Annotated in this window: 404 protein-coding genes, 3 tRNA genes, 1 other RNA gene, 8 pseudogenes and 1 riboswitch (2 of these 417 running past the window's edge); of the genes and pseudogenes, 223 read left to right on the top strand and 193 right to left on the bottom strand. The window is 65.6% G+C overall.

What is annotated here, in order from left to right; translation table 11 throughout:
- Together MKK62_RS26250 and MKK62_RS26245 are read right to left on the bottom strand one after the other, a co-directional pair.
- Positions 1–318: the 5' end (the start) of an NAD-dependent protein deacetylase gene (locus MKK62_RS26250; RefSeq protein WP_240263011.1), read on the bottom strand. The gene continues 561 nt to the left of window position 1, outside the view; 318 of the gene's 879 nt are visible here — the first part of the coding sequence; the start codon lies at positions 316–318; its stop codon lies off the left edge, out of view.
- Positions 319–336: 18 nt separating this feature from the next.
- The gene (locus MKK62_RS26245; RefSeq protein WP_240263012.1) at positions 337–876 is read right to left on the bottom strand and encodes a cysteine hydrolase family protein; all 540 of its coding nucleotides are present in this window, start codon (positions 874–876) and stop codon (positions 337–339) included.
- Positions 877–1,134: 258 nt separating this feature from the next.
- Between MKK62_RS26245 and MKK62_RS26240 the strand changes: the two genes are divergently transcribed.
- The 3 genes from MKK62_RS26240 to MKK62_RS26225 all read left to right on the top strand — a co-directional run bounded on the left by MKK62_RS26240 (position 1,135) and on the right by MKK62_RS26225 (position 5,591).
- Positions 1,135–2,337, top strand: a complete 1,203-nt coding sequence (locus tag MKK62_RS26240; protein WP_240263013.1) for a PPE family protein — start codon at positions 1,135–1,137, stop codon at positions 2,335–2,337.
- A gap of 49 nt (positions 2,338–2,386) precedes the next feature.
- On the top strand, positions 2,387–3,487 hold the full coding sequence (locus MKK62_RS26485; RefSeq protein WP_286670878.1) for a PPE family protein: 1,101 nt from the start codon (positions 2,387–2,389) through the stop codon (positions 3,485–3,487).
- Positions 3,488–3,548: 61 nt separating this feature from the next.
- On the top strand, positions 3,549–5,591 hold the full coding sequence (locus MKK62_RS26225) for an NAD(+) synthase (RefSeq protein ID WP_240263014.1): 2,043 nt from the start codon (positions 3,549–3,551) through the stop codon (positions 5,589–5,591).
- Positions 5,592–5,600: 9 nt separating this feature from the next.
- Here the strand turns inward: MKK62_RS26225 and MKK62_RS26220 are convergent, their stop codons facing one another.
- Genes MKK62_RS26220 through MKK62_RS26205 form a run of 4 tightly spaced genes read right to left on the bottom strand, consistent with a single transcriptional unit; the run spans position 5,601 to position 9,410 of the window.
- Positions 5,601–6,956 (bottom strand): hypothetical protein, encoded by a 1,356-nt coding sequence (locus MKK62_RS26220; RefSeq protein WP_240263915.1) that lies wholly within the window; start codon positions 6,954–6,956, stop codon positions 5,601–5,603.
- Between the two features lie 39 nt (positions 6,957–6,995).
- Positions 6,996–7,535 carry a hypothetical protein gene (locus MKK62_RS26215; RefSeq protein WP_240263015.1) on the bottom strand — a complete coding sequence of 180 codons (540 nt, stop codon included), beginning with the start codon at positions 7,533–7,535 and terminating at the stop codon, positions 6,996–6,998.
- A gap of 1 nt (position 7,536) precedes the next feature.
- On the bottom strand, positions 7,537–8,829 hold the full coding sequence (locus MKK62_RS26210) for a molybdopterin-dependent oxidoreductase (RefSeq protein ID WP_240263916.1): 1,293 nt from the start codon (positions 8,827–8,829) through the stop codon (positions 7,537–7,539).
- On the bottom strand, positions 8,829–9,410 hold the full coding sequence (locus MKK62_RS26205) for a class I SAM-dependent DNA methyltransferase (RefSeq protein WP_240263016.1): 582 nt from the start codon (positions 9,408–9,410) through the stop codon (positions 8,829–8,831). Before MKK62_RS26205 ends, MKK62_RS26210 begins: the two co-directional genes overlap by 1 nt.
- A gap of 368 nt (positions 9,411–9,778) precedes the next feature.
- Here MKK62_RS26205 and MKK62_RS26200 point away from each other — a divergent pair, with 368 nt between their 5' ends.
- The 3 genes from MKK62_RS26200 to MKK62_RS26190 are packed head-to-tail and all read left to right on the top strand — an operon-like array spanning position 9,779 to position 12,153.
- On the top strand, positions 9,779–10,807 hold the full coding sequence (locus tag MKK62_RS26200) for an NAD-dependent epimerase/dehydratase family protein (protein WP_240263017.1): 1,029 nt from the start codon (positions 9,779–9,781) through the stop codon (positions 10,805–10,807).
- Positions 10,808–10,822: 15 nt separating this feature from the next.
- The gene (locus MKK62_RS26195) at positions 10,823–11,485 is read left to right on the top strand and encodes a glycosyltransferase family 2 protein (protein ID WP_240263018.1); all 663 of its coding nucleotides are present in this window, start codon (positions 10,823–10,825) and stop codon (positions 11,483–11,485) included.
- Positions 11,482–12,153: a TIGR04282 family arsenosugar biosynthesis glycosyltransferase gene (locus tag MKK62_RS26190; protein ID WP_240263019.1), complete on the top strand. Its 672-nt coding sequence runs from the start codon at positions 11,482–11,484 to the stop codon at positions 12,151–12,153. Before MKK62_RS26195 ends, MKK62_RS26190 begins: the two co-directional genes overlap by 4 nt.
- Here MKK62_RS26190 and MKK62_RS26185 read toward each other — a convergent pair.
- The 5 genes from MKK62_RS26185 to MKK62_RS26165 are packed head-to-tail and all read right to left on the bottom strand — an operon-like array spanning position 12,150 to position 16,821.
- Positions 12,150–12,683 (bottom strand): YbhB/YbcL family Raf kinase inhibitor-like protein, encoded by a 534-nt coding sequence (locus MKK62_RS26185; protein ID WP_240263020.1) that lies wholly within the window; start codon positions 12,681–12,683, stop codon positions 12,150–12,152. The genes MKK62_RS26190 and MKK62_RS26185 overlap by 4 nt on opposite strands.
- A gap of 8 nt (positions 12,684–12,691) precedes the next feature.
- A complete protein-coding gene (locus MKK62_RS26180) occupies positions 12,692–13,240 on the bottom strand; it encodes a LeuD/DmdB family oxidoreductase small subunit (protein ID WP_240263917.1) in 549 nt (182 codons plus the stop codon).
- A gap of 8 nt (positions 13,241–13,248) precedes the next feature.
- Positions 13,249–14,496, bottom strand: coding sequence for a 3-isopropylmalate dehydratase large subunit (locus MKK62_RS26175; protein WP_240263021.1), 1,248 nt, complete (start codon positions 14,494–14,496; stop codon positions 13,249–13,251).
- Positions 14,493–15,374, bottom strand: coding sequence for an isocitrate lyase/PEP mutase family protein (locus tag MKK62_RS26170; RefSeq protein ID WP_240263022.1), 882 nt, complete (start codon positions 15,372–15,374; stop codon positions 14,493–14,495). Before MKK62_RS26170 ends, MKK62_RS26175 begins: the two co-directional genes overlap by 4 nt.
- 10 nt (positions 15,375–15,384) lie before the next feature.
- Positions 15,385–16,821, bottom strand: coding sequence for an MmgE/PrpD family protein (locus MKK62_RS26165; protein ID WP_240263023.1), 1,437 nt, complete (start codon positions 16,819–16,821; stop codon positions 15,385–15,387).
- A 76-nt stretch (positions 16,822–16,897) separates the two neighbouring features.
- Here MKK62_RS26165 and MKK62_RS26160 point away from each other — a divergent pair, with 76 nt between their 5' ends.
- From MKK62_RS26160 to MKK62_RS26105, 12 genes are all read left to right on the top strand, one after another.
- The gene (locus MKK62_RS26160; protein ID WP_350355769.1) at positions 16,898–17,704 is read left to right on the top strand and encodes a GntR family transcriptional regulator; all 807 of its coding nucleotides are present in this window, start codon (positions 16,898–16,900) and stop codon (positions 17,702–17,704) included.
- Between the two features lie 130 nt (positions 17,705–17,834).
- A complete protein-coding gene (locus MKK62_RS26155) occupies positions 17,835–20,030 on the top strand; it encodes an adenylate/guanylate cyclase domain-containing protein (RefSeq protein WP_240263025.1) in 2,196 nt (731 codons plus the stop codon).
- Complete coding sequence (locus MKK62_RS26150; RefSeq protein WP_240263026.1) at positions 20,027–21,427, top strand: mechanosensitive ion channel domain-containing protein; 1,401 nt, start codon at positions 20,027–20,029, stop codon at positions 21,425–21,427. Before MKK62_RS26155 ends, MKK62_RS26150 begins: the two co-directional genes overlap by 4 nt.
- 21 nt (positions 21,428–21,448) lie before the next feature.
- Positions 21,449–22,696, top strand: coding sequence for a glutamate-5-semialdehyde dehydrogenase (locus tag MKK62_RS26145; RefSeq protein ID WP_240263027.1), 1,248 nt, complete (start codon positions 21,449–21,451; stop codon positions 22,694–22,696).
- A 21-nt stretch (positions 22,697–22,717) separates the two neighbouring features.
- The gene (locus tag MKK62_RS26140; RefSeq protein WP_240263028.1) at positions 22,718–23,593 is read left to right on the top strand and encodes an AAA family ATPase; all 876 of its coding nucleotides are present in this window, start codon (positions 22,718–22,720) and stop codon (positions 23,591–23,593) included.
- Positions 23,593–25,035 carry a vWA domain-containing protein gene (locus tag MKK62_RS26135; RefSeq protein WP_240263029.1) on the top strand — a complete coding sequence of 481 codons (1,443 nt, stop codon included), beginning with the start codon at positions 23,593–23,595 and terminating at the stop codon, positions 25,033–25,035. Before MKK62_RS26140 ends, MKK62_RS26135 begins: the two co-directional genes overlap by 1 nt.
- A gap of 142 nt (positions 25,036–25,177) precedes the next feature.
- Positions 25,178–26,188 carry a PE-PPE domain-containing protein gene (locus tag MKK62_RS26130; RefSeq protein ID WP_240263030.1) on the top strand — a complete coding sequence of 337 codons (1,011 nt, stop codon included), beginning with the start codon at positions 25,178–25,180 and terminating at the stop codon, positions 26,186–26,188.
- Between the two features lie 223 nt (positions 26,189–26,411).
- Positions 26,412–27,008, top strand: a complete 597-nt coding sequence (gene nadD / locus MKK62_RS26125; RefSeq protein WP_240263918.1) for a nicotinate-nucleotide adenylyltransferase — start codon at positions 26,412–26,414, stop codon at positions 27,006–27,008.
- Positions 27,005–27,364 (top strand): ribosome silencing factor, encoded by a 360-nt coding sequence (gene rsfS / locus MKK62_RS26120; RefSeq protein ID WP_240263031.1) that lies wholly within the window; start codon positions 27,005–27,007, stop codon positions 27,362–27,364. Before nadD ends, rsfS begins: the two co-directional genes overlap by 4 nt.
- Positions 27,361–28,041, top strand: coding sequence for a glucosyl-3-phosphoglycerate phosphatase (gene gpgP, locus MKK62_RS26115; protein ID WP_240263032.1), 681 nt, complete (start codon positions 27,361–27,363; stop codon positions 28,039–28,041). Before rsfS ends, gpgP begins: the two co-directional genes overlap by 4 nt.
- Positions 28,031–28,759: a diglucosylglycerate octanoyltransferase gene (gene octT / locus MKK62_RS26110; protein ID WP_240263033.1), complete on the top strand. Its 729-nt coding sequence runs from the start codon at positions 28,031–28,033 to the stop codon at positions 28,757–28,759. The genes gpgP and octT overlap by 11 nt, the downstream gene beginning before the upstream one ends.
- A 4-nt stretch (positions 28,760–28,763) precedes the next feature.
- Positions 28,764–29,597, top strand: a complete 834-nt coding sequence (locus tag MKK62_RS26105; protein ID WP_240263034.1) for a DegV family protein — start codon at positions 28,764–28,766, stop codon at positions 29,595–29,597.
- On the opposite strand, the gene MKK62_RS26100 is transcribed toward MKK62_RS26105, so the two are convergent.
- The 3 genes from MKK62_RS26100 to MKK62_RS26090 form a co-directional block, all read right to left on the bottom strand.
- Positions 29,594–32,491 (bottom strand): MMPL/RND family transporter, encoded by a 2,898-nt coding sequence (locus tag MKK62_RS26100; protein WP_240263035.1) that lies wholly within the window; start codon positions 32,489–32,491, stop codon positions 29,594–29,596. The two genes, MKK62_RS26105 and MKK62_RS26100, sit on opposite strands and share 4 nt — an antisense overlap.
- Positions 32,488–32,907, bottom strand: coding sequence for an MmpS family transport accessory protein (locus MKK62_RS26095; protein ID WP_434085123.1), 420 nt, complete (start codon positions 32,905–32,907; stop codon positions 32,488–32,490). Before MKK62_RS26095 ends, MKK62_RS26100 begins: the two co-directional genes overlap by 4 nt.
- 203 nt (positions 32,908–33,110) lie before the next feature.
- Positions 33,111–34,172 carry an NAD(P)H-dependent amine dehydrogenase family protein gene (locus MKK62_RS26090; protein WP_240263036.1) on the bottom strand — a complete coding sequence of 354 codons (1,062 nt, stop codon included), beginning with the start codon at positions 34,170–34,172 and terminating at the stop codon, positions 33,111–33,113.
- A gap of 490 nt (positions 34,173–34,662) precedes the next feature.
- On the opposite strand from MKK62_RS26090, the gene MKK62_RS26085 reads away from it, so the two are divergent.
- Positions 34,663–35,760 carry a ParB/RepB/Spo0J family partition protein gene (locus tag MKK62_RS26085; protein WP_240263037.1) on the top strand — a complete coding sequence of 366 codons (1,098 nt, stop codon included), beginning with the start codon at positions 34,663–34,665 and terminating at the stop codon, positions 35,758–35,760.
- Positions 35,761–35,778: 18 nt separating this feature from the next.
- Here MKK62_RS26085 and MKK62_RS26080 read toward each other — a convergent pair whose 3' ends face one another.
- The 5 genes from MKK62_RS26080 to MKK62_RS26060 all read right to left on the bottom strand — a co-directional run bounded on the left by MKK62_RS26080 (position 35,779) and on the right by MKK62_RS26060 (position 44,009).
- On the bottom strand, positions 35,779–36,429 hold the full coding sequence (locus tag MKK62_RS26080) for a GAP family protein (RefSeq protein ID WP_240263038.1): 651 nt from the start codon (positions 36,427–36,429) through the stop codon (positions 35,779–35,781).
- A 33-nt stretch (positions 36,430–36,462) separates the two neighbouring features.
- On the bottom strand, positions 36,463–38,199 hold the full coding sequence (locus MKK62_RS26075) for an AMP-binding protein (RefSeq protein ID WP_240263039.1): 1,737 nt from the start codon (positions 38,197–38,199) through the stop codon (positions 36,463–36,465).
- Between the two features lie 47 nt (positions 38,200–38,246).
- Positions 38,247–39,389, bottom strand: a complete 1,143-nt coding sequence (locus MKK62_RS26070; RefSeq protein ID WP_240263040.1) for a PE-PPE domain-containing protein — start codon at positions 39,387–39,389, stop codon at positions 38,247–38,249.
- Between the two features lie 57 nt (positions 39,390–39,446).
- Positions 39,447–42,446 (bottom strand): MMPL/RND family transporter, encoded by a 3,000-nt coding sequence (locus MKK62_RS26065; RefSeq protein ID WP_240263041.1) that lies wholly within the window; start codon positions 42,444–42,446, stop codon positions 39,447–39,449.
- Positions 42,447–42,587: 141 nt separating this feature from the next.
- Positions 42,588–44,009, bottom strand: coding sequence for a condensation domain-containing protein (locus MKK62_RS26060; RefSeq protein WP_240263042.1), 1,422 nt, complete (start codon positions 44,007–44,009; stop codon positions 42,588–42,590).
- Positions 44,010–44,343: 334 nt separating this feature from the next.
- Here MKK62_RS26060 and MKK62_RS26055 point away from each other — a divergent pair, with 334 nt between their 5' ends.
- Positions 44,344–55,407, top strand: coding sequence for a type I polyketide synthase (locus tag MKK62_RS26055; RefSeq protein WP_240263043.1), 11,064 nt, complete (start codon positions 44,344–44,346; stop codon positions 55,405–55,407).
- Positions 55,408–55,419: 12 nt separating this feature from the next.
- On the opposite strand, the gene MKK62_RS26050 is transcribed toward MKK62_RS26055, so the two are convergent.
- From MKK62_RS26050 to MKK62_RS26030, 5 genes and pseudogenes are all read right to left on the bottom strand, one after another.
- Complete coding sequence (locus MKK62_RS26050) at positions 55,420–55,842, bottom strand: PPOX class F420-dependent oxidoreductase (RefSeq protein ID WP_240263044.1); 423 nt, start codon at positions 55,840–55,842, stop codon at positions 55,420–55,422.
- An 8-nt stretch (positions 55,843–55,850) separates the two neighbouring features.
- Positions 55,851–56,960: an acyl-CoA dehydrogenase family protein gene (locus tag MKK62_RS26045; protein ID WP_240263045.1), complete on the bottom strand. Its 1,110-nt coding sequence runs from the start codon at positions 56,958–56,960 to the stop codon at positions 55,851–55,853.
- Positions 56,961–56,973: 13 nt separating this feature from the next.
- Positions 56,974–58,131: an acyl-CoA dehydrogenase family protein gene (locus MKK62_RS26040; protein ID WP_240263046.1), complete on the bottom strand. Its 1,158-nt coding sequence runs from the start codon at positions 58,129–58,131 to the stop codon at positions 56,974–56,976.
- 81 nt (positions 58,132–58,212) lie between these two features.
- A complete protein-coding gene (locus MKK62_RS26035; protein WP_240263047.1) occupies positions 58,213–59,199 on the bottom strand; it encodes an NAD-dependent epimerase/dehydratase family protein in 987 nt (328 codons plus the stop codon).
- 4 nt (positions 59,200–59,203) lie between these two features.
- Positions 59,204–59,991 (bottom strand): annotated as a pseudogene (locus MKK62_RS26030) (SDR family NAD(P)-dependent oxidoreductase).
- A 133-nt stretch (positions 59,992–60,124) separates the two neighbouring features.
- On the opposite strand from MKK62_RS26030, the gene MKK62_RS26025 reads away from it, so the two are divergent.
- From MKK62_RS26025 to holA, 3 genes are read left to right on the top strand one after another with little or no spacing between them, the layout of a single operon-like run.
- Complete coding sequence (locus MKK62_RS26025; protein ID WP_240263048.1) at positions 60,125–60,946, top strand: ComEA family DNA-binding protein; 822 nt, start codon at positions 60,125–60,127, stop codon at positions 60,944–60,946.
- 40 nt (positions 60,947–60,986) lie between these two features.
- Positions 60,987–62,585 (top strand): ComEC/Rec2 family competence protein, encoded by a 1,599-nt coding sequence (locus MKK62_RS26020; RefSeq protein WP_434085122.1) that lies wholly within the window; start codon positions 60,987–60,989, stop codon positions 62,583–62,585.
- Positions 62,586–62,618: 33 nt separating this feature from the next.
- Entirely contained in the window at positions 62,619–63,560 is a 942-nt protein-coding gene (gene holA, locus MKK62_RS26015) for a DNA polymerase III subunit delta (RefSeq protein WP_240263921.1), read from the top strand.
- A 275-nt stretch (positions 63,561–63,835) separates the two neighbouring features.
- On the opposite strand, the gene rpsT is transcribed toward holA, so the two are convergent.
- Entirely contained in the window at positions 63,836–64,102 is a 267-nt protein-coding gene (gene rpsT, locus MKK62_RS26010; RefSeq protein WP_067329878.1) for a 30S ribosomal protein S20, read from the bottom strand.
- Between the two features lie 270 nt (positions 64,103–64,372).
- Between rpsT and MKK62_RS26005 the strand changes: the two genes are divergently transcribed.
- From MKK62_RS26005 to MKK62_RS25990, 4 genes are all read left to right on the top strand, one after another.
- Positions 64,373–65,941 carry a circularly permuted type 2 ATP-grasp protein gene (locus MKK62_RS26005; RefSeq protein ID WP_434085121.1) on the top strand — a complete coding sequence of 523 codons (1,569 nt, stop codon included), beginning with the start codon at positions 64,373–64,375 and terminating at the stop codon, positions 65,939–65,941.
- Entirely contained in the window at positions 65,941–66,930 is a 990-nt protein-coding gene (locus tag MKK62_RS26000; RefSeq protein ID WP_240263050.1) for an alpha-E domain-containing protein, read from the top strand. Before MKK62_RS26005 ends, MKK62_RS26000 begins: the two co-directional genes overlap by 1 nt.
- A complete protein-coding gene (locus MKK62_RS25995) occupies positions 66,930–67,769 on the top strand; it encodes a transglutaminase family protein (RefSeq protein WP_240263051.1) in 840 nt (279 codons plus the stop codon). Before MKK62_RS26000 ends, MKK62_RS25995 begins: the two co-directional genes overlap by 1 nt.
- A gap of 104 nt (positions 67,770–67,873) precedes the next feature.
- Positions 67,874–68,302 (top strand): CBS domain-containing protein, encoded by a 429-nt coding sequence (locus tag MKK62_RS25990; RefSeq protein WP_240263052.1) that lies wholly within the window; start codon positions 67,874–67,876, stop codon positions 68,300–68,302.
- 4 nt (positions 68,303–68,306) lie between these two features.
- Here the strand turns inward: MKK62_RS25990 and MKK62_RS25985 are convergent, their stop codons facing one another.
- Positions 68,307–68,885, bottom strand: coding sequence for a type II toxin-antitoxin system PemK/MazF family toxin (locus tag MKK62_RS25985; protein ID WP_240263053.1), 579 nt, complete (start codon positions 68,883–68,885; stop codon positions 68,307–68,309).
- Positions 68,886–68,968: 83 nt separating this feature from the next.
- On the opposite strand from MKK62_RS25985, the gene MKK62_RS25980 reads away from it, so the two are divergent.
- The 11 genes from MKK62_RS25980 to cobM all read left to right on the top strand — a co-directional run bounded on the left by MKK62_RS25980 (position 68,969) and on the right by cobM (position 80,867).
- Complete coding sequence (locus MKK62_RS25980) at positions 68,969–69,796, top strand: hypothetical protein (RefSeq protein ID WP_240263054.1); 828 nt, start codon at positions 68,969–68,971, stop codon at positions 69,794–69,796.
- A 41-nt stretch (positions 69,797–69,837) separates the two neighbouring features.
- The gene (locus MKK62_RS25975; RefSeq protein ID WP_240263055.1) at positions 69,838–70,254 is read left to right on the top strand and encodes a hypothetical protein; all 417 of its coding nucleotides are present in this window, start codon (positions 69,838–69,840) and stop codon (positions 70,252–70,254) included.
- A gap of 392 nt (positions 70,255–70,646) precedes the next feature.
- Positions 70,647–71,666, top strand: a complete 1,020-nt coding sequence (locus tag MKK62_RS25970; RefSeq protein ID WP_240263056.1) for a hypothetical protein — start codon at positions 70,647–70,649, stop codon at positions 71,664–71,666.
- 354 nt (positions 71,667–72,020) lie between these two features.
- Positions 72,021–73,064: a hypothetical protein gene (locus tag MKK62_RS25965; RefSeq protein WP_240263057.1), complete on the top strand. Its 1,044-nt coding sequence runs from the start codon at positions 72,021–72,023 to the stop codon at positions 73,062–73,064.
- Positions 73,065–73,278: 214 nt separating this feature from the next.
- On the top strand, positions 73,279–74,304 hold the full coding sequence (locus MKK62_RS25960; RefSeq protein WP_240263058.1) for a hypothetical protein: 1,026 nt from the start codon (positions 73,279–73,281) through the stop codon (positions 74,302–74,304).
- A 175-nt stretch (positions 74,305–74,479) separates the two neighbouring features.
- Entirely contained in the window at positions 74,480–76,282 is a 1,803-nt protein-coding gene (lepA, locus tag MKK62_RS25955; RefSeq protein ID WP_240263922.1) for a translation elongation factor 4, read from the top strand.
- Between the two features lie 2 nt (positions 76,283–76,284).
- Positions 76,285–77,043, top strand: coding sequence for a sensor domain-containing protein (locus MKK62_RS25950; protein WP_240263059.1), 759 nt, complete (start codon positions 76,285–76,287; stop codon positions 77,041–77,043).
- Complete coding sequence (locus MKK62_RS25945) at positions 77,043–77,930, top strand: ferredoxin-like domain-containing protein (RefSeq protein WP_240263060.1); 888 nt, start codon at positions 77,043–77,045, stop codon at positions 77,928–77,930. The genes MKK62_RS25950 and MKK62_RS25945 overlap by 1 nt, the downstream gene beginning before the upstream one ends.
- On the top strand, positions 77,927–78,592 hold the full coding sequence (locus MKK62_RS25940; RefSeq protein ID WP_240263061.1) for a precorrin-8X methylmutase: 666 nt from the start codon (positions 77,927–77,929) through the stop codon (positions 78,590–78,592). The genes MKK62_RS25945 and MKK62_RS25940 overlap by 4 nt, the downstream gene beginning before the upstream one ends.
- On the top strand, positions 78,589–80,106 hold the full coding sequence (gene cobJ, locus MKK62_RS25935; protein ID WP_240263062.1) for a precorrin-3B C(17)-methyltransferase: 1,518 nt from the start codon (positions 78,589–78,591) through the stop codon (positions 80,104–80,106). The genes MKK62_RS25940 and cobJ overlap by 4 nt, the downstream gene beginning before the upstream one ends.
- The gene (gene cobM, locus MKK62_RS25930) at positions 80,094–80,867 is read left to right on the top strand and encodes a precorrin-4 C(11)-methyltransferase (protein ID WP_434085002.1); all 774 of its coding nucleotides are present in this window, start codon (positions 80,094–80,096) and stop codon (positions 80,865–80,867) included. Before cobJ ends, cobM begins: the two co-directional genes overlap by 13 nt.
- On the opposite strand, the gene cbiE is transcribed toward cobM, so the two are convergent.
- Positions 80,857–82,062 carry a precorrin-6y C5,15-methyltransferase (decarboxylating) subunit CbiE gene (gene cbiE / locus MKK62_RS25925; protein ID WP_240263064.1) on the bottom strand — a complete coding sequence of 402 codons (1,206 nt, stop codon included), beginning with the start codon at positions 82,060–82,062 and terminating at the stop codon, positions 80,857–80,859. The genes cobM and cbiE overlap by 11 nt on opposite strands.
- A gap of 52 nt (positions 82,063–82,114) precedes the next feature.
- Here cbiE and MKK62_RS25920 point away from each other — a divergent pair, with 52 nt between their 5' ends.
- Genes MKK62_RS25920 through MKK62_RS25910 form a run of 3 tightly spaced genes read left to right on the top strand, consistent with a single transcriptional unit; the run spans position 82,115 to position 86,036 of the window.
- Positions 82,115–84,082, top strand: coding sequence for a VWA domain-containing protein (locus tag MKK62_RS25920; protein WP_240263065.1), 1,968 nt, complete (start codon positions 82,115–82,117; stop codon positions 84,080–84,082).
- Complete coding sequence (cobO, locus tag MKK62_RS25915) at positions 84,082–84,696, top strand: cob(I)yrinic acid a,c-diamide adenosyltransferase (protein ID WP_240263066.1); 615 nt, start codon at positions 84,082–84,084, stop codon at positions 84,694–84,696. The genes MKK62_RS25920 and cobO overlap by 1 nt, the downstream gene beginning before the upstream one ends.
- Positions 84,690–86,036, top strand: a complete 1,347-nt coding sequence (locus tag MKK62_RS25910; RefSeq protein ID WP_240263067.1) for a cobyrinic acid a,c-diamide synthase CobB — start codon at positions 84,690–84,692, stop codon at positions 86,034–86,036. Before cobO ends, MKK62_RS25910 begins: the two co-directional genes overlap by 7 nt.
- Positions 86,037–86,043: 7 nt before the next feature.
- On the opposite strand, the gene MKK62_RS25905 is transcribed toward MKK62_RS25910, so the two are convergent.
- The 4 genes from MKK62_RS25905 to cobN are packed head-to-tail and all read right to left on the bottom strand — an operon-like array spanning position 86,044 to position 91,764.
- A complete protein-coding gene (locus MKK62_RS25905; RefSeq protein WP_240263068.1) occupies positions 86,044–86,673 on the bottom strand; it encodes a TenA family protein in 630 nt (209 codons plus the stop codon).
- Between the two features lie 9 nt (positions 86,674–86,682).
- On the bottom strand, positions 86,683–87,438 hold the full coding sequence (locus tag MKK62_RS25900; RefSeq protein ID WP_240263069.1) for a cobalt-precorrin-6A reductase: 756 nt from the start codon (positions 87,436–87,438) through the stop codon (positions 86,683–86,685).
- A complete protein-coding gene (gene cobF, locus MKK62_RS25895; protein WP_240263070.1) occupies positions 87,438–88,196 on the bottom strand; it encodes a precorrin-6A synthase (deacetylating) in 759 nt (252 codons plus the stop codon). The genes MKK62_RS25900 and cobF overlap by 1 nt, the downstream gene beginning before the upstream one ends.
- Positions 88,189–91,764 (bottom strand): cobaltochelatase subunit CobN, encoded by a 3,576-nt coding sequence (gene cobN / locus MKK62_RS25890; protein ID WP_240263071.1) that lies wholly within the window; start codon positions 91,762–91,764, stop codon positions 88,189–88,191. Before cobN ends, cobF begins: the two co-directional genes overlap by 8 nt.
- A gap of 29 nt (positions 91,765–91,793) precedes the next feature.
- Positions 91,794–91,916, bottom strand: a riboswitch (cobalamin riboswitch).
- A gap of 29 nt (positions 91,917–91,945) precedes the next feature.
- Here cobN and MKK62_RS25885 point away from each other — a divergent pair.
- From MKK62_RS25885 to MKK62_RS25865, 6 genes are all read left to right on the top strand, one after another.
- The gene (locus tag MKK62_RS25885) at positions 91,946–92,140 is read left to right on the top strand and encodes a hypothetical protein (protein WP_240263072.1); all 195 of its coding nucleotides are present in this window, start codon (positions 91,946–91,948) and stop codon (positions 92,138–92,140) included.
- Positions 92,141–92,282: 142 nt separating this feature from the next.
- Complete coding sequence (locus MKK62_RS26555) at positions 92,283–92,375, top strand: Ms4533A family Cys-rich leader peptide (RefSeq protein WP_350355740.1); 93 nt, start codon at positions 92,283–92,285, stop codon at positions 92,373–92,375.
- Between the two features lie 137 nt (positions 92,376–92,512).
- The gene (locus MKK62_RS25880; RefSeq protein ID WP_240263923.1) at positions 92,513–93,484 is read left to right on the top strand and encodes a sulfate ABC transporter substrate-binding protein; all 972 of its coding nucleotides are present in this window, start codon (positions 92,513–92,515) and stop codon (positions 93,482–93,484) included.
- Entirely contained in the window at positions 93,481–94,329 is an 849-nt protein-coding gene (gene cysT / locus MKK62_RS25875) for a sulfate ABC transporter permease subunit CysT (protein ID WP_350355739.1), read from the top strand. The genes MKK62_RS25880 and cysT overlap by 4 nt, the downstream gene beginning before the upstream one ends.
- 49 nt (positions 94,330–94,378) lie before the next feature.
- Positions 94,379–95,197 carry a sulfate ABC transporter permease subunit CysW gene (gene cysW / locus MKK62_RS25870; RefSeq protein WP_240263073.1) on the top strand — a complete coding sequence of 273 codons (819 nt, stop codon included), beginning with the start codon at positions 94,379–94,381 and terminating at the stop codon, positions 95,195–95,197.
- A 19-nt stretch (positions 95,198–95,216) separates the two neighbouring features.
- A complete protein-coding gene (locus tag MKK62_RS25865) occupies positions 95,217–96,275 on the top strand; it encodes a sulfate/molybdate ABC transporter ATP-binding protein (RefSeq protein ID WP_240263074.1) in 1,059 nt (352 codons plus the stop codon).
- Here the strand turns inward: MKK62_RS25865 and MKK62_RS25860 are convergent.
- The 5 genes from MKK62_RS25860 to MKK62_RS26550 all read right to left on the bottom strand — a co-directional run bounded on the left by MKK62_RS25860 (position 96,256) and on the right by MKK62_RS26550 (position 100,168).
- Positions 96,256–96,840, bottom strand: coding sequence for a DUF4190 domain-containing protein (locus MKK62_RS25860; RefSeq protein WP_240263075.1), 585 nt, complete (start codon positions 96,838–96,840; stop codon positions 96,256–96,258). The genes MKK62_RS25865 and MKK62_RS25860 overlap by 20 nt on opposite strands.
- A gap of 73 nt (positions 96,841–96,913) precedes the next feature.
- Positions 96,914–97,612, bottom strand: coding sequence for a sirohydrochlorin chelatase (locus MKK62_RS25855; RefSeq protein ID WP_240263076.1), 699 nt, complete (start codon positions 97,610–97,612; stop codon positions 96,914–96,916).
- Positions 97,609–98,340 (bottom strand): phosphoadenylyl-sulfate reductase, encoded by a 732-nt coding sequence (locus MKK62_RS25850; RefSeq protein WP_240263077.1) that lies wholly within the window; start codon positions 98,338–98,340, stop codon positions 97,609–97,611. The genes MKK62_RS25855 and MKK62_RS25850 overlap by 4 nt, the downstream gene beginning before the upstream one ends.
- Complete coding sequence (locus tag MKK62_RS25845) at positions 98,337–99,998, bottom strand: nitrite/sulfite reductase (RefSeq protein ID WP_240263078.1); 1,662 nt, start codon at positions 99,996–99,998, stop codon at positions 98,337–98,339. Before MKK62_RS25845 ends, MKK62_RS25850 begins: the two co-directional genes overlap by 4 nt.
- Before the next feature lie 113 nt (positions 99,999–100,111).
- Positions 100,112–100,168, bottom strand: coding sequence for a hypothetical protein (locus tag MKK62_RS26550; protein WP_350355768.1), 57 nt, complete (start codon positions 100,166–100,168; stop codon positions 100,112–100,114).
- A gap of 168 nt (positions 100,169–100,336) precedes the next feature.
- On the opposite strand from MKK62_RS26550, the gene hemW reads away from it, so the two are divergent.
- Entirely contained in the window at positions 100,337–101,509 is a 1,173-nt protein-coding gene (gene hemW / locus MKK62_RS25840) for a radical SAM family heme chaperone HemW (protein WP_240263079.1), read from the top strand.
- 1 nt (position 101,510) lies between these two features.
- On the opposite strand, the gene MKK62_RS25835 is transcribed toward hemW, so the two are convergent.
- Both MKK62_RS25835 and MKK62_RS26640 read right to left on the bottom strand, forming a co-directional pair.
- Entirely contained in the window at positions 101,511–102,785 is a 1,275-nt protein-coding gene (locus tag MKK62_RS25835) for an HNH endonuclease (RefSeq protein WP_240263080.1), read from the bottom strand.
- 36 nt (positions 102,786–102,821) lie between these two features.
- The gene (locus MKK62_RS26640; protein WP_491562396.1) at positions 102,822–103,073 is read right to left on the bottom strand and encodes a hypothetical protein; all 252 of its coding nucleotides are present in this window, start codon (positions 103,071–103,073) and stop codon (positions 102,822–102,824) included.
- Between MKK62_RS26640 and MKK62_RS25830 the strand changes: the two genes are divergently transcribed.
- Positions 103,003–104,361 carry a salicylate synthase gene (locus tag MKK62_RS25830; protein ID WP_240263081.1) on the top strand — a complete coding sequence of 453 codons (1,359 nt, stop codon included), beginning with the start codon at positions 103,003–103,005 and terminating at the stop codon, positions 104,359–104,361. The genes MKK62_RS26640 and MKK62_RS25830 overlap by 71 nt on opposite strands.
- On the opposite strand, the gene MKK62_RS25825 is transcribed toward MKK62_RS25830, so the two are convergent.
- Genes MKK62_RS25825 through MKK62_RS25800 form a run of 6 tightly spaced genes read right to left on the bottom strand, consistent with a single transcriptional unit; the run spans position 104,358 to position 110,525 of the window.
- A complete protein-coding gene (locus MKK62_RS25825) occupies positions 104,358–105,272 on the bottom strand; it encodes a MerR family transcriptional regulator (RefSeq protein ID WP_240263082.1) in 915 nt (304 codons plus the stop codon). The genes MKK62_RS25830 and MKK62_RS25825 overlap by 4 nt on opposite strands.
- 4 nt (positions 105,273–105,276) lie before the next feature.
- Positions 105,277–106,779: a flavin-containing monooxygenase gene (locus MKK62_RS25820; protein ID WP_286670877.1), complete on the bottom strand. Its 1,503-nt coding sequence runs from the start codon at positions 106,777–106,779 to the stop codon at positions 105,277–105,279.
- Entirely contained in the window at positions 106,776–107,696 is a 921-nt protein-coding gene (locus MKK62_RS25815) for a ferritin-like domain-containing protein (RefSeq protein WP_240263084.1), read from the bottom strand. The genes MKK62_RS25820 and MKK62_RS25815 overlap by 4 nt, the downstream gene beginning before the upstream one ends.
- A gap of 29 nt (positions 107,697–107,725) precedes the next feature.
- Positions 107,726–108,571 carry an SDR family NAD(P)-dependent oxidoreductase gene (locus tag MKK62_RS25810; RefSeq protein WP_240263085.1) on the bottom strand — a complete coding sequence of 282 codons (846 nt, stop codon included), beginning with the start codon at positions 108,569–108,571 and terminating at the stop codon, positions 107,726–107,728.
- A gap of 2 nt (positions 108,572–108,573) precedes the next feature.
- Entirely contained in the window at positions 108,574–109,557 is a 984-nt protein-coding gene (locus MKK62_RS25805; protein WP_240263086.1) for an alpha/beta hydrolase, read from the bottom strand.
- 32 nt (positions 109,558–109,589) lie between these two features.
- The gene (locus MKK62_RS25800; protein ID WP_240263087.1) at positions 109,590–110,525 is read right to left on the bottom strand and encodes a LysR family transcriptional regulator; all 936 of its coding nucleotides are present in this window, start codon (positions 110,523–110,525) and stop codon (positions 109,590–109,592) included.
- A 77-nt stretch (positions 110,526–110,602) separates the two neighbouring features.
- On the opposite strand from MKK62_RS25800, the gene MKK62_RS25795 reads away from it, so the two are divergent.
- The 7 genes from MKK62_RS25795 (at position 110,603) to MKK62_RS25765 (ending at position 118,955) form a co-directional block, all read left to right on the top strand.
- Positions 110,603–112,933, top strand: coding sequence for a DUF3604 domain-containing protein (locus MKK62_RS25795; protein ID WP_240263088.1), 2,331 nt, complete (start codon positions 110,603–110,605; stop codon positions 112,931–112,933).
- Positions 112,934–113,027: 94 nt separating this feature from the next.
- On the top strand, positions 113,028–114,047 hold the full coding sequence (locus tag MKK62_RS25790) for an ABC transporter substrate-binding protein (RefSeq protein WP_240263089.1): 1,020 nt from the start codon (positions 113,028–113,030) through the stop codon (positions 114,045–114,047).
- A gap of 59 nt (positions 114,048–114,106) precedes the next feature.
- Positions 114,107–114,841 carry an ABC transporter ATP-binding protein gene (locus MKK62_RS25785; RefSeq protein ID WP_434085120.1) on the top strand — a complete coding sequence of 245 codons (735 nt, stop codon included), beginning with the start codon at positions 114,107–114,109 and terminating at the stop codon, positions 114,839–114,841.
- Positions 114,831–115,679 carry an ABC transporter permease gene (locus MKK62_RS25780; RefSeq protein WP_240263091.1) on the top strand — a complete coding sequence of 283 codons (849 nt, stop codon included), beginning with the start codon at positions 114,831–114,833 and terminating at the stop codon, positions 115,677–115,679. Before MKK62_RS25785 ends, MKK62_RS25780 begins: the two co-directional genes overlap by 11 nt.
- Positions 115,676–116,758, top strand: a complete 1,083-nt coding sequence (locus MKK62_RS25775; protein ID WP_240263092.1) for a metallophosphoesterase — start codon at positions 115,676–115,678, stop codon at positions 116,756–116,758. The genes MKK62_RS25780 and MKK62_RS25775 overlap by 4 nt, the downstream gene beginning before the upstream one ends.
- Positions 116,759–116,973: 215 nt before the next feature.
- A complete protein-coding gene (locus MKK62_RS25770) occupies positions 116,974–117,921 on the top strand; it encodes an aldo/keto reductase (RefSeq protein WP_240263093.1) in 948 nt (315 codons plus the stop codon).
- A gap of 116 nt (positions 117,922–118,037) precedes the next feature.
- Complete coding sequence (locus tag MKK62_RS25765; RefSeq protein ID WP_240263094.1) at positions 118,038–118,955, top strand: LLM class F420-dependent oxidoreductase; 918 nt, start codon at positions 118,038–118,040, stop codon at positions 118,953–118,955.
- Position 118,956: 1 nt separating this feature from the next.
- On the opposite strand, the gene MKK62_RS25760 is transcribed toward MKK62_RS25765, so the two are convergent.
- The 3 genes from MKK62_RS25760 to MKK62_RS25750 all read right to left on the bottom strand — a co-directional run bounded on the left by MKK62_RS25760 (position 118,957) and on the right by MKK62_RS25750 (position 121,974).
- Complete coding sequence (locus tag MKK62_RS25760) at positions 118,957–119,142, bottom strand: hypothetical protein (RefSeq protein WP_260060456.1); 186 nt, start codon at positions 119,140–119,142, stop codon at positions 118,957–118,959.
- A 100-nt stretch (positions 119,143–119,242) separates the two neighbouring features.
- Entirely contained in the window at positions 119,243–120,850 is a 1,608-nt protein-coding gene (locus tag MKK62_RS25755) for a (2,3-dihydroxybenzoyl)adenylate synthase (protein WP_240263096.1), read from the bottom strand.
- 83 nt (positions 120,851–120,933) lie between these two features.
- Positions 120,934–121,974: a hypothetical protein gene (locus MKK62_RS25750; RefSeq protein ID WP_240263097.1), complete on the bottom strand. Its 1,041-nt coding sequence runs from the start codon at positions 121,972–121,974 to the stop codon at positions 120,934–120,936.
- Positions 121,975–122,224: 250 nt separating this feature from the next.
- On the opposite strand from MKK62_RS25750, the gene MKK62_RS25745 reads away from it, so the two are divergent.
- The 11 genes from MKK62_RS25745 (at position 122,225) to MKK62_RS25695 (ending at position 148,036) form a co-directional block, all read left to right on the top strand.
- The gene (locus MKK62_RS25745; RefSeq protein WP_240263924.1) at positions 122,225–125,692 is read left to right on the top strand and encodes a non-ribosomal peptide synthetase; all 3,468 of its coding nucleotides are present in this window, start codon (positions 122,225–122,227) and stop codon (positions 125,690–125,692) included.
- Complete coding sequence (locus MKK62_RS25740) at positions 125,689–126,456, top strand: thioesterase II family protein (RefSeq protein WP_240263098.1); 768 nt, start codon at positions 125,689–125,691, stop codon at positions 126,454–126,456. The genes MKK62_RS25745 and MKK62_RS25740 overlap by 4 nt, the downstream gene beginning before the upstream one ends.
- Complete coding sequence (locus tag MKK62_RS25735; RefSeq protein ID WP_240263099.1) at positions 126,449–127,741, top strand: beta-ketoacyl [acyl carrier protein] synthase domain-containing protein; 1,293 nt, start codon at positions 126,449–126,451, stop codon at positions 127,739–127,741. The genes MKK62_RS25740 and MKK62_RS25735 overlap by 8 nt, the downstream gene beginning before the upstream one ends.
- Complete coding sequence (gene mbtD / locus MKK62_RS25730) at positions 127,741–130,716, top strand: mycobactin polyketide synthase MbtD (protein WP_240263100.1); 2,976 nt, start codon at positions 127,741–127,743, stop codon at positions 130,714–130,716. Before MKK62_RS25735 ends, mbtD begins: the two co-directional genes overlap by 1 nt.
- Positions 130,713–137,231 (top strand): non-ribosomal peptide synthetase, encoded by a 6,519-nt coding sequence (locus tag MKK62_RS25725; RefSeq protein ID WP_240263101.1) that lies wholly within the window; start codon positions 130,713–130,715, stop codon positions 137,229–137,231. The genes mbtD and MKK62_RS25725 overlap by 4 nt, the downstream gene beginning before the upstream one ends.
- Positions 137,228–141,637 (top strand): amino acid adenylation domain-containing protein, encoded by a 4,410-nt coding sequence (locus MKK62_RS25720; RefSeq protein ID WP_240263102.1) that lies wholly within the window; start codon positions 137,228–137,230, stop codon positions 141,635–141,637. The genes MKK62_RS25725 and MKK62_RS25720 overlap by 4 nt, the downstream gene beginning before the upstream one ends.
- On the top strand, positions 141,634–142,938 hold the full coding sequence (mbtG, locus tag MKK62_RS25715) for an NADPH-dependent L-lysine N(6)-monooxygenase MbtG (RefSeq protein ID WP_240263103.1): 1,305 nt from the start codon (positions 141,634–141,636) through the stop codon (positions 142,936–142,938). Before MKK62_RS25720 ends, mbtG begins: the two co-directional genes overlap by 4 nt.
- Complete coding sequence (locus tag MKK62_RS25710) at positions 142,916–143,128, top strand: MbtH family protein (RefSeq protein WP_240263104.1); 213 nt, start codon at positions 142,916–142,918, stop codon at positions 143,126–143,128. The genes mbtG and MKK62_RS25710 overlap by 23 nt, the downstream gene beginning before the upstream one ends.
- A complete protein-coding gene (locus MKK62_RS25705; RefSeq protein WP_240263105.1) occupies positions 143,128–145,698 on the top strand; it encodes an ABC transporter ATP-binding protein/permease in 2,571 nt (856 codons plus the stop codon). Before MKK62_RS25710 ends, MKK62_RS25705 begins: the two co-directional genes overlap by 1 nt.
- Positions 145,695–147,434 (top strand): ABC transporter ATP-binding protein, encoded by a 1,740-nt coding sequence (locus MKK62_RS25700; protein ID WP_240263106.1) that lies wholly within the window; start codon positions 145,695–145,697, stop codon positions 147,432–147,434. The genes MKK62_RS25705 and MKK62_RS25700 overlap by 4 nt, the downstream gene beginning before the upstream one ends.
- 89 nt (positions 147,435–147,523) lie before the next feature.
- Complete coding sequence (locus MKK62_RS25695; protein WP_240263107.1) at positions 147,524–148,036, top strand: MTB12 family secreted protein; 513 nt, start codon at positions 147,524–147,526, stop codon at positions 148,034–148,036.
- A 16-nt stretch (positions 148,037–148,052) separates the two neighbouring features.
- On the opposite strand, the gene MKK62_RS25690 is transcribed toward MKK62_RS25695, so the two are convergent.
- On the bottom strand, positions 148,053–148,367 hold the full coding sequence (locus MKK62_RS25690; RefSeq protein ID WP_240263108.1) for a type II toxin-antitoxin system VapB family antitoxin: 315 nt from the start codon (positions 148,365–148,367) through the stop codon (positions 148,053–148,055).
- A 162-nt stretch (positions 148,368–148,529) separates the two neighbouring features.
- On the opposite strand from MKK62_RS25690, the gene hrcA reads away from it, so the two are divergent.
- The 7 genes from hrcA to era all read left to right on the top strand — a co-directional run bounded on the left by hrcA (position 148,530) and on the right by era (position 155,402).
- On the top strand, positions 148,530–149,573 hold the full coding sequence (gene hrcA / locus MKK62_RS25685; protein WP_240263109.1) for a heat-inducible transcriptional repressor HrcA: 1,044 nt from the start codon (positions 148,530–148,532) through the stop codon (positions 149,571–149,573).
- 90 nt (positions 149,574–149,663) lie between these two features.
- A complete protein-coding gene (dnaJ, locus tag MKK62_RS25680; protein ID WP_240263110.1) occupies positions 149,664–150,809 on the top strand; it encodes a molecular chaperone DnaJ in 1,146 nt (381 codons plus the stop codon).
- The gene (locus tag MKK62_RS25675; RefSeq protein ID WP_240263111.1) at positions 150,810–151,598 is read left to right on the top strand and encodes a 16S rRNA (uracil(1498)-N(3))-methyltransferase; all 789 of its coding nucleotides are present in this window, start codon (positions 150,810–150,812) and stop codon (positions 151,596–151,598) included. It abuts the gene before it with no gap.
- Between the two features lie 55 nt (positions 151,599–151,653).
- Complete coding sequence (locus MKK62_RS25670; protein WP_240263112.1) at positions 151,654–152,688, top strand: PhoH family protein; 1,035 nt, start codon at positions 151,654–151,656, stop codon at positions 152,686–152,688.
- 4 nt (positions 152,689–152,692) lie between these two features.
- Positions 152,693–153,226: an rRNA maturation RNase YbeY gene (gene ybeY / locus MKK62_RS25665; RefSeq protein WP_240263113.1), complete on the top strand. Its 534-nt coding sequence runs from the start codon at positions 152,693–152,695 to the stop codon at positions 153,224–153,226.
- Complete coding sequence (locus MKK62_RS25660) at positions 153,223–154,506, top strand: hemolysin family protein (protein ID WP_240263114.1); 1,284 nt, start codon at positions 153,223–153,225, stop codon at positions 154,504–154,506. The genes ybeY and MKK62_RS25660 overlap by 4 nt, the downstream gene beginning before the upstream one ends.
- Positions 154,503–155,402, top strand: a complete 900-nt coding sequence (era, locus tag MKK62_RS25655) for a GTPase Era (protein WP_240263115.1) — start codon at positions 154,503–154,505, stop codon at positions 155,400–155,402. The genes MKK62_RS25660 and era overlap by 4 nt, the downstream gene beginning before the upstream one ends.
- 78 nt (positions 155,403–155,480) lie before the next feature.
- Here the strand turns inward: era and MKK62_RS25650 are convergent, their stop codons facing one another.
- Positions 155,481–156,923, bottom strand: coding sequence for an amidase (locus MKK62_RS25650; RefSeq protein ID WP_240263116.1), 1,443 nt, complete (start codon positions 156,921–156,923; stop codon positions 155,481–155,483).
- A 63-nt stretch (positions 156,924–156,986) separates the two neighbouring features.
- Here MKK62_RS25650 and recO point away from each other — a divergent pair, with 63 nt between their 5' ends.
- From recO to MKK62_RS25630, 4 genes are all read left to right on the top strand, one after another.
- Positions 156,987–157,835 carry a DNA repair protein RecO gene (gene recO, locus MKK62_RS25645; protein WP_240263117.1) on the top strand — a complete coding sequence of 283 codons (849 nt, stop codon included), beginning with the start codon at positions 156,987–156,989 and terminating at the stop codon, positions 157,833–157,835.
- On the top strand, positions 157,795–158,709 hold the full coding sequence (locus tag MKK62_RS25640; protein WP_240263118.1) for a decaprenyl diphosphate synthase: 915 nt from the start codon (positions 157,795–157,797) through the stop codon (positions 158,707–158,709). The genes recO and MKK62_RS25640 overlap by 41 nt, the downstream gene beginning before the upstream one ends.
- Positions 158,710–158,872: 163 nt before the next feature.
- On the top strand, positions 158,873–159,268 hold the full coding sequence (locus tag MKK62_RS25635; RefSeq protein WP_240263119.1) for a hypothetical protein: 396 nt from the start codon (positions 158,873–158,875) through the stop codon (positions 159,266–159,268).
- A 40-nt stretch (positions 159,269–159,308) separates the two neighbouring features.
- Positions 159,309–159,815: a hypothetical protein gene (locus MKK62_RS25630; RefSeq protein ID WP_240263120.1), complete on the top strand. Its 507-nt coding sequence runs from the start codon at positions 159,309–159,311 to the stop codon at positions 159,813–159,815.
- Between the two features lie 4 nt (positions 159,816–159,819).
- Here the strand turns inward: MKK62_RS25630 and MKK62_RS25625 are convergent, their stop codons facing one another.
- Positions 159,820–160,215, bottom strand: a complete 396-nt coding sequence (locus tag MKK62_RS25625; RefSeq protein WP_240263121.1) for a Fur family transcriptional regulator — start codon at positions 160,213–160,215, stop codon at positions 159,820–159,822.
- The gene (locus tag MKK62_RS25620) at positions 160,212–160,586 is read right to left on the bottom strand and encodes an ArsR/SmtB family transcription factor (RefSeq protein ID WP_240263122.1); all 375 of its coding nucleotides are present in this window, start codon (positions 160,584–160,586) and stop codon (positions 160,212–160,214) included. Before MKK62_RS25620 ends, MKK62_RS25625 begins: the two co-directional genes overlap by 4 nt.
- Before the next feature lie 119 nt (positions 160,587–160,705).
- Between MKK62_RS25620 and MKK62_RS25615 the strand changes: the two genes are divergently transcribed.
- Entirely contained in the window at positions 160,706–162,088 is a 1,383-nt protein-coding gene (locus tag MKK62_RS25615) for a glycine--tRNA ligase (RefSeq protein WP_240263123.1), read from the top strand.
- Between the two features lie 125 nt (positions 162,089–162,213).
- On the opposite strand, the gene MKK62_RS25610 is transcribed toward MKK62_RS25615, so the two are convergent.
- Positions 162,214–164,223: a TPM domain-containing protein gene (locus MKK62_RS25610; protein ID WP_434085001.1), complete on the bottom strand. Its 2,010-nt coding sequence runs from the start codon at positions 164,221–164,223 to the stop codon at positions 162,214–162,216.
- A 349-nt stretch (positions 164,224–164,572) separates the two neighbouring features.
- On the opposite strand from MKK62_RS25610, the gene MKK62_RS25605 reads away from it, so the two are divergent.
- The 5 genes from MKK62_RS25605 to dnaG all read left to right on the top strand — a co-directional run bounded on the left by MKK62_RS25605 (position 164,573) and on the right by dnaG (position 169,921).
- On the top strand, positions 164,573–165,100 hold the full coding sequence (locus MKK62_RS25605; protein ID WP_350355738.1) for a hypothetical protein: 528 nt from the start codon (positions 164,573–164,575) through the stop codon (positions 165,098–165,100).
- 29 nt (positions 165,101–165,129) lie between these two features.
- Entirely contained in the window at positions 165,130–165,687 is a 558-nt protein-coding gene (locus MKK62_RS25600; RefSeq protein WP_240263926.1) for a 5' nucleotidase, NT5C type, read from the top strand.
- Positions 165,688–166,094: 407 nt separating this feature from the next.
- Positions 166,095–167,348, top strand: a complete 1,254-nt coding sequence (locus tag MKK62_RS25595) for a deoxyguanosinetriphosphate triphosphohydrolase (RefSeq protein WP_240263125.1) — start codon at positions 166,095–166,097, stop codon at positions 167,346–167,348.
- A 23-nt stretch (positions 167,349–167,371) separates the two neighbouring features.
- Positions 167,372–167,986, top strand: coding sequence for a superoxide dismutase family protein (locus tag MKK62_RS25590; protein ID WP_240263126.1), 615 nt, complete (start codon positions 167,372–167,374; stop codon positions 167,984–167,986).
- Positions 167,987–168,013: 27 nt separating this feature from the next.
- Positions 168,014–169,921, top strand: a complete 1,908-nt coding sequence (gene dnaG / locus MKK62_RS25585) for a DNA primase (RefSeq protein WP_240263127.1) — start codon at positions 168,014–168,016, stop codon at positions 169,919–169,921.
- Here dnaG and MKK62_RS25580 read toward each other — a convergent pair.
- Positions 169,911–170,147 carry a hypothetical protein gene (locus tag MKK62_RS25580; RefSeq protein WP_240263128.1) on the bottom strand — a complete coding sequence of 79 codons (237 nt, stop codon included), beginning with the start codon at positions 170,145–170,147 and terminating at the stop codon, positions 169,911–169,913. The genes dnaG and MKK62_RS25580 overlap by 11 nt on opposite strands.
- Before the next feature lie 155 nt (positions 170,148–170,302).
- Between MKK62_RS25580 and MKK62_RS25575 the strand changes: the two genes are divergently transcribed.
- A tRNA-Asn gene (locus MKK62_RS25575) sits at positions 170,303–170,378 on the top strand.
- Between the two features lie 4 nt (positions 170,379–170,382).
- Here MKK62_RS25575 and MKK62_RS25570 read toward each other — a convergent pair.
- From MKK62_RS25570 to MKK62_RS25560, 3 genes and pseudogenes are all read right to left on the bottom strand, one after another.
- Positions 170,383–171,285, bottom strand: a pseudogene (locus tag MKK62_RS25570) (NADP-dependent oxidoreductase); the annotation flags it as partial.
- A gap of 13 nt (positions 171,286–171,298) precedes the next feature.
- Positions 171,299–172,003, bottom strand: coding sequence for a nitroreductase family protein (locus MKK62_RS25565; RefSeq protein ID WP_240263129.1), 705 nt, complete (start codon positions 172,001–172,003; stop codon positions 171,299–171,301).
- Positions 172,004–172,020: 17 nt separating this feature from the next.
- Positions 172,021–172,671: an HD domain-containing protein gene (locus tag MKK62_RS25560; RefSeq protein ID WP_240263130.1), complete on the bottom strand. Its 651-nt coding sequence runs from the start codon at positions 172,669–172,671 to the stop codon at positions 172,021–172,023.
- A gap of 101 nt (positions 172,672–172,772) precedes the next feature.
- Between MKK62_RS25560 and MKK62_RS25555 the strand changes: the two genes are divergently transcribed.
- Positions 172,773–173,756 (top strand): GlxA family transcriptional regulator, encoded by a 984-nt coding sequence (locus MKK62_RS25555; protein WP_434085119.1) that lies wholly within the window; start codon positions 172,773–172,775, stop codon positions 173,754–173,756.
- A 15-nt stretch (positions 173,757–173,771) separates the two neighbouring features.
- Here MKK62_RS25555 and MKK62_RS25550 read toward each other — a convergent pair whose 3' ends face one another.
- Positions 173,772–174,164, bottom strand: coding sequence for a DUF732 domain-containing protein (locus MKK62_RS25550; RefSeq protein ID WP_240263132.1), 393 nt, complete (start codon positions 174,162–174,164; stop codon positions 173,772–173,774).
- A gap of 69 nt (positions 174,165–174,233) precedes the next feature.
- Between MKK62_RS25550 and mtnA the strand changes: the two genes are divergently transcribed.
- Together mtnA and MKK62_RS25540 are read left to right on the top strand one after the other, a co-directional pair.
- Complete coding sequence (gene mtnA, locus MKK62_RS25545) at positions 174,234–175,295, top strand: S-methyl-5-thioribose-1-phosphate isomerase (RefSeq protein ID WP_240263133.1); 1,062 nt, start codon at positions 174,234–174,236, stop codon at positions 175,293–175,295.
- 43 nt (positions 175,296–175,338) lie between these two features.
- Complete coding sequence (locus MKK62_RS25540; protein ID WP_240263134.1) at positions 175,339–176,718, top strand: MBL fold metallo-hydrolase; 1,380 nt, start codon at positions 175,339–175,341, stop codon at positions 176,716–176,718.
- On the opposite strand, the gene cysE is transcribed toward MKK62_RS25540, so the two are convergent.
- The 3 genes from cysE to MKK62_RS25525 are packed head-to-tail and all read right to left on the bottom strand — an operon-like array spanning position 176,711 to position 179,620.
- The gene (gene cysE, locus MKK62_RS25535) at positions 176,711–177,394 is read right to left on the bottom strand and encodes a serine O-acetyltransferase (protein ID WP_240263135.1); all 684 of its coding nucleotides are present in this window, start codon (positions 177,392–177,394) and stop codon (positions 176,711–176,713) included. The two genes, MKK62_RS25540 and cysE, sit on opposite strands and share 8 nt — an antisense overlap.
- Positions 177,395–177,396: 2 nt before the next feature.
- Complete coding sequence (cysK, locus tag MKK62_RS25530; RefSeq protein WP_240263136.1) at positions 177,397–178,329, bottom strand: cysteine synthase A; 933 nt, start codon at positions 178,327–178,329, stop codon at positions 177,397–177,399.
- 25 nt (positions 178,330–178,354) lie between these two features.
- A complete protein-coding gene (locus tag MKK62_RS25525) occupies positions 178,355–179,620 on the bottom strand; it encodes a thioester domain-containing protein (RefSeq protein ID WP_434085000.1) in 1,266 nt (421 codons plus the stop codon).
- A 374-nt stretch (positions 179,621–179,994) separates the two neighbouring features.
- On the opposite strand from MKK62_RS25525, the gene MKK62_RS25520 reads away from it, so the two are divergent.
- From MKK62_RS25520 to MKK62_RS25450, 15 genes are all read left to right on the top strand, one after another.
- On the top strand, positions 179,995–180,918 hold the full coding sequence (locus MKK62_RS25520) for a family 2A encapsulin nanocompartment shell protein (protein WP_240263137.1): 924 nt from the start codon (positions 179,995–179,997) through the stop codon (positions 180,916–180,918).
- Complete coding sequence (locus MKK62_RS25515) at positions 180,905–182,788, top strand: family 2A encapsulin nanocompartment cargo protein cysteine desulfurase (protein ID WP_240263138.1); 1,884 nt, start codon at positions 180,905–180,907, stop codon at positions 182,786–182,788. Before MKK62_RS25520 ends, MKK62_RS25515 begins: the two co-directional genes overlap by 14 nt.
- Before the next feature lie 500 nt (positions 182,789–183,288).
- Positions 183,289–184,080 carry an MlaE family ABC transporter permease gene (locus tag MKK62_RS25510; protein WP_240263139.1) on the top strand — a complete coding sequence of 264 codons (792 nt, stop codon included), beginning with the start codon at positions 183,289–183,291 and terminating at the stop codon, positions 184,078–184,080.
- A gap of 49 nt (positions 184,081–184,129) precedes the next feature.
- The gene (locus MKK62_RS25505) at positions 184,130–185,134 is read left to right on the top strand and encodes an ABC transporter permease (protein WP_240263140.1); all 1,005 of its coding nucleotides are present in this window, start codon (positions 184,130–184,132) and stop codon (positions 185,132–185,134) included.
- 4 nt (positions 185,135–185,138) lie between these two features.
- On the top strand, positions 185,139–186,482 hold the full coding sequence (locus tag MKK62_RS25500; protein ID WP_240263141.1) for an MCE family protein: 1,344 nt from the start codon (positions 185,139–185,141) through the stop codon (positions 186,480–186,482).
- Positions 186,483–186,517: 35 nt separating this feature from the next.
- Complete coding sequence (locus MKK62_RS25495) at positions 186,518–187,546, top strand: MCE family protein (RefSeq protein WP_240263142.1); 1,029 nt, start codon at positions 186,518–186,520, stop codon at positions 187,544–187,546.
- Entirely contained in the window at positions 187,543–188,922 is a 1,380-nt protein-coding gene (locus MKK62_RS25490; RefSeq protein WP_240263143.1) for an MCE family protein, read from the top strand. The genes MKK62_RS25495 and MKK62_RS25490 overlap by 4 nt, the downstream gene beginning before the upstream one ends.
- Positions 188,922–190,331: an MCE family protein gene (locus tag MKK62_RS25485; RefSeq protein ID WP_434084999.1), complete on the top strand. Its 1,410-nt coding sequence runs from the start codon at positions 188,922–188,924 to the stop codon at positions 190,329–190,331. Before MKK62_RS25490 ends, MKK62_RS25485 begins: the two co-directional genes overlap by 1 nt.
- Positions 190,328–191,452, top strand: a complete 1,125-nt coding sequence (locus tag MKK62_RS25480) for an MCE family protein (RefSeq protein ID WP_240263144.1) — start codon at positions 190,328–190,330, stop codon at positions 191,450–191,452. The genes MKK62_RS25485 and MKK62_RS25480 overlap by 4 nt, the downstream gene beginning before the upstream one ends.
- 1 nt (position 191,453) lies before the next feature.
- On the top strand, positions 191,454–192,962 hold the full coding sequence (locus MKK62_RS25475; RefSeq protein WP_240263145.1) for an MCE family protein: 1,509 nt from the start codon (positions 191,454–191,456) through the stop codon (positions 192,960–192,962).
- Positions 192,920–193,570, top strand: a complete 651-nt coding sequence (locus tag MKK62_RS25470; protein WP_240263146.1) for an Rv1363c family protein — start codon at positions 192,920–192,922, stop codon at positions 193,568–193,570. The genes MKK62_RS25475 and MKK62_RS25470 overlap by 43 nt, the downstream gene beginning before the upstream one ends.
- Entirely contained in the window at positions 193,567–194,265 is a 699-nt protein-coding gene (locus MKK62_RS25465) for an Rv1363c family protein (RefSeq protein WP_240263147.1), read from the top strand. Before MKK62_RS25470 ends, MKK62_RS25465 begins: the two co-directional genes overlap by 4 nt.
- An 11-nt stretch (positions 194,266–194,276) precedes the next feature.
- The gene (locus MKK62_RS25460) at positions 194,277–195,173 is read left to right on the top strand and encodes an alpha/beta hydrolase-fold protein (RefSeq protein WP_240263148.1); all 897 of its coding nucleotides are present in this window, start codon (positions 194,277–194,279) and stop codon (positions 195,171–195,173) included.
- An 8-nt stretch (positions 195,174–195,181) separates the two neighbouring features.
- The gene (locus tag MKK62_RS25455; protein ID WP_240263149.1) at positions 195,182–195,688 is read left to right on the top strand and encodes a CAP domain-containing protein; all 507 of its coding nucleotides are present in this window, start codon (positions 195,182–195,184) and stop codon (positions 195,686–195,688) included.
- A 35-nt stretch (positions 195,689–195,723) separates the two neighbouring features.
- Entirely contained in the window at positions 195,724–196,038 is a 315-nt protein-coding gene (locus MKK62_RS25450) for a DUF732 domain-containing protein (RefSeq protein ID WP_240263150.1), read from the top strand.
- A 1-nt stretch (position 196,039) separates the two neighbouring features.
- On the opposite strand, the pseudogene MKK62_RS25445 reads toward MKK62_RS25450, so the two are convergent.
- The 3 genes and pseudogenes from MKK62_RS25445 to MKK62_RS25435 form a co-directional block, all read right to left on the bottom strand.
- Positions 196,040–196,177: pseudogene (locus tag MKK62_RS25445) on the bottom strand (hypothetical protein); the annotation flags it as partial.
- Between the two features lie 97 nt (positions 196,178–196,274).
- Positions 196,275–196,841: a rhodanese-like domain-containing protein gene (locus MKK62_RS25440; protein WP_240263151.1), complete on the bottom strand. Its 567-nt coding sequence runs from the start codon at positions 196,839–196,841 to the stop codon at positions 196,275–196,277.
- A gap of 72 nt (positions 196,842–196,913) precedes the next feature.
- A complete protein-coding gene (locus MKK62_RS25435) occupies positions 196,914–198,899 on the bottom strand; it encodes an acyl-CoA dehydrogenase family protein (protein WP_240263152.1) in 1,986 nt (661 codons plus the stop codon).
- Positions 198,900–199,054: 155 nt separating this feature from the next.
- Here MKK62_RS25435 and MKK62_RS25430 point away from each other — a divergent pair, with 155 nt between their 5' ends.
- Positions 199,055–200,560: a CHAD domain-containing protein gene (locus MKK62_RS25430; protein WP_240263153.1), complete on the top strand. Its 1,506-nt coding sequence runs from the start codon at positions 199,055–199,057 to the stop codon at positions 200,558–200,560.
- Positions 200,557–201,303: a ParA family protein gene (locus tag MKK62_RS25425; protein ID WP_240263154.1), complete on the top strand. Its 747-nt coding sequence runs from the start codon at positions 200,557–200,559 to the stop codon at positions 201,301–201,303. Before MKK62_RS25430 ends, MKK62_RS25425 begins: the two co-directional genes overlap by 4 nt.
- 4 nt (positions 201,304–201,307) lie before the next feature.
- Here MKK62_RS25425 and MKK62_RS25420 read toward each other — a convergent pair whose 3' ends face one another.
- Together MKK62_RS25420 and MKK62_RS25415 are read right to left on the bottom strand one after the other, a co-directional pair.
- Positions 201,308–203,824, bottom strand: a complete 2,517-nt coding sequence (locus MKK62_RS25420) for an ATP-binding cassette domain-containing protein (RefSeq protein ID WP_240263155.1) — start codon at positions 203,822–203,824, stop codon at positions 201,308–201,310.
- 122 nt (positions 203,825–203,946) lie between these two features.
- Positions 203,947–204,435, bottom strand: a complete 489-nt coding sequence (locus MKK62_RS25415) for a MarR family winged helix-turn-helix transcriptional regulator (RefSeq protein ID WP_240263156.1) — start codon at positions 204,433–204,435, stop codon at positions 203,947–203,949.
- A 124-nt stretch (positions 204,436–204,559) separates the two neighbouring features.
- On the opposite strand from MKK62_RS25415, the gene MKK62_RS25410 reads away from it, so the two are divergent.
- On the top strand, positions 204,560–206,647 hold the full coding sequence (locus tag MKK62_RS25410; protein ID WP_240263157.1) for an ABC transporter ATP-binding protein: 2,088 nt from the start codon (positions 204,560–204,562) through the stop codon (positions 206,645–206,647).
- The gene (locus MKK62_RS25405) at positions 206,644–207,504 is read left to right on the top strand and encodes a CbiQ family ECF transporter T component (RefSeq protein ID WP_240263158.1); all 861 of its coding nucleotides are present in this window, start codon (positions 206,644–206,646) and stop codon (positions 207,502–207,504) included. The genes MKK62_RS25410 and MKK62_RS25405 overlap by 4 nt, the downstream gene beginning before the upstream one ends.
- Here the strand turns inward: MKK62_RS25405 and MKK62_RS25400 are convergent.
- From MKK62_RS25400 to MKK62_RS25390, 3 genes are read right to left on the bottom strand one after another with little or no spacing between them, the layout of a single operon-like run.
- Positions 207,482–208,819 carry an ABC transporter substrate-binding protein gene (locus MKK62_RS25400; protein WP_240263159.1) on the bottom strand — a complete coding sequence of 446 codons (1,338 nt, stop codon included), beginning with the start codon at positions 208,817–208,819 and terminating at the stop codon, positions 207,482–207,484. The genes MKK62_RS25405 and MKK62_RS25400 overlap by 23 nt on opposite strands.
- Entirely contained in the window at positions 208,816–209,640 is an 825-nt protein-coding gene (locus MKK62_RS25395) for a carbohydrate ABC transporter permease (RefSeq protein ID WP_240263160.1), read from the bottom strand. Before MKK62_RS25395 ends, MKK62_RS25400 begins: the two co-directional genes overlap by 4 nt.
- Complete coding sequence (locus MKK62_RS25390; RefSeq protein WP_240263161.1) at positions 209,627–210,511, bottom strand: carbohydrate ABC transporter permease; 885 nt, start codon at positions 210,509–210,511, stop codon at positions 209,627–209,629. The genes MKK62_RS25395 and MKK62_RS25390 overlap by 14 nt, the downstream gene beginning before the upstream one ends.
- Before the next feature lie 34 nt (positions 210,512–210,545).
- Between MKK62_RS25390 and MKK62_RS25385 the strand changes: the two genes are divergently transcribed.
- From MKK62_RS25385 to MKK62_RS25370, 4 genes are all read left to right on the top strand, one after another.
- Positions 210,546–212,054, top strand: a complete 1,509-nt coding sequence (locus tag MKK62_RS25385; RefSeq protein ID WP_240263162.1) for a TldD/PmbA family protein — start codon at positions 210,546–210,548, stop codon at positions 212,052–212,054.
- A complete protein-coding gene (locus MKK62_RS25380) occupies positions 212,051–213,424 on the top strand; it encodes a metallopeptidase TldD-related protein (protein ID WP_240263163.1) in 1,374 nt (457 codons plus the stop codon). Before MKK62_RS25385 ends, MKK62_RS25380 begins: the two co-directional genes overlap by 4 nt.
- An 89-nt stretch (positions 213,425–213,513) precedes the next feature.
- Positions 213,514–214,404 carry a PE-PPE domain-containing protein gene (locus MKK62_RS25375; protein WP_240263164.1) on the top strand — a complete coding sequence of 297 codons (891 nt, stop codon included), beginning with the start codon at positions 213,514–213,516 and terminating at the stop codon, positions 214,402–214,404.
- Positions 214,405–214,444: 40 nt separating this feature from the next.
- Positions 214,445–215,272: a carboxymuconolactone decarboxylase family protein gene (locus MKK62_RS25370; RefSeq protein WP_240263165.1), complete on the top strand. Its 828-nt coding sequence runs from the start codon at positions 214,445–214,447 to the stop codon at positions 215,270–215,272.
- Here MKK62_RS25370 and ctaD read toward each other — a convergent pair.
- Positions 215,265–216,968, bottom strand: a complete 1,704-nt coding sequence (gene ctaD, locus MKK62_RS25365; RefSeq protein WP_240263166.1) for an aa3-type cytochrome oxidase subunit I — start codon at positions 216,966–216,968, stop codon at positions 215,265–215,267. The two genes, MKK62_RS25370 and ctaD, sit on opposite strands and share 8 nt — an antisense overlap.
- A gap of 89 nt (positions 216,969–217,057) precedes the next feature.
- Complete coding sequence (locus MKK62_RS25360; protein ID WP_240263167.1) at positions 217,058–218,074, bottom strand: acyl-ACP desaturase; 1,017 nt, start codon at positions 218,072–218,074, stop codon at positions 217,058–217,060.
- Positions 218,075–218,257: 183 nt separating this feature from the next.
- Here MKK62_RS25360 and MKK62_RS25355 point away from each other — a divergent pair.
- Positions 218,258–218,331: transfer RNA gene (locus tag MKK62_RS25355), tRNA-Ile, on the top strand.
- A gap of 114 nt (positions 218,332–218,445) precedes the next feature.
- Complete coding sequence (locus MKK62_RS25350) at positions 218,446–219,627, top strand: IS481 family transposase (RefSeq protein ID WP_240263168.1); 1,182 nt, start codon at positions 218,446–218,448, stop codon at positions 219,625–219,627.
- Between the two features lie 110 nt (positions 219,628–219,737).
- Here MKK62_RS25350 and MKK62_RS25345 read toward each other — a convergent pair whose 3' ends face one another.
- A complete protein-coding gene (locus MKK62_RS25345) occupies positions 219,738–221,279 on the bottom strand; it encodes a DUF5677 domain-containing protein (protein WP_240263169.1) in 1,542 nt (513 codons plus the stop codon).
- Between the two features lie 299 nt (positions 221,280–221,578).
- On the opposite strand from MKK62_RS25345, the gene MKK62_RS25340 reads away from it, so the two are divergent.
- Complete coding sequence (locus MKK62_RS25340) at positions 221,579–222,178, top strand: recombinase family protein (RefSeq protein ID WP_240263170.1); 600 nt, start codon at positions 221,579–221,581, stop codon at positions 222,176–222,178.
- 31 nt (positions 222,179–222,209) lie between these two features.
- On the opposite strand, the gene MKK62_RS25335 is transcribed toward MKK62_RS25340, so the two are convergent.
- Complete coding sequence (locus MKK62_RS25335; RefSeq protein ID WP_240263171.1) at positions 222,210–222,893, bottom strand: DUF4276 family protein; 684 nt, start codon at positions 222,891–222,893, stop codon at positions 222,210–222,212.
- A complete protein-coding gene (locus MKK62_RS25330) occupies positions 222,893–224,173 on the bottom strand; it encodes an AAA family ATPase (protein WP_240263172.1) in 1,281 nt (426 codons plus the stop codon). Before MKK62_RS25330 ends, MKK62_RS25335 begins: the two co-directional genes overlap by 1 nt.
- Before the next feature lie 395 nt (positions 224,174–224,568).
- Between MKK62_RS25330 and MKK62_RS25325 the strand changes: the two genes are divergently transcribed.
- Complete coding sequence (locus MKK62_RS25325; protein WP_350355737.1) at positions 224,569–225,825, top strand: serine/threonine protein kinase; 1,257 nt, start codon at positions 224,569–224,571, stop codon at positions 225,823–225,825.
- A 315-nt stretch (positions 225,826–226,140) separates the two neighbouring features.
- Here MKK62_RS25325 and MKK62_RS25320 read toward each other — a convergent pair whose 3' ends face one another.
- The 3 genes from MKK62_RS25320 to MKK62_RS25310 all read right to left on the bottom strand — a co-directional run bounded on the left by MKK62_RS25320 (position 226,141) and on the right by MKK62_RS25310 (position 228,633).
- Positions 226,141–226,896, bottom strand: coding sequence for an SDR family oxidoreductase (locus tag MKK62_RS25320; RefSeq protein ID WP_240263173.1), 756 nt, complete (start codon positions 226,894–226,896; stop codon positions 226,141–226,143).
- A 155-nt stretch (positions 226,897–227,051) separates the two neighbouring features.
- On the bottom strand, positions 227,052–227,666 hold the full coding sequence (locus MKK62_RS25315; RefSeq protein WP_240263174.1) for a TetR/AcrR family transcriptional regulator: 615 nt from the start codon (positions 227,664–227,666) through the stop codon (positions 227,052–227,054).
- Positions 227,667–227,820: 154 nt separating this feature from the next.
- On the bottom strand, positions 227,821–228,633 hold the full coding sequence (locus MKK62_RS25310; protein WP_240263930.1) for an enoyl-CoA hydratase/isomerase family protein: 813 nt from the start codon (positions 228,631–228,633) through the stop codon (positions 227,821–227,823).
- Positions 228,634–228,739: 106 nt separating this feature from the next.
- On the opposite strand from MKK62_RS25310, the gene MKK62_RS25305 reads away from it, so the two are divergent.
- Positions 228,740–229,936, top strand: coding sequence for a cytochrome P450 (locus MKK62_RS25305; protein WP_240263175.1), 1,197 nt, complete (start codon positions 228,740–228,742; stop codon positions 229,934–229,936).
- Positions 229,937–229,991: 55 nt separating this feature from the next.
- Entirely contained in the window at positions 229,992–230,849 is an 858-nt protein-coding gene (locus MKK62_RS25300) for an alpha/beta fold hydrolase (RefSeq protein ID WP_240263176.1), read from the top strand.
- A 7-nt stretch (positions 230,850–230,856) separates the two neighbouring features.
- Here the strand turns inward: MKK62_RS25300 and MKK62_RS25295 are convergent, their stop codons facing one another.
- Positions 230,857–232,125 carry a cytochrome P450 gene (locus MKK62_RS25295; protein WP_240263931.1) on the bottom strand — a complete coding sequence of 423 codons (1,269 nt, stop codon included), beginning with the start codon at positions 232,123–232,125 and terminating at the stop codon, positions 230,857–230,859.
- A 725-nt stretch (positions 232,126–232,850) separates the two neighbouring features.
- On the opposite strand from MKK62_RS25295, the gene MKK62_RS25290 reads away from it, so the two are divergent.
- On the top strand, positions 232,851–233,780 hold the full coding sequence (locus tag MKK62_RS25290) for an SDR family NAD(P)-dependent oxidoreductase (RefSeq protein WP_240263177.1): 930 nt from the start codon (positions 232,851–232,853) through the stop codon (positions 233,778–233,780).
- Positions 233,770–234,660, top strand: coding sequence for an alpha/beta hydrolase (locus MKK62_RS25285; protein ID WP_240263932.1), 891 nt, complete (start codon positions 233,770–233,772; stop codon positions 234,658–234,660). The genes MKK62_RS25290 and MKK62_RS25285 overlap by 11 nt, the downstream gene beginning before the upstream one ends.
- 15 nt (positions 234,661–234,675) lie before the next feature.
- Here MKK62_RS25285 and MKK62_RS25280 read toward each other — a convergent pair whose 3' ends face one another.
- The 8 genes from MKK62_RS25280 to MKK62_RS25245 form a co-directional block, all read right to left on the bottom strand.
- Positions 234,676–235,980 carry a cytochrome P450 gene (locus MKK62_RS25280; RefSeq protein WP_240263178.1) on the bottom strand — a complete coding sequence of 435 codons (1,305 nt, stop codon included), beginning with the start codon at positions 235,978–235,980 and terminating at the stop codon, positions 234,676–234,678.
- A 240-nt stretch (positions 235,981–236,220) separates the two neighbouring features.
- Positions 236,221–236,685 carry a hypothetical protein gene (locus tag MKK62_RS25275; protein WP_240263179.1) on the bottom strand — a complete coding sequence of 155 codons (465 nt, stop codon included), beginning with the start codon at positions 236,683–236,685 and terminating at the stop codon, positions 236,221–236,223.
- A gap of 140 nt (positions 236,686–236,825) precedes the next feature.
- On the bottom strand, positions 236,826–237,989 hold the full coding sequence (locus MKK62_RS25270; RefSeq protein ID WP_240263180.1) for an NDMA-dependent alcohol dehydrogenase: 1,164 nt from the start codon (positions 237,987–237,989) through the stop codon (positions 236,826–236,828).
- A gap of 28 nt (positions 237,990–238,017) precedes the next feature.
- The gene (locus tag MKK62_RS25265; RefSeq protein ID WP_240263181.1) at positions 238,018–239,490 is read right to left on the bottom strand and encodes an aldehyde dehydrogenase family protein; all 1,473 of its coding nucleotides are present in this window, start codon (positions 239,488–239,490) and stop codon (positions 238,018–238,020) included.
- The gene (locus tag MKK62_RS25260) at positions 239,484–240,278 is read right to left on the bottom strand and encodes an SDR family oxidoreductase (RefSeq protein WP_240263182.1); all 795 of its coding nucleotides are present in this window, start codon (positions 240,276–240,278) and stop codon (positions 239,484–239,486) included. Before MKK62_RS25260 ends, MKK62_RS25265 begins: the two co-directional genes overlap by 7 nt.
- Positions 240,271–241,551, bottom strand: a complete 1,281-nt coding sequence (locus MKK62_RS25255) for an amidohydrolase family protein (RefSeq protein WP_240263183.1) — start codon at positions 241,549–241,551, stop codon at positions 240,271–240,273. The genes MKK62_RS25260 and MKK62_RS25255 overlap by 8 nt, the downstream gene beginning before the upstream one ends.
- A gap of 119 nt (positions 241,552–241,670) precedes the next feature.
- Positions 241,671–242,303 carry a TetR/AcrR family transcriptional regulator gene (locus MKK62_RS25250; protein ID WP_240263184.1) on the bottom strand — a complete coding sequence of 211 codons (633 nt, stop codon included), beginning with the start codon at positions 242,301–242,303 and terminating at the stop codon, positions 241,671–241,673.
- Positions 242,304–242,345: 42 nt separating this feature from the next.
- The gene (locus tag MKK62_RS25245; RefSeq protein ID WP_240263185.1) at positions 242,346–243,470 is read right to left on the bottom strand and encodes an NAD(P)H-dependent amine dehydrogenase family protein; all 1,125 of its coding nucleotides are present in this window, start codon (positions 243,468–243,470) and stop codon (positions 242,346–242,348) included.
- Between the two features lie 142 nt (positions 243,471–243,612).
- On the opposite strand from MKK62_RS25245, the gene MKK62_RS25240 reads away from it, so the two are divergent.
- Positions 243,613–244,758, top strand: a complete 1,146-nt coding sequence (locus tag MKK62_RS25240; protein ID WP_240263186.1) for an ABC transporter substrate-binding protein — start codon at positions 243,613–243,615, stop codon at positions 244,756–244,758.
- Here the strand turns inward: MKK62_RS25240 and MKK62_RS25235 are convergent.
- Complete coding sequence (locus MKK62_RS25235; RefSeq protein WP_350355767.1) at positions 244,750–245,808, bottom strand: dihydrodipicolinate synthase; 1,059 nt, start codon at positions 245,806–245,808, stop codon at positions 244,750–244,752. The genes MKK62_RS25240 and MKK62_RS25235 overlap by 9 nt on opposite strands.
- Positions 245,809–245,941: 133 nt before the next feature.
- Between MKK62_RS25235 and MKK62_RS25230 the strand changes: the two genes are divergently transcribed.
- From MKK62_RS25230 to MKK62_RS25220, 3 genes are read left to right on the top strand one after another with little or no spacing between them, the layout of a single operon-like run.
- Positions 245,942–247,180: a cytochrome P450 gene (locus MKK62_RS25230; protein ID WP_240263188.1), complete on the top strand. Its 1,239-nt coding sequence runs from the start codon at positions 245,942–245,944 to the stop codon at positions 247,178–247,180.
- A 14-nt stretch (positions 247,181–247,194) separates the two neighbouring features.
- Complete coding sequence (locus MKK62_RS25225) at positions 247,195–248,280, top strand: NAD(P)H-dependent amine dehydrogenase family protein (protein WP_240263189.1); 1,086 nt, start codon at positions 247,195–247,197, stop codon at positions 248,278–248,280.
- A complete protein-coding gene (locus MKK62_RS25220; protein WP_240263190.1) occupies positions 248,277–249,254 on the top strand; it encodes an SDR family NAD(P)-dependent oxidoreductase in 978 nt (325 codons plus the stop codon). The genes MKK62_RS25225 and MKK62_RS25220 overlap by 4 nt, the downstream gene beginning before the upstream one ends.
- Here the strand turns inward: MKK62_RS25220 and MKK62_RS25215 are convergent.
- Positions 249,218–250,249 (bottom strand): dihydrodipicolinate reductase, encoded by a 1,032-nt coding sequence (locus tag MKK62_RS25215; protein WP_240263933.1) that lies wholly within the window; start codon positions 250,247–250,249, stop codon positions 249,218–249,220. The two genes, MKK62_RS25220 and MKK62_RS25215, sit on opposite strands and share 37 nt — an antisense overlap.
- A 170-nt stretch (positions 250,250–250,419) precedes the next feature.
- Between MKK62_RS25215 and MKK62_RS25210 the strand changes: the two genes are divergently transcribed.
- Entirely contained in the window at positions 250,420–251,265 is an 846-nt protein-coding gene (locus MKK62_RS25210) for an SDR family oxidoreductase (protein WP_240263191.1), read from the top strand.
- Between the two features lie 7 nt (positions 251,266–251,272).
- Here MKK62_RS25210 and MKK62_RS25205 read toward each other — a convergent pair whose 3' ends face one another.
- From MKK62_RS25205 to MKK62_RS25190, 4 genes are read right to left on the bottom strand one after another with little or no spacing between them, the layout of a single operon-like run.
- Complete coding sequence (locus MKK62_RS25205; protein ID WP_240263192.1) at positions 251,273–252,076, bottom strand: SDR family NAD(P)-dependent oxidoreductase; 804 nt, start codon at positions 252,074–252,076, stop codon at positions 251,273–251,275.
- A 29-nt stretch (positions 252,077–252,105) separates the two neighbouring features.
- Positions 252,106–252,864, bottom strand: coding sequence for an SDR family oxidoreductase (locus MKK62_RS25200; RefSeq protein ID WP_240263193.1), 759 nt, complete (start codon positions 252,862–252,864; stop codon positions 252,106–252,108).
- Complete coding sequence (locus MKK62_RS25195; protein WP_240263194.1) at positions 252,861–253,058, bottom strand: (2Fe-2S)-binding protein; 198 nt, start codon at positions 253,056–253,058, stop codon at positions 252,861–252,863. The genes MKK62_RS25200 and MKK62_RS25195 overlap by 4 nt, the downstream gene beginning before the upstream one ends.
- Positions 253,058–253,690 carry a fatty-acid--CoA ligase gene (locus MKK62_RS25190; RefSeq protein WP_240263195.1) on the bottom strand — a complete coding sequence of 211 codons (633 nt, stop codon included), beginning with the start codon at positions 253,688–253,690 and terminating at the stop codon, positions 253,058–253,060. The genes MKK62_RS25195 and MKK62_RS25190 overlap by 1 nt, the downstream gene beginning before the upstream one ends.
- A 123-nt stretch (positions 253,691–253,813) precedes the next feature.
- On the opposite strand from MKK62_RS25190, the gene MKK62_RS25185 reads away from it, so the two are divergent.
- The 3 genes from MKK62_RS25185 (at position 253,814) to MKK62_RS25175 (ending at position 256,604) form a co-directional block, all read left to right on the top strand.
- Positions 253,814–254,656, top strand: a complete 843-nt coding sequence (locus MKK62_RS25185) for an SDR family NAD(P)-dependent oxidoreductase (RefSeq protein WP_240263196.1) — start codon at positions 253,814–253,816, stop codon at positions 254,654–254,656.
- Between the two features lie 140 nt (positions 254,657–254,796).
- The gene (locus MKK62_RS25180) at positions 254,797–255,855 is read left to right on the top strand and encodes a spirocyclase AveC family protein (RefSeq protein ID WP_240263197.1); all 1,059 of its coding nucleotides are present in this window, start codon (positions 254,797–254,799) and stop codon (positions 255,853–255,855) included.
- Positions 255,852–256,604 carry an alpha/beta fold hydrolase gene (locus MKK62_RS25175; protein ID WP_240263198.1) on the top strand — a complete coding sequence of 251 codons (753 nt, stop codon included), beginning with the start codon at positions 255,852–255,854 and terminating at the stop codon, positions 256,602–256,604. Before MKK62_RS25180 ends, MKK62_RS25175 begins: the two co-directional genes overlap by 4 nt.
- Here MKK62_RS25175 and MKK62_RS25170 read toward each other — a convergent pair.
- Positions 256,539–257,351, bottom strand: coding sequence for a mycofactocin-coupled SDR family oxidoreductase (locus MKK62_RS25170; protein WP_240263934.1), 813 nt, complete (start codon positions 257,349–257,351; stop codon positions 256,539–256,541). The two genes, MKK62_RS25175 and MKK62_RS25170, sit on opposite strands and share 66 nt — an antisense overlap.
- A 121-nt stretch (positions 257,352–257,472) precedes the next feature.
- Between MKK62_RS25170 and MKK62_RS25165 the strand changes: the two genes are divergently transcribed.
- Positions 257,473–258,255 (top strand): SDR family NAD(P)-dependent oxidoreductase, encoded by a 783-nt coding sequence (locus MKK62_RS25165; RefSeq protein ID WP_240263199.1) that lies wholly within the window; start codon positions 257,473–257,475, stop codon positions 258,253–258,255.
- Here MKK62_RS25165 and MKK62_RS25160 read toward each other — a convergent pair.
- Together MKK62_RS25160 and MKK62_RS25155 are read right to left on the bottom strand one after the other, a co-directional pair.
- A complete protein-coding gene (locus MKK62_RS25160) occupies positions 258,252–259,331 on the bottom strand; it encodes an NAD(P)H-dependent amine dehydrogenase family protein (protein WP_240263200.1) in 1,080 nt (359 codons plus the stop codon). The genes MKK62_RS25165 and MKK62_RS25160 overlap by 4 nt on opposite strands.
- 21 nt (positions 259,332–259,352) lie before the next feature.
- Entirely contained in the window at positions 259,353–260,141 is a 789-nt protein-coding gene (locus tag MKK62_RS25155; protein ID WP_240263201.1) for an SDR family NAD(P)-dependent oxidoreductase, read from the bottom strand.
- Positions 260,142–260,252: 111 nt separating this feature from the next.
- Between MKK62_RS25155 and MKK62_RS25150 the strand changes: the two genes are divergently transcribed.
- Positions 260,253–260,693 (top strand): VOC family protein, encoded by a 441-nt coding sequence (locus MKK62_RS25150; RefSeq protein WP_240263202.1) that lies wholly within the window; start codon positions 260,253–260,255, stop codon positions 260,691–260,693.
- Here MKK62_RS25150 and MKK62_RS25145 read toward each other — a convergent pair.
- The gene (locus tag MKK62_RS25145; protein ID WP_240263203.1) at positions 260,690–262,303 is read right to left on the bottom strand and encodes a class I adenylate-forming enzyme family protein; all 1,614 of its coding nucleotides are present in this window, start codon (positions 262,301–262,303) and stop codon (positions 260,690–260,692) included. The two genes, MKK62_RS25150 and MKK62_RS25145, sit on opposite strands and share 4 nt — an antisense overlap.
- A 114-nt stretch (positions 262,304–262,417) precedes the next feature.
- On the opposite strand from MKK62_RS25145, the gene MKK62_RS25140 reads away from it, so the two are divergent.
- The 4 genes from MKK62_RS25140 (at position 262,418) to MKK62_RS25125 (ending at position 266,082) form a co-directional block, all read left to right on the top strand.
- On the top strand, positions 262,418–262,948 hold the full coding sequence (locus tag MKK62_RS25140) for a nuclear transport factor 2 family protein (protein ID WP_434085118.1): 531 nt from the start codon (positions 262,418–262,420) through the stop codon (positions 262,946–262,948).
- A gap of 121 nt (positions 262,949–263,069) precedes the next feature.
- Positions 263,070–264,302, top strand: coding sequence for a CaiB/BaiF CoA transferase family protein (locus MKK62_RS25135; RefSeq protein WP_240263205.1), 1,233 nt, complete (start codon positions 263,070–263,072; stop codon positions 264,300–264,302).
- Positions 264,299–265,531 (top strand): cytochrome P450, encoded by a 1,233-nt coding sequence (locus MKK62_RS25130; protein WP_240263206.1) that lies wholly within the window; start codon positions 264,299–264,301, stop codon positions 265,529–265,531. Before MKK62_RS25135 ends, MKK62_RS25130 begins: the two co-directional genes overlap by 4 nt.
- On the top strand, positions 265,498–266,082 hold the full coding sequence (locus MKK62_RS25125) for a hypothetical protein (protein ID WP_240263207.1): 585 nt from the start codon (positions 265,498–265,500) through the stop codon (positions 266,080–266,082). Before MKK62_RS25130 ends, MKK62_RS25125 begins: the two co-directional genes overlap by 34 nt.
- A 28-nt stretch (positions 266,083–266,110) precedes the next feature.
- On the opposite strand, the gene MKK62_RS25120 is transcribed toward MKK62_RS25125, so the two are convergent.
- Genes MKK62_RS25120 through MKK62_RS25085 form a run of 8 tightly spaced genes read right to left on the bottom strand, consistent with a single transcriptional unit; the run spans position 266,111 to position 272,826 of the window.
- Positions 266,111–266,713, bottom strand: a complete 603-nt coding sequence (locus tag MKK62_RS25120) for a TetR/AcrR family transcriptional regulator (protein ID WP_240263208.1) — start codon at positions 266,711–266,713, stop codon at positions 266,111–266,113.
- 19 nt (positions 266,714–266,732) lie between these two features.
- Complete coding sequence (locus MKK62_RS25115) at positions 266,733–267,911, bottom strand: lipid-transfer protein (protein ID WP_240263209.1); 1,179 nt, start codon at positions 267,909–267,911, stop codon at positions 266,733–266,735.
- Positions 267,908–268,360, bottom strand: a complete 453-nt coding sequence (locus tag MKK62_RS25110) for a MaoC family dehydratase (protein WP_240263210.1) — start codon at positions 268,358–268,360, stop codon at positions 267,908–267,910. The genes MKK62_RS25115 and MKK62_RS25110 overlap by 4 nt, the downstream gene beginning before the upstream one ends.
- Positions 268,357–269,466, bottom strand: a complete 1,110-nt coding sequence (locus MKK62_RS25105; RefSeq protein ID WP_240263211.1) for an acyl-CoA dehydrogenase family protein — start codon at positions 269,464–269,466, stop codon at positions 268,357–268,359. The genes MKK62_RS25110 and MKK62_RS25105 overlap by 4 nt, the downstream gene beginning before the upstream one ends.
- Positions 269,467–269,487: 21 nt before the next feature.
- Entirely contained in the window at positions 269,488–269,901 is a 414-nt protein-coding gene (locus MKK62_RS25100) for a Zn-ribbon domain-containing OB-fold protein (protein ID WP_240263212.1), read from the bottom strand.
- Positions 269,901–270,449 carry an FAS1-like dehydratase domain-containing protein gene (locus MKK62_RS25095; RefSeq protein ID WP_240263213.1) on the bottom strand — a complete coding sequence of 183 codons (549 nt, stop codon included), beginning with the start codon at positions 270,447–270,449 and terminating at the stop codon, positions 269,901–269,903. The genes MKK62_RS25100 and MKK62_RS25095 overlap by 1 nt, the downstream gene beginning before the upstream one ends.
- Positions 270,446–271,654, bottom strand: a complete 1,209-nt coding sequence (locus MKK62_RS25090; RefSeq protein WP_240263214.1) for an acyl-CoA dehydrogenase family protein — start codon at positions 271,652–271,654, stop codon at positions 270,446–270,448. Before MKK62_RS25090 ends, MKK62_RS25095 begins: the two co-directional genes overlap by 4 nt.
- Positions 271,654–272,826 (bottom strand): cytochrome P450, encoded by a 1,173-nt coding sequence (locus MKK62_RS25085; protein WP_240263935.1) that lies wholly within the window; start codon positions 272,824–272,826, stop codon positions 271,654–271,656. The genes MKK62_RS25090 and MKK62_RS25085 overlap by 1 nt, the downstream gene beginning before the upstream one ends.
- A gap of 253 nt (positions 272,827–273,079) precedes the next feature.
- On the opposite strand from MKK62_RS25085, the gene MKK62_RS25080 reads away from it, so the two are divergent.
- Complete coding sequence (locus MKK62_RS25080) at positions 273,080–274,540, top strand: aldehyde dehydrogenase family protein (protein ID WP_240263215.1); 1,461 nt, start codon at positions 273,080–273,082, stop codon at positions 274,538–274,540.
- Entirely contained in the window at positions 274,537–276,936 is a 2,400-nt protein-coding gene (locus tag MKK62_RS25075) for a CaiB/BaiF CoA transferase family protein (RefSeq protein WP_240263216.1), read from the top strand. Before MKK62_RS25080 ends, MKK62_RS25075 begins: the two co-directional genes overlap by 4 nt.
- Positions 276,937–276,948: 12 nt before the next feature.
- On the opposite strand, the gene MKK62_RS25070 is transcribed toward MKK62_RS25075, so the two are convergent.
- The 3 genes from MKK62_RS25070 to MKK62_RS25060 form a co-directional block, all read right to left on the bottom strand.
- Positions 276,949–277,425: a MaoC family dehydratase gene (locus tag MKK62_RS25070; protein WP_240263217.1), complete on the bottom strand. Its 477-nt coding sequence runs from the start codon at positions 277,423–277,425 to the stop codon at positions 276,949–276,951.
- A complete protein-coding gene (locus tag MKK62_RS25065) occupies positions 277,422–278,615 on the bottom strand; it encodes an amidohydrolase family protein (protein ID WP_240263218.1) in 1,194 nt (397 codons plus the stop codon). Before MKK62_RS25065 ends, MKK62_RS25070 begins: the two co-directional genes overlap by 4 nt.
- Before the next feature lie 87 nt (positions 278,616–278,702).
- The gene (locus tag MKK62_RS25060; RefSeq protein WP_240263219.1) at positions 278,703–279,338 is read right to left on the bottom strand and encodes a cysteine hydrolase family protein; all 636 of its coding nucleotides are present in this window, start codon (positions 279,336–279,338) and stop codon (positions 278,703–278,705) included.
- 66 nt (positions 279,339–279,404) lie between these two features.
- Between MKK62_RS25060 and MKK62_RS25055 the strand changes: the two genes are divergently transcribed.
- On the top strand, positions 279,405–279,842 hold the full coding sequence (locus MKK62_RS25055; protein WP_240263220.1) for a nuclear transport factor 2 family protein: 438 nt from the start codon (positions 279,405–279,407) through the stop codon (positions 279,840–279,842).
- 7 nt (positions 279,843–279,849) lie between these two features.
- On the opposite strand, the gene MKK62_RS25050 is transcribed toward MKK62_RS25055, so the two are convergent.
- Entirely contained in the window at positions 279,850–280,752 is a 903-nt protein-coding gene (locus MKK62_RS25050; protein WP_240263221.1) for a TIGR03619 family F420-dependent LLM class oxidoreductase, read from the bottom strand.
- A complete protein-coding gene (locus MKK62_RS25045) occupies positions 280,752–281,867 on the bottom strand; it encodes an acyl-CoA dehydrogenase family protein (protein ID WP_240263222.1) in 1,116 nt (371 codons plus the stop codon). The genes MKK62_RS25050 and MKK62_RS25045 overlap by 1 nt, the downstream gene beginning before the upstream one ends.
- Before the next feature lie 222 nt (positions 281,868–282,089).
- Between MKK62_RS25045 and MKK62_RS25040 the strand changes: the two genes are divergently transcribed.
- From MKK62_RS25040 to MKK62_RS25025, 4 genes are read left to right on the top strand one after another with little or no spacing between them, the layout of a single operon-like run.
- On the top strand, positions 282,090–283,286 hold the full coding sequence (locus MKK62_RS25040; protein ID WP_240263223.1) for an amidohydrolase family protein: 1,197 nt from the start codon (positions 282,090–282,092) through the stop codon (positions 283,284–283,286).
- Between the two features lie 7 nt (positions 283,287–283,293).
- The gene (locus tag MKK62_RS25035; protein WP_240263224.1) at positions 283,294–284,262 is read left to right on the top strand and encodes an acyl-CoA dehydrogenase family protein; all 969 of its coding nucleotides are present in this window, start codon (positions 283,294–283,296) and stop codon (positions 284,260–284,262) included.
- Entirely contained in the window at positions 284,259–285,461 is a 1,203-nt protein-coding gene (locus MKK62_RS25030; RefSeq protein WP_240263225.1) for an acyl-CoA dehydrogenase family protein, read from the top strand. Before MKK62_RS25035 ends, MKK62_RS25030 begins: the two co-directional genes overlap by 4 nt.
- Entirely contained in the window at positions 285,458–287,014 is a 1,557-nt protein-coding gene (locus tag MKK62_RS25025; RefSeq protein WP_240263226.1) for a class I adenylate-forming enzyme family protein, read from the top strand. The genes MKK62_RS25030 and MKK62_RS25025 overlap by 4 nt, the downstream gene beginning before the upstream one ends.
- A 12-nt stretch (positions 287,015–287,026) precedes the next feature.
- Here the strand turns inward: MKK62_RS25025 and MKK62_RS25020 are convergent, their stop codons facing one another.
- The 6 genes and pseudogenes from MKK62_RS25020 to MKK62_RS24995 all read right to left on the bottom strand — a co-directional run bounded on the left by MKK62_RS25020 (position 287,027) and on the right by MKK62_RS24995 (position 292,728).
- Positions 287,027–288,151 (bottom strand): dihydrodipicolinate reductase, encoded by a 1,125-nt coding sequence (locus MKK62_RS25020; RefSeq protein ID WP_240263227.1) that lies wholly within the window; start codon positions 288,149–288,151, stop codon positions 287,027–287,029.
- A gap of 3 nt (positions 288,152–288,154) precedes the next feature.
- A complete protein-coding gene (locus tag MKK62_RS25015) occupies positions 288,155–289,411 on the bottom strand; it encodes a cytochrome P450 (protein ID WP_240263228.1) in 1,257 nt (418 codons plus the stop codon).
- 71 nt (positions 289,412–289,482) lie between these two features.
- Entirely contained in the window at positions 289,483–290,436 is a 954-nt protein-coding gene (locus MKK62_RS25010) for an LLM class flavin-dependent oxidoreductase (protein ID WP_240263229.1), read from the bottom strand.
- 8 nt (positions 290,437–290,444) lie between these two features.
- A pseudogene (locus tag MKK62_RS25005) lies at positions 290,445–291,279 on the bottom strand (SDR family NAD(P)-dependent oxidoreductase).
- Complete coding sequence (locus tag MKK62_RS25000) at positions 291,272–291,679, bottom strand: nuclear transport factor 2 family protein (RefSeq protein ID WP_240263230.1); 408 nt, start codon at positions 291,677–291,679, stop codon at positions 291,272–291,274. The pseudogene MKK62_RS25005 and the gene MKK62_RS25000 overlap by 8 nt, the downstream one beginning before the upstream one ends.
- The gene (locus MKK62_RS24995; protein WP_240263231.1) at positions 291,679–292,728 is read right to left on the bottom strand and encodes a zinc-binding dehydrogenase; all 1,050 of its coding nucleotides are present in this window, start codon (positions 292,726–292,728) and stop codon (positions 291,679–291,681) included. The genes MKK62_RS25000 and MKK62_RS24995 overlap by 1 nt, the downstream gene beginning before the upstream one ends.
- A 79-nt stretch (positions 292,729–292,807) precedes the next feature.
- On the opposite strand from MKK62_RS24995, the gene MKK62_RS24990 reads away from it, so the two are divergent.
- Positions 292,808–293,698 carry an IclR family transcriptional regulator gene (locus tag MKK62_RS24990; protein WP_240263232.1) on the top strand — a complete coding sequence of 297 codons (891 nt, stop codon included), beginning with the start codon at positions 292,808–292,810 and terminating at the stop codon, positions 293,696–293,698.
- A 9-nt stretch (positions 293,699–293,707) separates the two neighbouring features.
- Here MKK62_RS24990 and MKK62_RS24985 read toward each other — a convergent pair whose 3' ends face one another.
- From MKK62_RS24985 to MKK62_RS24935, 11 genes are all read right to left on the bottom strand, one after another.
- Positions 293,708–294,886: an amidohydrolase family protein gene (locus MKK62_RS24985; protein ID WP_240263233.1), complete on the bottom strand. Its 1,179-nt coding sequence runs from the start codon at positions 294,884–294,886 to the stop codon at positions 293,708–293,710.
- 253 nt (positions 294,887–295,139) lie between these two features.
- The gene (locus MKK62_RS24980; RefSeq protein WP_240263234.1) at positions 295,140–295,898 is read right to left on the bottom strand and encodes an SDR family NAD(P)-dependent oxidoreductase; all 759 of its coding nucleotides are present in this window, start codon (positions 295,896–295,898) and stop codon (positions 295,140–295,142) included.
- Entirely contained in the window at positions 295,895–296,497 is a 603-nt protein-coding gene (locus MKK62_RS24975; RefSeq protein WP_240263235.1) for an SDR family oxidoreductase, read from the bottom strand. Before MKK62_RS24975 ends, MKK62_RS24980 begins: the two co-directional genes overlap by 4 nt.
- Before the next feature lie 13 nt (positions 296,498–296,510).
- Positions 296,511–296,873, bottom strand: coding sequence for a hypothetical protein (locus MKK62_RS24970; RefSeq protein WP_240263936.1), 363 nt, complete (start codon positions 296,871–296,873; stop codon positions 296,511–296,513).
- 67 nt (positions 296,874–296,940) lie between these two features.
- Complete coding sequence (locus MKK62_RS24965; RefSeq protein WP_240263236.1) at positions 296,941–297,642, bottom strand: hypothetical protein; 702 nt, start codon at positions 297,640–297,642, stop codon at positions 296,941–296,943.
- 362 nt (positions 297,643–298,004) lie between these two features.
- Positions 298,005–299,456, bottom strand: coding sequence for a class I adenylate-forming enzyme family protein (locus tag MKK62_RS24960; RefSeq protein ID WP_240263237.1), 1,452 nt, complete (start codon positions 299,454–299,456; stop codon positions 298,005–298,007).
- A complete protein-coding gene (locus tag MKK62_RS24955; protein WP_240263238.1) occupies positions 299,453–300,253 on the bottom strand; it encodes an enoyl-CoA hydratase/isomerase family protein in 801 nt (266 codons plus the stop codon). Before MKK62_RS24955 ends, MKK62_RS24960 begins: the two co-directional genes overlap by 4 nt.
- Positions 300,250–301,065, bottom strand: a complete 816-nt coding sequence (locus MKK62_RS24950) for an enoyl-CoA hydratase/isomerase family protein (protein WP_240263239.1) — start codon at positions 301,063–301,065, stop codon at positions 300,250–300,252. The genes MKK62_RS24955 and MKK62_RS24950 overlap by 4 nt, the downstream gene beginning before the upstream one ends.
- Complete coding sequence (locus MKK62_RS24945; RefSeq protein WP_240263240.1) at positions 301,062–302,309, bottom strand: acyl-CoA dehydrogenase family protein; 1,248 nt, start codon at positions 302,307–302,309, stop codon at positions 301,062–301,064. The genes MKK62_RS24950 and MKK62_RS24945 overlap by 4 nt, the downstream gene beginning before the upstream one ends.
- On the bottom strand, positions 302,306–303,112 hold the full coding sequence (locus MKK62_RS24940; protein ID WP_240263241.1) for an enoyl-CoA hydratase/isomerase family protein: 807 nt from the start codon (positions 303,110–303,112) through the stop codon (positions 302,306–302,308). The genes MKK62_RS24945 and MKK62_RS24940 overlap by 4 nt, the downstream gene beginning before the upstream one ends.
- 4 nt (positions 303,113–303,116) lie before the next feature.
- On the bottom strand, positions 303,117–304,367 hold the full coding sequence (locus MKK62_RS24935) for a hotdog family protein (RefSeq protein WP_240263242.1): 1,251 nt from the start codon (positions 304,365–304,367) through the stop codon (positions 303,117–303,119).
- A gap of 52 nt (positions 304,368–304,419) precedes the next feature.
- Here MKK62_RS24935 and MKK62_RS24930 point away from each other — a divergent pair, with 52 nt between their 5' ends.
- The gene (locus MKK62_RS24930) at positions 304,420–305,247 is read left to right on the top strand and encodes an enoyl-CoA hydratase/isomerase family protein (protein ID WP_240263243.1); all 828 of its coding nucleotides are present in this window, start codon (positions 304,420–304,422) and stop codon (positions 305,245–305,247) included.
- A gap of 3 nt (positions 305,248–305,250) precedes the next feature.
- On the opposite strand, the gene MKK62_RS24925 is transcribed toward MKK62_RS24930, so the two are convergent.
- Entirely contained in the window at positions 305,251–306,117 is an 867-nt protein-coding gene (locus tag MKK62_RS24925) for an SDR family NAD(P)-dependent oxidoreductase (RefSeq protein ID WP_240263244.1), read from the bottom strand.
- 109 nt (positions 306,118–306,226) lie between these two features.
- Between MKK62_RS24925 and MKK62_RS24920 the strand changes: the two genes are divergently transcribed.
- Positions 306,227–307,753 (top strand): class I adenylate-forming enzyme family protein, encoded by a 1,527-nt coding sequence (locus tag MKK62_RS24920; protein ID WP_240263937.1) that lies wholly within the window; start codon positions 306,227–306,229, stop codon positions 307,751–307,753.
- Here the strand turns inward: MKK62_RS24920 and MKK62_RS24915 are convergent.
- Together MKK62_RS24915 and MKK62_RS24910 are read right to left on the bottom strand one after the other, a co-directional pair.
- On the bottom strand, positions 307,750–308,154 hold the full coding sequence (locus MKK62_RS24915) for a Zn-ribbon domain-containing OB-fold protein (RefSeq protein WP_240263245.1): 405 nt from the start codon (positions 308,152–308,154) through the stop codon (positions 307,750–307,752). The genes MKK62_RS24920 and MKK62_RS24915 overlap by 4 nt on opposite strands.
- Positions 308,154–309,299: an acetyl-CoA acetyltransferase gene (locus MKK62_RS24910; protein ID WP_240263246.1), complete on the bottom strand. Its 1,146-nt coding sequence runs from the start codon at positions 309,297–309,299 to the stop codon at positions 308,154–308,156. The genes MKK62_RS24915 and MKK62_RS24910 overlap by 1 nt, the downstream gene beginning before the upstream one ends.
- A gap of 5 nt (positions 309,300–309,304) precedes the next feature.
- Here MKK62_RS24910 and MKK62_RS24905 point away from each other — a divergent pair.
- The 4 genes and pseudogenes from MKK62_RS24905 to MKK62_RS24890 all read left to right on the top strand — a co-directional run bounded on the left by MKK62_RS24905 (position 309,305) and on the right by MKK62_RS24890 (position 313,308).
- Positions 309,305–310,184 (top strand): annotated as a pseudogene (locus tag MKK62_RS24905) (HpcH/HpaI aldolase family protein).
- A gap of 52 nt (positions 310,185–310,236) precedes the next feature.
- The gene (locus tag MKK62_RS24900; protein WP_240263248.1) at positions 310,237–311,352 is read left to right on the top strand and encodes a TauD/TfdA family dioxygenase; all 1,116 of its coding nucleotides are present in this window, start codon (positions 310,237–310,239) and stop codon (positions 311,350–311,352) included.
- Between the two features lie 28 nt (positions 311,353–311,380).
- Positions 311,381–312,469, top strand: a complete 1,089-nt coding sequence (locus MKK62_RS24895) for a hydroxyacid dehydrogenase (RefSeq protein ID WP_240263249.1) — start codon at positions 311,381–311,383, stop codon at positions 312,467–312,469.
- Between the two features lie 14 nt (positions 312,470–312,483).
- Positions 312,484–313,308 (top strand): enoyl-CoA hydratase/isomerase family protein, encoded by an 825-nt coding sequence (locus MKK62_RS24890; RefSeq protein ID WP_240263250.1) that lies wholly within the window; start codon positions 312,484–312,486, stop codon positions 313,306–313,308.
- 16 nt (positions 313,309–313,324) lie between these two features.
- Here MKK62_RS24890 and MKK62_RS24885 read toward each other — a convergent pair whose 3' ends face one another.
- Entirely contained in the window at positions 313,325–314,512 is a 1,188-nt protein-coding gene (locus MKK62_RS24885; RefSeq protein WP_240263251.1) for an amidohydrolase family protein, read from the bottom strand.
- A 314-nt stretch (positions 314,513–314,826) separates the two neighbouring features.
- Between MKK62_RS24885 and MKK62_RS24880 the strand changes: the two genes are divergently transcribed.
- Positions 314,827–315,603, top strand: coding sequence for a TetR/AcrR family transcriptional regulator (locus MKK62_RS24880; RefSeq protein ID WP_240263252.1), 777 nt, complete (start codon positions 314,827–314,829; stop codon positions 315,601–315,603).
- Here MKK62_RS24880 and MKK62_RS26625 read toward each other — a convergent pair.
- Together MKK62_RS26625 and MKK62_RS26620 are read right to left on the bottom strand one after the other, a co-directional pair.
- Positions 315,600–315,974 (bottom strand): annotated as a pseudogene (locus MKK62_RS26625) (acyl-CoA dehydrogenase family protein); the annotation flags it as partial. The gene MKK62_RS24880 and the pseudogene MKK62_RS26625 sit on opposite strands and share 4 nt — an antisense overlap.
- 216 nt (positions 315,975–316,190) lie before the next feature.
- Positions 316,191–316,757: pseudogene (locus tag MKK62_RS26620) on the bottom strand (acyl-CoA dehydrogenase family protein); the annotation flags it as partial.
- 106 nt (positions 316,758–316,863) lie between these two features.
- On the opposite strand from MKK62_RS26620, the gene MKK62_RS24870 reads away from it, so the two are divergent.
- Positions 316,864–317,883: an acyl-CoA dehydrogenase family protein gene (locus tag MKK62_RS24870; protein WP_240263938.1), complete on the top strand. Its 1,020-nt coding sequence runs from the start codon at positions 316,864–316,866 to the stop codon at positions 317,881–317,883.
- Here the strand turns inward: MKK62_RS24870 and MKK62_RS24865 are convergent.
- Both MKK62_RS24865 and MKK62_RS24860 read right to left on the bottom strand, forming a co-directional pair.
- Entirely contained in the window at positions 317,862–318,272 is a 411-nt protein-coding gene (locus MKK62_RS24865) for a PaaI family thioesterase (protein ID WP_240263254.1), read from the bottom strand. The two genes, MKK62_RS24870 and MKK62_RS24865, sit on opposite strands and share 22 nt — an antisense overlap.
- A gap of 17 nt (positions 318,273–318,289) precedes the next feature.
- The gene (locus MKK62_RS24860; RefSeq protein ID WP_240263255.1) at positions 318,290–319,198 is read right to left on the bottom strand and encodes an enoyl-CoA hydratase; all 909 of its coding nucleotides are present in this window, start codon (positions 319,196–319,198) and stop codon (positions 318,290–318,292) included.
- Positions 319,199–319,322: 124 nt separating this feature from the next.
- On the opposite strand from MKK62_RS24860, the gene MKK62_RS24855 reads away from it, so the two are divergent.
- From MKK62_RS24855 to fadD4, 4 genes are read left to right on the top strand one after another with little or no spacing between them, the layout of a single operon-like run.
- Positions 319,323–320,408 (top strand): NAD(P)H-dependent amine dehydrogenase family protein, encoded by a 1,086-nt coding sequence (locus tag MKK62_RS24855; protein ID WP_240263939.1) that lies wholly within the window; start codon positions 319,323–319,325, stop codon positions 320,406–320,408.
- 44 nt (positions 320,409–320,452) lie between these two features.
- Positions 320,453–321,064, top strand: coding sequence for a nitroreductase family protein (locus MKK62_RS24850; RefSeq protein WP_240263940.1), 612 nt, complete (start codon positions 320,453–320,455; stop codon positions 321,062–321,064).
- Entirely contained in the window at positions 321,043–321,999 is a 957-nt protein-coding gene (locus MKK62_RS24845; protein WP_434084998.1) for a TIGR03619 family F420-dependent LLM class oxidoreductase, read from the top strand. Before MKK62_RS24850 ends, MKK62_RS24845 begins: the two co-directional genes overlap by 22 nt.
- A gap of 24 nt (positions 322,000–322,023) precedes the next feature.
- Positions 322,024–323,553, top strand: a complete 1,530-nt coding sequence (gene fadD4 / locus MKK62_RS24840) for a fatty-acid--CoA ligase FadD4 (RefSeq protein WP_240263256.1) — start codon at positions 322,024–322,026, stop codon at positions 323,551–323,553.
- On the opposite strand, the gene MKK62_RS24835 is transcribed toward fadD4, so the two are convergent.
- On the bottom strand, positions 323,550–323,867 hold the full coding sequence (locus MKK62_RS24835; protein WP_240263257.1) for a hypothetical protein: 318 nt from the start codon (positions 323,865–323,867) through the stop codon (positions 323,550–323,552). The two genes, fadD4 and MKK62_RS24835, sit on opposite strands and share 4 nt — an antisense overlap.
- A 175-nt stretch (positions 323,868–324,042) precedes the next feature.
- On the opposite strand from MKK62_RS24835, the gene MKK62_RS24830 reads away from it, so the two are divergent.
- Together MKK62_RS24830 and MKK62_RS24825 are read left to right on the top strand one after the other, a co-directional pair.
- Entirely contained in the window at positions 324,043–324,183 is a 141-nt protein-coding gene (locus tag MKK62_RS24830; RefSeq protein ID WP_240263258.1) for a hypothetical protein, read from the top strand.
- A 72-nt stretch (positions 324,184–324,255) separates the two neighbouring features.
- Positions 324,256–326,799 carry an excinuclease ABC subunit UvrA gene (locus tag MKK62_RS24825; protein ID WP_240263259.1) on the top strand — a complete coding sequence of 848 codons (2,544 nt, stop codon included), beginning with the start codon at positions 324,256–324,258 and terminating at the stop codon, positions 326,797–326,799.
- A 19-nt stretch (positions 326,800–326,818) separates the two neighbouring features.
- Here MKK62_RS24825 and MKK62_RS24820 read toward each other — a convergent pair whose 3' ends face one another.
- Positions 326,819–327,256 (bottom strand): DUF6319 family protein, encoded by a 438-nt coding sequence (locus tag MKK62_RS24820; RefSeq protein WP_240263260.1) that lies wholly within the window; start codon positions 327,254–327,256, stop codon positions 326,819–326,821.
- Between the two features lie 269 nt (positions 327,257–327,525).
- Here MKK62_RS24820 and MKK62_RS24815 point away from each other — a divergent pair, with 269 nt between their 5' ends.
- Positions 327,526–327,699 (top strand): hypothetical protein, encoded by a 174-nt coding sequence (locus MKK62_RS24815; protein ID WP_240263261.1) that lies wholly within the window; start codon positions 327,526–327,528, stop codon positions 327,697–327,699.
- A 326-nt stretch (positions 327,700–328,025) separates the two neighbouring features.
- Here MKK62_RS24815 and MKK62_RS24810 read toward each other — a convergent pair whose 3' ends face one another.
- The gene (locus MKK62_RS24810; protein WP_240263262.1) at positions 328,026–328,970 is read right to left on the bottom strand and encodes an extracellular catalytic domain type 1 short-chain-length polyhydroxyalkanoate depolymerase; all 945 of its coding nucleotides are present in this window, start codon (positions 328,968–328,970) and stop codon (positions 328,026–328,028) included.
- Between the two features lie 76 nt (positions 328,971–329,046).
- On the opposite strand from MKK62_RS24810, the gene MKK62_RS24805 reads away from it, so the two are divergent.
- Complete coding sequence (locus MKK62_RS24805; protein ID WP_240263263.1) at positions 329,047–329,490, top strand: MarR family winged helix-turn-helix transcriptional regulator; 444 nt, start codon at positions 329,047–329,049, stop codon at positions 329,488–329,490.
- Here MKK62_RS24805 and MKK62_RS24800 read toward each other — a convergent pair.
- On the bottom strand, positions 329,487–330,293 hold the full coding sequence (locus MKK62_RS24800) for a DNA-formamidopyrimidine glycosylase family protein (RefSeq protein ID WP_240263264.1): 807 nt from the start codon (positions 330,291–330,293) through the stop codon (positions 329,487–329,489). The genes MKK62_RS24805 and MKK62_RS24800 overlap by 4 nt on opposite strands.
- A gap of 36 nt (positions 330,294–330,329) precedes the next feature.
- Complete coding sequence (locus MKK62_RS24795; RefSeq protein WP_434084997.1) at positions 330,330–342,674, bottom strand: BTAD domain-containing putative transcriptional regulator; 12,345 nt, start codon at positions 342,672–342,674, stop codon at positions 330,330–330,332.
- A 221-nt stretch (positions 342,675–342,895) separates the two neighbouring features.
- On the opposite strand from MKK62_RS24795, the gene MKK62_RS24790 reads away from it, so the two are divergent.
- The 3 genes from MKK62_RS24790 to MKK62_RS24780 all read left to right on the top strand — a co-directional run bounded on the left by MKK62_RS24790 (position 342,896) and on the right by MKK62_RS24780 (position 346,407).
- Positions 342,896–344,338: a catalase gene (locus MKK62_RS24790; protein WP_240263265.1), complete on the top strand. Its 1,443-nt coding sequence runs from the start codon at positions 342,896–342,898 to the stop codon at positions 344,336–344,338.
- A gap of 369 nt (positions 344,339–344,707) precedes the next feature.
- Positions 344,708–345,547, top strand: a complete 840-nt coding sequence (locus MKK62_RS24785) for a PE-PPE domain-containing protein (protein ID WP_240263266.1) — start codon at positions 344,708–344,710, stop codon at positions 345,545–345,547.
- A gap of 77 nt (positions 345,548–345,624) precedes the next feature.
- A complete protein-coding gene (locus MKK62_RS24780; protein WP_240263267.1) occupies positions 345,625–346,407 on the top strand; it encodes an SDR family oxidoreductase in 783 nt (260 codons plus the stop codon).
- Here the strand turns inward: MKK62_RS24780 and MKK62_RS24775 are convergent.
- Positions 346,400–346,975, bottom strand: a complete 576-nt coding sequence (locus MKK62_RS24775; RefSeq protein ID WP_240263943.1) for a TetR/AcrR family transcriptional regulator — start codon at positions 346,973–346,975, stop codon at positions 346,400–346,402. The genes MKK62_RS24780 and MKK62_RS24775 overlap by 8 nt on opposite strands.
- A gap of 129 nt (positions 346,976–347,104) precedes the next feature.
- On the opposite strand from MKK62_RS24775, the gene MKK62_RS24770 reads away from it, so the two are divergent.
- The 5 genes from MKK62_RS24770 to MKK62_RS24750 all read left to right on the top strand — a co-directional run bounded on the left by MKK62_RS24770 (position 347,105) and on the right by MKK62_RS24750 (position 352,786).
- Positions 347,105–347,284 (top strand): hypothetical protein, encoded by a 180-nt coding sequence (locus tag MKK62_RS24770; protein ID WP_240263268.1) that lies wholly within the window; start codon positions 347,105–347,107, stop codon positions 347,282–347,284.
- A gap of 65 nt (positions 347,285–347,349) precedes the next feature.
- A complete protein-coding gene (locus tag MKK62_RS24765; protein ID WP_240263269.1) occupies positions 347,350–348,375 on the top strand; it encodes a Rieske 2Fe-2S domain-containing protein in 1,026 nt (341 codons plus the stop codon).
- A gap of 5 nt (positions 348,376–348,380) precedes the next feature.
- Positions 348,381–349,460 carry an NAD(P)H-dependent amine dehydrogenase family protein gene (locus tag MKK62_RS24760; protein WP_240263270.1) on the top strand — a complete coding sequence of 360 codons (1,080 nt, stop codon included), beginning with the start codon at positions 348,381–348,383 and terminating at the stop codon, positions 349,458–349,460.
- Between the two features lie 147 nt (positions 349,461–349,607).
- On the top strand, positions 349,608–351,785 hold the full coding sequence (locus MKK62_RS24755; RefSeq protein ID WP_240263944.1) for a glutamine synthetase III family protein: 2,178 nt from the start codon (positions 349,608–349,610) through the stop codon (positions 351,783–351,785).
- 152 nt (positions 351,786–351,937) lie between these two features.
- On the top strand, positions 351,938–352,786 hold the full coding sequence (locus tag MKK62_RS24750) for a transglutaminase-like domain-containing protein (RefSeq protein WP_240263271.1): 849 nt from the start codon (positions 351,938–351,940) through the stop codon (positions 352,784–352,786).
- On the opposite strand, the gene MKK62_RS24745 is transcribed toward MKK62_RS24750, so the two are convergent.
- A complete protein-coding gene (locus MKK62_RS24745) occupies positions 352,783–353,754 on the bottom strand; it encodes an aldo/keto reductase (RefSeq protein ID WP_240263272.1) in 972 nt (323 codons plus the stop codon). The two genes, MKK62_RS24750 and MKK62_RS24745, sit on opposite strands and share 4 nt — an antisense overlap.
- Positions 353,755–353,794: 40 nt before the next feature.
- The gene (locus tag MKK62_RS24740) at positions 353,795–353,995 is read right to left on the bottom strand and encodes a hypothetical protein (RefSeq protein WP_240263273.1); all 201 of its coding nucleotides are present in this window, start codon (positions 353,993–353,995) and stop codon (positions 353,795–353,797) included.
- A 213-nt stretch (positions 353,996–354,208) separates the two neighbouring features.
- On the opposite strand from MKK62_RS24740, the gene MKK62_RS24735 reads away from it, so the two are divergent.
- Complete coding sequence (locus tag MKK62_RS24735) at positions 354,209–354,982, top strand: SDR family oxidoreductase (RefSeq protein WP_240263274.1); 774 nt, start codon at positions 354,209–354,211, stop codon at positions 354,980–354,982.
- Positions 354,983–355,065: 83 nt separating this feature from the next.
- Positions 355,066–355,467: a hypothetical protein gene (locus MKK62_RS24730; protein WP_240263275.1), complete on the top strand. Its 402-nt coding sequence runs from the start codon at positions 355,066–355,068 to the stop codon at positions 355,465–355,467.
- A gap of 3 nt (positions 355,468–355,470) precedes the next feature.
- Here the strand turns inward: MKK62_RS24730 and MKK62_RS24725 are convergent, their stop codons facing one another.
- Positions 355,471–356,616 carry a glycosyltransferase gene (locus tag MKK62_RS24725; protein WP_240263276.1) on the bottom strand — a complete coding sequence of 382 codons (1,146 nt, stop codon included), beginning with the start codon at positions 356,614–356,616 and terminating at the stop codon, positions 355,471–355,473.
- 228 nt (positions 356,617–356,844) lie between these two features.
- Between MKK62_RS24725 and MKK62_RS24720 the strand changes: the two genes are divergently transcribed.
- Positions 356,845–357,531: a sensor domain-containing protein gene (locus MKK62_RS24720; protein WP_240263945.1), complete on the top strand. Its 687-nt coding sequence runs from the start codon at positions 356,845–356,847 to the stop codon at positions 357,529–357,531.
- Positions 357,532–357,540: 9 nt separating this feature from the next.
- Here MKK62_RS24720 and MKK62_RS24715 read toward each other — a convergent pair whose 3' ends face one another.
- On the bottom strand, positions 357,541–359,133 hold the full coding sequence (locus MKK62_RS24715; RefSeq protein ID WP_240263277.1) for a Na+/H+ antiporter: 1,593 nt from the start codon (positions 359,131–359,133) through the stop codon (positions 357,541–357,543).
- Between the two features lie 108 nt (positions 359,134–359,241).
- Here MKK62_RS24715 and MKK62_RS24710 point away from each other — a divergent pair, with 108 nt between their 5' ends.
- Together MKK62_RS24710 and MKK62_RS24705 are read left to right on the top strand one after the other, a co-directional pair.
- On the top strand, positions 359,242–359,598 hold the full coding sequence (locus MKK62_RS24710) for a PadR family transcriptional regulator (protein WP_240263278.1): 357 nt from the start codon (positions 359,242–359,244) through the stop codon (positions 359,596–359,598).
- Positions 359,595–359,969, top strand: a complete 375-nt coding sequence (locus MKK62_RS24705) for a hypothetical protein (protein WP_240263279.1) — start codon at positions 359,595–359,597, stop codon at positions 359,967–359,969. Before MKK62_RS24710 ends, MKK62_RS24705 begins: the two co-directional genes overlap by 4 nt.
- A gap of 4 nt (positions 359,970–359,973) precedes the next feature.
- Here MKK62_RS24705 and MKK62_RS24700 read toward each other — a convergent pair whose 3' ends face one another.
- Positions 359,974–360,357, bottom strand: coding sequence for an MmpS family transport accessory protein (locus tag MKK62_RS24700; RefSeq protein WP_240263280.1), 384 nt, complete (start codon positions 360,355–360,357; stop codon positions 359,974–359,976).
- 131 nt (positions 360,358–360,488) lie between these two features.
- Here MKK62_RS24700 and MKK62_RS24695 point away from each other — a divergent pair, with 131 nt between their 5' ends.
- The 4 genes from MKK62_RS24695 (at position 360,489) to MKK62_RS24680 (ending at position 364,993) form a co-directional block, all read left to right on the top strand.
- Positions 360,489–361,526: a catalase family peroxidase gene (locus MKK62_RS24695; protein WP_240263281.1), complete on the top strand. Its 1,038-nt coding sequence runs from the start codon at positions 360,489–360,491 to the stop codon at positions 361,524–361,526.
- Complete coding sequence (locus MKK62_RS24690) at positions 361,523–362,080, top strand: cytochrome b (RefSeq protein WP_240263282.1); 558 nt, start codon at positions 361,523–361,525, stop codon at positions 362,078–362,080. The genes MKK62_RS24695 and MKK62_RS24690 overlap by 4 nt, the downstream gene beginning before the upstream one ends.
- Before the next feature lie 33 nt (positions 362,081–362,113).
- Positions 362,114–363,187: an NAD(P)H-dependent amine dehydrogenase family protein gene (locus MKK62_RS24685; protein WP_240263283.1), complete on the top strand. Its 1,074-nt coding sequence runs from the start codon at positions 362,114–362,116 to the stop codon at positions 363,185–363,187.
- 66 nt (positions 363,188–363,253) lie between these two features.
- A complete protein-coding gene (locus MKK62_RS24680) occupies positions 363,254–364,993 on the top strand; it encodes an Hsp70 family protein (RefSeq protein ID WP_240263284.1) in 1,740 nt (579 codons plus the stop codon).
- On the opposite strand, the gene MKK62_RS24675 is transcribed toward MKK62_RS24680, so the two are convergent.
- The gene (locus MKK62_RS24675; RefSeq protein WP_240263285.1) at positions 364,990–365,250 is read right to left on the bottom strand and encodes a hypothetical protein; all 261 of its coding nucleotides are present in this window, start codon (positions 365,248–365,250) and stop codon (positions 364,990–364,992) included. The genes MKK62_RS24680 and MKK62_RS24675 overlap by 4 nt on opposite strands.
- 105 nt (positions 365,251–365,355) lie before the next feature.
- Between MKK62_RS24675 and MKK62_RS24670 the strand changes: the two genes are divergently transcribed.
- The gene (locus tag MKK62_RS24670) at positions 365,356–366,084 is read left to right on the top strand and encodes an SHOCT domain-containing protein (RefSeq protein WP_240263286.1); all 729 of its coding nucleotides are present in this window, start codon (positions 365,356–365,358) and stop codon (positions 366,082–366,084) included.
- Here MKK62_RS24670 and MKK62_RS24665 read toward each other — a convergent pair.
- Positions 366,081–366,707 (bottom strand): MBL fold metallo-hydrolase, encoded by a 627-nt coding sequence (locus tag MKK62_RS24665; protein ID WP_240263287.1) that lies wholly within the window; start codon positions 366,705–366,707, stop codon positions 366,081–366,083. The genes MKK62_RS24670 and MKK62_RS24665 overlap by 4 nt on opposite strands.
- Positions 366,704–367,789: an S-(hydroxymethyl)mycothiol dehydrogenase gene (locus MKK62_RS24660; protein WP_240263288.1), complete on the bottom strand. Its 1,086-nt coding sequence runs from the start codon at positions 367,787–367,789 to the stop codon at positions 366,704–366,706. Before MKK62_RS24660 ends, MKK62_RS24665 begins: the two co-directional genes overlap by 4 nt.
- Positions 367,790–367,916: 127 nt before the next feature.
- Between MKK62_RS24660 and MKK62_RS24655 the strand changes: the two genes are divergently transcribed.
- Together MKK62_RS24655 and MKK62_RS24650 are read left to right on the top strand one after the other, a co-directional pair.
- Entirely contained in the window at positions 367,917–368,750 is an 834-nt protein-coding gene (locus MKK62_RS24655) for a serine hydrolase domain-containing protein (protein WP_240263289.1), read from the top strand.
- A 119-nt stretch (positions 368,751–368,869) separates the two neighbouring features.
- On the top strand, positions 368,870–369,382 hold the full coding sequence (locus MKK62_RS24650; RefSeq protein ID WP_240263290.1) for a DUF3145 domain-containing protein: 513 nt from the start codon (positions 368,870–368,872) through the stop codon (positions 369,380–369,382).
- Between the two features lie 3 nt (positions 369,383–369,385).
- Here MKK62_RS24650 and MKK62_RS24645 read toward each other — a convergent pair whose 3' ends face one another.
- From MKK62_RS24645 to MKK62_RS24635, 3 genes are all read right to left on the bottom strand, one after another.
- Positions 369,386–369,709: a DUF732 domain-containing protein gene (locus MKK62_RS24645; protein ID WP_240263291.1), complete on the bottom strand. Its 324-nt coding sequence runs from the start codon at positions 369,707–369,709 to the stop codon at positions 369,386–369,388.
- Positions 369,710–369,780: 71 nt separating this feature from the next.
- Complete coding sequence (locus MKK62_RS24640; protein WP_240263292.1) at positions 369,781–370,680, bottom strand: diacylglycerol kinase; 900 nt, start codon at positions 370,678–370,680, stop codon at positions 369,781–369,783.
- Positions 370,677–372,257 (bottom strand): FAD-binding oxidoreductase, encoded by a 1,581-nt coding sequence (locus tag MKK62_RS24635; protein ID WP_240263946.1) that lies wholly within the window; start codon positions 372,255–372,257, stop codon positions 370,677–370,679. The genes MKK62_RS24640 and MKK62_RS24635 overlap by 4 nt, the downstream gene beginning before the upstream one ends.
- Before the next feature lie 41 nt (positions 372,258–372,298).
- On the opposite strand from MKK62_RS24635, the gene MKK62_RS24630 reads away from it, so the two are divergent.
- Both MKK62_RS24630 and MKK62_RS24625 read left to right on the top strand, forming a co-directional pair.
- Complete coding sequence (locus MKK62_RS24630) at positions 372,299–372,862, top strand: TetR/AcrR family transcriptional regulator (RefSeq protein ID WP_240263293.1); 564 nt, start codon at positions 372,299–372,301, stop codon at positions 372,860–372,862.
- Positions 372,859–374,388 carry a glycerol-3-phosphate dehydrogenase/oxidase gene (locus MKK62_RS24625; RefSeq protein ID WP_434084996.1) on the top strand — a complete coding sequence of 510 codons (1,530 nt, stop codon included), beginning with the start codon at positions 372,859–372,861 and terminating at the stop codon, positions 374,386–374,388. Before MKK62_RS24630 ends, MKK62_RS24625 begins: the two co-directional genes overlap by 4 nt.
- Here the strand turns inward: MKK62_RS24625 and MKK62_RS24620 are convergent.
- The gene (locus MKK62_RS24620) at positions 374,354–375,271 is read right to left on the bottom strand and encodes a LysR family transcriptional regulator (RefSeq protein ID WP_240263294.1); all 918 of its coding nucleotides are present in this window, start codon (positions 375,269–375,271) and stop codon (positions 374,354–374,356) included. The two genes, MKK62_RS24625 and MKK62_RS24620, sit on opposite strands and share 35 nt — an antisense overlap.
- A 107-nt stretch (positions 375,272–375,378) precedes the next feature.
- On the opposite strand from MKK62_RS24620, the gene MKK62_RS24615 reads away from it, so the two are divergent.
- Positions 375,379–376,128, top strand: a complete 750-nt coding sequence (locus tag MKK62_RS24615) for an SDR family oxidoreductase (protein ID WP_240263295.1) — start codon at positions 375,379–375,381, stop codon at positions 376,126–376,128.
- 3 nt (positions 376,129–376,131) lie between these two features.
- Here MKK62_RS24615 and MKK62_RS24610 read toward each other — a convergent pair whose 3' ends face one another.
- The 7 genes from MKK62_RS24610 to aceE form a co-directional block, all read right to left on the bottom strand.
- Positions 376,132–377,553 carry an acyl-CoA carboxylase subunit beta gene (locus MKK62_RS24610; RefSeq protein WP_240263296.1) on the bottom strand — a complete coding sequence of 474 codons (1,422 nt, stop codon included), beginning with the start codon at positions 377,551–377,553 and terminating at the stop codon, positions 376,132–376,134.
- 31 nt (positions 377,554–377,584) lie between these two features.
- The gene (gene kasB, locus MKK62_RS24605) at positions 377,585–378,853 is read right to left on the bottom strand and encodes a 3-oxoacyl-ACP synthase KasB (protein ID WP_240263297.1); all 1,269 of its coding nucleotides are present in this window, start codon (positions 378,851–378,853) and stop codon (positions 377,585–377,587) included.
- A gap of 82 nt (positions 378,854–378,935) precedes the next feature.
- Positions 378,936–380,186 carry a 3-oxoacyl-ACP synthase KasA gene (gene kasA / locus MKK62_RS24600; RefSeq protein ID WP_240263298.1) on the bottom strand — a complete coding sequence of 417 codons (1,251 nt, stop codon included), beginning with the start codon at positions 380,184–380,186 and terminating at the stop codon, positions 378,936–378,938.
- Entirely contained in the window at positions 380,183–380,491 is a 309-nt protein-coding gene (acpM, locus tag MKK62_RS24595) for a meromycolate extension acyl carrier protein AcpM (protein ID WP_067334544.1), read from the bottom strand. Before acpM ends, kasA begins: the two co-directional genes overlap by 4 nt.
- An 87-nt stretch (positions 380,492–380,578) precedes the next feature.
- Complete coding sequence (locus MKK62_RS24590; protein WP_240263299.1) at positions 380,579–381,487, bottom strand: ACP S-malonyltransferase; 909 nt, start codon at positions 381,485–381,487, stop codon at positions 380,579–380,581.
- A gap of 128 nt (positions 381,488–381,615) precedes the next feature.
- On the bottom strand, positions 381,616–382,914 hold the full coding sequence (locus MKK62_RS24585) for a PucR family transcriptional regulator (protein WP_240263300.1): 1,299 nt from the start codon (positions 382,912–382,914) through the stop codon (positions 381,616–381,618).
- 64 nt (positions 382,915–382,978) lie between these two features.
- Positions 382,979–385,771, bottom strand: a complete 2,793-nt coding sequence (gene aceE, locus MKK62_RS24580) for a pyruvate dehydrogenase (acetyl-transferring), homodimeric type (RefSeq protein WP_240263301.1) — start codon at positions 385,769–385,771, stop codon at positions 382,979–382,981.
- A gap of 150 nt (positions 385,772–385,921) precedes the next feature.
- On the opposite strand from aceE, the gene MKK62_RS24575 reads away from it, so the two are divergent.
- The 4 genes from MKK62_RS24575 to MKK62_RS24560 all read left to right on the top strand — a co-directional run bounded on the left by MKK62_RS24575 (position 385,922) and on the right by MKK62_RS24560 (position 387,699).
- Entirely contained in the window at positions 385,922–386,494 is a 573-nt protein-coding gene (locus MKK62_RS24575) for an Rv2240c family protein (RefSeq protein ID WP_240263302.1), read from the top strand.
- A 98-nt stretch (positions 386,495–386,592) separates the two neighbouring features.
- Entirely contained in the window at positions 386,593–387,018 is a 426-nt protein-coding gene (locus tag MKK62_RS24570; RefSeq protein WP_240263303.1) for a DUF3052 domain-containing protein, read from the top strand.
- The gene (locus MKK62_RS24565) at positions 387,018–387,479 is read left to right on the top strand and encodes a peroxiredoxin (RefSeq protein WP_240263304.1); all 462 of its coding nucleotides are present in this window, start codon (positions 387,018–387,020) and stop codon (positions 387,477–387,479) included. The genes MKK62_RS24570 and MKK62_RS24565 overlap by 1 nt, the downstream gene beginning before the upstream one ends.
- A gap of 145 nt (positions 387,480–387,624) precedes the next feature.
- Positions 387,625–387,699, top strand: a tRNA-Val gene (locus MKK62_RS24560).
- 70 nt (positions 387,700–387,769) lie between these two features.
- On the opposite strand, the gene MKK62_RS24555 is transcribed toward MKK62_RS24560, so the two are convergent.
- The 3 genes from MKK62_RS24555 to istA form a co-directional block, all read right to left on the bottom strand.
- On the bottom strand, positions 387,770–388,498 hold the full coding sequence (locus tag MKK62_RS24555; protein WP_240263305.1) for a TetR/AcrR family transcriptional regulator: 729 nt from the start codon (positions 388,496–388,498) through the stop codon (positions 387,770–387,772).
- Between the two features lie 304 nt (positions 388,499–388,802).
- Positions 388,803–389,528: an ATP-binding protein gene (locus MKK62_RS24550; protein WP_240263800.1), complete on the bottom strand. Its 726-nt coding sequence runs from the start codon at positions 389,526–389,528 to the stop codon at positions 388,803–388,805.
- A gap of 47 nt (positions 389,529–389,575) precedes the next feature.
- Positions 389,576–391,093, bottom strand: a complete 1,518-nt coding sequence (gene istA / locus MKK62_RS24545) for an IS21 family transposase (RefSeq protein ID WP_240258325.1) — start codon at positions 391,091–391,093, stop codon at positions 389,576–389,578.
- Positions 391,094–391,282: 189 nt separating this feature from the next.
- Between istA and MKK62_RS24540 the strand changes: the two genes are divergently transcribed.
- Positions 391,283–392,386, top strand: a complete 1,104-nt coding sequence (locus MKK62_RS24540; RefSeq protein WP_240263306.1) for a DUF2306 domain-containing protein — start codon at positions 391,283–391,285, stop codon at positions 392,384–392,386.
- A 15-nt stretch (positions 392,387–392,401) separates the two neighbouring features.
- Here the strand turns inward: MKK62_RS24540 and MKK62_RS24535 are convergent, their stop codons facing one another.
- Both MKK62_RS24535 and MKK62_RS24530 read right to left on the bottom strand, forming a co-directional pair.
- On the bottom strand, positions 392,402–393,250 hold the full coding sequence (locus MKK62_RS24535) for a L,D-transpeptidase (RefSeq protein ID WP_240263307.1): 849 nt from the start codon (positions 393,248–393,250) through the stop codon (positions 392,402–392,404).
- 29 nt (positions 393,251–393,279) lie between these two features.
- Positions 393,280–394,281, bottom strand: coding sequence for a glycoside hydrolase family 6 protein (locus tag MKK62_RS24530; protein ID WP_240263308.1), 1,002 nt, complete (start codon positions 394,279–394,281; stop codon positions 393,280–393,282).
- A gap of 117 nt (positions 394,282–394,398) precedes the next feature.
- Here MKK62_RS24530 and MKK62_RS24525 point away from each other — a divergent pair, with 117 nt between their 5' ends.
- Positions 394,399–394,911, top strand: a complete 513-nt coding sequence (locus MKK62_RS24525) for a nitroreductase/quinone reductase family protein (protein WP_240263309.1) — start codon at positions 394,399–394,401, stop codon at positions 394,909–394,911.
- Between the two features lie 15 nt (positions 394,912–394,926).
- On the opposite strand, the gene MKK62_RS24520 is transcribed toward MKK62_RS24525, so the two are convergent.
- Together MKK62_RS24520 and MKK62_RS24515 are read right to left on the bottom strand one after the other, a co-directional pair.
- Entirely contained in the window at positions 394,927–395,619 is a 693-nt protein-coding gene (locus MKK62_RS24520) for a cutinase family protein (protein ID WP_240263310.1), read from the bottom strand.
- Positions 395,620–395,659: 40 nt separating this feature from the next.
- Positions 395,660–396,064: a VOC family protein gene (locus tag MKK62_RS24515; RefSeq protein ID WP_240263311.1), complete on the bottom strand. Its 405-nt coding sequence runs from the start codon at positions 396,062–396,064 to the stop codon at positions 395,660–395,662.
- Between the two features lie 134 nt (positions 396,065–396,198).
- Here MKK62_RS24515 and MKK62_RS24510 point away from each other — a divergent pair, with 134 nt between their 5' ends.
- Both MKK62_RS24510 and MKK62_RS24505 read left to right on the top strand, forming a co-directional pair.
- Complete coding sequence (locus MKK62_RS24510) at positions 396,199–396,348, top strand: hypothetical protein (protein ID WP_240263312.1); 150 nt, start codon at positions 396,199–396,201, stop codon at positions 396,346–396,348.
- Positions 396,349–396,489: 141 nt separating this feature from the next.
- Positions 396,490–397,455, top strand: a complete 966-nt coding sequence (locus MKK62_RS24505; protein ID WP_240263313.1) for a cobalamin biosynthesis protein — start codon at positions 396,490–396,492, stop codon at positions 397,453–397,455.
- On the opposite strand, the gene MKK62_RS24500 is transcribed toward MKK62_RS24505, so the two are convergent.
- The 3 genes from MKK62_RS24500 to MKK62_RS24490 are packed head-to-tail and all read right to left on the bottom strand — an operon-like array spanning position 397,427 to position 399,412.
- Complete coding sequence (locus MKK62_RS24500; protein ID WP_240263314.1) at positions 397,427–398,251, bottom strand: SURF1 family cytochrome oxidase biogenesis protein; 825 nt, start codon at positions 398,249–398,251, stop codon at positions 397,427–397,429. The genes MKK62_RS24505 and MKK62_RS24500 overlap by 29 nt on opposite strands.
- The gene (locus MKK62_RS24495; RefSeq protein WP_434085117.1) at positions 398,251–398,685 is read right to left on the bottom strand and encodes an arsenate reductase/protein-tyrosine-phosphatase family protein; all 435 of its coding nucleotides are present in this window, start codon (positions 398,683–398,685) and stop codon (positions 398,251–398,253) included. The genes MKK62_RS24500 and MKK62_RS24495 overlap by 1 nt, the downstream gene beginning before the upstream one ends.
- 52 nt (positions 398,686–398,737) lie before the next feature.
- Positions 398,738–399,412: an HAD-IA family hydrolase gene (locus MKK62_RS24490; protein WP_434084995.1), complete on the bottom strand. Its 675-nt coding sequence runs from the start codon at positions 399,410–399,412 to the stop codon at positions 398,738–398,740.
- Positions 399,413–399,533: 121 nt separating this feature from the next.
- Between MKK62_RS24490 and cobC the strand changes: the two genes are divergently transcribed.
- From cobC to MKK62_RS24460, 6 genes are all read left to right on the top strand, one after another.
- Positions 399,534–400,502 carry an Rv2231c family histidinol phosphate aminotransferase CobC gene (cobC, locus tag MKK62_RS24485; RefSeq protein ID WP_240263948.1) on the top strand — a complete coding sequence of 323 codons (969 nt, stop codon included), beginning with the start codon at positions 399,534–399,536 and terminating at the stop codon, positions 400,500–400,502.
- Positions 400,499–401,638 (top strand): Nif3-like dinuclear metal center hexameric protein, encoded by a 1,140-nt coding sequence (locus MKK62_RS24480; protein WP_240263317.1) that lies wholly within the window; start codon positions 400,499–400,501, stop codon positions 401,636–401,638. Before cobC ends, MKK62_RS24480 begins: the two co-directional genes overlap by 4 nt.
- Positions 401,635–402,369: a zinc ribbon domain-containing protein gene (locus tag MKK62_RS24475; protein WP_240263318.1), complete on the top strand. Its 735-nt coding sequence runs from the start codon at positions 401,635–401,637 to the stop codon at positions 402,367–402,369. The genes MKK62_RS24480 and MKK62_RS24475 overlap by 4 nt, the downstream gene beginning before the upstream one ends.
- Entirely contained in the window at positions 402,366–403,460 is a 1,095-nt protein-coding gene (locus tag MKK62_RS24470) for a bifunctional RNase H/acid phosphatase (RefSeq protein ID WP_240263319.1), read from the top strand. The genes MKK62_RS24475 and MKK62_RS24470 overlap by 4 nt, the downstream gene beginning before the upstream one ends.
- Positions 403,461–403,491: 31 nt before the next feature.
- On the top strand, positions 403,492–404,397 hold the full coding sequence (locus MKK62_RS24465) for a DMT family transporter (RefSeq protein WP_240263320.1): 906 nt from the start codon (positions 403,492–403,494) through the stop codon (positions 404,395–404,397).
- Positions 404,398–404,459: 62 nt separating this feature from the next.
- Entirely contained in the window at positions 404,460–405,320 is an 861-nt protein-coding gene (locus MKK62_RS24460) for an STAS domain-containing protein (protein WP_240263321.1), read from the top strand.
- On the opposite strand, the gene MKK62_RS24455 is transcribed toward MKK62_RS24460, so the two are convergent.
- Complete coding sequence (locus MKK62_RS24455; protein ID WP_240263322.1) at positions 405,219–405,935, bottom strand: 2OG-Fe(II) oxygenase; 717 nt, start codon at positions 405,933–405,935, stop codon at positions 405,219–405,221. The genes MKK62_RS24460 and MKK62_RS24455 overlap by 102 nt on opposite strands.
- Positions 405,936–406,008: 73 nt before the next feature.
- On the opposite strand from MKK62_RS24455, the gene MKK62_RS24450 reads away from it, so the two are divergent.
- Both MKK62_RS24450 and rnpB read left to right on the top strand, forming a co-directional pair.
- Entirely contained in the window at positions 406,009–407,295 is a 1,287-nt protein-coding gene (locus MKK62_RS24450; protein ID WP_240263323.1) for an HNH endonuclease, read from the top strand.
- A gap of 48 nt (positions 407,296–407,343) precedes the next feature.
- Positions 407,344–407,727: RNase P RNA component class A (rnpB, locus tag MKK62_RS24445), an RNA gene on the top strand.
- A gap of 6 nt (positions 407,728–407,733) precedes the next feature.
- Here rnpB and MKK62_RS24440 read toward each other — a convergent pair.
- Both MKK62_RS24440 and panB read right to left on the bottom strand, forming a co-directional pair.
- Complete coding sequence (locus tag MKK62_RS24440; protein ID WP_240263324.1) at positions 407,734–409,200, bottom strand: CYTH and CHAD domain-containing protein; 1,467 nt, start codon at positions 409,198–409,200, stop codon at positions 407,734–407,736.
- A 44-nt stretch (positions 409,201–409,244) separates the two neighbouring features.
- Complete coding sequence (panB, locus tag MKK62_RS24435) at positions 409,245–410,081, bottom strand: 3-methyl-2-oxobutanoate hydroxymethyltransferase (protein ID WP_240263325.1); 837 nt, start codon at positions 410,079–410,081, stop codon at positions 409,245–409,247.
- Positions 410,082–410,264: 183 nt separating this feature from the next.
- Between panB and MKK62_RS24430 the strand changes: the two genes are divergently transcribed.
- The 8 genes from MKK62_RS24430 to MKK62_RS24395 all read left to right on the top strand — a co-directional run bounded on the left by MKK62_RS24430 (position 410,265) and on the right by MKK62_RS24395 (position 422,077).
- A complete protein-coding gene (locus tag MKK62_RS24430) occupies positions 410,265–411,656 on the top strand; it encodes a WS/DGAT/MGAT family O-acyltransferase (RefSeq protein ID WP_240263326.1) in 1,392 nt (463 codons plus the stop codon).
- Between the two features lie 49 nt (positions 411,657–411,705).
- A complete protein-coding gene (locus MKK62_RS24425) occupies positions 411,706–413,271 on the top strand; it encodes an alpha/beta hydrolase (RefSeq protein ID WP_240263327.1) in 1,566 nt (521 codons plus the stop codon).
- A gap of 103 nt (positions 413,272–413,374) precedes the next feature.
- Complete coding sequence (locus tag MKK62_RS24420) at positions 413,375–414,922, top strand: alpha/beta hydrolase (RefSeq protein ID WP_286670874.1); 1,548 nt, start codon at positions 413,375–413,377, stop codon at positions 414,920–414,922.
- Positions 414,923–414,970: 48 nt separating this feature from the next.
- Complete coding sequence (locus tag MKK62_RS24415; RefSeq protein WP_240263328.1) at positions 414,971–416,308, top strand: glutamine synthetase family protein; 1,338 nt, start codon at positions 414,971–414,973, stop codon at positions 416,306–416,308.
- 59 nt (positions 416,309–416,367) lie between these two features.
- Positions 416,368–419,340, top strand: a complete 2,973-nt coding sequence (locus MKK62_RS24410; RefSeq protein ID WP_240263329.1) for a bifunctional [glutamine synthetase] adenylyltransferase/[glutamine synthetase]-adenylyl-L-tyrosine phosphorylase — start codon at positions 416,368–416,370, stop codon at positions 419,338–419,340.
- Positions 419,341–419,435: 95 nt separating this feature from the next.
- Positions 419,436–420,074 carry a PaaI family thioesterase gene (locus MKK62_RS24405; RefSeq protein WP_434084994.1) on the top strand — a complete coding sequence of 213 codons (639 nt, stop codon included), beginning with the start codon at positions 419,436–419,438 and terminating at the stop codon, positions 420,072–420,074.
- Positions 420,071–420,931 carry a TIGR03619 family F420-dependent LLM class oxidoreductase gene (locus MKK62_RS24400; RefSeq protein ID WP_240263330.1) on the top strand — a complete coding sequence of 287 codons (861 nt, stop codon included), beginning with the start codon at positions 420,071–420,073 and terminating at the stop codon, positions 420,929–420,931. The genes MKK62_RS24405 and MKK62_RS24400 overlap by 4 nt, the downstream gene beginning before the upstream one ends.
- Positions 420,932–420,964: 33 nt before the next feature.
- Entirely contained in the window at positions 420,965–422,077 is a 1,113-nt protein-coding gene (locus tag MKK62_RS24395; protein ID WP_240263951.1) for an epoxide hydrolase family protein, read from the top strand.
- Here MKK62_RS24395 and MKK62_RS24390 read toward each other — a convergent pair.
- Both MKK62_RS24390 and MKK62_RS24385 read right to left on the bottom strand, forming a co-directional pair.
- Positions 422,074–422,469, bottom strand: coding sequence for a DoxX family protein (locus MKK62_RS24390; RefSeq protein WP_240263331.1), 396 nt, complete (start codon positions 422,467–422,469; stop codon positions 422,074–422,076). The two genes, MKK62_RS24395 and MKK62_RS24390, sit on opposite strands and share 4 nt — an antisense overlap.
- Before the next feature lie 17 nt (positions 422,470–422,486).
- The gene (locus MKK62_RS24385; RefSeq protein ID WP_240263332.1) at positions 422,487–423,941 is read right to left on the bottom strand and encodes an aldehyde dehydrogenase family protein; all 1,455 of its coding nucleotides are present in this window, start codon (positions 423,939–423,941) and stop codon (positions 422,487–422,489) included.
- A 199-nt stretch (positions 423,942–424,140) separates the two neighbouring features.
- On the opposite strand from MKK62_RS24385, the gene MKK62_RS24380 reads away from it, so the two are divergent.
- Both MKK62_RS24380 and MKK62_RS24375 read left to right on the top strand, forming a co-directional pair.
- Positions 424,141–424,488, top strand: a complete 348-nt coding sequence (locus MKK62_RS24380; protein ID WP_240263333.1) for a DUF732 domain-containing protein — start codon at positions 424,141–424,143, stop codon at positions 424,486–424,488.
- 2 nt (positions 424,489–424,490) lie between these two features.
- The gene (locus MKK62_RS24375) at positions 424,491–424,943 is read left to right on the top strand and encodes a DUF732 domain-containing protein (RefSeq protein WP_240263334.1); all 453 of its coding nucleotides are present in this window, start codon (positions 424,491–424,493) and stop codon (positions 424,941–424,943) included.
- Positions 424,944–424,960: 17 nt separating this feature from the next.
- Here the strand turns inward: MKK62_RS24375 and MKK62_RS24370 are convergent, their stop codons facing one another.
- On the bottom strand, positions 424,961–425,311 hold the full coding sequence (locus MKK62_RS24370; protein WP_240263335.1) for a hypothetical protein: 351 nt from the start codon (positions 425,309–425,311) through the stop codon (positions 424,961–424,963).
- Positions 425,312–425,478: 167 nt separating this feature from the next.
- Positions 425,479–426,915, bottom strand: coding sequence for a type I glutamate--ammonia ligase (gene glnA / locus MKK62_RS24365; RefSeq protein WP_240263336.1), 1,437 nt, complete (start codon positions 426,913–426,915; stop codon positions 425,479–425,481).
- Positions 426,916–427,109: 194 nt separating this feature from the next.
- On the opposite strand from glnA, the gene MKK62_RS24360 reads away from it, so the two are divergent.
- Positions 427,110–427,580 carry an RDD family protein gene (locus MKK62_RS24360; RefSeq protein WP_240263337.1) on the top strand — a complete coding sequence of 157 codons (471 nt, stop codon included), beginning with the start codon at positions 427,110–427,112 and terminating at the stop codon, positions 427,578–427,580.
- Positions 427,581–427,745: 165 nt separating this feature from the next.
- Here MKK62_RS24360 and MKK62_RS24355 read toward each other — a convergent pair whose 3' ends face one another.
- From MKK62_RS24355 to sucB, 5 genes are all read right to left on the bottom strand, one after another.
- Positions 427,746–428,498, bottom strand: coding sequence for a DUF4191 domain-containing protein (locus tag MKK62_RS24355; RefSeq protein WP_240263338.1), 753 nt, complete (start codon positions 428,496–428,498; stop codon positions 427,746–427,748).
- Positions 428,499–428,526: 28 nt separating this feature from the next.
- Positions 428,527–429,474, bottom strand: a complete 948-nt coding sequence (gene lipA / locus MKK62_RS24350; RefSeq protein WP_240263339.1) for a lipoyl synthase — start codon at positions 429,472–429,474, stop codon at positions 428,527–428,529.
- 30 nt (positions 429,475–429,504) lie between these two features.
- Positions 429,505–430,179, bottom strand: a complete 675-nt coding sequence (lipB, locus tag MKK62_RS24345; RefSeq protein ID WP_240263952.1) for a lipoyl(octanoyl) transferase LipB — start codon at positions 430,177–430,179, stop codon at positions 429,505–429,507.
- Between the two features lie 94 nt (positions 430,180–430,273).
- Positions 430,274–431,182 (bottom strand): TIGR01777 family oxidoreductase, encoded by a 909-nt coding sequence (locus MKK62_RS24340; protein ID WP_240263340.1) that lies wholly within the window; start codon positions 431,180–431,182, stop codon positions 430,274–430,276.
- A gap of 22 nt (positions 431,183–431,204) precedes the next feature.
- Positions 431,205–432,974, bottom strand: coding sequence for a 2-oxoglutarate dehydrogenase, E2 component, dihydrolipoamide succinyltransferase (sucB, locus tag MKK62_RS24335; protein ID WP_240263341.1), 1,770 nt, complete (start codon positions 432,972–432,974; stop codon positions 431,205–431,207).
- A 334-nt stretch (positions 432,975–433,308) separates the two neighbouring features.
- On the opposite strand from sucB, the gene MKK62_RS24330 reads away from it, so the two are divergent.
- Together MKK62_RS24330 and MKK62_RS24325 are read left to right on the top strand one after the other, a co-directional pair.
- Positions 433,309–433,716 (top strand): hypothetical protein, encoded by a 408-nt coding sequence (locus MKK62_RS24330; protein ID WP_240263342.1) that lies wholly within the window; start codon positions 433,309–433,311, stop codon positions 433,714–433,716.
- A 26-nt stretch (positions 433,717–433,742) separates the two neighbouring features.
- The gene (locus MKK62_RS24325; RefSeq protein ID WP_240263343.1) at positions 433,743–434,483 is read left to right on the top strand and encodes a hypothetical protein; all 741 of its coding nucleotides are present in this window, start codon (positions 433,743–433,745) and stop codon (positions 434,481–434,483) included.
- On the opposite strand, the gene MKK62_RS24320 is transcribed toward MKK62_RS24325, so the two are convergent.
- Complete coding sequence (locus MKK62_RS24320; RefSeq protein ID WP_240263344.1) at positions 434,484–436,040, bottom strand: leucyl aminopeptidase; 1,557 nt, start codon at positions 436,038–436,040, stop codon at positions 434,484–434,486. It abuts the gene before it with no gap.
- A 112-nt stretch (positions 436,041–436,152) separates the two neighbouring features.
- Between MKK62_RS24320 and MKK62_RS24315 the strand changes: the two genes are divergently transcribed.
- A complete protein-coding gene (locus MKK62_RS24315) occupies positions 436,153–437,037 on the top strand; it encodes a hypothetical protein (RefSeq protein WP_240263345.1) in 885 nt (294 codons plus the stop codon).
- Here the strand turns inward: MKK62_RS24315 and MKK62_RS24310 are convergent.
- Positions 437,007–438,107, bottom strand: a complete 1,101-nt coding sequence (locus MKK62_RS24310; RefSeq protein WP_240263346.1) for an adenylate/guanylate cyclase domain-containing protein — start codon at positions 438,105–438,107, stop codon at positions 437,007–437,009. The genes MKK62_RS24315 and MKK62_RS24310 overlap by 31 nt on opposite strands.
- 70 nt (positions 438,108–438,177) lie before the next feature.
- Between MKK62_RS24310 and gcvT the strand changes: the two genes are divergently transcribed.
- A complete protein-coding gene (gene gcvT, locus MKK62_RS24305; RefSeq protein WP_240263347.1) occupies positions 438,178–439,272 on the top strand; it encodes a glycine cleavage system aminomethyltransferase GcvT in 1,095 nt (364 codons plus the stop codon).
- A 22-nt stretch (positions 439,273–439,294) separates the two neighbouring features.
- A complete protein-coding gene (locus MKK62_RS24300) occupies positions 439,295–440,401 on the top strand; it encodes a branched-chain amino acid aminotransferase (protein WP_240263348.1) in 1,107 nt (368 codons plus the stop codon).
- Positions 440,402–440,425: 24 nt separating this feature from the next.
- Here the strand turns inward: MKK62_RS24300 and MKK62_RS24295 are convergent, their stop codons facing one another.
- From MKK62_RS24295 to MKK62_RS24280, 4 genes are read right to left on the bottom strand one after another with little or no spacing between them, the layout of a single operon-like run.
- Entirely contained in the window at positions 440,426–441,166 is a 741-nt protein-coding gene (locus tag MKK62_RS24295) for an adenosylcobinamide-GDP ribazoletransferase (RefSeq protein WP_240263349.1), read from the bottom strand.
- Positions 441,163–442,215: a nicotinate-nucleotide--dimethylbenzimidazole phosphoribosyltransferase gene (cobT, locus tag MKK62_RS24290; protein WP_240263350.1), complete on the bottom strand. Its 1,053-nt coding sequence runs from the start codon at positions 442,213–442,215 to the stop codon at positions 441,163–441,165. Before cobT ends, MKK62_RS24295 begins: the two co-directional genes overlap by 4 nt.
- Positions 442,212–442,748: a bifunctional adenosylcobinamide kinase/adenosylcobinamide-phosphate guanylyltransferase gene (locus tag MKK62_RS24285; RefSeq protein ID WP_240263351.1), complete on the bottom strand. Its 537-nt coding sequence runs from the start codon at positions 442,746–442,748 to the stop codon at positions 442,212–442,214. Before MKK62_RS24285 ends, cobT begins: the two co-directional genes overlap by 4 nt.
- 28 nt (positions 442,749–442,776) lie before the next feature.
- Entirely contained in the window at positions 442,777–443,436 is a 660-nt protein-coding gene (locus MKK62_RS24280; RefSeq protein ID WP_434084993.1) for a DUF3043 domain-containing protein, read from the bottom strand.
- Between the two features lie 72 nt (positions 443,437–443,508).
- Between MKK62_RS24280 and MKK62_RS24275 the strand changes: the two genes are divergently transcribed.
- Together MKK62_RS24275 and MKK62_RS24270 are read left to right on the top strand one after the other, a co-directional pair.
- Positions 443,509–444,609, top strand: coding sequence for a glycerate kinase family protein (locus MKK62_RS24275; protein ID WP_240263352.1), 1,101 nt, complete (start codon positions 443,509–443,511; stop codon positions 444,607–444,609).
- 63 nt (positions 444,610–444,672) lie between these two features.
- A complete protein-coding gene (locus tag MKK62_RS24270; RefSeq protein WP_240263353.1) occupies positions 444,673–445,029 on the top strand; it encodes an iron-sulfur cluster assembly accessory protein in 357 nt (118 codons plus the stop codon).
- Positions 445,030–445,032: 3 nt separating this feature from the next.
- Here the strand turns inward: MKK62_RS24270 and MKK62_RS24265 are convergent, their stop codons facing one another.
- On the bottom strand, positions 445,033–445,632 hold the full coding sequence (locus tag MKK62_RS24265) for an Rv0361 family membrane protein (RefSeq protein WP_240263354.1): 600 nt from the start codon (positions 445,630–445,632) through the stop codon (positions 445,033–445,035).
- Positions 445,633–445,795: 163 nt separating this feature from the next.
- On the opposite strand from MKK62_RS24265, the gene MKK62_RS24260 reads away from it, so the two are divergent.
- Positions 445,796–446,773 carry a carbohydrate kinase family protein gene (locus MKK62_RS24260; protein WP_240263355.1) on the top strand — a complete coding sequence of 326 codons (978 nt, stop codon included), beginning with the start codon at positions 445,796–445,798 and terminating at the stop codon, positions 446,771–446,773.
- 88 nt (positions 446,774–446,861) lie between these two features.
- Here MKK62_RS24260 and asnB read toward each other — a convergent pair whose 3' ends face one another.
- Entirely contained in the window at positions 446,862–448,820 is a 1,959-nt protein-coding gene (gene asnB / locus MKK62_RS24255; RefSeq protein WP_240263356.1) for an asparagine synthase (glutamine-hydrolyzing), read from the bottom strand.
- Positions 448,821–449,016: 196 nt separating this feature from the next.
- On the opposite strand from asnB, the gene ctaC reads away from it, so the two are divergent.
- The 4 genes from ctaC (at position 449,017) to MKK62_RS24235 (ending at position 452,245) form a co-directional block, all read left to right on the top strand.
- On the top strand, positions 449,017–450,093 hold the full coding sequence (gene ctaC, locus MKK62_RS24250) for an aa3-type cytochrome oxidase subunit II (protein ID WP_434084992.1): 1,077 nt from the start codon (positions 449,017–449,019) through the stop codon (positions 450,091–450,093).
- Between the two features lie 24 nt (positions 450,094–450,117).
- On the top strand, positions 450,118–450,537 hold the full coding sequence (locus MKK62_RS24245) for a cytochrome c oxidase subunit 4 (RefSeq protein ID WP_240263357.1): 420 nt from the start codon (positions 450,118–450,120) through the stop codon (positions 450,535–450,537).
- Between the two features lie 182 nt (positions 450,538–450,719).
- Complete coding sequence (locus MKK62_RS24240) at positions 450,720–451,625, top strand: MmpS family transport accessory protein (protein WP_240263358.1); 906 nt, start codon at positions 450,720–450,722, stop codon at positions 451,623–451,625.
- A complete protein-coding gene (locus MKK62_RS24235) occupies positions 451,625–452,245 on the top strand; it encodes a DUF2561 family protein (protein ID WP_240263359.1) in 621 nt (206 codons plus the stop codon). The genes MKK62_RS24240 and MKK62_RS24235 overlap by 1 nt, the downstream gene beginning before the upstream one ends.
- A gap of 112 nt (positions 452,246–452,357) precedes the next feature.
- Here the strand turns inward: MKK62_RS24235 and qcrB are convergent, their stop codons facing one another.
- From qcrB to ctaE, 4 genes are read right to left on the bottom strand one after another with little or no spacing between them, the layout of a single operon-like run.
- Positions 452,358–454,061 (bottom strand): cytochrome bc1 complex cytochrome b subunit, encoded by a 1,704-nt coding sequence (gene qcrB / locus MKK62_RS24230; protein ID WP_240263360.1) that lies wholly within the window; start codon positions 454,059–454,061, stop codon positions 452,358–452,360.
- Positions 454,058–455,236 (bottom strand): cytochrome bc1 complex Rieske iron-sulfur subunit, encoded by a 1,179-nt coding sequence (qcrA, locus tag MKK62_RS24225; protein WP_240263361.1) that lies wholly within the window; start codon positions 455,234–455,236, stop codon positions 454,058–454,060. Before qcrA ends, qcrB begins: the two co-directional genes overlap by 4 nt.
- Positions 455,233–456,066 carry a cytochrome bc1 complex diheme cytochrome c subunit gene (qcrC, locus tag MKK62_RS24220; protein ID WP_240263955.1) on the bottom strand — a complete coding sequence of 278 codons (834 nt, stop codon included), beginning with the start codon at positions 456,064–456,066 and terminating at the stop codon, positions 455,233–455,235. The genes qcrA and qcrC overlap by 4 nt, the downstream gene beginning before the upstream one ends.
- A 29-nt stretch (positions 456,067–456,095) precedes the next feature.
- Positions 456,096–456,707: an aa3-type cytochrome oxidase subunit III gene (gene ctaE / locus MKK62_RS24215; protein WP_240263362.1), complete on the bottom strand. Its 612-nt coding sequence runs from the start codon at positions 456,705–456,707 to the stop codon at positions 456,096–456,098.
- 203 nt (positions 456,708–456,910) lie between these two features.
- On the opposite strand from ctaE, the gene trpD reads away from it, so the two are divergent.
- Positions 456,911–457,927 carry an anthranilate phosphoribosyltransferase gene (gene trpD, locus MKK62_RS24210; RefSeq protein ID WP_240263956.1) on the top strand — a complete coding sequence of 339 codons (1,017 nt, stop codon included), beginning with the start codon at positions 456,911–456,913 and terminating at the stop codon, positions 457,925–457,927.
- Here trpD and MKK62_RS24205 read toward each other — a convergent pair.
- Positions 457,865–459,625: pseudogene (locus MKK62_RS24205) on the bottom strand (DEDD exonuclease domain-containing protein); the annotation flags it as partial. The gene trpD and the pseudogene MKK62_RS24205 overlap by 63 nt on opposite strands.
- Before the next feature lie 215 nt (positions 459,626–459,840).
- On the opposite strand from MKK62_RS24205, the gene MKK62_RS24200 reads away from it, so the two are divergent.
- The 3 genes from MKK62_RS24200 to MKK62_RS24190 form a co-directional block, all read left to right on the top strand.
- Positions 459,841–460,071, top strand: a complete 231-nt coding sequence (locus tag MKK62_RS24200; protein ID WP_240263363.1) for a hypothetical protein — start codon at positions 459,841–459,843, stop codon at positions 460,069–460,071.
- Positions 460,072–460,192: 121 nt separating this feature from the next.
- Complete coding sequence (gene ripC, locus MKK62_RS24195) at positions 460,193–461,320, top strand: peptidoglycan hydrolase RipC (RefSeq protein WP_240263364.1); 1,128 nt, start codon at positions 460,193–460,195, stop codon at positions 461,318–461,320.
- Positions 461,321–461,351: 31 nt separating this feature from the next.
- Positions 461,352–461,373: the 5' portion of a hypothetical protein gene (locus tag MKK62_RS24190; protein ID WP_434084991.1), read on the top strand. It continues 767 nt past the right edge of the window; the window shows 22 of its 789 coding nt (coding positions 1–22); its start codon is at positions 461,352–461,354; the stop codon falls past the right edge of the window.

Raw genomic sequence — 461,373 nt, 5'->3', positions numbered from 1 at the left:
CAATAGGTCCACGTTCTGCGTGATGAGGCCGTTGACGATGCCGTCGCCCTCGAGCGCGGCCAGCGCGCGGTGGCCGGCATTGGGGGTGGTGTCAGCCATGTGCCGCCAGCCGACATGATTGCGGGCCCAGTACCGCTGACGGAACACCGGGTCGGTGGTGAACTGGCGGATCGTCATCGGATTGCTCGGTGGTGAATCCGGCCCGCGGTAGTCGGGAATGCCGGAGTCGGTGGACATTCCCGCCCCGGTGAGCACGGCGACACGGCAACCGGTCAGCGCGGCGACCAGCTCCGGAGCCTCGGCGCGCGTAGACGTCACCCTATCCAGAGTACGGATTCAGCCGATGCACTTCGCTGCCGTTGTCAGCTCGGCGTCCATGTTTCGCTGCATCATCGTCAGCGCGGCATCGCTCAGCTCAGCGTCGATCCCGGCCACAGCGTCGGTCGGGACCACGACCGCGAAGTGCCGGACGTAGGCGTCCAGTGCGCTGTACAGAATGCACTGCTCGGTCACCTGCCCGGTCAGGACCAGTCGCTCGGTGCCGATACGGCGAAGCAAGTAGGCAAGTGGTGACGCGTAGAAAGCGCTGTGCCGGACCTTGGTCATCGCTCGACTGTGCTGGGTCGGCACGATCGGATCCACCAGGTCCGGCCGTTCGCCGTGGCAGGCCGACCGCACCAGGTCAGAGAAGCTCGCCGTGAAGTCTCCGTAGTTGTCGTTGACGTATATCAGGTCGATGTCGTCGGCGTCACGAGCACGCTTGACCAGGTCGGCGAGGGGATCGATGATCTTCTCGACATTGGGGACCAGCTGCTCGGCATCGGGGTGCTGGTAGGTGTTCATCATGTCCACGACAAGGACCGCTGTAGCGCTCATCTGAGTGGAGTACCCGTTGGCGACGAGCCGATGCGGGCTGCAGGCGATTCTTCTCCACAACACATGAATTGGCTATGGATACCTGGGACCGTTTCGCCATCGCGCCTAGCTTGGAAAGTGTGGCGGTGGTCGCCTGTTCACCCGGTGGACGGGCAGGTGTCGCCAGGTGTCACCGATGCGATTGCGCCCGAGGGCAGCAGCCGGGACGCCAGCACGATGCCCCGACCGCCAACAGATTCGCGGAAAGGGGAACGGGCGATGATCGATTTCGGTGCACTACCGCCCGAGGTCAACTCGGGTCGGCTGTATGCGGGGCCGGGGTCTGGCCCGATCATCTCAGCCGCGTCGGCGTGGCAAGCTGTGGCCAGCCAATTGGACTCTGTTGCAACGGGTTACGTGGCGATTCTGACCGGGCTGCAGAACGAATCGTGGGCGGGCAACGCCTCGGTCGCGATGGTGGAGGCGGCCGTCCCGTACGTCGACTGGATGGCCGCGGCGGCGGCCTCCGCGGAGGAAACGGCGGGGCGCGCGCGGGCAGCGGCCGCGGCCTACGAGGTCGCGTTCGCGGCGACGGTGCCACCGACCCTCGTTGCGGAGAACCGCGCTCACTATGCGGCGCTGGTGTCAGCCAACGTGTTTGGGCAGTACACCGCGGACATCGCGGCAGTGGAAGCGGCCTACGCCGAGATGTGGGCGCAGGACGCCCAGGCGATGTACGCCTATGCCGCGTCGTCGTCGACAGCGGCCGACCTCACGCCGTTCTCAGCCCCGCCGGTGACCACCGCGACCGGCGGACAACTCGCGCAGGCCGAGGCGGTGACACGCGCCGCGGGCGGGTCGGGTACCACCACCGCGCAGTCGGTGTTGTCACAGGTGCTCGGGTTGGTACCCAACCAGCTGCAAACCCTTGCCGCCGGCGGCGTTTCGGCCGCGGCCGATCCGGTACTCGACCCGTTGCTGACGGCTTTCAGCAATTTCAACACCCTTGCCGGTCCGCTGAACCTCGGCGCTGCGCTGAGCCGAACCGTCACCAGCGGCGGCAGCTTCGCAACGGGCCTGTACCGCACCGGCGTGCAAGCCGAGGATCTTCCGAAGATTGCCGAAGAGGAGGCGGACGGGGCGAAGGCCCGGGCTGCCGAGTCGGCACTACGTGTGCCGGAAGCGACGCCCAAACCCATGCTTGCGGGCTTCGGTCAGGCCGAACCCATTGGCGGCCTGTCGGTTCCGCAGACATGGGCGTCGGCGACCCCGGTGGCCAGCGCTGTTGAAGACCCGCAGTGGCTCACCGACACGGAGCTCGGGGCGATTCCGGCTTCGTCCGAAACGACGGGTGTGGCCGGCGCTCCGCCAGTGGTCGGAATGACGCAGCAGCCCGGTGCGTGGTCGCGCCCGACGGTGAGCAACATCTTGCGGGTGCAGGCGGGCCGCTTCACCATGCCCCGTCCGTTCATGGGCGGTTGAGCGTAACCCGCTGCAGCTCATTCGAAGACGACAGGCGGGGAGGGAGCCGATGTTGGATTTCGGGGCGTTGCCGCCCGAGATCAACTCGGCCAGGATGTACACCGGTCCGGGCGCGGGTCCGATGTTGGCCGCGGCAGCGGCGTGGGACGGCCTTGCCGCCGAGCTCGAAAGCTTTTCTGACGCATATTCTTCGACGGTCTCGGAGCTGCACGACCGACACTGGATTGGCCCGTCCGCGACGGCCATGGCGGCCGCGAGCGCGCCCTATGCGGCGTGGGTGTCCGCTACCGCCCGGCAGGCCGAGCGGGCCGCGGACCAGGCTCGGCTGGCGGTCGCGGCTTACGAGGCGGCCTTCGCGGCGACCGTGCCGCCGATGGTGGTCGCCGCCAACCGTGTCCTGCTCGCGACACTGGTGGCGACGAACTTCTTCGGGCAGAACACCGCGGCAATTGCCGCCGCCGAAGCCGCGTACGCCGAGATGTGGGCTCAAGACGCCGCGGCGATGTACGCGTACGCGGTTTCAGCTTCGTCGGCGGCCGAGTTGGGCAATTTTGCGCAGCCGCCGCAGATCGTGAATCCGGCCGGCTTGCAGACCCAGGCGATGGCGCAGCAACTGGCAAGCCAGGCTGCTGCCCCGGCCGCCGCGGCCGACCCCGCCGTATCGCCGATCATCTCCGCCTTCGAAACGTTCAACACGCTGACCGGGCCGCTGGTACCGGCGTATCAAATCCCCTTCGCGGTGTTCACCGCCGGAATCTTCGTCAACGGGTTGACCCAGTTGGAGGTCCAAGGCCAGACCCTGCCCGAACTCGCCGCGCCGTTGGGAGGTGTCGCGGCGGCGCGCGCGACGCCACCGGCCGCCGGGACTCGTCCAGTGCTTGCTCATATGGGTCATGCGGGCTCGGTCGGCGGACTGTCGACCCCGCCGAGTTGGGTGGGGGAAGCGCCGCCGAGTGTCGCGACCGCAACCGGTGGGCAGCCGGGTTTTCGGGCACTCCCGCCATGGGTACACGAGCCGGTGCCCAACGGTCAGACAGGTGTGCCGGCGGCGGCGCAACTCAACCACGCGGGCTGGCGGCGCGGCGGCAACGCCGTGTTCCGGATGAGGGATCGGCGCTACCGCATACCGAGGCCCGCACCCGGCGGGTAGCGCCCGTACGGGACACCCGATATTCGCCAGATGGGACGAGCGAGGCGACAATAAGGGAACGATGGACTTCTACAACGCTTACAGCCAGGGCTTTGTCCGGGTCGCCGCGTGCACCCACCCCACCACGATCGGCGATCCCGCGGCCAACGCGGCGTCGGTGCTGCGGCTGGCCCGGCAATGCCACGACGACGGTGTGGCGCTCGCGGTGTTCCCCGAGCTCACATTGTCCGGCTACTCCATTGAAGACATCCTGCTGCAAGACGTGTTGCTGGATGCCGTCGAGGACGCGCTGGGCGAAGTCCTCGCGGCGAGCACCGACCTGTTGCCGGTGCTCGTCGTCGGAGCCCCGTTGCGTCATCGGCACCGCATCTACAACACCGCGGTGGTCATCCATCGCGGCGCGGTGCTCGGGGTGGCACCCAAGTCGTATCTGCCCACCTACCGCGAGTTCTACGAGCGCCGTCAGGTCGCACCCGGCGACGACGAACGCGGCACCATCCGCGTCGCGGGCCTGGACGCGCCGTTCGGGTCGGATCTGCTGTTCGCCGCTTCGGACATCAGGGGATTCGTGCTGCACGTCGAGATCTGCGAGGACATGTTCGTCCCGATTCCGCCGAGCGCCGAAGCGGCCCTGGCGGGTGCGACGGTGTTGGCCAACTTGTCGGGCAGCCCGATCACGATCGGTCGCGCCGACGACCGCTCGCTGTTGGCGCGCTCGGCATCGCAGCGATGCCTGGCCGCCTACGTGTACGCCGCTGCCGGAGAAGGGGAGTCGACCACCGACCTGGCCTGGGACGGCCAGACCATGGTGTGGGAGAACGGTGAACTGCTCGCCGAGTCGGAACGCTTTCCCAAGGGCGAGCGTCGCAGTATCGCCGACGTCGACCTCGAGTTGATTCGCTCGGAGCGGCTGCGGATGGGCACCTTCGACGACAACCGCCGGCATCATCGTCACATCGCAGACTCGTTCCGCCACATCAGCTTCCGACTCGACCCGCCGACCGGCGACATCGGATTGCGTCGTGAGATCGAACGATTCCCGTTCGTGCCCGCCGACCCCCAGCGGCTCGAGCAGGACTGCTACGAGGGTTACAGCATTCAGGTCGCCGGGCTCGAGCAGCGCCTGCGGGCGCTGGACTTCCCCAAAGTCGTCATCGGGATCTCCGGCGGACTCGACTCGACGCATGCATTGATCGTTGCTGCCCGCGCGATGGACCGAGAAGAACGGCCGCGCAGCGACATTCTCGCTTTCACCTTGCCTGGCTTCGCCACCGGTGAGCACACCAAGCGCAACGCGGTCGAGTTGTGCCGCGCGCTCGGAGTGACTTTCGCCGAGATCGACATCAGCGAAACCGCGTCGCTGATGCTCAAGGAGATGGATCATCCGTTCTCGCGCGGCGAAAAGGTGTATGACGTGACGTTCGAAAACGTCCAGGCCGGTCTGCGCACCGATTACCTGTTCCGGCTGGCAAACCAACGCGGTGGCATCGTGCTGGGCACCGGTGATCTGTCTGAACTGGGATTGGGTTGGTCGACTTACGGTGTGGGCGACCAGATGTCGCATTACAACGTCAATGCGGGTGTGCCGAAGACGCTGGTTCAGCACCTGATCCGCTGGGTGATTTCTTCCGGCCAGTTCCCGGCGGAGGTGGGGGAAGTTCTGCAGTCGGTGCTCGACACCGAGATAACTCCCGAACTGGTGCCGAGCGGTGAGGAAGAAGAACTGCAGAGCAGCGAAGCGAAGATCGGGCCCTTTGCGCTGCAAGATTTTTCGCTCTACCAAGTCCTACGCTACGGGTTCCGCCCGGCGAAGGTCGCATTTCTGGCGTGGCACGCGTGGAGCGATCCCGACAGCGGGAACTGGCCGCCCGGGTTCCCGGAGAACAAGCGGCCGTCCTACTCGCTGAAAGAGATTCGACACTGGCTGCAGGTCTTCGTGCAGCGGTTCTATTCGTTCAGCCAGTTCAAGCGCTCCGCCTTGCCCAACGGCCCCAAGGTGTCTCACGGTGGTGCGCTGTCGCCGCGCGGCGACTGGCGCGCCCCGTCGGATATGTCGGCCCAGGCTTGGCTGGACGCGATCGAACGAGACATTCCCGAGGACTAGGGCTCTCGGCTACCAGTTCGTCAGCATCACATGGTTGACGATGATGGCGCCGACCACGTTGGCGGCCAGCCACCAGCTTTGGGATCGGCGCGGCAGTAGCGCCGGGGCGGCAGTCAACCACACCGTGAACGGTAACCAGATGCGCTCGGTTTCGGCTTTGCTGAGCATGCTCAGATCGGCACACACGATAGCGGTGAGGGCAGCCAGGACCAGAAGATGCAGACCGGAGCGTCGCCGGATGGCCGCGATGTCCAAGACCCTGCCCAGACCCGCGACGCTGCCGAGACCAATCGCGCATGCAACGGATGCCAGGTTCGCCCAGCTCCAGTACTGAAACGGCCGGTTCAGCGCAATTCCCTGCCAATACCGTTGCTGGACAAGGGTATAGCCGTCGAACCACCAAAAGCCCGTCGCTGCGAATGCCGCCACCACCGCCAATGCCGACGGAACCGCCGCTGCCAGAGCGGCCACCGACGCCTTGCGGTCGCCGACCGCCAGGAGCACCGCCAGCGCAAGCAATCCCATCAGCAGCAGCCCGTAGTTCAGGAATATCGCCCAGCCGAGAACCAGGCCTGCCGACACCGCAGCGACGGCCGGCCACCGCACGGTGCGGCTTGCCGCCAGCGCCAGCAGCGCGATACCCCAGGCGGCAACGCCGGCGAAGTAGCCGTCCGCCGAGACGGCGATCCAGATGGCGGTCGGCGCCGCGGCGGTGAACGGCGCGGCCATCCGCGCGGTCGCCTCGTCGGATACCGCGCGCAGCGCGACGATCACGGCGGTCGCCGCGCTCGACCCGACCAGCAAGCAGAGCGCCCCCGCCCACGCGCCGCCGCTCAAGCCGATCCGGTCCAGCCACACGAACGTCAGCAGAGCGCCAGGCGGGTGGCCGGACACATGGGTGATCCAGGAGTGTGGCTGAAAATCCAGGATGCGGCTGGAGAACGTCCGCAGCATCGACGGGATGTCGGTGATGGTCGGTACCTGGCGCAGGTATTCGTGCCGCGTGGTCAGACGTCCGGCAAACCCGAGCTGCCATCCGTCGACCATGGCCAGCGCGAACGCCCAGGCGCAGGAGGTTGCCCAGGTGACCAATGTGAGTGCCCGCCAAGCCAATCGCTGCGCCACGGCTGGGCCCCAGCGGACGGTCGCGGCGCCGATCGCCACGGCGGGTATCGTCCCCCAGCCGACGTGCAGCTTCCACCAACCGAAAAGCGGTGCGCAATCGGCGAAATCGTGCAGCTGTTTCTTTGAACTGTTGATCAACGGTGCGACGACGCCGAGGTGGAGGTGAGGCACGGTGAATGCGGCCGCGATCAGCGCGATACCCACTGTCACCGCGATGGCTTCGCGGCGTTCGACTTTCACGGCCATCTGGTCATGATCTCCGACCACCGTGGACGAACGTCACCTCGGCCGCTGCGTGTCGCTACCGGCACGCCAAGTGACCAGTGCAAGTCGGGTGGCGTACGCCAGCGCTGCGGCGCCGTATGCGGCGGCGGTGAGCAGCAGCCAGCGGCCGAGGAATGGCTGCTGGTCTTGGCCGGTCGCCGCGACGTAGCTGAGGTGTCCCTGCTGGATGATGCCGGGGAAGAACAGCAGCAGGCACAATCCCGTCGCCAAGGTCGGTACGCGCACGTAATTGAGGGGAGCTACGGTCGGTGACCGAGTGTCCAAGCGCCTTCGGTGTCTGCCGACAGCGCTGACGGCACGTCTGAGCGACAGGTCGGCCAACGCGTACAGCGGGAACAGGATCAAGTCGTGGCCGATGATCGCCCCGGCAAACCACACCGCGATGGACTGCCACCACACCTTGGTATTCCACAGATGGTGCGGGCCGAGAAGTACGACGACGTAGCCGGCGAGAGCGCCCGCGGCGATCGTTCCCAACAGGTGCAAAGGATTGTCGCCGTAGGCGGCACTGAACCGGGCGATCATCGTCCGCATGTCAGGGCTTTCCGAATTCGATGAGCCGCACCCATTTGGTGTTGTGCACGCCCGGTAAAGCGGGCACGATCACGCGGGCGGGATAACCGTGGTCCATCGACAGTGCCGCACCGTTGACGCGCAGGGCCAGCAACGAATCGGGATCACTCACTTGGTTGGCCTGCAGCACCGCGCGATTGAACGCCCCGAAGCGTTCGAGCGAGCGCACAGTGGCGTGGCTGCCGGGCGCACCGGCCAGCGCGGCCAAGTCGCGGAGGCGTACGCCGCTCCACGTCTGCGTCGTCGACCATCCTTCGACGCAGGCGATCGGCAACTCGGCGGTGTGCTGCGGCATCGCCTCCAGCGCGGCCCGATCGATTCGCAGTTCCTGCGACGGCCCGCGCAGCACCAGTCGCCAGTTCGGACCGGCATCAGCGGCGGTGATGCCGGCCGCCCAGGCAGTCCGGTTCACCTCGAAATCACTGTCGCGGCTGCGGCCGCGCGGAAGCAGGATCGCGGCCCGGCGCGTGATGCCGCCGAGCGTCTGGCCGGCGGTGATCACCGCGACGAAAACCGCACCGCCGCCGACCAGCGCCAGCGCGCCGCGGCGACTCACGGTGGGCGGCGCCGGGTTCGCGGCGACGAGTCCGTCCGGGTCGGCTGGTTCTGGACGGGTGTCGGCACGCGACGTGCGTAGGACGCTGCGCAGCGACTGAGATCGCACGCCGCGCAGCATTGTCGGCAGCTTGATCAGTAAATGCAGGGTAAAGCCGGCGATGAAGACCCAGGCGCCGAAATAGTGTGCGGTGTAGAAGCTGAAGCCGAAAATGTAGTCGTACTGAATGTTCAACACACCGGTGGCGAGCTCGAACACGATTCCGCCCACCAACATCACCAACGACAGGCGCTCGAACAATTGCGCGATCGACCGTAGCGGCGGCCACGCGAAGAACCGGGGCATGACCGACCAGAGCTTGGCCAGCACGACCGGAATGATGACTAAACCCAGCCCGACGTGCACGCCTTGGGTCAGGCGGTAAAGCCACGACGGATGGGTCGGCCAGTCGAACGTCGGCAGCTTCAACCATCCGACATCTCGGGGGATGGCCTGTCCGAACTGCGGTCCGTAGGCGATATAGGACAGCAGCCCGGTCAGGATCACCACCGGAAGTCCGATCAGGAGCGCCGCACCGAAGACTGATGTCAGCCACGGCCCGCGCAACGGGCTTCGCCACCGCTGTAGGAGGCCGACGCCAGGTGGCCGGTGGCGTTCCAACGAGCGCCACATGGCCGCGGGGAAGCCGTACCGACTCATCACCGAGGTACGACGTTGCCGGTGGCCGAAAGGTTCAGCACGGCGATGACCCGCGCGTGGATATCGATGACTTCCACGACGTTCAGCCCCGCCGCGTCGGCGACGCCGCCGAGCGCACCTGCTCCGACGCGGGACCATGGGAACCAGTGCCCGCGGTACTGCTCGGTCTCCCAGCGCACCCATTCGCGACAGGAAGTGGTTGTATGCGACTCGATTTCGACGATGACAACGCCGCCGCTGTCGAGCAGGCGTGAGGCCCTGCGTAACGTCTCGACCGGATCACCGCCGATGCCGATGTTGCCGTCGGTCAACAGGATTTGCGCCCAGCTACCCTCGGCGGGCAGGGGAGCGAACACGTCTCGATGAAGGGCCGTCCCGCCGCGTCGACGGGTCATCTCCACCGCGGTGGCTGAACTGTCCACACCCAAGGCGGGAAGGCCGCGCTGCTGCAGTCGACCGGTGAATCGGCCGGGCCCGCAGCCAAGATCCAAGGTGGGACGCGACGAGCAATACCGCAGGACGTGTTCGTCGGCGACCCGGTCTTCCGGTGTGGCAGCGGGCCCGCCCATCCATCGTGACATCGGCAACTCACGCCGATGGCCGAGGTGGTTACGCGACCAGCACGAACTGCCTGTCGAGGCCGATTGATAGATCACATCCGCTGAGTGTGCGGTGAGGGGTGGGGCGCCAGCTGTCTTCGAACAAGTTTCGGACGTCCGGTCCATTCATCCACCCAACCTCATTTTTGTTACCCCCGCGTTTAATAGCGATTCGGTGCCGACCGGCCCGAGGTTGGCTCACGGCGGATTTTCGTCGTGTGGTCGACGGCCGCTAGCGGGTAAGGTGCCGGTCGCTCTGCGCGGTCGGGCACAGTGGTGGCAGGGTTCTGCGGCTCGCGGTCAGCGCTACCCGCTGCTGAGTCCGCGATGGGAAAGGAAGTGCGCTGAGCGTGCGAGTGCTGTTGACCGGCGCGGCCGGATTCATCGGATCGAGGGTGGGAACGGCACTTCGCGCCGCCGGTCACGAGGTCGTCGGTGTCGATGTCTTGCTGCCGGCGGCGCACGGGCCCGACTCGCCTCTGCCGAAGGGCTGCCACCAGGTCGATGTGCGGGATGCCGAGGCGATGAGGCCGCTGCTGGCCGGTGTCGACCTGGTTTGTCATCAGGCCGCTATGGTCGGCGCCGGCGTGAACGCGGCCGACGCGCCGGCCTACGGCGGCCACAACGACTTGGGAACGACGGTGCTGCTCGCGGAGATGTTCGCGGCCGGGATCCGACGTCTGGTGCTCGCATCGTCGATGGTCGTCTACGGCCAGGGTGCCTACGCCTGCCCGCAGCACGGCCCGGTCGAGCCGGTCCCACGCGCTCGGGCCGATCTGGACGCGGGCGCCTTCGAACACCGCTGCCCGATCGGCGGAGAGGCGCTGCGCTGGCAGCTCGTCGACGAGTCCGCCCCGCTACGGCCGCGAAGCTTGTACGCGGCGAGCAAGACGGCGCAAGAGCATTACGCGCTGGCGTGGTCGGAGTCGACCGGCGGCTCGGTGGTGGCGCTGCGTTACCACAACGTCTACGGACCCGGAATGCCCCGCGACACACCGTATTCCGGGGTCGCCGCAATCTTCCGTTCCTCGTTGGAGAAGGGGGAGGCGCCCAAGGTGTTCGAAGACGGCGGGCAAATGCGCGACTTCGTCCACGTCGACGACGTCGCCGCCGCCAACGTGGCAGCGACGGCGGAACGCGAGGGCTTCACGGCGGTCAACGTCTGCTCTGGGCAGCCGGTTTCGATACTCGAGGTGGCCGATGCGCTCTGCGAGGCCCGTGGAGGCGACCTGTCCCCGCAGGTGACCGGGCAGTACCGCAGCGGCGACGTCCGCCACATCGTCGCCGACCCCGCCCGCGCCGCCGATGTCCTGAATTTCCGCGCCTCGATCCCGCCTCGCGACGGTTTGCGAGACTTCGCCTTCGCTCCGCTCAGGTAGACCACGATGGAGCGAATGTCTGAGCTTACCGATCAAGTCACCGTCGTCCTGCCGTGCCTCAACGAGGCAGAGTCGCTACCAGATGTGCTGCGCGCCATTCCTTCTGGGTACCGCGCTCTGGTGGTGGACAACAACAGCACGGATGGCACTGCGGAGGTGGCGGCGCGGCACGGTGCCGCGGTGGTGTTCGAGCCGCAAGCCGGCTATGGCGCGGCCGTCCATGCGGGGGTGCTCGCCGCGGCAACCCCGGTGGTTGCGGTCATCGACGCCGACGGATCGATGGATCCCGCGGACCTCCCGCGACTGGTGGCCGCGCTCGCCGAAGGCGCTCAGTTGGCGACTGGCCGGCGACGCCCTGTCCGGGGCTTGCGCTGGCCGTGGGTGGCGCGACTGGGCACGGTGGTGATGAGCTGGCGGCTGCGGACCCGCCATGGCCTGCCGGTGCACGACATCGCACCGATGCGTGTTGCCCGACGTGAAGATCTTCTGAATCTCGGTGTGCTCGATCGGCGTTCGGGATATCCGCTGGAACTGCTGGTGCGGGCGGCGGCGGCCGGTTGGCGAGTGGCCGAGTTCGATGTGGACTACGGCCCACGCACCGGTGGTAAGTCGAAGGTCAGCGGTTCGCTGCGCGGCAGCATCACGGCGATACTCGACTTCTGGAAGGTGATCTCGTGAGCGCACTCGCGGTGATCGCGTTGGTAGTTGCCAAAGCGCCGGAACCCGGGAGGGCGAAGACGCGGCTGGCGAAGACGGTCGGCGAGCGGGCGGCCGCCGAGATCGCCGCCGCGGCCCTGCTCGACACCTTGGATGCCGTGGCCGACATGCCGGTGGCGGCGCGGGTGGTGGCGCTCACCGGTGATCTGGACGCCGCGTGCGGCGGCGCCGAGATTCGGCGTCGGCTCGGCGATTTCACGGTCATCGGGCAGCGCGGTGACGAGTTCGCCGACCGCCTGGCCAACGCGCACGCCGACGCGGGCGAGGTCAGTGCCGGGCTTCCGGTCTTGCAGATTGGGATGGACACTCCCCAGGTGACCGCCGACTTGTTGACCGACTGTGCGCGCACGCTGTTGGGCGCTCAGGCGGTGCTGGGTCAGGCCTGCGACGGCGGCTGGTGGATCCTCGGGCTACGTGATCCGGCCGCGGCTGAATGCCTACGCGGTGTTCCGATGTCGCAGTCGGACACGGGGGAGTTGACCGCGCAAGCCTTGCGCGACAACGGTATCGACGTCGTCGCGGTGGAGCGCCTGGCCGACGTCGACGTTGTCGACGACATTGCCGGCGTGCGTGACTCGTGTGCACCGTCGAGTCGGTTTGCTCAGGTCACCCGGGCAGCGGGCATCTAGGCGCGCTCGTAGGTTCCGGTCAGGACGCCGCGGGCCAGCACATGCCCGGCCATTTCCCGCAGCAACGCCTTGCAGCTGCTGACATCGTCGGGGATCGTCGCGTCGAGCGCGAATACCAGGAAGCGATAACGATGGGGACCGTGCCGGGGGATCGGTCGTGGGCCCGTGTAGCCGCGGTGCCCCAAGGTTCCTGCGAGAAAACGGAATCCAGGTGTCCCAGGGCGCAGGGCACCGGTGTCGACGTTTTCTACACCGGGATCGACCACCGCGATGGAGTGAATGAGAGGCCGCGGCAGCGGAACGTCGATGTCATCCATAATCAGCACCACCTGCCGCGCGTGTGCCGGCACTCCCGACCAACTCAGCTGCGGCGAGCTGTCGTCGCCGACCCCCTTGCCGGCGCAAACCTTCGGTATTGCGCCACCGTCGTCGAACGCCGAGCTGGTGACGCTGATGCCCGCAGCGGCGTCGAACGCAGCACTGGCAAAGGGACTTCGACGCTCGCCGGCGACCGGGAAGCGACGTAACACTGCGCCGATCATGCGCCGCTGCCCGCGCCGCGGATCGCGACCGCACTTGACTTCAACAGCTCGCCGAGTTCGGCGGGCAGATACCCCTGCGCCGCCAGCCTCGGCAGCACACCGCCGCTGGTGATGATGTCGAGGATCAGGTCGGGCAATGTCGGCACCTCGCCCGACGCGCCGGTCGTCTCGTTGCGCCATGTGCCCGAAGCCAAGTCGAACGTTCCGACGTCGCCTTCGCTGAACAGCGACGTGGCATCCGGCAGCGTCATGGCGGGCAGCCCGGCGTTGACGGCGTTGCGGAAGAACAGCGAGTTGAACTCCTCGGCGACCAGACCGGCGACGCCGAGTTCGGTGAACAACGCGGCGACCGGACGCGACGAGCCCAGCCCGAAGTTCTTGCCGGCCAACACGATGTCGCCCGGCGACACGTCGTCGGTCCAGCCGGGGCGGACCTCGTAGAAGACGTGCTTGGCCGCCTCCGGTGGATCCATCTTCATCGCGAACGCGGGATACATGGCGTCGGTGTTGAGGTTGTCGCCGAACACCCACACCTTGCCGGATATCGACAGCGTCATACAGCCACACTCCTAGGGTCGGTGATATAGCCGGCGAGCGCCGACGCGGCGACGGTGGCCGGCGAGGCCATGTAGATCTCGGCATCCGGGCTGCCCATCCGCCCGGTGAAGTTCCGGGTGCTCGACGTCAAACACACCTCGCCGGGTCCGACCACGCCCATGTGGTAGCCGAAGCAGGCGCCACAGGTCGAGTTGGTGATCACCGCACCCGCGTCGGCGATGTCCTGCAGAAAACCCAGCCGCATCGCTTCGCGGTACACCGCCTGCGAAGCCGGCGTGACGAGCAACCGGACGCCGGGAGCAACGGTGTTGCCACGCAGCACGTTGGCGGCGATCTCCAGGTCTTCCAACTGGCCGTTGGCGCACGAACCGATGAAGGCCTGGTCGATCTTCTGCTTGTCGATCCGCGAGACCGGCAGCCCGTTGCGGCTCACCGTGCCCGGGCGGGCCACATAGGGTTCCAGCGCGGCCAGATCCACCCGCCGCACGTCTCGGTACACCGCGTCGGGATCGGGCGCCGCGGCGTCGTATCCGGTGATGCCGCGATCGTCGAGATAGGACGTGAGTACCGCGTCGGGCTCGAATGTGCTGAAGTCGGCTGATATTTCGGCACCCTGGGTGGCGATGGTCCGCCGATCGTGCATCGGGACGCTAGCCAGGCCTGGGCCACCGAACTCGAGGTTCAGATTCGCGGCGTCGCCGTATTCGTTGGCGATGTGCAAGAAGATGTCCTTGCCGCTGACGCTGTCGGGCTTGACGCCGTCGAGCTGGTAGCGGATGGTCGGCGCCACCTGGAACCAGGTGCTGCCGGTGCACATGATCGAATACACCTCGGCCGGCCCGAGTCCGCGGGCGGCGGTGTTGTAGGCACCGGCCGCACAGGTGTGCGAGTCGGTGCAGGCCAAGATTTCCCCGGGGCGGGCCAAGCCGTTTTCGGCGATGACCTGATGGCAGATACCGTGGCGGCCGACGTCGTAGAAATGGTCGATCCCGAAGTCTGCGGCGAACTTCCGGGCCAGCGGGCCGCCGGCTGCGTCTTTGACGGTCGGCGCGGGCACGGCATGGTCCATGACGATGGCCAGCTTGTCGGGATCGTGAATGCGCAGGGGTTCGATCCACATGGTGGCGAACTGCAGATCGATCAACACGGTCATGTCGACGTCGACGACGACGGTGTCGCCGACCGACACCGAATCGAGCCCCGCCTTGCGCGCGAAGATTTTTTCGATGATGGTCATGCTCATCGTGCGTGCTCCAGGGGTGCGTAGCTGGTGTCCAGCTCGAGCCATTCCGCCATGCCGACCAGGTTGAAGAACTCGGCGGGCCGGCCGGGCAGGTGATCGGCGATGTCGCTGCCGTTGAGTTCGCAGAAGCCCTCCAACATGCCGAAGACGGCGCGCCCGAGCGGGTTGCTGGGATGGATGGCGATGGCGTACCCGAGCTCCTGCAGTCGCGCGGCCGATTCGACCGGGGTCATCCCGCCTTGCACCAAATTGATCAGCAGCGGCGCCTCGACCTCCTTGGCGATGCGTTCGATCTCCGCGATGCTCTGCGGTGCCTCGACGAAGATGACGTCCGCGCCGGCGCGGGCGTAGCCGTTCGCTCGGTCGATCGCCACGTCCAGACCGAGCGGTGCCCGCGCATCGGTCCGCGCGATCACGAGCAGGTTGTCGTCGGTGCGAGCATCGAGCGCGGCGGTCAGTGTCCATTCGAACTCCGCGGCGTCGACGACGTTTTTGTCTTCGAGGTGCCCACACCGTTTCGGAAATTGCTGATCCTCCAACTGGATTGCGGCTACCCCGGCCTGCTCGTAAAGGCGGACCGTCCGCACGACGTTGATCGTGGCGCCGTACCCGGTGTCGGCATCGGCGATCAGCGGAACATCGTCGAGCACACCGACCAGCATCCGGGCCCGTTCGGCCATCTCCGTGGCGGTCACCAGTCCGATGTCCGGCAGGCCGAACCCTGACGCGGCGACACCCGCGCCGGTCATGTATGCCGCTGTCTGGCCGGTGCGGCGAGCCAGGTGCGCGGTTATCCCGTCGAACACACCTGGCGCGACGATGAGCTCGCCCGTGTCGAGCAGCGCGCGCAGGTTCTGCCGTGCGGGGGTGGTTGGCATGATTGTCCTTTCAGTCGAGCGCGCCGGCGACCGGCGCGGCGAGAAGATCGAGCAGATCGCTGACGTCGCCGAGTTCGTCGAGCTCGACGACCGCCCGCTCGATCGCGGTCGCGCGGCCGCGATCGGTGACGCGGTCGGTGAGGGCATGGAATTTGGTGACCAGCTCGTCGTTGGTGACCGGATCCCAGGGTGCCCCGTGCGGGGCGTCGACCCGCGCATGGTGCACCTGACCGTCGCGGGTGGTGATGGTCAGGTCGGTGCGGAACCGCTCGGTGAGCGGGGCGTCGTTCAGCGACTCGTCGAGGTGCACGTTGGTTTTGTCGATCAGCGACCAGACGTCGTCGGCGTCCAGCCGGGCCAGCGTGAACTGCTCGGGCAGCGCGTTGCCGTCGAGCAGGGTCACGGCGGTGGCGTAGCCGATGTTCATCTGCGCACCGATCGCGGTGAGCGGCCGCTGCGCATTCCACCAGCCGTGCTTGTAGACCGTCTCGCCAACGGTGATGTCGATCTTCGAGATATCCTCGGGGACAACCGATTTGCGGAGCCGGCGGGCGGCGTCGACGGCGCCGTGCAGGCCGCCCATCACCGCGTAGGACTTGACCATGATGATCGACGTCTCCCAGCGCTCACCGAGATGATCGGTCAGCAACGAGGCGTCGGGCTCGTGCCCCTCCCCGAAAACGCTGAGAAACCCGCCGTAGTCACGCTCGAAGACCCGCTTGATGCCGGTGTAGTGGGCGGCGGCGAGCCCGGCGGCGTAAAAGCCGTTACGGGCCGCGAACCCGTGATGCATGCGTTTGCTCATCGCCTCGTACTGCGCGGCCATCAAACCGCCCGACTGGGTGGCGGCCAATCCCAAGGCGTCTTCCAGCTGGGCCGGTGTCAGGCCGCGTAGTTTGCCGGACGCCGTTGCCGCCGAGTGGGTCCCGAACACCGCGCCGGAGTGCCATCCGCGGTCGAGCATCTGTGCGCCGTGCAGGGCGTAACCCACTCGAGGGCCTACTTCGAGTCCGACGATCGCGGCAAGCAGGAAGTCGGCGCCGCTGACGGGCCGCGCGAGCGCGGTGACGGTCGACAACAGCGCGGGAATGACCAGCGAGCAGCTGTGCACGGGCGCGATCGGGTGGAAGTCGTCGAGCTCGAAGCCCTGGATGAAGGTGCCGTTGAGCAGCGCGGCCGCGGGCGCGCTGGTCGACCCGCCGGTGCCGATGACAACAGCGTCGCCGCTGTTCTCGAGATCCAGGACGGCTGCCGTGGCCACCCGTGACCAGGGGAGTTGCGCGCCGATCAGGCCGCAGCCCAGGCCGTCGAGCAGCAGGTGTCTCGCCCGGTCGATGACGTCTGGGGGGATGTCGTCGAGCGTCAGACCTGCCACCCAAGACGCCAGCCGTCCGGTCGGGCCGGTCGGATCGGTGGCCTCCTCCTGGTGGACCTGCGATGCGGTCATGGACAAGCCTCTCCTTCTAGTTGTCATATAGTTATAACAACTTGGACAACCGTCGGGCAAGGCGAGTGTGGAAACATTGGTCCTCATGCAGCAGGCCAGCGGAGCGGTGAGCGCGGCGGCCGGTGTGCCGTTGCATCGTCAGCTATTTCTGGTACTGCACGACGAAATCGCCCGCGGCGCACTGAATCCCGGCGACGCATTGCCCACCGAGCAGTCGCTGTGTGATCAATTCGGGGTATCGCGCATCACGGTGCGACGTGCCCTGGCGGACTTGGCCGAGCAGGGCTACATCGAACGTCGGCAAGGTGTCGGGTCATTCGTCCGGCAGCAGGACCCCGGGGCCGCCGCGCCGCCGACCGGTTCATATCTGGACAGTTTGCGGCAGACGCAATTCCAGACGTTCACCGACGTGGTCGAGCACGACACCCGAATCCCGCCGTCGGCGATTGGTGACGCGCTAGGTGTGAGCGCGCCGATGCTGCACATCCTGCGCGTGCGGCGTGAGCGCCGGACCCGCGAGCCGCTGATGACCACCGAAGCGTGGCTGCCGACCGGCCTCGCTGGCGTGCTGACCGCGTCGGCCCTCGGGCATAACCCGCTCTACGAATTACTGGCCGGTGCAGGGGTTGTCGTCGATCGGATGCAACACGAGATCACCGCCGAGATCGCGGGTCCCCGCAATGCGGCTCTGCTCGATGTACCGATCGGCTCGGCACTGCTGCGACTGAACCGGCTCACCTTCGTATCCGGCACGCCGCACCACTACGTGTCGATCCTGCTGTCGCCGAGCCGCAGTCGGGTGCTGATGCGGCAGAGTCCCGGTGGCGGCGACGCCGGTGATGGGCTGGCGATCGCACACGACGTGCGCCGAAGCCCGCGCTGACCCGCGTCATTGCGCCGACGTTGTGTAGAAGTGCCCGCAGATACAAACGTCGTGTTGATAACGGTTTCCGGCAAACCCCATTAAGCCTGTTGACAGGCGTTATTCTGCTCCGAGATCTGAGCCGTAAGACATGAAAGGACGTCGATTGACGCCGCAAGGCTCAACTGATCCGGCAGCGGACCCGCAACCGGTTCCGGTCGCAGGCCGCCGGCACCGCGGCTTCAACCCGCTGTCCAGGTTGAGTATCCAATCGAAAATCATGGTGATGCTGCTGGCGTCAAGCCTGGCAACGCTGGCCGTCATCGGTGTCGTGACCTATGAGTCAGGCCGACGTTCGCTGCTGCCCATCGCGGCCGAGCGCATGACGCAATTGCGTGAGGCCCAAAAGCGCGCAATCGAAATGCTGTTCGCCGACCTGTCGAACTCGCTGGCGATCTACAGCCGCGGCTACACCGCGGACGAAGCGGTGCAGGCGTTCACCGCCGGCTTCGACCAATTGGCCGACGCGGCAGTCGATCCCGGCCGGCAACAAGCGTTGGACAAGTATTACACCGACAAGCTGATCACGCCGATCCAGCAGACCACCGGCCAGAAGCTGGACCTGGCCGCGGTGCTGCCCGACACCAACGCCCAGCGCTATCTCCAAGTGCACTACACACTTCCGACCGCCGACGCGTCGGCTCCACCCGTCGACGCCGGTGACGGCAGCGCCTGGACGGCGGCGAATGTCCGGTTCAACCAATACTTTCGCGAGATCGCGACCCGCTTCGAATACCGAGACGCGATGCTTCTCGACACCCGCGGCAACGTGGTCTACAACGTCAACAAGGGTCCGGCGTTGGGCACCAACATCCTGACCGGTCCGTACCGAGCGTCCAATCTGCGTGACGCCTACGAAAAGGCCTTGAACGCAGACTCCGTCGACTTCGTCTGGATCACCGACTTCCAGGCTTTCCAGGCGGCCGGTGGAATGCCCGTCGCGTGGCTGGTCTCGCCGGTCGGTGTGGCGGGTAAGACCGACGGGGTACTCGCGCTGCCGCTGCCGATCGCGAAGGTCAACCGGATCATGACCGCCGATCAGCACTGGAAGGCCGCCGGCATGGGAGCAACGGCCGAGACGTACCTCGCAGGTCCGGACGGCCTGATGCGTTCCGATTCGCGGATGTTCTTGGAAGACCCCGAGAAATACAAACGGGACGCGGTGGCGGCGGGAACACCGGAAGACATTGTCGCCAAGGCGATGCGCTGGCACGGTACGACGCTGGTTCAGCCCGTGGAGACCAAGGCGTTCCGCGCCGCCCAGCGCGGGCAGAGCGGCACGCTCACCGACACCGGGTATCTAGGAGATCAGGAACTCACGGCATATGCGCCGGTGGCCATCCCGAATTCCGATCTGCGTTGGTCGATTCTCGCTACTCGCGACAGCGAAGAGGCGTACGCGCGTATCGCGGCATTCGCCCGCACACTGGTGGTGACCGCCGCCGCGTTGGTATTCCTGCTCTGCGTGCTCGCCATGCTGATCGCCCAACGTTTCGTCGGGCCCATCCGACGCCTGCGGGCCGGCGCGGAAGAGATCAGCGCGGGACACTACGACATCTCGATACCGGTCACCACCCACGACGAAATCGGCAGTCTCACTGCGGCTTTCAACGAGATGAGCCGTAATTTGGAGATCAAGGAAGGGCTGCTCACCGCCCAGCGCAAGGAGAACGACCGATTGCTGCTGTCGCTGATGCCCGAGCCTGTCGCACAGCGCTACCGCGACGGTGAGCAGATCATCGCCCAAGAGCACCAAGACGTCACGGTGATCTTCGCCGACATCATCGGCCTCGACGAGATCTCCATCGGGTTGTCCGGTGACGAGCTCGTGCGGATTGTCGACGAGTTGGTGCGCGAACTCGACTCGACTGCCGAAACCCTTGGCGTCGAACCGATTCGCACTGTGCACAATGGTTATCTCGCCAGTTGTGGCCTGAACGTGCCGCGCCTGGACAGCGTCCCGCGAACCATCGATTTCGCCGTCGAGATGCAGCGCATCGTCGAGCGGTTCAACGCTGGTAAGGGCTATCACCTCACGCTGCGAGCCGGCGTCAATACCGGCAATGTGGTCAGTGGGCTGGTCGGCCGATCCAGCGTCATCTACGACATGTGGGGTGCCGCGGTGAATCTGGCCCATCAATTACGCAGCGGTGCAACCGAATCCGGTATCTTCGTCACCACCGATGTCTATGAGGTGATGCGCGACATCCGGCAATTCACCGCGGCCGGTACCATCACGGTCGACGGTGCCGAACGGCCGATCTGGCGATTGACGGACCGCAAATGACGGGCGTCGACCCGGTGTGGTTGTACTGGGCCATCGGGCTGGCCATCGGCCTACCGCTGCTGCTGATCGGTCTCACCGAATGGCAACAGTTCCTCACGCGCCGCCAGAGCTCGCTGGCCCAGCCGGTCAACCTGCTACGCAGCTACGTGGTGCCACTGGCCGCGCTGCTGGTGCTGCTGGTCAACGTGGCGCGGGTACCGGCGCACGTCGACTCGGTACGGGTGCTGGCAACGGTGTTCGGCTTCGTGTTGCTGGTGCTGGTGCTGTCGGGGCTGAACGCCACGGTGTTCGAAGCGGCACCGGAAAGCTCATGGCGCAAGCGGGTTCCGACGATATTCCGGGATGTCACCAGGTTTTTGCTGATCGCCGTCGGCCTCGCGCTGATCTTCTCCTACGTGTGGGGCGTCCGCGTCGGGGGACTTTTCACCGCCCTGGGTGTGACGTCGGTGGTCATCGGCCTGATGCTGCAAAACTCGGTCGGCCAGATCGTCTCCGGGCTGTTCATGTTGTTCGAGCAGCCATTCCGGATCGGGGACTGGCTGGACACCCCCACCGCCCGCGGCCGAATCGTCGAAGCGAACTGGCGCGCGGTGCACATCCAGACCGGCCACGGCCTGCAGATCACGCCGAACTCGGTGCTGGCCGCAACGTCGTTCACCAACCTGAGCCGGCCACCCGGGCGGCACACGCTGTCGATCACCACCACGTTCGCGGCGGCCGACCCACCTGATCGCGTGCGGACGCTGCTGGTGCGGACGGCCAGTGCGCTGCCACAACGCAAAGCCGATGTGGCGCCGACATGTTCGGTCACCGGGTCCGGCGGATACACGGTCAGCGTCGCGTTGAGGTCGCCGGCCGACGACGGTGCGGCGAAAGCGACGTTCCTGCGCTGGATCTGGTACGCGGCACGTCGCGCAGAGCTGCACCTCGACGATGTCAGCGACGACTACTCCACGCCGGCGCGGGTCCAGGTGGCCATGCGCGACGTGGTGGCGCCCGCGCTGCGCTTGAGCCTGACCGACCAACAGTCGCTGATTCCGCATGCGCGGATGATCCGTTACGGCGCCGACGAGATCGTGCAGTACGCCGGCGAAGTACCGATGGCCATGACGTTCGTGATCAAGGGGAGCATCCGGCGGACCATGACCAACGACGACGGCTCGGTGACTCCGCTGAGCCTGCTCGAGGAGGGTTCGTTCCTGGGTCTGAGCTCGTTGACCCGACAACCCAGCCTCGCGGGCGCCTACGCGCTCGACGAGGTCACCGCCCTCGAGATCGATCGTGAGCACATCGAAGACCTCGTGCTGCGGACTCCGCTGCTGCTGCAGGAATTGGGCCGGATCCTCGAGGACCGTCGCAGCGAGTCGTCGGTTGGGGCCGTCGCTGCCCGCCCGTAGATTGCCCGCTACCCTGTCTCAATGAGTGTCGATGCCTTCTCGGCGACCGACGTGCGCCAGCAGGTGCATGACGCGGCGCGCCGAGCTCGGGTGGCGGCCCGTGTGCTGGCCGCCCTGCCGACGGTCGCCAAGGATCATGCGCTGCACGTCGCCGCCGATGCGCTGGTGACCCACACCGACCGGATTCTGGCGGCCAATGCCGAGGACCTGCGGTGCGCCCGCGACGCCGACACCCCGGTGGCCATGCTCGACCGGCTCGCACTCGACGTCAAACGTGTGCAAGGTATCGCGGCCGGCCTGCGGCAGGTCGCGGGTCTACCCGATCCGGTCGGCGAGGTGTTGCGCGGCTACACGCTGCCCAACGGGTTGGCGCTGCGCCAGCAGCGGGTCCCACTCGGCGTGGTCGGCATCGTCTACGAGGGCCGACCCAACGTCACCGTCGACGCGTTCGGCCTGACGCTGAAATCTGGCAACGCCGCCCTGCTGCGCGGCAGCGCCTCGGCGGTGCATTCCAACCAGGCGCTGGTCGCGGTGTTGCGCGATGCGCTGCACAGTGAGGACTTGCCCGTCGATGCCGTGCAGCTGATTCCGTCGTCGGACCGCTCGTCGGTCACGCACCTGATCCAGGCGCGCGGCTTGGTCGACGTGGTGATCCCGCGCGGGGGAGCCGGCCTGATCGACGCCGTGGTCCGCGACTCGCAGGTGCCGACCATCGAGACCGGTGTCGGCAACTGCCACGTCTACGTTCACGACGCCACCGACCTCGACATGGCCGAGCGAATCCTGTTGAACTCCAAGACTCGTCGACCCAGCGTGTGCAACGCGGCCGAGACACTGCTGGTCGACTTGGCGATTGCCGACCAGGCGATGCCGCGACTGGTCAACGCGCTGCAGGACGCCGGGGTGACCGTGCACCTGGACCCCGACGACGACCACCTCCGCCGCGAGTACCTGGAAATGGAGATCGCCGTCGCGGTCGTCGACGGTGTCGACGCGGCCATCGCCCACATCAACGAATACGGCACAGGCCACACCGAGGCCATCGTGACGTCGAATATGGCAGCGGCACAACGGTTTACCGAGGGCGTTGACGCGGCCGCGGTGATGGTGAACGCCTCGACGAGCTTCACCGACGGCGAGCAGTTCGGATTCGGTGCGGAGATCGGGATCTCCACCCAGAAGCTGCACGCCCGCGGCCCGATGGGGCTCGCCGAACTGACCTCGACCAAGTGGATCGGCTGGGGAGACGGCCAGACCCGCTCGGTCTGACAGAGCTGAGGAGACAACGACGTGAGTGTGCCCGCGCGGCCCGCACCGCTGTTCGCCGACATCGAGGATGTCGGACGGCGGCTCGCCGAGACCGGCTATCTGCCCGACACCGCCACTGCGACAGCCGTTTTCCTCGCCGACCGGTTGGGCAAGCCGCTGCTGGTGGAGGGCCCGGCCGGAGTTGGCAAGACCGAACTCGCCCGCGCCGTCGCCCAGGCCACCGGGTCCGGTCTGGTCCGCCTGCAGTGCTACGAAGGTGTCGACGAGGCCCGCGCGCTCTACGAGTGGAACCACGCCAAGCAGATCCTCCGCATTCAAGCCGGCTCCGGCGACTGGGACCAGACCAAGACCGACGTCTTCACCGAGGAGTTCCTGCTCTCGCGACCACTGCTGACCGCGATTCGACAGACCGAACCCACCGTGCTGCTGGTCGACGAAACCGACAAGGCCGACATCGAAATCGAAGGCCTGCTGCTGGAGGTGCTCTCTGATTTCGCGGTGACGGTCCCCGAGTTGGGCACCATTGCCGCCGAGCGCAGGCCGTTCACGGTGCTGACCTCCAACGCCACCCGGGAACTGTCCGAGGCGCTCAAGCGTCGCTGCCTGTTCCTGCACATCGACTTTCCGACACCCGAGCTCGAGCGCCGGATCCTTTTGTCCCGCGTGCCAGAGCTGCCGGGCCACATCGCCGAGGAGCTGGTCCGCATCATCGGCGTGCTACGCGGCATGCAGCTCAAGAAGCTGCCGTCGGTGGCCGAGACCATCGATTGGGGGCGCACGGTGCTGGCCCTGGGCCTGGACACCATCGACGACGCCACCATCGCCGCCACGATGGGTGTCGTGCTCAAGCACCAGTCCGATCAGACCCGCGCCACCTCTGAGTTACGGCTGAACTGATGGCCGTGCGCCGCGTTCGGCCCAGCCAGCCGCTGGCACCCCACGGCATCCCGGGCCACTTGGTCGGGTTCGTCGAAGCGCTACGTGGCCAAGGCATTTCGGTTGGGCCGTCGGAGACCGTAGACGCCGGCCAGGTGATGGGTGTGCTGGGCTTAAGCGATCGGGAGATCCTGCGCGAGGGCTTGGCGTGTGCGGTGCTGCGGCGGCCCGAACACCGCGAGACCTATGACGCGATGTTCGACCTGTGGTGGCCCGCCGCGCTGGGCACCCGCGCCGCCGTAGCGGACGAGGAGGCCATCGATCCGGACGTGCAGTTGCCGCCCGACGATGTCGAGGCGATGCGGCAGATGCTGCTCGATCTGCTCACCGACAACCCCGACCTCGCCGACATGGACGACCGGCTGGTCGCGATGATCGCTCAAATCGTGGACGCCTACGGCAAATACAACTCCAGCCGAGGCCCGTCGTACTCGTCGTATCAGGCGCTCAAATCGATGGCGCTGGACGAGTTGGAGGGCAAGCTGCTGGCCGGCCTGCTCGCACCCTACGGCGACGAGCCGACGCCCACCCAGCAGGAGATCGCCAAAGCGCTTGCCGCTCAGCGCATCACGCAGCTGCGCAAGATGGTCGACGCCGAGACCAAACGGCGGACCGCCGAACAGCTGGGCCGCGACCACGTCCAGATGTACGGCATTCCGCAACTGTCCGAGAACGTCGAGTTTTTGCGTGCCTCCGGTGATCAGCTGCGGTCGATGCGTCGCGTCGTGCAACCGCTGGCCCGCACGCTGGCAACCCGGTTGGCCGCCCGGCGTCGCCGGGCCCGCGCCGGCGCGATCGACCTGCGCAAGACGCTGCGCAAGTCGATGTCGACCGGCGGGGTGCCGATCGATCTGGTGCTGCGCAAGCCGCGTCCGGCCCGCCCGGAACTGGTGGTGCTCTGCGACGTGTCCGGTTCGGTCGCCGGATTCAGTCACTTCACGCTGCTGCTGGTGCATGCGCTGCGTCAGCAATTTTCCCGGGTGCGGGTCTTCGCGTTCATCGACACCAGCGACGAGGTCACCCACATGTTCGGTCCCGACGCTGACCTTGCCGTGGCGATTCAGCGGATCACCCGCGAGGCGGGTGTCTACACCCGTGACGGCCACAGCGATTACGGCAACGCTTTCGTCTCGTTCATCCAGGCCCATCCGGACGTCCTGTCGCCGCGCAGTTCGCTACTGGTGCTGGGCGACGGCCGGACCAACTACCGCGACCCGGCCATCGACGTCCTGTCGCACATGGTGACCGCGAGCCGGCATGCCCACTGGCTGAACCCCGAGCCCAAGCATTTGTGGGGCAGCGGTGATTCCGCCGTGCCGCGCTATCAAGAAGTGATCACGATGCACGAATGCCGCTCCGCCAAGCAGCTCGCGTCGGTGATCGATCAACTGCTGCCGGTTTAATTTCGTCCCGGCGACCCAGGGCGTAACCCTCGTCGCAGAACTTCCTCAGTTGCACAGCACACCTTGGCGCTATTCTTAGCTCGATATCAGGCAGAGCTCAGGTGCGTTATTTGCAACCGGCACATATGGATTGAGGTTCTTAATGCTGAAGCGTCGATATGCCACGGCCCCGATCATCGGAGCGGTCGGCGCAGCGATTGCCTTGTCCGTACCTGCCTTCGCCGACGCGGACGATCCGTTGTACGGCAGCACGACCGCGCTGGTGCTCGGCGGCACCGGCCAGCCCACACCGTCGACGGCGTATGTGGACGCCGTCGAGTCGCTGTACCTGAAGCCGTTGGGGTTCGCTGATAGCGCGTCGATCTGTGACATGGTGTTCTCGGTGCCGTGCGACGGCTCGCTGCAGGTCTTGACGACGCCGGAAGTGTTCGAGTTCGGCCCGAGCAGTCTGCAGGGCGAGGCGGACCTGATTGCCGCGGTGGAAGCCGAATACGCCACCGGAGCCATCAGTGCCGACCACCCGCTGACGATCTTCGCCTACTCGCAGAGCGCGATCCTGGCTTCGGCGGCCGAGAAGGTACTTTCGGCCACGATTCCCTCCGATGACCTGCGTTTCGTGTTCATCGGCGACCCGAGCGACGCGAACGGGATCGCCACCAACATCTACGCCGACCTGGTTCAGCTGTTCGGCGGAGGCACTACCGGCACGAACATCACCGACTTCCTGCTCCAAGCGATCAACGAGGACCAATTCGCCCCCGGCGGCTTGCTGGCCGACTACACGCCCAACGACCTGTATCCGACGACCATCTACGACATCAACACCGACGGGGTCGCGGACTGGCAGGAGGTTTGGGACGCCACCATCAATAACGGGGGCAGTCCTCTGGAAGCCCTGGGCAACGGTCTCTACCACTTCTTCACCACCCACGTGGAGTACCTGGGGCTGACGCCGGAGGAGATCGCCACTGGCGTCGCCACCACCGATGGCCTGACCACGACGATCACCATTCCGGACGGTTCGGACCCGGGCGCAATCATCGACGACTGGGCGGCGTTGGTGGGCGCGTTTTCGCACGGGCTTGCCGACAGCGGAGGAATCACCGCCCTGCTGGCGACCATCCAGGACCTCTTCAACCCCGCCTACTTCTGACCTCGGCCCGCATAGGCGGCCCCGTACGTCCTTCGCCGAGGGTGCAGTCGACGTGCCCACCTCCGCGCGACAACGCCGGCGGCGGACAAGGATTGTCGCTGAGAGCCGGGCAGCTCGGACACTGACTCCTGCGAGGTGCTGATGTGGCCTCTGTGACATCGAGGGCCGGTCGTATCACGCTCAAGTAAGCTGGCAAACCGTGCAAAAGCGGCGGCTGGGAGTCATGGGTGGGACGTTCGATCCCATCCACAACGGCCACCTGGTCGCGGCCAGCGAGGTCGCCGACCTGTTCGGCCTCGACGAGGTGGTGTTCGTGCCGACCGGCCAGCCCTGGCTGAAGGGCCGCCAGGTCAGCCCCGGCGAGGACCGCTACCTGATGACGGTGATCGCCACCGCCGCCAACCCCCGCTTCGCGGTCAGCCGCGTCGACATCGACCGTGCCGGTCCCACCTACACCAAGGACACGTTGCGCGATCTGCAGGCGCTCAACCCGGACTCCGATCTGTACTTCATCACCGGTGCCGACGCGCTCGCTTCCATCCTGTCCTGGCAAGACCTCGACGAGCTGTTCGCCGCGGCGCGGTTCGTCGGCGTCAGCCGGCCCGGTTACGACCTCGGCAGCGAGCATCTCGCCGGCGTGCTCGCCGGCCTGCCGGAGGACGCCCTCTCGCTTGTCGAGATTCCCGCTCTGGCAATCTCTTCCACCGATTGCCGGCAGCGCGCCGCGGAAGGCCGCCCGCTGTGGTACCTGATGCCCGACGGCGTCGTGCAATACATCTCCAAGACCGATCTTTACCGCAAACCGGGGGAGGACGCGTGACCGCCGCGCCCGAGGCCATCGACATGGCAGCAGTCGCGGCGCGCGCGGCCGCCTCGAAGCTCGCCGACGACGTCGTCGTGATCGACGTGTCCGATCAGTTGGTGATCACCGACTGCTTCGTGATCGCCTCGGCGTCCAACGAACGGCAAGTCAACGCGATCGTCGACGAGGTCGAAGAAAAGATGCGCGAGGCCGGTTACAAGCCGGCCCGCCGGGAGGGAACCCGCGAGGGTCGCTGGACGCTGCTGGACTACGTCGACATCGTCGTGCACATCCAGCACCAGGACGAGCGCGACTTCTATGCCCTCGACCGTCTGTGGCGCGACTGTCCGGTCGTCGCAATGGACCTGTCATGACGATCCGTCGGCTGGTGATGCTGCGGCATGGCCAGACCGCATTCAATTTCGGCAGCCGGATGCAGGGTCAACTCGACACCGAGTTGACCGAACTCGGCCGCGCGCAGGCGGTGGCCGCGGCCGAGGCGCTCGGCAAGCATCAGCCGTTGTTGATCGTGTCCTCGGATCTGCGTCGCGCGTACGACACCGCGGTCGCGTTGCAGGAGCGCACCGGCTTGCGGGTGCGGGCCGACGACCGGCTGCGGGAAACCCATCTCGGTGACTGGCAAGGCCTGACCCACACCGAGATCGACGCCATCGCCCCCGGCGCGCGGCTGGCGTGGCGCGAGGACGCCACCTGGGCGCCGCACGGCGGGGAGAACCGCGTCGACGTGGCGGACCGCAGTGTGCCGCTGGTTGCCGAACTGGTCGCCGCCGAGCCGGACTGGGGTGCCGACGACGGGTCGGCACGCCCGATCGTGTTGGTCGCCCACGGCGGCCTGATCGCCGCGTTGACCGCGGCGTTGCTTCGGCTACCGGTCGACAACTGGCCGGTGTTGGGCGGCATGGGCAATGCGAGCTGGACGCAGCTGTCCGGGCACACCGAGTTCGGCGCCGCTAGCGACGATTTCGACGCCATCCGATGGCGACTCGACGTGTGGAACGCTTCAGCACAGGTCGCCGGCGATGTCCTCTGAGCACACCCCGACACTGCTGGTCTTCGCAGACTCGCTGGCGTATTACGGCCCCAACGGCGGGCTACCGTCCGACGACCCGCGGATCTGGCCCAATCTGGTTGCCACGCAATTGGGTTGGGATCTCGAGCTGATCGGTCGGATCGGGTGGACCTGTCGGGACGTCTGGTGGGCGGCCACTCAGGACCCCCGGGCATGGGCAGCGCTGCCGCGGGCCGGCGCGGTGATCTTCGCGACCAGCGGCATGGATTCGCTGCCGTCGCCGTTGCCGACCGCTCTGCGCGAACTCATCCGTTACGTGCGCCCACCGTGGCTGCGGCGCTGGGTTCGCGACGGCTACGGATGGGTGCAGCCGCGGCTGTCGCCGGTGGCGCGCGCCGCGCTGCCGCCGCACCTCACCGCCGAATACCTCGAAGAGACCCGCGGGGCAATCGATTTCAACAGGCCCGGGATTCCGATGGTGGCGTCACTACCGTCGGTGCACATCGCCGAGGCCTACGGCAAGGCGCACCACGGTCGGCCGGGCACCGTCGCGGCGATCACCCGGTGGGCCGCTGAACACGACGTCCCCCTGGTCGATCTGAAAGCCGCGGTTGCCGACGAGGTGATGAACGGTCGCGGCAATCCCGACGGCATCCACTGGAACTTCGACGCGCATCTGGCGGTCGCGGAGTTGATGCTCAAGGCGCTGGCCGAAGCCGGCGTCAAGGTCGGCAGCTGACTTCGTGCCCGTCGTCGTCGTCACCGACTCCTCGGCACGCCTTCCCGCAGACCTGCGCAGGCAGTGGGGGATACGTGAAGTCCCGCTGCATATCCTGTTCGACGGCAACGACCTTCGCGACGGCGTCGACGACATTCCGGACGATATCCACGACATCGGTCACGCCACCACCGCGGCGGCCACGCCGGCCGAGCTGGCCGAGGTCTACCGGCAGGCGCTCGACGAAAGCGCGGGCGCCGGGGTGGTCGCCGTTCATCTGTCCAAGGCGCTGTCCGGAACATACGGGGCGGCAGAGTCCACCGCCGCCGAGATCGGCTCGCAGATCAGGGTTTTGGACTCGAAATTCACCGGGATGAACACCGGCTTCATCGCGCTGGCGGCAGCGCGGGCAGCGGCGCAGGGCGCCGATCAGGACGCTGTGGTGGCCGCCGCGCAGGCCGCCACGAGCCGCAACCACGGCTTCGTCGTCGTGCACCAGCTGGATAACCTGCGGCGCAGCGGACGGATCGGCGGTGCCGGCGCATGGCTGGGAACCAAGCTGTCGCTCAAACCGCTGCTACGCATCGAGGATGGCAAACTCGTTCTGGCGCAGCGAGTTCGCACAGCGAGCAAAGCGGTTGCCACCATGATCGACCGGGTCGTCGACACCGTCGGCGACCGGCGAGCCGCGGTGGCGGTTCATCATGTCGCGAATCCGGAGGGCGCGCAGGCTGTCGTGGAAACGCTGTCCGAGCGGCTGCCGGCCTGCGAACAGGCGATCGTCACCGACCTGGGTCCAGTGCTCGCCCTGCACGTGGGCGCCGGTGCGCTCGGGGTCTGCGTCGAGGTCGACGACTAGGACTGCCGCACGGCCAGCGGGGCGGTGTTGGCCTCGTCGGTGACCGGCGCCGGTGGCTTTGGCTTGGCGTGGTCGCCGCGCGGATGTATCACCAGCGGCCACCAGAACCAGCGGCCCAGCAGCGTGGCTAGCGATGGCATGAAAAGCGTTCGCACCACCAGGGTGTCGAGCAGCAGACCGATGCAGACCGTCGAGCCGAACTGGCCAAGCACCGTCAACTCGCTACCCAGCATCGCGGCCATCGTGAACGCGAACACCAAACCGGCCGACGTCACCACCGCCCCGGTGCCGGCCATCGACCGGATGTAACCCGTCTTGAGCCCGGCATGTATCTCTTCTTTGAATCGAGACACCAGCAGCAGGTTGTAGTCCGAGCCGACGGCCAACAGGATGATGACCGACAGAGCCATGACGATCCAGTGGATGTGCATGCCGAACAGGTCTTGCCAGATCAGCACCGACAGCCCGAATGACGCGGCGATCGAACTGCTTGCGGTGCCGACGATTACCAGCGCGGCGACCACGCTTCGGGTCAGCAGCAGCATGATCATGAAGATCAGCGTCAGCGCCGAGACGACCGCGATCATCAGGTCGTACTTCTCGCCGTCGGCCATGTCGCGGAAGGTCGCCGCCGTGCCGCCCAGATACACCTTGGCATCGGAGAGCGACGACTGCTTCAACGCCTCTTGCGCAGCGGTTCGCTCGGCACCCACCCGGTCGATGCCCTCCGGTGTCATCGGGTCGCTCTGGTGAGTGATGAAGAATCGCACCGATTTTCCGTCGGGAGAGAAGAACATCTTCACACCGCGGATGAACTCCGGGTTCTGGAACGCTTCGGGTGGCAGGTAGAAGAAGTCGTCGTTCTGCGACTTGTCGAAGCTTTGCCCCATCACGATGGCGGTGTTGCTCATCGCCTCCATCTGATCGATCATCGCCTTGAACGTCTGGTACATCGTCAACGTCAGGCCGTGCGTTGTCTTCAACGTTTCCAGCATGATCGGGATCAGCTGCTCCAACTCGTGTGAGGCCTGCGCGGTGCGGGTGATGTCACCGGACAGGTCATGGAACTTCTCGGCGAGTTGATCGAAGCCGTCGATCGAGTCGAACAGCGAGCGGAACGAGATGCAGATCGGGATGTCGTAGCAGTGCTTCTCCCAGTAGAAGTAGCTGCGGATCGGCCGGTAGAAGTCTTCGAAGTCCGCGATGTGGTCCCGCAGGGTGTCGGTGATCTCCGAGGTTTCCTGAGTGGTCTTCGCACTGTCGAGAGCGGCGGAGGCCAGGTCGTGGGTGACCTTCGCCTGGCGCTCGGTCACGTTGATCATGATTTGCATCTCGTCGGCCATCTTCAGAATGTCTTTCATTCTGTCTTTGAGGAAGTCCATGTTCTGCATGGTCGTCTGGCTCTGGATGCTGTTCTGAAACGGAATTGAGCTGTGCTGGATCGGGATTCCCAGCGGGCGGGTGATGTCCTGGATCATCGCGATGCCGACCGTGCGAATCTCGTTCTTGGCGACCTTGTCGAGCACCAGCATGTCGGCGGTGTTGCGCATGTCGTGGTCGGACTCGATCATCAGCAGGTCCGGGTTCATCCGGGCTTCGGAGAAGTGCCGGTCGGCGGCGGCATAACCGACGTTCGAGGGTGCCGATTCGGGTAGGTAGTGGCGGTCGTTGTAGCTGGTTTTGAATCCGGGCAACGCCACCATCCCGACCAACACCACCGCAGTGCTCACCGCGAAAATCGGTGCCGGCCAACGGACGACGGCGGTCCCGACTCGCCGCCACAGCTTGCCTTGCTTCTGGTTCTTCTTCTCGAACATCCCGAACTTGCTACCCACGAACACGATCGCCGGTCCGAGCGTCAGCCCGGCCAACACGACGACGATCATGCCGATCGCGACCGGTGCGCCCATGGTGGAGAACCAGGGCAGCCGGCAGAAGCTCAGGCAGTAGGTGGCACCCGCGATGGTCAGCCCGGACCCCAGCACGACGGGCGCCACGCCCTTGAACGTCGTGTAGTACGCCGATTCCCGGTCTTCACCTTCGCGACGTGCCTCCTGGTAGCGACCCACCAGGAAGATGCCGTAGTCGGTGCCGGCCGCGATTGCCAGCATGGTCAAGATGTTGGCGGCGAAGGTGGTGAGCCCGAATGCGTTGTTGTATCCAAGAACTGCGACGATGCCGCGTGCGCAGGCGAGCGCGACGAACGTCATGAACAGCTGGATCAGCGTCGTCGTGATGGAGCGGTAGACCAGCAACAACATGATGGCGATCGCGCCGAGGGTGAACAACGTAATCGTGGCCAGGCTGTCGTTGCCGATCACGTGCATGTCGTCTGACAGTGCGGCGGGTCCGGTCACGTACGCCTTGACCCCCGGCGGCGCCTTCTCTTCGTCGACGACCTTGCGGACGGCGTCGACTGAGTCGTTGGCCTCGGTGGTGCCCTGGTTACCGGCGATGTTGACCTGAACGTAGGCGCCTTTCGCGTCGGCGGATTGCGCCCCGGCCGCGGTGAAGCGGTCGCCCCAGAAGTCCTGAATGTGTTGGACGTGTTTGGTGTCTTGGCGCAATTTGCGCACGATGTCGTCGTAGTACCGATGGGCCGAATCACCCAGCGACTGTTGGCTTTCCACGACGACCATCACGGTGCTGTTGGAATCGAACTCGTGGAAGTTGTGCCCCATCCGCATCATCGCCTTCATCGACGGCGCATCAAGGGGAGCCATCGGGGCCGAGTGGGCCTCGCCGACGACTTCCAGCGTGGGCACCGCGACGTTGACGATGACGGTCAGCACCACCCAGCCGATGATGATCGGGATCGCGAAGAGTCGGATGAAGTGTGGAATGAACGGCCGGTGCTGCGTGGTCGACTGCGGAACCGTTTCATGGTTGCTCATGCGGACTTCACCAGGCAGAACGTCTGTGCGTTGTGGCCGTCCGAACTCTGGTGCTCGCGTAGTTCACCGTCGACCGTGATGCGGCAACCGATGTAACCGCCGTCGGTTTGGGCCATGATGTTCGCGCTCACCGTGGGCAGCGTGGTCGACACCGTGTACTCCCACGGCAGGGGAGCGTTGTTGATCTGGTGGGTGTTGGCGTCGGCGTCCCAATAGTTGATGTTGGCGGTTGCGCCGGGGTTGCCGAAGATCTCGTACTTCACGACTTTGGGGTTGAACTGCACGATCTTGATCCCGGCTCCTGAATTCGCGTTGAGGTCTTGGGAGGCGAATACCTTGTGTAATCGCGTCACGGCGAGACCTGACACCGACAGCACGACGACGAGAACCAACGGAATCCATCCCCGTTTGAGCAGACCGCCCACTGATGACGTCCTCACTCGGTCTCCTCTTCCGTCCCGGCATCGGTGAAGCCGGACCACAATGTGGTGTCGAGAACCTTTGGTCGGCTAACGATGTTAGAGCATAGGGCACGCACGCGTTCTGCACGGGCCGTCGCGACGACGGCCGTGAGGCGACGCAATCAGCCGCAGGCCACAACACCTTGCGCGGCTTGGCATTACGACACTGCGGCTCGCCCCGTGACCGGCGGCAGGTCGGCGAGCGTCACAATTCCGGGCTCGGCCGCCACCACGGCCGGCACCGCGTTGGTCACCGGCATCGCGGTGTAGATCATGCCCAGACCCATGAATCCCAGCTCGGTCCAGTCCTTCGGCGGCAGGCAGTGAACCACCGTGCGCATATTCGGCACACCGAAAACCTGGATGACATGGCCGTGTTCGAGCGGCTTGGGAGGTGTCACGTGATCGCCCATGGTCCAGTTGAATCCGACGCTGACCACGTTGCGGTCGCCCACCCAACCGCGGTGGTAGCCGAAGACGCTGCCGACGGTGCCGGCCGGAATCTTCATGAAGCCCAAGTCGGAATCGCCGGTGGCTGCGGTGAAGGTGACGTCGAAGGTCATCTTGTCCAGCGTCGCGCCGATCGCGTCGGCCATCATCGCAGCCGATTCGGCGAAGACCTCGCTCTCGCGGCGCACGCTCTCAGCCAACCCGGGCGTGTCCGGATCTTGCGAAAAGCCCATGGCGGTCTGTGTCTCCGCCGACTCGTAGGTCGAGCAGTCCACCGACTCGGTGATGCGAATCTCGTCGACGCGTTCACACGAACCGCTGAGTGCCATCCCGACCAGGTTGGTCATACCTGGGTGGGCGCCGCTGCCGAAGATCGTCGACTGTCCCCGCTCGCAGGCGTCGAGAATGCGTTGCCGGTCCTCCGGTGTCTGCTTTCCGCCGGTGATCCAGGCCGCGCTGGTGCACACGTTGACGCCGGACTCGAGCAGCCGGACCAGCTCGTCGATGCTGGGCCACAGCGGGTTGTAACAGCACGCGTCGGGTCGAAGAGCCAGTAGGGCATCGACGTCGTTGGTGGCGGCGACGCCGGTCGGATTCGGCCAGCCGGACAGCTCGGCCGCGTCGACCCCGACCTTGTCCTGACCGTGGGCATAGACCCCGACGAGTTCCATGTCCGGCCTGCCGATGATGGCGTGCAACGACCGACGCCCGATGTTGCCCGTCGTCCACTGGATCACGCGAATGGGTCGGCTCGGGTGTGTCGCTACCATCAGGGCTCCTTTGCCGGTGTGACTGAACTCATTATGTTCACCCGGGTTGTCGGCCCCCGAGCGGGTCAGCTCTTCGACGGAGTTAATTTTGCCGCTCCGGAAAATTCTCGGCCGTCCGCCGGAAATCGGTTGATCGATCCCCGTTCCGGCAGCACCGTTTCCGACGTACCTCGCGGCTCGGCGGCCAGTATTCGACAGCTGTCAAAGTGGCCACGACATGGATTTTCGCATTGAACAAGCGTTGAATGTGTGCCGAAACATGCACTGCCGCAACCGATGGAGTCGCCGGTAAACCCCGGCGAATTAGGTCGGACCGCCGGTACCGAAGTTGGCCCCACACGTTGACAGTGAACGATCGTTTTCTTACTCTCGAGTAAGCTACGCCTGAGTAAGTTTTTTGTAACCGCCGAAAGGGGTTCGGTCGCATGGGCACGCAGCAAACTCGCGGTGAACGACGTCCGAGCCGATAACCCAGGGCTTCGAGGCGAAGATGCAACTACGCGAAAGCAGTGCACGGGTCATCGGCGAGGCGGACATGACCGTCGCCTCGTTTCCCGGCTACGGCCAACTAGACCCACTGTCTGCGTGTGCGGTGGAGGAGTGGGTCCACCGCGGCAGCATGCTGCCGGTGGAGGACATTCCGCTCGCCGCAATCCGCAGTTCCTACACGCCGCGAAAGACCAAAGCCAACGAAAGCCACATCCAGGTGCTGGCTCAGTCGCCGCTGCCGCTGCCTCCGATCGTGATTCACCGCGGATCGATGCGGGTGATAGACGGGGTGCACCGACTGCGCGCCACCGAATTGCGGGGACACAGCACAATTGCGGCCCGACTCTTCGAGGGTAATGACGCAGAGGCTTTCGCACTCGCCGTGCATTTGAATGTCACACACGGTCTTCCGCTCACGCTCGCCGAGCGAAAAGCGGCCGCACAACGGGTTCTGCAATCTTACCCGCATTGGTCAGACCGGTCTATTGGATTAATCGCGGGAGTGTCGAATAAAACGGTCGGAAAATTACGCGGCTGTACAACCGAGGAAATCTCCCAGTTGAACCCCAGGCTCGGGCGCGACGGAAAAATCCGACCGGTCAGTCCGGCCAACGGCCGGCACCGCGCCGCCGAATTCCTGTCGATGAATCCGCGAGCGTCCCTGCGCGAAATCGCGCGTAAGGCCGGCGTATCGGTCACGACAGCGCGCGATGTGCGCCAGCGGATCGGCAAGGGCGAAAGCCCGCTGCCGGACAACCTCGCCAAGCGGGTCGGTCAGGTCGCCGCGTCAGCCGTCGGCGCGACTACCGCCCCGGTGCCGTCGCCGCTCGCGACTCCATCCCAGGGCTCCCGTAACGTCCCGGAGGGCCGCGGTCGCGACCTCCTGCAACGACTCAGGAACGACCCCTCAGTCAGGTCGTCCGAGCGTGGGCGGGCGTTGTTGCGGCTGCTGTCCACGGTCGTGGTTGCGATCAGCGCCTGTGAAGAATTCGCCGACTCCGCACCGGCGCACTGCGCGGGTACCTTCGCCGAGATAGCCCGGAAAAACGCCCGCGCCTGGCAGGGGATCGCGGAGAAATTCGAAGCCAACGCGCATTGAGCCGATGGCCCAACGCTTTTAGAAGCCGGACGCCCCGATGGCGAGAAATGCGCAGCCGATCACCGCTAGCGTGATCGCGACGTCGCGGCGGCGCCGCGACCGAATCCATTCGTGCAGCGCTGTTACCGCCCTCGCGGTCGGCCCGGGCGCCACGAGGTAGGCCACCAGTGGGATCTCCACCAGCGCGAAGGCCACCACGTTGAAAGCGACCAGAACGGCCACCTGGGTCAGCGCCGCGGCGCCGGAAGCCAGGATCACCGCCAGCGCGGCCAGGTAATCGACCGACGGTAGCGCAATGCTGAGGCCCGCGACTCCGGCGACCGACAGCGAATCACCGCGCAGCAGCCGGGTCGCCGGCGCGGCCAACTTCGCGGGGCGCGAGCCCAGCCGCGAGACGAGGTCGAAGCCGACGATCGCGGCGATGCCCAGCACGACGAGCCCGATCAGGAATTGCATCCTGGGCACCGTCACAACGGAGGTCCCCGTCACAATTCGCCGAAATACAAAAAGGACAATCAAACCGACGGTGGTGCCCATGACGAAACCACCACACAAAAACGCAAAGAGCTGACGTGCGGGGCGGGGCCTATTCAGCATCAGGACTGTCATGCCAATACGAAATGGCTCGACACTGACGGCAAGCGCCATTATCAGGACAGTTGCCAGCATGAGCCGATTCTGGTGCTGCGACCCGTGATCGGGCTAGGCGTCCAACCGTGCGAATTCGCTCTGGCGATACAACTCGACACAGGCCTGCCGACGAATTTTGCCGCTCGTCGTGGTAGGGATCGAGCCAGCCGGGACAAGAACGACGTCGCTGACGTTCACGCCGTGCGCGTTGGAGATAGCCGATGTGACCTCGCTGCGGACTCCGCTCAGCCGGTGCGCCAAATCCTCGCTGGCTTCGCCGCGCTTTTTCTTGACCTCGATCACCGTCACCAGCTGCTCACTGCTGTCCGTCTGGACCGAGATCGCGGCCACGCGTCCGTGCGCGATCTGCTGGATCGTCGCCTCGATGTCCTCCGGGTAGTGGTTGCGGCCACGGATGATCAGCAGATCCTTGATGCGGCCGACGATGAACAACTCGCCTTCGTGGATGAAGCCCAGGTCGCCGGTGCGCAACCACGGGCCAGCCGGGGTCCCCGGTGAGGGCTCGTTGAGCGTCGCGCCGAAGCAGGACTGCTCTTCCGGTGATTTGTTCCAGTAGCCCTCGGCGACGTTCTCGCCGTGCACCCAAATCTCGCCGATCTGGTCCTTCGGGCATTCGCGGTACGTCTCGCTGTCGACGATCCGCAACTGCGGCGACTGCGGAATGCGGTAACTGACCAGCGCGGAGCCCTCGCCAGGCGCGCACCGCTCGACCTGACCGACACCGAGCTCACCGACGTCGAAGGTCTTAATCGGCTGGTCTTCATGCCAGACGCCGGTCGCGACGAACACCGTGGCCTCGGCCAAGCCGTAGGACGGACGCATCATCGTGTCGGTGAAGTTGAAGTGCGAGAAGCGGTCGACGAAGCGCTGCAAGGTGGCCGGTTCGACTCGCTCGGCGCCACTTATGATCCCCAGCACGCCACCCAGGTCCATGCCGGCCAAGTCGGCGTCGGTCGTCTTGCGGGCGGCCAGATCGAAGGCGAAGTTGGGCGCCGACGACCATGCGTGGACGCTCTTGGCCATCGCCTGCACCCAGCGCGCCGGCCGTTCGAGGAAGGCCAGCGGGCTCGACAGTTCGGCGTGGTATCCGCCCAGGATCGGTGCGCACACGCCCAGCACAAGGCCCATGTCGTGGTAGAAGGGCAGCCACGACACGATTTCCGCGCCGGCCGGGACCTTCGAGCCTGCGAAGAAACTGCGCATCAGCTGCTCGAAATTCACCGTCAGATTGCGGTGCGACATCATCACGCCGGTCGGCGTCCGCGTTGAACCCGAGCTGTACTGCAAGTAGGCGATGTCCGGAACGTCGCCGACCGCAAAACTCGATCCGCCCTCGGCGTCCAGATTCAGCGAGTCGATGGCGACGATCTTCGGAGCGGTGTCCATTCGTGACTGGTCGACGTAGTCCCCGACGTCCTCTGCCGCGGACGTCGTCGTGAGCACAACCGAAGGTGAGGTGTCGGCGAAGACCGCACCGACCCGGTCGTAGCTCGAGCCGCGATGCGGGAGCGGAAGCGGAACGGCGATCAGCCCAGCCTGCATGGCCCCGAGAAACGCGCGGATGTAATCCAGTCCCTGCGGCGCCAGAATGACCGCCCGGTCGCCGGCCGTCCCGTGCGCACGGATCTCCCGCGCCACGCTCAGCGTCTGGCGGGAGAGCTGCGACCAGGTCAGAGTCTCCCGGACGCCCGCATAGTCCTTCTCGTAATCGGTGAACGTGAAGGCGGCGTCGTTGGGCCGCATGCTGGCCCGACCGTGAAGCATCGAGAGGATGGTCGATTGAGACATATGTCGTCCGTCACTTCGTATCGAATTGAGGATTCGCCAAGCAGAGGTCAGTTTGCCGATTCGCTAGCGCCGTGCGAAAGCACCGACAGGGCACCGCTTAACGCCTGGGATAACGGATCCGCACCGCCGCCGAATGTCGCTTGGTTCGTCGGAGCGGTGACCACTGCCGGATCGAAACCGTGCACCGGGTCCACCTGAACCGGCGCCGTCGCCGGATCGTCGTTCCTAATGTATCCCGCATTGACTCGCGGGATAAGTATCGCGTCGAGCTTGTTCAGCGTGTCTTCGGGAATGCCGATGTACTTCAACGGCATGACCAGCGGAAGGTGCTGCTGCGGAACCATGATCGTGGTGTCCTTGGCGCCCCGCGCGTTGATGGTGGTCTTGATGTTCTGCGGCGGCACCATGCTGGCATTGGTGAACGCCACCGCGGTGTGGCCGGTAGCCAGACCCATCAACGTGTTGGCGAACGCGAACATGTTGTCCGGACGGTCCGGAAAGTCCGCGATCGAGTCGTAGGCAGCGACGAACCGGTTGGTATCGTACTGGCTCACGTATTCCGGAGTCATGACGAAGTCCAAAGCCGGCACGTTGGCGCCAACCGGGTAGGTGGCCCGCAGGAAGCTTTGGCCCCATGCATGGCGTCCGATGGGGTCGCCGAAGGTGGCGAAGTTCAAAGCGTTGGGCGGCGGAGCGTCGGGGGCCGAAGCCAGCCGCAACTGCTCACCGTCGACCACGAAACCGCCCTCGGACAGGCCGATCGCCGTGCCGGGGCGACCGGTGGTCCGGATCGCGCGGTCGAGGTTGTCCACACCCTCGGCGACCGATTGGCCGACGCTCGGGCCGTCCAGGCCAACGCCCGGGAATTGCTGGTCGACCTTGTCGATGTCGGGTTTCAGGCCGGGGAACAGATGCGCCAGCACGTGACCCTGGACCTGGCCGGCCGGATAGCGGACGATCTGACGCTGCTGACCCGGGAACCACTCCGCGCCCTCCATGCGGATGTAGTTGTCGTAGGGGACACCCAGCACGTGCGCGCCGCCGAGGGCGTAGGCGGTTTGGTCGCCAGGCGCTCCGGGGGAGGGCGGTCCGCTGATTTCCGGGCCGTCGGCCGAGGCGGTGCCGACGCTGAAACATCCTGTGGCGCAGACGGTTACCAGCGCCGATAATCCTGCGAGCAGTTTCTTCATGCCTACACCTGACCCCTTGGGTTCGTTCCGTAGTGTCACATACATAGCGGGTGTTCGCTAACTGGCGTCCGGCTGTGCGCGGCCGCCGGTCAACCGCCGCGGCACCAGACGCGAGGGCCACCAGTTCGCCTGTCCCATCAGCGCGGCGATCGCCGGGACCGTGATCGTGCGGACCAGGAAGGTGTCGAGCAGGATGCCCACGCCGATCACGAAACCGCCCTGCACCACTGTCCCGATGCTGGAGAACAGCAAGCCGGCCATCGACGCGGCGAAAATCAGTCCCGCCGCGGTGATCACGCCGCCGGTCGAACTCAGCGTGCGGATGATGCCGTAGCGCATGCTGTGCGGCGACTCGTCACGCATTCGCGACACCAGCAGCATGTTGTAGTCGGCCCCTACCGCGACCAGCACCACGAACGCCAACGGCGGCACGCTCCAGTGCAACTGCTGCCCGAGCAGGAACTGGAACACCACCGCGCCGATGCCCACCGCCGACAGGTACGAGATGACGACGGAGGCCACCAGGTACAGCGGCGCGACGATCGCCCGCAGCAGCAGGACCAGCGTCAGCAGTACCACCAGCAGGGTCACCGCGATGATGAACCGGATGTCGTGCTGGTAGTAGTCGCGGGTGTCTTTGAGGCCGACGGTGTAGCCCGACATCGAGATCTGAGCGTCGGACAGCGCGGTGTTGGGCTGCGCGCCCTTAGCCGTCGTCAAGATCGCGTTGACTTGGTCCATCGCCTCGGTGCTGAACGGGTTGAGCTTGGTCTGCACCAGGTAGCGCACCGAATGGCCGTCGGCCGAAATGAATACCTTGGCGGCGTCCTGGAATTCCGGCAGTCGCAGCAACTGGGCCGGGATGTTGAACCCGCCCATCGAGGGGTGCGCCGCGTCCTTTTTCAGCGACAGCAGGAATGTCGCCGACTCGCTGAGCCCGGCGCCCAATTGCTTGACCTGGTCCACCAGCTGATTCACCGCGTCGGCGATCTGCCGGCTGCCGCCGGCGAACTGGTTGGCGCCGCCCTGCAGCTGATCCAGGTTCGCCTGCAGGCCGCCGGGCTGGTCCATGCCGAGAGTCTTCAGCACGCCGGTGAGCTTCGAGATCGACGCGCGCATCTTGTCGGTCGACGCCTTGAGCTGCTTCTTGTCCGGGTAGTCGCCCATCTGCCGAGCCAGGTCGTTGATCGCGTCGATGTCTTCCTGGTTTTGCGCACCCAGCAGTTGCTCGAATTCGCCGCGGGTGTTGCTGCACGACTCGTCGGCGTCGCAAACCGGGTTGCCGTGCAACGCGTTCAACACCGGGCCGACCCACTCCACCAGATTCTTCGCCCCGGTGTAGTTCCAGCCCATCTTGTTGCTGATCGCGTTCACGTGGTCGACGAGTTGGGCCGCGAGGTCGACCTCGTGGACCAACGTCTCGCCGCTGTACTGGTCTTTGGTGGACTTGAAGGTGCTGTCCAGTTCCTGGACGCTGGCGGCGAGTTCGCCGACCTGGCCTTGAACCTGTTCGAGCTTGTCGGCTAGCGTCACCGAACCCTCGGACAGCTGGTTGAGGTCGTTGGTGTGGTCGTTGATCAGCGTCGAGCCGCCGGCCAGAAACGACCCGATGGCCCCCGCCTGATACGTGGCACGGAACTGCTCCGGCACATTTCCGGTGGGCCGGGTGATGCCGCTGACCGCGGCGACGTTCGGCAGTTGGCTGACGCGGTCGGCCAGCTGCTCCAAGTCGGCCAGAGCTTGGGGATTGCGCAGATCACGCGGCGACTGGATGAAGATGTACTCCGGAATCGACTGGTTGACCGGGAAGTGGCGGTCCAGCGCGGTGTACCCGATCGAGCTCGGAGCCGAAGCGTCGAGCGCCTTGCGGTCGTCGTAGTTGTAGTGGACCAGCCCGGCGCAGCTCGCCAGCAGGGCCAGCACGATCAGGCTGGCGACCAGGTGGGTCCGCGGCCGTCGCACGATGCGGATGCCGGACCGGCGCCAGAACCGCGCGGTCAGTTCGCGGCGTGGCTTGACCCAGCCGCGTGGGCCGGCGAGCGCCAGGATTGCCGGCAGCAACGTCACCGCGGCCAGGAACGCGACAGCGACACCGATCGCAGAAGCGATGCCGACGGTCTGGAAGACGCCCATCCTGGCGAAGCTGATCACCAGGAAAGTGATGCCCACGGTGCTCGCGGACGCCGTGATGACTTTGCCGATCGAGATCAACGCCTTCTTCAGAGCCGGCTCGTGCGCCTCACCCATCCGCAGATAGTCGTGATACCGGCTGATCAGGAAGACGGCGTAGTCGGTTCCGGCGCCGGCCATGATGGCGCTCAGGAAGACGATCGACTGGTTCGAGACGCCGGCACCCGTCAGGAAGGAATAGGCGGCCACCACCGCTTGTGCAATCACCAGCGACAGGCCGATGGTGATCAGCGGCAACAGCATGGTGATAGCGCTGCGATAGACGATCAGCAGCACGATCAGCACCATCACGCCGATGGCCAGCTCGATCGGCATCCGGTCTTGCTGGCCGGCGACGGTGAGGTCGGCGACGGTGCCGGCGGGCCCGGTGAGGTTCGCCTTCAATGTCGTGCCCGCGACCGTGTGTGTCACCGCGTTGGTGATCTGTCTGAACGCCTCGTAGGACCGCGGCGTGCCGAGTTCGCCGGCCACGCCGACCGGCAACACCCACGCCTTGTTGTCCTTGCTGGTGACAATCGACTTCAGCGGCGGCGTGCTGATGAAGTCCTGCAGCATGACGACGTTGCGGGTGTCCTTGCGCAGCGTGTCGACCAGGGTGCGATAGGTCTCTTCGTCGGCAGGGCTGAGGCCCTTGTCGTCGGTCAGCACCACCAGCAGCAGGTCTTCGGAGCCCGCTTCGTGAAACGCCTCGGTCATCTTGCGAGCGGTGACCGCCGAAGGCGCGTCGCTGGGCAGGATCGCCAGCGGATGCTTCTCCGACATCTCGTTGAGTGACGGGAACGCCAGCGGCAGCGCCACCGCGATCGCTATCCAGGCCGCGATCACCAGCCAGGGCCATCGCACCACGAAGTCAGCTAGCCGTCGCATGTCAGTCTTCTCCCCGCTCGGCGCGGTCGTCCGCGCCCCTTGGCGTCACCCGCCGACAATTCGTCACGTTGCGTAATGCCGTGGCGTGCCCACCCGGCAGATGCGTACTTCGGACAGGCCTCAGCCATCGCATGGCCCACCTCAGGCGACGCGTCCCCAATGTCCGCTGTCGGCGACTCGCGTACACACAGACTTCATTGCCTCCATGTAGCGGGTGGCCGATTTGAGGGCGATCGGATTGTCGGGATGCATGATGGCCATCACCGTGCCCTCTTTGTAGCGGAAGATGTAAATGGTCAGCTGGTAGGAGAAACGCCCGTCGGGATATATCCCGATGTTGTCGGCCAGCCCCATGTCGCCTGCGGCGAGGATAGCGTTCAGCGGCGCGGCCCCGCCGTGCAGAAAGTTCGACACCGGGAAATTGGGCTGCGGCCACTTCAGCCACGGCGCCAGTTCCAGCACGCGGTAGTACGGCACCCGGGCCATGTCCAGACCCGAGTCGAAGGAAGTCTGTGCCGCGTACGCCGCTTCGTTGAACGAGGTCGCCGCGATCGGCACGGTGATCGGAATCAGGCCGGTGAACCAGCCCTGGGTCATGAAGTTGTCCGCGCCGGTGCGGGAGTCTCGCGGCGTGAGGCCGTAATAGGTGAGCGCACCGGTGAATTCGTGCTCCACCAATCCAAGGCAGGCGAACAAACCACCGACGAAGCGTGCGCCGGCCGTACTGCATGCCGCTTCGAACCGTTCGGTTTGCGCGTCGGTCATCAAGAGCTCAGAGGACATCTCGCTGCTGTGTGTCTTTTCCGGGTCGCCCAGCGGGAGCGGAAATTCCGGGAAGCCGCCATTGCAGTTCTCGGCGAAATCGATCCAGGCCTGGACGCCCGGCGAGTCCAGCGTCAGAGCCGAGGTGGCCTCGCGTTCACGGACGCAGAAATCATCGAAGCTGCCGGCGTCGGGAAGTTCGAGTGCCTCACCGCCACTGCTCAGCGCGGCATACATCCCGTTGGCTTCCATCATCGTGGTGCCGATCAACGTCGCGTCGCCGTGTACGTGGTCCATCGCCACGAAGAACGTGAACTGGCCTTCGCGTTGCACGATTCCGAACGTGAAGCACCCCCATTCGAACGGATTCGGTATGGCGGTGGTGTGCTCGCGGATTTCGTCGACCGCCATGTGGCCCTGGTCGACCGGCTCGAATTCGATGTCGGCCGGATCGGTGATCGTGTGCCTGATGAATTCGCCGTCGTCGGTGCGCTCGAACCAGCTGCGGAATGTGTCGTGCCGGCGCAGGTAAGCGTTCAACGCGATGTTCATCGCGGCGATATCGCACTCGCCCTTCGCGTCGCAGCTGGCGATGATCTGCCGGGAGAAATTCAATCCCGCTGTAGTCCGTTCGTAGTAATTACGTAAGTGCTGGCTTTGCATGTAACTCACCGGCACTGAGCTCACCGGCGCCTGACGTGCCTTCTCCGCAGCGGCTGTAGTCGGGTGCCATGAGGTGACGGTGCCCGGGGTCAGCGTCCACTCGCTCAGCGAGCCGACCGTAATTTGCCCGATGCGCAAGTGAACTTCCTCCTCAGTTGAACGGCACAGGACCGGCCGCTGGGTGCTTGCGGCGAGACCAAGATAGCCCGCTCGGCTGTGAGTGTCGCCCGCTGTAATCGGCGTGTACGCCCGCCATGACGGGTTTTCAATGTCAAGGGCTGTGCCTATTGACATAAACCGTCCCGGCGTGCGTCGGAACGGGTTCGGCCATACCGTGCGGTACGGTGCGCGTTATCCGGCATCGCCGCCGGAGTGGTACTTGCAATCCTTGGCCGCGACGGCAATTCTGTTGCGCATCCGGGCCGCAGGCGGCGACCGAATCTTTCACAGTCCCCAGATCGAGAGGACGACCATGGCATCCGAAGGCCAGCAGCCACCTAGTTTCGCGATCGTCGGCTACGCCGCACGTTTTCCGGGGGCAGCCGACGCCGACGAGTTCTGGGATGTGCTGCGCGACGGTCGCGACGCGATCTCCGAGGTGCCGGCCGATCGTTGGGATGTCGACGAGTTCTTCGACCCGGACCCCGACACACCGGGCAAGGTCGCCACGCGCCGCGCCGGTTTCGTCGACGACGTGACGGGATTCGACGCGCCCTTCTTCGGTATGTCTACTCGCGAGGTTCGGATGCTGGACCCCCAGCACCGGCTGCTGCTCGAGACGGCGTGGCGTGCAGTGGAGCATTCCGGAACGGCGCCAACATCTTTGGCGAATTCGAACACCGGGGTGTTCGTCGGCCTGGCCACCCACGACTACCTCGGAATGGCATCGGGTGAGCTGACGTTCCCCGAGATCGAGGCCTATATGGCGATCGGTACCTCCAACGCCGCCGCGGCGGGCCGGATCAGCTTCCGGCTGGGCCTGCAGGGACCGGCGGTCGCCGTGGACACCGCGTGCAGTTCGTCGCTGGTGGCCATCCACCAGGCCTGCCAGGCGCTGCAACTCGGTGAGTGCGACCTGGCGCTGGCCGGTGGCGCCAACGTCCTGCTCACCCCGGCCACGATGATCACCTTCTCCAGCGCGCACATGCTCTCACCGGACGGCCGCTGCAAGACCTTCGACGCCGCCGCCGACGGCTACGTCCGCGGTGAGGGTTGCGGCGTCATCGTCATCAAGCGGCTCGAGGACGCGATCAACGCCGGTGACAACATCCGGGCCGTCATCCGTGGCAGCGCGATCAACCAGGACGGCGCGTCGGGTGGTCTGACGGTGCCGAATGGGGTTGCGCAGCAACGTGTTATCGGCGAGGCGCTGAAACGCGCAGGGTTGATGCCCGCCGACGTGGATTACCTGGAGGCGCACGGAACCGGGACGTCGCTGGGTGACCCGATCGAGGCCCAGGCCGCCGGCGCGGTGCTCGGCGAGGGCCGCGCGGACGGCGACCCGCTGCTGATCGGTTCGGCCAAGACGAACATCGGCCACCTGGAGGCCGCCGCGGGCATCGCCGGCGTCATCAAGGTCATCTTGTCGCTGGAAAACGAAATGCTGCCGGCGCACCTGCACTTCGAGAACCCGTCGCCGCACATCCCGTGGGACCGGCTCGCGCTGGAGGTGGTCAAGGAGGCCCGGCCGTGGCAGCGCAACGGCAAGCCACGCATCGCCGGCATCAGCTCGTTCGGGTTCGCCGGCACCAACGCCCACGTCATCCTCGAAGAGGCGCCGGCGACCCCGGCTCAGGTCGTGGACGCTCCCACCGACCAGGGTGCGGACAAGCGCTTTAACATCCTGCCAATCTCGGCGCGCACGCCGGATGCGCTCGTGCAGATCGCCGACCAGTACCGCAGCTGGTTGAACGCACACCCGGAAGCCACCTTGGCCGACATGTGCCTGACCACCGGCGTGGGGCGCGCACACTTCGAGCACCGCGCCGCTTTGGTAGTCAATTCCATGGAATCTGCCAGCGAGCTGCTCGGTGCCCTCGCCGACGACCGCCCGGCGCCCGGCCTGGTTCGCGGCATCTCCGACACCCCCCCGAAAACGGCGTGGCTGTTCACCGGCCAGGGCAGCCAATACCCGGGCATGGCCCGCGAGTTGTACGACACCGAGCCGGTTTTCGCCGAGACGCTGGACCGCTGTGCCGCTGCGGTCGCCGACGTTCTCGACAAGCCGCTGCAGGACGTCATCTTCGAGGTCGACAGCGTCGACGCCGAGGAAACGCTGCGACAGACCACCTACGCCCAGCCCGCCCTGTTCGCGGTCGAGATGGGCCTGGCCCGGCTCTGGCAGTCGTGGGGCTTCGAGCCCGCCGTGGTGTTGGGTCACAGCGTCGGCCAGTATTCGGCGGCTTGCGTCGCCGGGGTGTTCAGCCTGGAAGACGGCGCGAAGCTGATGGCTGAGCGCGGTCGCCTGTTCGGCAGCCTGCCCGCCGGCGGCCGGATGGTCGCGGTGTTCGCTGCCGCCGAGCGCGTCGAGCGTCTCACCGATCAGTTCCCGAGCCTGTCCGTTGCCGCCTACAACGGCGCCAACACCGTGTTGTCCGGTCCCGCAGGCGATCTGGAGAAGGCCGTGTCCACGCTGACCGCGGACGGCGTGCGCTGCGATTGGCTGGAGACCAGCCACGCGTTCCACTCCGCACTGTTGGACCCGATCCTGGACGAGTTCGAGAAGTTCGCGGATGGCTTCAGCTACGCCTCGCCGCAACGGATTCTGGTTGACAACCGAACGGGCGCCGTAATCGGCCGCAGCCAAAAGCTGGACGGCAACTACTGGCGTCGCCATGCGCGTCAGCCGGTCGAGTTCGCCAAGAGCGTGCAGACGCTGTCCGACTTGAGCTGCAAGGTGCTGCTCGAGATCGGCCCGCAGCCGATCCTCACCGCCGCGGCCCTGCGTGCCTGGCCCGACCCGGCCACCACGCCGAAAGCGATTGCGTCGCTGCGCAAGAACACCGCCGACCACCGTCAGATCATCGAAGCCCTCGCTGACGCCTACGCACTGGGGCATCTGCCCGACTTCGGTGCCGTGCAGCACGGGTCGGCGCGCAAACTCGACCTGCCCACCTATCCCTTCCAGCACCGTCAGTACTGGTTCCGCGAGAACCGGGAGATGCCGACGCAGCAGTCGCACGTGGCGTCGACCAGCGAAACGGTCCGGTTGCTCGAAGACGGCAAGATCGAGGAGCTCGCCGCGTTGCTGGGCAGTTCCGGCGACGACGGTCAGACGCGTAGCGTGCTGACAAAGCTTGCGGCGCAACACAACCGACAGCGCAAGACCAAGTCGATCTCCGATGCGCGCTACGAATTCCGCTGGGACAAACTCACCGCCGAGGCGCCCGGTCCGACCGAGTCGGTCACCTGGCTGCTGATCGGCGACGACGGCGATGTCGTTGCCCCGCTGGTCGAGGCGCTGACCGAGGGCGGTCAGAAGCACCGGATCATCGGATCGCCGGCATCCGATGCCGACGAGCAACAGCTCGTCGCCGCTTTACGGGCCGCGGCCGAGGAGTCCGCCGCGCTGCGCATCGTCGACTTCTCGGCGGTCGATTCCGACACAGTGCCGTCGCAGCATTCGCTGGCGCGCGTACAGCATCAAGTGCTGGGCGGAACCCGACGGCTCTTCCGAGCCGCGGCGGCCGCCGAGCTGCGCGTCCCGATCTGGGTGATTACCCGTGGCGCGCAACGTGTCTCGGACGCCGACACCGTCTCGCCCGAGCAGACCGCCGTATGGGGATTCGGTCGTGCGGCGTCGCTGGAACTGCCGCACTTGTGGGGTGGCCTCGCCGACGTGTCGGAGGGCACCGCCGACGAGTGGTCACAGGTGGTCAATCAGGCGGCGGCCGAACAGCGTCGCGAGGATCAGTTCGCGGTTCGCGGGCAGGCCGTGTACGTGCCACGGCTGGTGCGGCGGACCGGGCAACCCAGCTCGGCGCAGCTGGCACTGCGCGAAGACGCAACGTATCTGGTGACCGGTGGGCTGGGATCGATCGGCCTCGAGATCGCCGGATACCTGGCCGCGGCCGGCGCCAAGCATCTGGTGTTGACCAGCCGCCGCACCCCGAATGAACTCGCCCAGAAGCGCATCGACGCGCTGAGCGAGGAGCACGGCAGTGAGATCTTGGTCATCACCGCCGACGTCGCCGAGGCGGAAGACGTCTCGCGGCTGCTGTCCACCGTCAAGGCCGACCTGCCGCCGCTGGCCGGCATCGTGCACGCCGCCGGTGAAATCGACACCACTCCGCTGGCGGAGCTCACCGATGCCGAAGTCGACCGGGTCTTCGCCGGGAAGGTCTGGGGCGCCTGGCATTTGAGCGAGGCGGCAGCGGATCTGAGCCTGGACTTCTTCGTCACCACTTCGTCGATCGCGTCGGTGTGGGGCGGATACGGCCAAAGCGCCTACGGCGCGGCCAACGCCTTCCTCGACGGGCTGACGTGGCGGCTGCGCGAAAAGGGCATCGCCGGTGTGAGCGCGAACTTCGGTCCGTGGTCGGCCGGTATGGCCGACGCGGACTCGCGGGCCAAGTTGGCCAAACGCGGCATCAAGACCCTCTCGCCCGCCGACGCGCTGGCGGGCTTGGCAGATCTGATCGCGGTCGCCGGCGACCAGGGTGCCGCATCGGGTGTGGTGGCCCGCATCGACTGGGCGAAATTCCTCCCGCTGTACCAGAACGCGGGACGGCGGGCGTTCCTCGCCGAGCTGGAGCGCGAGGTGCCCGCCGCGGCGGCGCCGGTCACGACGGCGTCGGGCAAGACCGAACTGGTCGAGCGGCTGACCAATGCGCCTGTGCAGCAACGCCGTAAGCTGATGTCGGACTTCCTGCGCGATGCGGTTGCCGACGTGACCCGGGTCGACCCGTCCGAGATCCGCGAGGACGCAGGGTTCTTCGACCTCGGCATGGACTCGCTGATGGCCGTCGAGTTGCGCCGCCGCATCGAGCAGAACGTAGGCAAGGAGATCCCGGCCACGCTGGCGATGGATCACCCGCGCCTGTCGGACACCGTCGATTACCTGCTCAGCGACGTGCTCGCGCTGACCGAGCAGAAGGCCGGTCCGGCGGTGGCGACCGCTGTGGCCCGCTCCGACGAGCCGATCGCAATCATCGCGGTCTCGTGCCGGTTCCCGGGCGCGCCCAACCCGGAGGCGTTCTGGGAGCTGTTGTCCGGCGGCGTCAACGCGATCCGCGAAGTGCCGGAGGACCGCTTCGACATCGACGAGTTCTACGACGCCGACCCCGACGCCGCGGGCAAGACCTACACGCGCTTCGGCGGTTTCCTGGACGGCATCGACGGATTCGACCCCGAGTTCTTCGGTATCTCGCCCCGCGAGGCCGTGTGGATCGAGCCGCAGCAGCGGTTGATGCTCGAAACGGTCTGGGAGGGGCTGGAAAGGGCCGGTTACTCGCCGGCATCGTTGCGGGGCAGCCGAACCGGCATCTTCGCCGGTGTGGCCGCCAACGAATACGCGCACCTGCTGTCGGCCGAGTCGATCGAAAAGATCGAGCCGTACTTCATCACCGGTAACGCGCTCAACGCGATCTCCGGCCGGGTCGCCTTTGCACTCGGATTCGAGGGTCCGGCCGTCGCGGTGGACACCGCGTGCAGCTCGTCGCTGGTGGCCGTCCACCAGGCGGTGCAGGCATTGCATTCCGGTGACTGCGATCTGGCGCTCGCGGGTGGTGTCAATGTGCTGCTGAGCCCGGTGACGGTGGTCGCCGCCTCCCGCGCCCGGATGCTGTCGCCGGTTGGACAGTGCAAGACGTTCGATGCCTCGGCCGACGGCTACGTCCGGAGCGAGGGCTGCGGAATCCTGGTGCTGAAGCGGCTCAGCGACGCCCAGCGTGACGGCGACCGGATCGCTGCGGTGATCCCCGGCAGCGCCGTCAACCAGGACGGCGCGTCCAGCGGTCTGACCGTGCCGAACGGTGGTGCGCAGCAACGGCTTATCGCGACCGCGCTGGCCCGCGCCGGACTGTCCGGCGGTGACGTCGACTACCTGGAGGCGCATGGCACCGGGACCCCGCTCGGCGACCCGATCGAGGTGCAGGCGGCCGGCGCGGTCTACGGCGCATCGCGTGAGACCAACCGTCCGCTGCTGATGGGCTCGGTGAAGACGAACATCGGTCACACCGAATCAGCTTCCGGCGCAGCAGGTCTGATCAAGGTCGTGCTGTCGCTGCAGAACGGTGTGCTGCCGCAGAGCCTGCACTTCGACAACCCGTCACCGCACATCCCGTGGGGCTCGCTGCCGGTGAAGGTCGTCGACAAGTCGACGCCGTGGGAGCCCAACGGCCGTCCGCGCCGGGCCGGGGTGAGCTCGTTCGGATTCACCGGCACCAACGCCCACGTGCTGATCGAAGAGGCGCCGGCACCTCAACCCGTGACCGTCGACGAAGAGCCGGTGGCAGAGGTTGTCGCAACGCCCGATTCGACTTCCGAGACGGTCCATGTGCTGCCGCTTTCGGCGCGCTCCCCGGAGGCGCTGGTCGAGTTGGCGCAACGCTACGGCGCGTGGCTCGACAGCCACCTGGAAGCCGACATCGCCGAGGTGTGCCGCACCGCCGGCGTCGGCCGCTCGCACTTCGAGCACCGCGCCGCCCTGGTAGTGGATTCGGCGCAGACCGCGATCGACGGCCTTACCGATCTGGCCGCGGGCCAGCTGCGTCCCGGCGTCGTGCGCGGTGAGTGCACCGACCGCCCGACGACGGCATGGCTGTTCACCGGGCAGGGGAGCCAATACCCGGGGATGGCCCGCGAATTGTTCGACGCGGAACCGGTATTCGCCGAGACGGTCAAGCGTTGCGCCGACGCCGTCAGCGAGCTCCTGCCGGAGTCGTTGCTCGACGTGATCTTCCAGACCGACCGTGAAACGGGCGGCAAGGCCGGCGAGCGCCTGAAGCACACATCGAATGCGCAGCCGGCCCTGTTCGCCATCGAGATGGGCTTGGCCCGCCTGTGGCAGTCGTGGGGCCTCGAGCCCGACGTGGTGTTGGGCCACAGCGTCGGCCAGTACGCCGCCGCGTGCGTCGCCGGGGTGTTCAGCATCGAGGACGGGGCCCGGTTGATGGCCGAGCGTGGCCGGCTGTTCGGCAGCCTGCCGGCCGGCGGACGGATGGTGGCGGTGTTCGCCGACCCCAAGCAGGTCGAGCAGGTCGCCGCCGACTACCCACGGGTCTCGGTGGGCGCCTACAACGGTCCCAACACAGTGCTGTCGGGTCCCGGCGACGACCTCGAGCGGGTGGTGGCCACGTTCACCGAGGACGGGGTGCGCTGCACCTGGCTGGAGACCAGCCACGCGTTCCACTCCGAGCTGCTGGAGCCGGTGCTTGACGAATTCGAGACGTTTGCAACCCAATTCGAGTTTGCGACGCCGACGTTGCCGCTGGTCTGCAACCGGACCGGTGCGATCCTGACGGCCGAGACCCCGCTCGACGCGCAGTACTGGCGTAAGCACTCGCGCCAGCCGGTGCAGTTCGCCGAGAGCGTGCGCACCGTCGCTGCGCTGGGCTGCTCGGTGCTGATGGAGATCGGACCCCAGCCGGTGCTGACCGGTGCCGCGGTCCAGATCTGGCCCGAACACCTGGCCGCGCCGCGCGCGATTGTCTCGCTGCGCAAGGGTGTTTCGGACCGTCGTCAGATCGCCGATGCGTTGGCCAACGCCTACGTCAGCGGCCACCGGCCGACGTTCGAGACGCTGTACCGCCAGCACGGACGCCGGCTGGAATTGCCGACGTACCCGTTCCAGCGCCGCCGCTTCTGGCCCAAGAGCTCGGCGATCACGGTCGACGGGCCGGCGATGTCCGGGCTGCTCGGCAGCGGAAAGGATCTGGCCTCCGGCGATTCGGTCTACACCAGCCGCCTGTCGGTCAAGTCCCAGCCATGGCTCAACGACCACGTCATCTACGGCACGGTCGTGGTTCCCGGCGCCACCTATGCCGCGATGGCTCTAGCCGCCGTCGGCACGCCGGCGCACGTCAAGGAAGTCTTCTTCTACGAGCCGATCATTCTGCCGGAGAAGGCTTCTCGTGAGGTGCAGCTGACGCTGAGCCCGCTGGAGGAGGGCTGGAAATTCCAGGTACACAGCCGCCCCTACGGCGTCAAGGACGCCGACTGGTCGCTGAACGCGGACGGGACCGCCATCGCAGGTGTCGGTCCAGAGCCGGAGGCTGCTGAAGACGGGGCGCCGGAGGAGGCCATCGACACGGCGATCGAGCGGATGGAGCGCATGCGTCCGCAGGAGCTGTTCGAGACCTTCGACGACATGGAACTGTCGTGGGGCCCGAACTGGTCCGGATCGCTGAAGTCCCTGTGGCTCGGCGAAGGCGAAGCGATCGGCGACATCTCGGTCGGCGCGGAGTTGGCCGAGAACCTCGGCACCGAGCCGATGCACCCGGTCCTCATGGACCTGTGCACTGGTGTCGCCTTCCCGGCGTTCCCGGCGCTACGCGCCGCAGAACAGGGCGTCAGCGGGCTGTTCCTGCCACTGCGCTACGAGCAAGTGACGCTGAAAGACAAGATGCCGCGCAGGTTCTACTGCCGGGCCAAGTGGCACACCAGTGACCTGGACAGCGAAACCCAGGTGTTCGACCTCGATTACCTCGATCGAGACGGCCGCAACCTGGGTGGGATCCGGGGCTTCACGGTCAAGCGGGCACCGCGAGAAGCGTTGCTGCGTGGGCTCGGTGGCGACACGACCCGCTTGCTGTACACGCTCGGTTGGCACGAAGTGCCGCTGGCGCCGAGTGAGGAGGCCGCCACCCCGAGCGGCACCTGGCTGGTCGCCGGGTTCGGCGAACTGGCGGCAGCACTACCGGGCTGCATTCCATTCGACCGCACCGACGACTCCGAACTCCTCGGCCAGGTGTTGGCGCAGGCGCACGACAAGGGCATGCCGTACACGGGCATCGTCTGGCGCGGCTGCGGCCCGAAGAGCGCAGAATCGACCCCAGAGCAGATTACGCGGCTGGAAGCCGAGATCGAGAACCTGCTCAGCGCCGTGCACACCGCGCAGGCCGACAACTCGATCAAGCTGCCGGGCGGGCTGTGGATCGTCACCGAACGCGCAGTGGCCACCGAATCCGGTGAGCCGGTCGACGCGGTGCAGTCCGCGCTGTGGGGTCTCGGGCGCACCATTCTGAACGAGGAACCCGGGCTGCGCAGCAAGCTGATCGACGTCGACGGTTCGCCGGAGGCCGTGAAGCTGCTGACCGGCCTGCTCGCCACGCCCGTGGATGAGCCGGAACTGGCTCTGCGCCAAGGGAAGGCGTTGGCGTCGCGGTTGCTGCAATGGTCGCGCAGCGGTCACCTCAACGTGCCGCGCGCCGACGACTACGCCCTACTCCCGACGGAGCGCGGCGCGATCGACAACCTGCGTCTGACCGAGAAGCAGGTCGAGCCGCCCGAACCGGGCTACGTGCAAGTAAGGGTCGAGGCCGCAGGCCTGAACTTCCGCGACGTGCTCAACGTGTTGGGCCTCTACCCAGGCGACCCGGGCCCGGTCGGTGGTGACTTCGCCGGTACCGTCACCCAGCTGGGCGAGGGCGTGAGCCATGTCGAGGTGGGTCAGCGGGTCTACGGGTCGATGCAGGGCGCGTTTGCCAGCCGCTTCAACGTCCCGGGCCAGTTCTTGGCGCCGATCCCGGACGGGGTGAGCGCGGTCGAAGCCGCGACGATTCCGGCCGCGGCGCTGACGGTGCGGCTGTCGTTCGACTGGTCGGGGCTGAACCCGGGCGACAAGGTGCTCATCCACGCCGCCAGCGGTGGTGTGGGGTTGGCCGCCATCCAGATGGCGCAGCAGCACGGCGCGGAGGTGTACGCCACGGCGAGCACCTTCAAGCGGGCGACGCTGCGCAAGCTCGGCGTCAAGCACGTCTACGATTCGCGCACAACCGATTTCGCGGATCAGATATTGGCTGATACCGGCGGCTCGGGTGTTGACGTGGTGCTCAACTCGTTGACCAGCGAAGGGTTCATCGAAGCGACGGTTCGGGCTACCGCCAAGAATGGCCGTTTCGCCGAGATCGCCAAGCGCGACATCTGGACTCCCGAGCAGATGGCCGAGGTCCGGCCCGACATCGCCTACGAGATCGTCGCGTTGGACACGGTGATGTTCACCGAACCCGACCGCATCCGCGACTTGTTGACCGAGGTCTCGGACGGGTTGGCCAAGGGGGAGTGGAAGCCGCTGCCGGCCGAGATCTACCCGCTGACGGAGGCCAGGACGGCGTTCCGCCGCATGCAGCAGGCCCGGCATATCGGCAAGATCGTCTGCCAGATGCCGAATCCGCTTGCGCCACGGCCGGATCGGACCTACCTGATCACCGGTGGGCTAGGTGCGATCGGTCTGCACACGGCGTCCTTCCTTGCGCAACGAGGGGCCGGTGACATCGTGCTGACCAGCCGGCGTGAGCCGGACGCGGAGGCGCAGCGAACGATCGAGGACATCGCCGAGCGGTACAAGACTCGAATCCACACCTTCTCGGCCGATGTCGGCGTGGAGTCGGACGTCGAGAAGTTGCTCGAGCGCATCCGGACCGAGCTTCCACCGCTCGCGGGTGTCGCGCATCTGGCCGGTGTCTTGGACGACGCACTGCTCAACCAGCAGGAACTCGACAGGTTCCGAACCACGTTGGCGCCTAAGGCTTTCGGCGCTATTTATCTGGACCGGTTGACCAGAGAGGACAAGCTCGACTTCTTCATCGTGTCCTCGTCGGTGTCGAGCTTGCTCGGGCCGCCCGGACAGGCCAACTACTCGACGGCCAACGCACTGCTGGACGGGCTGATCGCCGAGCGCAAGGCGCACGGGCTGCCGGGCACCGCGATCAACTTCGGTCCGTGGGGTGGCAGCGGGATGGCGTCGTCGGAGGCCGCCAGCTCGAACATCAGCGCGCAGGGCCTGCTACCGCTGGACGCCTCGGGTGCTCTCGGCGCGATGGCCGAGGTCGTCGCCAACGGCACCGGGCAGGCGACGGTGTTGAAGGCCAACTGGGCACGCGCGGCAAAGGTGATGGGCAGCTCGCGGCCGCCGATCCTGGATCTGGTGTTGCCCAGCGAGATGGCCGAAGTCGTGGACAGCGAATTGCTCAAGCAACTGCAGGAACTGCCGGTGTCCGAGCGGGCCACGTTCATCACCGAGTTCCTGCAGCGCGAAGTGCAGGGCTTCCTGCGGCTCGCCCAACCGCCGGCACCGACGAGCCGGTTCCTGGATCTGGGCACCGACTCGCTGATGGCCGTGGAGCTCCGCAACCGGCTGCACAGCCAGTTCGGCGGCAAGTTCACGATCAACGCCACCGCGGTGTTCGACTACCCGACGATCGGCGGATTGGGCGAGTACCTCGCGGCTCAGATGCCGGACGCGGAAGGCGAAGCGCCGGCAGTGGAGGCGGCCGCGCCCGAAGCCGACGGCGAAGAGCCGTCGACCAACGGATCGTCGAACGGCTCGCACTCCCCGGTAGCGGAGTCGGAGCCCGAGCCGGCCGAGCAGAGTTGACGGGAGGCGGGTTCAGTCGGCGACGCGGAACATCGCGTTGACTTTGGTCGGCTGAACCCGCACCACCAACTCGCCGGGCACGCCGTTGCGACGACCGAATTCCTCGGCCCGCTCCGCACCCATGTAACGCGCTCCGATCCGCGTCGCGATCTCGAGTAGGTCGCCGGCCCCGTCGTACGGGGTGGCGATTCCTTGCACCTGAACAAACGAGAACGGCGGGTGCGGGTCGTCGACGCAGATCACCACTCGCGGATCTCGGTCCAGCGCACGGCCTTTCGCGCTGTGAGCGCCGGTGTTGAACACCAGCTGCCCGTTGTCGACGATGAACCACACCGGAGCCACCAGCGGTCGGCCATCCGATGCGAGAAAGCCCAGCATCCCGGTGCGAGTTCCCTCGGACAGGAACTCGACCACTTCCGCTGAGAGGTCAGCCATTTCGGCTCTTACAACGTGACGATCTCGTAGTCGTTGACCTGATCGATCAGCACATGCAGCTGATCTTGCGCCGACCCCAGGGTGTGGTCGATCGCGGTCAGTCGCGCCGCGTAGTGACCGACCGGGTACTCGTTGGTCACCCCGATGCCACCGTGCAGCTGGATCGCCTCCTGGCTGATGTGTCGCCCGGAGCGGCCGATCTGCAGCTTGGCCCGGGCGGCGATCACCGGGTCGTAGTTGCCGTCCGCGATGGAGAGTCCGGCGTAGAGGTTCATGCTGCGAGCCAACTCCAGCGACACATACATGTCGGCCGACCGCTGCGTCAGCGTCTGGAAGGTGTTCAGCGTGACGCCGAACTGCTTGCGCTGCTTGAGGTAATCGGTCGTCAACCGCAGCGCTTCCTCCATCGCGCCGACCGCTTCGGCGTTGAGCGAGGACTGGATGCGGACAATGCCGTGGCTGATCGCTGTCGATGCGTCGCCGCCGTCGCCAAGGGGTTCGCCGACGGCGTTGTCCAGGTCGATCTGCGCACCCCGCTGACCGTCGAAGGTCCGGTACGGGTGGCGGCTGACCTCTTCGCTGTCGACCAAAAACAGGCCGACTCCTCCGTCTGGCAGCTTCGCGCTGACCACCAATGTATCGGCGCAGTCGCCGGCCAGCACAGGGTTCTTGTGCCCGGTCAGCACCCACGAATCGCCCTGCTGCACAGCGGTTGTCGCGATCGTGTCGTGTGATGTGCCGCGTGCACCGGGTTCCAGGTGGGCGAATGCCAGCAACCGCTCGCCTTCGGCGACTTCGCCGAGCAGTTCCTTCTGGGCGTCGTTGCCGACCTCGGCGATGATGGCACCCGGCCCCAGCGCCGCATGGATGACGGGCTCGGGCGCCAGCCGACGGCCGACCTCGGTCAGTACGGTGATGACTTCGGCTTGGCCGGCCTCCTCAGGGTCGAATCCCAGCCCTAGGATCCCGGTTTCGGCGAGTTGCTTCCAGACCTCGCGGCTCCAGCCAAGCTCGGACTCGACTGCCTTGATCCGGCTCTCGGCGTCGTAGCTGCGCGACAGCAGGTCGCGCGTGGTGTCACGAAGAAGCGTCTGTTCTTCACTCAGTTGAAAGTCCATGTCTTTTCCTGCCTTACAAGCCGAGAATGGTCGACGCGATGATGGTGCGCTGAACTTCGTTGCTGCCGCCGTAGATCGACGTCTTGCGGTAGTTCAGGTAGTGCGGGGCGCTGTGTTGCGCCCATGACGGAGAGGCGATGTCGCCGCCGGCTTCGAACGGCAACGCATCCGGTCCGGCGACCTCGACAAGCAACTCGGTGGCCGCCTGTTGGAGCTGGCTGCCGCGCAGCTTGAGCACCGACGACGCGGGATTGGGTTTACCGTCCACCGAGCTCGTCGCGACGCGCGCCTGGGTGAGTTCCAATGCGAGCAATTCGTTTTCAACCTCGGCCAGACGCGCCGCGAACAGCGAATCTTTGATCAGCCCGGTTTCGTTGGCGCGCCGCTTGACCTCCGCGAGCCCGACCTTGGTGCGGCCGACTCCGGCGATACCGGTGCGCTCGTTGCCCAGCAGGAACTTCGCGTAGCTCCAACCTTGATTCTCTTGTCCGACAAGCTGATCGGCGGGCACCCGAACATCTTCGAAGAACACCTCGTTGACCTCGACGCTGCCGTCGATCAATTTGATCGGCCGCATCGTGATACCGGGTGTGTCCAGGTCTATCAGCAGGAACGAGATGCCGGCCTGCTTCTTGGGGGCTTGCGGGTCGGTGCGCACCAGGCAGAAGATCCAGTCCGCGTACTGGCCCAGCGTCGTCCACGTCTTCTGACCGTTGACGACGTAGGTGTCGCCGTCGCGCGTCGCGGTGGTCCGCAGCGAGGCAAGGTCGGAACCGGCCTCGGGCTCGGAGAATCCCTGGCACCACCAGATGTCCAGGGCGGCAGTCGGCGGCAGGAAACGTTCCTTGATTTCCTGCGAGCCGAACTCGGCGATCACCGGCCCGACCATCTTGACGTTGAAGTTCAACGGCTCGGGGACCGCGGCGAGTTGCATCTCGTCGAGCCAGATCTGGTGTTGGGTGGGCGTCCAGTCTTTGCCGCCCCATTCGACCGGCCAGGCCGGCACCGCGAGTCCGTGCTCGTGCAGGATCTTGTGGCTGGTCGCGATGTCGTCGTGGTCATAGCCGCCCTGGCGGGCACGCTCGCGAATCTCGGCGGGAATCTTTGTCGTATAGAACTCGCGTAGCTCGTCGCGGAAGGCGGCTTCGTCCTGTGTGAGCGCCAACTGCATGGCAGTCTCCTTCGTTGGATCTGTCGGGCCTGTGTTGCACGTTATCGCGGCTGCCCAACCAACTAGTCAGGCGGCTGGAGTTCACAGCGAATCGGCCAACGATCGCAGGGTGTCCGCCGAGGTACGGCGGGGCGACCATTCGAGCAGGGTGTGGGCTTTGGTGGTGTCCATCACCATGGGCACGCGCGCGCAGTGCAGCCACTCGGCGGCCGCCGGAACGGCCGGTAACTGCGCCAGGATTGCGGATGCCGCCCTGGCCGTGGCCTTGGGCACACGCACGGGCCGTCCGCCCAGCGCTGATACCACGTCGGACACCGAGATCACGCCGTCGCCGGCGAGGTTGTAGGCCCCAGGCTCGGCGGATCCCGTTGCGGCCAGGACGACGGCCGACGCGACGTCGTCGTGATGGACCAGCTGCACCGGATTGCCCGGATCAGGCACAAGCGGTTTTAGTACCGGCAGCAGTCGGCTGGCGACATTGAAATATGGCACGCGGTTCCAAGGCAGCGCATCGACGAGGAGGCGGGCCCGCGGTCCAGCCACGATGCACGGCCGCAGGACGTACACCTCCAACGGCGAATGCGCCGTGATCTCAGCCAGCGCGGCCTCACACGCGGCCTTCTGCTCGGAGTAGTAATGCTCGGACGAACCTCGTGCGGGAACGTCCTCGGTGATCGGCACCGGGTTGTCCCGGTGATAGCCATAGGCGGCGACCGAGGAGGCATACACCAGCCGGCGCGGACGTCCGCTTTGCGCGCCGGCAACGCAGGCTTCGAAGACGTTTCGGGTGCCACGCAGGTTGATCCGCGCACTGTCTTCGCGCGAACCCATGATGATGAATGCCAGGTGCACGACCACATCGGCCTCGGCTACCAAGGCCGCGACGGAGTCGCGATCCAGAATGTCGCCCTGGCGGTAGCCAGTTTTGCGCCATCCCTGCGAATCGGGATCGAACGGGCTACGCGCCATGCCGATGATGCGCTCGACGTTGCGGTCCCGCTCTAAAGCGTCGACCACGGCCATTCCGACTTCGCCGGTCGGCCCGGTTACCGCGACGGTGAGCCCCATGAGCTCAGCCCCGCTTGTCGAACGGGATCGCGATCAGCCGGTTGGCGACCGCCTTGACCGAATCCGGCAAGAACCGATTGGTGATCGCGGTCGTTTTGGTCAGCAGTGACTCGGCGGCCACCTTGCGGCGGCCGCTGATCAGCGCGTCGAAGCCGGCCTGGGCGACCTTGGCCGGGTCGTCCTTGCGCGGGAAGCGCCCGAGAACAGTGTTGTCGGCCTGCCCGGAGCGCTGGAAGAAATTCGTGTCGGTCACTCCAGGCATCAGCGCTGTCACCGTGACGGCGGATTTACGCAATTCGTCCTGCAGCGCTTCGGCAAACGACTGGATGAACGATTTCGACGCGTTGTACACCGACTGGTACGGACCGGGCATGGCCGCCACGATCGACGAGGTGAAGAGGATTCTCCCGGCGTCACGCCGCACCATGTCGGGCAAGATCAGCTTGGCCAGGTGGACGGTCGACCGGACGTTGAGGTCGATCGCGGAGAGATTGTCGTCCAATTCGCTGTCGACGAAGCTCCCGCCCGTCGCGGTCCCGGCATTGAGAGCCGCAGCGTCGACGGTGCGGCCCCTTCGGCCGCCTTCTGGTACAGCGTCTCCACGCCGTCCGGGCCCCGCAGATCGACCTGGACCGGCTGCACCCGGGTGCCGAACTCGGCCAGCTCGAGGGCGGCGGTCTCGACACCGGGATCATCGGCGGCGATGACGAGGTCGTAATCGTGTTGGGCGAATTGCTTGGCGAGTTCGAAGCCGATACCGCTCGACGCGCCAGTGACGAGTGCCAAAGCCATGGCCTTCGGCTACCCGTGTGGCCCGTCGCGAAACTCCTTGGCAAATTGCACAGTTGACGGTTCATTCACAGACCCGGGCTGTCGCGGGCCGTGACGTCTCCGGGCCGGTGGTGGGCGCACCTACCGTCGGCCCATGCGAACCGAACTGCCCGCCGAGCGCCTGCAACGCCGCCTCGGCGCTCAGCCGACCACCGACGGCCACCCCGACGACGGCGAGGACAACGATCCGAACTCGTTGCTGCCGCGGTGGGTTCCTGACGACTCAGCGCTGCACGACGGCTGGCTGGCCAAAGTGCGCGCGGACCCCGGTAAAGCGGGGGCGGTCGCGCTGGCGGCGGTCGCCGCCGTTGCCGTGCTCGTCACCATCTTCACGTTGATGCGCGAACAGCCCGCGCCGGTCGCGTCGGCGAAGCTGCCGCCGGTCGACATGACAGCCGCGGCGAGCCGCAGCCCGAGCCCCTCCGGCCGACCGAACCAACCGGTGGTGGTCAGCGTCGTCGGCTTGGTTCACACGCCCGGCCTCGTCACGCTGACGCCAGGGGCGCGGATCGCGGACGCCCTGAAAGCGGCCGGCGGCACGACCGACGGCGCGGACACCGTCGGACTCAACATGGCCCGCCAGGTCGACGACGGCGAGCAGATCGTGGTGGGTATCGCTCCCGTCAAAGGTCAACCCGCGGTCCTGGGCAGCTCGGTGAGTCCCGGCTCGACGGTGTCGCCGCCGACCAGTTCGGCGCCACGACCGGCCAAAAGCGGCCCGGCGCAGCCCATCAACCTCAACACCGCGACCGTGCAGCAGCTTGACGCCCTGCCCGGCGTGGGCCCGGTAATGGCAGCCGCGATCGTGGCGTGGCGTGACGCCAACGGCAAGTTCACCAGCGTCGACCAGCTCGCTGAGGTGGACGGCATCGGGCCCGGACGGCTGGAAAAGCTGCGTCCGCTGGTCCGTGTCTGAGGACGGTGACGCCACAATCCGAGACCGCGCCCACCGGGGCATGACGCCGCTCTCCCCGCAAACGGGAGGTGCCCCGACCGCCTCGCTTCGCTCTGCATCGTCGCCGGCAGGGTCACCGCTGGACGCCCGGCTCGTGCCGGCCGCGCTGTCGAGTTGGGCCGTGACCGCCGCCGGAACACTCTGGCCGATCGGCGCCGTCGTCGGGTGGCTCTGCCTGGCAGCAAGCGCAGTCGGCGCGCTGGTGTGGCGCCTCGATCCCGGGCAGCCGCGGATGCGGGCGATCGGCCTCGGTGTGGTCGCAACAGGTCTGGTTGGCGGGGGTTTCGGATTCGCTATTGCGTTGCGCGCCAACGCAGTTACCCATCACCCCATCGCTGCCGCATTCGGCTCGAGCGTCGAGGTCGCCGTCACGCCGGTGGAGAGCGCGCGGTCGGTCGGTCACGGGAGGTTGCTGTTCCGGGCCGAACTCCGCCAGCTCGGACGCGATGAGATGTCCGGGCGCGCGGTCGTTTTCGTTCCAGCCCGAGATTTCACGGCGGTGATGGTCGGCCAGCCGATGCGCTTTCGAGCGCGCATCACCGCGCCGACGCGTCGCGACCTGACGGTGGCAACGTTCACCGCGGTCGGTGCGCCGACAATGGGCCGCGCCGGGCCGCTGAACCGCGCCGCCTACGCCGTCCGCGCCGGGTTCGCGGACGCCGCCCGCCGCGTGTTGCCGGCCGACCAGGCTTCGATGCTGCCTGCGCTGGTGCTCGGTGACACGTCGACGGTCAGCCCCATCACCAACCAAGAGTTCCGCACCGCCGGCCTGACACACCTGACCGCGGTCTCCGGTGCCAACGTGACGATCGTGTGCGGCACCGTCCTACTCTCGTCGCGGCTGATCGGCCCGCGCGCCGCGGTCGGACTGGCCGGTATTGCCCTCGTGCTTTTCGTCGTCGTGGTGCAGCCGTCGGCCAGTGTGCTGCGGGCGGCGGTGATGGGGGCGATCGCCCTGGTCGGCGTGCTGTCCTCGCGGCGCCGCCAAGCGATTCCGGCTCTGGTGGCCACGGTGCTGCTGCTGATGGTCGTCGCGCCTCAGCTGGCGGTGGACGTGGGCTTGGCGTTGTCGGTGGTGGCGACGGCCGCGCTGGTGGTCGTCGCGCCAATCTGGTCGCGGCGTCTGACGGCGGCGGGCTGGCCCAAGCCGCTGGCGGATGCGATCTGTGTGGCCGGTGCGGCGCAGTTGGTGACGGCGCCGCTGATCGCGGGGATCTCCGGCCGACTCAGCCTGGTCTCGGCGGTCGCCAATCTCGCGGTCGCGGCGTTGATCGCGCCGATCACGGTCCTGGGCAGCGCCGCGGCGGCGCTTTGTCTGTTCTGGGCAGACGGCGCACAGCTCCTGATTCGGTTCACCGGACCGGAATTGTGGTGGTTGCTGCGCATCGCGCACTGGACGGCCGGCATGCCGGGCGCGAGCGTGGCCGTGCCGTCGGGTTTTCCCGGTGTGCTGATCGTCGGCGCCGTAGGAGTGCTCGTTGTGCTCCTGTGGCGGTGGCGATGGTTTCGCGCCGGAGCGGCGCTGGCCGTCTGTGCGCTGCTCGCCTGGTCGGTCTCCGGTCTGCTGGTGGGGGCCGGTGGCGTTGTCGGCAGGACATGACACGATCGTCCGGTGAGCCAGCAGGATTCGGCAGTGCACCTTGTGCTGGGGGATGAGGCGCTGCTGGTCGAACGCGCCGTCGCGGACGTATTGCGGGCGGCCCGCAAGCGGGCCGGCACCGATGACGTGCCCGTCGACCGGGTCCGGGCCGGCGATGTCGGCGTCTACGAATTGGCCGAATTGCTCAGCCCGTCGCTGTTCGCCGACGAACGTGTGGTCGTGTTGGAGTCGGCCGGCGAGGCCGGAAAAGAGGCCGCCGAGTTGATCGCGAAGGCGGCCTCCGATGTGCCGGCGGGCACCGAACTCGTGGTCGTGCATTCCGGCGGTGGTCGCGCCAAGGCTTTGGCGAGTCAGCTCCAGAAACTAGGCGCGCAGGTGCACCCGTGCGCGCGGATCACCAAGGCCGCTGAGCGACTCGACTTCGTGCGCAAAGAGTTTCGCTCACTCAAAGTCAGGGTGGACGACGACACGCTCACCGCTCTGCTCGACGCCGTCGGTTCCGACGTCCGCGAATTGGCTTCGGCCTGTTCGCAATTGGTGGCCGATACCGGCGGGCAGGTGGACGTCGCTGCGGTGCGGCGTTATCACCAGGGCAAGGCCGAGGTCAAAGGGTTCGACATCGCCGACAAGGCCGTGGTGGGTGATGTCGAAGGTGCCGTCGAAGCGCTGCGCTGGGCGATGTTGCGCGGCGAACCGCACGTGGTCCTGGCCGACGCGCTAGCGGAAGCCATTCACAGCATCGGACGCATCGGGTCGCTATCGGGCGATCCCTATCGGTTGGCGTCGGAACTGGGGATGCCGCCGTGGCGCGTCCAAAAGGCTCAAAAGCAGGCCCGGCGCTGGTCGCCCGATTCGGTGGCTACCGCCATGCGATTGGTGGCGGCACTGAATGCCGACGTCAAAGGGGCAGCAGCCGACGCGGACTATGCCTTGGAGGCGGCGGTGCGAAAAGTCGCCGAGCTCGTCGCCGACTGACGATGCGGGCCGGTACGGCCCGGGGAGGAAGCGGCGCTTGGTGGGGCCGACTGACGATGCGGGCCGGTACGGCCCGGGGAGGAAGCGGCGCTTGGTGGGGCCGACTGACGATGCGGGCCGGTACGGCCCGGGGAGGAAGCGGCGCTTGGTGGGGCCGACTGACGATGCGGGCCGGTACGGCCCGGGGAGGAAGCGGCGCTTGGTGGGGCCGACTGACGATGCGGGCCGGTACGGCCCGGGGAGGAAGCGGCGGTTGAACACCGCGGATTAAGTAACTAGCTGCTGAGCTTGTTCAGCGCGTGGGCGAGCGCGGACTTCTTGTTCGCCGCCTGGTTCTTGTGAATCACGCCCTTGCTCGCGGCCTTGTCCAGCTTGCGGCTCGTGGAGACCAGCAGCTCGGCGGCCTTGTCCTTCTCACCGGCCTCGGCGGCCTCGCGGAACGCGCGCACCGCCGTACGAAGCGACGACTTCACCGACTTGTTGCGCAAACGGGCGCGCTCGTTGGTGCGGTTGCGCTTTTGCTGCGACTTGATGTTGGCCACGCGTAAATCCTTCTCAAATTCCTGAGGCTTGTGCTGTGTCGGGTGTGCCGGCGTGTGGTCACGCTTAACCAGCGACTGCTCAGGGTATCAGTCCGCCGTGCATTCTCCCAAAGTCGAGGGGCTGGACCTGCGGAGCGCGACAATCTGATGCAGCATGGCAACGTGCCTACTCGAACCGTTCCCGCTGAGAACAAGCGGCAAAAGCAGACTTTCGAGCACATCTTTGCCGGATACAACGTCACCAATGGTTACTCTGACGCCTTCGACGAGATGTTCGACGCGCAGGGCAATGTACGGACGCCGTACAAGGGCATCTATCGAGAGCTGGCGCCGTCCACCGCCGACGATCTCGACGATCGTGCGGAGGCGCTGAGTCGGGCCTTTGTCGATCAGGGCATCACCTTCTCGCTGTCGGGTCAGGAACGCCCGTTTCCACTAGATCAAGTTCCTCGGGTGATCTCCGCCGCCGAGTGGACGAAGCTGGAGCGCGGCCTCGTCCAGCGGGTGAAAGCTCTCGAGGCGTACCTCGACGACATCTACGGCGACCAGGAGATCCTGCGCGACGGCGTCATCCCGCGGCGCCTGATCACCTCGTGCGAGCACTTCCATCGTCAGGCCGTCGGCATCCAGCCCCCCAACGGGGTGCGCATCCACGTTGCGGGTATTGACCTGATCAAGGACGAGAAGGGCATCTGGCGAGTGCTCGAGGACAACCTGCGATCGCCGTCCGGGGTGTCCTACGTGATGGAGAACCGGCGCACGATGGCCCGGGTTTTCCCCAACCTGTTCGCCAGCCACCGGGTGCGCGCCGTCGACGACTACGCCTCGCACTTGCTGCGAGCGTTGCGCAACTCCGCTGCCACCAACGAGGCCGACCCAACGGTGGTCGTGCTGACTCCCGGCGTCTACAACTCGGCGTACTTCGAGCATTCGCTGCTGGCCCGCCAGATGGGCGTCGAGCTCGTCGAGGGACGCGATCTGTTCTGCCGCGACAACCAGGTCTACATGCGCACCACCGAAGGCGAGCAGCAGGTCGATGTCATCTATCGGCGCATCGACGACATCTACCTCGACCCGATGCAGTTCAAGCCGGATTCGGTCCTGGGCGTGGCCGGTCTGCTCAATGCGGCCCGCGCCGGCAACGTGGTGATTTCCAGTGCCGTCGGCAACGGAGTGGGCGACGACAAGCTCGTCTACACCTACGTGCCGACCATCATCGAGTACTACCTCGGTGAGAAGCCGCTGTTGGCCAACGTCGACACCTACCGGTGTTGGCTCGACGACGAGCGAGAGGAAGTGCTCGACCGGGTCGCCGAATTGGTGATCAAGCCTGTCGAGGGCTCCGGTGGTTACGGCATTGTCTTCGGCCCCGAAGCCTCGGCCAAAGAATTGAACGCGATCAGCAAGAGCATCCGGGAAGACCCGCGCGGCTGGATCGCCCAGCCGATGATGCAGTTGTCGACGGTGCCTACGCAGATCGGTGACACGTTGACCCCGCGTTACGTCGACCTGCGGCCGTTCATCGTCAACGACGGCGACGAAATCTGGACGCTGCCTGGCGGTTTGACGCGGGTGGCGCTTGTCGAAGGATCCCGGGTGGTCAACTCGAGTCAGGGCGGCGGATCGAAGGACACCTGGGTACTGGCGTCGAGGGCCTCGGCCGCCGATCACGAGCTTGGCGCGGCAGAGGTGGTCAAGGCATTGCCGGCGCCGGTCACAGCGGCCGACGAGGAGGCCGCCGAGAAGCCGCTTCAACGGCAGAAGCAGTCGCAAATGAAGGCCGGCCCGCGGCAGCGGTCGGGACAGCAACAACAACAGCAGCAGGCGGTGGTTCGCTGATGCTTGCTCGCAACGCAGAAGCGCTGTACTGGATCGGTCGTTACGTCGAGCGTGCCGACGACACCGCACGCATCCTCGATGTGACCCTTCACCAACTGCTCGAGGACTCCAGTGTCGACCCCGACCACACGTCGCGAGTCCTGTTGCAAGTCTTGGGAATCGAAGAGCCGGACAACGAGCTCAACCTGTGGTCGCTGACCGACGTGGTAGCTTTCCGCCGGCATACGTTGGGTGGTGGCAGTTCGATCGTCGACGCGATCACCGCCGCGCGGGAAAATGCACGGTCGGCTCGGGAGGTAACCTCCACCGAAACCTGGGAGTGCCTCAACACCACCTACAACGCCATGGGTGAGCGTATGCGGGCCGCCAAACGGCTTGGGCCGCACGAATTTCTGTCGTTCATCGAGAGCCGCGCGGCAATGTTCGCCGGTCTGGCCGACTCGACGCTGTCCCGCGACGACGGTTATCGCTTCATGATGTTGGGTCGTGCGATCGAGCGGGTGGATATGACGGTGCGAATGGTGCTGTCCCGAGTCGGCGACAGTGCGGCGTCGCCGGCGTGGGTGACGGTGCTGCGTGCCGCGGGCGGCCACGACACCTACCTCCGGACGTATCGCGGTGTGCTGGACGCGAATCGGGTGGTGGAATTCATCCTGCTGGACCGGCGGTTCCCGCGGTCAATTTTTTATTCGCTGAAGGTGGCCGAGCACCAACTCGACGAACTGGTGCACAACTCTCACGGCAACGTCGGCACTATTTCTGAGGCGCAGCGTCTGCTGGGCCGGGCCCGCAGCGAACTCGAGTTCGTCCGGCCGGGGGTGCTGCTCGAGTCGCTGGAAAGGCGGCTGGCCGGGCTGCAGAAGTCGTGCTTCGATGTCGGAGAAGCGTTGGCGCTGCAGTATTTTCACGCGGTGCCTTGGGTGGCGTGGACCGATGCCGGCCAACGCGATCCGCTGCCGACGAAGGCGACGAAGCAGGGGAAGAACTGATGTGGCGTATGCGTGTGCTGCACGCAACCGGGTATGCGTATCCGTCACCGGCGACGGCTTCCTTCAACGAAGCCCGGCTCACGCCGCGGTCGGATTCGCGACAGAACGTTGTCCTCAATCGGGTCGAGACCGTCCCGGCGACCCGCTCATATCGCTACATCGACTACTGGGGCACTGCGGTGACAGCGTTCGACCTGCATGCACCGCACACCGAGCTGACGGTGACGTCCGCGTCGGTGGTGGAGACCGAGCTTCCCGATCCGCCCGCGCAGGAGTTGACGTGGGACGAGTTGAGGAGTGATTCCGTCGTCGATCGCTACGACGAAGTGCTGACCCCCACAGATCACACCCCAGCGAGCAGGCGTGTTGCGTCGGTGGGCAAGAAGATCGCGAAGGAGCACGGCCCCGCCGACGCCGTCCTGGCCGCCTCGGAATGGGTGCGCGGCGAACTCGATTACGTCAAGGGCAGCACCGGGGTGTATACCTCGGGCCTCGACGCCCTTCGCGAGGGCAAAGGCGTCTGCCAAGACTTCGTTCACCTGACCCTGATGGTATTGCGCGGCATGGGAATTCCCTCGCGGTATGTCTCCGGCTACCACCACCCGGATCCCGGGGCGGAGATCGGCGACACCGTCGACGGTCAGAGCCATGCCTGGATTCAGGCCTGGACGGGTGGCTGGTGGGACCACGATCCCACCATCGACAGCTCGATCAACGAGCAGTACGTCACGGTCGGTGTGGGGCGCGACTACTCCGACGTATCGCCGCTGAAAGGGATCTACTCCGGGCAGGGTGCCACCGATCTCGATGTCGTCGTCGAAATCACTCGGTTGGCCTAGCTCAGCAGATTCATCGCCCGACAATTTGCGGAGAAGTCACTTACACACGGCGGGATCTCGTCGTAGCCTGGATGTGAAGCTGATCACACCTCAGGGGAGGCTCGATGCGGATAGCGGACGTGTTGCGCGGGAAAGGCGACGCGGTGGTGACGATCGATCCTGATGCCACGGTCGCCGAACTTCTGGCCGGACTTGCCGAACACAACATCGGGGCGATGGTGGTGTCCGGCCAGGACGGCGTAAAAGGCATCGTGTCTGAGCGCGATGTCGTGCGCCAACTACATGCGCATGGTGCGTCGCTGCTCACCCAACCGGTCGAGACGATCATGACGTCGGTGGTCTCGACCTGCTGCAAGGATGACACCGTCGACAGTCTCACGCTGCTCATGACCGAAAACCGGGTGCGGCACGTGCCGGTTCTCGAGCACGGGAAGCTTGTCGGCATCGTGAGCATCGGCGACGTCGTCAAGACGCGCATGGAAGAGCTGGAAAGCGAGCACGAGCAGCTGCAGTCCTACATCACCCAGGGCTGACCGCTCAGCTCCAGGAATAGTCCCGACGCAGGCGCTCAGCGACCTTGTCGAAGACTGCTCGGCCCAAGATCGCACCCTCGCGCCGAATGCTCTCCTCGGGGACGTCCAGCACGCGATCGAGGCGTACCCAACTGGGCCGCCCTTCGCCGTCCCAGCTGCCGCTGCCGATGGCTACCCAACACCTATCGGAGGCATGGCTTTCGCGACTCGACATCATCAATCCGAGCAAAGTGGCGCGGTCGCGGCCGACGACCAATACCGGTCGGTCCTTGCCGCGGGTGGGGTCTTCCTCGTAAGTCACCCAGGTCCACACCACTTCGCCGGGGTCGGCGCGACCGTCGAGGTTGGGCGAGTAGACGATTCGGCGAGCGCGGTGTGCGGTGGGCGCGCTGTTCCTGGTGACCGGCCGGCCGGCGGTGATCTCGGCTGGGGGCTCCGCCGCGGTGGCCGCGAGCACGTCCAAGCCGATCTTGATTCCTTTTTGGACGGTCGGCGAATGCTGTAGCTGCCGAATCAACTTCGGCGCTTCGTCGAACACCAGGTGCTCAGCCAGCCGCTGGAAGGTTTTCCATTGTGAAGGCATCTTCGCAGCATAGGTGCGCGCGCAGGTGTCGCGCTCGGAGGACCGCGCTGCTCACAGATCCAAAACTGTAGGGAAAACCCTTATTGATCAGCGCCACCCTAATCGCTCAGCATTATTTCAGCCTTCGCTTATGCCATTGCCAGGTCGGAAAAGCATCCGACCACCACATAGGAGACGCCCCGATGGATACGGAATTTGTTGCTACGCCGCCGCTGGTCACCTGCGACGACGTCGAGTATCCGCAGGCCTTGGGCCGCCGGATCAAGCTCGGATTGACATTGGTCGGCGCGGCAGCGGCCACTGTCGCGACATTAGCCATCGCCCCAGCGGCTACTGCCGATCCTTCGACGGTCGTTATACCCGACTTCCCGAGTACGACGGGCGATCGCATCGCGCCGGAAAATCTGGGCATACTTCCTTACTTCGCCGGAGAGGCTTACCAACAGAACGGCCACTACACAGACTCTTTGGGCGTCGCCGTCGACACTGCGGGTTTGCAAGCTCCCAACGGTCCGCTCGAGATCAACGATTACGAGGTTTCCAGCCTGGAAGCTGTTAGCTACGTGACGCCTGGAAGCGTTGCCAGCGTCACGGGTGCAGCGACCGACGGAACGATCTTCGGGTCGACTTTCAGCGCAATCATCACCGGCTCAGGGATTTACAACCTCTTTGAAGACACTCCGTTCCTCACAACCGGTGCCACTTCGCTGGTGCAGAATGTCAACGACATCTGGCTCTACGACCCCGCCGGGTTGCCGTTTTCCGATCTGTCCGGCGTCGAGTTCGGCATCCAGTACCTGGATTTGCCAGACGCCGCCACGGGTCCGGTCGACCAGCTGAATGTCTTGGGCGCCGGTGGCGAGATCCTGTTCTCGATTCCAGTGACAGGTGACTTGCTCACCCTCTTCTGAGTTCAGGCCCCTGGGTGCTCCACGGATGAGCGAACGCTTGCGTGAGGCACGGGGCCGACGTCATCCCGCCTTCGCCAGCGGCGAACCCGCTATTCGACACCATCCCACTGACGGACGCGCCCAACGCGGGCACACCCATCGGGCTCGACTACGAGCTATATGGCGTTAGTCCGCTGACGCAGGCGACGTCGGACCCGGGCGCCTACGACGTGTTCAATGGCGCAGCAATCCGGTTCGACGACGCGTACAACGTCGCGCTCTACGCGCTGCTGAGCTACGGAGCTCTCGACACCAACCCCGCGGACTACTTCGACGGAACGCATATCACAGACGCGCTGGCGGGAGGCACCGCAACGTATGCCTTCGACTACTTCTACGACTATGCGATCGGCGATCTATCCGGATTCTTCGGAACCAACTTGTCGTTCCTCGACATCGCCCTGCCAGCCCTCAGCTGACAGGTCCGTCTCAGGAACCCCCGGAGGAAACTCCGGGGGTTTGCTGTGGGCCCAACTCGATGACCTTTATCCCAGCTAGTCTGTGCGGATCCTCAGTTTTACTCAGGGTGGCAGCTAACTCGTTCACGCTTACGGGGTGCCTATAGATCCGGCGACGGAGCAGTGGAAGCTCTTCGGCAGAGCCATTTTCGGCGTCGACCTGCAACTTCATCCGCTTTGCGAAAAGTACGGCGAACGTACGAAATCCTAGTGAAACACTTCTCATAGCCACACGAAGCTGTTATGTTCTTCTCAGGTTCCAGCGGCGGGGTTAAGGCTTCAAGCCAGGGGTGCTGGGGGGACCTCCGACGATTGCCCGGATCGTCGGCGGACACATTCGAAAGGCAATTTTCATGCACATTCGTAAAATTGCTGCGGCCGCTGGCTTTGCCTGCGGCGCGGCACTGGCATTCGCGCCGCTCGCCCAGGCGGACCCGTCCAGCTTCGCGGTGACCACCCTGGACAACGAAATCAATTCGCAGAACTCGATTCTCGAGACCTACGCTCTGCTGACCGGTGACTCCGCCGATATCACCACGCACGGCTCCGGCGTCTATGACACCATCAACCAATCGGTGACGCCGTACTTGGTCCCTGGTGACGCAACATACGGTCAGGTCACGCCGCTGGAAACCGAGATCTACGGCGCTAACCCAATTCTGGCCGGCATCTCCACCGACACCGGGCCTTACAACGTCTTCAACGGCGCGCTGACCGAGTACTACGACGCGTACAACGTTCTTGCGTTCGCTGCGCAAAACGGGGGCGCCCTGGACACCAACCCCGACGACTATCTGGGATCTCCCACCAGCATCGCGGCCGGATTGGACACCGGTTCGGTGTCAGGCGCGTACCAGTACTTCCTCAACTTCGCACTCGGCGACCTCAAGGGCTACGACGCGATCTTCGCGCCGCCGGCAAACACCCCCGGCGACATCGACCCCTACATCTCGAACGAGATCGTGCAGCTGAACAACCTCTTCGAGCTCGACGGCAAGCTCGCGGGTGTGTACGGCGACATCATCCCGAACGTCAACTCGATTCCGGGCAACTACGTCGGTTTCGACACCATCGACCCCGACAACACCAACACCCTGTTCAACGAGTTGGTCTTCGGCCTCAACCCGGCCAACGTTTCGGATGACCCGGGCTCGTACGACGTGTTGAACGGCGCGTTGAGCGAGTTCTTCAATGCCTCCAACGTCGGGCTGTACTCGCTTTTGAACGGCGGCGACATCCTTCCCGTCGCTGACGTGATCGGCACCCACGCCGACTTCCTGTCCGGAGGGGTGTCCTCGGCCATCACGGACTTCCTGAACCTTGGCTTCCAGGACCTGCTCGGCTACTTCGAGCCTGGGGCTTTGATGCCATAGTTCCACGATCGACAACGAACCCCCGGAGGCAACTCCGGGGGTTTCGTTTTGTTGCGACATGAGTGACGGTTTCGCGACGTTCGCAACGGTTTCTTTCACATGCATATTGATTTCATAAATATGATTTTGCATTGCGAAACAAATGTATTTTCGAGGCCAAGCAAATGTTATTCATCGGTAAAAACAGAGAATTAAATTTTTCTCAGGAAATGTCTTCAGAATTTAGGTCGTAATTGTTAGATTCCTCTCAGGTTTCCAACAAATGGGGTCAGGCCTGGGACAGCCTGGTTGGTGGGGGACCTCCGGCGGTCCAGCTGAACCGCTCGGCGGATAAATCTCTGGGAGGGAACAACTATGAAAGTTCGTCACGTTGCTGCGATTGCCGGTATTGCGACCGGGGCCGCGGTCGCGTTCGCGCCGTTGTCGGATGCGGCACCAACCGATCTCATCGATTTCGACAGCATCAACAACAGTGAAATCGCTTCACTCAATTCGCTATTCGCGTTCGGTGCCACGCTGACGGGCGTCCCGGACACCGCGTACACCGGCGGCGGACCGGGAGAATTGTTCGCTTTGACGCCTGCCGGCATCGCGGAATTTGCACCCAAGGTGACCGACCCGTCACTAGTAACTCCATTTGAGTACTACATGTATGGCGTTGACCCCATTGACGCTGGCATTTCCAGCGGCACCAGCGCTGCGAACGTCTTCAACGGTGCGGCAATCAATTTCGCCGACTCGTTCAACGCCACGCTGTATGGACTGCTGAACCCCAACGAAGTCGCCCCAGACGATGTTTTCATCGGCTCGGCCAACAACGTCGCTGCTGCTTTGGCGTCGGACAACGCTGCAATCTGGTTCTACGACCGGGGTATTGACGACCTGTCCGGCTATTTCCAGCAGGACCTGTCGTTCTTGCAGCTCGGCGACGTCGCTTCGCCAGGCGCGGCAGATCCGGTGGACCTCAGTTCTGTTTTCACCGCCGAGGTCGAGGGACTGAACAGCCTCTTCGGCACGGCTGCAGATGCGGCTGGACTTTCCGACAAGGTTGTCGAGGGCACGGGCGTGCTCCCGTGGGACACGATTCCTCTGGGGGATAGCACCGATTACTTCAACACGCTGATCTTCGGCCTCAACCCGGAGAACGTCATCGAAGAAGGGTCGATTGGCTCGTATCACGTGCTCAACGGCGCACTCACGGAGTTCGCCAACGCGTACAACGTCGGATTGTTCGCGCTGCTGAACGGCGGCGATCTGATTGACTCTGCCGACATCTTCGGTACGCACGCTGAATTCTTGGAGGGTGGCGTCGTTTCGGCAATCAGCGACTTCGTCCAGCTGGGATTCAACGACATCTTGGGTTACTTCGACCCGAGTGCACTCATCCCCTCCATGTAGTACCGACGCTGCGACGGGACCCCCGGAGAGAACTCCGGGGGTCTCGCTGTGCGTGGGATCCCAAAATTCATCTACTGAACTCCTAGAAAATACATATCTATTTGTTATGTTGTTTTCAGGTTTCCAGCAGCGCGGATCCGGTTCTCGGAAATCTGCGCTCGCGAAACCTCCGGCGGTACGCCCCCTCGTCGGCGCCAACCTGAAAGACACAACCATGGACATCCGCAAGATTGCCGCAGCCGCTGGCTTTGCCACCGGAACTGCATTGACGTTTGCACCGCTGGCAACGGCGGACACCCCGATCACCAGCACCGTGGACAGCGAGATTTCGTCGCTGAACTCGATCTTCGACGGCGAAGCCGCGCTCGCGGGCAACTCGGCCGACATCACCCATCACGCCGGCTCGTTCGACACCATCCTTCCAGCGGATGCACCTCAGACGGGCACCCCGACTCTTCTTGATTACGAGCTGTACGGGGTGAATCCGATCGCGGCGGGCCCAGCTTCTGACCCGGGTTCCTACAACGTCTTCAACGGCGCGCTCGGCAAGTTCGACGATGCCTACAACGTCTACCTCTATGCGGCTCAGAACAACGGCGCCATGGACATGAACGATGCTGACTTCATCGGCTCGCCGAGCTCGATCGATTATGCGCAGACCCTCGGCGTTACCGGCGCCGAGCAGTACTACCTCAACTTCGCTCTCGGCGACCTGGAGGGCTACTTCGGCATCTTCCCGCAATCGGCCGCATCGACGGCCGAGGTCGACCCCCTAGCTAGCGTTGTCACGAGCGAAGTTTCGGCGATGAACTCCTTGTTTGTGTCGGAAGCCACCCTGGCCGGGATCCCCAGCGCCGACTACTCGGCCGGTCCGCAAGGATTCGACGTCATCAACCCGGCGGACATCGCAAACGACGCGCCGGCTTCCGGGACGCCGTCGATCCTCGACTACGAACTGTTCGGAGTACAGCCGTTCACGGCCGGTGTCGCAAGCGACCCGGGTGCCTTCAGCGAGTTCAACGGCGCCCTGGTCAATTTCGATGACGCGCTCAACGTCGAGCTCTACTCGCTGATCAACCCGACGGCCGCCGTCGACACGATTCCGCTGGCCGATCTGTTCGGCTCGTCGAGCGGAATCACCGAGGCGTTGGCCACCGGATCCGCCTCCGGTGCGATCACCGACTTCCTCACCGACGGCTGGAACGACCTGCTCGGGTACTTCGGAGTCTTCGCTAACTGATTACCGCTGCACGACGAGCCCCCGGAGGCGACTCCGGGGGTTTCGTTTGGCCTAACCATCCCGCGATTGTGCCGCGGCACCGCTGGCTAGCTACGCTGGAAGCGCCAAAGCCCGGCTTCACCAGGAGATTCCCATCAGCAGTTTCGCCGACCAAACCTTCACCGCGCCGGCGCAGATTCGGAACTTCTGCATCATCGCCCACATCGACCACGGCAAGTCCACGTTGGCCGACCGGATGCTGCAGCTCACCGGCGTCGTGGACGAGCGCTCGATGCGCGCCCAGTACCTCGATCGGATGGACATCGAGCGTGAGCGCGGCATCACGATCAAGGCGCAGAACGTCCGCCTGCCGTGGGAGGTCGACGGAGAGCGATTCGTCCTGCATCTGATCGACACCCCCGGCCACGTCGACTTCACCTACGAGGTGTCGCGCGCACTCGAGGCCTGCGAAGGCGCGGTGCTGCTGGTCGACGCCGCCCAGGGAATCGAGGCGCAGACGCTGGCCAACCTGTACCTGGCGCTCGACCGCGACCTGCACATCATTCCGGTGCTCAACAAGATCGACCTGCCCGCGGCGGATCCGGAGCGTTACGCCGGCGAGATCGCGCACATCATCGGCTGCGAACCGAGTGACGTGCTGCGCGTTTCGGGCAAGACCGGGGAGGGGGTGGCTGATCTGCTCGACCACGTCGTGCGCGAGGTGCCGCCGCCCACCGGGGACCCGAACGCGCCAACGCGGGCAATGATTTTCGACTCGGTCTACGACATCTACCGCGGCGTGGTGACCTATGTGCGGGTGGTCGACGGCAAAATTGTTCCGCGCGAGCGCATTCAGATGATGTCGACCGGTGCCACGCACGAACTCCTTGAGGTCGGCATCGTATCGCCGGAGCCGAAAGCCTCGGTCGGACTTGGTGTCGGCGAGGTGGGCTATCTGATCACCGGCGTGAAAGACGTCCGCCAATCCAAGGTCGGTGACACCGTCACCACTGCCAAACACGGCGCGACGGAAGCGCTCACCGGATACCGCGAGCCGCGACCGATGGTCTATTCGGGGCTGTATCCCGTTGACGGATCGGACTATCCGGATTTGCGCGACGCATTGGACAAGCTGCAGCTCAACGATGCGGCGTTGACGTACGAACCCGAGACGTCGGTGGCGCTCGGCTTCGGCTATCGCTGCGGATTTCTCGGTCTGCTGCACATGGAGATCACCCGCGAGCGGCTGGAGCGCGAGTTCGACCTCGACCTCATCTCGACGTCGCCGAACGTCGTCTACCGGGTGGTGAAAGAGGACAACACCGAAGTCATCGTCACCAACCCGTCGGATTGGCCAGAAGGCAAGGTGCGCACGGTCTATGAGCCGGTGGTGAAGACGACGGTCATTGCGCCGAGCGAATTCATCGGCACGATCATGGAGCTGTGTCAGTCGCGCCGCGGCGAACTCGGCGGCATGGACTATCTGTCGACCGAACGTGTCGAGCTGAGGTACACGATGCCGCTGGGGGAGATCATCTTCGACTTCTTCGACTCGCTGAAGTCGCGGACCCGCGGCTACGCCAGCCTTGATTACGAAGAAGCCGGGGAGCAGGAAGCCTCGCTGGTCAAGGTCGACATCCTGCTTCAGGGCGAGGCCGTTGACGCGTTCAGCGCGATCGTGCACAAGGACGGTGCGGCGGCCTACGGAAACAAGATGACCACCCGCCTCAAAGAGCTGATCCCGCGTCAACAATTCGAGGTGCCGGTGCAGGCCGCGATTGGCTCGAAGATCATTGCGCGCGAGAATATTCGCGCTATTCGCAAAGACGTGCTGTCCAAGTGCTACGGCGGTGACATCACCCGTAAGCGCAAACTGCTCGAAAAGCAGAAGGAGGGCAAGAAGCGGATGAAGACCATTGGCCGGGTCGACGTGCCGCAGGAGGCGTTCGTCGCGGCGCTGTCCACGGACGCCGCGGGGGACAAAGGCAGCAAGAAGTAGCCATGCGGACGCTCGGACTGGCTACGGCGTGCACGGTAATCGCCGCGTATGCCGTGGGCTGTGGTCCGGTCGTCGACGGCACGGCGAAGCCGGCGCCGCATCTGAAGCCGAAACCGTTGTCCGGCTTCACCGTCAAGCGGGTTCTGCTCGACGGTCGGGCGTTGTCGAAAATGCTCGGACAACCTCTTGTTGCCCGGGCGCCCGCCAAATTCGGCGGCCGCGACCTCCTGGACCAGCGTGAGGCGCCGCCGGAGTCGGCCGATTGCCTCGAGGTGACGGCGATGCTGCAGGGCAGCGTTTATGGCCCGGCCAACGTCCAGAGCATCGCGTCGGTGTCGTGGTGGAACGACGGGGATCCCGCCCAGGTGATCAGCGTCAAGGAAGGCGTCGTGACACTGCCCTCGGCGGCCGAAGCGCAGGCGCTGTTCGCGACATTCCCGGACCGGTGGCAGCGCTGCAAGGGTCAGACGACGGACGAGAAAGCTGGCCCGATCGACACGTCGACGGTGATCAACGACGTTCGCGCCGTCGATTCCGTTGTGGCAGCGACCAATACCGCGACAGCGACGCTGCCCAACATGCCGTCGCTGCAGCCCACCCCGCAGGCTCGTGCCGTCGGTGTCCGACTCAACTGCATCGTGGAGGTCGACATGGTCTTCTTCGGCGACCGACGTCCGTCGGATCCGGGATCGGCGGACCCGGACACCAGTGCTGTCGACGTCGCTCAGGCGATGATGGACAGGGTCAGCGAGCTGAGCTGATGACGACGGACTCGCGCACCCGGGCAGACATGTGCCCCGGTGTGTGGCGTCCCTGGCAGGCCGACGACGGGTTGCTGGTCCGCATCCGGTTGATGGGCGGTGTGCTTCCCACGCCCGCCCTGCGCCGCCTCTGCGAGGTCACCCGACGATACGGCGACGGCGGAATCCATTTGACCCGACGCGCGAATCTGCAACTGCGCGGATTGCCCGGTGACGACGGTCGCTTGACCCACGACGTTGCGCTCGCGATCGAATCGACCGGGTTGATGCCCACGCGCACACACGAACTCGTGCGCAATGTGTTGGCGTCACCGCAGACGGGGTTGGCCGGCGGCCGCATCGACCTACGTCCGGCGATCGCGCGGCTCGACAGGCTCCTGTGCGCGAGCCCGCGACTCGGTCTGCTGCCCGGACGATTCCTGTTCACACTCGACGACGGCCGCGGAGATCTGCTGACCCGCTTGACCGGCGCCGGGAAGCGTGGCACCGACCTCGGCTGCGTGGCGCTTGACGACAACGTGGTCCAGTTGCGAGTCGGCGATCACTGGGGCGACGTCATCCCGGTCGCGGATGTCGCCGACCGGCTGACCGACCTGGCGGGCCAGTTCCTCGACGCGCGAGGAGTCGGGGCCGACGCGCCATGGCACATCCGCGAATTGGGTCGGCCGCTCCAACCGCCGTTTCCCGCGGACCCGCGGATCCCCGCCGCGGCGCCAGCGCTGCCGTATGGAAAGGTGCCCGGCGGCGAGCATGTGCCCGCGCACGAAGGCGTCTTGAACCCCGACCAGGTGCAGGCACTGCTCGAACGCGCCGTGGACGTACCGCATGTCGTGGTCACACCGTGGCGCGGCGTCCTTGTGCCGAACACCCCGGAGGTAGGCGAGTGACCCAGACGACCCGACCGACGCGGCGCTACGACTACATCGCCGACGGGCCGGCAATCTACGCGGACTCGTTCGCCACCATCCGGCGCGAAGCCGACCTGTCACACGTGCCGGCGGAGGCTGAAAAGCTGGCCGTCCGAATGATTCACGGCACCGGTCAGCCCGACCTGGTGGACGACCTGATCATCCACCCGACGCTGGTGTCGGCGGCTCGCTCGGCGTTGCAGTCCGGCGCGCCCATTCTGTGCGACGCCCGCATGGTCGCCACCGGCATCACCGCGGGCCGGCTGCCCGCCGCCAACGAGGTGCACTGCTTTCTCAACGAGCCGGGTGTGCCGGCGTTGGCCAGGGAGTGGCAGACCACCCGCACCGCCGCTGCCGTCTCACTGTGGGAACCGTTGCTGCACAACGCTATCGTGGCCATCGGGAATGCGCCGACGGCATTGTTCCACCTGCTGGAAATGCTCGTCGACGGCGCGCCTCGTCCTGCCGCGATCGTCGGCTGCCCGGTAGGGTTCGTCGGCGCCGCGGAATCCAAGGACGCGTTGGCATCCTTCCGGCGCGACCACGACATCGACATTCCGTTCGTCACGGTGCGCGGGCGTCGCGGCGGATCGGCGATGACGTCGTCGGCCGTCAACGCGCTGGCTTCGGAGGTCGAGTGACGGGCGGGCGCTTCTACGGTATCGGCTTGGGCCCCGGGGATCCCGAGCTGATCACTCGGAAGGCGGCACGGGTCATCGGAGAAGCCGATGTCATCGCCTACCACGCCGGTGTCAACAAGCAGTCGTACGCGCGCACCATCGCGGCGGACCTGATTCCGGTCGATGCCATCGAGGAGGAACTGCGCTATCCCCTCACCACCGGGACCACCGATCATCCCGGCGGGTATGCCGGTGCGCTGGCCGAGTTCTACGAGGAGTCGGCCGCCAGACTTGCAGCGCATCTGAGCGCCGGCCGAACCGTTGCCCTTCTCGCCGAAGGGGATCCGCTGTTCTACGGCTCGTTCATGTACATGCACGATCGTCTCAGCAGCCGATTCCCGACCGAGATCGTTCCTGGAATACCGGCGTTCACCGCCGCCACGGCGGCGGTCGCGTCGCCCCTGGTTCGGCAGACGGATGTGCTGACGGTGCTGCCCGGCACGCTGCCGGAAAGTGAACTCGCGCGTCGACTGGCCGACACCGACGGCGCGATCATCATGAAGCTCGGCCGCACCTTTCCGGCTGTGCGCCGCGCGCTCGCCGCCGCCGGCCGCCTCGACCACGCGATGTACGTCGAGCGAGCCAGCCACCCCCAACAACGGTGGCTGCCCGTGACCGAGGTCGACGAGACGACCGTGCCGTACCTGTCGCTGATCGTGGTCAATGGCGACTCCCGCAACGGCCCGCGGTCCCGTGTCATGGTCGAAGAGCCAAGCCCCGCAATCATTTCTACCAGTGCGGCCAATGTCGAGCTGCTCGTGATCGGATTGGGGCCGGGCCCGGACGACTGGATGACGGCTGAGGCAGCGGCGGCGCTGACGCAGGTCCGGCACGTCGTCGGCTATGGGCCGTACGTCGCGCGGGTCCCGCAGCGAGAAGGCCTGCAGCGGCATGTGTCCGGCAACACCGTCGAGGTCGATCGGGCCCGCTTTGCTCTCGACCTTGCCGCGAAGGGCGAGTCGGTCGCCGTGGTATCCGGTGGCGACGCAGGGGTTTTCGGAATGGCCGCGGCGGTGTTCGAGGCGGCCGAGGACGAGCGCTACGCCGACATCCCGATTCGGGTGCTGCCCGCCGTATCGGCCGTGCACGCCGTTGCCGCGCTGGCCGGAGCGCCGCTCGGCGCTGATTTCGCCGTGCTCAGCCTGTCGGACCGACTCAAGCCCTGGGCGGTGATCGAGAAACGACTGCGTGCCGCAGCCGACGCCGATCTCATTGTAGCCATTTACAATCCGGCCTCGCGTTCGCGACACGATCAGATCAAGCTGGCCCGCGACATTCTGCTCGAACACCGTCGTGGCGACACCGTGGTAATCGTCGGGCGCGACGTCGGGCGCGCCGAGCAGTCGCTGACCGTGACGACACTGGCAGACCTCGACACCGACTCTATCGACATGAAATGCCTTGTCCTGGTAGGCGCGTCGAGTACCAGGGTCACATCCAACGGCCGGGTCTGGACGCCGCGATGGGTGCGATGAACCCCGTGCGATTCGTCGGCGCCGGACCGGGCGCCGCCGACCTGCTCACTGTCCGGGCCACCCGGCTGCTCGCCGACGCCGACACCGTCCTGTACCCAGGCAGCTACCTCGACCCTGCGGTGCTGGAAACATGCTCCCCGACAGCCGAACTGGTCGACACCCAAAGTTTGAACCTGGACGACATCGTGGCCCGGATGGTCGCCGCGCAACAGGCGGGTCGACGGGTCGTTCGCCTGGTGTCGGGTGACCCGTCGCTCTACAGCGCGGTGTCGGAGCAGACCCGCCGGCTCGACGCCGCCGGCGTGCCGTGGGACATCACACCGGGCGTGCCGGCCTATGCCGCCGCGGCGGCGCGCATCGGTCGCGAGCTGACCGTTCCGCTCGTCGCGCAATCCGTGGTGTTGACCCGCACGCAAGCACGGTCGACCGCAATGCCGGACACCGAGTCGCTGGTTGCGTTCGCGGCGACGCGGTCGACGCTGGTGCTGCACTTGGCGATCACCGCCATCCGCGCGCTGATGGACGAAATCACCGACTATTACGGCGCCGACTGCCCGGTCGCTGTGGTGTACCGGGCTTCGCAGCCCGACGAGGTGACTCTTCGCGGTACCGTCGCCGACATCGCCGACCACGTCGAGGCCGCCGGACTCACGCAGGCGGCGGTGATCATGGTGGGCGACGTGCTCGCCGCACGACCCGATCCGCGGGCGGGCGAGAGCCACCTCTACGACGCGCACCGCGACCGATCGGTTACTTCGTGAACGCCCACTGCGTCACTGCCCGCGACGGCGTCCACCCGGTGTACGAGCCGACCGGCGCGGCGTGCTCGACATGAATACGGGTGAGCTCACCGCCGTGCTCGGCGTACGCCGCGGCGAGGACGGCCTCCGTCTCGACCGTGACCCCGTGCACGACTATCCGGCCGCCGCCGGGCAACGCGTCGAGGCAGCGCCGCAGCACACCGGTTCGACTCGCGCCGCCGCCGATGAAAACCGCATCAGGGCTTGCCAATTCGCTCAGCGCTTCCGGTGCAGCTCCCGACACCACATGCAGCGCCGGCACGCCCAGCGACCGCGCGTTACGGGCGATGCGGTCGGCCCGCTGCGGGTCGGCTTCCACCGCGACAGCCCGGCAGGTCGGGTGCGCGCGCATCCACTCGATGCCCACCGAACCCGCCCCTGCGCCGACGTCCCACAGCAATTGCCCCGGCGCCGGCAACAGCCGTGCCAGCGCGCTTGCCCGCAGATCCCGCTTGGTCAGCTGACCGTCGTGCTCGAACGCGTCGTCCGGCAGCCCCGTCGCCCAGCCCGCGCGCAACGGTCCGTCCAATTGCAGCGCAACGATATTCAGCCGGGAGACAGCACCGGCGAAATCGGCCGCAGTGCCGTCGTGAAAAGTCTCGTCGTCGCCGCCGAGGTCGCCGAGCACCACGAATCGACTCGACCCGTATCCGCGCTCGGTGAGCAGATCGGCCAGAGCCGCGGGCGTTTTCTCGTCGGACGACAGCACGAGAACTCGCCGACCGGGGGCCAATTCGCGCAACACGGCATGCACGTCGCGGCCGACGACGCTGACCACCGCGGTGGACTCCGCGGACCATCCCAGCCGGGACCGGGCGATGGTCACCGACGACAGATGCGGGAAGACCGTCACCCGATCAGAGCCCAAGATGTCGACCAGCGTGGTGCCGATGCCGCTCAGCATCGGGTCGCCGGAGGCCAGCGCGACCACTCGTTGGCCCGCCAACTGCGTCAGCAGGTCGGGCAGCGCCGCGCTCAACGGCGATGGCCACGGCTGGCGAACCTGACCTTCGGAACCGGGCAGCAGCCCGAGCTGACGCGGGCCGCCCAGCACGACATCCGCCGACGCGACGACCGCCCGCACCGCCGGTGTCAGGCCGTCCCACCCGTCGGCGCCGACACCGACGACGGTTACCCGCAGGTCAGAGGTCGGCACGGCGGCGATGCTAGCGTAATGCCCGCGACGCACCCTGCGAACAGGCGTAATGATGCCCACTGCTGATCAGCTGTACCCGTTTCCCGCCGTCGTCGGCGGCGACCCCGACGCCCCCGGTGGGCTCGACGACATGGCGCTGGCGCTGATTCTCAGCGTCATCGATCCCGGCATCGGCGGCGTGCTGGTGCGCGGCGAGAAGGGCACCGCGAAATCGACGCTGGTTCGCGCGCTGATCCAGATCTTGCCGCCCATCGACGTCATCGCCGGCGACCGATTCTCCACCGACCCCGCACAGCCGAACGCGACCTCTCCGGACGGGCCGTTCGGTCCCGACGCGCCGGTGCAGACCCGGCCGGTGCGACTGGTCGAACTTCCCGTCGGAGCCACCGAAGACCGGGTGGCCGGATCGATCGACCTCAAACAAGCGCTCGGCGAAGGCGCCGTCCACTTCGAACCTGGCCTGCTGGCCAACGCCCACCGCGGAATCCTCTACGTCGACGAGGTCAATCTCCTGCACGACCACCTGGTCGACCTGTTGCTCGACGCGGCCGCAATGGGCACCGTCACCGTGGAGCGCGACGGTATCTCGGTCACTCACGCGGCACGGTTCGTGCTCGTCGGCACGATGAATCCCGAAGAGGGCGAGTTGCGGCCGCAGCTGCTTGACCGCTTTGGGCTCACCGCCGAGGTCGCCGCGCCGCGCGACCCCGCCCGGCGCGCCGAAGTGGTACGTCGGCGGCTGCAGTTCGACGCCGATCCGCAGGCTTTCCGCGCCCGATACGCGAATGCCGAACAACGGCTGCGCAATCGGATCCAGCGTGCGCAGTCCACCCTGGTTCACATCCAGCTCACCGATGCGGCGCTGCTCCAGATCGCCGAAGTGTGCGCGGCGGCGGGCGTCGACGGCATGCGTGCCGATATCGTGATCGCCCGCGCCGCCGCCGCCCACGCCGCATGGCACGACCGCAAACACCCGAACATCGACGACCTGCGCGCCGCTGCGAAGCTGGCCCTGCCGCATCGTCGCCGGCGCAACCCGTTCGATGCTCCCGGGCTCTCCGACGAGGAACTCGACGAGCTGCTGCCGCCCGATACCGACGGCGGACCGGATCCCGACACCGATCCCGACGATCCCGGCGGGGGACAACACGCACCCGAACCTCACAGCGCCGGTGCGCAGCAGGATTCGACACCTGCGCCGCCGGTCGGCGCCGGTGAGCCATATCGGACGAAACTATTCACGGTGCGCGGGGTGGGGGACGGGCACGCCGGGCGTCGGAGCCGCGCCCGCACGACGACGGGCCGGCGCACCGGAGCCAGCCCGCTGTCCGAGTCGGGCATCCATCTGGTCGAGACCGTTCGCACGGCCGCGCCGCACCAGGTCGCGCGCGGCCGCACAGGTGGGCGAATGTTGTTGCAGGCGAAGGATCTGCGTGGCGCCGTGCGTGAGGGACGGGAAGCGAACCTGGTGATATTCGCCGTCGACACCTCGGGGTCGATGGCGGCCCGGGAACGGATGCGTCAGGTGAAGACCGCGATTTTGTCACTGCTTCTGGATGCCTATCGGCGGCGCGACCGGGTCGGTGTCGTCACGTTCAGGGATCAGGCCGCCGACATCGCACTTCCGCCGACGGGTTCGGTCGACATCGCGGCCAAGCGGTTGGACGGACTGCCGGCCGGCGGCCGAACACCGCTTGCCGAGGGGTTACTCAAGGCGGCCGAGGTGGTGCGACGGGAGCGGCTGCGTGACCCCAGCCGACGGCCGCTGCTCGTGGTGGTCACCGACGGTCGCGCGACCATGGGCGCCGATCCCGTCGGGCGGGCTCACCGGGCCGCGGCGTTGTTGGCCAACGAGGAGGTGTCCAGCATCGTCGTGGACTGTGAAAGTGGGCGTATGCGAATGGGTTTGGCCGTCACCCTGGCGCAGCATCTGAACGCCGAGCACGTCCCGCTCGGTCAGGTGAACGCCCAGGCGCTGGCCGACATCGTCCGCGGTGCCACCGCTGCGGGCGCGGCCTGATGCCGCAGGGTCAGGTGTCGGTAGTACCCGACGACAAGCTGACGACCCGGCAACGCCGCAACCGCCCACTGCTCATGGTGCATACCGGCGAAGGGAAGGGAAAGTCCACCGCGGCCTTCGGCTTGGCGCTGCGAGGCTGGAATCAAGGCTTCCGCATCGGGGTCTTCCAGTTCGTCAAGTCGGCCAAGTGGCGCATCGGCGAGCAGACCGTCCTCGAGCGATTGGGCGCGCTGCACGCCGAGACCGGCGAGGGCGGTCCGGTCGAGTGGCACAAGATGGGGTCCGGCTGGTCGTGGAGTCGCAAGGCCGGCACCGAAGTCGACCACGCGCGGGAGGCCGCGGCGGGCTGGGCCGAAATCAAGCGCCGACTCGGCGCCGAATCCCACGACCTCTATGTGCTCGACGAATTCACTTACCCCATCACGTGGGGCTGGGTGGACATCGGCGACGTCGTCGATACTCTCGTCAACCGCCCGGGCCACCAGCATGTGGTGATCACCGGTCGCAACGCCGATCCGCGGCTACTCGAGATCGCCGACCTGGTGACCGAGATGACCAACGTGAAGCACCCGATGGACGCCGGTCAGAAGGGCCAGCGAGGCATCGAGTGGTAGCTACCGAGCTTGCGCGTATCGTGGTCGCCGCGCCCGCATCCGGGCACGGAAAGACCACGGTGGCAACCGGATTGATGGCCGCTCTGGCCGGACGGGGACTGGCGGTATCGGGGCACAAAGTTGGGCCCGACTTCATCGACCCCGGCTACCACGCCATGGCGACCGGCCGCCCGGGCCGCAACCTCGATCCCTTCCTGGTCGGTGCGCAACGCATCGTTCCGCTGCTGCTGCACGGTGCGCGAGCAGCTGACATCGCCGTAATCGAAGGCGTGATGGGACTTTTCGACGGGCGACTCGGGACCGCCGGCGAAGCGTCGACCGCCCACGTTGCCGCGCTGACCAGAACGCCGGTGCTGCTGGTGGTCGACATCTCACACGCGTCGCGGACGCACGCCGCGGCGATCTCCGGGCTCGCGTCGTTCGACCCGTCGGTTCACATTGCGGGCGTGATCCTGAACAAGGCGGGCAGCGCGCGGCACGCCGACGAGGTTCGCGACGCCCTGATCCCGCTCGGCATTCCGGTACTCGGCGTCCTTCCCCGCAATGAGGGCATCGTGACGCCGTCACGGCATCTGGGTCTGGTCCCGGCCGCCGAGCGCGCTGAATCGGAACAGACCATCGGGCGGATGGCGGAAACGATTGCCGCGCATGTGGATATCGACGCAATCCTCGATCTCGCGCGAAAAACGGAGCCTCTACCCGAGACGCCGTGGGATCCCTCGCAGGAAATCCAGCCACCGTCGGAGGCCAGGCCCGTGGTCGCGGTGGCCGGTGGGCGGGCCTTCACGTTCCGCTACGCCGAGACCGAGGACTTGCTGCGCGCCGCCGGATGCGACGTCGTGGAATTCGACCCACTCGCCGACGCGGGCCTGCCCGGCGGCACGGCCGGGATCTATCTCGGTGGCGGCTTCCCGGAGGTCCATGCCGCCGAGCTGGCCGAGAACCGTTGCCTGATGGGTGAATTGCGGTCCGCCATCGACGCGGGCGTTCCGACGGTTGCCGAGTGCGCCGGATTGCTCTACCTGTGCCGCTCGCTGGACGGCACACCGATGGTTGGCGCCGTGCCCACCGACGCGGTGATGACGCCGCGACTGACCTTGGGTTACCGAACCGCCGTCAGCGCAACCGATTCGCTGCTTGCCGAAGCCGGTCGGCACGTCACCGGCCACGAATTCCACCGCACGACCATCGCTGCGCTCGACGGTCAACCGGCGTGGAAACTGGATAAAGGTTTCGAAGGTTTCGCCACGCCCACCCTGCACGCGGCCTACCTGCACATCCACTGGGCCGGATACCCAGCTCTCGCAGAAGGATTCGCACGGGCCGTCCACCGCGCTTGACGGCCGGTCACGGCCCCTGACCACGTGAGGCGCTGTCGAAGAACGCCAATTCGAGTTCCATCGCCCGACGGTACAGGGCGGCTAGGCGATCATGCTCGCCGCCGTACCGATCGAGCAGCCCCTCCAGACGCCGGGCCAACGCCTCGAACGGTGCGTTCGAATACGCCGCTACCCACTCGCGAAAAGGGTTGTCGGGCTTGATGTGATCGACCAGCTGTTGGCCGAGGTAGGCATAAAGACGCATGCATGGAGTCATTGCCGCCGCGATGTGACCAGCCGGTTCCTGCTCGGCGACCGCCAGGAGGAAATCGGTGTACGCGGTGGTCGCCGGGTCTGCCGTTTGGTGGAGGTCGACGTTCCAACGTTCGGCATAACCGCGGTGAAGATCGAGTTCGTCGGCTGCGGCGTCAAGGAGTTCCCGGAACACGGCCAGCCCTTCTCGGTCCGGGCTCTTCGCGAGTGCCAAGGCGTATGCGCGGCAGAACGCGTCCAGAAAGGCGGCATCCTGTCCCACGTAGTGTGCGAACGTGGCCCGGGGCAATTGACCCGAAGCAATGCCTTGGATGAAGCGGTGCTTCAGCGCCGTCTCCGCCAAGACCCTGTTCTGGGACCACAACGACTCGGCTAGAGAGTCCATCAGACCAGGCTAAACCTTCTCTGGGCACGGTGGATTGCCGCGCAGCCAAGCGAGCGCGTCGTCCACCTCGGCGACCACTGGAACCCCCGCGGGAACCGCGGGCCGGCGCACGATCACGACCGGGATGCCCAATTGACCCGCGGCTTGCATCTTCGGCCAGGTGTATTCACCGCCGGAGTCCTTGGTGACCAACACATCCGCCCGGTGCTCGCGCAGCAACTCCAGTTCGCCGGGCAGGGCGTAGGGTCCGCGATCGCGGATCAGCTGCCACGCCGGTGGTATCGCGATATCCGGCTCGTCCACCACCCGTGCCAGCACCGCCAGCTCGCCGAGCGCCGCTACGAACGCCGCCAGTTGCTGTCGGCCGACGGTCAGCAGCGGCCGACTACCCAGTCGACTCGCCGCATCGGCGGCCTGCTGGTGCGAACCGACCCAGTGCCAGGACCCGGTGGCTCGATCGGCCCATCCTGGGCGTTGCAACCGCAGCAGCGGCACCGCCGCGGCGGTACAGGCGCGAAAGGCATTGTCAGACATGGTCGCCGAGAACGGGTGGGTGGCGTCGACCACCACGTCGTATTCGGCCAACGCCTCCCGCAACCCGTCGACCCCGCCGAACCCGCCGATGCGCACCTTGCCCTCGGGGAGTCGTGGGTGGGCGACCCGGCCGGCGAGCGAGCTGGTCACGTCGACACCGTCGGCCACCAACCGGGCGGCCAGCGCGCGGGCCTCCGCCGTCCCGCCCAGCAGCAGCACGCGGCGAGTCATCACCGCCGTCGCAGCAGATAGATGTCCATCACGAAACCGGCCTCTGCGCGGGCCTGCGAACGCGCGTCTGCAATTTGAGACGCAACCTCGCCGAGCCGCCCAGCGACCAGTCGCTCACCGGTGGCACCGAGATTCGCCGCCCACCACACCGACCAGTCGTCCAGACCGGTCAGATCCAGCCGCTCTGGCGGCGGGTTCAGCATCGCGACGATGTTGTCCTGCCCGGCGGCGACCGCCTCCTGCAGCAGGCGGCCGGTGGTGACGTGCACCGGGCGGCCCACCTCGTGCAACACGATGCGGTGCCGCGCGGCCAGCACCTGCGGCGCGCTGATCCCCGGCAGCACGTCGAATTCGACTAACACACCCAGCTTCTGGATTTTCTCGACGACACGGATCGTCGAGTCGTACAACGACGGGTCGCCGAAAACCAGAAATGCCGCGGTGCCACCGCGCCGGCGTAGCACGTCGGCGTAGGCCTCGGCGCGGGCGTCATGCCAATCGCCCACTGCCCGCTGATACCCCTGATCAGTCAGCCCGATCGAACGGTCCCGCTGCGGATCCTGCACCGCCACGACGTCGACCGAGCCGTCGGTGTACGCCTCGATGATTTCCCAACGCAGGGCCAGGAGTTCGTCGTCGGGACCTTTGAAGGCGGCGACCACATAGTCGACCGAGCGCAGCGCTTCGGCCACTTCGGGCGTGACGTGCTGGGGCCCCATGCCGACTCCCAGGATGCGCACCCGGACGGTGTCAGGCACCGGCACGGTCCTCGATGTCGCCTTCGACCTCCAGATAGGCCTGACGCAACGCGGCGAGAGTTTCCGGGGACGGGTCGGCCCACAGGCCGCGGTCGGCGGCCTCCTGCAGACGCTCGACCATGCCCTGCAACGCCCACGGGTTGGACTGGTCGAGGAATTCGCGGGTCTGCGGGTCCAGAACGTAGGACTCGGCCAGCTTTTCGTACATCCAATCGTGCACGACGCCCGCGGTTGCGTCGAAGCCGAACAGGTAGTCGACGGTCGCGGCGAGTTCGAACGCACCCTTGTAGCCGTGCCTGCGCATCGCCGAGATCCACCGCGGGTTGACCACCCGGGCACGAAACACCCGAGCGGTCTCCTCGGACAACGTGCGAGTACGCACCGCGTCCGGCGTCGTCGAATCACCCACGTACGCCTTGGGATCGGATCCGGTCAACGCGCGGATCGTGGCAATCATGCCGCCGTGGTACTGGAAGTAGTCGTCGCTGTCCACGATGTCGTGTTCGCGGGTGTCGATGTTCTTGGCGGCCACCTTGATTCGGGCGTAGTTCGTGCGCATGTCGTCCGGGGCCGCGGCGCCGTCCAGTCCGCGACCGTAGGCGAAGCCGCCCCAAGCCGTGTACACCTCGGCCAGATCTTTGTCGTCGCGCCACGTGCCGGCTTCGACCAGCTGCAGGATTCCCGCGCCGTACGACCCCGGCTTAGACCCGAAAACCCTTGTTGTGGCGCGCCGTTCGTCACCATGTTGAGCGAGGTCGGCTCGCGCGTGGGCCGCCACGTAGTTGTCCTGATCCGGCTCGTCGAGCAGCGCCACCATCCGGACCGCGTCGTCGAGCATCGTCACGACGTGGGGGAAAGCGTCACGGAAGAAACCGGAGATGCGGATCGTCACGTCGATGCGCGGGCGGCCGAGCTCGTCGAGCGGGACGATCTCCAGTCGGCTGACCCGTCGCGACGCCTCGTCCCAGTCCGGCCGAACACCCAGCAGGGCAAGCACTTCGGCGATGTCGTCACCGGAGGTGCGCATCGCGCTGGTGCCCCACACCGACAGGCCTACTGATTCGGGGTAGCTGCCGGTGTCGTCGAGGTAGCGCTGCAGCAGCGATTCGGCCATCGCCTGGCCCGTCTCCCAGGCCAGCCGCGACGGGACCGCCCGCGGGTCCACGGTGTAGAAGTTGCGGCCCGTCGGCAAGACGTTCACCAGGCCACGCAGCGGCGAGCCCGACGGCCCCGGCCGCACGAAACCGCCTGCCAGGGCGCGCATTACCGCGTCGAGCTCACCCGCGGTACCTGACAGCCGCGGCACCACCTCGGTGGCGGCGAACCGCAATGACGCTTGTACGTCCGGCTCGTCGTGCAGGGCATCGACACCGTCGACGTCCCAGCCGGCGGACTCCATCGCTTCGACCAACGCGCGGGCACGGCTCTCGATCTCGTCGACGGCCGAAATCTCGGCGCCGTCTTTGAGGCCGAGCGCGGTGCGCAGTCCCGGCACGGCGTGGTCCTTACCGCCCCACACCTGCGCGGCCCGAAGGATGGCAAGCACCAGATTGACTCGCGCCTCGCCGGTCGGCGCTTCACCGAGGACATGCAGACCGTCGCGAATCTGGGCGTCCTTGATCTCGCACAGCCACCCGTCGACGTGGAGCAGGAAGTCGTCGAACTCCTCGTCGTCGGGACGGTCGTCGAGCCCGAGATCGCGGTGCATCTCGGCGGCACGCATCAGATTCCAGATCTCGCCGCGGATCGCCGGCAGCTTGGCCGGGTCCATCGCCGCGATGTTGCCGTATTCGTCCAGCAGCTGCTCGAGTCGGGCGATGTCGCCGTAGCTTTCGGCGCGCGCCATCGGCGGAATGAGGTGGTCGATGATCGTGGCGTGGGCGCGGCGCTTGGCTTGGGCGCCTTCACCGGGGTCGTTGACCAGGAACGGATAGATCAGCGGCAGGTTCCCCAGCACCGCGTCGGTGGCGCACGCCGCCGACAGCGCGGCGTTCTTGCCGGGCAGCCATTCCATCGAGCCGTGCTTGCCGAGGTGGACCACCGCGTGGGCCCCGAAGCCGTGCTCGAGCCAGCGGTACGCGGCCAGGTAGTGGTGGCTGACCGCCATGTCGGGGTCGTGGTAAATCGCCACGGGGTTCTCGCCGAATCCGCGCGGCGGCTGGATCATCAGCACCACGTTGCCGGACCGCAGCGCAGCGATCACCACGTCGCCGTCGTCGTTGACGAACAGCCGTCCGGGTGCCGGGCCCCACGCCTCGGTGATCGCATCGCGGAGTTCTTTGGGCAGGCCCGCGGTCCACTCGGTGTACTGCGCCGGAGTCACTTTCACCTGCGCGCCGTCGACCTGGGTTGTGGTGAGCCACTGTTCGTCTTGGCCGCCCGCGTCGATCAGCGTATGCATCAGCTGATCACCGGCCTGCGTCTCGTCGTCGATGCCGAGCACGCCGAACCCGTCGCCGACGTCGTAGCCGTCCCGGGCGAGGCGGTGCAGCAGCCGCACCGCGGACGCCGGGGTGTCGAGGCCTACCGCATTGCCGACCCGCGAATGCTTGGTCGGATAGGCCGACAGCACCAACGCAATCTTCTTGTCCTGGTTGGGGATGCGGCGCAGCATCGCGTGGTTCACCGCAATCGCGGCGACCCGCGCGCAACGTTCCGGATCGGCGACATAGTGCGGCAGCCCGTCGTTGTCGACCTCCTTGAACGAATATGGCGCGGTGATGATCCGCCCGTCGAACTCGGGGATCGCGATCTGCGTCGCCGAATCCAAAGGAGTGACACCATCGTCTGATGCCTGCCACTCCTCGCGCGACGAGGTCAGGCAAAGACCCTGCAGCACCGGGATGTCCAATGCGGCAATCCGTTCGATGTCCCACGACGAGTCGTCTTCACCGGCGCCGGCGGCGGCCGACTTGGACCCGCCGGCTGCCAGCATGCTGACCACGAGTGCATCCAAAGTGCCGAGCGCGTCGAACAATTCGTCGGGCGCGCTGCGCAGCGACGATGCGAAGATCGGCACACCGACTGCGTTGCCGGTGGCGTCGACCGCGTCGGCCAGCGCGTGAGCGAAGCCGGAGTTCCCGCTGACCTCGTGGGCCCGGTAGTACAGCACGCCGACCCGCGTCTCGGCCGTCACATCGGCGGACCGGGCGGCGTAGCCCCACTCGGGGATCACCACCGGCTCGTCGAACCCCTCACCGGTGAGCAACACGGTGTCACACAAAAACGCATGCAGCTGAGCGAGATTGGCCGGACCGCCCTCGGCAAGATACGAATGTGCCTGCGCGGCAAGCCCGATCGGAACGGTCGAGCATTCCATCAACTCCGCGCTGGGCGTACGCTCGCCGCCGAGCACCACCAGCGGAAGACCGGTGGCCCGCAGCGCGGTGAGTTCCTCGGCCACCTCCGCCGACGAGCCCAGTACCCGCAGGATCACCACCTCGGCGTCGGCGAGAACATCTTCGATCGGCTGACGCGCCGGGTTGCCCAGGTTGTAGGGCGCCAGCGACGCACGCGCCGACAGCAGGTCGGTGTCGGATGTGGACAGCAGGGCGATGCGGTGGCTCAAAAGGTTCCTCCTCGGGGTTCTCGCCCCGTCGATTGGAGTGCCTCGTGGCCAGTGTCTGGCTCTGACCGTCGGCTCGGCGCCGCGGCCATCACAGTGGCGGAACCGCCCCGGGCTTGCACCGGATTCCTGTCACCACGAGACATGCGCGCACCAGCTTAATCCAGCCGATAGGCTGAGCCGGATGAACGCGATCCTCAACTGGTGGGACGGCGTCGAGCTGTGGCTGTCCGGCCTGGGGTTCGTCTTCCAGACGATCGTGGTGATGCCGGTGGTGCTGGTGTTGGCCTTCGCCATTGCCGCCGCGCTGGACAGCGCGCTGGGTCGCGGAATCACCCTGATGAACCGCCTCCGGCGCAGCGACGAAGAAGCCGGATGAGCGCAAACACCGGAATGCCGCGGTCGCGGGTCACCTTGATCCTGGTTGCGCTGGTGGTCTTGGTGATCGTTGCTTGGCTGCTGACCCGCTGACCTGCAGCGGGTTTGGCTGCGCGCGCACAGCATTCTGTTAGGCTTCGCCCATGCACGCAGCGTCCGGCAGTACCGAGTGCCACGTCTTGGCGCTCATTGCCGTGGGCGATTGCGCCGTCGCTGACGTGCATTGTTGTCGCTGACCTTCTGCCCCCTTCGTTTCTTCGTATCGGGATCTGTCAGACGTCAAGCTCAACTGCCGAAAGGTCGACCATTGTTCGACGACAACAAACCCTCCCCGTCGTGGCGACACGCTGTTGCGTTGACCGTCGCCGCGGGGATGATCGCCGCGTGCCACGGAGGTGCCAGCGATGTCGTGGGCGGAGGCGGATCTTCCGGCGCCAAGACCAGCATCACCCTGGTCGCATATTCGGTACCCGAGCCTGGTTGGAGCAAGGTCATCCCGGCGTTCAACGCCTCACCCGAGGGCAAAGGGATCCAGGTGATCGCCTCCTACGGCGCATCGGGTGATCAGTCCCGCGGTGTCGTCGACGGCAAACCCGCCGACATCGTCAACTTCTCCGTCGAGCCCGACATCACCCGGCTGGTCAAGGCGGGCAAGGTCTCGAAGGACTGGGACAAAGACGCCACCAAAGGCATCCCCTTCGGGTCGGTCGTGACCCTGGTGGTGCGCCCCGGCAATCCCAAGAACATCAAAGACTGGGACGACCTGCTGCGTCCCGGTATCGAGGTGGTGACGCCCAGCCCGCTGAGTTCCGGCTCGGCGAAGTGGAACCTGCTGGCGCCCTACGTGGTCAAGAGCAACGGCGGCCACGACCCGAAAGCCGGCCTCGACTTCGTCCACAAGCTGGTCAGCCAGCACGTCAAGCTGCGCCCGGGCTCCGGACGCGAGGCCACCGACGTGTTCGTCCAGGGCAGCGGTGATGTGCTGATCAGTTACGAGAACGAGGCCATCGCCACCGAGCGACAAGGGAAGCCGATCATCCACCTCAATCCGCCGCAGACCATCAAGATCGAGAATCCGGTGGCGGTGGTGACTACCAGTCCGCACGTGAACGCCGCCGTCGCCTTCAAGAACTTCCAGTACACCGCCGAGGCCCAAAAGGTGTGGGCAGCTGCCGGATTCCGCCCCGTGGATCCCGCGATCGCCGCGCAGGTACGCGACCAGTTCCCAGTGCCGCAGAAATTGTGGACGCTCGCCGATCTGGGCGGCTGGCCGACGGTAGACCCGCAGCTGTTCGACAAGAAGTCGGGCAGCATCACCAAGATCTACACGCAGGCCACCGGATGACGACCGCGATTGCGCGCGAGGTTGCCAGCGCGAAACCCCATGGCCGCAACAAGCTAATCAACAACGGAACGTCGCTACGGGTCGGCGTCTCCGTCGTATGGCTCTCCGTCATCGTGCTGCTGCCGCTTGCCGCGATCCTGTGGCAGTCGATCGGTGGCGGCTGGCAGGCGTTCTGGCTCGCGGTTACCTCGAATGCGGCACTCGAATCTTTCCGCGTGACCCTGACCATCTCCGCCGGTGTCACCGTGCTGAACATGGTGTTCGGACTGCTGATCGCCTGGGTGCTGGTGCGCGACGACTTTCCGGGCAAGCGACTGGTCGACGTTCTCATCGACCTGCCGTTCGCCCTGCCGACGATCGTGGCCAGCCTGGTGCTGCTAGCGCTGTACGGAAATCACAGCCCGGTCGGCCTGCATCTTCAGCACACGGCGTGGGGCGTGGGCGTGGCGCTCGCCTTCGTCACGCTGCCCTTCGTCGTGCGCGCGGTGCAGCCGGTGCTTCTCGAGATCGACCATGAGACCGAGGAGGCGGCCGCGTCGCTGGGCGCCAACAACGCGACGATTTTCACCACCGTCGTGCTGCCTTCGCTGACCCCGGTCCTGCTGACCGGCGCCGGGCTGACGTTCGCCAGAGCCATCGGCGAATTCGGTTCGGTGGTGCTGATCGGCGGCGCGGTTCCGGGCAAGACCGAAGTGTCGTCGCAGTGGATCCGCACGCTCATCGAGAACGATGACCGCACCGGGGCCGCGGCGATATCGATTGTGCTGCTGCTGATCTCCTTCGTCGTGCTGCTCGTGCTGCGCAGTTTGGGATCGCGCGCCGCCAAGCGCGAGGAGCTGTCGTGACCGCGCCGACGACGATGCAAAGCGGAGCGATGAGGAGGAGTGGCGCAAAATGACCTTGTCGCCTCCCGTTAAATACCTGCTGCGCTTCCTGGCGCTGGCCTACGTGACCGTGCTGCTCGTCATCCCGGTCGGACTGATCCTGTGGCGGACATTCCGGCCCGGGCTCGGCCAGTTCTTCGCCTGGGTCAGCACCCCGGCGGCCATCTCCGCGCTGAACCTGTCGGTGCTGGTCGTCGCGATCGTGGTGCCGCTCAACGTCGTCTTCGGCATTCCGACCGCACTGATGTTGGCCCGCAACCGGTTCCGCGGTAAGGGCGTCCTGCAGGCGATCATCGACCTGCCGTTCGCGGTGTCGCCGGTCGTGGTCGGCGTTGCCCTGATCGTGCTGTGGGGATCTGCGGGCCTGCTCGGCTTCGTCGAGAAAGACTTCGGCTTCAAGATCATCTTCGGCCTACCCGGCATCGTGCTGGCCAGTGTCTTCGCGACGCTGCCGTTCGTGGTGCGCGAGGTCGAGCCGGTGCTGCTCGAGATCGGCAACGACCAGGAGCAGGCCGCCGCGACGCTGGGTTCGAACTGGTGGCAGACGTTCTGGCGGATCACCCTGCCCTCGATCCGCTGGGGCCTGACCTACGGCGTCGTGCTGACCATCGCGCGCACGCTCGGCGAGTACGGCGCGGTCCTCATCGTCTCGTCCAACCTGCCCGGCCAGTCGCAGACGCTGACGCTGCTGGTGTCAGACCGCTACAACCGCGGGGCCGAGTACGGCGCCTACGCCTTATCGACGCTGTTGATGGCGGTGTCCGTGCTGGTGCTGATCGTCCAGGTGATTCTCGATGCCCGCCGCAACCGAGCGGCAAAGCAAGCATGACAGGGGAGGAGCGGCGCTGATGACCGACCATGCCATCACCGTGCGGGGAGCCAACAAGCGCTACGGCGATTTCGTCGCGCTGGACAACGTCGACTTCGACGTGCCGCAAGGATCGTTGACCGCACTGCTGGGCCCGAGCGGGTCGGGCAAGTCGACGCTATTGCGCGCCATCGCCGGACTCGACCAACCCGACACCGGGACGATCACGATTGGCGGACGCGACGTCACGACCGTCGCGCCGCAACGGCGCGGGATCGGGTTCGTGTTCCAGCACTACGCGGCGTTCAAGCACTTGACCGTCCGCGACAACGTCGCCTTCGGATTGAAGATCCGGAAGCGGCCGAAAGCCGAGATCGCCGAGAAGGTCGACCACCTGCTCGAGGTGGTGGGCCTCAGCGGGTTCCAGACCCGTTATCCCAGCCAGCTGTCCGGTGGCCAGCGCCAGCGCATGGCGCTGGCGCGCGCGCTGGCCGTCGACCCGCAGGTGTTGTTGCTCGACGAGCCGTTCGGTGCCCTCGACGCGAAAGTTCGCGATGACCTGCGGGCCTGGTTGCGCCGGCTACACGACGAGGTCCACGTCACGACCGTTCTGGTGACCCACGACCAGGCCGAGGCGCTGGATGTCGCGGACCGGATCGCGGTGCTGAAGGACGGCCGCATCGAGCAGGTGGGTTCACCCCGCGAGGTGTACGACACCCCGGCCAACTCCTTCGTGATGTCGTTCCTGGGTGCGGTGTCCTCACTCAACGGGACGCTGGTTCGGCCACACGACATTCGGGTAGGCCGCAATCCCGATCTGCCGATCGCCGACGGCACCGCCGAGGCCACCGGCGTGGTTCGCGCAACGATCGACCGGGTGGTGGTGCTGGGCTTCGAGGTCCGTGTCGAACTGACCAACGCGGCCACCGGTCGACCGTTCATCGCCCAGATCACTCGCGGTGACGCCGAAGCGCTGGGGTTGAAGTCGGGGGACACCGTTTACGTACGCGCCACCCGCGTGCCGACGCTGCCCGAGACAACGGTGCCGCGCAGCAGCGCTGGCGTCGCGGCCGAGCAGGTTACGGTGAGTCCCAACTGAAGGCCGGGCCGAGCTTGATCGAGCCCACCCGCTCGGCGCTGAAATGCGCCACGCAGCCGGCGGCGTGACTGTCGAGTTGCTTCCACTCGGTGCCGGGCGACCAGGCGTCCACATGCAGCTGCGGGTCACGGGGCGCGGTCGGTGAATACTTGGAAAGCTCTTCCTTGCAACGGTTCTCGATAGCACGCTGTTCGTGGTCGCTGTCGGGGAAGCGGGAGAGCGCCAGCATCGCGAAGAGTTCGTCGGTATGAGGCTTGTCGCAGCTGACCGGTGAGTTGATGGTCTGCTGGAAGCAGGTGCCGACGCGTGCCGATTGCGTTGTGCCGGTGATCAACCCGTCTTTCGGCCATTCGATGTAGGACCAGACGGCTGCCCAGAGCACGCAGATCACGATGCCGGCGACGGCCAACCCGCGGCCGGACACCTGACCGCCCCGGGTCTTGACGAACGTCACGATGCCCGCGATCACGCTCAGTGGAATGAGGCTGACCAGACCGAGCAGGAACGTGGCGATGGCCCACTTGCTGACCGGGCGGGTATTAGCGGATGGCGTTGCTTGTGTCATGGTGATGGCTACCGTAGCCCTCGAAGGGTGCGGTAGGGGCGAAGTTCGCAGCAGAGTCCGAGACAGTCCACTCTCAGGCCGCGGCGCGCAGGGCTACCGCCGCGTCGAAGCGATCGAGCACCGTCTCGGCTACCAGTCGATGCCTACCGAGCGGTGCCGACATCGAAATGCCATTCGCCGCAGCGTATTTCGCCACGCGATCGGTTAGTTTGCCGGGTGCGAGAAACCATGGCGCGATGACGACGCGGCGGGCGCCGTTGCGGCGCAATCGGTCAGCTGCCTGGGCTGGCGACGGACCATTGCCGGTGGCGAATGCCGTTGTCGTACCAGCCCACTGGGTGCCCGCGCCGAGTTTGCCCGCGACAGTTGCTGTCCTGGCATTGGCCGCCGGATGGGTCGAGCCGATCGCCACGACCGCGACTCCCAACTCCGGATCGGCTCTGTCGACACCCAATTCGGCGAGCCGTTCGGATAGCACCGATACCAGCCGGTCATCCTCACCCAGCACGTCGGCTTGCCGGACCGGCATACCGCAATCGGCGATCTGCTGCGGAATATCGATGCGCGCGTGGTAGGCGTCGGCCAGCAGGAACGGCGTCACCACCGCGGCCGGTGTGAGAACGTCAGCCAGGCGCGGCGTGTTCAGGTCGCAGAACGCGACACGGACCCGCAGTCCGGGCCGCATGAACCGGATTTGGTTGGCCACCGCTCGCGCGTTGGACGCCGACCGCGGATCTCTGCTCCCGTGAGCCGCGAGAACCAGGGTGGTCACGAAGCGTGCAGCCCGCACTCAGTCTTGGACAGTCCCTGCCACCGTCCGCTGCGCGGGTCGGCACCCTCGACCGGTTTGGCCGTGCACGGTGCGCAGCCGATCGACGGATACCCGTCGTAGACAAGCGGATTGACCAGCACGTCGTTCTCGTCGATGTACGTCTGCATTTCTTCGTCGGACCAGGCGGCCAGCGGGTTGATCTTGACCAGTCCGAACGCCTCGTCGAAGCTGATCAGCGGCGCATTCGCGCGCGTCGGCGCCTCGACCCGCCTCAGGCCGGTCACCCACGCGGAGTAGCCGCGAAGCGCTTTACCCAGCGGGGCGACCTTACGCAGCCGGCAGCATTCGCCGGGCTCACGAGCAAACAAATCCTTGCCGAGCAATTCGTCCTGCTCGGCAACCGAGTGCTCCGGCGTGACGTTCAAGACGCGTACGTCGTAGACGGCCTCGACCGCGTCGCGGGTCCCGATGGTTTCCACGAAGTGGTATCCGGTGTCCAAGAACAACACCGGTACGCCGGGACGGACCTTGGCGGCCAGATCGACCAGCACAGCGTCCTGCATGTTGGAGGCAACTACGTAGTTACAGGTCGCGCTGGAGCGGGGCCCGCCGACGCCGCCGAAGTTCTCGTCAGTCCACCGCAACAGGTCTAGGGCGCTGGCGCCCTCGAGTTCGGCGGCGCCCTTCTCGGCCAGCTCTCGTAAGTCGGTTTCCGTCAGCCCGTTCATCGCAGATCTGCCTCCTCGGCGCGCAGTGCCCAATTCGCAAAACGCTCGTCGCCCTGCCGTTGTTTGACGAAGTTGCGCACCACACGGTCGATGTAGTCGCCCAATTCCTCGCTGCTGACCTTGTGCTGCCGCAGCTTTCGCCCGAAACCGCTGTCCAGTCCCAGGCTGCCGCCAAGATGAACCTGGAACCCTTCGACCGAATTCCCGTTGCCGTCGTCGACCATCTGGCCCTTGAATCCGATGTCGGCAATCTGGATGCGCGCGCACGAGTTCGGGCAGCCGTTCAGATTCACTGTGACCGGCACATCGAGTTGTGCATTGAGGTCTTCGAGTCGCTGTTCCAGTTCGGGCACCAGCGACTGCGAGCGCACTCGTGTCTCGGCGAACGACAATTTGCAATATTCGATTCCCGTGCACGCCATGAGGTTTCGACGCCAATGTGACGGCCGGTGCGGCAGGCCCAGCGCGTCGAGGCCGGCGACCAGGTCGTCGAGCTTGTCGTCGGCGACGTCGAGGATGATCAGCTTTTGGTACGGCGTGAAGCTCACCAATTGTGAGCCGGCCTGTTCGGCCAGGTCCGCGACCGCCGACAAGATCGTCCCGGACACCCGGCCGGCGATCGGTGCGACACCGACGGCGTTGAGACCGTTCTTCAGCTTCTGCACGCCGACGTGGTCGATCGGACGGGTCAGCGGCTCGGGGGCTGGGCCGTCGATGAGTTTGCGCTTGAGGTACTCCGTTTCAAGTACCTGGCGGAACTTCTCGATGCCCCAATCCTTGATCAGGAACTTCAGCCGCGCCTTCGACCGCAGTCGCCGGTAGCCGTAGTCCCGGAACAGCGAGGTGACGGCCTCCCAGACATCGGGAACCTCGTCCAGCGGCACCCAGGCGCCGACCCGTTGCGCCAGCATCGGATTCGTCGACAGCCCGCCGCCGACCCACAGGTCCAGACCGGGCCCGTGCTCGGGGTGGTTGACGCCGATGAACGCGATGTCGTTGATCTCGTGCGCGACGTCCTGCAGGCCGGAGATCGCGGTTTTGTATTTGCGCGGCAGGTTCGAAAAGTCCGGGCTACCGATGTAGCGACGGACAATTTCTTCGATCGCCGGCGTGGGATCGAGTACCTCGTCCAGTGACCGGCCGGCTAGCGGCGAGCCCAGCACCACACGGGGGCAGTCGCCGCAGGCCTCGGTGGTCTGCAGGCCGACTGCCGCCAGCCGCTCCCAGATTTCTGGGACGTCCTCGATCTGGATCCAGTGGTATTGCACGTTTTCCCGGTCGGAGATGTCGGCGGTGTCCCGGGCGAATTCAGTCGAGATTTCGCCCAGCGTGCGCAGGGCCTGGGTAGAGATGGCGCCGCCGTCACAACGGACCCGCATCATGAAGTACTTGGCCTCGAGCAGGTCGATGTTCTCGTCGCCGGTGAAGCTGCCGTCGTAGCCCTGTTCGCGCTGCGTGTAGAGCCCGGCCCAGCGCATCCGGCCTCGCAGGTCGTTCTTTTCGATGCTGTCGAAGCCGGCCTTGGAGTAGTGGTTCAGGATGCGGTCGCGCACGTTGAGCGCGTCGTCGTCCTTTTTGAACTGCTCGTTGGGATTGAGCGGTTCGCGCTCACCGAGTGCCCACTGGCCTTGGCTCTTGGCGGGGCGGGGTGACGTCATTCGGCAATCTCCTCTGTGGAGCAGCCGGCGCGGAGCGCGCATACCACCGGAGGCTGTCCCGGCGGCGCAGATCCGGAAGCCAGCTGAAAGTGCAGGTAGGCGGGTCTACGAAGTCAAGCCAGACAGCGACAGCTGCATACGCGCTTGAAGTCGACATGACGGCGCGCCACCAACGGAATGCGAATTTGGCTGCGGTGGGCGACGGTCACCCGACCATTGTGCCATGAATGCTGCGAACTCCCACTACCAGGGGTGACTTTGCCTCATGGTGAGCGAAAGTATGCGCAGCGGGTCCGCCGGTTGGAGGTCGTGCTGAGGCTGCGGAATATTAGGAAGGCGTGACGGCATCCACTTCGCCGGTCGAACTTCCCGACCTGCAGCTGAACCCCGACGGGCCGTTCGGCATCTATGTGCACGTGCCGTTCTGTTTCACCCGCTGCGGCTACTGCGACTTCAACACCTACACACCCGCCGAGTTGGGTGGTGTCAACCCCGACGCCTGGTTACAGGTGCTGGCCGCCGAACTGGAGTTGGCAGCTGCCCGGTTGGGCGGACCGACGGTGCAGACCGTATTCATCGGCGGCGGAACGCCGTCGCTGCTGGGGCCGCAGCGACTGACCAGGGTGCTGCAATCGGTGACGGACAATTTTGACCTGGCAGCCGACGCGGAGGTGACCACCGAGGCGAACCCAGAGTCGGCCTGGCCGGACTTCTTCGCGGCGGCGCGAGCGGCTGGCTGCACTCGCGTGTCGCTGGGCATGCAATCGGTGGCGCCGCACGTGTTGGGCGTCCTCGACAGGATCCACACGCCGAACCGGTCGGCCGCCGCAGCCCGCGAAGCGCTTGCGGAAGGCTTCGAACACGTCAGCCTCGACCTCATCTACGGCACGCCGGGGGAGTCCGACGACGACGTGCTGCGCTCGGTCGATACCGCGATCGAAACCGGCGTCGATCACGTGTCCGCCTACGCGCTCGTCGTCGAAGAGGGGACGGCGTTGGCGCGTCGAGTCCGCAGCGGTGAGCTGGCCGAACCCGACGACGACGTGCTGGCGCACCGCTACGAACTACTGGACGAGAGGCTCTCGACGGCGGGGTTCGACTGGTACGAGGTGTCCAACTGGAGCCGCCCGGGCGGAGAATGCCGACACAACCTCGGCTACTGGGACGGCGGGCAGTGGTGGGGCGCCGGGCCGGGCGCGCACAGCTTCGTGGGTACGACGCGTTGGTGGAATGTCAAGCATCCCAACAGCTATGCGCAGCTTTTGGATAATGCAGCGTTACCTGTGGCCGACTTTGAAAACCTGGACGCCGGCAGTCGGCACACCGAGGACGTGTTGCTGAGGATCCGGCTACGCCAGGGCCTGCCGACCGAGTTTCTCGCCGACGCCGAGCGTGCGCGCGCCGAAGTTGCCGTTGACGACGGGTTGCTCTCGCGCAACGGCGATCGCCTGGTGCTCACCGACCGTGGCCGGCTGTTGGCTGACGGCGTCGTACGCAACCTGCTCGGGTGAGCTAGGCGGCATGGCGAGCCAGCGCGATGCCGACGCTGACTTCGAGCTCGCTGATCACCACCACCGGAGCGCTTGGCGGTGCACTCGATGTATGTCGGTGGCCGGTCGGTGTGACGTATTCGGCTGTGTGTTTGCCTGTTTCGTCGAGGCGTGTGGTGACCTGCCAGCCGGCCGCCTCTTTGGCGTAGTTGCAACGCTCGCATTTGCCTAGCCCGTTGGCGGCCGCGGTCGCGCCGCCACGGGCGTGGGGTGTGGCGTGGTCGCGATGCCGGATCGGGGCATCGCAGTATGGAGTGCGACATCGCTGATCACGTAGGCCGATGAATTTCGCCAGGCCGGCTGGGAATTTGCGAGCTCGCGACTCCATTGCCACCAGTGCGCCGGACCGAGGGTGGGCGTAGAGCCGGCGCAGCGTGGCACGCGACTGCGGATCCGACAATGCCGCGGACACCAGCCCGCGGGCGACGTCGGCCGGGATCGGGCCGTAGTCAACGATGTTCGCGGGGTTGCTGTCGCCGCCCAGAAGCGTGCTGTCCGAGAGGACCAGGTTCACGGCGATCGGTGCAGGCGTCGCCGCGCTGCGTCCGGTGACCCGTTCGACCAGTGTGTCTGCCATGATTTGTCCGCGGGACCGGTCGTCGAACGTCGTGTCCGCCGCGCGGCGCAGTGCCGCATACACCGAGACTCCCTGCGCGACAGGCAGTAAGGCCGTCAGGTAAGTCATCGTGTCGGGGGCGGGCCGGATGGTGACGGTGCGCTCGGTCTCAGCTTTGGCGGCCCTGTCGACGACCGCATGCGGGTCGAGCCGGTAGGCAATTGCCTTGGCCGCCGCCGCAATTCGCGCATCGCCCATGCCGTCCAGGCTGGTGGCATCGCCGCATAGCTCGGCATCGAGGATTCGACGGTCGTCGACGTCGAGGCACGCGCTCTCCCGGACGATCAGCGTCGCACGCCATTCGGTCAATGCCCCGGACTCCAGGGCGGCCAGTGTGTAGGGCATTTCATTTACCAGCGCTTTGGCGAAACCGAGATGCCGTCCTCCGCGAGCCGGGGAGTCTCGCCGAGCCAGGGCTATTTCGCTGGCAACCCCACGCCCACGCCGTGCGGCGGGAACGCCGGCGGCCGCTTCGGCGGTGCGACGGGCGGCGTCGAGAGCCGCGGCTGCTCGCGCCTGTCCGGCCGCAGCAGCCGATTTGATCCGCTCCAGCTGTGCGATCCGATCGACCAGCGCTGACTCGTCGGCGGGAGGGTCGGCCGACCCAATTGATTCGAACATGTGTTCGACTATAACACTCCCCGCCGACACAGCTTCTTATCGCGAGTTGTTCATCGGCCGACACACCCCGGGCTCTTTCAGGCGGTGCGTCACCGATGACCAGGCGGCGGGCGAGAAGTGCGTGGTCACTTCTTCGAAAGCCTGCTGGCCAGCGGTTAATCGCGTTCGGCAACCGGACTTCCCCACCTGTGCATAGGTTAGGCTAAATTTACTAACCGTGACCCACGTGGGTGTCGAAACCAGCCCGGCAGACGCCACGTCTGCGTCGTTTCCATTGCCGGACGACATCGCTCCGGCCGACATGGCCGCCGAGTTGGCAGCCGAGATTGCCGAGGTCGACGGCGAACAGTATCTGCTCTACGAACGCGACGGCCGATGGGTGCTTGCCATCGGCGCGCTTGCGACGATCGAGCTCGACAGCGACGAACTGCGCATCGTCCAAGACGGTGTCACCCGGCGACAGGCCTGGTCCGGCAGGCCTGGTCCGGTGCTGGGCGAAGCCGTAGACCGACTGTTGCTCGAGACCGACGAGGCCTTCGGCTGGATTGCCTTCGAGTTCGGTGCCTACCGCTTCGGCCTGCAGGAGCGACTGGCCCCGCAGACGCCGTTGGCGCGGGTTTTCTGGCCGCGCACCCGCATCGTCATCAGTGACAACTCCGTTGCGCTGTTCGACGCCGACGGTCGGCAGCTCGAGGTGGTGAGCCGACTGCTCGCTACGGGCCTGGCGCCGCTGCGCGCACCGTCAGCGGTCGACGTGTCCGCCGACTCGTCCGACTTCCGCGGCCGGGTGGCCACCGCGATCGACGAGATCGCGGCCGGCTGCTATCACAAGGTGATCTTGTCGCGCTGCGTCAATGTGCCGTTCGCACTGGATTTTCCGTCCACGTATCGGGTAGGACGACTGAACAACACGCCCGCGCGCTCGTTCCTGTTGCACCTCGGCGGATTTCGAGCGCTGGGCTACAGCCCCGAACTTGTCGCCGCGGTGCACGATGACGGCGTCGTGGTGACCGAGCCGCTGGCCGGCACCAGGGCGCTGGGCCGCGGCGCCGAACGAGACCGTGAGGCCCGGGCAGACCTGGAGTCCAACACCAAAGAGATTGTCGAGCATGCGCTGTCGGTGCGCAGCTCACTGCAGGAGATCGACGAGGTCACCGAGGCCGGCAGCTCCGCGGTGGTGGATTTCATGACCGTGCGCGAGCGCGGCAGCGTGCAACATCTCGGCTCGACAGTCACCGGCCGTCTCGACGCGTCGAAAGACCGGATGGACGCCCTGGAGACTCTGTTTCCCGCCGTTACCGCGTCGGGCATCCCCAAGGCCGCCGGCGTGGAGGCCATCCTTCGGCTCGACGAAAGTCCCCGAGAACTGTATTCGGGTGCGGTGGTTCGGTTCTCGGCCGACGGCGGATTGGATGCGGCGCTGACGCTGCGGACCGTTTACGAACGTGACGGCCGGACCTGGCTACGCGCCGGCGCCGGCGTCATCGCCGCCTCGGAACCCGGCCGCGAATTCGAAGAGACCTGCGAAAAGCTGGCCACGCTCGCCCCGCACCTGGTGGCCCGTCCGGCGAACTAGCCGGCGTCGGCCTCGGGTGAGCGTTCCAAGTATTCCGCCAGAATCTGACTGACCAGCGACTCGATGGTCGTCTCGATCGACGACGCCAAGGTCGCCGTCACCGACGACACCGCCTGGGTGCGAAACCGCACCAACATGGTGATCAGTTCGGCGATCTCGGTGTCGGCGGGCAGCGCTTCGCCGGGTTTGATCCGGTCGGCGACGTGTTCGGCCCCGGCGCGGACCAGCATCTCGCTGATCTGGTCGATCAACGGTGAAATGTGCTCGTGCAGGTCGACGAGCTTGTCCATGCTCATGCCGTAGCCGCGCACCTCGTTGAACGCCTCGATCAGTTTCGGCCGGGTGATGGTGGCCTGTCCGTCGTCGACATGGATGACGCCCAGGTTCACCAGGCGGTCAAAAGCGTTGCTGTCGTTGACGAGTCGCTGCGCCTCCTCCAGAGGCATGGTTCGCGACTTCTCACTGGTCCAGGTGCCGACGATGGCACTTTCCAGCCCGAGCACATCGCCGAGATCCTTGCCCTCTTCCCAGGCGCTGAGCATTTCTCGCACGTGAGCGATGTTGTACCCGCGGTCCAGCATGGAGGTGATCAGACGCAGCCGCGTCAGATGGGTGTCGTTGAACAGGGCGATGCGACCGACCCGCAGCGGCGGCGGCAGGAGCCCACGGTCGCGGTACACCCGGATGTTGCGGGTGGTGGTGCCGGCCAGCCGGGCCAGGTCTTCGATGCGGTACTCCCCAGAGCCTGGCGTGCCGTGGGGGTAACGCACGGCCGCATCGAACAATTGCGCCACTGCGGTCTCGACGACCTCCCGCGATTGACGCCGAACGCGCTTGGGCGCGCGCCGAAGAGTCGCCAGAATGCCGGCTATAGCGCCGGTTTCCGGGCGGGGCGGTCGGTCGGGCGCCATCACGTCAGGCCGAGGAACTCACGGGTATGGCGGGGGAGTGCTCGACCGCTTCGTAGTCGGCGTACTGGAAGTCGCGCATCTGTCGAAGATACTGCGTCGCGAATCCCGGATACATCGACACGTTGTGTCCGTCCTTGGTCAGATACCAGCTGCTGCATCCCGACATCCAGGTCGTCTTGGTCAGCCGCCGCTGGATGCGTTCGTTGTAGCGGCGCTGCACGTCGTGGCGGACGTCGAGATAGCGCAGCTCGTTGTCCAGGATGGTGGTGATGCCGCGGACGGCGTAGTCGAGTTGGCCTTCGATGTAGACCAGCAGCGAGTTGTGCCCGGGACCTGAGTTCGGGCCGGTCATGAAGAACAGGTTCGGGTAGCCGTGCGCGCTGGCGCTTTTGTAAGCCTGTGCGCCGTCGGCCCATTCGGCGCTCAGCGACCGTCCTCCCAGACCGGTGACGGGAAACGGCGGACCGGTGAGGTGTACGTCGTAGCCGGTGGCGAACACGATGCAGTCGAGGTGGTGCTCAATGCCGTCGCTAGTGCGCAGACCAACCGGGCTCAGCGTGGCGATGGGCCAGTCGATCAGCTTGCAGTTGTCGCGCTGCAGGGCGGGGTAGTAGTCGCTGGACACCAGCATGCGCTTGCAGCCCGGGGTGAAGTCGGGCGTCAGTTGGCGACGCAGCCACGGGTCCTTGACCTGTCGGCGCAGATGCATTTTGCCCAGTCGCGCGACCAGGGACGTCAACGGGGTGTTCCAGACCAGCGCCGTCGCGCTCGCCTCGTGGCCCCAGAACAACGCTTGGCGGGCGAGTTGTTGCACCGCAGGAGCTTTGGCGAACGCCGTCTGCACTGCCGGTGGAGTGGGGAAGTCGAAGCGGGGCAGCACCCAGCCCGGGGTGCGCTGGAACACCTTGACGAACTCGGCCTGCTTCACTAGTTCGGGGACGATCTGGATGGCGCTGGCCCCGGTGCCGATGACACCGACTCGCTTGCCGGTGAAGTCATAGTCGGAGTCCCAGCGCGCGCTGTGGATCTTGTGGCCTCCATAGGAGTCGATGCCCCGGATGTCGGGGAAGCTGGAGTCCGGTAGTGGGCCGGACGCCAGCACCACCGTGCGGGCCCGAAAGCGTTTACGGGCGGCGGTGGTCGCGGTCCAGACCCCGGCGTCCTCGTCGAAGGACAGCCCGGTGACTTCCTGCCCGAACTCGATGCGGCGACGGATGTCGAACCGGTCGGTCATCTCCTCGAGGTGGGTGCGTATCTCGTCGGCCGGTGAGTAGGTCCGCGACCAACTGGGGTTCTTGGCAAACGAGAACGAGTACAGCAGCGACGGGATGTCGCAACTGGCGCCGGGATAGCTGGTGTCGCGCCACGTTCCGCCGACCCGGTCGCTGCGCTCGAGGATGACGATGTCGTCGACACCGGCCTGAGCCAGCTTGATCGCCGCGCCGAGGCCGCTGAAACCGGCTCCGACAATGAGGGTTTCGTATGTCTGTGCTCTTGCCATGGTCACGCCGCCGGCTCGTGGGTGACTTCCCGGACCCAGCTGGGTACCGGGGGCAGCAGCGGACGTGGGTATCGGTCGGACAACCAGACCATGGAGTTGGCCAGCAGGTGGTAGGGGTGGCGGGGGTTGGTCACGACGCCGGCATAGCTCCGCAGGAACCGGTATGTCGGTACCCGTCGTGTCTTCTCGCCGCGGTCACCGAGTTCCTTGAACCGCTTGACCGCCCTGTACAACCGCTCGGGTTCCATTCCCATGTCGGTGATCTCGTTGCGGATCCGGTTGATCAGCGGCGCACCCATGATTGCGCCGATGATGAGGCCCGGCGTGGCGTGGTGCCCGACGAAGTCGATGAGCAACCGCCGGATCTTCGCGTGGCCGATCAAATTGAGGACCTCGAAATCGACGACCAGGTGCCGTGACTCGTCGTTGTTGATCTTCTCGAACACCTGGTGGCACACCGGGTCGTGCACCTCGTCGAGCAGGAACTTCAGCAACGCCCCGTCGAGTGCGACCTCGAGCATCGGAATCACGGTGCCCAGCAACGACAATGGCATGTCGTCGGCCCAGCGGTCCAGCCAGTCGATGGCCAACCGGATGTTGACATTTGGCTCGGGAACTTCACCGTCCTCGAGCATCCCCCAGCGCTTCATCAACGCCAGTTCCGCGTTGGCATGACGCTGCTCCTCGGCATGGAAGTAGCGGTAGATCTCGCCGATAGTCGGCGTCGGCGCTTTCTTGGCCAGCGCCGCGAAGCCCCGGGCGCCGATGTTTTCGATCCAGCACAGATCGGCCATGAACGCTTTGAGCTGCGGCCGTTGCTCGTCGGTGATCATCTCGGCACCCGGTGCATCCCAGTCGATGTCGGCCAGGGCCCACTGCCGGTCCTTGATTTTGGCCAGCATTGCTTCCATGTCAATAGTCATAACTGCCACTCCTTTTCGGTGGGTCGCGCTCAGAGCGGCGCGATGCGGTTGAGAATGCCGACGGCGCGGGTGTAGGTCCCCGGCGCCAGTCGCTTGATGTTCCAGCCGAACTTCGCCTCGAGTTGCGGCATGCAGTACAGATCGCCTCGGTCGTGTGCGTCCAGGCAGGTCTTGGCGACTTTTTCGGCGGTGAACCCGGTCAACTTCATCACGCGGTTGGCGAGTTTCGTGGCATTGGCCGAGATGCGGCCGGCCTCGACGATGTTGGTCTTGACAAAGGTAGGGCACAGCACAGTGACCTTGACTCCGCTGCCGGACAATTCGGCCGCGAGGGTTTCCGAGAGCATCAACACGCCGGCCTTGCTGACGTTGTATGCGCCCATGCCGGGTGCGGCGCCGAACGCGGCGGCTGAGGCGACGTTGATGATGCCCCGCGGGACCTCGGTGTCGCCCGTCCGCAGGATGGGCGCGAAGACGTGCGAGCCGTAAATCGGGCCCCAGAGGTTGATTCCGAGCACCCACTGCCAGTCCTCCAGCGGCAGTTCACCGATCGGGGCACCGCCGGATCCGACACCGGCGTTGTTGATCACCAGCGTGGGTGCGGCCCCGAACCACGACTGCGACTGCACCGCCAGATCCTGGACAGCGTCGAATTGGGTGACGTCACAAGCGATCGCGACGGCGTCACCACCGAACTCGCCGATCGCTGTGACAGTTCGCTTGGCGGCGACTTCGTCGATGTCGCTGCACACGACGCGGCTACCGCGCTTGGCGAGTTCGATCGCGAACGCTGCCCCGATTCCACTGCCCGCGCCGGTTACCACCGCCCGCGCGTGGTGGCTGACTTTGGGTGACTTGCCGAACGGCCCGATCATTCTCAGCCCGCCTTCCCTGTGATGGTTTCGATGTTGCTGTCGCGCAATGCGTTGGCGATGAAACTGGCGGCCTGCGCCATGGCCTTGGCGGCCTCCGGAGTCAGCCGCGGCAGCGCCTGGAAGACGTGCACTTGATCCGGCCACACCTGCAACGTGCACCGTCCGCCACCGGTGCGGATGTCGGCGGCGAGGTGGCGCGCGTCGGCGAGCAGGAATTCGGCGCCGCCGGCCTGGATGAGGGTGGGCGGCAGAGTGGGCCCGTTGGCGACGTCGAGTCTCAGCCGCGGGTGAGCGGGATCGATTCCCCTGCTGTACAGCCGAACTAGACGCGCCGCGTCTTTTGCCCGGATGGCCGGGTCGCAGCGCAATTCTTCTCGCGCCCGGGCAAGTCCGAGGGTCAGGTCGATCAGCGGCGAGAACAGCACGAGCGCCGCCGGACCATTGGCCGCGACGTCGGGTTGCAACAGTAGGTCGACCGACAGGTGCCCGCCAGCCGAATCACCAGCAATCACAATGTGTTCCGGCGGCACCTGGGCGGTGAGCCAGCTCCACCCGGCTCGCACGTCGTCGGCCGCGGCGGGGAAGCGGTGTCGTGGTGCCAGCCGGTAATCGACCGTAAAGACCGGTAACCTGGTCAATTGCGACAGCCACGACGTCAGTCGACGGTGAGTCCGCGGCGAGCACAATGCGAAGCCACTGCCGTGGACGTAGTAGATGGCGCCCCGGCTCGTCGAGACGCCGGGGGCGCGCACCCACTCACCGACAACGCGACGCCCATCGTGGTGCACGTCGATGTGCTCGATGCGCGTCCCGGCCAGTGAAGGTCCGAAGGCATCCATGATGCCGGCGATGATTCGCCGTGACGCCCACAATCCCCAGGCTTGCTCGGGTGGTAGCACCGCGCTGACCTGCCGCAATGTCGCCATACTCACCAACGCTGCGGAACGAGATCGCAACGATCCGCGAGTCGGCACTGACTCTGTCATGCGAGAGAGTCAACACCTAATGGTGACATTCGTCAATGGCAACGTTGTGGCAGCGTGTCGGGAGTGGTTACTGACCCACCACCGATGTGGTCGCCCAGGCAGTCGATAAAGGCTTGCGACGCAGGCGTTCTCACGGCTTTGCTCGGTGCGACGAGGTTGACCTGTCGCGAGAGCTCGGCCCCCGCAACCGGACGCAGCACCAAGCGCGCATCGTCTCCGATGCGAGAGGCGGCGACGGATTCCGGTAGCAGCGCCACCCCGAGACTCCTCCGGACGAAATGGATCACTTCGTCGACGCGGGTCACTTCGAATGCGACTTGGCGTGATACGTCGGCAAATCCGCGGTCGGTCTCGCGGCGCAGGCCGTAGCCCGGGGGGAAGTCGATGAACGGTTGCGACGCCAACTGGTCCAGGCGCAGTTCGTTTTCCTCACCCAACGGGTGGCCGGCCGGCAGCACCGCGACAAGGGGCTCGATGAACAACCGGGTGAACGTCAGCCGGTCGGTTGCTGACGGCAGGTTCGAGCCGACGATTGCGACGTCGAGCGTTCGATCGCGGACGGCGTCGACCAGCAGATCGCTGCCGCCGCTACGCAGCGTCACGGTGACCTCGGGATAGCGATGATGGAAGGTGGCCATCAGCGCCGCCACATCGAGGCTCTCGGACGGCACTTCCATCATGCCGACCGTCAGCCGGCCCGCGATGGTGCCGCCGATCGCTTGGGCGTCGAACTTGATGCGCTCGATGCCGGCAATCACCTGGCGCATCAACGGCAACAGCGACTCCCCGGCCTGCGTGGGCGACACCTTCCGCGTGGTGCGTTCGAAGAGCGTGACGCCCAACTCGTCCTCGAGCTTGCGGAGTTGCTGGCTCAGCGCCGACTGCACGACGTATTCGTTGACCGCAGCCTTCGTGAAGCTCTGGGCATCAGCGAGCGCGACGGCATAACGCAACTGCTGTAGGTTCATGATTGTTCACTTTCGATAATGAATCTGATCATATCTATGCGTTGGACTGAGCAGTGGTGCGGCGCGAGAATTGGCGAATGTCGTCGTCATCGCCGGTACGGGTGTCCGCGCGGTCAGCCGCGGGGCCGGGCACCAATGACTGCTCGGACTTGACTGTGCGCGAAGCCGTCACGAGCGAGTTGAGCGCGCTGCCGTTCCTGGGCGAGTTGACCTGCTCGACGTCCACGGCGGTCGCGGGCTCGATCGAGGAGTTGATCTTCACCTATACCGTCGGCCAATCGGGGATCGCCGACAGCGGTTGGTTGAAACTCTGTTTTCGGTTTTACTCGGACTGGGACTTGCAGACCACCGACGCCCAGGGACGCGACTTCGCCTCGGCGCGAGTGACCGCTCGGTCGCTGGTCGGTCACGCGTCGGAAGGCGCTGTGGCCACCGTGCAGCAGCTCAAGATTCGTTACGACGTCAAAGGCGGCGAGCGGCCGTTTCAGAAGGCGCTGCTGATCCACGTCGTCGACGGATACCTGAGACCGGGCGACACCATCGAAATACGCTTGGGGGACCGTCGATTCGGCGGGCCCGGCACTCGCGTGCAAACCTTCGTCGAAGACGAGTTCGAATTCCATCTTTTCGTCGATCCGCTGGGAACGTCGCGGATGGCGCGTGCGGCATTGTCGCGGCTGGCGATCGTTCCCGGTCCGCCGGCACGAGTCGAGGCCTACGGGCCCAGGCTGCTGCGCTTCGACTCGGCTACCGCCGACCTGCGTGTGCACCTGCAGGACCGCTGGGGCAACGCGTGCCGCGACGTCAGCGCCGGCGCGCGGGCACGGGTGGGCGGCGTCGACGTCGCCTCGGCAGACTTCCCGAGCCAAGGGTGGGCAGCGGTTACCCTGACCGTGCCGGCGGAGCATCGCTGCGTGGACATCGTCGCGCATACCGCAACCGGTGCGCTCGAGAATGCGCGGTGCTACCTGGACGTCATCGACGAGTTCCCCTCGCCCCGAGCGCTATTCGCCGATCTGCACGTGCACTCCAACGACACGGTGGGCACCCAGAACACCCCCTGGAACTTGAGCTACGGACGCGATATCGGCGCCCTGGACGTGATCGGCTACACCGCCAACGACTTTCAGATCACCGACGATGTCTGGGCTGACGTCGTGGCGGCCTGTCGCGACATCAATGAGGATGGCCGACTCGTCTGCTACCCCGGGGTGGAGTGGTGCGGAACGGCCGGTGTGGGCGGCGATCACAACGTCGTCTTTCTCCGGGACGACACGACACTGGCGCGTTCCCTCGAATGGCATCTAGGGATGACGGCCTCGGCGCCTATCCCGCAGAACTGGCCGATCACCCAGTTGTATGCGGCATACGACAAGGATCCCGACTCGTACCTGTTGATCCCGCATGTGGGTGGGCGGCGCGCAATCCTGGACTGGCACCACCCCCAGCTGGAGCGCTTGATCGAAGTGCATTCCGCCTGGGGTACCAGCCCGTGGTTCTTCGAGGATGCGATGGCTCGCGGACTGCGGCTCGGAGCCAGCGCCGCCAGCGACGAGCATCGCGGACGACCCGGTGGCGGTGCGCCGGGGGCGAACATCTTTGGTGGGCACGGCGGCCTCACCGGTGTGCTGGCGCCCGAGCTCACTCGCGAGGACGTCGGACGGACCCTACGGGCACGGCGGACCTGGGCTACCACCGGCGCGCGTGCCGTGGCCCTGCTGCGTAGCGGTGTGAATTGGATGGGTGACGAGATCGACTGCACTGCAGCCGAACTGGCTGCCGATTACACGCTCTATGGAACGGCGGGCTGGGAAGAGGTCCAGATCTGGGACCCCACGGGGCTGTTGTATCGCCGTGACTTGCACACCGAGCGTGGTTTGTCCGACTCGCTGGTGCGTCTCCGATGGGGCGGCGCACGGCATCGGGACCGCTACCGGTGGGCGACCTGGACCGGTCGGCTCACGGTCGCCGGCAGCGCCATCGACGAGGTCACGCCCTGGGCGGCAACGCATCCCGAGCAGATCTTCGAGCGAGACCGAAGCGACGTCACGTGGCGCACGCAGACGTTCGGCAGCGATATCGGGGTCGTCGTCCGGCTCAGCGACCTGGCCAACGCCCAATTGCGCGTCGACGCCGCCGTCGACGAGGACGGTCATCAGGTGAACCTCGAGCTCAGCGGGACCGATCTGCTGTCCACCGGCCATCGCGAGGTCGCCGTCGGAGGGCTCAACCTCACGCTGCGGGTGGAGCGAGTCGCCGAATTCGCCGACCTTCCCATCACCGTGAACGGAAACCTGACCATCGACCTGCCGGTCGCCGATACCGCCGTCTACCTGCGGGCACGGCAAACCGACGGGCATCAGGTGTGGACCAGCCCGCTGTTCATCAGCCGTACCCAGGCCGAATAATGCTCGTTTTCACCTCTTGTCGCTGACCGGCTGACCGCGCCCCCGCCGGCACGGCGCGTCCACACGGATCCTGCACCCTGCTCCAAGGAGAACAATGGCGCTTCCGAAGCTCACACGTTTCACCCTGAGTGTTGCGACCGTCGCGGCGATGCTGACCGGCTGCGGGCACGCCGCGACCACCGGCTCCAACGCGAAAGTCACTCTTCGCCTTGGCTATTTGACCCGGATCACCCATGCCTCGGCGCTGGTCGGGATCGACCGCGGCCTGTTCGTCAAGAATCTGGGATCCGGGGTGACGTTCGAAGCCCAGCCTTTCGAGCAGGGGACCGCCGAAGCGACTGCTCTGCTCGCCGGACAGATCGACGCCGCCTACGTCGGCCCCAATCCGGCGTTCAATGCATGGCAGAAATCGGGCGGCACCGCGATCAGGATCATTTCCGGATCGGCGAAGGGGGGAACGTCGTTCGTCGTCAAGCCTGGAATCACGTCCGCACAGGAGCTGCGCGGCAAGACCGTCGCCGATCCGGCGCTGGGCGGCAACCACGATGTGCTCTTGAGAAGCTGGTTGCAAGACAACGGATTGCACACGAATACGCAAGGCGGCGGTGACGTCTTCATCAAGCCCACCAAACCCGAGTCGGCCATCGTGCAGGAGTTCACCTCCAACCAGATCGCCGGTGCGGTGGAGTCCGCGCCCTATGACGTGCAGATGGTCAAAGCCGGCGGAGTGAAGCTGTGGCCGGCGACCGGGACCATCACCATTCTCGTTGTGCGCCAAGAATTCCTGGCCGCGCATCCTGACGCCGTGTCCGGATTGCTGCGAGGCCAGGTCGAAGCCGACCAGCTCATCCACGACAGCCCGGCAGCGGCAAAGCAGGCGGCCAACAACGCGTTGGCGAAGAACCTCGGCAAGGGCCTCGACGCCGACGTCCTGGACGGCTCCTTCCAGGAGACGACCTTCACCAACGATCCGGACGTGGCATCGCTGAACGACCTTGTGCACAAGTCGGTCGCGGTCGGACTGCTCAAACCCTTGACGCTCGACGGGCTCTTCGATCCGCATCCGCTCAACGACGTGCTGAAGGCAGTCGGCCGGCCTCAGGTCACATCGTGAGCGGCCGCACGAATACCCGTGAATGCCCGGCGATGTCGAGACCAGCCGTGGATTCCCTGATTCGGCTCTCCGGCGTATCCAAGGCATACGGTCGCGGCAGCTCCGTGGTGACGGCGTTGCAGGACGTTTCCATCAGCGTGGCACAAGGCGAATTCGTCTGTTTCGTCGGTGCATCGGGCTGTGGCAAAAGCACGTTGCTGTCATTGGTCGCCGGCCTCGACCAGCCCAGCTCCGGCGACGTCAGTACCGGTGATCAACGGGTGGCGTTCATGTTTCAAGAGCCGGCGCTTTTCCCGTGGCTGACGGCGGCTGGCAACATCGAGCTGGCGCTGCGCGCGCGCAAAATACCCAAAGGGCAGAGACGAATTCGGGTGGCGGAGCTGCTGGACGTCGTAGGGCTCACCAGCTTTGCCGCCGCGCGACCGCACCAACTATCGGGCGGAATGCGTCAGCGCGTGGCGCTTGCGCGTGCGCTGGCTCAGGACGCCGACGTCTTGCTGATGGACGAACCGTTCGGTGCGCTCGACACGCTCACCCGCAACCTGCTGCACGGTGAACTGGAGCGGATCGTCGCCGAAACCGGCCTGACGGTCTTGTTCGTGACGCACAACGTCGAGGAGGCGGTGCGCCTGGCCGACCGGGTCGTCGTGCTGAGCAACCGGCCCGGTCGCATCATCGCCGATCACGCCGTGGACCTTCCGCGTCCGCGAACCATCGACGGCGCGCACATCTCGGCGCTGGCCGCGGCGATCACCGCCGACCTCGAGGGCACGGAGGTCGGCAATGGTGCTTGATCAAAACCGCGTCGACTCCCGCAACGAGACGTCGAGTTCGGCGAAACCCACTGGCCGGCGGCGTGTCCGGTCCCTGTGGGCGCCCGGAGTCGGGCTGCTGGTCGTCCTCGCATTCTGGCAGGCGGTCTACCTGAGCGGCTGGAAGCCATCGTTCGTACTGCCCAGTCCAGCGACGACACTTGCCAGCCTCTGGGCCCAGGCCCGTCAGCCGCTGCTTTGGCAGGCCGTCGAGACCACCATGGGAAGAGCCGTCTACGGGTTCGGCCTGGCGGCCGTGATAGGCCTCGCGGTGGGTATCGCGGTGGCCAGGAGCAGGATGCTGCGCGCGGCTTTCGGACCGATCATCACCGGCATGCAGACCATGCCGGCCATCGCGTGGTTTCCGTTCGCAATCATCTTCTTCGGGCTCAGCACCTCAGCGATTCTGTTCGTCATCGTGATCGGCACGGCACCGGCGATCGCGATCGCGGTGATCGCCGGCAGCGACAACATTCCGCCGCTACTGCGCCGCGCCGCGACGATGATGGGGCTCAAGGGATTTGGTCTGTACCGGTATTTGATCTTGCCGGCCTCACTACCCGTCCTGGTGACCGGTCTCAAACAGGGCTGGGCGTTCGCGTGGCGCAGTCTGATGTCGGGCGAGTTGGTCGTCATCGTCGCCAACACCGCGTCGATCGGAGTCTTGCTCGAGAACGCGCAGAATCTGTCCGACATGCCCGCCGCCATCGCGATCATGATCGTGATCCTGGTCTTGGGAATCGTGATCGACGGCCTGTTCACCCTGCTGGATCGCGAAGTCCGCCGGCGGCGGGGCCTCGTTGGTTCAGACGAATCGTGACGGCGCAGTCTCGGCCATTTCGGCTGTGGGCGTTCGGCGATGCTCACGTCGGCACCGACAAGGCCTACGGCCGAAGCAGTTTGGCTGAGGCGATCACACACTCGGAAGTCGGTGGCTCCGATGGCGGGCCGCCCTTCGAGTGGGATATCGCCGTCGACGTGGGCGATATGTCCGGGGCCCACCACCAGCTACCGGATGACGCCGAAGGCGAAGAGGTCGTTGCGCAGTTGGCTGCGCTGCGAACGCACCGGCGGGAGGACATCTACAGCGTGTGCGGGAACCACGATCGCAGCGGGCTCACCGAACCCGACGCGTGGTGGTGGCAGAAGTGGGTCGACCCACTCGGGCAGCACACCGAGTTCTCCAGAGTCGACCCCAAGGCGCGACCGTATCCAGTCGACGGAACCTGGGAGCGGTACAGCTTCCGGGTCGGCAACCTGCTGTTCCTGATGATGAGTGACCGCAACGAGCCCAGTCAGTCGGTCGGACGCGGAACGCTGGGCGGAAACCCGGGCGGCGTCGTCACCGGTGAGACCTTCGACTGGTGGACATCGATGGTCGACGACAACCCCGACGCCGTCATCATCTCCGTGCACCACTACGTCTTGAAGGACACCACGGTGGCGTCCGGTGAATGGGAAGGCGTTCGCCGCTGCGCCACCGGCGAATTGGTGGAGCACTACCATCGCCCCTTCGAAGCCGGCACGCCCAACGGGGCCTCATACCTGTATTGGGTCGACAGCAAACCAGATTCGGCGGCATTCGAGTCCGTCCTGGCGGAGCGCCCGGGCCGGGTGGCGCTCTGGCTCGCCGGTCACACTCACACCCATCCCGAGGACTCCTTTGGCGGCAAGACACACATCGAACAACGTTGGGGTACTTGGTTTCTCAACGTGGCCTCGTTGAGCCGCCACCACATGCCGATCACCACGTTGCCGATCAGCCGTCTGTTGACCTTCGAGCCGGGCAGCAGCCAGGTGCGCGTGCAGTGTTACCTGCACACCAGTCAGTTCGCCCCGCAGGGCTGGTACCCGAAGGCGGAGAGAACGTTGACGCTCGATCGACCGTTTCGGTGGTAGTGGTTCGTCGGAGGGCTCCCGACGCCGACGACCTTGCCTCCCGCTCACCGAGGCTTGGGATGGGGCCGCACTGCGGGGCAAAGTGATCCGCAGCAGGGTCCGCTTCGAAACCGACACCATTGCCGCGCTACTGCGCTGAATGCCCGCGGGAATGTCGAGTTGTCGGGCCATGTTGAATAGACGACTGGTCATCTATAGAAGTGGAGCTGATAGGGATGGCACTGAACGAGGATCTGAACCGCGTCGCATTCGGCCTGAACGATGGTGTGAGCAGGATGCCGGCGCTCGGCTTCGGGACATCATTGTCCGATCGAAGCAAGACGCGGAGTGCTGTCACGGCCGCGGTGAAGGTCGGCTTCCGGCACCTGGACGCGGCCGAGCGGTATCGCAACGAGGCCGAGGTGGGGGCGGCGCTGCAGGACCTGTTCGCCGACGGCACCGTGAGTCGCAACGAACTGTTCGTTACGACAAAGTTGTGGAACAACAACCATCGCCCGGAGCGGGTCAAGCCGGCGCTGCAGGCCAGCCTCAGAAGGCTCGGGCTGGAAGCCGTCGACCTGTACCTCGTGCATACCCCGTTCGCCTTCAGGCCCGGTGACGATCAGGATCCGCGGGACGTCCACGGCGCGGTCATCTATGACGACGGCGTGACATTGGAAGAGACCTGGGCGGCGATGGAAAGCCTTGTGGATCAGGGGCTTACCAAAGCAATAGGGTTGTCGGACATCGATGTCGAAGGCGTCAAGCGGATTGCCGATACCGCCCGGATCAAACCGGCCGTCGTCCAAGTCGAGTCGCATCCCTACCACCCGCAGTGGGAGCTTCACCGTTTGCGCGAGACGGACGGCATCGTCTTGGTGGCGTTCGCCTCCCTCGGTCACGCCTTGGAGCCGCGACTGCTCGACGACCCGCTGATCGTTTCGATCGCGCGACAAGTGGGCAAGACGCCCGCACAGGTATTGCTGGCGTGGGGCATTCAGCGCGGCAGCGCCGTTCTGACGGGCTCGGTCAACCCGGCGCGCATCAGTGAAAACTTCGATGTGTCGGCGATCCCCGAGAGTGCGATCGTCGACATCAACGAAAGGCTGGAGACACGTTTCCGGTTCAATTCGGTTGTCGAGGGCGGGGAGCCGGGATTCGCCGAGGTGCCCACTGGCAGCTGACCGTCACGCCGTCGACGTCGAGATCGCCCCGATGACCTCGTCCGCCGACGGGATCGTTGCAGCGGTTGCGGGCGAGGCACAGGAATGGCTGACTACCGTGATGCGTTACGCCCGCCATGTCTGCTGGAGTGCTTCTTATCCCACGTCCCGGTGCCGCCAATCTCGTCGACGACGTCCTCGACCAAGCCAGACGGGCGCACGAACTCGGCGTCAGGAAGGTGTGGCTGGCCCAGCAGCTCAGCTATGACGCCATCTCGCTGGCGGGTCTCGTGGGCGCCGCGATACCCGGATTAGCCGTCGGCACGTCGGTGGTGCCGATCAATCCGCGACATCCGCTGATCGTCGCGCAGCTGGCGCAGACTGCGCAGGCCGCCACACACGGCAACTTCAATCTCGGACTTGGACTGGGGGCGCGCGTTATCGAACGTCCCGCGTTCGGCAGCGACTGGCCTCGCGTCATCACTCGTCTGCGTGAGCATCTGACCATCCTGCGGTCGGTCTTCGACGGCGGAAGCGTCGACTTCCACGGCAGCGAGATCAGCGCCAGCCCGACCTGGCCGGTGCAGGTCGCCGGAGGCACCCCGATCCCGGTCTATGTGGCGGCGATGGGCCCGAAGGCATTGCGGGTCACCGGCGAGCTCGCCGACGGCACCATTCCGTATCTGGCGGGTCCGCGCACGATCGGCGAATTCATCGTGCCGACCATCGCCAAAGCCGCGGCCGACGCCGGTCGGCCGGCGCCGCAGGTCATCACCGCGGTGCCCGTCCTGGTATCGAGCGATATCGATAAGGCCAACGCTATTGCGGCGCAACAGCTGAGCTTCTACGAGTCCATCCCGTCCTACCGCAATGTCATTGCCCGGGAGGGGGTGGATAGCATTACCGACCTTGCGGCAATCGGATCGGCGAAATCCGTTGTGCAGAAGCTGAAGTCGTACCAGGACGCGGGCGCTACCGAGCTGACTCTCAGTCCGCTGGATCGCGCCGACACGGCCGATCACGAAGCGCTATGGAGTCTTGCGGCGACTCTGTGAATTACTCGACGTTGAACGCCAGAAGGCCGTCGCCGGGGCTCATGCTCGACGGCGACGCCAGCGCCGCACCCGCGCCGAAGATTGCCGCTCCGGTCGCCAGCACCGAGAACGCGATCGACATGACTGACCGCTTCGCCTCGACACGGCTGCTGACCGGGGGCGACATGCTGTCAATACTCACTGTCATTTCTCCATCTCGTCGCAGCGCGAAAAATAACGCTGAGATTGAGATTAAGTCCGAAAGGTAAAGAATCTCTGTCGCAACTCGATGAATTCGCCGACGAATTCTAAGAGTGTAATTGCCTGGCGATCGCTTTCTTGTCCACTTTGCCGATCGCAGTGGTCGGTAGCGACGCCATCGCGGTAAGCACATCGGGTCGTGCATGCCGGGCCACCCCCCGTTGGTCGAGGAAGGCATTCAGCTCGGCCAGCGTGATCGAGCTTCCGACGAAAACAACTGCAGCGCAGATTTTCTCGCCAAGGTAGGGGTCGGGCAGCGGCACCGCCGCGGCTGCGGCAATCGCGGGATGGCAACGCAGATGTTCTTCCAGTTCGGCCGCCGGGACGGTTTCACCGCCGCGGTGAATGACGTCTTTTACTCGGCCGGTGACTTCTAAATATCCACCGGGATGTTCGCGGACCAGATCGCCGCTGCGGTAGAAGCCCTGCGGGTCGAAAGAGGTGGCGTTCGCCTCGTTGGCGCGGAAGTACCCGTTGAAGGTGTAGGGGCCGCGCACCAGCAATTGACCCTCGGCACCCGCGGCGACGGGGTGGCCCGCGTCGTCGACGATGCGCAGTTCGTCGTCGGGACACAGCGGACGCCCCTGAGTGTGGTCGACGACACCGGGCGGGTCGCCGGGGCGGGTGTAATTCAGCAAACCTTCGGCCATGCCGAACACCTGTTGCAGGCCCGGGGTCAGTGTCTCGCGGACCCGTTGCGCGTCAACGGCTTCCAGCTTGGCGCCGCCGACTTGCAGCAACCGCAGCGAAGTCGGCGCTTCCGGCTCCCATTCGGTGGCCTGTGCCCACAGGTTCGCCAGCGCCGGCACCAGGGCGGTGACGGTGACGCCGTGGCGCGCGATGGCGCCGAACGCCGATTCCGGGCTGGGGTTGGTCAGGAACACCGTCGTGGCGCCGGCCGATATCGCGCCGAGCAGCCCGGGGCAGGCCAGCGGAAAGTTATGTGCCGCAGGCAGAGCCGCCAGGTACACGTCGTCGGATGTGAGCTCGCAGAGCTCAGCGCTGGCGGTGGCGTTGTAGACGTAGTCGTTGTGCGTGCGGGGGATGAGCTTCGGTGTGCCGGTCGTGCCGCCCGACACCAGCAGCAGGGCGGGGGAGTCCGGGTCGGGCAGCTGGGCCGGCGTCTGGCCGGCGCTCGCGCATACCTGAGACCAGGTGACGAACGGTCCGGGTTCACCGTCGACGATGACGTGGCGCAGCGCGGGATGGTCGCGCGCGAGCTCTTGGGCCATCGGCCGGTAGTCGAAACCGGCTGCCTTGTCAGGGATTATCAGCGCGGTGGCCTCGCTGACGGCGGCGAAGTGTCCTAGTTCTGCGGCACGGTGACCGGTCAGGCACATCACCGGGATGGCGCCCATGCGCAGTAGCCCGAAAAGTGCCACGGCGAATGCCGGGGTGTTGGGCAACTGCAGCAACACCCGATCGCCGGCAGCGATACCCAACTCGGCCAAGCCGGCTGCCGCGCGGTTGGCGCGTTCGTCGAGTTCAATGAAGGTCAGCCGAGTGGGTCCGTCGGCGTCGACTACCGCGGTACCCGCGGGCCAGCGTTGAGCGGCGTCCGACAGCAGTGAGTCGACGGGTCGGCCGCGCCAATAGCCCGAAGCCCGGTAGGCCGCCGCTCGGTCGGGCGGAAACGGCACGAAGCCATCGAGCATCTCTTGCCTCCAGTTCGGTTCCCCGGGATGCAAAGGGCGGGATGGACGACGAACGTCCATCCCGCCCAGCGTGCGTCGCCTGCCTAGAAGCTAAGCAGCCCGGTGAACAAATCGGGGACGGCGGTCGTGACAGCCTCGGACGCGCCCGCGGTCGCCGACTCGGTCGCCAGCGAACCCAGCGCGTCGATGAACTGCGTGGTCCACGTCGTGTACAGCTCGTCGAGGAAGCTGCCGGCGTTGATCAGCCCCGGGAAGATGTTCTCGACACCGTTGACCGGGTTCACGCCCGCGTCATAGCCATTGACCACGGCGTTGAGCACGTCGGAGCCCAGGTTGTTCAGGTCGGTCATGGCCAGGGTGCTGTCGCCCGCCGTCATGGCAGCGTTGATGTCGTCCAGGTCGGCGGTGAGGGCGAAGAAGCCACTGATTTCCGGGGACAGCACGGTCTGCGCGAGGTCCTTGAGTTCGTTGTAGCTACCGAACGCCTCGAGCAGGTTGGTCTGGATCTGCGACAGCTCGACCGGGATCGACAGCGTCGTCACGCCCTTGGTGGTCTCGTCCAGGAGGGGTGACAACAGTGGCTTGAGCGTGTGGTCCAGCAGTTCCAGCGAGTATGCGTTGAAGTCGCTGAAGAGCTGCTCGCTCCCATTGGGGTTGGTCGAAATGTTTTGGAAATCGGTCGCCAGCGTCGCCAGCAGGCTGCCGGTGACGCCGGGGGTAGGTCCACCGAGAACGGGCTCCCCGCCGAACAGTCCGAAGACGTAGCCGTCGTCGCCGCCGTACCAGCCACCGAAGAGCGCATTGTTGATTCCGGTGTCAAAGCCGGTCAGGGCAGTGCTGATCTGTGTGCTGAAGGCGTCCGACACGTTTCCCAGTGCTGTCGACAACTCGGTGCTCGACGTGGTGGCCTCGGTCTGGAGTGTGGCCAAGTTCGCCTCGGTGTTGCTCAGGAACGTGGTCCAGTCGACTTCACCGGAGACCAGCTTCACGTCGTGGTGTCGGACCAGCGAATCACCGGTCGGCGCGTCGAGCGCGAACAGGCCAGCGCCGACGACCGCTAGGCCGGCGACCATCAGTCGACCCGCGTGGGCCGCTGTCGAGGGGAACGGGACAGCTGGATGCACAAGCATCTCCTTAAGTGAGCATAAGTGGATATCGCGCCATAACCAGGCGGAACGCGAGGCTACCTGAGATTTAACTGAGCCACAATAGGTTTGCCTAACCTCAGTTAGCGCCCGTCGCTCCAGGTCGAGGTGGGGCTATGCGCCGCTAGCTTTCGGAGGCGCCCAGCCACTAAAGTGTCCAACAATTTAGGCTAGCCTCTACTAACTGATGCAAGGGGTAGGTGTGACAACTGGCGGGGTCGGGGCTTCCATCGTCGGCGGCCCCACCGACGTGCGCGCTGAAGTCGCGGCGCTGCTCGGCGTCAGCGCCGATGCCGTCGACCCCAGCGGCAACCTCGTCAGTCAGGGTCTCGACTCGATCAGGATGATGTCGCTGGCCGGGAAGTGGCGTCGTCGAGGGGTCGACGTCGACTTCGCCGCGCTGGCCGCAGAACCCACAGTCGAGGCCTGGTCGATGCTGGTCGGCGAGGGCTCGTGCGAACCCGTGGCGCTGGCCGGGCCGACCGGCCCGCCCGATGACGCGTTCCCGCTCGCCCCCATGCAGCACGCCATGTGGGTGGGTCGTGACGACAGTCAACCGCTCGGCGGCGTGGCCGGCCACCTGTACGTCGAATTCGACGCTGAACCAATCGATCCCGAACGTCTGCGCCGAGCCGCGACATCGTTGGCCGCGCGGCATCCGATGTTGCGGGTCCAATTCGGCGCCGACGGAACCCAGCGCATCGGTGCGCCTGCCGATTTTCCGCTCGTCGTCCACGATTTCCGCGACCTCGCCGAGGTCGACCAGCGGCTGCTCGAGTTGCGCGAGTCCAAATCGCATCAGCAGCTCGACGGGCAGGTGTTCGAGCTGACCTTGTCGCTGCTACCGGGCGAACGGTCGCGCCTGCACGTCGATCTGGACATGCAGGCCGCCGATGCGATGAGCTATCGCACGCTGATGGCCGACCTCGCCGCACTCTACCGTGGCCGGGACCTCGAGGACCTGACCTTCACCTACCGGGAGTATCGCCAGGAGATCGCGCGCCGCGAGGCCGGGCCGCGTCCGGCCCACGACGCCGACCGGGACTGGTGGTCGCAGCGCATCCCCGAACTCCCGGACCCACCCCGACTGCCGTCGGACAACCGGAACAGTCTGTCGCGCAACAGCACTCGGCGCTGGCAGTGGCTGGACCCGGCCACTCGTGACGCCCTGTTCGCGCATGCCCGCGGCTGCGGCGTCACCCCCGCGATGATGTTCGCCGCGGCCTTCTCGCACACTCTGGCCAGCTGGTCTTCCACCTCGCGATTCCTACTCAACGTGCCCTTGTTCGGCCGCGAAGCCATGCACCCCGACGTCGACAACTTGGTCGGCGACTTCACGTCGTCGCTGCTTCTCGACATCGACCTCACCGAAACGGCGGACGCTGCATCGCGAGCGCGCGCCGTGCAGGACGCCATGCGGTCGGCCGCCTCGCACGCCAACTACCCCGGCCTGTCGGTGTTGCGCGACCTGGCCCGCTACCGCGGTACACCGGTGCTTGCCCCGGTCGTGTTCACCAGCGCATTGGGACTCGGTGAGTTGTTCTCGGCTGACGTCACCAAGGCATTCGGCACGCCCAGTTGGATCATCTCGCAGGGGCCGCAGGTGTCGCTCGACGCGCAGGTCACCGAATTCGACGGCGGCGTCCTGGTGAACTGGGATGTCCGCGAAGACCTTTTCCCGGCCGGCGTTATCGACGCGATGTTCGCCCATCACGTCGAGGAACTGCGGCGGCTGGCCGCGAGCCCAGACGCGTGGACACAGCCCGACCCGCCCGCACTCCCGTCGCAACAGAGGGCTGTGCGCGACGCGGTCAACGGCGTGACGGCAACGTCCAGCGGAGAACGGTTGCACGACGGGTTCTTTCGGCAAGCCGAGGCCCGTCCCGACGCGGTCGCCGTGTTGTCCAGCTCCGGTGAGCTGACCTACGGTCAACTGCGCCACCAGGTGCTGGCGCTGACGTCGGCGCTGCACGCCAACGGAATCGGCGATGGTGACACCGTTGCCATCGTGGGTCCGAAGACCGCCGAGCAGGTATCGGCGGTGCTCGCGATACTGGCTGCGGGTGGCGTCTACCTGCCGATCAGCGTCGATCAGCCCCGCGACCGTGCCGAACGCATCCTGCAAGCCGGTCAGGTGAAGCTGGCGTTGGTGTGCGGGGGTGAACCGGTGTCGTTGCCGGTGCCGACGCTGACGATCGCCGACGTGGCGAACGACGCCTCCGCCGAGGAGGCCTTGCACCCCGCCGCCGGCGATCCGGCCGCGCTCGCCTATGTGCTGTTCACCTCCGGCTCGACCGGTGAGCCCAAGGGCGTGGAGGTCACCCACCACGCATCGATGAACACGGTCGAATTCATCGGGCGCCATTTCGGTCTCGGGCCCGGGGACCGATGCCTGGCCTTGTCGACGCTCGAGGGCGACATCTCGGTGATGGACATTTTCGTCACGCTGCGCACCGGCGGTTCGATCGTGGTGGTCGACGAGGGACAGCGACGCGACCCGGACGCGTGGGCGCGGTTGATCGCCGAATACCAGGTAACGGTGTTGCATTTCATGCCCGGCTGGTTGGAGATGCTGGCCGAGGTCGGTGTCGGACGACTCTCCTCGCTACGGGTGGTGCCGACCGGCGGCGACTGGGTACGGCCGGAGGTCGTTCGCCGGCTGCGCGCCGACGCGCCCGCACTTCGCTTTGCCGGATTGGGCGGAGCCACCGAAACCGCCACGCACAACACCATTTTCGAAGTCGGCGACATGGAGCGGCTCCCGCCAGGGCTGACCGCGTTGCCGTTCGGCACCCCGCTGCCCAACAATGCCTGCCGGGTGGTGAACGACCGGGGCGGTGACTGCCCCGACTGGGTCGCGGGTGAACTGTGGGTCGGCGGCCGCGGCATCGCGCGGGGATACCGTGGCCGACCCGACCTCACCACCGAACGGTTTGTCCGTTACGGCGGCCAAACCTGGTATCGCACCGGCGATCTGGCCAGGTACTGGCCGGACGGGGTGCTGGAATTCGTCGGGCGCGCCGACCACCGGGTCAAGATCAGCGGCTACCGGGTCGAGATCGGCGAGGTCGAGGCGGCGCTGCGGCAGATTCCCGGGGTGGCAACGGCGGTCGCCGCAGTGGTGACGACCAGCGGCGGCGCGGAAGTGCTGGCCGCGGTCTGGCACGGCGACAACCCGTCGCTCACCGCGGAGGGCGTCCGCGCCGCCATGGCGGAACTTGTTCCGGCCCATATGGTTCCCCAGCACCTCGTGTTCACCGACCGCATCCCCTACACCCTGGCCGGGAAAATCGACCGACGCGTCGTCACCGCTCAGCTCGCTGCCGCGGTAGCGGAATCGTCGGCACCCGATCGCCGCGCGCCGTCCACACCCGTCGAGTCCGCGGTCGCGGCGATCATCGAGGACGTGCTCGGTGCAAGTGGAGTCGGTGCCGACGACGATTTCTTCGCTCTGGGCGGCGACTCGGTGCTGGCGACCCAGACCGTGGCGCGCATCCGGGCATGGCTCGACACCCCCGACATCGCCGTCGCCGACATCTTCGCCACCCGAACCGTGTCCGCGCTCAGCGCGTTGCTGGTCGGCCGTGAACCCGACCCGGGCCGTCTTGAACAGGTCGCCGAACTGTACCTGGAAGTCGTCGGCATGGACGCCGGCCATGTGCTGGCGGCAATCGCCGGAAATGATGCGCTGCAATGATCTTCGACAACCTCACCTCGGTGCAGAAGAAGGAATTCCCGTCCTGGATCAAGCGGTTTCCCGGCCGGGGCGTCGCAGCGCGAGGCGCCACCGTGGTGTTTCCGCATGCCGGCGGTGCGGCCGCCGGTTACCGAAAGCTGGCGATGGCGCTGGCCGCCGGTGGTGGCGACACGTACATCGTCCAGTACCCGCAGCGCGCCGAGCGAATGAACGAACCAGCCGTCGACACGGTGCAGGATCTGGCCCGCAGCCTGTTCGTCGCCGGGCCCTGGCGCCAGGTGGCGCCGCTGCGGCTGTTCGGGCACAGCATGGGTGCCGTGGTCGCCTTCGAATTCGCCAGGATCGCCGAATCCCGCGGCGCCCCAGTGCACAAGCTGTGGGCCTCGGCGGCGCCCGCCCCGTGCACCGTCGAAGCCAAGCCGGAATTGCCAACCAGCCACGACGACCTGCTGGTCGACATGACCGACTTCGGCGGGACGGACGTCGAGTTGCTCGCCGACCCCGAGTTCGCTGAGCTGCTGGTCACCGCGATGCGTGCCGACTACGCCGCGATCAACCGCTACGCCTGCGGACCGGACGTCAAGATCGCGGCAGACATCTCAGCGTTGGGCGCGCACGGCGATCTGCGGGTCGACGCCGACGAACTCGACCGCTGGGCGACACACACGGATGGCGCCTTCGACCTCGACTGGTTCGACGGCGGTCACTTCTATCTCGACGACCACATCGACGACGTCGCCGCACGGGTGAACGCGGATGGCTGATCCGGTCGTGGTGGTCGGCATGGCGTTGGAGGCGCCCGGCGGAATCGACACCGCCGACGCGTACTGGGAGTTGTTGTCTGAGGGCCGCGAGGCGCTGACGCCATTCCCGGGCGATCGCGGATGGTCGGTGCGCGAGCTGTTCGCCGGATCCCGCCGCACCGGCTTCAAGGAAATCCACGACCGCGGCGGATTCCTGCGCGACGCAACGATGTTCGACCCCGAATTCTTCGGGATCTCACCGCGCGAAGCCGTCGCGATGGACCCGCAGCAGCGCGTCGCACTGCGGGTGTCGTGGCGGGCGCTGGAGAACAGTGGCATCAATCCCGACGAGATGGCCGGCCACGAGATGGGGTGCTATCTCGGTGCCTCAGCCACCGGATACGGGCCGCAGATGGCCGAATTCTCGGAATACAGCGGCCATTTGCTCGCCGGTACCGCGTTGAGCGTGATCTCCGGACGAATCGCCTACACGCTGGGCTCGACGGGGCCCGCGGTGACGATCGACTCTTCTTGCGCCTCGGCGCTGGTCGCCTTCCACGCCGCGGTCAGGGCGCTGCAGAACGGCGACTGCGACCTGGCGCTGGCCGGCGGCGTCAACGTGCTCGGCTCGCCGGGATTTTTCGTCGAATTCTCCAAGCAGCACGCCTTGTCCGACGACGGCCACTGCAGGGCCTACAGCGCGCACGCCAGCGGGACGGTCTGGGCGGAAGGCGCCGCCGTCTTCGTGCTGCAGCGCAAGTCGGCCGCGCTGCGGGACGGGCGGCAGATTCTCGCGGAGATACTCGGCAGCGCCGTCAACCACGACGGCCGCAGCGCGGGCCTCAGCGCACCGAGTGGCGCCGCTCAGGTCAGCTTGTTCCGGCGCGCGATCGCCGAAGCCGGGATTCGTCCCGACGAGGTCGGCATGGTCGAGGGGCACGGCACCGGGACTCGTCTCGGTGACCGCACCGAGCTGCAGTCGTTGGCGCAGACCTACGGCGACACCGAAGCCGACCGTGGCGCACTGCTGGGTTCGGTCAAATCCAACCTCGGCCACGCGCTGGCCGCCAGTGGAGCGCTGGGTCTGGCGAAAATCCTGGTGTCGGCCGAGCACGCGGCGGTGCCACCGACACTGCACGTCGACGACGCCAGCCCCGAGATCGACTGGGCCGAACAGGGTTTGCGCCTTGCCAGGACGTTGACGCCGTGGGCCGCCGTCGACGGGCGCCGTGTCGCGGCCACTTCGGCGTTCGGGATCGCCGGCACCAATGCTCACGTCATCGTCGCGCTGCCCGAGGCGGCGTGATGTTGGCTCAACGATTGCCCGACGGCCGCGTGCCCGTGCTGCTGTCCGCACATGACGACCGGCTGATCGGCCAGGATGCCTCGGCGATCCTCGGATACTTGAAACGCGTTGACGGCGACCGGGATCCGACCGTCGAGATCGCGTCCACCTTGCTGCGGCTGCGCCGGGTCAGGCGACACCGCGCGGTGGTGCGGGCAGCGAACCGCGACGAGTTGGCCGCCGCCTTGGCGGCGCTGGCTGACGGTGACGAGCATCCGTTGGTGGCCCGGTCGTCGAGGAGCGCGGCGCCCTGCGTTGCGTTCGTCTTCCCTGGCCAGGGCAATCAATGGCCGTCGATGGGTTCGGCAGCCTACCGCCTGCTGACGGCGTACCGGGCCGAGGCCGACCGCTGCGCGGAGGCGTTCGTCGCGGCCGGGTACCCGTCGCCGCTGCCATACCTGCACAGCGACGGGGACCGGGCGTGGGCCCGAGCGGAAGTCCAGGGTGCGCAGTTCACCCACGCGGTCGGCCTGGCGGCGCAATGGAAATCGTCGGGGGTACTGCCGGCCATCACTATCGGCCACAGTCTCGGGGAGATCGCGGCGGCCTATGTGGCCGAGAAGATCTCGTTGGCAGACGCCGCGGCACTGGTCGGCGCCCGGGCGAATGTGGTCGGACGATTGACCGGTCACTACGCGATGGTGGTGCTGGGTGTCGGCATCGACGAGGCGCAGACCCTGATCGCCGAAACACCGGGCTGGCTGGAGGTTTCCGCGGTGAACGGTCCGTCGGCCACGGTGGTCTCCGGTGACCACGACGCCGTCGTGGCGGTCAGGGAAGCGGCTCAGGCGCGCGGTGTGTTCGCCCAACAACTCACCGTGGACTATCCGGGCCACACCAGCGCTTTGCGCCCCTTGGGCGCCGAATTGGTCAAGCTGCAGCCCCGGTCGTCGTTCCGAGACGGACCCCGGGCATTCATCGGTTCCGCTGTCGGCGCCGAGGTCGGCAGCGACGTGAACTTCTCGCAGTATTGGTACGAAAGCCTCTGCAGCACAGTCCGATTCGACCGGGCTGTGATCGCCGCCCAGAAGTGCGGAGCCGAAGCATACGTCGAAATGTCGGCGCACCCGTCGCTGCTCTATCCACTCGGCGACCTGGTCGACGACGACTCGGCGGTGATCCTGGGTTCGGGTCACCGCGACCGACCGCTGGCCGATGTGCTGTCGGCGAACATCGCCGCGGCCGCCATTGCCGACCCCGGCTATGCATGGGCCGACGCGATGCCGTCGACGCTGACGCCGCCGCTGCGCGGGTTCCCGAACGCGCCGATGCGCGCCGTGCACCTGTGGGCCGGCCCGGCTCCCGTCGCTCACACGCCGGCTGACGCGGCCACTCCGTTGACGGTTGCCGTGGAGCAGTGGCAGCACGTCGAGGCCTCCCGTCCGATTGCGCAATGTCGCATCGCGATCGTCGGTGACAGCGCGGGACACCTCAGCGCGGCCGCCTCGACGCATCGCGGATGCCGCGTGGTTTCGCCGCGTGACGCGGACGTCGTCGCGGTCGTGGCGCCGGTGCTCGAGCAACTGGACGCTACCGAGGCTGTCGCGCAGATCGCCGCGCGGGCCGACGCGGGACTCGCCGACTACGACCAGATCATCGGCCCGCAATGCCGAGCGGTGTGGTTGCTCACCGCCGGTGGTGAACGAGTCACCGCCGGCGACGTCGCCCGGCCCGCGCAGGCGGCACTGGCGGCCATGCACCGCAGCATCGGAGCCGAATTCGCCGACCAGACGTTCGGCAGCCTGGACCTGCCGGCCGGTGACCTCGGTCCCCACACCGCGGTCGCCGCTCTCGACGTGCTGCTCGGTGATACCGGCGTGCTGGCACTGCGCGCAGGCGCGGAGGGCCAAACGCTCCGCTATATCCGGAGTTTCCGCGAAGACCGCGAGCGCACAACCGCCCGTCCGCTCGATGCGGCCGCGCTGGACAACGTGGTGATCACCGGCGGTAGCGGCGCCATCGGACTGCGTTACGCCCGACACTGCATCGAACGGGGCGCGCGCAGGGTCATCCTGTTGAGCCGCAACGGGTTAGCCCCGGACGCGGTGGCACAGTTGATCGGGCGGCGTCATGTCGAGGTGTATGCCCCGCACTGCGATATCACCGACCGCGCGGCGGTCGCAGCCGTCGCCGCCGAATTCGCCGAGACCGGCGCCTCCCTGCTGATCCATACCGCGGGAATCGCCGCCGCATCCGAGCATGGCGAATTGACCGGTGCGAGCGTGGCCGCCGTGTGCGCCGCCAAGGTAGCCGGCCTGGCCGCGATGACCGATGTGTGGCCGCTGCAGCCGGACTGCCGCATCCTGGCGTGCTCGTCGGTTTTCGGGGTGTGGGGCGGCCAGGGGCACGCCGCGTACGCGGCATCGAACCGGATGCTGGACGTGTTGGCGGCTCAGTTGCGCGCAACGGGGTTGGACTGCACCGCAATCCGGTGGGGCCTCTGGCAGGACGCCGGGGTGGTCGCCGCCGACGAGATCGCCCGCACAGAACGGTCGGGGCTGATCGCGATGCGGGCCGACTCTGCGTTGGCCGCCGGCCTCGCCCGCTACGCCGACGACCCGCTGATTTTCGACGCGGACTTCGACCGGCTCCGGGTCTTCTTCGAAAGCCAAGGCATGCCGATGCCGTTCGACCGGGCCGGCACCGAAGACCCGTTGGCGGGCAATGGTTTCGATCGACGACCGCTGCCCGAGCTCGTGCTGAGCGAGCTCGCGTCGACGCTGCAGTTGGGCGATGCGGAGACGATCGACGCCACGGCGTCGCTGATCGACCTCGGGCTGGATTCGCTGCTGGCGCTGGACCTGCGTCGACGACTGCGCCGCGCGGTTGGCCATTCGGCTCCGGTAGCGCGGATGCTCGGCGGCATCACCGTCAACGAACTGATCGACGTTCTGCGCGAAGGCCAGGACATGGGGAAGGTTGGAACCCACGCGTGACTGACACCACGGGCTTGGACACGCTGGACGCGCAGCGCCTGGAGCTGTTGCGCCGCAGGATCGCCGAACGTGGCTTGAGTCGACCGGACGCCGCCACGGACGTTGTCACCCAGCACCCGCAGATGTCCGACGGTCAACGGCGGATGTGGTTCGTCCAATCAGTCGACCCGGATGGGGCGTTGCTCAACATCTGCGTGTCCTACCGCGTCACCGGTGACGTCGATATCACGCGACTGCGTGCGGCGGTGGACGCGGTGGCGCTGCGGCATCCGGTGCTGCGCACCACGTACCACGTCGGCGACGACGGCGATCCGCGGCCGATCGTTCACGCTGACCTGCGCCCGGGGTGGGCAGAGCATGACCTGTCCGCGCTCGGCGAGCAGGCCCGTCAACTCAGGCTGGAAGTGTTGGCGCAGAGGCAGTTTCGCCAGCCGTTCGACCTGACCGAGGATTCGCCGCTGCGGATCGCCGCCGCCCGGACCGGCGCCGACGAATTGGTGCTGCTGTTGACCGCGCACCACATCGCCTGGGATGACGGTTCGTGGAAGCCGTTCTTCAACGACCTGGTGCGGGCCTATACCGGTGACCTCGACGCCGCACCGGTGCCGGCGGTCACGGGCGGGCGGGTCGGCAGTAGCGACGAAGACCTGGCGTACTGGCGCTCGCGGATGACAAATCTGCCCGAGCCACTGGAGCTTCCGGGGCCACATGGTTCGGTGGTCCCCAGCACGTGGCGCGCCCAGCGGGTCACGTCGCGGCTGTCGCCTGAGACCGTCGATCGCGTTGCGGCGCTGGCCCGAGAAACCGGGGCCACGCCGTACATGGTGTTGGCGGCGGCGTTCGGTGCGCTGGTGCACCGCTACACCCACGCCGACGATTTCCTCGTGGCAACCCCGGTGCTCAATCGCGGTGCCGGAACCGAGGACGCGATCGGTTACTACGGCAACACCGTGGTACTGCGAATGCGGCCCGCCCCCCGGCAGACTTTCCGGGAATTGCTCGCCCAGACCAGAGAGGACGCGGTCGGAGCCCTCGCGCACTCGCGCGTCGACCTGGAGTGGCTGGTACGCGAATCCAACCCGGACCGTCGGCACGGCGCCGAACGGATGACCCGGGTCAGCTTCGGCTTGCGCGATTCCGACGGCGGAGGATTCAACCCGCCCGGTATCCGCTGTGAGCGTGCCGAATTGCGCGGCCACACCAGCCAATTGCCGCTCGGCCTGATGATCGAATTGGACGGCCGCGGAGCGGTGGTCGAGGCCGAATACCTCGTCGAGGTACTCGATCGTCCGCTGGTCGAGCAACTGTTGCGGCACTACGAGGTATTGCTGACCCACGCGCTCGACGACCCGGACCGCACGCTGTCGACGTGTCGATTGATGAGCGACGCCGACGCCGAATGGCTTCGGACCGTCTCGGCGGGCGAAGAGTTCGACGCCCCGGCGAGCACGCTGCCCGCCCTGGTCGCGCGCCGCGCGGACCTGACCCCGGACGCCGTCGCCGTGGTCTACGAAGGTCGGCAATACAGCTACCGCGAGATCGACGACGAGGCGAACCGGCTGGCGCACTGGCTGATCGAGCGCGGCATCGGCACCGAGGATCGAGTCGCGGTGCTGCTCGACAAATCACCGGAACTGGTCATCACCGCGCTGGGCATTCTGAAAGCCGGCGGCGTCTACCTGCCCGTGGACCCCACCTACCCGGATGATCGCCTGACGTTCATTCTCGGCGATGCCGACGCGAAATTGGTTCTGCGCGAACCGGTCACGGGTCTGTCCGACTATCCGGCCACCGCGCCGACCCGGTTACTGCGCCCCCTTGTTCCCGCTAACACCGCATACTTGATCTACACGTCGGGCTCGACGGGTCTGCCCAAGGGCGTCCCGGTCCCGCACGCGCCGATCGCGGAGTATTTCGTGTGGTTCGGTGACGAATATCGGGTCGACGAGACCGACCGCCTGCTACAGGTGGCCTCACCGAGCTTCGACGTGTCGATCGGGGAGATCTTCGGAACGCTGATCTGCGGTGCGCGCCTGGTCATTCCGCGTCCGGACGGTCTGCGCGACATCGGCTACCTGACCGAACTGCTGCGCCGCGAAGGCATCACCTCGATGCATTTCGTCCCCTCGCTGCTCGGGCTGTTTCTGTCGTTGCCCGGCGTCAACCAGTGGCGCACCCTGCGCCGGGTGCCGATCGGCGGCGAACCGCTGCCCGGTGAGGTCGCCGACAAATTCCACGCCACGTTCGACGCGCTGCTCTACAACTTCTACGGGCCCACCGAAACCATCGTCAACGCCACCAGCTACCCGGTGGAGGGTGCCCAGGGCACCCGGGTGGTGCCGATCGGCCGGCCCAAGATCAACACCCAGATTCACCTGCTGGACGACGCGCTCCAACCGGTCCCGGTCGGTGTGATCGGCGAAATCTACATCGGCGGAACGCATGTGGCGCGTGGCTACCATCGCCGGCCGGGTCTGACCGCCGAGCGCTTCGTCGCCGACCCATTCACCCCGGGCGCACGGCTCTACCGCTCCGGCGACCTGGCGCGACGCAACGCCGACGGCGACATCGAATTCGTCGGTCGCGCCGACGAGCAGGTCAAGATTCGCGGCTTCCGCATCGAACTGGGTGAGGTGGCCGCGGCGATCTCCGTCGACCCCAGCGTCGGGCAGGTCGTGGTGGTGGCCAGCGATCTACCTGGACTGGGTAAGAGCCTGGTCGGCTACGTCACCCCAGTCGACGGAGGCGGGCCCGAAACCGTTGACGTGGAACGAATTCGCGCGCGGGTGGCGGCGGCGCTGCCGGAGTACATGACTCCCGCCGGCTACGTCGTGATCGACGAGATCCCGATCACCACGCACGGAAAGATCGACCGCACGGCGCTACCGGAACCCGAGATCGCCGCCAAGACCCGATACCGCGAACCGTCGACCGCGACCGAACGCCGGATCGCCGTCCTGTTCTCCGAGCTACTGGGTCACCAGCGGGTCGGAGTGGACGACTCGTTCTTCGACTTAGGCGGACACTCGCTGGTGGCCACCAAGCTGGTCACCGCGATCCGCGCGGAATGCGCTGTGGAACTGGGCATCCGCGACGTGTTCGAACTCGGCACGGTGGGCGCGTTGGCCGAGCGGGTCGACGACCTGCGCTCCGGTACCCATGGTCGGGCGCGGCCCAAGCTAATGGCCACCACCCACGACGAGCCGTTGCCGCTGTCGGCGTCGCAGCTGCGCAGCTGGTTCGCCTACCGGGTCGACGGGCCCAGCCCGGTCAACAACATCCCGTTCGCGGCGAGGCTGACCGGGCCGTGGAACATCGAGGCGTTGGTCGCCGCGGTCGGCGATGTGGTTGAGCGACACGAAATCCTGCGCACCACCTACGTCGAGGACGAGGGCGTGCCCTATCAGGTCGTCGGCCCGGTCGCCGAACTGCCGGTGCGCCGCGCCACCGGCAGCGGCGAACGCTGGCTGCAGGAGCAACTCGACGCTGAGCGCCGGCACTGCTTCGAGCTCGACCGCGAATGGCCAATCCGGGTGGCCGTGCTGGACAACGACGGCGAGCACGTCCTGTCGCTGGTCGTACACCACATCGCGTCGGACCACTGGTCGGCTGGCGTGCTGTTCGCCGACGTGATGACCGCCTACCGGGCCCGCCGCCACGGCGAGGCCCCCGCCGGGGCGCCGCTGCGTGTCCAGTACGCCGATTACGCGGCCTGGCAACGGGATTTCCTGGGGGAGCCGGGCGGAGAAGAGACGGCGGTCGCGGCCGAGCAACGCGATTACTGGACCAGCCAGCTGGCCGGATTGCCGGAGGACAGCGGCCTGCGACCCGACTTCCCACGGCCGCCGCTACCCAGCGGCGACGGCGAGTCGGTGACCTTCAGCATCGACGCCGCCACCCGCGCCAAGCTCGCCGAACGCTGCCGCGAGCTCGGTGTCACCGAATTCATGGCGTTGCAAGCCGCCGTCGCGGTGGTGCTGCACAAGGCGGGCAGTGGCGTCGACATTCCGCTCGGCACACCGGTCGCCGGACGCACCGAGGCGGAGCTCGACCAGCTGATCGGATTTTTCGTCAATATCCTGGTGCTGCGCAACGACTTACGCGGCAACCCCACCCTGCGCGACGTGCTGACCCGTTCACGCGAGACCGCGTTGGCGGCCTACGCCCACCAGGACCTGCCGTTCGACCGGGTGGTCGACAGCGTCAGCCCGGTCAGGTCGCTGTCCCGCAACCCGCTGTTCCAGGTGATCGTGCATGTTCGCGACCACCTGCCGGCCACCCGAGTCATCGAATCGGCGTCCGACGGCGGACAGGACACCGTGTGCACGTCGCTGGACCCGGTCTTCGACATGGCGCACGCCGACCTCAGCGTCAACTTCTTCGGCGCCGATCAAACTGCCGGCGCCGCAGGCTATCTCGGCACCCTCATCTTCCGCACCGAGCTCTACCAGCGCGCGACCATCGAACGGCTGGCCGGCTGGCTCACGCGCGTGGTCACGGAGTTCGCCGACGACGTCGACCAGAATCTGCGCGATGTGGTGCTCGCCGACGCGGGCGAACAGCAGCGCATCCTGACCCAGTGGAGCCGCGGCGACGAGCCCCCGGCCGACCGGTCGCGGACCGTCCCCGAACTGCTCGAAGCGAGCCGGCAGAGCGGCGGCCGGGTCGCGGTGCGCTGCGCCGGCAGCGACCTCGATTACGCTGCGCTGCATCGGCGTTCGGACAACCTGGCGGCAATGCTCGCTCAGCGTGGCGTGCGCGCGGGCTCCTTCGTCGGGCTGTCCACCCGCCGGGGCATCGACATGGTGGTGGCCCTGGCCGGCATCGTGAAAGCGGGTGCGGCGTATTTCCCGATCGATCCCAGTTATCCGTTGGCGCGCAAGCGCTTTATGCTCGACGACGTGCAGCCGCCGGTGGTGATCGCCACAGTCGAGGCGCTCGACACCATGCCGGACGACTATGCGGGCGAGGTCGTGTTGCTCGACGACCCCGATGTGCGTGCGGCGATCGAACACTCGGAGCCGCCCGCCGGGCGACCACGCCTGCCGCACCCCGACGATGCCATGTATCTGGTGTTCACGTCCGGGTCCACCGGAAAGCCCAAGGGCGCCATCGGAACTCAGCGCGCGATGGCGGCCCGGATCGACTGGCAGCTACGCCACTATCCACCGCGGGGCGACGACATCCGCCTGTCGCAGGCGTCGATGACGTTCCTCGAAGGCGGGATGGAACTGCTGGCCGGCCTGGCCGCCGGCGCCACCATGATTTTGGCCGACGACACCGAGCACCGCGACGCCGAAGCGTTAGCGGCGCTGACGACGCGCGAGTCCGTCGCCCAGATCACCGCGGTGCCCAGCCTGGTGTCCGCGCTCGTCGACGCCGCTCCGGACTCGGTGCGGTCGCTGACGCGACTGGTTTGCGGCGGTGAGCCGGTGAGCAACTCGCTGTTGCAGCGATTGACGGGCGTCTGCGCCGATGCCGGCGAGCAGGGTCCGGAGTTGTTGAACAACATCGGCTCGACCGAGACCTCAGGTGCGGTGTCCCGGGGACGGCTGAGTTTGCCCACCCCGCTCGTCGGCTCACCCGTGGCGGGGGCGCAGGCCTACCTGCTGGACGACGGCCTGCGGCCGGTGCCGGTCGGCGTGGTGGGCGAATTGTATTACGCCGGTGATCAATTGGCCCGCGGCTACTGGAAGCGGCCCGCGCTGACGTCGACCCGGTTCATCGCCAACCCGTTCGCCACCGAGCCAGGTGGTCGGCTGTATCGCAGCGGCGACCTGGCGCGGTGGACCCAAGACGGCCAGCTGGAGTTCGCCGGCCGCGCCGACCATCAGGTGCAGGTGCGCGGATTTCGGGTCGAGCTGGCCGAGGTGGAGGCCGCACTGGCCGCCGCAGCCGGGGTGGCCGCCGCAGCTGCACGGACGTGGGAGGTGCACGACGGCACAAGCCTGGCCGGTTACGTTGTGCCGCAACACCCCGTCGCCGACCGGGCCGAGTTCGCAGCCTCGGTGCGCGCCGCGATCAGTGCGGCGCTGCCCGGTTACATGGTGCCGTCGTCGCTGACGGTTTTGGACGCGATGCCGAAGACCGAGTCGGGCAAGCTGAATCGGCCAGGTCTGCCGCGGCCCGCGGTCACCACCAGCGGCCGCACCGAGCCGGCCCGAACCGACACCGAACGCGCGCTGGCCGCGGTCTTCGCGGAGCTGCTGTCCACCCCGGAAGTCGGTCGATCCGACGACTTCTTCGCGCTCGGCGGAGACAGCATCCTGTCGGTTCAGCTGGCGTCTCGTTCCCGGGCGGTCGGGCTGCCGGTCAACCCCAGGATGATTTTCGAGAACCCGACGATCGCGCAACTGGCCGCGGCGGTCGACGCGCTCGAAGCCGACGGTGGCGGCGGTTCGCCGGTCGAGGTGCCCGCGGCCCGCTTCGAGCCGATGAGCACCTCGGGTTTGTCGCCGACCGACCTGGCCGCGGTGACGCAGCTGTGGTCGAAGACGCGAGACAGCACCTCATGACGGCCGCCGACGTCGACGCCGACGCTGCCGTCACGCCCGATATCGAAGACGTGATGGCGCTCAGCCCTTTACAAGAGGGGCTGTATTCGCTCACCATCCTTTCTGAGTTGGCTGATTCATCCGAGGGCCAACCCGCCGACGACCCCTACGTCATCGGGATGGCCGCCGACATCTTCGGCCCCCTGGACGTCGCGTTGCTGCGCGACTGCGCGGCCAAGATGTTGGTCCGTCACCCGAACTTGCGGGCCAGCTTTTTCAGCCGGGGGATACCTCGCCCGGTGCAGATCGTGCCGTCGCGCGTCGAGCTGCCGTGGCGCGACGTCACCGCGGCGGAAGGCGACATCGACACGATCGAGCTCGACGAGCGGCGGCGTCCGTTCGACCTCGAGCGGCTGCCGGCGATCCGGTTCTTGCTGATCGAGTTGCCCGATGCGCGTTGGCGATTGGTGATCACCGCCCACCACATCGTGATCGACGGTTGGTCGTTGCCGGTGTTCGTCGCCGAGATGATGATCCTGTATCGCGCGGGCGGTGATCTCGCAGCGTTGCCGGTGGCCCCGCGGCCATATCGCGACTACATCGGCTGGCTGGCCGGCCGCGATCAGCAAGCCAGCCAACGGGTGTGGCGTGAACACCTGGCCGGCCTGCCCGGTCCGACACTGCTGGCGGCCGCATTCGGCGGTGAGGACGCCGCCCGCACGTCGACGCGTCTGCCGCAGCGGACCGAGCTGCAGCTGGACGCCGAGGCGACCGCGCGGCTGGTCGCCGGGGCCCGCTCGCGCGGCGTCACCCTCAACACATTGCTGCAGACCGCCTGGGCGACGATCCTGTCACGCCTGACAGACCGCGACGACGTCGTGTTCGGTGTCACGGTCTCCGGTCGACCCGCCGAGCTGGCCGGGGTCGAGACGATGGTCGGCCTGTTCATCAACACCGTCCCGCTGCGGGTCCGTCTCGACGCCGGTATGACGGTGGGCGAGCTGTGCCGCGCCGTGCAACGTGATTCGGCGATCCTGCGCGACCACAGCTACCTCGGGCATGCGCAGCTGCGGGCCATGGGCGGCGTCGGCGAGATGTACGACACGCTGCTGGTCTACGAAAACTTCCCGACCGGCGCCGTGGCCGCCGGCGACCAATTGGCGGGTACCGGAGTCACGTTCCGGCCCGCCGCGGTGGAAAGCCTCACCCACTTCCCGATCGTGCTGGCCGCGCATATGGCCGACGATCGCCTCGTCCTGATGGTCGAGGTCATCGACGGTGCTATCGGCAACACCGCTGCCGACACCCTCGGTCGTCGACTGCTCACCACCGCCGAGCGGCTGCTGGGGCAGTGGGACCGGCCGCTGCGCGAGGTCAGTGTGCTGTCAGCCGACGAGGCCGGTCCGCTCGGTTCGCCAGTAGCCAAAACCGTTGAGGCGCGGAGTATCCATGCCCGCTTCGCGGAGGTGGCCGCCCGGGTGCCGGACAGCCCGGCGGTCACCTGGGCGGGTGGCGCGATGACCTACCGCGAACTCGACGCGGCGGCTAACCGGATGGCCGGTGCTCTGCTAACCCGCGGCGTGGGCGCCGAGACTCCGGTCGCCATCAGGCTGCCGCGCGGCCCGCAGTACATCGTCGCGATGTTCGCCGCACTGAAAGCCGGTGCCACCTACGTGCCGCTGGAACCGGGAATGCCGGTCGAGCGGGTCAACTCGATCCTGCGTCAAAGCGGCGCGGCCATCGTCGTCGACGAGGACTTCGCCATCGACGGTGACGGCGACTTCCAGCCGGCCGACGTCGACCCCTGCCGTGCTGCCTACGTCGTCTTCACCTCCGGCACCACCGGAGAACCCAAGGGCGTCATCGGAACTCACGCCGCCATTAGCGCCTACGCCGACGACCACCTCGACCATGTGCTGCGACCGGCGGCCGCCCGACTGGGCCGCCCGCTACGCATCGCGCACGCCTGGTCGTTCGCGTTCGACGCTGCCTGGCAACCGTTGGTCGCGCTGCTCGACGGCCACGCCGTCCACGTCGTCGACGAACACACCCAGACCGACGCCGAGGCGTTGGTCGCCGCCATCGCCGAGCACGGTGTCGACATGATCGACACCACCCCGTCGATGTTCGCCCAGCTGCGCTCGGCGGGCCTGCTGACTCGGGTGCCGCTCGCGGTGCTGGCCCTCGGAGGTGAGGCGCTCGGCGGCAGTTCATGGTCGTTCATCCGCAGTCAGTGCACCCGGACGGGAATGACGGCGTTCAACTGTTACGGGCCCACGGAAACCACCGTCGAGGCGGTGGTGGCGGCGATCCACCAGCACGACGAACCGTCGATCGGCTACCCGACCGGACACACTCGCGGTTACGTCCTGGATTCGGCGTTACGTCCGGTCGCCGCCGGCGTCGCGGGGGAGTTGTACCTCGGCGGCGCGCAACTGGCGCGCGGCTACCTGCACCAGGCAGGCGAAACGGCGCAGCGCTTCCTCGCCGATCCGTTCGTGCCGGGAAGCAGGATGTACCGCACCGGCGACGTGGTCCGCCGTCAACCGGACGGATCATTGCGCTATGTCGGCCGCGCCGACGCCCAAGTCAAAATCCGCGGCCACCGGGTGGAACCCGGCGAAGTCGCCATGGTGCTCGAATCACACCCGAGCGTCCGCCATGCCAGCGTGGTCGTGCACGAGCGGCACGGCGCACCCCGGTTGACCGCCTATGTGGCGGTACGGGATTCGGCAACAGTGAGCCAACTGCGGCGCATGCTGGCCACGCGGCTACCCCGCTACATGGTGCCGCAGCGCATCGTGACCGTCGACGAGATCCCGTTGACGGCCAACGGGAAGCTCGACGAAACCGCCCTGGCGGCTCTCGATTCCGCGGCGGAGTCGGCTGGGCTAGAACCGGAAACCGCGACCGAGTCGGCGCTCATCGAGGTGCTGACCGAGATCCTCAACGTCGCCCGCGTCGATGTGGGCGCGGACTTCCTCGAGCTGGGTCTGGACAGCATCGTGGCGCTGTCAGTTGTCCAGGCCGCCCGTCGCCGCGGTATCGGGTTGCGCGCCAGGCTGATTCTCGAATGCGGCAGCGTCCGCGAGCTTGCCGCCGCGATCGACGCCGAAGCCGCCGAACCCAACGCCCCGACGGGATCCGGTGACACTGAGAGTGGGCCGATACCGCTGCTGGCCAACGCACGCTGGCTCTACGAATTCGGTGAACCACGCCGCCTGGCGCAGGCCGAAGCTATTCGACTGCCGGACGGTGTCACCGGCGAACACCTGCGGGCCGCGTTGAGGGCGATCGCCGCCGGCCACGAGGTCCTGCGCACCCGACTGGACCGCGCGACGATGACGCTGCACCCGCAGCAGCCGGGTGACTTTCTCACCGAAGTCGAGGTTTCCGGGGATCTCCAGCGGGCCGTCGCCACCGAAACCGCTCGGGCCATCGACAGCCTCGACCCCGAACGCGGGCAGCTGCTGGCGGCAGCATGGCTGCGGCCCTCGACCGGTCAGAGTGTGCTGGTGCTGGCCGCTCATGTGCTGGCACTGGACCCGGTGTCTTGGCAGGTGGTGCTCGGCGAACTCGACGCAACCCTGCACGCGCTGATGGCAGGTAACACCGCGGCGCCGGTCCGCGAGCACACCAGCTACCGGCGTTGGGTCGACGCGATGACCGCCCGGGCGGGATTGCTTGACAGCGAACCCTATTGGACGATGCAGCTCGCCGGTGACGACCCTGAGATCGGGCGGCGCAGACTGGCGCCGCACACCGACCGGGCCGGCGGGCTGCTGGTGCAGACAGCGATGCTCGACGCCGACAGCACAGCCCGACTGCTGAAGTCCGGCCTGCCGGTGTTCGACCTGTTGATCGCCGCCGCATCACGAATGATCACCCGATGGCGGCAGCAGCGCGGCCAGCCGACGCCGCCACCGTTGCTTGCGCTGGAAACACACGGCCGCGCCGACGCGCTCGTCGACAACGCGGCCGACACGACCGACACCGTCGGGCTGCTCAGTGCGATCTACCCGCTGCGCGTCGACACCGAGGACCCACGACGGGTGCGGGAACTGCTGTCGTCGATCCCCGGGGACGGTGTCGACTTCGGCCTGCTGCGCTACCTGCGGGACGACACCGCGGCTCGCCTGTCCACTTTCGACGGGCCACAGGTGCTGCTGAACTATTTGGGTCGCGCTGAGGTCGGCGGTACCAGCGGGCTGTGGCTGGATCGCGGCCTGTTGAACGGCGTTTCGCCGCTGCCGGAACCCGATCTGGCGGTGCGCTACGAGCTGAGTCTGGTGGCCACCGTGCTCGGCAGCGGGGAATACCAGGCGCTGGTCACGCAATGGCGTGCGCTGCCCGACATTTTGACGGAGTCGGATATCGCTGCGCTGCAGCAGTTGTGGACGCAAGCCCTCGAGGAGATGGTGCCATGACCACACTGGCCGTGCTTGGCGCCGGGGTGAAGGCGGTGGCGGTTGCCGCGAAAGCCCATGTGCTGAGCCAGATGGGCGTCGACGTGCCGCACGTGGTCGCGATCGAGCGGACCGGGGTGGCTGCCAACTGGCAGGCCAGCGGCGGCTGGACCGACGGCGCGCAGCGGCTGGGCACCAGCCCGGAGAAGGACGTCGGATTTCCCTACCGTTCGTCGCTGGTGCCGCGCCGCAACGCCGAGGTCGACGAACGCATGATGCGCTACGGATGGCAGTCGTACCTGATCGCCACCAGTCAGTTCGCGCAATGGATCGACCGCGGCCGTCCCGCGCCCACCCATCACCGGTGGAGCCAGTACCTGCGCTGGGTGGCCGACGAAATCAACATGTCGGTGGTGTACGGCGAAGTGGAGCGGCTCGCCGTCGACGGCGACCGGTGGGCGCTGCACACCGACGAAACGTGTGTGCACGCCCAGGGTTTGATGATCACCGGCCCAGGGCAGGCGGAACGCTCCCTGCTACCGGGCAACCCTCGGGTGATGTCGATCGCCCAGTTCTGGCATCGCGCCGGCCAGCAGGACCGGATCAATGCCGAGCGCGTGGCGGTGATCGGTGGCGGCGAGACCGCTGCGGCGATGCTGAACGAGCTTTTCCGGCATCGGGTTTCGACCATCACGGTGATCTCACCGCAGGTGACGCTGTTCACCCGCGGCGAGAGTTTCTTCGAGAACACGCTGTTCTCCGATCCCAGCGACTGGACCGCACTGACCGTGGAAGAGCGGCGCGACGCGATCGCTCGGACCGACCGCGGGGTGTTCTCGTCGAACGTGCAGGACGCCTTGCTGGCCGACGACCGGATCCGGCATCTGCGGGGCCGGGTCGCCCATGCGGTGGGGCGCGACGAGCAGATCCGACTCACGCTGTCGACCAACCGGGGCAGCGAAAACCTCGAGACCGTACACGGTTTCGACCTGGTGATCGACGGATCGGGTGCCGACGCGCTGTGGTTCACCTCGCTGTTCAGCCAGGACGCGCTCGACTTGCTGGAGCTGGGCCTGGGTGGCCCGCTGAGCGGAGACCGCGTCCAGGAGGCCATCGGCCACGACCTCGCCGTCGTCGATGTCGCTCCGAAGTTGTTCCTGCCCAACCTCGCCGGGCTCAACCAGGGCCCGGGCTTCCCCAACCTCAGCTGTCTGGGCCTGCTGTCCGATCGGGTGCTCGGCGCCGATCTGGGCTCCGGCGCCCCATTCTCGACCCACCGAGCCTCGAGCAGGAGAGATGATGAGCACCAATCCATTCGATGACGAGAACGGGACGTTCGTCGTCCTGGTCAACGACGAAGACCAGCACAGCCTGTGGCCGACCTTCGCCGACATCCCGGCGGGTTGGCGCAAGGTCTTCGGCGAGGCCGGCCGCGCGGAATGCCTAGCCTATGTGGAGGAGAACTGGACCGACATGCGGCCACGAAGTCTCCGCGAGGCGATGGACACCTGATGGCCCGCGGGTTCCAAGGAGCGATGCTGCGGGGCTTCGGCGCCCGCGACCACACCGCGACCGTCCTCGAAACCATCCGGGTTGCACCGCATTTCGTGCGGATCAGGATGCAGTCACCCACGCTGTTCTCCGACGCGCAGGCCGAGCCGGCGGCCTGGCTCCGATTCTGGTTCCCCGACCCTGACGGCTCGACCACCGAATTCCAACGCGCGTACACGATCTCCGAGGCCGACGTGGCCTCGGGTCGCTTCGCCGTCGACGTGGTGCTGCACGACCCAGCGGGTCCGGCGTCGAAGTGGGCCCGGACGGTCGAACCCGGCGCAACCATCGCGGTGATGTCGTTGATGGGCTCCTCGCGCTTCGACACGCCCGACGAGCAGCCGGCCGGCTACCTGCTGATCGGTGACTCCGCATCGATTCCCGGCATCAACGGCATCATCAGCGTCGTCCCCGCCGACGTACCGATCGAGGTGTATCTCGAGCAGCACGACGACAACGACCGTCAGATCCCGATCGCTGACCATCCGCGGCTGCGACTGCACTGGGTCGGCCGACGCGACGAGAAGTCGCTTGCGGCGGCCATCGAGACCCGCGACTGGTCCGACTGGTATTGCTGGGCCACGCCGGAAGCCACCACGCTCAAGCATGTTCGTGCCCGGCTGCGTGACGACTTCGGCTTCCCCAAATCGGAGATTCACGCGCAGGCCTATTGGAGCGCCGGGCGTGAGATGGGCACCCGGCGGGGCGACGAGCCAGTTGTCGACACGGTCGCGCTCAGCAATGACCCGGTCACCGCGAAGCCGGAACCCGTTGTGGTGCAGGATGTGCCGCGGGGGAGCTGGCGCGCTCAGGCCGCCGGCCGGCTGCTCGCGCCGCTGCGCCCGGCGCTGATCGCGTCCGGGCTGCTGCAGGCGATCATCACGCTGGTCCAGTTGGCGCCGTATGTGTTATTGGTCGAGCTCGCACGCCAATTGGTGTCCGGCGCCCGGGCGTCACAGCTCGAAGAGATCGGTGTGGCAGCCGTGGCGCTGCTGGGGATCGGCACCCTGCTGGGCGCCGCCCTGACGCTGTGGCTGCACGTCGTCGATGCGCGGTTTGCCAGCGACCTGAGGTCGAGGCTGCTGAGCAAATTGGCGCGGGTGCCGTTGGGGTGGTTCACCGCTCGCGGCTCGGGGTCGATCAAGCAGCTGGTCGCCGAAGACACCTTGTCGCTGCATTATTTGGTCACCCATGCCATCCCGGACGCGGTCGCGGCGGTGGTCGCGCCGCTAGCGGTGCTGGTGTACCTCTTCGTCGTCGACTGGCGGGTGGCGCTGGTGTTGTTCGGGCCGGTGCTGGTGTATCTGGTGCTGACGTCGTCGATGACCATTCAATCTGGACCGAAGATCCCGCAGTCGCAACGCTGGGCAGAGCGGATGAGCGGCGAGGCCGGGGCGTATCTCGAAGGCCAGCCGGTGATTCGCGTCTTCGGTGGCGCCGCCGCGTCGAGCTTCCGACGTCGACTCGACGAGTACGTCGGGTTCCTCACCGACTGGCAACGCCCGCTGGCCGGCAAGAAGACTGTGATGGATCTGGTCACCCGGCCAACCACGTTCCTCTGGCTGATCGTCGGGACCGGTACCCTGCTCGTTGTCGCCGGCCACCTGCAACCGGTCGAGCTGTTGCCGTTCCTGTTGTTGGGCACCACGTTCGGGGCCCGGCTGCTCAACATCGCCTACGGGCTCGGCGGTATTCGCGCCGGGCTGCTGGCCGCCCGTCGACTGCAGATCGCGCTCGACGAGCCGGAGCTCTCGGTGCGTGACGAGCCGCCGACCGGGTCCGGTGATTCGGTGGTGTTCGACCGGGTGACCTTCGGCTACCGCCCCGGCGTGCCGGTGGTCCACGACGTCTCGCTGACGTTGCGACCCGGCACGGTCACCGCGCTGGTCGGTCCGTCCGGCTCGGGCAAGTCGACACTGGCCGCGCTCCTGGCCCGGTTCTACGACGTACAGGGTGGTGCGATCACCGTTGCGGGACAGGACATTCGAACGTTCACCGCCGACCAGCTCTATACCCGGGTCGGATTCGTGCTGCAGGAAACCCAGCTGGTGCACGGCACCGTCGCCGAGAACATCGCACTGGCTGTCCCCGACGCCTCTCGTGAACGCATCGAGGCGGCCGCCCGCGAGGCCCAGATCCACGACCGCATCCTGCGGCTGCCGAACGGTTACGACACCTTGCTAGGGGCCGCCAGCAGCCTGTCCGGTGGCGAGCGTCAACGCCTGACGATCGCCCGTGCCATCCTCGCCGACACCCCTGTCCTGATTCTGGACGAGGCCACCGCATTCGCAGACCCTGAGTCGGAATACCTTGTCCAGCAAGCGCTCAACCGACTGACCCGGGAGCGGACGGTGTTGGTGATCGCGCACCGGCTGCACACCATCGCCGGCGCCGACCAGATCGTCGTGCTCGATCATGGCCGCATCGCCGAGCAAGGCACCCACGACGAGTTGCTGGCTGCCGACGGTCGCTACCGACGCCTGTGGGACAGCGGCCGTCGTGACCCGGTAGGTCAGGAGGCCGCCCGATGATTCGCACCTGGATCGGCCTCGTCCCCGCGGAGCGCCGCGGCAAGGTAGTCGTCTACGCCGTCCTCGCCCTGGTCTCGGTGATCGTCCGGGCGGTCGGCACCGTACTGCTGGTGCCGTTGGTCGGAGCGTTGTTCAGCGACACCCCACACCGGGCGCTGGGGTGGCTGGGCTGGTTGACCGCCGCGACCGCGGCGGGTTGGGTGATCGACACCGCCACTGCGCGAATCGGTTTCGATCTGGGCTTCGAGGTCCTCGACCACACCCAGCACGATGTCGCGGACCGGCTACCCGACGTGCGGCTGGAGTGGTTCAACGCGGACAACACCGCGATCGCACGCCAGGCGATTGCCGCGACCGGGCCCGAGCTGGTCGGCCTCGCGGTCAACCTGCTGACGCCGTTGGTCACCGCCGTGCTGCTGCCGGCGGCCATCGGGGTCGCCCTGCTGCCGGTGTCCTGGCAGCTCGGTGTGGCCGCCATGGCCGGGGTGCCGTTGCTGCTGGGCGCCCTGTGGGCTTCGGCCCGGTTGGCCCGCCGCGCGGATCAGGCTGCTGCCGAGGCGAATACGTCGCTGACCGAGCGCATCATCGAATTCGCGCGCACCCAGCAGGCATTGCGCGCGGCGCGACGCGTCGAGCCGGCCCGAAGCATGGTCGGCGACGCGCTCGCCGCCCAGCACGGCGCGACGATGCGCCTGCTGGCCATGCAGGTGCCCGGCCAGCTGTTGTTCAGCCTGGCCAGCCAGCTCGCGCTGATCCTGTTCGCCGGCGCGACAACGGCTTTGACGATCGACCACACGTTGAGCGTGCCCGAGGCGGTCGCCCTGATCGTGGTGATCGCCCGCTACCTGGAGCCGTTCACGTCGATCAGCGAGCTGGGCCCGGCCCTGGAAAGCACTCGCGCCACGCTCGACCGGATCCGCGCGGTGCTGAGCGCGCCGGTGATAGCCGCCGGGGACGTGGACCGCCGCGGCCACGACGGCGCGCCGCGTGTCGAATTCGACAACGTCACGTTCACCTACGACGGCGCGGGCACGCCGGTCCTGGATGGGGTCAGCTTCACGCTGCAGCCGGGCACCACGACGGCGATCGTCGGACCGTCCGGATCGGGCAAGAGCACCATCCTGTCCCTGATCGCCGGCCTGTATCAGCCGGTCAGCGGGCGCGTCCTAGTCGACGGCGTCGACGTCGCGACCCTCGATGCCGAGAGCCGCCGCGCGACGAGCAGTGTCGTGTTCCAGCATCCGTACCTGTTCCACGGGACGATTCGCGAGAACGTCGCGGCCGGTGACCCCACCGCCAGTGAGGCGGAGTTCGACCGCGCCGTCGCGCTGGCCCGCGTCGACGAACTGACCGGCCGGCTGCCCGCCGGTGCCGAGACGGTGGTCGGCGAGGCCGGGTCGGCCCTGTCCGGCGGCGAGCGCCAGCGGGTCAGCATCGCGCGGGCTCTGCTCAAACCCGCTCCGATCCTGCTGGTCGACGAGGCGACGAGTGCATTGGACACCGAGAACGAGGCCGCGGTGGTCGACGCGCTCACCGCGGACCCGCGGCCGCGGACCCGGGTGATCGTCGCGCACCGACTGGCCAGCATCCGGCACGCCGACCGGGTGTTGTTCCTGGACGGCGGCGCGATCGTCGAGGACGGCACCGTCGGTGACCTGCTCAGCGCGGGCGGTCGATTCGACGACTTCTGGCGTCAGCAGCGCGACGCCGCCGAGTGGCGCATCCACGTCGGCTAGCTCGGTGTGGGACACGCTCGGGTAGGGTCCCCGCGGACCGCGCAACGACCAGCAGAATGACTCCGACGATCCGAATCGAAGGGACAACGATGACCGTGAAATTCTTCGCCACCGGGGTGGCTGCTGTCGCCGCCATCGGCGCCGCCGCGGCCGGTGCGACGGCGCTGACCGTCGGCGCCGCACCGCAGGTCGTGCCCGTCGTGCACACTGCCCCCCTCGACCCGCCACCGCCCGCGCCGGGCGAGCCGCCGCTGCCGAGCCCCGAGCAGCTGGCCGACCTGTGCAACCGCGTCACCGACCCGGGCGTGGGCTATGAGACCAAAGTCGGCCTGGTGGAAAACGGCATCCCGGCTGGCGAGGGCCACGTGGCCGACCACGATCTGCGCAAGGCCTACCGCAACGGAAACTTCCCCGAGCAGTTCAATGTCACCAACATCGAGCCGGTTCCAGGTAACGGCGTGAAGGCCGACGTCGCGATCACCGGGCCGAAGTTCGCCGGTCCGGTCGAAAAGACGCTGGTGTTCGTCGACCAGGGCGGCACCTGGATGCTGCAGCACGACTCCGCGCTCGCGCTGGTGCAAGCGGCGACCGCCGTCAACTGAGCACGACGCGGCACACCTAGTCGGCGTGCGGCGTGACCGCGTCGAGGTCGAGCAACCGCGCGTGCAGGACGGTGCGATTCCGCAGCGCCGCACGCACCGCGCGGTGCAGGCCGTCTTCGAGGTAGATGACGCCTTTCCACAGCACGGCGTGCGGAAACAGGTCGCCGTAGAACGTGGAGTCCTCCGACAGCAGCCGGTCCAGCGCCAGCACCGTTGTCGTGGTGACGATCTCGTCGAGCCGGATCTGTCGCGGCGGAATCCGCGACCAATCGCGGTAGGACAGGTTGTGGTCGGGGTATGGCTTGCCGTCGCGCACGCCTTTGAAAATCATCCCTCGGCTGTCTCCAACGTGAGGCTCACCGATGCGGCCATGGACGCCACGATATCGCGACGACGACGCCAGCCGGTTCGGCCGGAGGAGAAGTCGCGACAGACGCAGTTGAGCCTGGTGATCCCCGTAAACTGGTCGAGGTTAGGAGGGTTGATCTGTCAGATGGGAACTGCCGACGAGCGCCGCTTCCAGGTGCTGCATGCGATTGTCGCCGACTTCGTCGCCACCAAGGAGCCGATCGGTTCCAAGTCGCTGGTGGACCGGCACAACCTCGGCGTCTCTTCCGCCACTGTGCGCAATGACATGGCCGTCCTCGAGGCCGAGGGCTACATCACCCAGCCGCATACCAGCTCGGGTCGAGTCCCCACGGAGAAGGGCTACCGCGAGTTCGTCGACCGCCTCGACGACGTCAAGCCGCTCTCGGTGGCCGAGCGGCGGGCGATCCAGAGCTTCCTGGAATCCGGCGTCGACCTCGACGACGTGCTGCGCCGCGCCGTCCGCCTGCTCGCCCAGCTCACCCGCCAGGTGGCCGTCGTGCAGTACCCGACACTGTCGACGTCGACGGTGCGGCACCTGGAAGTGATCGCGCTGACTCCCGCCCGCCTGCTGATGGTGGTCATCACCGACACCGGACGGGTGGACCAGCGCATCGTCGAACTCGGCGACGTGATCGACGACCACCAGCTGTCGCAGCTGCGGGAGATGCTCGGGGCGGCGCTGGAGGGCAAGAAGCTGTCCGCGGCGTCCGTCGCGGTGGCCGACCTGGCGGCCCAACTCGATGGTCGCGGGGGACAGTCGAAGAGCCTCAGCGACGCGGTGGGTCGTTCGGCGACGGTGCTGCTCGAGTCGCTGGTCGAGCACACCGAGGAGCGCCTGCTGCTCGGCGGAACCGCCAACCTGACCCGCAACACCGCCGACTTCGGCGGCTCGCTGCGCTCGATCCTCGAGGCGCTGGAGGAGCAGGTCGTCGTCTTGAAGCTGCTGGCCGCGCAGCAGGAGGCCGGCAAGGTCACTGTCCGCATCGGCCACGAAACCGAGGCCGAGCAGATGATGGGCACTTCGGTGGTGTCGACGGCCTACGGCACCTCCGACACCGTCTACGGCGGCATGGGTGTCCTCGGGCCCACCCGAATGGACTATCCGGGAACTATCGCTAGTGTCGCTGCGGTTGCTCTTTACATCGGAGAAGTGCTGGGTACACGTTAAACCCGCGCTGCAGGCACAATTCATTCAAGACCGCCGGTTGGCGGTCGGAATCTGGGCCGAGGAGTTCAGGAGAGGTCAGGAAGGTCAAGCGTGGCACGCGACTATTACGGTCTGCTCGGCGTGAGCAAGAACGCGAGCGATACGGAGCTCAAGCGCGCGTATCGCAAGCTGGCCCGTGAGCTGCACCCGGATGTCAACCCCGACGAGGCCGCGCAGGCGAAGTTCAAGGAGATCAGCGTCGCCTACGAGGTGCTGTCCGACCCGGAGAAGCGACGCATCGTCGACATGGGCGGCGATCCGCTGGAGAACGCGGCCGCGGGCGGCAGCGGCTTCGCGGGCTTCGGTGGCCTGGGTGACGTTTTCGAGGCGTTCTTCGGCGGCGGCACGACGTCCCGCGGACCGGTCGGCCGGGTCCGGCCGGGGTCGGACTCGCTCCTTCGGATGCGGCTCGACCTCACCGAATGCGCGACCGGCGTGAGCAAACAGGTCACCGTCGACACCGCGGTGCTGTGTGACCGATGCCAGGGCCGCGGCACCAACGGCGACTCGAAGCCGGTGTCGTGTGACACCTGCGGCGGTCGCGGGGAAGTGCAGACCGTGCAGCGATCCCTGCTCGGCCAGGTGATGACGGCACGCCCGTGTCCGACCTGCCGTGGTGTCGGCGAAGTCATTCCGGACCCATGTCACCAGTGCGGCGGTGACGGACGGGTGCAGGCCCGCCGGGACATCACCGTCAAGATCCCCGCCGGCGTCGGCGACGGCATGCGGGTCCGGTTGGCCGCGCAGGGAGAAGTGGGTCCGGGCGGCGGACCGGCCGGTGACCTGTATGTCGAGATCCACGAGCAGCCGCACGACATCTTCGTGCGCGACGGCGACGATCTGCATTGCACGATTTCGGTGCCGATGGTCGACGCGGCGCTGGGCACGACCGTGACCATCGACGCGATCCTCGACGGCCTGACCGAGATCACGATTCCGCCGGGCACACAGCCCAATTCGGTGACGACTCGCCGCGGCCACGGCATGCCGCACCTGCGTTCCGGCGCACGCGGTGACCTGCACGTACACGTCGAGGTGGTGGTGCCCGAACGGCTCGACCACCAGGACGCCGAGCTGCTGCGCGAGTTCAAGAGCCGACGCGGCCGCGACGTCGCCGAGGTCCAGTCGACTCATGCGCCCGCCAACCACAATGGCGGGCTGTTCAGCCGGCTGCGCGAAACGTTCACCGGCCGCTAATTGGCCGGCCTGTTCTATGTCGGCGCGCTGCCCGAAAACGGTGAGGTCGCGGTCGTCGACGGTGACGAAGGCTTCCACGCCGCCACCGTGCGCCGCATCCGCGTCGGCGAGGCGCTGACGCTCGGCGACGGCAACGGCGCCGTTGCGCGCTGCGTCGTCGAGCAGGTCGCGCGTGACGGGCTGCGGGCCAGGGTGCTCGACCGTCGACACGTCCAGCCCGCTCGGCCGCCGGTGACCGTCGTCCAGGCCCTGCCCAAATCCGAGCGCTCCGAGCTGGCCGTCGAATTGGCGACCGAAGCCGGCGCCGACACGCTGGTCGCCTGGCAGGCTGCCCGGTGCGTGGCCCGCTGGGACGGCCCGCGCGCCGACAAGGGCTTGCGACGCTGGTCGGCGGTCGCGCGAGCGGCGGCACAGCAGTCCCGCCGCGCCTACATCCCGCCCGTCGAGGGCGTGTGGTCCACTGCGATGTTGGCGGTGCGAATCGGTGACCTGGTCGCCGAAGGCGGCCTCGTCCTGGCGCTGGACGGTGTCGCCGAGCGGCCGTTGACGGATCTGAGCCCGGCGCAGGCGACGTCGGTGACGGTCGTCGTCGGCCCGGAGGGCGGAATAGCCCCCGACGAGATCACCGCACTCGTGGAAGCCGGTGCGAAAGCGGTCCGGCTGGGGCCGACCGTGCTGCGAACGTCGACCGCGGCGGCCGTCGCGCTCGGCGCGCTGGGGGTGTTGACGTCGCGGTGGTCAACTGCCGACGGCGGCCAACCATTGGGTCCGTTCACCGACCGGCGGTAGACTCGAAGCGCTAACTCGCTGGACACACCGCAGAAAGCAGGTTTGAAGAACACACGTGACGCCCCGCGAAACCAACGCTGCTGGCCCGTCCACGTCTTCGGTTCGCAGCAGCATCGATGTTCCGCCCGACCTCGTCATGGGCCTGCTCGGTTCGGCTGACGAAAATCTGCGCACCCTCGAGCGCCAGTTGGCCGCTGACCTGCATGTGCGCGGCAACGCGGTGACGATCTCCGGGCTGCCCGCCGACGTCGCGCTCGCGGAGCGGGTGCTGTCCGAACTCGTCGCGATCGTCGCCGGCGGCCAGCCGCTCACCCCCGAGGGGGTGCGCCACAGCGTCGCAATGCTGGTCGGCACCGGCAACGAGTCGCCCGCGGAGGTCTTGACGCTGGACATCCTGTCGCGCCGCGGCAAGACGATTCGGCCCAAGACGCTGAACCAGAAGCGCTACGTCGACGCGATCGACGACCACACCATCGTCTTCGGAATCGGCCCGGCCGGTACCGGTAAGACCTACCTGGCGATGGCCAAGGCGGTCAACGCGCTGCAGACCAAGCAGGTCACCCGCATCATCCTGACCCGGCCAGCAGTGGAAGCCGGTGAACGCCTTGGCTTTCTGCCGGGCACCCTCTACGAAAAGATCGACCCCTATCTGCGGCCGCTCTACGACGCGCTGCACGACATGATGGACCCCGACCTGATCCCGAAGCTGATGTCGTCAGGAGTCATCGAGGTCGCGCCCCTCGCCTTCATGCGGGGCAGGACACTCAACGATGCGTTCATCATCCTCGACGAGGCCCAGAACACCACCGCCGAGCAGATGAAGATGTTCCTGACTCGGCTCGGGTTTGGCTCGAAAATTGTTGTCACTGGCGATGTTACGCAGATTGATCTGCCCGGCAACAGCCGATCGGGCCTGCGCGCCGCCGTCGACATCCTCGACGGCATCGACGACATCCACATCTCGGAGCTCACCAGCTCCGACGTCGTGCGGCACCGGCTGGTGTCGGAGATCGTGGATGCCTACGCGCGCCACGAACAGCCCGGCCTGTCGATGAACCGGGCCGCGCGACGCGGCTCGGGCCACCGGTGACGCCTTGACGATCGAGGTCGCCAACGAGTCCGGGTTCGACGTCTCGGAATCCGAATTGATCAGCGTCGCAAAGTTCGTGATCGCGCAGATGGACGTCAATCCTGCCGCCGAGCTGTCGATGGTGCTGCTGGACAGCGCTGCGATGGCCGATCTGCACATGCGCTGGATGGACCTGCCCGGGCCGACCGACGTGATGAGCTTTCCGATGGACGAGCTCGAGCCAGGCGGTCGCCCCGACGCGCCCGAGCCGGGACCGGCCATGCTCGGCGACATCGTGCTGTGCCCCGAGTTCGCCGCCGAACAAGCCGCCGCGGCCGGTCACTCGCTGGGACATGAGTTGGCGCTGTTGACGATTCACGGTGTGCTGCACCTGCTGGGCTACGACCACGCCGAACCGGACGAGGAGAAAGAGATGTTCGGCCTGCAGCGCCGCCTGCTCGAGGAGTGGGTCGCCGACCAGGTGGAATACTACCGTCAGCAACGCCAGCAGGACCGCGATCAGCGATTGCTGGACAAATCACGATATTTCGACCATTGAGCCACTTCGCTTCGCTGTTCGGCGCGATCGTGCTGATCTCCCTCGGCAGCGTGTTCGCGGCCATCGACGCGGCGATCAGCACGGTGTCGATGGCGCGCGTGCAGGAGATGGTCCGCGACGAACGACCGGGCGCGGGGCGGCTGGCCAAAATCATGACCGACCGTCCCCGTTACATCAACCTGGTGGTGCTGTTGCGGATCGTCTGCGAGATCAGCGCGACGGTGCTGCTAGCCCAGTTCTTCTACCGTGCGGTGAGCCGCGACTGGGGGATGTTCATCGCGGCAGTCGTCATGGTGATCGTCAGCTTCGTCGTCATCGGTGTCGGCCCCAGGACCCTCGGCCGGCAGAACGCCTACTCGATCGCTCTCGTCTCGGCCCTTCCGCTGCAAGCGATTTCGGTGCTGCTGACACCGATCAGCCGGGTGCTGGTGGTCCTGGGAAACATGCTGACGCCCGGGCGCGGGTTTCGCAACGGCCCGTTCTCTTCCGAGATCGAGTTACGCGAAGTGGTCGACCTGGCGCAGCAGCGCGGGGTGGTGGCCGACGACGAACGCCGGATGATCCAGTCGGTGTTCGAGCTCGGCGACACCCCGGCCCGCGAGGTCATGGTGCCCCGCACCGAGATGATCTGGATCGAAAGCGATAAGACCGTCGCCGCCGCGACATCGCTGGCCGTGCGCAGCGGGCATTCCCGCATTCCGGTGATCGGCGAGAACGTCGATGACATCGTCGGGGTGGTCTATTTGAAAGATTGTGTGCAGCAAGCGTATTACTCGTCAGCAAACGGCCGCGAGACTCCGGTCACGGAGGTCATGCGACCGGCGGTGTTCGTGCCGGACTCCAAACCGCTCGACGACTTGCTGCGTGAAATGCAGCGCGACCGCAACCACATGACGTTGCTGGTCGACGAATACGGCGCGATCGCCGGCTTGGTGACCATCGAGGACGTGCTAGAGGAGATCGTCGGTGAGATCGCCGACGAATATGACGCCGCCGAGGTGGCGCCAGTGGAAGAGCTGGGCGACAACCGCTTTCGCGTGTCGGCACGGTTGCCGATCGAAGATGTCGGCGAGCTCTACGACCTGGAGTTCGAGGAGGACCTCGACGTCGACACGGTCGGTGGACTGCTGGCCCTGGAATTGGGTCGCGTCCCGCTGCCCGGTTCGGAGGTGGTGTCGCACGGTCTGCGTTTGCATGCCGAAGGTGGCCCCGACCACCGCGGCCGGGTCCGGATTGGCACCGTCCTGCTCAGCCGCGTCGACGAGAGCGAGACGCGATGACCGAATTCCGTTCCGGCTTCGTCTGTTTCGTCGGCCGGCCGAACACCGGCAAGTCGACGCTGACCAACGCGCTGGTCGGCTCGAAGGTAGCGATCACCTCGAACCGGCCGCAGACCACCCGGCACACGATCCGCGGCATCGTGCACCGCGACGACTTCCAGATCATCCTCGTCGACACCCCGGGTCTGCACCGGCCGCGGACGCTGCTGGGCAAGCGACTCAACGACCTGGTCCGCGACACCTACAGCGAGGTCGACGCCATCGGCTTGTGCATCCCGGCCGACGAGGCGATCGGCCCGGGGGACCGGTGGATCGTCGAGCAGATCCGAACCACCGCGCCCAGAACGACTTTGGTGGCGATCGTCACCAAGATCGATACGGTGTCCAAGGACAAACTCGCGGCACAACTCGTCGCGGTGAGTGAATTGGTGGGCGGCGACGCCGAGGTGGTGCCGGTCTCGGCGACCACCGGCGAGCAACTCGACGTGCTGATCGGGGTGCTGGTCGCCGCGCTGCCGCCCGGGCCGCCGTACTACCCCGACGGTGAGCTGACCGATGAGCCGGAAGAAGTCCTGATGGCCGAGTTCATCCGGGAGGCCGCCCTGGAGGGCGTCCGCGACGAGTTGCCGCACTCGCTCGCGGTGGTGATCGACGAGGTGAACCCCCGCGAGGGTCGCGACGACCTGATCGACGTGCACGCCCTGCTTTACGTCGAACGCGACAGCCAGAAGGGCATCGTGATCGGCAAGGGAGGCGAACGATTGCGCGAAGTGGGCACCGCGGCCAGAACTCAGATCGAGAAACTGCTCGGCACCAAGGTTTACCTCGACCTGCGGGTCAAGGTCGCGAAGAACTGGCAGCGTGACCCCAAACAGCTTGGCCGGCTGGGCTTTTAATTCCCCGCGAGACAGAAGCGGTGGCTGTGAATCGTCCGCCGATCGCAGCCCTGGCTTTTGTTTCGCGGCTAAAGGCGGTTAGCTGCTCACCGCGTTGGTCTCGGCGTTCCACCAGACGGCCGGCTGTTTGGCGGCCCATCCGCCCAGCGCCTCGAGTTCGGCGGCCAGCGACACCAGCAGCGGTTCGCTGTTAGCCGGCCCCATCAGTTGCACGCCGATCGGCAAGCCTTCGGAGGTGAAGCCGGCCGGAATGTTGATCGAGGGCCAGCCCAACACGTTCCACGGCCAGGTCACCGGGCAGGCGGCGATCATCTCGCGATCGGTCGCCAGTCCGCTGAGCCCGTCGAAGGCCTCGGCGAGCGGCGGCGGCAGCGCTGTCGTAGGTGCCAGCACGACGTCCACGATGCGGAAGATCGAGCCGACCCGGCGCTGGTTGGCGGCTTCGCTCGCCCGGGCACTGCGCAGGATCTGCTGCGAGAGCAATCGACCCATCCGCATGTTCGACATCGTGCGGCGGTCGAACTCGACACCATCGCCCAATCGCTCCGCCCAATCCAGTAGGCCGGACGTGGACCGCGACAGGAAATTCCACGACAACCGCAGCCCGTAATCGGGATTGCCCTCGACCACGCTGTGGCCGAGTCGGCGCAGCTGTTCGCCCACGGCCTCCAGCGCGGCCGCGATTTCGGGGTCCAGCCGCGCCGGGAAAGCGGTAAACGGGAACCGGGTGGACAGCGCGATGCGCAGCGAGCCGGGCGCAAGGCCGACGTGGTCGGACACCGTCACCGGTCGCGGCTGATGCAGATCGCCCTCGACGTTGCCGGACGCCGCGTCGAGCACTAGCGCCGCGTCGGTGACGGTGCGGGCCAGCACGCCGTTGACCGTGATCCCGTTGAAGGCTTCACGCAGCGGCCAGGTCGAGATGCGACCGCGCTGCGGTTTGATGCCGACCAGATGGGTCCAGGCGGCGGGGATGCGGACGCTGCCCGCCCCGTCCGAGCCGATTGCGGCGGTCACCAGGCCTGCGGCCACCGCGGCCGCACTGCCGCCCGATGAGCCGCCGGGCGTGTGCCGTTGCGACCACGGGTTGCGGGTGTGCCCGAATGCCGGTCCGCTGGTGAACGGCCACTGGCCCAATTCGCAGGTGTTGGTCTTGCCGACGATCACGGCACCCGCTGCTTTGAGGCGCCGCACCACCTCGGCGTCCTGGGTGGCCGGCTGGACGTGACCGGATGTGCCGAAGTAGGTGGCGACGCCCGCGATGTCCGTGTCGTCCTTGACCGCGATCGGCACTCCCAGCAACGGTGCCTGGTCGCCCTCGGCACGCCGCCGGTCGGCCTCGGCGGCGTCGGCCAGCGCGCTCTCGGTGAGCACGACCCGGAAGGCGTTCAGAGATGATTGGCTCTGGTCAATGGCGTGCAACGACCGGCGGACCAGTTCGTCGGAGGTCACCGCGCCGCTGGCCAGTTGATACAACTGATCGGTCAGCGTCGGGAAACGGCGGTCGACAGAGCTACTCATCGGTGTCGACCTTATCGGCGCGTGAGCCGGGTGCCGTCGCAACCAGGTGACAAACTGATATCTATGCGGCTGTACCGGGATCGTGCGGTGGTGCTGCGCCAGCACAAGCTCGGCGAGGCCGACCGGATCGTCACCCTGCTCACCCGCGACCATGGACTGGTTCGCGCGGTGGCCAAGGGTGTGCGCCGCACCCGCAGCAAGTTCGGTGCGCGACTGGAACCGTTCGCACACATCGACGTCCAGCTGCACCCGGGCCGTAATCTCGACATCGTCACGCAGGTCGTCTCCCTGGACGCGTTCGCCACTGACATCGTCAGCGACTACGGCCGCTACACCAGCGCATGCGCGATGCTGGAGACCGCCGAGCGCCTCGCCGGCGAGGAGCGGGCGCCGGCACCGGAACTGCACCGCCTCACGGTCAGCGCGCTGCGGGCGGTCGCCGACGGCAGCCGGCCTCGCGAGCTGCTGCTGGACGCGTATCTGCTGCGCGCCATGGGCATTGCCGGCTGGGCCCCGGCGCTGACTGAATGCGCGCGCTGCGCCACGCCGGGCCCGCACCGGGCTTTTCACGTCGCGGCGGGTGGCAGCGTCTGCACCTACTGCCGCCCGGCCGGGGCGACGACCCCGCCGCTGGGCGTGCTGGACCTGATGGCGGCGCTGCGCGATGGCGATTGGGAGGCCGCGGAGGGCGCGCCGCAGTCGGCCCGCGGTCAGGTCAGCGGGCTGGTGGCCGCCCATCTGCAGTGGCACCTGGAGCGACAACTGCGAACGCTGCCGTTGGTGGAACGGATGCGACGCGGCGATCCGATGGATCGCATAGATCGCAGCCTGCTCGACCGCCGGGTAACTCTGGTCCGGCAGGATGTGGCGCATGGAGACGAGCCGGGTGAGCCGCTCAGCGCGCAGGGCTGAGCGCAAGCGGAGGTCCGACTTCCCGCAGCTCCCCCCAGCGCCTGACGACTACCCGGTCTTCCCCGACCTCTCGACGTGGCCGGTGGTGTTTCCCGAGTTGCCGCCCGCACCGGACGGTGGACCCCGCCGGCCGCCGCAGCACATCTCCAAGGCGGCCGCCCCGTCGATACCGGCAGAGCAGCTGCCCAACCACGTGGCGATCGTGATGGACGGAAACGGCCGCTGGGCCACGCAACGCGGCCTGCCCAGGGTCGAGGGCCACAAGATGGGTGAGGCGGTCGTTATCGATATCGTCTGCGGCGCAATCGAATTGGGCATCAAATGGCTCAGCCTCTACGCGTTCTCCACCGAGAACTGGAAGCGGTCGGCCGACGAAGTGCGCTTCCTGATGGGGTTCAACCGGGACGTCGTGCGCCGTCGTCGAGTCAACCTCAACGAGATGGGCGTGAAGATCCGGTGGGTCGGGTCGCGTCCTCGGCTGTGGCGCAGCGTCATCCACGAGCTCGCGGTGGCCGAAGAACTCACTCTCCACAACGACGTCATCACCGTGAACTACTGCGTCAACTACGGTGGCCGCACTGAAATCGCTGAGGCAGCAAGGGAAATCGCCCGGGCAGCCGCGGCGGGCACGCTGAATCCGGAACGGGTCAACGAGGCGACCGTCGCCCGCCACCTGCAGCGCCCGGACATCCCCGACGTGGACCTGCTGCTGCGCACCTCGGGGGAGCAGCGGACCAGCAACTTCATGCTTTGGCAAGCGGCGTACGCGGAGTACGTCTTCCAGGACACGCTCTGGCCCGATTACGATCGCCGCAACCTCTGGGCGGCCTGTGAGGAGTATGCGTTGCGGCACAGACGGTTTGGGACGGCGTGATGCGTAGCCCTCGCCGGAGTTGGAGCCACTCCGGTCACACATGTATCCGCTTCGAGCGGGTAGCCACTGTGCCCACCTTCGAGCGAATTCCGGCCACATTCGCTCAGAGGCGGGCACATCGACGGTCATGGCCGATCGGTGACTCACGAGGCAGGTGTGACTGATGGCGTCGCTGGAGGACCGTTTGCTCAATGTCCTGGCCGAGGTCCTACGCGCCGACGCCGAAACCGACGGCGCGGTGACGGTTCACCATGACGGGACGATCGCGTCGCTGCGGGTGGTGCCGATTACCGACGATCTCGACCTCGTGTCGCTGACTCAGGTGATCGCGTGGGATCTACCGGTGAACAAGAAGCTTCGCGATACGGTCGCCGAGCAGGCGCGTTCGACGCTTCTGGGGTCGGTGGCGCTGATCGAGAAGCCAGGCAAGTCGGCCGATCTGATCCTGCGCTACAACTTCCCGGGCAACGGCCTGGGCGACGAGGCGCTACGCACGCTGACCTTGATGGTGCTCGACAAGGGCGCCGAGATCCGCGCGACGCTGCTGGACCGCCCGTAAACGCGTATTCCGCGCGTGCGCAACACCGATAAAATGCGGCATGGTTCCCGACGCCGTGTCGACGAGGCGGGTTGTGGTGCTGGCCCTGACGCTGCTGCCGACACTGAGCTGCGGTGGACCGCCCGTCGCCGGAACTCCGCGCCCGGCAGGTACGAGCCATAGCCCGACATCGGTTGCCCCAGAGCCGATGCCGACGATGGCAGGCCACTATCAAGTCGTCGCCGGCGACCCGGACGACACGACGCCCGAGACGTGGGTTTTCACCCCCTGCGGTGCTGGTTGCGCGACGGCTGAGATGGGCGGCGAAGGGTCCAGACGGCGGGCCACCGCTCGCTATGTCGGCAACAATTGGATCATCGACATGCACGTGGGGGCCGCGATCCAATGCGGCGACGGAACGTCGGTGCCCGGAACAAAGCACTACAGCTGGAACCCCGACACCCTGGAAGGCCGCTATTGGTCAACCGCGGACATTCCGCCGTGCGGCAAGGACAATCCACTCGACTCGTATCCCGTGCCGCTGAAAATGACCAAGGACGCTCCCTGACGCGTCAGCCGCAGTCCGAGCAGGTGCCGTAGATCTCGATGGTGTGACTGACGTCGGAGAACCCGTGCTTGGCGGCCACGTCGGCAGCCCACTCCTCGACCTCGCGGTCGCCCACCTCGACCGTCGACCCGCAACTGCGGCAGACCAGGTGATGGTGATGGTGGTCGGAGCAACGGCGATACACCGACTCGCCGGTGTCGTTGCGCAACGTGTCGAGCAGGCCGGCGGCGGCCATCGCTTGCAGCGTCCGATACACGGTGGTCAGCCCGATGTTCTCGCCGCGCTGCCGCAGTTCGTCGTGCAGCTCTTGGGCGGAACGGAACTCATCGAGGGTGTCGAGCAGGCCGGCGATGGCCGCGCGCTGCCGGGTGGCCCGCACGCCCGCACCTGCCGAGGTCATTTGTCCTCTCCGGCATGCGCGACGGCGTCGACCACGATGTGCGCCAGGTGGTGATCGGCCAGCCGGTAGAGCACCTCGCGCCCGGACCGTTCACCGGCGACCACGCCCGCCGCCTTGAGGATCTTCAGGTGTTGGCTCACCAGCGGCTGCGGCACGCCGAGCGCGTCGACCAGCTCATGTACACACCGTGCGGCCTCGTTCAGTTGCAGCACGATAGCGATGCGTACCGGCGCGGCGAGCGCCCGCAGCAGCTCACCGGCGGCATCCAGGATTTCTCGTGCCGGGGGTGCGGGCAGTTCCGCGGAGTCGCCGTGTTGGTGCTCGCCGACGAATTCGTCACCGTCAGCTGCGGTGGAGGATGACACAGACATGCTGCCTCCACTGTCACATGCACAACCACGCATGTCAAAGAGCCGCTAGTCGATGGCTACGATGGCGGATCGTCCCGCCTAAAAAATGACACCTTCACAACAACAGGAGTGCTCAGCTCGTGGCGTCCGTCATCGACACCGTCGTCAACCTCGCCAAACGGCGCGGCCTGGTCTATCCCGCCGGCGAGATCTACGGTGGCACGAAATCGGCATGGGACTACGGGCCGCTGGGCGTGGAGCTCAAGGAGAACATCAAGCGGCAGTGGTGGCGTTCGGTGGTCACCGGCCGCGATGACGTCGTCGGATTGGACTCGTCGATCATCCTGCCGCGCGCGGTGTGGGTGGCCTCGGGCCACGTCGAGGTGTTCAACGACCCGCTCGTCGAATGCATGAACTGCCACAAGCGCCACCGGCAGGACCACTTGCAGGAGGCCTACGCCCTCAAAAAGGGCGTCCAGCCCGAAGAGGTCCCGATGAGCGAGATCGTCTGTCCCGATTGCGGCACCAAGGGGCAGTGGACCGAGCCGCGTGACTTCAACATGATGCTCAAGACCTACCTCGGTCCGATCGAGACCGAAGAGGGTCTGCACTACCTGCGTCCGGAAACCGCGCAGGGCATCTTCGTGAACTTCGCCAACGTGGTGACCACGTCACGCCGCAAGCCGCCGTTCGGTATCGGCCAGATCGGCAAGAGCTTCCGCAACGAAATCACGCCGGGCAACTTCATCTTCCGTACCCGCGAATTCGAGCAGATGGAGATGGAGTTTTTCGTCGAGCCGTCGACCGCGCCGCAATGGCACCAGTATTGGATCGACACCCGGCGGCAGTGGTACATCGACCTGGGCATCAACCCCGAGAACCTGCGGCTCTACGAACACCCGAAAGAAAAGCTGTCGCACTACTCGGACCGCACCGTCGACATCGAGTACAAGTTCGGCTTCTCGGGCAATCCGTGGGGTGAGCTCGAAGGTGTGGCCAACCGCACCGACTTCGACTTGTCAACGCACGCAAAGCATTCCGGAGTCGACCTGTCGTACTACGACCAGGCCAACGACACCCGCTACACGCCGTACGTGATCGAGCCGGCAGCCGGGCTCACCCGGTCGTTCATGGCGTTCTTGATCGACGCGTATCACGAGGACGAAGCCCCCAACGCCAAAGGCGGAGTGGACAAGCGCACGGTGTTGCGGCTCGATCCGCGGCTGGCGCCGGTGAAGGCAGCGGTGCTGCCGCTGTCCCGGCACGCCGACCTGAGCCCCAAAGCCCGCGAGCTGGCCGCCGAGCTGCGCAAGTACTGGAACGTCGAGTTCGACGACGCCGGCGCGATCGGCCGTCGGTATCGGCGCCAGGACGAGATCGGCACTCCGTTCTGCGTGACCTTGGACTTCGATTCGCTCGACGACCACGCCGTCACCATTCGGGAACGCGACGCGATGACGCAGGAGCGGGTGTCGATCGACGGGGTCGTCGACTATCTGAGCTCGCGGCTGTTGGGCTGCTGAGCGTCCAATTTTCCGGAATATCTTGCACTATTGGTCACGCGATCAATATGATGAGCCGGTCGACGCGGCGGCTCACTAGGGCGTGGTGAGCTGCCGCGTCCACCACTTTCAGGCGGAGGCGCTGATCAGAACCGGCCGCCGCCACCCATGAAGCCACCGTCGGACGAGTCCGAACCTCCGAACGAGGTTGGGCCCCATCCGTCGCCGTAGCCGCCGCCCCATCCGCCGCCGAAGCCCCCGCGCATCGCGTCGCCGAGCATGTCGCCGATGATGATGCCGCCCATCATTGCTCCGGCGTGGCCGCCACCGCCGTACCGCGACGTGTACGCCAGCTGCGCGGATTGCACGTCCGACTCCGCCAGGGATTGGGCCTCGGTGGCCAGCGATGCGGCCTTGTTGGCGAGGGTGATTGCGGCGTTCAGGTCGGTCGTCTTCTGCTCCTGCGCGGCATCGAGCTGACGACTCGCTTCGGCCAGCCGGGTCCGGGCCTCAGGCCCGACGCTGCCACGGCGATTGTCGACATAGTCGGACACGGCGCGCACCCGCGACTGCGCGCTGAACAACGCCTGGTCCAGCGTTCGGCTGAGCCGTTCGGCCGCGGCCTGCTCCTCGGCGACGGTGGCCAGCAGCCGATCCAGGTCGGCGTTGATCTTGGTGAGCGTGCTGAACGCGGTGAGCGGATCCGCGCTGCCGCTGGCACGCGCGGTGTCCAGCGCGCGAGACGCCGCGTCCCGGGCGGCGGCCAAGTCACGCAGATGCGGCGCCCTGGTTCGCTGGGTGCCGGTCAGCGCCGCATCGGCCTGCCCGATCCCGGACTGGATATCGGTGATCAGCGCCGGCAGGGTGGCGACGGCGTGCCGGATGTCGCTGGCGGCGTTGTCGACCGCGTCGAGCAACGACCGTGCTTGTCCCAGTGCCGATTCCGCGGCATGGACGGCGTCGACGAGTGCGCTCTGCTCCCCGCTGACCGGCTTGGCCGCCTTCTCGCGGGCCTGGCTGAGGTTCTGCTCGGCGAAGGCCAGCCGGTCCTTGGCGGTGGCGACGTTGGTGACCACCGAGGCGAGCGCGGAGGACGCGAATTCGTCGTGCAGCTGGGTCATTCGCTGTTCGGCGGGTTCGATGCGGGCGGTCAGCTCGACGACCTGTTGGGTCAGGGTGTCCAGCCGCGCCGGGGCATTGACCACCAAGTCGCGCATCTCCTCGAACGCTTCCCGCTGGGATTCCAGTTCACGGTCGGCCCGCACGGCGGCGACGATGACTTCGGTCAGCAGGTCGCGACGCTGCGTGCGGGTTTCGGGGATCGCGTCGTCGAGTTGTTGACGCACAGTGAACGCCTGGGCCAGCGCGGCCTTGGCCGCGTCGACCGCGCGGGTGAACGGCTCGGTTCGCTTCTCGCCGAACTCCTCGACCGTCAGCGCGAGTTCGTTGGCGCTGGTGCGAACCGCATTGTCGACGTCGACGACTTTCCACCGCGAGAGGTCGTCCAGGGCGCCCAGCGACAGGCTGGCCAACGCATCGGGGTCGGTGGCGTCGACCCGCTGCGCCGCGGCCAGTTCCGCGGCCCGCCGCCGGCGGCGCCGCCAACGAGTGACCAGGTAGAGCGCCAGTACCGCGACCAGGATGACGCCCAACCCGATCAACAGCGGCGCCGAACTCGGCGACTGTGGCCCGCGGTCCAGGCCGTTGGCCGCCGCGACCGCCGCACCGCTCCAGTCACCGCGGCGCAACGCGGGCTCGATCTGGTTGCGCCGCAGATCGTCGACCTGGCCGGCGTCGATCGTCTTGACCCGGCGCGGGACCAGGAATGCATAGGCATGATCGACGGTCGCCACCGCCAGCACCGCGCCGAAGTCGCCGAGATCGCTCAGACCCACGGTCTGCTCGGCCCAGCTCTGGGCCGGTTGCCCGGAGAAGTCGTCGACGAACACCACCCACAACTGAATGCGACGGTCGGCGTACAGCTTTGCGCTGGCCGACTGGATCGCCGAGCGGTCGGCGTTGTTGAGCACGTGGGCGTCGTCGGTGATGTAGCTGGGCAGCCGGAACGGGGGCTGGGCGGTGGCCGACGGCGCGACAGTGAGGGCGGCGATCAGCATCGCCATGAACACGGCGATCCGGCGGCGGAAGGTGCTCATGCTCGCCAATGTAGTGCCGTGGCGAAGCGGGTCGGTACAGCCGTTGACTTGACCTGCGGATCGGATGTCACAAGACTTGGCATTCGCCCGGGGGCCGCACTGGAATGATCGGAAGTGCCTGTCATGGCAGAGCCTCAATCGTTTCCTCGCGCCGAGCAAGGATAGGGCTTCACCGAGCATGCGCGGGGCCGAGCTGCCAACGCCCAGTGCCAGCGAACCGCACGCGAATTCACCCGTAGCGCCCTGGATTACGGTCACCGGGTTGGATGGCTCGGGTAAGACGACATTGTTGGATGCGTTGGCTGCGCAATCAACTACATATCGATTTCGCTTGCCGCATCATCGGTTTGTGCGCGATGGTCTGACCCTTTCGGGCGCGGGAACAGCCTTCGGAGACGTCCACACCGACCGGTTGTTGTTCGCGGCCGACGCTCGATTGACCAATTGCCTGATTCGGGATTGGCGCCGGACGCATCGCGTGCTGCTGTCGCAGCGTGGCTGGATGGACAACTTCGTGTTCGGAGCCGTGCAGGGCGTCACCTATGAGGAGGCCGACGCGTTGCTGCGCCCTTCAGAACTCGAACGTCCTTCGGCCACCATCTACCTGATCGCCGAGCCGAACGTCGCGTTCAGTCGAATCGCCGCAGACCGGAACGGCGACAAGTACGAGACCCTCGAGTTCATCGTCGAACAGCACCGGGAGACGTTGAGATTCTACGAATCCGTGAACGCAGGCGTCGAAGTGCTAGCGCCATTCGCCGGCATCCCCGCCGTCCTCATCGACACGACCACGATGACTCCAGACACGGTGCTCGGCGATGCGCAAGCGTTCCTGGCCCGCTCGCTTCCTGCGCAATTTGGCGCACAACCGCGATGATCAGCACTGACAATGTCGTATTGGTCGACATGGATGGGGTGCTGGCAGATTACGACACCGCGGTGTTGAATCACCTTGCGCCACAAGTCGAGCGCCGCGTCCGCGAGAATTTCCACATCGTCGAGGACTATCCGCGCCACGTCGCCGACATCGAATTCATCACCAGCCAGCCAGATTTCTTTCTCAACCTGCCGCTCGTCGACGGGGCGATAGCGGGCTGGCAGCGCTTACTCGACGCCGGCTATCGACCACGCGTGTGTACGGCACCATTGTCGCGAAACAGCCAATCCGTTCACGCCAAAGTGGCATGGTTGCGGCGCCACTTCGTGCCGCTCTTCGGTCAAGTAGTGGTCCGTGAGGCGATCATCGACAGGGAGAAATTCCGCCACAACGGAATTGCCCTGATCGACGATCGGCCGGAAGTCGACACGAACAACGGCCAGGCCGCCTGGCGTCATATCGTCTTCGACCAGCCCTATAACAAGCGCTCCGGCGCCGCGTTGCGAATCCATGGCTGGGATGACCCTCACCTTGAGGACGTGTTGGCAACGTTGCGGCGTCCTGACAAGGGCGGCGTCGCCGGCTGACGGGCTTAGTTCGTCCGCCGGCACAGGAGGGCTTTCGCCCGGACAAACCTCGATCGCCCGATGTTCGGCTGATGTCGCATTCGCTCGACGGCCTGTTGGGCGGTCAGATGCCGCAACCGGCGCGCTTGTTTCAGATGGCGTGCACAAAAGAGCCCGACACCGTCCGGCGCGGTCACTCCGAGATCGTTCGACCATCCGACAAGCGGTGATCCATCGGGATGAGTCGGTGGCCGCCAGCCGTCGCGGTAGTCGGCGAACTCTACGTCTCCCGCTACCGTCGCGCCGCTGTCGAATCCGCATACCACGCAATGCGGCATGATCGCCATCCTCGACACTCTATGTCGCCGGGGCCGGGGTGAATCCGCCCCACACGGCACGCTGAATCGTTCCTGGCAGACTGTGGGTCGATGACGCAGCAAGACCCCTACGACGACTTCGACCGCGAGCGAGTGGTGCCCGAGGCGCCGAAAACCGCGGGCCTGCCGGGCACCGAGGGGCAGACCCGGACGGACTTCGCCCGCGACCGGGCCAGGGTCCTGCACAGTGCGGCGCTGCGTCGGCTCGCCGACAAGACTCAGGTCGTCGGGCCGCGCGAAGGCGACACCCCGCGCACGCGGCTGACCCATTCACTGGAGGTCGCCCAGATCGGTCGGGGGATGGCCATCGGGCTGGGTTGCGATCCCGACCTGGTCGACATGGCCGGGTTGGCTCACGACATCGGGCATCCGCCCTACGGTCACAACGGCGAGCAGGCCCTCGACGAATTCGCGGCCGCGTGCGGCGGCTTCGAGGGGAACGCGCAGAATTTCCGGATCCTGACTGGCCTGGAACCTAAAGTCCTTGACGCACAAGGACGCAGCGTCGGGCTCAACCTGACCCGGGCGGCGCTCGACGCGGTCACCAAGTATCCGTGGCCGCGCGATCAGCATCGTCGCAAATTCGGCTTCTACGACATCGACAGCGACACCGCGGGATGGATGCGCGATCGCGCACCCGCCGGTCGACCCTGCCTGGAAGCTCAGGTAATGGACTGGGCGGACGACGTCGCCTATTCGGTGCACGACATCGAGGACGGCGTCGTGTCCGGCCGGATCGACCTGCGCGTGCTCGCCGACGACGACGAGGCCGCCAACTTGGCCAGGCTAGGAGAGCGTGATTTCGCGGGGGTACGCGCCGACGACCTGAGGGCCGCCGCGCACCGGTTGGCGGGGCTTCCCGTCGTCGCCGCGATCGGCAAGTACGACGCCACACTGTCGGCGGCGGTGGCGCTCAAGCAGATGACCAGTGAGCTGGTGGGCCGGTTCGCGTCGGCGGCCATCGCAGCCACCCGCGCCGACGCCGGCCCCGAACCGCTGGCCCGCTACGACGCCGAGCTCTCGGTGCCTGATGTGGTGCGCGCCGAGGTGGCCCTGCTCAAGACGCTGGCCCTGCAGTTCATCATGTCCGATCCGCGTCACCAGGAAATCCAAGCGCGGCAACGGGAATGCATCCACGGGGTGGCCGAGGCACTGCTGGCCGGCGCGCCGAACACCCTGGACCCGATCTACGCGCCGGCCTTCAACGCCGCCGCCGACGACGCCGGGCGGTTACGCGTGATCGTCGATCAGATCGCTTCGTACACCGAAGGACGCCTCGAACGGATCGCGGCCGCGCAGCCGTAAACGGCGGGACTAGGGTCTTGGCCATGGTCAAGTCTTCGCTCGCCCTCGCCGCCCTGTCCGTCGTGCTCTCTGCGTGTAGCCCGCACCAGGACCCGTCCACCGCGACGTCGTCGAACGCGCCGACGCCATGGACGAAGGCGTCGGGCGCTCCGGAGTCGGGTACTGCGCCGTCCGGCACTGCGGCGCCAAGCGGTCAAACCCTCACCGCGCAGCTGCACACCGCTGACGGGCGCTCGGTGGCCACCGCCACGTTCGAGTTCGCCAACGGCTACGCCACCGTCACGGTCAAGACCACCGCCGACCACATCCTGGCGCCCGGTTTTCACAACATGCACATCCACAGCGTCGGCAAATGCGAGCCGAATTCCGTCGACCCGATGGACCCGGGTAAGACGGGCGACTTCCTGTCGGCCGGCATGCACTATCAAGCGCCGGGCCACACCGGTGAGCCGATGAGCGGAGACCTCGACCCGTTGGAGGTGCGTCAGGACGGCGCGGCGTACCTGGTGACCACCACCGACGCCTTCACCAAGGACGACCTGCTGGCCGGCGCCAAGACGGCGCTCCTGCTGCATGGCGCCGAGGGCAGCCCCGACGCCGAGAAGCGATTGGCCTGCGGCGTGATCGGGACGGGCTAACAGACCCGAGCGCTCTACACTGTCCCGATGGCCGGCCGCATCTCCGATCGCGACATCGCCGCGATCCGCGAGCGCGTCCGCATCGAGGACGTCGTCGGCGACTACGTCCAACTGCGCAGGGCCGGCGCGGATTCGATGAAGGGGCTCTGCCCCTTCCACGACGAGAAGTCGCCGTCGTTTCACGTGCGGCCCAACCACGGCCACTTCCACTGCTTCGGCTGCGGCGAGGGAGGTGACGTGTATGCCTTCGTCCAGAAGATCGAGCACGTCAGCTTCGTCGAAGCAGTCGAGTTGCTGGCCGACCGAGTCGGTCACACCATCACCTACACCGGTGCCGCGGCCACCAACGTCCAGCGTGACCGGGGGAGTCGCAGCCGGCTGATCGCCGCCAACGCCGAGGCGCAGTCGTTCTACGCGGCCGCACTCGAGTCGCCCGAAGCGCAGCCGGCCCGCGCGTATCTGACCGAGCGCAACTTCGATGCCGACGCCGCCCGCCGCTTCGGTTGCGGCTTTGCCCCGTCGGGCTGGGACACGCTGACAAAACACCTGCTGCGCAAAGGTTTCGAGTTCAAGGAGCTCGAGGCGGCTGGCCTGTCCCGAGAAGGCCGCCGTGGACCGATGGACCGGTTCCACCGCCGGCTGTTGTGGCCGATCCGGTCGTCGGCCGGCGAAGTGATCGGGTTCGGCGCGCGACGGTTGTTCGACGACGACCAGATGGAAGCCAAGTACGTCAACACGCCAGAGACGTTGCTGTACAAGAAGTCTTCGGCGTTGTTCGGCATCGACCTGGCCAAGCGCGACATCGCCAAGGGGCATCAGGCCGTCGTGGTCGAGGGCTACACCGACGTGATGGCGATGCACCTGTCCGGAGTGACCACCGCGGTCGCCTCGTGTGGCACCGCCTTCGGCGACGAGCACCTGTCGATGCTGCGCCGACTCATGATGGACGACAACTTCTTTCGCGGTGAACTCATCTACGTCTTCGACGGTGACGAGGCGGGCCGGGCGGCGGCGCTCAAGGCGTTCTCCGGTGAACAGCAACTCGCGGGCCAGTCGTTCGTCGCTGTCGCGGCCGACGGCATGGACCCGTGCGACTTGCGGCTCAAGTCCGGTGACGGCGCGTTACGCGATCTGGTCGCGCGGCGAACTCCGTTGTTCGAGTTCGCCATCCGCACCACTCTCAACGACATCGACCTGGACAGCGCCGAGGGCCGGGTGTCCGCCCTGCGGCGCTGCGTCCCGATCGTCGCCCAGATCAAAGACCCGACGTTGCGGGATGAGTATGCGCGCCAACTCGCTGGCTGGGTCGGCTGGCCCGACGTCGCGCAAGTGATCGGCCGCGTCCGCGAAGAGGCGAAAAACCCCACCGCGCAAGGCCGTAACAAACCCCGCCGCCAGCCCGGACAGGGTGAAGCCGGTTCGAAACCGGCCGTGCCGCGGCCCAACCCGAACGACCCCACGCTGTGGCCGCAGCGCGAGGCGCTCAAGTCTGCGTTGCAATACCCGGCGCTGGCCGGACCGGTGTTCGACTCGCTCACCGTGGAGAGCTTCACCCACCCCGGCTACGCGGCGGTGTGCACGGCGATCGAAGCGGCCGGCGGCACCGCGGCAGGTATCGGGGGAGCGGAGTGGCTCGACGCAGTGCGCCAGAAAGCGCTGTCGCCCGCCGCGGCTGGGCTGATCAACGAGCTCGGCGTCGAGGCCATCAAGATCGAGGACGACGAGAAGCTGCCGCGCTACATCGCCGGCGTGCTGGCCCGCCTGCAAGAGGTGTGGATCGGCCGGCAGATCGCGGACGTCAAGTCCAAGCTGCAACGGATGTCGCCGGTCGAGCAGGGCGACGAATACCACGCGCTGTTCGGCGACCTGGTCGCGATGGAGGCCTACCGCCGCAGCCTGCTCGAGCAGGCCAGCGGGGACGACCTCACCGCCTGAAGTCTTCGATGACGGTCGTGTTGTCGTCGATCTCGGTCAGCGTCACCATCCGGGTGTCCGGCGACACCCGATTAGCGAGACGGCGCCGACCGCTGTCGATCACCGATTTTGCGGCGGGACTGCTGGTCAACGCTCGGTAGGTGCCCACGATCTGCTCGTAGCGACGCCGACCGGCCTTCGTGCCCAACACGTAGCCCAGTCCCAACGCGATGGCGTAGCGGATCAAAACGGTCCCCTCAAACGATTGATCGATGTGTATCCATCCTGCCCCATGACGGCCGACACCCGCCGCTCGGCGGGCGAACGGTCTGGTTGGGCGAGCGCGCGCCGGTACGCTAGAGTCATCACTCGGTCCGCGCCACGTTCGCGGGCACCAAGCAGTCCCCTGTAGCTCAATTGGCAGAGCATTCGGCTGTTAACCGGAGGGTTGGTGGTTCGAGTCCACCCGGGGGAGCCAGGTCAACGATGGTTGTGCCCCGGCTAGGACGCGCGGACGCGAACGCCGACGGCACTTCAGCCAGTGAACACACCGCGCCGACGATAGGCCGCAACCGGCCGTCGCGAACCCGCTGCTCCAAGGCCATCAGGCCTGCCCGGTCCGGCTCGACGACGAAAAAAATCGCCCTCCCGCGGCCGGGCAGAACCTGCGGTGGTTCGGCGACAGAGATCAGCGCGCCACCAGGACGGATCAATCGCGCTGAGCGCGCGAGGACGTCACCGCCGATGACGTCGAACACCACGTCGAGCTCGCCGACATCCTCGAGCCGATCCTGCTGTAAATCCACGAATACGTGGGCGCCAAGGCCCAACACTGTGTCGCGCTGTTGGGTGCGACCGCTACCGATCACGCGTGCTCCCGCATCGCGGGCGAGTTGCACCGCGATACCACCGACAGCACCGCCGGCGCCGTGGACCAGAATGGTCTGGCCGGTGACAAGCTGCGCGTGATCGAACAATCCCTGCCATGCGGTCAACCCGGCAATGGGCAGCGCGGCGGCCGCAATGTCGTCGATATCTGTCGACAGCGGCGCAAGATTGCGGGCCTCCACCGCGACATATTCGGCGAGCGTGCCGTTGCGGGCCCAGTCAGTGATCCCGAATACCCGTTGCCCGATAGTCAAACCTGTTGTGCCGTAGCCCAGCTCGGCGATCACTCCTGAGACGGCGTGACCCGGAATGGTAGGTGCCCGGTCGCGACCTGCCCGGTCGATCCAGGTCGACGGCCAGTCGAGTTCGCCTCGGGTGAAGCCGGCGGCGTGCACCCGGACGATGACGTCGTTTTCGGCGACATGCGGGTAGGGCATCTCGGCGAGGCAAAGCCCGTCGAGACCCGCGGCACGGTCACGAGCGACGATCGCTTTCATGGCGGCAGTCAGCTCATCCAACCGCCGCCAAGGTGCCCATGGCGTCATCGCGAGGCGGCCACAGCGGCTGCGGTACTTCGACACCAAACGGCGTATTCCAGCCGTTGCGAGACGAAACCTCATGCACGGGATGCCGATTCGCGGCGACGCCCCACTTGCCGCGCGGGTAGCCGAGTGTCAGCATCGCCGACATGTTCCACCCTTCCTCCACCGGCACGCCAAGCAGCTCGTTCACCCGGTCCTCGAAATTGCGGAGCACCAGCGTCATGACGCCGCCGACGCCCTCGGCCCGAGCAGCGAGCAGGACGCTCCAGATCGCCGGGTAGATGTTGGCGCCGCCGAGGTCGTCGATGGCAAAAACGAAGAGCAGCAGGGGAATCTCTTCGAAATGGTCGGCAAGGTAGTCGCCCGATTCCTTGATTCGACGCATCGTTTCGGCGTGATCCTCGGGGTCCCTGCCAGGGGCGGGCGCGACCATCGGTCCCGTTCCTGTGCTGAACTTCTCGTATTCCAGGGCGCGGGCTCGTCGGAAGAGTTCGGCAAACTCGGCGATGAGGTCCCGATCGTCAACGGCGACAAAGTGCCAACGCTGAGTATTGGCCCCATTGGGCGCGCGGACGGCCGCATCCAGGATGCGGGCCTGGACTTCCAGCGGAATCGGGTCGGGCCTCAACCGCCGCATCATCCGGGTCGTGTAGAGCGCTTTGTGGATCTCCATTGGTCTTCCCCTTCCCGCTATTCGGGCCAGCTGTTGTTGCGGATCAGCTCGACGAAATCTTGCCGCTGGAACGCAGGGTCGAAGTGCGCCAGCACGTCGTCGTTCATCGTGCCGAAGGTGGTGTCCGGACGATGCTTCATACCGTCGTTGAACGCCGCCAGAATCCGGTTCTTGAAGTCGGGACGCGGGTGGGCCGCAACGACCGCGTCGATAGCTTCGGGCGCGAGCTCGTCTCGGCCGATACCGATGACGTCGGTTTCCACACCGGCGTTGACCAAGGCGATCTCCGGCTCGAGAAACGTTGGCACGCCTGGCGTGGTGTGCAACGCGATGCTCAGCCACACCTTGCGGGCATCTGCGGCATCGACACCGCGCTCCAGCAAGAAGTTCCGGGCCGCGTTGGCCCCGTCGACTTCGAAGCGCAGCGTCGAGTCGCGATAGGCGTCGGTCAGGCCGAGGTCGTGGAACATCGCCCCGACATAGAGCAGCTCGAGGTCCGGTTCTAGCCCGAGGCGGCGTCCTCGCAACGCCCCGAACAGGAACACACGACGGGAATGGTCGAACAGCAGCTGGTCTTCGGCGCTGCGAATGAAGTCGGTCGCCTCGCGTACCAGCGCGGTGTCCGGAATTGCCACGTCGGCAATGGTGTGAATCGATTGAGTGGTCATCGTCAGTCCTCCTTGATTGTGCAAGCTGCCTACAAATCTGCGCCGGCCGTGACCCCGCCGACAACGGGTTTCGAGTCGTCTTGCCCACAAAAACCGACACAATGGGCTGCGTGGCAGCAGCCGATGGGCGGTCCAGGGTGGTGGTCATCGTGGTCTTCGATGACGTGACGCTGCTGGACGTCGCCGGGGCTGCCGAAGTCTTCGCCGAGGCCAACCGATTCGGCGGGGCTTATCAGCTGAAGATCTCGTCGGTCGATGGGCGTGACGTGACGACCTCGATCGGAACACGCCTGGGCGTCACCGACAGCATCGCGACGATCGAGTCCGCCGATACCGTCATGGTTGCCGGCAGCGACACCCTGCCGGCTCGGGCGATTGATCCCGATCTCGTTGCGGCGGTCAAGTCCCTGGCGACTCGAACCCGGCGCATGGCGTCCATCTGCACGGGCTCGTTCATCCTTGCCCAGGCCGGTCTGCTCAGCGGTCGTCGTGCCACCACGCACTGGCGGGAGACGCGGTCGCTTGCCCGGGCGTTTCCGGACATTGCCGTCGAGCCGGACGCAATTTTCGTCCAAGACGGAAATGTCTTCACTTCGGCCGGGATCTCGTCCGGCATCGACCTCGCCCTCGCTTTGGTCGAACAGGATTACGGCGCGGAACTCGTGCGGGACGTGGCTCGCTGGTTGGTGGTGTATCTCAAACGCGCGGGCGGCCAATCACAGTTTTCGACTCTGGTCGAGGCGCATCCTCCGCCGCAGTCCGCGCTGCGAGACGTCACCGACGCAATTGCCGCCGACCCTGCCTCGGATCACAGCGTGGGCGCCCTCGCCGCGCGGGCCTCGCTCAGTACGCGTCAGCTCACCCGCCTCTTTAAATCCGAACTCGGCACGACTCCTGCCGACTACGTCGAAATGGTCCGAATCGATGCCGCCCGTGCCGCGCTGGACGCTGGCCGGACCGTCACCGACGCCGCTCATCTCGCAGGCTTTGGCAGCACCGAATCCCTTCGGCGCGCGTTTGTCAGCAGCCTCGGCGTTTCACCGAAGGCGTACCGGGACAGATTTCGCACCGCGCTCAGGGGCTGAGCCTCACAGGAGGATCTAGCGGCCGAACATGCCGCCGCCGAATGGCCCCTGATTCTGCGGCTTGTCCGGCGCGCTCGACTTGTTCAAATAGTCCGGGCAGTACGCGCTCGACGCCAGGGCCGCGAACTTCATCGCGCCACCTGAGTTCAATCCGGGGTTGAGCATGCTCAGCTTGTCGACGACATCTTTCTCGGCAGCTCCGGCGTTCATCATGTCGCACGCGAATTTGCCCGCCTTGATCGCACTCGGGCCGTTGCTGTAGGTCATGCCGGCTTTGTTCAACGAGTCCAGGAACGTCGCGTCGGCGGCGGGGTTGTCCGGCACGCTTGGTGGCGGCGGATCCGCAAGGGCTGGACCGGCCAGGCCGACGGCCACGGCGGCGCCGGCAAGTGTTAAAAGCAGTCGCATCGGATCATTGTTCTCCAGATCGGCATGGTTGTCCTGTCGAGGGCGTTGCTTGCAGGGTTGGATGGGCGTGTGACGACTGGTGAGACCACCGTGGGGTGGGCCGACGGCGTGGTGCTGGCCATCGACCAGCGCGCGCTTCCGCACGAGGTGCGCTGGCTGCGGATCTCCTCGGTGGACGACCTGATCGAGGCGATAAAAACGCTGGCCATCCGCGGTGCACCGGCTCTCGGGGTAGCCGGCGCCTTCGGTGTTGCGCTGGCCGCCCGCGCGCACCGCGACGACACACTCGCGGTGACGGCGGCCGCGGAGCGGATCGCGTCGGCCCGTCCGACGGCGGTGAACCTGGCCTGGGGCGTGCGGCGGGCGCTGTCCGCGCTGCTGGCCGGCGCCGACGCTGTGCTCGCCGAGGCGCAGCTGATGCTCGCCGAGGACGCCGAGGTCAACCGGCGGCTGTCCGCCCACACCGCTGATTTGGTGTCGATGCTGTGTCCCGACCGGCCGCTGCGGGTGCTCACGCACTGCAACGCCGGCCGGCTTGCGGCCACCGCCGTCGGCACCGCGCTCGGGGCGGTGATGGAGTTGCACGCGCGAGGAAAGGTCGCCGAGGTCCTGGTCGACGAGACGCGTCCGCTTCTGCAGGGCGCCCGGCTGACCACATGGGAGCTGGCCCAGGCCGGGATACCGCACCGGCTGACCATCGACTCCGCGGCCGCCTGGGCGATGGCCACCGAACAGGTCGACTGCGTCATGGTCGGTGCCGACCGCATCACCGCCGACGGTTCGGTGGCGAACAAGATCGGCACCTACTCGCTGGCTATCGCGGCGCGACGGCACGGAATTCCGTTCGTCGTCGTCGCGCCCGAATCGACCCGCGACCTGGACATGGCGACCGGGTGCGACATCGTCGTCGAGCAACGGGCCGCCGATGAAGTCACCCACGTCGGCGGCGTCGCCACCGCTCCAGAGCAGACCGCGGCGTTCAATCCGGCCTTCGACGTCACTCCACCGGATCTGATCACCGCCATCGTCACCGAAAACGGCGTGGTTGGCGAAGCCAATATCAATGCGCGACAACCCATCACCCGGCCCGAATCGGTAGCCGCCACCAGCCAGGTTTTGAATTCGGACTGATTTGAAATTGCTGGTCCCGGGCGTCGCCGGGAAACTTGTCTGCATGATCTTCACGCAGCACTACCTGGATTGCTTGTCACAGGGGTCGTACCTGATCGGCGACGAGACCACCGGGCGAGCCGTCGTGGTCGACCCGCGCCGCGACATCGACGTTTATCTGAACGAGGCGCGTGAGCACGGGCTGCAGATCGAACGGGTCATCGAAACGCACATCCACGCCGATTTCCTGACCGGCCACTTGGAGCTTGCCGCCGCCACCGGGGCGCAGATCAGCTACAGCGAGCGCGCCGAACTCGAGTTCCCGGTCGCACCGCTGTCCGACGGCCAGCGAATCTCATTGGGAGAGGTGACTTTAGAGATCCTTGCGACACCGGGTCACACTCCCGAGTCGATTTCGGTGGTGATCTACGAACATCCCGACGACGAAGTGCCCTACGGCGTGCTGACCGGTGACACCCTGTTCGTCGGCGATGTGGGACGTCCGGACCTGCTAGCCGACGAGGGACTTTCCTCGGAGGAGTTGGCTCGTTCGCTGTACGACTCACTGCAGAACAAGCTGCTGACGCTGCCCGACGCGACCCGCGTGTTTCCCGCCCACGGCGCCGGATCGGCCTGCGGCAAGCAGCTGTCCAGCGAGACCAGTTCGACGATCGGCGAGCAGCGCCGGGACAACTACGCGCTGCAGTTTGCGGACGTCGACGCCTTCGTCGCGTCGATCACCGAGGGTCAGTCGCCGCAGCCGCGCTACTTCGAGTACGACTCCGTGCGCAACCGCGAGCAGCGGCCGCTGCTCGACGAAAATTCGCCGCCGTTGCTGACTTTCGACGAGGTACGTAGACGGGCCGCGGCGGGCGCGCTTCTGTTGGACACCCGGGAGGCGGCCGAGTACGCCGTCGGCCACGTGAGCGGGGCGGTCAACATCGGGTTGAACGGTCGGTTCGCCGAGGGCGCCGGTCAGGTCTTTCCGCCCGACCGCGACATCGTCCTGGTTGGTGACACCTCACTCGCGCGAGAGTCGCGGATCCGGCTGGCCCGCGTCGGCTTCGACCGTGTCATCGGCCAATTGGACGATCTGGCAAGCGTTTTCACGCGACACCCGCATCTGGTGGAGACCGCGGAGCGCTTCACCGCCCAGCAGTTGGCCATGCTGCTCAACGACGAACCCGGCTTGCAGTTGATCGATGTGCGCAATCCGGGGGAGACCGAAGACGGAGTCATCCCGGGCGCGCAGGAGATTCCGCTGCCGACGCTGGTCGATGCGCTCGAAAACCTGGACCCCACACTGCCGATCGTCACGTACTGCGCGAGCGGCTATCGATCCTTGATCGCCGCCAGCGTATTACGCGCGTCAGGCTTCGAGAGTGTGGGCGACCTGCTGGGCGGCTACGGCGCCTGGGACGAGGCTGGGCTGGCCGTCAGATAGAGAAGTCTTCGCCGTGCCAGACGCCGGCCTCCGGCGGGCGGATGACGCCTTCGGTCTGCGGTGTGTGGGCTTGATCTTCGAGCTTGGCGACGCGGGTGAGCAGCGACTGCAGGCTCACTCCTACCAGGTCGGGCATCATCGAGTCGTCGCTGGAACCCGGTTTGGCCCGGCTGATCGCTTGACCCGGCACGCCGACGACCACCGCGCTGTTCGGGACTTCTTTGACCACAACAGCATTGGCGCCGATCCGGCTGTCGTCGCCGACTTTGATCGCGCCGAGAACTTTTGCACCGGCGCCGATGACCACTCGATCGCCGATGGTGGGGTGCCGCTTTCCGGTCTCCGCGCCGGTACCGCCGAGCGTGACGCCGTGATAGATCGTGACGTCGTCGCCGACTTCGGCGGTTTCGCCGATCACCACGCCGGTGGCGTGGTCGATGAACAGCCCGGCGCCCAGAGTGGCACCTGGATGAATGTCGACACCGGTGAAGATGCGGGTGATTTCGCCGACCGTGCGTGCGGCCACCTTGGCACCCCGACCCCACAACCAGCTGCTGACCCGATGACCCCAGATGGCATGCACCCCCGGATAAGCGAAGACGACCTGCAACGTGCTGGGAACGGCGGGGTCGCGCTCCTTTGCCGCCCGTATGTCGTCCCGGAACGCGTCGAGCATGGCTAGTCCGCCAGATCGGAGAACAGCACCGTGCTCAAGTACCGTTCGCCGTTGGAGGGCAGGACGACCACGATGAGCTTGCCCTTGTTCTCCGGGCGGCGAGCAACCTGCAGCGCGGCGACGACCGCTGCGCCGGAGGAGATTCCGGCCAGTAATCCCTCCTCGGACGCCAGGCGGCGAGCCAACTCGAGCGCTTCCTCGTTGCCGACCTGGATGACCTCGTCGACGACGCTTTCGTCGTAGACCGGCGGAACGAATCCGGCTCCGATGCCTTGAATGGGGTGCGGCCCCTTCTGCCCACCGGAGAGCACCGGCGACGCGGCCGGCTCGACCGCGATGATCTGCACGTCCGGCTTCCGGTCTTTGAGCACCTGTCCGACACCGGTGATGGTGCCGCCCGTGCCGACACCGCCGATGAAGATGTCGATCTTGCCGTCCGTTTGCTTCCAGATCTCTTCAGCAGTGGTGGCGCGGTGGATCGCCGGGTTGGCCGGGTTCTCGAACTGCTGGGGGATGAAGTACCGCTGGTCGCTCTTGGCCAGCTCTTCAGCCTTGGCGATCGCGCCGGGCATGCCGTCCTTGCCCGGAGTCAGGACAAGCTCTGCGCCGTAGGCGCGCAACAGGATTCGGCGTTCGTTGCTCATGGTGTCCGGCATCGTGAGCACGAGCTTGTAACCGCGCGCCGCCGCGACCATCGCCAGCGCGATGCCGGTGTTGCCGCTGGTGGGTTCGAGGATGATGGTGTCGGGTTTGATCAGTCCGGCTTCTTCGGCGGCGTCGAGCATCGCGACGCCGATCCGGTCCTTGACGCTGCCGCCGGGGTTGAAGTATTCGAGCTTGGCCACCACGTCTGCGACCACGCCTTCGGTGACCCGGCGCAGCCGTACCAGCGGCGTGTTCCCCACTAGTTGCGTGACGTCTTCGGCAATGCTCATCGAGATCGGCTCCCACCGTCGCGGATCAAAGTTCGTCGTCCTGCCAGCTTATGTGGAACTCTATGGCGGTCTCGGTGGGGATGGCCAGCGCGACGGGGGTAAACCGTTGCGCCGCGGCGTCCGATGCCACACCGGTCAACACTCGTCCCGGCAGATCAGCCGCGGTCGCGGTAGTCAATACGGCGCTCCGCGAGCCCGGCGCACGGCGTAGGTAGAACTCGGCGCCGGGCGTGACCGTCTCGACCGCGAACCCGTCGGCGTCGACCAGATGATGCCCGTCCGGGGCGGCGATGGTGAGCGGTGCGGTGACCCGGAAAGGGCCGAGCAGATCGCCGTCGACCACCGCGTCGGTGTCGACAATGGCTGGCGCGCTGGCGGCGTTGCGGACCGCGCGAACGGCTGCGCCAGCACCTGCCAGCAGATAGTTGTACAGGTGTACGACCTTGTCGGAGTTGCGGTAGTGCCGCGCCCCGGTCAACCAGAAATGGACGTGCTCGATTCTCGGCGTCCCGTTCTCGGATGTGGCGATCAACCGGTAGAAGCGATACCCGCGTCCGCCGCGACCGTGACTGCTCGCCGACAAGGTGCTGCCCTCACCCAGCGTGCGCTGATAGCGACCCGCGTCGGCGCCAGTGGTGAGCATCGATCCCGAAACGTCATGCCAGACAAGCCCGTTGGAGGACTTCTGCAATCGCAGCTCCACACTGAATCGGGTCCACACCGAATAGCCGCCGAGCTGAGGTTCGCCGTCGAATTCGAAAGTGGTGATCGCTCCGCGGCCGCAGCGCGCGGCAATCGGCACGTTGAGCGGCCGCGTGTCCAGGTCCAGGCCATTGGTGAAATACCAGATGGCGGCCTGGGTCGCGGCGATCGCCTCGTGTTCGCCGATGTTCGCGGCGCCAATTGGGTAGCCGGCGTCGCGCACCCGCCGGCTCAACTCGGCAATGTCCAGCAGCGGGTACGAATGACGCAGAATCCAGTCGACTGCGGCCTCGTCGCCGGATCCCCGAAGATGGCACAGTTCCGACCAGGTGCCTGGTTGATAGCGCGACGGGTGTTGCGGCGAGATCCCCGCGAAGTCCAGTGAGTAGGCGGGGACGTTGGGGTTCAGCCGAATCAGATCGGTACGGGCCGAGTTGCCGTCGGTGAAGGTGACTTTCTCGACCGTGTGCGAATAAGTGCCGCTGCGGTAGCGGGTCATGCGCGACAACTCGGTGGCCGCGCGGACCGCGACGTGCGTCTCGGTCGCTATCCGACCGCACGTGTGGTGGCTGGAAAACAGAATCGTCATTGTTGCTGGGCTTCCTGAAAGACTTTGGAGCGGTGCGCAATTCGACGACTCCGTGCACTCGGAGTCCATCGCCCTGAGGGGGAAGCGCGAAGATTTCTACAGCGTCGGAAGAGCGTCAGGAAATCAACGACAACAACAACAGCAACAGATCGCGGCGAGGCAGCGCGGGGTGGCGTGGCGCGGCTGTGCGGCGTGTTGCATAGCGCCACTATAAGGCATGATTTGACGAGGGCCGCTCGACCACCGAATTAAACCCCCAACCGGAAAAAAATCATGGTGAGTTTTACACTTGCCTCGGCTCGGTATGGAGCCGGAATGGTCGACCGACCTGCGCGGCCCGATATCGATCAGCATTCGACGACGGAAGGATCACGATGACCTCGGCTCAGAACGAGTCACAGGCACTTGGCGACCTTGGAGCCAGGCAGCTAGCGAACGCCACCAAGACTGTTCCACAGCTTTCCACCATCACCCCGCGTTGGCTTCTGCACCTGCTCAGCTGGGTCCCGGTCGAGGCCGGTGTCTACCGGGTCAACCGCGTTGTCAACCCCGAAAGCGTTGCTGTCAAGGCCGAGGCCACCGCGGGTTCCGATGAGCCGCTGCCCGAAACCTTCGTCGACTACGAGACCAACCCCCGCGAGTACACGCTCCGCACCATCGCCACCCTGCTCGACATCCACACCCGGGTCTCCGACCTGTACTCCAGCCCCCATGACCAGGTCACCCAGCAGCTGCGACTGACGATCGAGACGATCAAGGAGCGTCAGGAGTTCGAGCTGGTCAACAGCCCCGAATACGGACTGCTGGCCCAGGCGACCCCTGAGCAGACCATTCAGACCCTGGGCGGTCCTCCGACCCCTGACGACCTCGACTCGCTGATCACCAAGGTGTGGAAGACCCCCAGCTTCTTCCTGACCCACCCGCTCGGTGTCGCCGCCTTCGGCCGTGAGGCCACCCGCCGCGGCGTGCCGCCGGTGGTCGTGAGCCTGTTCGGCGCGCAGTTCATCACCTGGCGGGGCATTCCGATCATCCCGTCGGACAAGGTGCCGGTGGAGGACAGCAAGACCAAATTCATCCTGGTGCGTACCGGCGAGGAGCGTCAGGGCGTGGTCGGGCTGTTCCAGCCGGGCCTGGTGGGGGAGCAGGCCCCGGGTCTCTCGGTGCGGTTCACCGGCATCAACGAGCAGGCGATCGCCCGCTACCTGGTGACGCTGTACACCTCCTTGGCCGTGCTCACCGACGACGCGCTCGCCGTCCTCGATGGCGTTGCCGTGGACCGTTTCCATGAGTACAAGTGAGCACCGCGCGGTAGATGCCGAAAGCGACTTGCCACTGAGCTCTGCGGAAATCGCCGCGCTGGCCTCGCAGTTGTATGCGGCCAGCATCCGTCCGGGTTTCGACAGTCCACCGCAATCAGCGCCGGTCGCCCCCCGGGGCAACGTGCCGGACACGACGGCAGCTACCTCGGCAGGTCAGGCTGCGGCCGGCTCCGCGGATCAGTACCCGGTGCCGGTTCCGCTGCTCGGCGTCTCCGACGTGTATCTACCTGCTCCCTCGTCCCCGGAACCGGAGCCGCCGCCACAGGCGGTTCCGGTAGCCCCGCGGGGCAACGTGCCGGACACGACGGCGGGGCCGTCGACTGCGGCGACGTCGGGCGCGATCGCTGATCCGTTTGTGCCGGCCGACTTCGGTGCCTACGCGGTGCCCACCGAGGGCATTGTCCCGACGGTGCCCGGAGTGCTGGCCGGCGGCGGAGTGCCGACGGTTCCTGTCGCGCCGCGCGGTTCGGCGCCGTCGTGGCCGACGGGCACTCCGTCGGTCCCGGATCTCGGGTTGCTCACGGGTGTGCCCGGAAGCTCCGAGGCGCCGATCGGTGATGAGGGCAATTACCACTTCCTCACCGCCAACGACCCTGTTCCCCAGCTGCCGGACGAGCACGAGGTGTTCGACGTCAACGCGGTGCGGGCCGATTTCCCGATCCTCAAAGAGGTCGTCAACGGAAAGCCGCTGATCTGGTTCGACAATGCGGCCACCACGCAGAAGCCGCAGGTGGTGATCGATCGGCTGGTGCACTTCTACTCGCACGAGAACTCGAACATCCACCGCGCGGCCCACGAGCTGGCGGCTCGGGCCACGGATGCCTACGAGGAAGCGCGCGACACCGTCGCCGACTTCATCGGTGCGCCGAGCTCGGAGAACATCGTGTTCACCCGCGGTACCACCGAGGCGATCAACCTGGTGGCACACGCGTGGGGAGGCAAGCACCTGCAACCGGGTGACGAGATCGTCATCACCCATCTAGAGCACCACGCGAACATCGTTCCGTGGCAGTTGATCTCGCAGAAGACCGGCGCGATCCTCAAGGTGGCTCCGATCGACGACGCGGGCAATCTGCTGCTGAGCGAGTTCGAGCAGTTGCTGGGTCCGCGGACCAAACTGGTTGCGGCCAGCCAGGTTTCGAATGCGCTGGGCACGGTGGTTCCGGTCGACAAGATCGTGCAGTTGGGTCACCGCTACGGGGCTCGGGTGTTGATCGACGGAGCTCAGTCGATCCAGCACATCCCGACCGACGTCGCGGCGCTCGGTGCGGACTTCTACGTGTTCTCCGGTCACAAGATCTACGGGCCCACCGGGATCGGGGCGCTCTACGGGACCGAAGAGGCGTTGACCGAGACACCGCCGTGGCAGGGCGGCGGTCACATGATCGCCGACGTCACCTTGGAACGTTCGCTGTATCAGGGTCCGCCGATCAAGTTCGAGGCGGGCACCGGCAACATCGCCGACGCGGTGGGGCTGACCGAGGCGCTGCGCTACGTCAAGCGGTTGGGCATTGAACGGATTGCGGCGTACGAGCACACACTGCTCGAATACGCGACGCCGCGACTGGCCGACATCCCCGGTGTGCGACTGGTGGGGACAGCCGAGGAGAAGGCGAGTGTGTTGTCGTTCGTGCTGGCCGGTCACGAGCCGCTCGAGGTCGGCAAGGCACTCAACGCCGAGGGGATCGCGGTGCGCGCCGGACACCACTGCGCGCAACCGGCTCTGCGACGGCTGGGTCTGGAGGCGACGGTGCGCCCGTCGTTCTCGTTCTACAACACCCACGAGGAAATAGACGTCTTCCTGCGGGCGGTGCGACGCATCGCCGAGGGCGGTACGAACGTCGGCTGACGCTGTTCCTCAGGCCCGGCACTTGGCGTAGTCCGAGTGCCGGGCCTGTCCATATGCGGGGCGTTTGCCCTGATGAGACGGCCGATCCGGCCCTTTTGGGCATGCCGGTCTCACATTTCTTCTGGTTGATTCGAAACCTCCCCGTCGCGGCCGTAGGTCCGTAAGTTTCCGTCGTGGTCTATGCGTGCAGTCGGCCAGCGGCACTGGTGTCGTGGACGTGCACGCGCGCGCACCCTCCAGTCGGGTGAGGCGAGAACTTTCCCGGGAGCCAGAGGAGCGCGATGAGTTGCATCACGGGTCGGCAGATCGAGCAAACTCGGTGACCGGCAAAATCGCTGCAGAACCAGGTGCTAAGGTCCGTTCGTTATCCATGATCACAGCCGCTTTTCCGATTACTTGGACGAGATGGCCGACCACCCGGCCGGTGACAAGTCAGCAAACTTGTACACCAAAAAAATCGTGGTTCTCGTCACACGTCGACCGGCTGATCGGGTAAACGGGTGCCGCAGAATCCTCCGGCGTCGACCTTTTCAAAGGTCGAATGGTCCAAGCCAGCGGCAGCGATCGGCGACTTCGTCGTTCTTGCCGGTGAGACATTTTCCACGGCCGTTACCCGGCCGCTGGCCGTCCGCGAGCTGATCGACCAGATCTGGTTCGTCGCGAGAGTGTCGATCGTTCCGACTCTGGTGCTGTCGATTCCCTACACCGTATTGATCGTGTTCACGCTGAACATCGTCCTGATCGAAGTGGGCGCCGGCGACCTGTCCGGAGCCGGTGCGGCCCTCGCATCGGTCACTCAGGTCGGACCGGTCGTCACCGCGATCGTGGTGTCCGGCGCGGGAGCCACCGCGATCTGCGCCGACCTGGGCGCCCGGACGATCCGCGAAGAGATCGATGCGATGAAGGTCATCGGCATCAACCCGATCCAGGCGCTGGTGGTGCCGCGCGTGATCGCCGCGACCTTCGTTGCGCTGCTGCTGTATTCGGCGGTCGCGGTGGTCGGGCTCACCGGCAGCTATTTCTTCGTGGTGTACGTCCAGCACGTGACGCCGGGTGCGTTCATCTTCGGAATGACGATTTTGACCGGCCTGCCGCAGGTCATCGTTTCCCTGGTCAAGGCGCTGCTGTTCGGGTTGTCGGCCGGCCTGATCGCCTGCTACAAGGGGCTTTCCGTCGGCGGCGGGCCGACCGCGGTGGGCAACGCCGTCAACGAGACGGTGGTCTTCGCGTTCATGGCTCTGTTTCTGATCAACATCTTGGCCACCGCGTTCGGCGTGAAGGTATCGCCGTGACACGCGCCAATGACGATGCAGAGCGCAGCGATGCTGAGGAGTGGCGCCGATGACTAACGCCGGCGATAACACAAAGCCCGACACCGCGGCGACGGCTGTCGGGCACGCCGCGGCGCTTGAACGCAAATGGCGTAGGGAGAGGCAGCACGCGAAGTCAGAGCAGGGCGGCGCGACGTTGCGCAAATACGCCTCTAGGACGGGAAACCGTGCTGAACCGGAAGAAGAGCCGTCGCGCTTCGGTGAGACCGTCGACTCGCTGGTCGATGCGGTCCGAACCCTCGGCGAGCAGACGGCGTTCATCGGCACCGCGCTCGGCCATACGGTCGACGCGGTTCGGCGCTACCCGGGTGAGGTGCTACGGCTCATCGCGGTGTTGGGCATGGGAACAGGGGCGCTCGCCGTCATCGGCGGCACCGTGGTCATCGTCGGGTTTCTCACGCTGACCACCGGCGCGCTGATCGCTGTCCAGGGCTACAACACCCTGTCCAACGTCGGAATCGAGGCGCTCACAGGGTTTTTGGGCGCATTCCTCAACGTCCGGTTCATCGTGCCGGCAACCGCCGGGGTGGCCCTGGCCGCAACCATCGGCGCCGGTGCGACCGCGCAACTCGGGGCGATGCGCATCAACGAAGAGGTAGACGCGCTCGAAGCGATGGCGATCCGGCCGATCACCTACCTGGCCTCCACCCGCATCGTCGCGGGGGTGGTCGCGGTGATCCCGATCTACACCATCGCGATGCTGATGGGCTTCCTCGCAACCCGTTTCGGGACGACCGTCATCTACGGTCAGTCCCGCGGCGTCTACGACCACTATTTCTCGTCGTTCCTGCATCCCACCGACCTGGTGTGGTCGTTCACCGAGGCGCTGTCGATGGCGGCGGCCGTGATGGCGATCCACACCTACTACGGCTACAACGCAACCGGAGGGCCGGCGGGTGTCGGCGAAGCGGTCGGCCGCGCCGTACGGTCGTCGATCACCGCGGGGGTTTTCATCCTGTTGACCATCACACTGTCCGTATACGGACAGTCCGGCAATTTCCATCTGTCGGGGTGATCGGATGAGCCCCCAAGACACCCGTCGGCGCCGTGGGATCGACCCCATCTGGTGGGCGCCCGTACTCATCCTGTTCGTCGTGTCGGTCAGCGCGCTGACCGCGATGGCGTTCGAAGGAACGCTGACATCGACGGTGCCTCTCACCGTTATCTCCGATCGGGCCGGTCTGGTCATGGAAGACGACGCCAAGGTGAAGCTGCGCGGCGTCCAGATCGGCGAAGTGTCCAAGGTCGAGTCCTATCGGGACTCGGCCGGCACCAACCTCTCCAAGCTGAAGCTGAAGATCTATCCGAACGAATTCCGCTATCTGCCGAGCAACATCGAGGCGGAAATAAAGTCCAGCACCGCGTTCGGAGCCAAGTACGTCGACCTGATCGTCCCCGACTCCGGTCCAAGCCGTCGGGAACTAGCCAAAGGCGCTGTGCTGCATAGTCGCAACGTGACGGTGGAGGTCAACACGGTCTTCCAGAACCTCCAGTCGATCGTGCACGCGATCGACCCGGCGAAACTCAACGGTGTGCTTTCGGCGTTGGCCGAAGGCTTTCGCGGCAAGGGCGAGCGCATCGGCGAGGCCATCAGCGGTGGCAACCAGTTCCTCACCGCGGTGAACCCCAAGCAAGCGACCATCCGCAAGGACTGGCAGCTGTTCGGTAAGACCGCTGCAGCCTATTCGGTTGCGGCGCAGGATATTTTGGCCACCCTTGATTCTTTCTCGACGACGAGTGTCACGATCACCAAGAACAAAAAGGCGCTCGACGACGTGCTGCTGGAAGCGATCGGCTTCTCGAATGCGGGAATCAACACGATCGGTCGCAACGAAAAGAACCTCGTCGATGCCGTCAACCTGGTAGCGCCGACTTTCGAACTGCTGAATAAGTATTCCCCGACCTATAAGTGCACCTTTGAGGGCGCGGTCTGGTACCTGGAAAACGGCGGCCGCGCCGCGATGGGCGGTAACGGCAAGTCGCTCATGATCGATGGCGGCCTGCTGTTCGGCGACGACCCGTATCGTTTCCCCGATAACCTGCCTCGGGTGCAAGCGAAGGGTGGTCCCGGCGGCAAGCCGAGCTGTGGCTCGCTGCCCGATGCGAGCGCGAACTTCCCGGTGAAATATCTCGTCACCGACACCGGATTCGGTACGGGGCTGGACATTCGGCCCAACTCGGGTATCGGCTTCCCGGGCTACGTGAACTACCTGCCGGTCACCAAGGGAACGCCGCAGCCGCCGCTGATCCGTTACCCTGGCGGTCCGGCGCCGGGCCTGCCACCCGCCTACCCGGGCCAACCACCTTCCGGTGCACCGGATTACGCGGGCGCCGCGACGCCCCCGGCGCCCCCTGGGTCTTAGGTCGATCTGTCCATGACGAGAAGCAAGGAACTGCAATGAGAACCAACGCCGGCGCGATCGCGCGTGTGGTGGCGTTCACCGTTGTGTCTCTTGCGTTCGTCTTCATCCTGGTCACGGTGTTCGGACAGTTCCGCTTCGACTCGCGCACGTCCTATACCGCCGTGTTCTCGAACGTCTCCGGGCTCAAGGGTGGCAACTTCGTCCGTATCGCCGGTGTCGAAGTCGGGAAGGTCGGCGACCTCACGTTGCAGAAGGACGGCACCGTTCGGGTCGACTTCGCGATCGACAAGGGGCTGCGACTCACCGAAGGCACCAAGGCGTCGGTGCGGTACGAAAACCTCATCGGTGACCGGTATCTCGCCCTCGAGGAGGGGCCCGGGTCACCCCGGCGACTACCGGAGAAGGCCACGATCCCGTTGGCCCGTACTTCTCCGGCTCTCGACGTCGACGCGCTCGTCGGCGGTTTTCGTCCGCTGTTCCGGGCGCTGGACCCCGACCAGGTCAATGCGCTGTCGGGTCAACTGCTGCGGGTATTCCAGGGTGAGGGCGCAACCATCTCGTCGGTACTCGGCGAAACCTCGGCGCTGACTACGACTTTGGCCAACCGCGACAAGCTGATCGGCGACGTGATCACCAATTTGAACGTCGTGCTGCACACCTTCGGCACTCGCGACAAACAGTTCTCAGACGGCTTGGACAAGCTGTCCCAGCTTGTCGGTGCGCTGTCCGAACGCAAGAACGACATCACCAAGGACGTTGCCTACATCAACGCCGCCACCGGATCGGTAGCCGACCTGTTGACCCAGGCCCGTCAACCGATCAAAGACACTGTGGTGCAGACAGATCGCTTCTCGGCGCAGGTCGAGTCCGACCACACCTACTTCGACGACCTGGTCAGGACGCTTCCCGACGTCTATCAGGTGCTGTCCCGTCAGGGGCTCTACGGCGACTATTTCGGATTCTTCATCTGCGACATCATCATCAAGCTCAACGGACGCAACGGCCAACCCACGTTCGTCAAGCTGGCGAGCCAGGTGACTGGGCGGTGCTTGCCGAAAAAATGACCTCACTATCAAGCCGCTTCAGCGCGTTGAAAGCCAAGATCAAGCGACCCGACATCAAGCCGCTCGCGGACCGTAACCGGGTCACTGTCGGTCTGGTCGGCATCGGCATCGTCGTCGCGCTGGTCGCTGCCGTCTTCTCCTACGAGAAAATCCCGTTCCTCACCGGAAAGTCGGGCTACTCCGCCTATTTCACCGAGGCCGGTGGCATCAAACCGGACAGCGACGTGCGGGTGTCGGGCCTGTCAGTGGGCAGGGTGTCCAGCATCAAGCTCGACGGCACCAAAGTGCTGGTCAATTTCACCGTCGACGACAGCGTCGCGCTGGGTAACCGCACCGAGGCGTCGATCAAGACCGAAACCGTGCTCGGCAACAAGATGCTCGAGATCACCCCGCGCGGAGACGGCAAGCTGCAGGGGCCGATCCCGGTGGAGCGGACTCGCGCGCCCTACGACTTACCCGATGCCCTTGGCGATTTGACCAGCACCATCAGTGCCTTGGACACCACGAAGCTGTCGTCGGCGCTGACCACGCTGGCCAACACGTTCAAGGACACGCCCCCGGACTTGAAGGCCGCGCTCGAAGGTGTGGCACAGTTCTCCAGCACGCTGGACAACCGCGACGAGAAACTGCGTAGCCTGCTGACGAATGCGAACAAGGTCGTCGGTGTGCTGGCCAAGCGCAGCGACCAGATCGCCGGTCTGGTCACCAACGCCAACGCGTTGCTGGCCGAGCTGCTGACCCAACGCAACGCAGTCGACGCGTTGATGACCAACGTCGGCGCGGCGGCCCGCGAGATCTCGGCGGTGGTCGGCGACAACCGGACACAGCTCAAGCCCGCGCTGGACAAGCTCAACAGCGTGCTCGGGGTGCTCGACGACCGCAAGAAGGAACTGCAGCGCACGCTGTATCTGATCCCCAAGTACGCCATGTCGTTTGGTGAAGTGCTCGGATCGGGCCCGTTCTTCAAGGCCTCGCTGCCGAACCTGACGCTGGGCCAGTGGGTGCAGCCGTTCACCGATGCGGCGTTCTCCGATCTCGGCCTTGATCCCGCCACGCTGCTGCCGTCGCAACTCGTCGACCCGGGCAACGGTCAGCCGGGCCTGCCGTACCTGCCGGTGCCGTATCCGCGCACCGGGCAGGGCGGCGAGCCGCGACGAACGATCCCGGACGCCATCACCGGCAACCCGGGCGATGCGCCGTGCAGCGTGCCGGGCCGGCCGGGAGCCCGCGGCTGCTACCCGCTGCGGCCCGAGCCGCCGGCGCCGCCGCCCGGTGGGCCACCGCCCGGTCCGCCGGCCGACCTCAAGCCGCCGCCCAAGCAGACACCGGTCTATCAGCCCGCGCCCAACGAGGTGCCTGCGAACGGGGGCCGCTGATGCCATTCGCGAAAGCCCGTGCGCGCGTTGACAACGGCCTCGCGTGGATCGAGAACCACCGTCGCGTCACCAAGGTCGGGACCGCGCTCAGCCTGCTGCTGATCCTGGCGGTCGGCATCAGCATGATGGTGTCGCCGTGGTGGAAGCAGGTCACCCGCAACACCTATGTCGCGTATTTCCCGAACACCAACGGTGTCTACACCGGCGACGAAATCCGCATCCTGGGCGTCGCGGTCGGGACGATCGAGAAGATCGAGCCGCAACCCCAGGCGGCGAAGGTCACGTTCACCGTCGACGCGCAGTACTCGTTGCCCGCCGACGTCAAGGCGGTGATCCTGTCGCCGTCGCTGGTCACCTCGCGGGCAATCCAACTGGTCCCGGTCTACTCCGGCGGCCCGAAACTGGCTGACGGCGCGACCATTCCGGAGGAACGGACCGCGGTCCCAGTCGAATGGGACGACCTGCGCAAGCAACTGGAGAAGCTGACCGACTCGCTGCAGCCGACGACCGAGGGCGGAACCAGCGCGCTCGGGCAATTCGTCAACACCTCGGCGGCGAACCTGCGCGGCGAGGGCGACACCGCGCGCGACACCCTTATCAAGCTGTCGCAGGCGGTTTCGGCGCTCGGCGACCACAGCACAGACATCTTCAGCACACTGCGCAACCTGCAGATTTTCGTGTCCGCGCTGACCTCGAGCAGCGACCTGCTGGCTTCGTTCAACAAGAACCTGGCCACGATCACCACCGTGATGTCCAATACCCCCAACGAGTGGGGTCAGGCGATTGCGGGATTGGACGCCGCCGTCAACGACCTGCGTCCCTTCGTCGCCGAGAACCGCGAGGCCATCGGCACCACCTTCGACCACCTCAACGAGATCACCACCGCGTTGAACGACAGTCGTCGCGACATCAAGCAGACCCTGCACGTCGCGCCGAACGTGTTCCAGAACTTCTTGAACATCTACCAGCCGGCGCAGAGCGCGGTGACCGGAATCCTGGCGCTGTCGAACTTCGCCGATACCGTCCAATCCGTCTGTGGGTCCATCGAATCCGACGGCCGAGTGGGAGCCAAGCAGTCGGCGAAATTGTGCGAGCAGTATCTGGCACCGATCATCAAGAACCGTCAGTACAACTTCCTGCCGCTCGGCTTCAACCCGTTCGTGGGGGCCGCGGCGCGTCCCAACGAGATCACCTACAGCGAGGACAAACTCAACCCGCACATCCCGCCGCCGGGAGCGCTGCCGGGTACGCCGCCCGGCGCCCCACCGGCCGACGCCCCGCCACCGGTGTCGCCGCAAGCGCTGCCAGGTGGTGCCGTCCCGCCCGCACCTGTCGCGGTCCGGTCCACTGACCCGCATGGGGGCTTGCCCGGCATGATGGTGCCGCCGCCCCCCGGGAGTGCACCGTGAGGCGCATAGTGTCTGCGGCGCTTGCCATTTCGGCGCTGTGGTTGCTGACGTCGTGTGGGGGATGGCGCGGGCTCAACTCGCTGCCGCTGCCCGGCACCGCGGGCCAGGGCAAGGGCTCGTACACCATCCAGGCGCAACTGCCCGACGTGGTCGTCATTCAGCCGAACACCCGGGTGCGGGTGGCCGACGTCAACATCGGCAACGTCACCAAGATCGAGGTCCAGGACTGGCATGCGCTGGTGACGATGCGGATCGACGGCAGCATCCACCTGCCCGAGAACAGCACCGCCAAGGTGGGCCAGACCAGCTTGCTGGGGTCGATGCACATCGAGTTGGCGCCGCCGACCGACGAACCGCCGCGAGGGCAACTCAAGAACGGCTCGGTGATCCCGCTGTCCAGGGCGGCCACCTATCCGACCACCGAGCAGACGCTCGCGTCAGTAGCGATCCTGCTCAACGGCGGCGGGCTGGGCCACATCCAGGAACTGACACGGACTTTCGCCACGGCGCTGACCGGCCGCGAACAAGAGATGCGCAGCCTGCTGACCCAGCTCGACGTCTTCGTCACCGAAACCAAGAAACAGACCGACGACATCATCACCGCCATCGACAGCGTCAACAGCCTGGCCGGCCAGATAGCCGACAAAGACCAAACGGTCGACAAAGCCCTCACCACGATCCCGCAGGCGCTGGACGTCCTGGCCGACACCCGCAAGCTGTTGGTCAACGCGATCGACAAAGTCGGCCAGTTCAGCGCCGTCGCGGCCTCCACGATCAACCAGTCCAAAAAGTCGCTGGTCGACAACTTCCGCAACCTCGCACCGGCGCTGCGCGAACTCGCCAATGCCGGACCCGCCCTCACCCGCGGACTCGACTTCCTCTCCACCCTGCCCTGGGTGAAAAGCACGGTGCCCAACTGGTTCCGGGGCGACTTCGCCAACATCTCGCTGATCGTCGACCTCACGTTGAGCCGGCTGGACAGCGGCTTCTTCACCGGCTCGCGCTGGGAAGGAAACCTCACCGAGCTCGAGATGCAGTGGGGCCGCACCATCGGCCAGATGCCCAGCCCATACACCGCGGTCAACCCGTTGATCGCGCCCTACCACTGGGGGGGCTACTAGCATGGCACGCTCGAGTTCATTGCGGTTGTCTCGGCAGGTGTGGACCCAGCTGACGATCCTGGCGTCGGTCACCGTGATTTCCATCGCCGTCATGGCGTTCGGCTTCATCAAAGTGCCTGCGCTGCTTGGCATTGGCAGATACACCGTGAAGGTCGATCTGCCCGCCTCCGGTGGGTTGTATCCGACGTCGGTGGTCAACTATCGCGGCAGCGAGATCGGCAGCGTCAAGTCCGTCGACGTCACCCAGAACGGTGTGCAGGCCGTGCTATCGCTGAAATCCGACATCGCGGTTCCCCGCGACGTGACCGCCGCGGTGCACAGCCGCTCCGCGGTCGGCGAGCAATTCCTCGAGCTGACCCCCCGGTCGGGGACCGTGCAGGATATGGGTCCGAAGTTGCGCGACGGCGACGTGATCGCCCTCGGCAGAACGCAAATCCCGGTCGACATCGGTTCGCTGCTCGACACGACCAACAAGGCGCTCGCGGCGATCCCGCAGGACAATCTGCACACCGTCGTCGAAGAGGCCTCCAAAGCCGTCGCAGGACTCGGGCCGGAGTTGTCGCGCCTGGTCGACGGCGGCACCGCGCTGGCGATCGACGCCGGCAAGACCACCGACTCGTTCTCCCGGTTGATCGACGAGTTCGTGCCGGTGGCCAATTCGCAAGTGCGGACGTCGGATTCGATCGCGACGTGGGCGCGCCGGGTGAACGCGATCACCGGCCAGGTGAAGGACCAAGACAGCAGGCTTGCGGACCTGCTGAACACCGCTGGACCGGCGCTCAGCGAAGGCACGGCGCTGTTCGATCGGCTGGCGCCGACGCTGCCGGTGCTGCTGTCGAACCTGGTCAGCCTGGGCACCATCGCGGTCAACTATCGCAACGACATCGAGCAGCTGCTGGTGATGTTCCCGCAGGGCACGGCGGTGATGTCGTCGATCATCGTGCCGGACCGGGTCGCCAAGATGGACTACAAGGGCATTTACCTCGACTTCAACCTGAACCTCAACTCGCCGCCACCGTGCAACGCAGGATTCTTACCAGTGCAGCAGCAACGCATCCCGGTGCGGGAGGACTATCCCGACCGCACCGACGGCGAATTGTATTGCCGCATCCCGCAGGACTCCGACATGAACGTCCGCGGTGTTCGCAATGTGCCCTGCGAGACCAAGCCGGGCAAGCGCGCACCGACCGTCGAAATGTGCGAGAGCGACGAGCAATACGTGCCGCTGAACGACGGCCTGTTCTGGAAGGGCGACCCGAACGCGACGTTGAGCGGCCAGAGCGTGCCGCAGTTCCCGAAGGGCGGGCCGCCGTATTCGCCCGGCGAACACTGGCACCCTCCCGTCGACCCTGCGGCACCCAAGCCGGTGACCGCCATTCCCTACGACCCCCTGACCGGAAACTACGTCGGACCGGACGGCAAGCATTACAGCGATTCCGATTTGGCCGCCGGAATGAAAGGCAAGACATGGCAGAGCATGATGATGCCGCCCAAAAAACCGAATCCCTAGACCCAGACGTCGACAGCACCGCCGAGGAGCTAGACGCGCAGGACTTCGACGCAGAAAGCGCCGTCGACGACGCTGCTCCAGACGAGACGACGACGAACACCAAAAGACGTGTGCCGCAATGGCTGTTGCGTACCCCGACGCCGATCACGGTTGGAGTCGCCGCGATCGTCGCGCTGCTCGGCGTGGGCGGCTGGCTTGGATTCCGCCTGCACCAAGACCACCAGGTGCGTGACCAGCGCAGCCTCTACGTGCAGGTCGCGCGCCAGACCGCGATCAATCTGACCACCATCAACTATGCCGAGGTCGACGCCGACATCAAGCGGGTGCTGGACTCGGCCACCGGCGGCTTCCACGACGAATTCCAGAACCGGTCGCAGCCCTTCGTCGAGGTCGTCAAGAAGGTGCAGTCGAAAACCGAAGGCACCATCGCCGAGGCGGGTCTACTGTCCTACACCAAAGAGCAGGCGCAGGTGTTGGTCGCGGTATCGGTCAAGACGTCGATGGGTACGGCGCCGGCCGACCAAGAGCCTCGCAGATGGCGGATGCGGCTTACCGTGGACAAAGTCGGTGACGGCGCCAAGGTGTCGAATGTGGAGTTCGTGCCGTGACCGCGCTGACCACGCGAGAGGAGGACTCCGCGATGCCCGATAACGAGGCCGACGAATCCGCCGAGCGCGACGCGCTGGCCGACGCGGCGGAGGACGCCGACGAGGCAGACCTGCTCGACACCGATGAAGACGACGACGATGACGGCGAAGACGCGAGCGGCGCCCAAGACGACGCGCACGACGATGACGAAGCGCCGGCCGAGGAGCGCGCTCGAATCGGCTGGCGCCGTGTGCTTGCCACCGCCCTGCCCGCGGTGGTGTTGATCCTGGCGCTCGGCGTCGGCTACCTCAAGTGGCTCGACGGCAAGGAACGTGAATCGCGCATCGCCGCAGAGCAATCGGTGAAGGCGGCCTCGGACAGCACGATCGCGATCCTGTCGTACAAGCCCGAGACCGTCGACCAGGACCTGAAGTCGGCCGCTGACCGCCTGACCGCTGGCTTCCGCCAGCAGTACACCCAGCTCGTCACCGACGTCGTCGCGCCCGGGGCCAAGCAGCAGCACATCACCGCGGTGGCCACCGTGCCCGCTGCGGCATCGGTCATCGCGACCGGAAAGCAAGCCGTAGTACTGGTTTTCGTCGACCAGACGACCACCATCGGCAACGATCCGCCCACCCAGAGCACGTCGAGCGTGCGGGTCACACTCGACAAGATCGACGGCAAATGGCTCATTTCGCAGTTCGACCCGGTGTAGGGGAGGTGGTCATGACACGAGTGTCGACGATGGCGCGGCGGATGTCCGCCATCGTGTTGACCGTCGGATGGTGTGCGGCGACGGTGATCTCGGCGGCCACCACCAAGGCGGCCGGTTTCGAGACCCTGCAGGTGCCGTCCGCGGCGATGGGCCGCAGCATTCCCGTGCAGTTCCTGGCGGGCGGACCGCACGCGGCGTATTTGCTGGACGGCTTCAACGCCGCCCCGGACGTGAGTAACTGGGCCACCGCGGGCAACGGGTTCAACACCCTTGCGGGCAAAGGGATTTCGGTGGTGGCGCCGGCCGGGGGCGCCTACAGCATGTATACCAACTGGGAGCAGGACGGCAGTAAGCAGTGGGACACGTTCCTGTCCACCGAACTGCCGGACTGGCTGGCCGCCAACAAGGGGCTGGCGCCCGGCGGCCACGGCGTCGTCGGCGTCTCCCAGGGTGGGTACGCCGCCACGGCGCTGGTGACCTTTCACCCCGACCGATTCCGGTACGCCGGCTCGTTTTCCGGCTTCCTGACCCCTGAGCGCACCGGCGTCGACGGCGGGATCCGGGCCGCCCTGCTGCAAGGTGGCGCCGACAGCGGGGCGATGTGGGGCGCGCCGCAGCTCGGCCGGTGGAAGTGGCATTCGCCCAACCAGAACATCCAGCAGCTGGTCGACAACGATGCCCGGCTGTGGATTTTCAGCCCGGGCAGTGGCGCTCCGACCGATCCGGGTGCCATGGGCGACACCGGCGACATCTCCCAGGGCACCAACGCCCAGTTCTACTCGCACTACCGAGACGTCGGCGGTACCAATGCCCACTTCGACCTCGGTCGCGGCGGCGGCAACGACTGGCCGACCTGGTCGAGGCAGCTGAGTGCGATGTCCGCTGATCTCGCGGCCAATATCCGCTAGGACATGCCATGACCGACAACAGGATTCGTCGAGCCGTCCCGCTGCTTGGGGCGACGCTGGCGGTCGTCGTCCCGGGCGCCGTCGCCGCGGCCGCGCCGGGAGTTCCGGGCAACAACGACCGTCTCAACAACGGCATCGTGGTGAACGTCGACACCATCAAGGCGCAGGCGGGTTGCACCACCAAGCTGAAGAAGAACCCGCAACTCGAGGCCGCCGCGCAGCGCCACACTGTCGACGTGCTCAACAATCGAAGCCTTGACGCCGATATCGGCTCCGACGGGTCGTCGGTGGCCGACCGGGCTCGTGACGCGGGATACCGCGGCGTCGTGGCCGAGACGGTGGCGATCAACAATTCGCTGGCCATCAACGACCTCGACGTGATGGGCAACTGGTATTACCGGCCCGATTACAAAGCGATCATGTCGAACTGCGCGAATACCCAGATCGGGGTGTGGTCGGAAAACAGCATCGACCGCAGCGTTCTCGTCGCCGTCTACGGGCAGCCGGACCGATGAGGCGCGCTATCCGGTTGGCCGCCTTGATGATTGGCATGTCGCTCGTGAGCGTCGCACCGGCGCACGCCGTCCCGGCGCCTGACATCGAGTTCATCTACGACACCACGGTGCGCAAGCAGTACAACTTCGCGAACACGGCGGAGGCGATCGCCTACGCGCACGGGATTTGCGACAAGATCACCGGCGGGGCCAGCTACGGCCAAGTCATCGGTGACGTGAAACGCGACGTCCTACCCAACGACGAGTACTCGGCCAACTACCTGATTTCCAACGCGGTCAACATATATTGCCCGGCCCAGCTGTGGCAGCTGCGCAATTCGGCGGGCGGCTACGTGCCTCCGCCGCAGTGAATTAGTTGCCGGTGCTGGCGTTGCCCAGGTCAGGCCCGTAGTAGGGGGGCGGGTAGTTGCCACGCAGCAGCCACGCGAATGCCGCGATCCCGTACTCCAGCTCGTCGCTGGCGTCGTAGTCCGGGTTGGGGTTCATGGGTGTGAGCCTATCTCGATAGAGCGCCGAGTACCTGCTGAACCTGCCCTACCTGGTGGTCCCGGCAAGACTTGCGCTGATTTTAAGGATGGACGGCGGATCAGTCGGTGAGCTGCGAAAGTACGGTGTCGGCGTCGGTGGTCGCGCCGCGGTTGTACGGCAGCTTCGACAGCGCGGTGCCCATCGCGCAGGTGTCGGAGACGGCGGCGAAGGTCAAGCCACCGCCGATCGCGGCCGCCAGCCACTTGAGCCGCGGTATCGCGACGCTCCCGAGCACCGCGGACAACACGATCGACCCGGCGACCAGACGCACCTGGCGCTCCAAATCCCAGCGCTGAACACCGCGCTTGACGTCGAATCCCTGGCCCTCCCATTCGGTGATGCCGTTGCGCAGCACCCGTCCGCCGTCGACGCCGGCACCCTGCAGCAGCTGCGCGGCCCGGGTCGCGCGCTGACCCGACCGACAGACCAGCACGATGTCGTCGCCGCGATCGAGTCGCTCGGCGACTTGTCCGCTGTGCTTGTCGAGGATGTCGAGCGGCACGTTGACAGACCCGTCGATGTGGGCGGTCTCGAATTCCGCCGGGGTCCGCACATCGAGGATCCGCGGCGGCTTGTCCGCGGTAATGCGATCGTTCAATTCGGTTGAGGTGATGGCGGCAGTCATGACCGGGGGAATACCCGGCCGCCTCGTTGCCGGCGACGTTTCGATCGGCGTGAGTCTTGCAATCGCCGCAGGTCAGCCGTTCAGCAGGGCCGAGTCGGAGGCGCCCGTCTCGTCCGCCTCGTCGGATCCGGGTTGCGGCAGCTTCTCCGGATGCAGCATGTCGGCGTAGCGCAGCTGCTCCGGGATGCCGAATCCGTCGACGATGGTCTCGGCGTACGGACGCAGCAACCGGCACCGATCGTTGATGCCGCGGGTGACCGCCTTGGCCCGCTCGGTGGACAGGAAGCGGTGCTCGACGTACCACGCCTTATCGTCCTCGATGACGCTGAGCGCGTAGAGGTCGCAGAGCAGGCCGAGCACCTCGCGGGCTTCGTCGTCTTCACACGAGTCGATGCCGGCGACGAACGCCTCGAGCACCACCCGGTCGATGTGTGCTCGGGCCGCGTGCAGCACATGGTCTTGGACCGAGTTGAACGCGTCGAACGCCGACATCTCCTTCGACTTGGCCTGCAATCGCCGCGCCACCGAGGCGATCATGTATTCCTCGCGGTCCTCGAACATCTTGACCTGCGTGCCGCGGTTGAACAGGCTGCCCTCTTCCTCGTTGTCCTGCCGGGCGTCGATCACGGTTTGGATGATCGTCTCGGCCGCAGTGCGTTTGAGCACCCGCTCGCCGGCGAAGTTGGCCGCGAAGCGGACCCACTCGACCGGGCTCATGCTCTTGATGTCGTCGGCGTAGGCGGTCAGCAGCTCCTTGGCCACCAGCTGGGTCAGCACATGGTTGTCACCTTCGAAGGTGGTGAACACATCGGTGTCGGCGCGCAACGCGATCAACCTGTTGTCGGCCATGTAGCCGGCACCGCCGCACGCCTCGCGCGCCTCCTGAATCGCGGTCGATGCATGCCAGGTGTTGGCGGCCTTCAAACCTGCGGCCCGCGACTCCAATTCACGCTGCTCCTCGGCGTCGGGGGAGTCCGCGGTCTGCAGGTCGTGACATTTGGACACCAACTCATTCTGGGCGAATTGCAGCGCGTAGGACTTCGCGATCAACGGAAACAGCCGACGCTGATGCACCAGGTAGTCCATGATCAGCACTTCGCCGTCGTCGTCGGGCGCACTGAACTGCTTGCGCTGCAACGCATATCGGGTCGCGATGTCCAGGGCTACCCGGGCGGCCGCACCTGCGCTGCCGCCGACGGTGATCCGGCCCCGGATCAGGGTTCCGATCATGGTGAAGAAGCGGCGGTTGGGATTCTCGATCGGCGAGGTGTAGGTGCCGTCCGGTTCGACGTCGCCGTACTTGTTCAACAGGTTCACCCGCGGGACCCGCACGTGGTCGAACACGATGCGGCCGTTGTCGACACCGGGCAGGCCGCCCTTGTACTGACAGTCCGAGGTCGTCACGCCAGGCAGGTCGTTGCCGTCGGCGTCGCGAATCGGGACCAGCACGCAGTGCACGCCGTGGTTCACCTTCTCGCCATTCTCGGTGGTGATCAGTTGCGCGAAAACCGCTGCAATGGTCGCGCTTTCGGCGGCCCCGCCGATGTAGTCCTTGCGCGCGCTCGGTGTCTCGGAATGGATCACGAACTCTTCGGTCTCGGGATCGTAGGTCGCTGTCGTCTCCAGGGACTGCACGTCGCTGCCGTGACCGGTCTCGGTCATCGCGAAGCACCCACGTAGCTCAAGGTTGATGATCTTCTTGACGTACTTCTCGTGGTGGCGCTCGGTGCCGAGGTTCTCCACCGCCCCACCGAACAGCCCCCACTGCACACCGGCCTTCACCATCAGCGACAGGTCGGACATCGCGAGCATCTCGATCATCGCGACAGCCGCGCCGACATTGCCGTTACCGCCGTGCTCCTTGCGGAAGCCGTCTTCGGCGGCGCCCCCGGCGGCCATGATGCTCATCTGCTCGGCCACCTTGGCGCGCGCGATCACCGTGTTCGGTGTGTAGTGCGGACGGAAGATCTCCAGGGCGAGCTGCTCTCGCATCTGGTTCTTGACGTCGCGCCAACGGCCGTCGAGTGAGTTCCGCAAATGTTCCGCAATGGTGGTCATACCCGACGGTAACCGATCAGAATTGCCAAGCCGAGATCATCTGCAGACTTGAACCGACACTGCGGCGGCCCAGCACGCGAGTGAACGTCCCGTTAACCAAGGCTGTCTATAGTCTGCTCCGCGGTCGTGGTCAAGCGGTCGCAGAAAGGTGCGCTATGAGCGGGACCTCCCGCGCTTTCAGCAGCGAGGGCGCGGTCGACGTCGCCACCGTCGCGGCGGCCTTGCAACCCCGGTTCACGGTGGCCGCCGGCGAGCAGGCCACGGTCTTGCGCACCTGGCTGGACACCTTCGACTGGCGGTTACACGCTGCGGGGATCTCACTTCAGTACGCCGACGGCGGGCCGCTGGTCATGCAGTTCCCTGACGGCGCCCGGTTGCAGGCGCCGCTGGCCGGGGTCACGTGGCCGGCGCAGGCACACGATCTGCCGCCCGGGCCGCTGCGCGATGCGTTGGCTCCGTTGATCGTGCCCCGGGCGCTGACGCCGGTCGTCACCGTAGGCTCGGCGACCCAGGAACTCCGGGTACTCGACCGCGAGGAGAAAACCGTCGCACGGCTGTTGACCGACAGCGTCGACGGCGGCGGCAGCCAGCTGAGCATCCAGCCGTTGCGGGGCTACGACGCCGCGGGCGAGCGGATCGCCCGCTTGCTGGCCGGGGTGGACGGATTCGCCGCGGTAGCGATGACGCCCTACGACCTCGCGCTGACCCGCGCCCCCCGCACTCCGGTCAACGGCAGCGGTGCTTCGGCGCCGCTGCGCGCGAAAACGGTTGCGGCCGTGGCTGTTGCTGAGATGCTGATGGGATTCGCGGCGGCGATCGAGGACAACATCCCGGGGACGATCGCATCGATCGACGTCGAATTCCTGCACGACCTACGAGTCGCGGTGCGTCGCACCCGCTCGATTCTCAAGCTCATCGGCGACGTGCTGCCCAACAAGATGGCCGAGCGGTTCGCCCCGGATTTCAAGTGGCTGGGCGACCTGACCACCCCGGTCCGCGACCTCGACGTCTACCTGCTCGAGCTGGACGCCATGGCGTCCCGGCTAACGTCCGCGGCGCCCGGTGACCTGGACCCGTTCCGGGCGTTTCTCGTCAAGCACCGTGCCGCCGAACGGCGAAAACTGGTGCGAGGGCTGCGATCCAAGCGATTCGAGAACCTGCTCGGCGACTGGCAGGCGGAGCTGGTCGAAGTGATGAACGACGACCAAGGCGGGCCGACCGTCGCCAAGTTGGCGCGGCGGCGCCTGCGCCAGGCCTACCGCGACGCGGCGCGGCGCGGGGCACGGATCGACGCGAATTCGCCGAGCGGCGACGTCCACACGCTGCGCAAGCGGTGCAAAGAACTGCGCTATCTGCTCGAGGTGTTCAAGCCGGTGTGCGACAGCGCGCCGCATCGCGCCCTGCTCAAAGAACTCAAGTCGCTGCAGGACACGCTCGGCGACTTCCAGGATGGCGAGGTGCAGCGCGAAGCAGTCCGGGAGTTCGCGGCGGCGATGATGGAGCAGGGCGCGGCGCCCCCCGCGACGATGCTCGCGATGGGGGAGATGGCGGCGCAACTCGATGCGCATCAACTCAAGGCGCGCGCAGCGCTGGCCGGTCGGCTGCAACCCTTCCTGGCCGAGGACAATCGGGCTCGCGTCGAGGCGCTGGTGCGCCGATGAAGGTGTATGCGACCTACAACATCAAGGGTGGCGTCGGCAAGACGTCGACCGCGGTGAACCTCGCCCATTTGGCGGCGCTCGACGGGCACAACGTCCTGCTGTGGGACCTCGACCCGCAGGGCGCGGCGACATACATGTTCCGCGTGCGGCCGAAGGTCAAGGGGGGCGGCCGGGCCCTGGTGGACGGGTCACGAACGCTTGACGATGCGATCAAGGCCACCGACTTCGACGGGCTCGACCTGGTGCCGGCCGATTTTCGGTATCGCAACCTCGACGTGCAACTCGACGACATGAAACGGCCGACCCGTCGGATCCGTGAACTGCTGCAACCGCTGACCAGTCAGTACGACACAGTATTCCTCGACTGCCCGCCGAGTATCTCGCTGCTGTCGGAGAACGTGCTGCACGCCGTCGACACCCTGCTGGTGCCGATGATCCCGGCGACCCTGTCGGTGCGCACCTTCGATCAACTGACCGATTTCGTCAGCGACTTCGACGGCCGCCGCCCGCGGGTGCGTGCCTTCTTCTCGATGGTGGACAAACGGAAACGGTTGCACTGCGACTTGGTGCACCGCCTCGCGTCGGAACGGCCGGGCATCCTGGCGACGTCCATTCCGGCGCTGTCGATCATCGAGCAGATGGCCGAACAGCGGGCCCCGGTGACCGCTGCGGCGCCGAACAGTCCCGCGGCGTTCTGCTATAAGGCGCTGTGGTCAGAGATTCTGAGCGACGGACTCAGCTGATCCATCAGGCGTGGTGCCGGCGCGACGGTCGTCGCAGCCGCCAGCGCAGCGCCGCGACCGCGACGACGCCGAAGCCGAGCAGCAGACCCATGTCGAGCAGCCACTGGCCGGACGTGTGCTTCCACGAATCATCGGCCTCGGCAAGCGGATTGACGGCGTGCACGTCGACGGTCGACGCGGTGGCGGCGAAACCCCACCGGGACGGAACCAGCGCGGCGATCTGTTCGAGCGGGAACCGCCCGGATATCGGGAACAGCGCCCCGGCGAATACCACTGAGATCAGGACGATCAGCACCGCAATCAACAACACCTGCTCGTAGAGCGTCGCCAGCGCCGAGAATGCCAGTGCGATCAGGGCCGTCACGATGGCGATGGCCGCTAGCGCGATGAACAACTCGGTGCTGGCGGCGAGCTTGTTGTGACCGAGCAGGACCGCGCCGTTGGCGGGTGGTTCTTGCCCGACGGTCGCGACGACAGTGATCGCGGCGGTCTGGACGATTGCGGTCAGGCTGTAGACGATCACCTTGCCCGCCAGGAAGGCCGACGCCGACAAACCCTGCGCTTGTTCGCGCCGAAAGACGCGGTACTCGCCGAACAGGTCGCGGATACCCACGGCAGTCCCCATCACGATGGCGCCGAGCGTAAGCACGGTCAGGATTGCGAGTGCCTGATCGGGGTTGCTGCCGTATCGGCTTGCCGGGCCGAGCCCGGCGTCGCCGGGTATCAGCAGGCAGATCGCGCCGAACAACAGAGGAAGAATCGCCAGGAACGTGAGGTAGCGCTGATCTCCGATCAGCATCCAGGCTTGCCGACGAGTCGAAATGGCGATCTGCCGCAAGATGTTTCGATGCATTGTGGGCGCGGTCGGCGCTTCGGATGGTGTCGGCGGCGGCTCCGGTGGCGGCGGCTCGTCACGGCGAGCCAGATATGCGTCGTGCGCGCCGTAGGGATCGTTGCGGGCTCGCCGGATGATCTCGGTCCAGTCGGTGGTGCCCAGCTGTTCCCCGATCTGCGACGGCGGCCCGGCGAATACCGGAATGCCCGTCGTGGTCAGCAACACCACCTGGTCACAGACGTCGAGATCGGTGGGCGCCGTCGTTGCCTCCAGGACGACGCGTCCCTCGTCGGCGAGTTGACGCAACGTGGCTGTGATCCGTTGCGCGGCTGGCGGATCGAGGCCGGCGGTCGGCTCGTCGAAGACGATCAGCGCCGGATCGGTCAGAAGTTCCACCGCCAGCGAGGCTCGCTTGCGCTGCTCTGGGGTCAACGCGCCCGCCTTGGCCGTCCGCAGCGCCGTCAGCTCCAATCGCTCGAGCACCGAGCGAATAACCTCGCGTCGTCGATCGGCCGAAGTGCTTGGCGGCAACCGCAATTGGGCGGAATACTGCAGGGCCTGCTCGATGGTCAATTGCGGCCGCAGCAGGTCATGCCGCGGTACCACTCCGACGTGTGGCCGGACATCGTCGGCGGCGACGTCGTGGCCGTCGAAGTCGACTTCACCCATGCTCGGTTGCACCGTGCCGGCCAACACCTCGACCAACGCGGAGGTGCTGGCTTCGGATAGCCCGATCACCGAGGTCACTGTGCCCGGTGTGGCGGTGAAGGAAAGATCGGCCAACGCCTGCTCTCCGTCGACGCTGACGCGCACGCGGCGCGCCCGCAACCGACCGGCGATGGCCGTCGGGGGCGGAGGTTGCTCATCGCGTGGCGGTTCCGGCTCGGCCGCAGAGGGCTCCTCCTCCGGCGGCTCGGGCGCGGGCCGGCGCGGCTTCAGCTTCCGGAGCAGCTGTAGCTTCTGTCGCACTTCGGTGAGCCGGGCGGCCGCGTTCGGCTTCGGCGCAGCCGGTGCGACGGCTGCCGGGGACTCCGCCTGATCCTGTTCGGGCTGATCCTGCTGCGGCTGCGGGCCGACCGTGGGAACGGATGGCGGCGACGCTTGCTGCGGCCGGGGACGCGCGACCGGCTGCGGCGGCGGAGGAGGTGCTGGCTGCGGCGCCGGAGGTGGAGGCGGAGCCCACCGGGCCGGAGGCGGCGGTGGCGGCGCGACGGGGCGTGGCCGAGGGGGCGGGCCCGGTGGCGGGACCTGCGCAACGGGCCGACGGGGCGGCGGTGGTGGTGGCGGGAAGTGCGCGACTGGCCGCGGGGGCGGCGGTGGTGCCGGGTGTGGTTGAGGGGGCGGCGGCGCGAGTCGCCGTGGCGGTGGTGGCGGCGGTGGAGCGGGCAGCTGGAAGGCCAGCCGCGGGCCGCGTTGCGGGTCACCGAAGGTGATCACGCGGCCGTCGTGGATGAACACCGTCGACATGCGGACGCCGTCGACGTACATTCCGGCCTCGCTGCGGTCGACGGCGATCCACTCGCTGCCGTTGAAGTGCAGCAGGATCTGCGGTTCGGACAAACCACCGAGGCCGTGCAGCTGGATATCAGCTCCGCTGTTCGAGCCGATGGTGACATCGCGATGCGGGGGGAAGGCGAAGCGGTGGGAGCCCACCCAGACGACCAAGGGCGCGCCGAACCCTGCCATCGACACACCCACCCCTTTTGCCTCGCCCGATTTCTGGAGTCGAACTTTCATTATCCAGCTGGCGTTCGCCAGGACTCGATTGCACGCCCTCGGCGCTGGCCAGACGCGTCCGGGGCAGGGGGCTAGCGGGTTCCGCCGGCTCGCGGAACGGGCGCCGAATCGTCGAGAAGACGTCGCAACACCGCGACGGCGTCGACCAGGGTCTGGCGATCGGTGGTGTCCAGTGCGGCGAGTTGAGGCTCGATCGCGCTGGCGCGGTCGGCGCGGACGCGGTTGAGCGTCCTCATGCCCTCGGCGGTGATCTTGATCCGTACCGCCCTGGCATCGCCGGGGTCGACGGTTCGAGTGACCAGGCCGGCATCCTCGAGGCGTCGCACCTGGGTGGTCATGGTCGGCTGCGAACAGTGGTCCACCGCGGCCAGGTCGCAGATGCGCGCGTCGCCCTGGGCGTCGATGGTCGACAGCAAGCGGGCCTGAGCGGCCGGCAGTTGCAACTGGACGCGCTGGGTGGCATAGCGGTTGATACGGGCGACGACGGCGAGCAAATCCGAACCCAAACCGGCGACGGACTCCTCGGCCGCGGTTCGCTCAGCGGTTGCGGATGAGGTCATGCTCTACATAAGTAGCATAGGGTGGCTATCTAGGCCGCGATCCGACGAATTTGTCGATTGTCAACCGGCAAACGCCGACGTTTGCTAACGGAGCACCCTGCAGCCGACTGGCAGAATTGATCCAATGAACGCGACTCGCCCTGCGGGCGGGACAGCCACGTCCCGCTCGCTGCGCCCCGGCGAGCTCTCGCAGGCGTCGGTGATGGCCGCATTGTGTGCCGCGACCGCGATCATCTCCATCGTCATTCCCTTCGCCGGAGCGTTGGCGTTGCTGGGCACCGTGCCAATGGGGTTGCTGGCTTACCGCTACCGGTTTCGGGTGTTGGTCGCCGCGGCGGTCGCCGCTGCGCTGATCGCCTTCCTGATCGCCGGACTGGGTGGACTGATGACGGTCGCCAACAGCGCCTACGTCGGCGGGTTGACCGGGGTCGTCAAGCGGCACCGCCGCGGCACCGGCACGGTGGTCGTGGTCGCCCTGTTCGCCGGGGCGCTGTTCAACGTCTTCGCCGTTGCGGCGTTGGCGGTGCTGTCGCGGCTACGGCACCTGATCTTCGACGCGATCACCGCCAACATCGACGGTCTCGCGGCCGTCCTGCGGTCGACCGGCCGCTTCATCACCGAGCACCCGTTCCCGACGAGTCCGCGCATTGGGTCCGCGCTCGAATGGTCGGCCCACGAACTGCAGTGGCTCCTGGCCAAAGGGCTCCAGTACTGGCCGTGGCTGATCCTCGTCAACGGGATCGCGTCGATCGTCGTCGTGTCGTTGATCGGCTGGTGGGCGCTGTCTCGGGTGCTTGACCGGATGCGCGGCATCCCCGATGTGCACAAGCTCGACGAACCGGCCGACAACGGACCGGTCGGTCCGGTTCCGGTGCGCCTGAACCAAGTCCGATTCCGTTATCCCGGCGCCGACCATGACGCGCTTCGTCCGGTCGATCTCGCGGTCCAGGTCGGTGAACACTTGGCGATCACCGGCGCCAACGGGTCCGGCAAGACCACGCTGATGCTGGTCCTGGCCGGTCGGGAGCCCACCTCGGGCATCATCGAACGACCCGGCTCGGTGGGCCTTGGCCGGATGGGTGGCACCGCGGTGGTCATGCAGCATCCGGAAAGTCAGGTATTGGGCACCCGGGTCGCCGACGACGTGGTGTGGGGCCTGCCGCCGGGAACCACCACCGACGTCGCCGAACTGCTGCGCGAGGTCGGACTCGAGGCGCACGCCGAACGCGACACCGGCAGCCTGTCCGGCGGAGAATTGCAGCGACTCGCGGTCGCGGCGGCGCTGGCACGAGAACCGGCGATGCTGATTGCCGACGAGGTCACCAGCATGGTCGACCAGGAAGGCCGTGACGCGCTGCTCGGCGTCCTGTCAGGTCTCAAGCACCAGCACCGCACGGCCGTCGTGCATATCACGCACTACAACAACGAGGCCGAGTCTGCCGACCGCAGCATCAACCTCAGCGAGTCCGGTGACAACACCAGCATGGTCGACACCGTCGCCGCGCCGGCGCCCAGCGCTGCGCTGGATCACGGATCCGGGCCGGCCATCCTCGAGGTCGTCGGCGTCAGCCACGAATACAACAGCGGTACTCCGTGGGCCAAGACCGCTCTGCGCGACGTCAGCTTTTCGGTACATCAGGGCGAAGGCCTGCTGATCCACGGCGGCAACGGATCGGGAAAGTCAACGCTGGCATGGATTCTCGCCGGGCTGACAGTGCCCACCACCGGCGCCTGCTTGCTGGACGGGCGGCCCACTCACGAACAAGTCGGCGCGGTCGCCCTGTCATTCCAGGCGGCCCGCTTGCAGCTGATGCGCAGCCGGGTGGACCGGGAAGTGGCGTCAGCTGCGGGATTTTCACCCGAAGATCACGACCGGGTGGCAGCCGCGCTGGCTGTCGTTGGGCTCGACAGCGGATTGGCCACGCGGCGCATCGACCAACTCAGCGGCGGGCAGATGCGCCGGGTGGTGCTGGCAGGTCTGCTGGCGCGTTCGCCGCGCGCGCTGATTCTCGACGAACCGCTGGCCGGCCTGGACGCCGTCACGCAGGCCGGCCTGGTGCGCTTGCTCGAGGAGTTGCGCCGCGAACAGGGTCTGACCGTGGTGGTGATATCCCATGACTTCGCGGGCTTGGAAGACCTGTGCCCACATGTAGTGGATCTTCGCGACGGCGTGCTGCACGCGGTCTCGACGACGGCGGGGGAATTGTCATGAGTACGGCTGCGCCCGACCGACGCTCCGAACGCCGACCGTCGCGCTCGGTGGTGCTATTGCGCCCGGTGCCCGGCACCTCGGTGGTGCACGAGCTGTGGGCCGGCACCAAACTACTTGCGGTGGGGGGCATCTCGGTCCTATTGACCTTCTATCCGGGCTGGATCGCCATCGGATTGGTCGCCGCACTGGTCTTGACCACGGCTCGGCTCGCGCACATTCCGCGGGGCGCGCTTCCCGACATCCCGCACTGGCTGTGGGTCCTGCTGATGCTCGGCGGGGTCTCTGCGGCGTTCGCCGGCGGCAGTCCGGTCGTTCATCTGGCCGGCGTCCCGCTCGGCCTGGGCGGCCTGCTGAATTTCCTGCGGATCACCGCGTTGTCGTTCGTGCTGCTGGGTCTGGGCGGAATGGTGTCCTGGACCACGAATGTCGCCGAAATTGCGCCTGCTGTAGCCACTTTGGGCCGGCCGCTGCGCTGGCTAAAGATCCCGGTGGACGAGTGGGCCGTCACGATTGCGCTGGCGCTGCGGGCTTTCCCGATGCTCATCGACGAGTTCCGGGTGTTGTACGCGGCGCGCAGGCTCAGGCCCAGGCGGGTCGCGACCACCCGGCGGGCTCGCCGGCGGCGCGTGGCACGAGAAGCGGTCGACCTGATCACCGCGGCGCTCACGGTCACGTTGCGGCGCGCCGACGAAATGGGTGACGCGATCACCGCGCGCGGTGGCATCGGTCAGATCTCCGCGGCGCCGTCGCGGCCGAAGCACGCCGACTGGGTCGCCTTCGCCATCCTGGTGGCGGTGTGTGCCGCCGCTGTCGCACTGGAGGTTCGCACCGGGTTCAGCGGCGTGCCGCGGCATTAGCCGCGTCCTGGGCCCGGCGCAACGTGGTCGCTACATCGCTGCGGCCCAGGAACATTTCGTCGAAGTAGGGCTTGATCGCCTGATTTCCGGCCGCGTAGCCGGCCCCACCCGGCGCGGCGATGCGCGGCCCGTTGAGGACGTCAAAGAAGGGCGTAACGTCGACGCCTTTGCTCAGCCAGTGGTCGAAATAGGTTTTCTGCGCAGCGGTGACGGCGGGGATGGCGCTGCCCTGACGCCCGAGATACTGGTTGCCTTCCGTACTGCCCATCCAGGCCAGCACCTGACGTACCGCCGCGGGGTGCGGCGAGGCCGCATTGCCGGCCGCGGCAATGCCATTGGTGACGCTGACCCGGCCCTTCGGGCCCGACGGCAGGATCGCGACGCCCCAGCGGAATGCGGCCTGCCCGGCGATCGCGGCGAGGTTGTAGGTGCCCGACTGGAACAGCGCCATCTTGCCGGCCAGGAACTGGTTGCGGGAGAAGTCGCCGTTTTCGTTGGTGTCCGACGCCGGCGGCGCAACGTGGTCGTGGTTGATCAGCGTCACCAGATAGGTGAACGCCTCCACGGCAGCAGGGTTGTCGAACACGAACCGGTCACCGTCCTCGAACGCGCCGCCCGCCGACCCGATGAAATTGAGGTAGATGCCCTGCGGGTCGTTGGCCGCGTTGTAGGCCCAGCGCCGAATACGGTTCGGATCGAAACCCGGTGTGTCCGCGGTGTGTCCGTCGACGTCGACGGTGAGGTGGGCAAGCAGTGGCCGCAACGTGTCGTCGTCGCCCGCACCCCAATGCAGCGTCGACAGCGCGGCGGGGTCGACGCCCGCGGCGGCGAGCAGATCGGCGTTGTAGTACAACGCGATCCCGCCGTCGGTCAGTTGAGGAACGGCCCACAGTGTGCCGTGCCGGGTGAACTGCTGGACGACCGACGATTCCCACGTCGCCGCGATGTCGGGGCCGAACGTCGCGCCGATGTCCAACAGTCGGTTGCTGTCGGCGTATCCGGCGAGGTAGGCGTTGGACACCCAGAAGATGTCGTCGGCGCTGCCGCCTGCGACGTCGGTGCGCAGCGTGTTGAAGTACGTGGAATAGGAGACGACGTCGGTTTGCACGTCGATGTCGGGATGGGCCTTCATGAACGCCGCGAGCGACAGGCGGTACGCCTTGGCCACCTGCTGGTCCCAGAGTCGAACGGTGACAACGGTTTTGCCGCTGGGTGGTCGCGCGGCAACGTCTAGCAGCACCGCTGCGGCGACCAGCAGCACAGCTGCCAGCACCCAGGCCAACGCGGCCCGGGTGGAGAATCGGAGCCCGCTCACTTCAGCCCCGTCACGACGATCGAGCGGACGATGTGCCGCTGGAAAATCAGGAACAGGACCAGCAGCGGCACGACGGCCACCGCCACCGCGGCCATCACCAGCGTCCATTGCGCGTTGTAGCGCGACTGCAGCGCGGCCGTCGCCATCGTCAGTACCTGCCATTTGGTGCCGCTGGTGATGATCAACGGCCACAGGAAGTGATGCCATTCGGACACCACTGTGATCAACGCCAGCGTGACGATCACCGCGCGGCTGGACGGCACCACGACGTGCACGATCACGTCCAAGGTGTTCGCGCCGTCGAGATAGGCGGCGTTGATCAGGTCGTCCGGGATCGTCCGGAAGTGCTGACGCAGCAGGAAGATCGCGTAGGGGGAGCCGAAGACGAACGGTAAAACCAATGCCCAGAACGTGTTTCGCAGTCCCACCTGCGACATCATCAGATACAGCGGCACCACGGTGACCGTGCCGGGCACCATCAGCGTCGCCAGGTACACCCAGAACAAGGCGTCACGGCCGGGAAAGCGCAACCGGGCGAAGGCGTACGCGGCGAAGATCGACGAGGTCAGCTGGCCCAGCAGGCTGGTCGCGGTCATCAATGCCGTCACCGCGAGCGCACGACCGAATCCGTGGTCGGCCAGCCCGGAATAGTTGGCCAGTGTGGGCGGCTTCGGCCACGTCAACGGCGTGCCCGTGGCGAACTGATGCGCCGATGTGAACGAGGTCAGCAGCCCCAGGCCGAATGGCGCCAGCGTGATCACCGCTCCCGCGGCCAGGGCGAGGTAAATGATTGCCGCCGAGAGCTTTCTAGGTGAGGTCATAGCTGGTCCGTCGCCGGAAGTAGAGGTGCTGGACGAGGGTGACGGTGACCAGGATGACGAACAGCACCACCGCCATCACCGACGCCCGACCGACCGCCGCGGCCCCGAATGCCTCGGCGTAGATGCGGTGTGCGACCAAGTCGGTGCGGTTCTGCGGGCCGCCGCCGGTCAGCGCGTAGACGGTGTCGAAAACCTGTGCGGCACTGACCACTCCGGTGACAACCACGAAGAACATGGTTGGACGCAACATCGGGAGCGTGATGCGCCAGAACCGCTGCCAGGCCGTCGCGCCGTCGATGCGCGCCGCCGAGTGGATGTCGTTGGGAATGGCCAGGATGCCGGCCAGGAAGAACAGCGAGACGTAGCCGACGTTGCTCCACACCACGACCGCGCACACCACCGGTAGTGCCAGCCCCGGGTCGCTGAGCCATTCGATGCGATGCCCGAGCAGCGTGCTGACCGCGCCGTCGGTGGGCGCCAAGATCCAGCGCCACAGCACCGCGATGGCCAGCGGCACGCTGATCCACGGCAGCACGTAGATCGTGCGGAACAGTCCGCTGCCGGGCAATTCCCGGGCCAGCAGGGCGCCGACAACCAGCCCGAGCGCGGTCTGCACCGGAACCACCATCGCTACGAACGCGCATGTCACCAGCAGCGAGTTGCCGAAGGCCCGATCGGTGAGCACCGAACGCCAATTCTGGCCTCCGACATACTCGATGGGCCCGAGCAGATCCCACCGGTGCAGGCTCAGCCACAGCACCACCAGGATCGGCAGCAGCATGAACGTGACGACTCCGAATAGGCTCGGTGCGATCAGCGCGTACCCCAGCGCATGCGATCGGCGCCTGGCGGTCACCGCAGCGTCACGCATGCAGCCATTAAAGCGGGTCGATACGGTAGTTGTCGTGACACCGAACCGGGGGATCGATGCCGACTTCCTCAGCCTGCCGCGCCAGGCGTTAGCTGATGCGGCGCTGGCCGCCGCGACGGCAGCCGGCGCCAGTCACGCCGACCTGCGGATTCAGCGGCTGGTCAATGAGACCGTCCAGTTGCGGGACGGCGAGCTGGAGACCGCAGTGCTCAACCGCGACATCGGTCTGGCCGTCCGAGTGGTAGTCGACGGAACATGGGGTTTCGCGTCGCACGCCGAGCTGTCACCGCAGGTAGCCGCGCAGACCGCCCAGCGTGCGGTCGAGGTGGCCCGCACACTCGCGGCGCTGAACAGCGACCGCGTCGAGTTGGCGGCCGAGCCGGTGTACGCCGATGCCTCGTGGGTGTCCAGCTATCGCATTGACCCGTTTACCGTGTCGTTGGCCGACAAGATTGCGGTGCTCGACGAATACTCCGGCCGCCTGCTGGCCGCCGACGGCGTCAACCACGTTTCGGCCAGCCTCATGTCGGTCAAGGAGCAGACCTTCTACGCCGACACCGCCGGCTCGTCGATCATCCAGCAGCGGGTGCGGATCCAGCCGCGACTCGAAGCGGTCTCGGTCAACAACGGCTTCGAATCCATGCGCACGGTAGCGCCGCCGATGGGTCGCGGTTGGGAGGCGCTGGCCGGCGACGACGTATGGAACTGGACCGACGAGTTGGCGCAATTGCCGTCGCAGCTGGCCGAGAAGATCAAGGCCCCCAGTGTCACCGCGGGCCCGACCGATCTTGTGATCGACCCGACCAACCTGTGGTTGACCATCCACGAATCCATCGGTCACGCAACCGAATACGATCGCGCAATCGGCTACGAGGCGGCGTATGCCGGTACGTCGTTCGCCACCCCCGACAAGCTGGGCACGTTGCAGTACGGTTCGCCGATCATGAACGTCACCGCCGACCGCACCGTCGAACACGGTTTGGCCAGCGTCGGTTACGACGACGAGGGGGTGGCCGCGCAGAGCTGGGATCTGGTCCGCGACGGGGTGTTCGTCGGGTATCAGCTGGACCGGGTGTTCGCGCCGCGCCTGGGGCAGTCGCGGTCGAATGGCTGTTCGTACGCCGACTCGCCGCATCACGTGCCGATCCAGCGGATGGCCAACGTGTCGCTGCAGCCGGGGCCCGACGATCTGAGCACCGACGAGTTGATCGGCCAGGTCGAAGATGGCATCTACATCGTCGGCGACCGGTCGTGGTCAATCGACATGCAGCGCTACAACTTTCAGTTCACCGGCCAGCGGTTCTACCGCATCCGCGATGGACGGCTGGACGGGCAGCTGCGCGACGTGGCGTATCAGGCCACCACGACGGATTTCTGGAACTCGATGGAAGCCGTCGGCGGGGCGTCGACCTGGCGGCTCGGTGGGGCGTTCAACTGCGGCAAGGCCCAGCCCGGCCAGGTGGCCGCCGTCAGCCACGGTTGCCCGTCGGCGCTGTTCCGCGGCGTCAATGTGCTCAACACACGGACGGAGGGCGGCCTGTGATCGGCCCTCAGCAGGTCGTCGACCTCGCACTGGAGACAGCGGCCAGACTGGGCCGCGCGGCCGAGACCATCGTGCTGGTCACCGACCGTTCGGCGACGTCGCTGCGGTGGGCGAACAACTCGATGACCACCAACGGTGTGTCGACGGCTCGGCAGACGACCGTGATTTCGATTGTGCGGCATGGAGATACCGCACGGGTCGGGTCGCTGACGACGTCTGAGGTCGAGCCGTCGGCAATCGAGGAGCTGGTCGGTTCGTCACAGGCGATAGCGCTCGAGGCGCCGGAGGCTCGTGATGCCGCGCCGCTGTTGAGCAGCAATACCGCGCCGGACGATTGGGAGGCGGCGATCCCGTCGACCGGTCCGGACGTGTTTTCTGGCATCGCCGATCCGCTGGCACGCGGATTCCGCGGTGCAAACCAGTTGTTCGGCTTCGCCCAACACTCGGTGGAGACGACGTTGCTGGCGTCATCGACGGGTCTGCGTCGCCGCTACACCCAGCCCGCGGGGTCGGTGGAGATCAACGCCAAGCGAGACGGTGCCAGCGCCTGGGCCGGTGTCGGCACATCGGATTTCGTTGGTGTGTCGACGGATTCGTTGCTCGAGCAATTGGATATGCGGCTGGGCTGGGCCGGCAAGCGGATCGACCTGCCGGCGGGCCGCTACGAGACCATCCTGCCGCCGTCGGCGGTCGCGGACATGATGATCTACCTCGGCTGGTCGATGATGGGCCGCGGTGCACAGGAGGGGCGCAACGCATTGTCGGCCCCCGACGGTGGCACCCGGGTGGGGGAGAAGCTGACGGACCTTCCGCTGACCCTGTACTCCGATCCCGAGGCCCCCGGTTTGAGCTGCACACCGTTTGTCGCGGCCACGAGTTCGTCTGAGACGCTGTCGATCTTCGACAATGGGATGAAGATCGGACGGGTGGACTGGATCCGTGACGGGGTGATCAACGCGCTGGCCTACCCCCGCGCCGCCGCCGCTGAATTCGGCGCGCCGGTCGCCGTCGCCGCGGAGAACTTCCTGATGACCGGCGACAGTATCGATCTCGCCGACATGATCGCCCAAACCGAGCGCGGGCTGCTGTTGACCACGCTGTGGTACATGCGCGAGGTCGACCCCACCACGCTGCTGCTGACCGGCCTGACTCGGGACGGCGTGTACCTCGTCGAAGATGGTGAAGTCAGCGCCGCGGTCAACAATTTCCGCTTCAACGAAAGCCCGCTGGACCTACTGCGGCGGGCCACCCAGGCGGGTGTCAGTGAGCCAACGCTGCCGCGGGAGTGGGGCGATTGGGTGACCAGGGCGGCGATGCCGTCGTTGCGGATTCCGGACTTTCACATGTCATCGGTGAGCCAGGCGACGTAAGTCGTTAAGCAATTTGGCCTATTTGCTGCCGTTAGGCGCGATCCCAGCGTAACGTGACGAGGGTCACATCTACGGTCTGGGGGGATCCGATGTCCAAGCGTCGCTTTTCTCGTCTAGTGGGTGTCGGGTTCGCCCTTGCGGCCGCAGTCGGTTGGAGCTCGGTCTTGGCGGCGCACGCCGACACTGGCAGCGGCGCCGATTTCCTCGACGGGTCGACTCACGCGATCGTGATGGGTCCGACGTTCATACCCGACCCAACCATCTATCCCGGCTACATACCCGGTGCTGTCACGGAATACCTTCAGCCACTCGGCTTTTCGGATACCGGCACGGTGACCCCGCTGATCACCCTGGAGTCCGGGAATTTCGGCCCGTCGATCGCGTCCGGTGTCGACACCTTGGTCCACGAGATCGAATCCGAATACAGCGCCGGCGATTTCTCGACGAGTGATCCGCTCACGGTCTTCGGCTACAGCCAATCGGCCGTCATCGCCTCGGTGGCCGAGCAACAACTGGCCGCCGACCACATTCCGCTCACGGACTTGCGATTCGTCCTGATCGGCGACGCGGCCGCCAACCCGCCGTCGGGGCCGACCGGCCTGCTCGACACGTGGGGAGCCACGCCGTTCGGGGAGCAGCTGAATGCCTTCTTTGGCTGGTCGAATTTGGACAACGTCACGACCCCGAACGACCTCTATCCCACCGACGTGTTCACCGTCGCCAACGACTTCTTCGCCGACACCGCCACGCCCGCGGACTTTGCCGCCAACCCGCTCGCGGCATTGTGGCAAGACTTCCTTGGGTTCTTCGAACACGGCGTCTACCTCGGCGGGTTGCCCGAATCGGAGATCCTGACCGCGATCGACACCGCCGGTATCGCCGACGGCGCGACGACGTACTTCAATCTGGCCGACCCGGTGAACCTCCTCGATGCGCTCCTGCACACCACGTTGGGCAGCTTCGGCATCGTCTTCCCCTGAATGTCACGTGGCCTACTGTGCGTCGGGCCATAATCGGCGAGTGGCGGTGCACGACGATCTGACCCGGCTAGTGGCGCTCTCGCCCGATGACGGTCGCTTGACGGCGTTGGTCCGGCGAGTGTGCGGCCAGACCCTCGGTCTGCCGCTGCTTCCCTACGACGCGGAGCCGACCTCGGATGACGCTGTCGCGTCGTTCGTTCAGCAGTTCAGCATCGACGTGTCGGCGATCGATGGCGAGCAACGGTCGGTGTTGTGGAAAGTGCTGGGCAACAACACTTTCGGTGCCGTCGTGCAGATGTACATCGCGGACTTCGTGCCGCGGGTGCGGGCCGGGCTGGAAGCGCTCGGTGTTGGCAACGAATATCTGGGGTGGGTCGACGGACCGGTCGCGTGGGATTCCGACACCGATCCCTCCGACTTGGTGTTCAACACGTTCCTGCCGACGGTGGCGCGGTTGCGTGAGCTCGATGCGCTGACCGCGGAGGTGGTGCGGTTGCGCGGCGCGACCCAGCACAACTGCCGGTTGTGCAAGTCGTTGCGCGAGACGACCGCGCTCGACGCCGGCGGCACCGAGACGCTGTACGAAGACATCGAGCGGTTCGAGGAGTCGACGCGGTTGACCGACCGGCACAAGGCGGCGCTGCGCTACGCGGACGCGCTGATCTGGTCGCCTGCCTCCATCGGCGCCGACGTCGCCGCCGGGGTGCAGAAGCACTTCTCCGATGCCGAAGCCGTCGAGCTGACCCTCGACGTGATGCGCAACGCCAGCAACAAGGTCGCCGTGGCGTTGGGCGGCGATGCGCCACGCGTCGAAAGCGGGACCGAGCGGTACCTGCTCGACGTCGACGGCCAGACGGTGTTCAGCTAGCGCCGTGGTCTCGGCCCACATGGGCTTCGGCACGCATCCTTTCGACCATGTGTGGGTAGTGCAGTTCGAAAGCGGGCCGCTCCGAACGGATCCGGGGCAGCTCGGTGAAGTTGTGCCGTGGTGGCGGGCAACTGGTAGCCCATTCCAGTGAGTTGCCGTGACCCCACGGGTCGTCGACCGTGACGACTTCGCCGTAACGCCAGCTCTTGAACACGTTCCACACAAACGGGAGCACGGAGATTCCAAGGATGAATGAGCCGATCGTCGAGACGAGGTTGAGCGTCTGGAATCCGTCAGTGGGCAGGTAGTCCGCGTAGCGCCGCGGCATTCCGGAATTGCCCAGCCAGTGCTGAACCAGGAATGTGGTGTGGAAGCCGATGAACGTCAACCAGAAGTGCGACTTGCCCAGCCGTTCGTCGAGCAGACGTCCCGTCATCTTTGGGAACCAGAAGTAAATTCCGGCGTACGTGGCGAAAACGATGGTGCCGAACAGCACGTAGTGGAAGTGCGCGACGACGAAATAGCTGTCGGTGACGTGGAAGTCCAGCGGCGGGCTGGCCAACAGCACACCCGTCAGGCCGCCGAGCAGAAAGGTCACCATAAAGCCGAGCACGAAAAGCATCGGCGTCTCGAAGGTCAACTGCCCCTTCCACATTGTGCCGATCCAGTTGAAGAACTTGATGCCCGTCGGGACCGCGATCAGGAATGTCATGAACGAAAAGAACGGCAGCAGAACGGCGCCGGTGGCGAACATGTGGTGTGCCCAGACCGCGACCGATAGGGCCGCGATCGACAGCGTCGCGTAGACCAGCGTGGTGTAGCCGAAGATGGGTTTGCGGGAGAACACCGGAACGATCTCCGAGACGATCCCGAAGAAGGGCAGCGCGATCACGTACACCTCGGGGTGGCCGAAGAACCAGAACAGGTGCTGGAACAAGATCGGCCCGCCGTTGGCCGCGTCGTAGATGTGCGCACCGAGCCGGCGGTCGGCGGCCAAGCCGAACAGGGCTGCCGTCAACAGCGGAAAGATAATCAGCACAAGGATACTCGTGACCAAGATGTTCCAGGTGAAGATCGGCATCCGAAACATGGTCATGCCGGGGGCGCGCAGGCACGCCACCGTGGTGATCATGTTGACGGCGCCCAGGATGGTGCCGAGGCCGCCGACGGCCAGGCCGAGGATCCACAGGTCGCATCCGGCTCCGGGACTGTGAACCGCATCCGACAGCGGCGTGTAAGCGGTCCATCCAAAGTCGGCCGCACCGCCGGGAACGATGAAGCCACTCAGCGCGATCAGTGCCCCAAAAACGAACAGCCAGAACGAGAGTGCGTTCAAGCGAGGAAATGCGACATCGGGTGCGCCGATCTGCAGCGGCAGCACCAGGTTCGCGAATCCGAACACAACGGGGGTCGCATAAAACAGCAACATGGCGGTGCCGTGCATGGTGAACAGCTGGTTGTACTGCTCGTTCGACAGGAACTGCAATCCGGGTTTGGCCAACTCCGCACGGATCAACAGGGCCATCAGGCCGGCGATGAAGAAGAAGATGAAGCAGGCGACCACGTACATGATGCCGATCATCTTGTGGTCGGTGGTGCTGATGACCTTGTAGATCACGCTGCCCTTCGGGCCCATCCTCGGCGGGTAAGGCCGCTGTGCCGTGAGATCGGCGGCGGGTGGGGCTTCGGCAGTCATGCAGTACCTCCGGCTCGGCATTTCTCGGCCCGGCCAATTCTTTCGAGGCTCGTCAGTAGCGCATAGGGCCAAACGTCCCGAAGGGTCGGCTAATGCCGACTTTGGGACAGCGTGCCGTCAGGTCTGAGCGTTTTTGCGGCAGTGATGCTTTCGGCTTTACGGGCCTCGCGCTCGAGATAGCGCTGCTTGGAGATCTCGAATTTGTCGCACGCGGTCTCGAGTTCCTTGACCAACAGCGCGAGGTCGTCGCGCATCCGGGCAGCCTCGCCGGTGAAATCTTCGCGGTCAAAGATGCGCCACTTTCTCAACACGGGCATGACGACTTCGTCGAGATGGATGCGCGGGTCGTAGACACCGCCGACGGCGATGATGACGGCCTTGCGGCGGAATTCGGGGACCGTGAAGCCGGGCATCTGAAAGTTGCGCAGCACTCGATGTATCGATGCCATCGCCTGGTTGGGTGCGACATCCAGGCCGGCGTCGGTGATGTCGCGATAAAAGATCATGTGCAGGTTTTCGTCGTGCGACAACCTGGCCATCAGTTGATCGGCGATGCTGTCGTGGCACGCCTTGCCGGTGTTGCGATGAGAGACGCGGGTTGCGAGTTCCTGGAACGAGACATAGACGACGGCGTCAAACAGGCTCTCGGCGAACAGGTTTCCCTGACGGTTCTGACCCGGACTGAAGCCCCTGGTGAGCTGCTCCATGCGGAGACGCTCCAAATCGAAGGGGTCGACCGAGCGGGTCACCACCAGGTAGTCGCGCAGCGCGGTGCTGTGCCGATTCTCTTCGGCCGTCCACCGCCTGACCCATTGCCCCCAGGCGCCGTCCATCCCGAAATTCATGGCGATCTCGCGGTGATAGGACGGCAGGTTGTCCTCTGTCAGCAGGTTCTGCACCATCGCAACTCGAGCGACGTCGGACAGCGCGCACTGCTCGGGCGCCCAGTCGTCGCCGTTCGGGGTCTTGAAGTTCTTGCCCTGCGACCAGGGGATGAAGTCGTGTGGGTTCCAGTCCTTGAACATCGAGATATGCCGGTTCATCAGTCGCTCTGCGACCGGCTCGAGTTCGTGCAGGATCTGCTGCTGGGTCATGGCGGCGGCCACGGTGCCTCCAAGTTATGTGTGTATGCCAGTAGCAGTAAATGTATATGTGCATCCCAGTAACACACAAGTAAGGCCAGCCTTCGTGTCGCGAGCGCCCGGGCGCGGTGTCGAGGGCGGTGCCGCGGAGCGACTAATCTCTTGTTTCGTGCATAACGGCGCCGGCATGCTTCGGGGCCGACGCACGGGGCGGTAGCTCAGTTGGTTAGAGCCGCGGACTCATAATCCGTTGGTCGCGGGTTCGAGCCCCGCCCGCCCTACTTAAATCCTTGTATGAGCTCGGTTGATGCTTGACGGTTTGTCTTCGGGTGATGCCTGACAGTGTTTCGGCTGATGCTTTACACCTACTTCGGTTGATCCTTGACACTCCCTAGATGAGGGAGTTGAGCGTGGCTGAGCAGCGGTATCAGGCGGTGTTAGCGGTGATCGACGACGGTTTGAGTGTGTCGCAGGTCGCCGAGAAAGTGGGTGTGTCGCGCCAGACATTGCATGCCTGGTTGGCCCGCTATGAGGCAGAGGGTGTGCAGGGTCTAGTCGATCGGTCGCATCGGCCGGCGCGGTGTCCGCATCAGATGCCGGCCCCGGTGGAGGCGGCGTTGTTGGAGTTGCGGCGCACGCGGCCGTATTGGGGGCCGCGGCGGTTGGTTCATGAGCTCGGTAAGCGAGGCGTGGCGCCGTTGCCGTCAGCGGCGGGTGCGTATCGGGCGCTGGTTCGTGCCGGAATGATCGACCCGGCAGTTCGAGATCGCCGGTCGCGCAAGTGGAAACGCTGGGAGCGTAGCCGCCCGATGGAGTTGTGGCAGATGGACGTCGTGGGCGGGTTCGCCTTGGCTGATGGGACCAGCGCTAAAGCGTTGATCGGGATCGATGACCATTCTCGGATGTGTGTCTGCGCGCGGTTGATGGCTGCCGAACGCACCCGGGCAGTGTGTGACGGGCTGCGGTCGGCGCTTGAGACGTTCGGTGTACCGGAGCAGATTTTGACCGACAACGGCAAGGTGTTCACTGGCCGGTTCCATCACCGGCCGGTCGAGGTGCTCTTTGATCGGATTTGCCGGGAAAACGGTATCGAGCATCTGTTGACCCAGCCGCGCAGCCCGACCACGACCGGCAAGATCGAACGATTTCATCGTAGTTTGCAGGCTGAATTCCTCAGTCAGCAGCGGCCTTTCACGTCGTTGAAGACCGCTCAGCGTGCCCTTGATGAATGGTGCCGCTACTACAACACCGAGCGCCCGCACTATTCGTTGGACATGACCACACCAGCACAGCAGTTCAAGGCCGCCGAGCCCCCTCCCGCCGACAAACCGGTTCAGGGCTTCGACCGCACCGGCGATCAGTGGGTCAGCCGACGGGTGTGCGCCAACGGCATCGTCAGTGTGGCCTGCCAGCAAATCTCGGTCGGACTGCACCGCGCCGGCGCCCGCTGCGATGTCCACATCGACGGCGACGTCCTGCGATTTTGGATCGGCAACGAACTCGTCAAAACCGCCGCACGAACCAGCACCAACGCGATACGAAAGAAACACGCCTCCCGCACCAGCGACGAGAGGTAAACCCAACCAGAGTGTCAAGGATCAACCGACACTAAAACGTCAAGCATCAACCGACTCTGAACAAGTGGTCGCGGCCGCATGGTGGCAAGGATTTCGACCCACCCCTGCCCCTACGATGACGATTGGGCTCCTGCGGCGTCGTCGTCTTCCATCCACCCAAACGCTGAGTGGACATTCGCCGGATTCACATTGAGGGCTTCCAAACTCACCACGATGAGCGTGTAGAGGGAATCGAGCCAAGCGTCAGCTAGTTGTTCGCTACCGCCGCTCGGCAGCGACAGGCTCGCGATGAGGTGACCGCGATGCAGGATGTTGTAGCAACGTTCCATTGAATGCATCTCGACCGACCACCACTCCGAGTGCGATATTCCACTTGCAGGCATGTATGCGTGGCGGTAAAGGTATAGAAGGCCACACTCTTCGGCCATTGTGCGTAGAGACTTGCCGCCGGCGAAGCTATCTCGGGTATCAACTATGCGATGATCAATTATCGAGTCGTTGCGACTTAAGCTACTAAGGAGATTGATGGACTCCTGAACCTCCGGAGTCCGAACCTCTTCCGGCAGTTCCCCGGCGATCAGCGAGTACAGCTTTGCCTTACCCGCCCCGTATTCCTGGAACTGCCTGTATATCGATCGGTCCTGAAGCGCCATCCAGGTCAGGTAGATGCGCAACTCAACGAGCAGCCGGCCGATGTGAGCTCCGTGGTCGGCAGTCCACAGCTCGGGGTTTCCGAGTGCCGTGATCACTTCTCGGCCAGCTCGGAGTACCAGGCCTGTGTGCACCTCTTCGCGTTCAGGGTCGAAAAGATCTCTGGGGGAGGAGGTTTCGATAGCCTCGACGTAACTGGACACAAGGTCCTTGGCGCATTGTTCGCGGTTGAACGGTTCTGACTTACTGGCGTCATCGTCGCCAAAATTCTGCTCGGTTGTCGCGTGCATGGCTGATGCGGACTGATCCGGACCGCTAGCTGGTAGATCGCGCCGCCGAGTGCATTGGGTCGTCGTTGAGTTGAAGTTCCAAAAGGTGGCGGCCCAACTGAGAGTTTCGTCGAAGTAATTTGGGTCATTTGCGAGATTAGCCCCGCGGGTCGCGCCCCACGATGCTCTGACCACCGCGTCGGCACGAGATCGGTTACTCCGATTGCCTGGATAAGACTTGAGCAAATCGATCGTGGTCTGATCTGCGGTGAATGTCCCGGCCTGAACAGCGCTCCAGATGGAAATACACTTCACGAGCGACTCACGGTGCCCGTCGCCGAGAACTTCGACCATCGCACGCGCAAGTAGGTCCACGTCCGATTGAGCGGGGGGTCGGGCCTCTGTTTCGCCGAGCCACCGCGCAGGGCGCTCCGGGTATGTAGAAATTACGTCGATAATGTTGGTGGGCAACATATTTAACTCGGTTGCACGTCCGATCGCTATTTCTCGCGCTTCGGGGCAACCAGCTACAAGGCGGTCGAGGCTTGTTAGTCGTCCGTCGAGCCCCCTTGAGGCGTCCTGAGGTGAAACCGCGGTGTTGAGGTCGTGAATCACGGCTTTCTGCCAGTCGGCGAAAGCCCGGATGTAGGAGTTCCCGTGAAGTGCGGCAAGCAATATCGGCCAGAGCAAGTCGGGTAGATCGTCCCGAACCCAATCGCCGATGACCAGCACGCCCGTTGCAGCGAGTGGCGGAACGAATAACCTTCGGCCGTGCCGTACGTAGCCAGATAGCGAGCCACTGTCTTCTGTTGATCGCCGGGGCATGGTTCGAGACTAGATCCAGCGACTTCATCGGTTCGGCTTTCCTCGACGGTTAGTGACATCGGGCTATGTCGCAAATCTAAAGGATCGAGACAGGCTGGACTAGATCGCCTGTGAGACCGAAACTGCGAGGTCGAGTTGTCTCAAAAGATCACTCAAAACCCCAGTCTCATATTGCTAGGTTATGATATTTTTGAGACGCTAAACGCATGTCGACACACACAGTGCCCGCATCTACCGGAACCGTCTTGGGCTACGCCCGCGTCAGCACCGGGCACCAGTCACTCGACCAGCAGGTCGATGCTCTGACCGCCGCTGGCGTCGATGACGCTCGGGTCTACTCCGACAAGCTGTCGGGCACCTCCACCCGCGAACAGCGCCCCGGCCTCGCGGCCCTACTGGACTACGCCCGCGAGGGCGACGCCATCGTCGTGGTCGGCATCGACCGTCTGGGCCGCAACTCAGCAGAGGTGATGACGACCATTAGGGAGCTAAGTGAGCGTGGGATCGTGCTGCGGTCGCTGAGGGAGGGCATCGACACCTCGAACGCGACCGGGCGGATGGTGGCTGGCGTGCTGGCCAGCCTCGCTGAATTGGAGTTAGAACTTGGGCGTGAGCGACGCACTGCCGCGCGCGAAGCGCGCCGGGCTCGGGGGCAATCCATTGGGCGTCCGAAAGTTCTTGATAGGTCGAAATCGGCCCTCGCTCAACGAATGCACGCCAGCGGCGAGTCGGCGTCGACAATCGCGACGACCCTCGGAGTAAGCAGAGCGACCGTGTACCGTGCACTCGCTGAAAAGCCAGAGTAACGTCCGCGTGCCGCGTCGAATGTATCTGCTTTCAGCCGGCGGTAATGCACGCAGTCCGTTTTAGCGGCTCCCCGTCCGCCCGCGTGATCTGGCTTCGCCCAGCGGGCCGGGCGCACTGCTCACGGTAGGGATCGTATCGAAGCAAATGTAAAAAATGCCGAAAGCTCCTGCTGTTCGCAGCCATTGAGTCTATAGAGGCAGCTCGACAGATGCGATCGCTGTCTCGAATTTTGTCATAATGGGCTCGTATAACCATACGCTCGATTTCCGATTCGGCATCTATCTTGTCAGCTTTGTCGGGGACAACGCGCTTTGTGATTGGTTGATCGACTTTGAATCTTGCCGGGTATGCCCGCAAGGCATCTAAGTCTGATATCAACCAGTTTTCATATTTCCGATCCTTGAGCGCGACGTGAACTCTGATGTTCGTAATGCGCGCTAGGCCCGTTTCTAACGCAGATGCGATTTGACCAGGGCAGTCATCTTGCGTTTCTCGGTCTAATAGTATTATTGCTTTGTCCGCGTCGCGCGCCGCAATCGCGAGCGGTGCTCGGCATGCGGCGACTATCTGCAGAGGAGGTGCGTCGGGCGTCGCGTTTATCTTCAATGGCCTTAGCAATTGAGTCCGGACGGGCATTTTTTGATGCAGTTGTTCGTAGAGTAAAGGTAGCGATTTAAATTCACTTTTTCCCTCGGTCAAGATAGCGATTTTCATTAACTCGATAGCTCCGTCGTGTACTCTTCAGGCAAGTATTCCTCGACCAATCCCGAGTCGAAGATTTCAAAGCTACGCACTTCGCCCGACTTCCATAAGGCAATCGCATCAGGGTTTAACTCGGAAACACTAGCAAGGTGGCTCTCTCCACCGTTGCTCCACATTATTCGCAGATTCTCAGGCGATGTATAGTCAATCACCACCGGCGAATGCGTCGTAAGAAGAATCTGCTTATCTTTATGTAGCCGACAGAGGTCGAGGAAGTGTCGCAGAATCCACGGGTGCAACGCATTCTCGGGCTCTTCTACGATGAGAAGGGGGAAACGATCGTCGAACAGCGCGACAAAAAGAGCCAGTACCTGGACGGTTCCGTCGGAAACCTCGTTTGCGTTCCAGGGCTGCTCCAGCCCGGTTTCTCGGAAGATTAGCGCCAATCTTCGATCTTGAGCAAATGTTGTATCGATGGAGCTTAGCTGGGGAAGGATCGTTCGCATTCCGTCTTCGATCAAAGCCCACGATTGAGGCCGATGCCTTCGTAGATAGTCAGCGACAGCTGGCAGATTATCACCGTATCGATCTAGTCGCGCGTTCGGCGTCGAGACACCCGGCTGCCGACACTGTTGGGGACTCAACTGGAACACGCGAGCTTGGCCTAAAGTTGTAGTGATAATGTCGATCATTGAACCGCTAAATGTCATAGTTGACACGGCGAGTGTGGATTCGCTGACCGCGTTCTTTGTGAATCTAATCCAGTCATCATCCGAGAGTGGATAGAGGGCTTGATATAAAGCCGATCGAGCACTCTTCATACGTTTCGAGCGCCAGAACTTAGGCAGGTTGCTCGCCGCGCGAGTCATTCTGAGGATAAGCCCTTCAGCATCGCGGATCTCGAGGTTTTCTTCGATGATCTTGAACTCTGATGGATCAGCATCGTGGGGATGTTCTATAGTGAAGTTGTATTTCATTGATTGCGCTATGTCGTTAGGTCGGTCTAGGCCGTATCGCGCTCGTATCCGTCGAGCCGATCGGAGTACCTCTGAAAGCGTAAAGTCAACCTCGAACGAGCAGGTGACGGTCTCTGAGCTCTGATTCGTACCGCGAAAAGCAATATTTTCGTAGCCGCCAGCTCGCGCTACTGCAATTTCTAAACTATAGGCTAAGCATTCCGATAGAAATGTCAGACCTTCGACGAGATTGGATTTACCAGCACCATTAGGTCCTGTTATCACCGTTACGCCATCCAATTCGCACGTGATGTCGCGCAAGGATTTGAAACCCACGAACCCAAGTTGAGTGAATCGCACGTCGTCAGCCTAACGCGCCTCAGCGAACCTCCGCTTACAGCTTGCGGTGCGGCCTCTCGGCCGCTGCGAAAGCGGAGGGTTTGTCACGGTTTGCTGGTCAGTCGGTAGGGCCAAGACGGTGTAAAAGAAATTGGGCGGGACCCCCCACAGCCGCCGCTCCGCTCGAACAGCTGCGTGGCTGCTTTCGAAAGCAATGGGTTTCGCGTAGCGTCCGCAGCCCGTCCACAGTAGCTTCTCTTCGCGCAAGCTTGTGCCAGCGCCGACAACGCTGTGAGCAGCGAAGTTCTAAACCCCGCCAACAAAGTAAATCCCGCTAAACGCCCAAGTGGACTCGTTCGCATCGAGAAGTAACAGACAACTACCCTGGCCATGTGTCGAAACCATGGGACGAGCGATGGGAGCGTCAGGAGGGACCTTCGTTTCGGGGTGGCCAAGGGGCGTCGTTCGTCGCCACGTCGCGAGACGGAAGTGGAGTGATTGCTTTCGTGAAGACGCTTCACCGACATCGTGAGAACGATCTAAGAGCAAGACGTAGATTCCGGCGAGAGGCCGCGGCCTACGAAACACTGGAGGGTCTCGGACCTCCACGTTTGCTTGACGACAATGCCGACACCTGGGCCGATCGCAGCAAACCGATGTATCTCGCGTTGGAATACATTGACGGCCAGAATCTCCAAGCTTTCGTGCGACGAAATGGTCCAGTGGGCATGGAAGCCGCGCTCACTTGCGTGGCGGCCCTGGCAGACGTTCTACATCTATGCCACCAGAACAACGTCACCCACCGAGATGTGAAGCCTGCCAACGTAGTCCTGCGGGCAGGCGACATAACGGAGCCGGTGCTCGTGGACTTCGGGCTGTCGTTCAACGACGAGGACGAGGATGACTTGACTCAAATTGAAGAAGAGGTCGGCAACAGATTTCTTCGCCTCCCCGAGCATGCTTTCGGAGGGCGTGGGTCAGCAAGCGATGTCACTCAGCTTGCAGGAGTTTTCCTCTATACCGTGACGGGCTTGGAGCCAAGAGTCTTACTCGACTCCGATGGGTTGATGCCGCATCAACGTCCTGAGGTTCGCGCCGCACTGGAGAATCACCTTGGCGAGCGTGAGCGCCTGCGCTTAATGCGCGTCCTCGACCGGGCGTTCAGGCCAGAGCTTTCCGCACGCTACGCGACTGCACCGGAATTGGTTGCCGACTTGGAGAGAGCGATGACGAGTGAAACAGAAGATGGCGATGATCTCGATCGCTTGATTGCCCAGGTCGACGAGTTTGCGCTTAGCCGTAACCTGCCGGCTCAACAAGAGCGGCGTCAGAAACTGCACGCGTTACTGACCTCGATGAACCGAACTGTCGAGGCGTTCGCTACGTCGAAGGGCCTACAGCGATGGCAGACGCGCTACAAGGTGACAGTCACGGCTGACGAAGAGTGGGGCGCAACCAGTCTCGCGATTACGCTTGACGGTCAGCAGCCGGACTTCAATGAGTTCAAGGTGGATCCGCGTGGGCCAAGCGAGTATGTAGTTACTGCAGAAGGGCAGGAAATCTGGCGTGGCGGCGCGTTCGACCAGGGTCTGGCCGACGCGGTTACGAAGTTGGTTCTCAAAAGATTTTTGGACCGTCAGAGCGCCTGATCTACCAACGCTGTCGAGTGCGGCGTGAGTAGCGTCCAGTCCGCAGCTGGTCCGCAGAGCACTAATCAATAGCAGTTTCCTTCAGTTATTTCGCGTTGCTGAGACCTGTTGTCGCGCAGCTGCTTAACCCCTTTGCCAACTAGTTGCCACCACTACCGTTGATGACCAAACTCCAGGTCGAGCACTCTGATAATCCGTTGGTCGCGGGTTTGAGCCCCGCCCGCCCCACTTAAAACGCCCGCTTATGGCCCGTATGGCGCCTAGTGGACGGCGAGCGCGGCGCAGTCGGCGTGCTCTTTGGCCAACACCGACCGCTCATACGCTCATCGGGGCGGCGGGGGATCTGAGGATGAGGTGGTCAACCCCGACGTTCGGGTTATCCAGTGCGCTGGCGAAGATGCCCGCCATAGTGTCGGCCACGCCCTCTGGGCTCATGTGAACCGTTGGCACGAGCCCCCGCGAAATCCATTCACCCGCAGCAACTCCGAGCAACTCAGGGTCGAATTCGGAGACGAAGTCAGTCGGAACGGTGGCACCGATCTCCACGCAGCTGAATCGAAGCCCCGGGTGTTCGAGCCGCCAGGCAACCAAGCTTCGCTCCAACGCGGCCTTGCTGGCGGAGTAGGCGCCGAGCGCGCGATAGGGATGGCGGACCGAGTCAGATGACAACACCGCGACCACGGCAGAGGGGGCTAACACGGGAAGGTGTGCCCGGATGACTTGATGAACGCCGATCACATTCGTGGTCAGCACTTTGGTCCAATCGTCCGCGTCGACCTCGGAGAACGGCCGCAACGGCGCGTATCCCGCCGTGATCAACAGCAGATCGACTTCGCCAAGCGCCTCGGACGATGTTCGCCCGATGCGTGCGCAGTCGCTCGGAATTCGGATGTCGGCAGAGATCGATGTCGCGGCAACGGCGTCGGCCAGTACCTCCGCAGGCAACTCGCGACGCGCTACGACGACGAGTCGAGCGCCTTGGGCTATCGCGCGGCCCGCGAAAGCCCGGCCGATACCGGCCGAGGCGCCCACCACAACGATGCGCCGGCCCTCTAGATCGGGACCGTTCATCGCGAGTTCTCGTGCAATGACTGCGCTTTGCCACCGATGATGTTCATTGTGTCCTTCGACCTCGCCGCCTGGTGCACCCGGAGAACTCAGCGCGACCTCGAAGAGACGCCAAACCAAACTTTGTATCGCCGTCTTGGGTGTGAAGCGGGTCGAGATCAGCGCAGACCGTTGATTGCGAATGCCTCAACGTACCTGCCGACCGCGTCAGGCTCGGCGATATCGAAAGTCTGCGCCTTGTCTATCGCCGAGAAGGAGTAGATGATGCGCGCCAGCCACTCGCTCGCCGCTCGTACGTCGACTCTCGGGCCGACCTCACCCCGCACTTGCGCTTGACTGACGTAGGGCAACAGAAACTCCATCGAGCGCCGGACCGCCGCGTCACCGTCGGTGATCAGGTGCCGCATCAGCTCGGTGTCCTCGGACATCAGACCGCTGCGGGTTCGATGGTCCCGCAGAATGGTGGCGTGGACCTGCGCCATGGCGCCCATTTGCTCTGCCAGCGTGGACTTTTCGGCCATCGCCTCGGCGACCTGCTGGTAGAACTTCTCGGCCCCGAACTTGAGTGCAGCCTCCACGAGTTGTTTGCGGTCTTCGAAATAGCGGTACACCGTTGCGCGCGACAGATTGGCCACCCGTGCTACGTCGGCGATGTTCGTGCGCTGGACACCCAGATGGCCGAAGCACACGGAAGCGGCTTCAAGGATTTGATCGCGCCGATGATCCCGTTCGTCCGGATTCTCGACCTCTGCCGCCGCCTGTGAAGTCGCCATTACTTTCCCTTATCGTTTCGGATGCTGCTGCATGCCTCCCCGCACCGTTCGCATCGTACGCGGCACGGATGCCTTTCTGCCTTCTCGACGTAACACCGGACCGGCCCGACGTTCAGGCGCCTGAAACGGTGCGATCGCAACGAATTTCGTGCACTTAGACGCGGTCCGCCGGCTTGGCCGCCTTCTTCATCAGTTCGGCCATGTAGTCCATGAATTCCTTCGAACCGGTCACGACCGCCTGCAGGTCGTTGCTGGCTTGCTGATGCGTCCTGAATCCCATGTTCTCCCAGGCACGTAGGATCCCGGCCTTGGTCGCTTGCAGGGTGATCAGCGGCGCCTTGGCGATCTTCGCCGCCAGCTCTTCGACCTCCGCCTCGAGTTGATCCTTCGGCACGACTCGGTTCACCAGTCCAAACTCGAGTGCCTGTGCCGCGGTGATCTTCTGTGCGGTGTAAAGGTATTCGGCGGCGCGCTTGTAGTTCATGAACACCCATGGCTCGAACATGGTTTCCGATCCGGGAAGCCCGAAGCCGGGAACTAGCGGCATCTGAAACCAGGCGTCGTCGCTGCACACGGTGATTTCTGGAATAAGGGCCCAGGTCGTGCCGCCACCGATGGCGTATCCATGGACCTGCGCGATGACCGGCTTGGGAAACTCCCAGAGCTTGAGCACTGGCCATAAGAACAGCTGCGCCGCCGAGCGCCATATTTTCCCGGACGCCTCGCTTTCGGCCTTGAACTCCGGGTAACTGCCGTCGGGAATGTGACCCGAGCAGAATCCCTTGCCGTTGGCTTTGATGATGACGACCTTGATGTCGTAGTCGTACTGCGCGTCGTCGAGCGCTTGATTGACGCCATGGACCATCTCAGAGGTTTGGGCGTTGGCGCGATCGGCGTTATCCAGGATGATGCGCGCGATTGCCCCGTCCTTCTCATAGACGACATGGCCCAGCTGTCGCGTCTCCACCTGTTTACCTCCCGCTGTTGGTCTGCCTGGCTTTGAAAAGGTTAACGCACTGATGATTCTGTGAGACATTTTCTGTAATACTGTTCCAAACGGAAGGACGGTGCCGATGACAACGACGGATCTGCGCTGGGACCCCTACGACCGCGCTTTGCACGTCGAGCCGTACTCGGTGTGGAAACGGATGCGGGACGAAGCGCCGCTGTACTACAACGCGGAGCACGACTTCTATGCGCTGAGCCGATTCGACGACGTCATGGCGGCGTCGTTGGACACTGAAACATTCTCCTCTGAACACGGCATTATTCTCGACACCATCAGCGAGGAAGCATTGCCTGCGCCCCAACCCATGATCATGATGGATCCGCCCGACCACACCTGCCTGCGAAAGATGGTCAATCGCACGTTCTTTCGCAGCCGGGTCGCCGAACTCGAGGATCACATCCGCGAGCTCTGTAGGGGCTATCTGGATCGCTATGTCGGCACCGGTGGGTTCGACTTCGTCGAAAGCTTCTCGGCCAAACTTCCGGTGATGGTGATCAGCTCGCTGCTCGGCTTCCCCGAACAAGATCACGACAACTTGCGCGAGTGGTCGGACGCGCAGTTGCACCGCGATGAGGGGAGTACCGAACTCAGCGCCGAGGGAATCCAGGCCTCAGTCAACCTCTACGCGTACTACCAGCAGCAGATCGACCTGCGTCGAGAGCAGAGTGCAACCGACATTGTCAGCGATCTGATGACTTCGGATCTTGTGCTGCCCGACGCGAAACCGCGCCGACTTGACGACGGAGAGCTGCTGATGTTCATCGCGATGATCAACGTCGCGGGCAACGAGACGGTGGCGAGACTTCTCGGATGGGCGGCGCTCACGCTGGCGCGCAATCCCGAGCAGCGCGCAAAATTGGTGGCCGATCCCGGGTTGATCGGCGGCGCTGTCGAAGAGCTCCTTCGGTACGACGCACCGTCTCCGGTTCAGGGGCGGTTCGCGTTGCGCGACGCCAGTTTTCACGGCAGCGTCATTCCGGCTGGAGCAAAGGTCGTCTTACTGACCGGCGCGGCAGGCCGTGACGAGCGTCAGTACGAGCGGCCGGACGACTTCGACGTGACACGAACCGGTATCCGCCACGTCAGTTTCGGGCACGGCTCGCACTTCTGCTTGGGTGCGGCGCTGGCCCGGCTCGAGGCCAGGGTGGCTTTGGAGGAGACGTTGAAGCGCTTCCCCGAATGGGCCGTCGACGAGTCGAACGTCAAATTCGTTCACACCAGCTCGGTGCGCGGGCCGTCGAGCGTGCCGATCTCGGTGTGACAGGGAGCGCGTGCCGACGCGTGCAATTCGGATGTGAGAGGTAACAATGCCAGTCGTGCATCAGGGTGAGCTCGAGATCGAATACGAAATCATCGGCGACGGTGAGCCCTACATCCTCACTGGCGGTGGGCGTTTCAGCAAAGATGCTGGGGGTGTGCGCGAGCTGGCGGAGGCGATCGCAGATCGCGGCAAGAAGGTCGTAATCTACGACCGGCTCAACTGCGGCGCGTCCGCGGTGTGCTTCGAAGGCAGCTCGGAGTCGGTGATGCAGGCCGAATCGCTTGCCCAGTTGATCGTCGATCTCGACCTCGGCCCGACAGTCTTGGTCGGCGGCTCCGGAGGCGCACGGATCTCATTGCTCGCCGCGGCGCGACATCCGGAAATCGCGCGAGCCGTTGTCATGTGGTGGGTCAGTGGCGGCGCATTCGGCAGCATGTCGCTGGCCGAGGTCTACAACTTCCCCTCGATCCGGGCAGCGTGGAACGGGACCATGGCTGACGTAGCGGATCTGCCCACCTGGGCAGAGGTCATCGAACGGAATCCCCGCAACCGTGAGCGATTCCTCGCCCAGGACAAAAAGACGTTCATCGAAACAATGGAACGCTGGGCACACGCTTACTGCGCATGTGGCGACCCACTGGTCGCAGGCCTCTCGGATGAGGAAGCTGCGGCAATCACACTGCCGGTACTGGTGTTCCGCAGCGGCGAAAGCGACTACTACCACACCCGCGCGACATCGGAACGCCTCGCCGCGAATCTCAAGAACGCCCACATCATCGACCCCGTCTGGGGAGACCGCGAGTTCCTCGACCGGTTCGAAGACAGCCGGGACAACGGCGTGTCGGTATGGACGAATTGGAAGCAACTCGCACCGCAAATCGTCGACTGGGTCGATGAGAATCTCGGCGAATAGCCGGCGGTCACAGGCGCTGGATCGTCATCCTCTTGACACCATGAATGACACTGCTGCTGAGGTACTCCGGCGATCCGACCGTCACCTTGGGTAGCCGTGTAAGGAGCTCAAAGAACAGGCTGCGCAGCTCCATTCGTGCGAGTTGACTGCCGAGACAAAAGTGCGTGCCGCCACCGCCGAAGCCGAAGTGATTGTTCGGTGTCCGCTCCAGGCGAAACTCGTGTGGATCATCGAATACCGCCGAGTCGCGATTCGCCGAGCAATAAAACAAGCCCAGCTTGTCGCCGGCCCTCACTTGGGTTCCGCCGACCTCGGCGTCGACGACAGCCTGCCGCGCGAAAGATAGGACGGGAGTGGCCCATCGGACGAATTCGTCGATTGCGGTGTCGATGCGATTATCAAAATCCGCCATCAGCCAGGCCAGTTGCTCGGGGCGGTCCATTAACGCCTTGAGGGCGTGAGACGTTGCTTGCTTGGTCGTGTCGCTACCAGCCACTGACAGAAGGACGAGAAAAGCTCCTATCTCCTCGTCGGTCAGGCGGTGCCCATCGACTTCAGCGTTGACGATGTTGGTCATCAGGTCGTCGCGGCCTTCCACACGGCGTCGACGCGCGAGGTCGATGCCCGCTTGGGTCAGCACCCCGAACTGCGTCATCATGTGGATGGCTTTGTCTTCGGCTGCGGTGTAGTCGTCGTCGCTCGCGCCGGACAACGCCTCAGCCGCAGCTAAGATGGCGTCCCGGTCGGAGCGGTCTATGCCGATCATGTCGGAGATGGTGTGCATCGGCAGCTTGCAGGCGCACTCGGAGACAAAGTCGACCTTCGTCCCGTCCTGCAGAACGGTGATGAGGTGGTCGACGATCTCGCGGGCGTTGTCTTGGATCTGCTGCTCGATCATGCGCACCTGCCGTGGGGTGAATGCGCTGCTGATCAGTCGCCGGTACCGCGTGTGCTCAGGAGGGTCCATCGTCAGGAAAAAGGCAGTCGCACGCTGGATCTCGGCGGGCATCGGTTCAATCGAGATGCCCTCGCTAGAGACGAACATGTCGCTGTTCATGCTCACGTACTTGACGTCGGCGTGCTTGGTGACAGCCCAAAAGCCTTTCTCCTCGTGTGGAAACGGAGAGTCGAACGGCTCGTGCCAGGTAAGGCCGTCTTCGGCACGGAGTTCGGCGAACACTTGATCGCGTTCCTCAAAAGGCGACTCCCAGAACGTCGATGATGAGATTTTGTGACGATGAAACTGGCGCGCTGAACTCGATGTCGGGGTAGAAATCGCTGTTCTCCTAGCGTGAAGGACTTTCCGCGCGACTCCCACTCGAGCGTCAGCCGCGGCATCGTGGGGCCTAGGTGATGCGCTGGTCGGTGTTCAACAGCCACCCTGTCATGTGAACTCGACCTCAGAATGAGACAGTAATTCATAAAATGTCGCACCGTCAACTGAAGTTGAAGGTCGAACTGAAGTCCCGTCCATCTTGGCACCGGGCGTCGTTGAGTCGCCCAGTCATGTCCTGAAGACGTGCGTCGCGAGAGTCGCGCGTTGAGCTGCACTGCGGCGCCGCGGATTCCGGCTGTGTACAACGTGACATCGTCATCCCGCTCGGATCCCTAGTTCACACAGCGACAATGACTTGCTGCTGATCGACAGGAACCGTTCCGCCTGAACTTTGCTTGAGAATGTTAAGACATTCTATGTATGAGTGTTTTACGTCGGATCCTTCGCTGGTTCGAAAGAGGCGACATCACAACGTGAACGACTGAGGGGTGTGATCAGCAGTCTCGGTCATCTGATAGGCGGCCGCGCCGTTGGTCAATGCTGCCTGCAAATGCGACCAGGTGGAACACTTCTCGCACAGTGAGATGGCATCAGGAGAAATTATCGTCGAAAGTGCCTGCTCCGGGACTGATGATGAGCAGAGCGACGAGCTGCGTCGGGAGAATCGATTATCAACTTCGCTGCGCCGCATTGACCTCACCGGTGATCTTCATCAGCCTGATCGCATGCTTGCCGCGCAAAAACGGAAGTGGACCCAATCGGACATACCCGACCAGAGTGGGCGGGTCGCGATCGTCACCGGCGCCAATACCGGGCTCGGTTATGACACTGCACGCGCACTCGCCGAACATGGCGCCTCGGTAGTCCTTGCAGTACGCGATGTCGACAAGGGAGAGGCCGCCCGCAAGCGCATTCTCGACGTGGCGCCCGACGCCGACGTGAGTGTCCAAGAACTCGATCTGAGCTCGTTGCAATCGGTGCGCGCCGCGGCGGCCGAACTCCGAGCCGCGCACCCGCGGATCGACTTGCTGATCAACAATGCCGCGGTGGCATTCCCGGCCAAGACGACGACGCCTGACGGGTTCGAGTTGCAGTTCGCCACCAACCACCTCGGCCACTTTGCGCTCACGGGACTGCTACTCGAGGACATGCTCGGCGTCGACGGCGCCCGAGTGGTTGTCGTGGCGAGTTTGGACCACAAGCTCGGCGGTGCCATCCATTTCGACGATCTCCAGTGGGAGCGCCGGTACAGCAGCGCGCTGGCCTACGCTCAGTCGAAGCTGGCGAACCTGATGTTCTGCTACGAACTTCATCGGCGGCTGGTCACATCGGGCGCGCCACTGATCACGGTGACCGCGCACCCCGGCTATACGAAGTCCGATCTCTTCCGCAACATGGGCAAACCGGTCCAGACGATGATGAAGTTTTCGGACCTTTTCATCGGCCAGGATCCCGCGAAGGGCGCACTGCCACAGCTGTACGCCGCGACGATGCCCGATGTGCACGGTGGCCAGTACTGGGGACCGGATGGATTCCTGGAGATGGCGGGCTACCCGACGCTCGTCCGTTCCAGCAAGAAGTCCTACGACCAAAAAGTGCAGAAACAATTGTGGACTGTGTCGGAGGAGTTGACCGGTGTCACGTATCCGATCTGATCGCTACCACCCCGACTTGAGGGGTATCGCCCGGGTGCTTCCCCGGTCGCCGTTCAACAAAGTGACGCTGCCGGCGATCCGCCGCCTGACCCGATTCGTCCCGTCCGCGCGCGAGGGTGTCGAGGTCCTCACGATCACGTCAAGCGCGGGGATCAGGCTCTACCCGCCCCAGCGTGAGTGCGCGCACGGGGGCGCACTGTTGTGGATCCACGGCGGCGGATACGTCATCGGAACAGCGGCACAGGACGACAAGCTGTGCCAACGATTCGTTGAGCGCGTGGGCGTTCCGGTCGCATCGGTCGAATATCGGCTCGCTCCAAGGGATCCCTTTCCGGCCGCATTGGAGGACTGCTACTCAGCGCTGACGTGGTTGGCCCGGTTGTCCGGCGTGGATCCGGGTCGGATCGCGATCGGTGGCGCCAGTGCGGGTGGCGGTCTGGCGGCCGCGCTGGCGCTGCTGGCGCGCGATCGCGGCGAAGTGATGCCGTTGTTCCAGTTGCTGGTGTACCCCATGGTCGATGATCGTCCGTCGAGTCGCCCGGGCCTGGAGAGTCCGCACTACCGGATGTGGAGCGAAAAGAGCGATCGGCTGGGGTGGCAGGCGTACCTCAAGGGCGCCGATCGCCAGGCTGCTGTGCCGTCGCGGCGCGACGACCTATCCAATCTTCCTCCCGCGTGGATGGGCGTGGGAACGGTGGATCCGCTCTACGGCCAGGACGTGGAATATGCGCACAGGCTGCGCGCCGCGGATGTGAGCTGTGAGCTCGACGTCGTCGAAGGAGCTTTCCACGGATTCGACATCGTCGCCGCCAAAACCCCAGTGGCGCAGAGCTTTTTCGATCGGCAATGCGCCGCACTCGAAAAAGCATTCATCGCCTGACGATTCTTCACCCAGCTAGCCGCTTGCCGCCTTCAAGGTCAATGGCAAGAACGTCGGTCCACGTAGTGAGCTGTTGGTCGACCAGGTCGGGGGAGCGGTCGGAGTGATCTGCGAGACCCGGTTGACGAGTTCCCTCAGCACGGCGTGTGCCTCGAGCCGGGCCAACGGCGCACCGAGACACATGTGGGCGCCGTAGCCGAACGCGACGTGCATTCGCGGATTGCGGTCGACGCGGTAGGTGTCCGGGTCGTCGAAAACGAGGGGATCACGGTTGGCGGCGCCGAAGGACAACAGCACGCGTGAACCCTCCGGAATCGTCACCGACCCGACCCGGTAGTCCGCCCGGGTGTAGCGATACAGGTTTTGGATGGGGGAGGTGTAACGGAGCTGTTCTTCGATAGCCATCGGAATCAACTCGGGTTCGGCCCGGAGTCTGTCGAACAGCGCCGGATCATTGGCCAAGGTGTCGAGCATGCCGCCGAGAAGGTTTGTGGTGGTTTCGTTTCCGGCGATGAGCAACAGGATCGCGATGAGAAACAGCTGATCGTCGGTCAACGAACCTTCGGTGTTGTGTTCGACCAAGCGGCCCAGCACGGTGTCGGAGTCTTTGAGGTGCCCGGCGGAGAGCTGCTGCAAGAAATAGCGTCGCAGCGCGATGGCGCCGCCCAATGATTTCGCGACCTTCAGCATTCCCTTTGGCGTGGGAACGAAGTCGATCACCTGCACACTGCGTTCGGACCAACGACGAAAGTCAGCGATGTCGCTGTCGGGGACGCCGAGTATGGCGGCGATGACCCGCAACGGCATGGGGATCGTCAGCAGCTGCACCGCGTCGCCGCCGGGATTGGCGATCATCGTGTCGACGAGTTCGACAGCAAGCTTGTCGACGATGTCGTGCCAGCTGTCCAACGCGCGCTTGGTGAACGCCGGTTGGACCTGTTTGCGTAACCTGCTGTGCTGCTCACCGTCGGTGACGACGACCAGGTCGGCGGCGATCCGCATTCGGGTCACACCCTGGCTGCTGGTGACGAAGTCGGTGTCGCGCAGTGCGGCTCGGACGTCCTCGAGCCGATGCAGGATCCACGTAGCGCGCCGAGGGTTGTAATGCACCCGTCCACCGTTGTGCAGCGCTCGATAGGCTTCGTGAGGCTGCGCGGCAGTAGCCGGGTCGAGCGGGTCGTAATCGGTGTTGACGGCTCCGGTCCACCCTCGAAGTCCCCGTCTGCGAGTGCGGATTGCCCCGCCGATGTTCATTCGGATGGCGCTGGCCAGCGGATCGGCCAGCGCTGACGCATTACGCGCCCGGGCGGCGAGACTCATTGGTTTGCAGCAAGCCGAGAACGGGTCTTCACCGACTCAGGTTCTCGGGGTGTCGAGACGAAATCAATACGCGGCGGCAAACATGCGAACGTAGCGTTGCGCTCGGCGGCCTCGTTTTTCGCAGCGATGCGCGCTGACCAGTGCTTATCGATGCGAATTACCGTGCTCATTTTCTCACCGCGACAATTCCGCCAGTACATTCAGCCGCGATCACATCAGTGACCGAGGGTGTCGGACGCTCTACACCGATGCGGCGGCGACGAAACGGTCCGAAGCAAGATCTCGCCGACGACCGCGTAGCGTTTCTACAGCGGCCACCACTGTCGGTGTCAGCCCGGCCGCGAGCATCGCCTGACGCTTGAAGGCGCGGGCGGCGGGACCAAGCTGATACGCCACCTGCCCGATGTTCTTGCCGAGCCCCACGGGCCACTCGTCGCCGAACATCGCGGTGGTTGCTTGGCTGCGCAGCAGTGCTCGGGTGAAATAGTCACGCACTGCGATGTTGTCGCGGTAGACATGTGGCGACACGATGATCGCGTCGGGCCACTGCGCACCCTCCCGGAGGGTGTCGACGCTCGTCACTGACGTGGACGTGACGCCGAGTATCCGCAACGGCCTCTCATCGCCCGACGCGGCTAGACACACCACGACGTCCCAGCCCCCGGACGACCAGTCAAAGATCAGTCCTCCCGCTGCACCCACCACTTCAGACTCGTTGTCTCCGAGCACAAGAAGACGAGGCCGAGTCGCGCGACCGATCGGCTCAGCGTCAAGAGAGTGGTCGGCCCGGGTTGCCGCTGATCTCACGGGTGAAAACCTCCGTCGTTGGCCCCTGCGGGTGCGGCCTAATTGAACGCGATCACGCCGCGGATGTTATTGCCGGCGCGCAGGTCTTTCATGGCCTCGTTGATGTCGTCGAGTTTGTATGTCTGGGTGACCAGTTCGTCGAGTTTGATCTGGCCCGCCTCGTACATCGCCAATAGTTTCGGCATCGCCTCGCGGGGGTTCATCTCGCCGTAGAGCACGCCCTTGAGCGTTTTGCAGGAGCTGACCATGTCGGTCAAAATCAGCGGCACGTTCATGTCGGTGATCTTCGCCATGCCGGTCAGCACGCACGTGCCGCCCTTGCGGAGCAGCATCATGCCCAGCATGATCAAGTCCGGTGGCACCACTCCGGGAGTTAGGACGACCCGGTCGGCCATGACGCCCCAGGTGATCTCCTTGACCAGCTCGAGAGCGGCGCCGGCGTCGACGGCGGTGTGGGTGGCTCCGAAAGTCGGTGCGAGGCTTCGCTTGATCTCGCTGGGGTCGACGGCGACGATGTGTTTGGCTCCGGCGACCTTGGCGCCCTGGACGGCGTTCATCCCGATACCGCCGACCCCGATCACCACCACGGTGTCACCGGCCTCGGTACCGGCGGCGACCGAACCTGAGCCGAAACCTGTTGTCACACCGCAGGAAACCAGCGATGCGGCTTCCAGGGGGATCCAGTCGTTGATCTTGACCAGCGAGCGCTCCGATGCCACAACGTATTCGGAGAAGGTGCCGACCTGCATCATCGCCATCAGGTTCTCACCGTTGAGATGCCGCCGGCAGGTCCCATCGGTCGTCATCGCCTTGCTGTAGACGTCCGCCCCGACGTCGCACAGGTAGGTGTGACCAGTCACGCACCACCGACAGCGACCGCACGCCGGGAAGAACGAGACGGCGACGTGGTCACCCGGTGCGAGCGTGTGGACCTCGGGCCCGACCGCCTCGACGACGCCAGAGCCCTCATGGCCGCCGAGCATGGGGAACCACTCCGGCACATCGACGCCCGCGGCCCGCATCATCTCTTCCATGTCCGCGCCCGGCACACTGTCGCCGGTGTAGAAGTGCTCGTCGGAATGGCAAATGCCGGCATACGCCATCTTGACGAGAACTTCGCCCGCGTGAGGAGGGTCGAGATCGACCTCGGTGACCTCCCAGTCAATGCCGACGCCGCGCAACACCGCTGCTTTGGACTTCATCGTGCCTCTTTCGTCAGGGGGAGTCTGGTCAGGCGGCCGGCCAGCCGACAGTCTTTGTCTGCGTGAAGATTTCGAGCCCCTCGATGCCGCATTGCCGGCCGATGCCCGATTGCTTGTAGCCACCGAACGGCGCGTCTGCGCCGTACCAGAGCCCCCCGTTGATGCCGAGCGTCCCGGTTCTGATCCGGCTCGCCACCGACTTTGCACGCTCGAGGTCGCTGGCGAACACCACCCCTGACAGCCCGTAGATGGATTCGTTGGCAATCCGCACAGCATCGTCGTCGCCGTCGAAACCGATCACCGACAGCACCGGGCCGAAGATCTCCTCCTGGGCGATCGTCATCTTGTTGTCGACGTTCGCGAAGACGGTCGGCTCGACGAAGTAACCCTTCGGCAGATGCTTGGGAACCCCGCCGCCCGTTACCAGGCGCGCACCTTCCTGCCGGCCCTTCTCGATGTAGCCCAGAACCCGCTCGTGCTGCTTTTTGGAGACCAACGGCCCCTGGAGCACCGAAGGGTCGGTGGGGTCACCGTACTTGTTCTTCTGCATTGCCGCCGTGACGATCTCGACGGCTTCGTCGTAGCGTGTGTTGGGCACCAGCAGCCGGGTGGGCATCGCGCACCCTTGCCCAGCGTGCATGCAGATGAAGGCGCTACCGCCGACCGCACCGCTGATGTCGCCGTCCTCGTCGAGAATCAGATAGACAGACTTGCCGCCGAGCTCGAGGAAGGTGGGTTTCACCGTTTCTGACGCCGCAGCCATGATCCGTCTGCCGGTGGCTGTCGAGCCGGTGAAGGCGACCATGTCCACCAGTGGAGAGGTCGAAATGACCTCGCCGACAAGGTGGTCTGAGGAGGGGACGATGTTGATGACGCCGGGCGGAATGTCGGTGTGCTCGGCGATAATACGGCCGATGCGGGTGGCGTTCCACGGTGTGTCGGGGGCGGGCTTCAAGACACAGGTGTTGCCCATCGCGAGAATCGGCCCGATCTTGTTGAGGATGATCTCGAGCGGGAAGTTCCACGGCGTGATGACACCCACGACGCCGATCGGCTCTTTCCACACTTCACGCGTGGTGAGGCTGCCCATGCCGAACGCGTCCTTGTCGGGAAGCGAACGCTTCCAAGAGAACTGGCTGATCATGTCAGCGGGCCAGGTCAGCGCCTCGTTGAGCGGCACGTCGAGCTGGGGTCCATACGTCGACAGCAGGGGGCAGCCGACTTCCGAGATGAGTTCGCTGCGAAGGTCTTCGCGTTCGGCTTGCAGCGCCTCTTGGAGCTGGCGCAGACCGGCGGCGCGCGCTTCGCCGTTACGTGACCAATCGGTGTTGTCGAACGCGTGCCGCGCCGCGGCAATTGCGCGCTCCATGTCGGCGCGGGTTGCGTCGTAGGTGCTGCCGAGAACCTCTTCGGTGGCCGGATTGATGTTGTCGAATTGGCGACCGGTCTCGGATTCGACGAGCTTGCCGTCGATCAGCATCCGGGGTTCGTGATTCACCATTGCCGAAGTTCCTTCACAGCGTCGGAGGCGCGCGGCGCCAGCGTGAGATAGGGGATGAAACTGCTGTTACCGCAACGGATGACGGAGTCGACGACGTCGGTGAGATGCTCGGCGTCGACAAGGCCACCGACCATGTACTTGTTGTCCATCCAGTATCTGATGGCGGACTCCAAGACATCGGGGTCCCAGCTTTTGTTGAACTCGGTCTGGGCGTCACCTTTGCCGCCGAGGCTGTCGCCGACGGCGAGACGGGTGAAGCCGATCTCCGGGTGCTCGATGCGCCAGGCCTCGACGAGCTTGTCGAGTGCGGATTTGGTCACCGAGTAGGCCCCAAGCATGGGCCACGGCGTGGTGTAGGACGCACTCAGTGACGACAGGTACACCGCCGTGCCCGCGGCGGCGGCCAGGTGTGGCGCGGCGGCGGCGGTGATCAGCGATGCGCCGGTCACATTGGTGGCGAACATCTGCGCCCATTGCTCGGCGGTCATGTCGCGCAGCGGCGAAAGCACACCCATGCCGGTGGTGTACACCAGAGCGTCGAGACCGCCGAGGGCACCGACCACTTCGGCCATCGCCGCCTCGCAGGTGTCGGCGCGGGTGACGTCGCAGGCGACCGCGACGGCGCCGTTGCCGGCCTCCTTGGCCGCGTCGACCAACCTGTCGTAGCGACGTGCCAGCAGCGCCACATGCGCACCGCGTTGCGCGAGTCCGGTGCCGATGCACCTCCCGAGACCGGCGGAGGCACCGACGATTGCAACGCGCAGCGGCGGTTTAGCGTTGTCAGACATTGAGTTTGGCGCTAACCGAGCCGAGGGTTGCGCCCGCAGTGCGCTCGAATCGGCCGTGGTCGAAGCTGCGGATCTCGACGTCATGGTCGCCGGCCTCGGTGCGCAACGCACCGACCGTGCACTGTTCGCGGGTGCGATGTTCGAAGGGGTCGAACGAGTACCACCGGCAGGCGTTTTCGTAGGTGATCTTGTTGACCTCGTCGTCGGGCAGTCCACTCATCACGTAGGCCAACTCCTCGGCCGCCGCCGGCCACGACGAGTCGGAGTGCGGGTAGTCGCATTCCCAGGCGATGTTGTCGATGCCGATGTCGTGGCGCAGCTTGATCCCGATCGGGTCGGCGATGAAACAGGTGAGGAATCGTTCCCGGAAGACCTCGCTGGGTAGCCGGTTACCGAAGTCCTGTCCGGTCCACAGGTGGTGCATCTCGTAGGTGCGGTCGAGACGATCGATGAAGTAGGGGATCCAGCCCGTGCCGCCTTCGGACAGCGCGAAGCGGACGTTCGGGAACTCTTTGATCACCCGTGACCACAGCAGGTCGGCGGCCGCCGAACAGACGTTCATCGGCTGCAGTGTGATCATCACGTCGATGGGTGCGTTGTCGGCGGTCATCGTGATCTTGCCCGACGAGCCGAGGTGAACGGAGAGCACGGTGTCGGTGTCCGACAGGGCTCGCCACATCGGGTCCCAGTAGTCGTCGTGGAAGCTGGGGAACCCGAGCGTCGCTGGGTTTTCGGTGAATGTGACCGAATGGCAGCCTTTTTCGGCGTTGCGGCGAATCTCCTTGGCGCACAGCTCGGGGTCCCACAACACGGGAAGTCCCATCGGCAGGAAGCGCCCCGGGTAGGACCCGCACCACTCGTCGATGTGCCAATCGTTGTAGGCCTGGGTGACGGCGAGCGCGAGGTCTTTGTCGGAGTGTGTGGCGAAGAGTCTGCCGGCGAAGCCGGGGAAGGACGGGAAACACATCGATCCGAGCACGCCGCCGGCATCCATGTCCTTGATCCGTTCGTGGATGTCATAGCAACCGGGCCGCATCTCGTCGAAGGCGGTCGGTTCGATGCCGTACTCCTCGCGGGGGCGGCCCGCCACGGCGTTGAGGCCGATGTTGGGAACGATCGCACCATTGAATGTCCACACTTCCGAGCCGTTGGGCTGGCGGATGACTCGCGGTGCCTCGTCGGCGTATTTCGCGGGGACCCTGCCCTCGAAGAGGTTTGGCGGCTCCACGAGATGGTCGTCGACGCTCACCAGGATCATGTCTTCGGGCTGCATGGGTCTCCTTGCGCAGAGGTTGAGAGCGAGATTATCAGTAGAGCGGAGGAACTATATTCACTTAGCGTAAATACACGTTTACAGTTGAGCATGGGCGGCCCACAACGGGCAGCAGACAATCACCGCGGCAAAGCGTTTCGGGGTTCGGCGGCGAAAGCGAGCAGGAGGCGGTCGAGGATTTTCGCGGCCCGCCGGCGCGCTTTGTTCGGATCCGCGGCATGCGCGACCAGAAGCGAGGCCTCCTCGAGCGCAGCGACGATCATGTGGGTCAACTCGGAAACGGGTTGATCGTCGATCACGCCCTCTGCGATCGCCTCGCGTATCACCTCGTCGATCAGGGCGATGCTGTTGCCCTCCTGGATTTCGCGCAGGGTTTGCCAGCCGAGGACCACCGGCCCGTCGACGAGCATCACCCGTTGGACCGCGGGTTCCTGTGCGGCGGCGAGGAATCCGTGTAGCCCGCTGGTGAGTCGCTCCCACGCATCGGCGCCCTGCGGGGGAGCCGCAATCGAGCGCAGTGTCAGGTCGTTCTCGACGTCTTCGAACACGGCTCGGAACAGTTCGGCCTTGTCTTTGAAGTGGTGGTAGAAGGCGCCCCGGGTGCCGACGCCCGATTTCGTGACAAGGTCATTGATGCTGGTGTTGAAGAACCCGTGCGCTACGAACAGTTCTCGACCGGCGTCGACCAGCGCGCGGCGAGTTTGATCGCCACGGGCACGCCGGTCGATGTCTGCTCCGCCGCGCTTCGCCATGTCGACGATCGTAGCAACATTCGGTCTGTATGTTGAGCGCGGTCAGCGCACGATTCCTCGAACGGTCATGAGCCCGAGGTCGGCGTGGGATTTGAATCCCGGCGCGGCGTCGCAGATAGCCGGAATGGAGTTCACCGGTTCCATCGCGGTCCACGCGTATCCGATGTAACCGGGCTTGGCGTGCTCGCGGGCTTCCGGGCTTCCGCGCAGGATCAACTCGGTGCCCGGATCGCCCTCGATGACCACGCGATAGTGGTAGTAGGGCTCCCAGTCGGGCCGGGGGTCGATGGCGTCGTGCTCGGTGAACGCATAGAGCTCGTGCAAGGTGATGAAGGGCCGGTCGTCGACCCACGCCGTCCACAGGTGGTGCTGGGATGCGACGGTGCCCGTCCTGATCACCCCTTTGAGGCCGGGCATGTCCATATCGGGTGTGCCCTCGTAGGGAATGTCGCGGGTGGCGATACCGAGTTCGACGTCTCTGGTGAACTTCTCGACGGTCTTGCCCAGTCCTTCGACGACCATCGAGAGCGACTGCGCGAACAGCGTCCAGGCGTCCTGAAAAAGATTGCCCTTGGCGAACTCGGCGGGCGTCTTTCCGAATCCCATCTCGTCGAGATACTTCAGCGTGTCCTTGTTGAAGTTGACTGACTCATAGATGTGGATGTGGTCGGTCTTGCCGACGATGCGGGCCAGCGTCAGGACGAGGAGATCCGCGGCATAGCCGGGGTGGATCCCGCCGCCGTGGAAGGACGTGCCGCCTGCCTGGCAAGCCGCCTCGATTTTGTCGATGTCGGCGCTGTTGGTGTCTGTCCGATGCCACCAGGCACCGCCGGACGCCACGACACTCTTTCCGCCACGAAGCAGGCGGCAGATCTCGTCGACGTCCGACCACAGCGGTGCATAGAACACGCAGTCGGCGTCGAGCGCTTCCAGGGCGGACTTGTCGGTGGTCGCAAACACCCCGATGGGCGCTTCGCCGACCAGTTCGCCGGCGTCCTTGCCAACCTTCTCCGGTCGATTGCACAGCACCCCGACCACCTCGTACAAGGGATTGTGGGCAAAGTGCCGCAATGCCAACGTGCCGACATTGCCCATGCCCCACTGGATCACGCGGTACTTGCGTTGGGCGGGCTGGGTGCGTGCTTCCACTTCCGATGTCAGCGTCATCGCGGTCTCCTCTGAGCGGCCCCATCCGAACGGTACAACCGGCGAAAGTCCGATAGGCAGTTTTCGGAAACCGAGATTTACGGTGGAGTCCGGGGCGAGTCACCTGGTCACCGCCACAACCTTCGTCATGTATGTTGCCGCTATGGCAGACGACGAGGTTCGTGCATACGGTTCGGTGGCGCCGCTGAAAGTCGGCTTGCTGAATGACTATCCGACCACTGGCGACACCGACAACGACAGCGTCGACGCGCTGCGATTAGTGATGGACGAAGCCTTGGCCAGCGGGCTGATCGACCGCCCGATCGAACTGGTCACCCGCAACGTGGTCGGATTGCCCAACGGCACCTATCTCGCCGTGGAGCGAGCCTTCGACGAGCTGGTGGCCGAGGGGTGCCTGGCGATCTACGGGCCCTGGGTGTCAGACAACGTCGTGCCACTGAGCTCCCACGTCGATGCCACCGCGCGGGTTCCGATCGTCACCCTGTCGGGTTCGGAGGGTGCGCTCGGTGAATGGTGCTTCGCGCTGAACAACGGGTCGATGGCCGAGGAGCCGGTGATGTTGGCCGCGGTCATGATCGGCGACGGTCGCTCACGGATCGCCATCGCCTACGAGTCGTCACTGATCGGCAAGGAATATCTTGCCTTCGCGCAACGAGCCTACGACGCGGCCGGCTTGAACGTCGTTGCCGCCGTGGCGATTCCTCAGATCGAGGCCGACAAATCGGAGGCAGTCGAGGCGTTGCGCGCCGCGCAGCCCGACGCACTGGTGCACGTCGGTTTCGGGCACGGGCTGTGGGGCTTCACCGACGCGCTGCTGGCTGCGGGCTGGGATCCGCCTCGCTACACCACGACGGCGTTCGAGATGGCGCACATCAATGCCGAGTGGATGCGCCACCTCTCGGGATGGATAGGTCTGGACAGCTACGACGAACGCAATACCGTCGGCCAGGCGTTCCTCGACCGCTTCAAGGCCCGATACGGTCGCCGGCCGGGTCATTCGATGCCGGGCCTTTCCCACGACGCGGCCACCGTGATCGTGCGCGGGCTCGCCGCTGCGCGCCCGCTGACGGGAGAAGGGGTGAAAGGCGGGATGGAGCAGGTGAAGCTCGTCCCGTCGGCCAGCGGCGCCCCGGGCACCTTCCTCCGATTCGGGCGCTACATCCGTCAGGGATGGATGGGTTCTGACTACCTCATCGCCCGTCGGGTACTGCCCGACGGGAGCGCACACGTCTTTCACGCCGCGCCCAGCGATCACATCGCACGCGCGGTCATCCGCGGCTCACGCTAACTGGATCGCCCCGAAGACCGGCGCCGTCACGACACCGGGCGGTTGGGCGAGCACATAGGGGATTGCCCGCACCGCACCCATCGCGATCATCAGGTGACCCGGCATCGCATGCTGGCCCGCCGGCGTCGCGGTCTGCGAACCCACGTCGAGCTGCAGTTCGAAACTCGGCTCACCGGTGATGACGGCGCGGATCAGCGGCGCCTTCTCGCCGGGCGCCAGCGGCGTCATGCCCCACTGGGGGAGATCGCGGGTCAGCACCCACTCTTCGTGGATGGCCAGCAGGGGACGGCCGGACCAATGCCCGACCCATGAGAACCGCTGTCCGACAACAGTTCCCGCTTCGATCGTGCCGGCGAGGACTTCGATGTCATGGGAAAGCGTGGTGGCGTCGACGGCCACGTCGATGTGCGACAAGGTGATCCCCAGGACGTCGGCCGTGGCGTTGAGCGCCTGGCGGTAGGCGAGGTCCAGCTTTTTGATAATCGGGGAGTCCACGCTGACGTCTTCAGGTGGCCGGCCCATGCCCATCAGGTCGACGAGCATGGGACGGCTGTCGACCGCGGATACGTCGGTGGCCTCGTAGAGGTCGATTCGGTCGATGGTCTTGCTCAGCCCGGTCACCGTCGCGACGAGTCGCTCGAACATGAAGCCGGGGTTCTCGCCCGCGGCGTGAAATCGTGACCCGCCCTGTCGGCAGGCGTCGACGAACGCCGCCTCTGTGTCGGCGCCGTAGGTGGGCAGGTGGTTGTAGGACGTCGTCGTGATGACGGTGCTTCCCGCCGCCAGCAGGCGGCAGATGTCCTCGGCGTTCGTCTCGACGGCATGTGCCTTGCTGGCCGCGTGCACGACGACGTCGGCGTGCAAGGCGATGATCTCGTCTTTGTCCGCGGTAGCGACGACCCCCGTGGTCGGTGGGAGACCGCACAGCGCGCCGGCGTCGAGGCCGGCCTTGCCCGGGTCATACACCAGCACCCCTACCAGCTGATAATGCGGATTCTCGATAAGCTCCCGCAGTGCCGCGCGGCCCACGGCGCCCGTCGCCCACTGCACGACTCGTGTGGCCAATCGAATACTCCAGGTTGCACTTTCGCGATTTCGTCAGGTCGCTGGTTGGTTCAACTTACATCATGTACGGTTTTCAACCGACAGTATGTAGGTTGAGAGGCTGTACGAGAGGTGACTCGTGGCGGAGCCGGCGGTTACTGACGACATCGAGCAGCGCATCCGCGAGGCGCAGGAGAAGTTCAACGCGGGAATGGGCGCCGACGGTGACGCGACCCCATACCCGCTGCTGCGCGAGCTGCGGCTGAAGGCGGCAGTGCACCCGGGTTGGCCGGAGATGGGCGTCCCGGAGGACGGGCCCGACGGCAAGAAGACGTTCACGGCATATTCGTTCGATGCGGTCAAGGGCGTGTTCACCGACAACATCACGTTCAGCACCCGCATCTACGAGGACATGGTGCGCCCGCTGCAGGGCCCGACGATCCTCGAGATGCAGGAGCCCGAGCATGCGGTCTACCGCCGATTGCACGAGTTCGCGTTCGCCCGATCGTCGATGAAGCGTTGGGACACCGAGCTTGTCGGGCCCCTGGTGGACCGCACGATCGCGAAATTTCGCGACGCACACCAAGTCGACTTGGTCGATGCGGTGTTCATGCCCATTCCCGTGCGGATCATCGCGGCCCTGCTCGGGCTGCCGGAATCGGATATCGGTGAGTTTCACCGATTGGCGATCGACTTGTTGGGCTTTCGCGGCGACATGGATACCGCGATGAAAGCGTCAGCGCAGATGAAGGAGTACTTCGTCGGAATACTCGCCGATCGGCGTAAGTCGCCGAAAGACGACATGGTGACCATCCTGTCGCAGGCCGAGATCGACGGCGTCAAGATGTCGGACGAGCAAATCTACGGATTCATGCGCAATCTCCTGCCCGCGGGCGCGGAGACCACGTCTCGGTCGACCGCTAGCCTCGCGCTGGGGTTGTTGACCCACACCGACCAACTCGATGCGGTGCGTGCCGACCGCAGTCTCGTGCCGCAGGCGATCGAAGAGGGCATTCGGTGGGAGACCCCGCTGCTGAACTTCATACGCGAAGTCAGCACCGACACGACGTTCTTCGGTCTGGATATCCCCGAGGGTTCGACGATGATGGTCAACCTCGGCAGCGCCAACCATGACGAGACCCGCTGGGACGACGCGGAGTCGTTCAACATCTTCCGTGACCGCAAGCCGCACATCGGTTTTGGCCATGGTGCGCACGTATGTCTCGGTATGCACCTGGCGCGTCTGGAGAGCACCAAAATCTTCAACGCACTGTTCGACGCATTACCGGGCTTGCGTCTCGACCCCGACGCGCCGGCACCCTACGTCACCGGGACGATGTTCCGCTCGCCACCACGCCTCGACGTGGTATGGGATTGAGGAGACTGTCTGACATGACTCGCGTGATTCAGTGGGCGACCGGCGTGACCGGAATGATGTCGCTGCGGCACGTCGTGGAGCGGGCCGATCTGAAATTGGTTGCCGTGCGGGTATATGACCCCGCAAAAGCCGGGATTGACGCCGGCGCACTATGCGGGGCCTCCGAGGTCGGCGTCCTGACCTCCGACGATCGCGACGCCGTCATCGCCACCGACGCCGACGTGGTGCTCTACATGGGCAAGGTGGAGACTGACACGCCCGGCTGCTTCGCTGACGTCTGCGAGCTGCTGGCATCGGGCAAGAATGTGGTGGCCACCGGCAGTCGCTTCATCCATCCCCGCTCGCTGCACGAATCACTGGCCGATGACATCGAAAAGGCATGCCGCGCAGGCAATTCGTCTTTCCTGGGGCTCGGCCTGTACCCGGGTTTCATCGGGGAGTCGCTGGCGCCGATCCTGTCCCGGCTGACCGAGCGCACCACCCGGATCGAAGTGCGCGAGGTGTTGAACTATTCGACCTATGCCAGCCATGACCTGATCTTCAACGCGATGGGTTTCGGCCATGCCCCGGATGACACCACGCCGCTGCTGACCAACACCGACTACGCCGCGAGCGCCTGGATCGGTAGCGCGACAGTGCTCACGCAGGCGCTGGGGCTCCAGATCCGCTCGGTAGAGGGTTTCCGGGAGGTCGTGACTACGCCGAAAGCGCTCACGGTGGCCGCAGGGGAGATTCCGGCGGGAACCGTGGGCGCCATGCGGTTCGGCGTCGAAGTCGACTGTGGTGCAACGACAATCGCCGTCGAACATCTCACCAGGATGGCTGACGATTTAGCTCCCGACTGGCCCACGGACATCGGGTACGAGGTCACTTTCCACGGCAAACCGAACATGCGTCTGCATCTTGTGATCGGTTCGCACGAGGAGGACCACGCCGAGCAGGGGTGCCTGGCGACCGCCATGCACGCTGTGAATGCCATCCCGGCCGTGATTGCGGCTGACCCGGGCCTGTACGACCTGTCGACGATAACCCCGTTCGTTGCGCACTGGACCGAGCGCGGGGTAGCGCCCTCGCCTGCAGATCGCCGGCGCAACGGATGATTTCGTTCACCGACCGCGTCGTCTTGGTGACCGGCGGTGGTCGCGGCCTCGGTGAAGCGTACTGCCTCGAGCTCGCCCGGCGCGGCGCCGCCGTGGTGGTCCACGACAATGGTGTCGAGACCGACGGAAGCGGTGGCGATCCGGGCCCCGCCGACGACGTCGCCCGCTCCATCCGTGAGGCGGGCGGACGGGCAGTGGCGTGTGCGACCGACGCCAGCACCGAATCGGGCGGCCAGGCCGCCGTCGACCTCGCCGTGGAAGAGTTCGGTCGTCTGGATGCCATTGTCGCCAACGCCGGCATCATTCACGAAGACCCGATATCTGACTGGCCCACTGAACGCTTCGAAGCGCTGCTGCGCCACCATCTCCTGGCCGCTTTTCACGTTGTCCGACCGGGCTTCGCGGTAATGCGCTCCGCCGGATACGGGCGACTGGTGTTCGTGTCTTCCGCCGCGGGCGTCTTCGGACAACCTGGCCTGACGGGCTACGCCACGGCGAAGACGGGGATGCTCGGGTTGATGAATGTCGCCGCGCTCGAGGGTGCGGCGTTCGGCATAGGCGCCAATGCCATCATGCCGATGGGCGACACACGTATGGCCATGGCGCTCATGGGGGAGGCCGGCAAGACCGCTGACGCGCGAGCATTCCTGGAAACGCTGCGACTCGACCAAGTCGCTCCCGTCGTCGCCTACCTCGCCAGCGAGCAGTGCACGCTGACGCACCGGGTGCTCAGCGCATTCAGCGGCAGGGTTGCTGCGTTGCAGATCGGCGTCACCCGGGGCTGGGGCGGCCCTGGCGCCGCGTTCACCGCCGAGGACGTCGCCGCCAACCTTGATCAGATCCTCGACCCGTCGGGAATTTTGGTACCGGGCAGCATATTCGACGAGATGGAACATGCCCTGACCGCGGAACCGTTGCCGTCGGACGAGCAATCCCGTCAGCCCGAGACCATCCCGTCACCGAATCCGGTGTAGCTGCGGATCAGAGGTAGATCAGCCATCGTCGCGAAACCGGCTGGCGCGGCACAAATTGCCGGTATGGCGTTGACGACCTGCAGCGCAACCGCGACGAGCCCGGCCCTCACGTGCTCTTCGACCGAAGCCGGACGGGTGTAGCTGGCCAGGCAGAAAAAGTGCACGCGCATGGAGGGGTCCCCCTCGAGCGTGAGGGTCCAGCCGTCATCTGGTTTGGGCCAGTGCTCCGGATACTCACCCCCGACCGTCCACAGCGTTTCGAACTCGATGAGCGGTTCGCCTTTGCGGTGTCCGACGAAGTTCCACCGTTGCCCGGCCGTTGTGCCCGCGCGCACCTGGTGGCCGAAGATCTCGAAGTCCCTGGTGGCCGGCACCGCTTCGACGCTGACCCTCACGTCGTCGATGGCCGCGTTCAAGCTATCGGCGATAAACCAGGTCTGCTGGGTGAACAGCGCGGTGTTGAAGGTCAGAAAGTCGTTCGCTGTCGCGGAGATATCGGCGGGCGGCCGGCCGAACCACATCCCGTCGAAGGTGATGTCGGTGCTCTCCCACAGCGACCAGTCGGCTCGCTCTTGCAGGGTGAACCGATCGATGGAACGGCTCATCCCTGACAGCGCCAACGGCAACACACCGGACAAGTTGCCCGGATTGAGGCCGCTGGCGTGAATCGTGCTGTTGCCCTTATGACAGGCCGCCAGCAGTCGACGACGGTCGGCGTCGTCGATGCGCCGGGGATGAAACAGAAACGAGACGGTCGCGACGTTCTTGCCGCTCTCCAGCAGTGCGCAGACATCGTCGAGACTGGTAAACGATGGCGCGTAGAGCACGAGATCGGCGTCCAAGGCCAGGATTTCGTCGACGTTGGTGGTCGCGGTGACCCCGATCGGGTTGCGGTCGACAAGCGTGCCGATGTCGACACCGTTCTTGACATCGGAGTAGACCCGCGCCCCGACCAGCTCCAGGTCGGGACGACAGTCGAGGATCGTCTTGGCCATCTCGGTGCCCACCGCGCCGGTCGCCCACTGGATGATTCGCAACTGTCGGGAGCTCGCAGCCAATTGGTGGACCCCTTCCATGCCACGCGAAGATTTCCACTCTAGCCGTGGTGATAACGTGTGTTCTCGTATTCAGTAAGCTTCTGTTCTCTATGTGAAGGAACTGTCCCGTGAAAGATGCGCTGGGGTACGAAGGCAAACACGTCGTGGTCACCGGTGCCGCGTCCGGGATGGGTGAAGCGGCTGCCCAGATCCTCGTCGATCTCGGCGCGCGGGTGACGGCGCTCGACATCAAGCCGGCCAGCGTGCAGGCCGCCCGGTCTCTGCAGATCGACCTGCGCGACCGGGCGAACATCGAAGAAGTCGCCGCGTCCATCGACGGGCCCGTGGACGGCCTGTTCAGCTGCGCCGGGTTGCCCGGTCCGCCGTTCAGCGAGCTCGACACCATGCTGGTGAACTTCGTCGGTGCCCGCCACCTTGCCGAACAGCTGGTCCCGAAGATGCCGAAAGGGTCTGCCATCAGCGTCATTTCGTCCTCGGCGGCCATCGGTTGGCAGGACCACATCGGCGTCATCACCCAGCTTCTGGAGACCGATGGGTTCGACGCTGCCGTCGACTGGTTGCAGGCGAACGAGAAAACGTGGTCGTGGAGCGGCTACGCCTACTCCAAATACGTCATCGACGCCTGGGTCGGTTGGTGGTATCCGGTGCTGGCCCGCGACGGCATCCGCGTCAACTGCATCAATCCCGGGCCGACCGAGACGGCGATGATGCCGGCGTTCCAAGACTTCGCCGGCAAGGAGCTCGTCGACCAGTCGGTGGGACCCGTGGGGCGCTACTCCACTCCCGAAGAGCAGGCCTGGCCACTCGTTTGCCTGTGCAGCCCGCGCCTGAGCTACGTAGGGGGATCGATCTTGTGGACCGATGGCGGGTGGAACGGCGCCATGACCATGGGGCGCCACCAGGCGCAGTGGGCCGACCACCCAGAAGACGCGATTCCGGCGAAAAACGGCTGAGCGCCGGTCAGATGAAGTCCGACCCGCCGTCGACGTTGACGGTCGCCCCGGTCACGTAACCGTTGCGGCGCGAAGCCAGGTAGGTGGTGATCGACGCGATCTCTTCGGGCAAGCCGGCGCGACCGATATCGCACGGATGACCGTAGGTCCGCTCGACCCACGTCATGACGTCCTTTGGGTCCGAGGATTCAAGCCCGTCCCCGGCGAGCGTCTCGCGGAGTATCTCGGTGAAACTCGCGGTCACGATGGTGCCCGGACACACACAGTTGACCAGAATCCCCTCGGCGCCAAGGCTTTTGGACAGGTTCTTGGTGAAGCTGGACAGCGCCGATTTGGTGGCCGTATAGGCGACGAGGCGGGCGCTCTGGCGTTGGATCGAGTGCGCCGAGAGGGTCACGATCCGAGCCCATTCGGCCGAACGCAGCATCGGGAGCGCAGCCCGCACCGAGCGCACGGCAGAAAGCGTGCCCAGATCGAATGCGGCATACCAATCGTCGTCGTCGAGATCGTCGAATGCACCCGCGCCCGGTCCGACGGTATGCACCAACGCATTCACACTGCCCCAGACATCGGCAACGGACGCAAAAGCCGAGGAGATGGAGTCGGCATCGGACATGTCGGCGCTGAGCGCGAGCACCTCTGGCGCGCCGGCGTTACGGATGCGCTCCGCCGCCGAATCCAGCGCTGCGCGGCCGCGCGCCATGATCGCCACCGCGGCGCCCTCGGTTCCCAGACTCTCGGCGATCGCCAACCCCATACCTTTGCTACCTCCGGTGACGACTGCCGTCGCGCCGTGGAAACCAAGCTCCATCGAGTTGTCCTTTCCCGCCTCAGCTATGTCTAGTGGCTTCTGACGATTCGCGGTGCAAGATGGACGATCTCGCTGACCACCGTCGGATTCGCGCGCGACATCGCGACAAGCGACAACATCGCGTTGGCGACGTCGGAGACGCCCGACATGTTGCCCGGAATCTGGCCTTCCTGAGCCCAGGACCGATACAGGTCGGCGAGCAGGTCTCGATCGGCGCCGCGGAGGATTTCGGTGTCCTTGGTGGGTCCGACGCTCACCCGGATGACCGCGAGGTCGGGATGTTCGGCTCGCCAGGACCTCAGGATCTCGTCGAGCGCGGCCTTGCTGGCGTGATAGGCGGCCACGCCCGCGCGGGGCCGACCGACGTCGTGGCTCGACGCCACCACGATGGTGGCGTTGTCGTTCAGGTGGGGGAGGACCGTCCGTAACACGTGGGAGGCGCCCACGGCGTTGACGGCGTAGGCGTGCAGCCAGGTCTCCACATCGGTTTCGTCGATGAGCGCGAACGGCACCACGGCACTGGTGAATATCACCGCATCCAGCGTGCCCAAGTCGGCGGCGACGTCAGCGATGACGGATTCGATAGCGCGCGGATCGGAGACGTCGAGCTCGTATGCCGAGCCGTCGAGCTCATCGGCCAGGCCAGAGAGCAGGTGCAGACGCCGCGCGGCCAGGGCTACCTTGGCACCGCGGGAGTGCGCGGCACGCGCCAACGCTTGTCCGATGCCCGACGATGCGCCGATGATCAGCATCCGCGTTCCGGTGATGTTGGAGTGTCGGTCGTTCATGAGCTGCTTCCTTTGGGTGACGTCCTGGTCGTCGGGTGCGTTGCGTCGATGATCGAACGGATCGTTCGGCTGCACCGCCCGCATTCCGATCCTGCCTGGCAGGCGGTGGCGACCTGCTTGCATGTCGTCGCGCCGGCCACGACTGCATCGACGACTGCTTGGTTCGTGATGCCACAGCACAGACAGACATACATCAGAACCAACCCACCCCGGTGACTTCGTCCACCCGCATGGCAGCGACGAACTGGCCCACGAAGACCGGCGGGTAGGCGCCGATCCCAGCGGCGGCCAGCCAGGCGGACGCGATCTCAGAGCGGCTCACCCATTGCAGCGCGGTCTCGGTGCTGGCGAGCTGTTGGAGGAACATCACCTCGTGCGGTGTGTCGAAGGCGCGGTATACCAGTGTCTTCCGGATGTCGCTTGCGGCAAACTCGCTGACCGACTCGCGCACGTGCGCAACGAAATCCGCGACGTCTTCGACGGGCGTGACGGCGGAGACGACGATCTCGGCGCCTGCCGCCGGGGGCTCGCCGATATCGAAGCGCTCGACCGTTTCACCGGCGAAAACCGCGGGGAGGTCCTGGACGCCGACCGCATCGAACCACGCGAAGAAATACGGGGAACGCAACAGGCTGAGCAGCGGTTGTTCAGTGCGGATTCCGATGATCACCAGCACGCTCCCGCGCTCCACGATCGATTCGTAGACGAACGCGTAACGCGCACCGAGGTCGATCAGACTGTCCTGATGCCTCTGCAGAACGAGGCGGATACGGTCGCATTCGGCGATCCGAAAACCGACGGCGAACACGAAGCTATGAGCTGTCATCCGCCCCCTCGTGTCATTGCGCAGCCGCTTACGCAGAGTCGAGCATTCCGCGATTCTCGCATGCGAGAATAACCATTCTCGGATCGGGTCGGTCAATTCCACCGCCCGCGCATAGGAGGCGACGTGATCGATTTCAAGGACAAGGTGGTGCTGGTAACCGGCGCGGGCGCAGGCATCGGGCAATCGACCGCGGCCGAGTTTGCCGCCCTAGGTGCGTCTGTAGTCGCCCTCGAAGTCGACCCCGAACGCGCCGACAGACTTCAGGAACAGCTCGGTGCCGCAGCGCTCGTCGTCGCCGGTGACGCAACCTCCGGCGCCGACGTGTCGAAGCTTGCCGATACCGTCAGCGAACGGTTCGGGCACCTGGACGTGCTGGTGAACAACGTCGGTCATTTCGTGACGCGGCCCACGCCGTTTGAGCACCTGACCGACGAGCAGATCGACGACATCTATCGGGTCAACCTCAGACACATCTTCAGGGTCACGCGTGCCATGCTCCCACTACTGCGCGCCGCCGAAACGGGCGCGAGCATTACCAATGTCTCGTCGATCGAGGGCTTTCGCGGCATACCGCAATTCGCGGTCTACGGCGCATTCAAGGCTGCGGTGACCGGATTCACGATGAGCCTCGCCCTGGAGCTGGGTCCCGAGGGCATTCGGGTCAACGCGGTGGCACCCGAAACCACCGACACCGCTCAGGTCCCGCTCGACCGCATGATTCACCCGTCGCAGCGACACCACATTCCACACTGGATTCCGTTAGGCCGCTTCGGAACCCCGCGAGACACCGCGGGCTGCGTGCTATTCCTCGCCAGCCCGCTGGCTGCCTGGGTCTCAGGGACGGTGATCCACGCCGACGGCGGCGCCCTGGCTGCCGCCGGATGGTACCGCGACGACCAGGGCACCTGGACGAACATGCCCGTCATCAAAGGCAACAGCCTGAAGCCGGCGGAGGGTGTGGGCTGAAATTCAGGCGACTGGGCAAAAGCTTGTCCACGTTTTGCGATAACGCTTATTCTCGGCTGCTTAGAGCATGTTTCCCGCGATAGGGAATGAAGGGAACAGCGTGACGCGAGGGCTGGGGTCAGAATGCCGGTGCGCCTGACATGACGAATACCGTTGACTCGGAGGCTGCTTCAGACGCGGTCGAGTCGATCAGCGGCGCTTCAGCGCGCGCACGGCTTGGGTGGGGCCTGTTCATCGCGGCATACCTTGTCTTCGCCGTCGTGACTGTCGCGACCATGCAATCGGGCACACAGGGAGATCCGCGAACCACTAATCCCCACCCTGGGCCCGCGCCCTATCCTCCGTTTCTCGGCTTCGATAACTGGCCGCTGGCAATCGGTCTCAGCTCCATACCGATGGCGATAGGTTTGATCGGAACGCTGGTGTGGCTCTCGGTTCGACACCGCCACGTCCATTGGACCGTGGTGATCGCGTTTGCGGGGCTGGTGACGGGAGCGCTGGATCCGTTGGCCAACTGGGCTACTTTCGCGATCTTCGACCCGCGGATGCTGCACTTCCCATTGTCATGGCCCTACGTCAATATTTCGCCGAACCTCGAGCCTGCGTTGTCGTTCCTCGGTGGCTACGCGGCCTACTACCTCCTCAACGGACTAGGGATGCTGGCGCTGCATGACCGAATCTTCGACCCGCTGGCCCGGCGATCACAGTGGCTTGCGAGCCATCGGCTGAGCGCGGTCCTGCTGGGTACATTCGTCATCGCCATCCCGCTCAACGGGATCGTTCAGTTCACCTGGATGAGGTTTGGCATCTTCTACTACACCGAGGCGGTCGGGCCGACCCTGCATATCGGCCACATCTATTTCCCGCTCATCATGGCGGTGTACGACGCGTTCATCTTTGCGATGGTCGCCGTTCTGTGCGTTCGCAACGACGCCGGCGATCTCGTGCTGATCAACCGGATCGCGCGGCGACTGCCGACACGTGGTGGTGGTAACAACGTCAGCCTGACCCGTCAACTCCTGGTATCCGTCTCGGTCGGTCTGGTGTCGTTCGCGGTGCCGCTGGCGGTGCTGGCCGCGCTGCGCGTCGCCGGACTGTCCGAACCCGCATACGAGCAGAACCCTCTTCCGGGCATCAAGGTCTACGACCCCTACGGTCATCTCGAGATGGCGGGCAAACCGGGGCCGTTCTACAAATGAGGCCATTGTTCGTCTTGCTGCACGGCGGACTACATCATGGTTGCTGCTGGGATGCGGTCGCCGAGGAAATACGCGCGCAGGGACATCACGTCCTTGCGCCCGACCTACCCGTCGACGACGACTCGGCCGGCGCGCTCGCGTGGGCGCAGGTCGTGGTCGACGCGATCGAAGGATCCGGGGCCAACCCGGTATCGGACGACGTTGTCTTGGTGGCACATTCAATCTCCGGATTGTGCGCACCCGTGGTTGCCGCTCTGTACCCGGTACGCCAGATGGTGTTCGTCGGAGCCCTGCTGCCGGTACCCGGGCAGCCATTCGCCGAACATCTCGCCGAGAACCCCGACGCGATCACGTTCCCGGAACCTCAAGCGCAGGGCACGGGACCATTTGGGCTCACCTGGGAATCGGTGCGCGACGGCTTTTACCACGACTGCCCGGAATCCGTCGCGCGGCAAGCATTCCATGACCTGCGCCACCAGTCCTTCACGGTGTTCACCGAGCGCTGCCCAGTCGATCGGTGGCCCGACGTCCCGTCGGCCTACATACTCATGCGTGACGACCGCGCGGTCGGGGAGGCGTGGGCCCGCCGCAACGCGGTCGGCAGGATCGGCGCACGGCTCGTCGAGTTGGACGGTGGGCACTCGCCCTTCTTCTCCCGGCCGGTCGAGCTGAGTTCGATCCTGCTAGGCCTGGGCGACCCCGACGTCAACGGAAATAGCCGCGGCGGTAACGAACTTCGACTCATCTGAGGCCAGCCACGCGACGGCGTTGGCCACGTCCTCGGGCATCGTCACCGCATTAGGGATCAGTTGCTTGCTGAAGCCGTATTGAGGAAGTGAGTAGGAGTCCGCCGCCTCCTGCATGGCCTCGATCATCCGACCACTGCCCATCGGGGTCGCCACCGATCCCGGATGAAGACTGTTGACCCGGATGCCGTAGCGGCCGAGTTCCACCGCGAACGATCGAGCAAGGCCCGTCACACCGTGCTTGCTGGCGGTATAGGCCACCATGAACGGCTCGACCTTCAGCCCGGCGACCGACCCCACGAGGATGATCGACCCACCGCGCTCACCGGCGATGATGTGCTTAGCGCCGGCCATCACCGTATTCCAGGTACCCACCAGATTGATGTCGATGGTGTCCCGAAAATCGCTGGGGGACACCGTGTCCCACGGCGCAGGACAACAAATGCCGGCGTTCGCGACGATGACGTCGAGCCGGCCCAGCTCCGCCACTCCGTCGTCGACTGCGGTGCACAGCGCAGGGTGGTCGCGGGTGTCGACGACGGCGGTGAAGGCGCGCCGGCCGTTCGCCTTGACGAGTTCTGCGGTCTCTGCCAGGTCCTCGGGCGTCGCCGAATCGTAGGGGACACTGGACGGCAGTGGACCCGCGATATCGACAAGGATCACGTCTGCACCATCGGCGCTCAATCGGACCGCATGCGCCCGGCCCTGGCCACGCGCTGCTCCGGTGATGAGTACGACCTTGTCGGTCATGTCGGGCACGCCGTTACGCTACAACACGCGCGAGTGGTGAGAATATTGTTTGCCAGTTATTGAGAATAAGCATTTCGTTTGGTGGTAGCGTCAGCGTTCTCGACGAAGAGGGAATAACCGCATGGGCGCACTCGAAGGACAGACCGCCTTCGTTTTGGGGGCATCTGCTGGGATCGCCCAAGCGAGCGCCAGGTTATTGGCTGCCGACGGCGCCACGTTGTACCTCCTGGGAAGATCAGCCAAGCGCCTCGACGAGGCACGAGAAGGCATTCTCGCCGTGGCGCCGAGCGCGGAAATCGTTGTGCAGAAGGGCGATCCCGAAGACGAGGCCACCGTTGCGGCCGCGGCCCAGGCAGCCCACGACGTCCACGGCCGCTTGGACATTGTGCTGGGGACGGTGGCCAGCGGAGGCACCGGTCCGTTGACCCAACAGGACCTGGCGACCTTCACCGACTTCGTGATGGGCAACCTGCGGTCGAATTTCCTGGCGTTGCGCTACTCGGCGCCGCTGATGACCAACGGCGGCTCGATCGTCTTCATCTCGTCGACGTCGTCTAAGATCCCGATGGAGGGCCTGGGGCATTACTCAGCGGGCAAAGCCGCGCTGGAGATGTTGATCCGAGTCGCCGCATCAGAATTGGGTCCGAAAGGCATCCGCGTCAACGCTGTCCGGCCCGGGTTGACCGAGGCGGCCACCACCCAGGGCTACATCCACTTGGAAGAGTTGACCAGTAGCTTTCTCGAACGTGTCCCGCTGGGCCGCCTCGGCGTGTCCGCCGACATCGCGCCCGGCGTGCGGTACCTGGCGGGCCCCGAGTCGAGCTGGGTAACGGGGCAGAGCTTCGCGATCGACGGCGGCAACGAGGTCAGGGGCGCGCCTCGCGGCCCGATGTTCACCGTCTAGCCGAACTCCAAGGCGTTGCGGGGCGCGGTGATCGGAAGATCCAGCGACGTCGTGATACCGGGCGCCGCATCGATGACGTAGGGGATGGCGTTGACCACCCGCATGGCAGTGGCTTCCATCGCATCGTCGTTCGCTGACTGCGCGGTCGGTTCGGTACCGAATCGAAGGTCGCAGTGGATGTGCGGTTCGCCCTCGATGACGATGCGGTAGGTGCCGTGCGGGGCCGACGCCCAGTCGGGCGCTAGGTCAGGAGCCATGCGGTTGATGTGTTCGATGGTGATGACCGGATGGCCGTCGACGACCCCCGTCGTCTCGGCGCGCACGGCTCCACACGTACCTGCCGGAATCAATCCGCATGCCACGTGCAGGTCGCGCGGAGTGATCACCCGCTCGTAGCGTTCGGTGATCTCGTCGAGTTCGACGCCGAGCGCGCGCGCCACCAGTCCGATCGGTGGTCCCCAGGCGAACTGCTGTGCGCCCTCCAGTTCGAGCATCGGGGTGAAATCGAGTGGGCGTCCGAAGCCCATCGCGTCGAACATCAAGTACTCGTTGGGATAGGCGGAGTAGTCGAAAATCTCCTGCGCGCGGACCGACCGGATGGTGTTGGAGAGGGTCGACAACAGAACGGCGAATTGATCGCCGGCGAATCCCGGTTCGATGCCCGAGGTGTAGATCGTGACACCACCCGCGAGCGCCGCGGCGCGTACCTGGTCGGCAAGATCGGGAATCCACCTGTCGGGGAACATCATTCCCGGCGTGTTGGTAGTTACTACGTTGAGGCCGGCCCTGAGTAACCGGATGTAGTCCCGGACCGCGGCCGCATCCATCTCCGCGCTGGTGGCGGTGTACACCACGCAGTCGGGTTTGAGCTTGATGATGTCGTCGAGGTCGGCAGTGGTCTGAACGCCGATCTTGCCGATACCGACGACCTCGCCGGCATCGCGGCCCGTCTTCTCCGGACTGTGCACCCATACGCCGACAAGGTCGAGGTGCGCACGGCGGTGGATCGCGCGAACTGCGATGCTGCCAACACCACCGGTCGATATCACAGCGACGCGTAAGACCTTTTCTGCCATGACGTTTGCTCCTTCGGTGGGTTACAGGTCGGGTATGGGGAGCGAGGAATTGGGCCCTTGAAGGCCGCCGTCGACGACGAAGGTCGAACTCGTGGCGTAGCAGTCACGGGTGGACAGGTACAACGCCAGCCGCCCGAGGTCCGCGACATCGCCGACGCGGTGCAGCGGCGTCAGCTCCTTCAATTTCTCTTCCGAGCCCGGCATCAGGTCGAAGCTCGATTGCAGCCCGGTCGTCATGAAGGCGCCCAATGCGATCGCGTTGACGCGAATTTTGGGGGCAAGCTCCTGCGCCATGGCCCGTGTAAGTGCCTCGAGTCCACCTTTTGCCACCGAATACGGGAGCAGTCCACGGATTCCGAATCGCCCGGCTCCGGACGAGATGTTGACAATCGAGCCCCGCCCAACCTTCAGCATGTGCGGCACGACGAGTTGGCTCATGATAAACGCGGAGGTCACGCAGTAGTCGAAGGTCTGCCGAAGGTTGTCATCGGTCAGATTCAAGAATGGCCCGTAGGTTGCGAAACCGACGTTGTTGATCAGGATGTCGACGCGGCCGAAAGCGTCGATGGCAGCCTGCACGACCCGCTCGCTGTCAGATCGCTTGAGCGCGTCGGCGGTGATCGCCAGGCCTCGGCCACCAGCCTCTTCGATCTCGCTGACGGTCTGCTCGACCTCGGATGATGTCCGCGCCGTGCCGACCACGGTCGCGCCCGCCTCTGCGAGCACCCGGGCGATACCTTCGCCGACACCGCGTCCCGCTCCGGTGACGATCGCTACCTGACCATCCAGCTGGAACTGTTCGAGTGCCACGGGAGCGCCTCTCTGCGCGGAAGTGGGGGACGCAGCAGCGAATCTACCGCAATGAGAATATGGATTATCGAAAAGTGAAAATACGATTGTGGTCGCCGTACAGTCATCGTCATGTCGCAGGTCTCGCCGCAGTTGCACCATGTCGTGTTCGCGATCGACCCCGGGCGACTCGACCGTGCCGCGGATTACCTGAGCGCCCTCGGGTTTCAGTTCCAGGCATTCGAACTGGAGCATCTCGGCCTGCAGATCCGGCTGGATTGGGACCGCGGCTTCGAGCTCATCGCACCCACCCCGGCGGCACCCACCGGCCCGGGTACAGCCGCGGACTTCCTGGCCCGCAACGGCGATGGCCTTTTTTCCGTGGTGGTGCGTACCGCGGATTGCGTTGCGGGCGAACAGATCGCTGCCCGATACGGGGTCAACGCTGACTTCCGCCAGCAGCATGAAGGCGACGGGTTCGAGCTGAGTGAGGTCAAGCTGGAGCCGCTGTTCGGCATTCCCGTCACGTTGATGAGCACGAACATGGATGACGAGCAGCCCGTCACGCCTTAGCGGTGTGAGAGCAGGCCGCTGAGCTGCTGTGCCAGCTCTGATTTCTTGACCTTCCCAGTGGCCGTGAAGGGGAGGTCTTGCTTGGTGGTGACCCAGATGAACTTGGGCACCTTGTAGGCCGATAGCCGTTCGCGCAGCTGACTTCTCAGGGACTCACCGTCGAGGGCCGATTCGCCGCGCGGCACCACAGCGGCCGCCACCACCGTGCCGTCGCCGCCGTTTTCGGCGCCGACCACATACGCCTCGAGCACCCCGTCGCACTGCGCCAGCGCCAATTCGACTTCACTGGGAGTGACGTTGGTGCCGCCGCTCGTTTTGATGAGCTCGCCGAGCCGACCGGTGAATCGGATCCAGCCGTCGTCGTCCTCGACGCCGCAGTCGCCCGTGCGGTAATACCCGTCCGGGGTGAAGACATCCTCACGTTCGCGCTTGTGCAACCGCTGCATCAATGAGTATCCCCGGACCCAGATTTCGCCAGTTGTGCCGTGGGGCACCGGCTGACCGGTATCCGGATCGACCAGCACATGATGCAGGCCGTCAATGGGCAGGCCACCGGTCTCAGAGCGGTCAGGCGGTTGCGGCAGGTAAGGGTCGACGCCAAGATGATTGCCGCACAGCTCGGTCATCCCCAGTCCGCTGGAGCCCTTGGGGCGACGCTCGGGCGGAACCATCGCCGGCATGCTGGTGCGTCGGACCGAGCTCAGGTCACGACCGGCGAAGTCGGGATGTTCCGCCAGTGTCTTGCCCTGCTGCGGCCAACCGAGCGTGATGGTGGCGCGGTGACGCTCCATCAATTCCAAGGCATCGGCCGCATCGAACGCGGACTGGGTGATGAGGGTCGCGCCGTGATGAATCACCGCATGCAGCCCCGTGATTAAACCTCCGACCCAAAAGAAGGGCATAGCTGTGAACATGACGTCGTCGTGCGTGACGCAGTACATGAACGTGAGGTTGTAGGTATGGCGAATCAGCGTTCCGTGTGTGTGCACGGGCCCTTTCGGGTCGCCGGTGCTGCCCGAGGTGTAGATGATCGTCACGTCGTCGGCCGGGGTCACGCATGACTCCACCGCGACCAGAAACTCTATGTCGCTGTCAGACAAGACGCGATCGGGATCGATCGTCGTCGTCCAGGGCCGCTCGGAGGTCCCCCATGTCACGACGTTCCGCAGGAACGGGGCGTGGCGGATCGCGATGCGGCCCGGTTCGTGCTGATCGGCCAGACCGGGCAGCGCCTCCTCCAAGCGGGCGAGGAAGTCGTGATTGCGGAATTGCGGCCAGGTCAAAATCACTCGCAGATCGGCATGGCGGGCGGTCCACGCGATTTCAGACGCCTTGTAAAAGGTATTGAGCGGAACGGCGACCGCGCCGATTCGCGTGGTGGCGAACCAGGCCAGGGCCCAATCGATGCTGTTCGGCATCAGGATGCCCACGTGATCGCCCTTACCGATCCCCTCCGCCAGCAGGACGGTGGCCAGCGCTGCCGAGCGGCGGTCGAGATCGAAATAGCTCAGTTGCTCCCCGTCAGCGATCAGGAAAGGCTTGTCCCCGAAGCGCGCCGCGCAAAACCTGACCAGTGCAGGGATCGTGGGAGAGATGACGGGGAAGGGCATGACCGCAGGATAGTAGGGTTTCCAGAAAACGAGAACACCAGTTCTCGATAGGTTGCAGGCACCTACAATTTTTGCATGACCGCAGAGTCGATACGCCTGGACGACGTCGACCGGTTGGATCGTGTGGAGTCGAGCCTCGCGATCAGCCAATTGCCCAGCAGGTACGCGATGGCCCTGGACGCGCGCGACCTTGACGCGCTGGTGTCGCTGTTCGTCGACGATGTCGATGCGGGGGCGGAGGGCTGTGGCAGAGATGCGCTGAAGCGTTGGTATGACCGCGTCCTTCGGCGGTTCTACCGGAGCATCCATCTGATTTGCGGGCACCAGTTCGAATTCATCGACGCCGACCATGCGACCGGCGCCGTTTACTGCCGCGCCGAGCACGAAGACGGCAACGGGTGGTACGTGATCACGATGCGCTACGACGACGTCTACGAACGCCGCGAAGGCCAGTGGTGTTTCGTCAGGCGTCGAGAACATCCATGGTATTCAGTCGATGTCACGCAGCGTCCCGGACCGGAATTCATGCGTTGGCCAACCGATGTCGAGCTACGCGCCGCCATGCCTCAGCGGATGCCGACGTGGCGCGCTTTTTGGGCCGCCGGTGATCCCGCGCTGCCCGAACGGCTGTCGGCGCGTCCGTAGTACTCCGAACCGGTCATCTCGGTTTACAAACCTGCCCAAAACTGCCATTCTCGGACAAGTAAATGGCCGTTTCCGCCCTTGCTAATCTGTCAGTGCGCACGCGCTCGGATCCCTGCTACCCATGGAGGCCGTCATTTCCGTCGACAAAGTGCTCAGTGGCGTCCGCGTCCTCGAGGTTGCTGCGTGGACCTTCGTGCCGTCGGCCGGCGCGGTGCTGGCGGAATGGGGCGCCGAGGTCATCAAGGTCGAGCCGCGCGAGGGTGGCGACCCCCAGCGCGGGCTCGTCACCATGGGCATCGTCGACGAGGGCGGCGGCACCGTCAACTACATGATCGAAATACCGAACCGCGGGAAGAAGTCGATCGGCGTCGACCTGAGCACCCCCGGCGGCCAAGAGGTCGTGCACAAGCTCGCCGCGACGTGCGATGTGTTCCTCACCAGTTATCTGCCGAGCCGCCGCAAGAAGATGCGCATCGATGTCGACGACATCAAAGCCGCCAACCCGAACATTGTCTACGTCCGCGGATCGGGTCACGGGCCGCATGGCCCGGATTCGGACAAGCCGGGATACGACGGAGTGTCCTACTGGGCGCGCGGCGGCATCGCGACCGTGCTCACCGAGGACGCAGACGAGCTCGTGCGTTCGCGGCCCGCCTTCGGAGACCTGCTCGGGGGCATGACGATCGCGGGGGGCATCGCGGCCGCGCTGTACAAGAAGGCCACTACCGGTGAGGGGTCGGTGGTGGACGTCTCGCTGCTGGGCCTGGCGGCATGGAACCTCAGCCCCGACGTCGCGGTCAGTCAGATCCACGGGGGCAGCTCGATCCCGAAGTACAGCCACGCCGATGCTCCCAACCCTCTGGTCGGGACTTACCGGACCAAGGACGACCGTCACGTGCAGCTGATGATGCTGCAACTCGACAAGTTCTACCCGGAGACAATGCATGCCATCGGCCTGCCAGAGCTGATCAACGACGAGCGATTCGCTGATCCGGCAGCGCGATTCGCCAACCGACGCGAACTCATCGCACTCATGGACGAGGTGTTCGCCCGACGGACGCTGGCCGAATGGCGCGAACAATTGGCCGGTATTTCGGGCGCCTGGGGCGTGGTACAGACGCCGGCAGAGCTGTGTCACGATCCGGCGGTTATCGCGAACGGCTATGTTGCAAGCACCACCACGATGAACGGTGCACCGTATGCATTGCCCACCAACCCTGTCCAGTTCGACGAACAGCCGGTTGTTCCTCCGGGGGCCCCAGAGCATGGCCAACACACCGAGGAGGTATTGATGGACGCCGGCCTGGATTGGGACACCATCGTGAACTACAAAGAGACGGGGGCGATACTGTGAGTCCCGCTGCGTCGCACACTGTTTCCGACGAGTCCCTGGAGTTCGATCCTTTCTCGGAGGACTTCTTCAACGGGGCATTCGACACCTACCGGCGGCTGCGCGACAAGGCCCCGGTGTACTACAGCGAGAAGTGGGATTTTTGGGCTCTCACTCGCTACGACGATGTCGCGCCGGCGACCAAGGACCACGAATTGTTCTCGTCGGCCAAGGGCGCGACATTGGACATGGTGCACGCCCACGACGACGCGATACCGCTGCCCAAAGTGATCATCTCGATGGACCCGCCCGAACATCAGAAGATGCGCAGACTGGTCAGCAACGTGTTCACCCCGCGCGCCATCGCCGTGCTCGAGGACATGGTGCGCGAGAAGGTTTACGAACGTATCGAGGCACTCGATCCCTCGTCGTTCGATGTGGTGGCCGACTTCTCGGCGCTGTTCCCTAACGAGGTCATCACGACCATGCTGGGAGTGCCGAAGCAAGACCGCGATCAGATCCGACGGTGGCTCGACCTCCTGCTCGAGCGCCGCCCAGGTGAGATTGCCACCACCGCAGCAGGTTTCGAGGCTTCCACCAATACCGGGCTCTACTACTACGACCTTGTGCGGCAGCGTCGAGCCGAACTTCGCGACGACATGATCAGCCGTCTCATCGAGACAGAGGTCGAGCGCGACGGCCAGGTCGAGAAGCTCACCGACATCGATATCACCGGGTTCGCCACCATGCTCGGGGGAGCGGGCGCAGAGACCGTGACCAAGCTCGTCGGAAATGCGATGGTGGCCTTCGCCGATTTCCCCGACCAGTGGAGAAAACTGCGCGACGACCGCAGCAAGATTCCTGCGGCGATCGAAGAGTTGTTGCGCTACGAGGCGCCGTCCCAGTACCAGGTCCGCACGGCAACCCGCGACGTCACCCTGCACGGCAGGACAATTCCCGAGGGCAGCGCCGTCTTGCTCGTCACCGGTTCGGCGACTCGCGACGAGCGAATGTTCCCCGATCCGGATCGGCTGGACATCGAGCGGGAGCGCAAGATGGGCTTCAACCTGGCGTTCGGGTACGGCGTGCACAGCTGTCTCGGCGCGGCGCTGGCCAGGATGGAAAGCCGCATCGCCCTGGAAGCGCTGCTCGATCTCGTCCCCGAATTCGAAGTCGAACGCGGCGGGCTGCGCCGAGTGGCGATGTCCAACGTGTGTGGATGGTCGAACGTGCCGATCCGGAAGGTCAGCTGACGGTGACCGCCGATCGCGTCGCTCTGCACCGCAGGCTCGCTCACGCAAAGTGGGAAACCTATGCAACGGCGCCGGAGGCCAAGCAGATCAGTTACGGCGACGAGTGGGTCTACGCTCCCGACGCCGTCATGATGTGCCCGCTGTTCAACGACGGTTCCGAAAGCCGGATGGCCGACTTGGCTTCCGACGAGGTGCTGGCGGCGATGCAACAGTTCGCGCCCGACGGAGACATGCTTACCTGCGAATTCCGCATGTGGTGGAAGCACATGCCCGACTTTCGTATCGTCACCCCGTTCGACTGCGTTGCCGCCGAATGGGGTTTCGCGGTCCGCGACACCTACGCGGGAACGCTGGCCGATGGGACCGTGCTCACTCTTCATGAGTGGGATTACGTATGGACAAACGAAGACGGCCACATCGTTCGCTGGGACTGGTTTGTCGATTCCCGACAGTGGTATCCATTCCTCGGGCTGATCGGCCTCGATCCCAACGGTCTGACCTACGAGGCGTATACCGTGAACTTCCTCCGCAACGGCAGCCTTGCCTCGTAATTCACACGAAGTCTCTGCCGGCCAGTGATTAACGGCGCTTGATCCGATCGGCGACCAGGCCCCGCACCACATAGGAGCGGACGAAGTCAGCCACCATGTCGTCGTCAGTCATGTCGATATTCGGCGACGGTGTGGTGAACAGAGAGAACAAGATCCGCGCGATCCACTCGGTCGACGAGCGAATGTCGAGATCGCTGCGGACTTCACCTGTCCTCTTCGCTGCCGACACGTAGGGGGCGAGGAACTCGCCGCATTCCTGCAGCAGGGTCGACGCATTCTTGGTCAACATCAAGTTGACTTCTTCTGGGTCGAAATACAATTCGGGCTCGACGACCCGCCTGGCCTGTGCCACGAAGACGCCGGCGCGAACCAATTTGTCTTCGAGCGTGCTGCCGCCGTCGCGATCGATGGCGCGGGCGAGTTTGCGATAGAAGCTCTGCGATGCAGCTTCCGCGCAGGCCTCGACGATTGTCTCTTTGTCCCGGAAGTACTCGTAGAAGGTGCTTCGGGACACCTCGGCCGCGCGCGCGATGTCGACGATGGTCGTCTTCTGTAATCCGTGCGTGCGAAAGCACTTGAAAGCGGCCGAGATAAGCAGCGCGCGTGTGTCGACGGCGGTCGCGTATGTCATCGGCCCTCGCTTTCGGTGCTCAGTGATCGGGCGCGAGAATCAGACCGCTCGTCGGAACTCCCGTACCCGATGTGACGAGTACGTGCTCGACGTTGTCGACCTGATTGTGTGATGTGCCGCGTACCTGTCGGACACCCTCGGTGATGCCGTTCATTCCGTGGATGTAGGCCTCGCCGAGCAACCCACCGTTGGTGTTGATCGGCATCCGGCCGCCCAGCGACAGGTCCTCCACGGAGACGAAGTCTTTGGCTTCTCCACGACCGCAGAACCCCAGTTCCTCCAGCTGTGTGAACACGAACGGCGTGAAGTGGTCGTAGAGGAATGCCGTCGAGATATCTTGCGGTTTAAGACCGGAGTCCCGCCACAGCTTGTCTCCGACAACACCCATCTCGGGCAGCCCGGTGATGTTCTCGCGGTAGTAACTGGTCATCACCTCGCCGTCGTAGGCTGCACCCTGAGCGGCGGCGGTGATGACCGCGGGCGGCTTGGGTAGGTCCCGCGCCCGTTCCACGCTGGTCACCACCATCGCAACGCCGCCGTCGCTTTCCTGACAGCAGTCGAGCAACCTCAGCACAGGCTCGATGATCCATCGCGATTGTTGGTGCTGCTCAAGGGTGATCGGCTTTCCGTAGAACCAGGCGTCCGGGTTCTTGGCGGCGTGCTTGCGGTCGATCACGGAGATCTTGCCGAAGTCAGCGTTCGTCACGCCGTACGTCGACATGTACCGCTGTGCATGCAGCGCGACCCATGCAGCGGGCGTCATGAAACCGAACGGGGCATAAGGCGCCATCCATAGCGGCGTCACGCCGGGCTGACGGCCCGCGCCGCCGAAGCGAAAACCAGAGCGCTCGTTGAACGCCCGATAGCACACCACGGCTTCCGCGACGCCCGTCGCCACAGCCATCGCGGCTTGCATCACCGTCCCAGCGGCGGCACCGCCGCCGTGCGGAACCCTGGTGAAGAACGTCAGATCACGGATGCCGACGTTGCGGGCGACCTCGATCTCCTCGTTCTCGTCGACCGTGAAGGTGACCATGCCGTCGATGTCGGCAGGGCGCAGACCCGCGTCGTCGATCGCCGCTTTGACTGCCTCGCATGCGAGCTGCATCTCGGTGCGGCCCGATTCCTTGGAAAATTCGGTCTGACCGATCCCGACGACGGCCGCCCGGCCGCCAATACCGTTCCCGTCCGAACTCATGCATCAACCCCGTCGAGCAAGCTGAGGATCGCGGTTCCCGAGACGTGGTCGCCAAGGCTGTTGGTTCCCTTGAAGGTGACCTCGACCAAGCCCTCGTCATCTGTCGACGACTTGTCTGTCACCGAGCCGGTGAAGCGCAACGGGTCGTTCGGATACGCCGGCACGCCCAGCCGAATGGACAGCTTCTTGACCATCGCCTCGGGGCCGGCCCAGTCGTGCAGAAACTTCACACACAGCCCGTTGGTGGTCAGGATGTTCAAGAAAATGTCTTTGGAGCCTTGGGAATTGGCGAAATCACGGTCGTGGTGTACCGGCATGTAGTCGCGTGACGCGATGGCGCCGGCGACGATCAGCGTGGTGGTCACCGGGACGTCCATCGGCGTGACTTCGTCACCCACCTGGATACTGTTCCACGCCAGGGTCTGAGTGCGGTCGACAGTGGAGGTCATTTCAATCCTTCCGGATACGAGGCGCCGAGCCTGACAAGTTGTTGCGGAGCGGAACCTAGCGAAAGCTCGATTTGCTTGGCCCACAGGAAGTATCGGTGGAGCGGATACGTGACGTCGATACCCATGCCGCCGTGCACCTGCTGGGCGGACGCGACGACCCGAGCTCCGGCGTCGGCCGCCCAGAACTTGGCAATGGCCGCGTCGCGGACCGCAGGCCGACCCTCGGCGATCAGCCACGCCGCATGCCAGGTGGTCCAGCGAATCGCCTCGACATCGATGAACGCGTCGGCCAGCCGCTGCTGCACGGCCTGAAATGACCCGATGGGCCGGCCGAATTGCTCCCGCTCGCTGGTGTACGAGGCGGCGATTTTCAGCGCACGTTCGGTCACGCCGACCTGCATCGCGCACAGTCCCACGAGGGCCCGGTTGTACAGCTCGGCGACGGCGTTGGCCCCGCCGGCCTCGAGCCGGGATCCGACGGCTCCGGCGAGTTCGACATCGGCGTAGGGCTCGCCGTTCGTGGTACCTGCTGGAGTTATCGTGACGCCGTCGCCCGTAGCGTCGACCACGAACAGGCCAGGTCCGTCATCGGCTCGCGCCGAGACCACAATGGCGTCGGCGAGCTGCGCCGCCGGCACAAGCTCCTTGCTGCCGGTGAGGATCCACGTGTTGTCACCCCCGGCGCGTGCGGTGGTGCGCGGTGACGTCGGGTCGGAGTTGTTCGCCTCGACGAGTGCGCCGGTCAGAAACAGCTCGCCGCTGACCACTTTCGGGAGGTACTTCTGCTGAAGAGCCGAGTCACCATGACGCGCAATGACATCCGCGCCGAGTACCAGCGTCGCGTAGACCGGGACAGGCGCAACGCTCCAGCCGACCTCGGCCAGCAGCACGCACAGTTCGAGGAAGTCGCCGCCGCTGCCGCCGACCGATTCGGGCAATGCGATGCCCAGCAGGTCTGATGCGGCAAGCTCCCGCCACAGGGCATCATCGTGGCGAATCGGGCCCGCTTCGAGTTCGCTGAGATGTTCGGGGGTGGCGCGGTGCTCGAAGAGTTGGCGCGCAACCTTGCCGACGGTTTCTTGTTCTTCGGTGAAGGAAAAGTCCATGCTGGGTCAACGCCTCGCTTGTCAGCTAGCGGGACGGAACTGATGCAGCACCAGCTCGTCGCCGCTCGGGAGTGCTTCGAATTTCTCGTAAAAGACCTCGACGGGCATACCGACCTTGATATCCGAGGGATCGATATCGCAGAGGTTCGACACAATCCGTACGCCCTCGTCCAGCTCGACCAGGGCGACGACATAGGGATACTGAAGAAACGGGAGCGGGGGATACTGCGGCATGACGAAGCTGTAAACCGTGCCGCGCCCGGTTGATTCGACGGAGTCCCAATTGAGGGACTGACAGTTACCGCACATCGGCCGCGGTGGCACGCGCAACGTCTTGCAGTCGGTGCACCGTTGAATCAGAAGCTTGTGGTCCTTGAGCCCCGACCAGAAGAATTCGGTGTCCGGGCTGATCGACGGCGCGAGTCGGGTAGCCATCAGCTTCCCGTCTTGAAGCGCAGTGTGCGAAAACGCTGACGGCCAATCACTTCACCGTTCTGGTCGCGGTAGGTGGTGATCCAGGTGACGAAGTAACCTTTGCCCATCGCGGTGGTCTTCTCGTCGGAGATCGTCTCGAATACCGTCTCGGCGGTGATGTCGTCACCGACTCGTGGGTAGCGCTCCATCTCGAACTCGGAGTTGGTGGCGACCGTCCCGGTGTAGCCCGCGTCGGTGAGGAACTGCAGCGGGTTCTCCTTCAGCACGACCGGAACTCCGCCGCGTTCGTGGATGCCGACCAGCTTGGGCGGCGCCATCGTCCACGACTGGAGCATGACGGGGGGCGAGACGAGACCGCCGTAGCGTGAGGACGAGGCGAACTCCGGGTCCAGGTATGCGGGGTTCATGTCGTCGAGCGCGTATGCCCAGTGCCGAATCATGGCCGGGTTGACCGGATCTGGTGCTTTTGCCGGTCCGCCGACGCTGATGGGCTTGCCGATCAGCGCGTCCAGGCGTTCGCGAAGGTCGTCCTTGGTTGTCTCGGTCACGAGTTGGAGCTTCCTTTCTCCGATGCGCTGGCCCGGGTGTCTCGGGGTGCGCGTGGCATTCCGAGACCCGCCATGGCGATGATGTCGCGTTGAAGCTCGTTGGCTCCGCCGCCGAACGTGTTGATGACTGCCAACCGGTATGCGCTTTCCAACTCGCCCTTCAGTGGCGCCGCCGAGTCGTTGCGGACCCCGGCCTGTCCGATGACTTCGAGAAGTTCGCGGGCGACTTGCTGGGTGAGTTCGGTGCCGAACACTTTCGCTGCGGACGCTTCGCCCATGCCGAGCGCGCCGGCACTCATGGTCGCGTTCACTCGCAGATTCAGCAGCCGATACGCGGCGACTTGTGCTTCGACGCGGGCCAGAGCCTGCTGGACCCAAGGCTTTTCGATGACCAGACCGTCGTTGAGCGGCGTAGTGGACGCCCATTCGAGGGTTTTGCGGAACAGCGGCTCCAACGCGCCGAGATTGCCCAGTGCGGCGCGTTCCAGGTTGAGTTGATTGGTGACCAAGGTCCACCCCTGGTTCTCACCTAACACGATGGCGCTTTCCGGCACCCGGACGTCGTCGTAGAACGTGTAGTAGGTGGAGACACCCGGCATCGTGTGCAGAGGCTTCCAGGAGAAGCCGGGCGAGTCGGTCGGCACGATGAACAGGGTGATTCCCTTGTGCTTCTTGGCCGTCGGATCCGTGCGTGCCGCCAACCAGATGTAGTCGGCGAACTCGGCGCCGCTGGTGAACATCTTCGAGCCGTTGATGACGAACTCGTCGCCGTCGCGCACCGCGGTGGTGCGCAACGACGCGAGGTCGCTGCCCGCGCCCGGTTCCGAGTAGCCGATCGCGAACTCGACCGTGCCCTTGAGGATGGCCGGAAGGAATTTGGCCTTCTGCTCCTCGGTGCCGAACTGAATGAGCGTGGGCCCCACCGTGTTCAGAGTGATCATCGGCAACGGAGCGTTGACCCTGCGAGCTTCCTCGGAGAAGATCAGCTGCTCGAGTGCCGTCAGCCCCCCGCCGCCGTATTCAACCGGCCACGCGACGCCGAGGAGCCCGGCGTCCCCGAGGGCACGCCTGCATTCGCTCATCGCTTCGCCTCCCTCGGTGAGTTTGGCGACAGCGGCACGGCGTTCAGGAGTCATCACCGCCTCGAGGCGGGTGCGGTAGTCCTTGCGGAGCTGTTCCTGTTCTGGTGTGTAGTCGAAGTCCATCAGCTGCCCGTTCCTAGTCGAATCGGCATACGTTTCACACCGGGGACCATGGTGGCGCGCAGCCGTGTGACGTCACCGGTGAGTTCGATCGTCGGGTAGGTGCCCAGCAGTACCTCGAACATCACCCGGGCTTCCAGCCGCGCGAGCTGCGCTCCGAGGCAGGCGTGCTCCCCGGCCCCGAATGCGATGTGCGGGTTGGGGTTACGGGTGATGTCGAATTCTTCAGCCGTCGGTCCGAAAACCTCTTCGTCGCGGTTGGCGGCCCCGTAGAGCATCACCACGGTGTCGCCGGCCTTGATCTGCTGACCGCGGATCTCGACATCCTCGGTGGCGCAGCGGGCCATGTGCGTCACCGGGCTGGTGAATCGCAGCATCTCCTCGACCGCGCTGGGGAGCAGCGCCGGGTTAGCGCGCAGCAGCGCCATCTGTTCGGGATGGTCGATCAGCGCCAACGTGCCCAGTGCGATGAGGTTGCGGGTCGTTTCGTTGCCCGCGACCAGTAACAGGAAGGAGAAGTTGAGCAGATCCTCGTCGCTGAGTTGCTCGCCGTCGACTTGGGCGGCGGCCAGGATGCTCAGCAGATCGTCCTGGCCGCTGACTTCCCCAGATCGCCGGGCGGCGATGAGCTTGGTGAAGTATTCGTACAACTCGCCGAGCGCGACCAGGTGATCCATCTCGATGTCCGGATCCGCGGTACCGACCGCGGCATCGGACCAGGCGCGGAACTGCTCCCAGTCTTCCGGTGGCGCGCCCAGCATTTCGGCGATCAACCGGGTGGGCAGCGGTGCGGCGATCTCCTCGGCGAACTCGTACTCCCGGGATGTGTCCACGCCGTCGACGATGCCCTTGACGATCTCGCGCACCTTAGGCTCGAGCAACTGCACCTGCCGCCGGGTGAACCCGGAGTTGATGAGCTTACGCAGCTGCCGGTGCCGCGGCGGATCGGTGAAGATCAGGTTGCCTTCCTGAACGGGTTCGGGCTGGTTCGGGTCGGGGATCGAAATGCCCTTGGTTGACGAGAACGTCAGGGGGTGGCCTGACACGTAGCGGACGTCCTCGTACTTCAGCAGCGCCCAGAAGTTCGTGACGTCATTCCACACCACTGGTGTGGTGTTCCGAAGTTCCCGGTAGATCGGGTAGGGATCCCCGGCGTAGAAGTCCGGGGAGTGCAAAGGAACACTGGTAATCGGCACCGCACGCCTTCCTTGGAACCGCCGACGGCGGTCGAACAGATAATGTAAGAATGTCCGTTTCCAAGGTGTCTACAGGACACGCGACAAGTCTGTCAATCACGCTAGAACTGCGAAAAATATGGTGGATTGTTCGTTGACGGCCGTGCGCTTATCGGTGTACACACAATCGGAGTATGTAAGTTCTCACTGCGGTCTGTCTGCGCCGTACCACGATCAGGAAGGCAGGTAGGCGATGGCCGAGTCGACTTCTCTCATCGACGCGTACGAGCTTTACATCGACGGGCGCTGGACCGAACCGGACAGCGGACGTTATGACGTGGTCAACCCCGCCACCGAAGCGGTGATCGGCACGGCACCGGATGCCGGGGTGGCTCAGGTAGAAGACGCGGTCGCGGCGGCAAGGACCGCTTTCGACACCGGTCCGTGGCCGACGTTGGAACCGGCCGAACGCGCGCGATGCCTGCAGCAGCTCAGTGACGCCTTGATCGCTCGAGGTGAGGAGATCTACGCCCTGGCACAGGCCGAGTGGGGTTGCGCGGCCAACGAGCGGCTGATCCATGTCGAGGGGCCCGCCTTCATGGTCGGTCACGCCGCCGAACTGGCCGTAGAACCTGCCGAGGCGCCAATGGAAGCATGGGGCGCCGCAGGCAGGACGGTGTTGCGGTACGAACCGCTCGGTGTCGTGGCGGCCATGACGCCGTGGAACTTTCCGCACACGCTGAATGTGATGAAACTGGGCGCGGCACTCGCGGCTGGAAACACGCTGGTGCTCAAGCCTTCACCGCTGACGCCGCTGGCGGGGCTGGCGCTGGCTCGCATCATCGACGAGAACACCGACATCCCGCCTGGCGTCGTCAACGTCGTGACGCCGACGAGTATCGAGGCGAGCCGACGTTTGACGCTCGATCCCCGCGTCGACATGGTCAGCTTCACCGGCAGTTCCGCGGTCGGGCGCGACGTGATGGCAGGCGCCGCGTCCACCATGAAGCGGGTGCTGCTGGAATGCGGGGGCAAGTCGGCCACGGTGCTGTTGCCTGACCTCGATGTGACCGACGAACTGCTGGAGCGCCTGCTGTTCGAGGGATGCACGATGCATGCCGGTCAGGCGTGCATTCTCAACAGCAGATTGCTGCTGCCCGAAGGGATGCACGACGAGGTGGTGGGCCGTCTCGCCGAGATGGCCCGGGCGGTCGTGCTCGGTGACCCCGTCGATCCGGCGGTCACCATGGGGCCGCTGATCAGCCGTGAACACCTCGAGCGCGTCGAGGGATTCGTCAAACGCGCGGAAGCCGACGGCGCGACCGTCGTGACCGGAGGATCGCGTCCGAAAGATCTGAGCAGCGGCTTCTACTTCGAGCCGACCATTCTCACCGGTTCGTCGGCCGATGCGTACATCGCCCAGGAAGAGGTGTTCGGCCCGGTGCTGACGGTGTTGAAGTATCGCGACGACGACGACGCGGTGGCGATCGCCAACAACTCGGCCTACGGTCTCGGCGGCGCAGTATGGGGGAGCGATATCGAGCGTGCGGTGGGCATCGCCCGGCGGATCAGGACCGGGCAGGTATCGATCAACGGCACCATTCCGGGAGACGCGCCGTTCGGCGGCTTCAAGCAGAGCGGGATCGGCCGGGAGGGCGGTGTGATGGGGCTGCGGGCGTACATGGAGCCCAAAGCCATCGGGATACCGGCGTGAGGCGGCCCTTGGAGGGTGTGCGCGTCGTCGAGCTGGCATCTGAGATCGCGGGCCCCTACTGCGCGAAGCTTCTCGTCGACCTGGGTGCCGAGGTGTGCAAGATCGAACCGCCTTCGGGTGATCCGCTGCGTCACTGGGGCCCGTTTCCCGCCGGGCGCCCGGATCCGGACCGAAGTGGGCTGTTCGAATACCTGAACGCTGGAAAGCGCGGCCTGGCACTGGATTTCACGGATGAGGGTGATCTTGCTGTCGCTCACCGGCTCATCTCCGCGGCGGATGTTCTCATCGAAGACCTCCCCGCGGGAGTGCCCGAGCGCCGGGAGTGGGGTCTCGATTCAGACACCCTCGAGCAGACCAACCCGAATCTGGTCGTAACGAGGATCTCGAATTTCGGCCAGGAGGGACCGCTGCGCGACCGGGTGACAACCCCGCTGACCCTTCAGGCCGCGGCAGGGTGGATCAACCTGCGGGAGCCCGGCCGCGCGCCGGTACAAGCCGGCGCCCGCATCCCGGAATACATCGCCGGCGGCTATGCGGCGCTGGGCACGCTCACCGCGTTGCGCATCGCGACCGCCCGGACCGACCGGCCCGTCGAGGTCGACGTCTCGATGTTCGAGTCGCTGCTGTCGACGCTGCCCTATCCCATGCTGATGGCCGCACGGCTGAAAAGCCTTGGCTTGCCGACCAATTCCAAAGCAGCGCCGATGCTCGGTATCGTGCGAGCGGCCGATGGCTGGATCGGTATCAACTGTCTGACCGGCCAGCACTGGCTCGACGTGTGCGCGATGGTCGGGTTGCCCGAATTCGGTGAGCATCAACTGGCGATCATGCTCGGCGGCCCCGAGCGCGACGAATTTTTCGCGAAAGCCCAGCCCTTCCTGGAATCGATGTCGGTGGCCGAACTGGTCGAGCTGAGTCAGGCGATGCGGATACCGGCGGCGCCGATCTCTCAAGGCGACACCATCCTGGCGTGTCCGCAGTATGCGGAGCGCGGATTCTTCGTCGAATCGGCCCCGAAAGATTGGCAATTCACCAGACCTGGTGCGCCTTTTCGGCTTTCGAAAACTCCGGTTCCACCGCCATTACCGGCGCCCGCCACGACGACGGCGGAACGGACCACTGGATGGGCCGAGCGTGACGCATCGCGTCCAGACGACGCGTCCCTCGACGTGGCGCTGCCGTTCGCCGGCTTGAAGGTGTTCGACATGAGCACCTTCTGGGCGGGGGCGTATCTGACCTGCTACCTCGGTGCGTTCGGGGCCGACGTAGTCAAGGTCGAGTCCGTTCAGCGACCCGACGGACATCGCTATTCGGGTTCGTTGTTGCGTTCGGGCGACGAGTGGTACGAGTGCGGACCGCTGTGGCAGGGAACGAATCTCAACAAACGCGACATCACGCTGGACCTCACGTCCGCGGCGGGCCGCGAATTGGCGCTGCGCCTGGCTGCTGAAGCCGATGTGGTGGTGGAGAACTTCTCGCCGCGTGTGGTCGAGCAGTTCGGGCTGGACTACGAGTCCATCGCGCGCGTCAATCCCGGCGTGATCATGGTGCGGATGCCGGGTTTCGGGCTCGAGGGTCCGTGGCGCGACTACGTGGGCTGGGCCCTGAACATCGAACAGGTATCCGGCATGTCGGCCTCGACCGGTTACGCGGACGGGCCGCCGTGCAATCTGCAGGGGCCCGCCGACCCGATCGCGGGCGTGCATGCGTGCGTCGCTTTGCTGGCGGCGCTCGAGCACCGACGGTCGACGAACGAGGGGCAATTGATAGAGGCCGCCCAGATCGAAATCGGCGCCGCCGTGACCGCGGAGCCCATCATCGAGTACTCACTGACGCAGCGCGTGCGTGAGCGGGAGGGAAATCGGCACCGCGCCTATGCGCAAGGGGTCTATCCGACCAGCGGGGACGACGAGTGGGTTGCCGTATCCATTCGCGACGACGCTGACTGGGCAGCCGTCACTGAATTGATCGCCCGTCCGGACCTCAAGGATGATTCGTCGTTCTCCTCGCAAGAGGCACGCCTGGACAACCATGACGCGTTGGACGAGGTGCTCACCCGATGGACTGCCACGCGTGCGCCGGATGACGTCGCCGACGCCCTTCGCGCCCGGGGTGTGCCCGCCGAGCGATTGCTTACTGCCGATCGGATGTATGACGTCGACCAGCTCGAGGCACGTGGCTTCTACGAGGAACTCGAGCATCCGCTGTCAGGCCGACAACGGTATCCCGGCTGGCCTTTTCGGATCAGCCCCGGGCCGGCACACCATCACCGCACGGCGTCGCCGACGCTCGGCCAACACAACGACGAAGTGCTTGGCGCGCTCGGGCTGGCGGCTGACGAGCTGACGGTGCTGCGCAAAGAACGAGTAATCGGCGAGCGGCTGCTCAACGCTTGACGCGCCGCGTCGTCAGGCGTCGACCATCGCGGCAATGGTGTCGACGACACACGCCGGTCGGTCGCTTCCCTCGACTTCGACGGTGACTCGTACGGTCGCGCGTCCGCCCTTGTCGTTGCGCTCCACTTTAAGAAGCTCCGCGCCTGCGCGGATGCGGGAATCGACAGGTACCGGTGCGGGAAAGCGCAGCTTGTCCGAGCCGTAATTCACCTGCATCGACAAACCGGTCACCCGGTAGATCTGTTGCACGAGAATAGGTACCAGCGACAAGGTGAGATAACCGTGCGCGATGGTAGCGCCGTAGGGGCCGCGGGCGGCCCTCTCCGGATCGACGTGGATCCATTGGTGGTCGCCGGTTGCCTCGGCGAACAGATCGATTTCCCTCTGCGTGATCTGACGCCAGTCGCTGTAGCCGAGGTGCTCGCCTACGTGAGCCTCGAAGCCAGCGATACCGTCGTACACCTTCAAAGACGCGGGCGCCTGGGTCATACCGTGACCTTGAGCCCTAACTGCTCAATCGCGTTGCCGCCCATGATCTTCGCTTTGGCCGTCTCGGACAGTCCGTCGAGTCGGTCGACGAAGCTCAGCGGGTCGCCAATCCCCTCGGGATGGGGGAAGTCGGAACCGAACATCACGTGATCCTCGCCCATGATGTCGACGATTTTCTGCACATCGTCTTCGAGGAACGGGTGAATGTAGATGTTGCGCTTGAACACCTCGACGGGATGCTCGTCGAATTCCTTGGGCATGGTCTTGTACGCCTTCTCCAGCAACCGGAGCAGGTTCGGCACCCAGCCGCTGCCGTTCTCGACGACAAATACCTTAAGGTCGGGGAATCGCGACAGCGCGCCGTGGCAGATCAGCGCGGCCAGCGAGTCCTCGATCGCACGGAAACCCATGACAACCTCGCGCAACGTACTGGTCTTGAACGACAGGTACTCGTCGCCGCCCTCCCACTCCATGAGGTGCTTCTGGTACCCGCTGTCGGAGGCGTGCATGGTCACAGGGATGCCGGCCTTGACCACTTCGGCCCAGAACGGATCGAATTCGGGTAGCCCCATAGACCGCGAGCCCCCGTACAAACTGGGCACCGGCGCGGGGCGGAGCAGGAACGTCTTCATACCGCGCTCGAGTGCCCAGTGGAACTCCTTGATGGCCTCGTCGACCAATGGCAAGCAGATCACCGGCGTGGCGAAGATGCGATTCTCGTAGTTGAACGTCCAGTGCTCGTGCATCCACTCGTTGAGCGCGTGGATGATGGCGTGGGTGAGGACGACGTCGTCGGTGGTGCGTTCCTCGATGAGGCTGGCGAGAGTCGGGTACATCACGCACTGGTCGATGCCCAGTTCGTCCATCAGTTCCAGGCGCGGTGCGGGCTCCTGGTACGCGGGAATGACATCCATTGCCTCGCCGATGAACTCGCGAAAGTTCAAACCCTCGGGATTGTTGCCGAGAAAGTAGTCCTCAGCGCTACCGGGCCGGGCGACTCGCTCGAACGTCGGGTTCGGAATCATGTGACTGATGTGGTCTTTGACGACGAGCTTCGGGCGGCCGTTGACCTCGACGTAGCCGACCTTTCCGCGGTGCTCCTTCGGCAGGAACTTCGTGAGCGCGTCCGTCGTCTCGTACATGTGGTTGTCGATGTCGAAAACCGGATACGGCAGAGACCGGGAAGGCATTGAACTTTCCTCCTGAGCAGCGAATACGGCCATTTACGCCTAGTGGAAACGACATTATCATCATCGCTTCGCAACATCCAGATCGGGTCACGAAGCACGGAGCTCTCGCCATGCTTGGACCACGGCATCGGTGGTGGTCACGGTGGCCAGCAGAGCCAGGGTGTTGTCGATGATGGAGTCGGCGTATTCCCGCGGATACCCGCTTACCGCATCGCGCGGCAGCACAAACAGGTAGCTGCGGTTGACCGCGTCCATCACGAAGTTCTGAATAGCGATGTTGACCGAAACACCAACTCCCACAATTGTTTTGATGTTCATATTCCGCAATACGGAGTCGAGGTCGGTGCCGGCCATGGGGCCGACGCCGTGCGTGCGAGTGAGCACGAGGTCGGAGTCCGCGGGTCCCAATTCGGGCAGGACAGATGCACCGGGACTGCCGGGCGTCAAGTCCGCGGCGAACGACTTGCCTGCCATGAACAGCCGAGCATTGGTGTTGGATCCGCGACTGTCCGCCCGCCGCTCGACCAGGCAATGCACGACGGCAACTCCTGCCGATCTGGCAGCCTCGACCAATGTGACGATGTTGGGAATCGCTTCGCGGCGAGCCTCTTCGGCGAGAAACGGCAGGCCGGCTTGGGGCCCAATGACCCCGCCCTGGCACTCCTGGGTCACGAGCGCGGTCGTCGCGGGTTCGAGCAGGTCTTGCAAGCGTGGGAGCGGCATGAGAACACACGTTATCGTGTGACGCACAGGCTGGTTCCGAATTGCGTCTGCGTGTGAGGAGGCTGGGTGGAGGCGTGGGAGCTCGAGGTGCGGGAGTCGGTTCGGCAAACCCTGGCCGATTACACCGCGGCCACCGACCGCTTCGATCTGCGTGCGCTGGCAGGGTGTTTCGCCGCCGACGGTGTGCTGGAATTCACCGGTGGGGGCGAGCCGCTGACCGGCCCAGCCGAGATCGAGGCGGGTCTTGGCGCCGCGGTCACCCGGCCGGCGACCTCGGGGCGGCAGGCGCCGACCCACGTTCGGCATCACGTCTCGAGCATCCGGTTCGCCACGGTGAATCGCGACAGGGTCGAGGTCAGTAGCTACTTCGCAGTGCACACCGACATCGGGCTCGACCATTGGGGCCGCTACCGAGACGTCCTCGTCCCGGTGCGGGGCCGCTGGTTATTCGCCCATCGTCGGATCGGAGTGGACGCATTTTCCGCTGACAGCCTGATGCGCTGACGGCGGGTCACGCCGTGATGAACTCCTTGGCGAAGGCGCGGGAACGCTCGATCAGCTCGGTCCTGTCCGCTCCCGTCGGCGCGATCGTCAGCCACGTCACTCCGGCGGCAGCCAACCTGGAAATGGTCTCGTGCCGTTCGTCGGCCGATCGGCTGTCGTCCAACAGGTTTCCGGCGGAAAAGCAGATGTCAAGCGGCTCGGTGCGGCCGATCTCGGCCGCGTAGCGCCGGGCCCAGTCGATCCCGAGTTCTAGATCCTCGATCGTGGAGATCTCGGCGGTGCGCGAAGCCGTGGCATAGCCGAACGTGTTGAACGGCGCCCATCCCTGAGCACGCGACACCGCCCGGCGGACCGCAGGTTTGCTGTTTCCGCCGACCCAGACGGGCGGGGGACTGGCCGGCAGAGGTCGCAGCCGAACACCGCGTGCCGCGAACGACGTTCCCTCGTAGGCAATATCGGCGCCGGTGAGCACTTGGTCCAGCACATCAAGGGCTTCATCGAGCAGGGCGCCGCGGGTGTCGAAATCGACTCCCAGCGCCTTGAACTCAGGTTTGAGGTATCCCGCGGCAGTACCCAGGATAAGGCGCCCGTTGGACAAGACTGCGAGACTCTGCACCGACTTCGCGCCGAGAAACGGGTTCCGGTACGCGGCAATGTAGACGTTGGTCAACAGCCTGATGTCGGTGGTGGCCGCGGCGGCGAACGCCAGCGCGACAAACGGATCGAGGGCGTGATGACCGCCATGGTCGAGCCACTTTGCGTCAGGCGCGGGGTGGTCGGTCACGTGGACCGCCGCGAACCCGGCTTCTTCGGCCACGCGTGCGATGTCGGCGATGGCCTCGGCGCTGACGAATTCCTCGACCGCCTCGATGCGCTGCGTGGGCAATTCGAGGGAAAACGAAATGGTCATTACGGTCCTTTCACTTCGGAGACGAGCATGGCCAGGCGCTGGGCGTGGCTGTCGGGGCTGCCGTAGATCAGCTGGCTGGCTTTGGCGCGCCGGACGAACAGGTGGGCATCGTGTTCCCAGGTGAAGCCGATGCCGCCGTGGATGCGCATGTTGTCGAGCGCCGCCTGCAGCAGGGCTTCCGAACAAGCCAGTTTCGCGACCGACGCGGCCGTTGCAAGGTCGTCGGCTTCGGCCGAATCGGCGATGTCGGCGGCGTGGGAGGCGGCCGAACGGGCGCCCTCCACTTGAACCAGCATGTCCGCACAGCGATGTTTGACCGCCTGGAAACTTCCGATCGGTCGACCGAACTGAATTCGGCTCTTCGCGTAATCGACGGCCATGTCGAGGCAGCGTTGCGCCGCGCCTACCTGTTCGGCCGCCAGCGCCACGATGCCGAGGTCCGAAGCTCGCGTCAGGAAGTCCGCCGCACCGCCATCGCCGCCGATCAGTTGCGCGCTCGCACCGTCGAATCGCACGCGGGCGAGCTTGCGGGTGCGGTCGAGCCCGGCCAGCGGTGTACGCGTGACCCCGGCTGCTCGGGCATTTACCGCGAACAACGAGAGCCCGGCGGCCGTATTTGCCGCGGCCAGAACGACATCGGCGGTGTGGCCGTCGATCACCAGCGGCGCCTCGCCGTGGATCCGGTGAGCGCCGCCGTCTCGGTCAGCCCGCAACGTCACGGCCGCCGGATCCCAGACGTCGAGTCGACCGTTCAGGATCAGCGTCGCCGTTGTCGAGCCGTCCGCAAATCCCGGGATGAACCGTTCGGCGGCCTCGTCGTCGCCGCTGGCGAGGATGGCCTGGGTGGCCAGGCCTACGGTGGCGTAGAAGGGCGAGCAGAGCAGCGCGCGTCCCATTTCCTCGAACACGACCGCCAACTCGGCGACGCCGGCACCGGCGCCACCCCAACGTTCCGGAACGGCGATGCCATGCAGTCCCAGCTCGCGGGCCATTTGCAGCCACCCGGCCTCGTCGTAGCCGTTTTCGGTCAGCATCAGCTTGCGGACGGTCTCACTCGGTGAGGTCTCGCTGAGGTACTCGCGCACCACGCCGCGGAGGTCGTCGGATTCAGTCATCGACCCGTTGATCCCGTTGTCCGTCAATGGCTTTGATGGCTCTGGGCCTTTCAGTCGACGGTCGTGGAAGGGCGCGGTGTGGTCGTTGCCGTACCGGTGACGCCGACAGCCGACGCCGGCGGGGTGTTACTGGCACCGTAGGCCCGGCATGGTCATTGCCGGTTGAGGATAGTATCTTTTTTGAAAATAGAGAATAAGCATTCTCGCTAAAGGAGCGACCTGGTGACGACGAAACTCGATTACGGCATCTTTGACTGTGACACCCACTGCTACGAGCCCCGGGACGCCTTCACCCGCTATCTGCCGGAGAAGTTTCGGGATCGGGCCATCACGACGGTGCGCGGCGCCGACGGAGTCGAGGTGATCCTGGCCGGGCATCGGGTCGCTACTTTCAACAGCGAGGGCGGTCTGGGACTCGATGTCGCCTACCGGCCGGGTTCGCTCAAGGAGATGCTGCGGCAGATGGGGTCGGGTAACCCGGAGGAGTCCTACGAGCCGCAGCCGATGCAGCCGGAATTCGTCTCGCGCGTCCCGCGGTTGTCGGTCATGGCGGAGCAGAACATCGACCGGATGGTCATCTATCCCAGCGGCATGGCATTGGCCGCCGAACACTATGTCGACGACACCGAAGCGCTGTATGCCAACCTGCGCTCGTTTAACCGGTGGTTCGACGAGGAGTGGGGTTTCAACTTCGACGACAAGATCTTCGCGACCGCCCTCTTGTCGCTGCGCGACTTGGATTCCGCGATTGCCGAGACGGAGGCGATCATCGCCCAAGGCGCGAAGTTCGTGATGTTGCCGACCGGTCCGGCGTACGGTCGATCGCCTGGCGATCCATACTTCGACCCCATCTATGCACGCTTGGAGGAGGCTGGCTGCGTCCTGGTTTACCACATCATGCCGTTCTGGTATTTCGACGCGATCTCGCCCGCCTGGGGCCAAAACTCCGACCCCGCGTCGTGGCACATGTCGGCGTGGCAGTGGATGAACATCTACGGTCAGCGGCCGATCGAAGATACGTTGTCTGCGCTGATCTTCGACAACCTCTTCGGTCGTTTTCCCAACCTCAGCGTTCTGGTCGCTGAGCACGGCGCGGAATGGGTGCCGTTTTTCGTCAGGCATATGGACAAGAGCCGGGGCATGGGCCGCAATGGTCCGTGGATCGGCGGAAAGCTGACCGAGCGACCGTCGGTAATTTTCCGCCGTCACGTCCGCGTGGTGCCCTATCCCGAGGACGACATTCCTGCGATCGTTTCCAGCATGGGGTATGACGACTGCTTGGTCATGGGTTCGGATTACCCGCACGCCGAAGGGATGGCCGAGCCCGCGGACTTCGTGAAGCTGCTCGACCCTCTCGACGACGCGGCGAAGCGGCGGATCATGCGGGAAAACGCCGAGCAGCTGCTTTTCCGAGGCTGACGGCCGCATGGCGGGCGAGGACTCAGCTGACGTCGACCTCGAACTGTTGAGGTTGTCGGCGCGCGAATTTCTTGCCGAACGGGGCGAGCGCGGCACCGTCAAGGACCTCGCGGCGATGGACTGGACCGGTTTGCTCGTCGACGAGGAACTCGGCGGCGCCGGATGGCGTCCAGTCGAGACATGCGTCGTGGCGGAGGAATTGGGGCGAGCGCAGGATGCTTCCGCATGGTGTGGAACCACGCTGGGCGCCGCTGCGCTTGCCTCGGCGCCGGAGCAGGTCAGGGAGCGACTGTTGCCGGGGCTGCTGGCAGGCAGTTCGTCGGCGGGTTTCGCGATCGCTGACGACTATGCACGGATCATCCGCGGCGACCAGATCGACTCTCTTTTTCTGTTGAACAGCAACGGAATTCACCTGATCAGTGAAATCACTCCGGAGCAGTTCGCGCTGGATGACGATCTGCTGGACGTCAGCAGAACGGCGTGGCGTACGGATTTCGACCTCGCCGCCGGCGAGTTGATCGGGTCGCCCGACCGGGCCCGGGAATTACTCCGGGTTGCCCGGCTGCTGATCGCTGCCGATTCCATCGGGGCCGTGGCGATGACCGTGCAGCGGCTGACGGACTACTTGAGGGAGCGGGTGGCTTTCGGGGCTCCGATTGCTAGTTTCCAGGCAATCCAGCATCGGCTCGTCGAGCTGTTGGTATTTGTGGTCAAAGCGCGAGCGGTGGTCATGAGGGCGGCTCGCGCGATCGCGGTCGCCGACGCCCGAGCGACCGCCCTCACCGCCGCGGCACACGCGTTTGTCGCGGCGAAATCCACGGCCGCCGTGGACGAGTGCATGCAGTTGTCCGGCGGTATCGGATTCACGTGGGAGTATCCCCTGCACTACGAACTGCGACGGGTGTTCACGAACTCCCATCTGATGGGCACCGCGCGCTCTAGTCGAGCGCTGTTGGCGACTGAGTCGGGCTGGTGAGCGTCGTCGGTCGCCGGCCTTCAGAATCGGAGCTGGCCTCGTTCAGGAATCGGGTCAAGGCGCACATCGCCGAGTATGCGCCGGCGATCGAGGCGCGCGAAGGACACCGGGCACCGGAAACGCCAGCGCAGGAAGCCCTGCTGCGCACGTGGTTTGCGAGTCTGTTCGAGGCGGGCCTGATAGGGGCCGACTGGCCGGTCGAGCACGGTGGCCGCGCGGATCACCATCCGCTTCACGACCGAATCGTGAGTGAGGAGATTTTGCGCGCCCGCGCGCCGCGGCCGGTCGACCAGGTCAACCTTGCCGCGCACGTGCTGCTGCACTTCGGTTCCGACGACCAGAAGCGCACCCTGCTGCCGCTGATCCGCTCCAGTCGGCACGTCTGGTGCCAGTTGCTCAGCGAGCCCGATGCCGGCAGCGACATCGCTGCGATACGCACCCGTGGCAGTCGGCACGATGACGGCGGGTGGGTCATCGACGGGCAGAAGACCTGGATCACCGACGGCCACTGGGCCGACATGGGTCTCGCGTTGGTCCGCACCGACCCGGCATCCGCGCGTCACCACGGCCTGTCGGTGTTCACGGTGCCGCTGGATGCCGAGGGTGTCGAGGTTCGACCGATCCGCACGATCGGCGACGCGATCGAGGTCAACGAGGTCTTTCTCACCGGAGTCCGACTCGGCCCCGATAATTTGATCGGCGAGGAGGGACAAGGCTGGTCGATCATCATGGCGGGCCTTGATTTTGAGCGATTCGGCATCGGCGGCAACGTGATTCTGCTGGAGTTGCTGATCGGTGATCTGGTCGAGGTCGCTCGCCACGCGTACATTGACGACGTGCCGGCGTTGGAGTCCACCGACATCCGCCAGAAGGTGGCCGAGCTGGCAGTCGAGGTCGAGGTCGCGAAGGCCTTCATCGACGACCACGTGGAGCGGTTGACATCGGGTGACGAACAGCCGGGTGACGGCTCGATCGCGAAGCTGAGCTTCGCCGAGACCTACCATCAGGTCGCGGCGTACGGTGCGGAGCTGGCGGCCTGCGTGACAGCGGTAGGCGATACCGCGCCGGCCGTGCAAGCGGCCAAACAGCGTCTACGTGAATGCTGGCTCTGGTCGCGCGCCTACACGATTTCGGGCGGTAGCTCGGAGATGATGCGCAATATCCTCGCCAAGCGCCGACTGCATCTGCCCAGCAGATGACTGAGCCGTCGTTGGCGCCCACCTATTGGTCTTTGGTCGAGACCGCGGCGCAGACGCATCCGGACAGGATTGTCCTTGCCGACGACTATGGACGCAGCCTGACTTGCGACCAACTCCGGATATCGGCACTGACGTGTGCCGCAGCGCTGGCGGCACAGGGCATCGGTGCGGGCACCGTCGTGTCCTGGCAACTGCCCACCACGCTGGAGACGATGGTCGTGATGGTCGCGCTCACTCGTCTTGGCGCGGTTCAAAACCCGGTGCTGCCGATTTGGCGCGAAAGCGAATTACGCTATGTGACAACGCAGCTCGACACCGATGTCCTCATCGTGCCGGGATTGTGGCGCGACTTCGACCATACCGCGCTCGCGCATCAGCTCGTCGACGAGCGGCCGATGGCAGTCGTCGTCATCGACCACGATGCGGCGATCGGTGACGGCCTTCGGCTGCCCGTCGGAGATCCCGTGGCGCTGCCGCCCGCGCCGACGAGCGGTGAGGAGCCGCGCTGGATCTACTACTCGTCGGGCACGACGGCAGCGCCGAAAGGCGCGCGGCACTGTGACCGATCGGTCCTGGCCGGGTCGGCGGGGGTCATCGGCATCGTCGGGGCGTCCAGCAGTGACGTCAATCCGATCGCGTTTCCGGTGTCACACATCGGGGGTGCGGCCATGCTGGCGGCCGGGTTGCACACCGGCATGCGATTGGTGCTTTTCGACTCGTTCGACCCCGTCGCTACTCCTTTCGCGATTGCGGCGCACCGCCCGACCTTGCTGGGCAGCGCCACCCCGTTTTTCGTCGCTTTCATGGTCGCGCAGGCCAAGCACGGCGACACGCCGCTGTATCCCGCCCTGCGCGGCTGCGTCGGAGGAGGCGCGCCTATCACTGCGGAGCTGGGCCACCAAGTGCGGCAGGCTTTTTCAGTGGACGGCGTGGCCAACGCCTGGGGCCTGACCGAGTTCCCGGTGGCCACTTCCCAGGCCCCGAACGGCCCGCCGGAGCTACTGGATTACACGGTCGGTAAACCGGTGCCAGGTGTAACGGTTCGGGTTGTCGACGAAGCCGAGCGTCCGGTCAAGGCCGGGGAGGTAGGGGAGCTACGGCTCAAAGGTCCGCAATGCTTCCTCGGGTATGTGGACGCAGCGCTGGATGCCGGGGCCTTCGATGCCGACGGATGGTTTCGCACAGGCGATCTCGGCCACGTCGATGACGACGGCAATGTGGTGGTCACCGGACGGATCAAAGACGCGATCATCCGCAACGCCGAGAACATCTCGGCACTCGAGATCGAGGGTGTGCTGGCCGGCCACCCGGCGGTCGCCGACGTCGCGGTGATCGGTGTGCCCGATGACCGGACAGGGGAGCGGGTCTGCGCGGTCGTGGTCGCGCACCCACATGCGACCCTGACGCTTTCGTCGATCTTCGACCACTGTCAGTCACGAGGACTCAGCAAGCACAAGACCCCGGAACGACTCGAACTCGTCGATGCGTTACCTCGCAACCTCACCGGCAAGGTGCTCAAAACCGAATTACGGGCCCGCTTTGCGAGTCGTTGACCCACCGTGCCGTCAGCGGGCGGCGATGTGAGGGACAGGTTTAGTTCGCGATTGCCGGCTCACGACTGCGGGACCCGCCAAGGGATGACCAAGCACTCCGGGCGCCGCTTCTATGACTGCGGGCACCGAGTTGACCGCGGCCAGCGCTGTCACCGCGACACCCGGATTGACCCGATCCGAGGCCGATTGCTCGAAGTACAGCTCCGCACACATGCTGGGCCGTCCCTGGACTCGGATGACCATGCCACCTTGGCCTTGCCGCGAGGGCCTGGGCCAGCGCTCGGGCCACGGTGTGGAACTTACCGTCGCGAAATACTGCACCGCGACCACGGGCCGACCATCGATGACGCCGGCGAGCTGCCAACGGTGTGCGCAAATCGTCCCTTCCGGAATCACACCGATTGCGGATTCTAGATTTGTTGGGGCCAGCAATGTTTCCCAATCCAGTTCCACACCGTCGAGTTCTAGTCCGAGGATGTCGGCGATGTAGCGAACCACGGTCTCCCAATCGTGGTTGACCTTGCCCGACGCGATTCGAGCGGGTACGTGCCCGTCTGGCTTTCCAAAACCCATGGATTCGTGCAGGACATCCCAAATGGGATAGGACTTGTCGAGGTCGATGGCGTATTCGTCCATCCGATAGGACTCGACGGTGCCGGCACCGGCCAGCAGGGCGGTAGGAATGTTCAGACTGACGAACCCCGGCTCGGCGCCGGTGGCATAAAAAGTTGAATTCCCTTTCGCCGCAGCGCCTTCGACGGCCGCGCGCCACTGCGGTGGCGCCGCAGGCGGATAGACCATCGGGATCGTCGAGATCGTTACCACGTTGATCCCCGCCTCGAGGTACGTGACGATGTCGGCAATGGCGTCGTTCTCGCGCCGGACGGCGGTGGCACAGTAGGTGACGCAGTCCGGTGTGAGAGCCAGCACCGCGTCGAGATTGTCGGTTGCCGCTATGCCGACATCCGCTCCGCCGCACAGGCGACCCGCGTCGACGCCGGCCTTTTCGGGCGTGGACACTTTGACTCCGACGAGTTCCAGTGCCGGATCGTCGATGATTGCCCGCAGTGCCTCCTTGCCGGTCAGCCCCGTACCTACGTGAACAACCCGATACGTTCTGGATTTCTCAGTCACCATCGCTCAATCTCCTATATGTGTTTTCTCAAGAGCGCCGGACCGCGGCCGCTGCGCCACCGCACGCACGGGTACGCGTCCCCAACCGAAGACATTTGGCATCTTGACCCGTTGCAGTCCTGCGACGTCTACCTCGAACTCGGGCATCAAGTCCAACAGGGCATCGATGGCAATGCGTCCCTCCATGCGCGCCAGTGCCGCGCCGAGACAGCTGTGTATTCCGTAACCGAACCCGAGGTTGTGGCCGGAGTGCCGGCGACGGATGTCGAAGCGATCGGGATCGACGAACGCACGCTCATCCCTGGTGGCCGATCCGTTGATGAGCATCACCGGCTTGTGCTTGGGTATCACCGTGCCATGACGCTCGACATCGACGTTGCTCCAACGGATGTCGTATTGCGAGGGCCCCTCGTAACGCAGCAGCTCTTCGAACGCGGCGGGGATCAGGCTCCGGTCTTGCCGTAATGCCTGCCATTGGTCCTGGTGCTGCGCAAACACCACTGCGGCGCTGGCGACTAGTTTGGTCACCGTCTCGGCGCCCGCACCGCCCAGCAACGACGCAAAGGCGGAAATCTCCATGTCGTCGAGGCGGGTCATGGTGCCGTCGTCGCGTTCGACCTCGACTTGGGTGAGCCGCGAAATCATGTCGTCTTGCGGGCTGGCGCGTTTCTCGACGACAAGGTCGTAGTAATACCTCCACATGGTCACCGCCGCCTCACGGCCGTGCGGCGTCGTGCTGACGTTTCCCGGCTCGCGTTCCAGCAGCGCATCGAGCCAGTGCCGGATCTGCTGGCGACCGTCCGGCGGCACTCCCAACATCGTGGTGATGATCTCGACGGGAAACAGCGCCGAGAAGTCCTCGACCATGTCGAACGATGTCACATCGATGGTTTGCGCGATCGAGTCGATCACGTTTCGGATCATCGGCTCGAGCTTGGCGATTGCGCGCGGGGTGAATACCTTGTTCACCAGCGACCGCATCCTGGTGTGCTGTGGAGGGTCCATCATGATGATCACTCCTTGCGGGATCATCGCGTCAGGATCGATGAAATGATCCAGGGTGACACCCTTTGTCGAGGAATATGTTTCGTGATCACGCATTGCGCTCGCGACATCCTCGTAGCGGGAAAGTGCCCAGAAGTCGTATTGCGTGCTGTGGTAGACCGGCGCCCGATCGCGCAGTTGGCGGTAAGTCTCGAACGGATCGTTGAAGAATTCATCCGAGAAGGGATCGAAGTGAACGGATTCCGGGGGCGCGTTCATTGCCGCTCTTTGCCTTTCGATTGCGCCACGGGTGGCTTCACGCGGTCCTGGTTCATCTGATGCCCTATCGGCTAATACAGCTCGGCGAATCTCTTCAAGTAGGGCCATGCGGTCGCGGGCGGGATCCCGCCGCACAAGGGCGAGATGTTGAACACCTCACCCGCGGCGATGCGCTGTCGCGCTTCGTCGACGGAGAGGATTACGTGTGAAGACGTGTTGCGAAGCTCGTCGACGGTCGTGGCGGTGGTGATGTTGGCGGACACCGCGTTGCCGGGATTCCACTCGGAGTAGGACATTGCATCGTGCAGGAGGTACTTGCCGATCTCGTCCCACGCCGCGTCGACATCGTCGGCGACGAAGCAGTTGGTCGCCACGTCACGCTCAGGGATGACCACGAGGCCGGGCTCAAATCCGTTGTCGCGGCATGCCTTTTCATAGGCTTCCCGCATTCCGGGGACTCCGCCGTTGGCAAGCAATCCGAGACCGTTGCGTCCAGCACGCCGGGCGGCTGCCAGGCTGGCGCCGCCCCAACTCAACATGGGTCCTTCCGGCGTGCGCGGTCGCGGGGTGACCTTCATGCGCCTGCCGTCGTGTTCGATCTCGTCGCCGGCGAGCAGGCGGCGTAGCACGCTGAGTTTCTCGTCCGCCAGCCTGCCGCGGTCGGACATAGAAAGTCCGAAGTGAGCGTATTCCTCAGCACGATAACCGATTCCGAACACATAGGTGGCTCTGCCCGCGCTGATGTGATCCAGCACGGCGATGTCCTCGGCCAGCCGCGCCGGATCGTAGAAGGGCAGCAAAATCGTCAGGGTCAGCATCAGCTGCTCCGTGCGAGCGGCGATGGCCGCGCCGAGCAGCAACGGCGCCGGCAGATATCCGTCGTCTGCGCAGTGGTGCTCGCACAGTACGACGGCGATACAGCCATGCTGCTCAGCCCATGCCGACATCTCGCTGGCCGCGGCGTACAACTCGGTGGTGGGCGCCCCGATGGATGGCGCTCGCATGTCGAAGCGAAGGGTGAACATGGCCGCGTCTAATTCGGCTGCCGTGCGTCGGAACCCATGACCTCGGCACTTACCTGCATGATCAGACGAACCACGTCGTTGCGTGTCATGGACCTGAAAAGTTCCGACGCCATGCGGACGTCGTCGCCCGTGGCGATCGTCGGTCCGTTGCCGAGGTTGGCGAACGCCTCGTCTACCACGCTCGCAGCGGTCACCGCACCCGGGGGAATCTCGTCGAGAGACGTGAGTCGACCGCGCTCGAACTCCAGTTGCCGCAGAGCCGGCGTGTCGGTCATGCCCGAGGACCAAACTCAGGACGTCGACGCCCTTGTCGTGCAACTCCGCCCACAATCCCTCGGTGAAAACCAGGTCGAAGGCCTTGGTTCCCCCGTATGCCACCATGTTTCGGCCGCCGGCCAGCGCAGCACCCGACGTGAAGTTCACGATGCCACCTCGCCTTCGCTCGACCATGAGGCCCGCGAAGTGGTGACACAACCGCATCAGCACCAGGCAGTTGCGTTGCAGCAGCGCTTCGGCTGCCGATACCGGATTGGCAAGGAATGGCTGATAGTTCGGATCCCCTCCGGCGCAGTACACCAGCATGCCGACCTCGATGTCTGCGGTGGCGTCGATAATGGACTGCGAGGCATCGGCGTGAGTGAGATCGATGGCGAGCGTCCGAGTTTCGACACCGGTGCGCCCGTGAATCGCCTCGGCCACCGAGTCGAGAAGCTGCCGGCGACGAGCGACGAGCGCGACGTTCACGCCTTGCTGCGCCAACCGCTCGGCGAACAGCGCGCCGCATCCGTCGGACGCGCCGACGATCAGCCCCCACGGCCCGTATTTCCGGGCGATGTCACCCATGAGCGGCCGCCACTGGGGTGAGACGCACCGAGGTGTAGGTACGGTGGTCGATCCGCCAACCATCTGCGGTGCGAACGGCGTGGTCGTCGTAGTATCCGACGGGGTTCGCACCCGAGCCGTCCTCCATCAGGATGAGAGCATCGACGTAGGTGCGCATCGTCGCGGTGTCGCCGTCGATCGCTATGGCCTGGTTGGTCATTCGATGGATCGTGTGCGCCGCGCCGACGTGGGCTGCCTCCATAAACTGTGCAACCGCTGCACCACCGGTCCACTGGCCCACCACACCGTAGTCGACGCGTGCCTCCTCGGTGAAAACTGTTGTGAGAAGCGAGTACTGGTGACTGTCGATTGCCGTCGCGTATCGGACCGTGAGGTCGAAAAGGTCGTCGTGGTCGGACATCAGTGGTCGCCGTTCGGGTGGATCACGACGCGGGGCGGCCCTTCGGAGCGCCGCGCCGCCTCCAGCGCCGCGGGCACCTCCTCGAGCCCGATGATCTTGCCGACGCTGGGCAGTGGGTCCAGTGTCCCCTCGACGACCGCATCGAGAACGCCGTACCAGTCCTGAGGTAGCGGCCCTCCACCGAACTGCAGAGTGAGGCCGTTTCGGGTGGCTGCGGTGATGTCGAGGGTGTCGCCGGTGTACCAGCCGCCCGCGCAGTAGATGCGCGACGAGAATTCAGCTTCCGCGACGATCGTGTCGATGAGTCCCGCAGCCCCAACGCATTCGAACACCACCGCGGAGCCGGCCAGGTGGCGTTCGGCACGAGTCTTGCGGAAGGCATCGAACACCGACTGTTGTGCCGGGTCGACCAGAATGTGGGCGCCGAATCCGGATTGGGCCAGTTCGCGACGATCGGCGCTGAAGTCCGAGACGATGATGGGATCGACCCCGCGGGCGCTGAGCGCAGCGACCGCGGACAGTCCGATGGCACCGGCGCCGAGGACGATCGGGATCTCGCCGGGCTGCAAGTTCGAAGCGCGGACATAGAACTCGCCGACCGCGAAGGCATCGACCACAGCGACCGCATCGCTGGATACCGAATCGCCGACCACCCTCGCGGTTGTCTCGGGTACGACGAGCAGCTCACCGAAACTTCCTTGCGCCTCGGGGTGCTGTCCGATGATGCGTAAACCGCCGGCGCCGCCATCTACCAACCGAATCGGCATCGACGTCACCCGGGCTCCGATTGGGAAGCCGTCGCCGCAACCAGGGCCGTGGCCGATCACTTCACCGACGAACTCGTGCCCCATGACGATGTCGCGGTCGGGGTCGTAGAGCGACCGACCCGTCGGATCGTCGATCGCCAACTCCGGATGGTCCATGTAGTGCACGTCGGACGCGCAGATCGCGGTGCTGAGGGTCTTGAGCAGCAAATCGCCCTGCCCGGGAACGGGATCGGCTGTCTCACGAACCGTAAGCTCACCGCCTCGCAGCACTACGGCACGCACCAGCTCTCACATCCTCATTGATAATCTCTATTATTCGAGATCAATTTATCTGGATACTGAGTCGACCGTAGAATGCGGCGTGAGGGGAGTCAAGATGCGCGGAGTCACTTCAGCACCGGCCGAGCGTGTCCTCGATGTCGTCGAGTTGCTCAGCAGGCCGGAAGGTGGGGGGCACCGCTTCTCTGACGTCGCCCGCGAACTCGGCCTCTCTCAGGCCACGGCGCACTCCATACTCAAGACCCTGTGCGACCGCGGTTGGGCGACCCGGGATCCCATCTCCAAGAAGTTCGACCTCGGCCCGTCTGTAGCCCTCCTAGCGGACAGGTTGCAAGCCGCGCGCCCTCTTCTGGCTGTCGCCCGCGAAGCCATCCGCCGTCTCGCTGATGCAACCGGTGCGCCGGCCTCCGTCGTCGAGCGCACTGGAGACGAACTGGTGATCACCGCGTTCGAAACGCCCGACGGGTCTACCCAGCCGGTCGCTCCCGTCGAGCGGATTCCCTATGCGCCACCGTTCGGGATCGCCTGCGCCGCATGGGATATGCCAAGCGAGCAAGAGTCCTGGATTCAGCGCGGTACGGCCGGAGACACGTCGCTCGCAGAGCGTCTTTACTCAGTGTTGGCCCAGACGCGAGATCGCGGGTATGACGTCGATTGGATGACTCCCGCGCTGGCGCAGGCTGCTCATGCGATCGAATCATTGTCCAACGAGACAGTGCCCCAGAATCTGCGCTCCGTCGTCGACCAACTGCGTGTCGAATTCATATCGGCAAACTTGCTCTCCAGCGACAGCGCCCGCGATGCTCTGCCGGTTGCCACCATCTCCGCGCCTGTCTTGGACGAAAGAGGCCATGTGCGACTCATTCTCGGGATCCATCCGCTACGCGTTATGACGACGAGCGAAATCGATGCTGCGGCACAACCGCTGCTGCGCGAGATCGACCGGGTGGCAGGGCCTAGCCCGCGTGATTGAGGACGACGCCTAGACGCCGATGAGTTCTTTGAGGTTGCGGCCCATGACTTTCGCCGTTGTCGCGTCCGGAAGGTTCTGGAGCTCCTTCACAAAATGCGCGGGCTCGGCGAGTCCCTCGGGGTGCGGGAAGTCCGACCCGAACATCACCCGGTCCGCACCCAAAGTGTCGATGAGGTGCGACATGTCTTCCTCGTGGAACGGGTTTACCCACACGTGCCGGCGGAAGACATCACACGGGTGCTCGCTGAAATCTTGTGGCTTCTTCCGATACACCCGGTCGAACGCATCCATCAGCCGGTTTGCCCAAGAGCCGCCGTTCTCGACGACTCCGATACGCAGGCCGGGAAATCGCTCGAACACACCGTGTGCGACGAACGCCGCCAGGGTGTCGAAGATGTGCCGGCTCTCCTCGTAGATAAACCCGCGGAATTTCGTCAGTTGGAAGCCCTGAAACTCGTTGCCGCTCTCCCAATCGGTGAGGTATCGGTCGTAGCCCGCATCGGAGTTGTGCATCTGGACCGAGATTCCCGACGACTCGACCAGCCGCCAGAAGTCGTCGAATTCGGGCAGCGCGGGCGACCGGGACGTGCCGTCCTCCCGCGGTACCGGCGCAGGCCGGATCAGCACGGTCTTGGCCCCGTTTTCCAGGCACCACTCGAGTTCGGCGACTCCCTTCGCGGGGTCGTTCAATGAGATTGCTGGCACTGGGAAGATTCGGTTCTGGTAGTTGAACGTCCAGTCGTCGAGTAGCCAGCGGTTGAATGCGTGGGTCACCGCGTGGGTCAACTCGGTGTCGGACTTCGTGCGCTCCTCGAGCATGCCTGCCGTGGTCGGGAACATCACCGCACCGTCGACACCCTGCCGGTCCATCAATGCAAGACGCAGGTCGGGACGCCGGAATTCGTCCGGACAGCGGATGGGCTCGGCGAGCTCACGAAGTGTCTTGCCCTCGGGGTTGATCCCTCGGTAGTAGTCGGCCCAGGCGCCGGGCGTGGGGATCACCTCGTAGGTCGGGTTCGGGATGGTCTCGGTGATCACGCCGAGGATTTGCAGCTTCTGGCGACCGTTGACGTCGACGAACTTCAATGCCTCGGAATACTTCTCCGGCAGGTATCGCGTGTAGGCATCGATCGTTTCGTACATGTGGTTGTCGGCGTCCCAGACCTCGAAGGCCTTCGGTTGCGTCATCGTCGGTCCTTTCGAAGGGTGGCCAAGATCGCCACTAGCCCGGATGGAATCCGGAAACATCACTATCTTAATCAGAGAACAAACGTTCTCAAGCCCTGGCGGCCAAACCGTGGTGGCGAAAGCAGTCACGACGTTTAGTTCGATCAACGGCATCAGGTTGGATTCAGCGGGTTGACAGACCTGTCATCAGAGTGTCAATGAGTCCGTTCAGCGCGTCGGCGGCAGCCTTGATGTCCCACATACATACTCGGCCTCAGAGATTGGTGAAGTGGCCGCCATCGACGCCGATCGTCTGACCGGTGACATAACGAGCCTGTGGGCTCAGGAGAAAAGCGACCGCCGAGCCGATGTCGGTTTCCGGATCGCCGATTCGGCCCAGCGGAATCCGGCGTGCGAGCCGTTGCTCCATCGCGGGGTCGGCCTCGATGGCCGCCGTCATCGCCGGTGAATAGGCAAGCGGCGAAATGACATTGACGGTGATGCCGTGTGGCCCCCATTCGCGAGCCAAGCTCTTGGCAAAGCCCCGCAGCGCGCCCTTCATGGTGGCGTAGAGCGGCAGCGTGGCGCTGCCTTCGATACCGGCCGGTGAGGTCATCACGAGAAAGGTCCCTGCTTGCTCACGCAGGGCCTCGAAGGCCGCACTCGCACAGTGGTAGGCACCGGTTAACGACACGGCGAAGTGGTCGTGCCACCGAGCCTCATCGACGTCCTCGAGGCGGTGTGGCTGGCTCGATGCGTTGCTGGTGGCGTTGTGCACCAGCGCATCTAGTCGACCGGTCTTGGTGACAGCCGCCTCGACCGCATCGGCAACGGACCCGGCGACCGTCACGTCACAACAGACCCAGCTGGCGCGATAGCCCTGCTCGGCGAGCTCTGAAGCGACCGTCTTTCCAGTCTCTGACCGGGTGCCGACGAACACGTGGGCGCCGTCGCGGGCAAGGGCGTGGGCTATGCCTTGGCCGACGCCGCGGCCGGCTCCGGTAACCAGCACCGTGTGTCCGTGTAGTGTCATGGCAGCATCATCGCCCCTCCATCGACGATGAGCGTCTCGCCGACCACACCCGCGACCTCGCGCTTGAGCAGGAATCGTGTTGCCTCGACCACCGATTCGATGATTTTCTCATCGTCGGGGAGAGCGGCCGTGCTCACGTGGGCCGCCGATGCGTCCAACCTCGGGGCGAACAGATGCAGCGGCGTGGCAATCAGGTTGACAATCACGCGTGCATGGGCCCATTGGCGCGCAGCGGATTTGGCCATCGCCCGGATCCCCTCGACAGCGGTGGCCCAGGCGACGATGTGCGGCCCGCCGGTCATCCCGACCGACGGCACTACCAGCACGATCCGTCCTCCGTCCTGCCGCATCGACGCGTACGAACGCTGCAACGCGGTCAGCGCGTGCCACATTGGTTGCTCCGCGAATAAGCGCCAGTCGGCCGCGCTGAGGGAGTGGAGGTGGCTCGGCTCGAGCGTCGGATCAACCCCCACCACGATGACGACGGAATCGGTTCCCGGCGAGATCATTTCGTCGCTACGGTGAACGACGGTCTTGAGGCTTGCTGCTACCGCCCACGAGATGGCGTCGCTGCGTCCGATCACATGGGGAGTCGTCATTGTCACAAGGCGGCTATGGTGTGGGGGCTGGGCCCGCTCCGCCTTGACGCGCGATCCGCTGATCATGGATCTTGATGAGTTCGCGAAAGCCGATCCGGTCGTAGCGCGGGCGGGGCTGAATTCCCCAATCGTCTCGCGCGCTATGTTGGCCTGCTGCTTCGGGAGCACCGCCGAACGGCGGACCGCTAATGGGATACGGCTGAAGGCACTCCAGCGTGTCGTTGGAGTACCGGACTTTGAGCAACTCGCTGCAGATCTGGATTAGCGACAACGTGGGCCACCCGTACCACACGGCGATCACGGGAACGGTCAGCGAACCCTCGATCACCAGACCGAAGAGACAGACGTACAGTCCTCGCTTCAGCCACTTGTGCATCCGCGCCCATACGGGCGCGGTGCCGGGCGGCAGCGACTCGGTTGGCACGTCCGCATTTATTGCTGGTTCAGTCACTGAAAACCTCACGGTTGACGGTGTGCAAGTAGGGAATTGCGAGAAACGGTGTGATGTAGAAAATGTTGTAGGCCCACCAGGCGATCACCGGAAGTCCAACCGCCGCGTAGCGGACGTCGGCATACAGCGTCATGTTGAAGATGTAGCCGGTCCACACCACCACGCCGAACCAGCACGTCACGATCATCCACTGGTGCCCCCAACGCCTCATCTGCAGGAAGCCGATCGCCGCAGCCATCCGCATGGGGAAGGCGATCAGCACGCAGACAAGCACCCATGCCTTTTCGCCGGGAGCGCTGGCGCCTCCGATCCAGAGTTCGTTGTAGTGCCAGAAGTACCCCGCGTCCATCAGGTTGCCCCAAGCCGTGAAGACGGTGCGGGTTATCAGCGCATGGTTGGCGAAAAGGTCCAGCGCCCAGCCGATGCTGTTGAGTGCCGCATCCAAAATGATGACGTAGCCGATCAGGGTGACCATGAGAGGGCGAACCGAGAGACCCGCTCGTTGCGCGTTGCGCAACAGGTATAGACCACGCAAGAACAACGGAAGCCCGATGGGTCCGAGAACTAACGTGCCCATCAGGGCTGTCCCAGAAATCAGCCATAGGTCGGCCTGCCGTTGAGCCTTACGGCTTGATATTTCGTGTTCGTCCAGTGTCGTCGACGTGGGCGCGAGCGTGCCGTGAGAACGTCTCATCGGTTCACCAGTTCCTCGTCAGCAGCATCGAGAGCTGAATGAGAAACATCGTCAGCAGCATCCCGTATATCCAGACCTGGAACACGATGAGCGCTCGTCGACGCTTGCGGTCCTGTTCTTCCACTGCGCTCCAGTCTTTGAATTTTTCGAGGACGCGATTCTGGTCATGGACGATCAGAAGGTGCCGATGTTCGACAGCATCCAGTAGAAGAAAGCGACGAGTCCACACATGACTCCCCAGGTGATCAGCATCCGCAGCAGTTCTTCGATCACAGGGGGTTGCTCCCGTCACGTCGATGTCGAGTGGAAATGTGCATTTCCGCATGACGCTATCACCGTTCTCATGAGCGAGAGTAAGTATTCTACGGGCGGGCCAGCTGGGCCAATTCGCGCTTGACCACTTTGCCGACGTCGTTGCGGGGCAACTGATCGACGAAGACGATCCGGGCCGGAACGCGGTAGGGAGTCAGGCGCTCGCGGCACCATGCGATCAGCATGTCCTCGGATACCTCGCGATCGCTGCGCGCGACGAAGGCCCAGGGAACCTCGCCGAGTCGTTCGTCGGCGATCCCCACTACAGCGGCCTCGCGGACTCCGTCGGCGGAGAGCAGGACATCTTCGACGGTGCCGGGAAAGACCTTGAGTCCGCCGCGGTTGATCATGTCCGACACCCGACCGTCGAGCCACAGGAATCCGTCGTCGTCGAACCAGCCCAGGTCGCCGGTGTGAAACCAGCCGTCGTCAGTGAGCCGGTCAAGGAACGCCGGATCGATCTTGCGTGCCGCTGTCGTCGGGGTGCGAACCATCACTTCGTCTTCTGCGATCGTGACATCGATGCCGGGCAGCGGTCGTCCGACCGATCCGAGTTTGGTTTCGCCCCAGTCGCGGGCGTCGGCGGCCGACCACCCGACGACTTCACCGCCGAGTTCGGTTTGGCCGTAGGAGTTCAGGACGACGACGCCGAACTTGTCACGGAATCGGCCCGCCTGAACGGGAGACAGGGGAGCCGTGATCGATCGCACGATCTTCAGGGGCGACAGGTCGGTGACGGAGTCGTCGTGCAGCACCATCGTGAGCGCGGCCGGCGGTAAGACCGTGGAGCGTAATTGGTGCCGCTTGACCAGCGCGGCGAACTCCGTCGCGGAGAACCGATCCATCAGGACGACGCCGGAGCCGGCACGAAAGGCGAACAGCACTTGGTAGATGCCGGCCCATAACGACAACGACAGCGGCACCAGGTTCGGCATGGGGGATCGCTTGGGTTTACTGCCAGCGGGTTTGGTGCCACGCAGTTTTTCGAGCAGGCGGTCGATGAGATCGAGCACCGTGCTGTGCCGCAGCGGGACCGGTTTCGGTGGCCCGGTCGTGCCGGAGGTGAACTGCAGCAGTGCGACGTCGTCTTCGTAGGATCGCGCATCGTCGGGCTGGTGTGATGATCCGACCGCGGCCCACGTCAGCGCCTCACCTGTGATGATCGGCAGGTGGAAACTCGAGAATCGTTGTGCGAGTTGGGGGGTTGTGATGACGGCAGCCGGTCGCAATGCCGCGATTTGGGTGACGATCTCGGCATCGGCGGCCCGGGGGTTGAGCGGGGTGTAGACCGCGCCGGCGCGCCACGTACCGAACAGCGCGGCGATGGTGGTGGCGTCGTTGGGCAGCATGGCAGCGACCACCTGCCCGGTGTGCAGCCCCGCTTCGGCCAGCAGCGCACCGAGTTGGTCAGCGCTGGTTGCCAATTCGTGGCGCGAAACATCAGCGCGCAGCGTGTGTACTGCGACGTCGGGCAGACCGTTCAGGAGCTCGGCGAGACTCACGAGTCGTTCTCCAGGGGAGCCCACTTCGGAGTTCGCTTGTCTGCGAAGGCCAGCGGTCCCTCGTTCTGGTCCGGATGTCCCCACATCGATGTCAGGTGCTTGGCACCCTCGCGGCACGCGTCCGTGAGGCCGAATTCCAGTGCACCCCAGAGTGCTCGCTTGGTGGCGCGCATCGCCGCCGGGGAGTTGCGCGCGATTTTTTCGGCGAGTTCTTGTGCAACCTCGCGAAGCCGCTCGGGCGGGTCGACGACCTGGCTGATCATTCCGAGCTCGTAGGCACGCTGGGCGCTGAGCCGTTCGTGGCTGCCGACCAGCGCCATTCGCAGCACGGCCTCCGCGGGCATCTTGCGCATCAGCGCGATTGTCTCTAGGGCGCTGACCTGGCCAATCGAGACATGGGGATCGACGAAGCTGGCGTCCGACGAGGCGATGACCACGTCGGCGTCCGCGACCCAGTGCAGTCCGCCTCCGGCGCAGACCCCGTTGACGGCGGTGATGACCGGTTTGTCGACGTGGCAGTGCCACGCGGTCAGCTTCAAATCCAGTGTGCGCATGGTCTCCTGGAACTGCAGCACCGCCTCGCCGTCGAGCTCCTCGACGTCGGCGCCCACCTGGAAAGCGCGTCCGTTGCCGGTGTGCACGATCACGCGAACGTCGGGGTCGGCGTTGAGCTCTGCCCAGGCCTGGGGAAATTCCTCGCGCATCGCGGCGTCATAGGCATTAAGGCGGTCCGGCCGGTCGTTGATGATCCAGCCGACCGGCCCGTGTCGTTCGACGACCAGCCGCCGATATGTCATGACACCTCCACTGGGTCCGACAACGGCTGCCATCGGGGTGTGCGCTTCTCGCTCCACGCCCTGGCCCCTTCGCTGTGATCGGGGTGATTGCGTAGCCGCCAAATCGCATCGGCGGCCTCGCTGCGGGCCTGGGTGAGACCGACTTCCAGGGACCGCCACAGTGCTTTCTTGGTGGCCCGCAGCGCGGTCGGCGAGTTCGCGGCGACCGCGGTGGCGAGCTTGCTCGCGGTGGCGCGAAGCTCCTCGCTGGAGACCACTTCGGAGACGATCCCCAGTTCGTAGGCGCGCCGCGCGGTGATGCGTTCACCCTTGCCGCTCAATGTCATCCGCGTAATCGCCTCCATCGGTGATTTGCGCAGCAGTGTGATCGCCTCGTAGGCAACGGCCTGCCCAACCGAGACGTGCGGGTCGACAAAAGACGCTTCTTCGGCGGCGATCACGATGTCGGCGTCGGCCACCAGATGCAGGCCACCGCCGGCGCAGACGCCGTTGACCGCCGCGATCACCGGTTTCCACACGCCGCAATGCCACGACGAGATCTTCAATTCCGCATCCCGGGTCCGGCGTGAATGGCGACGCATCGCCTCTTTGTCGCGCGCCACCTGCACCACGTCCATGCCGGTACAAAATGGCTTGCCGTTAGCGGTGTTGACGATGACGCGGACGGCTGGATCAGAGTCGAGTTCGGCCCACGCTGTCTCGAGTTCATCGAGCATCAGCGAGTCGAAGGCATTGCCGGCGTCGGGCCTGTTGAGGATCAGCCAGCCGATTCCGTCGGACTTCTCCACCACGAGACGCTGATAGGTGCTCACGAGCGCGGAATGTCCTTCCAGGGCTTGCCTTTCCACGGGTCGGGCTCCTTCGGCAGGCCTAGCACCCGTTCGCCGAGGATGTTCTTGTTGATGTCGGTGGTCCCGCCCTCGGTGCCGTTGGCGAGGCTGCGCATCATTCCCTGGACGTCGCGCGGCAGCGCATCGGGGTCGTCGGTGGCCGGCCAGGCGATCGCTTCGGTGCCCAGTAGGTCGACCATGAGGTCCTGAATCTGCTGATTCAGCACGGCCTGGTGCACCTTGCCGATCGACGATGCCGCTCCTGGCGATTGGCCAGCCGAAAGGGCTGCGCGCACACGGGCATTCGTCCAGCCACGGATCTGCTCCTGCGCCCACAAGCGCATGACCTTGTTACGGATCACGGGGTCGCTCCACTTGCCGGTCTGCTGCGCCAGCGTGATCAGGCGCTCAGCGCCGGAGCCGCCGAGGCGACCCATGCCCCCGGATCCGGAGCCCGACACCATCTGTCGCTCGCTGGACAACGTCGAGGCGCTGACCCGCCACCCGTCGTTGACGTCGCCCACCCGGTGTGCATCGGGGACTCGTGCATCGTCGATGAAGACCTCGTTGAACTCGGATTCTCCGGTGATCTGACGCAGCGGCCTGACCTGTACGCCTGATTGACGCATGTCGAGCAGGAAGTAGGTGATGCCCTTGTGCTTGGGCGCCTCTGGATCGGTTCTGGCGAGCAGGATCGCGAAGTCGGCTTGGTCGGCCCACGTGGTCCAGACCTTCTGCCCGTTGACCACCCAGGAGTCACCGTCGCGGACTGCGCGCGTCGCCAACGAAGCCAGATCGGAACCGGCGCCCGGCTCGCTGAACAGCTGGCACCACTTTTCCTCGTTGCGCACGATCGGCGGCAGGAAACGCAACCGCTGTTCTTCGGTGCCGTGGCTGAACAGAGCGGCCGCAGCATTGTTGAGGCCCAACGGGTTGAGTCGCGACAGTCGCAGCGGGCGCAGCACGTGTTCGATCGCCCGGGCGACCTCGTTGCCGACTCCGAGGCCCCCATGTTCGCGCGCCCAAGTCGGTACGACGAGCCCCGACGCGGCAAAGGTCGGATACCACTGCTGGTAGTCGGCAGGGCTGCGCACTGCCCGCAAGGCGGCTGGACCATTGGCCGCGGCGGTCCGCCAGGCGCCGGGGACTTCGGTGTCGACCCATTGCTGCACCGCGGCAACGGCATCGGCCACACTCGTGGTGTCGGTAATCGGCAGCGTCATCATCGACCCTGGAATTTCGCGTCACGTTTGTCGCGAAAGGCCGCTAGACCCTCCTTGAAATCTTCGCTGCGACTCGACAATTCCAGTGCCAGAGCCTCATTCTGCAGATGGCGATCGAGGTCGAGGCCGTTGCCGCTGTGCAACAGCCACTTGGTGAGCCCGAGTGATACCGTCGGCGCCTCGCTCAACTGAGTGACCAGATGCTCTGCGGCCCGGCTCAACTCAGTATCGGCGACCGCGGCGTGGATGATGCCCCACTCGGCCGCCGTGGCTCCGGTGATTTCCTGGCCGAGCATGAGCAGTTGTCGGGTGCGCACTAATCCGATGAGTCGTGGCAAGAGCCACGTTGCACCGCTGTCGGGGGTGAAACCGCGGGCCATGAACGGTTCCCAGAACCGAGCGTCGTCGGCGGCGATGCAGAAGTCGGACGCCATCGCGATGTGGAATCCCAGGCCGGCGGCCCAGCCGCGGACCACCGCGACGATCGGCACCTGCGTCTCGAGCAGTAACGGGATGAGCCGGTTGGCCTTGTTTGGCAGGCGGCGCTGGGTGCTGCCCACTCTTGGTTTGCGCTCGGAGCGAGTGTTGTTGGCCACCAAGTCGGACCCGGCGCAGAAGTCCGGCCCCTCACCGTCGATCCGGATAACACGCACCGACTCGTCAGTGCCGGCAGCGGCCAGGTGCGCGATCATCGCGTCCAGCACGACATCGTTGATTGCGTTTCGGCGGTCGGCGCGATCGAGGGTCAGCTGCAGGACGGGACCTTGCTGGTGGGCTCGAAGGCCCGGGACATCGGCGTAAGTCATGGGCTCAGCGCTCGGCAAATTGTGCCGATACGGCTGCGAGCAGTTCCGTCAGATTGGCCGCCTGGCCGGGTGGATCAGGCAATCGAACGGGTCCGCGTTCGTGGCTGGGTAGCAGAATCGTGGCGTGACCGGGGGACGTGATCTGGCCACGGTGGTTGGTTGCCGCGAGTTCGAGGTCGACTGCCGGTCGATTACCTTCAGCAAGGTACTTGCGCACGACCGTCCCGGTGATGGTGTGCAGATCGCCGACGTAGTTGAAAAGCCGGAACTCGCAGTCGAGCTTCCAGAGCCAGGCGTCGTCGCCCATCCAGTCCGTGCACAAGTGAATGAGCCACGTTTCGCGCATGCGTCCGTAGTCGAAAGTGGTGGGATTGCCGGCATTTCGCGCCGCGTCCGGCTCCCAGTGCACCCGCTGTTGGACGTCGGGGACACCGTGTTCATTCGGGGTGTAGAAACGGGGAATGCGCTGCCGGTTACGCCACGCGAGCCGCAGGGGCCGCACGCCGTACATGCCGGTCCCCATTCCGACATGCCAGCAGACCATGTCGGTCACCGTCAGTGGGCCTTTTGTCAGTGGGCCGACCTCGTCGCCCTCGTCGACGTCCTCCCACCACCGCGGCTTTGCGCCGCGCGGTGATTCGCGAGCCAGCCTTTGGTCGATGTCAGCGATCTCCTCCGGAGTCCATGACTTCAGCTCCACAGCGTCGTATTTCTTGCGGCCTCGCGCCTTGCTGCGCTCGGTCCGGATCATGTTGCGGTATTGGCCGCCGAGGATGACGCCTTCATCGTCACGGAACACTTGTGCCGACCATTCGTGGATAGCCCGATCGGCAAATTCGCTGCTTTTGTCCAGTGCCGCGACGAGAGCGTTGCGACGGAAGACCCGGTGATTCGTCCGAAGCGGTGCCCACCACTCGCGCGACGACGATGCATAGAACGCGTGAACGCCGCGCAACGGGTCGCCCTTGGTCAACATGCGGTCATCCTCGGAGAGCGTGGTGACCTCGTCCTCGCCGATGAGGGTGTCACCACCGACGAGGGCAGGTGGTGCTATCGACTCGCCCCAAACGGATTTCGCGGCGTATTCCGGATCGGTCCACAGCGGGTTGGCGTCGCCGTAGCTTTCCGCGACGTGCCGGAAGCTGTCTTCGTTCGGGCGAAAGTAATGCGGCGGCTGAGTGTGGGGGACAGCGATACCGATGGTGGCCCGCAATCGCGCCAGACCCTCGTCGGTAATCTGGCCGGTCTCGGACATGGAAATTAAGATACCCGAAAAGCGGAAACGCCGTTAACGCAGGGATGGAAACATGGGACACGAGGCATCCGGGATCGTTGTCGACGTCGACGACAACGGCGTGCAGCGAATCACGATCGATCGCCCGGAAGTCGGAAATTCGTTGTCGCCCTTTGCGCGTGACGCACTCACCGATGCGTTCGTGCGTGCGGATAGTGACCCCGGCGTGCGTGCTGTCCTGTTGAGCGCGGCAGGCGGCCGGCACTTCTGCGCTGGGGCGGGACTGGCCCCGCAGACGCCGGATTCACAGGCCGCTCCGAGCCCGGTCGCCGAACGGCGCGCGGGCGACATTGCGCGCATGCTCCAGCAGGGGTGGCAGCGGTTGGTCGCGTCAGTGTTGGACTGCGACAAGCCCGTTGTCGCCGCCGTCAGGGGAACCGCTGCGGGCGCCGGCGCCAGCCTGGTGTTGGCGTGCGATCTGGTCGTCATGTCCAGCGAGGCAAAGATCATCGAATCGTTCGTACACCGCGGAATCTTGCCCGATTCCGGTGCGATACACCTGTTGACGCGGATCGTGGGGCTGCGCAAGGCCACCGAATTACTGATGCTCGGCGAGTCGATCGATGCTGCCGCCTGCGAACGGCTCGGACTGGTCAATCGCGTGACCGCGCCGGGGGACACCGATGCGGTCGCCGAGGAGATCGTCAATCGCCTCGCCGCAGGGCCGACGGTGATGCTGTCGCTGACGAAGCGACTGCTGTCGGTGTCGTCGGAGTCGGGTCGCGATCGTGCGTTCGAGCAGGAAGCCTGGGCGCAGGAGGTGGTGTCGCGCACCGCGGACTTGCAGGAGGGGCTGGCATCGTTCGCCGAACGCCGGGAGCCGAAGTTCCAAGGTCGTTGACGGTCACGCCTTGGTCGGACCGCCCCGGATGGTGAAGGTCGAGCTGTCATCGATTCGATCGATCGAGTCGGCGACGGTCTCCGCGGTGAGCGCACCGTCCTCGATGCCCTTGGTGACCCCGATGAACACACGCGAGACTTTCCCGCCGCCGACCGAATAGATATGTGCCGTGCGATCACAACTGCGGTGTGACAGGTATACGACGACCGGGGTGACCAGCTCGGGGTCCATGGCCTTGCCGGCGTCTCCCATGATGTCCTCGGTCATCCTGGTGCGCGCGATCGGTGCGATCGCGTTGACCGCGATGCCGTTACGCTGTCCCTCGATCGCCAGTACGTGCATCATTCCGACCAGGCCCATCTTCGCCGCGCCGTAGTTCGCTTGCCCGAAGTTGCCGAAAAGACCGGTGCCCGAGGTGGTCTGCACAATGCGGCCATAGTTCCGCTCGCGCATGATCGGCCATACCGCGCGGGTCACGTTGAACGTGCCCGCGAGGTGAACCTCGATGACGGCGTCCACCTGTTCGGCCGTCATGTTCTTGAACGCGGCATCGCGCAGGATCCCCGCGTTGTTGACCAGGATGTCAACCTGTCCAAAGGCGTCCATTGCGGCCGCGACGATCGCCGCGCCCCCGCGATCAGTGGCAACCGAGTCGCCGTTGGCGATCGCGGTGCCGCCGGCCGCGGTGATCTCGTCGACCACGCTCTGAGCCGCCGACGTCGAGGCACCGCTGCCGTCTACCGCGCTACCCAGGTCGTTGACGACGACCCGCGCGCCGCGCCGTGCAAGCTCCAGGGCGTGACAGCGGCCGAGCCCGCCGCCCGCACCGGTGACGATGGCAACCTGGTTGTCGAAAGTCATTGACTTCATGGGTGAGAGGTTACATTTACTCAAAAGAGAACCTGCATTTGCATCGGAGGACGTGACCATGGGCGGCCCGACTGAGTTGCTGCGGTCTGCGCACCTACGCGCCGGCCAGTTGCGGGCGCGCTACCGGGCAGCCGGCTTCTGGACCGCGGAGCCGCTCGACGTGGTCCGGTCTGCGGCTGCGCGGCACCCGGCCGGGCTCGCCCTTGCGGCTCGCGGTGTCGAACTGACCTACGCCGAACTCGACGAGCGCGTCGACACCGCGGCGCGAGCGATGCTCGATGCCGGTGTTGGCGCAGGTAGCGCCGTTGTTCTGGTGGTCGGCAACGATGTCGATTCCGTCGTGTGTGTCCACGCCGCCGTGCGCATCGACGCGGTGCTGTTGGTGGTCCCCCGAAGCGCCGGGGCGTCGCAGGTCGTCGACGTCGTCTCCCGATCGGGAGCACGATTTGGGGTGGCGCCGAACTGGACCGCGATCACCGACCTTGAACTGTCAGAGCGCTGTCGCTGGATCCGACTATCCGACGGCGGCGGCCTGGTGGGGTCTGCTCCGCCCCCGAGTCCGGGCAGGGCAGCCGACGAGCCGTCGTTCGTCTTGTACACCTCTGGCACCACGTCGCGGCCGAAAGGGGTCATCCACTCACTGAGCACGCTGGCCAAAGCTTCGGCGAACTACGTCACGGCGGCGGGCTTGGGCCCGGAGGACCGGATCTTCCTGATCAGCCCGCTGGCTTCGGTGACCGGCGTGGTGCAGGCGCTGTTCATCGGCCCTGAGCTGGCTATACCGGTGATTCTCGAGGATCGCTGGGATCCTGAGGCGACATGCGATCTGCTGATCCGCTCCGGCGCGACGTGGTACGGCGGCCCAGACCGACTCCTGGACAGGATGCTCGACGAAGCCGCGAAACGTCGCGCCGACATCAACCTGCGCGCGGTATATCTCGGCGGCACGATGCTCGACCGGCGCATCGTCGAACGCATCGAAGACGAGTTCGGCATCGTGGTGATGCGCGCCTACGGCTCCTCGGAGATCCCGGTGAGCACGTCCGGCCTGCGCAACGAGCCCCGCGACGTGCGCCATGGTGACGACGGGGTGCCCCTCGGCGACGTCGACGTACGCGTCGGGTCGGCGTCCGAACCGACCGAGTGTTGCGTCAGGGGCCCGCATTGTTTTCTCGGATATACCGACGCCGATGATGACGTCTCCGCGTTCGACGGCGAGTGGTTCCGGACCGGCGACGTGGCGGAAATCGTCGGCGATCGGGTGCGAATAGTCGGACGTATCAAGGACATCGTGATCCGCAACGGGTTGAAGATCCCGGCCGCCGAGGTGGAAGAGGCGGTGGCGAGGATCCGGGGGGTCCGCGAATGCGCCGCCTATTCGGTCACCGACGCCACCACCGGTGAGCGACTGGCGGTGGCTGTCGTGCTCGATCCTGACGCCGAGTTCTCGCTCGCTGAGGTGGCCCGTGCTCTGACGTCGGAGGGGCTGCCGAAATACAAACTGCCCGAGGAACTTGTCGTCTGGGACGACCCGCTGCCGCTCAACGCCAACGGCAAGGTCGATCGCAAGGCGCTCGGCACGCACTCCGTCGGACGCCCGCGTCTACTGGCCGAGCGCCTAGCGCCGTCCGGCTAGCTAGTGGCCGGGCGGAATACCGGGACGACGAATCCGTCGTCGTCGTCGCGGAAAGCGATCTCCAGTTCTAGTTCCGCGCTGAGGTTTTCGGCGCTGCAATCGTCGAGAACCGTCATCAGTCGTGGTCCCTCGTGCAGATCGACCATCGCCAGCACGTACGGTGTCCGCGCATTGAACGGCGGGCCGTTCTGATGGATGACGCTCCAGGTGTAGAGGCGTGCGCGTCCGCTGGCCGGCACCAGCTCGACGTCATCGCCCCAGCAGTGCGGACAGAATGGCCTGGGGTACAGCGAGTTCTGGCCGCACGTCCGGCAGGCATTCACCATCAACGCGCGGTCCTGCACCGCCGACCACCACGCCTGCCCGTCGGTGTCGATCGTGGGCCGATCGGGGGTCGTCACTACTGCCTCCCCAGAATCATCGTCGCGCTGTGGGTAAAGAAACCACCCATCGCGTGTACGCACGCCAACTCGGCCCCGCTGACTTGGCGCGGTCCGCATTCCCCGCGCAGTTGCTTCACCGCCTCCACCATGAGGAACATTCCCCGCATCCCTGGGTGACACGATGCCAAACCGCCGCCGTCGGTGTTGGTGGGAAGCGCCCCGCGCGGCCGCAGCGCACCCGACTCGATGAAAGGGCCGCCCTCTCCCTTGGCGCAGAACCCGAGGTCCTCCACGGTCAAAAGGACAGTCGAGGTGAACGAGTCGTACAGCTGGCACACATCGATGTCGTGCGGGCTGACTCCGGCCTGCGCGAACGCCCGCGGCCCCGAGCGGGCGGCGGCCGTCGTCGTGAAATCAGGCCACTGGCTCATGCTGACGTGCGACGTCGCGTCGGCTGCGCCGAGAATCCACACCGGATCCTTCGCGCAATTCCTCGCCACGCGCTCGCTGGCAAGCACGACGGCACCGCCACCGTCGGTGCGCAAGCACACGTGCTTCGACGTGAACGGTTCGGCCAGCATCGGTGCGGCCGCCACGTCGTCGACGGTGATGCATTCGCGCTCAAAGGCGTTGTCGTTCATCGATGCCCATTCGTGGGCGGCGACGGCGACTTCGGCCAACTGCTCGACGGTGGTGCCGAATTCGATCATGTGTCGCCGGGCGGCCATGGCGTACTTGGCGATCAAAGTGGCACCATAGGGCGCCTCATACTGCAATGCGCCTCCGGTGCCCATTGCCGCCGCCGACGCGCGGACCTGACGTTTGACATCGGAGCGCGCGGTCGAGCCGTAGGTCAGCAAAGCAACCTCGATGTCCCCGGCTGCGATCGCCGCTGCGGCGTGGCCGGCCATCACTTCCCACGACGATCCGCCGACATTTGTCGCGTCGACCCAGGAGGGTTGCAGGCCAAGGTATTCGCTGACTTCCACTGGGGGAAGTAGCGATCCGTGACCGCCGAAGCCGTCGATGTCGTCTTTGGTGAGGCCGGCGTCTGCGACAGCGCGCCGCGACGATTGCGCCATCAGCGCCATCGCGGTCTTGTCGGGAACGCGGCCGCAGTCGGACAGGGCTGCGCCCACGATGGCGACGCGGTTGGACGGCATTGCTAATGGTTATCACATCGATGCCAGTACCGATAACGAGCGTTGACAAGATTGTGGAAACACCATTCTCGGTCCGCTACGGTTAAGCTCATGGCGACGGCGCTCAGGGACGCATTGCGGGGCGAAGCGCTTGTGCTGTGTCTCGCGCTGCTGAATTCCCGTACTCCGGATGTGCCCGCGATCGCGGCGGCCAGCGGGTATGACGCCGTCTACGTCGACCTCGAGCACACCGCAACGTCACTGGAGACAGCGCAGATGTTGTGCGCAACCGCGGCCGGTGCCGGAATCGCCGGTCTGGTGCGCGTGCCGTCTCACGATCCAAGCCTCATTGCGCGGGTCTTGGATGGCGGTGCAGTGGGAATCATTGTCCCGCACGTTAATTCGAAAGAAGAGGCCGAGGCGGTCGTTGGAGCTGCGCGGTTTCCCCCGATTGGGCATCGATCTATTGCCGGGCCCAACGCGGTCAGCGGATATCAGCCGCGAGCGGCAGACCAGTTGGTGGAGCTGCTGGAACAACGCACGGTCGTCGCCGTCATGGTCGAAACGCCGGCAGCTGTCGAGGCATCCGACGCGATCGCCGCGGTCGAAGGGATCGACATGATCTTGCTCGGTCCGAGCGATCTGACCGCCGAAATGGGTATCCACGGACAGTATGAGAATGCTCATTTCCATCGTGCAGTAGAATCGGTCGCGGCGGCTTGTCGTGATCACGGCGTGGCGCTCGGGATAGCCGGAATAAAGTCTCTTGACCTGCTGAATCGATTCGTGGGGATGGGACTGCGATTCATCTCGGCGGGAACTGACGTCGGGATGATGACCGAGGCGGCTACCGCCCGTGCGCGCGCGCTCCGTGGACTCGAAGGGCCGCAACGAGAACCCTCGTGATGAGTCCCAACCGATAGCTCGAAAGCGACGTCGACAAGACCTGGAGGACCGGATGCCCACCGCCATCTACACCGAACCCGTTGCCGATTCAATGGCGTGGACCGGCTCGGACTTCACGAGCAAGGAAGATTTCGCGTTCGACCTGTCGACGCGCAATGTGGCTGCGCTGGAGTCGATTCTGGTCAAGACCGCCCATAAGGATCGGGATGAGATCACGCCGGAAGACGCGCGGCACCCAGACCTCGATGACGACCTGGGCCGGCTCTACCACGACTTGATGTACGGCAAAGGGCTGGCATGTGTGCGGGGCTTTCCCGTAGAGCGGCATTCCATCGAGGATCTCGAGCGCATCTACTGGGCGTTCTGCACGCACCTCGGTTACCTGGTGTCCAACAACTCCTTCGGCCACCGGATGGTGCGCGTTCAGGAGGAGATCCTGCCCGGCGGCGTGCAGCCAGCCCGAGGCACGAAGTCGCGCGCCGAATTGGCGATGCACAACGATGCCGCCGACATCTTGTCGCTGCTGTGTGTGTACCCGGCGGCAGAGGGCGGGGAGAGCCAGTTCGCCAGCGGACCTGCCGCGCACAACCGGATCCTTGCCGAACGCCCGGACCTGCTCGAGGTTCTCTACCAGGGATTTCCTCACCACCGGCGTAGCGAACAACCCGACGATCAGCCCGACGTCACGCCCTACGACGTCCCGGTGTTCTCTCAGATCGACGGGCGAATCTGCATCAACTTCACCTACAGCAGCATTTTGCCGGCGATGAAGACGCTCGGCCGCGAATTCACCCCGCAACAAGAGGAAGCGGTGGAGCTGCTCCGCAACATCCTCATCGACCAACAGGTGGAATTCCGCTTGGAATCCGGGGAAGCGGCCGTCGCCAACAACTTTGCGATGTGCCATTCCCGTTCTGACTTTGTCAGTAGTAACGATCCCAAGAAGGCCCGCTGCTTCCTGCGTGCGTGGATGGAAGTCCCGCTCGCGGATCGTCGACTGCCCCTGGGCCGCGAGTACTTCCACATGGAGAACAAAGACCTGCGTCTCGGATACGACGTGGTGCCCGGACGCGACGGGACGATCGCGCGCAACGACTACCGCAACGTCGACACCGCACTTGCCGACATGTTCAAGGCGGCGCAGGCGAAACCCAAGGCCCGGCCGTGACGGACGGTGCATCGGGTCTCGACCGGAGATGACGAACGCGACACGACCGCGATTGGTTGTCGAGCGCTGGACTGACCCCGCTGCCGCCGATGTCCTCGCGCAGTCCGATATCGACATCGTTGCGCTCGACCTGACGGCGCCCGCCGAAGATGGTTGGGCTGCACTGGAGTCCGCGCATGGCTACCAAGTCGCGACGCGAACCGATGTTGCGCGTGCCAGCGACGGCGCCCAGTGGCTGGCCACAGAGGCACTGATCAAGCGCTGCCCGTCCCTCCTCGCCGTCTGTTCGGCCGGCGCGGGCTATGACGTCATCGATGTCGAGGCGTGTACGCGAGCCGGGATAGTGGTGTGTAACAACTCCGGGCCGGGGGCCGAGGCCGTGGCGGAGCACGCCCTGGGGTTCATGCTGGACCTGGCCAAGAAGATCACCGTCGCCGACCGGGCGTTGCGCAGCGGTCCGATCGGAGACCGAATGGCGCTGCGGGGAAGCCAGCTGTTCGGTAAGACGCTAGGCGTTGTCGGGCTCGGTGCCATCGGCGGCCGCCTGGTCGAGCTGTGTGCGCCATTCGGCATGGAAATCTTGGTCTTCGACCCGTATGTCGATCAGGCGGCCGCCGCGGCGCGTGGTGTGCGGCAGGTGAACCTCGACGAGCTCGTCGAGCGCTCGGACTTCGTCCAAGTCACGTGCCCCCTGACCAAGGAGACGCGCGGGCTCATCGGCAAAGAGCAATTCGCCGCGATGAAGCCGACCGCCTTTTTCATCACCACGGCACGCGGACCAGTGCATGACGAGGCAGCGTTGCTCGAGGCCCTCGTCAGCGGTGAGATAGCCGGAGCGGGCCTCGACGTGTTCCATGAAGAACCGCCGCGTCACGACAACCCGCTACTTCAGCTCGACAACGTGATAGCCACGCCACACACCGCTGGCATCACCGCCGAAGCCGCGCGGGACATCGCGGTCGCGACCGCGACCCAATGGCAGGCAATCTTTGATGGCCAGATTCCGCCTCGCCTGCTGAATCCCGATGTCTGGCCACGGTACTGCGAAAGATTCCACGAAATCCTGGGGATTCAGCCGACCGCCCAAGCAGCTACGATCTCGTCGACGCGGACATAGAAAGGCCCGATCCGGTGGCACAGTACGACACGATCGAGGTCGAGGTCAGGGGGCACACGGCCTGCGTGACCCTCAACCGACCTGAGGTGCTCAACGCGATCAACGACGAGATGATCGCGGAACTCGCGACGGCGTACGCGGACATCGAACGCTCACAAGATATCTGGACGGTGATCATCACCGGCGCCGGTCGTGCGTTGTGCGTGGGAGCCGACGTCAACAAGGCCGCCGATCACGATATGGAGAACGCGGCCGGCATTGACAATCAGGGCGAACCCATCCTCAGCTCGATGCGCCAATGGGACGCACCGCAGGAAGCGACACCCCCCTGGTTACAGATGACCAAGCCGATTATCTGCGCGGTCAACGGAATTGCGTGCGGTGCCGGCATGGACCTGGTGACGACGGCGGACATCACGATCGCATCCGAGCGTGCAACGTTGATGGACCCGCATGTCAGCATTGGGGTGACCTCGGGTCGTGAAGGGGTCAGGCTCGCCCGGATCTTGCCGCTGCCGATGGCGATGCGTCTGATTCTGATGGGCAAACACGAGCGACTCGATGCGCAGCGCGCCTACGATCTCGGGGTATTCACCGAGTTGGTCGCGCATGACTCGTTGATGACGCGGGCGTGGGAGATCGCCGACATCGTGAATTCCAACGCACCGCTCGCCGTCCGGGGTTCACGAATGGCCGTGCGCAAGGGGCTCACCCTGCCGATCTACGAAGCCGAGCTTCTGGCCGAGAACTACCGGATGAAGGTTGCGCTGACAAAAGACGCGATCGAGGGACCACGAGCCTTCTTGGAGAAGCGCAAGCCCGAGTGGAAAGCTCTGTAACGGACCGGAGCTCGCGCTAGACCATCCCGAAGAAGTTCTTTGCGTTAGTGGACAGCACCTTTCGCTTGGTCGCCTCGTCTAGTCCTTCGGTCGCCTTATTGGCAACTGCGGTGCTATGCGGCCAGTTGGTGTCGTTGTGGGGATAGTCGGTCTCGAACATCAGTTGGTCTTCACCAACCAGATCGAGAATGCGGAACGCGACCGGATCACCGAAAGTGGAGAACCACACCCGGCCGGGAACCTGGGTGCTCGGCGGCTCGGTCAGCAGCGGATGGATGCCGCCCCAGGCACGCCGGTCTTCCCAGACCTCGTCGACGCGTTGCAGGTAATACGGGATCCAGCCGGCCTGCGCCTCGGCGAATGCGAGTTTGAGGTTGGGGAACTGCCTGAGCTTGCCGGAAAATAGCCAGTCGACCATGGCGATGGTGCAGTTGACGGCCATCAGCGCGCTCGTGACCACGTGCGGTGAATCGGGCGAGGACTTGGTGAGCGACGAACTCGATCCAATATGCAGCATGATGCCGACCTGATTCCGCTCGCATGCCGCGAAGAAGGGATCCCAGTAGCCACTGTGAATGGAGGGCAGATCCAAACGAGAAGGCAACTCCGAGAAGCAGATCGCTTGCATGCCCTTTGCCGCGACTCGTTCGACCTCTTTCGCCGCGAGCTCGACATCCCATAACGGGATGATGCCCAGCGGGATCAGCCGTCCGTTCGAGCCGCCGCCCCACTCGTCGATCTGGAAGTCGTTGTAGGCCTGCACGCAGAGCTTCGCCAGCTCCTTGTCCTTGGCGTACAGGAAGCGTTGACCGCAAAAGCGCACCAGGGTATTCGGGAAACAGGCGGAGGCCTCGATCCCAGCGATATCCATATCGGCGAGGCGATCTTCGACGCGGTAACAGCCCGGCCGCATCTCGTCGTAGGTGATCGGCTCGGTGGTGAGCTCGTCGATTTCGTATCCGGCAGCCGCGCTGATGAGAGGGATCGGTATGACGGCATCCTCGTAGTGCCAGATGTCCGCGTCGCGACCCTCGTCGTCTTCGATGAATGCAACGTCGGAGGTGACGGCTGGGTTCATTCGTCCACGAGTGCGCACGATCCGCGGCCCGATGTCCCGGTAGCGTTCCGGAAGCCGGCTGGTCCACAGGTCGGCGGGCTCCACCAGATGGTCGTCCGGCGAGACGATAGGGATGTCGACGCTCAAGGCTCCACTCCTTCGGAACGGCCTGCGCTTCAGCTGCGGCACGTTGACTCGAATATTGAGAATGACCATTTTCACGGTACCCCATGTACGTCGCCTCGCGCGCTCGGGCATCGATCCGCGGCCAGGAGTCTCGGTGATGGAATTCCAATGCGCCCACGGCCGTGGGTGGTTGGCCATCGGGCCAACGCGCGGGCGGTGTGCGATGCCGAAGAACAAGGCTGAAGCGGAAACCAGTACTTCTGCGGAGTGACAATCAACCTACACGTGTAGGTAGAACGCGCATTTTGGTTGTTGCACGGTATTCTGGCAGAACTATGCCTACAAAAAAGCCTGCTGGAGCCGACTTTGAGTCCGGCTTGGAACTGGTCGATGCCGAGGTCGAAGTGCCTGGGACGTGGCAAGAGCGCACGATCGAGAGGCGGTTGAGTACGGCCAGAGCGCGCGCTCTCGCGCGCAGTTCGCGATTCCTGGCCACTGCCCTGGAACTGGTGGAGGAGTCGGGGAAGGCCGATTTCACCATCCAGACGCTGATCGACCGGTCGAATCTGAGCCTGCGGGCGTTCTACCAACACTTCGCCGGCAAAGAAGAATTGATGTTGGCGCTTTACGAGAACGTCACGAGTCAGTTCACCGAGAACATTCGGCAAGAGGTGGCCGCGGCTGACGGCCCGATGGAGAAGCTGGAGGCGTTCTGCCGCGGCGTGCTGTCGCGCGCGGAGTCCTCGGAAGCTGTCGGCGGCCGTGTCATGACCATCTACAACCTCAGCTTGGAGATTGAGCGGCCGGACGACTTCGCCAAGGTGTGGGAGCCGCACCTGAAGCTGCTGACCAAGATCCTCACATCGTGCGCTCGGGCGGGTCTGGTGCGCACGGACCTGACCCCTGCGCAGCTCACCACGTTGATGAACACGACGCTCACGGCGCTGGCGCAGATCGGCGTCTTCCATTTGGGCGGCAAGAGTCCGAAACTCACCGAGGACCAATTGTGGGCGTGGTGCAAACAAGCCGTCACGCCACCGATCGAAGGTGGGGCAAAGCGGACGCGCAAGGCGACACCGCGCGCCACTACAACCCGCCGGTCGGCAAGCTAGCGAGGTAGGCCCAGGCCGCGCTGCGCGATGATGTTGCGCTGGACTTCGCTGGTGCCCGCGTAGATCGTGGTGCCCAAGGAGAACCGCAGCGAGTGTTCGATCCTGCCCCGCTCCGGGGCGGTCGGTTCCAGATAGCTCCGTAAACCGTCGGCGCCGAGTAGTTCGATCATGTCCTGGCTGGCGCGCACGAGCGCCTCGGTGCTGAACACCTTGGACATCGGGCCTTCCGACACTGGAATGTCGCCTTGTTCGAGCATCCACACACACCGGCGCAGGAGCAACTCCGACACCTCGTTTTCCATCGCGACCCTGGCGAGTCGACGACGGACGTCCGGCTTCGTAATGGGTTGGGCACCTTGCGCGTCGGGCGAAGTGGCCCACCGTTCGGAATGATGAAGCAGTCGCGTCAGGTGCGGGCCCCAGCCCGATGCGTGCTCGTCCTGCAAGGACAGTCCGAGCACCTGCCACCCACCGTCGACTTCGCCTATCCGCCACTCGTCGCCGATGCGGACGTCGCTGTAAAAGGTGATGTTCGTGCGCTCCCCGGACAGCGTCCACACCGCCTGTGCATCGAAGCCGTCGGTGTCGCGTGGCACCAGAAACATCGTCAAACCTTTGTGCTTCGGTTTGTCGGGGTTGGTCCGCGCAAGCAGGAAAATGTAGTCGGCGATGTGGCCGTTGGTGGTGAACATCTTGGAGCCGTTGATCACCCAGTCGTCCCCGTCGCGAACGGCCTTGCTGGCGGCAGCGGCGACGTCTGACCCGCATTCTGGTTCGGTGAAGCCGAGAGCGATGGTGATATCACCGTTGAGCGCGCCGGGCAGAATGCGGTCCTTCATCGCCGGCGTGCCGATCTCACGGATGATCGACGCGACCATCCTGGTGGTTTCCGAGAGGTAGACGGGCGCATCGGCGCGCATCAATTCCTCTTTGAGGATCTGGTCGTCCCACAGGTTGCGGTCCTGCCCGCCGAACTCGACAGGCCACCCCGGTGCAAAGTAGCCCTTCGCGACAAGACCTTTCGCGAACTCGTCGTCGTGTGACACGCCGCTGTGATAGAGACGTTCCTCGAATTCGGGTGTCAGGACATCGTGTAGGTGAGCCCGGATTTCGTCGCGGTAGGCAGCGGTGTCTGCGTCGAGCTGAAAATGCATGTGTGCACGCCAATCTGTCGTTGCCTACGGCCAAGGCGGGTGTGCTCGATAATGTTACTCTCAAATCTGAGAGCAAAGATATCCGCACGTGATGGGACCGACAGCCGTGGACTTGAGCCTAACGGGTGAACAACGACAACTGGTGGACTCGTTCGCCGCCCTGTTCGCCCGCGAATCGACCTCTGAGCGAATCCGGGCGGCCGAGCCGTCCGGTTTCGACCTCAAGTTGTGGAGGGCGTTGCTGGAGACGGGCGCAGTGGAGATGTCGGTCGACGAGACTGCCGGCGGATGGGGGGCATCGGAACTCGAACTCGGTTTGATCGCTGAACAATTCGGTCGCGCTGTCGCCTCAGCTCCACTCATCGAGGCGCAGATTGCCGCGCGCCTGCTGGCGCAATCGGGCGAGGCTGCCAAGGACCTGCTGAGCGCGGTGATCGCCGGTGAGCAACTTGCCACGTTCGCGCCCCGCGAAGCTCAGGGGCCACGGTTGGGCATGGTGCCCGGCGGAGCGGTCGCGGACTACGTCGTCGCCCTGGTTGAGGGTCGGTTGTTGGCGGTACCGATCGGGAAGAACCGCGCCGCAGTGGCAAACCTGGCGTCAATGCCGTTGGCGGACATCGCGGTCGACGACGAATCAGTCGTGCTCGCCGAAGGAACAGGCGCACGGGAGATGTTTTCCACCGCTCTCGATCTGTGGCTGGCGCTGACCGCGATCGCGATGGCGGCCGCGGCCAAGCGGGCCGTGGAGTTAGGTGTCGACTACGCCAAACAACGCCATGCCTTCGGCGCCGCGATCGGTACGTTTCAAGCCGTATCGCATCCCCTGGCCGACAGCGCCACCGCCGCCGACGGGGCGCGGCTGCTCGGGCTCAAGGCCGCATGCGCCTTCGCGGACGAGCCCGATCGCGTTCGCGAACTGGCGGCGATGGCCTTCGCCTTCGCCTATGAAACGGCACGCGAGGCTACCCGGCGGAGCCTGCAGATCCACGGCGGATACGGATTCGGCATGGAGGGCGACATTCAGCTCTACTATCGCCGGATACGCGGCTGGGCAATGGTTTTCGGTGAGCCCGGCGTCGCCTTGGACCGAGTCGCAGATGCGCGTTACGGAGCGGTGGTGGGCTGAGCCGGTTCGCGAGGCTCCATCACCGCGAAGCTCAGCGTCGCTCGGGCGGCCAGCCGATCCTTGGCCACATCGACGACATCGACCGCGACGACGATCAATCGTCTGCCCGCGCGGACCAGGGTTGCGGTGGCCCGCGCAGGACCTTCGACTATCGGCGCAAGGAAGTGAATCGACATGTCGGCGGTACCCGCTCCGGCCTTGGCGTACTTGATGGCAAGCCGCCCGCCCGCCACGTCGATAAGCGTGGCGAGCAAGCCGCCTTGGAGCGCGCCACGAACGTTGACCAGATCTTCACGGTTCTGCAGATCGACCACCACCGTGTCGTCGTCGTCGACCACGTCGTAGAACGGCAGATGCTCGAACAGGTGGCCGGGGATGGTCACCTCCATCGGGCGCGGCGTGGGCGTCACGCGTCGGCCCGGACCCGGTCCTTCAGCGACGTAACGATCGGCGGAGCGGTCCGCCAATTCGGAACCCCCTGTTCCTCACCGGCAACCGCGCCTTTGTCATCGCGCACCCCGACCCAGTGTGAGTGGTTCAGCTGGTGCAACGTGAAACACGAGTGGAGTGCGTTGTAAAAGCCCATGTTGTCGACGGACTGGTTGACTGAATCCTTGATCAACAAGGCCGCCATCGTCGGCACCGTGGCGATGCGCCGAGCCATTTCCAAGGTCCGCTCCGGCAGTTCGTCGCGTTTGAAGATCTTGCTGACCATGCCGAGGCGGTAGGCCTCCTCGATCTCGATGGCGTCACCGGTCAGCATGAGTTCTTTCGTTCGGCGCGGCCCGAACTCCCAAGGATGGCCGAAGTACTCCATGCCGCACATGCCCAATCGGGTGCCCACGACGTCGGCAAATCGCACTTCTTCGCTGCCCACGATCAGGTCGCACGCCCAGATCAGCATGAGGCCCGCCGAGAACACGTCGCCGTGGACCTGGGCGATGGTGATCTTGCGAAGGTTGCGCCAGCGCAGGTTGTTCTGGAAAAAGTAGTGCCATTCCTGAAGCATGATCTTTTCGGCGCCTTCGCGGGTCCCACCGTTGATCTTGGTCGTGGGATGCTGGTCGGGTCCGGGAGTGAATTCGGCGCGGGCCTGCTTGGAGCCAATGTCATGACCCGAGGAGAACATCGGGCCTTCGCCGGCGAGGATGACGACGCGGACATTGTCGTCTGCCTCGGCCCGCGCGAACGCGTCGTCCAGTTCGACCAGCATGCCGCGGTTCTGTGCGTTGCGTTGTTCCGGGCGGTTGAGCGAGATGCGCACGATCTGGTCGTCGTCAAACGACTCCCACTTCAGGAACTTGTAATCGCTCATCGCTTCCTCCACGGTTCTCTCGTCCCGGCAATGGTGTTATCAATATGTGAGAAGCTATGTTCTCACAGGTCAATGGTGATGACCGGAAGGGGTGCGGATGGCAGACGGTCAACGCAGACCGCGAGTGATCCTGTGGGGTCCCGGCCAGGTGGGCGTCGGCGCGTTGCGTGCCCTGATCTCGCACCCGGGGCTCGAGCTAGCCGGGGTGGTGGTGCACGCCGAAACCAAGGCGGGCAAGGACGCGGGTGAACTCTGCGGGATGCCCGCGACGGGCGTCATCGCCACGCGCGACATCGACGCCGCACTATCGATCGACGCCGACGTGGTGGCCTACTTCGCCTCGGGTGACTATCGCTATCACGAAGCGGCACAAGACATTGCTCGCTGCCTGCGCGCGGGCAAGCATGTGGTCTGCACGTCGCTGGTACCGATGTGTTACCCGCCGGCCGCCGACAAAGAAACGGTCGAATTGCTGGAAGCCGCGTGTCGGGAGGGCGACACCAGCTTCTTCAACAGCGGTGTCGACCCAGGGTGGGCCAATGACGTCATCGCGTTGACGATGACGGGGTTCAGCAGCCGCGTCGACAGCATCACCATGCTGGAGATACTCGACTACGGCCCCATCAACCAGCCCGACATCATGTTCGACTTCATGGGCTTCGGCCACACCCCGGATCATCCGGCGCCGCTATTCGACCCCGAGCGTCTCGCCGCACTGTGGGCGCCCACCGTTCACCTAGTCGCTGACGGCGTCGGGCTGCCGCTCGACCGTGTCGACACCTCGATCGAGAAATGGTTGGCCACAACGCGATACGAGGTGGCATCGGGGTGGATCGAGCCCGGCACGATGGGTGGGATGCGCTTCAAACTTGCCGGGATCGTGGAGGGGGAGGAGCGTGTCGTGCTGGAACACGTGACGCGCATGGGCGAAGCTTCGGCACCACATTGGCCACGGCATCCTTCACCGCACGGCGGCTACCGGGTCATCGTAGACGGCCTGCCCACCTACACCGTCGACATCGAGATGCACGGCCGGGGTAACAACATGCGCGGCCTGACCTACGCCACCGTGATGCGCGAGCTCAACGCCATCCCCGCCGTGATGGCGGCGCCGACCGGGTTGCTGTCGACCCTCGACCTCCCACTGGTTACCGGCCCTGTCCGCGGCGGAAGCTGGCGGGGTGTGCTGCCCACGGCGGCGACCCTGTGAGCGGGCAGATCGTGCCACCGATGCCCGCAGATCTGTGGGACGTCATGCGGACGTCGTCGGCGGTTCGGCGCTATCGTGACGACCCCGTTCCCGACGACGCCATCGAAACCTGTCTGCAGGCGGCCACATGGGCGCCGTCCGGCGGCAACCAGCAGCCGTGGAAGTTCGTCGTGCTGAAGTCGAGCGCCGTGCGCGACGTGATCACCGCTGCGGCCCATCAGACATGGGATGTGATGGCCGAGTTCTATAAGTTCTCGATGCCCGATGAGACCGCCGACGATCCCAAGTCGCGGGTTCTGCGGGCGATGGCTGAGCACATGCGCGTCGGTGGGGCGGCGCCGGTGCTTATCCTGTTCTGCGTGCAACCCCAGCGGGGAACCACCGAATTGCAGCAGGGCGGCTCCATCTTTCCGGCCGTGCAGAATTTCCTGCTGGCGGCGCGTGCGCATGGTCTCGGCGCGGCAATCACGCTCTGGCACGGGTCGTGTGAAGACGAATTGCGTTCAATGGTCGGCATTCCCGACGACTGGAAGATCGCGACGCTGCTGACGGTCGGATGGCCCAAGGGCGGGCACCACCAGGTGCGGCGGAAGCCGGTCGGGGAGGTCGCAGCGATCGATCACTGGGATCAGGCGTGGAGGACGACAACGCCGTGACGCCATTCACCCCGCAGATCTCGCTGTATCTGAAAACCTTCACCGACGGCCCGCGGCATGATTGGCGCGCAACATTGGCTACCGCGCAGGCCATGGACATTGCCGGCATCGATCGGGTCGTGGTTTCCGATCACGTCGTGTTCGGCGAGAACCTCGAGGCCTATGCCGACCCTTCCAAAGGCGGCGCCTCCGGCGGGCGCCAACCCACCGGGCCCGACGGAAGCTGGTTGGAACCGCTCATTGTTCTCACTGCAATCGCTGCCACCACAACCCAGATTCGCCTCGGGACGTCGATATTGCTGGCAGCTCTGCGGCGTCCCGCGGTTCTGGCCAAGCAGCTTGCAACGCTCGACGTGGTATCCGGCGGCCGAGTCGATCTTGGTGTCGGCGTGGGTTGGCAGCGTGAGGAATACGACGCCGCCGGTCTGCCGTTCGCTCGCCGTGGTCGACTGCTGGACCACACGCTCGAGGTCTGCAAACTGCTGTGGACCACACAGCGTGCGTCCTATAAGTCACCCGAATTGTCCTTCGACGGTATCCACCAGATGCCCAAGCCGGTCCAGCCCGGCGGCGTGCCCTGCTGGATCAGCGGCACCGTCAACGACGCAGTCGCACAACGTATCGCGCGCTTCGGCAGCGGCTGGATTCCATGGGGTTCCGCCTTCGCCGACCTTCCTACCGCAATCACGGCGATGAAAGAAAAAGTGCTCGCGCACGGCGGGGACCCCGGCAATCTGCAGGTCCAAGGCGCGGCGCGAGCCGTCAAGGGCGATGACGGATCGATCGACTACGCCGCGTCGGTCGCATCGGTACCCGCCCTGGTTGCCGCCGGGGTGACCGATATCAGGTTCACGATCGCTGTGCCGCAGAGTGGTCTGCAAGCGGTCGAGGTGCTGTCCCCGCTCGTCGAGGCTTTCCGCGACGTCACCCGTTAGACCCATCTGCGGCGAAAGTTCTTCATGCAAATCCGTGATCACTCGGAATCCTCGAAACCCGCTGTCATTCTCTATCATTCGGGAATAGCGGTCAGCTTCGCGGATCTCGAAGCCCGCGCGAACAAGCTTGCGCAATTTCTGCGGCGTTCGGGCCTGGTTGCCGGCGACACCGTCGCAGTGCTGATGGAGAACAACGAGCACATCCACGCCGCGATGTGGGCGGCTAAGCGAAGCGGGCTGTACTACACGCTGATCAACACCCATCTGAGCTCCACCGAGGTCGCCTACATCGTGCAGGATTCGACAGCGAAAGCGATCATCGCCTCCCGCGGCATGCGAGACGCGTGCGAGCAGCTGGCACAAACACTTCCGGCTGGGCTACCTCCGGTTGCGCTGATCGCCGACGACGAATTGGCCGGCTGGCAGCGTTACCCCGCCTGCGTCGCGGGCGAGCCGGCTAGACCGATCGGCGACGAATGCGACGGCCAACTCCTGCAGTACTCGGCGGGCAGCACCGGGCGCCCGAAGGGGATTCGCCGACCCTTACGACCACGCGGTACCGCGGTGTCGAGTTTGTCGACACCTGTCTTCGAAGCGCTTGGGGTGGATCATAATTCGGTCTACCTCAGCCCCGCGCCCACGTATCACACCGCGCCGGCCATGTGGACCATGGCGGCTCAAGCCGCGGGCGCGACGACGATCTTGATGGAGAAGTTCGACGCCGAAGCTGCCCTCGAGTGCATCCAGCGCCACGGTGTGACACATGCGCAATTTGTGCCCACCATGTTTGTGCGGATGCTGCGGCTACCCGAAGAAACTCGGATGCGCTATGACCTGTCCACGTTGCGACGCGTCGTGCACGCCGCCGCCCCGTGTCCCCCCGAGATCAAACGCCAAATGATCGACTGGTGGGGGCCGATCATCGACGAGTACTACGGATCATCGGAAGGCGCGGGAATCTCATTCATCCGTGCCGACGAGTGGCTCGCACACCCGGGGTCGGTGGGCAAGCCGCTGCTCGGGACACCGCACATTCTCGACGACCGGGCAGCCGAACTCGGGCCAGGGCAAGTAGGCGAGATCTACTACGACGGCGGTTATCCGTTCGAGTACCTCAACGACGCGGCCAAGACTGCCGCCGCGCGGAGTGTCGAAGGTTGGGTCACCGTCGGGGACGTCGGCTATCTCGACGAGGAGGGCTATCTGTACCTCACGGATCGTCGCGATCACATGATCATCTCTGGGGGAGTGAACATCTACCCGCAAGAGACGGAGAATCTTCTCGTCAGTCACCCGTTGATAGTGGACGCCGCAGTATTCGGTGTGCCGGATCCGGTGATGGGTCAATCGGTGACCGCGGTCGTGCAGCTGGCCGATCCCGGCCTCGCGTCCGCCGGACTTGCCGACGAGTTGATTGCATGGCTGCGGAGTCGTATGGCGCACTACAAATGTCCGCGGACGCTGCACTTCGAGCCGCAGCTTCCAAGGACCGACGCCGGCAAGCTCTACAAGAGGGAACTGATCGCGCGGTATGCCAACGATGGCGTGAGTTAGTCCTCTTCAGGCCGAACATTGTCGCAGGTGCCGTTGCCATATCCGGGTATTCCGTTGTAGTCGCATTCGTCGCGGCTGCCGTCCGGGTACACGCAGGTGATATGCCCGCGCACGATGCCCAAGGTGTTGGCGAATGCTCCACCAGATTCGGTGCATCGCGCCGAGGCCTGGCTAATGCAGGTGTAGTACGTGCGGAGGCTGCCAGCGATCTGGTCAGCGCATTGTCCCGACGCGTGCGCAGAGGTGCCCGCCGTCAGCGAGACAGCGGCGGCTGCGGCCAAGCCCACGACGGCGGGGGCAGTCCAAAAGCCCATAGATGAGATCATCGCCGCGGTTACGCCGGACTGGGAAGGTTTGAAATCTCGTTATCCTGAAATTCGTTTGCTGGAAAGCCGCGAGTCGCCGCGACGTCGGTTCGCAGACCCACACGAGTTCCGGGAATGCATCTCAGTCGAACGGCCTGTAAAAGATTGCTCTTACATTGGAAAGATGAGCAGACCTCACCAGGACGACGCGCCCGACCACGTCGCCGACGATCCCGATGCCTCCGACGAGTCGGTAAAGCCAGAGGATGGTGAGGGACCGTTTCCGCCGTTGGCCGGTGAACCCAGGCCGCCGATCGGCAACTGACGACCGACGGGTCGCCTGACCCGTTGGCGAACACGTGCTTGTGAGACGGCAGCGGGGGTACCCGTCTGCACGATGACGAAGATCTCCGACCGGAATGCCACCGATGTAGATCCGTGCGTGCGCGTATACGGGACGCGGGTGCACAATCTTCGCGGCGTCGACGTCGCCGTGCCGCGTGATGCACTGGTCGCGTTCACGGGGGTGTCCGGATCCGGAAAGTCGTCGCTGGCGTTCGGGACCATCTACGCCGAATCGCAACGCCGCTATTTCGAATCGGTCGCCCCCTACGCCCGTCGCCTGCTGATGCCCGGCGGCGCCCCCAAGGTCGACGACATCACCGGGCTGCCGCCCGCCGTCGCTCTCCAGCAACGCCGCGGCTCGGCCACGTCACGGTCGACGGTCGGCACAGTCACCACTCTCTCCAACCTATTGAGGATGCTGTTTTCCCGGGCCGGAACGTATCCGGAGGATGCCACCGAACGGCTCGACTCCGACGCCTTCTCGCCGAATACCGCGGTAGGGGCGTGCCCTGAATGTCACGGGCTGGGACGCATCCATCGAGTCACCGAAGAGACGCTGGTACCGGAACCGTCGCTGACCATTCGCGAAGGCGCTGTCGCCGCTTGGCCCGGCGCGTGGCAAGGCCAGAATCTGCGCGACATCCTGGTCACGTTGGGCTACGACATAGACAAACCGTGGCGGAAACTCCCTAAGCGCCAACGTAATTGGATTCTCTTCACCGACGAGCAGCCCACCGTCGAGATCGACCCGAGCAAGCACCCAGTGCAGGCCGACTATTACTACAACGGCACGTTCTCCAGTGCCGAACGCCATGTCCGCCACACGTTGGCCAACTCCCACAGCGCGATGATGCGTCGTCGCGTGCTGCAATTCGTCGACAGCGTCGAGTGCCCGGTGTGCAATGGGTCGGGGCTGAGGCCCGAGGCGCTGAAAGTGACGTTCGCCGGGCAGACCATCGCCGACTACGCGGCGATGCCGCTGACCGACCTCGCTGATGCGCTGCGTCCCACCGCTTCTCGGACCGACGCCGCCGCGGCCTACGAGTCGACCGAATCCGGGGAGCTGACTGAAGTGGCGACGATGATCGCCGCCGATCTCGTCGCGCGCCTACAGGTACTGATCGACCTCGGCCTGGGCTACCTGACGCTCGGTCGCCGAACACCGACGGTGTCACCCGGCGAGCTGCAACGACTGCGACTGGCCACACAACTGCGCGCCGGCTTGTTCGGCGTGCTCTATGTGCTCGACGAGCCATCGGCCGGGCTGCATCCGGCCGACGCCGAGCCGCTGCTCGAGGTTCTCGATCGGCTACGGCGAGCCGGCAATTCGTTGTTCGTCGTCGAGCACGACATGGACGTGGTGCGTCGGGCGGATTGGATCGTCGACGTCGGGCCCGGCGCGGGGGAGCGTGGCGGCGAGGTGCTCTTCAGCGGGCCGGTGTCCGATCTGGCCGATGTCGACGAATCTGTCACGCGCAGATACCTTTTCGAGCGGACTGAACCGTCGCCGCGTGAACCACGGACGCGATCGGGCCGACTGCGGCTGCGCAACATCTGCTTTCACAATCTGACCGACCTCGACATCGACCTGCCGCTCGGGGTGTACACCGCCGTCACCGGGGTGTCCGGTTCCGGCAAGTCCACGCTGGTGGTCAAGGTTCTCGGCGATGTCGTGCACGGTCATCTCGGCACGGGACGATCCGCCGAGCCCGCCGAACCCGGCGACGACGAAACCGACAGCGGCATCGTCGACCTCGACCACGACGCGAGCATCGGCGTCACGGCTGAGGGCGTCGAGGGAATCAATCGGCTGGTATCGGTCGACCAACGCCCGATCGGACGCACTCCACGTTCGACGTTGGCGACTTACACCGGCTTGTTCGACGCTGTTCGGCGCGAGTTCGCTGCGACGCCGAAAGCGCGTCGACGCGGTTGGACGGCGGGCAGGTTTTCGTTCAACGTGGCCGAAGGTCGTTGCCCGACCTGTCAGGGCGAGGGATTCGTGTCGGTCGAATTGCTTTTCTTACCAGGCACATACGCGACCTGCCCGGCATGTCATGGCGCGCGATACAACGACGAGACGCTCGAGGTGCGTTACCACGACCATACGATCGCCGACGTGCTCGCGATGACCGTCGACGAGGCCTCGGAGTTCTTTGCCGACGTTGCCGGCGCGGCGCGCAGCCTGACCACCCTGCAAGATGTCGGACTGGGATATCTCCGTTTGGGACAGCCCGCAACCGAGCTGTCAGGTGGCGAGGCGCAGCGGATCAAGCTCGCCTCCGAACTACAGCGACCGCGGCGAGGACACACCCTCTACGTCCTCGACGAACCGACCACCGGGCTTCACCCCGCCGACGTGGACCTACTCGATCGTCAGCTGCACCGCCTCGTCGACGCGGGAAACACCGTGGTGGTGGCCGAACACGACATGCGCATGGTCGCCGGTGCGGACTGGGTCATCGATCTGGGCCCGGGAGCCGGCCGCAACGGAGGTCAGGTCGTTGCGGCGGGTCCGCCAACCAAAGTTGCGGGTGCGACGGGCAGCCGTACAGCGCCGTACCTCGCAAAGCATGTGGCGGCTGCCGCTCGATGACGCCTGCGAAGGCGGGCCCTCAGTCCAGCTCGGCGAGAGCTTTACGCGCAGCATCCAACTCGGCCTCGAGGGCGGCGACGCGGGCGGCCTGCTGGGAACGGGCCTCCTCGATGACCTGGTCGATCGGAGTGGCCAAATCCTCATGCAGCTCCTTTGCGGCGCGCGAGACTGCGGCCGCCGCGACCGCGAGGTTGCGCGCCAGGTAACTCGTGCCCTGCTTGAGCTCCGCGTGCCATTCACCGTCGGCGGTGCCGGTGACCGTAAGGGTCAGCTCGAGGGTCTTGGACTTCTTGCCGGCCGTCTTTTTGGCCGGAGCCCTCTTCGACTTCTCCTCAGTGACAGCGCTTGAGCCGGAATCCGCGGATGGCGTCAACTGGTCGACGGACGAGTCCCAGGTGGCAGAAATGTCGGAGTCGGCGTGTGACGCTTCCGTTGTGAAGGTGTCTACAGTCATCATTGGGGCGTTCTTCTCCTAGATATCGGATGGCCGCTGTCGGGCAAAGAATATTAGAACATACGTTCGATACATTCGCCAATCAATGACCGCGGCGGCCTCTGCCTCAAAAAGCCTGTCCTGCAACATCTCTGATGAGTTTGTCCAGGATTTTGCGCATCTTTCGCCATGAAGCACGGGCGCTGATCTACAGGGAGTTCACAGCCTGGTCAAAGGACGGCGTTGGGGCGGCCGTTTAGCGTTAAGCAATCCCAACGGCATCAGGAGGACCCGTGAGCAATTACCTCGTGACGATCGAGTTTGACGACGGTGCTCGGGCGATCACGGAGTACTCGTCACCGAGTGACGTGAGAACCAAACTGGCTGAGGTCGTTCGGGACTTGACCGACGAAAACGGGATCGAGCACTTTCGAAGCGTCACCGTCACCCAAGCGTTGGCTGCCTGAGCATCGCTCCAGGTCCTGGTCAGGCTCGGCGCTTGGTCATTCGCCGCTGAGAGAGGACCTGGCCAGAACAGCCTTGCCGACAGGTGGCTGACTGGGCGACCGCCGGAAGGGGACGGCCGCCCTTGGCAAAGTCCCGCTTGACCAGGACGTCGACCGGACCACCGCATATTGCGCAGACGTCTTCGTCGATCCAGAAATTCGCCGACATGGGTTGGCTCCCGTCTCACCGAACTGCTGTATTTCAGGCTAGAGGGTGCCACACAGGGATCGCCGGACGCCGACCGGCGCGCCATTCGGAGAGTTGGCGAGCCGCTGATCGCGCGATGTCACTGGTGCTTCGAGGCGAAGAATTGCCAGATGGTGTCGGTGGCGTCGAGCGCCGTCGATGGTGCCGGCATCTGGCCGAGGCGTTGCGCGATGGGGCTCGGTTGACCGCCGGGCCACTGATGGCCCGCGCCGTTCACCGTGATCAATTCCACGGTGCGCCCCTCCGCGCAGGCGGCGGTCTGGGTGGTCACGTCTCCGGCGGTCGTCGAATCAGGTTGTCCGCACGCATCGATGGCCCGCCAGGTTGCGTTGACGGACTCGACCGACGGGCCGTCCACGCGCGCCTTCCCGTCGGACGAGAACGCCTTACCCGGCCCGCCGTTATACGGGACTCGCTCGTCGGCCGTGCCATGAATCTGCAACACGGATGTCGGATGTGCCCGCGAGCAGTCGGTCAGCAGTGTGCCCGCAACCGGAGCGATCGCCGCGAATATGTCTGTCTGACAACCCAAGCGGAGCGACATCATCGCCCCGTTGGACATGCCGGTGGCATAGATCCGCGCACGATCGACTGGCATGGCTTGTTCGATGGCACCGACCATTGCGGTGATGAATGCGACGTCGTCGATGTTGGTGTTGTGCGGCTCTCCGCAGCAGCTCCCGGCATTCCATGCGCGCATGACTCCGTCGGGGTAGGCGACCAGGAAACGTCCGGCGTCGGCCTGGCTGTCCCAGTGATACGAGCGCTCGGCCTGAGCTCCGTTTCCGAAGCCGCCGTGCATCATCACCACGAGGGGCGCGCCATTGCCCAGCCCCGGCGGACGGTACAGATGAAAGGTGCGGCTGACACCGCCGACGTCGATGTTGCGGGTTGACTGCCCCTCGGGAATGGATTGCGCCCCCGGCGTCCCGCGCGCGTGGTTGCCGCCGAGGCAACCAGTCAGAACGACGACGAGGGCGGCGAGCGTGCCGACGACAAGCACCCGAAGGTATCGCGACTGCATGCGGCCATCGTCGCAGCCGCAACCAATTTTGACAAGCAACTTGTCAAAGTCATGGCACGTGGCAGACTGTCGGGCCATGGGAGCTGGCCGAAACACCGAGTGGGAGCCGACTGTGCCGGCTCTGCTGAATCTGGTGGCGGCATCCGGCGCGCCCGGACTGCGTGCGGCTTTTGCCGATGCGGGGCTCGAGGGGATCCGCCCCGCACAGGCGGTCGCATTAGTGCCGCTGGCGGCCGGGGGGCTGCATGCGTCCGATCTGGCCGACCGGCTGAAGGTCAGCCGGCAGGCCGTGGCGCAGGTGGTAGCCGTACTCGAACGCCACGACTACGTGGTGCGGAACCCGCATCCCAGTGATGCGCGTGCGCGAATCATCGAGCTGACACTGCGCGGCCGCCAGGCGCTGCGGGTGATGCGCTCCCATGCGCTGGACCTTGAGAAAAGATGGCAGAAAGCGCTGGGGCAGAAGCGCTTTGACGAGTTGCGGGAGACATTGGTGGAGCTGCTCTCAGTCGAGCGCTAGGGCGGGCCAGCGGGTCCGGGTTGGCAGGTGGGGCACCACCAAGTGCGTCGCCGCTCGGGATCGTTGGACACCTCGGCAACCACCTGAATCGTTGTGCCGCAACGCAAACAGGGACGATCGGCGCGCCCGGACACCCAATGCTGCTCACCCTTGCGCTTGATGCCGGTGGTGACCTGCATCGCCCCGGGGACGGTGGCTGAGTGGCGCAGCGCCCGTGCGCCCAGTTGAAGCAGCGCGGGAACATCGACCGCGCCCACCGGCGTCCACGGGTTGTGGCCGCGCAGGAACGCCAACTCGTTGACCCACAGGTTGCCGAAACCCGCGACGCATCGCTGATCGAGCAGTGCGGCCACCAGCGGCCGGTCGGGCTGTTCGGTCAGCCGCCGACTGGCCTCGTCGATGTCCCAGTCGTCGCGCAGCGGGTCCGGACCCAAGTAGCCGACGACGTCGACTTCGTCTCGCGTGCGTAGAAGCTCGACGACCGGGATCTTGACGCCGTACGCCGCGGGCCCATCCGTCCGCAGCACGACGCGGACGTCGAGCATCACCGCTTTAGGTAGCCAACGTCCCGCGTCCGAGACGGTCCACGAGCCCGACATCAGCAGATGCGTATGCAAAGTCAATTCGTCGGAAAGCCTTGTCAGCAGGTGTTTTCCGTGTGTGACGTGCTCCAGCACGGTCAACCCGGCGAGGTCGGCGGTGGCGTGTGCCGGCACCCGCAGCTTGCCGTGAGTCAGGACGCGACCGCGCAGCGCGGCATCGAGCCGACGAGCCAACGCGTAGACGGTGTCACCTTCGGGCACGCCTTCCATGGTCCACGACTGGCTGCGTGCGACAAATCAGCCCTTGCGCAGCTCCTCCAGCCGGGCAACCGCGACGTCGACGTCGGTCTCGTCGAACATCTCGAAGCGGTTGACCAGGTTGTCCTTCACGGTCAGCAGCGCATTTTCGCGCCATTCCGCGCTGAATCCTTCACCCGAGGTCCCGTATGCCACGTGGGTGACGACCACGCCCAATTCGGTCAGGCGATGCACCGTCTCGACGTGAAGCTTGATGTCCGAGGCAACGTCGAGGGTTGCTTGCATATAGGGGATAATCTCGCCGGGTGCAAAAGCGATACCCCGTCGATGGTCGAAACTCTTCAGATCCGTTGACATCGCTGGTATGTCGTGCCGGTTGAACGCGGCGGTGGTCCACATGATCGTGGACCAGGTGTCCGCGTAAGCCGCTGCTTCGCCGGCCAGGTAGCGGGCGTCCAGCTCGTCGAATGCTGCGTCGATCTCGGAGGGGTCGAAGCTGACGCTGTAACAGAGCAAGCCGCGGTCGTCGACCTCGGCGATTTGCAGCATTTCGACGGTAGTCGGCCGGTCAGCGTGCGCGGTGTCGAAATAGACGACGCGCATCAGAGCAAGGCGCGAACCTCGCGTGGCCATCGGCTGGGAGGTCATCTTGATGCTTGTCGGCGTGGCGTTGAACATGGCAAGCACCGCCCGGCGTTGCTCAACCCGGCCTTCAAACTCATCACGCATCCCGCGTCGCCGGTCTTCGTAGCGCATTTCCGAATTGCTCACCGCCACATAATTTTCGATGTCTCGACGATTGAAGGCGTCGATCAGCCGCGCCCAGGCTCGGATAGCGTCGTTCTCGGGCAACGGCGTGCGAATGAGCTCGTCGAATCGTGCGAGTGCGGCGTCGAGGTCTGCCTCGTCGAAAACTTCGACGCGGCTGAGCAAGTCGCCGTCGACGATCTGAAGCTCGATCATGCGCCATTCGAAATCGAAGCCGTCGAGCGAGGCCCCTTTCATCGTTTGGGTGTAGACGGCTCCACGATCGTCCAAGCGATGTACCACCTCGGCGTAGGCGACAAAGTTCGACGTGACGTCCAATGCACCACGGATGGCCGCCCTCAGGTCGACCCCGTCGACCCCCGCCACCAGGCGATGGTCGATATAACCCGGATGTGAAGTAGTTTCGGGGACTTCGCGTCGACTGACCGCCGCTTGAAATTCTGCGATCACCGACCACGTGTGCGCGTGCGCAGCCGCTTCGCCCGCGAGATAACGCGCGTCGAGCTCTTCGATGGCTGCTGCGATGTCGTCGGGATCAAAGACCACGATTGCCGCAGCGCGAGTCGCACTGTCGACTTCGATTACGCCTAGCATTTCGGCGTGGAAGGCGGGCGACTGCCGGTCTTGGGCGGAGAATCGGAAGTTGCCCAACGCGAGGCGTTCTCCGCGGGTCGCAAGGATGGCCGAGTCGATAGTCGCGCTGCCGACCTCGGCGGCGGCCCTCAGCGAGTCGATTTCGGCATCGCGACCATGCCGTAGGCCGGCGTTGACGAGTCGCCTGCGATCGTCGGTGTAGATCTCGTCGGAGAGCAGTTCTGCCGCGGCCGTCCAGTCCCTGGTCGCGAAGGCTGCCCGAAGGCGCTCGATCAGGTGGACTGCGTCGTTTTCCGGCTGCACTGTCCGGCTGAGCTCGTCGAATCGTGCGAGGGCAGCATTGAGATCCGCCTCGTCGAAGACTTCGAACCTGCGAATGAGGTCACCCTCAAATACGAAAAGAGCGACCTCGCGCCACTCGAACGAAAAACCCGCACTCGAGGTGCCGACGAGTACCGATGTGACGACCATTCCGACATCGCTCAACCGGTGTACGGCTTCAACATGGCCCCTGACATCCGGGGCGACGTCATAGGTGGCCCGCACATACGAAGTCGCCTCGCCTGCTGCGAACGCTCGACCGCGCCGATGGTCGATGTTCACCCAATCTGGTGTCGTTGGAAGGACATCGTGCCGGTTATAGGCGGATCGAATCCTTCTAGCGGTCGCCCACGTTTGAGCATGGACCGCCGCCTCGCCGGCTAGGTAGCGCGCGTCGAGTTCTTCGATCGCAGCATCGAAGTCGTTGACGTCGAACGAAACCCGCGCCACGATCCGGTCGTCGGCGTCGACCTCGATGATTCCGAGTACCTCAGCAAAATTCGACTCGGACGGATCACCGACCGAGAAGTGGTCTCGACCAAGCAAAAGGCGATCGCCTCGGGTCGCGACGACCGTCGTAGCGATCGCGGAAACTCCGAGATCGGCGGCCGCTCGCATGCTAGCGACCGTAGCGTCTCGGCCGTGCAACACCCCCGCGCTGACCACTCGGCGGCGATCGTCGTTGGCGATATCATTGCGTAGCGTTCGCGCAACGGCCTCCCAGTCGCGCGCGGCGAAGCGCTCCAAGAAGCGTTCGTAGATCTGGCTTGCTACATTCTCAGGACCTTTTGTCTGAGAGACTAATTCGTCGAACTTCGTAAGTGCGGCGTTGAGGTGTGTCTCGTCGAAAACTTCGATACGGCTGAGCCTGCCAGCATCGACCGTCACGACTTCGATGATTCGCAATTCGGTGTCGAGGCCCTCGCGGGTGGTCGCTTTGACCATCTGGCTGACGACGGCGGCGGAGTCGTCCAATCGGTGCACCGCCTCGACATACACACTGGACTTTGATGACACGCCCCACAACGCACGGAGGGATGCGGCGAGATCAACTCCCTCCACTGAGACGAGCGGCCGGTGGTCGATGTAGACGTGATTCTCTGTGGTCGAGGGTAATTCGCGCCGATTGACCGCGGCATGCATGTCGACGATCAGCGACCACATGTACACGTGGTCGGCCGCTTCACCGGCCGCGTAGCGGGCGTCAAGCTCGGCGATTGCGGCGTCGAAATCTTCGAGGTCGAAGCCGACGCGGGCCGCGATGCGATCTTCCTCATCGATCTCAACGACGCTCAGCGCGTGTGTTCCTCCCCACCGGTCTGAAACGAAGTAGTCAGCGAGTGCAAGTCGCTCCCCGCGGACCGCGATGACAGTTGGTGTCATGCCGGTGACGCCGACGTCGGCGATCGCTTTCAGTGCAGCGATCTCGCCCTCACGACCACGGCTTACACCGGAACTGACCGTGCGGCGACGATCATGCATACAAAAGTCGTTTGCAATCATGCCCGCGATGGCGTCCCAGTCGCGGGTACCGAAATGATTCATGAAGCGTTGCTCCACATGGCTTGCCGTGTTCGCCGGACCGAGGCACTTCGACGTATCAATTGCATCGAATGTGGCGAGCGCGGCATCTAGGTCTGCCTCGTCGAACATTTCGCAACGGTTGATGAGACGGTCGCGGACGGTGATGACGTTAGTTATGCGCCACTCGGCGTCGAACCCGCCGGGTGTAGTTCCGTTAGCAACGTGGGTCGTAATCGCTCCGGCGTCGGTCAGCCGGTGGACCGCCTCGACGTAAAGGTTGGTGCGGGGCGCATCGTCAATGCCGACGCGCAGGTATGCCATTAAATCGCCAGAATTGATGGAGGTAAGGGAACGATGGTCGATGTCGACGAAGTCTGAGCTGACCGCGGGTAATTCATTCCGATTGAGCGCGGCGTAGGCCTGCGCGATGACTGACCAGGTGCGAAAATGCGCTGCCGCTTCACCTGCGAGGTACCGGCGATCAAGCTCCTCGATCGCGGCCTCGAGCTTGTCGGGTTCGAAGATGACAGTTTGTTCGATTCGGCTGTCGCCGTTGACCTCGACGACCGCTAGTGCCGTCGCGGCAAACGCCTCGCGAGACTCGTCGTTGGTGAAGACGAAACGAAGCAGCGCGAGACGCTCGCCGCGAATCGCGACGGTAGACCAATCGACAGTGGCCCAAAGGTCAGCGGTTGCCCGCCAGTTCGCCATGTCCGCGTCGCGTCCTCTTCGAACTCCCGCGTTGACGACCGAGCGGCGATCCTCGGATAACAGATTCTCGGCGAGAAGGTTTTCCATCCCATCCCAGTCGCGCTGCGCGAAGTGATCCGCGAATCGCTCCGAGATTTGAGTCGCCAAGTTCTGTGGTCCGGATTGTCGCCGAGTCAGCCCTTCAAAGCGTGCGAGTGCGGTGTCGAAGTCTTCCTCATCGAAGAGTTCGACGCCGCTCATGCGGTCGCCTGCCGACGTCAACATGACTAGCTCTCGCCACTCGGCATCGAAACCGTCGTGCGTTGTGCCGCGAACCACTTGCGTGACAACCGCTCCAGCCTCGCTCAGCCGGTGCACAGTCGCGACATACATTGACGCGTCAGGCATGAGATCCCATGAGGCATCGAGCCATACAGCGAGATCTCCGGGCGCAAAGCCTCGGGCTCGTCGGTGATCGACATTGAGCGCATCGGGCGTCAACGGCGGCATCTCGTGTCGATTAAGGGCGGCGTAGCCCCGCATCAACGTCAACCACACCTTTGAATACGGTGCTGCTTCGCCAGCCAGATACTGGGCATCGAGCTCTGCAATGGCGCCGTCAAGATCGTCGGAATCGAGCATCAAGCAAACGGACATTCGGCCGCTGTCATCGACTCCGACTAGACTTAGGAGTTCCGTGCTCAATGCATCGAGGTGCTGATCGTTCATGCAAAAGCGCGCACGATCTAGGGATAGCCGGTCTCCGCGGGTTGCGATAACCGTCGATGTGATGTCCTCGGTGCCGATGTCGGCACCCACCCGAATGTCCGCGAGGTTGGCCTCGCGTCCGCGTCGGATGCCCAAACCGACCACCCGCCGGCGATCGTCTGCCACGAGGTCTTCGGCCAACACGTCCGTCAGACCGCTCCAGTCGTGAGTCGTGAAGCAAGCCCTTAGGCGCTCTGTCGCACGGGTTGCCGCGTTCGCGAGCAGGTGTGTGGGCCGTGCGAGTTCGTCGAAGCGGGCGACCGCACGGTCGACGTCCGCTTCGTCGAACAGCTCGATACGGCTTACCAATTCGCCTTCGACCGCGATGATGGCGACGCCCCGCCACTCGGCGTCGAAACCTTCTCGCGATACCTCTTTGGCCGCATAAGTCACCAGTGCGCCATGCCCACCGAGTCGGTGCACAGCCTCGACGTAAGTGCGATTGTTGGGATTAGGGACCGTCTCGGCGCTGATGTAGGTGAACAGGTCATCTGTCCCCATCGCAACTTCTCGCCTGTGATCAACGTTGATCCAGTCTTGGGTGATGGGCGGGAGCTGCTGTCGGTTGATCGCCGCGTAACTCGCCGAGATCACCGACCACGTTGTTGCGTAGGGAGCGGCCTCGCCGGCGAGATAACGGGCATCGAGTTCCGTAATGGCGGAATCAAAGTCGTCGAGATTGAATACGACGCGGGCGATCCCACGTCCGTCAGGGCCGACCTCCAGAACATCGAGATCTAACGACCCAAACCCCTCAGGGCCTTGATCGTGGCCCGCGGTTCGAAGACGGCTAAGAGCCAGGCGCTCACCGCGAGTCGCAACGACCTCCGACGTGACGTCGATACCCACGTCGGCCAACGCAACCATCTCCGCGATCAGTGCGTCTGGGCCACGGCGGACGCCAGAGTTGATCGGACGGCGCCGATCATCGGTGTAGACGCTGTCCGCAAGCAAGTCGGCGATCGCAGGCCAATCGCGAGCGGGGTAGCTCACCTCGAATCGTTCCCAGACACGACTCGCCGCGTTTTGCAGTCGTTTTGTGGGGCAGCACGTTTCGTCGAAGCGCGCGAGGGCGACATCCACATCCAAATCGTCGAAGACCTCTATGCGGCTCACTAGGTCGCCGTCCACTTCCATCAGGGTCGTCCCGCGCCGTTCGGCGTCGAAGCCGTCATGCGAGCTTCCGTTGCCCGCCCAGGTGAAGACCGCGCCAAGGCGGTTTATTCGGTGCACGTTCTCTACGTAGAGATCAAGGGTTTGACCCAGTTCCCATCCGGCCCGCAGATAGTCGGGCCCTTCACCGGGTCCAAAAGCTGCCGCTCGACGATGGTCGATGCTCACGACGTCGGACGTCGACGGGGCGATTTCCCGCCGATTGTGCGCCGTCAATGTATTGGCGATTACTGACCACGTATGCGAGTAGGCGGCGGCCTCACCTGTGGTGTAACGCGCGTCCAGCTCGGCGATCGCGGCGTCAAAGTCCTCGAAGTCGAACACCACGACATGTCCGATCTTTCCGTCGGCGTCGAGCTCGACGAGGTTGGCCGCATCGTTTTGGATCGCTTCCGGATCGCGGCCGGCAGCACGCACTCGAATGAGCGCGAGCCTGTCGCCGCGTACTGCGATGACGCTTTCCATCGTTATCGTGAAACCGAGTTCGGCGGCCGTCCGTAATTCCTCGATCCCGGCGTCACGGCCTTGCCGTACCCCGGCATTCACCACACGCCGACGATCCTCGACAATTTCGTCGTCGGCCACGACTTCGGCGATTGCCGCCCAGTCGCGGACTGCGAAGGATGCCCACATGTGATCGAAGGCCCGCGTTGCGGCATTCGCGAGCCGCGTCGGCGGACGATCGAGTTCGTCAAACCGGCGAAGTGCCTTATCGAGATCGACCTCATCAAAGAATTCGCAACGGTCGAACACGTCGCCGTCGATCGTTGTAAGGCTTAATCCTCGCCACTCAGCATCGAAACCCTGATCGGAAGTGCCGTGCGCCGAAAAGGCGCACACTCCGCCGATGTCTGTCAGCCGGTGGACGGCCTCGATGTAAGGCCGGATGTCTTGGCCTAAATCCCATCCCACGTGTACGACGGCCTTGAAGCTGGTAGGCCCGAACGACGTGCCCCGGCGGTGGTCAACGAATGCGGCCTGTGGGCTTATCGCTGAGAATTCTTGGCGGGCCAGTGCGGCGTATGACTCTGCAATCATCGACCACGCGTGGGCGTGAGACGCCGCTTCGCCGGCGAGGTAGCGAGCGTCGAGTTCTTCGATGGCACTTGCGAAATCGTCTACCTCGAACACCACCAATGCCGTGATGTGCCCCGCGGTATCGGTCTCGATGAGGTGAAGCACGTCGATACGAATCGCGTCCGGGTCCTGGCCTGTGGCCTGAGTGCGTGATAAGACGAGACGCTCACCCCGCGTCGCGACGACATTCGGCGTCAACGTCGTGAAGCCGACTTTAGCGGCAGCTTTTGAGTCTTCGATCTCTGCGTCTCTGCCGAACCGGAGTCCAGCGTTGGTCGCTGGCCGGCGGTCGTCGACAGCAACCTCCTCGTCCAGCAGAGTCGCCATCGAAGCCCAGTCGCGGGACGTGAAGCATTCCCAGAAGCGTTCGGCGACGCGGCTTGCGATATTTTCTAGCCGGCGCGACAACCCGCATAGTCGATCGAACGTCGCGATTGCGGCGTCGAGGTCCGTTTCATCAAAGAACTCGATATGGCAGACGACATCGCCATCGACCATTGCCACGTTGATGCCCTGCCATTCGGCCTCGAAGCCCTGCGCCGAGTTTCCTCGCGCCGCGTAACTGACTACCGCCCCGCGTTCATTCAGCCGATGAACGCTTTCCACAAATGGCCGGATCTCTTGTCTTGTTTCCCGCATGGTCTCGATGAAGGCGCGCAACTTGCTGGGACCGTACGCCGTGGCCCGACGATGGTCGATGGTGACGGCGTCCGGCGTTATCGGGGGTTGCCCGCCGCGGCACATCGCCGCGTACGAACGCGCAATTGGCGACCACGTGTCCGCATAAACCGCAGCTTCGCCAGCCATGTATCGCGCATCGAGTTCTGCGACGGCAGTGTCGAAGTCGTCGAGGTCGAAGACCGCGATCGAAATGATCTTCCCATCGGCGTCAATCTCGACGATGTTCAGTGCCTCGTCCTGGATCGCGTCGGAATCGCGACCCGAGGCTCGTACACGTGTCAGCGCGAGACGCTCGCCCCGAATTGCCATGACGCGTGTCATCGTCAAGGTGAAACCGATGTCACCGGATATTCGCATGCTCTCGATGACGAGTTCGCGGCCCTTTTGGTTTCCGCCGTTCACCACACGTCGGTGATCGGTGCCGTGGAATTCGTCGGCTATCAATTGCGCTACGGCGTCCCAGTCGCCTGCCGCGGAACACGACCAGAACCGTTCGAATACGGCTGTTGCCCGGTTCCCGACACTCGACGCCTGACGACCCGTCTCACGTTCGAGACGCACGTGCAACGCATCGAGCTCCGCCATCGCGGCGTCCAGGTCCTCCACGTCAAACCAAATTTGCCGCGCGACCCGCCCAGTCTCGTCGATCATGTACACCTGAAGAAGCTCGTCGCGCGGTGCCCCCGGGGAATCGTCTGCAAAGCTCGTTGTTAATCGTGAGAGCGCCAGTCGATCGCCCCGCGCAGCTACCATCACATGAGTTACTTGCACAGTGCCAGAGTCGATCTCGTGCCTGAGGTGATGCAGTGCCGTGTCGGATCGCACCGTGAGGCCGACAACCTTTCGCCGACTCTCAACCGTTACGTCTGGAGCGAAGAGTCGATCCACCTCATCCCAGGCCGACCGGTGAATAGCATCCATGACCCGTTCGCCCACCCGAACAGCCTCGTTGTCCGGCTTGATAGGTGGAACCTCGCTGACAACCGGCGCCGCCGGCGGGACCGGTGCCCCGAGAACACTCCGCGCCCTCTCGGCAAGGGCCACAGCGCCTTTGCGCTCGTACAACTCGGCTGCCTGCTCGGCAACGGCGCGGGCCCGCGCGGCGTCACCAGCGGCGTCCAACACCAGCGCCAGCGAAAAGCACGCGTCACCGTGGTCGACCAAGGCGTCGGTGCGCTCGGCCAACGACACCGCAGCTTCGGCAATCCGCCTAGCCTCGTCGTGGCTCCCGCTGCGCGACAACAGATGTGCGCGAAGCACGCGCCAGGCTATCGACGGCTTCAGTGCGTGGCCGGCGAGTTTCTCGCTTTCCGAGCATAATTCGTCGGCCTCATCGGTCCGGCCGACGTTTAGGCATGCGCGCCCCAGCAGCGCGGCGGTCTCGGCGGTGTCGGCGTCAAGACCCATCCGACGAAAACCGTTGTAAGCCTTACGCAGATGCGGTTCGGCCTCGGCCGGTTCCCCGACGACCAATTCGACTATGCCCGCGAATTGCTCGACCTCCATCAGGGCATGACGCAGGCCCAGGTCGGTCACAGTGCGGCGCGCCGCGTCGATCATCCGACGTGCTGCGGCGGCACGCCCCCGGAAGGCCTCTAACACCGCCTGGCAGCGGGTCGAGGTGGCTTCGACGGCAGGGGAGTCGGTCGTAATCCGCAGCAGCCGCACCACATCAAGGCACCGGCCACCGGCCCGCGGAACGGGATTGGGCCCCCAGAGCGCAGCCAGTGGCGCGTTGGCCAGCACGCCGTTAACCCTGCGGTGTTCACCAGCACGCCGAGCCGCCGTCAGCGCCTCGTCTAAGGCGATCTCGCAGTCACCGACCCGCCCGAGCCGGGCCAGGCAGCCGGCCCGCACGGTGTGCGCGGTGGCCTCCCCGGCGGCATCTCCCAACCCGGCCAGCTCCTGGGCGGCCGTGCGTAACGCGGCTTCGACCTCGTCGAGTCGTTCGGGATCCGTCAGCATCGAGAGCTGCCCCTCAAAACAGGTGGCCCATGCCGCGAGCCGAGTGGAATCGACTGTCGCGGATCGCAATTGAGCAATAGCACCCTTGGCTGACGTCACATCGCCGGCGGCGAGTGACGCCTCGCAGCGTGCCACCAGAAGCTGGGCGGCCTGATCCTCCCGATCGGGCAGTTCGTCGTCGATTTCCTCCATCGCGTGCAGGGCGCGGTCATACAGATCGGCGGCACCTTCGTAGGCGAGTCGTGCCATCGCCTGATCGGCGGCTCGTCGGCAGTACTCGACAGCCTTGCTTGCGTTACCTGCCCACGCGCATTCGAAATAGTGGTGCGCCAACTCCGCCAGTCGTTCGTCGTCGTATCCCGGCTGCGCCTCGAGGGTCGCGGCGATGCGTTGGTGTAACCGCATGCGCCGCACTGAGGCGAGTTCGGCGAGCAGCGATTGACGAACGATGGCGTGGTTGAATCGGTATCGGCCGCCGGGTTCTTCGATGATGATGCCGGCCTTGCTGGCATCCTCGAAGGCGTCTACCAAGTCTTGCTCGACGACCTGCTCGACCAGATCGACGGGGAATCGGCTGCCGACGACGGCCGCTGCGGCCAGTGCCTTGTTGGTGGCCTCCGGAAGCCGGGAGAGCCGCCGGCTCACGGCTTCTCTTACGCCTTGCGGCAGTGTGCTTTGATCCCACTTGCCGCCGCTTTCCTCGACGTGGCGCAAAGCCTCGATCAGGAAGAAGGGATTTCCGCCGGTCACTGACGCCAGCGCAGCGGCGAGATCTTCGTCGCCATAACCGGCTTCGGCGACGTAGGCCGTCACGTCCTGCCCGTCCAGCCCAGCGAGGTTGATGCGCTCAGCGGTCCCGTCGCGGTGCAGATCGGCGAGCATCGCGGCAAGTGGGTGAGAACGGTCCAAATCGGTGCTGCGGTAGGTCCCGACGATCTGTACTCGGGCGTGCTCACCGAAACGCAATACGTGCCGCAACAACAACAGGGTTGGCTTGGCCGCCCAGTGCAGGTCGTCAAGGATCAACACGACGGGCGCGCCGGCGGAAGCGGCCTCCATGACCGCGACGACCGCATCGAACAGTGCGTAACGTTCGGTATCCGGATCGGACCGCGTCGGAGCAGCCAAATCCGGTAGCACATCGGTCAATCCGGGAACCAGGGCGAGCAGAGCTTCGACACCGCGCAACGCTCGCAAGCGCTGAGAGCCGATGCACGGCACCAGCGAACGCAGTGCCTCGGCGAACGGCTGGTAGGGCGCACCAAGATCCTCATCGCAGCGGCCGTAGAGAACGATCGCTCCTTGTCCGTACGCCTGCTGCGACCATTCGCCGCCCAAACGCGTCTTGCCCACCCCGGGTTCACCGGCGATGAGCACCGAGCGCGTGCCGCCGGATAAGGCGGCCTGCCAGCCGAACGACAACCGCGCCAATTCCTCGACACGTCCCACGAATGGTCCCGGTCCGGTCAATACCGCCGGTAGCGCTGGCCTTTCGAAGGGCTCCTCAGCTGTCGGCGGCTGTGATCGGCCGTCGTCCGCTTCCACCCGCAGCTCGAATACATGCTCCGGGCGGGCCAGATTCTTGAGGTGCCGCATGCCCAGGTCGGCAAGGACCACATTGTCGGGCAAGGTGTCGATGACAAGTTCCGCGGTGGCCCCGGAGCAGAGGATCTGCCCGCCGTCGGCCAGTGACCGCAACCTGGCGGCACGGTTGACTGCCCGGCCGAAGTAATCGCCGTCGCGGAGTTCGGCCTCGCCGGTATGCAATGCCACGCGCACGCGCATCGGTTCACGCAGTGACCAGGGCTCTTGGGACATCGCGTCTTGCAATTCCATCGCGGCGGCGGCCGCGCCCGATGGCCGGTCGAACACCGAGAACGTGGCGTCGCCTTCGCCGCGGGTCTTGATCAACCTGCCACCGCGGGACGTCACAATTTGTTCGACGAGCTCGTCGTGGCGCGCGAGCGCGACGGCCATTGCGCCGGAATCGGCCTCCCAGGCCGCGGTCGACCCTTCGATGTCGGTCAGCATGAAAGTCACCGCGCGCATCACCGACGAAGCCTGCTGGAGCACCGGAGCATCCAATGCGTTGTCTTGCGCGACGATTGCGGCCTCGAGCCGGCGTAGCTCGGTCCCCGGGTCGACGCCCAGTTCGTCGGCGAGCAACGAACGTGCTCTGCGGTATGCGGCAAGGGCCTCACCCTGTCGCCCGGCGCGGTAGAGGGCGAGCATCAGCTGACCCCAACGCCTCTCGCGGAGTGGCGCGTCGGCCACCGCAGCTTCGAGTTCGCCGATGATCTCCGCTGCGCGACCGGTCGCGAGCAATGCATCGGCGCGATCCTCGACCAACGCGGCATGGCTTTCTATCCAGCGGGTCTTCTCGGCAATGCCCCTCCGGTTATCAGGAAGTTCCGGGGTTCCGCGCCACAGCGCGAGTGCCTCCTCGAAGCACGCCACCGCTTGGGTGATGTCACCGGCGCCAACCGCGTCGCGGCCGGTTTTGGTGAGCTGTTTGTAGCGTGACGCGTCGGTCGCGGGCGGGTTGAGGACCCATCCCGATCCCTGTGTCCTCACGAATCCGTCGCCGAGTGCGCGCCGCAACGCGGAGATATGTGTCTGCAGCGCTTTGGCGGCCGTGCGTGGTGGATCGTCGCCCCACAGCAGCTCCAGCAACGTTTCCGCCGAGACGACAGAACCACCGCTCAAACCGAGCATGGTGAGGACCGCGCGAGGTTTGGCGCCCGGTACCACCACCGCGGCGCCATCGTGCCGGACCTGCAGAGGGCCCAAAACCCCCAGTTCCACGGCTTGAAGCGTACCCATGCACCGATCGTCGGGCAGAGGATTCAACGCACGGTCAAGGTTGAGTAAAGACCGTCGCCACGCCCTCGTCGTCACCACATTCACGTAGTCGCGTGTCCGGGTGGCGAACAAGGCGCCGCGCCGCGTGACGTCCGCGGTCTAGATTCACCGGTTTATGGGTACCTGACCTGTCGGCGCGCCCTTCAGCCATCCGGCGCGGCTGCTCAGCAAGGAGGCAGTACATGACCGAGCGATACACCACCACCGACAGCGGCGCTCCCGCGCCCAGCGATGAGCGATCGCTGACCGTCGGGCCGGACGGGCCCATCCTGCTGCAGGATCATTACCTGATCGAGCAGATGGCTCAGTTCAACCGCGAGCGCATTCCCGAACGTCAGCCACATGCCAAGGGCGGCGGCGCCTTCGGGCATTTCGAAGTCACGAACGACGTCAGTCAATACACCCGCGCCGCTGTCTTCCAGCCGGGCACCAAGACCCAGACGCTGGCTAGATTCTCGACGGTCGCCGGCGAACGCGGCAGCCCAGACACCTGGCGCGACCCGCGCGGTTTTGCGTTGAAGTTCTACACATCCGAAGGCAACTTCGACATGGTCGGCAACAACACGCCGGTCTTTTTCATCCGTGACCCGATGAAGTTCCAGCACTTCATCCGCTCTCAAAAGCGTATGCAGGCAACGAATCTGCGCGACAACAACATGCAGTGGGATTTTTGGACGCTGTCTCCCGAGTCGGCGCATCAGGTGACCTGGCTGATGGGGGATCGGGGTATTCCGAAGAACTGGCGCCACATGAACGGCTACAGCAGCCACACCTACAGCTGGATCAACGCCGCCGACGACATCTTCTGGGTGAAGTACCACTTCATCAGCGATCAGGGCATCGACTTCCTGACGCAAGAAGATGCTGACCAACTGGCCGGTGAAGACGGCGACTACCACCAGCGCGACCTCTACGAGTCGATCGAGGCCGGTAACCACCCGAGCTGGACCCTCAAGATGCAGATCATGCCGTTCGAAGAGGCAAAGACTTACCGCTTCAACCCCTTCGACCTGACGAAGGTGTGGCCGCATGGCGACTATCCGTTGATCGAGGTCGGCAAGTTGACGCTCGACCGCAATGTCACCGACTATCACACCGAGATCGAGCAAGCCGCCTTCGAGCCGAACAACATCGTGCCAGGCACCGGGCTGAGCCCCGACAAGATGTTGCTGGCCCGCGGATTTTCCTATTCCGACGCGCACCGCGCGCGGCTCGGAACCAACTACAGGCAGATCCCGGTCAACACTCCGCACGTCGAGGTCAACAGCTACTCCAAAGACGGCGCAATGCGGATAAAGAACGTCACCGACCCGGTCTACGCTCCCAACTCGTATGGCGGCCCCCATGCCGACCCGGCCCGAGCCGCGGAGGTGCGCTGGCAAGCCGACGGCGAGATGATCCGCGCCGCGTACACGCTGCGCGCCGAGGACGACGACTGGGGTCAGGCCGGCACCATGGTGCGCGAGGTTTTCGACGACGCTGCGCGAGAGCGTCTCGTGCACAACATCGTTGGGCACATTTCCAAGGGCGTCAAAGAGCCGGTTTTATCCCGGGTATTCGAATACTGGCGCAACGTGGATCCCGATATTGGAAAGAAAGTTGAAGAGGAATTCCGATCCGGATAGTCGGATTCGTCCACCGATCGGTGGAATTTCTTGAGTTAACGGCGATATCCAGGGGAAGTGGCTCGCGCTGGCCTCGGCAATGAATTACCGTGCTCTTGACCTCGAATGCTGAGGTTAGGGATACAAGCTTTTCCGATCCGCTCCGGGACGCCTGCTCACGCGCATATTGGATTGGCTTGACCTATCCGTTCGACACGGGGGGCGCCGCATGAGCTACGTCAATGCGGCGTGTTTATCGAATCGCCAAGGCGGCAGCGTCTTTTCGGCAAAGGCGAACCGCGGCGGCGAATACGAGCGTCCTGAATCAAGCGGGACACACCTATGTCACTCGACGCGCTTTCGCGTCGACGCGCCCCGGAGAAACAGTCCATGTCGAAAGTCGCTGTCAGCATAGTTGTTGCGGCCCCGTCAATCCTCGCAAGTTCTTTCTTTCTGCTATCCGCCCCTACCGTCCGGCATCTCGATTACAAACTGGTCGACGACGAAGCGCTGGTCATCATTCCGGTTGACAATCCGGCATACGCCGACGCCGCCGCCGACCTGTATCTGAAAGCGGCGGGGATGACCGTCGATCCCGACTACAGCAACGTAGCAACTCTGGACATGCCGGAGGTCGTCTCGGGCGGCAGCCTCAACGATGCGGTCAACTACGGCGTCAGCGAGTTGGTCGGCAAGATCGAGACTGAGTACGACGCCCATGATTTCAGCGCTGATGACCCGCTGTATGTCTTCGGGTACTCGCAAAGCTCCGTCGTCATCGGCATGGCAGAACAGCAGCTTCATGACTACGGCATCGACAGCAAAGCCTTGGATTTCGTACTGGTGGGTGACAGCGCGTCGTCCCAAGGGGGATTCCTCAATTCCTTCCTCGACGAGTTCCCGACGTCATGGCAGCCATACATTGTCGACTTGTTCAAAGAATTCGGCGCCGACGAGGTGCTGGGCCAGGTCACTCCAAACGATCTCTTTCCGACGCAGGTCTACTCGCTATCGGGAGACGGCTGGTCGATCTACGATCACGGCCTCAACAACGCCGGCTTATTCACCGACCATCTCGAGTATCTCGGCCTCACCACCCAGGAAATTGCATCGGCGGGGGCGCCAGTAATCGACGGCATGACCGAGTACTTCACCATCCAGGACTCGATGGTCAACAGCCTCGAGGCGCTGCTGACCCAGCTGCAAATCGCCGACAGCATCCTGTTCTGATCACTCGGCCGCCGCCTGCCGATAGGCTCCCTCGCGAAGGTGGCACTGGCGCCACCTCAGTGCGGCAGGAGAGTTCGATGGCAGGTCGGTTGTCCGGCAAGGTCGCGGTCGTCAGCGGTGGGGCTCGCGGGATGGGCGCCTCGCACGTGCGGTCACTCGTCGACGAGGGCGCAAAGGTGGTCTTCGGCGACATCCTCGACAGCGAAGGTGAGGCGGTCGCCAAAGACGTTGGCGCACAGAGCCGTTACGTCCATCTGGATGTCACGCGGCCCGAAGACTGGGAGCGCCTGGTCACGGCCGCGGTCGACGACTTCGGTGGCGTGGACATTCTGGTGAACAACGCCGGGATCATCAACGTCGGCATCATCGAGGACTACGAGCTCGCGGAATGGCAGCGCATCCTCGACATCAACCTGACTGGCGTCTTCCTCGGTATCCGCGCCGTCGTGCCGACGATGAAGGCCGCGGGCCGCGGGTCGATCATCAACATCTCGTCCATCGAAGGCATGGCCGGCACCATCGCCTGCCACGGCTACACCGCCACCAAGTTCGCGGTGCGCGGGCTGACGAAGTCCACCGCACTGGAATTGGGACCGAGCGGAATTCGAGTCAATTCGATCCATCCGGGTCTGATCAAAACCCCGATGACCGAGTGGGTGCCAGACGACATCTTCCAGACCGCGCTCGGTCGAGCGGCCGAGCCCAAAGAGGTTTCCAACCTGGTGGTCTACCTGGCCAGTGACGAGTCCAGTTATTCAACTGGTTCGGAGTTCGTCGTCGATGGCGGTTGCACCGCCGGCCTGGGACACAAGGACTTCTCCGCTGTCGACACCGAACAGCAACCCGAGTGGGTCACCTAGTCCGTGACTGCTCCAAATACGTTGCAAGAGCGTTGGTCAACCCTTGACGTGCTTCGTCGAGGTCGGCGAACGAGCCGAGTTGGCGTTCGGACACCAGGCCGCGCATCGCGCCCGGAATAAGCGTGGCGACCTCCCGGACCCGCTGCGGGTCAACGCCCAGATCCGCGAACGCCCGTTGACATGTCTCCTGCCAGCTCTTGCCCCATGAGAACAGCTCGGCCGCGGTACGTGGAAACAGGCGCTCCAACTCGTCGGGCTCGCGGGGGAGTGCAGCCCGCAGATTCTCGATCGCCCGCGAATCCTGCGATGCCAGGCCGTGATACAGCGTGTCGATGATCGCCGCGACCCGCTCCCGCAAGGGGGCTTCCGGCGCAGCGCTGGTGAAGGCCGACATTGTCGCGTCCCGCCGCTCCGCGGTGTGATGCAACACCGCGGCCCAGAAACCGTCGACGTCGCCGAATTGGTACTGCACCGCACCCCACGTCGCGCCGCTCTCCTTGGCGATCCGACTCGCCGATACCGCACCCGGGTCACCAGAGGCCAGCGAGCGCACCGCCGCATCCAGCATCGCCTCGCGGGTGGCCAGGCCGCGTTTGTTGCTGCGCCGCTGCTGCACGTCCGCCGAAGCCATGTCCGCCGATGTTAGCCGCTCTGCAGTGCCGTTTCGACGACTCGCAACTCGGGCACCCCGGGCTACATGACCGAACTGAACGAGGACCCGCTGGGCCGGTCGCAGAAGCTCGAACGCCTGGTCGACGGTCTCGACCAAAAGGTTGCCGAAGAACACGAGGCGCAGGGCGTGCCCGGCAATGCCGCCGAGCGGGAAGACGTGGCAGTTCAGGAGCCGGAAACGGAAGCCCCCGAGCCGCCTGACTGATCACCGGGCCGCCATTTCATAGGACCCACTATGAAAATGCCCGCGAACTCGTTACTATCCCTCACATGGCAAAACCGCCGTTGTCGATGAAGCCGACTGGCTGGTTCCAGGTGGCCTGGTCAGACGAGATCGCGGTCGGTCACGTCCACACGATGACTTATTTCGGCCAGGAGATGGTTGCCTGGCGGGCGGAGTCCGGCGCGGTCACCGTAATGAACGCTTACTGCGAGCACCTCGGTGCGCACCTCGGGTTCGGCGGCAAGGTCGTCGGCGAGGTTCTGCAGTGCCCCTTCCACGGCTGGCAGTGGAGCCGCGAGGGTCGCAACGTGTGCATTCCGTACCAGGATCGCCCGAACCGCGGCCGGCGCATCAAGACGTATCCGGTCGTGGAGCGCAACGAGTCCGTCTACATCTGGCACGACGTGGACGGGCGTGAGCCGTTCTTCGAGGCGCCCGACATCTTCAGCGACTTCCACGACGGCAGCAGCAGCGCCGACTATTACCCGCAGCAGCGACTCTTCCGACAGCGCCTGGAGATGCATCCCCAGTATGTGCTCGAAAACGGCGTGGATTTCGCACATTTCAAATACGTCCACCAGACACCGATCGTGCCTGTCTTCACTCGCCACGACTTCGCCCAGCCGGTCTCCTTCGTCGATTTCACCATCACCTTCGAAGGCGACGACAACCAGAAGATCGAGGACATCGACAGCCGGGTCGAAGCGATCAACGGCGGGCTGGGCATCGCGGTCACCAAAAGCTGGGGGATGATCGACAACCGCACCATCTCCGCCATCACCCCGGTTGACGAGGCCACCTCCGACGTCCGGTTCATGGTGTACATCGGCCGAACGCCCGGCAAGGATTCGGAGCGAGCCGAAACCAAGGCCCGCGAATTCGGCCACGAGGTGATCCGCCAGTTCGAGCAGGACATCGAAATCTGGCGGCACCAACGCTATTCGGACCCACCCGCGCTGGCGCCCGCCGAGTACGAGGGTTTCACCGCGATCCGCAACTGGGCGAAACAGTTCTATCCCGACGGCATCGGTGGCAGCGCTGCCGAGGTGTACGCCGCGTCTGAGAAAGGCTGAAACGAATGACAACACCGCTGAGGGTGTTCCAAGTGGCCACCGGCAACGTCGGGTCCGAGATGATCAAACGCATCGCGCTGCGTCCCGACTTGGAACTCATTGGGGTGCACTGCTACTCGCCCGAGAAAGTCGGTAAGGACAGCGGCGAGCTGGCCGGTACCGCGCCGAACGGGGTCAAGGCGACGGGCAGCATCGAGGAGATCATTGCGGCCAAGCCGGACGTAGTGACGTTCCACGGCGTCTTTCCCGACGAGGACCTTTACGTACGGGTGCTCGAGGCAGGCATCAACATCGTCACGACCGCCGACTGGATCACCGGCTGGCACCGCGACACTAATCACCCGCACCCCTCCGGCAAGCCGGTGAGCCAACTGCTGCAAGAAGCCTGCGAGAAGGGCGGCTCGACGTTTTACGGCACCGGAATGAACCCGGGGCTCAATCAGATTCTGGGGGTGGTCTGTTCGGCCGATGTCGCCGAAATCGAGAACGTCACCACCATCGAATCGGTCGACGTCTCGTGTCACCACTCCAAGGACACCTGGATCGAAGTCGGCTACGGCCTGCCCGTCGACGATCCCGAGATCCCCTCCAAGCTCGAGAAATACACCCGGGTGTTCGCAGACAGCGTGCTGATGATGGCCGACTGTTTCGACGTGACACTCGACGAGGTCAAATTCAGCTACGAGCTGGGCGCTTGCACCAAAGATGTCGACCTGGGCTGGTACACGCTGCCCAAGGGGTCGCTGGGCGGTAACTACATCAAATACCAAGGCATGGTCGACGGGGTGCCGCGGGTGGAGACGCATTTGGAATGGCAGATGACGCCGCACACCGATCCCAGCTGGCACATCAAGGGCTGCTACATCACCCAGATCACGGGCGACCCGTGTGTTTACAACAAGCACATGATCTTTCCGAAGCCCGGTGTGGATCTGTCCGATCCGTCGAACTTCGCGTCCATCGGCATGACCGTCACCGGGATGCCGGCGTTGTCCGCCATCGCCGGCGTCGTCGCGGCACCGCCCGGCCTGCTCACCAGCGCCGACCTGCCGTTACGCGGGTTCGCCGGCCGGTTCAAGCGGTAGGTTTCGCCGGTGCTACAAATGAGCCCTAGCTACACGGAATATTTACCCCACAACCGGCGGGCGTGACAGCCTCGTAACATTCCCGGAACCGATCGTCCTTAATGTCAGCCGCACAAACCAGCTGACATCATGGCGATAGGGACTCAATTGAGCGGCAATGCAGTGCGCCTGCAAGCAATTACCAACGTCGAGGCGTACGAGCCTCCCGCGATCAGTTTCGACCCGGGCGAAGAGCCGGGCGAGATCTTTGCGGCGAACGTTTTCACCAAAGCGGAAATGCAAGCGCGGCTGCCGAAGGCGGCCTACAAGTCGCTCGTCGCCACCATCGACAAGGGCGCCAAGCTCGATCCCGCTGTCGCCGACGTGGTCGCGGTCGCCATGAAGGACTGGGCACTGGAGAAGGGTGCCACCCACTACGCGCACGTTTTCTACCCGATGACCGGGCTCACCGCGGAGAAGCACGACAGCTTCCTCGAGCCGGTGTCCGACGGCCAGAGCCTCGCCGAGTTCGCCGGCAAAACGCTGATCCAAGGCGAGCCGGACGCCTCCAGCTTCCCTTCCGGCGGGCTGCGCAGCACCTTCGAGGCGCGCGGTTACACCGGCTGGGACGCCACCAGCCCGGCCTACATCCTGGACAACCCGAACGGCAAAACGCTCTGCATACCAACGGTTTTCGTCTCGATGACAGGCGAGGCGCTGGACTACAAGACCCCGCTGCTGCGCAGCCAGCAGGCGATGGGCGCCCAAGCCGAACGCATCTTGAAGTTGTTCGGCCACAAGGACCTCAACCACGTCGTCTCGTTCTGCGGGCCTGAGCAGGAGTACTTCCTGGTCGACCGGCACTTCTTCCTCTCGCGGCCAGACTTGATCAACGCCGGCCGGACGTTGTTCGGAGCCAAGCCGCCCAAGGGCCAGGAATTCGACGACCACTACTTCGGCGCCGTTCCGGAACGCGTTCTCGGCTTCATGATGGACACCGAGCGCGAGCTGTTCAAGCTCGGCATCCCGGCCAAGACCCGGCACAACGAGGTGGCCCCCGGCCAGTTCGAGATCGCGCCGATGTTCGAGCGCGCCAACATCGCCTCCGACCACCAGCAACTGCTGATGACGGTGTTCAAGACGGTTGCCAAGAAGCACGGCATGGAGTGTCTGTTCCACGAGAAGCCGTTCGCAGGTGTCAACGGATCGGGAAAGCACGTCAACTTCTCGATGGGCAACTCCGAACTGGGTTCGCTGCTGGTCCCTGGTGACACCCCGCACGAGAACGCGCAGTTCCTGGTGTTCTGTGCCGCGGTGATTCGCGCCGTCCACAAGTTCGGTGGGCTGCTGCGGGTTTCGGTGGCCTCGGCGACCAACGACCACCGCCTGGGCGCCAACGAGGCGCCGCCGGCAATCATCTCGATCTTCCTTGGTGAGCAGCTCGCCGACGTCTTCGACCAGATTGCCAAGGGCTCGGCGACGTCGTCAAAGGGCAAGGGCACCATGATCATCGGTGTCGACACGCTGCCACCCCTGCCGACCGACGCCGGTGACCGCAACCGCACCAGCCCGTTCGCCTTCACCGGTAACCGGTTCGAGTTCCGGGCGCCGGGCTCTGGGCAGACGGTCGCCGTTCCGATGATCGTGCTCAACACGATCATGGCCGACTCGTTCGACTACATGGCGTCGATCCTCGAGCAGGCGGTCGCCGACGGGGAGGAGTTCGACAAGGCCGTGCAAACGCTGCTCACCGAAGTGATCACTGAGCACGGAGCGGTGGTGTTCAACGGCGACGGTTACTCAGACAACTGGCAGATCGAGGCCGCCGAGCGCGGCCTGCCGAACTTGAAGACGACGCTGGACGCAATCCCGGAGCTGATCAAGCCCGACGCGATCGAGCTGTTCGAGAAGTACGGCGTGTTCAACGAGCGTGAGTTGCACAGCCGCTACGAAGTTCGTTTGGAGCAGTACGCGCTAACGATCGGAGTGGAGGCCAAGCTGGCGCTCGAGATGGGCACCACGGTCATCCTGCCCGCGGCAATCCGCTACCAGACCGAGCTGGCGCAGAACGTCGTGGCGCTGAAGGCCGCCGGTGTGACGGCCAGCACGACTGCCTTGGAAACGGTTTCGGCTCAGATCGCGGACCTCGAGTCGGGACTCGCGGAGCTCAAGGCGGCGCTGGGCGATCACTCGGCCGAGACGGCGTTGGATGAAGCCAAACACGCACAGGAGAAGTTGCTGCCGGCCATGACCGCGATCCGCACTGCGGCCGACGAGCTGGAAGGCATTGTGGCCGACGACCTGTGGCCGCTACCCACCTACCAGGAGATGCTGTACATCCTTTAAGTCAGGGTCGCTCTATACTCTGGACTCGAAGTCTGTGCCCTGGTTGAGTCCGCAGCCGATGGCGTGTGCGAAGTAATTCGTCGGACATCGGTCGACGGCAACATATTGTCTCGACGCGCAATTTGTTGCGACAACGAAAGTGCGGTAGCAGCATGCCCACCTGGCACGACAATGGCGACCGCGAAGCGACGGCCCTGGCCAATCGCGAAGTCGGCGCGCAGATCGATGTCGAGGTCACCGCGCCCACCACACTGGAGTTCCAGGTGGCCGTGGCGCGACAACCCGGTCTCGACGTCAGCGAATCATTGGCGATTACGTTCAACGGCAACCCGATTCAACCCCGTGAGATCGTCGGACCGCATGACACCCGGATTCACTCGATAGAGGTCGGCGAGGGAGCGGTGAGCCTGTCGTATCAGGCGACGGTCGCTGGCGAGGCGGAGCCCGCGCCGGTCCGCGATATCGACGTCATCACCTATCTCCGGCCGAGCCGTTACGCCGAGGCCGACAAGTTCTTCGGCTTCGCCGCAACCGAGTTCGGGCAGTACACCGATTCGGCGACGTTGCTCGAGAAGGTTGCCGCCTGGGTCGGGGCGCGACTGGATTACGTTCCCGGATCCAGTGATCCGATCGACGGGGCCGCCGACACGCTTCTGGCCGGCGCCGGGGTGTGCCGCGACTACGCCCACCTCGTGGTTGCTTTGCTCCGTGCGGTCAACGTTCCGGCGCGACTGGTGGCGGTATACGCACCCGGCTGCGACCCGATGGACTTTCACGCGGTGGCCGAGGCGTTGGTGGACGGCGAGTGGCGGGTGGTCGACGCGACGTGCTTGGCGCCGCGGCAGTCGATGGTGCGCATCGCCACCGGCCGCGATGCCGCGGACACCGCGTTTCTGGACAACCACAAAGGCTCAATCACGTTGAACAACATGGTCGTAACGGCATACGTCGACGGGCAATTGCCTGTCGACTCGATCGACCACTTGGTGAGCTTGGGCTAACCGAGGTGTAGTCGCTCCCGAAGCGAGTCCGCCAGGAATCGCTTGGTGGACACCGGCCGGAAGTTGCGGGCCGCGTCGGTCAGCGCCGCGTGGGCCTGCGCACTCAGCTCGATATCGGCTGCGGCAACGTTGAATTCGAGCTGCTCGACACTGGACGCGCCGGGTATGGCGACCACGCCCGGCAGGTCGATCAGCCAGGCCAGGGCGACCTGCGCCGGTTTGGCGTCGACGTCATTGGCGACGTCGCGCAGCGTTTGCAGCAGCGGCTCTATGCGTCGCAGATTCTCGGTGCCGAACAGCGAGTTGATTGCACGGACGCCGCCTGGCCGGTTGTCCACGCCGTACTTCCCGCCGAGCAATCCCTGCGCCAACGGGCTGTACGCAATCACCACGCGGTTCTGCTGCTCGGCGAACGGAACCAGCTCCCGAAGCGCCTGCGGATGCGCGAGTGAAAAGTGCACCTGGTTGCTGATCACCGGTCGCCCGAGCGCCGCGTCGGCCTGCTTCCACCGGGACAGCGAGTAGTTCGAGACTCCGGCTGCACCGATCGCGCCGTTGTCGAGCAGGTCGCGCATGCCCGGCATGATCACCGAGTCGGGGACGATCGGATTGGGTTGGTGAATCTGGTAGAGGGGGATGCGGGACAACCCCAGTCGTCGCGCACTGGCGCGCTCGCGTTGCTTGACAACCGCGGGGAAAGGTGCGACGGGGAAGACCTTGCTGGCCACGGCGACCTGATCGCGTTCGTCGCCGAGCGCGTCGCCGAGGATCCGCTCACTTTTGCCGAGCCCGTACACCTCGGCGGTGTCGAAAAATGTCACGCCCAGTGCGCGGGCGCGGCGGACGATGTCGCGTGCGGGGCCAGAGGCGTAGCTGTCGCCGTAGCCCCATTCACGCGATCCGAATTGCCAGGTGCCCAGTCCGATGCGGCTGACGCGGCCGACGCCCTCGACGTCCAGGTACTTCATCTAGCTCACGGTACTGACGAGGGCAAGGCGGCGCCTAGGCCTAGGCGACGGCGTGATGCCTTTCCAGCACGGCCATCACGTCGCTGGTGCGGACCACCTCGCCGTGGGTGCACAACTCACGCAGTTCGTCGACCACGGTCTGAAGGTCATCGAGGCGCTCCGATGCCTGCGACAGCGTGGCCAACCAGTTGTCGTAATCGCGCTCGTCCTTGGTGATTTCGGAAACGGTCAAAGTAGTCATCTCGCTGCCCCAACTTCCGAGTGCGCTAGCGGCGCACATGCTGTTATCGAGCCTTGGTTAGCCCATAGCCGAACGTGTCTAAACTCACAATCTACGCACATCCGATTATCCGGACGGCCACGCAACGGTGTCGGAATGGGCTCGACTGTAGAACAACCCTGTGACGGCGGATACGCTGTGCCTCCAGCGGCAGCGTTACAGGAAAGGGCGAAAATGTCACGGACAGTCGTGGTCGGTGCATCGAGCGGGCTCGGGCGTTGTATCGGCATCGGTCTTGCGCAGCGAGGCGGCCAGATCGCGCTGTTGGCGCGTCGCCGGGCGCGGATCGAAGCCGCAGCCGAGGAAGCCGGTTCAGGCGCGGTCGCCATCGAGTGCGACGTGACCGACGAGCAATCCTGCCGGTCGGCGTTCGACCAGGCGGCTGAGTCAATGGGTGGCATCGACAACCTCATCTACACGCCCGCGATCAGCCCGCTGGTGCGAATGGTCGACACCGGGGTCGACACGTGGCGGCGCATCTTCGACACCAACGTCATCGGCGCCTCGCTGGCCACAGCGGCGGCGATCCCGCACTTGACCGCGTCGGCGGGCAAGGCGGTCTACCTCTCCTCGGACGCCGGCAGCTTCGGTCCGCCGTGGCCTGGCCTTGGCGCGTACGGCGTCAGCAAGGCCGCGCTGGAACGACTCGTCGAAGCGTGGCGAGCCGAACACCCCGACGTCGGCTTCACCTCGTTGATCGTGGGCGAATGCGCCGGCGGCGAGGGCGACGCGGCAACAGGAATGAACGCCGGGTGGGACATGGACTTGGCGATGAAGGCCTACCCGCTGTGGGTGTCCGGCGGCTGCATGCCCGGGAAGCTGATGCCCGTCGAGGACCTCATCGAAGTGGTGCAGACGATCCTGCAGACCAATTCGTCGACGTCGATGCCGGTCGTGGTGGCCCGGGGCGCGCCGGCCGCGCAGGTCGCCTTCCCCGACACCAATTAGCCCAAGCCGCAAAGCCAATCGACACTGCGGCTATCGCGCGTCCTCTACAGTTGCGCTGACACTCACGAGCGAAGGAGACGCGGATGGCGTGGTTCATGGCCCTCCAAGGCCCACACCACACAGCCCACCAGTCGATGGTCTACGAACTCCAAGACGGAGTGGACGTAGACAAGATCGCCCAGGAGATGGTCAGTTCCGCGACCCTGGACCGGGTCGTGGCCATTCCGGCGGTGCTGTCGGCGAACAAGCGCCGGCATCAAAAGGTGACGATCTACGTCCGGCCCTCCGCGTGGGGACTGTGGTCGTTCTACGAGCTCTCCGAAGAAGACCGCCGCGAAATGGCCAAGAACAACCCGGTGATCAACGCGCTGGCCGCGGCGCAGCAGCGCGCGGCGGCGGCGCAAGGCAAGCAAGGGCCCGGCGGTCCGATGACCGTCCAGGTCAATCCGTTGACGGGCCAGGTGGGGCCGGCCAACTCCGGCTAACAGCTAGGCGGTGTGCTGATTGTCGCCTGGACCGTCGTCCGTCGAGACGGCTCCGAGGGTGTGCAGCATCCCGACCGCGGCCCGCTGCCAGGTGAACATTTCGGCGCGTTGCCGGGCGCAGGCGCGTCGATGCTCCTCGGGGCGACTGACCACGCCGGCGACCGCTTCGGCGATGGCCTCGGCGTTGTTGTCGGCCAGCGCGCCGCTGTCGGCGGTGATGATCTCGCCCAGCGCCGACGTGCGCGACACCACCGCCGGCGTGCCACAGGCCAGCGATTCCAGTGCTGCCAGCCCGAAGGTCTCGTGCGGCCCGGGCGCCAGCGCGACATCGGCGGAGGCCAGCAGCTCGGCGACGCGGTGCCGGTCGGAGATGAAGCCGGTGAAGTCGACCGGCAGTCGGGCGGCCTGGCGCTGCAGCCTGGCCCGCAGCGGACCGTCGCCCACCACGACCAGCCGGGCCTCGACGCCGGCGTCGCACAGGGCGGCCACCGCGTCGATGCTGCGATCGGCCCGTTTCTCCACCGACAGCCGGCCGCAATGCACCAGCAGTATCTGGCCCGGTTTGGCCCAACGCTGGCGCACCTGCAGGGAACGCCGCGACGGGTGAAACGTCTCGAGATCGACGCCGAGTGGAATTGTCACGGTGTTGATCGCGCCGATGCGGTCGAATTCCTCACGCGCGAATCCGGTTGTGCAGACCACCGTGTCGTAGTTGGCCGCGGTGCGCCGATTGGCGAAGTCGGCGAACCGGCGTGCGATGTGGCGCGGAAGTATCTGCCCGGCAAGGCGATCCAGCCGCTCGTGGGAGATCATCACCGTCGTCGCGCCGTGATCGCGGCCCCAGCGGCCCAGCGACCGCAGCGTGAGCCGGTCGGACACCTCCAGCGTGTCCGGTCGCAACGACGTCAGCAATGTGCGCACCGGCCCGGGCAATACCGCACGATATCCACCGGTGAACGGAATCAGTTTGGCGGGCACGGTAATTCGCTCGACTCCGGTCGACAGATGCGCGTGTTCGGCATGACGCCCCGGCACGATCAGGAATACCTCGTGGCCGGCCGCGCAGTACTCCGCACCCAACCGGTCGACGGCCGTGCGAAGGCCGCCGGAGCGGGGCCCGTAGAAGTTCGCGACCTGAACAAGACGCATATACCCAGCACAACCGGCGCTCGTGTGCGGTCAACGATCTAACACTGACTTTTCGCTGAATACGGCATGAACACCGAAGATCGGGGTCCGAACGTGGCGCCTCGCCGTGCGCCTCGGGCTGGCACCGGCCGCCCGCGGGTAAAATTCCGGCTGCGGGTTCTGACCGGCAACGCCGATGGGTGTGACCGCAAAGCAGGTCGGGACGACGAGGGGATGGGAACGCGAAGAATGCGTCAGGTGGCGGCCGGTTTCGGTATGGCCGGTGTAGCGATCCTCGTTGCCGGGTGCGGCGGAAGCAGCCAGCCCAACCCGACGTCGACCACGACCATCACTTCGTTGATCCCGAGGCCGGTCGTCGAACGCGAACTCGACTCGTTACTGCTCACCCCCGCGCAGATCAACCCGCTGATGGGCGCCACCGCCATGGCGCTCGTCCGCCGGCACGACAAGATGTCGGACGACAGCTCCGCCATGAAGCCACCGGAATGCCTGGCCATCGATGGTGCGGTCCAGGCGCCGGTGTACGCCAACAGTGGCTACACCGGCATGCGGGATCAGGAGCTGAACGACGGCGACAACTTCACCCATTACGCCGAGCAGGCGGTGGTGTTGTTCCCGACCGTCAAGCAGGCGCACGTTTTCCTAGTCGCCTCTGCGCTGCGCTGGCCGGCTTGCCATCAATACACCCATACGCAATCGCGGACGGTGTGGGACGTCGCGCCGATTTCCTACGACAACGACACGGTGAGCACGGTTTCGACGCAGGAACAAGCCAAGGCCGGCGGCTGGGCCTGCGGTCACGCGCTGTCGGCCAAGAACAACGTCGTCGTCGACGTCAACACGTGCAGCCCGAATCCTGGTAACTCCGCGGTGGACATCGCCAGCCAAATCGTCGCGAAAATTGGCTCGCGTTAACGCGATCGGCTAGTCGGGTCCCGACGGCCCGAGCAGCCGGGCTTCTTCGAGATCCATCGATTCCTGAAGCTCGAGAAGAACGATGTCGTCGATCCGGCGTTCGTCACGCAGTTCGGTGATGGCGCGGCGCTTGTGTTCGAGCACGCCCAAGCGCACCTGGCGGATCAGGTCGCTCTTCGCCTCGGCGTCGTCGCGGGTCGCCCCGTCATCGCTGGCCCTGACCAGTGCCGCGTGCTTCTGGTACTCCGCGTGCAGACGATCCTGCAGCGCGTCGGGCACGCCGAGTTCGGCGGCGACCATCGGGAGGGCGTCGAGCGCGGCCTGCGCACCGGCGCAGCGTGCCAGCCGCAGCTCGTCGGCGTGCGCCTCGTCTTCGGGAAGCTTGGCCCACCGCACGACGCTGGGCAGGGTGCTGCCCTGGATGAGCACCGTCGTCAGGATCACGAAGGACACCACAAAAATGATCAGGTTGCGGTCGGGGAAGGGGGCGCCGCTGTGGGTGGTCAGCGGCACCGCGAGCGCCGCGGCGAGCGACACCGCCCCGCGGAATCCGGCCCAGCCGGACACCATGCGTTGACGCCAGTCGATCCGGCGGGCGCGCTGTGCTTCGCGGCGATCCACGGCGCGAAGCAGCCACGTGGTGGCTTCACCCCACACCAGTCGCGTGCCCACCACGACGACGGTGACGGCGATGGCCATCACGACGGCGCGGTGGATACCGCCGTCGACCCGCGAGACCCCGCGCACCGCGCTGGGCAGCTGGACACCGACGAACACCCACAGCGAACCGTTGATGAGAAACGTCGCGATGTCCCAGAATGCGAACGACACCAGCCGGGAACGCGCCCGGATCACCCGCGGTGAGGCGTAGGCGAGCACCAGCGCGCTGACCAACACAGCGACCACACCGCTGCACTCCACGGAGTTGGCGAGCAGGAACGCGGCGAATGGCGTGAGCAGACTCAGCGCCGCCTCTTCCTGCGGCGCATCGAGCCTGGTTCGGATGAACGTCACGGCACCGCCCACGATCAGCCCGGCGGCGATGCCGCCGGCGTAGGACACGACGAACCGGACGCTCAGGTCGATCGGGCCGACAGGCGCACCGCCCATGGCGACTGACACCGCCACCCCGAACAGCACCAGCGCGGTCCCGTCGTTGATGACGCTCTCGCCTTTCAGCACCGTCAGCGTGCGGCGCGGCAGCCGTTTCGCCAGACCGGCGACCGCGGCGGCATCGGTCGGGGAGAGGACGGCGCCGAGCACCGAGGCGGCATGCGACTCCATCCCGAACGCCCGCGCCGTCCACGACACCGCGACCGCGGTGGCCACCACCAGACCCACGCTGAGCAAGACGATCACGCGCATGTTCGCGCGTATTTCACGGATGCTGGTGTTCAGGCTCTCCCAGTAGAGGATGGCCGGCAGGAACAGCAGAAGCACGATCTCGCCGTCGAGCCGGACGTGGCCGAATCGCGGGACCAGGCCGAGCAGTGCGCCCAGGCCGATCAGCAACACCGGTGGACCCACCCGGTAGCGCCGGCCCAGCACCGTTCCGACAATGACGATGGCGATCAGCACCACGATGACGACGAGCCCGAACATCAGCACATCATGCGGTACGGACCGGGCAACTTTCACCTCGACGACGCAGGGCGGACCGATCGGAATACTACGCTTGGCGTACTACGTGCAACGTAGTAAACTGCCGCCATGGCGCGCTCTTCCCGCCCGACACGCAAACCGTTCCGGCGAAACGATCCGGGCGTGCTGATCATGACCAGCCTGGCCTCGGGCGCCAAGCACGGCTATGCGCTGGCTCGCGACATCGAACGGTTCGCCGGCGTGACACTGGGTCCCGGGACGTTGTACGGCGCGATCACCGCGCTCGAAGAGGCTGGGCTGATCGAACCGGCCGGCCATGAAGAACGCCGTCGCCCTTACCGATTGACCGCGGCGGGCCAGTCGGAATTGACCGCGGCGGTACGCAGCCTCGGGACGATCGCCGCCGAAGGTGCCCGCCGCCTCGGCATCGCGTTGCATGCCCCCAATCCGGGCTGGGCTCAGTGAATCCCCGCGACGCTGAGCGCGTACTGCGCTGGTACCCCGCAGCCTGGCGCCGCCGCTACGGCGAGGAGCTGATCACCATGCTCGACGACACCCACGGTGGGGACCTACCTCGGCGAGCCCGGCTATCGCTGGCCTGGTCCGGCTTCAGGCAACGAATCCGATTGTTGCGCAAGCACTCTGGTACCTACGTCGGGTACAGCGTCGCCTGCGCGGTGCTCTGGGCCGTCGTCCTGACAGCGGTATGGACGCACGCCGGTGACGGCACTCGGCACACGTTCCTGGTGTTCTTCGGCGGCTGGGCAATCGGCTGGCTGTCGGCGAGTATCGGGCGTCTGGTCTACCCGCCGCCGAAATCCCGGAGACGCGCCTGAGCGGTCAATTCGAGCAGACCGTGCGGGCCGGCGCCCCGTTCGCGGTCGCCTGATTGACGACCTTGCCGTCGACCAGGATTGTGCACGTGATCGACCCGGGGCTTTGCGCGCTGATCACAAAGACCTTGTTGCCGACGACGGTGAAATCGGTTTTCCACGGCAGCGTCACGTGCGTCTCCTGCCGTTGGCTTGCGTCCAATTGGTAGGACACATAGTCGGCGATCGGCGCGCTGCCACTCAATTGATACGTCACCTTGGTGGGCGGGTCGGCCTGAGCCGTTACACCCATACCCACCGTGGATGCGAATGCAGTCAGGGCCGCAATCAGAATCGCCTTGCCGGTCATGGTCATCTCCCGCGACGTCGTGGTCACACGGGATCGTGTCATCCGCGCCGGTTGCGCGGGTTGGTTTTGCGGCCTTTTGCCCACGACGTGCGTTTCTGGCATGCCGCCACCGAACCGATGCCCAAGAATTGACGTGGTTACCTCCAGGGACGCCGCGGAGAAGGAGCTCGCCGATGACCGAACCGACCGAGACCGGTCGGCCCAGCCGTCGCGACGTGGTGCGCGGAGCCGCGGCGGTGGGCGCTTTCCTCGCGGTCGACGCGGGGGCGCTCCTGACGGCCTTCAACTGGGTCGGCCCAAAGCGGATCACTCCGCAGGCATTCCTCGACGCGTTCAACAAGGCATTCGGACGACACCACGGTTACCGCACCAACCACGCCAAAGGCGTATCGGTCATCGGCTGGTTCGACAGCAACGGCAACGGCACCGAACTGTCGACCGCGACGGTGTTCGCGCCCGGCCGCACGCCGGTGATCGGTCGCTTCTCGGCCGCCGGTGGTAATCCGCACACCGTCGACTCGTCCGGGACCGGGCGTGGGCTCGGCCTTGCGTTCGGCTTCCCAGGCAGCGACCAGTGGCGCACGGCAATGCTGAATCTGCCTGTGTTCCCGGACCCTTCGCCGCAAAGCATGTACGACCGGCTGGCCGCTACGGTCCCGGACCCGAAGACCGGAAAGCCCGACCCGGCCGCGATGACGCGGTTCTACGCCGCCCATCCACCAGCGGCGCGGGCAATGGCGATCCTCAAGCAGTTCAAGCCAACGCCCGGCTTCGCCGACAGCACGTTCAGCGGACTGATCGCTTTCTATTTCGTCAACGCGGCGGGTCAGCGCTTACCGGTGCGATGGGCGCTGACGCCGTTGCAGCAGGCGCTGCCACCGTCGACCGGGCCGGACGCGCTGTTCGGTCCGCTCGTCGAGCAGCTGCGCGCCGGCCCACTGCGTTGGCGGCTGATGCTGACGGTCGGCAAGCCGTCCGACCCCACCACCGATGCGACGCTTCCATGGCCCGCCGATCGCCGCACCGTCGACGCGGGGGTGCTGACCCTCGACACGGTCGCGGACGACGGACGCGGCAATGCGCGCGACATCAATTTCGATCCGCTGGTGCTGCCGCCGGGCATCGAGCCGTCCGACGATCCGCTGCTGAGCGCACGATCAGCCGTCTACGCCGCGTCCTACCGCCGCCGCACCGGGGAGAACACACTATGACCGAGCCGAAGCGGTTCACCCGAACGAGTCGGGCGCTGCACTGGCTGACCGCCGCGCTGGTCTTCACAGCCCTGTTTGTCGGATTCGTGATGGTGAACTCCGTCGGCTCCTACGCCCGGTTGATCACCGTGCACAAGACGCTCGGTGCGCTCGTGCTGCTGGTCATGGTGGTACGCGTCGTCAACCGGCTCAGGCACCCCCCGCCGGCGTGGCCACCGACGATCGGGAAGCTGGAAGGCCGACTCGTGGGACTGTCCGAGAAGCTGCTCTATGCACTGCTGTTGGTGCAGCCACTGGTGGGTTGGGCGATGCTTTCCGCGGCCGGCGGGCCGGTCGTCGTGTTCGGCTCCGTCTACCTACCGCGTATCGCGCCGTTCGATGCGCAGCTGTATTGGGTTCTGCGCCAAGCTCATTCGGTGATTGCCTATACGCTGATGCTGGTGATCGCCGCGCATGTCTCGGCGGTGCTGCTGCATACGCTGACACTGCGCGACCGGCTGATCGAACGCATGACTTTCCGGTTTCCGACGAAGGGTGACCGCAGCCACGCCTAGGGTGATCGAGGGTTCCTCGAGCAAAGGTGACGCATGGCTAAGCGGGTGGTGGTGTGGGGTACCGGGTTCGTCGGCAAGATGGTGATCGCGGAGATCGTCAAACATCCGGAGTTCGAGCTCGTCGGCGTCGGCGTCAGCAACCTTCAGAAAGTCGGCCGGGATGTCGGCGAGATCTGCGGGCTGGCCGGCCCGATCGGCGTCACCGCCACCGATGACGTCGACGCGCTGATCGCACTCAAGCCCGACGCGCTGGTTCACTACGGTCCGACCGCCGCGCACGCAGACGCGAACATCGCCGTGATGACGCGGTTTTTGCGAGCCGGCATCGACGTCTGCTCGACGGCGATGACGCCATGGGTCTGGCCGACCATGCACCTGAACCCGCCTAACTGGATCCAGCCGATCACCGAGGCGTGCGAGCTGGGCGAGTCGTCATGCTTCACCACCGGTATCGATCCCGGTTTCGCCAACGACCTCTTCCCGATGACTCTGATGGGGCTGTGTTCGGAGGTGCGCACGGTCCGCGCCTCCGAATTGCTCGACTACACAAACTACGAGGGCGACTACGAGGTCGAGATGGGCATCGGGCGCGAGCCCGAATACCGTCCGATGCTGGAGAACCGGGACGTGCTGATCTTCGCGTGGGGCGGCACCGTCCCGATGATCGCCCACGCCGCCGGCATCATGCTCGACGAGATCACCACCACGTGGGACAAGTGGATCACCCCCAACGAGCGCAAGACGGCCAAGGGCGTCATTGCGGCCGGCCACGTCGCGGCGGTCCGTTTCACGATCAACGGCGTTTACAAGGGGCAAACCAGGATTCAGCTCGAGCACGTCAACCGCATCGGGCTCGACGCCGCGCCGGACTGGCCGGCCGGCACCAAGGACGACGTCTACCGGGTCGATATCGAAGGCACCCCCAGCATCTCCCAAGAGACCGCATTCCGGTTCACCGACGGATCTGGGCGGGACGCCGCCGCTGCCGGGTGCCTGGCCACCGGAATGCGCGCACTGAATGCGGTTCCGGCCGTCAACGACCTCCCGCCGGGCTGGGTGACCGCGCTGGACCTACCGCTGATTGCCGGCGTCGGCACGATTCGCTGACGACGTGGCTGCCAGCCACAACCGGTGCAGCCGATAAATTGGTGCCGATGCGCACGATGAGACGACATGGCTGACGCCGAACGGCTGGCACTGGGCCTTTCGATAGGGGCTACCAACCTCGCGGCAGTCACCGCCGATCGGGCGGTGACCCGGAAGCCGGTGCTGACGCTGTACCGACAACGCCCGCCCGAGGTCGGCGTGCCCTCAGAAAACCCGAAGCTCAACGAGCCGGGGCTGGTGATCAGCGATTTCGTGGACCGGGTGGGTGATTCGGGCGGCATCGCGGCTGCCGACAACACCACGCACCGCAGCGAAACACTGATCGCCGATGCGCTGCGGGCACTGGCCTATACCGCGACCGACGGACGACCGTTGCCCGACGCGGTTGGCGTCACCCATCCCGCGCATTGGGATCCGGCGGCGGTGAATTCGGTGCGACTGGCCTTGGGCCGGGTGTCGGAATGGTCGCGCGGGCAGCTGATCCTGTTGCCGGACTCCACGGCTGCGCTTTTCGCGTTGAACGCCAACCCCGGCGTGCCGAACACCGGGATCGTCGCGGTGTGCGACTTCGGCGGATCCGGCACGACGGTGAGCCTGGTTGACGCCGCGAACGGCTACCAGGCGATCACCGAAGCCGTGCGGCACACCGAATTCTCCGGCAACCGGATCGACCAGGCGTTGTTGACGCATGTCGTCGGTGACCTTTCGACCGCGGGATCCTTCGACACGGGTGGGACGTCGGCGATCGGATCGCTGAGCCAACTGCGGTCCGCGTGCCGCTATGCAAAGGAGCGGCTTTCGTCGGCGAATGAAACCGAGGTGACCGCCGAGGTCCCCGGGTTTCGCGGCGACATCCGCGTGACCAGAGCCGAGCTTGACGAAGTCATCCGACAGCCATTGAACAGCTTCGTGGATCTCTTTCACAACGTCTTGCAGCAGAACGGTATTCGCCCCGGCGATCTCGCGGCAGTCGCGTCGGTGGGCGGTGGCGCCAGCATTCCTCTGGTCACCAGGACGCTCTCGGAGGAGTCGGGCGCCCTGGTCATCTCCGCGCCGCGGCCCCAGCTGACCGCCGCCGTGGGAGGGGCGTTGCGCGCGGTGCGTGGACCCGCGGTCGGCGACACGGCGCTGGCGCCGACGGCTTTGGGGTCGGTGAGCGACACGGCGCTGGCGCCGACGGCTTTGGGGTCGGTGAGCGACACGCCAACCATGTCGGTGCCGCCGGTCGAGCCCGCGGCCGCTCCTGCGCTGGCCTGGTCGGAAGCCGACGACGATTCCGGCATCATGCCTATCCGTGCCGGCGAGTACGACGACGCACCTCGGACCACCGGCCGCACCGTGGCGCGGGCGGAACGCGCAGCCGAACCAGATCTGGTCGGCGCGCCCGTAGATCCCTGGTATCGCCGGCCTCTAGTCGTTGCGGTCATCACGGCGCTGGCTGTGCTGGCCATCGGAGCCGGAATCATGATCACGCTGCGACACAGTTCCGGCGACGCACCCGCCACTTCGGCGCCAAGTGTCAGCACGACTGCCGCGCCGTCGCTGCCCACGTCGTCGGCCGAGACCACCGCAAGCGAACAGCCGTCTTCGAATCCGACATCGTCGTCGTCACAACCCGATACGAGCACACCCGCTTCGACAACCAGCGAGGCGCCAACGACAACCACGACAACGACAACTCAGGCCCCGACGACGACGACCACCTCGCAGCCGCCGACCACTACCATCAGCAGGCCCGTGCGCCCGATATTTCCGCGACAGCCCGGCGGTCCGTTCTTCCCGCTGCCGGGCCAGGGCGGGCGCTAGCTGGCGTCCTGCTGCTGCTTGTCGTCCTGCTGTTCGTCTTTCCCGAACTTCGGGTTGCCGTCGTCATCCAGCCATTCGTTGACGGCGACGCCGGTGATGGTGTTGTCGGTGCCGGGAAGAACGGCCGTGGGTCGGTCGTCGTCGTAGGCCTGCTGCATCTGCTGGACCTTTTCCCTACCCTCGTCGCTCAGGTCGTCCGCACCGGGCGTGTGCTCCTGGTCGTGGGTGGATTCCTGGTCTTTGTCCTCGTCGCTCATGGCTCTCCGTCCTTACCGCGCACCGTCTTGGCGCTGTGCGGGGGCTACCCGATGCCGAGCGGTCCAAACGGCACGATCGCGGTTGCCCTCTGCAACACTGCGTGCATGAGCAGCAGACGGGTCGCCACCATTTCGCGGGCCGCCGCAGTGCTGGTGATGGTGGCCTCGGCTATCGGATTCATCGTGACCCTCGTGGTGGGCGCCTTCGTGCTCGACAACTACGACGCCTACGGCGAGGTGCCCATCCCGGGTACCGGCAAGGTGCATTTGCCCGTCGGCCAAGTCACCGTCAGCTTCCACACGGTGGTCATCGGTGACGTCAATGGAGGCGGACTGCCCGTGCCGCATCTGGTGCTGGACATCGACCCGCCACCCGGGGTGCCCAACCCCAAAGTCACCGAAAGTGTCGGCAGCTCAACGTCGGTCAATGGTGACATCCACCGTCGGGTCTGGGTGGCGCAGATCCCGGTCGACGGCGACTACGTCATCACCACCAGCGGGGAGGTCAACGGATTCATCTCTCCGCGCATGGCGTTCGGTCACGACAGCGACTCCAAGGGCGCCTGGTTGGGAATCTCCGCCGGTCTGTTTGTCGTCGGGCTGCTCGGCACGGTTTTGTCCTCGGTGCGGGTGTCGCGTCTCAAACGCTCCGCGCCGGAGCCTCGGGTCTGGCAGGGCAGCGCCCCCGCCACCGACGGGCCGCCGGTCGTCGTTCCCTCTGACCAGGGAGTAAAGATCGAGCAGCTGAAAACACTTGCGGCGCTGCGAGATTCAGGTGCTCTGACCGAGAAGGAGTTCCAGGCCGAGAAACGCAAGGTGCTCGACGGCGGCTAGTGGCCGCGGGCCACCCATTCGTCGTAGTGCACGATTTCGTCACCGATGTTGGTGGTGTCGCCGTGTCCGGTGTAGACGACGGTGTCGGCGGGCAGTGGGCCCAGGCGGCCGGAGATCGACGCCAGGATGGTGGGGAAGTCGGAATACGAGCGTCCGGTGGCGCCGGGTCCGCCGTTGAACAGGGTGTCGCCACTGAAGACCGCGCCCAGGTCGGGGGCGTACCAGCAGACCGATCCGGCGGAGTGGCCCGGTGTGTGCAGGGCGTGCAGTTCCAGTCCGGCGACGCTGATCTTCTCGTCATCGGTGACTGAGCGAAAGTGTCTGTCGGGGTGGGTCATTCGCCACAGCACGTCGTCGGCGGGGTGCAGCAGCACCGGGGCATCGAGGGTGTCGCCGAGTTCGGGTGCGACGGTGACGTGGTCGTTGTGGCCGTGGGTGCAGATGACCGCGACCACGTGGCGCCCGCGCACGGCGTCGACGATGGGCGCGGCGGTATGCGCGGCGTCGAACACCACCACCTCGGAGTCATCCCCGACCAGCCAGATGTTGTTGTCGACGTCCCAGCTGCCGCCGTCGAGCTCGAACGTCCCACTGGTGACGATCCGTTCGATGCTGGCGGTCACAGGATCACCACCGAGCGCAGCACGGTGCCGTCGTGCATGTTGTGGAAGGCTTTTTCGACGTCGTCGAGGGCGATGCGTTCGGTCACGAACTTCTCCAGTGGCAGGCGGCCTTGCAGGTAGAGGTCGATCAGGGTGGGGAAGTCGCGTTCGGGCAGGCAGTCGCCGTACCAGGAGGATTTCAGGGATCCGCCGTGGGAGAAGAAGTCGATCAGCGGCATCTCCAGGCGCATGTCGGGTGTGGGAACGCCGACCAGTACCACGGTTCCGGCCAGATCGCGGGCGTAGAACGCCTGCTTCCAGGTTTCCGGGCGGCCGACGGCGTCGATGACGACGTCGGCGCCGAAGCCCTCGGTGAGGTCTTGGACGGTCGCCACGACGTCGAATTCTTTGGCGTTGATGGTGTGGGTCGCCCCGAAGCCGCGGGCCCACTGCAGTTTGGTGTTGTCGGTGTCGATCGCGATGATCCGTCGCGCCCCGACCAGGGCGGCGCCGGCGATCGCGGCGTCACCGACACCGCCGCAGCCGATCACTGCGACCGTGTCGTCGCGGGTGACCGCGCCGGTGTTGATCGCCGCGCCGAGGCCGGCCATCACTCCGCAGCCCAGCAGCCCGGCCACTGCGGGATCGGCATCGGGGTTGACTTTCGTGCATTGGCCTTGATGGACCAGGGTCTTGTCGGCAAAGGCGCCGATACCCAGCGCCGGGGTCAGCTCGGTGCCGTCGGTCAACGTCATCTTTTGGGTGGCGTTGAAGGTGTCGAAGCACAACTGCGGGCGACCACGCTTGCAGGCCCGGCACTGGCCGCACACCGCGCGCCAGTTCAGGATCACGAAATCGCCGGGCTCGACGTTGGTGACGCCTTCCCCGACGGCTTCCACGGTGCCCGCCGCCTCGTGGCCGAGCAGGAACGGGAACTCGTCGTTGATGCCGCCCTCGCGATAGGTCAGATCGGTATGGCACACCCCGCACGCGATCACATCGACCACGACCTCACCCGGACCGGGATCCGGAACCACGATGTCGACCACCTCGACCGGCTTGCCCTTCGCCCGCGAGATCACCCCACGCACTGTCTGACTCATGTCGTTCAACCTAATGCTTCGCCGGTGGCGCCCATGCAACAGATCCCGACGAACGCCCGGCCAGACGGGCGTTCCCCGGCCAGTGCCCGGCCAGCCGGGCAGATGGGCCCGCATTAGGCTCGGCGCGATGCCCGGACTCTCCGCACTTCACGCGCTCGACGACTGGCCGGTGACCAACGCGGCCGCCGCCGTCGTCGGGCGGCACGGTGTGCTGGCCACCCACGGCGACACCGCGCGGCAGTTCGTCCTCGCATCGGTGACCAAGCCGTTGGTGGCGCGGGCGGCGCAGGTGGCGATCGAGGAAGGCGCGGTCGACCTCGACACCGCTGCCGGACCGCCGGGTTCGACGGTGCGGCACCTGCTGTCGCACACCTCGGGCCTGGCGATGCTCGACAACAAGACGCTGGCCCGACCCGGCACCCGTCGGGTGTATTCGAACTACGGCTTCGCGGTGCTGGCTGGCGCCGTGCAAGAGGCGTCCGGCATCGAGTTCAGTCGTTACCTCGTTGAGGCGGTGCTGGAGCCTTTGGGCATGACCGCGACCCGCCTCGACGGTGGCGCGCCGGCAGCGGGCTACGGGGCGGTATCCACGATCGAGGATCTGGCGGCGTTCGCGAGGGACTTGCTATCGCCCGCCATCGTGTCGCCCGAGATGCACGCCGGGGCGATCAGCGTCCAGTTTCCGGGTCTTGACGGCGTTCTCCCTGGCTACGGGGTGCAGCGGCCCAACGATTGGGGGCTGGGCTTCGAAATCCGGGACGCCAAAACGCCCCATTGGACCGGGGCGGGCAACTCGCCGGGCACCTTCGGTCATTTCGGCCAGTCAGGCACGCTGATCTGGGCAGATCCCGCGGCGAAGCTGGCATTGGTGGTGCTCACCGACCGCGATTTCGGCGACTGGGCGCGGCCGCTGTGGCCGGCGCTTTCTGACAGAGTGCTGAGGGAATACGAGTCGGACTAGCGCAACACAGGCCTCACGAGGCACAATAGACACGCACGGCACACAAATCGTTATAACCGCTCGTCGGAAACACCAGGTCGTTGGGGAAGACGTCCCTCGTGGATCCGAAGGAGCAACAGATGCGCGCGTCGAACCAGTTCGCGGACGTGACGACCGGTGTGGTCTATATCCATGCCTCGCCCGCCGCGGTATGTCCGCATGTCGAGTGGGCGCTCTCGTCGACGCTGTCGTCCAAAGCCAATCTCAAATGGACCCCGCAACCGGCGATGCCGGGACAGCTCCGTGCGGTCACCAACTGGGTAGGGCCGGTCGGCACCGGCGCGCGGCTGGCTGACGCGCTGCGCTCCTGGACGGTGTTGCGTTTCGAGGTCACCGAGGATCCGAGCGCCGGCGTCGACGGGCACCGGTTCTGCCACACCCCCCAGCTCGGCTTGTGGAACGGGGCGATGAGCGCAAACGGCGACGTGATGATCGGCGAGATGCGGTTGCGCTCGATGATGGCCGCCGGCGCCGACGCGCTGGCCGCTGAGTTGGACTCGGCGCTGGGCACCGCGTGGGACGACGCGCTCGAACCGTACCGCGACGGCGGTGACGGCGCCGAGATCTCCTGGCTCAACCGCGGTGTCGGCTAGAAGTCACATCAGCGGCGGCAGCGGAATCATCCAGCGCGCCGAAGGGTCGGTGCGTCCGACGTATTCCGGGCAGTAGGCCGAAATGGCGACGCCGACAACGTAGCTGGATTGTTTCAGCGACAACCCGCTTTGCTTCATCACCCGCATCGCCACGTAGCTGGATTTCTGACGTTGGTCGAAGCCGTCGCACACGGACTGTCCGATCGCCGTCGCGGAGTCGCGATCAGCAATGGGGATCCCATTCTTGGTCAGCGCGGAGATGAACGCATCGTCATTCGGGTCGGCGGTGGCCGTTCCCGCGGACAACAACGCCGCAGTACACAGCATGACCGCGCAGACTGCCGACCTCGCGCCGAGCATGTGCCCCTCTGTGTGAACGATGTAGTCACGCTAGTCGATTACGAAGCCGGCCGCAGGATGCGTAACGCGTCCTTTACGGCCGAGATTTGGGCGGGCAGCGCGCAGGCGAAGTCGCCGTCGGCGTAGACGTTGATGCCGGGCGATTCGACGTCGACCGTGCTGACCCGGGCAGTGGTCACCTCGTCGAGGTCGACGTGGGTGCCCTTGTAAACGGTGGGGAACAGGCGGATCAGTCGGGTCCGCGAAGCGGAGTGGACCATGGTGATGTCGAGTTGGCCGTCGCTCGGATCGGCGTTGGGGCAGACCAACATTCCGCCGCCGTAGCTGCGGGTGTTACCGAATGCGGCCAGCGTGAGGTCGGTGAAGATCTCGTCGCGGCCGTCGAGGACCAACCGGAAAGGCAGCAGGCGCAACTGCGACAGTTCGGCGAGCATGGCCAGGTTGTAGCGCATCCGGCCGCGCGGCCAGCGCATCCGGTTGGCCCGGTCGGTGACCAGGGAGTCGAATCCGGCGGCGGCGACGGTGCCGAAATATTTGGCCTTACCGTCGTGGTGGCGGATCCGGCCGAGGTCGATGGTCTGGGTGAAGCCGTCGGCGATGACGTCGGCGGCCGCGACCGGATCTTTTGTCGGCAAACCGAATTCACGCGCGTGGTCGTTACCAGTGCCGGCGGGGACGATGCCCAGGGGAATGTCGGTCTCGGCGAGGGCCTGCAACGCTTCGGTGACGACGCCGTCGCCGCCCACGACGACAAGGGCGTCGGTGCCGCTGTCGACCGCGGCATGCAGCAGGCGGCGCGCGTGCTCGGCGTCGCTGCCGACGATGGCCACCACGTCGACGCCACGCTGCTGCAGTCGAGTGATCGCCTTCTCGGCGGCGTGCGGCGCGTTGCCGTGCCCGGACGCCGGATTGGTCAGGACGGTCACCCGGCCAGTCACGGAATCAGCTTGCCAGGGTTGAGGATTCCCGCGGGGTCCAGCGTCGCCTTCACCGCACGCAGCACCCGCACGCCGAGCTCACCGATTTCGTCGGCCATCCATGGCCGATGGTCGGCACCGACGGCGTGGTGGTGGGTGATGGTCGCGCCGGCCGCGACGATCGCGTCACATGCGGCAGCCTTGGCGGCCCGCCACTGCTCGATCGGGTTACCGCGCTGTCCGGCGACGACGGTGAAGTACAGCGATGCGCCGGTGGCATACACATGGGAAATGTGGCACAGCACAAGGGCGGGCGTGCCGGATTCGGCTAGCGCGTTGGTCAGCGCCTCGGTGACCGCGGTTTTCAACGCGGGGATGTTCGACCAGTCGGTCGCCGTCTCGAGGGTCTCGCACAGTGCGCCGCCGGCCAGCAGTGCGTCGCGCAGGTAGGGAGCGCCGAAGCGGCCGCGTTCCCACGCCCGGGCCGGGCCCTCGCCCAGGGAGGTGCCGCCGTGGGCCGTCATCAGCGCCCGTGTTTCGGCGTGCCTGCTCTCGGCGTGCGCTTCGCTGCCTTCGAATACGGTGATCGCCAGACACCCGCCGGTGATCTCGTTCTCGCCGATGGATTCGGTGGTCGCCAGGTTGACCCCGGTCTCGGCCTCGTCAGACAACCGGATCACGGTCGGGCCGGTATCCGTCTGGGTGACAGCGCGCAAAGCCGCTGTGCCCGTGGCGAAGTCGGGGAACGACCAGGCTTCGTAGCGGGTGGCCTGCGGCTTCGGGTGTACGGCCACCCGCACCTGGGTGATGACCCCGAACACGCCTTCCGAGCCGATCACCAGTTGCCGCAGATCAGGACCGGCGGCCGACTGCGGGGCCCGTCCGAGATCCAGCACCCCGGCGGGGGTGACGATCCGCAATCCGCGCACCATGTCATCGAAGCGGCCGTAGCCCGCCGAGTCTTGACCCGACGAGCGGGTCGCGGCGAAACCACCGAGGCTGGCGAATTCAAAGCTCTGCGGGAAGTGCCCGAGTGAAAAGCCGTGCGCGCCAAGCAATTCCTCGGCCCGCGGCCCGGTGACACCGGCGCCGAATTCCGCCTCCCCGGACACCTCGTCGAAGGACAGCAGTTGGTCGAAGCGGCGTAGGTCCAACGACACCGCCGCGGTGAACCCGCCGCGGATCGGGTCGAGTCCGCCGACCACGCTGGTGCCGCCGCCGAAGGGGACAACCGCGATGCCGTGCTGGGAGCAGTACCGCAGGATCGCGGCGACTTCGTCGTCGGTGCCGGGCAGCAGGACGGCGTCAGGGGCGTCTTGGACGCCAGCGTCTTTGCGTCGCAACAGGTCGAGCGTCGACTTGCCGCCGGCGTGCAGCAGCCGGTCCCGGTCGTCGACGCGGCAGTGATCAGGCCCGACGATCGCGGTGAGCGCGTCGAGGCGGTCCGTCGTCAGCGCCGACGGACGCAACCGCACCTCGTCGGCCTTGAGTTCAGTCTCGGGAGCGCCGGTGACGCCCAGTGCCTGGACCAAGAGCGAGCGAATGCCGTCGGAGAGTGGTTTGGCTTCGCGCGGATCGCCCCAGGCATTCCACTTCATCGGGGGTAGCAAGTCGGCAGACATGCGTTACAGTATTACACATGCTGTCAATCAGTAACGCTCCGGTGCAGGACCGGATCCTGGCGGCCGCGGCGAGCTGTGTCGTCGATTTCGGCGTCGAGCGGGTGACGCTGGCCGAGATCGCGCGGCGTGCGGGCGTGAGCCGGCCGACCGTGTACCGCCGCTGGCCCGACACTCGCTCGGTGCTGGCCGCGCTGTTGACCAGCCACATCACCGAGGCGCTGGCGGAGGTGCCGGCGCGTGGCAGCGGACGCGCCGCACTGGTCGACCGGGTCGTTGCCGTAGCCGAGCGGCTGCGGGGTGACGAGCTGGTGATGGCCGTGCTGCGTTCGGAATTGGCGCTGGTCTACATCGCCCAGCGGCTGGGCAGCAGCCAGCAGATGCTCATCGAGGCGCTCGCCGACGGGCTTCGGGCGGCGCAGTCCGACGGCAGCGTGCGCCCCGGCGATCCTCGCCAGATGGCCGCGATGGTGCTGCTGATCACCCAATCGACCATCCAGTCGGCACAGATCGTCCGCCCGATCCTCGACGCTGATGCGTTGGCGACTGAGCTCGCTCACTCGTTGAACGGATACCTGGCGTGAACTCGACCGCTCTCAACGCCGCGCGTCGCACCGCCGACCTGACCGCGCTCGCCGACGGCGCGCCCACCGATGTCCTCGTGATCGGCGGCGGCATCACCGGCGCCGGCATCGCGCTGGACGCCGTGACGCGAGGGCTGAGCGTCACTCTTGTGGAAAAGCACGATCTGGCCTTCGGCACCAGCCGATGGAGCTCCAAACTGGTGCACGGTGGGTTGCGCTACCTCGCGACCGGCAACGTCGGGATCGCCCGGCGCAGCGCGGTGGAACGGGGAATCCTGATGACGCGCAACGCCCCTCATCTGGTCCGCGCCATGCCGCAGCTGGTTCCGCTGTTGCCCTCGATGAGCCGGCCGAACCGGGCGCTGGTCCGCGCCGGCTTCCTGGCCGGTGACCTGCTGCGCAAAACGGCCGGCACGTCGGGCACTGTTCTGCCTGGCTCGCAACGCATTTCGGCCCAACGTGTGATCGACCTGGCCCCCGCGGTGCGGCGCGAGGGGCTCGACGGCGGACTGCTGGCCTACGACGGACAGTTGATCGACGACGCCCGCCTTGTCTGCGCCGTCGCCCGGACCGCGGCGCAGCGCGGCGCCCGGATCCTGACCTACACGTCGGCGTCGCAGGCCACCGGCACCTCGGTGACGCTCACCGACCAGCACACCGGCCAATCGTTCGACGTCGAGTCGCGGGCCGTCATCAACGCCACCGGCGTATGGGCCGGCGAGATCGACGCGTCGCTCAAACTGCGGCCCAGTCGCGGCACCCACCTCGTCTTCGACGCCGCAACGTTCGGGAATCCCATTGCGGCGCTGACCATTCCGATTCCCGGCGAGCTCAACCGGTTCGTCTTTGCCATGCCCGAACAACTCGGACGAATCTATCTGGGATTGACCGACGAGGAATCGCCGGGCCCGATTCCCGATGTCCCGCAACCGACGGCGGGAGAGATCGCGTTCCTGCTCGACGTGGTAAACACCGCACTCGGGATCACGCTGGACACGGGCGACATCATCGGCTCGTATGCGGGGCTGCGGCCGCTGATCGACACCGGCGCAGGCCACACGGCCGACGTCTCGCGCGACCACGCCGTCGTCGAATCGTCATCCGGTGTGATCAGCGTCATCGGCGGCAAGCTCACCGAATACCGGCACATGGCCGAGGACGTCGTCGACCGTGCCGTCGAGTTGCGACACCTCGACGCCGGCGGGTGTCAGACTCGAAACCTGCCGTTGGTCGGCGCGCCGCAGAACCCCGGTTCGGCGACCGCGCCGATGGCCGGACTGCCGGAATCGCTGGTCCTGCGTTATGGCGCCGAGGCCGCCAACGTGTTGGCGACGGCTACCTGCGATCGCCCCGCCGAACCGGTGGCCGACGGAATCGACGTCACACGAGCGGAATTCGAGTACGCCGTCACCCACGAGGGCGCTCTGACTGTCGACGACATCGTCGACCGGCGCACCCGGATCGGCTTGGTCGCTGCCGACCGCGAACGCGTCATCGCGGTCGCGGAAGAGCTGCTGGCGGGGTAGGGGTCAGGATCAGGTCACGCACCGCGGACGCGGTATGCGGCTGCCACAATGCCTGCACCGGAACCAGCACGGGCTCCTCGAGTTCGAGCACCTGCACCGCGTGGCCGGCCGCCGGTCCGGGGGCGGAGGTGACGAACGAGACCCCGCCGTCGGTCAGTGGCGCGACCTCGGGCGGGCAGCCCTGCACTCGGCTGACCCGATACCGCGGCTCAAAACCCGCGCGGCGACAGACATTGACCAGGAAGTCGCTGTAATACGACGACCCGGGTGGCGCCCACAGCACAATGGTCTCGTCGGCCAGATCGGCGACGGACACGCTCGTCCGCCCGGCCAGCCGGTGAGCGCTGGCGACGGCGACCCGCAGCGCGTCGTAGCGGGCGATCCCGGTGGCCAGCGATTCCTGCGGCACCACTCCACGGCGCAGCCCGAGATCCACCGAGCCGTCGCGCACCGCGGCCACAAGCTGATCTGGAAACAGCTGCAGCGCCGTGAACGACGTGTCGGGCAGCGCCTCGATGGCCGGCGCCAGCATCGCGTAGACGTCGTTGTTGTCGATCGCTGGGGAGTGGCCGACGACGAACTCGTCGGGCTGCTCACTGGCCGCCGCCCGGGTGTGCGCGGCGATCGTGCGCGCGGCCGCGAGCAAGGTGCGACCCTCCTCGAGGAGCGTCTGCCCGGCCCGGGTGGGTGCGATCCTGCGGCCGGCGCGCACCAACAGCGTTGCGCCGACCTGCTTCTCGAGCTGTTGCACCGAGCTGCTCAACGCCTGTTGGGACAGGTGCAACTGCTCGGCCGCGCGGGTGAATCCGGAGGCATCGACGACGGCGATGAAGTGACGCAGGCGACGCAGGTCGGAAAGGCCGTCGAACGGTGGATCAGGCATCCGCCGACTCTATCCACAAACAGTGATTGTCGAAACGACGACAATCACTGTTTCTCATTTGTTCCGGCGTCGCCTAGATTCGTGGCGACCCGAAAGAGAGGAGTGCCATGACCAACCTCAGCGGCAAGTCAGCAGTGGTGGCTGCCGGAGCGAAGAACCTGGGCGGGCTGATCAGTACGACGCTGGCCGACAAGGGCGTCAACGTCGCGGTGCACTACAACAGCGCGTCGACCGAAGCCGAGGCCGACAAGACCGTCGCGGCCGTCGAAGCCGCGGGCGTCAAGGCGATCAAGGTCCAAGGCGACCTGACCAAACCGGACAACGTCACGGCGCTGTTCGACGCCGCGGTCGACGCCTTCGGCGGTGTCGACATCGCGATCAACACGGTCGGCAAGGTGTTGCGCAAGCCGATCGTCGAAACCACCGAGGCCGAGTACGACTCGATGTTCGACATCAACTCCAAGGCCGCGTACTTCTTCCTGCAGCAGGCCGGCAAGCGTCTCAACGACGGGGGATCGGTGGTCACGATCGTCACCGCGCTGTTGGCCGCGTTCACCGACGGCTACTCCACCTACGCCGGGGCCAAGAGCCCGGTCGAGCATTTCACCCGCGCGGCGTCCAAAGAGTTTGGCGTGCGCGGCATTTCGGTGAACAATGTGGCGCCCGGACCGATGGACACGCCATTCTTTTATGGCGAGGAGACCCCCGAGCGGGTCGAGTTCCACAAGTCGCAGGCGATGGGCAACCGGCTCACGCTCATCGAGGACATCGCTCCGCTGGTCGTGTTCCTGGTCGGCGAGGGCCACTGGGTGACCGGGCAGACCATCTTCGCCAACGGCGGCTACACCACGCGCTGAGGCTTACAGCGGGATGTTCTTGTGGCGTCCGCGCCGGGCCGGTGCCTCGGCCAGCGCCTCGGTGATCTTGCCGCGGGTATGAGCGGGGTCGATCTTCTCGTCGACGACGCCGATCTCGATGGCGTTGTCGACGCCACCGGCGATCCGCTCGTGCTCGGCGGCGAGTTCCTCGTGCAGCGCGTCACGCTCGTGGTCGGCCGCGGCGGCGAGCTTCTTCTTGTGCAGAATGCCGACGGCCGCCTTGGCGCCCATCACCGCGACTTCGGCGTCCGGCCAGGCGAACACCTTGGTGGCGCCCAGCGAGCGCGAGTTCATCGCGATGTAGGCCCCGCCGTAGATCTTTCGGGTCACCAACGTGACCCGCGGAACGGTGGCCTCGCCGAAGGCGTGCAGCAGCTTGGCGCCGCGACGAACGACGCCGCCCCATTCCTGATCCACACCGGGCAGGTAACCGGGCACGTCGACGATCACGATCAGCGGGATGCCGAACGCGTCGCACAGCCGCACGAAACGTGCTGCCTTCTCGGCGCTTTCGGAGTTCAGGCAGCCGCCCAGCCGCAGCGGGTTGTTGGCGAGCACGCCCACCGAGCGTCCGGACAACCGGCCCAGGCCGACCACCATCGACGGCGCCCACTTGGCCTGAAACTCATCGAAGGGTGCGTCGTCATCGAGCAACGCGTTGACCAGCGGGTGCACGTCGTAGGCCCGTCGCGGCGATTCAGGCAGCAGCGCGTGCAGGTCGGTCTCGTGCGCCTCGGCCTTGCTGCGGTCGAAATGCCCCTGCTGGCAGAACAATCCGACCAACCGGCGACCGCGCTCGTAGGCGTCGGCCTCGTCGTCGGCGACGATGTGGCACACGCCGGACTTCTTGTGGTGGGTATCGGGGCCACCCAGCGACGCCATGTCGACGTCCTCGCCGGTGACGCTGCGGACGACGTCGGGTCCGGTGACGAACACCCGGCCCTCCGGCGCCATGATGACTACGTCGGTGAGCGCCGGACCGTAGGCGGCACCGCCCGCGGCGAAGCCGACCACGACGGAGATTTGCGGGATGTAACCGGACGCCCGGATCATCGCCTCGAACACCAGACCGACGGCGTGCAGGGCCTTGACGCCCTCGGCCAGCCGGGCGCCGCCGGAGTGCCAGATACCCACGATCGGGCTCTGTTCCTCGATGGCGGTGTCGTAGGCGCTGACGATGTGCGTGCAACCCTCGAGGCCCATCGCGCCGCCCATCACGGTGCCGTCGGTGGCGAACGCGATGGTGCGCACGCCGTTGACGGTTCCGCCGGCGGCGAGTACGCCGGAGCGGTCGCGCTCGTGCAGCAATTCGATGCTGCCGTCGTCGAAGAACCTGCTCAGTCGCAGCAGCGGATCGCGCGGGTCGAGCGACTCGTCGATTGCCTCAGGGGCCAGGGTCGTCATCGCAGGTCTCCTCGTCTTAAGTGCTGATCGGTCAGTACCGGCCGAAAGTGAGTGCCACGTTGTGCCCGCCAAAGCCGAACGAATTGTTGATGGCGTAGTCGTAGTCGCCCGTCCGCGGCGTGCCCGCCACCACGTCGAGGTCGATCTCCGGGTCCAGGTTCTTCAGGTTGAGCGTCGGCGGGATGACCTGATCGCGGAGGGCCAGGACGGTGAGGATCGATTCGACGGCGCCGACAGCACCGACGGAGTGGCCGAGCGCGCCCTTGGGGGCGTACACCGCCGCGTTGCCGCCACCGGGACCCAGCGCCCGGTTGATCGCCTTGCCTTCGGCAACATCGCCGACGGAGGTGCCGGTGGCGTGGGCGTTGATGTGTTTGATGTCGGACGGCTGCAGCCCGGCGAGCTGGATCGCCCGGGTCATGGCGTGCCCGGCCCGCTCACCGTTGGGGTCCGGCGCCACCATGTGGAAGCCGTCGGAGGTGACGCTGGCCCCCATCAGCCGCGCCAAAATGTTGGCGCCGCGAGCCTTGGCGTGCTCCTCGGTCTCGATCACCATCAACGCTCCGGCCTCGCCGAAAACAAAGCCGTCACGGTCTTTGTCGAACGGGCGGCACGCACCGGCGGGGTCGTCGTTGTTGGTCGACATCACGATGCGCATCTGGGCGAACCCAGCGATCGGCACCGCTTCGATCTTGGTCTCGACGCCACCGCAGATCGCGATGTCGGCTTCGCCGAGTGCCAGCTGCTGCCAGGCGCGGGCAATGCCCTCGGAGCCCGACGCGCACGCCGACACGGCGGTCATCACGCCGGCCTTAGCCTGGTGCTGCAGTCCGACCGTCGCGGCGGCGGCGTTGGGCATGTACATCTGCACGGCCAGGGGGGAGACCGCCTTCATGCCCTTCTCACGCATGCCGTCATAGGCGAAGATCAACTCTTCGCTGGACCCGATGCCGGTGCCGATCGAGACCGTCAAGCGGTTGGTGTCGATCTCGGGCGAGCCGATGCTCTCCCACAGCCGCCGGTTCAGCACCGTGGCCATCTTTTGCAGGTAGCCCATTCGGCGGTTTTCGACGCGATTGAGCTGACTGTCGAATTCCTCGAGCAGGTGACCGCCGATACGGACTGGCAGATCGAACTCCTCGACGAACGGGTCGTCGAGGGTCCGGATTCCGCTTTGCCCGTCCAGCAGCATCTTCCACGTGGTCTCGGCGTCGGTTGCCAGAGCGGTCGTCATCGCGACACCGGTGACAACAATGTCGGGAAATCCGTTTCCCGTAGCCAACTTTGACGATGTGGTCATATGCCCTACGAACGTGCCTTTCTCAAACTCGGGTTCTGCGGCGGGCCAGCTTCTCCGGCCCGCCACGTCACCCGACGGTGTGTCAGTATCGACCGAAGGCCAACGCGACGTTGTGTCCACCGAAGCCGAACGAGTTGTTGATGGCGTACTGGTATTCGCCATAACGCGGCTCGCCGGCGACGACGTCGAGGTCGATCTCCGGGTCGGGAGTGGTGTAGTTAAGTGTCGGCGGAATGACGCCATCCCGCAGGGTGAGCACCGTCAGCACCGACTCGAGGGCCCCCACCGCACCGATGGAGTGACCCAACGCGCCCTTCGGGGCATACACGGCGGCCTCCGGGCATCCGGCGACCCGGATGGCGTTGGCCTCCGCGGTGTCGCCGATCGGTGTGGCGGTGGCGTGCGCGTTGATGTGGTCGACGTCCTTGGGAGACAAGCCGGCCAACTCCAGCGAGCGGGCCATCGCCCGTCCGGCGCGAACACCATCGGCGGCCGGAGCCACCATGTGGAACGCGTCCGACGTGATGCCGGCACCCATCAACCGGGCCAGCGGCTTGGCGCCGCGGGCCTTGGCATGCTCTTCGGTCTCGATGATCATCATCGCGCCGGCCTCACCGAACACGAAGCCGTCACGGTTCTTATCAAACGGCCGCGACGCGCCTTCTGGATCGTCGTTCTTGGTCGACATCGCGCGCATCATCGAGAACGCCGCGATCGGCAGGGCCTCGATGTTGCCCTCGACCCCGCCGCAGACCGCAAAGTCGGCGTCGCCCATGACGATTTGTCGCCATGCGTGCGCAATTGCCTCCGAGCCCGACGAACACGCAGACACCGGGGTCACCACCCCGGCGCGGGCGCCGAGTTGCAGACCCACGACGGCGGCGGCGCCGTTCGGCATGATCATCTGCACGGCGAGCGGAGACACCTTCCGTGGCCCGCCCTCGTTCATCAGGTCGTACGTTTCGACGATCTTCTCGGCCCCGCCCAGCCCTGTGCCGATCACGACCGCGAACCGGTCGGGGTCGACCTCAGGACTGCCGGCGGATTCCCACAGCCGGCCGCTGAGGTGCTTGGCCAGCCGCTGGACGTACGACATGCGTCGCAAATCCAGCCGGCCCATGTGGTCGTCGACGGGTTCCTTGAGGTGGCCGCCGATCTTCACCGGCAGGTCCCACTTCGAGACGAACTCGTCCTCGAGCACGCGGATGCCGGATTCTCCGGCCAGCAGACCCTTCCACGTGCTTTCGATGTCTGGCGCGATCGACGTCGTCGCCTCGACGGCGGTTACCACAACATTGGGGTAACCGCCGTTAGCAGTGGAAGGTTTTGTCACTTGCTCTCAGCCTCTGCCTCGAACTTGGCCCGCAGCGCCTGGGCGGCTTCGGGGTTCTCTTCTTCCAGCTTCTGGATGTAGTTCACGACGTCGCCGACGGTGCGCAGACCGGCGAGGTCCTCGTCGGGGATCTTCACGCCGTACTTGTCCTCGGTCTGCACGGCGATCTCCACCATCGACAGCGAGTCGATGTCCAGGTCGTCGACGAACGACTTCTCCGGGGTGATCTCCGACGGCTCGATACCCGTGACCTCTTCGATGATCTCGGCGATACCGGCGATGATTTCTTCCTGGCTGACGGACACGTTGTGTTTCCCTTCGTAATGTGTTGTGTACTGCTCTGTGGTTGTGATAACGGACAGATTTAGCGAATTCGGTTGCGAGCCACAGGTTTACAGCTCTGCCAAACCATCCAGGTCGGCGGGAGTCTTGACGGCGTGCGTCGGGGTCCCGCGAAGTTCGCGCTTGGCGATGCCGGATAGAGCTCCCGCCGGTGGGAACTCGACAATCGCGGTCACGCTGCGCTGACGCAGCGTCTCGGAGCACAGGTCCCAGCGCACGGGCCGGGTCAGTTGTGCCACAAGCTTTTCCATCGCATCGGCGGCCGAGGTCACCGGCTGGCCGTCGCGGTTGGACAGCAGCGTCGACGTCGGTTCGGAGGTCGTTACGCTCTGCGCCGCCGCGGCGTATCCGTCGAGCGCCGAGGCCATGAATTCGGTGTGGAAGGCGCCGGCCACACCCAACGCGCGGACGCGGGCCTTCTCCGGCGGGTCTTCGGCGAGTTTGTCCAGCGCACTCAGCCGCCCGGCGGCCACAATCTGCCCGGCGGCATTGCGGTTGGCCGCGACCAGGTCGAGCTGCTCGAGTCTCGCGAGGACTGCGGCCTCGTCGCCGCCGAGCACCGCCGACATTCCAGTCGGTTCGTTGGCGCATGCCTTCGCCATCTCAGCGCCGCGGGTGGCGGCGAGAGCGACAGCGTCGTCGGCGGAAAGCACCCCGGCGATCGCGTACGCGGCGATCTCACCGACCGAGTGGCCGGCAACGATGACGTCTTTACCCGCCAGCAGACCACGCGCGGTCAATTCCTGGTAAGCGAGCAGGGTGGCCGCCACGATCAGGGGCTGGGCGATCTTGGTGTCGGTGATCTCCTCGGTAGAGGCGGTGGTGCCGAGCCGCGCAAGGTCCAGTCCGCTCGCGGTCGACCACGACGACAGTCGGTCAGCGGCGCCGGGTAGTTCCAACCACGGCGAGAGCATCCCCTCGGTCTGCGACCCTTGTCCGGGCGCCAGCAACGCAATCACGTTATTAAGGGAACACTGTGAAGACGTCTTTGTGCCGTGTAAAGGATTATGAACCTTGTCTTATGTTTTTGTGGAAACTCCACAAAACAGCACGCGATGCGACATGTTCGATACCTCGCCGCAATCTGCTATCGGACATTCCCGATCACCGACGGCGCGACCAGGTCCTTTTCGATCGGCGGAGTGACAGGCGTCACCACGTTGCTGGCAGCGCTGGACTGTTGGGCCTGGTATGCGAGGTGCCCCACGGTCGCCGCGACGCGCAGGACATAGGCGTCGCGTGGCAGCGTCGGATCACGTCCGGTGAAGTCGGCGATACGTCGGAGCCGGTATCGCACCGTGTTTGGATGAACGAACAGTTTGCGGGCACAGGCCTCGATGGCGCCGCCGCAGTCCAGGTAAGCGTCCAGCGTCTCGGTAAGGGTCGGACCGGCGTCGGCCAGCGGTCGCATCACGTCGGTATGAAGGGCCGCGATAGCCGCCGCATCGCCCATCAGGGCCCGCTCGGGTAGTAGTTCACGAGCCAGCACCGGGCGCGGCGCGCCCCGCCAACCGGCCACCGCGTTCATCCCGGAGATCGCTTCGCTGGCGCTGTGGTAAGCCGCCGTCAGCATCGGCGCGGTCGGCCCGATCACCACCGGGCCGTCGGAGAAGGCGTCGAGCAGCGCGCCGAAGACCTTCTCGGTCGGCGTCAGCTGGCCGGACACGATGGCCACCAGATACGTGCCGTGCACGTCGGTCAGCGCTGCACGACCGTGACGCGCGGCGATGTCGCGAACGTCCTGGCTGGCATGGTTTTCCCGACCGGGAGCCGGAATGCCCACCACCACCGTTGCCGGGGCCCCGGCGTCCCAGTTCAGCGCCGCGGCGCGGGACAACAACTCGGGGCCGGTGTCGCCGCGGACCACTGCGTCGACGACCGTGGCCTCCATCCGGCTGTCCCAGGTTCCGCGCGCCTCGGCGGCGTCGGCGTAGGCCGTCGCGGCGCTGAACGCCAAGTCGCGGCTGTACTTCAAAATCCCGACCGTCAGCGCCGTCAGCTGCTCGTCGGAGCGGGCCAGCAGCGGGGCGACCTCCTCGAAGAACTCCAGCGTCACCCGGATCATGTCGACGGAGTGGCGCAGCGGCATGCGCTGGGTCAGATCCTGGGGCATCAGCTCGAATGCCCGGGCGGTGTAGTTGACGTTGCTGCTCGGGTCGGTCATCCACTCGACGAAGTTGGCGACAGCGGTCTGCACGACCAGGGCCAAGCTGGCCCGCTGGGAGGCCTCCAACTCCGCGAAGAACGGGAGCCGCTCCTGCATGGCGCTCACTGCTTCGGTGGAGAACCGGCCGGAATACTGCTTCAACCGCCGCAGCAGCGACTCCGGAACGGTGTCCAGCAGGTCCAGGGTTGTCGGGGGAGTGCGGAACTGCTTGTCGGGCATCCCTAAAAGCTACGCCGATTTTCTGGATGTTTCTGCCAAGGCGCGTGGCGGGTCACCCGCGGCGTCAGGCGCCGGGGCCGGGATCCGAGGTCTGCGCCGGAGCGGCCTGCACGTCGTCGATGCGGTACTGCCGCGCGGCCGCGACCGGCACCGAGGGGTCTATATCGCCGTCGCGGGCCAGCGCCTCGAGCACCGCGACGACCTGCGATTCGGCGTCGGTGTTGAAGTAGCGGCGGGCGGCTGGGCGGGTGTCGGAGAAGCCGAACCCGTCGGTGCCCAGCGTGACGTAGGTGCCTGGCACCCACGGCCGGATCTGCTCGGGCACGGCGCGCATCCAATCGGAGACGGCGACGAAAGGGCCGTTCGCCTTGGACAGCGCCGTCGTCACGTACGGCTCCGCGGCGGGCCGTTCGGGATGCCGCAGCCGTTGGGTCTGGATCGCGACGCCGTCGCGGTTGAGCTCGCTCCAGCTCGTCACCGACCACACGTCGGTGGCGACGTCCCATTCGGCGGCCAGCATCTCGGCGGCCCGCAGCGCCGAGGGCATCGAGACCCCGGACGCGAGGATGTTGGCGGTGTTGGTGCGGCCCTCGGGGGCCGGCCGGTAGCGGTAGACGCCACGCAGCACGCCCTCGGGGTCGAAGTGCTCCGGTTCCGCCGGCTGGACGTACGGCTCGTTGTAGATCGTCAGGTAGTAGAGGACGTTCTCGGGGTGCTCGCCGTACATCCGGCGCAGGCCGTCTTCGATGATGTAGGCGATCTCGAAGGCGAACGCCGGGTCGTAGGACAGCACCGCGGGGTTGGTGGCGGCCAGCAGCAGCGACTGACCGTCGGCGTGCTGCAGCCCCTCGCCGGTTAGCGTCGTGCGCCCGGCAGTCGCGCCGAGTAGAAAGCCGCGCGTCATCTGGTCGGCGGCCGCCCACAACCCGTCGCCGGTCCGCTGAAAGCCGAACATCGAATAGAAGATGTAGATCGGGATCATCGGCTCGTTGTGCGTCGAGTACGACGTGCCCGCCGCGGTGAACGACGCCACCGACCCCGCCTCGTTGATGCCTTCGTGCAGGATCTGGCCGACTTCGCTTTCCTTGTAGGCCAACATCAGATCGGCGTCGACGGCGGTGTAGAGCTGCCCGTTGCGGTTGTAGATCTTCAGCGACGGGAACCACGAGTCCATGCCGAACGTGCGCGCCTCGTCGGGAATGATCGGCACGATGCGCGGCCCGATCTCTTTGTCGCGCAACAGCTCTTTGAAGGTCCGGACCGTCGCCATCGTGGTGGCGACCTCCTGGTGGCCCGACCCCTTCTTCAGGGGTGCGTAGATGTCGCGGCCTGGCAGGCGCAGGGCCTTGGTCCTGGTGCGACGCTCGGGGACGAAGCCGCCCAACGCATGTCGCCGCTCCAGCAGGTAGCGGATCTCCGGCGCCTCGGCGCCCGGGTGGTAGTACGGCGGCAGGTAGGGATCCTGCTCGAGTTGCTCGTCGCTGATCGGGATGCGGATGGCGTCGCGGAAGTCCTTGAGATCTTGCAGTGCAAGCTTTTTCATTTGGTGGGTGGCGTTGCGGCCCTGAAAGTGGGCGCCCAGCGAATAACCCTTGATGGTCTTGGCCAGGATCACCGTCGGCTGCCCGTGGTGGTCGACGGCGGCGCGGTAGGCGGCATAGACCTTGCGATAGTCGTGACCGCCTCGCTTGAGGTTCCAAATCTCGGCGTCGGTCATCGACTCGACGAGCGCCTTGGTGCGCGGGTCTCGGCCGAAGAAGTGGTCACGCACGTAGGCGCCGTCGTTGGCTTTGTACGTCTGGTAATCGCCATCTGGCGTGGTGTTCATCAGGTTCACCAACGCCCCGTCGCGGTCGGCGTGCAGCAGCGCGTCCCACTCGCGGCCCCACACCACCTTGATCACGTTCCAGCCAGCGCCACGGAAGAACGACTCCAACTCCTGGATGATCTTGCCGTTACCGCGAACCGGGCCGTCGAGTCGCTGCAAATTGCAGTTGATGACGAACGTCAAGTTGTCCAGACCCTCGTTGGCCGCGACCTGGATGAGCCCGCGGCTCTCCGGCTCGTCCATCTCGCCGTCGCCGAGGAATGCCCACACGTGCTGGTCGGAGGTGTCCTTGAGGCCGCGGTCGTGCAGATAGTGGTTGAACCTGGCCTGGTAGATGGCGTTCATCGGGCCGAGGCCCATCGACACCGTCGGGAATTCCCAGAAGTCTGGCATCAACCGGGGGTGCGGGTACGACGGCAGACCGCCGCCCGGGTGGCTGTGCTCTTGACGGAAGCCGTCGAGTTGATCGGTGGTCAGCCGGCCCTCGAGGAAAGCCCTGGCGTAGATACCGGGGGAGGCGTGGCCCTGAATGAACACCTGGTCGCCGCCGCCGGGGTGGGACTTGCCCCGGAAGAAATGGTTGAAGCCGACTTCGTACAGCGCGGCCGACGACGCATAGGTCGAAATATGGCCTCCTACACCGACTCCCGGGCGCTGGGCGCGGTGCACCATGATGGCGGCGTTCCACCTGATCCACGCGCGGTAGCGGCGTTCTACGTCCTCGTCACCGGGAAACCACGGCTCCATCTCGGTCGGGATCGTGTTGACGTAGTCGGTCGATGTCAGTGACGGCAGCGCGACTCGCTGCTCACCGGCTCGCTCGAGCAATCGGAGCATCAGGTAGCGGGCACGGGCCGGTCCCGAACGCTCGAGGAGCTCGTCGAAGGATTCGAGCCACTCGCCGGTTTCCTCGGGATCGATGTCGGGAAGGTAGGAAGCGACACCTTCGCGGATCACCCGCACCCGATCGGGTTCGCTTGTGGCGCTTGATGTTTTAGCCAGATCCTGGCGGGCGAACTCGGTGGTCAACGCACTACTCCTTGGTAGGCGGCTGACCGGCTTGTGGCTGATCGAGCCGTCGCGGATTGCTGCGGCCCCGGTGGGGGCTTCCCCTATCGTGCCGCACCTGATCGTGGCGTGTGACGACACCTGTCGACCCAACCGGTAACGTCATAATTTGTGCGGATCGGATGGCTCGGCTGGCCCGGATGGCCCAGCGCGGCGCGCGCGGCGGGCTGCATCGCGGCCGTCCTGATCGCCGTCGTCGGCTGCAGCACGATCACCGACGGCTCGCCGAGCGCCGACACGGCCATCGCCCCCGCCTACCGGCAGTCGGTCTCGGCATCGGTCTCCGCCTCGGCGGCCACCTCCAGCATCAGGGAATCACAGCGGCAGCGGTCGATCACGGTCGCCGCGGTGGTCAAGGCCTGCGAGTCGTTTGCCATCAGCAGCAAAGAGGCCGTCGACAAGGTCAACGACTTCGTCGCCGCCTACAACCGCGGCGGCGACACCTCCGGCGCCGAGCAGCCCGCGATCGACGCGCTCACCCACAGCGCCGACACGGTCGAAGGCGACAGCAACGGCCCGCTGTCACGGCAGCTTCGCGAGGCCCTCAACGCCTACAACGACGCGGCCCGCGAGGTGGCGAACGCGATCCGGTCACACGCCGGGACCGACCAGTTCAACCAACGCGTCAACCAACTCAACGACGCCAAGACCGAAGCCGTGAAGCGTTGTCGGGCATTCGGTTGAGTCGACGGATGTGCAACGCTGCGCGCTATGCGACGATAAATTGCATCACACGGCGTCTTTGACGCTCAAGCTGCTGTAACGGACAAGGAGGTCGCACGGTGGTGGCCGCGGATGACGCCCCGAGCTCTGCCCGAAAACTGGGCATCCAACCAGGGCAGGTTGTCCAGGAGTGGGGTTGGGACGAGGACACCGACGACGACATCCGCGCCGACGTGGAGGATGCGTGCGGCGGCGAGTTGCTCGACGAAGACACCGATGAAGTGGTCGATGTCGTCCTGTTGTGGTGGCGCGACGACGACGGTGACCTGGTGGACACGCTGATGGACGCGATCGCCTCGCTAGCCGACGACGGCGTGGTCTGGGTGCTGACACCCAAGACCGGCAAGCCCGGTCACGTGCAGCCCGCCGAGATCGCGGAGGCGGCGCCCACCGCCGGTCTGATGCCGACCTCCTCGGTCAACCTCGGCGACTGGGCCGCCAGCCGGCTGGTGCCGCCGAAATCGAAAGCAGCCGGGCGGCGTTGATGCTGCCGGTCGGTAGCACCGCACCGGACTTCACCCTGCTCGACCAGAACCGACAGCCGGTCACGCTCAGCGACTTTCGCGGCACCAAAGACGTGCTGCTGGTGTTCTTTCCGCTCGCGTTCACCGGCATCTGCCAAGGCGAACTCGACGAGATCCGCGACCGGTTGCCCGTCTTCGAGAACGACGACCGGGCGGTGCTGGCCATCTCGGTGGGGCCGGCGCCCACCCACAGGGTGTGGGCCACCCAGAGCGGTTTCCTGTTCCCCGTCCTCTCCGATTTTTGGCCACATGGCGCCGTCAGCAAGGCCTACGGGGTGTTCAACGACGACGCCGGCGTCTCAAACCGCGGCACCTTCGTCGTCGACCGGTCCGGGGCGATCAGATTCGCGGAAATGAAACAGCCCGGCGAGGCTCGCGACCAGCGACTGTGGCTCGACGCACTGGCGGCGTTGACCGCCTAGCGGGTTTGGGACCGGGGCCACAGAAGCGCGAGCGTGCGTGTCTGTACAGCGACACGCCGATCAGCCGTACGACGGTGCACTCTCGTCGCGCAACGCCTGACCGTTTTGGGGCCGGGGCCACCCTGACGGTATCTTTGCCCGGCACGGGCGCGTAGCTCAGTGGTAGAGCTCTGGTTTTACACACCAGCGGTCGGCGGTTCGATACCGTCCGCGCCCACCAAATGTCGTGCGCAATCGGAGCGTCGAGCGTGCGGGGCGGCCGCATACGAACTCCCGACCGGGCGTTGCATTCAGCGTGGCATGTCGCCGTCAATCGGTGAGTAAAGGGCCACGGGACTTGGTGTGGTATCTCGACGTTGAAATCGCGAATTGTGCTCGGGGGGAAGCAGTTCGAGGGCACGGGCCACGGAGGTGGCGATCGTATCCGGTCTTGCTCCGAGTCCGACAATCAGCGCCTTCATGAGCGGAAGGAAGACGTTCCTATACGGATCGTCGGTGATGTCGAGCATGTTTGCATTCTCGAGGATCAGTTGTCCGTGCAGAGCCGACCACAACTGTGCAGTGACCAGGAACGCGTCCCCGGCCTTGATCAACCCATGGTCCATGGCTTCGGCGACGGCGTCGACGCCGACCTGGAAGGTGTCGATGCCTTGGGTGAGTTCATCGCCGGTCCGACGGTAGCCGCCGAGTTCGGCGGCGCCGAACATCACGCTGTAAAGGTGCGGTCGCGATAAGGCGAGCGCACGGTACGTCGCGCCAACTAGCAGCATGTCGCAGATCGGGTCGTCGGTCCGCTCCAACGAAGCGAACGACCGTCCGAGTTCGGCGAAGCCGGCATCGACTACGGCGCGGACGACGCCACCCATCGACCCGAACTCCGAGTACACGGCCATGGTGGTCATGCCCGCGTGCTTGGCCAGTTTGCGCGTGGTCACCTCGGCCGGTCCAAATTCGTCGAGCACCGCGAGCGCCGTTGCGAGTAGGTGCTCGCGGCGGGAGTCGGGGTCGCGTGCGTTCATGGTGTTCATCGTAAGCGAGCTGCATGTATCAGTGCTATAACTTAGATATGATACGTCTGACACGAAGCAGGATACGGCGGGCGGGAGCGATCGCCCTTGCTGCAGCGGTGTTGTTTTACGCCCCCTTGGCGTTTACCTATTTCCTGGCCGGACCCACCGCGGATCGCCCGCAGTGTCAATGGACAGCTGAAACTGCCCGTGGGCGGACATGAGAACTGCCCGTAGGTGGCCAATAAGAACTGCCCAGTGGCGGACACGAATCTGCCCATTAGGGTGTGTCCGCCACCGGTGGTTGAGGCCGTTGTCAGCTCAAGGGTTTGACTCCCTTCCCGTGCAGGGCTTGGGCCAGCCGCACGGAGTCTCCGCTGGTCTGGCACAGGTGCGCGTGATGCAGCAGCCGGTCCACGGTGGCAGTCGCCAACGTCTTGGGCATCAGCTCATCGAAACCACTGGGGTGCAGGTTCGATGAGATCGCCACCGAGCGCCGTTCATAGGCGGCCTCGACGATGCGGTAGAGCCCTTCAGCGGCATCGGCACCGACGGGCAACAGTCCAACGTCGTCAATCACCACGAGCTCGGCACGCACGATCTTGGCCACGGCCTTGCCCAACGAATCGTCAGCGCGGTGCGCCCGAACCAGGACCCCGATCTGCTCGAGGGTGAACCACGCCACCGGCATCCCGGCTTCGATGACCTTCTGCCCCAACGCTTCGAGGAAGAACGTCTTGCCGGTGCCAGCGGGCCCGCAGACCACCAGGTTCTCCCGACGACCCACCCACTCCAGGGTCTGTAGCGCCTGCTGGGTCGGTAACGGGATCGACGACGCATTGGGGTCCCACACGTCGAATGTCTTCCCGGTCGGGAAGCCGGCGGCTTTGCGGCGGGCGGCCAGCATGGACCGGGCCCGGCCGGCGGACTCCTCGGTCAGCAGCGCTTTGATCACCTCGGTGGGGTCCCAGCGTTGAGCTCGGGCAGTGGCCAGCACGTCGGCGGCGATCGCGCGGGCGTGCGGCAACCGCAGCCCACGCATCAGCGCTTCGACGTCGGCGGGTAGCGACGCGGTGGTCGTGGTGGTAGTCACGCGATGCCTGCCTCGTCAGCGTCGATAACGTTGCGGCCGAATAAGTTCCACCCACTGGTTCCTTGCGCCAGGGAGGTGTCTTCGTCGGCGCCGCGGCGAGTGGTGTCCATGCCCTTGCTGGCGAGGATGGAATCAAGGTCACCGGTGGCGAAGCGACCGTGCACGCCAGCATGCCCGAGCGCCCAGTCGACATCGGCGCGGCCGGTTAACGCCGACAGTTCCACCGCGTGGGCCATCTTCTGCAGGATCCGTTCGGTGCCGACGGCGGCGGCTTCTTTGAGCCACACCGCCGCACCCGGCCCCAGCGCCAGGAAGGTCTGCTCACTGACAGTGCGGGCCCGCACCCGGTAATCACCGGGCACCTTGTCCCGATGCTCAGGGAAGTGGTCATCGTTGATGGCGGGACTACCGGGGGCGGCGCGGCGATGCCGCGCCACCTCCACCGGGCCGCCGCCATCAAGAGCGCAGATCACCACCTCATCGGTGCCGTCGTGGTCACGGATCCACACTGTCTGGCCCAGAAGAGTTGCGGGCAGCGAGTATTGGCAGTGGTCGAAGGTGACCATCGGGGTGTTGTCGGGAACCCGGCGGGTCACCCCCAACGCGGCGGTGTGGGGCAGGTCAGGAACCGCGTGCAGGGCCGGGCGTTCCTGAATGAGCATCTCGGCCGGCCGGCGTCCCGTGATCCGGTGCACGCGGGCGTTGATCTCGGTGGTGAAACCGGCGCATGCGGCTTCGACGTCGGCGAACGAGTCGTACTGCGGCAGGAGGTTGGTCTCAGTAGGCACGATGTCGGCTTTGGCGAGCTTCACCGCGTTCTCCACCCCACCCTTGGTGGCTGGGTCGGCGGGTTCACACGTCAGCACCGAAAGGCCGTAGTAGCGGCCGAAGGTGACCGCGGCCCGGTTGCGGACCGGAACTCCGGCGATGTGTCCAGTGGTGACGGTCTTCTCGTTGTCGGTGAGCAGGTAGGTCGGAGCACCACCGACGATGCGAAAGATGCGGTCCAGGCCGGCGAAGACACTGGGTGCGGTGCGGTCCCGCAAAGCCACCACGACGCGGTAGCGGCTCCACGCCAGCCACGCCACGAGCAGCACGATCTTGCGGCCGGCGACAAGGGGGCCGTCGGCGAAGTCGTACTGTAGCCACAGTCCTGGCTCGGTGATCCAGGGCCGGTGCACGCGTGTATTGCCAAGGCGCCATTGCGCTTTGATCTCCGCCAACGAACGGCGGGTGGTGCGGTCGGTGCCGGTGTAGCCCAACGCCACCAGCTTGTCGTGGGCTTTGTCGCCGCGGATCTTGCCCTTCGAATCAGCGACCCAGGTTTCCAGCAGGTCGCGCCAATCATCGATCATCCGGGCCCGCCGCGTGGCCGGGGGCAGCCCAGCGTTGCGATCCTCGACCGCTTTCTTCACGGTGTGGTGCGAGCACCCACACAGCTCGGCCGCGGCGCGGTAGGACCCGGTCAGGTCGTAGGCATTGAGTATTTCCATGAGTTCTCCGTCAGACTTCAAGTAGGTCTCTCCTGGGGTTGTCGGGTCGACTAGGCATCGACATCGAAACCGCAGGAGAGGCCGCCCCAGCGCAGACGCGCCGAACGACATCAAGTAGGTCTGGGCAGATTCATGGCCGCCTGCGGGCACTTTCGTATCCGCCGGTGGGCAGTTCTTATTGGCCGCGAACGGGCACTTTCATGTCCGCCAGTGGGCAGTTTTTCATGTCCGCCGACACCGCAGGACCATTTGCTCGAATTTCTGGTGTCACCGGCATTCGCCTTCGGTTTGGGTTCCGGTTATGACGGGCACATGGCGACCTTCGCGCATTCCTACGCGGTGATGTGGATACACACAGTGGTGGGATCGGTGACCGTTGTAGCAGGCCTGATGCAGTTTTCCGATCGGATCCGCCAATCGAGGCCCGAACTGCACCGAGCCATCGGGAAGCTGTTTCTCGCCGGATCGGTGGTGGTAAGCGTGTCGGGTGCGGCGTATCTGCTGAGAACTCCGGCGCAGCAGGTGTTCTCCGGTGTCGCGTTCGCCGAAGTCTTGTGGCTGCTGGCCATTGGAACGTTCACGACAGCGGTCCTCGCGCTTATCGCTATTCTGCGGCGCGACGTGACTGCACACCGAGAATACGTCGCAGTTCTCTTCGCGTTGATCTGTTCTGCCCCCATGCTGCGTTACGGCTGGCTGGGAGTCACAGCGATCTGGGACACCAATAAGGAAATGGCTAATCTCGTCGAAATCAGCTGGTTGGGGCCACTTTTGGTCACCGCCGCGATCATCTACACCCGTCCGTTCGGCAATGGCCGCGACCGGGGAAGCAGCCCCCTGGCCACCACTCAGGCGCTGCAGATCTCGGCGGCCCTCGGCGGAGCCGGGATTGCCATTCTCGGGGTCATCGCGTTGAACACCCACTGGTCCATGAGGGCCCCTATTTGGTTCACAGGTGGATGGTTACCGTTGGTCGCCAATTTCGTGTTGCCGTTCCTACTCCAGACGGTCGTGTTCGCGGTCTTGGCCGACCGGGCTCGCCGCCTCGGGTACGCCCCTGCGGCGGTGGCGTGGCGCACTTATCTGTGCGGTAATTTCGCCAGCCCAGCGGTAGGTGTCGCCTTCCTGTGGTTCACCATCGCCGCTTACGGCGTGCCGCTGACGCAAGCGTGGTGGACGGTGCCCCTGGGCTGGAATCTCGCTCTGTTTGCGGCTTATGTCGGCCACACCGCACTGACCACCCGGCGCGAAATGCCCCCAAACGGCGTCGTCGGCGTTCGCGCGCCCCAGCAGTCAGTGAAAGCGGGCTCCTGACTTCTCGGGCAGCCGTCAGAGCTGCCAGTCGTTGGAGCCGTCGTGCCGGGAATAGGTGCCGCCACTGGTGTGGGTCACGACGATTGGATCTCCGGCATTGAAGTTGTCGAAGAACCACTTCGCGTTGGACGGGCTGATGTTGATGCAGCCATGGCTGACGTCGCGCTTGCCCTGGTCGTCCACCGACCACGGCGCGCTGTGCACGAAGTCGCCGCTGTCGTCGAATCGGACGGCCAGCTCGACGGTCGTCCTGTAGCCGTACGCCGAGTTGACCGGAACGCCGTAGGTCGAAGAGTCCATCACGACCGAAGGCATCTTCTCCTGCACGTAATACGTGCCGTTCGGGGTTTGATGCCCGCCGGACGTCATTCCCATCGACATCGGAATGACCTTCTCTACGGCGCCGTTGCGGGTGACGGTGAGCTGGTGCGTGGTGTCGTCCGCTGTGGCCAGCAGGGTGTCTCCGGTTTGGAAGGTGGAGACGCCCGCACCCGTGTCGACGGTGACTGTGGTGTGCGCGGGCCAGAAGCTCAACGGGCGCCAGCGCAGCTGCGTCGGCTTCATCCAGTAGAACTTGCCGTCGACCGGCGGGTTCGACGTGATGTGGATGGCGTTCTCGGTGGCACCCGCGTCATCGACCAGCCCGGGGAAGTTGATGATGATCGGCTGGGCCACACCCACCGTTGCTCCGTTGGCAGGAAAGACCTTCGGCGGAGGTGGGCCTGCGGGCGGCGGAGGTGGACCCGGGTTCTGGCCCGCCCCCGGATCGTCGGGCGGCGGATCGGCCAGTGCGGGAACCGCGCCCAGCACCAACGCCAAGGCCACGGTCGAAGCAATACCGGCTGCCTTCAAAGCGGCGAACATTCGTTGTCCTCCAGTCGATCTGTGGCTAGCTAGTGGGCCGCACGGGCCAGGTCAACGACGTACTGGTTTACGAATGTTCCCGCCGGTGGGTCGCCTTTGTCGCACGATCCGTCGGATTCACCCGGGCGTTTGATCCAGAGGTAGGCATCGGCATGCGCACCCGCGGTGGCCGCCGTCGGCGGGGTGCCGAGTGCGCGTCCGCCCGGGTTGCACCAGTCGAGCCTGGAAGCGGGCGCGGGGCCGGCGCCGTTGCGGGAGGTGTCGATCACGTAATGCGAACCGTTGGTGAGCCCCGAAATGGCTTCGCCGTAGCCGATTTCGTCCTCGGTGGTGAAGAAGTTCGCGACGTTCAGGCTAAAGCCTCGCGCATGCCCAACACCGGCTTTGTTCAGCCGGTCGGCCATGTCTGCAGGGCTGTGCCATTTGATGTGGCCACCGTCGACGTACACCGCCGCGGCCGGGTTGCGGGTCAGCGTGTCGACGGCGTAGCGGATCAGGTCGTAGCGTTCTTCGCGCTGGCTACCCGACAGGCAGTCGGCCATGGCCAGGGCGTCGGGTTCGACGATGATCGCTGCCCTCGACCCGCCCACTTGCGATGCAATGGTGTCGATCCAACCGCGGTAGGCGTCACCCGATCCCATGCCGCCTGCGGCGAAACTGCCACAGTCGCGGTTCGGGATCCCATAGATCGTCAACACCGGAATCGCGCCGGCCGCCGCCGCGTCGCCGGTGTACTTACCGACGGTCGAGGCCGACGAGCCTGGAACGATCCAGTACGCCTGCGGGGTGTTGGCGACCGCGGTCAGCTCAGGACTCGGCGGATCGGCATGCTGCGCGGCTCGCATCGCCGCGGAGGTGGGGTTGACGTAGAAGGGGGCGCCGGCCAGGGGATTGCCGGCGTCGGCCAACCGCACCGACGGGGCCCGATGCGCCGGAACCGGATCGGCCACGACGCCCAGGGCGACCATGGCGGCCACGGTCAGAAGGGGAGAAATCCATCGCGCGACTGCACTGGCAGCGGAGAACGTCACCCTTGGGAAATTAGTGCTACCGGACAGCGAGCGCCAATCGCGGTCGACGGAGGCCTCCCCATCGCGAATCTGTCGAACTCGGCTCGCGAGGTCCGGGCGTGGTGGATAGTCCCCGCCATGAGCGAAGACGTGTTTCCCGATGTGCGGTGGGGCCGCGAGCCTGGGCGGCTCGTGCTGCGGCCGATCACCGCTGTTCTCGGCTCGAAGGCGGGGGCGTGGTGTGTCCGGAAGCTGACGCCCTTGGATCACCGACTGCTTCGACGTAGTCGTGGACGCTTCACGATCTTCGGTCCGGTCGGCGTGCCGCTGCTGCTGCTCTCGACGACGGGCAGCAAGACGGGACAGCGACGGGAAATACCACTGACGTATTTGCGCGAGGGCGACCGACTGTTTCTGGTGGGCAGCAACTTTGGGCAAGCCCGGCATCCGGCGTGGTCGTCGAACCTCCTGGCCGATCCCAACGCGTGGGTGACGATGGGTGGACGCGAGATACCCGTCGTCGCCAAACGCCTGACCGGGCCCGAAAGTGAGCGCGTCTACCAGCGTTTCGCCGACTACGCCAGCAACTATGACGCGTACCGGAACCGAACCGACCGCGACATCCGGGTCTTCGAGCTGACGAAGCGGTAGCGACGTTCGTCGCGGCTATAGGTGACTTGCTACGAAATCGGCTGCCTGCGTGGGCATTCCGGAGTGCGGATAGGAGAGGTGCGCTGGATTGCGCATCTCTTCGGGCGTCGGCGCGGTGAACATGGCGCCGGGGGTGCAGACCGGGTCGCCGGGCGCGCAGAGGTCAATCGCCTTCGCCCCGTACCACGGGCTGACGGTGCTCACCGGAGCGCCCAGGAATCGGTCCGACGGATTGCCGAACAGGGCGAGCGCCGCCACATGGCCGGCGACTTCGGCGGTCAGGATGTCCGGCACGAACCCTGCCACCGGGGCCTGGGCAATGGTGATCTGGTCGATGACAAGCGCGCCCTGCGAGTACCCGCCTAGCACCAATTTGGTGTTGGGGCAGCTTGCGGCGACCCCGTTGACGTGTGCGTTGGCGTCCTCGGTTCCGGCGTTCGCCGACGGGACGAAGTCTTCCGTGGCGGGATAGTTGACCGCGTAGACCGCGATGGAACGGTTACCGGCACGCGTGCGCAGAGCATTGATGAATTCCTGCCCGACCTGGCCTACGCCGGGCGGTTCGCCGGTGGCGCGGGCGAATGTCACGTCAACGTCCGGACATGGAGCGGCGGAAGAGGTAGGAGGAGTGGTGGCGGCGCCCACCAACGCAGACCAGGTCGCGACTGTCATGGCGCCCACCAGCCGGGCGGTCCTCGGCGCGCTCATTCGCTCATGCTGGCACATCGTCGACGTGCGTGGGGAGCCATCAGCCGGCTGAGCCCGGCGGTGCGAAGAACTCCAGCGCAATGCCCTCGGGATCCCGGAAGCTCAGCCCCGAGCCGTAGGGAGCGTCGACGATGCCGCCATGCTGGATGCGGAGTTCGTTGAGCCGCTCCATCCACCTCTCCAGCTCGGTGCGATCCGCGCAACCGAACCCGACATGGTCAAGCCCAACCCGAAACTCGCTGAAACGCTCGTCGGGCGCTGGATGCTCGTGCTGGTGGATGCCGACCAGGGTGCCGCCGTCGAGCACCCACACCAGATGCCGGAATCCGGCGGCGGTGTGCTCGTCGAGGACCGGTTCGGCGTCAAATAGCCGGCGGTACCAGGGACCGCTCACCGCCATGTCGCGCACGGTCAGGGCCACATGGTTCAAGGCGGGGAAAGCCATGACGGGAGATCCTTTCGGGCGGCCAGCACCGACGGGTCGCCGGCGTCCAACCAGTGTGACCCATGTCTCATCATCTGGTTTAGCGTGGCGAGCGCCACATTTACTTCGGCACTCTAATTAGTCATGCTTGCTACATGACTTCGCAGCTTTCTTCCAAGCGCACTGACAGCGACGTCCTCCCCAAGGACTTCGACCAAACCACCGGCCCGATCTTCTTGCAGCCGTGGTTCTGGTTGGCCATCGTCGGCATCATCGGCATGGTCGCCCTGACCATCTTCGGCTAAGGCCAGCACCGCTCGATTTCTCGCTGCTGGTTTCTGAGCAGAACGGTCCCGTCGAGCGCGCGCAGTGGTCACGGAAGAAACGCCATTGTCGCGGCGCCGCGAGGCCGTTTCCGGCTAGATCAGGCATGAGACGCTGCCGGGGTGATTAACACGGCGCGGCAAACCAGGGTCGTCGGTGTGGTGGCGGGATACCTGGCCGACGTGGTCCTTGGCGATCCGCGGACGGGTCATCCGGTAGCCGGATTTGGCACTGCCGCAGGCTCGCTTGAGCAATTCACCTATCGCGACAGCCGGTCCGCCGGGCTACGCCACGTCGCCGTCCTGGTCGGCTCGGTCAGCGGGTTCGGTGCCTTTTTGGAGTGGCGGGCCAGCCGGTGCGGTGTCTTGCCATCGGTGATGACGACCGCGGTGGCGACCTGGGTCGCACTCGGCGGAACATCGCTGGCGCACGTCGGATCGCAGATGGGCGACCTCCTAGCTCGCGACAACCTGGACGGTGCCCGACGGCTGTTGCCCTCGCTGTGCGGACGTGATCCGGCCACGCTCGACACCGCCGGTCTGACCCGGGCGACGTTGGAATCGTTGGCCGAGAACACCTCCGACGCGCAGGTGGCACCGCTGTTGTGGGCGGCGGTCGGCGGCGTGCCCGGCGTTCTCGGGTACCGAGCCGTCAACACCCTGGACGCAATGGTCGGGCACCGGTCACCGCGCTACACCCGGTTCGGTTGGGCGGCAGCGCGATTGGATGATGCGGCCAACTACGTTGCGGCGCGGGTGACGGCGGCCCTGGCCGTGGTGTGCGCGCCGCTCGTCGGTGGGTCGCCGGTGGGCGCGGTACGGGCGTGGCGCCGCGACGCGGGCCGTCATCCCAGCCCGAATGCCGGTGTCGTCGAAGCGGCGTTTGCCGGCGCGCTGGGCGTCCGGCTTGGCGGCCCGACTCACTATCACTACGAGCTCCAGATCCGCCCGACCCTGGGTGACGGTTCGCCGCCGAGGGTGTCCGATGTGCACCGCGCCGTGCGGCTTTCGCGGGCCGTGCAGGCGGCTGCGGCGTTGACCGTCGCCGGGCTGGGCGCGGTCAGCGTCGCCGTCCGTAGCGGTCGGTGAGTTTTTCCTCGACGGTCGTCGGGGCCGGTTTCTCCGCCCGTACGTTGCCGTGCTCCTTCTCGGCGCGCCTTGCTCGCACTTCGGCATAGGCAAAGTAGCCCAACAGGATCGGGGCCACGACACCGAACGTGATCCATTGAATGCCGTAGGACAGGAAGGGTCCGGCGTCCAGGTGCGGCAGGGCGATGACGCCCAAACCGCCCGGTTGGTCGTCGACCAATTGCAGGTACGAGCCGGCCAGGGGAGTGCCGATCAGCGTCGCGATCTGACTCGTGCTGATCGAATACACTTGCCGCACACCGTCACTCACGAAAGACTCCTTGTCGAGCACCGGGCCCTCGGAATCACGTAGCCGAGCCGTCAGCGTCACGGCGTCGCGGGGCGGCGGGGGGATCGGGGGCACCCGCGAACCCGGTAGCGGCCGCACGTAGCCTCGGTCGACCAGCACGGTCGGCCCGCCGTCGACCACGAACGGCAGCAGCACTTCCATCGCCTGGTCACCGTCGGCGACCCGCAGCCGGGCCACCACCTGCTTGTCCGGCAGATAATGCCCGGTCGCGGTGACCTTGCGCCACTGCCCATCCGGAGCCGACGAATCCTGCTGCGGCAATAGCGTTTTCAGCGCGACCGGGTCGGAGGTCAGCGAGCGTTGAATCTGGTTGTTCTCCCGCGAGGTCTTGGTGTTCTTCCCCAGCTGCCATGGCGCGAGGACGCTGAAGCACAGGTAGGTGAACGCGATCACGACGATGGCCAGCGCGATCCAGCCCGGCCGCAGCAGGAAGGCCAGCCGGCGCATCAGCCGGACCCGCCGTTGGCCAGTTGCTCGTCGACCCACGTATGCAGTCCGGGCAGCGACGCTTCGATGGCGGCGAAAGTGATCTCGAAGTCGTGGTTGTCGCCGTAGTAGGGGTCGTCGACGTCGAGAACAAAGGCGCCCGAGCGCGGGTCGAAGGATCGCAGCATTCGGATCCGATCGGCGTCGACGCCCATCTGCTGCAGCAGCGGCACGTGATTGCGGGCCAGCGCGATCACCAAGTCGGCGTTGATGTGGTCGATATCGACCTGTGCCGCGCGGTGGTCGGTGGGATAGCCGTGGGCGCGCAGCACCCGGTTGGCCCGCTCGTCGGCGGCCTTGCCGATGTGCCACCCGGCGGTGCCGGCGCTGCTCACCCGCACGACGTCATCGAGGCCACGTTCGGTGATCTGGTGGGCAAACATCTTCTCCGCCATAGGCGATCGGCAGATGTTGCCGGTGCACACGAACGTGATGTGCAGTTTTTGGTCAGACACCCAACGCCCTCCGCAACTCGTCGATCGTCTCGACGTGCAAAGGGCCGTTCGGCCCATCGTCGTGCGTGAAGTCGGACCGCCCGTAGCCCCAGCCGACCACCACCGCGTCGATGCCGTGTGCGGCCGCGCCCTCGACGTCATGGCGACGGTCGCCGACCATCAGCACCCGTGCGGGCAGCGGCTGCAACTGGGCAAGCGCGTGGGCCAGCACGTCGGCCTTCTCGGCCCGGGTGCCGTCGACGCTGGCGCCGGCGATGACGTCGAAGTGCCCGTCGAGGCCGAAGTGTTCCAGAATGCGCTGCGCCGTCGGCTCCGCCTTCGAGGTGGCCACCGCTAGGCGCACCCCGGCGGCCCGTAAGTCGTCCAGCAGTGGACCGATGCCCTCGAAAAGGCTGTTGATGGCCCACCCGCGGGTGGTGTAGTCGGCTCGATAAGCGGCGAACGCATCGTCGGCATGCTCGCCCAAACCCATGGTCTGGAAGGTGTGGTGCATCGGCGGGCCCACGATTCGGCTGGCCAGGTCGCCGTCTGGGACAGCGGCGCCGATTGCGCCGAGCGCGTGGCGGAAGCTGGACACGATGCCCTCCGCGGAGTCGGTCAGCGTGCCGTCGAGGTCGAAGATCACCAGATCTGCCGGGATCGTGCCTGTCACGTCCCTATTGTCCATGTCCCGTACCCGGCCGCGCCGCGCGGTCGTTACTGTTTCAGGTGTGGCGAATCCCGAGTCGAGCGCGTGGTTTCCGCTCGCGGCGGCCCGTTACCACGGCGATCAGGCCGCCGAACCCGGAATGCTCGACTTCGCCGTCAACGTCCGCGACACCCAGCCGCCCGGCTGGTTGACGGATCGGCTCGCTGCACGGCTGCCGGACCTCGGCCGATACCCGGGGGCCCACGACGTGCTCGCGGCGCGTCGCGCGGTCGCACAGCGGCACGGCCGCGATGTCGACGAGGTCGCGTTGCTGGCCGGCGCCGCCGAGGGGTTCGCGCTGCTGGCCCACCTGCGCCCGACCCTCGCGGCGCTGATCGCGCCGTCGTTCACCGAACCAGACGCCGCGTTGCGCTCGGCGGGCGTGGCCGTGCAGCATGTCGTGCTCGACCCGCCGTTCGGCCTGGCCGGCGCGCGAGTGCCCGACGAGGCCGACCTCGTCGTGGTCGGCAACCCGACCAACCCGACCGGGGTGCTGCACCCGCGCGACCAGATCATCTCGCTGCGGCGTCCCGGCCGCGTCGTCGTCGTCGACGAGGCGTTCGCCGATGCAGTGCCGGGCGAACCGGCATCGCTGGCCGCCGAGTCGTTGCCCGACGTGCTGGTGCTGCGGAGCCTGACCAAAACGTGGTCGCTGGCCGGGCTGCGGGTCGGCTACGCGCTGGGTGCGCCGGAGGTGTTGGCGCGCCTGACCGCGACCCGGCCGCACTGGCCGATCGGCACCCTGCAGTTGACGGCGATCGAGGCGTGTTGCGCGCCTGAGGCTGTCGCCGAAGCCGAGGCGGGCGCGCGAAGGCTGACGGCGCTGCGCGCCGAGATGGTGGCGGGCCTGCGCTCGGCTGGCATCGAGGTCGTCGACGGCGACGCGCCGTTCGTGCTGTTTACCGTCGGCGACGCCGCCTTAGTGCGAAAGCATTTGCACGCCAAAGGTATTGCGGTCCGTCGCTGCGACACATTCGTCGGACTGGACGGGCACTACCTGCGGGCGGCAGTGCGGCCCGAGTGGCCAGCGCTTGTCGAGGCGATCGTCGACAGCGGGGCGGCGCGATGACGGTTCGGTTGGGCGCGGTCATCGAAGCGCTCGATGCGGCGTACCCGCCCGCACTGGCGCAGTCCTGGGACTCGGTCGGCTTGGTGTGCGGTGACCCCGACGAGACGCTGACGTCGGTCACCATCGCGGTCGATGCCACCGCGGCAGTCGTCGACGCGGTTCCCGACGGCGGCCTGTTGCTAGCCCACCACCCGTTGCTGCTGCGCGGGGTCGACACCGTGGCGGCCAGCACCGCCAAGGGCTCGTTGATCCATCGCCTGATCCGTTCTGGGCGTTCGCTGTTCACCGCGCACACCAACGCTGACTCGGCATCCCCCGGAGTCTCGGACGCGCTGGCGCAGGCGCTCGGGCTGACGGTCGAGGCAGTACTGGAACCCGCTGCAGCACAACAGGAATTGGACAAGTGGGTGATCTTCGTCCCGGTCGAGAATGCGGACGCGGTGCGGGAGGCCATATTTGCCGCCGGAGCAGGCCAGATCGGCGACTACTCGCACTGCAGCTGGACCGTCACCGGAACCGGCCAGTTCCTGCCTCATGACGGCGCGAACCCGGCGATTGGCAGCGTCGGCGCGGTAGAGCGGGTGGTCGAAGACCGCGTCGAGGCGGTCGCACCTGCCCGGGCGCGGCGGCAGGTGCTGGCGGCGATGCGGTCGGCGCATCCGTACGAGGAGCCGGCGTTCGACGTCATCGCGCTGGCGCCGGTGCCCAGGAATGTCGGGTTGGGGCGAATCGGTTCGCTGCCTCAGCCGGAGCCGTTGAGCGCGTTCGTGTCTCGGGTCCGGTCCGGTCTGCCTGCGACGTCTTGGGGGGTGCGCGCCGCAGGGGACCCGGACGCGACGGTGTCGCGGGTGGCGGTGTGCGGCGGGGCCGGCGACTCGCTGCTGGGCGTCGTCGCGGCCGCTGACGTGCAGGCCTACGTGACCGCGGACCTGCGGCACCACCCGGCCGACGAGCATCGCCGCGCCTCGGATGTCGCGCTGATCGACGTCGCCCACTGGGCCAGCGAATTTCCGTGGTGCGAACAGGCCGCCGACGTTCTCCGGTCGGCGTTCGGGTCCGCGCTGTCGATCGAGGTGTGCCGGATTCGCACCGATCCCTGGAATGTCGACAACGCCACCGGGGGAGAGGACGCATGAAAGCCGATGTCGCACAGCAGCGCTCGCTGCTAGAGGTCGCCGAACTCGACGCCGAGCTGGCCAAGATGGCCCACCGTGCCGGCCACCTGCCCGAGCGCGCCGAGAGCGAGCGCATCAAAGCCGAGCAGGTTGCCGCCAACGACCGGCTGGGCGCACTACAGATCGCGTTGGAAGACCTCAACACCGAGGTCTCGCGCTTCGAGTCGGAGATCGACGGCGTACGCCAGCGCGAGGACCGGGATCGCTCGCTGTTGCAATCCATCGCCGACTCCAAGCAACTGTCCGAATTGCAACACGAACTGGAGACGCTGCAGCGTCGTCAGGCGAGCCTGGAGGATTCGCTGCTGGAGGTGATGGAGCGACGCGAGCAGCTGCAGGCGCAGCAGGCGGCGGAGCAAGCGGTCGTCGAGGGCCTGCGCGCCGACCTGGCCGCCGCACAGCAGGCCATCGACAGCACCCTGGCCGACCTCGATCACCACCGCCGGGTCCATTCCGCGCGCCGCGACGAGCTCACCGCCGACCTGGACTCCGACCTGCTCGCGCTCTACGAACGCCAGCGGGCCAGCGGCGGGACCGGGGCGGCATTGCTGCAGGGCGGCCGCTGCGGCGCGTGTCGAATCGAGATCGACCGTGGCGAGCTGGCGCGCTTCGCGGCGGCCGCCGACGACGAGGTGCTGCGTTGTCCCGAGTGCAGCGCAATCCTGTTGCGAATCAAGGGCATCAACAAGTGAAGGTCATCGTCGAGGCCGACGGCGGGTCGCGTGGCAACCCGGGGCCGGCCGGCTACGGGTCGGTGGTGTGGAGCGCCGACCGGTCGGTCGTGCTGGCCGAAGCCAAGCAGTCAATCGGACGTGCTACCAACAACGTCGCCGAATACCGAGGCCTGATAGCCGGTTTGAAGGAAGCGGCGAATCTGCATGCCACCGACGTCACGGTCGCGATGGATTCCAAGCTGGTGGTCGAACAGATGGCCGGGCGGTGGAAGGTCAAGCATCCGGAATTGATTGAGTTGAACGCCCAAGCCCGTTCGCTCGCATCGCGATTCGACCGGATCACCTACCGGTGGATCCCTCGGGCCGAGAATGCCCACGCCGACCGGTTGGCGAACGAGGCGATGGACGCGGCGGCTGAAATCTCGGTGCAAGCCGACGCCGCGCCGGCCGCCGCCGTCGGCGAGACGCAGTCGCCGGGATGGAGCGGCGCGCAGGGGGCCGCCACCCGGCTGCTGCTACTACGACACGGGCAGACCGAATTGTCAGTGCAGCGGCGCTATTCGGGTCGCGGAAACCCGCCGCTGACGCCGCTCGGCCGACAACAGGCCGAGGCGGCCGCCAGTTATCTGGGCTCCCGCGGTGGAGTCGCCGCGGTGATCAGTTCACCGTTACAGCGATGCCACGACACCGCGACCGCCGCGGCCAAGCGGTTGGGCCTCGACGTCACGGTCGACGACGACCTGATCGAGACTGACTTCGGCGGGTGGGAGGGCCTGACGTTCACCGAGGCCTCAGAACAAGATCCCGAGCTCCATCGACGCTGGCTGCGCGACACCAGCACCGAGCCGCCCGACGGCGAAAGCTTCGACGAGGTCGACAAGCGAGTATCGCGCGCGCGGGATCGCATCGTCGCCGAGCACGGCGGGAGCACGGTGCTGGTGGTGTCACACGTGACCCCGATCAAGATGTTGCTGCGCGACGCGCTCGACGCCGGCCCCGGAATTCTCTACCGGTTGCACCTGGATCTCGCGTCGCTGAGCATCGCGGAGTTCTACCCCGACGGAGCATCGTCGGTCCGGCTGGTCAACCAGACCGGGTATTTGGGTTAGAGATCGTCGGCGTCCGGGTAGTGGGCCAGTTGTGCAGTGGTTAGCGTCGCACGCCCTGGCCATCGGGTCGGCTTTGCTGGCGGCGTTGTTCGCCGCCATTGGCATCGTCGTGCGGCAGCGTGCCATCCAGATGGAGGCCGAGGCGTCAGCGGATTCGGGCGCGATCGTCACCTCGTGGGTCCGTCAGCCGGCGTGGTGGCTGGGAACGGTGGGTGCGATCGGCGGATACGTGTTCCAGGCGCTGGCGTTGGCGCACGGGTCCTTGCTGCTCGTGCAGCCCTTGCTGGTGTCGTCGCTGCTTTTCGTGCTGCCGCTGGGAGCGCGCTTCTCCAACCAGCACGTCCGGGCCCGGGACTGGGGCTGGGCGTTGTTACTCACCGCCGCACTCACGGTATTCGTTCTGGTGGGACAGCCGCGTGAAGGCCACTACCGGGCGCCGGTGCCGGCATGGAGCGTGGCGCTGGCGACTTCGGTGCCGGTGGTGACTATCTGCGTGCTGTCAGCTCGTCGCGCCGATGGCCGGCGCCGGGCGATGTTGTTGGCTGGTGCCGTCGCCGTGCTGCTCGGCATGGTCGCGGTCTTGACGAAAGTGAGTACCCACCGCCTCGTCACCCATGGCTGGCACGGTCTGTTGATCGTGCCGGCGCCCTATCTGTTGGTGGCGCTTGCGATTACGGTGACCGTCTTGCAGCAGTCGGCATTCCATGCCGGCGCGTTGCAGGCGTCGGTGCCCGTGATGCTGGTCGGGGAGCCGGTGGTGGCGGTATTGCTGGGTGTGGTGATCCTCGGCGAGCACCTGGTGGTGCGCGGCGCGGGTGCGGTGATCCTGGTGGTAGCCGTCGCTGCGATGACCGCCGCGACGATCGCGCTGGGACGGGATTCGGCAGCGGGCGGTCCACCGGCCAAAACGTCCATGCAACCGGAAATGTCCCGGTAAAGCACATTCCGTGGGTATGCTCTCGGCCCATAGTCCTCCTTGAGTCCAGAAAGCGGCGAGGGATGATGCTGACCAGTACGACGCACGCGCGCGCTGACGCCACCGTGGTCCGGCTGCGCGGAATCCTGAATGCGCGGACTTATTCTCAAGTGCGCGACACCGTGATCAAGGTCGCGGCCGACCGAGCCACTGCGGTGATCGTCGACATCAATTCGCTCGAGGTGGCCGACGTAGAAAGCTGGGCGGTGTTCACCAGCGCGCGGTGGAGCGTCCAGCAGTGGCCGGAGGTCCCGATGGTGCTGGTCACCGGCGATCCATTGATCCGGCGGCGACTGGTCGACCTCTCGGTCGCCCGCTATGTCCCGGTCTACGAGACGCTGGCTGAGGCCACCGAGGCGATAAACGGCGGAACCTGCCGCTATGTCCACCGCGCCCGTGAACATTTCGACGCATATCCCTGCAGCGTGAACTCGGCGCTGATCTTCGTGAGCGAACATCTGGTGGCATGGTCGTTGCGCGACCGGATCCCAGCGGCAAGCACCGTGTTGACCGTCTTCGCGGAGAACGCCCTGACGTATGCGAGCGGCGGTTTCGACGTGCGCGTGGAAGGCACCGACGACGAGGTCGTCATCGCGGTGTCCGACTCCAGTCCGGCTCTGGCGGTTCTGCGCGAGCGCCCGCTTGGCAGTAGTCCGGCGGGGCTGGACATCGTGTCGGCCCTGTGCCGCCGCTGGGGCAACACGCCCACCTCGACGGGAAAGACGGTGTGGGCGCGGATGGGGCCCGGCGACTCCTTCGGCAGGATCGCTGAAGCTGACGACTCAGGCGGCGTCGTGGAAGATCAGCCCGAGGGCGTAGCGTTCTCCAGACCTGACCACCGACAGTCCATGGCGCACCGCCGCCGCCGACCAACCGCGGGCTGACTTCACCGGCCGGTCGCGGGTAGTGAACAGGTAACCGTGACCTTGCGGCAATTGCGTTGCGGTACCCCGTGATTGGGCTCGCGCCCGTTGCTCGACCAGCATGAACTCGCCGCCAGTGAACTCGGTGTCGGGGTCGCTCAAGTTGATCACCACCTGCAGCGGAAACACCAACTCGCCGTAGAGGTCTCGATGCAGTGCGTTCCAGTCGCCGGTGTTGTAGCGAAGCACCAGCGCGGTCGATCGCGTCTGACCCGCCGCGTGGCACATCCCCAGCCACTCGTCGAGGCTGTCAGGCCACGGAGCGTCGCGGCGCAGCTTGGCCCACCAGTCCCGGGCAATCGGCAGCAGGCGTGGGTACAGCGCCTGCTTGAGGTGCTCGATCGGCTCGGGGTAGGGCGAACGGAAGTAGCGGTATTGCCCGGACCCGTAGCGCCGCGGGGCCATGTCGACGGTCGAACGGAACAAATCGTCGTCGTCGAAGAGGGAGCGAATCCGTCGTGCCTCGGACGGCGTGACGAGTCGAGGCAGCAATGCCCCGCCGAGGTCGCCCACGGTGGCGCCGATCGCGTCCCAGTCTGCGCGATCGACACGCGTGGCCCATTGATTCACCGGCATTCGGCAGTGGCCTCCCTTCGTCCCCGATCCTGCCAAAAAGTATGAGTCGGTAGACAGTGCTATACTCGAACGTATGTTCGAATCGCTGTTGACGGTAGACCCCGAATCCTCGGAGTCCGACCTCATCGCGTGCATCGCGGAGCTTGAACGACTGAAATCCGCGGCGGCGGCAGCTCAGGCACGGGCTGCGGCCGCGTTTGACGCCGCGCGTCGAGCCGCAGAGGACGCCGCCGGAGTACCGGTAGCAAAGCGCGGGCGCGGGGTGGCCAGCGAAGTCGCTCTCGCTCGACGTGACTCGCCGTCTCGCGGCAGTCGCCATCTCGGCTTCGCCAAGGCCTTGGTGCACGAGATGCCGCATACGCTGGCCGCCCTGGAGCAGGGTCAGCTGTCGGAGTGGCGGGCCACTTTGATCGTGCGCGAAAGCGCCTGCCTCGACGTCGACGACCGTCAGCTCTTGGACGCCGAACTGTGCGGCGACCCGGCCGGCCTGGAGGGGATGGGCGACGCACGCGTGGCCGCCGCGGCCAAAGCCATCGCCTACCGCCTCGACCCGCATGCCGTCGTCGACCGGGCCGCGAGAGCGGAAGCCGACCGGATGGTGACCATTCGGCCCGCGCCGGACACCATGGCCTACCTCACGGCGCTTCTCCCTGTGGCGCAGGGAGTTTCGGTCTATGCCGCGCTTCGGCGAGCGGCCGACACCACCTTCGACGGCCGGTCCCGCGGCCAAGTCATGGCCGACGCTCTCGTCGAACGCACGACGGGACGAAGCGCGGCAGCGGCGACACCGATTGCGGTCAACCTGGTGTTGTCCGACCGTACGTTGCTGGGCGGCGACACCTCGCCGGCGGACATCGCCGGTTACGGTCCTATCCCCGCGGAGGTTGCCCGCAGGCTGGTCATGGATGCGGCGATGGATCCACGGTCACGAGCGATGCTGCGACGGCTGTACAGCCATTCGAAATCAGGCGCGCTGGTGAAAATGGAGTCACGCGCCCGCCGATTTCCGCGCGGGCTCGCCGCCTTCATCGGACTGCGCGATCAGCGCTGTCGCACGCCCTATTGCGACGCACCGATCCGACACCTCGACCACGCTCGGCCGCATGCCCGCGGTGGCGCCACGGACGCGGGCAACGGGCAGGGGTCTTGCGCGTGCTGCAACTATGTCAAAGAAGCTGCCGGCTGGCGGGTCGCCACCGAAATTGACGAAACCGGTAGGCACACAGCCGAATTCACCACTCCGACCGGACGGGCGTACCGGTCGACGGCACCTCCGCTACCGGGTTCGATGGCGCGTGTCGACATCAGTGAGGTGGAGGCCGCGGTCGAGATCACGCTGTCACGCTTACACGCCGCATAGACAGCCGCTGGCCTGCGGATTGCCTTACGAGTACGGTGTTAGCGCGGACGAGTTGGCTGGGCGGCCGCGGCTCGCGCTTCGGCGCCGAGTCGAGGAAAGTCCGGACTTCACAGAGCAGGGTGATTGCTAACGGCAATCCGAGGCGACTCGCGGGAAAGTGCCACAGAAAACAAACCGCTACCTAGTAGTAAGGGTGAAACGGTGCGGTAAGAGCGCACCAGCATTCCGGGTGACCGGAGTGGCTTGGCAAACCCCACCCGAAGCAAGGTCAAGAAGACCGCACCGCGGTGCGGTCGCGCAGGTGTTTGAGGGTTGCTCGCCCGAGCCTGCGGGTAGACCGCTCGAGGCACCCGGCGACGGTGTGTCCAGATGGATGGTCGCCGCCGCGTCAACGACGCGGAACAGAATCCGGCTTACAGGCCAACTCGCCCGCCCGCACTACAGCTTGCGGACCGCCTTGAACAGCTTGCTCAGTTTCGGCTCGAGTTCGCGACGGCTCTGCCGCGCCAGTTCGGCCTCCCGCTGGTAGAGCAGCCCGTAGGTGAAGGTGTCCTCGCCCGCGGCGTGCGCCGCGTCCGCTTGCGCAAGCAGATGCTCGCGGCTGACCACGCTGTCCTGGTGGTCGCCGAGCAGCGACTGCAGATCTTTGGCCCGCTTCGACACCTTCTTGGTGCCGGTGGCGTCTGCGGTATAGCGAAGCCGCTTGGCGCGCTTGCGGATTCGGTGAATTGCATCGTCGCGTTCAGTTCCGTTGTCGGCATGCCTCGCGGCCTTGGCGGCCTTGCGCACCTTCTTGCCGGCCGCGGCGACGGTCTTTTGGGATGCGCGTTGCTCGTCTGGCGGAGATCCGGCGACCAAAGCGTCCAGTCCATCGAGCAGCCGGAAGTATCGCGGTAACCGTAAGGCGGCCAACGCATGTCGAAGGCCGGTGCGATAGCGCCGCTCCGCGCCGCCAACCAATCGCTCCCGAATCGGACCGCGCACCAGTTGGGGCGGCACGTCGTCCAATGCGCTGCTGTAGCGCTCGGCCAACACTTCGGCGTCACGAGCCACGCCCAGAACGTTGCCCAGCTCACGAAGCTCGTCGATGATCGGTGCGTCGCCGGTGAGCCCGAAGGAGGCCGGCGAAGCCTGGAGCAGGCTGCGAATTTTGCGGGCCGTCACCCGCATCTGGTGAACCGAGTCGTCGACCTCGCCCCGGACCGCGCGATCCCACACCAGCAACTCGCCGATCTGCTCGGCCATCGCCCGATGCAGCGGATCGGCCGGCGGGTCTTCGGGCGACGTGCCGAGCACGCGCGCCAGCTTGGATCCGACCCCGGCCGGCTTCGCGCCCGCATCGAGCAGGCGCTCCGAGACGCGATCCAGCAGTTTTGCGTTCGCCGCGTCGCCGACCAGCTCGAGTTCCCACTCGCGCCACTGCTGCGGAAACTCGGAGCCGTCAGCGCCCTGACCCGCGGTGACCTGGTCGTCGCAGAACTCGGCGACCACGGCGTCGTCGGCGTCGTGCAGCAACTGAACCTCGCGGGCCGTGCTGATCCGCGCCACCGGAGCCAGCGGGCGGTCGCGCACGATCGCGAGTATCACGTCCCGCAGTTCGGCTGGCACCTCGTGGTGCTCACCGGCGTCCAACGGCGCCCGCACCTCGGTGCGCGCGTCGGGACCGGCCGGCAACTTCAGGTGCCAACCCTCGTCGGGCCCGCCGGTGCGGCGGCGCAACGTGATTCGGCTGGATGCCAGGTCGCGGTCCGGGGTGTCGTAGTACACCGCGTCCAGCGTCTGGGTCGGGGCCTGCTCCACCCGCGCGACGCCCGGAACGCCGTCGAATGACGGCGGTTGCGTCGACGTGTCCACGTCGAACTTGCGCTCGACCTCGAGATAGCGCGACGGGCCGCTGGCAGTCATGGCCGCTAGCGTGCCACGCCCGGACGACGCCTAAACGGGAGGGGCTAGAAGCTGTGCTCGTCGTCGGGGAAGGTTCCGGACGCGACTTCTTCGGCGTACTGCGTTGCCGCGCGGTGCAATTCGCCGCCGACGTCGCCGAACCGCTTGACGAACTTGGCGGTCTTGCCGCCGGTGAGTCCGGCCATGTCCTGCCACACCAGCACCTGAGCGTCGCAGTTGCGTCCCGCACCGATCCCGACGGTCGGGATGGTGAGCTTGCCGGTGATCTGGGTGGCCAACTCGGCGGGCACCATCTCCATCACGACCGCGAACGCGCCGGCTTCGGCGACGGCGATCGCGTCGTGGATGGTCTGCTCGGCCGCATCGCCGCGGCCCTGCACCCGGAAACCGCCCAGGGTGTTGACGCTTTGCGGGGTGAACCCGATGTGCGCCATCACCGGGATGCCGGCGGCGGTCAGTGTCGCGATCTGCGGGGCGACCCGTTCGCCGCCTTCAAGCTTGACCGCGTGCGCGCCTGCTTCCTTCATGAAGCGGATCGCGGCGTCCAACGCCGCAGCTGGGCCGCCCTCGTAACTGCCGAACGGCAGATCCGCGACCACCAGGGCGTGCGGGGCGCCCCGCACGACACCGCGGACCAGCGGGATCAGTTCTTCGACCGAGACGGGCACGGTGGTGTCGTAACCGTAGACGACGTTGGCTGCCGAGTCGCCGACCAACAGCACCGGGATGCCGGCCTCGTCGAAGACGCGTGCGGTGGAGTAGTCGTAGGCCGTCAGCATCGCCCACTTGTGGCCTTCGGCCTTCATCTTCTGCAGGTGGTGAATGCGGGTCTTGGGCCGCGGGCTCGACGAATGGGCACCATAAACAGTCTGTTCAGACATCGTTGTCCCTCAATGTGGTCTGGTCGATCCTCGAGGCCCATCCGGGTCCCCGGGTTCGTCTGACCCGGTCATTGTGTCACCTGAGGTGCTCCCTGCGCGATTCCGGCTCAGTGGATTTGCTCACACCGGGGCCCATCCTTCGATTCCGGTACCGCCCTTCCGCGGCAGACATAGCATCGGCGCATGCAACGACTCAGTGGGCTCGACGCCAGCTTTCTGTATCTCGAAACGCCATCACAACCGTTGCATGTCTGCTCGATTCTCGAGCTCGACACCTCGACGATGCCCGGCGGCTACACCTTCGACCGCCTCCGGGACGAGCTGGCCTTGCGGATCAAGGCCATGCCCCAATTCCGCGAGAAGCTGGCCGACAGCGCCTTCAACCTGGACCATCCGGTGTGGGTCGAGGACAACGATTTTGACGTCAACCGGCATCTGCACCGAATCGGTCTGCCGCCGCCCGGCGGGCGCCTCGAGCTCGCCGAGATCGCCGGCCACATCGCCTCGTTGCAGCTGGACCGCACCCGCCCGCTGTGGGAGATGTGGGTGATCGAAGGTGTGGCGGGCACCGACGCGCACGAGGGTGGCCGGCTGGCGGTGATGACCAAGGTGCACCACGCCGCGGTCGACGGCGTCACCGGCGCCAACCTGATGTCTCAGCTGTGCAGCACCGAGCCCGACGCCCCGGCGCCGGACCCGGTCGAGGGCGTCGGCGGCGCCAACGAACTCGAGATCGCGCTGACCGGTGCGATGAAGTTCGCGGCCCGGCCGCTGCGCCTCGCCAACGCGTTGACCGATACCGCGTCCACAGTGCTCAAGACCGTCTTGCGGGCGCGCAGCGGCCAGACGATGGCGCCGCCGTTCGCCGCGCCGCGCACTGCGTTCAACGACACCATCACCGCGGAGCGCAACATCGCCTACGCGCAGCTGGACCTCGACGACGTCAAGACGGTCAAGGACTACTTCGGCGTCAAGGTCAATGACGTGGTGATGGCCTTGGTCTCGGGCGTGCTCCGGCAATTCCTGCTCGACCGCGGCGAGCTGCCGGAATCGTCACTGGTCGCGATGGTGCCGGTGTCGGTGCACGAGAAGTCGGATCGCCCGGGCCGCAACCAGGTCTCCGGCATGTTCGCCAGCCTGCAGACTCACATCGCGGATCCGGTCGAGCGGATCAAGGCGATCGCGGACGCCAATTCGGTTGCCAAACAACACAGCTCGGCGATCAAGGCGACGCTGCTCCAGGATTGGTCGCAATTCGCCGCGCCCGCGGTGTTCGGTGCGGCGATGCGGGTCTACGCCCGAACGAGCCTGACCAAGCGCATCCCGGTGCACAACCTGGTGGTCTCCAACGTCCCCGGCCCGCAGGTGCCGCTCTATTTCCTGGGCAGTGAGGTCAAGGCGATGTACCCGCTGGGGCCGATCTTCCAAGGCTCGGGCCTCAATATCACCGTGATGTCGTTGGCCGGCAAACTCAACGTCGGCATCATCGCCTGCCCCGAGCTGCTGCCCGACCTGTGGGAGCTGGCCGACGACTTCGGGGTCGGCATGGAAGAACTGCTGCTCGCGACACGGTAGAAGCCCCGGCGACCGGGGGACTGCGCGCACGCATGGCACCATGTCTGGCATGGGGACCCCTCGCCGCGGCTGGATCGCGCGCACGATGCTGATCTGGACCGCGATGGCGGTCGCCGCGGTAACGGTGGCCGGCTGCACCCAGGTCGTCAAGGGTCGCGCCGTGATGTACGGGCCCAAGGTGGGCCAGCCGATCGAGTGGGGCCCATGCCGGGTGGTCGGCGGCAACGGCGCTCCGGCGAAGCTGCCCAACGGTGTGCAGTGCGGCAAACTCGCCGTGCCGGTCGACTATCGGCATCGCAGCGGAGACGCGACGACGCTCGGGCTCGTTCGCTTCCCGGCGACCCGCGACAAGATCGGCTCGTTGGTGATCAATCCGGGCGGACCAGGGGAGTCCGGGATCGAGGCCGCCGTGGGCCTCGTGCAGTCGTTGCCGACCCAGATCCGCGAGCGCTTCGACCTGGTCGGTTTCGACCCACGCGGCGTCGCCACCTCACGGCCGGCGATCTGGTGCAACTCCGACGCCGACAACGACCGGCTGCGCACCGAGACCCAAGCGGATTACAGCCCGGCAGGCGTGGCGCACATCGAAAAGGAGACCAAAGAGTACGTCGACCGATGCGTGGCGAAGATGGGCAAGAAGTTTCTCGCCAATGTCGGAACCGACAACGTCGCACGCGATCTCGACACCATTCGTGAGGCGCTGGGCGACAACAAGCTGACCTTCCTGGGCTACTCCTACGGCACCCGCATCGGCGCCGCGTACGCCGAAGCGTTCCCGAAGAACATCCGGGCCATGATCCTCGACGGCGCCATCGATCCCAACGCCGACCCGGTCGAGTCAGATCTCCGGCAGGCCAAGGGCTTTCAGGACGCATTCAACGACTACGCGAAAGACTGCGCCAAGTCGCCGACCTGTCCGCTGGGCACCGACCCGGCGAAAGCCGTTGACGTATATCACGATCTGACCTACCCGATGGTCGACAAGAACGACCCGACGCGGGGCATACCGATGCGCACCAAAGATCCCCGCGGGCTGAGCTACAGCGACTCGATCATCGGCACCATCATGGCCTTGTATTCGCCGACGTTCTGGCACAACCTGACGGCCGCGCTCACCGAGATGTCGCACCACCGCGGCGACGTCATGCTGCAATTGGCCGACCTTTACATGCGTCGCGACAAACACGGCCACTACAGCAACTCCACCGACGCCCGAGTGGCGATCAACTGTGTGGATCAGCCGCCGGTCAAGGACCGGGCCAAGGTCATCGACGAGGACCGCCGCTCCCGCGAGGTCGCCCCGTTCATGAATTACGGGAAGTTCACCGGCAACGCCCCGCTCGGCACCTGCGCGTTCTGGCCGGTACCCCCGACGAGCAAGCCACATGCCCTGTCGGTGCACAACTTGACGCCGACGCTGGTCGTGTCGACCACCCACGACCCCGCGACCCCCTATCAGGCCGGCGTCGACCTGTCGAACCAGTTGAAAGGCGGGCTGCTCACTTTCGACGGCACGCAGCACACCGTCGTCTTCCAGGGCAACAGCTGCATCGACGACTACGCGACGGCCTATCTGCTCAGCGGCACCGTGCCGTCCAAAGGGGCCAAGTGCTGACGACGGTTGGCGTCTGACACATCACGACCACCATCGATAACGAGACCAAGGTGTGACCAATGGGATCACGGCCTGTGGCCGACGCATGCCACGATTGACGACCATGTGGCGCACGAGGCAGATGAGCTCTGCGCTGTTCTCTCTCACGCTCACCGCGTCGGTCGCCGTTGCCGCCCCGGCTGGGTCCACGCCGGGATACGACGCGGGTCCAACCCCCAGCCCGGCCGCACCCCAGCCCGCCTCGGCGCCGAAGCTGAATTGGGGGAGTTGCAGCCAGATCGTCAAGGGCACCAAAGGCGTGCCCGGTGCCCAATGCGGGACCGTGACGGTCCCCGTCGACTACGCGAATCCCGCTGGGGCGCAAGTGCAACTCGCGGTGATCAAGATCCCAGCCACCGGGCCGCGGATCGGCGCGCTGCTGGTCAACCCGGGCGGGCCCGGGGCATCGGCGGTCGACATGGTCGCCTCGATGGGGCCGGACTTGGCGGGCTCCGAAGTCAGCCGCCGCTTCGATCTGGTCGGATTCGACCCGCGCGGGGTCGGACATTCGACGCCCGGCGTGCATTGCCAGACTGACGCCGAGTTCGACGCCTACCGACGCGACCCGATGGTCGACTACAGCCCTGCCGGGGTCGCGCACATCGAGCAGATCTATCGGGACATCGCTGCGCGCTGCGTTGCCCGCAACGGCTCGGCGTTCCTGGAGAACGTCGGAACTGCTTCTGCGGCAAGGGATATGGATGTCGTGCGTCAGGCCTTGGGCGACGACCAGATCAACTACCTGGGTTACAGCTACGGCACCGAATTAGGGACCGCCTACCTCGAGCGCTACGGCGAGCACGTTCGGGCCATGGTGCTCGACGGCGCGGTCGACCCGAGCATCGGCCCGATCGACGAGCTGATCAACCAGCAGGCCGGTTTTCAGACCGCGTTCAACGACTACGCCGCGGACTGTGCGCACTCGGCGGACTGCCCGCTGGGCACCGACCCGAATCAGTGGGTCGCCCGCTACCACCAGCTGATCGACCCGCTGGTGACCAGGCCCGCACCGACCCCCGAAGGCCGTCCGCTCGGCTACTCGGATGCGATCACCGGCACCATCAACGCGCTCTACACCCCGCAGTTCTGGAAGTACCTCACCAGCGGTCTGCTGGGGCTGCGGCGCGGGAGCGATCCCGGTGACCTGCTGACACTGGCCGACGAGTACTACGGCCGCGACGCCAAAGGGCACTACAACAGCTCGCAGGACGCGTTCAACGCGATCCGCTGCGTCGACGCGCGCGAACCGACGGACCCGGCGACGTGGGCGGACACCGATCAACGAATCCGCCAGGTCGCGCCTTTCTCGTCCTACGGCCCGTTTACCGGTCACGCGCCGCGCGACCTGTGCGCGCTGTGGCCGGTGCCCGCGACCTCGTCGCCGCATCCGGCCGCGCCGGCCGGCCCCGGCAAGGTGATCGTCGTATCCACCACACACGATCCGGCAACCCCGTACCAAGCCGGCGTCAATCTGGCCAACCAACTCGGCGCCGGCCTGATCAGTTTCGAGGGCACCCAGCACACCGTGACGTTCAACGGAAACGAGTGTGTAGACGACGCCGTGGTCCGCTATTTGGTCGACGGCATCGCGCCCGGAAACTTAAGGTGTTAAGCCGCGCTGGTAACACAGATTTAACGGTGTGTGCATACTGTTCCAGGTATGGATCGACAAAAGGAATTCGTGCTGCGCACGCTGGAAGAACGGGACATCCGATTCGTCCGGCTGTGGTTCACCGATGTGCTCGGTTTCCTGAAATCTGTCGCGATCGCGCCCGCTGAACTCGAGGGCGCATTCGAAGAAGGTATCGGCTTCGACGGGTCGTCCATCGAGGGCTTTGCGCGCGTCTCCGAATCCGACACCGTCGCCCACCCCGACCCGTCGACGTTTCAGGTGCTGCCCTGGACCACCCGCAACGGCGACCACCACTCGGCCCGGATGTTCTGCGACATCAAGATGCCCGACGGTTCGCCGTCCTGGGCAGACCCGCGCCACGTGCTGCGCCGTCAGCTAGCTAAAGCCAACGACCTGGGTTTCTCCTGCTACGTGCACCCCGAGATCGAATTCTTTCTGCTCGAACCAGGTCCCGAAGACGGAACAGAACCGGTTCCGGCCGACAACGCCGGCTACTTCGACCAGGCCGTGCATTCGGCATCGAACTTCCGGCGCGAGGCGATCGACGCACTGGAATCCATGGGCATCTCGGTCGAGTTCAGCCATCACGAAGGCGCGCCCGGCCAGCAGGAGATCGACTTGCGCTTCGCCGACGCGCTGTCGATGGCCGACAACGTGATGACGTTCCGCTACCTGATCAAAGAGGTCGCGCTGCTCGAGGGTGCGCGGGCGACGTTCATGCCCAAGCCATTCGGGCATTTCCCGGGGTCCGCGATGCACACCCACATGAGCTTGTTCGAGGGTGAGGTCAACGCGTTCCACAGCCCGGACGACCCTCTGCAGCTTTCCGACGTGGCCAAGTCGTTCATCGCCGGGATCCTCGAGCACGCCAGCGAGATCAGCGCCGTCACCAACCAGTGGGTCAACTCCTACAAGCGCTTGGTGCTCGGCGGCGAAGCGCCCACCGCCGCGTCGTGGGGTGCGGCGAACCGCTCGGCGCTGGTCCGCATCCCGATGTACAGCCCGAACAAGACCTCGTCGCGACGCGTCGAAGTGCGCAGCCCCGACTCCGCCTGCAACCCCTACCTGGCTTTCGCCGTGCTGTTGGCCGCCGGGCTTCGCGGAGTGGAGAAGGGTTATGTGCTTGGCCCGCAAGCCGAGGACAACGTGTGGGACCTCACTCCGACCGAGCGCCGCGCGATGGGCTACCGCGAACTACCGTCGAGCCTCGATGAGGCGCTGCGGGTGATGGAGGGCTCCGAACTCGTGGCAGAGACGCTGGGAGAACACGTCTTCGACTTCTTCCTGCGCAACAAACGCACGGAGTGGGCGAACTACCGCCGCCATGTCACGCCCTTCGAACTGAAGACATATATTTCGCTCTAGCCGTTTCCGGCGATGAGGATGCATCCGGAACCGAAGACGACTGCGCTACCGTCAATGGCGTGAACCAACCAGTGACGCAGCGGCCCAAGGTACCCAGCCTTGGCCGTCTCGGGCTGGTCGACGACCGTGCGAGCGCTAATTTGGCGCAGCTGGGTTGGAACACCGAAGACCGCATAGAACTGCTGTGGTCGCTGTCGCGCGCCCCTGACGCCGATGCCGCGCTGTGCGCGATGGTCCGGCTGGCGGATGCGCTCGGCGACCAGTGGCCTGAGCTCAATGCAGCACTGACGACCGACCGCGGCCTGCGGGGCAGGCTGTTCGGAGTCCTCGGGTCGTCGCTGGCGCTGGGCGATCACGTGGTGGCCCACCCGCAGGCCTGGCATTTGTTGCAGGGCAACGTGAAACTGCCCTCGGCAGACGAGCTGCGGTCCGCGTTCGCCGAATGTGTGGCCGGGCCCCCGACCGCGGCGGGATCGGTGGTGTGGCGACTTCGGGAGCTCTACCGCAACCGGTTGCTCGTGCTGGCCGCGATGGATCTGGCTTCGGTGGTGGAAAACCTGCCGGTGTTGTCCTTCCCGTCGGTGGGCGCACACCTGGCCGACTTGGCCGACGCCGCGTTGGGGGCGGCATTGACGGTGGCCGAGGCTGCCGTCTGCGGCGACGACACACCGCCGCGGCTGGCGATCATCGCGATGGGCAAATGCGGTGCGCGCGAACTGAACTACGTCAGCGACGTCGACGTGATCTTCGTTGCCGAGCCGGCCGACCAGGTGTCGGCGCGGATCGCCGGCGAGGTGATGCGGCTGGCGTCGGACGCCTTCTTCCAGGTCGACGCGGGACTGCGACCGGAGGGCCGGCACGGCGAACTGGTCCGCACCCTCGAGTCTCATGTGGCCTATTACCAGCAGTGGGCCAAGACGTGGGAGTTCCAGGCCCTGCTCAAAGCGCGGCCGGCGGCAGGCGACGCCGAACTGGGCAAGCAGTACATCGACGCGTTGATGCCGATGGTCTGGAACGCCTGCGAGCGCGAGGATTTCGTGCCCGAGGTGCAGGCCATGCGACGACGGGTGGAGCAGCTGGTGCCGGCCGACGTCCGAACCCGCGAGTTGAAGCTCGGCAGCGGCGGGCTGCGCGACGTCGAGTTCGCCGTGCAGCTGCTGCAGCTCGTCCACGGCCGCAACGACGAGACGCTGCATGTGGCGTCGACGGTCGACGCGCTGGCCGCGCTGGGCGCCGGCGGCTACGTCGGTCGCGACGACACCGCGAACCTGACCGCGTCGTACGAATTCCTCCGGCTGCTGGAGCACCGGCTGCAGTTGCAGCGGCTCAAGCGCACGCACATGCTGCCCGCGCCCGACGACGACGAGGCGATGCGCTGGCTGGCCCGCGCCGCCCACATCCGGCCCGACGGCAGCCACGACCGGCTCGGGGTGCTGCGCGAAGAGCTGAAGCGCCATCACCTGCGGGTGTCGCGGTTACACACCAAGCTGTTCTATCAGCCGCTGCTGGAATCCATTGCGCCAGAAGGACTGGAATTCTCGCAGGGGATGACGCCCGCGGCGGCGGAGCGGCAGCTGGCCGCTCTGGGCTACGACGCTCCGCGCAGCGCGCTGACCCACCTTTCGGCGCTGATCAACCAAAGCGGCCGACGCGGCCGGGTGCAGTCGGTGTTGCTGCCCCGGCTGTTGGACTGGCTCTCCGACACCCCTGATCCCGACGGCGGCCTGCTGGCTTACCGTCGGCTCAGCGAGGTAATGGTCTCGCAGCGCTGGTATCTGTCGACGCTGCGTGACAAGCCGGCGGTGGCCAAGCGGCTGATGCACGTGCTGGGTACCTCGGCCTACGTACCGGAGCTGTTGATGCGCGCACCCGAGGTGGTGCAGAACTACAGCGACGGGCCAGGGGGACCCAAGTTGCTCGACGTCGACCCCGAGGCGGTGGCCGGCGCGCTGGTCGCCTCGGCGGCCCGGCAGAGCGACCCGGTGCGCGCCATCGCGATCGCACGTTCGCTGCGCCGCCGCGAGCTGGCCCGCATCGCCTCGGCCGACTTGCTGGGCATGCTCGACGTCACCGACGTGTGTGCGGCGCTGACCAGCGTGTGGGTGGCGGTATTGCAGGCCGCGCTGGACGCGGTGATACGGGCCAACCTCCCGGAGAGCGGCCGTGCTCCGGCGGCGATCGCGGTGATCGGGATGGGTCGGTTGGGCGGCCGCGAACTGGGATACGGGTCGGACGCCGACGTGCTTTTCGTCTGCGAGCCGGCCACCGGCGTGCAGGATTCAGACGCCGTGAAGTGGGCGATAACGGTGGCCGAGCAGATCCGGGCGCTGCTTGGTACTCCGAGCGCGGACCCGCCGCTGGAAGTCGACGCGAACCTGCGGCCCGAGGGGCGCAGCGGCCCGCTGGTGCGAACCCTCGCCTCGTATGCCGCCTACTACGAGCAATGGGCGCAGCCGTGGGAGATCCAGGCGCTGCTGCGAGCCGACGCGGTCGCCGGCGACTCGGATCTGGGTCAGCGATTCCTGCACCTGGTCGACAAGACCCGCTACCCCGCCGGCGGGGTGTCCCCCGAGGCGGTCCTCGAAATCCGGCGGATCAAGGCGCGGGTCGACTCCGAGCGGCTGCCGCGCGGTGCCGACCCGAAAACCCACACGAAGCTGGGACGCGGGGGACTGGCCGACATCGAGTGGACGGTCCAGCTGCTCCAACTGCGCTACGCCAGCGAGGTCGAGGCGCTACACAACACCTCGACGCTGGAGAGCCTGGACGCCGCCGCCGAAGCCGGGCTGATCACAGGCGAAGACGCCGACCTGCTGAGGGAAGCGTGGCTGACCGCGACGCGGGCCCGCAACGCCCTGGTGCTGGTTCGCGGCAAGCCGACCGACCAGTTGCCCGGCCCGGGACGGCTGCTCAACACCGTCGCGGTGGCGGCCGGGTGGGCCAAAAACGGCGACGGCGGAGAATTCCTGGACAACTACCTGCGGGTAACTCGCCGCGCAAAAGCAGTGGTGCACAAGATCTTCGACGAATGACCCAACCCGGTCGTGCTGTCTGGGAGACCTCGGTGTTAGTAAAGACGTAACGGTCGGCTACTGACACAGCCCGCCACGAGCTACCAGGAGCGGGCTTGGACGCGAGGATCTCCTACGAGGCGATGAGCGCCGACGAGCACGATCGACTCGCGGCACTCTATGGTCCACTGACCCAGGACGTGCGCGACCTGATCGAGGCGGTGCTGGACACCGACGCCGATCCCGCCTCGCTTGACGCTGCACGAGAAGCAATCCGCACCGCGGCCGACGCGCTGCGCCGCCGGCAACGCGACCCGACTCAGACGGTGCGCTATGCGGTCGGCGGACGGCCAGTCGTATGGAACAACGCGGCGATCGGATTGCGCAATGCGGTCGCCCCACCGTTGACCATCCAGCACGGCGACGACGGGTCCAGTTGCTGGAGCGAGTTCACGCTCGGCGCCGCCTACGAAGGTCCACCGGGCTGGGTGCACGGCGGTGTGTGCGCCCTGGTGCTCGACCACGTCCTCGGCGAGGCGGCCAGCGCGGGGCTGACCAAGCCGCTGTTCACCGGCACCCTCACCCTGCGTTTCGTCCGCGGCACGCCGCTGGGCAGGCTCCGCGCAGAGGCCGCGGTCGAACGTACCGAAGGGGTCAAATCGTTTGTCTCCGGCCATCTTTCCGATACCGACGGGGTGACCGTCGAAGCCGAGGGGATATTCATCACCCCGGCATGGGCGCGGGTGGGCGAATGAAGTTCTACGTCAGCAGCGCGTTCCTGGACACCAAAGAAATCGTCGAAATCGCCAAGGTGGCCGACGATCTTGGCTACGACGGGATGGCGATCCCGGACCACGTGGTCAACCTGGAAACGCTGAAAACCCCGTACCCCTACACCAAGGACGGGCAGCGCCGTTGGCAGCCCTTCACCGAATGGCCCGACCCGTGGGTGCTGGTCGGCTCGCTCGCGCAGGTGACGAGCCGGCTGCGGTTCGTCACCACGGTCTACATTCCGGCGATGCGCAACCCGTATTCGGCGGCCAAAGCCATTGGCACTGCGGCATATCTGGCCGACGGCCGCGTCGAACTCGGCGTCGGAGTCGGCTGGTGCGAAGAAGAGTTCGACCTGATGGAGCAACCGTTCGCCAAGCGGGGCAGACGCACCGACGAGATGCTCGACCTGATGCGGACGCTGTGGTCGCCCGACTGGACAGAGTTCGACGGCGAGTTCTACCAAACGCCGAAGCTGGAGATGCAGCCCACGCCGCCGCGAATCCCGATCTACGTCGGCGGCCTCAGCGACATCGCGCTGCGGCGCGCAGCGCGCAACGACGGCTGGATCGGCGATTTGATCGACACCGAGCGGGCGATCGCGGCGACTGATCGGATCCGTGCGTTTCGGGCCGAAAAGGGGCTCGGCATGGACGATTTCACCGTCTTGACGCCGTTGACCGACGCCTTCACCTCGGCTGATTACCGGCGGGCGGAGCAGGCCGGTATTTCCGGGATTCTGACCATGCCGTGGATGTTCTATTCGGGCCCGCTGGCGACGTTGTCGCAAAAGATCGACGGCATGAAACGGTTCCGCAAGGACCTCGGCCTCGACGGCTGAGCGTCGGCCTGCATGATGAAGGCCATGACGGAAATCAGGCCGTACCGCATCGACGTTCCCGCCGCTGTTCTGGATGATCTGCAGGAGCGCTTGGCGCGCACTCGATGGCCGGAACCCGAGACCGTCGCCGACTGGAGCCAGGGCATCCCGCTGGACTACACCCGCCGGTTGGCCGAGTACTGGGCCAATGACTACGACTGGCGCGCGCGGGAGGCCGCGCTCAACCGCTTCGACCAGTACCTCACCGAAATCGACGGGCTGGACATCCATTTCATCCACCAGCGTTCGCCGCATGACGACGCGCTGCCATTGCTGATAACCCACGGCTGGCCGGGTTCGGTGGTCGAGTTCCACAAGGTGATCGAGCCGCTGGTCGACCCCCCGTCCGGGCGCGGCGAGGACGCCTTCCACGTGATCTGCCCGTCGCTGCCCGGTTACGGGTTCTCCGGCAAGCCCACCCGCACGGGATGGGGTGTCGACAAGATCGCCCAGGCGTGGGAGACGCTGATCGGTCGGCTCGGCTACGACCGCTACGGCGCCCAGGGTGGCGACTGGGGCGCGGCGGTCACCACGCAGATCGGCCGCAACGGCGGACGCTGCGCGGGAATTCACCTGAACATGCCGATCGCCAAGCCTGTGAAGGACGCGGAATTCAGCGATGACGATCAGCAGGCGCTGGCCGCGTATTCCGAACACCGCAAGTGGGGCACCGGCTACTCCAAGCAGCAGTCCACCCGACCGCAGACACTGGGGTACGGCCTGGTCGACTCACCGGTGGCGCAGTTGGCGTGGGTGGTTGAGAAGTTCTGGGCCTGGTCCGATTGTGACGGGCATCCCGAAAACGTCTTCACCAAGGACGAATTGCTCGACAACGTGATGCTGTACTGGGTTACCGGGAGCGGTGCCTCGTCGGCGAAGCTGTACTGGGAGAGCTTCAACCAGTTCGTCAGCGACGGCCACGTCGACCTGCCCACCGGGGTCGCCTCGTTCCCGAAGGAGATCTTGCGGACACCGCGCAGCTGGTGCGAGGCGGCCTACAACATCACGCACTGGACGACGATGCCGCGTGGCGGGCATTTCGGCGCCTTCGAGCAACCGGAGTTGTACGTCGACGACGTGCGCGCGTTTTTCACGACGCTGCGTTAGCGCCGGCGGTCCAGACCGTAGGGCCCGCCGCCGGTGAATACGAGCAGCAGGAACGCGAAGCAGAACATCACCGAGTCTTCGCCATGGTTGTTGATCGGCCAGAACCCGTGCGGGAAGTGAACGGTGAAGTAAGCGAATGCCATTTCGCCGCTCGCCACGAATGCCGCGGGACGGGTGAACAGCCCGAGCGCGATCAGCGCACCGGTGACCAGCTCGATCCAGGCGGCGTAGAAATCGGGCCACTGTCCAACCAGCGCAACGTGACCGGCCGCGGGCCAACCGATCACACCGGACAGGCCGTGGGTGAGGAACAACAGCCCGAAGATCACCCGAAACACCGATAGGGCGATCGGCCGATACGCGTTCAACCGGGCCTCGAGAGTCTGCGCCATGCGCAGAGGATACGTGCCTAGAGCTGCATCCAGACCGACTTGGTCTTCAAGTAGATGTCGATGCCCTCTTTGCCGAATTCGTGTCCCCAGCCGGATTGCTTGTAGCCGCCGAACGGTACGTCGTGGTCAAAGACCAACTGGCAGTTGACCTGTACGCTGCCCGCTTGCATACGCTTGGCGAGCCGATGGGCGCGGCTGAGGTTCTCGGTGTAGGCGGTGGCGGCCAGGCCATAGGTGGTGTCGTTGGCCATGGCGATGGCCTCGTCTTCGTCGTCGAACGGCAGGATGGTGACCACCGGGCCGAAGATTTCCTGCCGGTAGAGCCGCATGGCCGGGTCGACGTTGGTCAGCACGGTCGGGTGCACGAAGTAGCCCTTGCGGTCCAGCCGGTGCCCGCCGGTGACCACCTCGACGCCCTCGCTTTTACCCTCGTCGATGAAGCCCATCACGCGGGTCAACTGCTTCTGGCTGATCAACGGGCCGCTGACGCAACCCTCCTCGCTGGGCGCGCCCAGCTTGAAGGTGTTGGCCATCATCGAAATGCCTTCCACCACACGGTCGTACACGCCGCGCTGGGCGAAGATCCGCGACCCGCAGACGCAGCCCTGCCCGGAGTGCACGAAGATGCCCAGCGACGCCATCAAAATGGCCTTGTCCAGGTCGGCGTCGTCGAAGATCAAGACCGGCGACTTGCCGCCGAGTTCGAGGGTGACCTTCTTGAGGTTGTCCGCCGATGCGCGCACGATCTCCTTCCCGACCTCGGTCGAGCCGGTGAAGGCGACCTTTTCTACGTCGGGGTGCGCGGTGATCGCCGCGCCCGCGGTGTGGCCGTAGCCGGTGAGCAGGTTGACGACGCCGTCGGGGACACCGGCCTCGTGGACCAGCCGGTCGAGCAGCACGGCCGAAAGTGGTGTCTCCTCGGCGGGTTTGACCAGCAGGCTGCCGCCGGCCGCCAACGCGGGAGCGAGTTTGGCGCTGGCGTTGAAGATCGGGCCGTTCCACGGGAAGATCAGGCCGACCACGCCGTAGGGCTCTTTGAGCGTGTAGGCGTGCATGTCTACGAAGGCATCCGTTGCGATGCCGTCCGTCTTGACGTCGTAGGCGACACCGTTGAGCTTGGAACACCAGCCGGCGTAGTAACGGAAGAACTCCGAAACCGTCGACATTTGCAGGGTGGCCTGCATCAGCGGCATTCCAGTGTTCAGCGAGTCGAGTTGGGCGAACTCGTCGGCGTGCTCGTCGATCAGGTCTGCGATCTTCCACAGCACCTTGGCCCGCTCGCGGCCGGGAAGCTGCGACCAGACACCGGATTCGAACGTGGCCTTGGCCCGTGCGGCGGCTTCTTCGACCGCCTTTTCGCCGCAGTCGGTGAATTCAGTGATCGTCTCTTCGGTCGCGGGGTCGATGACCGCGATGACGTCGCCCGTGCCGGGCCGGTCGCGGAGGTCGTCCAAAATTGTCTGCAGCGCCATCTGATCCCTTCCACCGATTGCTGAGCACCTGCTTAGCATCGCTGACGATACCCGATCGGTTCGGGGATGGACCATGGTCCGAGACGTGTTCTGCGCTGGCCGGTTAACACAAAGCTTTTTCCCAGCTTTCACTATTCTTCATGTGTTTACCGCAGACTGACGGCACATCAACGTCGATCAGTGAAGGAAGTGCACGCCGATGCAAACACCCCGCTGGCTGGTCAGCCTCGTCATCCCGATCGTCGCCGGCGCCGCCTTGGTCACCACTGCAGCCGTTGCACAGGCCGGCCCCAGAGACGACGACTACCTCAACCAACTTCGCGGCTCCGGTTTGACGTGGCCGCCGGGCCACGAGGAGGCGTTGATCGGGACGGCGTACCTCGTCTGCAACGACCTCGGCTGGGGATGGACTCCGCAACAGATCGCCAACAGCATCCACGCCAACCTGGACCCCGACGACATCCACGTGCACGACGTCGGCGCCATGGTGAACATCGCCCGAGCTGTCTACTGCCCCAACCAGCGGTGCTGGGCCGCCCACTGCTGATCATGCTCTCGCCACCGCTGGTTCCCCGGATCACCAGTCGCGCAGTGGCTTTGACGACGGCCGCACTGTTTCTCGCGGCCAACCTGGCTGCTGGCCCGGCGAGCGCCGATCCGAGCCCACAGGAACAGCAGGATCAATTTGTGGCGCTGCTCGAAGCTGACCAAGTTCCCATGATCGACAACTTGCCTGCTCTCGTGGCCCGGGCCCACCAGATCTGCAAAGAACTCAACAGCGGCACCTCGGTCTACGCCGTGGTCGAGGAGGAGATGAACGGCATCTACGACGAAGACCCGAGCCTGCGCGCCCAGGCCGGTCGGGTGCACAGGACCGCGGTCAGATTCATCGCGGTCTCGTCGGAGGTCTATTGCCCGAGCCATCTCACCGATCCGTACGTCAGCGACGACGTCGGCTTCTTCGCGCACGGTCCTTCGGTGGGGATACGTCAACCGACGTAGGTCGAGGACCGCGCCGATCATTGGTTACAGACGGTGACCATGATCTGGTTTTTACTGCCGCCGGTGCCGGGGATGGTTTCGGTGCTCCCCGGCGCTGCGGGCACGGTGCCGGTGGTGTTGTCGTGTGTGAGGTTGAGTTCGCCGCCGTCGAGGGTTTTGTGCCAGTTGACTGCACCGTCTTGGTACCAGTACGTCACTGTGCTGTCGAAGGTGATGCCGAAGTTGGCGTTTTCGTGGCTACTGGCGACCAGTTGGGCGCCGTTCAGCGGTAGGCAGCCCGGGACGTTGGCGCCCGCGACAGGGCTTGACGCCAGTGCGAACGCCGAGGCGATCGCGGTGATGGTGAAGCCGCGTTGAACAGATGCCATGGTGCACATAGTCAACCCTCCTGACTGGTTAGCCGGATTTGCGTTCAACTTAAGTTGGACCAGCAAGATTTGCCGTCTGAGCAGGTACGAACCTGCTGTGGGTTTGCTGGTAGCGCAAGAAAGCCCCAGCCGGGATGGCTGGGGCTTTCTGCGTACTGCGACCGTATTTACACGTCGTAGTAGAGCGCGAACTCGTACGGGTGAGGCCGGACCTGGACGGGCAGGATCTCGTTCTCCCGCTTGTAGCTGATCCACGTGTCAATCAGGTCGGGTGTGAAAACGCCGCCCTCGGTGAGGTATTCGTGGTCCTCTTCCAAACGGTCGATTACTGCCGACAGCTGGGTGGGGGCCTGCGGAATGTTCGCAGCCTCCTCCGGCGGCAGTTCGTAGAGGTCCTTGTCGACCGGAGTCTGCGGCTCGATCTTGTTCCGGATGCCGTCCAAACCGGCCATCAGCATCGCCGCGAACGCCAGGTACGGGTTACCCGACGAGTCGGGGCAGCGGAACTCCAGGCGCTTGGCCTTCGGGTTGCTGCCGGTGATCGGGATGCGGACACAAGCCGAGCGGTTGCGCTGGCTGTAGACCAGGTTGATCGGCGCTTCGAACCCAGGGACCAGACGCTTGTAGGAGTTCACCGTCGGGTTGGTGAACGCCAGTAGCGACGGGGCATGGTGCAACAGGCCGCCGATGTAGTGGCGAGCGGTGTCCGACAACCCGGCGTAACCGGTCTCGTCGTACATCAGCGGGTTGCCGTCTTTCCACAGCGACTGGTGGGTGTGCATACCCGAGCCGTTGTCACCGAACAGCGGCTTGGGCATGAACGTGACGGTCTTGCCGGCCTGCCAAGCGGTGTTCTTGACGATGTACTTGTACAACTGCATGTCGTCGGCCGCGTGCAGCAGCGTGTTGAACTTGTAGTTGATCTCGGCCTGGCCGCCGGTGCCGACCTCGTGGTGGCCCTTCTCCAGCGAGAAGCCAGCCTTGATCAGGTTCTGCAGCATCTTCGAGCGCAAGTCGACGTAGTGGTCGACCGGCGCGACAGGGAAGTAGCCACCCTTGGGGCGGACCTTGTAGCCGCGGTTCGGACTGCCGTCTGTCTCGGTGGGCTCGCCGCTGTTCCACCACCCGGAAATCGCGTCGACCTCGTAGAAGGTTCCGTTGATCTTCGAGTCGAACGCAACCGAGTCGAAGATGTAGAACTCCGCCTCGGCACCGAAGTAGGCGGTGTCGGCGATGCCTGTGCTCTTGAGGTAGTTCTCCGCCTTGCGGGCGATGTTGCGCGGGTCGCGGGAGTACGGCTCGAGAGTGAACGGGTCGTGCACGAAGAAGTTCAGGTTCAGCGTCTTGGCCTGGGTGAACAGGTCGATGTGCGCCGTGTCCGGGTCGGGGAGGAGCAGCATGTCGGACTCGTGGATGGACTGGAATCCGCGAATCGAGGAGCCGTCGAACGCGAGGCCTTCCTCGAACACGCTCTCGTCGAAGAACGAAATGGGAATTGTGAAGTGCTGCATGATGCCTGGCAGGTCACAGAACCGGACGTCGACGAATTCGACGTTCTCGTCCCTGGCCAGTTTGATGATGTCGTCGGCCGTGTTTTCGGACACCGAAGCGCTCTCCTTTGCTGCGAGCTTCGAACCACTGTGGTCGCTGATGAACTTTCTGTTACGTGGCCGTAATTGAAAGCCCGGTCAGACGCTAAGGACGCAATGTTGCCGAGTCAAACCTCGTGTTACATCCACGTTAACTAGCAGCATGTAGCCCCTCGGTGCCTGGCCACAGCTGACCTTATTCTGGAGAGATGACGCCCGGCGACCGACCCCCTCAAACCGGTGAGGCGGCGCAAGCAGACGCCTATCCGGGCCAATCGCTCGGCCTGCCGGAAAGTGGTTCAGGCGCGCTGGCAAGCCTGGGCCGCCGGCTGGTGGCGCTGCTCGTCGATTGGTTCATCGCCTACGGCCTGGCCCGTCTCACCGTCACCGCGGGCCTGATGACGAGTCGACAGTTTCTCTACGGGCAGGCCGGAGCGGCGGTCGTGCTAGCGACCTGGCTGGTGCTGGGAGTGGTGGCCGTGCGGCTGTTTCAGTTCACCCCGGGGCAATTCGCGCTCGGATTGCGGGTGGCGTCGGTCGACGGACGGCTGAACGTCGGCCTGGGCCGGGCCGCGGTGCGCGGGGTCCTGATCGCGTTCGTCATCCCGGCGTTGTTCGTCGACGTCGACGGGCGGGGGATACAGGACCGGGTCACCGGAACCGCTGTCGTGCGGCGCTAGTACCGTGCGCCGCTTCTCCTCAGGACCCCCTGCATCGTCGCGGCGCTGATTTCGGGCGCCGCTCCTCCTCAGGACCCCCTGCATCGTCGCGGCGCTGATTTCGGGCGCCGCTCCTCCTCAGGACCCCCTGCATCGTCGCGGCGCTGATTTCGGGCGTGTCAGGAATCAGCGCCGACGAACCGTGCGCTGGACGCCGCGCATCTTGGCGCCGCCGGGCATTGGGCCCTTGGGCATCGCGGCGGTGCCAGCGCGCGAGCCCAGCGCGGCCAGCCGCGACTCCAGCGAATCCATCTGCTTGACGGTGATGTTCGACGGCAGCTTGGTCAGGTGACGCTCCAGCTTGGCGAGGGGAACCTCGCCGTCGCCGTTGCCGACGATGATGTCGTAGATCGGCACGTCGCCGACCAGCCGAGCCGTCCGCTTCTTCTCTTGCGCGAGAAGAGGTTTGACCCGTGCCGCCGAGCCCTCGCCGACCAGGATCACGCCGGGCCGGCCCAGCACCCGGTGCACGGCGTCGAGGTGACCCGTGGCGGCGACGCCGGGGGTGACCCGCCATTTGCCCCGCAGGTTGTCCAGCGCCCAGGCGGCCGCGCCGGCTTGGCCTTCCGCCTTGCCGTACACCGACTTCTGCGCGCGCCGGCCGAAGATGATGAATGCCACCAGCGCGCCGAGCACGACGCCGAGGATGGGCAGCGAGACCGCCGAGAAACCACCGGCGAACAACCCGATCACCACCGCGATCACCACGATCAGCAGGAACGCGCCGACCATGTATGGCAGCAGCCGCTTGTCCTCTTTGCGTTGGATGTTGAACGCCTGCCACAGCTGGCTACGACGTTCTCTGCTGGCCACCTTGCGAGCGGCTTTCGCCTCGGCGCGGGCGGCCTTGCTGGGCTTGGCGCTGCGGGATTTGGCCATAATCGCCAAGAATACGCAAACGCCGGTGTCAGCCCGGCTGTGCGGTCGGCGTCTCGAACCGCCGCTGATGGGCCTGCTGATACAGCCGGCCGGCGCGGTACGAGGAGCGGACCAGCGGACCGGCCAGCACCCCGGCGAATCCCAGGTGCTCGGCGTATCGCTCGTAGTCGACGAACTCGTCGGGGTGCACCCAGCGATCGACTGGATGGTGCCGCGCCGTCGGGCGCAGGTACTGGGTGATCGTGACGATGTCGCAGCCGGCCTCGTGCAGATCGGTCAGCGCCGCGCGCACCTCGTCGGGCGTCTCGCCCATGCCCAGGATGAGGTTGCTCTTGGTCACCAGACCGAAGTCGCGCGCGGCCGTGATCACCGCGAGGCTGCGCTGATAGGAGAAGGCCGGACGGATTCGCTGGAAGATGCGCGGCACCGTTTCGAGGTTGTGCGCCAACACTTCTGGCCGGGACTCGAAGACTTCGCGCAACTGGTCTGCGTTGCCATTGAAGTCGGGAATCAACAATTCGACGCCGGTGGAGGGGTTCAACTGCTTGATGGCGCGCACGGTTTCGGCGTACAGCCAGGCGCCGCCGTCGGGTAGGTCGTCGCGGGCCACCCCGGTGACCGTGGAGTAGCGCAGGCTCATCGCCTGCACGCTTTCGGCGACCCGTCGCGGTTCGTCACGGTCGAGCGGCGCGGGTTTGCCGGTGTCGATCTGGCAGAAGTCGCAGCGGCGGCTGCAGACTTCGCCGCCGATCAGGAAGGTGGCCTCGCGGTCTTCCCAGCACTCGTAGATGTTCGGGCAGCCGGCTTCCTCGCACACGGTGTGCAGGCCCTCGCGGCGGACCAGCTTCTTCAGGTCGGTGTACTCGGGTCCCATCCGCAGCCGGGTCTTGATCCACGGCGGTTTGCGTTCGATCGGGGTTTCCGCGTTGCGCACTTCCAGGCGCAGCAGTTTCCGACCTTCTGGGGCGACGGTCACGAAGACGATGCTACGCGCGCGGCGGGTTGCTCAGCGGTCCGAGGACGATGCGCGCGCGATGGCGTGCTCCGGCGTTGCGCAGGGATGCACGGCAACTGCCAGCCGCCCGTCGAGGGCATCGCAGACCGCCTCGGCGACTGCTGACCGCACGTCGTTGACGCCCACCCGCCGGCCCAGTTCGGCCGACAAAGACGTCACTCCTGCATCGCTGATACCGCAGGGAACGATCGCCTGGAAGGCGTCGAGGTCGCAGTCACAGTTCAGCGCGAAGCCATGCAGCGTCGTTGCGCGTGACACCCGTACCCCGATGGCGGCGACTTTGCGCGCCGGCTGACCGGGCCCGGCCGGCAGCCACACCCCGGAACGACCGTCGACCCGACCGACCTGCACGCCTAGGTCGGTGCAGACCTTGATCAGGGCTTCTTCGATGCGGCGCACGTAGTTGACCACGTCGAGCGGCTCCGCCAGCCCGATGATCGGATAGCCGACCAGCTGGCCCGGCCCGTGCCAGGTGATCTTGCCGCCGCGGTCGGTGTCGACGACCGGCGTGCCGTCATGCGGCCGCTCCTCGGCGGCGGTGCGCCGCCCGGCGGTGTACACCGACGGATGTTCGAGCAGCAGCAGCGAATCCATGCCACCGGCTACCCGCGAATCGGCCAACTCCTGCTGCAGTTGCCAGGCGACCCGATAGTCGACGGTGGCCATCTGCCGGACGTCGATGGCGGCGGTGCTCGAACGGATCGAACTCACACAGCGACGGTACAACCCGAAGCTGGTGACAGGCTGGCAGCGGCGAGAACTATTCCGCGGAGCCCTTCGCCGTCGCGTAGCGCAGGGCCTCGCCGACGGTGTTGTGGTGGAATTCGAAGCCGGTCCGCTCCAGGACGCCGGGAATGGCGCGTTGCCCGCTCAACAGGGCCTCGTCGGCGAACTCGCCGAGCGCGGCGCGTACCACGAACCCAGGCACCATCAGCGGGGTCGATCGGTTCAGCGCCCGGCCCAGGGCCGTGGTGAATTCGGCGTTGGTGACGGGAGCGGGTCCGGTGAGGTTGGCCGGCCCCGACAGCCGCTCGTCGAAGATCGCGAACTGCAGCGCCCGGACGGTGTCCTCCAAGCTGATCCACGACATGTACTGCCGGCCGCTGCCCAGCCGGGCGCCCAGCCCGAGCGAGAACAGCGGCCGCAGCTGACGCAACGCGCCGCCCGCTGCGGCCAACACCACGCCCGTGCGGGCCAGGACCACCCGGGTGCCGGCGTCGCGGGCGGGCGCGGTGACAGCTTCCCAGTCCACGCACAGTTGCGCCAGGAAACCCGTTCCCGCCGAAGCGGTCTCGTCGACGGCGTGGTCCTTGGTGTTGCCGTAGTAGCCGACCGCGCTTGCGTTGACGAGCACGCCGACGCCGGCGTCGGCGACCGCGTTGGACAACACTTCGGTCGGGGTGATGCGACTGTCGCGCAGGTTCTGCTTGAACGCACCCGACCAGCGACGCTGGCCGACGTTGATGCCGCACATGTTCACCACCGCGTCGACGCCGCTCAGCGCCCCGGCGTCGAATTCACCGCTGTCGGGGTCCCAGTGCAGCTCTCCGGCATGCGCCGGCGCTCGCCGCACGATGCGCAGCACTTGGTGGTCGGCGGCGCGCAGCGCGTTGACGAGTGCCGAACCGATCAGGCCGGACGAGCCTGCGATCGCGACGGTAGAGCCCACGAGTCGAGTATCCCCGGCGGCCTCAAAGACCCAGGTCGGCCTCGAATGCGCCTTCCTCGAGCCGATGCCTGACGGTGGTAAGGAATCGACCGGCGTCGGCACCGTCGATCAACCGGTGGTCGTAGGTCAGCGGCAAGTAGCAGATCGACCGCACGCCGATCGACTCGTTGCCGGTCTCGTCGACGACCACGCGGGGCCGCTTGACGATCGCGCCGGTGCCCAGCATCGCCGCTTGCGGCGGAACCAGGATCGGCGTGTCGAACAGGGCGCCTTGGCTTCCGATGTTGGTGATGGTGAAGGTGCCGCCGGACAGTTCGTCAGGCCGCAGGTCACCGGAGCGGGCGCGGGCGGCGATGTCGGCGATGGCGCGGGCCAGTCCGGCCAGCGACAGGTCGCCCGCGTTGTGGATCACGGGGGAGAGCAGGCCTTGCTCGGTGTCCACCGCGAAGCCGAGATGCTCGGCGTCGTAATAGGTGATTTCCTTGCTGTCTTCGTTGTAGCTCGCGTTGATGTTCGGGTGCGCCTTCAGCGCGTCGATGGCAGCCCGCGCAATGAACGGCAGGAACGTCAGGTTCACACCCTCGCGCTCGGCGAAGGCATTCTTGGCCTTGTTGCGCAACGCGACGATGCGGGTCATGTCGACCTCGTGGGTCTGCGTCAGCTGCGCGGTGGCCTGTAGCGACTCCCGGGTCTTCTTCGCGGTGAGCTGGCGAATCCGGCTGGCCTTCTGGGTGGTGCCGCGCAGGTGGGCCAGCGCGGGCGCGGGCGTCGGGGCGCTCGGCTTCGGGGCGGCCGGGGCCGGCGCCGGGGCGGCTGCCGCAGGAGCCGGCGCCGAGGCGGCCTGCTTCTTCTGTTCGGCGGCGGCCAGCACATCCTGCTTGCGGATGCGACCGCCGACCCCGGTTCCGGTTAGCGAGCCGAGGTCAACGTTGTTCTCGGCGGCCAGCTTTCGGACCAGGGGAGTGACGTAAGGGGTGCCGTCGGTAGTCGGTGCGGCTTCGGCTGCCGGTTGCGGCGCCGCGGGTGCGGGCTGCGCGGCGGGAGCAGGGGGCGCCGGCGCAGCCGGGGCTGCCGGTGGGGCCGGGGCCGCCGGTGGGGCGGGAGGCGCGGGCGGAGCCGGCGGCGCGGGCGGAGCGGGAGCTGCGGCGGGTGCCGGTGCGGGTGCGCCGGTGCCGATTCGGGCAAGTTCACCGCCGACTGAGACGGTGACGTCCTCCTCGGCAGTGATGCTGAGCAGGGTGCCCGCCACCGGTGACGGGATCTCGGTGTCGACCTTGTCGGTGGAGACCTCGACCAGCGGCTCGTCGACCTGGACGGAGTCGCCCACCTTCTTCAGCCAGCGGGTGACCGTGCCTTCGGTGACGGACTCGCCCAGTTCGGGCATCAGCACCGGCTGCGAGTCTGCGCTTGCTCCCTGCTCACTGGCGGCCGGCGCGGCAGGAGCCGGTGGTTCAGCCGTGGGTTGCGGCTCCGGCTCGGGGGCGGCCTGCGGTTCGGGTGCCGAGGGGGCCGCCGGCTCGGGTGCCGGTTGCTCGGCGGGCTGGCCGCCTTCGGATGCGTCGCCGATCACGGCGAGCTCGCCGCCGACCTCGACGGTGTCGTCCTCGTGGGCAACGATTTTGGTCAGCACACCCGCTGCGGGCGAAGGAATCTCGGTGTCGACCTTGTCGGTGGACACTTCCAGCAACGGCTCGTCGACCTCGACCGCGTCGCCTTCTTGCTTCAGCCACCGGGTGACAGTTCCCTCGGTAACGCTCTCACCGAGCGCCGGCATCTGCACTGAGAAGGCCATGTGAAGTCGACTCCTCGATTGATCAGTCGGTGGACGCAGTTCGACCTCTGGCTTACCACAGTGTGGTGTACCGAAGCTGCAGCCCGGATTACCGAAACCATCCTGTCACTGCGGCCACGTCGGTACACATCCAGGGCGAGCTCTGACGGTCGTTTCGCACTGCCGCGATGCAGCGGACACGCGGCGGCGTGTGTGAGACAAATCTCAATCGCACCGTTGCTGAGAGCAAACCAGAAGGCCACAGACATTGTGACGTCCGATAAACCGGACTTTCGATCCGAAGTAAAGGATGTGCGTTACCCGAAAAGCGCCCAATAATCGGCTTTTAACGCGAATGGCATTCCGGAAAGCCGAGAACTTGGATATCTTGTTCGACGTGTATCCCGATGACAGCGGCAAGGAACTTGCCACCGTGCTCTCCTACCTGGCAGGTCGCTCACTGAGCAGGGAAGAGATCTGGACCGCGATGGAACTCCCGCGTTCGACTTATTACGACCAATTGGACAAGGGAACGCTGATCACCGCCGATAACTTGCGGGTGGCTGCGGCCAATCTCGGCATCAACCGCGCCGAGTTGTTGACGCGGTACCGGTTTATCGAGCCCGAAGAGGTCACCGCGCTGGCCGAGGAGATTCGCGGCGGTATGCAAATTCACGCGGTCGGGGCCGGCACTGTCAAGACCCTGCAGCAGCCGACGAAGATCTCGGAATGGCGGCCACGCTCGGACGCGCCGCCGCTGTAAATCGTTAATTTGTACGAGGTACTGCTGTGGCACTGAGCGCTCTGATCATCGTCACCCTGGCCTGCATCGGCTGGAGTCTGTGGATCCGCCGATTCACCTGGAGCTGCCGGTGGGAAGTGGCCGCGACATTGAACATCGCCCTTCAGGGGCTCGCGGTCGTATTGATGTCGCCGTTAGCGGCCAACACCCTCGGCGTGGCACTTCATGACCTGACCGGCGTGTGGAACCTGCAGAGCTATATCGGTCACGACAGCTACATCGTCGCGGCGTCGGCGATCGTCTACAACGCGCTCGGTCGAGTCGCCGACGACGGAGCGCTGCAGCGATCATTCACGCAATACGTAGAACGGCCCGCTACGTTGTGCATCCCGCTGCTGTTGGCGGCATTCACGCTCAGCCGCGGTAGCAAGGTCTATACGCGCGATTTCTTCGCGCTGCCGACCGATTTCTGGTTGAGCGTCTACTGGCTGACGCTCTGCATCACGTTGTCGTACCTGCTCGTCTTCGGCTCACGTGCGTTGCTGGTGCTGCGACAGGACCCCCGGTCGCGCAACATGGCCAATTTGTACCTGATCGCCTCGGCCTGTGGCGTCGGGGCCTGCGCGGTGCGCATCATCACTGCGCTAGTTCCCGTGTTCCAGAACGAGGCAACCGCCGCGATGGTCTGGTTCTTCGCGTGTGCCTGCGGCGCAGGGTTCGCGCTGACGTCGGCGCAATCGTGGCGACAGAAAGTTCGCTGGTTCAGCCGTCCCACCGTCGGTGGCTGATTAGCCGTTCGCGGCGATGTCCTCGAGCACCGCGAACATGGTGCGAGTGGGGACGCCCGTCCCGCCCTTCGGCGTGTAACCCCACGGGCCGCCGGTGTTGTATGCAGGTGCGGCGACATCGATGTGCGCCCAGTTGACTCCATCGGCGACGAACTCGCGCAGGAACACCCCGGCCACCAGCATCCCGGCAAACCGTTGACCGCTGATGTTGGCCAGGTCGGCGACGGTCGACTTCAGGTCGTCCTTCAGTTCATCCGGAAGTGGCATGGCCCAGCCGTTTTCGCCGATCCGTTGTGAGATGGTGGCGACCCGGTCGCGGAAATCGTCGCTGCCCATCACTCCTGGCGTGCGGGCGCCGAGCGCAACCGTCTGCGCGCCGGTCAATGTCGACGTCTCGATGAGGTAGTCGGGGTTGTCCTCGCATGCCCGCACGATCGCGTCGGCCAGAATCAATCGTCCTTCGGCGTCGGTGTTGAGGACTTCGACCGTCGTTCCGCCGTATTGAGTCAGCACATCGCCGGGGCGTTGCGCCGTGCCCGAGGGCATGTTCTCGGCCATCGGCACGGTGGCAATGACGTCGATCGGAAGTTGCAGCTGCGCGGCGAGCGTCACGGTCGCGATCACCGCCGCAGCACCCCCCATGTCCGAGGTCATGTGGTGCATCGACGCCGCGGGCTTGATCGAGATGCCGCCGGTGTCGAAGGTGACGCCCTTGCCTACCAGCGCGACACGTTTCGCCTGCTTCGGCTTCTTGGCCAACCGCGATCCGTGATGCGACAGCCGGACCAGCCGCGGCAGCCGCGACGAACCCTGCCCGACGCCGATGATGCCGCCATAGCCGTTCTTCTGCAGTGCCTTGTCATCGAGCACTTCGACCTCGAGCCCGACGGAGTCACCCAAAGTCTTTGCCCTTTTGGCGAATTCAGCGGGGAACAGGTGGCTGGGCGGGGTGTTGATCAGGTCGCGCGCGGTGGCGACGGCTGCGGCGACCGCGGCGGCATGCGCGGCCTGCGCCTTGGCGGCTTTGTCGGCGGACAGCACGGTGATGCTGCGCAGGCCTGGATCTTTCGGGGCCGTCTTGTCGGTGCGAAACGCGGTGAACCGATAGCTGCCCAGGATCAAGCCCTCGACCGCGGCTTCGAGCGCACCCTCGCCGGGCAGGGCGCCCAGCGTGGTGATCGCGGCGTCGGCGCCACTGAGCGAACGTGCGGCCGAACCGGCCGCGCGGCGGATCAGGTCTGAGGGCCATTCGCTGCGCTGCTTGCCCAGCCCGATCGTGAGCACGCTGGCCACCGGCAGCGACGTCACCACGAGGCGGTGCACCTGCTCGACGGCGCCGGTGGCGTTGAGAGCCCGCAGACCCGCTTCGATTTCGGTCACCGCGTCCTTGGGCAACAGTGAGCCGGCGTCGACGACGACGGCGCCCGGCTCGTCGTTGACGTCCGCCGGACCCGACGACGCCACCGGAACGATCAGCACCGCGGACTTGGCGCCGCGACGGGGCAGCGAGGTGGCGGTGGAGACGGTGGGGGCCAGGTAACCGGGTTGTGTGCTCACGAACGTCAACCCTAACGATCGAGTCATCCGGTTGCCCGCCGGTGATGCGCAGGTGAACCCGAGTTCGTGTCTACGCCCTGTTCACACCCTCGCGCCGATTACTATTTCGCCGATGCCGACGGGACAGATCGCCGATCCTTGCGCGCTGTGGACGGGCTTCGACATATCGATCGTGGCAAGGAATTATGCCCAGCTGGCGGGGGTGCTCGCCGGCTTCGCCTTCGTCGTCATCAACCTCGTGCTCGATCGCGGCTACCGGCGTCGCGGCGAGGGCAAGCCGCGCGCAGCGCACGAGGTGGAGCACGAGACGCTGACCGGCGTCGCCCTGATGAACGCGTTTCTCGGCCTGTTCCTCGCGGCCATCCAGTACAGCTTGCTCGCCGGTGAGAACGGTTGTTCGCTCACCGGCGGGCGCGCATCGTCCGCGGAATTGTTGGGCGCCATTTCCTTTGTGGCGTCGGTGTACATGCTGCTCTACGCGGTGGTGCAGTTCGTCTCGGGGACGGCGGGGACGCTGGCCAAGCATTGCGTGTTCATCGTCGCAGTGCTGGTTCCGCCGATCGCGGTGTTCTTCATCGAAGCCACCGTCTCCGACTTGGCGCTGGCCTTGGCCGACCAGAAGACGCGCGAGCCGCTCGAGCCGCTGTGGCACGACGCCAACACCTTCGGGGTGCCGATCGCGCTGGCCGTGCTGGTGGTGTGCGGGGCCGTGTGGTGGTTCGGACGCGGCCGGCGCAGTGCGGAATCGCCGTCGAGCCCGCGGGTGCAGACGTTTCGGACGGCCTTGCCGTACGTGACGGTGATCGTCGTGGTCTCGGTCGTCGTCCGCGCTCTGACGGCCCTTCCGGTGCGTAATACCAGTGCGCACCTTTCTCCCGGCGAGGCATGGCTGTGGGTGGCGGTCTTCGCGACGTTGCTGGTGAGCCAGAGCTCGGCGCTGTCCCTCCAGAGCGGTGTCGAGGTGGCCTACGCGGAGCCCGAGCGGTCGAGCTCGTAGGCGACCACCGGGGAATCGAAGCCCTTGAGCAGCAACGGTTCCTGTTCGACCGCCGGCCAATCCGGCAGCAGCTGGAACACTTCGGCCGACACCAGAATCTGGCCCGGTGCGGCCGCGGCCACCAGCCGAGCGGCCAAGTTAACCGCGTTGCCGAAGTAGTCGCCGTTCAAGGTGAGAATGGGGCCGTAGGCCAGCCCGGCGCGGACCTGCAAGCCCGCATCGCGCGCTCGCGGATGGCGGACCAGGTCCAGGGCCGCCGTGGCCAGTCGCTCCGGCTGCGGGCTGACCCACATCACCGCGTCGCCGAGAAACTTCACCACCCGTCCGCCGTCGGCGTGCACCATGTCGCTGACAGCGGCCCCGAATTCGGTGAGCAGCGAAGACAATTCGGCCGGCGTGAGGGTCTGCGTCAACGCCGTGAACCCGGACAAATCGGCGAACCCGACGCCGCAGAGAATGCTCGAGGACGGGCCTCGCTCGACGCCCTCGATGAAGGTGCGGGTACTGACCAGGTGGTGGCGGTGGATCGCGTCCAGCATCGACCCGAGTCGTGGAACGAAACCGGCGACCTCCCGGTAGGCCTGCGCGGTGGCGAGCTCGTCGCCGGTGCTGCCCAGCCATAGCCGCGGTGTGGTGGTCCGAATCATCGACGACACGGCCTCGGCCAACCGGGCGAGAGCCGCGCCCAGGACTCGCATGTAGCCGTCGGCGGCATCGTGGCCCAGTCGGGCCCGCATCGCGATCCACGTGCCGAGCGCATCGACGTCAGCCTGCGTCAACGCCGGAGTATCGGAGTCTTCGACGGTCAGGCCGAGCATTGCCCAGGCATATTCGACGTCGGTGACCGGCACAGCGAGCGACTGCGCGGCGGTGCGCAGCGTGAACGTTTGCGGCCCGGACTGCAACAGGGCGTCACCGGCCAGCCCGAACAGCCGGCCGCGGCGCTCGGCCTGCGCCATGTCGTCGACGGTGAAGCCGAGGCTGGCCAGGTATTCGAGCAGGCCCGCGCGGGCCTGCGCGTCAGCGATTCCGGCGGCCTGGATCGCCTCGAAGTCCAGGGAATCGACCACCGGCCAAGTGTGCCAGTAGCTGGTCGGATTAGGGTGAAATGCCCGCGAGTTGAGGAGGAGCAGCGCCGATATGTCTGACCCGTTGCGTGGACCGTTGGAGGAACGTCACCGCGAGCAGGGCGCGAGTTTCGCCGAGTTCGGGGGATGGCTGATGCCCGTCTCGTATGCGGGGACGGTCGCCGAGCATGCCGCGACCCGTAACGCCGTCGGCCTGTTCGACGTGAGTCACCTGGGCAAGGCGCTCGTCAAGGGGCCCGGTGCCGCGGAATTCGTGAACTCGACGCTCACCAACGACCTCAACCGCATCCAGCCGGGCAAGGCGCAGTACACGTTGTGCTGCAACGAATCCGGCGGCGTCATCGACGACCTGATCGCCTATTACGTCTCGTCCGATGAGATTTTTCTGGTGCCCAACGCCGCCAACACCGCCGCCGTCGTGGCTGCGCTCAAAGATGCTGCCCCAGAAGGGATCAGCGTGACCGATGAGCACCGGTCCTATGCCGTGCTCGCCGTGCAGGGACCGCGCTCGAGCGAGGTGCTCAGCCAACTCGGTCTACCCACCGACATGGACTACATGGGTTACGCCGACGCTGCTCTCGACGGCGTTCCGGTGCGGGTGTGCCGCAGCGGCTACACCGGTGAACACGGCTACGAACTGCTACCGCCGTGGGATTCCGCCGGGGTGGTGTTCGATGCGCTACTGGCCGCGGTCAAGAGTGCCGACGGGCAGTTGGCGGGGCTCGGCGCACGCGACACGTTGCGCACCGAGATGGGCTATCCGCTGCACGGCCACGAACTCTCGGCCGACATCTCGCCGCTGCAGGCGCGATGCGGCTGGGCGATCGGCTGGAAGAAAGACGCGTTCTTCGGCCGCGACGCGTTGTTGGCCGAGAAGGAGGCCGGTCCGCCGCGACTACTGCGAGGTCTGCGCGCGGTGGGCCGCGGAGTGCTGCGGCCCGACCTCACCGTTCTCGACGGCGACCGGAGTGTCGGTGTGACCACCTCGGGCACGTTCTCACCGACCCTGAAGACCGGGATCGCGCTGGCGCTCGTCGATGTCGACGCCGGTATTGAGGACGGCCAGCACGTCACAGTGGACGTCCGGGGGCGCGGTCTCGAATGCGAAGTGGTCAAGCCGCCGTTCGTCGGCGCAAAAACTCGATAGCGCCCGGTTATACAATCGCCTCATGCTCAGCGACGTCCTCGAGTTCACGGTGTCTCGCACCGCAAACCCGGCCAGTGACGACGCCCGCCAAGCGATTCTGGCCGACCCCGGCTTCGGTCGGTATCACACCGACCACATGGTGTCGATCGACTACTCCGAGGACCGGGGATGGCACGACGCGCGGGTCGGCGCGTACGGGCCGATCGAATTGGACCCGTCGGCGATCGTGCTGCACTACGCGCAGGAGATCTTCGAAGGACTCAAGGCGTATCGCTGGGCTGACGGGTCGGTCGTATCGTTCCGTGCCGAGGCCAACGCCGCGCGGCTGCGCAACTCCGCCCGCCGGATCGCAATCCCCGAATTGCCCGACGAGTTGTTCCTGGAATCATTGCGCCAACTGGTCGCCGTCGACAATGCCTGGGTGCCGCCGGCCGGCGGCGAAGAGTCGCTGTATCTGCGGCCGTTCGTGTTCGCCACCGAGCCGGGTCTGGGGGTGCGTCCGGCCAAGCAGTACCGCTACATGGTGATCGGTTCGCCAGCCGGTGCCTATTTCAAGCACGGCATCAAACCGGTAACCGTCTGGGTGTCAACGGATTACGTGCGAGCCAGCCCAGGTGGTACCGGCGCGGCCAAGTTCGGTGGTAACTACGCCGCATCGCTGGTCGCCCAGGCCGAGGCCGCGGAAAAGGGCTGCGAGCAGGTGGTGTGGCTGGATGCGGTCGAGCGTCGCTACATCGAAGAGATGGGCGGCATGAACCTGTTCTTCGTGTTCGGCAGCGGTGGGTCGGCGCGACTGGTCACTCCGGAGCTGTCGGGCTCACTGCTTCCCGGAATCACTCGAGACTCCCTGCTGCAGTTGGCAACCGACGCGGGTTTCGCCATCGAAGAGCGGAAGATCGACATGGAAGAGTGGCAGAAGAAAGCCGCTGACGGTGAGATCACCGAGGTGTTCGCGTGCGGCACCGCCGCGGTTATCACTCCGGTGTCGCAGGTGAAGTACGGCGACAGCGAATTCACCATCGGTACCGGGGAGGCCGGCGAGGTGACCATGGCTTTACGCGACACCCTCACCGGCATCCAGCGCGGTACCTTCGCCGACACGCACGGTTGGATGTCACGGCTCGGCTGATCGAGCTACGGGCGGCGCCGCGTTCTACAGGCGCGTCAACGCGGCCAGCAGCACGGCGCTCACGGTCGTCGTCAATTCGATTGCGGCGCCCAACACGTCGCCAGTGACGCCGCCGAACCGCCGCACGCAGTGGCGAACCATCAGCGCCGAGGCGATCACGGCGGCCAGCACCGCGACCGGCCCGTGCCACGGATGCCGACCCGCCGCCAACGACGCCGCCAGTAGCACGACCACCCACGTCGCGACGACCAACGCAGGCTGACTACCGACGACTCGAGCACCCAGCATGCTGCCGGGCGCGGACGGCAGGCCGCGGCGGCACGCTGCCACCGCCGCCACCCGTCCCGCGGCCACGGTCACCGCGATCCCAACCGGGTGCAGCGCCGAAAACGCAAGTCCCTGAACGACAATCGCTAACACGACAGTCGCTACCCCGAATGGGCCCGTCGACCCGTCGCGCATGACGCGCAGCGCCCGATCCGGCGGTCCGTAGCAGCCGAGTCCGTCGGCGGTGTCGGCAGCGCCGTCGATGTGTAGGCCGCGCGTCGCGATCAGCAACGTAGCCACCCCGAGCAAGCCGGCCAAGGGACTGGCCGCGCCGAACGCCCACCAACCCGCCCACGTCACGGCGGCGACCAGCGCGCCGAGCACGGCACCGACCACCGGCAGCGCGGTCATCGCGCCGCGGCCGAACGGCCGGTCGTGCCGTCCGGGCAGCGGGATGACAGTCTCGAACGCGAAAGCCGCTGCGAGCGAACCGATCACGGTAATGACGGCCGGTCGGTGACATTTGCGTCGGTGAACGTCGCCATCGACGCGCACGTCGCTACGGCGGCCCGCAGCACGGGTAATGCCACCGCGGCGCCGCTGCCTTCGCCGAGGCGCATGCTCAGATCGACGATCGGATCCAGGCCTAGCCGGGCCAGTGCGAGCGCGTGCGCGGGCTCGGTTGACCGGTGACCGGCCTGCCACCACAGGCGCGCGCCGGGCGCCAGCTGCTCGGCGATCAAGGCCGCCGCGGTCACGACCATGCCGTCGAGCAGCACCGGGGTTCGCCGCACCGCGGCTTGCGCGCAGAAGCCGGCGATGGCCGCCAGATCGGCTCCGCCGCAACACTGCAGGGTGGCAACGGGGTTGGCCAGTACATGTTCGGCGCGGAACAACGCGTCGCGCACCGCCGCCGTCTTGCGAACCCATCCGGCGTCATCGATGCCGGTACCATAGCCGACCGCGGCGACGGGTTCGACACCAGTCAATGCCGCCACTAAAACCGTTGCCGCGGTGGTGTTTCCGATACCCATGTCACCGGCGATCAGCAGATCGGCGCCGCCGTCGACTTCCTGATCGGCGACCTGGCGGCCGGCGTCGATCGCATCGCGAGTCTCCTGCTCGGTGAGGGCATCCTCGACCGCGATGTCGCCGCTGCCGCGTCGCACTTTGTGGGCGCCGATCCGGGCGGACAACGGATCGGCGTCCACGGCGATGTCGACGACACGCACGGTCGCACCGGCGATGTCGGCGAGCGCGTTGATCGCGGCGCCGCCGGCCGCGATGTTGGCGACCATCTGCGCGGTGACTTCGGGCGGGTAGGCCGACACCCCTGCGCGTGCGACGCCGTGGTCACCGGCGAACACCACAACCCTGGCGCGCTCGAATTGCCGTGGCGGGCAGTGTCCCTGGCAGGAGGACACCCAGACGGACAAATCTTCGAGGCGGCCCAACGAGCCACGTGGTTTGGTGAGGGTGTCTTGACGGGCACGGGTGGCCGCCGCTGCGGCTGTGTCCGGCGGCGTCACCGGCGCGAACATCGTCATACGCCCGGCTGCTTGATCGGCAGTGGCTGACCGGCCACCACGAGGACCACTCGCTGGCACAGCGCTGCCAATCGTTGGTTGAGGGCGCCCAGTTCGTCGGCGAACCGGCGGGCGGACGGGGTGGCGCCGTGCACCGACAGCCCGACCTCGGGGCTGACCAATACGAGTGGTGAGCTGAAATCCGCTACGGCGGTGGTCAGTTCGTCGAGATCGGTCGACACCGACCCGCCCTCCCACGCTTGGCGCCGATCCAGAACGGCGGTCAACCATCCGCCGATGTCGTCGACCAGGGTCGCGGTGTCGGGTGACCGCTGCAATTGCGCTGCGATGTCATGCGTCTCGACGGTGCGCCAATGCTGCGGGCGGCGATCCCGATGCTCGGCGACCCGTTGACGCCAGGCCGCATCCGACTCGCCGAGTTGTCCGGTGGCCACGTAGTGCACCGGCTGATCCGTTTCCAGCGATTCGGCGATGGCCGTCTCCGCCCACCGCGACTTTCCCGACCTGACCCCTCCCAGCACCAAGGTTCGCACTGTGCGTCAGTCAGCCTTCCGGCGTGGCCTAGTCGACACTGGCGCCGTGTTTGACCTGAGGTCGCGGCGCCCGCATCCGGCGCATTTGGGAGGCCCGGCTAGCCGCGTAAAGGCCGAGCTTCCATCGGCTTTCGGTGTCCTCGGGAAACTTTTCATCGACCTTGCGGGAAACCTTGCGGCCGAGGATCAGGCCGTCGAGCGCCATCATCAGCATCAATGCCAGCATCGCCGGCGAGACATAGAACTGAAGTTGGGGGACGGCGAACATGATGAACATCAGGCCCAGGGCCGCCGGCAGGAACAGCCCCAGCACGTTACGTCGGGCGTCGACGATGTCACGGACATAGCGCCGCACGGGCCCCTGGTCGCGGGACAGAAGGTACCGCTCGTCGCCGTTCATCATGCGTTCGCGGCGCTCAGACATCTGCGCGCGGCGCGCGGCGCTTTGCTCCTTGCGTTCTTCGCGGCTGAGTTTGGGTCCGGCCAGCGACTTGCGCCGGGCCCTGGCCTCCGAGGACGTCATCGGCGCCGGGGCGACCGGACCCTTGCGCCCGGCGTCGCGGCGCGGTGTGGGCCGACCTTTGGGAGCTGTGGTCCGCGGTGAACGCGACGCCGGTGTGTCGATGACCTCGGCCACCGGTGCGGCGTCGCCTGAGTCCTCGTCTTTGTTGCGGCCCAGCAGTTTCACGCCCGCCAGATTACTTCGCCGTTGACACCGCAGAGAAACGGCCGCGTCCGCGTAGCGTCCTACTGTTGTTTTATGACAGGGACGGCACCCGACAAGCCGACCCTTCGCCTGCTCATCGCGCCGGACAGCTTCGGTGACTCATTGACCGCGATCGAGGCGGCCGCGGCCATCGCAGCAGGCTGGAACCGGGTGCGCCCGGGCGATCGGATCGTCATCGCGCCTCAGTCCGACGGTGGTCCAGGCTTCGTCGACGTGCTGGCCAGCCGGTTAGGAGAGCGCCGGGCAGAGACGGTTGCCGGCCCGCTCACCGAAGACGTGCGTGCCGCCTGGGTGCTGGATACGGCGACACACACCGCTTACCTGGAGTGTGCACAGGCGTGCGGCCTGTCACTGCTGGGTGGTCCGCCGACGCCCGAGACCGCGCTGGCGGCGCACAGCGGGGGAGTCGGCCAACTCATCGCCGCGGCGCTGGATGCGGGTGCGGACCGGATTGTGGTCGGGCTGGGCGGCTCGGCGTGCACCGACGGTGGGCGCGGGCTGATCGAACGACTCGGCGGTTTAGACGTCGCGCGGCAGCGGTTGGCGGGTATTGAGGTGGTGGCCGCCTGCGACGTCGAATATCCGCTACTGGGACCGTGGGGCGCGGCCCGGGTGTTCGGGCCGCAAAAGGGCGCCGACAGCGACACCGTGGCCGCCCTGGAAGACCGGCTGACGCGGTGGGCCGTCGAGCTGGACACCGCAGCCGGGCGTGCAATCAGCGCGGAATCCGGTGCCGGAGCCGCCGGCGGCATCGGGGCGGCGCTGCTCGCGCTCGGCGGTCGCGTCCAATCGGGCGCGTCGATCATCGCCGAGCACACCGGCCTCGCCGACGATCTGGCCGTCGCCGACCTGGTGATCACCGGCGAAGGCAAGTTCGACGAGCAGTCGCTGCGCGGCAAGGTGGTCGGAACGCTGGCGAGAACGTCGCACGTTCCGGTGGTGGTGCTGGCTGGTCAGGTCGAGCTCGACGAGGCGACTTTCCAGGCCGCCGGCATTCTCGGTGCGGCGAGTGTTTCCGATCACGCCGGTTCCGTGCGGCTGGCCGTAGCCGATGCCGCCAACCAGCTGATGGGACTGGCCGCTGAGGTCGCGGCGCGACTGGAGAAGAATAGTGGCGCGACAAGGTACCTTTGAGTAGGTGGGTTGAATCGCTTTGCGCGGACCCATCAGCACACACGCTATTACTCAGGAGAAGCAATGACTGTTCAGGACGAGTCAACCGCCACCACGCACGGCGTGATTCTGACCGACGCCGCAGCAGCCAAGGCTAAGTCACTGCTGGACCAGGAAGGGCGCGACGACCTGTCGCTGCGGATCGCCGTCCAGCCCGGGGGATGCGCCGGCCTGCGTTACAACCTGTTCTTCGACGACCGCGCGCTCGACGGCGACCTCACCGCCGACTTCGGCGGTGTGACCCTGACCGTCGACCGGATGAGCGCGCCGTATGTCCAGGGCGCTTCCATCGACTTCGTCGACACTATCGAAAAGCAGGGTTTCACCATCGACAACCCGAACGCCACCGGCTCGTGCGCCTGCGGCGACTCCTTCAACTGACGCTCAGTACACGCCGGCGCCGTGCAGCACGTAGGAGCACACCAATATTTGGTTGTGCTGGCTGATTAGCTGCGCGACACCCTGCAACTCAGTGCGGGCGCTGCTGCCGGTGGACGGCTGCACGCGCATGGTGAACAACACCTGGGCCTGATAGTCCGACCAGTAGACGATCTTGTCGATCGACGTCACCTGTGCCTCGGAGAACTGCTTGCGAAACGCGTCGCTGCTGAGTTTGGCCAGCGCCTGGTCGGATCGCCGGTCCCGAACACCGTCGTAGATGCCGCACAGCGTGTTGCGCGCGACGGCCTCGGTGTCGCGGTTCTGCAGCGCGTTCAGGTATCCCTGAATCGCCGACTTTGCGGTCGCGTCGGAGAAGGCGCCGGCCCCGCGGGCCGGACTGCGGTGCGTGAGGTATAGCAGCCCGGTGGCCACCGCGGCGACGACCAACAGAGCGACACCGACGCCGACGAGACGGCGTCGCCCTCGACGCGGCGGCTGGAACGGCGCCGCAGGCGGGACCGGGCCAGTGTACGGCGGCGCTGGATAGCCCAATGGCGGTCCCTGGGAGCCCGGCTGGTGGTCCGACGACGACGGACCGGGCATAAAGGGATCTCCTCGGATAGCGCGGCCGCGGGGCCATGAGGACACGTCAGGCCGCCGCGGGATTCTCCTAGGGAGGCTAGCGGGCGCCCGCCCGCGATGCAGAGCCGACCATGGCCCCGTTAGGCTTCGATAGCCAAACTTAGGATTCGAAGGGGTGGAGTTCGTGACGATTGCGGTAACCGGTTCTATTGCCACCGACAATTTGATGCGGTTTCCGGGTCGATTCTCCGAGCACCTGCTGGCCGAACATCTGCAGAAGGTGTCGCTGAGCTTCCTGGTCGACGACCTGGTGATCCACCGGGGCGGGGTCGCCGGCAACATCGCCTTCGCCATCGGCGTGCTCGGTGGCGACGTCGCGCTGGTCGGTGCCGCCGGTGACGATTTCGTCGGCGACTACGGCAAGTGGCTACAGGCGCACGGCGTCAACACCGACCACGTGCTGATTTCCAAATCCGCGCACACTGCGCGGTTCGTCTGCACCACCGACGAGGACATGGCGCAGATCGCATCGTTCTACCCCGGGGCGATGTCCGAGGCGCGCAACATCAAGCTGGCCGATCTCGTCGAGGCCCAGGGCAAGCCGGACCTGGTGATCATCGGGGCCAACGACCCCGACGCGATGGTCGTGCACACCGAGGAATGCCGGGCGCTGGGCCTGCCCTTCGCCGCCGACCCGTCGCAGCAGCTGCCGCGCCTGTCCGGCGAGGAAATCGACAAGCTCGTCGACGGCGCGGAGTACCTGTTCACCAACGACTACGAGTGGGAACTGCTGCAGTCCAAGACTGGCTGGTCAGACGCCGACGTGCAGCAAAAGGTCGGCCTGAGGGTGACCACGCTGGGCGCCAAGGGCGTCGACATCGTCGATCGTGACGGCACCACTGTGCACGTCGGCGTCGTCCCTGAGACCGACGCCACCGATCCGACCGGTGTCGGTGACGCCTTCCGGGCCGGCTTCCTCACCGGCCGCAGCGGCGGCCTGAGCCTCGAGCGTTCCGCGCAGCTGGGTTCCTTGGTCGCGGTGCTGGTGCTGGAGTCGACCGGCACCCAGGAGTGGACGTGGGATGCCGCGACCGCCAAGACCCGGCTCGCCGGGGCCTACGGCGACGAGGCGGCCAACGAGATCGCCGCGATCCTTCGGTAGCCGTGTCGCGACACTGAACCAGAAGCGCCGACACGCCGTTGGAGGCCGCCACGGCTGCAGTCTCGGCGAGCGTTTTGGCGCGCAGCGATTAGAGCTCGACGGGGTAGGTCGGTTCCGGGATCTGGGGCACCACTCGCCGCTCCACGAAGATCGCGTGCCACAGCATGAAGATCAGCACGGTCCATAACCTGCGGCTGTGATCGGCTGTGCCGCAACGGTGTTCGTCGAGCATCCGCTGGACTGCGGGGCGGTCGATCAGGTAGTCGGTGGCCGACGCGTCGATCGTCTCGTGCGCCCACTCCAGCAGCGGACCGGCGCGCAGCCAGTGCCGGATCGGCACCGGAAAACCCAATTTCGGACGGTTGAGCACGTGCGGCGGGACGATCGGCTCCAGCGCCCGGCGCAGCGCGTATTTGGTGGTGGTGCGGGTGATCTTGGCGTCGACCGGCAACCGTGACGCGACCGCGAACACCTCGGGGTCCAGGAACGGGACCCGCAGTTCCAGCGAGTTGGCCATGGTCATCTTGTCGGCCTTGACCAGGATGTCGCCGCGCAGCCAGGTGAACAGGTCGATGTGCTGCATCCGCGCCACCGGGTCCCAGTCGGCCGATTCGGCGTAGACCGGCGCGGTGACGTCGACGTGGGTCCACTCCGGCCGGAACGCCGCGAGCACGTCCCGTAGCTGCGCGTCGGAGAAGCTGCGGGCGTTGCCGTAGTAGCGCTCCTCGAGTGTCAGCGATCCCCGGTGCAGCAGGCTCTTGCCGCGCATACCCTCCGGAAGCGGCCTGGACACCTTGCCCATCGAACGCCGCAGCGGCCGGGGGAGATAGTCGAAAGGCTTCAGCGACAACGGTTCCCGATAGATCGTGTAGCCGCCGAACAGCTCGTCGGCCCCTTCTCCGGAGAGCACCACCTTGACGTGCTTGCGTGCCTCGCGGGCCACGAAGAACAGCGGCACCAGCGCCGGGTCGGCGACCGGTTCGTCCAAGTACCAGACGATTTCGGGCAGCGCTTCGACGAACTCCTCGGGCGAGACGACCTTGGCGATGTGGCGCGCACCGATCGCTTCGGCGGACGCGACCGCCACGTCGACCTCGGAGAATCCCTCACGTTCGAAGCCGGTGGTGAAGGTGATCAGCCGGGGATTGTGCCGGATGGCGAGCGCGGCAATCGCCGTCGAGTCGATGCCCCCGGACAGGAACGCGCCGACGGTGACATCCGCGCGCATGTGCTTGGCCACCGAGTCCTCCAGGACGGCGGTGATCTCGTCATAGCGGGCCTGCTCGCCGCCGCGGGCGATAGGAACAGCTTGGAAGCGCGGCACGAAGTAGCGGGTGGTCGCCGGTTGCCCGCCGGGGCGGATGCGGGCGTAAGAGCCCGATTCCAGCCGGCGCACGCCGCGGTGCAGGGTCTCCGGTTCCGGCACGTACTGCAGGACGGTGTAATGCTGCACGGCGCGCTCGTCGATGCCAGAGATCCCAGCGTCGAACCCGATCAAATTGGCCAGTTCCAGCAGGCACTTCTTCTCGCTGGCCACCGCCGTGCCACCGGTTCCGGTGGCCATGAACAGCGGCTTGATGCCGAACGGATCTCGGGCGCAGAACAATTCGCCGGTCACGCTGTCCCACAGCGCGAACGCGAACATGCCTCGCAGTCGCGGCAGCGCGTCGGCGCCCCAGTAGTGGTAGGCAGCCACGACGGCTTCGCCGTCACCGTCGGTCGCAAAGGAGGCGCCGTGTTGTGCGGCGAGTTCCGCCCGCAGCTCCAGGTAGTTGTAGATCTCGCCGTTGAACACCAATTCGTAGCGGTCGGGCGTTTCCGGTGGACCCCAGCGCAGCGGTTGGTGGGAATGGGCGATGTCGATGATCGACAGCCGGTTGAAGCCGAACACGACGGTCCCGGCCGGGTCGACCCAGGTGCCCGGCTCGTCGGGGCCGCGGTGGCGCATCAGGTGCGACGCCCGGGCGATGGCCTCAGCGGTCGCGTGCGCCCCGCTCGTCGGCTCGGCGTCGGCCGGGGCAGCCACGAAGGCCAGCAGTCCACACATCGCGGATCAGTATGCCGCAAGCGATGGCCGATCATGGCTGCCGCAACGGGTGGCGCGACAAGCGGCGGGCCTGCACTCGGCTCCGCTGCGTGCGTGGTCTACGCTGCGTAGTATTCGACGTGCGAGTCAGCCGACAGTCCCCTTGAGCGGGGATGTGCGACGTCGATCCAGCGTGTGAATCTCAGGAGGCGCGACCGTGACATCTCGCGAGCCAGGCTGTTCGCAGGGCTTGTTGAAGAGCCGTTCGTCGGGTTTACACCGGCTTCGCAAGCCGGCGATGTTCGGCATGCTGGGCCTGCTTGCGGTGAGCCTGAGTGGCTGCAGCTGGTCGGAGGCCCTGGCCCTGGGTTGGCCGAGAGGCATCACCCAGGAGGGTGACTGGAACCGTCAGCTGTGGATCGGCTCGGTGATCGCCGCCCTGGTGGTCGGCGCGATCGTCTTCCTACTGATCTTCTGGTCGTCGGCATTTCATCGCAAGAAGGCGACGGACACCGAACTGCCCCGCCAGTTCGGCTACAACATGCCCCTGGAACTGGTGCTCACCGTGACGCCGTTCCTGATCATCTCGGTGCTGTTCTACTTCACCGTGGTGGTGCAGGAAAAGATGCTGCACCTCGAAGCCGACCCCGAGGTCGTCATCGACGTCACCTCGTTCCAGTGGAACTGGAAATTCGGCTACCAGAAGGTCGACTTCAAGGACGGCACCCTCAAGTACGACGGCGCTGACGCCGCCCGTAAGGCGGCGATGGTCTCCAAGCCCGAAGGCAAGGACTCCCACGGCGAAGAGCTGGTCGGTCCGGTCCGCGGGCACAACACCGAAGACCGTTCGTACCTCAACTTCGACAAGGTCGAGACTGTCGGGACTTCTACCGAAATCCCCGTCCTGGTACTTCCCGCGGGCAAGCGCATCGAGTTCGAGCTGGCGTCGGCCGACGTCATTCACGGGTTCTGGGTGCCGGAGTTCCTGTTCAAGCGTGACGTGTTGCCCGACCCGGCGGCCAACCACTCGGTCAACCGCTTCCAGGTGGCGAAGATCGACCGAACCGGTGCGTTCGTCGGTCGATGCACCGAAATGTGCGGCACCTTTCACGCGATGATGAACTTCGAGGTCCGGGTGGTTCAGCCCAACGACTTCAAGGCGTACCTGCAGCAGCGGACCGCCGGCAAGACGAACGCCCAGGCGTTGCAGGCCATCGCGCAGTCGCCCGTCGCGGTCACCACCCACCCGTTCGACACCCGGCGCGGCGAGCAGGCTCCGCAGGCGAGCAAGTAGGACCTCGGTAAGAGAGTAGGCCCAATGCATATCGAAGCCAGGCTGTTCGAGTTCATCGCAGCGTTCTTCGTTTTCTGCACGTTTCTCTACGGCATTCTGACCAGTCTGTTCGCCACCGGCGGCATCGAGTGGGCCGGAACCACTGCGCTGGCGTTGACCAGCGGGTTGGCGCTGATCATCGCGACGTTCTTCCGATTCGTCGCCCGTCGGCTCGACACCCGCCCCGAGGACTACGAAGGCGCCGAGATCAGCGACGGTGCAGGGGAATTGGGATTCTTCAGCCCGCACAGCTGGTGGCCGATCTTGATCGCGCTGTCCGGCTCGGTAGCGGCGGTGGGCATCGCGCTGTGGCTGCCCTGGCTGATCGGCGCCGGAGTTGTGTTCATCCTGAGTTCGGCGGCCGGTCTGGTCTTCGAGTACTACGTGGGTCCCGAGAAGCACTGAGACGCCCTCGCCGGTGAGCAGTTAGGTCACAATCCGGGCGTCAGTTGCCCCCTGAGCAGGTCGCCAAGAATGTCGCGCAAGATCCCGTTGGGTAGGGTTTCCCGGGGCATAGTGAGCAACATCGGAGTACGCGACCGCGGTACTGCGTGCACCGGTGAAGTAGTCGAACAGGACAGACGATCATGAGCGGGCCGAATCCACCCGGGCCGGAGTCCGAAGAATTGGGACCCGGCGCCGAGGCCAGCCACAGCGGCGGCGAATTCGACGGTGGCGATACCGAATTCGGTCCGGGCGTGGGGGAGTCCGACGCCGAGAACGCGACCGGTCAGACCGACGTCTACTCACGGGCCTATTCGGCTCCAGAGTCCGAGCACATCACCAGCGGACCGTATGTGCCGGCAAACCTCGACCTCTACGACTACGACAACTACGACGACGCGGTTCCCGACGGGCAGGAGGAGAAAACCGCCCGCTGGCCATGGGTCGTCGGCATCGCCGCGATCGTCGCGGCGATCGCGCTGGTCGTCTCGGTGTCGCTGCTGTTCGCCCGAACCGACACCAACAAGTTGGCCACGCCCAGCACGCCCACGGTTTCAAAACCTCCGATTCAGGACGAGATAACCACCACGACCCACTCGCCGGCGCCGTCGTCGTCCAGTGAGGCGTCTCCTCCTCCACCACCACCGCCGCCGTCGTCCAGTGAGGCGTCTCCTCCTCCACCACCACCCCCGGCGCCATCTCCGGAGCCCGCGCCCGCGCCCGCGCCGGCCCCAGCCCCGGCCCCGCCCGCCCCCGCGACTCCGCCGGCGCCCGCCGGGCCCAAGCAGTACACCTATTCGGTGACCGGCACCAAAGCACCGTTCGACCAGATCACGATCACCTACACTGATGCGTCCGGCATGCGGCGCACGCTGTCCAACGTTTACATCCCCTGGACGATCACGCTGACTCCGATCTCGGCGTCCGACGTCGGCTCGATCGAAGCGTCCAGCCTGCTGCGGCTGAGCAAGCTGAATTGCAAGGTCACCGCCAGCGACGGAACGGTGTTGTCGGCCAACGAAAACAACCAACCACAGGTCAACTGCTGATGGTCGAGAAGTACTCCTGGGGGTCCCGGGGCAAGGCCGCCGCGTGGGCGTCCGATCGCGTCCTGATCGGGTCGTGCGCGGTCGTCTGGCTGGCGCTGGTCGGGGTCGGCGTCGCCGCGCTGGTCGCGCTGATGGATCTGGGGCGCGGCTTTCACGCCGCCAAAGGCAACCCGCACACCTCGTCGGTGCTCTACGCGATCATCATCATCTCCGCGCTGATCATCCTGGCGGCAATCCCGATGCTGCTCCGGGCACGCCGTATCACCCGGGACGCGCCGGAAGCGCGATCCGCGGTTTCACCGGTGCGAACCGTGAGTGCACGCTCGATCAGGTCGGGACCGATCGCGGGCTCGACCTACAGTTCAGCCGAGCAGATCACCACGCAGCGGCCCGCACTGCCCGACGCCGAAGTCGACCGGTTCTGGCTACGGGGAACAGTCGCCCTGATGGGCGCCATGGGCGGCGCGTTCCTTGCGGTGGCAGCCGCGACCTATGCGATGGCGATCGGCCATGACGCCTTGGCGTGGACCGGGTACGCGATCGCCGGTGTCATCACATTGGCCATGCCGCTGGTGCCGTGGCGTCAGGTGCGCCACCTCCGCAGCATGCTCACCGCCTGAAATACTCCGCGCCGCAACCGAACCCGGGCACACGTAGTCAGCTGCGACCTACGCCATAAACGAGTCGATCCCCGCTTCGTTGCCAAAGCGGGGATCGACTCAGCGTTCGTTACTAGTGGTGACCGTTCGTCGAGCCGTGGCCGTTCGAGGAGCCGTTGCCGTTGCTGCCACCCTGGTGTTCCCGCAGCGCGGTGAGCGCCCGGGCAGCGGCGGCGTGGTGAGCCTCGTTCAGAGCGGCGTCCTCGGAGGCTGGGTCGGCATAGAGGAAACTGCCTGAGCCAGGGGAGCCACCGGAGCCGAGCTTGTTCATCTTCACCGGCACCGGCGCGCCCTGGTATTCGAGCGGGATCGGGTGGCCGTGGTCGTCGACCGGACCCAGCGGTTGGTGCAGTTCGATGTAGGCACCGTGCGGCAGGCGCTTGATGATGCCGGTCTCGATCCCGTGCTCGAGAATCGCCCGGTCGCTGCGCTGCAGCGCAATGCACCACCGGTAGGTGACGAAGTAGACCAGCGGCGGCAACACCACCATGCCGATGCGGCCGATCCACGTCGTCGCGTTCAGCGAGATGTCGAACTTCAACGCGATGATGTCGTTGATCGACGACAGCGTCAGCACCATGTAGAAAGCGATCGCCATCGCGCCGATCGACGTGCGCACCGGCACGTCGCGCGGGCGCTGGAGCAGGTTGTGGTGGGCGGTGTCGCCGCTGAATCGCTTCTCCAGGAAGGGATAGACGATCAACAGTGCGAAAACCACCAGCATCAGCGTTCCGACTGCCACCGTCGCGGGAACGGTGTGGTGGAAGAAGTAGAACTCCCACGCCGGCCAGAGTCGGGCCAGCCCGTCCGGCCACATCATGTAGAAGTCCGGTTGTGAACCCGCCGAGACCTGAGATGGCTTGTAGGGGCCCAAGTTCCAGATCGGGTTGATCTGCAACAGCCCACCCATCAGGCCGAGGATGCCAGTGGTGAACGCGAAGAACGCGCCGGACTTGACCGCGAAGACCGGCATGACGCGGACGCCGACGACGTTGTTCTCGGTGCGGCCCGGCCCGGGGAACTGGGTGTGCTTCTGGAACCACACGAACGCCAAGTGCAGGCCGATCAGCGCCAGGATGATGCCCGGCAATAGCAGAATGTGCAGGCCGTACATCCTGGGGACGATGTAGCCGCCTGTCGCGCAGTCGTTACCGGCTCCGCCGCAAGGGAAGTCGCCACCGAACAGCGCCCAGTGCAGCCACGTGCCCACCACCGGCATACCCAAGGTGATCGAGGACAGCGCCGCACGCAGGCCGATACCGGACAGCAGGTCGTCAGGCAACGAGTAACCGAAGTAGCCCTCGAACATGGCCAGGATCAGCAGCAGCGAGCCGATCACCCAGTTGGCTTCGCGGGGCCGGCGGAAGGCGCCGGTGAAGAAGATTCGCGCGAGGTGGACCATGATCGAGGCCGCGAACAGCAGCGCGGCCCAGTGGTGGACCTGGCGGACGAACAACCCGCCGCGCACCTCGAAGCTGATATCGAGGGCCGACGCGAACGCCTTGGACATCTCGACACCGCGCAACGGCTGGTACACGCCGTTGTAGGTGACGTCCTGCATCGACGGATCGAAGAACAGGGTCAAATACACGCCCGTGAGCAGCAGCACCACGAAGCTGTACATGGCGATCTCACCGAGGAGGAACGACCAGTGAGTCGGAAAGACCTTGTTGAGCTGGCGGCGGGTCGCCGCCGCGAGGTGGTAACGCGAGTCGACGGCGTTGCCCTGGTGGGCCATGACCTCACCGATGCTGGGGGGACTCAGTTTTGGACTCATGTTGTTGTGCGCTCCCAAAATGCCGGACCGACAGGTTCGATGAAGTCACCGTTAGCTACAAGGTAACCGTCGGCGTCGATCGTGATCGGCAGCTGAGCCAAGGCGCGCGCGGCCGGGCCGAAAATCGGCTTCGCGTAGTGCAGGGCGTCGAACTGCGACTGATGGCACGGGCACAGGATGCGGTAATCCTGCTGCTCGTACAGCGATGCGGGACAACCGAGGTGCGAGCACACCTTGGTGTAGGCGAACAGCTCCCCGAAGTTGAAGCTTTCCTGGCCCTTGCGTTTGACCACCTTCGGCAAGTCGGCGGACTTGATGCGGATCAACATCACCGGGTTGCGGACAGCGGACAAGATCAGGGTCAGCTTCTCGTGGGACTCGACGGTGGTGCCGTCCCCGTCGGACTCGCGCCACGGGAACACCGTCTCCATGCCACCGGCGTCGATGTCCTCGGGGCGGATTTTGACGAACGGCGCACCTGAGGTCTCGCCGGTGGCCCTCGCGAGGTAAATCGTCTCGCCGTGATAGCGGGGGGTCCAACCCGAGGTCCACAGCACGGCCTTCTTGCCGTCGGCGGTCTCCACGACCGGCTTCCACGGGTTTTTGATCAGACCGCCGGCAAACGCCACCAGGGTGCCCAAACCGAATGCGCCCAGGCTTGCGCCGAGGGACAACCCGATCAATTTGCGGCGGCGCAGCGTCGTCCCTTGGAACGCGTCGTCCAGGTTGGCGGCGACCGTCTTACGGTCGATCTCGTCCGACCCGGAGCCGCCGTAGTGACGATCCTGGATCGAAATCTCTTCCGGGATGAACTTTTTCTGGAAAAGCACGGCGCCGATCGCGATGCACAGCACCGACCCGCCGAAGGTCAGGCCGTACAGGGGAGTCGCCAGCGAATACACCAGGTTGCCCGACGAGCCCTCGGGCTGGTACTCCCACGGCCAGAACAGGAACACCAGCAGCAGGGCGAGTCCCAGCAAACCGCCGAGCAGGAGCCAGATGGCCACCTGCCGCTCGGCACGCTTCTCGGCTTTGGTGCCCTCGACCGGCCAGCGCGGCTCCTTGAAGACGGTCTCGACGCCGTCGAGGCGGCCTCCGAGCCGAACGAGGTCCTCTTTGGACATCGCATTCAGCTCGTCTTCGGTGGGCTGCGTGCCTGTGTGTTCGTCGCTCATGACCGTGCCCCGATCCACAACGCGCCGCCGATGAGGGCGACCATGCCGATAATCCACGCCGCCATGCCTTCTGGCGCCGGCCCGAAGCCGCCCAGGCCATTACCGCCCTGGCTGCGAGTCTCGGTGGCGTTCTTCACGTAGGCGATGATGTCCTTCTTGGCGTCGAAGGAGAGCTGACGGTCCGAAAATTTCGGCATGTTCTGCGGCCCGGTCCGCATCGCGGCAAGGATCTGCTGCTCGTTGGCCGGCTCGAGCGGAGGCGCGAACTTGCCGGAGGACAGCGCGCCGCCCTTACCGGTGAAGTTGTGGCAGGACGCGCAGTTGAGCCGGAACAGGTCTCCGCCGCGGCCCAAGTCGTTGCCGCGCAGCGAGCTCATCGCGATGCTGCCGTCGGCATTGCGCTCCACGGTGGGCCCACCGCCGTTGGCTTGCACGTAGGCGCCGATCGCGTCGATCTGTGACTCGTCGAAGATGGGCTCTTTACGCTCGGCCTGGGCCTCGCCGCGCATCGCGGGCATCCGTCCGCTGGACACCTGGAAGTAGACGGCGGCCTCGCCGACGCCGATCAGGCTGGGTCCGCGCTCGGCCACACCCTGCAGGTTGGCGCCGTGGCAGGTCACGCACGAGGTGTCGAAGAGCTGCTTGCCGTTGCGCAGCAGCGCCGAGGACGACTCGTCGGCGACGGCGACCTGGGGGCTGGGCGTCAGGACGGCGGCAAGGCCGCCGGCCACCACCAGGGCCAGCACCAGCAGCAGTCCAGCCGACAACCGGCGACGCAGGCGGCGGCGTGCCCGGTCACTCAGCGATCGGTTCAACCCCAGTTTCTTCAACCGAGCACTCCTGTTCTCGAGCCTGCTGGTCATCGGATGAAATAGATCGTGGCGAACAGCGCGATCCAGACGATGTCGACGAAGTGCCAGTAGTAGGAGACGACGATCGACGCGGTGGCCTGCGCGGGCGTGAACTTGCTCATCGTGGTGCGAGCCAACAGGAAGATGAAGGCAATCAATCCGCCGATGACGTGCAGCCCGTGGAATCCGGTGGCGAGGTAGAACACGCTGCCGTACGCGCTGCCCGGGATGGTGGTCCCGTGGCTCATCAGGTGGTGGTACTCGTAGCCCTGCCCGAGGACGAAGAACAGTCCCATCCCGAACGTGAGCAAATACCAGCGGCGCAGCCCGAACACGTCACCACGCTCGGCCGCGAACACACCCATTTGGCAGGTGAATGACGACGCGATCAGCACCAGCGTGACCGGCACGGCCTGGTACAGGTTCAACTCGGTCGGGTGCGGCGGCCAGTCGCCGGCCGCCTGCGCCCGGGCCGTGAAGTAGAAGGCGAACAGCCCAGCAAAGAACATCAACTCGCTGGAAAGCCACACTATGGTGCCAACACTGACCATGTTCGGGCGGTTGAGCGAATGAACTCGCGCCGTGATTGCTGTACCCGAGGTCCCTACCGCACTCGTCACATCCGCAAGTATGACGCTTTGTAGTTGTCGGCTTCTACCCGGGGCGGCAATTTGGCGCGTGATATTCACATCCTTCTGGCTGCCCACGCCGGGCTCAACCCTGGCTGCCGGCGCAGCGCCCACGCCGTGGGACGATTTCGGGTGTGCCGGCATCGTCATCTGGGCCCTCTGAGCGCTCGCTGACGTGGCCGCACGTCCTGGAGATGTTGACCGCGGGCCGTGATCTAGCGCGCGGTCAGGCCGCCTGGGCGATGGAACAGGTCATGGCCGGCTCGGCGTCGCCGGCTCAGCTCGCCGCGTTCGCCGTGGCCATGACGATGAAAAAGCCGACTTCCGCGGAAGTGTCCGAGCTGGCCGAGGTGATGCTGCAGCACGGTCGGCGACTCCCGACCGAGCGGATCGGCCCCGACACCGTCGACGTGGTGGGCACCGGTGGTGACGGCGTCAACACGGTCAACCTGTCCACGATGGCGGCGATCGTGGTGGCGGCCAGCGGTGTGCCGGTGGTCAAGCACGGCAACCGCGCGGCGTCGTCACTGGCCGGTGGGGCCGACACGCTCGAAGCGCTCGGCGTGCGCATCGACCTGAGTCCCGACGACGTCGCGCGCAGCGTCGCCGAGGTGGGAATCGGCTTCTGCTTTGCCCCGCAGTTTCACCCCTCCTACCGGCACGCCTCGACCGTCCGGCGCGAGATTGGTGTGCCGACCGTCTTCAATCTGCTTGGGCCGCTTACCAATCCGGGCCGGCCGCGAGCCGGGCTGATCGGCTGCGCGTTCGCCGACCTGGCCGAGGTGATGGCGGGAGTGTTCGCCGCACGCCAGTCCAGCGTGCTGGTCGTGCACGGCGACGACGGCCTCGACGAGCTGACGACGACCACGACCAGCACCATCTGGCGGGTGCAGGCCGGGACGGTGGACAAGCTGACCTTCGATCCCGCGGGCTTCGGGTTTGCGCGCGCCGAACTCGACGAGCTGATGGGCGGGGATGCCGCCGCCAACGCCGACGAAGCCCGCTCGGTGCTGGCCGGCACCAAAGGGCCGGTGCGCGACGCGGTCGTGCTCAACGCGGCGGGTGCGATCGTGGCCCATGCCGGGCTATCCAGCCGCGCCGAGTGGTTGCCGGCGTGGGAAGACGGATTGGGCCGCGCCGCCGAGGCGATCGACAGCGGTGCGGCCGAACACCTGCTCGCGCGTTGGGTGCGGTTCGGTCAACAGCTCTGAGTCGCGGCTGGTGACGGCCTGTTCGGCGGCCACGCGGGCCGAGCGTGCCGCCGCCGCCCACCGCGCCCACGGGCCGGCCGACCGAAGCGGCGAACACCAGCCCTGCTCGCCGCTCGTCCGCACGATGCGAACCCCGGGGGCCGCGAGCCAGCGCGCGATCAGCGCCGTCTCCTCGACCAGCGCGCCGCCGAGCGGCGCAGGCTCCGGCAGGATCACCTGGGCCGCGGCCCCGACCGCCTCGACGACGGGCATCGGCGGAACGCCGCGGCGGGCGAGCCCCGCAGCCGCGAGCTGGCCGTGCCGGACGACGGCAAGCTGCCAGCCGCCCGCCCCGTCCGGGGCCGCGGCGACCAACTCCGGCAGCGCGGCTAGCGCGCGCAGACGCTGGCCGCGCCACAGCACCTCCACGGCGGCGACCGTATGGTCGCGCAACCGCGCCGCGCTTTCGTAGCGCTGCCGTACCGCCAGATCGGCAATCCGCTGGGCGGCGGCCCTCAGCGCCGCGTTGTCCAGGCCGTCGATCAGCGCCGCGGCTGCGCGGGCTGCCTGGGCGTAGTGCGTCGCGGTGACGTCGCGGTCTGCCGGGCACGGCGAAACCTCCAGGTGTGGGCAGGTCGGACCGTGTAGTGCCGTGCGGGCCAGCCGCTTGGTGCAGGTGCGGATTCCGGTGAAGCGGGCCAGCAGGTCAGCGGTGTCGACGGCGTCGGCTCGGGATCGAAACGGACCGACGGCGCGGTCGTGGCGTGGTGTCCGGACGACCGAGAATCGGGGAAAGGCTTCGTCGGTCAGCACGAGCCACCACCAGCGCTGCGGGAATTTCGACCGGCGGTTGTACGGCGGGGCGTGCGCGCTCAGCAACCGCAACTCCCGCACACCGGCTTCGAGTGCATGCGCACATTCGACGTGCTCCACCTTGGTGGCCAGCGCGACCATCTCTTTCATCCGAGTGCGCTGATCCGAGCCGTTGAAGTACTGGGTTACCCTGCGCCGCAAGTCAATTGCCGTACCCACGTACAGCACCTCGTCGGCCGGGCCGTGGAACAGGTAGACCCCGGGCCGCCGCGGCAGGCCTTCGGCGAGCACTCTCTTGCGGCGTTGCGCCGGAGACACGTGGGGGAGATAAGACCGCAGCGCGGCGAAGCTGTGGATGCCCTGGTTGCCGACCCGCTCGATCAGCGCGTGCAGCACCTCGACGGTGGCGCGGGCGTCGTCGAGGGCCCGGTGGGTCGGCTCGTTGGCGACGGCGAACAGCTTGGCCAGCGCCGCCAACCGCACGCTGGGCGCCTCTTCGCGGCTGAGTACCCGGCGGGCCAACTGGACCGTGCACAGCGTCTGCGGCCGGGTCCAGCGAATACCGCATTGATCGGCGGCGGCACGCAGAAAGCCCATGTCAAACCTGGCATTGTGGGCGACCAGCACCGCTCCGCGGGCAAACTCCAGGAACATCGGCAAGACCGCCGCGATCCTGGGGGCATCGCACACCATCGCGGTGGTGATCCCGGTGAGCTGGACGATCTGCGGCGGAATACTGCGTTGCGGGTCCACCAGCGTCGCGAATTCGCCGAGCACCACCCCACCGCGCACCTTCACCGCGCCGATCTCGGTGATGGCGTCCGCGGGTTTGCCGTCGCCGCCCGTCATCCGGCCGCCGGTGGTCTCTAGGTCGACAACCACGAAAGTGGTTTCCCGGAGCGACATTTCGGTCGCCTCGTCCAGCTCGGGGAGACTCAGCTGCTCGGCAGCGGGCGCGGCCATGGGGCGACATTAATCAGTAACACCGACACGGCCCGGCTCTGTCGCGGCGCGTCGCGCCGGCGGCAGCGTCGAGCGGGATCCGCGGCGGCAAAACTTGTCGGTGGCCACCGTTAGCGTCTGGTGCAAGACCGATCGACACGACGGAAAGGAGCAGCCAGATGGCGCTCAACAGGGAGCCGGAACGAACGCCGGAACCGGTGGTCATCGACTGCGACGACTGCGCGGTCCGCGGCCCGGGATGTCGAGATTGCGTCGTCAGCGTGATACTCGGGGTACCGGAAACTTTGCTGGAGGACGAGCGTGCGGCACTCGAAGTGCTTGCCGACGCGGGGATGGCTCCGCGACTACGGCTGGTGCCGATTCATCGCCGTCGACCAGGCGTTGCCTAACGCCGTTAGCCTGAAATCTTGCTGTTTTCTTAACAATCCAGAGTTGGACAACCTCGAAGCCGTTTCGTAACCTATCTGAGACCTAGACCAGATCCGGCCATGGGGCCGACGGGTTTTAAGGATGCAAGGTTTGCGAAAAAGGCTTCAAGGTGATCGCGTTTCTTTGCGCGTCGCTCAGCGCTTGGCAGTTGGAGCGCTAGCCGGATTCGTCGCTCTCTCCGGAGTGGCCGCCAGCGATGTGCTGGCTGATCCGGCCAACGACGCGATGGCAAAGCTCAACGAGCTGTCACGGCAGGCCGAGCAGACCACCGAAGCGATGCACAGCGCGCAGCTCGACCTGAACAACAAGCTGGCCGCCCAACAGGCTGCCGACAAGAAGCACAACGACGACGTCACCGCGGCCGAGGCCGCGAAGTCGAAGCTGGCAACCTTCCAGGCCGGCGTCGACAAGTTTGCCGCCGCGATGTACATGGGCGGCCGCACCGACGGCATGAATGCGATCATGACCGCCGAGTCGCCCCAGCAGCTGATCGGCAAGCTGGCCGTCTCCCGGGTGATCTCCACCGCGATGCTGCAACAGATGGCCAACTACCGCGCCACCCGCGAAGAGGCCGCCAAGGCCGAGCAGGAATCGGCCAAGTCGGCCGACGACGCCAAGAAAGCGGCCGAGCAGGCCGCCTCGGTGCGCGCCAACCTTCAGTCCAAGCAGAGCCGTCTGCAGCTGCAGATTGGCATCGTCAAGTCTCAATACCTCGCGCTGACCCCCCACGAGCGCACCGAACTCGCCGCGCCAGGGCCGCCTCCGCCGCCAGCTGTGACCGCCGGCGCCGCCGCGCCGGCGCCGGAGGCGTTGCCGCCGGGCATCGGACAGCCGGGCGGACCGGGCGCCGGTCCCGGCTCCGGCCAGGGCGCGATCGCCGTCCAGGCCGCGTTGACCAGGGTCGGCGACCCCTACTCGTGGGGTGGCGCCGCACCGGGAGGATTCGACTGTTCGGGCCTGGTCATGTGGGCGTTCCAGCAGGCCGGCATTGCGCTGCCGCACTCGAGCCAGGCGCTCGCGCACGGCGGACAGCCCGTCGCACTGTCCGATCTGCAGCCCGGTGACGTGCTGACCTTCTATTCGGACGCGTCGCACGCGGGCCTCTATATCGGCGACGGCCTGATGATCCACTCGTCCACCTACGGGGTCCCGGTAAGGGTGGTTCCGATGAACTCCTCCGGCCCGATCTACGACGCTCGCCGCTACTGATCGAAGGCGGGCGCGCCGGTTACTGGCCTGCGTGCTCGTCGTCGAGGCGATCG

The sequence above is a fragment of the Mycobacterium paraterrae genome (genome assembly GCF_022430545.2).
Classification (GTDB): Bacteria; Actinomycetota; Actinomycetes; order Mycobacteriales; family Mycobacteriaceae; genus Mycobacterium; species Mycobacterium paraterrae.
Note: the sequence above shows the minus strand (reverse complement) of the source record. Positions and strands in the feature narration are given on the sequence as shown.

What these genes read in the sequence shown, in the direction of transcription:
- MKK62_RS26245 (WP_240263012.1), bottom strand. Translation starts at nt 876, where the DNA reads ATGAGCGCTACAGCGGTCCTTGTCGTGGACATGATGAACACCTACCAG.
- MKK62_RS26240 (WP_240263013.1), top strand. Translation starts at nt 1,135, where the DNA reads ATGATCGATTTCGGTGCACTACCGCCCGAGGTCAACTCGGGTCGGCTG.
- MKK62_RS26485 (WP_286670878.1), top strand. Translation starts at nt 2,387, where the DNA reads ATGTTGGATTTCGGGGCGTTGCCGCCCGAGATCAACTCGGCCAGGATG.
- MKK62_RS26225 (WP_240263014.1), top strand. Translation starts at nt 3,549, where the DNA reads ATGGACTTCTACAACGCTTACAGCCAGGGCTTTGTCCGGGTCGCCGCG.
- MKK62_RS26215 (WP_240263015.1), bottom strand. Translation starts at nt 7,535, where the DNA reads ATGCGGACGATGATCGCCCGGTTCAGTGCCGCCTACGGCGACAATCCT.
- MKK62_RS26210 (WP_240263916.1), bottom strand. Translation starts at nt 8,829, where the DNA reads ATGAGTCGGTACGGCTTCCCCGCGGCCATGTGGCGCTCGTTGGAACGC.
- MKK62_RS26205 (WP_240263016.1), bottom strand. Translation starts at nt 9,410, where the DNA reads ATGTCACGATGGATGGGCGGGCCCGCTGCCACACCGGAAGACCGGGTC.
- MKK62_RS26195 (WP_240263018.1), top strand. Translation starts at nt 10,823, where the DNA reads ATGTCTGAGCTTACCGATCAAGTCACCGTCGTCCTGCCGTGCCTCAAC.
- MKK62_RS26175 (WP_240263021.1), bottom strand. Translation starts at nt 14,496, where the DNA reads ATGAGCATGACCATCATCGAAAAAATCTTCGCGCGCAAGGCGGGGCTC.
- MKK62_RS26170 (WP_240263022.1), bottom strand. Translation starts at nt 15,374, where the DNA reads ATGCCAACCACCCCCGCACGGCAGAACCTGCGCGCGCTGCTCGACACG.
- MKK62_RS26165 (WP_240263023.1), bottom strand. Translation starts at nt 16,821, where the DNA reads ATGACCGCATCGCAGGTCCACCAGGAGGAGGCCACCGATCCGACCGGC.
- MKK62_RS26155 (WP_240263025.1), top strand. Translation starts at nt 17,835, where the DNA reads ATGAAAGGACGTCGATTGACGCCGCAAGGCTCAACTGATCCGGCAGCG.
- MKK62_RS26150 (WP_240263026.1), top strand. Translation starts at nt 20,027, where the DNA reads ATGACGGGCGTCGACCCGGTGTGGTTGTACTGGGCCATCGGGCTGGCC.
- MKK62_RS26145 (WP_240263027.1), top strand. Translation starts at nt 21,449, where the DNA reads ATGAGTGTCGATGCCTTCTCGGCGACCGACGTGCGCCAGCAGGTGCAT.
- MKK62_RS26135 (WP_240263029.1), top strand. Translation starts at nt 23,593, where the DNA reads ATGGCCGTGCGCCGCGTTCGGCCCAGCCAGCCGCTGGCACCCCACGGC.
- MKK62_RS26130 (WP_240263030.1), top strand. Translation starts at nt 25,178, where the DNA reads ATGCTGAAGCGTCGATATGCCACGGCCCCGATCATCGGAGCGGTCGGC.
- nadD (WP_240263918.1), top strand. Translation starts at nt 26,412, where the DNA reads ATGGGTGGGACGTTCGATCCCATCCACAACGGCCACCTGGTCGCGGCC.
- gpgP (WP_240263032.1), top strand. Translation starts at nt 27,361, where the DNA reads ATGACGATCCGTCGGCTGGTGATGCTGCGGCATGGCCAGACCGCATTC.
- octT (WP_240263033.1), top strand. Translation starts at nt 28,031, where the DNA reads ATGTCCTCTGAGCACACCCCGACACTGCTGGTCTTCGCAGACTCGCTG.
- MKK62_RS26100 (WP_240263035.1), bottom strand. Translation starts at nt 32,491, where the DNA reads ATGAGCAACCATGAAACGGTTCCGCAGTCGACCACGCAGCACCGGCCG.
- MKK62_RS26090 (WP_240263036.1), bottom strand. Translation starts at nt 34,172, where the DNA reads ATGGTAGCGACACACCCGAGCCGACCCATTCGCGTGATCCAGTGGACG.
- MKK62_RS26085 (WP_240263037.1), top strand. Translation starts at nt 34,663, where the DNA reads ATGCAACTACGCGAAAGCAGTGCACGGGTCATCGGCGAGGCGGACATG.
- MKK62_RS26080 (WP_240263038.1), bottom strand. Translation starts at nt 36,429, where the DNA reads ATGCTGGCAACTGTCCTGATAATGGCGCTTGCCGTCAGTGTCGAGCCA.
- MKK62_RS26075 (WP_240263039.1), bottom strand. Translation starts at nt 38,199, where the DNA reads ATGTCTCAATCGACCATCCTCTCGATGCTTCACGGTCGGGCCAGCATG.
- MKK62_RS26070 (WP_240263040.1), bottom strand. Translation starts at nt 39,389, where the DNA reads ATGAAGAAACTGCTCGCAGGATTATCGGCGCTGGTAACCGTCTGCGCC.
- MKK62_RS26065 (WP_240263041.1), bottom strand. Translation starts at nt 42,446, where the DNA reads ATGCGACGGCTAGCTGACTTCGTGGTGCGATGGCCCTGGCTGGTGATC.
- MKK62_RS26055 (WP_240263043.1), top strand. Translation starts at nt 44,344, where the DNA reads ATGGCATCCGAAGGCCAGCAGCCACCTAGTTTCGCGATCGTCGGCTAC.
- MKK62_RS26050 (WP_240263044.1), bottom strand. Translation starts at nt 55,842, where the DNA reads ATGGCTGACCTCTCAGCGGAAGTGGTCGAGTTCCTGTCCGAGGGAACT.
- MKK62_RS26045 (WP_240263045.1), bottom strand. Translation starts at nt 56,960, where the DNA reads ATGGACTTTCAACTGAGTGAAGAACAGACGCTTCTTCGTGACACCACG.
- MKK62_RS26040 (WP_240263046.1), bottom strand. Translation starts at nt 58,131, where the DNA reads ATGCAGTTGGCGCTCACACAGGACGAAGCCGCCTTCCGCGACGAGCTA.
- MKK62_RS26035 (WP_240263047.1), bottom strand. Translation starts at nt 59,199, where the DNA reads ATGGGGCTCACCGTCGCGGTAACCGGGCCGACCGGCGAAGTCGGAATG.
- MKK62_RS26025 (WP_240263048.1), top strand. Translation starts at nt 60,125, where the DNA reads ATGCGAACCGAACTGCCCGCCGAGCGCCTGCAACGCCGCCTCGGCGCT.
- MKK62_RS26020 (WP_434085122.1), top strand. Translation starts at nt 60,987, where the DNA reads ATGACGCCGCTCTCCCCGCAAACGGGAGGTGCCCCGACCGCCTCGCTT.
- MKK62_RS26005 (WP_434085121.1), top strand. Translation starts at nt 64,373, where the DNA reads ATGTTCGACGCGCAGGGCAATGTACGGACGCCGTACAAGGGCATCTAT.
- MKK62_RS26000 (WP_240263050.1), top strand. Translation starts at nt 65,941, where the DNA reads ATGCTTGCTCGCAACGCAGAAGCGCTGTACTGGATCGGTCGTTACGTC.
- MKK62_RS25995 (WP_240263051.1), top strand. Translation starts at nt 66,930, where the DNA reads ATGTGGCGTATGCGTGTGCTGCACGCAACCGGGTATGCGTATCCGTCA.
- MKK62_RS25990 (WP_240263052.1), top strand. Translation starts at nt 67,874, where the DNA reads ATGCGGATAGCGGACGTGTTGCGCGGGAAAGGCGACGCGGTGGTGACG.
- MKK62_RS25985 (WP_240263053.1), bottom strand. Translation starts at nt 68,885, where the DNA reads ATGCCTTCACAATGGAAAACCTTCCAGCGGCTGGCTGAGCACCTGGTG.
- MKK62_RS25970 (WP_240263056.1), top strand. Translation starts at nt 70,647, where the DNA reads ATGCACATTCGTAAAATTGCTGCGGCCGCTGGCTTTGCCTGCGGCGCG.
- MKK62_RS25965 (WP_240263057.1), top strand. Translation starts at nt 72,021, where the DNA reads ATGAAAGTTCGTCACGTTGCTGCGATTGCCGGTATTGCGACCGGGGCC.
- MKK62_RS25960 (WP_240263058.1), top strand. Translation starts at nt 73,279, where the DNA reads ATGGACATCCGCAAGATTGCCGCAGCCGCTGGCTTTGCCACCGGAACT.
- MKK62_RS25950 (WP_240263059.1), top strand. Translation starts at nt 76,285, where the DNA reads ATGCGGACGCTCGGACTGGCTACGGCGTGCACGGTAATCGCCGCGTAT.
- MKK62_RS25945 (WP_240263060.1), top strand. Translation starts at nt 77,043, where the DNA reads ATGACGACGGACTCGCGCACCCGGGCAGACATGTGCCCCGGTGTGTGG.
- cobM (WP_434085002.1), top strand. Translation starts at nt 80,094, where the DNA reads ATGGGTGCGATGAACCCCGTGCGATTCGTCGGCGCCGGACCGGGCGCC.
- MKK62_RS25920 (WP_240263065.1), top strand. Translation starts at nt 82,115, where the DNA reads ATGCCCACTGCTGATCAGCTGTACCCGTTTCCCGCCGTCGTCGGCGGC.
- cobO (WP_240263066.1), top strand. Translation starts at nt 84,082, where the DNA reads ATGCCGCAGGGTCAGGTGTCGGTAGTACCCGACGACAAGCTGACGACC.
- MKK62_RS25905 (WP_240263068.1), bottom strand. Translation starts at nt 86,673, where the DNA reads ATGGACTCTCTAGCCGAGTCGTTGTGGTCCCAGAACAGGGTCTTGGCG.
- MKK62_RS25900 (WP_240263069.1), bottom strand. Translation starts at nt 87,438, where the DNA reads ATGACTCGCCGCGTGCTGCTGCTGGGCGGGACGGCGGAGGCCCGCGCG.
- MKK62_RS25885 (WP_240263072.1), top strand. Translation starts at nt 91,946, where the DNA reads ATGAACGCGATCCTCAACTGGTGGGACGGCGTCGAGCTGTGGCTGTCC.
- MKK62_RS26555 (WP_350355740.1), top strand. Translation starts at nt 92,283, where the DNA reads ATGCACGCAGCGTCCGGCAGTACCGAGTGCCACGTCTTGGCGCTCATT.
- MKK62_RS25880 (WP_240263923.1), top strand. Translation starts at nt 92,513, where the DNA reads ATGATCGCCGCGTGCCACGGAGGTGCCAGCGATGTCGTGGGCGGAGGC.
- cysT (WP_350355739.1), top strand. Translation starts at nt 93,481, where the DNA reads ATGACGACCGCGATTGCGCGCGAGGTTGCCAGCGCGAAACCCCATGGC.
- cysW (WP_240263073.1), top strand. Translation starts at nt 94,379, where the DNA reads ATGACCTTGTCGCCTCCCGTTAAATACCTGCTGCGCTTCCTGGCGCTG.
- MKK62_RS25865 (WP_240263074.1), top strand. Translation starts at nt 95,217, where the DNA reads ATGACCGACCATGCCATCACCGTGCGGGGAGCCAACAAGCGCTACGGC.
- MKK62_RS25860 (WP_240263075.1), bottom strand. Translation starts at nt 96,840, where the DNA reads ATGACACAAGCAACGCCATCCGCTAATACCCGCCCGGTCAGCAAGTGG.
- MKK62_RS25850 (WP_240263077.1), bottom strand. Translation starts at nt 98,340, where the DNA reads ATGAACGGGCTGACGGAAACCGACTTACGAGAGCTGGCCGAGAAGGGC.
- MKK62_RS25845 (WP_240263078.1), bottom strand. Translation starts at nt 99,998, where the DNA reads ATGACGTCACCCCGCCCCGCCAAGAGCCAAGGCCAGTGGGCACTCGGT.
- MKK62_RS25835 (WP_240263080.1), bottom strand. Translation starts at nt 102,785, where the DNA reads ATGTTCGAATCAATTGGGTCGGCCGACCCTCCCGCCGACGAGTCAGCG.
- MKK62_RS26640 (WP_491562396.1), bottom strand. Translation starts at nt 103,073, where the DNA reads ATGTCGTCCGGCAATGGAAACGACGCAGACGTGGCGTCTGCCGGGCTG.
- MKK62_RS25825 (WP_240263082.1), bottom strand. Translation starts at nt 105,272, where the DNA reads ATGGCGCCCGACCGACCGCCCCGCCCGGAAACCGGCGCTATAGCCGGC.
- MKK62_RS25815 (WP_240263084.1), bottom strand. Translation starts at nt 107,696, where the DNA reads ATGACTATTGACATGGAAGCAATGCTGGCCAAAATCAAGGACCGGCAG.
- MKK62_RS25810 (WP_240263085.1), bottom strand. Translation starts at nt 108,571, where the DNA reads ATGATCGGGCCGTTCGGCAAGTCACCCAAAGTCAGCCACCACGCGCGG.
- MKK62_RS25805 (WP_240263086.1), bottom strand. Translation starts at nt 109,557, where the DNA reads ATGACAGAGTCAGTGCCGACTCGCGGATCGTTGCGATCTCGTTCCGCA.
- MKK62_RS25800 (WP_240263087.1), bottom strand. Translation starts at nt 110,525, where the DNA reads ATGAACCTACAGCAGTTGCGTTATGCCGTCGCGCTCGCTGATGCCCAG.
- MKK62_RS25795 (WP_240263088.1), top strand. Translation starts at nt 110,603, where the DNA reads ATGTCGTCGTCATCGCCGGTACGGGTGTCCGCGCGGTCAGCCGCGGGG.
- MKK62_RS25790 (WP_240263089.1), top strand. Translation starts at nt 113,028, where the DNA reads ATGGCGCTTCCGAAGCTCACACGTTTCACCCTGAGTGTTGCGACCGTC.
- MKK62_RS25780 (WP_240263091.1), top strand. Translation starts at nt 114,831, where the DNA reads ATGGTGCTTGATCAAAACCGCGTCGACTCCCGCAACGAGACGTCGAGT.
- MKK62_RS25770 (WP_240263093.1), top strand. Translation starts at nt 116,974, where the DNA reads ATGGCACTGAACGAGGATCTGAACCGCGTCGCATTCGGCCTGAACGAT.
- MKK62_RS25765 (WP_240263094.1), top strand. Translation starts at nt 118,038, where the DNA reads ATGTCTGCTGGAGTGCTTCTTATCCCACGTCCCGGTGCCGCCAATCTC.
- MKK62_RS25760 (WP_260060456.1), bottom strand. Translation starts at nt 119,142, where the DNA reads ATGACAGTGAGTATTGACAGCATGTCGCCCCCGGTCAGCAGCCGTGTC.
- MKK62_RS25755 (WP_240263096.1), bottom strand. Translation starts at nt 120,850, where the DNA reads ATGCTCGATGGCTTCGTGCCGTTTCCGCCCGACCGAGCGGCGGCCTAC.
- MKK62_RS25740 (WP_240263098.1), top strand. Translation starts at nt 125,689, where the DNA reads ATGATCTTCGACAACCTCACCTCGGTGCAGAAGAAGGAATTCCCGTCC.
- MKK62_RS25735 (WP_240263099.1), top strand. Translation starts at nt 126,449, where the DNA reads ATGGCTGATCCGGTCGTGGTGGTCGGCATGGCGTTGGAGGCGCCCGGC.
- mbtD (WP_240263100.1), top strand. Translation starts at nt 127,741, where the DNA reads ATGTTGGCTCAACGATTGCCCGACGGCCGCGTGCCCGTGCTGCTGTCC.
- MKK62_RS25720 (WP_240263102.1), top strand. Translation starts at nt 137,228, where the DNA reads ATGACGGCCGCCGACGTCGACGCCGACGCTGCCGTCACGCCCGATATC.
- mbtG (WP_240263103.1), top strand. Translation starts at nt 141,634, where the DNA reads ATGACCACACTGGCCGTGCTTGGCGCCGGGGTGAAGGCGGTGGCGGTT.
- MKK62_RS25710 (WP_240263104.1), top strand. Translation starts at nt 142,916, where the DNA reads ATGAGCACCAATCCATTCGATGACGAGAACGGGACGTTCGTCGTCCTG.
- MKK62_RS25705 (WP_240263105.1), top strand. Translation starts at nt 143,128, where the DNA reads ATGGCCCGCGGGTTCCAAGGAGCGATGCTGCGGGGCTTCGGCGCCCGC.
- MKK62_RS25700 (WP_240263106.1), top strand. Translation starts at nt 145,695, where the DNA reads ATGATTCGCACCTGGATCGGCCTCGTCCCCGCGGAGCGCCGCGGCAAG.
- MKK62_RS25695 (WP_240263107.1), top strand. Translation starts at nt 147,524, where the DNA reads ATGACCGTGAAATTCTTCGCCACCGGGGTGGCTGCTGTCGCCGCCATC.
- MKK62_RS25690 (WP_240263108.1), bottom strand. Translation starts at nt 148,367, where the DNA reads ATGATTTTCAAAGGCGTGCGCGACGGCAAGCCATACCCCGACCACAAC.
- hrcA (WP_240263109.1), top strand. Translation starts at nt 148,530, where the DNA reads ATGGGAACTGCCGACGAGCGCCGCTTCCAGGTGCTGCATGCGATTGTC.
- era (WP_240263115.1), top strand. Translation starts at nt 154,503, where the DNA reads ATGACCGAATTCCGTTCCGGCTTCGTCTGTTTCGTCGGCCGGCCGAAC.
- MKK62_RS25650 (WP_240263116.1), bottom strand. Translation starts at nt 156,923, where the DNA reads ATGAGTAGCTCTGTCGACCGCCGTTTCCCGACGCTGACCGATCAGTTG.
- recO (WP_240263117.1), top strand. Translation starts at nt 156,987, where the DNA reads ATGCGGCTGTACCGGGATCGTGCGGTGGTGCTGCGCCAGCACAAGCTC.
- MKK62_RS25640 (WP_240263118.1), top strand. Translation starts at nt 157,795, where the DNA reads ATGGAGACGAGCCGGGTGAGCCGCTCAGCGCGCAGGGCTGAGCGCAAG.
- MKK62_RS25635 (WP_240263119.1), top strand. Translation starts at nt 158,873, where the DNA reads ATGGCGTCGCTGGAGGACCGTTTGCTCAATGTCCTGGCCGAGGTCCTA.
- MKK62_RS25630 (WP_240263120.1), top strand. Translation starts at nt 159,309, where the DNA reads ATGGTTCCCGACGCCGTGTCGACGAGGCGGGTTGTGGTGCTGGCCCTG.
- MKK62_RS25625 (WP_240263121.1), bottom strand. Translation starts at nt 160,215, where the DNA reads ATGACCTCGGCAGGTGCGGGCGTGCGGGCCACCCGGCAGCGCGCGGCC.
- MKK62_RS25620 (WP_240263122.1), bottom strand. Translation starts at nt 160,586, where the DNA reads ATGTCTGTGTCATCCTCCACCGCAGCTGACGGTGACGAATTCGTCGGC.
- MKK62_RS25610 (WP_434085001.1), bottom strand. Translation starts at nt 164,223, where the DNA reads ATGAGCACCTTCCGCCGCCGGATCGCCGTGTTCATGGCGATGCTGATC.
- MKK62_RS25600 (WP_240263926.1), top strand. Translation starts at nt 165,130, where the DNA reads ATGGATGGGGTGCTGGCAGATTACGACACCGCGGTGTTGAATCACCTT.
- MKK62_RS25595 (WP_240263125.1), top strand. Translation starts at nt 166,095, where the DNA reads ATGACGCAGCAAGACCCCTACGACGACTTCGACCGCGAGCGAGTGGTG.
- MKK62_RS25590 (WP_240263126.1), top strand. Translation starts at nt 167,372, where the DNA reads ATGGTCAAGTCTTCGCTCGCCCTCGCCGCCCTGTCCGTCGTGCTCTCT.
- dnaG (WP_240263127.1), top strand. Translation starts at nt 168,014, where the DNA reads ATGGCCGGCCGCATCTCCGATCGCGACATCGCCGCGATCCGCGAGCGC.
- MKK62_RS25565 (WP_240263129.1), bottom strand. Translation starts at nt 172,003, where the DNA reads ATGGAGATCCACAAAGCGCTCTACACGACCCGGATGATGCGGCGGTTG.
- MKK62_RS25560 (WP_240263130.1), bottom strand. Translation starts at nt 172,671, where the DNA reads ATGACCACTCAATCGATTCACACCATTGCCGACGTGGCAATTCCGGAC.
- MKK62_RS25555 (WP_434085119.1), top strand. Translation starts at nt 172,773, where the DNA reads ATGGGCTGCGTGGCAGCAGCCGATGGGCGGTCCAGGGTGGTGGTCATC.
- MKK62_RS25550 (WP_240263132.1), bottom strand. Translation starts at nt 174,164, where the DNA reads ATGCGACTGCTTTTAACACTTGCCGGCGCCGCCGTGGCCGTCGGCCTG.
- MKK62_RS25540 (WP_240263134.1), top strand. Translation starts at nt 175,339, where the DNA reads ATGATCTTCACGCAGCACTACCTGGATTGCTTGTCACAGGGGTCGTAC.
- cysE (WP_240263135.1), bottom strand. Translation starts at nt 177,394, where the DNA reads ATGCTCGACGCGTTCCGGGACGACATACGGGCGGCAAAGGAGCGCGAC.
- cysK (WP_240263136.1), bottom strand. Translation starts at nt 178,329, where the DNA reads ATGAGCATTGCCGAAGACGTCACGCAACTAGTGGGGAACACGCCGCTG.
- MKK62_RS25525 (WP_434085000.1), bottom strand. Translation starts at nt 179,620, where the DNA reads ATGACGATTCTGTTTTCCAGCCACCACACGTGCGGTCGGATAGCGACC.
- MKK62_RS25520 (WP_240263137.1), top strand. Translation starts at nt 179,995, where the DNA reads ATGACCTCGGCTCAGAACGAGTCACAGGCACTTGGCGACCTTGGAGCC.
- MKK62_RS25515 (WP_240263138.1), top strand. Translation starts at nt 180,905, where the DNA reads ATGAGTACAAGTGAGCACCGCGCGGTAGATGCCGAAAGCGACTTGCCA.
- MKK62_RS25505 (WP_240263140.1), top strand. Translation starts at nt 184,130, where the DNA reads ATGACTAACGCCGGCGATAACACAAAGCCCGACACCGCGGCGACGGCT.
- MKK62_RS25500 (WP_240263141.1), top strand. Translation starts at nt 185,139, where the DNA reads ATGAGCCCCCAAGACACCCGTCGGCGCCGTGGGATCGACCCCATCTGG.
- MKK62_RS25495 (WP_240263142.1), top strand. Translation starts at nt 186,518, where the DNA reads ATGAGAACCAACGCCGGCGCGATCGCGCGTGTGGTGGCGTTCACCGTT.
- MKK62_RS25490 (WP_240263143.1), top strand. Translation starts at nt 187,543, where the DNA reads ATGACCTCACTATCAAGCCGCTTCAGCGCGTTGAAAGCCAAGATCAAG.
- MKK62_RS25485 (WP_434084999.1), top strand. Translation starts at nt 188,922, where the DNA reads ATGCCATTCGCGAAAGCCCGTGCGCGCGTTGACAACGGCCTCGCGTGG.
- MKK62_RS25475 (WP_240263145.1), top strand. Translation starts at nt 191,454, where the DNA reads ATGGCACGCTCGAGTTCATTGCGGTTGTCTCGGCAGGTGTGGACCCAG.
- MKK62_RS25470 (WP_240263146.1), top strand. Translation starts at nt 192,920, where the DNA reads ATGGCAGAGCATGATGATGCCGCCCAAAAAACCGAATCCCTAGACCCA.
- MKK62_RS25460 (WP_240263148.1), top strand. Translation starts at nt 194,277, where the DNA reads ATGACACGAGTGTCGACGATGGCGCGGCGGATGTCCGCCATCGTGTTG.
- MKK62_RS25455 (WP_240263149.1), top strand. Translation starts at nt 195,182, where the DNA reads ATGACCGACAACAGGATTCGTCGAGCCGTCCCGCTGCTTGGGGCGACG.
- MKK62_RS25450 (WP_240263150.1), top strand. Translation starts at nt 195,724, where the DNA reads ATGTCGCTCGTGAGCGTCGCACCGGCGCACGCCGTCCCGGCGCCTGAC.
- MKK62_RS25440 (WP_240263151.1), bottom strand. Translation starts at nt 196,841, where the DNA reads ATGACTGCCGCCATCACCTCAACCGAATTGAACGATCGCATTACCGCG.
- MKK62_RS25435 (WP_240263152.1), bottom strand. Translation starts at nt 198,899, where the DNA reads ATGACCACCATTGCGGAACATTTGCGGAACTCACTCGACGGCCGTTGG.
- MKK62_RS25430 (WP_240263153.1), top strand. Translation starts at nt 199,055, where the DNA reads ATGAGCGGGACCTCCCGCGCTTTCAGCAGCGAGGGCGCGGTCGACGTC.
- MKK62_RS25425 (WP_240263154.1), top strand. Translation starts at nt 200,557, where the DNA reads ATGAAGGTGTATGCGACCTACAACATCAAGGGTGGCGTCGGCAAGACG.
- MKK62_RS25420 (WP_240263155.1), bottom strand. Translation starts at nt 203,824, where the DNA reads ATGGCAGGGTTCGGCGCGCCCTTGGTCGTCTGGGTGGGCTCCCACCGC.
- MKK62_RS25415 (WP_240263156.1), bottom strand. Translation starts at nt 204,435, where the DNA reads ATGACCTCATCCGCAACCGCTGAGCGAACCGCGGCCGAGGAGTCCGTC.
- MKK62_RS25410 (WP_240263157.1), top strand. Translation starts at nt 204,560, where the DNA reads ATGAACGCGACTCGCCCTGCGGGCGGGACAGCCACGTCCCGCTCGCTG.
- MKK62_RS25405 (WP_240263158.1), top strand. Translation starts at nt 206,644, where the DNA reads ATGAGTACGGCTGCGCCCGACCGACGCTCCGAACGCCGACCGTCGCGC.
- MKK62_RS25395 (WP_240263160.1), bottom strand. Translation starts at nt 209,640, where the DNA reads ATGACCTCACCTAGAAAGCTCTCGGCGGCAATCATTTACCTCGCCCTG.
- MKK62_RS25390 (WP_240263161.1), bottom strand. Translation starts at nt 210,511, where the DNA reads ATGCGTGACGCTGCGGTGACCGCCAGGCGCCGATCGCATGCGCTGGGG.
- MKK62_RS25375 (WP_240263164.1), top strand. Translation starts at nt 213,514, where the DNA reads ATGTCCAAGCGTCGCTTTTCTCGTCTAGTGGGTGTCGGGTTCGCCCTT.
- ctaD (WP_240263166.1), bottom strand. Translation starts at nt 216,968, where the DNA reads ATGACTGCCGAAGCCCCACCCGCCGCCGATCTCACGGCACAGCGGCCT.
- MKK62_RS25350 (WP_240263168.1), top strand. Translation starts at nt 218,446, where the DNA reads ATGAGGGAGTTGAGCGTGGCTGAGCAGCGGTATCAGGCGGTGTTAGCG.
- MKK62_RS25340 (WP_240263170.1), top strand. Translation starts at nt 221,579, where the DNA reads ATGTCGACACACACAGTGCCCGCATCTACCGGAACCGTCTTGGGCTAC.
- MKK62_RS25335 (WP_240263171.1), bottom strand. Translation starts at nt 222,893, where the DNA reads ATGAAAATCGCTATCTTGACCGAGGGAAAAAGTGAATTTAAATCGCTA.
- MKK62_RS25320 (WP_240263173.1), bottom strand. Translation starts at nt 226,896, where the DNA reads ATGAACGGTCCCGATCTAGAGGGCCGGCGCATCGTTGTGGTGGGCGCC.
- MKK62_RS25315 (WP_240263174.1), bottom strand. Translation starts at nt 227,666, where the DNA reads ATGGCGACTTCACAGGCGGCGGCAGAGGTCGAGAATCCGGACGAACGG.
- MKK62_RS25305 (WP_240263175.1), top strand. Translation starts at nt 228,740, where the DNA reads ATGACAACGACGGATCTGCGCTGGGACCCCTACGACCGCGCTTTGCAC.
- MKK62_RS25290 (WP_240263177.1), top strand. Translation starts at nt 232,851, where the DNA reads ATGCTTGCCGCGCAAAAACGGAAGTGGACCCAATCGGACATACCCGAC.
- MKK62_RS25280 (WP_240263178.1), bottom strand. Translation starts at nt 235,980, where the DNA reads ATGAGTCTCGCCGCCCGGGCGCGTAATGCGTCAGCGCTGGCCGATCCG.
- MKK62_RS25270 (WP_240263180.1), bottom strand. Translation starts at nt 237,989, where the DNA reads ATGAAGTCCAAAGCAGCGGTGTTGCGCGGCGTCGGCATTGACTGGGAG.
- MKK62_RS25265 (WP_240263181.1), bottom strand. Translation starts at nt 239,490, where the DNA reads ATGGTGAATCACGAACCCCGGATGCTGATCGACGGCAAGCTCGTCGAA.
- MKK62_RS25260 (WP_240263182.1), bottom strand. Translation starts at nt 240,278, where the DNA reads ATGTCTGACAACGCTAAACCGCCGCTGCGCGTTGCAATCGTCGGTGCC.
- MKK62_RS25255 (WP_240263183.1), bottom strand. Translation starts at nt 241,551, where the DNA reads ATGCAGCCCGAAGACATGATCCTGGTGAGCGTCGACGACCATCTCGTG.
- MKK62_RS25250 (WP_240263184.1), bottom strand. Translation starts at nt 242,303, where the DNA reads ATGGCGAAGCGCGGCGGAGCAGACATCGACCGGCGTGCCCGTGGCGAT.
- MKK62_RS25245 (WP_240263185.1), bottom strand. Translation starts at nt 243,470, where the DNA reads ATGACGCTGACATCGGAAGTGGAAGCACGCACCCAGCCCGCCCAACGC.
- MKK62_RS25240 (WP_240263186.1), top strand. Translation starts at nt 243,613, where the DNA reads ATGGCAGACGACGAGGTTCGTGCATACGGTTCGGTGGCGCCGCTGAAA.
- MKK62_RS25225 (WP_240263189.1), top strand. Translation starts at nt 247,195, where the DNA reads ATGACTCGCGTGATTCAGTGGGCGACCGGCGTGACCGGAATGATGTCG.
- MKK62_RS25220 (WP_240263190.1), top strand. Translation starts at nt 248,277, where the DNA reads ATGATTTCGTTCACCGACCGCGTCGTCTTGGTGACCGGCGGTGGTCGC.
- MKK62_RS25215 (WP_240263933.1), bottom strand. Translation starts at nt 250,249, where the DNA reads ATGGCCAAGACGATCCTCGACTGTCGTCCCGACCTGGAGCTGGTCGGG.
- MKK62_RS25205 (WP_240263192.1), bottom strand. Translation starts at nt 252,076, where the DNA reads ATGGAGCTTGGTTTCCACGGCGCGACGGCAGTCGTCACCGGAGGTAGC.
- MKK62_RS25200 (WP_240263193.1), bottom strand. Translation starts at nt 252,864, where the DNA reads ATGAACGACCGACACTCCAACATCACCGGAACGCGGATGCTGATCATC.
- MKK62_RS25195 (WP_240263194.1), bottom strand. Translation starts at nt 253,058, where the DNA reads ATGTATGTCTGTCTGTGCTGTGGCATCACGAACCAAGCAGTCGTCGAT.
- MKK62_RS25190 (WP_240263195.1), bottom strand. Translation starts at nt 253,690, where the DNA reads ATGACAGCTCATAGCTTCGTGTTCGCCGTCGGTTTTCGGATCGCCGAA.
- MKK62_RS25180 (WP_240263197.1), top strand. Translation starts at nt 254,797, where the DNA reads ATGACGAATACCGTTGACTCGGAGGCTGCTTCAGACGCGGTCGAGTCG.
- MKK62_RS25175 (WP_240263198.1), top strand. Translation starts at nt 255,852, where the DNA reads ATGAGGCCATTGTTCGTCTTGCTGCACGGCGGACTACATCATGGTTGC.
- MKK62_RS25170 (WP_240263934.1), bottom strand. Translation starts at nt 257,351, where the DNA reads ATGACCGACAAGGTCGTACTCATCACCGGAGCAGCGCGTGGCCAGGGC.
- MKK62_RS25165 (WP_240263199.1), top strand. Translation starts at nt 257,473, where the DNA reads ATGGGCGCACTCGAAGGACAGACCGCCTTCGTTTTGGGGGCATCTGCT.
- MKK62_RS25160 (WP_240263200.1), bottom strand. Translation starts at nt 259,331, where the DNA reads ATGGCAGAAAAGGTCTTACGCGTCGCTGTGATATCGACCGGTGGTGTT.
- MKK62_RS25150 (WP_240263202.1), top strand. Translation starts at nt 260,253, where the DNA reads ATGTCGCAGGTCTCGCCGCAGTTGCACCATGTCGTGTTCGCGATCGAC.
- MKK62_RS25145 (WP_240263203.1), bottom strand. Translation starts at nt 262,303, where the DNA reads ATGCCCTTCCCCGTCATCTCTCCCACGATCCCTGCACTGGTCAGGTTT.
- MKK62_RS25135 (WP_240263205.1), top strand. Translation starts at nt 263,070, where the DNA reads ATGGAGGCCGTCATTTCCGTCGACAAAGTGCTCAGTGGCGTCCGCGTC.
- MKK62_RS25125 (WP_240263207.1), top strand. Translation starts at nt 265,498, where the DNA reads ATGGTCGAACGTGCCGATCCGGAAGGTCAGCTGACGGTGACCGCCGAT.
- MKK62_RS25120 (WP_240263208.1), bottom strand. Translation starts at nt 266,713, where the DNA reads ATGACATACGCGACCGCCGTCGACACACGCGCGCTGCTTATCTCGGCC.
- MKK62_RS25115 (WP_240263209.1), bottom strand. Translation starts at nt 267,911, where the DNA reads ATGAGTTCGGACGGGAACGGTATTGGCGGCCGGGCGGCCGTCGTCGGG.
- MKK62_RS25110 (WP_240263210.1), bottom strand. Translation starts at nt 268,360, where the DNA reads ATGACCTCCACTGTCGACCGCACTCAGACCCTGGCGTGGAACAGTATC.
- MKK62_RS25105 (WP_240263211.1), bottom strand. Translation starts at nt 269,466, where the DNA reads ATGGACTTTTCCTTCACCGAAGAACAAGAAACCGTCGGCAAGGTTGCG.
- MKK62_RS25100 (WP_240263212.1), bottom strand. Translation starts at nt 269,901, where the DNA reads ATGGCTACCCGACTCGCGCCGTCGATCAGCCCGGACACCGAATTCTTC.
- MKK62_RS25090 (WP_240263214.1), bottom strand. Translation starts at nt 271,654, where the DNA reads ATGGACTTCGACTACACACCAGAACAGGAACAGCTCCGCAAGGACTAC.
- MKK62_RS25080 (WP_240263215.1), top strand. Translation starts at nt 273,080, where the DNA reads ATGGCCGAGTCGACTTCTCTCATCGACGCGTACGAGCTTTACATCGAC.
- MKK62_RS25070 (WP_240263217.1), bottom strand. Translation starts at nt 277,425, where the DNA reads ATGACCCAGGCGCCCGCGTCTTTGAAGGTGTACGACGGTATCGCTGGC.
- MKK62_RS25065 (WP_240263218.1), bottom strand. Translation starts at nt 278,615, where the DNA reads ATGCCTTCCCGGTCTCTGCCGTATCCGGTTTTCGACATCGACAACCAC.
- MKK62_RS25060 (WP_240263219.1), bottom strand. Translation starts at nt 279,338, where the DNA reads ATGCCGCTCCCACGCTTGCAAGACCTGCTCGAACCCGCGACGACCGCG.
- MKK62_RS25050 (WP_240263221.1), bottom strand. Translation starts at nt 280,752, where the DNA reads ATGACCATTTCGTTTTCCCTCGAATTGCCCACGCAGCGCATCGAGGCG.
- MKK62_RS25045 (WP_240263222.1), bottom strand. Translation starts at nt 281,867, where the DNA reads ATGACTGAATCCGACGACCTCCGCGGCGTGGTGCGCGAGTACCTCAGC.
- MKK62_RS25035 (WP_240263224.1), top strand. Translation starts at nt 283,294, where the DNA reads ATGGCGGGCGAGGACTCAGCTGACGTCGACCTCGAACTGTTGAGGTTG.
- MKK62_RS25025 (WP_240263226.1), top strand. Translation starts at nt 285,458, where the DNA reads ATGACTGAGCCGTCGTTGGCGCCCACCTATTGGTCTTTGGTCGAGACC.
- MKK62_RS25020 (WP_240263227.1), bottom strand. Translation starts at nt 288,151, where the DNA reads ATGGTGACTGAGAAATCCAGAACGTATCGGGTTGTTCACGTAGGTACG.
- MKK62_RS25015 (WP_240263228.1), bottom strand. Translation starts at nt 289,411, where the DNA reads ATGAACGCGCCCCCGGAATCCGTTCACTTCGATCCCTTCTCGGATGAA.
- MKK62_RS25010 (WP_240263229.1), bottom strand. Translation starts at nt 290,436, where the DNA reads ATGTTCACCCTTCGCTTCGACATGCGAGCGCCATCCATCGGGGCGCCC.
- MKK62_RS25000 (WP_240263230.1), bottom strand. Translation starts at nt 291,679, where the DNA reads ATGTCCGACCACGACGACCTTTTCGACCTCACGGTCCGATACGCGACG.
- MKK62_RS24985 (WP_240263233.1), bottom strand. Translation starts at nt 294,886, where the DNA reads ATGACGCAACCGAAGGCCTTCGAGGTCTGGGACGCCGACAACCACATG.
- MKK62_RS24980 (WP_240263234.1), bottom strand. Translation starts at nt 295,898, where the DNA reads ATGACACTACACGGACACACGGTGCTGGTTACCGGAGCCGGCCGCGGC.
- MKK62_RS24975 (WP_240263235.1), bottom strand. Translation starts at nt 296,497, where the DNA reads ATGACGACTCCCCATGTGATCGGACGCAGCGACGCCATCTCGTGGGCG.
- MKK62_RS24970 (WP_240263936.1), bottom strand. Translation starts at nt 296,873, where the DNA reads ATGCACAAGTGGCTGAAGCGAGGACTGTACGTCTGTCTCTTCGGTCTG.
- MKK62_RS24965 (WP_240263236.1), bottom strand. Translation starts at nt 297,642, where the DNA reads ATGAGACGTTCTCACGGCACGCTCGCGCCCACGTCGACGACACTGGAC.
- MKK62_RS24955 (WP_240263238.1), bottom strand. Translation starts at nt 300,253, where the DNA reads ATGACATATCGGCGGCTGGTCGTCGAACGACACGGGCCGGTCGGCTGG.
- MKK62_RS24945 (WP_240263240.1), bottom strand. Translation starts at nt 302,309, where the DNA reads ATGATGACGCTGCCGATTACCGACACCACGAGTGTGGCCGATGCCGTT.
- MKK62_RS24940 (WP_240263241.1), bottom strand. Translation starts at nt 303,112, where the DNA reads ATGACTTACGCCGATGTCCCGGGCCTTCGAGCCCACCAGCAAGGTCCC.
- MKK62_RS24935 (WP_240263242.1), bottom strand. Translation starts at nt 304,367, where the DNA reads ATGTCCGAGACCGGCCAGATTACCGACGAGGGTCTGGCGCGATTGCGG.
- MKK62_RS24930 (WP_240263243.1), top strand. Translation starts at nt 304,420, where the DNA reads ATGGGACACGAGGCATCCGGGATCGTTGTCGACGTCGACGACAACGGC.
- MKK62_RS24925 (WP_240263244.1), bottom strand. Translation starts at nt 306,117, where the DNA reads ATGAAGTCAATGACTTTCGACAACCAGGTTGCCATCGTCACCGGTGCG.
- MKK62_RS24910 (WP_240263246.1), bottom strand. Translation starts at nt 309,299, where the DNA reads ATGCCGTCCAACCGCGTCGCCATCGTGGGCGCAGCCCTGTCCGACTGC.
- MKK62_RS24900 (WP_240263248.1), top strand. Translation starts at nt 310,237, where the DNA reads ATGCCCACCGCCATCTACACCGAACCCGTTGCCGATTCAATGGCGTGG.
- MKK62_RS24895 (WP_240263249.1), top strand. Translation starts at nt 311,381, where the DNA reads ATGACGAACGCGACACGACCGCGATTGGTTGTCGAGCGCTGGACTGAC.
- MKK62_RS24880 (WP_240263252.1), top strand. Translation starts at nt 314,827, where the DNA reads ATGCCTACAAAAAAGCCTGCTGGAGCCGACTTTGAGTCCGGCTTGGAA.
- MKK62_RS24865 (WP_240263254.1), bottom strand. Translation starts at nt 318,272, where the DNA reads ATGGAGGTGACCATCCCCGGCCACCTGTTCGAGCATCTGCCGTTCTAC.
- MKK62_RS24860 (WP_240263255.1), bottom strand. Translation starts at nt 319,198, where the DNA reads ATGAGCGATTACAAGTTCCTGAAGTGGGAGTCGTTTGACGACGACCAG.
- MKK62_RS24850 (WP_240263940.1), top strand. Translation starts at nt 320,453, where the DNA reads ATGCGGACGTCGTCGGCGGTTCGGCGCTATCGTGACGACCCCGTTCCC.
- fadD4 (WP_240263256.1), top strand. Translation starts at nt 322,024, where the DNA reads ATGCAAATCCGTGATCACTCGGAATCCTCGAAACCCGCTGTCATTCTC.
- MKK62_RS24835 (WP_240263257.1), bottom strand. Translation starts at nt 323,867, where the DNA reads ATGGGCTTTTGGACTGCCCCCGCCGTCGTGGGCTTGGCCGCAGCCGCC.
- MKK62_RS24830 (WP_240263258.1), top strand. Translation starts at nt 324,043, where the DNA reads ATGAGCAGACCTCACCAGGACGACGCGCCCGACCACGTCGCCGACGAT.
- MKK62_RS24825 (WP_240263259.1), top strand. Translation starts at nt 324,256, where the DNA reads ATGACGAAGATCTCCGACCGGAATGCCACCGATGTAGATCCGTGCGTG.
- MKK62_RS24820 (WP_240263260.1), bottom strand. Translation starts at nt 327,256, where the DNA reads ATGATGACTGTAGACACCTTCACAACGGAAGCGTCACACGCCGACTCC.
- MKK62_RS24810 (WP_240263262.1), bottom strand. Translation starts at nt 328,970, where the DNA reads ATGCAGTCGCGATACCTTCGGGTGCTTGTCGTCGGCACGCTCGCCGCC.
- MKK62_RS24805 (WP_240263263.1), top strand. Translation starts at nt 329,047, where the DNA reads ATGGGAGCTGGCCGAAACACCGAGTGGGAGCCGACTGTGCCGGCTCTG.
- MKK62_RS24795 (WP_434084997.1), bottom strand. Translation starts at nt 342,674, where the DNA reads ATGGGTACGCTTCAAGCCGTGGAACTGGGGGTTTTGGGCCCTCTGCAG.
- MKK62_RS24790 (WP_240263265.1), top strand. Translation starts at nt 342,896, where the DNA reads ATGACCGAGCGATACACCACCACCGACAGCGGCGCTCCCGCGCCCAGC.
- MKK62_RS24785 (WP_240263266.1), top strand. Translation starts at nt 344,708, where the DNA reads ATGTCGAAAGTCGCTGTCAGCATAGTTGTTGCGGCCCCGTCAATCCTC.
- MKK62_RS24780 (WP_240263267.1), top strand. Translation starts at nt 345,625, where the DNA reads ATGGCAGGTCGGTTGTCCGGCAAGGTCGCGGTCGTCAGCGGTGGGGCT.
- MKK62_RS24775 (WP_240263943.1), bottom strand. Translation starts at nt 346,975, where the DNA reads ATGCTGGATGCGGCGGTGCGCTCGCTGGCCTCTGGTGACCCGGGTGCG.
- MKK62_RS24770 (WP_240263268.1), top strand. Translation starts at nt 347,105, where the DNA reads ATGACCGAACTGAACGAGGACCCGCTGGGCCGGTCGCAGAAGCTCGAA.
- MKK62_RS24765 (WP_240263269.1), top strand. Translation starts at nt 347,350, where the DNA reads ATGGCAAAACCGCCGTTGTCGATGAAGCCGACTGGCTGGTTCCAGGTG.
- MKK62_RS24760 (WP_240263270.1), top strand. Translation starts at nt 348,381, where the DNA reads ATGACAACACCGCTGAGGGTGTTCCAAGTGGCCACCGGCAACGTCGGG.
- MKK62_RS24750 (WP_240263271.1), top strand. Translation starts at nt 351,938, where the DNA reads ATGCCCACCTGGCACGACAATGGCGACCGCGAAGCGACGGCCCTGGCC.
- MKK62_RS24745 (WP_240263272.1), bottom strand. Translation starts at nt 353,754, where the DNA reads ATGAAGTACCTGGACGTCGAGGGCGTCGGCCGCGTCAGCCGCATCGGA.
- MKK62_RS24740 (WP_240263273.1), bottom strand. Translation starts at nt 353,995, where the DNA reads ATGACTACTTTGACCGTTTCCGAAATCACCAAGGACGAGCGCGATTAC.
- MKK62_RS24735 (WP_240263274.1), top strand. Translation starts at nt 354,209, where the DNA reads ATGTCACGGACAGTCGTGGTCGGTGCATCGAGCGGGCTCGGGCGTTGT.
- MKK62_RS24730 (WP_240263275.1), top strand. Translation starts at nt 355,066, where the DNA reads ATGGCGTGGTTCATGGCCCTCCAAGGCCCACACCACACAGCCCACCAG.
- MKK62_RS24725 (WP_240263276.1), bottom strand. Translation starts at nt 356,616, where the DNA reads ATGCGTCTTGTTCAGGTCGCGAACTTCTACGGGCCCCGCTCCGGCGGC.
- MKK62_RS24720 (WP_240263945.1), top strand. Translation starts at nt 356,845, where the DNA reads ATGCGTCAGGTGGCGGCCGGTTTCGGTATGGCCGGTGTAGCGATCCTC.
- MKK62_RS24715 (WP_240263277.1), bottom strand. Translation starts at nt 359,133, where the DNA reads ATGTTCGGGCTCGTCGTCATCGTGGTGCTGATCGCCATCGTCATTGTC.
- MKK62_RS24710 (WP_240263278.1), top strand. Translation starts at nt 359,242, where the DNA reads ATGGCGCGCTCTTCCCGCCCGACACGCAAACCGTTCCGGCGAAACGAT.
- MKK62_RS24700 (WP_240263280.1), bottom strand. Translation starts at nt 360,357, where the DNA reads ATGACACGATCCCGTGTGACCACGACGTCGCGGGAGATGACCATGACC.
- MKK62_RS24695 (WP_240263281.1), top strand. Translation starts at nt 360,489, where the DNA reads ATGACCGAACCGACCGAGACCGGTCGGCCCAGCCGTCGCGACGTGGTG.
- MKK62_RS24690 (WP_240263282.1), top strand. Translation starts at nt 361,523, where the DNA reads ATGACCGAGCCGAAGCGGTTCACCCGAACGAGTCGGGCGCTGCACTGG.
- MKK62_RS24685 (WP_240263283.1), top strand. Translation starts at nt 362,114, where the DNA reads ATGGCTAAGCGGGTGGTGGTGTGGGGTACCGGGTTCGTCGGCAAGATG.
- MKK62_RS24680 (WP_240263284.1), top strand. Translation starts at nt 363,254, where the DNA reads ATGGCTGACGCCGAACGGCTGGCACTGGGCCTTTCGATAGGGGCTACC.
- MKK62_RS24675 (WP_240263285.1), bottom strand. Translation starts at nt 365,250, where the DNA reads ATGAGCGACGAGGACAAAGACCAGGAATCCACCCACGACCAGGAGCAC.
- MKK62_RS24670 (WP_240263286.1), top strand. Translation starts at nt 365,356, where the DNA reads ATGAGCAGCAGACGGGTCGCCACCATTTCGCGGGCCGCCGCAGTGCTG.
- MKK62_RS24660 (WP_240263288.1), bottom strand. Translation starts at nt 367,789, where the DNA reads ATGAGTCAGACAGTGCGTGGGGTGATCTCGCGGGCGAAGGGCAAGCCG.
- MKK62_RS24655 (WP_240263289.1), top strand. Translation starts at nt 367,917, where the DNA reads ATGCCCGGACTCTCCGCACTTCACGCGCTCGACGACTGGCCGGTGACC.
- MKK62_RS24650 (WP_240263290.1), top strand. Translation starts at nt 368,870, where the DNA reads ATGCGCGCGTCGAACCAGTTCGCGGACGTGACGACCGGTGTGGTCTAT.
- MKK62_RS24645 (WP_240263291.1), bottom strand. Translation starts at nt 369,709, where the DNA reads ATGCTGTGTACTGCGGCGTTGTTGTCCGCGGGAACGGCCACCGCCGAC.
- MKK62_RS24635 (WP_240263946.1), bottom strand. Translation starts at nt 372,257, where the DNA reads ATGAAGTGGAATGCCTGGGGCGATCCGCGCGAAGCCAAACCACTCTCC.
- MKK62_RS24630 (WP_240263293.1), top strand. Translation starts at nt 372,299, where the DNA reads ATGCTGTCAATCAGTAACGCTCCGGTGCAGGACCGGATCCTGGCGGCC.
- MKK62_RS24620 (WP_240263294.1), bottom strand. Translation starts at nt 375,271, where the DNA reads ATGCCTGATCCACCGTTCGACGGCCTTTCCGACCTGCGTCGCCTGCGT.
- MKK62_RS24615 (WP_240263295.1), top strand. Translation starts at nt 375,379, where the DNA reads ATGACCAACCTCAGCGGCAAGTCAGCAGTGGTGGCTGCCGGAGCGAAG.
- MKK62_RS24610 (WP_240263296.1), bottom strand. Translation starts at nt 377,553, where the DNA reads ATGACGACCCTGGCCCCTGAGGCAATCGACGAGTCGCTCGACCCGCGC.
- kasB (WP_240263297.1), bottom strand. Translation starts at nt 378,853, where the DNA reads ATGACCACATCGTCAAAGTTGGCTACGGGAAACGGATTTCCCGACATT.
- MKK62_RS24585 (WP_240263300.1), bottom strand. Translation starts at nt 382,914, where the DNA reads ATGCCCGACAAGCAGTTCCGCACTCCCCCGACAACCCTGGACCTGCTG.
- MKK62_RS24565 (WP_240263304.1), top strand. Translation starts at nt 387,018, where the DNA reads ATGCTGCCGGTCGGTAGCACCGCACCGGACTTCACCCTGCTCGACCAG.
- MKK62_RS24555 (WP_240263305.1), bottom strand. Translation starts at nt 388,498, where the DNA reads ATGAACGCACGCGACCCCGACTCCCGCCGCGAGCACCTACTCGCAACG.
- MKK62_RS24550 (WP_240263800.1), bottom strand. Translation starts at nt 389,528, where the DNA reads ATGCGTGGGCTGCGGTTGCCGCACGCCCGCGCGATCGCCGCCGACGTG.
- MKK62_RS24535 (WP_240263307.1), bottom strand. Translation starts at nt 393,250, where the DNA reads ATGTTCGCCGCTTTGAAGGCAGCCGGTATTGCTTCGACCGTGGCCTTG.
- MKK62_RS24525 (WP_240263309.1), top strand. Translation starts at nt 394,399, where the DNA reads ATGAGCGAAGACGTGTTTCCCGATGTGCGGTGGGGCCGCGAGCCTGGG.
- MKK62_RS24520 (WP_240263310.1), bottom strand. Translation starts at nt 395,619, where the DNA reads ATGAGCGCGCCGAGGACCGCCCGGCTGGTGGGCGCCATGACAGTCGCG.
- MKK62_RS24515 (WP_240263311.1), bottom strand. Translation starts at nt 396,064, where the DNA reads ATGGCTTTCCCCGCCTTGAACCATGTGGCCCTGACCGTGCGCGACATG.
- MKK62_RS24510 (WP_240263312.1), top strand. Translation starts at nt 396,199, where the DNA reads ATGACTTCGCAGCTTTCTTCCAAGCGCACTGACAGCGACGTCCTCCCC.
- MKK62_RS24500 (WP_240263314.1), bottom strand. Translation starts at nt 398,251, where the DNA reads ATGCGCCGGCTGGCCTTCCTGCTGCGGCCGGGCTGGATCGCGCTGGCC.
- MKK62_RS24495 (WP_434085117.1), bottom strand. Translation starts at nt 398,685, where the DNA reads ATGGCGGAGAAGATGTTTGCCCACCAGATCACCGAACGTGGCCTCGAT.
- MKK62_RS24490 (WP_434084995.1), bottom strand. Translation starts at nt 399,412, where the DNA reads ATGGACAATAGGGACGTGACAGGCACGATCCCGGCAGATCTGGTGATC.
- cobC (WP_240263948.1), top strand. Translation starts at nt 399,534, where the DNA reads ATGCTCGACTTCGCCGTCAACGTCCGCGACACCCAGCCGCCCGGCTGG.
- MKK62_RS24480 (WP_240263317.1), top strand. Translation starts at nt 400,499, where the DNA reads ATGACGGTTCGGTTGGGCGCGGTCATCGAAGCGCTCGATGCGGCGTAC.
- MKK62_RS24475 (WP_240263318.1), top strand. Translation starts at nt 401,635, where the DNA reads ATGAAAGCCGATGTCGCACAGCAGCGCTCGCTGCTAGAGGTCGCCGAA.
- MKK62_RS24460 (WP_240263321.1), top strand. Translation starts at nt 404,460, where the DNA reads ATGATGCTGACCAGTACGACGCACGCGCGCGCTGACGCCACCGTGGTC.
- MKK62_RS24455 (WP_240263322.1), bottom strand. Translation starts at nt 405,935, where the DNA reads ATGCCGGTGAATCAATGGGCCACGCGTGTCGATCGCGCAGACTGGGAC.
- MKK62_RS24450 (WP_240263323.1), top strand. Translation starts at nt 406,009, where the DNA reads ATGTTCGAATCGCTGTTGACGGTAGACCCCGAATCCTCGGAGTCCGAC.
- MKK62_RS24440 (WP_240263324.1), bottom strand. Translation starts at nt 409,200, where the DNA reads ATGACTGCCAGCGGCCCGTCGCGCTATCTCGAGGTCGAGCGCAAGTTC.
- panB (WP_240263325.1), bottom strand. Translation starts at nt 410,081, where the DNA reads ATGTCTGAACAGACTGTTTATGGTGCCCATTCGTCGAGCCCGCGGCCC.
- MKK62_RS24430 (WP_240263326.1), top strand. Translation starts at nt 410,265, where the DNA reads ATGCAACGACTCAGTGGGCTCGACGCCAGCTTTCTGTATCTCGAAACG.
- MKK62_RS24425 (WP_240263327.1), top strand. Translation starts at nt 411,706, where the DNA reads ATGGGGACCCCTCGCCGCGGCTGGATCGCGCGCACGATGCTGATCTGG.
- MKK62_RS24420 (WP_286670874.1), top strand. Translation starts at nt 413,375, where the DNA reads ATGTGGCGCACGAGGCAGATGAGCTCTGCGCTGTTCTCTCTCACGCTC.
- MKK62_RS24415 (WP_240263328.1), top strand. Translation starts at nt 414,971, where the DNA reads ATGGATCGACAAAAGGAATTCGTGCTGCGCACGCTGGAAGAACGGGAC.
- MKK62_RS24400 (WP_240263330.1), top strand. Translation starts at nt 420,071, where the DNA reads ATGAAGTTCTACGTCAGCAGCGCGTTCCTGGACACCAAAGAAATCGTC.
- MKK62_RS24390 (WP_240263331.1), bottom strand. Translation starts at nt 422,469, where the DNA reads ATGGCGCAGACTCTCGAGGCCCGGTTGAACGCGTATCGGCCGATCGCC.
- MKK62_RS24385 (WP_240263332.1), bottom strand. Translation starts at nt 423,941, where the DNA reads ATGGCGCTGCAGACAATTTTGGACGACCTCCGCGACCGGCCCGGCACG.
- MKK62_RS24380 (WP_240263333.1), top strand. Translation starts at nt 424,141, where the DNA reads ATGCAAACACCCCGCTGGCTGGTCAGCCTCGTCATCCCGATCGTCGCC.
- MKK62_RS24375 (WP_240263334.1), top strand. Translation starts at nt 424,491, where the DNA reads ATGCTCTCGCCACCGCTGGTTCCCCGGATCACCAGTCGCGCAGTGGCT.
- MKK62_RS24370 (WP_240263335.1), bottom strand. Translation starts at nt 425,311, where the DNA reads ATGGCATCTGTTCAACGCGGCTTCACCATCACCGCGATCGCCTCGGCG.
- MKK62_RS24360 (WP_240263337.1), top strand. Translation starts at nt 427,110, where the DNA reads ATGACGCCCGGCGACCGACCCCCTCAAACCGGTGAGGCGGCGCAAGCA.
- MKK62_RS24355 (WP_240263338.1), bottom strand. Translation starts at nt 428,498, where the DNA reads ATGGCCAAATCCCGCAGCGCCAAGCCCAGCAAGGCCGCCCGCGCCGAG.
- lipB (WP_240263952.1), bottom strand. Translation starts at nt 430,179, where the DNA reads ATGGCCACCGTCGACTATCGGGTCGCCTGGCAACTGCAGCAGGAGTTG.
- sucB (WP_240263341.1), bottom strand. Translation starts at nt 432,974, where the DNA reads ATGGCCTTCTCAGTGCAGATGCCGGCGCTCGGTGAGAGCGTTACCGAG.
- MKK62_RS24330 (WP_240263342.1), top strand. Translation starts at nt 433,309, where the DNA reads ATGGCATTCCGGAAAGCCGAGAACTTGGATATCTTGTTCGACGTGTAT.
- MKK62_RS24315 (WP_240263345.1), top strand. Translation starts at nt 436,153, where the DNA reads ATGCCGACGGGACAGATCGCCGATCCTTGCGCGCTGTGGACGGGCTTC.
- gcvT (WP_240263347.1), top strand. Translation starts at nt 438,178, where the DNA reads ATGTCTGACCCGTTGCGTGGACCGTTGGAGGAACGTCACCGCGAGCAG.
- MKK62_RS24300 (WP_240263348.1), top strand. Translation starts at nt 439,295, where the DNA reads ATGCTCAGCGACGTCCTCGAGTTCACGGTGTCTCGCACCGCAAACCCG.
- cobT (WP_240263350.1), bottom strand. Translation starts at nt 442,215, where the DNA reads ATGACGATGTTCGCGCCGGTGACGCCGCCGGACACAGCCGCAGCGGCG.
- MKK62_RS24275 (WP_240263352.1), top strand. Translation starts at nt 443,509, where the DNA reads ATGACAGGGACGGCACCCGACAAGCCGACCCTTCGCCTGCTCATCGCG.
- MKK62_RS24270 (WP_240263353.1), top strand. Translation starts at nt 444,673, where the DNA reads ATGACTGTTCAGGACGAGTCAACCGCCACCACGCACGGCGTGATTCTG.
- MKK62_RS24265 (WP_240263354.1), bottom strand. Translation starts at nt 445,632, where the DNA reads ATGCCCGGTCCGTCGTCGTCGGACCACCAGCCGGGCTCCCAGGGACCG.
- asnB (WP_240263356.1), bottom strand. Translation starts at nt 448,820, where the DNA reads ATGTGTGGACTGCTGGCCTTCGTGGCTGCCCCGGCCGACGCCGAGCCG.
- MKK62_RS24245 (WP_240263357.1), top strand. Translation starts at nt 450,118, where the DNA reads ATGCATATCGAAGCCAGGCTGTTCGAGTTCATCGCAGCGTTCTTCGTT.
- MKK62_RS24240 (WP_240263358.1), top strand. Translation starts at nt 450,720, where the DNA reads ATGAGCGGGCCGAATCCACCCGGGCCGGAGTCCGAAGAATTGGGACCC.
- MKK62_RS24235 (WP_240263359.1), top strand. Translation starts at nt 451,625, where the DNA reads ATGGTCGAGAAGTACTCCTGGGGGTCCCGGGGCAAGGCCGCCGCGTGG.
- qcrB (WP_240263360.1), bottom strand. Translation starts at nt 454,061, where the DNA reads ATGAGTCCAAAACTGAGTCCCCCCAGCATCGGTGAGGTCATGGCCCAC.
- qcrA (WP_240263361.1), bottom strand. Translation starts at nt 455,236, where the DNA reads ATGAGCGACGAACACACAGGCACGCAGCCCACCGAAGACGAGCTGAAT.
- trpD (WP_240263956.1), top strand. Translation starts at nt 456,911, where the DNA reads ATGTTGACCGCGGGCCGTGATCTAGCGCGCGGTCAGGCCGCCTGGGCG.
- MKK62_RS24200 (WP_240263363.1), top strand. Translation starts at nt 459,841, where the DNA reads ATGGCGCTCAACAGGGAGCCGGAACGAACGCCGGAACCGGTGGTCATC.
- ripC (WP_240263364.1), top strand. Translation starts at nt 460,193, where the DNA reads ATGCAAGGTTTGCGAAAAAGGCTTCAAGGTGATCGCGTTTCTTTGCGC.